295 protein-coding genes, 4 tRNA genes, 1 pseudogene and 1 riboswitch (1 of these 301 only partly in view) are annotated in these 383789 nt (G+C 60.3%); of the genes and pseudogenes, 70 read left to right on the forward strand and 230 right to left on the reverse strand.

Annotated elements, in window-relative coordinates; genetic code table 11:
- Nucleotides 1–667, reverse strand: the 5' portion of a protein-coding gene (locus L6R21_03815) for an HD domain-containing protein (GenBank protein MCK6558303.1). Its footprint begins 284 nt before the window's first position; the window shows 667 of its 951 coding nt (coding positions 1–667); it begins with the start codon at nucleotides 665–667; the stop codon falls past the left edge of the window.
- A gap of 326 nt (nucleotides 668–993) precedes the next feature.
- Here L6R21_03815 and L6R21_03820 point away from each other — a divergent pair, with 326 nt between their 5' ends.
- Both L6R21_03820 and L6R21_03825 read left to right on the forward strand, forming a co-directional pair.
- Nucleotides 994–2154, forward strand: coding sequence for a DNA repair exonuclease (locus L6R21_03820; protein MCK6558304.1), 1161 nt, complete (start codon nucleotides 994–996; stop codon nucleotides 2152–2154).
- Nucleotides 2151–4550, forward strand: coding sequence for an SMC family ATPase (locus L6R21_03825; protein ID MCK6558305.1), 2400 nt, complete (start codon nucleotides 2151–2153; stop codon nucleotides 4548–4550). Before L6R21_03820 ends, L6R21_03825 begins: the two co-directional genes overlap by 4 nt.
- Nucleotides 4551–4772: 222 nt before the next feature.
- Here the strand turns inward: L6R21_03825 and L6R21_03830 are convergent, their stop codons facing one another.
- The 3 genes from L6R21_03830 to L6R21_03840 are packed head-to-tail and all read right to left on the reverse strand — an operon-like array spanning nucleotide 4773 to nucleotide 7602.
- Nucleotides 4773–5549, reverse strand: a complete 777-nt coding sequence (locus L6R21_03830; protein ID MCK6558306.1) for a nucleotidyltransferase family protein — start codon at nucleotides 5547–5549, stop codon at nucleotides 4773–4775.
- Nucleotides 5546–6961 (reverse strand): phosphotransferase, encoded by a 1416-nt coding sequence (locus tag L6R21_03835; protein MCK6558307.1) that lies wholly within the window; start codon nucleotides 6959–6961, stop codon nucleotides 5546–5548. Before L6R21_03835 ends, L6R21_03830 begins: the two co-directional genes overlap by 4 nt.
- Before the next feature lie 17 nt (nucleotides 6962–6978).
- Nucleotides 6979–7602 (reverse strand): NUDIX hydrolase, encoded by a 624-nt coding sequence (locus tag L6R21_03840; GenBank protein MCK6558308.1) that lies wholly within the window; start codon nucleotides 7600–7602, stop codon nucleotides 6979–6981.
- 122 nt (nucleotides 7603–7724) lie between these two features.
- A riboswitch (TPP riboswitch) is annotated at nucleotides 7725–7822 on the forward strand.
- An 87-nt stretch (nucleotides 7823–7909) separates the two neighbouring features.
- Here L6R21_03840 and L6R21_03845 point away from each other — a divergent pair.
- The 3 genes from L6R21_03845 to L6R21_03855 are packed head-to-tail and all read left to right on the forward strand — an operon-like array spanning nucleotide 7910 to nucleotide 12519.
- Nucleotides 7910–10372 carry a TonB-dependent receptor gene (locus L6R21_03845; protein ID MCK6558309.1) on the forward strand — a complete coding sequence of 821 codons (2463 nt, stop codon included), beginning with the start codon at nucleotides 7910–7912 and terminating at the stop codon, nucleotides 10370–10372.
- A gap of 38 nt (nucleotides 10373–10410) precedes the next feature.
- Nucleotides 10411–11052, forward strand: coding sequence for a thiamine diphosphokinase (locus tag L6R21_03850; protein MCK6558310.1), 642 nt, complete (start codon nucleotides 10411–10413; stop codon nucleotides 11050–11052).
- Between the two features lie 54 nt (nucleotides 11053–11106).
- Nucleotides 11107–12519 (forward strand): sodium:solute symporter family protein, encoded by a 1413-nt coding sequence (locus L6R21_03855; protein ID MCK6558311.1) that lies wholly within the window; start codon nucleotides 11107–11109, stop codon nucleotides 12517–12519.
- Between the two features lie 377 nt (nucleotides 12520–12896).
- On the opposite strand, the gene L6R21_03860 is transcribed toward L6R21_03855, so the two are convergent.
- From L6R21_03860 to L6R21_03870, 3 genes are all read right to left on the reverse strand, one after another.
- Nucleotides 12897–19460 carry a hypothetical protein gene (locus L6R21_03860; protein MCK6558312.1) on the reverse strand — a complete coding sequence of 2188 codons (6564 nt, stop codon included), beginning with the start codon at nucleotides 19458–19460 and terminating at the stop codon, nucleotides 12897–12899.
- A gap of 162 nt (nucleotides 19461–19622) precedes the next feature.
- On the reverse strand, nucleotides 19623–20126 hold the full coding sequence (locus tag L6R21_03865) for a hypothetical protein (GenBank protein ID MCK6558313.1): 504 nt from the start codon (nucleotides 20124–20126) through the stop codon (nucleotides 19623–19625).
- A gap of 437 nt (nucleotides 20127–20563) precedes the next feature.
- Entirely contained in the window at nucleotides 20564–20974 is a 411-nt protein-coding gene (locus L6R21_03870) for a hypothetical protein (GenBank protein ID MCK6558314.1), read from the reverse strand.
- Nucleotides 20975–21128: 154 nt separating this feature from the next.
- On the opposite strand from L6R21_03870, the gene L6R21_03875 reads away from it, so the two are divergent.
- Complete coding sequence (locus L6R21_03875) at nucleotides 21129–21452, forward strand: Bor family protein (GenBank protein ID MCK6558315.1); 324 nt, start codon at nucleotides 21129–21131, stop codon at nucleotides 21450–21452.
- A gap of 172 nt (nucleotides 21453–21624) precedes the next feature.
- Here L6R21_03875 and L6R21_03880 read toward each other — a convergent pair whose 3' ends face one another.
- A complete protein-coding gene (locus L6R21_03880; GenBank protein ID MCK6558316.1) occupies nucleotides 21625–23091 on the reverse strand; it encodes an aminotransferase class V-fold PLP-dependent enzyme in 1467 nt (488 codons plus the stop codon).
- A gap of 210 nt (nucleotides 23092–23301) precedes the next feature.
- Here L6R21_03880 and tkt point away from each other — a divergent pair, with 210 nt between their 5' ends.
- A complete protein-coding gene (gene tkt / locus L6R21_03885) occupies nucleotides 23302–25314 on the forward strand; it encodes a transketolase (protein ID MCK6558317.1) in 2013 nt (670 codons plus the stop codon).
- Between the two features lie 250 nt (nucleotides 25315–25564).
- Here the strand turns inward: tkt and groL are convergent, their stop codons facing one another.
- From groL to L6R21_03940, 11 genes are all read right to left on the reverse strand, one after another.
- Nucleotides 25565–27196, reverse strand: coding sequence for a chaperonin GroEL (gene groL / locus L6R21_03890; GenBank protein ID MCK6558318.1), 1632 nt, complete (start codon nucleotides 27194–27196; stop codon nucleotides 25565–25567).
- Nucleotides 27197–27243: 47 nt separating this feature from the next.
- Nucleotides 27244–27528, reverse strand: coding sequence for a co-chaperone GroES (gene groES / locus L6R21_03895; GenBank protein MCK6558319.1), 285 nt, complete (start codon nucleotides 27526–27528; stop codon nucleotides 27244–27246).
- A 345-nt stretch (nucleotides 27529–27873) separates the two neighbouring features.
- A complete protein-coding gene (locus L6R21_03900; protein MCK6558320.1) occupies nucleotides 27874–28695 on the reverse strand; it encodes a BtpA/SgcQ family protein in 822 nt (273 codons plus the stop codon).
- 199 nt (nucleotides 28696–28894) lie between these two features.
- Nucleotides 28895–30331 (reverse strand): glutamate--tRNA ligase, encoded by a 1437-nt coding sequence (gltX, locus tag L6R21_03905; protein MCK6558321.1) that lies wholly within the window; start codon nucleotides 30329–30331, stop codon nucleotides 28895–28897.
- 251 nt (nucleotides 30332–30582) lie between these two features.
- Nucleotides 30583–31860 carry a DNA photolyase gene (locus L6R21_03910; GenBank protein ID MCK6558322.1) on the reverse strand — a complete coding sequence of 426 codons (1278 nt, stop codon included), beginning with the start codon at nucleotides 31858–31860 and terminating at the stop codon, nucleotides 30583–30585.
- Nucleotides 31861–32161: 301 nt separating this feature from the next.
- On the reverse strand, nucleotides 32162–34423 hold the full coding sequence (locus L6R21_03915) for a SpoIIE family protein phosphatase (GenBank protein ID MCK6558323.1): 2262 nt from the start codon (nucleotides 34421–34423) through the stop codon (nucleotides 32162–32164).
- Between the two features lie 21 nt (nucleotides 34424–34444).
- A complete protein-coding gene (locus L6R21_03920; GenBank protein MCK6558324.1) occupies nucleotides 34445–34873 on the reverse strand; it encodes an ATP-binding protein in 429 nt (142 codons plus the stop codon).
- A gap of 212 nt (nucleotides 34874–35085) precedes the next feature.
- Nucleotides 35086–37098, reverse strand: a complete 2013-nt coding sequence (locus L6R21_03925; GenBank protein ID MCK6558325.1) for a hypothetical protein — start codon at nucleotides 37096–37098, stop codon at nucleotides 35086–35088.
- Nucleotides 37099–37350: 252 nt separating this feature from the next.
- Complete coding sequence (locus tag L6R21_03930) at nucleotides 37351–38055, reverse strand: DUF502 domain-containing protein (GenBank protein MCK6558326.1); 705 nt, start codon at nucleotides 38053–38055, stop codon at nucleotides 37351–37353.
- Entirely contained in the window at nucleotides 38052–38402 is a 351-nt protein-coding gene (locus L6R21_03935) for a septum formation initiator family protein (protein ID MCK6558327.1), read from the reverse strand. Before L6R21_03935 ends, L6R21_03930 begins: the two co-directional genes overlap by 4 nt.
- 232 nt (nucleotides 38403–38634) lie before the next feature.
- Complete coding sequence (locus L6R21_03940) at nucleotides 38635–40158, reverse strand: DUF92 domain-containing protein (protein MCK6558328.1); 1524 nt, start codon at nucleotides 40156–40158, stop codon at nucleotides 38635–38637.
- A 237-nt stretch (nucleotides 40159–40395) separates the two neighbouring features.
- Here L6R21_03940 and mazG point away from each other — a divergent pair, with 237 nt between their 5' ends.
- Nucleotides 40396–41145, forward strand: coding sequence for a nucleoside triphosphate pyrophosphohydrolase (mazG, locus tag L6R21_03945; GenBank protein ID MCK6558329.1), 750 nt, complete (start codon nucleotides 40396–40398; stop codon nucleotides 41143–41145).
- Complete coding sequence (locus tag L6R21_03950; GenBank protein ID MCK6558330.1) at nucleotides 41142–41627, forward strand: GNAT family N-acetyltransferase; 486 nt, start codon at nucleotides 41142–41144, stop codon at nucleotides 41625–41627. Before mazG ends, L6R21_03950 begins: the two co-directional genes overlap by 4 nt.
- A gap of 227 nt (nucleotides 41628–41854) precedes the next feature.
- Here the strand turns inward: L6R21_03950 and L6R21_03955 are convergent, their stop codons facing one another.
- From L6R21_03955 to L6R21_03975, 5 genes are all read right to left on the reverse strand, one after another.
- Complete coding sequence (locus tag L6R21_03955; protein MCK6558331.1) at nucleotides 41855–43024, reverse strand: hypothetical protein; 1170 nt, start codon at nucleotides 43022–43024, stop codon at nucleotides 41855–41857.
- A 568-nt stretch (nucleotides 43025–43592) separates the two neighbouring features.
- Nucleotides 43593–44165: a zinc ribbon domain-containing protein gene (locus L6R21_03960; GenBank protein ID MCK6558332.1), complete on the reverse strand. Its 573-nt coding sequence runs from the start codon at nucleotides 44163–44165 to the stop codon at nucleotides 43593–43595.
- 60 nt (nucleotides 44166–44225) lie between these two features.
- Nucleotides 44226–45461, reverse strand: a complete 1236-nt coding sequence (locus L6R21_03965) for a hypothetical protein (protein ID MCK6558333.1) — start codon at nucleotides 45459–45461, stop codon at nucleotides 44226–44228.
- 217 nt (nucleotides 45462–45678) lie between these two features.
- Entirely contained in the window at nucleotides 45679–46752 is a 1074-nt protein-coding gene (locus L6R21_03970; GenBank protein ID MCK6558334.1) for a hypothetical protein, read from the reverse strand.
- Between the two features lie 212 nt (nucleotides 46753–46964).
- Nucleotides 46965–48011 (reverse strand): radical SAM protein, encoded by a 1047-nt coding sequence (locus tag L6R21_03975; protein MCK6558335.1) that lies wholly within the window; start codon nucleotides 48009–48011, stop codon nucleotides 46965–46967.
- A 361-nt stretch (nucleotides 48012–48372) separates the two neighbouring features.
- Between L6R21_03975 and L6R21_03980 the strand changes: the two genes are divergently transcribed.
- A complete protein-coding gene (locus L6R21_03980; protein MCK6558336.1) occupies nucleotides 48373–48903 on the forward strand; it encodes a phosphatase PAP2 family protein in 531 nt (176 codons plus the stop codon).
- Between the two features lie 6 nt (nucleotides 48904–48909).
- On the opposite strand, the gene L6R21_03985 is transcribed toward L6R21_03980, so the two are convergent.
- Together L6R21_03985 and L6R21_03990 are read right to left on the reverse strand one after the other, a co-directional pair.
- Nucleotides 48910–50151 carry an AAA family ATPase gene (locus L6R21_03985; protein ID MCK6558337.1) on the reverse strand — a complete coding sequence of 414 codons (1242 nt, stop codon included), beginning with the start codon at nucleotides 50149–50151 and terminating at the stop codon, nucleotides 48910–48912.
- Between the two features lie 156 nt (nucleotides 50152–50307).
- Nucleotides 50308–50538 carry a hypothetical protein gene (locus L6R21_03990; protein MCK6558338.1) on the reverse strand — a complete coding sequence of 77 codons (231 nt, stop codon included), beginning with the start codon at nucleotides 50536–50538 and terminating at the stop codon, nucleotides 50308–50310.
- Nucleotides 50539–50798: 260 nt separating this feature from the next.
- Here L6R21_03990 and L6R21_03995 point away from each other — a divergent pair, with 260 nt between their 5' ends.
- The 5 genes from L6R21_03995 to L6R21_04015 are packed head-to-tail and all read left to right on the forward strand — an operon-like array spanning nucleotide 50799 to nucleotide 54241.
- A complete protein-coding gene (locus L6R21_03995) occupies nucleotides 50799–51221 on the forward strand; it encodes a hypothetical protein (GenBank protein MCK6558339.1) in 423 nt (140 codons plus the stop codon).
- A gap of 30 nt (nucleotides 51222–51251) precedes the next feature.
- Entirely contained in the window at nucleotides 51252–52505 is a 1254-nt protein-coding gene (locus L6R21_04000) for a ThiF family adenylyltransferase (GenBank protein MCK6558340.1), read from the forward strand.
- A 28-nt stretch (nucleotides 52506–52533) separates the two neighbouring features.
- Nucleotides 52534–52821: an EsaB/YukD family protein gene (locus L6R21_04005; GenBank protein MCK6558341.1), complete on the forward strand. Its 288-nt coding sequence runs from the start codon at nucleotides 52534–52536 to the stop codon at nucleotides 52819–52821.
- 16 nt (nucleotides 52822–52837) lie between these two features.
- Nucleotides 52838–53341: a hypothetical protein gene (locus L6R21_04010; protein ID MCK6558342.1), complete on the forward strand. Its 504-nt coding sequence runs from the start codon at nucleotides 52838–52840 to the stop codon at nucleotides 53339–53341.
- A 24-nt stretch (nucleotides 53342–53365) separates the two neighbouring features.
- Nucleotides 53366–54241, forward strand: coding sequence for a Mov34/MPN/PAD-1 family protein (locus tag L6R21_04015; protein ID MCK6558343.1), 876 nt, complete (start codon nucleotides 53366–53368; stop codon nucleotides 54239–54241).
- Nucleotides 54242–54407: 166 nt separating this feature from the next.
- On the opposite strand, the gene L6R21_04020 is transcribed toward L6R21_04015, so the two are convergent.
- From L6R21_04020 to L6R21_04085, 14 genes are all read right to left on the reverse strand, one after another.
- A complete protein-coding gene (locus tag L6R21_04020; protein MCK6558344.1) occupies nucleotides 54408–55400 on the reverse strand; it encodes a glycosidase in 993 nt (330 codons plus the stop codon).
- 512 nt (nucleotides 55401–55912) lie between these two features.
- Nucleotides 55913–56965, reverse strand: coding sequence for a hypothetical protein (locus tag L6R21_04025; GenBank protein ID MCK6558345.1), 1053 nt, complete (start codon nucleotides 56963–56965; stop codon nucleotides 55913–55915).
- Nucleotides 56962–59253, reverse strand: coding sequence for a glutamine amidotransferase (locus tag L6R21_04030; protein MCK6558346.1), 2292 nt, complete (start codon nucleotides 59251–59253; stop codon nucleotides 56962–56964). The genes L6R21_04025 and L6R21_04030 overlap by 4 nt, the downstream gene beginning before the upstream one ends.
- A gap of 63 nt (nucleotides 59254–59316) precedes the next feature.
- On the reverse strand, nucleotides 59317–62658 hold the full coding sequence (locus L6R21_04035; GenBank protein ID MCK6558347.1) for a DUF4175 domain-containing protein: 3342 nt from the start codon (nucleotides 62656–62658) through the stop codon (nucleotides 59317–59319).
- Nucleotides 62659–62916: 258 nt separating this feature from the next.
- The gene (locus tag L6R21_04040) at nucleotides 62917–64947 is read right to left on the reverse strand and encodes a BatA domain-containing protein (protein MCK6558348.1); all 2031 of its coding nucleotides are present in this window, start codon (nucleotides 64945–64947) and stop codon (nucleotides 62917–62919) included.
- A gap of 1068 nt (nucleotides 64948–66015) precedes the next feature.
- Complete coding sequence (locus L6R21_04045; GenBank protein MCK6558349.1) at nucleotides 66016–66933, reverse strand: DUF58 domain-containing protein; 918 nt, start codon at nucleotides 66931–66933, stop codon at nucleotides 66016–66018.
- 84 nt (nucleotides 66934–67017) lie between these two features.
- Complete coding sequence (locus L6R21_04050; GenBank protein MCK6558350.1) at nucleotides 67018–67752, reverse strand: hypothetical protein; 735 nt, start codon at nucleotides 67750–67752, stop codon at nucleotides 67018–67020.
- A gap of 76 nt (nucleotides 67753–67828) precedes the next feature.
- Nucleotides 67829–68854, reverse strand: coding sequence for an AAA family ATPase (locus L6R21_04055; GenBank protein MCK6558351.1), 1026 nt, complete (start codon nucleotides 68852–68854; stop codon nucleotides 67829–67831).
- A 22-nt stretch (nucleotides 68855–68876) separates the two neighbouring features.
- Nucleotides 68877–69638 (reverse strand): DUF4159 domain-containing protein, encoded by a 762-nt coding sequence (locus L6R21_04060; GenBank protein MCK6558352.1) that lies wholly within the window; start codon nucleotides 69636–69638, stop codon nucleotides 68877–68879.
- Nucleotides 69639–69642: 4 nt separating this feature from the next.
- The gene (locus L6R21_04065; GenBank protein MCK6558353.1) at nucleotides 69643–70374 is read right to left on the reverse strand and encodes a DUF4159 domain-containing protein; all 732 of its coding nucleotides are present in this window, start codon (nucleotides 70372–70374) and stop codon (nucleotides 69643–69645) included.
- An 83-nt stretch (nucleotides 70375–70457) separates the two neighbouring features.
- Nucleotides 70458–73085, reverse strand: coding sequence for a tetratricopeptide repeat protein (locus L6R21_04070; GenBank protein ID MCK6558354.1), 2628 nt, complete (start codon nucleotides 73083–73085; stop codon nucleotides 70458–70460).
- 337 nt (nucleotides 73086–73422) lie between these two features.
- Nucleotides 73423–74340 carry a hypothetical protein gene (locus tag L6R21_04075; protein ID MCK6558355.1) on the reverse strand — a complete coding sequence of 306 codons (918 nt, stop codon included), beginning with the start codon at nucleotides 74338–74340 and terminating at the stop codon, nucleotides 73423–73425.
- Nucleotides 74337–74927: an anti-sigma factor gene (locus tag L6R21_04080; GenBank protein ID MCK6558356.1), complete on the reverse strand. Its 591-nt coding sequence runs from the start codon at nucleotides 74925–74927 to the stop codon at nucleotides 74337–74339. The genes L6R21_04075 and L6R21_04080 overlap by 4 nt, the downstream gene beginning before the upstream one ends.
- 62 nt (nucleotides 74928–74989) lie before the next feature.
- Nucleotides 74990–75616 carry a sigma-70 family RNA polymerase sigma factor gene (locus L6R21_04085; protein MCK6558357.1) on the reverse strand — a complete coding sequence of 209 codons (627 nt, stop codon included), beginning with the start codon at nucleotides 75614–75616 and terminating at the stop codon, nucleotides 74990–74992.
- A gap of 201 nt (nucleotides 75617–75817) precedes the next feature.
- On the opposite strand from L6R21_04085, the gene L6R21_04090 reads away from it, so the two are divergent.
- Entirely contained in the window at nucleotides 75818–76762 is a 945-nt protein-coding gene (locus L6R21_04090) for a PDZ domain-containing protein (protein ID MCK6558358.1), read from the forward strand.
- An 81-nt stretch (nucleotides 76763–76843) separates the two neighbouring features.
- Here L6R21_04090 and L6R21_04095 read toward each other — a convergent pair whose 3' ends face one another.
- Nucleotides 76844–77635: a PhzF family phenazine biosynthesis protein gene (locus tag L6R21_04095; GenBank protein ID MCK6558359.1), complete on the reverse strand. Its 792-nt coding sequence runs from the start codon at nucleotides 77633–77635 to the stop codon at nucleotides 76844–76846.
- Nucleotides 77636–78048: 413 nt separating this feature from the next.
- Here L6R21_04095 and L6R21_04100 point away from each other — a divergent pair, with 413 nt between their 5' ends.
- Entirely contained in the window at nucleotides 78049–79641 is a 1593-nt protein-coding gene (locus L6R21_04100) for a glycosyltransferase family 39 protein (protein MCK6558360.1), read from the forward strand.
- A gap of 15 nt (nucleotides 79642–79656) precedes the next feature.
- On the opposite strand, the gene L6R21_04105 is transcribed toward L6R21_04100, so the two are convergent.
- Nucleotides 79657–81786 carry an N-acetylmuramoyl-L-alanine amidase gene (locus L6R21_04105; GenBank protein ID MCK6558361.1) on the reverse strand — a complete coding sequence of 710 codons (2130 nt, stop codon included), beginning with the start codon at nucleotides 81784–81786 and terminating at the stop codon, nucleotides 79657–79659.
- 381 nt (nucleotides 81787–82167) lie between these two features.
- On the opposite strand from L6R21_04105, the gene L6R21_04110 reads away from it, so the two are divergent.
- Nucleotides 82168–82899 (forward strand): esterase, encoded by a 732-nt coding sequence (locus tag L6R21_04110; protein MCK6558362.1) that lies wholly within the window; start codon nucleotides 82168–82170, stop codon nucleotides 82897–82899.
- A 475-nt stretch (nucleotides 82900–83374) separates the two neighbouring features.
- Entirely contained in the window at nucleotides 83375–86296 is a 2922-nt protein-coding gene (locus L6R21_04115) for an SUMF1/EgtB/PvdO family nonheme iron enzyme (protein MCK6558363.1), read from the forward strand.
- 85 nt (nucleotides 86297–86381) lie between these two features.
- On the opposite strand, the gene L6R21_04120 is transcribed toward L6R21_04115, so the two are convergent.
- Complete coding sequence (locus L6R21_04120) at nucleotides 86382–86765, reverse strand: hypothetical protein (protein MCK6558364.1); 384 nt, start codon at nucleotides 86763–86765, stop codon at nucleotides 86382–86384.
- 282 nt (nucleotides 86766–87047) lie between these two features.
- Between L6R21_04120 and L6R21_04125 the strand changes: the two genes are divergently transcribed.
- The 8 genes from L6R21_04125 to L6R21_04160 all read left to right on the forward strand — a co-directional run bounded on the left by L6R21_04125 (nucleotide 87048) and on the right by L6R21_04160 (nucleotide 95742).
- Complete coding sequence (locus tag L6R21_04125; GenBank protein ID MCK6558365.1) at nucleotides 87048–87329, forward strand: hypothetical protein; 282 nt, start codon at nucleotides 87048–87050, stop codon at nucleotides 87327–87329.
- A gap of 71 nt (nucleotides 87330–87400) precedes the next feature.
- A complete protein-coding gene (locus L6R21_04130) occupies nucleotides 87401–88240 on the forward strand; it encodes a LysM peptidoglycan-binding domain-containing protein (GenBank protein ID MCK6558366.1) in 840 nt (279 codons plus the stop codon).
- A 106-nt stretch (nucleotides 88241–88346) separates the two neighbouring features.
- Nucleotides 88347–89315, forward strand: coding sequence for a PhoH family protein (locus L6R21_04135; GenBank protein MCK6558367.1), 969 nt, complete (start codon nucleotides 88347–88349; stop codon nucleotides 89313–89315).
- An 18-nt stretch (nucleotides 89316–89333) separates the two neighbouring features.
- Entirely contained in the window at nucleotides 89334–91736 is a 2403-nt protein-coding gene (locus L6R21_04140; protein MCK6558368.1) for an HDIG domain-containing protein, read from the forward strand.
- A 7-nt stretch (nucleotides 91737–91743) separates the two neighbouring features.
- Nucleotides 91744–92112, forward strand: coding sequence for an rRNA maturation RNase YbeY (ybeY, locus tag L6R21_04145; protein MCK6558369.1), 369 nt, complete (start codon nucleotides 91744–91746; stop codon nucleotides 92110–92112).
- A gap of 267 nt (nucleotides 92113–92379) precedes the next feature.
- Entirely contained in the window at nucleotides 92380–93408 is a 1029-nt protein-coding gene (locus tag L6R21_04150) for a galactose-1-phosphate uridylyltransferase (GenBank protein ID MCK6558370.1), read from the forward strand.
- A gap of 41 nt (nucleotides 93409–93449) precedes the next feature.
- Complete coding sequence (locus tag L6R21_04155; protein ID MCK6558371.1) at nucleotides 93450–94517, forward strand: YfiM family protein; 1068 nt, start codon at nucleotides 93450–93452, stop codon at nucleotides 94515–94517.
- A gap of 13 nt (nucleotides 94518–94530) precedes the next feature.
- Nucleotides 94531–95742, forward strand: a complete 1212-nt coding sequence (locus tag L6R21_04160; protein ID MCK6558372.1) for a DUF819 family protein — start codon at nucleotides 94531–94533, stop codon at nucleotides 95740–95742.
- A gap of 235 nt (nucleotides 95743–95977) precedes the next feature.
- Here L6R21_04160 and L6R21_04165 read toward each other — a convergent pair whose 3' ends face one another.
- Both L6R21_04165 and L6R21_04170 read right to left on the reverse strand, forming a co-directional pair.
- Nucleotides 95978–98191: a S8 family serine peptidase gene (locus L6R21_04165; GenBank protein ID MCK6558373.1), complete on the reverse strand. Its 2214-nt coding sequence runs from the start codon at nucleotides 98189–98191 to the stop codon at nucleotides 95978–95980.
- Between the two features lie 23 nt (nucleotides 98192–98214).
- Nucleotides 98215–98580, reverse strand: coding sequence for a hypothetical protein (locus tag L6R21_04170; protein MCK6558374.1), 366 nt, complete (start codon nucleotides 98578–98580; stop codon nucleotides 98215–98217).
- 131 nt (nucleotides 98581–98711) lie between these two features.
- On the opposite strand from L6R21_04170, the gene L6R21_04175 reads away from it, so the two are divergent.
- From L6R21_04175 to L6R21_04185, 3 genes are all read left to right on the forward strand, one after another.
- Nucleotides 98712–99458, forward strand: coding sequence for a lysophospholipid acyltransferase family protein (locus tag L6R21_04175; GenBank protein ID MCK6558375.1), 747 nt, complete (start codon nucleotides 98712–98714; stop codon nucleotides 99456–99458).
- Nucleotides 99459–99579: 121 nt separating this feature from the next.
- Nucleotides 99580–100626, forward strand: a complete 1047-nt coding sequence (gene lpxK, locus L6R21_04180; GenBank protein MCK6558376.1) for a tetraacyldisaccharide 4'-kinase — start codon at nucleotides 99580–99582, stop codon at nucleotides 100624–100626.
- Between the two features lie 228 nt (nucleotides 100627–100854).
- Nucleotides 100855–102255 (forward strand): sigma-54 dependent transcriptional regulator, encoded by a 1401-nt coding sequence (locus tag L6R21_04185; GenBank protein ID MCK6558377.1) that lies wholly within the window; start codon nucleotides 100855–100857, stop codon nucleotides 102253–102255.
- On the opposite strand, the gene L6R21_04190 is transcribed toward L6R21_04185, so the two are convergent.
- Complete coding sequence (locus L6R21_04190; GenBank protein MCK6558378.1) at nucleotides 102248–103303, reverse strand: flippase-like domain-containing protein; 1056 nt, start codon at nucleotides 103301–103303, stop codon at nucleotides 102248–102250. The two genes, L6R21_04185 and L6R21_04190, sit on opposite strands and share 8 nt — an antisense overlap.
- 83 nt (nucleotides 103304–103386) lie before the next feature.
- Entirely contained in the window at nucleotides 103387–104022 is a 636-nt protein-coding gene (locus tag L6R21_04195) for a hypothetical protein (GenBank protein ID MCK6558379.1), read from the reverse strand.
- Nucleotides 104023–104472: 450 nt separating this feature from the next.
- Between L6R21_04195 and L6R21_04200 the strand changes: the two genes are divergently transcribed.
- Nucleotides 104473–106005: an AbgT family transporter gene (locus tag L6R21_04200; protein MCK6558380.1), complete on the forward strand. Its 1533-nt coding sequence runs from the start codon at nucleotides 104473–104475 to the stop codon at nucleotides 106003–106005.
- Nucleotides 106006–106228: 223 nt separating this feature from the next.
- Here L6R21_04200 and L6R21_04205 read toward each other — a convergent pair whose 3' ends face one another.
- Nucleotides 106229–107248, reverse strand: coding sequence for a Gfo/Idh/MocA family oxidoreductase (locus tag L6R21_04205; GenBank protein ID MCK6558381.1), 1020 nt, complete (start codon nucleotides 107246–107248; stop codon nucleotides 106229–106231).
- Nucleotides 107249–107690: 442 nt separating this feature from the next.
- Between L6R21_04205 and L6R21_04210 the strand changes: the two genes are divergently transcribed.
- Both L6R21_04210 and L6R21_04215 read left to right on the forward strand, forming a co-directional pair.
- Complete coding sequence (locus L6R21_04210; protein MCK6558382.1) at nucleotides 107691–109721, forward strand: HEAT repeat domain-containing protein; 2031 nt, start codon at nucleotides 107691–107693, stop codon at nucleotides 109719–109721.
- A gap of 10 nt (nucleotides 109722–109731) precedes the next feature.
- Nucleotides 109732–110565: a hypothetical protein gene (locus L6R21_04215; GenBank protein ID MCK6558383.1), complete on the forward strand. Its 834-nt coding sequence runs from the start codon at nucleotides 109732–109734 to the stop codon at nucleotides 110563–110565.
- Nucleotides 110566–110610: 45 nt separating this feature from the next.
- Here the strand turns inward: L6R21_04215 and L6R21_04220 are convergent, their stop codons facing one another.
- Nucleotides 110611–111549: a hypothetical protein gene (locus L6R21_04220; GenBank protein ID MCK6558384.1), complete on the reverse strand. Its 939-nt coding sequence runs from the start codon at nucleotides 111547–111549 to the stop codon at nucleotides 110611–110613.
- A 167-nt stretch (nucleotides 111550–111716) separates the two neighbouring features.
- On the opposite strand from L6R21_04220, the gene L6R21_04225 reads away from it, so the two are divergent.
- From L6R21_04225 to L6R21_04240, 4 genes are all read left to right on the forward strand, one after another.
- Nucleotides 111717–112937, forward strand: a complete 1221-nt coding sequence (locus tag L6R21_04225) for a glycosyltransferase family 9 protein (protein ID MCK6558385.1) — start codon at nucleotides 111717–111719, stop codon at nucleotides 112935–112937.
- Nucleotides 112938–113217: 280 nt separating this feature from the next.
- Nucleotides 113218–114051 (forward strand): glycosyltransferase family 2 protein, encoded by an 834-nt coding sequence (locus L6R21_04230; GenBank protein ID MCK6558386.1) that lies wholly within the window; start codon nucleotides 113218–113220, stop codon nucleotides 114049–114051.
- 32 nt (nucleotides 114052–114083) lie between these two features.
- On the forward strand, nucleotides 114084–115031 hold the full coding sequence (meaB, locus tag L6R21_04235) for a methylmalonyl Co-A mutase-associated GTPase MeaB (protein MCK6558387.1): 948 nt from the start codon (nucleotides 114084–114086) through the stop codon (nucleotides 115029–115031).
- A 426-nt stretch (nucleotides 115032–115457) separates the two neighbouring features.
- Entirely contained in the window at nucleotides 115458–116330 is an 873-nt protein-coding gene (locus tag L6R21_04240) for a hypothetical protein (protein MCK6558388.1), read from the forward strand.
- A 5-nt stretch (nucleotides 116331–116335) separates the two neighbouring features.
- On the opposite strand, the gene L6R21_04245 is transcribed toward L6R21_04240, so the two are convergent.
- Genes L6R21_04245 through L6R21_04260 form a run of 4 tightly spaced genes read right to left on the reverse strand, consistent with a single transcriptional unit; the run spans nucleotide 116336 to nucleotide 125727 of the window.
- Nucleotides 116336–117712, reverse strand: coding sequence for a sigma-54 dependent transcriptional regulator (locus tag L6R21_04245; GenBank protein ID MCK6558389.1), 1377 nt, complete (start codon nucleotides 117710–117712; stop codon nucleotides 116336–116338).
- 28 nt (nucleotides 117713–117740) lie between these two features.
- The gene (locus L6R21_04250; GenBank protein ID MCK6558390.1) at nucleotides 117741–121580 is read right to left on the reverse strand and encodes a GAF domain-containing protein; all 3840 of its coding nucleotides are present in this window, start codon (nucleotides 121578–121580) and stop codon (nucleotides 117741–117743) included.
- 34 nt (nucleotides 121581–121614) lie between these two features.
- Nucleotides 121615–122019: a response regulator gene (locus tag L6R21_04255; protein MCK6558391.1), complete on the reverse strand. Its 405-nt coding sequence runs from the start codon at nucleotides 122017–122019 to the stop codon at nucleotides 121615–121617.
- A gap of 3 nt (nucleotides 122020–122022) precedes the next feature.
- Nucleotides 122023–125727, reverse strand: a complete 3705-nt coding sequence (locus L6R21_04260) for a GAF domain-containing protein (GenBank protein MCK6558392.1) — start codon at nucleotides 125725–125727, stop codon at nucleotides 122023–122025.
- Nucleotides 125728–125942: 215 nt separating this feature from the next.
- Between L6R21_04260 and L6R21_04265 the strand changes: the two genes are divergently transcribed.
- Nucleotides 125943–126530: an adenylyltransferase/cytidyltransferase family protein gene (locus L6R21_04265; protein MCK6558393.1), complete on the forward strand. Its 588-nt coding sequence runs from the start codon at nucleotides 125943–125945 to the stop codon at nucleotides 126528–126530.
- Between the two features lie 29 nt (nucleotides 126531–126559).
- Here the strand turns inward: L6R21_04265 and L6R21_04270 are convergent.
- Together L6R21_04270 and L6R21_04275 are read right to left on the reverse strand one after the other, a co-directional pair.
- Nucleotides 126560–127357 (reverse strand): annotated as a pseudogene (locus L6R21_04270) (FRG domain-containing protein).
- Between the two features lie 83 nt (nucleotides 127358–127440).
- On the reverse strand, nucleotides 127441–127731 hold the full coding sequence (locus L6R21_04275) for a hypothetical protein (GenBank protein MCK6558394.1): 291 nt from the start codon (nucleotides 127729–127731) through the stop codon (nucleotides 127441–127443).
- Nucleotides 127732–127754: 23 nt separating this feature from the next.
- Here L6R21_04275 and L6R21_04280 point away from each other — a divergent pair, with 23 nt between their 5' ends.
- Nucleotides 127755–128066: a hypothetical protein gene (locus tag L6R21_04280; GenBank protein ID MCK6558395.1), complete on the forward strand. Its 312-nt coding sequence runs from the start codon at nucleotides 127755–127757 to the stop codon at nucleotides 128064–128066.
- Nucleotides 128067–128172: 106 nt separating this feature from the next.
- Here L6R21_04280 and L6R21_04285 read toward each other — a convergent pair whose 3' ends face one another.
- Nucleotides 128173–128325 (reverse strand): hypothetical protein, encoded by a 153-nt coding sequence (locus tag L6R21_04285; GenBank protein ID MCK6558396.1) that lies wholly within the window; start codon nucleotides 128323–128325, stop codon nucleotides 128173–128175.
- Between the two features lie 674 nt (nucleotides 128326–128999).
- Between L6R21_04285 and L6R21_04290 the strand changes: the two genes are divergently transcribed.
- A complete protein-coding gene (locus L6R21_04290) occupies nucleotides 129000–135131 on the forward strand; it encodes a fibronectin type III domain-containing protein (protein ID MCK6558397.1) in 6132 nt (2043 codons plus the stop codon).
- Between the two features lie 336 nt (nucleotides 135132–135467).
- Nucleotides 135468–137204 carry a T9SS type A sorting domain-containing protein gene (locus L6R21_04295; protein MCK6558398.1) on the forward strand — a complete coding sequence of 579 codons (1737 nt, stop codon included), beginning with the start codon at nucleotides 135468–135470 and terminating at the stop codon, nucleotides 137202–137204.
- Nucleotides 137205–137338: 134 nt separating this feature from the next.
- Here the strand turns inward: L6R21_04295 and L6R21_04300 are convergent, their stop codons facing one another.
- The 15 genes from L6R21_04300 to L6R21_04370 form a co-directional block, all read right to left on the reverse strand.
- Nucleotides 137339–137647 carry a cytochrome C oxidase subunit IV family protein gene (locus L6R21_04300; protein MCK6558399.1) on the reverse strand — a complete coding sequence of 103 codons (309 nt, stop codon included), beginning with the start codon at nucleotides 137645–137647 and terminating at the stop codon, nucleotides 137339–137341.
- Nucleotides 137647–138291: a cytochrome c oxidase subunit 3 family protein gene (locus tag L6R21_04305; GenBank protein ID MCK6558400.1), complete on the reverse strand. Its 645-nt coding sequence runs from the start codon at nucleotides 138289–138291 to the stop codon at nucleotides 137647–137649. Before L6R21_04305 ends, L6R21_04300 begins: the two co-directional genes overlap by 1 nt.
- Nucleotides 138284–139960: a cytochrome c oxidase subunit I gene (gene ctaD, locus L6R21_04310; protein ID MCK6558401.1), complete on the reverse strand. Its 1677-nt coding sequence runs from the start codon at nucleotides 139958–139960 to the stop codon at nucleotides 138284–138286. Before ctaD ends, L6R21_04305 begins: the two co-directional genes overlap by 8 nt.
- A gap of 99 nt (nucleotides 139961–140059) precedes the next feature.
- On the reverse strand, nucleotides 140060–140989 hold the full coding sequence (coxB, locus tag L6R21_04315) for a cytochrome c oxidase subunit II (GenBank protein ID MCK6558402.1): 930 nt from the start codon (nucleotides 140987–140989) through the stop codon (nucleotides 140060–140062).
- Nucleotides 140990–141059: 70 nt separating this feature from the next.
- Nucleotides 141060–141920 (reverse strand): SCO family protein, encoded by an 861-nt coding sequence (locus L6R21_04320; protein ID MCK6558403.1) that lies wholly within the window; start codon nucleotides 141918–141920, stop codon nucleotides 141060–141062.
- A complete protein-coding gene (locus L6R21_04325; GenBank protein MCK6558404.1) occupies nucleotides 141917–142354 on the reverse strand; it encodes a hypothetical protein in 438 nt (145 codons plus the stop codon). The genes L6R21_04320 and L6R21_04325 overlap by 4 nt, the downstream gene beginning before the upstream one ends.
- A 58-nt stretch (nucleotides 142355–142412) precedes the next feature.
- Complete coding sequence (locus tag L6R21_04330) at nucleotides 142413–143597, reverse strand: hypothetical protein (GenBank protein ID MCK6558405.1); 1185 nt, start codon at nucleotides 143595–143597, stop codon at nucleotides 142413–142415.
- Entirely contained in the window at nucleotides 143594–144190 is a 597-nt protein-coding gene (locus L6R21_04335; GenBank protein ID MCK6558406.1) for a cytochrome c, read from the reverse strand. The genes L6R21_04330 and L6R21_04335 overlap by 4 nt, the downstream gene beginning before the upstream one ends.
- Nucleotides 144191–144246: 56 nt before the next feature.
- On the reverse strand, nucleotides 144247–144804 hold the full coding sequence (locus tag L6R21_04340; GenBank protein MCK6558407.1) for a DUF3341 domain-containing protein: 558 nt from the start codon (nucleotides 144802–144804) through the stop codon (nucleotides 144247–144249).
- An 82-nt stretch (nucleotides 144805–144886) separates the two neighbouring features.
- The gene (nrfD, locus tag L6R21_04345; protein ID MCK6558408.1) at nucleotides 144887–146269 is read right to left on the reverse strand and encodes a polysulfide reductase NrfD; all 1383 of its coding nucleotides are present in this window, start codon (nucleotides 146267–146269) and stop codon (nucleotides 144887–144889) included.
- Nucleotides 146270–146359: 90 nt separating this feature from the next.
- Nucleotides 146360–149350 (reverse strand): TAT-variant-translocated molybdopterin oxidoreductase, encoded by a 2991-nt coding sequence (locus L6R21_04350; GenBank protein ID MCK6558409.1) that lies wholly within the window; start codon nucleotides 149348–149350, stop codon nucleotides 146360–146362.
- A complete protein-coding gene (locus L6R21_04355) occupies nucleotides 149347–149994 on the reverse strand; it encodes a cytochrome c family protein (protein MCK6558410.1) in 648 nt (215 codons plus the stop codon). Before L6R21_04355 ends, L6R21_04350 begins: the two co-directional genes overlap by 4 nt.
- Nucleotides 149995–150351: 357 nt before the next feature.
- Nucleotides 150352–151848, reverse strand: a complete 1497-nt coding sequence (glpK, locus tag L6R21_04360) for a glycerol kinase GlpK (GenBank protein ID MCK6558411.1) — start codon at nucleotides 151846–151848, stop codon at nucleotides 150352–150354.
- Nucleotides 151849–151894: 46 nt separating this feature from the next.
- On the reverse strand, nucleotides 151895–154216 hold the full coding sequence (locus L6R21_04365; GenBank protein MCK6558412.1) for a thioredoxin domain-containing protein: 2322 nt from the start codon (nucleotides 154214–154216) through the stop codon (nucleotides 151895–151897).
- 144 nt (nucleotides 154217–154360) lie between these two features.
- A complete protein-coding gene (locus L6R21_04370; GenBank protein ID MCK6558413.1) occupies nucleotides 154361–155047 on the reverse strand; it encodes an HAD family hydrolase in 687 nt (228 codons plus the stop codon).
- 168 nt (nucleotides 155048–155215) lie between these two features.
- On the opposite strand from L6R21_04370, the gene L6R21_04375 reads away from it, so the two are divergent.
- Nucleotides 155216–156421, forward strand: a complete 1206-nt coding sequence (locus L6R21_04375; GenBank protein ID MCK6558414.1) for a PP2C family protein-serine/threonine phosphatase — start codon at nucleotides 155216–155218, stop codon at nucleotides 156419–156421.
- Nucleotides 156422–156822: 401 nt separating this feature from the next.
- Here L6R21_04375 and L6R21_04380 read toward each other — a convergent pair whose 3' ends face one another.
- Nucleotides 156823–157224, reverse strand: a complete 402-nt coding sequence (locus L6R21_04380) for a cobalamin B12-binding domain-containing protein (protein ID MCK6558415.1) — start codon at nucleotides 157222–157224, stop codon at nucleotides 156823–156825.
- A gap of 127 nt (nucleotides 157225–157351) precedes the next feature.
- Complete coding sequence (locus L6R21_04385) at nucleotides 157352–159016, reverse strand: methylmalonyl-CoA mutase family protein (protein ID MCK6558416.1); 1665 nt, start codon at nucleotides 159014–159016, stop codon at nucleotides 157352–157354.
- A gap of 24 nt (nucleotides 159017–159040) precedes the next feature.
- On the opposite strand from L6R21_04385, the gene L6R21_04390 reads away from it, so the two are divergent.
- On the forward strand, nucleotides 159041–159220 hold the full coding sequence (locus L6R21_04390) for a hypothetical protein (protein ID MCK6558417.1): 180 nt from the start codon (nucleotides 159041–159043) through the stop codon (nucleotides 159218–159220).
- A gap of 609 nt (nucleotides 159221–159829) precedes the next feature.
- On the opposite strand, the gene L6R21_04395 is transcribed toward L6R21_04390, so the two are convergent.
- The 6 genes from L6R21_04395 to gatB form a co-directional block, all read right to left on the reverse strand.
- On the reverse strand, nucleotides 159830–160954 hold the full coding sequence (locus tag L6R21_04395; GenBank protein MCK6558418.1) for a TRAP transporter substrate-binding protein: 1125 nt from the start codon (nucleotides 160952–160954) through the stop codon (nucleotides 159830–159832).
- Between the two features lie 366 nt (nucleotides 160955–161320).
- Nucleotides 161321–163318 (reverse strand): sigma 54-interacting transcriptional regulator, encoded by a 1998-nt coding sequence (locus L6R21_04400; GenBank protein MCK6558419.1) that lies wholly within the window; start codon nucleotides 163316–163318, stop codon nucleotides 161321–161323.
- A 212-nt stretch (nucleotides 163319–163530) separates the two neighbouring features.
- Nucleotides 163531–164349 carry a cytochrome c biogenesis protein gene (locus tag L6R21_04405; protein MCK6558420.1) on the reverse strand — a complete coding sequence of 273 codons (819 nt, stop codon included), beginning with the start codon at nucleotides 164347–164349 and terminating at the stop codon, nucleotides 163531–163533.
- 222 nt (nucleotides 164350–164571) lie between these two features.
- On the reverse strand, nucleotides 164572–165561 hold the full coding sequence (locus tag L6R21_04410) for a PEGA domain-containing protein (GenBank protein ID MCK6558421.1): 990 nt from the start codon (nucleotides 165559–165561) through the stop codon (nucleotides 164572–164574).
- A 301-nt stretch (nucleotides 165562–165862) separates the two neighbouring features.
- Nucleotides 165863–167038 carry a threonine synthase gene (locus L6R21_04415; protein MCK6558422.1) on the reverse strand — a complete coding sequence of 392 codons (1176 nt, stop codon included), beginning with the start codon at nucleotides 167036–167038 and terminating at the stop codon, nucleotides 165863–165865.
- A gap of 189 nt (nucleotides 167039–167227) precedes the next feature.
- Complete coding sequence (gene gatB, locus L6R21_04420) at nucleotides 167228–168679, reverse strand: Asp-tRNA(Asn)/Glu-tRNA(Gln) amidotransferase subunit GatB (GenBank protein ID MCK6558423.1); 1452 nt, start codon at nucleotides 168677–168679, stop codon at nucleotides 167228–167230.
- 338 nt (nucleotides 168680–169017) lie between these two features.
- Here gatB and L6R21_04425 point away from each other — a divergent pair, with 338 nt between their 5' ends.
- From L6R21_04425 to L6R21_04460, 8 genes are all read left to right on the forward strand, one after another.
- Nucleotides 169018–170409, forward strand: a complete 1392-nt coding sequence (locus L6R21_04425; protein MCK6558424.1) for a phytase — start codon at nucleotides 169018–169020, stop codon at nucleotides 170407–170409.
- A 274-nt stretch (nucleotides 170410–170683) separates the two neighbouring features.
- Nucleotides 170684–172075 (forward strand): class II fumarate hydratase, encoded by a 1392-nt coding sequence (fumC, locus tag L6R21_04430; GenBank protein ID MCK6558425.1) that lies wholly within the window; start codon nucleotides 170684–170686, stop codon nucleotides 172073–172075.
- Between the two features lie 54 nt (nucleotides 172076–172129).
- Nucleotides 172130–172624 carry a DUF1572 domain-containing protein gene (locus tag L6R21_04435; GenBank protein MCK6558426.1) on the forward strand — a complete coding sequence of 165 codons (495 nt, stop codon included), beginning with the start codon at nucleotides 172130–172132 and terminating at the stop codon, nucleotides 172622–172624.
- Nucleotides 172625–173123: 499 nt separating this feature from the next.
- On the forward strand, nucleotides 173124–173867 hold the full coding sequence (gene nagB, locus L6R21_04440; protein ID MCK6558427.1) for a glucosamine-6-phosphate deaminase: 744 nt from the start codon (nucleotides 173124–173126) through the stop codon (nucleotides 173865–173867).
- Between the two features lie 114 nt (nucleotides 173868–173981).
- A complete protein-coding gene (locus L6R21_04445; protein ID MCK6558428.1) occupies nucleotides 173982–176810 on the forward strand; it encodes an insulinase family protein in 2829 nt (942 codons plus the stop codon).
- An 85-nt stretch (nucleotides 176811–176895) separates the two neighbouring features.
- The gene (locus tag L6R21_04450; protein ID MCK6558429.1) at nucleotides 176896–177441 is read left to right on the forward strand and encodes a hypothetical protein; all 546 of its coding nucleotides are present in this window, start codon (nucleotides 176896–176898) and stop codon (nucleotides 177439–177441) included.
- Between the two features lie 64 nt (nucleotides 177442–177505).
- A complete protein-coding gene (locus L6R21_04455; GenBank protein MCK6558430.1) occupies nucleotides 177506–179356 on the forward strand; it encodes a PQQ-binding-like beta-propeller repeat protein in 1851 nt (616 codons plus the stop codon).
- 52 nt (nucleotides 179357–179408) lie between these two features.
- The gene (locus L6R21_04460; GenBank protein ID MCK6558431.1) at nucleotides 179409–179768 is read left to right on the forward strand and encodes a cupin domain-containing protein; all 360 of its coding nucleotides are present in this window, start codon (nucleotides 179409–179411) and stop codon (nucleotides 179766–179768) included.
- 20 nt (nucleotides 179769–179788) lie between these two features.
- On the opposite strand, the gene L6R21_04465 is transcribed toward L6R21_04460, so the two are convergent.
- The 13 genes from L6R21_04465 to L6R21_04525 all read right to left on the reverse strand — a co-directional run bounded on the left by L6R21_04465 (nucleotide 179789) and on the right by L6R21_04525 (nucleotide 196581).
- A complete protein-coding gene (locus L6R21_04465; protein ID MCK6558432.1) occupies nucleotides 179789–180721 on the reverse strand; it encodes an RluA family pseudouridine synthase in 933 nt (310 codons plus the stop codon).
- Nucleotides 180722–180824: 103 nt separating this feature from the next.
- Entirely contained in the window at nucleotides 180825–181391 is a 567-nt protein-coding gene (gene lspA / locus L6R21_04470) for a signal peptidase II (GenBank protein MCK6558433.1), read from the reverse strand.
- A gap of 77 nt (nucleotides 181392–181468) precedes the next feature.
- Nucleotides 181469–181852, reverse strand: coding sequence for a TraR/DksA C4-type zinc finger protein (locus tag L6R21_04475; protein ID MCK6558434.1), 384 nt, complete (start codon nucleotides 181850–181852; stop codon nucleotides 181469–181471).
- Between the two features lie 168 nt (nucleotides 181853–182020).
- Nucleotides 182021–185161, reverse strand: a complete 3141-nt coding sequence (gene ileS, locus L6R21_04480) for an isoleucine--tRNA ligase (GenBank protein MCK6558435.1) — start codon at nucleotides 185159–185161, stop codon at nucleotides 182021–182023.
- 123 nt (nucleotides 185162–185284) lie between these two features.
- Complete coding sequence (locus L6R21_04485) at nucleotides 185285–186106, reverse strand: purine-nucleoside phosphorylase (protein MCK6558436.1); 822 nt, start codon at nucleotides 186104–186106, stop codon at nucleotides 185285–185287.
- A gap of 137 nt (nucleotides 186107–186243) precedes the next feature.
- Nucleotides 186244–186771, reverse strand: coding sequence for a hypothetical protein (locus tag L6R21_04490; GenBank protein MCK6558437.1), 528 nt, complete (start codon nucleotides 186769–186771; stop codon nucleotides 186244–186246).
- Between the two features lie 110 nt (nucleotides 186772–186881).
- The gene (locus L6R21_04495) at nucleotides 186882–187571 is read right to left on the reverse strand and encodes a DivIVA domain-containing protein (GenBank protein MCK6558438.1); all 690 of its coding nucleotides are present in this window, start codon (nucleotides 187569–187571) and stop codon (nucleotides 186882–186884) included.
- A 102-nt stretch (nucleotides 187572–187673) separates the two neighbouring features.
- Nucleotides 187674–188369, reverse strand: coding sequence for a YggS family pyridoxal phosphate-dependent enzyme (locus tag L6R21_04500; GenBank protein ID MCK6558439.1), 696 nt, complete (start codon nucleotides 188367–188369; stop codon nucleotides 187674–187676).
- Between the two features lie 127 nt (nucleotides 188370–188496).
- On the reverse strand, nucleotides 188497–191016 hold the full coding sequence (locus L6R21_04505; protein MCK6558440.1) for a lamin tail domain-containing protein: 2520 nt from the start codon (nucleotides 191014–191016) through the stop codon (nucleotides 188497–188499).
- Between the two features lie 267 nt (nucleotides 191017–191283).
- Nucleotides 191284–192141 (reverse strand): formylglycine-generating enzyme family protein, encoded by an 858-nt coding sequence (locus tag L6R21_04510; GenBank protein MCK6558441.1) that lies wholly within the window; start codon nucleotides 192139–192141, stop codon nucleotides 191284–191286.
- A 9-nt stretch (nucleotides 192142–192150) separates the two neighbouring features.
- A complete protein-coding gene (locus tag L6R21_04515; protein MCK6558442.1) occupies nucleotides 192151–192699 on the reverse strand; it encodes a hypothetical protein in 549 nt (182 codons plus the stop codon).
- Nucleotides 192700–192930: 231 nt separating this feature from the next.
- Nucleotides 192931–193674 carry a phage Gp37/Gp68 family protein gene (locus tag L6R21_04520; protein MCK6558443.1) on the reverse strand — a complete coding sequence of 248 codons (744 nt, stop codon included), beginning with the start codon at nucleotides 193672–193674 and terminating at the stop codon, nucleotides 192931–192933.
- Nucleotides 193675–193713: 39 nt separating this feature from the next.
- Complete coding sequence (locus tag L6R21_04525; protein MCK6558444.1) at nucleotides 193714–196581, reverse strand: leucine-rich repeat domain-containing protein; 2868 nt, start codon at nucleotides 196579–196581, stop codon at nucleotides 193714–193716.
- 233 nt (nucleotides 196582–196814) lie between these two features.
- Between L6R21_04525 and L6R21_04530 the strand changes: the two genes are divergently transcribed.
- Both L6R21_04530 and L6R21_04535 read left to right on the forward strand, forming a co-directional pair.
- A complete protein-coding gene (locus L6R21_04530) occupies nucleotides 196815–197132 on the forward strand; it encodes a hypothetical protein (GenBank protein MCK6558445.1) in 318 nt (105 codons plus the stop codon).
- Nucleotides 197129–197377 carry a hypothetical protein gene (locus L6R21_04535; protein ID MCK6558446.1) on the forward strand — a complete coding sequence of 83 codons (249 nt, stop codon included), beginning with the start codon at nucleotides 197129–197131 and terminating at the stop codon, nucleotides 197375–197377. Before L6R21_04530 ends, L6R21_04535 begins: the two co-directional genes overlap by 4 nt.
- A 17-nt stretch (nucleotides 197378–197394) precedes the next feature.
- Here the strand turns inward: L6R21_04535 and L6R21_04540 are convergent, their stop codons facing one another.
- The 16 genes from L6R21_04540 to nrfD (L6R21_04615) all read right to left on the reverse strand — a co-directional run bounded on the left by L6R21_04540 (nucleotide 197395) and on the right by nrfD (L6R21_04615) (nucleotide 208802).
- The gene (locus L6R21_04540; GenBank protein ID MCK6558447.1) at nucleotides 197395–200364 is read right to left on the reverse strand and encodes a molybdopterin-dependent oxidoreductase; all 2970 of its coding nucleotides are present in this window, start codon (nucleotides 200362–200364) and stop codon (nucleotides 197395–197397) included.
- A gap of 191 nt (nucleotides 200365–200555) precedes the next feature.
- On the reverse strand, nucleotides 200556–200966 hold the full coding sequence (locus L6R21_04545; protein MCK6558448.1) for a nucleotidyltransferase: 411 nt from the start codon (nucleotides 200964–200966) through the stop codon (nucleotides 200556–200558).
- Nucleotides 200935–201219 (reverse strand): hypothetical protein, encoded by a 285-nt coding sequence (locus L6R21_04550; GenBank protein ID MCK6558449.1) that lies wholly within the window; start codon nucleotides 201217–201219, stop codon nucleotides 200935–200937. The genes L6R21_04545 and L6R21_04550 overlap by 32 nt, the downstream gene beginning before the upstream one ends.
- Nucleotides 201220–201279: 60 nt before the next feature.
- Nucleotides 201280–201483, reverse strand: coding sequence for a DUF433 domain-containing protein (locus L6R21_04555; protein MCK6558450.1), 204 nt, complete (start codon nucleotides 201481–201483; stop codon nucleotides 201280–201282).
- Complete coding sequence (locus tag L6R21_04560; protein ID MCK6558451.1) at nucleotides 201480–201710, reverse strand: nucleotidyltransferase domain-containing protein; 231 nt, start codon at nucleotides 201708–201710, stop codon at nucleotides 201480–201482. Before L6R21_04560 ends, L6R21_04555 begins: the two co-directional genes overlap by 4 nt.
- A 104-nt stretch (nucleotides 201711–201814) precedes the next feature.
- Nucleotides 201815–202180, reverse strand: a complete 366-nt coding sequence (locus L6R21_04565; protein ID MCK6558452.1) for a hypothetical protein — start codon at nucleotides 202178–202180, stop codon at nucleotides 201815–201817.
- 356 nt (nucleotides 202181–202536) lie between these two features.
- A complete protein-coding gene (locus L6R21_04570; protein ID MCK6558453.1) occupies nucleotides 202537–202668 on the reverse strand; it encodes a DUF433 domain-containing protein in 132 nt (43 codons plus the stop codon).
- A gap of 184 nt (nucleotides 202669–202852) precedes the next feature.
- Complete coding sequence (locus L6R21_04575) at nucleotides 202853–203170, reverse strand: hypothetical protein (protein ID MCK6558454.1); 318 nt, start codon at nucleotides 203168–203170, stop codon at nucleotides 202853–202855.
- A gap of 26 nt (nucleotides 203171–203196) precedes the next feature.
- Nucleotides 203197–203547 carry an HI0074 family nucleotidyltransferase substrate-binding subunit gene (locus L6R21_04580; protein ID MCK6558455.1) on the reverse strand — a complete coding sequence of 117 codons (351 nt, stop codon included), beginning with the start codon at nucleotides 203545–203547 and terminating at the stop codon, nucleotides 203197–203199.
- 37 nt (nucleotides 203548–203584) lie between these two features.
- On the reverse strand, nucleotides 203585–203968 hold the full coding sequence (locus L6R21_04585) for a nucleotidyltransferase domain-containing protein (GenBank protein MCK6558456.1): 384 nt from the start codon (nucleotides 203966–203968) through the stop codon (nucleotides 203585–203587).
- A gap of 43 nt (nucleotides 203969–204011) precedes the next feature.
- Nucleotides 204012–204473, reverse strand: a complete 462-nt coding sequence (locus L6R21_04590; protein ID MCK6558457.1) for an NUDIX domain-containing protein — start codon at nucleotides 204471–204473, stop codon at nucleotides 204012–204014.
- A 90-nt stretch (nucleotides 204474–204563) separates the two neighbouring features.
- Nucleotides 204564–205577 (reverse strand): hypothetical protein, encoded by a 1014-nt coding sequence (locus L6R21_04595; protein ID MCK6558458.1) that lies wholly within the window; start codon nucleotides 205575–205577, stop codon nucleotides 204564–204566.
- Nucleotides 205578–205664: 87 nt separating this feature from the next.
- Complete coding sequence (locus L6R21_04600; GenBank protein MCK6558459.1) at nucleotides 205665–206384, reverse strand: dienelactone hydrolase family protein; 720 nt, start codon at nucleotides 206382–206384, stop codon at nucleotides 205665–205667.
- A gap of 179 nt (nucleotides 206385–206563) precedes the next feature.
- Nucleotides 206564–206839 carry a type II toxin-antitoxin system HicB family antitoxin gene (locus L6R21_04605; protein ID MCK6558460.1) on the reverse strand — a complete coding sequence of 92 codons (276 nt, stop codon included), beginning with the start codon at nucleotides 206837–206839 and terminating at the stop codon, nucleotides 206564–206566.
- Between the two features lie 15 nt (nucleotides 206840–206854).
- Nucleotides 206855–207022 (reverse strand): type II toxin-antitoxin system HicA family toxin, encoded by a 168-nt coding sequence (locus L6R21_04610; protein ID MCK6558461.1) that lies wholly within the window; start codon nucleotides 207020–207022, stop codon nucleotides 206855–206857.
- A gap of 79 nt (nucleotides 207023–207101) precedes the next feature.
- The gene (gene nrfD, locus L6R21_04615; GenBank protein ID MCK6558462.1) at nucleotides 207102–208802 is read right to left on the reverse strand and encodes a polysulfide reductase NrfD; all 1701 of its coding nucleotides are present in this window, start codon (nucleotides 208800–208802) and stop codon (nucleotides 207102–207104) included.
- Between the two features lie 233 nt (nucleotides 208803–209035).
- On the opposite strand from nrfD (L6R21_04615), the gene L6R21_04620 reads away from it, so the two are divergent.
- A complete protein-coding gene (locus L6R21_04620; protein MCK6558463.1) occupies nucleotides 209036–210859 on the forward strand; it encodes an ATP-binding protein in 1824 nt (607 codons plus the stop codon).
- A 148-nt stretch (nucleotides 210860–211007) separates the two neighbouring features.
- Here L6R21_04620 and L6R21_04625 read toward each other — a convergent pair whose 3' ends face one another.
- Together L6R21_04625 and L6R21_04630 are read right to left on the reverse strand one after the other, a co-directional pair.
- A complete protein-coding gene (locus L6R21_04625; protein MCK6558464.1) occupies nucleotides 211008–212351 on the reverse strand; it encodes an AAA family ATPase in 1344 nt (447 codons plus the stop codon).
- A complete protein-coding gene (locus tag L6R21_04630; GenBank protein MCK6558465.1) occupies nucleotides 212348–212887 on the reverse strand; it encodes a DinB family protein in 540 nt (179 codons plus the stop codon). The genes L6R21_04625 and L6R21_04630 overlap by 4 nt, the downstream gene beginning before the upstream one ends.
- Nucleotides 212888–213626: 739 nt before the next feature.
- Between L6R21_04630 and L6R21_04635 the strand changes: the two genes are divergently transcribed.
- The 6 genes from L6R21_04635 to L6R21_04660 all read left to right on the forward strand — a co-directional run bounded on the left by L6R21_04635 (nucleotide 213627) and on the right by L6R21_04660 (nucleotide 217269).
- Complete coding sequence (locus L6R21_04635) at nucleotides 213627–215933, forward strand: ABC transporter ATP-binding protein/permease (protein MCK6558466.1); 2307 nt, start codon at nucleotides 213627–213629, stop codon at nucleotides 215931–215933.
- 116 nt (nucleotides 215934–216049) lie between these two features.
- Nucleotides 216050–216580, forward strand: a complete 531-nt coding sequence (locus tag L6R21_04640; protein ID MCK6558467.1) for a DUF1854 domain-containing protein — start codon at nucleotides 216050–216052, stop codon at nucleotides 216578–216580.
- A 200-nt stretch (nucleotides 216581–216780) separates the two neighbouring features.
- Nucleotides 216781–216854: transfer RNA gene (locus tag L6R21_04645), tRNA-Pro, on the forward strand.
- A 95-nt stretch (nucleotides 216855–216949) separates the two neighbouring features.
- Nucleotides 216950–217023 (forward strand) — tRNA-Arg (locus L6R21_04650).
- A 42-nt stretch (nucleotides 217024–217065) separates the two neighbouring features.
- Nucleotides 217066–217140, forward strand: a tRNA-His gene (locus L6R21_04655).
- Nucleotides 217141–217197: 57 nt separating this feature from the next.
- A tRNA-Glu gene (locus tag L6R21_04660) sits at nucleotides 217198–217269 on the forward strand.
- 71 nt (nucleotides 217270–217340) lie between these two features.
- On the opposite strand, the gene L6R21_04665 is transcribed toward L6R21_04660, so the two are convergent.
- Together L6R21_04665 and L6R21_04670 are read right to left on the reverse strand one after the other, a co-directional pair.
- Entirely contained in the window at nucleotides 217341–218255 is a 915-nt protein-coding gene (locus L6R21_04665; GenBank protein MCK6558468.1) for a peptidoglycan-binding protein, read from the reverse strand.
- Nucleotides 218256–218285: 30 nt separating this feature from the next.
- Nucleotides 218286–222293 (reverse strand): PAS domain S-box protein, encoded by a 4008-nt coding sequence (locus tag L6R21_04670; GenBank protein ID MCK6558469.1) that lies wholly within the window; start codon nucleotides 222291–222293, stop codon nucleotides 218286–218288.
- A 669-nt stretch (nucleotides 222294–222962) separates the two neighbouring features.
- On the opposite strand from L6R21_04670, the gene L6R21_04675 reads away from it, so the two are divergent.
- The 3 genes from L6R21_04675 (at nucleotide 222963) to L6R21_04685 (ending at nucleotide 227175) form a co-directional block, all read left to right on the forward strand.
- Entirely contained in the window at nucleotides 222963–225374 is a 2412-nt protein-coding gene (locus tag L6R21_04675; protein ID MCK6558470.1) for a TonB-dependent receptor, read from the forward strand.
- Between the two features lie 221 nt (nucleotides 225375–225595).
- Nucleotides 225596–226417, forward strand: a complete 822-nt coding sequence (locus tag L6R21_04680; GenBank protein ID MCK6558471.1) for a hypothetical protein — start codon at nucleotides 225596–225598, stop codon at nucleotides 226415–226417.
- Nucleotides 226418–226569: 152 nt separating this feature from the next.
- The gene (locus L6R21_04685; GenBank protein ID MCK6558472.1) at nucleotides 226570–227175 is read left to right on the forward strand and encodes a thioredoxin family protein; all 606 of its coding nucleotides are present in this window, start codon (nucleotides 226570–226572) and stop codon (nucleotides 227173–227175) included.
- Between the two features lie 129 nt (nucleotides 227176–227304).
- Here the strand turns inward: L6R21_04685 and L6R21_04690 are convergent, their stop codons facing one another.
- From L6R21_04690 to L6R21_04720, 7 genes are all read right to left on the reverse strand, one after another.
- Nucleotides 227305–228531 (reverse strand): MFS transporter, encoded by a 1227-nt coding sequence (locus tag L6R21_04690; GenBank protein MCK6558473.1) that lies wholly within the window; start codon nucleotides 228529–228531, stop codon nucleotides 227305–227307.
- Nucleotides 228528–229373: a methyltransferase domain-containing protein gene (locus L6R21_04695; GenBank protein ID MCK6558474.1), complete on the reverse strand. Its 846-nt coding sequence runs from the start codon at nucleotides 229371–229373 to the stop codon at nucleotides 228528–228530. Before L6R21_04695 ends, L6R21_04690 begins: the two co-directional genes overlap by 4 nt.
- Nucleotides 229374–229554: 181 nt before the next feature.
- Entirely contained in the window at nucleotides 229555–230094 is a 540-nt protein-coding gene (locus L6R21_04700) for an OsmC family protein (protein MCK6558475.1), read from the reverse strand.
- Nucleotides 230095–230321: 227 nt separating this feature from the next.
- Complete coding sequence (locus L6R21_04705) at nucleotides 230322–230816, reverse strand: DUF4395 domain-containing protein (GenBank protein ID MCK6558476.1); 495 nt, start codon at nucleotides 230814–230816, stop codon at nucleotides 230322–230324.
- 61 nt (nucleotides 230817–230877) lie between these two features.
- Entirely contained in the window at nucleotides 230878–231072 is a 195-nt protein-coding gene (locus L6R21_04710) for a hypothetical protein (protein MCK6558477.1), read from the reverse strand.
- Nucleotides 231073–231085: 13 nt separating this feature from the next.
- The gene (locus L6R21_04715; protein MCK6558478.1) at nucleotides 231086–231313 is read right to left on the reverse strand and encodes a hypothetical protein; all 228 of its coding nucleotides are present in this window, start codon (nucleotides 231311–231313) and stop codon (nucleotides 231086–231088) included.
- A gap of 180 nt (nucleotides 231314–231493) precedes the next feature.
- The gene (locus L6R21_04720) at nucleotides 231494–232243 is read right to left on the reverse strand and encodes an isoprenylcysteine carboxylmethyltransferase family protein (protein ID MCK6558479.1); all 750 of its coding nucleotides are present in this window, start codon (nucleotides 232241–232243) and stop codon (nucleotides 231494–231496) included.
- A gap of 499 nt (nucleotides 232244–232742) precedes the next feature.
- On the opposite strand from L6R21_04720, the gene L6R21_04725 reads away from it, so the two are divergent.
- Nucleotides 232743–232886, forward strand: a complete 144-nt coding sequence (locus tag L6R21_04725) for a hypothetical protein (GenBank protein ID MCK6558480.1) — start codon at nucleotides 232743–232745, stop codon at nucleotides 232884–232886.
- A gap of 50 nt (nucleotides 232887–232936) precedes the next feature.
- On the opposite strand, the gene L6R21_04730 is transcribed toward L6R21_04725, so the two are convergent.
- From L6R21_04730 to trpC, 17 genes are all read right to left on the reverse strand, one after another.
- A complete protein-coding gene (locus tag L6R21_04730) occupies nucleotides 232937–234007 on the reverse strand; it encodes a virulence RhuM family protein (protein MCK6558481.1) in 1071 nt (356 codons plus the stop codon).
- Between the two features lie 36 nt (nucleotides 234008–234043).
- Nucleotides 234044–234694 (reverse strand): response regulator transcription factor, encoded by a 651-nt coding sequence (locus L6R21_04735; GenBank protein MCK6558482.1) that lies wholly within the window; start codon nucleotides 234692–234694, stop codon nucleotides 234044–234046.
- Between the two features lie 346 nt (nucleotides 234695–235040).
- Complete coding sequence (locus L6R21_04740) at nucleotides 235041–235700, reverse strand: hypothetical protein (GenBank protein MCK6558483.1); 660 nt, start codon at nucleotides 235698–235700, stop codon at nucleotides 235041–235043.
- 118 nt (nucleotides 235701–235818) lie between these two features.
- The gene (locus L6R21_04745; protein ID MCK6558484.1) at nucleotides 235819–236280 is read right to left on the reverse strand and encodes a hypothetical protein; all 462 of its coding nucleotides are present in this window, start codon (nucleotides 236278–236280) and stop codon (nucleotides 235819–235821) included.
- Nucleotides 236281–236294: 14 nt separating this feature from the next.
- Nucleotides 236295–236780 carry a hypothetical protein gene (locus L6R21_04750; GenBank protein MCK6558485.1) on the reverse strand — a complete coding sequence of 162 codons (486 nt, stop codon included), beginning with the start codon at nucleotides 236778–236780 and terminating at the stop codon, nucleotides 236295–236297.
- A complete protein-coding gene (locus L6R21_04755; GenBank protein ID MCK6558486.1) occupies nucleotides 236767–237378 on the reverse strand; it encodes an RNA polymerase sigma factor in 612 nt (203 codons plus the stop codon). Before L6R21_04755 ends, L6R21_04750 begins: the two co-directional genes overlap by 14 nt.
- A 201-nt stretch (nucleotides 237379–237579) precedes the next feature.
- Nucleotides 237580–238113, reverse strand: a complete 534-nt coding sequence (locus L6R21_04760; GenBank protein MCK6558487.1) for a Spy/CpxP family protein refolding chaperone — start codon at nucleotides 238111–238113, stop codon at nucleotides 237580–237582.
- 154 nt (nucleotides 238114–238267) lie between these two features.
- A complete protein-coding gene (locus L6R21_04765; GenBank protein ID MCK6558488.1) occupies nucleotides 238268–241282 on the reverse strand; it encodes a hypothetical protein in 3015 nt (1004 codons plus the stop codon).
- Between the two features lie 125 nt (nucleotides 241283–241407).
- Nucleotides 241408–244830 (reverse strand): sigma 54-interacting transcriptional regulator, encoded by a 3423-nt coding sequence (locus L6R21_04770; GenBank protein ID MCK6558489.1) that lies wholly within the window; start codon nucleotides 244828–244830, stop codon nucleotides 241408–241410.
- A complete protein-coding gene (locus L6R21_04775) occupies nucleotides 244827–245915 on the reverse strand; it encodes a response regulator (protein ID MCK6558490.1) in 1089 nt (362 codons plus the stop codon). The genes L6R21_04770 and L6R21_04775 overlap by 4 nt, the downstream gene beginning before the upstream one ends.
- 175 nt (nucleotides 245916–246090) lie before the next feature.
- Nucleotides 246091–247896 carry an ATP-binding protein gene (locus tag L6R21_04780; GenBank protein ID MCK6558491.1) on the reverse strand — a complete coding sequence of 602 codons (1806 nt, stop codon included), beginning with the start codon at nucleotides 247894–247896 and terminating at the stop codon, nucleotides 246091–246093.
- Between the two features lie 39 nt (nucleotides 247897–247935).
- Complete coding sequence (locus L6R21_04785) at nucleotides 247936–248367, reverse strand: substrate-binding domain-containing protein (protein MCK6558492.1); 432 nt, start codon at nucleotides 248365–248367, stop codon at nucleotides 247936–247938.
- A 32-nt stretch (nucleotides 248368–248399) separates the two neighbouring features.
- Entirely contained in the window at nucleotides 248400–249506 is a 1107-nt protein-coding gene (locus L6R21_04790; GenBank protein ID MCK6558493.1) for a hypothetical protein, read from the reverse strand.
- A 257-nt stretch (nucleotides 249507–249763) separates the two neighbouring features.
- Nucleotides 249764–250579: a tryptophan synthase subunit alpha gene (gene trpA / locus L6R21_04795; GenBank protein MCK6558494.1), complete on the reverse strand. Its 816-nt coding sequence runs from the start codon at nucleotides 250577–250579 to the stop codon at nucleotides 249764–249766.
- A gap of 10 nt (nucleotides 250580–250589) precedes the next feature.
- Nucleotides 250590–251816 (reverse strand): tryptophan synthase subunit beta, encoded by a 1227-nt coding sequence (gene trpB, locus L6R21_04800; protein ID MCK6558495.1) that lies wholly within the window; start codon nucleotides 251814–251816, stop codon nucleotides 250590–250592.
- Nucleotides 251817–251825: 9 nt separating this feature from the next.
- A complete protein-coding gene (locus tag L6R21_04805) occupies nucleotides 251826–252476 on the reverse strand; it encodes a phosphoribosylanthranilate isomerase (protein ID MCK6558496.1) in 651 nt (216 codons plus the stop codon).
- Nucleotides 252473–253270, reverse strand: a complete 798-nt coding sequence (gene trpC / locus L6R21_04810) for an indole-3-glycerol phosphate synthase TrpC (GenBank protein ID MCK6558497.1) — start codon at nucleotides 253268–253270, stop codon at nucleotides 252473–252475. Before trpC ends, L6R21_04805 begins: the two co-directional genes overlap by 4 nt.
- A gap of 41 nt (nucleotides 253271–253311) precedes the next feature.
- Between trpC and L6R21_04815 the strand changes: the two genes are divergently transcribed.
- Nucleotides 253312–253476, forward strand: coding sequence for a hypothetical protein (locus tag L6R21_04815; GenBank protein ID MCK6558498.1), 165 nt, complete (start codon nucleotides 253312–253314; stop codon nucleotides 253474–253476).
- A 737-nt stretch (nucleotides 253477–254213) separates the two neighbouring features.
- Here L6R21_04815 and L6R21_04820 read toward each other — a convergent pair.
- From L6R21_04820 to L6R21_04835, 4 genes are all read right to left on the reverse strand, one after another.
- The gene (locus tag L6R21_04820) at nucleotides 254214–256070 is read right to left on the reverse strand and encodes a bifunctional anthranilate synthase component II/anthranilate phosphoribosyltransferase (GenBank protein MCK6558499.1); all 1857 of its coding nucleotides are present in this window, start codon (nucleotides 256068–256070) and stop codon (nucleotides 254214–254216) included.
- A complete protein-coding gene (trpE, locus tag L6R21_04825; protein ID MCK6558500.1) occupies nucleotides 256045–257583 on the reverse strand; it encodes an anthranilate synthase component I in 1539 nt (512 codons plus the stop codon). Before trpE ends, L6R21_04820 begins: the two co-directional genes overlap by 26 nt.
- A gap of 99 nt (nucleotides 257584–257682) precedes the next feature.
- Entirely contained in the window at nucleotides 257683–258930 is a 1248-nt protein-coding gene (amrB, locus tag L6R21_04830) for an AmmeMemoRadiSam system protein B (GenBank protein ID MCK6558501.1), read from the reverse strand.
- Nucleotides 258931–258980: 50 nt separating this feature from the next.
- Entirely contained in the window at nucleotides 258981–260042 is a 1062-nt protein-coding gene (locus L6R21_04835) for a hypothetical protein (protein ID MCK6558502.1), read from the reverse strand.
- A gap of 221 nt (nucleotides 260043–260263) precedes the next feature.
- Here L6R21_04835 and L6R21_04840 point away from each other — a divergent pair, with 221 nt between their 5' ends.
- Nucleotides 260264–261184: an orotate phosphoribosyltransferase gene (locus tag L6R21_04840; protein MCK6558503.1), complete on the forward strand. Its 921-nt coding sequence runs from the start codon at nucleotides 260264–260266 to the stop codon at nucleotides 261182–261184.
- Between the two features lie 52 nt (nucleotides 261185–261236).
- Here the strand turns inward: L6R21_04840 and yhbY are convergent, their stop codons facing one another.
- Entirely contained in the window at nucleotides 261237–261533 is a 297-nt protein-coding gene (yhbY, locus tag L6R21_04845) for a ribosome assembly RNA-binding protein YhbY (GenBank protein MCK6558504.1), read from the reverse strand.
- 713 nt (nucleotides 261534–262246) lie between these two features.
- On the opposite strand from yhbY, the gene L6R21_04850 reads away from it, so the two are divergent.
- Nucleotides 262247–265894, forward strand: a complete 3648-nt coding sequence (locus L6R21_04850) for a VWA domain-containing protein (protein ID MCK6558505.1) — start codon at nucleotides 262247–262249, stop codon at nucleotides 265892–265894.
- Entirely contained in the window at nucleotides 265891–268839 is a 2949-nt protein-coding gene (locus L6R21_04855; protein ID MCK6558506.1) for a PorV/PorQ family protein, read from the forward strand. Before L6R21_04850 ends, L6R21_04855 begins: the two co-directional genes overlap by 4 nt.
- Before the next feature lie 6 nt (nucleotides 268840–268845).
- Here L6R21_04855 and L6R21_04860 read toward each other — a convergent pair whose 3' ends face one another.
- From L6R21_04860 to L6R21_04960, 21 genes are all read right to left on the reverse strand, one after another.
- Nucleotides 268846–269316 carry a hypothetical protein gene (locus L6R21_04860; GenBank protein ID MCK6558507.1) on the reverse strand — a complete coding sequence of 157 codons (471 nt, stop codon included), beginning with the start codon at nucleotides 269314–269316 and terminating at the stop codon, nucleotides 268846–268848.
- On the reverse strand, nucleotides 269313–270545 hold the full coding sequence (locus L6R21_04865) for a zf-HC2 domain-containing protein (GenBank protein MCK6558508.1): 1233 nt from the start codon (nucleotides 270543–270545) through the stop codon (nucleotides 269313–269315). The genes L6R21_04860 and L6R21_04865 overlap by 4 nt, the downstream gene beginning before the upstream one ends.
- A 162-nt stretch (nucleotides 270546–270707) precedes the next feature.
- A complete protein-coding gene (locus tag L6R21_04870; protein ID MCK6558509.1) occupies nucleotides 270708–271328 on the reverse strand; it encodes a sigma-70 family RNA polymerase sigma factor in 621 nt (206 codons plus the stop codon).
- Between the two features lie 101 nt (nucleotides 271329–271429).
- A complete protein-coding gene (gene bamD / locus L6R21_04875; GenBank protein ID MCK6558510.1) occupies nucleotides 271430–275152 on the reverse strand; it encodes an outer membrane protein assembly factor BamD in 3723 nt (1240 codons plus the stop codon).
- Between the two features lie 65 nt (nucleotides 275153–275217).
- Nucleotides 275218–277389, reverse strand: coding sequence for an exodeoxyribonuclease V subunit gamma (locus L6R21_04880; GenBank protein MCK6558511.1), 2172 nt, complete (start codon nucleotides 277387–277389; stop codon nucleotides 275218–275220).
- A 56-nt stretch (nucleotides 277390–277445) separates the two neighbouring features.
- A complete protein-coding gene (gene mltG / locus L6R21_04885) occupies nucleotides 277446–278504 on the reverse strand; it encodes an endolytic transglycosylase MltG (GenBank protein MCK6558512.1) in 1059 nt (352 codons plus the stop codon).
- Between the two features lie 253 nt (nucleotides 278505–278757).
- Nucleotides 278758–279522: a CPBP family intramembrane metalloprotease gene (locus L6R21_04890; GenBank protein MCK6558513.1), complete on the reverse strand. Its 765-nt coding sequence runs from the start codon at nucleotides 279520–279522 to the stop codon at nucleotides 278758–278760.
- 361 nt (nucleotides 279523–279883) lie between these two features.
- Nucleotides 279884–280402 (reverse strand): hypothetical protein, encoded by a 519-nt coding sequence (locus L6R21_04895; GenBank protein MCK6558514.1) that lies wholly within the window; start codon nucleotides 280400–280402, stop codon nucleotides 279884–279886.
- Nucleotides 280403–280666: 264 nt separating this feature from the next.
- On the reverse strand, nucleotides 280667–281593 hold the full coding sequence (locus tag L6R21_04900) for a sugar ABC transporter permease (GenBank protein MCK6558515.1): 927 nt from the start codon (nucleotides 281591–281593) through the stop codon (nucleotides 280667–280669).
- A 188-nt stretch (nucleotides 281594–281781) separates the two neighbouring features.
- Nucleotides 281782–282684, reverse strand: a complete 903-nt coding sequence (locus L6R21_04905; protein ID MCK6558516.1) for a sugar ABC transporter permease — start codon at nucleotides 282682–282684, stop codon at nucleotides 281782–281784.
- Between the two features lie 106 nt (nucleotides 282685–282790).
- Nucleotides 282791–284032, reverse strand: a complete 1242-nt coding sequence (locus L6R21_04910; protein ID MCK6558517.1) for an extracellular solute-binding protein — start codon at nucleotides 284030–284032, stop codon at nucleotides 282791–282793.
- 269 nt (nucleotides 284033–284301) lie between these two features.
- On the reverse strand, nucleotides 284302–285573 hold the full coding sequence (locus L6R21_04915) for a tetratricopeptide repeat protein (protein MCK6558518.1): 1272 nt from the start codon (nucleotides 285571–285573) through the stop codon (nucleotides 284302–284304).
- 748 nt (nucleotides 285574–286321) lie between these two features.
- Entirely contained in the window at nucleotides 286322–287761 is a 1440-nt protein-coding gene (locus L6R21_04920) for a tetratricopeptide repeat protein (GenBank protein ID MCK6558519.1), read from the reverse strand.
- 88 nt (nucleotides 287762–287849) lie between these two features.
- Nucleotides 287850–289184, reverse strand: a complete 1335-nt coding sequence (locus L6R21_04925) for a tetratricopeptide repeat protein (GenBank protein ID MCK6558520.1) — start codon at nucleotides 289182–289184, stop codon at nucleotides 287850–287852.
- Nucleotides 289185–289228: 44 nt separating this feature from the next.
- Nucleotides 289229–289798, reverse strand: a complete 570-nt coding sequence (locus tag L6R21_04930) for a hypothetical protein (GenBank protein ID MCK6558521.1) — start codon at nucleotides 289796–289798, stop codon at nucleotides 289229–289231.
- A gap of 11 nt (nucleotides 289799–289809) precedes the next feature.
- Nucleotides 289810–290931: a 3-dehydroquinate synthase gene (gene aroB, locus L6R21_04935; protein MCK6558522.1), complete on the reverse strand. Its 1122-nt coding sequence runs from the start codon at nucleotides 290929–290931 to the stop codon at nucleotides 289810–289812.
- A gap of 137 nt (nucleotides 290932–291068) precedes the next feature.
- A complete protein-coding gene (locus L6R21_04940) occupies nucleotides 291069–291749 on the reverse strand; it encodes a rhomboid family intramembrane serine protease (protein MCK6558523.1) in 681 nt (226 codons plus the stop codon).
- 107 nt (nucleotides 291750–291856) lie between these two features.
- Nucleotides 291857–294250, reverse strand: a complete 2394-nt coding sequence (locus L6R21_04945) for a M23 family metallopeptidase (GenBank protein MCK6558524.1) — start codon at nucleotides 294248–294250, stop codon at nucleotides 291857–291859.
- A complete protein-coding gene (locus L6R21_04950; protein MCK6558525.1) occupies nucleotides 294247–295023 on the reverse strand; it encodes a glycerophosphodiester phosphodiesterase in 777 nt (258 codons plus the stop codon). Before L6R21_04950 ends, L6R21_04945 begins: the two co-directional genes overlap by 4 nt.
- A 36-nt stretch (nucleotides 295024–295059) precedes the next feature.
- Nucleotides 295060–296382, reverse strand: a complete 1323-nt coding sequence (locus L6R21_04955) for a glycosyltransferase (GenBank protein MCK6558526.1) — start codon at nucleotides 296380–296382, stop codon at nucleotides 295060–295062.
- Nucleotides 296339–297862 carry an oligosaccharide flippase family protein gene (locus L6R21_04960; GenBank protein ID MCK6558527.1) on the reverse strand — a complete coding sequence of 508 codons (1524 nt, stop codon included), beginning with the start codon at nucleotides 297860–297862 and terminating at the stop codon, nucleotides 296339–296341. Before L6R21_04960 ends, L6R21_04955 begins: the two co-directional genes overlap by 44 nt.
- A 167-nt stretch (nucleotides 297863–298029) precedes the next feature.
- Between L6R21_04960 and L6R21_04965 the strand changes: the two genes are divergently transcribed.
- Nucleotides 298030–298770: a hypothetical protein gene (locus L6R21_04965; protein MCK6558528.1), complete on the forward strand. Its 741-nt coding sequence runs from the start codon at nucleotides 298030–298032 to the stop codon at nucleotides 298768–298770.
- A gap of 371 nt (nucleotides 298771–299141) precedes the next feature.
- Here the strand turns inward: L6R21_04965 and L6R21_04970 are convergent, their stop codons facing one another.
- From L6R21_04970 to L6R21_05305, 68 genes are all read right to left on the reverse strand, one after another.
- Entirely contained in the window at nucleotides 299142–299576 is a 435-nt protein-coding gene (locus L6R21_04970) for a response regulator (GenBank protein ID MCK6558529.1), read from the reverse strand.
- 75 nt (nucleotides 299577–299651) lie between these two features.
- Entirely contained in the window at nucleotides 299652–301088 is a 1437-nt protein-coding gene (locus L6R21_04975; protein ID MCK6558530.1) for a GIY-YIG nuclease family protein, read from the reverse strand.
- 376 nt (nucleotides 301089–301464) lie between these two features.
- Nucleotides 301465–303303, reverse strand: coding sequence for a PDZ domain-containing protein (locus L6R21_04980; GenBank protein ID MCK6558531.1), 1839 nt, complete (start codon nucleotides 303301–303303; stop codon nucleotides 301465–301467).
- Entirely contained in the window at nucleotides 303294–303875 is a 582-nt protein-coding gene (locus L6R21_04985; protein ID MCK6558532.1) for a class IV adenylate cyclase, read from the reverse strand. The genes L6R21_04980 and L6R21_04985 overlap by 10 nt, the downstream gene beginning before the upstream one ends.
- A gap of 97 nt (nucleotides 303876–303972) precedes the next feature.
- Nucleotides 303973–305001, reverse strand: coding sequence for a CHAD domain-containing protein (locus L6R21_04990; GenBank protein ID MCK6558533.1), 1029 nt, complete (start codon nucleotides 304999–305001; stop codon nucleotides 303973–303975).
- 261 nt (nucleotides 305002–305262) lie between these two features.
- Nucleotides 305263–307419: a hypothetical protein gene (locus L6R21_04995; GenBank protein ID MCK6558534.1), complete on the reverse strand. Its 2157-nt coding sequence runs from the start codon at nucleotides 307417–307419 to the stop codon at nucleotides 305263–305265.
- A 174-nt stretch (nucleotides 307420–307593) separates the two neighbouring features.
- Complete coding sequence (locus L6R21_05000) at nucleotides 307594–308757, reverse strand: glycosyltransferase (protein ID MCK6558535.1); 1164 nt, start codon at nucleotides 308755–308757, stop codon at nucleotides 307594–307596.
- 103 nt (nucleotides 308758–308860) lie between these two features.
- Complete coding sequence (locus L6R21_05005) at nucleotides 308861–309892, reverse strand: GDP-mannose 4,6-dehydratase (GenBank protein MCK6558536.1); 1032 nt, start codon at nucleotides 309890–309892, stop codon at nucleotides 308861–308863.
- Between the two features lie 89 nt (nucleotides 309893–309981).
- A complete protein-coding gene (locus L6R21_05010; protein ID MCK6558537.1) occupies nucleotides 309982–311187 on the reverse strand; it encodes a glycosyltransferase family 4 protein in 1206 nt (401 codons plus the stop codon).
- Between the two features lie 9 nt (nucleotides 311188–311196).
- A complete protein-coding gene (locus tag L6R21_05015) occupies nucleotides 311197–311976 on the reverse strand; it encodes a polysaccharide deacetylase family protein (protein MCK6558538.1) in 780 nt (259 codons plus the stop codon).
- Nucleotides 311977–312091: 115 nt separating this feature from the next.
- Nucleotides 312092–313555 (reverse strand): flippase, encoded by a 1464-nt coding sequence (locus tag L6R21_05020; protein ID MCK6558539.1) that lies wholly within the window; start codon nucleotides 313553–313555, stop codon nucleotides 312092–312094.
- A 101-nt stretch (nucleotides 313556–313656) separates the two neighbouring features.
- Nucleotides 313657–315381, reverse strand: a complete 1725-nt coding sequence (locus tag L6R21_05025; protein MCK6558540.1) for a carbamoyltransferase — start codon at nucleotides 315379–315381, stop codon at nucleotides 313657–313659.
- Between the two features lie 103 nt (nucleotides 315382–315484).
- On the reverse strand, nucleotides 315485–316171 hold the full coding sequence (locus L6R21_05030) for a class I SAM-dependent methyltransferase (protein MCK6558541.1): 687 nt from the start codon (nucleotides 316169–316171) through the stop codon (nucleotides 315485–315487).
- Nucleotides 316172–316203: 32 nt separating this feature from the next.
- Nucleotides 316204–318030, reverse strand: coding sequence for a hypothetical protein (locus tag L6R21_05035; GenBank protein ID MCK6558542.1), 1827 nt, complete (start codon nucleotides 318028–318030; stop codon nucleotides 316204–316206).
- A gap of 377 nt (nucleotides 318031–318407) precedes the next feature.
- A complete protein-coding gene (locus L6R21_05040) occupies nucleotides 318408–319640 on the reverse strand; it encodes a glycosyltransferase family 4 protein (GenBank protein MCK6558543.1) in 1233 nt (410 codons plus the stop codon).
- Nucleotides 319637–321436: a hypothetical protein gene (locus tag L6R21_05045; GenBank protein MCK6558544.1), complete on the reverse strand. Its 1800-nt coding sequence runs from the start codon at nucleotides 321434–321436 to the stop codon at nucleotides 319637–319639. The genes L6R21_05040 and L6R21_05045 overlap by 4 nt, the downstream gene beginning before the upstream one ends.
- On the reverse strand, nucleotides 321433–322782 hold the full coding sequence (locus L6R21_05050; protein MCK6558545.1) for an O-antigen ligase family protein: 1350 nt from the start codon (nucleotides 322780–322782) through the stop codon (nucleotides 321433–321435). Before L6R21_05050 ends, L6R21_05045 begins: the two co-directional genes overlap by 4 nt.
- 238 nt (nucleotides 322783–323020) lie before the next feature.
- On the reverse strand, nucleotides 323021–323791 hold the full coding sequence (locus tag L6R21_05055) for a class I SAM-dependent methyltransferase (protein MCK6558546.1): 771 nt from the start codon (nucleotides 323789–323791) through the stop codon (nucleotides 323021–323023).
- A 29-nt stretch (nucleotides 323792–323820) separates the two neighbouring features.
- Entirely contained in the window at nucleotides 323821–324942 is a 1122-nt protein-coding gene (locus L6R21_05060; protein ID MCK6558547.1) for a DegT/DnrJ/EryC1/StrS family aminotransferase, read from the reverse strand.
- Nucleotides 324908–325927, reverse strand: coding sequence for an NAD-dependent epimerase/dehydratase family protein (locus L6R21_05065; protein ID MCK6558548.1), 1020 nt, complete (start codon nucleotides 325925–325927; stop codon nucleotides 324908–324910). The genes L6R21_05060 and L6R21_05065 overlap by 35 nt, the downstream gene beginning before the upstream one ends.
- The gene (locus tag L6R21_05070) at nucleotides 325899–326666 is read right to left on the reverse strand and encodes a glycosyltransferase family 2 protein (GenBank protein ID MCK6558549.1); all 768 of its coding nucleotides are present in this window, start codon (nucleotides 326664–326666) and stop codon (nucleotides 325899–325901) included. The genes L6R21_05065 and L6R21_05070 overlap by 29 nt, the downstream gene beginning before the upstream one ends.
- Nucleotides 326667–326692: 26 nt before the next feature.
- Nucleotides 326693–327067: a hypothetical protein gene (locus L6R21_05075; protein MCK6558550.1), complete on the reverse strand. Its 375-nt coding sequence runs from the start codon at nucleotides 327065–327067 to the stop codon at nucleotides 326693–326695.
- A 96-nt stretch (nucleotides 327068–327163) separates the two neighbouring features.
- Nucleotides 327164–328234 (reverse strand): glycosyltransferase family 2 protein, encoded by a 1071-nt coding sequence (locus L6R21_05080; GenBank protein ID MCK6558551.1) that lies wholly within the window; start codon nucleotides 328232–328234, stop codon nucleotides 327164–327166.
- Nucleotides 328235–328348: 114 nt separating this feature from the next.
- Nucleotides 328349–330055 carry a glycosyltransferase family 39 protein gene (locus L6R21_05085; protein ID MCK6558552.1) on the reverse strand — a complete coding sequence of 569 codons (1707 nt, stop codon included), beginning with the start codon at nucleotides 330053–330055 and terminating at the stop codon, nucleotides 328349–328351.
- Nucleotides 330056–330117: 62 nt separating this feature from the next.
- Nucleotides 330118–331224 (reverse strand): DUF1972 domain-containing protein, encoded by a 1107-nt coding sequence (locus L6R21_05090; GenBank protein MCK6558553.1) that lies wholly within the window; start codon nucleotides 331222–331224, stop codon nucleotides 330118–330120.
- 34 nt (nucleotides 331225–331258) lie between these two features.
- Complete coding sequence (locus L6R21_05095; GenBank protein ID MCK6558554.1) at nucleotides 331259–332986, reverse strand: glycosyltransferase family 39 protein; 1728 nt, start codon at nucleotides 332984–332986, stop codon at nucleotides 331259–331261.
- 44 nt (nucleotides 332987–333030) lie between these two features.
- Entirely contained in the window at nucleotides 333031–334251 is a 1221-nt protein-coding gene (locus L6R21_05100) for a glycosyltransferase family 4 protein (protein MCK6558555.1), read from the reverse strand.
- A gap of 2 nt (nucleotides 334252–334253) precedes the next feature.
- Nucleotides 334254–335741 (reverse strand): oligosaccharide flippase family protein, encoded by a 1488-nt coding sequence (locus L6R21_05105; protein ID MCK6558556.1) that lies wholly within the window; start codon nucleotides 335739–335741, stop codon nucleotides 334254–334256.
- Between the two features lie 7 nt (nucleotides 335742–335748).
- Nucleotides 335749–336948, reverse strand: a complete 1200-nt coding sequence (locus L6R21_05110) for a glycosyltransferase family 4 protein (protein ID MCK6558557.1) — start codon at nucleotides 336946–336948, stop codon at nucleotides 335749–335751.
- 3 nt (nucleotides 336949–336951) lie between these two features.
- The gene (locus tag L6R21_05115) at nucleotides 336952–337875 is read right to left on the reverse strand and encodes a hypothetical protein (GenBank protein MCK6558558.1); all 924 of its coding nucleotides are present in this window, start codon (nucleotides 337873–337875) and stop codon (nucleotides 336952–336954) included.
- Between the two features lie 114 nt (nucleotides 337876–337989).
- Nucleotides 337990–339015: a Gfo/Idh/MocA family oxidoreductase gene (locus L6R21_05120; protein ID MCK6558559.1), complete on the reverse strand. Its 1026-nt coding sequence runs from the start codon at nucleotides 339013–339015 to the stop codon at nucleotides 337990–337992.
- Between the two features lie 54 nt (nucleotides 339016–339069).
- Complete coding sequence (locus tag L6R21_05125; protein ID MCK6558560.1) at nucleotides 339070–340125, reverse strand: glycosyltransferase family 2 protein; 1056 nt, start codon at nucleotides 340123–340125, stop codon at nucleotides 339070–339072.
- Entirely contained in the window at nucleotides 340122–341144 is a 1023-nt protein-coding gene (locus L6R21_05130; GenBank protein ID MCK6558561.1) for a glycosyltransferase, read from the reverse strand. The genes L6R21_05125 and L6R21_05130 overlap by 4 nt, the downstream gene beginning before the upstream one ends.
- Nucleotides 341110–342078, reverse strand: a complete 969-nt coding sequence (locus L6R21_05135; protein ID MCK6558562.1) for a glycosyltransferase family 2 protein — start codon at nucleotides 342076–342078, stop codon at nucleotides 341110–341112. The genes L6R21_05130 and L6R21_05135 overlap by 35 nt, the downstream gene beginning before the upstream one ends.
- Nucleotides 342062–342811 (reverse strand): metal-dependent hydrolase, encoded by a 750-nt coding sequence (locus L6R21_05140; GenBank protein ID MCK6558563.1) that lies wholly within the window; start codon nucleotides 342809–342811, stop codon nucleotides 342062–342064. Before L6R21_05140 ends, L6R21_05135 begins: the two co-directional genes overlap by 17 nt.
- Nucleotides 342812–342954: 143 nt before the next feature.
- Nucleotides 342955–344085, reverse strand: coding sequence for a GNAT family N-acetyltransferase (locus L6R21_05145; GenBank protein ID MCK6558564.1), 1131 nt, complete (start codon nucleotides 344083–344085; stop codon nucleotides 342955–342957).
- Nucleotides 344086–344120: 35 nt separating this feature from the next.
- Nucleotides 344121–344936: a pyrroline-5-carboxylate reductase gene (gene proC, locus L6R21_05150; GenBank protein ID MCK6558565.1), complete on the reverse strand. Its 816-nt coding sequence runs from the start codon at nucleotides 344934–344936 to the stop codon at nucleotides 344121–344123.
- Nucleotides 344937–345011: 75 nt separating this feature from the next.
- Nucleotides 345012–346007 (reverse strand): flippase-like domain-containing protein, encoded by a 996-nt coding sequence (locus L6R21_05155; GenBank protein ID MCK6558566.1) that lies wholly within the window; start codon nucleotides 346005–346007, stop codon nucleotides 345012–345014.
- Between the two features lie 22 nt (nucleotides 346008–346029).
- Nucleotides 346030–347934: an asparagine synthase C-terminal domain-containing protein gene (locus L6R21_05160; protein MCK6558567.1), complete on the reverse strand. Its 1905-nt coding sequence runs from the start codon at nucleotides 347932–347934 to the stop codon at nucleotides 346030–346032.
- Nucleotides 347935–348014: 80 nt separating this feature from the next.
- Nucleotides 348015–349247 carry a polysaccharide deacetylase family protein gene (locus tag L6R21_05165; protein MCK6558568.1) on the reverse strand — a complete coding sequence of 411 codons (1233 nt, stop codon included), beginning with the start codon at nucleotides 349245–349247 and terminating at the stop codon, nucleotides 348015–348017.
- Between the two features lie 119 nt (nucleotides 349248–349366).
- Entirely contained in the window at nucleotides 349367–350503 is a 1137-nt protein-coding gene (locus L6R21_05170; GenBank protein ID MCK6558569.1) for a glycosyltransferase family 4 protein, read from the reverse strand.
- 84 nt (nucleotides 350504–350587) lie between these two features.
- Nucleotides 350588–351373 carry an acyltransferase gene (locus L6R21_05175; protein MCK6558570.1) on the reverse strand — a complete coding sequence of 262 codons (786 nt, stop codon included), beginning with the start codon at nucleotides 351371–351373 and terminating at the stop codon, nucleotides 350588–350590.
- Nucleotides 351374–351551: 178 nt separating this feature from the next.
- On the reverse strand, nucleotides 351552–352550 hold the full coding sequence (locus L6R21_05180; GenBank protein ID MCK6558571.1) for an NAD-dependent epimerase/dehydratase family protein: 999 nt from the start codon (nucleotides 352548–352550) through the stop codon (nucleotides 351552–351554).
- A gap of 90 nt (nucleotides 352551–352640) precedes the next feature.
- Nucleotides 352641–353474, reverse strand: a complete 834-nt coding sequence (locus tag L6R21_05185; GenBank protein ID MCK6558572.1) for a class I SAM-dependent methyltransferase — start codon at nucleotides 353472–353474, stop codon at nucleotides 352641–352643.
- Between the two features lie 71 nt (nucleotides 353475–353545).
- On the reverse strand, nucleotides 353546–354625 hold the full coding sequence (locus tag L6R21_05190; GenBank protein MCK6558573.1) for a radical SAM protein: 1080 nt from the start codon (nucleotides 354623–354625) through the stop codon (nucleotides 353546–353548).
- Between the two features lie 10 nt (nucleotides 354626–354635).
- On the reverse strand, nucleotides 354636–356498 hold the full coding sequence (asnB, locus tag L6R21_05195; protein ID MCK6558574.1) for an asparagine synthase (glutamine-hydrolyzing): 1863 nt from the start codon (nucleotides 356496–356498) through the stop codon (nucleotides 354636–354638).
- A gap of 166 nt (nucleotides 356499–356664) precedes the next feature.
- On the reverse strand, nucleotides 356665–357852 hold the full coding sequence (locus L6R21_05200; protein ID MCK6558575.1) for a glycosyltransferase family 4 protein: 1188 nt from the start codon (nucleotides 357850–357852) through the stop codon (nucleotides 356665–356667).
- Nucleotides 357853–358258: 406 nt separating this feature from the next.
- Nucleotides 358259–359557 carry a UDP-glucose/GDP-mannose dehydrogenase family protein gene (locus L6R21_05205; GenBank protein ID MCK6558576.1) on the reverse strand — a complete coding sequence of 433 codons (1299 nt, stop codon included), beginning with the start codon at nucleotides 359555–359557 and terminating at the stop codon, nucleotides 358259–358261.
- 108 nt (nucleotides 359558–359665) lie between these two features.
- Complete coding sequence (locus tag L6R21_05210) at nucleotides 359666–361123, reverse strand: sugar transferase (GenBank protein MCK6558577.1); 1458 nt, start codon at nucleotides 361121–361123, stop codon at nucleotides 359666–359668.
- A gap of 46 nt (nucleotides 361124–361169) precedes the next feature.
- Entirely contained in the window at nucleotides 361170–362129 is a 960-nt protein-coding gene (locus tag L6R21_05215; protein MCK6558578.1) for a GDP-mannose 4,6-dehydratase, read from the reverse strand.
- Nucleotides 362130–362158: 29 nt separating this feature from the next.
- Nucleotides 362159–364507 carry a polysaccharide biosynthesis tyrosine autokinase gene (locus L6R21_05220; protein MCK6558579.1) on the reverse strand — a complete coding sequence of 783 codons (2349 nt, stop codon included), beginning with the start codon at nucleotides 364505–364507 and terminating at the stop codon, nucleotides 362159–362161.
- Between the two features lie 66 nt (nucleotides 364508–364573).
- Complete coding sequence (locus L6R21_05225; GenBank protein ID MCK6558580.1) at nucleotides 364574–365296, reverse strand: SLBB domain-containing protein; 723 nt, start codon at nucleotides 365294–365296, stop codon at nucleotides 364574–364576.
- Nucleotides 365297–365594: 298 nt separating this feature from the next.
- Nucleotides 365595–366317 carry an STAS domain-containing protein gene (locus L6R21_05230; protein MCK6558581.1) on the reverse strand — a complete coding sequence of 241 codons (723 nt, stop codon included), beginning with the start codon at nucleotides 366315–366317 and terminating at the stop codon, nucleotides 365595–365597.
- Between the two features lie 343 nt (nucleotides 366318–366660).
- Complete coding sequence (locus L6R21_05235; protein MCK6558582.1) at nucleotides 366661–368148, reverse strand: glycogen synthase; 1488 nt, start codon at nucleotides 368146–368148, stop codon at nucleotides 366661–366663.
- A gap of 78 nt (nucleotides 368149–368226) precedes the next feature.
- Nucleotides 368227–369225: a galactose-1-phosphate uridylyltransferase gene (galT, locus tag L6R21_05240; GenBank protein ID MCK6558583.1), complete on the reverse strand. Its 999-nt coding sequence runs from the start codon at nucleotides 369223–369225 to the stop codon at nucleotides 368227–368229.
- A gap of 304 nt (nucleotides 369226–369529) precedes the next feature.
- A complete protein-coding gene (locus tag L6R21_05245) occupies nucleotides 369530–370369 on the reverse strand; it encodes a tetratricopeptide repeat protein (GenBank protein ID MCK6558584.1) in 840 nt (279 codons plus the stop codon).
- 84 nt (nucleotides 370370–370453) lie between these two features.
- A complete protein-coding gene (locus L6R21_05250) occupies nucleotides 370454–371617 on the reverse strand; it encodes a porin family protein (protein MCK6558585.1) in 1164 nt (387 codons plus the stop codon).
- 107 nt (nucleotides 371618–371724) lie between these two features.
- The gene (gene rodA, locus L6R21_05255; protein ID MCK6558586.1) at nucleotides 371725–372957 is read right to left on the reverse strand and encodes a rod shape-determining protein RodA; all 1233 of its coding nucleotides are present in this window, start codon (nucleotides 372955–372957) and stop codon (nucleotides 371725–371727) included.
- A 2-nt stretch (nucleotides 372958–372959) separates the two neighbouring features.
- Entirely contained in the window at nucleotides 372960–374771 is a 1812-nt protein-coding gene (mrdA, locus tag L6R21_05260) for a penicillin-binding protein 2 (protein ID MCK6558587.1), read from the reverse strand.
- A 39-nt stretch (nucleotides 374772–374810) separates the two neighbouring features.
- Nucleotides 374811–375293 carry a rod shape-determining protein MreD gene (mreD, locus tag L6R21_05265; GenBank protein ID MCK6558588.1) on the reverse strand — a complete coding sequence of 161 codons (483 nt, stop codon included), beginning with the start codon at nucleotides 375291–375293 and terminating at the stop codon, nucleotides 374811–374813.
- Between the two features lie 5 nt (nucleotides 375294–375298).
- Nucleotides 375299–376144: a rod shape-determining protein MreC gene (gene mreC / locus L6R21_05270; GenBank protein ID MCK6558589.1), complete on the reverse strand. Its 846-nt coding sequence runs from the start codon at nucleotides 376142–376144 to the stop codon at nucleotides 375299–375301.
- Between the two features lie 37 nt (nucleotides 376145–376181).
- A complete protein-coding gene (locus L6R21_05275; protein ID MCK6558590.1) occupies nucleotides 376182–377213 on the reverse strand; it encodes a rod shape-determining protein in 1032 nt (343 codons plus the stop codon).
- Between the two features lie 300 nt (nucleotides 377214–377513).
- Nucleotides 377514–379073: a bifunctional phosphoribosylaminoimidazolecarboxamide formyltransferase/IMP cyclohydrolase gene (purH, locus tag L6R21_05280; protein ID MCK6558591.1), complete on the reverse strand. Its 1560-nt coding sequence runs from the start codon at nucleotides 379071–379073 to the stop codon at nucleotides 377514–377516.
- Between the two features lie 23 nt (nucleotides 379074–379096).
- A complete protein-coding gene (purN, locus tag L6R21_05285) occupies nucleotides 379097–379726 on the reverse strand; it encodes a phosphoribosylglycinamide formyltransferase (GenBank protein MCK6558592.1) in 630 nt (209 codons plus the stop codon).
- 79 nt (nucleotides 379727–379805) lie between these two features.
- Nucleotides 379806–380750, reverse strand: a complete 945-nt coding sequence (locus tag L6R21_05290) for an LD-carboxypeptidase (GenBank protein ID MCK6558593.1) — start codon at nucleotides 380748–380750, stop codon at nucleotides 379806–379808.
- A gap of 150 nt (nucleotides 380751–380900) precedes the next feature.
- Nucleotides 380901–382271, reverse strand: coding sequence for a 30S ribosomal protein S12 methylthiotransferase RimO (gene rimO / locus L6R21_05295; GenBank protein ID MCK6558594.1), 1371 nt, complete (start codon nucleotides 382269–382271; stop codon nucleotides 380901–380903).
- Between the two features lie 157 nt (nucleotides 382272–382428).
- Entirely contained in the window at nucleotides 382429–382638 is a 210-nt protein-coding gene (locus tag L6R21_05300; protein MCK6558595.1) for a type II toxin-antitoxin system PemK/MazF family toxin, read from the reverse strand.
- A gap of 246 nt (nucleotides 382639–382884) precedes the next feature.
- Entirely contained in the window at nucleotides 382885–383268 is a 384-nt protein-coding gene (locus L6R21_05305; GenBank protein ID MCK6558596.1) for a hypothetical protein, read from the reverse strand.
- Between the two features lie 42 nt (nucleotides 383269–383310).
- On the opposite strand from L6R21_05305, the gene L6R21_05310 reads away from it, so the two are divergent.
- On the forward strand, nucleotides 383311–383789 hold a 479-nt coding region (locus L6R21_05310), incomplete at its 3' end, for an IS630 family transposase (protein ID MCK6558597.1).

Genomic DNA, 383789 nt, shown 5'->3' on the forward strand with positions numbered 1-383789 from the left:
GCGCGCCGATCACAATATGGCCCAGCAGCCGGCCGGCATCGGTGAACTCGAAAACCGGCCCCGGGGTGTAAGAATGCACCTTGCCGAGATCATGCAGCAAAGCAGCCGTCACGAGCAGATCGCGATCGACCTGCGGGTAAAGCTTTGCCAGGCGATCACAGATGACGGTCACGTTGAGGGTGTGTTCCAGCAGGCCGCCCAGGTAGCCGTGGTGCCACTTCTTGCCGGCAGGCACAGTGCAGAAGAGTCTGACGAATTGCTCGTCGGCGAACATTCGGCGGAGGAGCGCGAGCAGGGAAGGCTGGGCGACGCTTTCAATCAGCTTCTGAAAGCGCTCCCACATCACGCCGCGGTCTTCCTTGGCGGCCGGCACCAGCTTGGTCAGATCCACCTCGTCGTCCTCGCGCGCCGGTCGCATCCTGTCAATGCGGACTTGCCGCTGGCCCTGATATTCCTCCACCACGCCGGCAATCTTGACAATCTGCCCGGCTTCCGCGGTCACGGATTCGAGATTGTCCCACATCACGGCCGCGACGTGGCCGGTGGCGTCGCTCAATTCGAGCGCGAGATAAGGATCCCCGTTTTTCTTGGCGCGCGTTTCCTTCTTCATCAACACCACGAAGGTCGTGACGTGTTCTCCCAGCAGAAACTCATTGAGTCGTTTCATATTCACTCCGATGGACGCGTTGGGCTGGCGAGTTGTCGCAACAGGCCGCGGTTTGAGTGCCATATGCCGCCGCTGGGTGCGGCGGCGGGGAAAACCAGGATTCCCGGAGTTGGGGTGCAGAGATTAAAACAAACTCTGGGCCGAAATGCAAGCCCTGCCTGCCGGGGAGAAAAACTTGAAACTCTGGCGGGAATGGCTTAGATTGCCCGCCGTGCCGTTGCATCGCCGCGCGGCACCGCAGGTTGCCCGCGGCCGGCGCGGCAAATCAAGCGGCGCCCGGCTGGCGCAATTCCGATCCAACGAACCCGCTCGCCTCAAGAGAACGCATGCGTTTCATTCATTTTGCCGATACTCATCTCGGTTTTTCCGATCTCGCCAAGGTCGATCCGCAGACGGGGGTCAATCGCCGGGAGCAGGATTTCTACGACGCCTGGTGGCGGGTGATCGAGGCCATTCTCCTGCACAAACCGGATTTTGTTTTGCATGCCGGCGATCTGTTTCAATCGCCGCGGCCGAACAACCGCGCCATCGCCGTGGCGTTGGCCGGCCTGCAGCAGCTCCAGGCAGCGAACATTCCCTTCGTCGTCGTTGCCGGCAATCACTCCACCCCGCGCATTCGCGCCACCGGCAATATCTTCGAGGCCCTGAGCGTGCTGCCGGTGGTGCGCGCCGCCTACAAAGGGGCCTATGAGAAAATCGTCCTCACCGGCGTCGGCGGCAAATCAAGCTGCGCCATCCATTGCCTGCCGCACTGTTCGTTGAGTGAAGAACTCGAACAGGCCTACGCGGACCTGCGCTGGGAGCAGGCGGCCACCTGGAACATTCTGCTCAGCCACGGCGCGTGGCGTGCCGCCGGAAAAATCGACACGCGCATGGGCGAATTCAACGAACAAATGTTGGAAGATCCGGAGACCCGGCTCAATCTGAATTTTGATTACATCGCGCTGGGGCATTATCATCGCTTCCTTGCCATCAACGATCACACCTTCTATTCCGGCTCGACCGAGCGCACCAGCTTCAATGAGGCGGGTTATACCTCCGGCTACATTTTCGGTGATCTGACGACGCGGGAATGGCGCTATCATCAAATCCCGGCGCGGCCCATGCTGCGGCTGCGGCCGGTCAATGCCAAAGGCAAGAGCCGCGAGGAGATCATGGCCGAGGTGGCGCAGCGCAGTACGGCCGACCTTGCCGAGGCGATGGTCAGCCTCGAGCTGCAGCAGCTCTCGCGCGATTTGTATCTGCAGCTCGATTTCGCCGCGCTCGACCGGCTGTTCCCGCAGGTTTTTCATTTTGACCGGCAAATCTCGCTGGAAACCACCGCGGTGAATGAACGCAGCAGCGTTACCCCGGCGCTCGGCTCGTTGCGGGAAGAGTTCGCGCGCCACCTGCAGAAGCATGCCGACGGCAGCCTGCCCATTGCCGAGTTGGAGCGGCTGGGCGCGCAGTTTCTCGCCGAAGCCGAAGCGCAGGAGTTGGAAGCATGATTCTGCAATCGCTGCGCCTGCGCAACTTCCGCCGCTTCGAGAATCTCTTTCTCGAGCTGCCCGAAAATGTCATTGGCATTATCGGCCGCAACGGCGCGGGCAAGTCGACCATCCTGGAGGCGATTGCCTGGGCGTTGTACGGCGCGCGCGCGGCACGCACGGAAAAATCCCTGCTGCGCCGGCAGGCCGCCACTCTTGCCGAGCCGTGTGAAGTCGAACTCACCTTTGCGCTGGCGGGAGTGGACTATCGCGTGCTGCGCTCGATGCGCGGGGCCAATCATGCGGTGGAAGCCGCGCTCTATCGCGCCGGCTTGAGCGAACCGGTCGCCGTGCGCGAAAACGACGTGAGCAACGAAATCGAGAGGATTCTCGGCCTGGATCGCAAATCGTTCGAGGCCTCCATTTTCGCCAAACAAAAAGAACTGGCCGCGCTCAGCAACATGCGCGACGAGGATCGCCGCAAGCTGATCAGCCGCCTGCTGAATCTCGATGCCATCGACTTCGCGCGCAAGCGCGCCATGCAGGAGGCAAACGACAAGCGTAATTTCGTGGAAGGCAGCCGTCTCAGCCAGGAAGACCTGGAGGAGTTGCAGCAGCAATTGCGCGAGCATCAGGCCAGGCGCGCGCAGGCAGAAGAACACTTGCAGACCCAGCAGCAGCAAGAGCGCGAGTGGAGGCAAAAGCGGGAACAGGCCAAAGCCGCCTTTGAAGCCGAGTCCCAACGCCGCGACCGCGCCATCAAACTGCAAAACGAACGGCACACGCTGGAGCGGGAAATGGCGCTGCTGCAACAGCAACTGCAGCAGGCCGAAAGCGAACGCCGCGAGATCACGCTCGCGCAGGGAAAACTGGCGGAGTTGGCGCCGGTGCGCGAACGCTGGCGGCGCCTGAAGGCGGAAAAGGAGGCACTGGAAGAAAACCGGCGCAAACTCGCGGCCCTGCATGGTAAACAACAACTCATCAAGAATCTCACTGAGCAGATGCAAAAACTCGAGCGCGAGAATGCGAGCCTGCAGCATGAACTGGCAGCTCTGCCCGGCCTGCTGGCTGCCGAAAAAAATGTGAACGAGAGAGTACAGCAAGCAGAGGCCGCCTTGCGTGCGCGGCGCGAGACCGAGCAAAACGTGCTGGCAGAGCTTGCCAAAGTCAGAGACAAAGGTGTGGAAGAAAAGCAGAAGCTGCAGCAGGTGCAAACGCTGGGCGCGGACAGCCCCTGCCCGGTCTGCACGCGTCCGCTCGCGGAGCATTTTGAGCCGGTGGTGACGCGCTTTCAGCGGACGCTGGCCAAGCTGCGGGAGGACTATCTCAAGCTCGAGCGCGAAAAGAGAGAGGCCGCGTCACAGGCGCAGGATGCCGAAATGCGCCTGAAAACCCTGCAGCAAGAACGCGAACGGCTGGGCAACGAGCGCGCGCGCCTGACGCAGGTGCAAACACAGGTCGCCGGCCAGTTGCAGCGCGTGGACGAGTTGCGGCGGCAGTACGACCGGACGCAGCAGGAAATCCAGCAGCTCGGCGCGATTCAGGTGGATGAAACGCGCGCTGCCGCGTTACAGACAGAGTTGGCAGCGACTGAAAAACAAGTGGAAGAGATGACGCGCCTGGAGGCGCACCTGGCGCGGCTGCCGGGGTTGGAGTCGCGGCTGACGCAAGCCACGGCGCGACTCGACGCCTATCGCCAGCAGGAAGACACAGCGCGACAAGCGCTGATGGATTTGCAGTTCCGCGAAGAAGTGTACTGGCAGTACAAGCAGGCTCATGACGAAGCGAGCCTGCAACACTCACAGGCGCAGAAACAAGCCGGTGAGGCGCACGCCGCGTTTGCCACGGCCGCCGCGCAGGTGGATAATCTCGAGCAGCGCATCGCCCTGATGACGGAGCGCCTGGCAGTCATCGCGCGGGTGAAGCAGGAAGTGCTGTTGCTCGAGGCGCTGCAGGAACACCTCAAAACCTTCCGCGTGGAAATGGCCGGCCGGCTGCGCCCCTTGATTGAAGGCCGCGCATCCGAGATCATGCGCATGGCGACCAATGGCCGCTACAGTATGCTCGAGCTCGACGAATCCTACAATCTTTATCTCTACGATCAGAACCGCCGCTTCGAGTTGAATCGCTTCTCCGGCGGCGAGCAGGATCTGTTGAATCTCTGCCTGCGGGTCGCGATCAGCCAGGTGATCGCGCAACGCTCCGGCCGGCCGGCGCTGCAGTTCATCGTGCTCGATGAAATCTTCGGCTCACAGGATGAAGAGCGCAAGCTGCTGTTGCTCGCGACCTTGCAGCATCTGAGCGGCTATTTCCGGCAGATCTTTCTCATCACGCATGAACAGGGCATCAAGGAAAACCTGCCGGTGGTGTTGGAAGTGGAAATGGAAGGCGCGAACAGTGTGGTGAAGATGAAATGAGGATCGTCGCGGGAGAATTTCGGGGAAGATCGAGGCCGCGAGGCCGCCGCGCCTGGTGACATTTTGTGATTCTGCCAGTCACCGCGTCTTCTTGTCATTCTTTGAGAAAATGATCCTGCGACGGCTTGGCCGTTGCAGCAGAATCATCAGCGTTTCCACGAAACTCGAGGTTTTGGAATCCTCGGCTCAGCCGCGGCCGAAGCTTGTTCGAACCGGCACGAATCATGTGACGCCCGAAGCGCGCGAGTTCCGAGCAAATCCCATCGGTCCGAGAATCTCCTCGAGTGGTTGCCGTGCCAGCTCCTCCAGTTGCGCGAGCTTGCCGACATCCTGCCAAAAATATCCTTCCGTGCGAAATGCGCGAATGCTCTCCCCCTCTCCCGCCAGCCGCAAATAAGTCTGCACGATTGAAAACGCGCCGGTCGCGGTCATGCGCGACAGCAGCGCCGGCGAGATGACATGTATGCCGTCGAAAGCGAGTTCATGCAACTCGCCCTGCGGCTGGCGCGCCAGTTCAACGCGGGCGGGTTGCATGGATTTCCAGCCGCAAAGCTGCCCGGCCTCATCGAACAGAAAATAGCGCGAGGTGCGGCGCGGCTTGACCGCGAGCGTGGCCAGGCTGGCACTCGCGAGATGTTGGGCATACATCGCCCGCAGGTCGATGTTGCTGACGATATCGACATTGTGGAGAAAAAAGGGTCGGCCGTCGTCGAAGAAGTGGCCGGCTTGGCGCAGGCCGCCGCCGGTGTCGAGCAGCTCCGGCTCGTGTGAAAGCTCGAGGCGCACGCCGAAATTGTCATGCGCCTGGAGAAAGCCGGCAATCTGTTCCGCGCAATGATGGGTGTTGATGACGATTTCCTGCACCCCCGCTGCCAGCAAGCGGCGAATCACGATCTCGAGCAGCGGGACGCGTTGGATCTCGATGAGGGCTTTCGGCCGGGTGTCGGTGAGCGGGCGCAGCCGGGTGCCCAAGCCGGCGGCGAGGATCATGGCTTTCATAACTCGCGATGCACGACTTCCACGTTGATGGGATACTTCTCGCGCAGATGGCGGGCCAGCCGGTTGGCGCAATAGACCGAGCGATGCTGGCCGCCGGTGCAGCCAAAGGACACGGAAAGATCGGTGAAGTTGCGGCGCTGGTAGTTCTCGACCACTTGGTTGATGAGATCACGCACGTGCGTCATGAAACCGTGCACCGCTTCTTCATTCTCCAGAAACGCAATCACCTCGGGATCAAAGCCAGTGAGTTTGGCGAATTTCTCCAGCCGGCCGGGATTGGGCAGCGAGCGGCAATCAAACACGAAACCGCCGCCGTGGCCGGTGTCATCTTGCGGCAGGCCGTTCTTGAAGGAGAAACTCTGAATGCGCACGGTCAGCCGCAATTGCACGTTGCCCAGTTCCCGCAAAATGGTCGAGCGCACCAGCCGGTGCCAAATGTCCGTGAGTGCGGGCAGCTCCACCGGCAAATCCGCGGTCCGCAGCACGTATTCGAGATTGCGCACGGCATAGGGCACGCTTTGCAAGAAATGGGTTTTGCGCTCATAGAACCCGCGAAAGCCATAAGCGCCCATCGCCTGCATGATGCGGATCAGGACATAACCAAAATAGAAACGCCGGAACTGTTGGGGATCCACCGGCAGCAATTCCGGCACGGCCTCGAGGTAAGTCGTCAACAGCTCTTCACGCAGGTCGAAGGGAATGTCGGCCTTGGCATCGAACAGCAGCGAGGCGATGTCATATTGCAGCGCGCCGCGCCGGCCGCCCTGATAGTCGATGAAATACGGCTCGCCGGTGCGAATCATGATGTTGCGCGACTGAAAATCGCGATACAGAAAGAAATCCTGGTCGGTCTGCAGCAGGAAGTTGGTGAACTGCTCGAAATCGTCTTCCAGCTCCTGCTCGTTGAAGGGGATTTTGGCGAGCTTGAGAAAGTAGTATTTGAAGTAGTTCAAATCCCACATCATCGACTGCTTGTCGAAGCGGGCGCGCGGATAGCACACGTCATAATTCAGCGTTCGCCCCGCACGAATTTGGAATTGCGGCAGCCAGCGCACGACTTTGCGGTACAGCTCGATCACGGCCGGCGAAAAGCCGGCTTTGCTGCGTTCGTTGCTCAGAAACGAAAAGAGCGTGGTGTCGCCCAAATCCTCTTCGAGATAGATGTTGCGCTCCAAGTCCTCGAGGTAGATCTCCGGCACCGGCAGACCGCAGCGGCGGAAGTGGCGGGAGAATTCCAGAAAGGCGGTGTTTTCGGCGCGGTCGGCGTTGTGCACGCCGATGAGCGTGCGCTCGGCCTGGTGCAGCCGGAAGATTCTGCGGTCGGAGCCATGCGCCTTCAATTCGGTGAGGGCTTGCGCCGGCTTGCCGGTGAAGCGCTCGACCAATTCCTGCAACAAAACTTCAGGTTCCATGAGACCAGCGTTTGGGGTTAATCGAATGCCGTGGGTCGGCTGGGGTTCTTGAGATGCTCGAAAGCCTCGACCAGATTGGCGTGGGTGGTGCGGCCTTCGGACAGCGGCGGTAGTTCCTCCAAACTGAAAAAATCGGCGGCGAGCGTCTCGAGATTGGCTTTGAATTCGCCGCCGAGCAAATCGCATTGGATGAAAACCTTGTAGGTTTCGAACAAATGCGGGACATCGGAATGCAGGCGGCGATCATAAACCGCGAGAATCTTGCGCGCGATGCCGTCGAAGCCCGCTTCTTCGCGCAATTCTTTGATGGCGGCTTCGGAGGGCGCCAAGCCGGCATCCGCCCAGCCGCCGGGCAGCGACCATTTGCCGTCGTGCTTTTCCTGCACGAGCAGAACCTTCCCTTCACGAAACGCCACGCAACGCACATCCACCTTCGGCGTGGCGTAGCCTTTTTCCTGTGCGAGCGTTGCCGCGAGAGAATTGCGGGAACAATGCGCATGGTTGGCAATGATTTCCACCGCCAGCCGCTGCAGGGCGTGGTAGCGTTCGAGATCGAATGGATTGGTGCTGAAGGTCAAACCGTTTTGGGCGATGGTTTGAATTTGCTTGGCCCAGAGGAGCCATTGTGGTTCTGGAGTCATGAGCAGTCCGTGCGGCAGTGTGCGCGTTGTTTTTCGCCAAAATACAAGAGTCCGCGCAAAAAGCAAGGCCGCGTTTCCGAATTTCCAATTGACTTTGCCGTGCCCGCCTGCTATCTTCCGCTCGATTCCGTTAGGGGTGTCCCCAACATTCGGGACTGAGACCACACCCTTGGAACCTGATCCGGATGATACCGGCGTAGGGAAACGGTCGGCAATTTCGCTGTGTACGCGTGCGCTGGCGCTCGCCGTTTCGCGGCCGCTTCCCTATGAAAAATGGAAAGCGGCTTTTTCTTTTTCGAGGTGTGCCATGAAGTACCTGTTTGCTTTTTGGTGCGGCGTGATGGTGCTGCTGACTGGAGCGAGCGCCGCACAAGAAAGCGCCGTCATTGCGGGCAGCGTTCATGATCGCGAAACGCAAGCGGGACTGCCCGGCTGCCATCTCCTCATCGAGGGCACGGCGCTGCGCACCCTTTCCGACGCGCGCGGCAATTTTCGCCTGCAGAATGTGCCGGCCGGCCGGGTGGTGCTGGTGGCAACGTTCATCGGTTACGAAACGCTGCGCCAGTCTCTCGAAATCAACCAATCGGAAGTGCGCGTGACGCTCGCGTTGCAGCCACAGCCTCTGGTCAGTCCCGCGGTGACGGTGGTCGCAACGCGCGCGCGCGAACGGCACAGCCCAGTGGCGTTTGCCACGCTGACGCGCGAAGCGATTGCCCAGCGCCATCCCGCGCAGGATATTCCCGCGCTGCTGAGCGAGTTGCCTGCGGTCAAATTCTATTCCGAAAACGGCAACGGCCTGGGCTACAATTATCTGTCGATTCGCGGCTTTGATCAGCGGCGCATCGCGGTGTTGATCAACGGTGTGCCGCAAAACGATCCGGAAGATCACAACGTTTACTGGATCGACTTCCCCGACTTGCTCGCCAACGTGCAGGACATTCAGGTGCAGCGCGGCGCCGGCAGCGCGTTCTACGGCCCGCCCGCCATCGGCGGTTCGGTCAATCTCGTGACCTCGGAGTTTTCCCGCGCGCGCGGACTGGCGGCCACCATTGGGGGCGGCACGTTCGATACGCGCAAATATTCGCTGTCCGCCTCCAGCGGCTTGCTCGCGGGTAAATATTTGTTCTCCGGCCGGCTGTCGCGCATGCAGAGCGACGGCTACCGTGAGCAATCCTGGGTGGATCTCAAGAGCTACTTTGCCGGCGCCGCGCGCCTCGGCAAGAATTCCATCACCCGGCTACATTTCTATGGCGGCCCAATCGCCGATCATCTCGCCTACTACGGCATCCCCAAAGCGCAGGCGCAACAACGCGAGACGCGGCGCCACAATCCCATTCGCCGGCCGGATGAAATCGAAAACTTCAACCAGCCGCATCTCGAACTGCTGCATGAACTCCACCTGGGCGAGCAATGGCGAGTGAACAACACGCTGTTCGCCGTGCGCGGCTACGGCTTTTTTGATTATGACGGTTCCTGGGCGCCGCTTTCTTACTATCGCCTGACCCCGGATTACGGCTTCGCGGTCACCGGTAATCCCGCAGAAATCTACGTCGACAGCTTGTTGATTCGTGCCTACGTTGACAACTTGCAGTTGGGCTGGCTGCCGCAGCTCACGTGGCATCACAGCCGCGGCGCGCTCACCCTGGGCGCGGAACTGCGGCGGCATCGCTCGCTGCATTGGGGCCGCATCCAAAAAGGCGACAGTGAATTGCCGGAGGCCGTGGCCGGGGAATTTCGCGGCTGGGATTATGTCGCCCGCCGGCGCTACTACGAATATCGCGGCGCGAAGGACGTGCTCTCGCCCTACCTGCACGCCAACTGGTTTCTGCTGCCCGAGCTGAACCTCACGTTCGATCTGCACTACGCCTATTCGCGCTATCGGCTCTACGATGAAAAATTCATCGGCACCGGCTTCCAAGTGCCTTACCATTTTCTCAACCCGCGCGCGGGCGTCAATTACAACCTCACCTCCCACTTCAATCTCTTCGCCAGCATTGCGCGCACCAGCCGCGAGCCGCGGTTGAAGAATCTCTACGATGCCGCCGAGGCCAGCACGCCGGCAAGCTGGGGCGCCGTCACGCCGCAATTCGGCCTGCAACCCGACGGCCGCATCGATTTCGATCGACCGCTGGTCAGACCGGAACGGCTGCACGACTTCGAGCTCGGGCTGGGTTATCGCCGCGGCGAAGCGCACGCCGCTGCCAATTTCTTCTACATGAATTTCAAGGATGAGATCATCAAGAGCGGCCGTCTCGATCGCTTCGGCCAGCCGGTGACCGGCAATGCCGAACGCACGCTGCACGCCGGCCTCGAACTGGCCGCGAGCGCGCCGCTGTTGCCGCGCTGGCAGGCATCGGGCAATCTCATGCTTAGCAACAACGAGTTGAAACGCCACGTGGTTTATGACAGCGAGGGCACGGCCACCAGGCTGGACGGCAATCCCATCGCCGGGTTTCCGGATGTGCTCGCCAATGCCCGCTTGACCTATGCCGGCTCGAGTTGGCTGGCGTCGCTCGCCCTGCAACACGTGGGTAAGCAGTACACCGACAATTTCAAGAGCGAAGAAAACACGGTGCCGGCTTACACCGTGGTGCACGCGAGCGCCGGCTATCGTCTGCCCTTCGGCGCGGCACAGTCGGGCTTGTCGCTGCAACTGCATGTGCAGAATCTGTTGGACCGGCTCTATATCGCGCACGGCGAAGGGGACGAATTCTTTCCGGCCGCCGGCCGCCAGGTGTTCGTGAATCTCAAATATGAATTGAACCGCTGAGGCCGAGCAGCCGGTTCACTTGATACCCGGGAGCTGTGATGCCGCAACCAACTGCTTTGATCATCGCCAACAGCGTGCTGCCGCAGGAGGCAATTCTGGCGGAATGCCGGCAGCGCGCCCAAGCTGTCATCTGCGCGGATGGCGGCGCGAATCGCGCACGGGAGCGCGGCCTCCTTCCCGATTTCGTGGTCGGCGACCTCGATTCCGTTACGCCGGCCACGCGCGCCGCCTGTGCCACCGCCGCCTTCATTCACTACCCCAGCCAGTACGCCACGGATTTGGAAAAGGCGCTGACTTTCGCGGTGGAATGCGAATTCGGCGCCGCCCTGCTGGTCGGCATCACCGGGCTGCGCTGCGATCATCAATTGGTGAATCTGAACATTGCGGAAAAATTCTGCGCGCGTATTGCCCTCGAGACACACGATGATTTCGGCATCGGCAGCTTCATCATGCCCGGGCCGGCGCCGGCGGTGTTTGCGAGTTTCGCCGGCCAACAAATCTCGCTGATTGCCTTCCGGCGCGCCGCCGGCATCACCACCACGGGATTGAAATATCCGCTCAACCACGAAGCGCTGGAATGGGCGGTGCGCGACGGTTTGAGCAACGAAGCGCTGGCGGACTCGTTCTCCGTGGCGGTGGAAGAGGGTAATCTCTTCTGCTATCGGGTGCGCGGCGATTGAAGCAAAGCGCCGCGGCTTGAACTGGATTCTGATTCACCAAGAAAGACACCTGCCATGGCTGCCGGCCGCCTGACGCTTCCCGATTACTTCATTCTCCTGCTCTACCTGCTCGTGTTGTTGATTCTGGGATTCCTCCGCTCACGGCAAAGCACGAGCACGCTGGAAGAATACCTCGTCGCCGGCAGAAGACTTTCCCTGCCGGCGTTCGTGGCCACGCTGGTCGCCACCTGGTATGGCGGCATTCTCGGCGTCGGTGAATTTTCCTATCTGCACGGACTGTCGAACTGGCTGGTGTTTGGCGTGCCCTATTACTTGCATGCCGTTCTCTTTGCCGTGTTGCTGGCGGGCCGCGCGCGGCGGGCGCCGGTGCTCACCATTCCCGAACAATTGGAAGCGGCCTATGGCCGCCGCGCCGGCCTGCTGGGCGCGTTCTTCGTCGCCCTGCTGGCAACGCCCGCGCCCTACGTGCTGATGCTCGGCGTGTTGTGTGAAATGATCTTCGGCTGGCCGCTGTGGCTCGGGGTCGTGGTGGGCACCTTCTTTTCGATCGTGTATTGCTTGCGCGGCGGCCTGCCGGCAGTGGTGCGCACGGAAATCCTGCAATTCCTCTTGATGTATGCCGGTTTCGTTTTGATTCTGGCGTTTGCGATCGCGCAACACGGCGGTTGGGAATTTCTCCAGCAGCATCTGCCGGCCTCGCATCTCACCTGGCACGGCGGCAACCGGCCGCAATACCTGCTGGTGTGGTATTTCATTGCGATGAGTACGCTGGTGGATCCCAGTTTCTACCAGCGTTGCTTTGCAGCTCGCAGCGAAGCCGTGGCCCGCCGCGGCATTTTCATTGCCATTGGCTGCTGGCTGGTGTTCGATTTCATGACCACCGCGACCGGCTTGTATGCCCGCGCCTTGCTGCCTGATCTCCCCAATCCCGCGGCCTCCTATCCCGAGCTTGCCCTGCACTTGTTGCCGGCGGTGGCCCGCGGCATTTTCTTTGTCGCGCTGCTTGCCACCATCATGTCCACCATCGACAGTTTTGCCTTTCTCTCCGCAATCTCGTTGGGCAAGGATATTTTCGGAAAGCTCGGGCGGCAAACCAGCGCGGCGCAGGCGACGCGCCTCACCCAACTCAGCATGGTGATCGTTTTTCTGGCGGCGGTGGTAATTGCGCTGTGGGCGCAATCGATCGTGGCGATTTGGTACCGTCTCGGCACGATCATCACGCCGGCGCTGTTGCTGCCGCTGGCCACGAGTTTTTCTGCGAAATGGAGAATGTCGGCGCCGGCCGCGCTCAGTACGATGGTGCTGGGCGCCGGCCTCACGAGTTTGTGGTTGGCAACCGCGGAGGCCGACAGATATTGGTTGGATCTCGAACCTATTTATGCCGGGCTGGCATTGGCAGCGGCCATTTTTCTCGCGGATCAAATCCGGCAGCGCGGCCCCAGTCAGGCGCGAGCGGAAGGCAAGTGAAGCAGCGCCGCTGCCTGAGTTGATGAGAAGAGCTTTCGCTTCGCCGGCAGGGCTGCGCTTCGTTCGCGCGGCGCGGCGGGTGGCAGCACGGCTTCTGCTTCACGGTGTCGGGCCGGCGCGAGGCAAGAACACCACCGCCCCGGCGGTTCGCACTGAACCATCCCGGCAATCGCTGGACTAGCGGGCTGTTACCTTGAGATGTATTGCCACCGCCAATGTCATCTTGCCAGGATCCTGTGAAGATTTGAGCAGAGTGCCAAGTACCTCACAAGATTCCTTCTGAAGACACCCAGAATCACTTATGCAAATCAAAGTAACAAGGCACTGGCACACGCGGTGGAGCCAACCGCCCGGGCGGTGAAGTTTTCCGACGGATCCTATTTGATCACCGCGACTTTGGTGCGCGCCGTGCCGGCGTGGGTTTTGATGACGGCCAGATAGACGCCATTCAACACCTTGCGGCCGCGGTCGTTGAAACCATTCCACACGATGTCATCGACGTGCGAGCCGCGCCGGCCCTGCGGCATGCTGGCGCTGAACTTGCGCTCCCACACCAGCTCACCGAGCAGCGTGAAAATCTTAAGCTCAACCTCCGAATCTTGCGCGAGATTGTAGATGAAGCGCGTGCCCTGGCTGCGATCATTGCTTTCCGGCGGCCGAAAGGGATTGGGATAGTTGTAGAAAGTGCTGTGATCGGCATCAAACAGCACCGACAGCTCGGAGTTGAGCTGAAAAGCAGCGCCGGTACGATTGTTGGCATCGACCACCTGCACCGGCTGCCGGGAATCCCTGTCGATGGCGGTTAGATCCGTGCTCTCATCAAAGGCAAGCAGGAATGCCTTGGCAGTATCGGCCTCGACGAGATCGGCGGTGAGCACCAAGCCCGGCGCGCGACCAAAGCCGACTGCAACCGAATCCATCAGCAGGGGCAATTGCACCGGATTGCTTTGATCGGCAGAGGTGAGGTGAATTTCGCCGTAGACTTGGGCGGCATTTTCTTGATGGACAAGCCGAAAGGCCCGGAACAACAGACCCGGCGCAATATTCTTGCCCTGGCGATTGCGAATGTAAAAGCGCAGGCCGGTCAGGAGAATGTCACTCGCGGTCTGGCTGGCGCCGGGATCGGTCAGGCTGAACTGCAGCACCGGCACGTTGCTCTGACCGCGCGCCACCGGCGGCCGGCGCGCCAACGCCGTGCTGGTGACGCTCAATTTGCGCGCCTCGGTGGCGATGTTCACGCGCTGCCGCAGATCTTGATCCACCACTTGTGCATCCGCGCCGGTGTTGGCATCATCCGGAGGATCGAGCAGCGTGAGGGAGAGGTCCTGGGTGGTTGACGCCTCGATGGGCGCCAATACCTGCCAGGTCGCCACGCGCATGCCGCCGACCGGACTGGTGTGCTTCACCAACGCAGTATCCACTGCCGGATCGAGTTGATAGTTCGCCGGCAGCCGAATCTCCAGACTGTCCGATCCCACCGTCTCTGCCTCTCCCAAATTCTCGAGCAGTGCCGACACCTGGAACGATTGCCCCACGCTCACCACGCCGTCAGTGGCTGTTTCCGGGCTGGTGATTTTGGCAGTGAACAGCAAGTTGGCGCGCTTGACCAGGCGAATCTTCAAAGAATCGGTTTCAGGGCCGAGGTTGACGGATTGATCGCTCTCATCGCTGGCGGTGAGGACGATTTTGAAAGTCGCGCTGTCCAGCGCGCTGGCGGGCGCAGTGAGATCCCAATAGAACTCCTGGCCCGGCGCGCCGCTCAAGAGTTTGGTAAGTTGATCTTCCGGCACAAAGCCGCCACCCTCCGGCAAGACCAGCCGCGCCGCGATGTTGGTGGCGCGAAACCAGTCCGCTTTGGCGGCGAGGGTGAAGCGCTGCTCCGTGCTCAAGCTGCGGTCTTGCGCGCCGGCGGGAGCGAAGATACGAAAATCAGTGAGCGCAACCGTGCCGCGATCCAGGGTCTCGATCAACAGATTCGCGATGCCATTGTTGCGTATCGGTGCCTGCTCACCGGCATTGAGATCAACCGGCACTTGCGTGACGGTGAAAGTCAACTCGCGGCTCGGCGTCGGCACGGCAGGCGCCGTTGCCTGCCATTCCACGTAGCCCACGCGCGCCTCTTCGTCCATCACCAATTCCTGCTCTGCCGGCTGCTCCAGCACCAGCCCGGTTTCTCCCACCTGCAAGGTGACTCTGGCGAAATTGGAGGTGGGCGCGCCGAGGTTGCGCAGGGTCACGCGCAGCGTGAAACTCTGCGCGACCGCCAGCTTCCCGGTGCGGGCGCCGGCGGGAGAATGGATTTCCGGCGTGAGTTCGAGCAAGGCGCGCGGCTCGGCCTGCACGGTCACGGTGCTTTCCACCGACGGCTCAGTCTCGCCTTTGGAGTTTTTCGCAGTGAGCTTCACTTTGATCTCCCGCGGATTGCTGTGGCTGCCCACCGGCGCTTTGAGGCGCCAGCGCACCGAATCGCCGCTCACCGCCTTCACGCTCGGTTCGTTCGTCAGGAAGCTGTAGCCCGTGGGCAGCGTGATTTCGCCGTTCAGTTCGCTCAAATTGGGACTCGCGGCCACTTTGGCGGTCACGGTGAATTCCTGCTCAGTGGAAACGATGTGATCGCGCGCGCCCTCGGGTTCGCTGATTCCCAGCGAGCTCAACGCGAGCGCCGAGGCATTGACATCCACAATCACCATGACGGTACGGCTGGCGGCATCGGCGAGGCTGCCGTCGTTGCGATCGAGCGGCAACGCCACAATCTCCACCAAAAGAGTATCCTGCGGGGAGGCAAACTCCGGCGCCGTGATTTGCCATTCCACCGGCACGCCGTCGCTGAACGATCGCGGCGAGTTGTCACCAATCACGAAACCGGCCGGCAGCGGCGGCACGATTTGCAGCCGGCCGCTGTCATCGAAAGGGGCCTGGCCGAGATTGCTGACCACGGCGCGCAGAGTGAAAGTCTGGCCGATGGTCAATTGACGATTGGGCACGGCGGGTGTGCTGGCCTGGAGTTGCAGGTTTGCCGGTGTTTGCACGCGCACCGCGGCAGTCGAGTCAAAGGCGGGATCGATGCGCGCGTGTGTCGTCGGCGTGAAGGCGGAATCGATGGTGGCTTCGAACAGCTCGAGCTCGCCGGCGGCGGTGGGTGTGCTGGGCGCCGTGACGGCAAACACTGCAGTGCCGGTGCTGCCGTTGTCGATCGGCCCAATCCGGAGTTGCTGCTGCGGCGGCGCAGCTTGGCGCAGGGCTTTGAGCGTCACCCACACACTGTCCAATCGCTCGAAGCCGATGTTGTTGACGTCCGCGTTGAGGGTGAAGGTCTGATCGGTGTTGACGGTGCCCACGCCGCCATCCGGCTGATTGCTGATAACCGTCTTGGCGATGCGCACCCGCGTCAATGAGATGACTTGCACGGTATCGGTGCCGGTCACCGTCAGTTGGCGCCGGTCATTCACATCCATGCCGCTCACGGCCGCGCGAATGGCCAGATCGCCGCCATCACGGCCCACGCGGCTGATGCGATATTCGAGTGTGTCCGTTTGGCCGCTGCGCAGCAACAGGCCGCCGCCTTGCAAGGCTGCAGGCGTCTCGACCACGTAATCGGTTTTGACTTCATTGTTGATGGCGAGCGTCAAGGGTTGGGGCGGATCGAGCTGCACGTCGCCGGCCTCTGCGTCTGCGGTCAGTGCGACATACACGCGCCAGAATTCAGTCGAATTGGCTGCGATCTTCTTCAGGCGCAGTGAAGTGCTCACCCCCGCCGGCCGCAGCGCCGCCGGGCGGTCGATGGCGATCACCGCCGTATCATCCGCCGCCGGATTGATCGTTGCCTGGGCCTTGGTGTTGGCGGCGAAAGCCGCGGTAATACTGGCCGTAAACACTTCGCGGCTGGTGGCTGCCGCCGCCGCCGATACCTCAAAAACCGCGAGGCGATTGGGATTTTTGAGCGTGATGGTGTCATTCGCGATGAGCGAGGCGCCGTCGGTCGCCAGCTTCACCCGCACGCTGTCCAAAGCCTCTTCGTTGGGCGGCGTGGCGCGCAGGACCACCCGCACTTGAAACGGTTGGCCGGTGTTCAGGCGATTGCGATTGAACACCTGCGTAAGCACGGTCGAATCGATCGCCGCGACCGCCGGAACCTGCATGGTGACCGAGGTGCCGCCGGCATCCTTGGTGTCGTCGATGATGATGCTGTCGCTGTTCACCTCGCGCGTGGTGAGCACGCCGGTGATCTGATTGCCGCCGGAGGCCGTGCCGGTGGTGGCGATGATGAAATCCATGCGGCGGGTGGTGCCGCCCTTTACCGTGCTGTCGCCGGCCACCCCCTCCAGGTTGTTGGGAGGAAGGATCTCGAAACCCTGCGACCTGGAAAAAGTGATACTCGGCGGCGCGCTCTTGAACAACACGTGCACGTCGCTTTCGCCGGAATTCTCGACGGTCATGGTCACGCGCCAATCCTGCGTCTGGCGCTGCGTCACGGTGGTTTGCGAGGGCAGCAGCGTGATGCGCAATTTCGCCGGCGACTGCACCACAAAGCTGCCTTGCGTGCCGTTGGTGCTGGCTTCGAAACGGGTGTCGCCGATGCGGGTGGTGACGGTGGCAAACACCAGCGCCGTTCCGCGCGCGTTGCCGGTGCGGCGAATTTTGAATTCCAGAAAATCGGTGCTGTCTTTGCGCAGAATATTGTCACCGGCATTGCGGAATGCCGGCGGCCGCACCACGTCGTAACCGGTCGCCGTGACGCCATTGACCTGAATTTCAAATGTCGTGTTCTCCAGCCCCATGTCCGCGCTGCCGTTGTTGCGCAAGGCCATGGTGATGGTCCAATCTTTCCCCATGCCTTGCGTCACGGTGTTTTGGCTGGGCACCACGCTCACGATCTCCAATTCCGCGGCGTCCTGCACCAGCAGATTGTCGGTGCGCAGCGGGGCGGGCGAGAAGGCCGAGCCGTTTTGAGTGCCGCGAATGGTGACCGACGGCGTGTAGTTTCCCAGAAGCTGATTGGCGACGGTTTGGCGTTGAAAGGTGAGCTTGGTGACACTGTTGCCCGGAATGCGCGTGGCCTGGTTGGCATCCAACAGCGCGACAAAGGCGCCGCCGAATTCGAACTTCGTTTCGTTGGGAATCAGATTGACCGTGGCGCCGCCGTTGTTGCGCACGCTCACACTGAATTGATAGGAATTGCCGCGCGTGACCGTGAGCGGATTCAACGTTCCGCTGACGATGCTCAGCTCCGGCGCCTTCTGCGCAATCCACTGATCCAGCGGGGGATCGGCGTTGTCATCACGAATGTCGCCTGCGTCCACCACCGTGCCCACCACCGCGCCGTCGAGCGTGATGATGCCGGTGCGATCCTTGGCATTCACCGCAAACTCCAGCGTCACGGTTTGCAGGTTGCCGGGAATGGTGGCGGGCAGCGGCGTTTTCAACTGCACCTGAAAGCCCTGCGTCTGCCCGCCGAACAACAGGCTGGCCGAGTTCAACTGCACCGGGTCGCGGCCGAGGTTCTGCACCACCATTTTCACCGCGAGGTCTTTTTGATCGGTGGAAATGGTGTCGCGGTCCGAGGTCACGCTCAGAATCCGCAATTGATTGACGCTGACTGCCACGCTGCCGGTGGCGGCGCCATTGGCACCGCCGGCAGCATGAATCGTGGCCGTGCCGCCGGTGGTTTTCGCGCGGAATTGAAACGAGAGAATGCTGGCGCTGGTGGTGGCCACTTGAAATGAGGGCGAAGCGGGATCCGCGTCACTGCCGACGATTTCACCGAGATTGGGATCGCTCACCGAAATCGTGAACAGTCTGCCCGCGCCCACCGCATTACCGAATGCATCTTTGATCACCGCCGATTGAATCGTGGTGGTTTTGAAGCCATTGGCCGGCAGCTTGGGCGGGTCGGCAGTCAGCGTGATGGTACCGGCGGCCTCGCCGGGCAGCACCTGCACGGCCGTGGAAACGCCGGATATCGTGCCGCTCTGCACCGTGACCGTGGCGCTGCCGGTGCCCACCGTTTGAAAGGCAATACTCTGATTCAGAACGCCGTTGACAAATGTGCCGGCCGCCGGCGCAAGAGTTCCGGTACTGGGTTTGATCTCGGCCGGCCCGTTGAAGCTGGTGGCCGTGTTGGAGAATTGATCCTGGGCGGTGGCGGTGAGCACAAACGCGACGCCTGCAGGCTGGGTCGCCGCCAGCGGAGCGACCAAGATTTTGGCGGCGCTGCCCGCATTCACTGTGAACGGCGCAGACTCGCCGGTTTTGCCGCCGCCTGCTGCGCGGATGACGATGCCAGCCTGCGCTTTGGTGATGCGCGCCACGCTGGTCGATTGCTGGGATTGATTGTTGAATTCCAGCGCCGCGGGCGTCAGCGTACCGGTGTTGTCCGTCAAGTTTATGGTGCCGGTGAAGCTGGTGTTGTTGTTGAATCCGTCTTTCGCGGCTACCGTCAACGTGAAGGAATCGCCGGCCAACGGAGCAGGAGCCGGCGAGGAGACTTCGAAGCGTTGCAACGGCCCGGGCGTGACGGCAAACGGCGGTGAGGAGGCCGGGCCGTCGAGGCGGACGCCGGCGCTGTTCTGCGTTTCAATCGTCAAACTGTAGCTGCCTGCCGTGGTATGGTTGGTGATCAACGAGAATACGACGCCGGTCGGCACGCCAACCGGTGTCGGATCGCCGGAGCCGTCGCGCGTCAGCGTCAGCACCTGGCCCGCTTTGGTCGGCGTAAGAAAACCGCCGTTCATTCCCCCCGTGCCGCTGGCAACGCCGACACCCGCAATACTGAAGCCCGCGGGAAAGGTGACGACGATCTTTCCGTTGGCCGGCATGCCGCCTTGCGGGGTGAAGGCAACGGTGCAAGTTGCGCGACTGCCGGCGCCGGCGTCATCGAGCGTCACCGCAATGTTGGAGATTGTGCCGCGGCCAAAAGTAAGCGTGGCGTGCAGCAGGATCATGGCCGCGAGTGTGCTGGTGACAGAGAGGCTGCGGCGACGTGATCGCGCAGCGGCAGGTGACCGGCGGACAGCAGAAGACAATGGCTGGGGGCAGTGCAAGGTTGAAAGAGACATCGCCATCACTAATCAGGTTGTTCAATATCGATTTCGGTGGCCGGCAACTCAGTTCGCCGTATCCGGCGCGCGTTCGAAGGCGACGGCTTGCGGTGCCAGATCGACGAACGCGGCAGAGGCCTGTGGCTTGATCTGTAAGCGCACCGGAGGAACGGCGGCCAGGTCGCTGGGATTGACGATCGCGCTGACCCGCAGCGTAATGGCGGTGCCGGCAGCAACGCTGGGCCCGCGGCCCGCCCGCGTGAGGCGCAGCTTCTGTCGTTCTGAGGCGACCGTAAAGCCGCCCGGCAACTGCTCGGAACCGGCGATTTGGGCTTTGCTGAGATCGAAGCCTGCGGGAAACTCCAGCACAAACTCGGCGGCGGGTGTGAGAGGAACAGCGGCAGTGAATGACAATTCATACACCGAGGGCTGGCCGGCTGCGGCTTGCAAGGCCCGCAGGTGAAATGCGGGTTGTGATTTGACTTGCGCGATCGAGGGCGGGACAACGAGGATCATCCAACCCCAACATGCCAGCCGGCGTGCGGCCGGCAGGATGAGCTTACAATTCATGCATCCGCTCCTGTTGCGAAATTCGTGGTGGTGTGCGGCGGAACGGTACAAAATTACGACTTGGGAGACGCTTGCTTCAAATTGGTACAAGACGTCTTTTGTTTGCTGGTCGTGACAAAACAAACATGGACGACCGGCAAATTCATCGGCTGCGCGGTTGCGCTGTTTTTAGAGCTTTTGCGTGTCACATTGCCGGTGGTTCGGCAGTGTCGCCGGACAACTTCGGCACAGCCGGCATTGGGCACTGAGCCTCAAAGCGCAGCGGGAAGGGAACAAACAAAGTTCGTACCAGAGAGCAGCGGTACATGAATCGCTTTGCGAAGGGATGAAGTGGAGAGGGCAAGCCGTGGGGCGGAGCGGGTGCGCATCAAAATAAAAAAGGCCATGAGGAGATGGCCTGTCGTGGCAATTGCGAGATTGAGATTGGAAATACGAATTTAGCGGAACATCGCCTTGATGCTGCCCCAGGTCGCGCGCGCGCTGGAGATCGTGGGGTTGACGTTGATGGTGTTGGAATAAGTGTAGCTGCCGTCGCGATCGATGATCTTGATGCGATAGTAATAAACGCGCAGACTCGATTTGAATACGGTGTTGTCTTCGTAGAGGTAATCGGTTTTCGCGGTCGCGCTGCCCTTGGCATCCAGGGTCGCAATGCGCTCGAACGTCTTGTCATCCAGCCCGCGCTCGATTTCAAAGCCCTTCAAATTGATCTCGGCTTCCGAAGTCCATTTTAGCGTGACTTTGTTGCGCTCAGGCTCGCCGCGGAATTCCGACACCACGCTGCCGGCAAGCAGCGCCGCCGCGCCGCAGGCCATGACCAGCAGAACGAAAAGTATTGATTTTCTCATAAGGACACCTCGCTTCCATGCCGGCAAAAAGATAGGGGTTTATCCGCCAGAGTCAAGGTTTTTTTCGGACTCTTGCTTCTCGCAAAAAACCTGTTATCTTGGCACCCGCATCAAATGCAAGAATCAGACCCAACAACCAAAATCAGGAGGCCTCATGCGAAAACTAATCTTGGTTGCTCTGCTCGCCACTTTTGCCATGGGCTGCTACACCATGAAAGCCGTGGCGCCCGCGGGCCAACAGTTGAGCACGCTGGCGGAAACCGACGGCGCGACCTTCAAGAAGAATGTCCGCGTCTGGTATGCGCTCTGGGGCTTGGCGCCGATTTCCAACAACTCCTCGGCGCAGGTCATTCAAGAGAACAACTTGAAGAACGTGCGCATCACCACCAAGCACACTTTTGTGGATGGCTTGATCGGCGTGGTCACGGGATTGGTGACCATCGTGCCGACGACCATGGTGATCGAAGGCAATCAGTAAGAGCAGCCCCAAGCAGTCTGCCGTTGGCAGCAGGCCGCCACCGGCAGACTCGCACCCGGGCCGCATCGTGGCCGGCAGTTCTCCCTCCTGCCGGCAACGAAGTCGGCCCGCTGCTTTCCCGCCCGACCTTCCCTCCCACTCACGCGGCAGCCTCGCCTTGTGAGGACGCGCCTCAAGATAGAATCTCATCCACGATTTTTTTCACTGAAAACAGTGCAGCATGATCGAAGCGGAAAGTCCGGTGCTGATAGTCGTCATTGGGCGACTGGGTGTACTGCTGCGCATAGAACTCACGGCGGGTGCTGAGGTCGTGCAGTGCCGCAGCCAGGGCGTCCACGTCCTGACGGGTGTTGTAGATGCCGAAACTCGCGCGCACCATGCCTTTGTGCATTTCGGCCAGCACTTCCAATTCCGCATCGGAAAGATCACCGTCTTCGGCGAGACTCCGGCGCACCATCTCGCGCACGTAAGGATGAGCGCAGAAGCATTCGTTGCGCACCGAGATGTTGAAATAGTCATTCAACACTGCGGCGGTGAAGGCATGATGCAGCCCTTTCAGATTGAAGGAAATGGCGCCGGCGCGCTGGCACTGCACGGTGTCGGTTTCGCCGTAGATCAGAATATCCGGCACCGTCGCGAGGCGCTCGAGCGCATAGGCGATCAACTCGTTTTCTTCGGCGGCGAGATAGTCCATCCCCACCTGCTGCAGGGCGTAGAGTGCCGCAGCCAGGCCGATCGCGCCGCTGATGTTGGGCGTACCCGCTTCCTCGCGATGGGGAAAATACGGGGAAACGGTGTAGCGATCGACATAGACCATGTCGACCATGCCGCCGCCCACTTCATCCGGCTCGATGCCGGTGAACACGTCCTGGCGCGCCACCACCACGCCGGGCGAGCCGGGCGCATAGATCTTGTGCCCGGAGAAAGCCAGAATATCGAGATCATCGCGGGTCATGGCGATCGGCACATGCGCCGCCATCTGCGCGGCATCCACCACCATCAACGCGCCGTGGCGGTGCGCCAGCTTCGCCACCTCCTGAATGGGATTGATGATGCCCGTGACGTTCGAGACGCCGGTGAGGGCCACGTAGTTCACGCGCTCGCCGTATTGCTGCAACGCCTCCTCCACCCGCCGCAGATCGACGCAACCCAGCGCGTGTGCCGCCACCTTCGCGGGCACGTGCACCACCTCGCGAAAGTGCTTGCGATGCGGCAGATCGTTGGAGTGATGCTCCATGATCGAAGTGATCACCACGTCGCGCTCCGGCCGCTTGGCCCGCAGGGTACGCGCCACCCGGTTGAGGCCGCCGGTGGCCCCGCTGCCGACAAAAAACGAAGTGTAAATCGCGGGATCGGCTTGCACGAAATCCAGCACCATCTGATGCGCCCATTCATACTCATGCGTGGAAAGCTTGGCGCCAAAATGCAGCACGCTGTGGGTGTTGGAATAGAAGGGTTGAAAGCGGTCCAGCACTTCCTGCACGACTTTCAGGCGCAGCGTGCTCGCCGTGCTGTCGAGATAGATCCGGCGGGTGTGCTCGCCGGTCGCCAGGGTGTAGCAGACGTCCAAACCGATCACTTCCTGCGCCAGCTTGTGCAGCCGCGCGGCGCGCGCCCGCGCCTCGTTTGCATGTGCCATTTCACCGCTCCCGTTGGTACGTGCCTTTCGTTTTTTGGAATGGCGGGAATGTAAGCAAGCCGGAAATCACTCGCAAATCATAGTTCCCGCCGCGTGGGCATGGCCGAGGAGAAGCCCCGCTTGCATCTTGCGGCACGTATTTGTAATTTGCGGCCAATTTTTGGACAACCCGCATATCCGCATCCACTTCCAAGAGAGAAAGATACCACGATGGAGAATCCCGCCCCCCTCGATTTGCTCTGCATCAATACCATCCGCACCCTCGCCATTGACGCCATTCAAAAGGCCAACAGCGGCCATCCCGGCCTGCCCATGGGCGCCGCCGCCATGGCTTATGTGCTGTGGGATCGCTTCCTCAAGCACAACCCGGCGAATCCCCAGTGGCCCGATCGCGACCGCTTCGTGTTGTCGGCGGGGCACGGCTCGATGCTGCTCTACAGCCTGCTTCATCTCACCGGCTATGACCTGCCGCTCGCCGAGCTGCAAAATTTCCGGCAGCTCGGCAGCAAAACGCCCGGCCATCCCGAACACGGCCTCACGCCCGGCGTCGAAACCACCACCGGCCCGCTGGGCCAGGGCTTTGGCAACGGTGTGGGCATGGCTCTGGCGGAAGCCCAACTCGCTGCGGTGTTCAATCGCCCGGGGTTCGAAATCGTGAATCACTTCACCTATGCCATCGTCAGCGACGGCGATTTGATGGAAGGCGTGGCTGCTGAAGCTGCCTCGCTGGCGGGCCACCTGCGTTTGGGCAAACTCATCTATCTTTACGATGACAACCGCATCTCCATCGAAGGCAGCACCGACCTCGCCTTCACCGAGGATCGCGCCCTGCGCTTTGCCGCCTACGGCTGGCACGTGCAGACCTTGAAGGACGGCAATGATTTGCCCGCCATCGAAAAAGCCCTGACCGAGGCGCGCGCTCACACCGACCAGCCCTCACTGATCGTCGTGCGCACGCACATCGGCTATGGCAGCCCCAACAAGCAGGACACGGCGGCCGTGCACGGCGAGCCGTTGGGCAAGGAGGAAGTGGTGCTCACCAAGCGCGCTTATGGCTGGCCTGAAAACGAGCCGTTCTATTTGCCCGAGGCCGCAGTGCAGCACTTTCGCGCGGCGCTGGCGCGCGGCCGGGAAGCTGAAAATGCCTGGCAGCAAAAATTCGCAGAGTATGAAAAGGCTTTCCCCGAGTTGGCGGCGCGCTTCCAACGCGTGCTGGCCGGCGAGTTGCCTGCCGGCTGGGACCAAGACTTTCCGGTTTTTCCCGTGGACGCCAAAGGCATGGCCACACGGGTCGCCAGCGGCAAAGTGTTGAACACCCTCGCCAGCCGCCTGCCGGAATTGATTGGCGGCTCGGCCGATCTCGCGCCCAGCACCAAAACCTTGATCAGTCAGGAGAAGGATTTTGGCCCGGCGCACCGCCTCGGCCGCAATCTGCGCTTCGGCGTGCGCGAGCATGCCATGGGCAGTGTGTGCAACGGCATTGCCCTGCACGGCGGCTTGCGGCCGTACGCCAGCACCTTTCTGGTCTTCTCTGATTACATGCGCCCCGCTATTCGCCTGGCGGCCCTCACCGAGCTGCCGGTGATTTATGTTTTCACCCACGACAGCATCGGCCTCGGCGAAGACGGCCCCACGCATCAACCTGTCGAACATTTTGCCGCGTTGCGCGCCATTCCGAAATTGATCTTCCTGCGGCCCGGCGACGCCAATGAGACCGCTGAGGCCTGGCGTTTCGCGATTCAGCATCGCGAAGGCCCGGTCGCGCTTGCGCTCACCCGGCAGGACGTGCCCACGCTTGACCGCTCGCGCTGTTCCGCCGCTGCCGGCTTGCAGCGCGGGGCTTACATTTTGTGGGAATCAAAGATCGGCACGCCCCAGCTCATCTTGATCGCTTCCGGCAGCGAAGTCTGGCCCACCTGGCAGGCGGCGCAACAACTCAATGAGCGCGGGCTGGCGGTGCGTGTGGTCAGCATGCCCTCGTGGGAGTTGTTCGAGGCGCAGCCGCAAACCTATCGTGACGAAGTTTTGCCGCCGGCCGTGCCGGCGCGGCTGGCCGTCGAGAGCGGCATTGCGCTCGGCTGGCACAAGTATGTCGGGCCGCACGGCGCCACGGTCACCATCGACCACCGCTTTGGCGCCTCGGCACCGGTGGCAGAAGTCATGCAAGCCTACGGCTTCACCGCGGAGAACATCGCGGCGCGCGCCCTGGCGCTGCTGGGCTGAGCGCATTCTCAGACAGGATGAGCGGGATTCACAGGATATTTTGGGATGGGAGGGTTTGCAGCAGGCAAAGCTGTTCCTGCAGAACGAGGCGGTTGAGTTTGACCTACTGGGAGAATTTATCAATTGGGCATGCCGCTCCGTTGCGTGACCATACCCGCTGCGACCTCGCAACAAAAAAGCCGGCTCTCGTGAGAGAGACCGGCTTTTTGTTTTCGAGCGGATTGCCTGGCAGGCGCGGGCCTGCAGGGAATCAATACATGCCGCCACCCATGCCGCCCGGAGGCATCGGCGGGGCTTTCTCCTTTTCGGGCTTCTCGACGACCGTGGCTTCGGTCATGAGCAGCAGGCCCGCCACCGAGGCCGCATTTTCCAGGGCCGTACGCACCACTTTGGTGGGGTCGATCACACCGGCCTTGAACAAATCGGTGAACTGCTCGTTGTCGGCGTCGAAGCCGAAATTCACGTCCTTGCTTTCCTTCACGCGCTGCACCACGATCGAGCCTTCCCAGCCGGCGTTTTCGGCGATCTGGCGGATCGGCTCTTCGATAGCGCGCTTGACGATGTTGACGCCGGTTTGCTCGTCTTCATTGTCCAGCTTGAGCTTGTCGAGCGCGGGAATCGCCCGCACCAGGGCCACACCGCCGCCCGGCACGATGCCTTCCTCCACTGCCGCGCGGGTGGCATGCAACGCATCTTCCACGCGCGCCTTCTTCTCTTTCATCTCGACTTCGGTGGCCGCACCGACGCGCAAGACCGCGACGCCGCCGGCGAGTTTGGCCAGGCGCTCTTGCAGCTTTTCTTTGTCGTAGTCGGAAGTGGTGACTTCGATCTGCTTCTTGATCTGGTTGATCCGGCCCTTGATGTCTTCGGTCTTGCCGGCGCCTTCCACGACCGTGGTGTTGTCTTTGTCGATGGTGATCTTCTTGGCGCGGCCGAGATCGGAAAGCGTGGTATTCTCCAGCTTGAAGCCGGCTTCCTCCGAAATTACCCGGCCGCCGGTCAACACCGCGATGTCTTCCAGCATGGCCTTGCGGCGATCACCGAAGCCCGGGGCCTTCACCGCCGCGACTTTGAGCGTGCCGCGCAGCTTGTTCACCACCAACGTCGCCAGCGCCTCACCTTCCACCTCTTCCGCGATGATCAACAGCGGCCGGCCCATTTGCGCCGTCTTTTCCAGGATCGGCAGCAGGTCCTTCATCGCGCTGATCTTCTTGTCGTGGATCAAAATCATCGCATCTTCGAGCACCGCCTCCATGTTCTCGGGATCGGTCACGAAGTAGGGCGAAATGTAACCGCGGTCAAACTGCATACCCTCGACCACTTCCAGCATGCTTTCGGTGGATTTCGCTTCTTCCACCGTGATCACGCCGTCTTTGCCGACTTTCTCCATCGCTTCGGCGATGTCATTGCCGATGGACTTGTCGTTGTTCGCGGAAATCGAGCCGACTTGCGCGATCTCGGTTTTGCCCGACACCGGCCGGCTGATCTTCTTCACCTCATCGATCACCGTCTTCACTGCCTGCTCGATGCCGCGCTTCAGGTGCATCGGGCTGGCGCCGGCGGTGACGTTCTTCAAGCCTTCCGCGAAAATCGCCTGGGCCAACACCGTGGCGGTGGTGGTGCCGTCACCGGCATTGTCGCTGGTCTTGGAGGCGACTTCCTTCACCATCTGGGCGCCCATGTTCTCTACCGGGTCTTCCAGCTCGATTTCCTTGGCCACGGTGACGCCGTCTTTGGTCACCGTCGGCGAGCCGAATTTCTTGTCGATGACGACGTTGCGGCCCTTGGGGCCCAGCGTGACCTTCACCGCATTGGCGAGCGCGTCCACACCGCGCTTGAGCGCAGCGCGCGCATCCATGCTGTATGTGATGATCTTTGCCATAGTCCGAGTTCTCCTTAATCAAAGTTTTGTGGGTTTCCTGCAGCAAATCACAACACGGCCAGAATATCGCTTTCGCGCATGATCAGATAATCTTTGCCATCGACCGATACTTCCGTGCCGGAGTATTTGCCGTACAGCACTTTGTCGCCCTTCTTCACTTCCATGGCCATCTTTTGGCCCGAGTCCGAGATTTTGCCCGGCCCAACTGCCACCACCTCACCCTGCATCGGCTTCTCTTTCGCGGTGTCGGGGATGATAATCCCACCAACCTTCTTCTCTTCCTGGTCAAGTGGCTTGATCACGACGCGATCAGCCAACGGTTTGATTGTCATTGCAGTACCTCCTTGGAAATAAGGTCCAGTTGAAACGGTAGTTTTTCTGAATTCCTGTTAGCACTCATAGTCTACGAGTGCCAAGAGCAGGCTCCAATTTAAAATTCTCGACTTAAATGTCAAGTGGATTGTTGGCAATCTATGTGACAAATTGACAAGGGGCCGGGAGTAGGGATCGAGGAAATGTCGAAAAGTCTATTTTGAAGAAACGGAGGGCTGAAGGGAGTTGCGTAGTCTATGTTACAAATCAAAAAAAGACAATATTTTCAGCCATGTGCCTGTGGGCGAGATTATCTGGACTCTCAACAAACTCCGTGTTTCCGCGGTGAATCTGACCTCGTCAAGTCAACTGGCCTCTGCCTGCCGGCCACGGCAGGCCTGCACCAACGCCGCCGCCCGTTGCGGATCTATGCGCTGGTGAATCTGCCCGCCCAGTTTGATCGAGCTGCCCACGATGGCACCCTCGGCATGGCGCAGCAGCTCGGCTGCGTTGCCGGCCTGCAAACCGCTGCCAATCAAAACCGGCCGCGGCCCGGCCGCCTGTTTGACCGCCCGCAGAAATTCGAAGTCCACTTCCTTGCCGCTGCCGCTGCCGGAAACGATCAGTGCCTCGCAGCCGGCGCGTTCATAGAATTCCTCCACCTCCTGCGCCAAATCGCGCGCGACCAGCGGCGCCGCATGCTTCACGCGAATATCCGCAAAGATTTGAATCTGCTCCGCGCCCAGGCGCTTACGTTCACGCAACAACAGATGCGCTTTGCCGGTGAGCAAGCCCTGATCGGTCACCACGGTGCCGGCCAGCACGTTCACGCGAATGAATTGCAGCCGCGCCGCCGCCGCAATCGCCAACGCTGAGAGCGCATCGTTGCGCAAAACGTTCACGCCCACCGGCAAGCCGCAACTCGCTTTGACGCGATCGGCGACAATCGCCATTGCTGCCACAGTTTCGGCCGGAACGTGATCGGGGAAATAGGGGAAATCGCCGAGGTTTTCGATCATGAGGCCGGAGAAGCCGCAGTCTTGCAGGATTTTCGCATCGTGCAGTGCGGCGGTGATCACCTCGTCGAAAGCAACGGCATGCGGGCTGCCCGGCAGGCCGGGAAGATGCACCATGCCGAGCAGAACTGGCACCTGAGGAAAGAGAGATTGCAGAGTGTTGTCGTTCACCTGTTGGCGTTTGCAGTCGTGCCTGATGAGTTTTGACCATCAAAATCGGTAACCCCGATCTGTTCGGCCACGGCTTGGCCGTGGCCTTCACTCTTGTCAAGCCACGGCCAAGCCGTGGCTGAACATTGCCGAACCTGAATATCAAAACTCATTAGGCACCCGACTTGAGGAATCTTTCAGAAAACCCACCTGCCCCACATTACTCCACCAACTGCAGGATGCGTTTGCGCACCTCTTGCTTTCCCAGAATCTCGACGATGGTCGCCAAATCCGGGCCGTGGAGATTGCCGGTGAGCGCCACGCGGATCGGCATCCACAAGTCCTTGCCCATCACCCCGGTTTCCTTGTTGACGACTTTCATCATCTTGCGAAAGCTGTCCGCGGTCAGGGTTTCCTGCAACTCGAGCTGCCGCAGAAAAGACCAGAACACTTTCTCGGACGCTTCGGTTTGCGCCAGCGCGATGGCCGGGCCTTCGGTGATGCGCACGCGCTCGACAAAAAAGAACTCCAGCTTCTCCACCACCTGTTCGAGATATTCCAGGCTCTCCTGAATCAACGCCAGCATGCGTTGCAGCACGCCGGTCTCGGGCAGTTTGAAGCCCGCCTTTTGCAGAAACGGCATACTGGCCTGCAGTAACTGCTCGGGGCTGAGTTTGCGCAGATAAACGCCGTTCATCCAGTTCAACTTGACGGTGTCGAACACTGCCGGCGATTTGTTGAGGCGGGTGAAATCGAATTCCTGCACCAACTGTTCGATCGCAAGTATTTCCTCGCCGGAGGGCGAAGACCAGCTCAGCAGGCTGAGGAAATTGATCATCGCCGCGGGCAAATAGCCTTTGTTGGCGAATTGATCGAGCGAAGTCGCGCCGTGCCGCTTGGAAAGGCGGCTGCGATCCTCGCCGAGAATCATGGGGATGTGGCAGAATTGCGGCAGGCTCCAGCCGAAAGCTTCGTAGAGTGCCACCTGCTTGGGTGTGTTGATGACGTGATCATCCCCGCGAATCACGTGTGAGATTTGCATGAGATGATCATCGATCACGCACGCGAAGTTGTAGGTCGGCAAACCGCCGGAGCGCACGATCACAAAATCGCCGAAGGCATTTTCGGGGAATTGCAGCTCGCCGCGCGCCAAATCCACGAACGAAAACGGCCGCGCCGGCACGTGAAACCGGAGGGCCGGGGCAATGCCGCGGTCGCGCAATTCCTGCTGCTGCGCCGGCGTGAGCGAACGGCATTTGCCGCTGTAGCGATATTGGCCGCCTTCGTTCTTCATGGCCTCGCGCTCGGCTTCGAGATCTTCCTCGCGGCAAAAGCAGTAGTAAGCTTTTTGCGCGGCGACGAGTTGCACGGCATACTCTTGATAAAGCACCAACCGCTCCGACTGCCGGTAGGGTCCGAACGCGCCGCCGGTTTCTGGACCTTCGTCCCAGTCCAGGCCGAGCCAACGCAGGTCTTCATAGATGGAATTTTCAGACTCGGTGGTGGAGCGTTCGGCATCGGTGTCTTCGATGCGCAGGATGAAGGTTCCGCCGGTGTGCCGGGCATAGAGCCAGTTCAAGATCGCGGCGCGGGCGTTGCCGATATGCAAATGCCCCGTGGGGCTGGGGGCGAATCTGACACGAACGGAGGAATTCATGTGGTCACGAGGGGGATTGCTTGATGCCTGATGCTTGATGATCTTGATTTCTCGGGTTGAAATTTAAGAGAGAATGGGAGAAAAGCAAGCTTGTAGTAGCACCTTTAGGCGCCGTTCGTAGTGGCGCCTAAAGGCGCGCAACGCCAGGGTGTCTTCTCAAACTGTGACTTTGGAGAATTGCACATCACTGGCGGTTGTACACGTGACGCAAGGCACGGCCCCTGAAGGGGCTACTACGAACGAAGGGGCGACTACAAACGCATCGTCCTTCGGCCAAACTCCGCCTCAAACGTTTCGTTATCCGGATAAACATAACCAAAGCTCTGCTCCCAAATCCCCGCCTTTTCCATACACAGATAAAAAAACACCTGATCATGCCAGGGCGCAAACACCTGATACATCCGCTGGAACATCGCCACTTTGAGTTCATCCGGATAAGTCAGCTTGCCGTGCGGGTCCGGCACCATTTCCATTTGCGAAATTTTGGTGGCATGGCCCAGCACGCGCATTTTCTGCAGCACTGGCTTGATCAGCGTCACCGAGCCGAAGGAGATGAAGCGGACTTCTGCCGGGTCAAAACGCTGCAGCAGCTCCGCCGCAATCGCGGGGTAATCTTGCTGCCATTGGTCGTAATACACCATCGGGTGAAAATGAAACGCCACGCCCATGCCGCGCTCCGCCACCTGCCGCGCCGCTGCCAGCCGTTTTTCCAAACTCGCCGTGAAATGTTCCTCGTTGGCAATGATGGTCGGCGTGTTCAGCGACCAACTGATCACGAGGTTGGTGGGAGCTTCCGTTTCGAGAAAATAGCGAATGTTGTCGGACTTGGTTTTGAGCTCCAGCAGAATGCTGGGATGATCCGCGGCGAAGCGGCACAGGGCATCGAGAATGCCGTGGCGATTGCCCCAGGCCAGTGAATCCGAAGACTGGCCGGTGCCGATGTGATAAAAGCGGCCCGGCTCCAGCTCCAGCGCGGCGAGCTTTTCCGCAAAGCGCTCGTCGAACACGATTTCGTCGCTGTAGAAAGTCTGAATCGAACAATAGGAACAACCAAAGATGCAGTTTTCCACGGCGTCGATCGTGTGCAGGTTGCAGCACACGGTTTTCTCCGAGGCCACCGGACACATGCCGAAAATGGTTTTGTCGGAATCCTTCACCGTGATCAGGCTTTTCTCGCGCTGCTTGGGCCGCGTCAGCGGAATGAGCGGATAAGTTTTGGGCGCCTGCCGCAGCGCCGCCAGCTCGGCCTGAAGCGCCGGCAGCAAGTGTTTTTTGAGCTGACCGTTGCGGCCGCTGGATTCAGCAGCCCGCTTCTGCCACCAGGTTGCGAAATCGCCTTCGCCCCACATGCTCAAGTCACGGCAGGCCTCCACCACCTGGCGGAATTCCTGGAACGTGAAGCGCTGCTCGAACGCGAGCCTTTGCAGGAACTCCTGCTGGCGCGGTGGCAATTGTTCAAAAAGCGTTTTGCCGGCGAAGTTGGCAAATTTGGCGGTGTAGTCAAAACGCGTTGTGGTTGTGGACTTCATGCTTTGGTGATGACGTTTGTAGTAACGTTGTGTAGTAACGTTCGTAGTTACGCCTTTAGGCGTCCACGCGTAATGTGGACATTCAGGTTTGATTCTCAAAGATGCTCACAAGCTCTGTCATGCGTACTCCTTGCGCAAGGTTTGGCCACTGAAGGGGCTACTACAAAAAACGTTCGTCGTAACGCCTTTTGGCGTCCACGTGAGAGGAATCCATCATGAGCAAATTCTCCAGGAGGTTCTCAAATACTGTGATGCGTACTCGTCGCGCAAGGCTCGGCCCCTGAAGGGGCTACTACGAACCTCATTTCATCCGCACCACCACCAAGGTCAAATCATCAGCCTGCGGCATGTCGCCGGTGAATTGCAGCACCGCCTCGTAGATACGATTGCGCAAGCCCTCGGCGGAGTCATGGCGGCCGGCCTTGATCACTTCAAACAGGCGATCCTTGCCGAACTCCTGCAGGTTTTGATTCACCGCTTCGCTGACACCATCGGTGTAGAACACGATGGCGTCGCCCGCCTCGAGCCCAATAATGTGCTCGTGATAGTCGGCATCTTCGCACACGCCGACGATCAAGTCCGACAGGCAGAATTCCACCAACAGGCCGTCGCGCCGCACCAGCACGGGATAGTTGTGCCCGGCATTGGTGTAGGCCAGACGATTCTCCGCCGGCGAAAGCACGGCATAGCAAAAGGTGGCATATTTCTCGGGCGTGGTGGCGCGCGTGATCTGGGCATTCAGATTCTCCACCACTTCCCCGGGATGAAAGCTGCGGCCGGCCGTGGCGCGAAACACCGCCAGCAGGTTCGACATCAGAATCGCGCCGGGCACGCCCTTGCCCGCCACGTCCCCGATCGCCACGCCCATGGCGCCGGCGGGCAGCTCGACGAAATCATACAAATCGCCGCCGACTTCGAGCGAGGGCAGGTTGATCGCGGAAATGTCGAAGTGCGGGGAATCCGGCAACTGGCGCGGCAGCAGCATGCGCTGAATCTCGCGCGCCACGTTCAGTTCTTCATCGATGCGCTGCTTCGCCAGTTTCTCCTGATACAGCCGGGCGTTCTCGATGGCGATGGTGGCCTGGTTGGAGAGCAGGGTGAGCAGCGTCATGTCTTCATACGAAAACGGCTGCTGCGACTGCTTCGCGCCGACCGAGAGAATGCCGACCAGCTCGCCGTGACGCGAGAGCGGCAGCAGCAGCTTGGGCCGCAGCCGGCCGAGTGCCTCCCGCTCGCGCGCGTCGGTCACCTGCGGCTGCACGTCTTCGGAATAGACCGGCGATTCCATGCGCGCCAGCAGCGGCACGAACTGGCCGTCGCGGCGGAAGCGCACCTCGGTGTGAATGACATCGCTGCGGGTTTCGTCGGGCCGGCCGTTGGCGGCAACCACGGTGGTGAAGGCGGCCTGCTGTTCGTCTTCCAAAAAAAGATACACGCTTTCCGCGCCCAGCGCCTGGCGCAGCGAGTGCGTGACCTTCTCCTGCAATTGTTTGAGGTTCATCACGCTCAGCATCTCGCGGCTGAGGCGTTGCAGGAAATTCTGATAATCGGGCGCGGCGCTGAGAAACCAGCGCTCCACCAAACTCTCGATCAAACTGAGCAGCGGTTGAAACGCGATGACCGCAATCAACAAGAAAATGACTTCGACGAGCGGCAGGTTCAGCCCCAGCACCGAATTCACCGCGCTCTTGGCTTTATTGTAGATCAGCAAATAGGCGCCGACCAGCAAGCCGGAGGTGGCGGAATAGACGAAGCTGCGGCGGATGATGAAGCGGACGTCGAGAAATTGATAGCGAATAATGGCCCAGGCCAGCGTGCCGGCTCCGATGAGCAGGCAGGCGATCGTCAGCACATAAGTCAGCTCGCGCTCCACCTGAAACGGAAAGATCTTGGGCAGCAAAAACGCGGTGGCATAGAGCGCCAGGCTGGCCAGGATGCCCCACATCACCCAGCGGGTCTGCGCGCGCACGCGCGGGTTTTTCAGGCGCTGGTAGCTGTGCTGCATGAAGGCGACCGCGGCCAGTACGTAGAGAATGTTGAGCGCGGCGAAATGCGTTTCGTGATGCGCCGCCGCCAACTCCAGCAGGCTGAGCATGGCCTGCAGCAGAATTTTGAGCGGCTGCAGCAGCGCCGGCCAGTTCTGGGTCAAGCCCAGCAGTTGGCGCAGGGCCGGCAATCGGGAGGGATCGGGCAGCGCAAACGAAAGCAGCAAATGAAACGCATGTGGCACGAACAACAGCACCGGCAGCCGCGGATGCGCCTTGAGCACGTGATGCTCGACCGGAAACACCAGGCTGAACAGCACGAGCTGGGGAAAGAAGAACTCCCACAGATTGTACAGGCGATTGAGAAAGGTGAAATCAACCTCGGCCGGCGAGCCGGCTTGCTGCAGCAGCAAGCCGAAAGCGCCCAGGATCGGCCCTAGGCCGGCAAGAAACAGCATGATGGCGGTGATGCGATTGAGCCGCCGCGTGCTGTCTTCGCGAAAGATGAGAAATCCCAGCAGGAACAAGACCGCGCCGCACACCAGATAGATGAGCTGGGCGAAAAAGGAGAGATTCATGCGCGCATTCCCAGCCGGGCGTCATTGCTTTTTGCGTTTGATCATGGTGGTTTCCGTGCCGCCGCGGGTGAAATCGAAATGGACTTCGTCCATCAGCGAGCGCACGATGAACACGCCGCGGCCGCTTTCGCGCAGCAGGTTTTCGGGATCGAGCGGGTTGCTCAAGTGATCGGGATTGAAGCCCGGGCCTTCATCACGAATCACCACCCGCACCTCGCCGGCGCTGGCAGTGATGTCCACGAACACCTTCTTCCGGGGATCGCGCTTGTTGCCATGATTGATGGCGTTGTTGCCGATTTCAGTCACTGCAATCGCCAGGCTGTCACGCTCCTCCTCGGTAAAGCCGGCGAGCCGCGAGGCCTTTTCGGCAAGCCGCTCGATCTCATGAATCAAATCCGGTTGATCACTCGTGGCCACCAGGTTGTAGGTGGTGTTCTTTCCGTGCGCCATGTTTGCTATCCAGATTGAGGTTCAAGGCAAACGGCTGTGCTGCACTGTTTCCCGGGATGGTCGACTTCTCGGCATCACATGATCGGGCCGGCGGCGCCGTGGCCGCCGTGAAGCAGGCATCCTCCCTGGCGATGGCAAACGGCCATTCCTGGCCTGGTGATTTGGTTGATGAATCGCGTGCCACTGGTTTCACGATCCGCTCGCACCGCGCCTCACAAGGCCCATTGCAGCGTCAGGCTGAGCGTGTCGATGTGCTGATCCGGCGCCGGCGGCTGGTTGGCGCGCAGGCGGCGGCTGATTTGCCGGCGGGCGGTGAGCAGCACAAGCGTATGCGGTGGCCGCCAGTAACTGATCACCACGCCCGGCGTGACGATGATCTGGGCGTAGCTGAACTGTTGTTGATAGCCGCTGCCCTGGCTGCGTCGCCGGAATGTCCAGGCGTCTTCGCGATAGTAGCTCGCGCTCGGCGTGCAGGAAAAGCCCGGCGCCAGCTCGTGCCGGAAAGTAAGCAAGGCAAAGTGCCGATGCAAGCTCGTTTGCGGACTTTGCAGCCAGCGCTCCCAGTCCAGTGTGCCGCGCTCTTCCAGGGTGAATTTGTATTGCAGCCCGAGTTGCGTGGCGCGAGTGAGGGCGGCGGTGAGCGAATCGGCAATCACAAAATCGCGGAACACCAGGCTGCGGCGCCGCGCCACGGTCTCCGGAAAGTCGTAGTCGATGTACGTCGCGCGCACGCCAAAGCCCTGATGCAGCGTCACGCCCTCGACCGGCGCGATCACGAGCTGCGGCAGCAGTTGCAGAATGCGAATCCAGCGATTGTCCGCCGAAAGATTGCGCTTGAGATAAACCTGATGCTCGAGATAGCTGCGCGCCTCCCAACGCAGCCGCAAACCGGGATGAAAGCGGCGCTCGTACAGCACATTCGCCTGAAATTGCACGCGGTCATAATCATCCGGATTTTCGAGATTGGCGGTGTTGTGCGCGTGGCGGGTGGCGCGGCCATACCAGCGCAGCGAGTCGCGGCTGCTGATCCGCCACTGCAGCCGGTGGCCAAGCGCCAAATCCCAATCATCCGCATCGAAGCCCTCGCGCGGAAAGCGCCGCAGAAACGGACTGGCGCGCAGCGAATCGGGAATCTCGAACGTGCGATTGCGCGATTCGTAGGCAAAGGTAAGTTCGTTCGCCAGGCCGTCACGCTGCCACAACAGCAAGCCTTGATGGAAGGATTCAAAATTGCGCTCTTGAAAGCGGCCATTGATGCGGCCGGCCAGCGCCACCGGCTCCACCCAGCGCCGCGTGCCGGTGAGGTTGGTTTCGCTTAGCTCGGTGCGCAATTGCAGCAGGCCGCCGGCAAAACGGTACAGCAGGCGATTTTCCAGGCTGCGGCGGTTGCGATCGAGGCCGTCGACCTGCAGCGTGGTGTCGGCGAAATAGTTGTCGCGGCGCAAGTGGCTGAAGCGCACGAACAGAGAATCGGAGGTTTGGCCTTCGAACTGGCGCGACACGCCGTAGGTGAGATTCAAATCATCGTTACGGCGGTCGGGCGTGTCATCGCGCTGGCCGGCAGCCTCGAATTGATGCACGTAGTCATTCCAGGAAACCGGCGCCAGTGCAATCCTGGCTTCGACATGCGGGCCATATTCGCGGCGGTTGAGCAAATCTTCCCAGCGATAGCCCACTCCGGGGGTGAGGCGCAAGCGTTGCGCCAGCGTCAACTCGTTGCGCACCGTCAGGCGGTGCAGGCTGAAGTCATTGTTGCGGGAAGTGGCGGCGCGATTGGTGAAATCATCGCGGAAGACGCGCGAACTGGCCTCAGTCTCCAGCCGCCAAACCGGCAGCAGCGGCCGCGACAGCCGCACGCCGGCGAATTGATCATCCTTCCAAATGTCCCCGCGCGCCTGCTGTTGCAGAGTTGAATTGAAATTTTCAAAGAGCTCGAGTTGCCAGCGGGAGGCCAGCGTCTTCTGAAAGTTGAGCTGCGTCTGCCAGGTGTAGATTTCGATATCGTGCCCGAACTGGGTCAGACTGGTGAGCGGCCGTGCGGACGTGGGCGCCAAGCGTGAAAATTGCGCGGTGGCGGAATCCGGCTGCGTGGGCGTTTCCGGGCCCGGCAGATCCTGGCCATATCCAGTGCCGCACCAGGACAGGCCGCCGGCCAGCAGCACAGTGCGGACAAAGGTATTGTTTAGTGTCCGTTCGAAAACGCCCCCGCCCGGGCGCTTCTTCATGTACTGGAACAATTTCAATCCGGCTGGTGCACGCTGCAGGGGCAAGCGCCCGGGCGGTTGCTTCATTGCTGGACAGACACGTTTTAGAGGCCGCATCACAATTGTCGCCTGCCAGGGAGAATTCCCTTCTTGCAAGTTGATCGGCTGCAAATCTCGGCTGGCGTGCCGCGCTTTCCAGTTGCCCGAGCCTGCCCCTGGAAAATGCCGCCGCGCGGCGATCGGCTTGGCCGCATGCGCCGGGCAGGTGCCAACTCACTCCGGCTTGGGCGTCAGGGATTCCAGGTGATCGCGCGTCAGCATCATGTGCTTGGAAGTCCGGGCCTTGGGCGCCACCGTGCCGTAGGAAATCAACATGTGGATGGCATCTTCCACCGGCATTTCCAACTCGATGACTTCGCTTTTGGGATAAAACATCAAGAAGCCGCCGGTGGGGTTGGGAGGATTGGGAATGAACACGCACACAATCTCGCGCTGCAGTGCCTCCTGAATTTCCCCGCGAATTTCGCGAATGTAGAAGCCCAGCCGCCAGGTATTGGGGTTTGGGTAGGGCACCAACACGGTCTTTTTGAAAGACTGGTGCTGCTCGCCGAAGAGCGCCTGGCTGAGCTGTTGCACCGTGCCGTAGATGCGGCGGATGATGGGAATGCGGGTGACGGCGCGATTGCCGAATTCCACCAGCTTGTTGCCGAAGTAGCTGCGCGCCGCCATGCCGGTACCCAAAATCAACAGCAGCAGCGCGATCATTCCCACCCCGGGGAAGGTGAACGTCACGCCGAACGTCTGGCGCAGGATGACGAAGATTTCATCTTTGAGAATGCCGTCGATCGCCTTGAACAGCTCGAAAATGATGTAGACGGTCAGGCTGATCGGCACCAACACCAGCAGGCCGGTGAGAAAATAGCCCCGCAAGCGGGCGGCAAACTTGTGCTCGGGCGAGGGCAGCAACGAGGCGGTCATGGCTGCTTCTTGTCCTCCTTGGCCGCCGGCTGTTTCACGATGGTGTAGATGGTCTCTCCCGGTTTGCCCATCTGAAAGCGTTCGCGCGCGATTTTCTCGATGTAGGTGGTGTCATGCTGCAGGAGATGAATCACCTGTTTGAGGCTGTCCTGCGTGGCCTGCAGCGTGGTGAGGTCCTGCTGCAGAGAGTTGTGGCGCTGTTTCAGCCGCCAGAGTTGAATCAGCCCGGAGCTGCCGCCGAAATAGGTGTAGGCGAGGTAAAGCAAGATGCCGCAGAGCAGCCAGGAGGCTTTGTGCCACAGCTTGCTGCGGCGGCCGGCGGGTTTGGCGAAAAAGTGGGAGGTCATGTTCATCGCGTTCGCTGGGGTTCTAATTCAGCAACAGCATTCTGGCCTGACTCTGTCACAGGCACCACTGAAACGCGGCAGCGGTCGAGAATTCTGCGCGATCGCACTCTGCCAGTTCCGCGACTTTGCAGTGATTCTCGGAAGTTGACACTGCCAGACGAAGCTGCCGAGCTTCAAGATGGAACGAGAAAAATACACCTCCACCGCGGGAGGCGCAATGATCGCTCTTCAGTTACTGCAACACCGGCGTGGCCAACAACACCGCCAACACGCCGCACAGCGCGCAGACGCCGTTGACCACGTCATTATCCACCCAATGCCAGCCCGAATGCGGCTGGCGTTCGGCACCGCAGCATTCGCCCCGCTTCTCGCTGATTTTGCCGCAGGTGGGGCAGATGCGCTGCGCTTGAATCGTTGCGCCCAGCAGGCTGTCGAAAAGATGCGCCAGCACGCCCGCCAGCGTAATGAAAGCAATGCCGGAGAAACCAAAGCGCTGCCCCGGCTCGCCGAACTGCAGCGCGGCGCCGAGCATGGCAATGGTGAAAGCACCGAGGCCGGCGCCGAACAGTCCCAGTCCAGAAATCGCGCCCGAAGTGCCGGCGGCTACGGTTTGCAGCGTGGTAATCAAGCGCGGCGGCCGGCGCGAGAGCAGGCCGATCTCAGTGGCCCAGGTATCCGCGGTGACTGCGGCGACCGCGCCCAGAAACAGCGAGTACCACAGCGGTTGCGGATCAAGATACCACAGAACCACCAGCAGGCCGGGCACGCCGCCGTTGGCCACCACCTGGCCGAAATCGCGGCGATGACCTTTTTGAAAAGCACGGCTGGCCGCGCGCTTGCGCCGGGCACCGAAGCGCGAAAGCAGGCTGGACAACACGAAAAACGCCAACAGCGGCAGACTGAAGGCCCACCCTCCCCAGCCGAACACCACCGCGCCGAGCACGAACGTGGCAAGGGCGCCGCTGAGATCCAAAAAGCGCACACGGTAGGAGACGGCCGCCACCGCCAGCGCTAGAATCTCGCCGGTGAAGAATTGCACAATCGCAGTCCAGGGCGCGTGCAGATAGAAGTAGGCCATCACCGCACCCAGCAGCGGCACCGTGAGATTATCCGAACCGCGCCAGGACAGGGCCTCCGCGGCCGTGGCCAGCAGGCTGATGCCCACGGCAGCGAGCAGTGCGCGCGCCAACTCCGGCGCCGGGCCGAGCAGCGGTGCGATCCACGCGAAGCCGGCCCACACCAGCAACAGAGAACTGAAGAACATCGTCACCGAACCCTGCAAGCTCTTGCGGTCGCTGTTGAGGGGCAGCATGATCGGTTTGGCCGCAGCCTCGCCGGCGAGCGCCGCGCAGAAATCCGCGATGCCGAGCAGACTCATTCCCACCCACAGGGCAGTGACCTCGCGCTGCCAAAACAGCAAGATCAACAGAAAGAAAGAGAGTGGATAGAAGACGGTGCCGTAGGTTTTGCGCCCGGTGGCGTGAATGCCCGCAAAGCGGCCGGTCCGCAGCGCCAGCGCATTCAAGAGCACAAACAACGCCGCCATCACCAACAAGAGAATGGGCGTCGCAAAGAGGAAAGGAGAAATGAGAACGGCAACCCCGCTGAGCACATGCACCAATTTGCGCGTGCGTTCCGCCGATACCGCATGCGCCCGTTGCATCCAATTGGCGAAAGCGATCAAACCGAACAGCGCAAGCAAAAAGAAGGCGAAGATCAGCCAATCACGTAGCGGGGGGAAGTGCAAGTCGGGCATGCGCTCTCATCAGGATTGAATTCAGTGGCCGCTATTTACCGATTTTTCGTTTGAAAGTCAAGGACAAGCTCCCGGCGTTTGCCCGGTCGCGCGGCGGTCCCGGCAGGCAGCGCGCAAAATGTCTTTACAATCTCCTCGAATCTGCTTATCTCCTGCAGCGCTGTTGCCCTGCGGCTTCTGCGAGAATTTGAAACCTCGCCACCGCGGCGCGCCGCAGCCAACGCGCCGGGCGCAATAATGCCGGCGAAAAAGTTGCAGCTCTTGCAGCCGATCGGCGCAGCAAAACCACAAACCGGAGAGAACATGCACGGCAGTGAAAAACTCACGGGATTGGTCGAGATCATGGCGCAGTTGCGCGGCCCGCAGGGTTGTCCGTGGGATCGCGAGCAGACCCACGCCTCGTTGCGGCCGTACCTGCTCGAAGAAACGTATGAAGTTCTGCATGCACTCGACGCGGGCGATGAGGAGGAACTGCGCCATGAGCTGGGCGATCTGCTGCTGCAGGTGATCTATCATGCGCAGATTGCCGCGGAATCGGGCCGCTTCGACATCGGCGCGGTGATCGAAGCGATCAGCGCCAAGATGATTCGCCGGCACCCGCACGTGTTCGGCGAGGCCAAAGTGAATTCCGCCGCCGAGCTGACGCACCTGTGGGAGAAAATCAAGCAGCAGGAAGGAAAAAAATCGGCGCTCGACGGCGTGCCGCACGCCCTGCCGGCGCTACAGCGCGCTGCCCGGCTGCAGCAAAAGGCACGCGCCGCCGCCGCGAGTGCGGTCGAGGTTGAAATCAACTGGCAAGCTTTTCGCGCGGCCGCCGCGGGAGAGGAAGAGCGACCGCAACGCGACCACCGGCCGTTGACGGAGCTTTATGGCGATCTGCTGTTCCGCCTGGTGGCGCTCGGCCGCGGGCTGGGCCTGAATGCCGAAGACAGCCTGCGCGAAACCTGCCATCGCTTCGAACAAGAATTCGAAGGGAGCCGGGAATGATCACCCTCCGCCCCTTGCAGGGCGACGCAGAAATTCATGCCTGCGCCCACACGATGTCGACCTCCGAGCCGTGGTTGACTTTGGGCCGCAGCTACGAAGAGTCCGTCGCCGTTCTCAGTGATGCCAGCAAGGAAGTTTACGTTGCGGTGGCGGCAGAAGAGTTGGCGGGATTCATCATCATCAACATGCAGGGCGCGTTCCGCGGCTACATTCAAACGGTGTGCGTGATGCCGGCGTGGCGCGGCCAGGGCCTCGGCAGCCAGTTGATCGGTTTCGCCGAAGCGCGGATTTTCCGGGATGCGCCCAACGTCTTCATGTGCGTGTCATCGTTCAATGCCGGCGCGCAGAAACTCTATCGCCGGCTGGGCTATGAAGTGATCGGCGAGCTGAAAGACTACGTGGTGGCCGGGCATGCCGAGATTCTGTTGCGCAAAACGATCGGGCCGCTGGCGGGGTTCAAGGGGAGAGAAGCGAAAACCTGAGCAGTGAGGAAATGCAGAGAAAGGGATGCAGCGTTAGCCTGCGAGACATGCCCGCCACTGATGTCATCCAGCAAGGAACTTGTGAAGATTTGGAACCGGCGCCGAGAGCTTCACAGGTTCCTTTCTGGATGACAGGACCCAAAATCACCTTCCCGATTGGACCGAAAACGTGCAAGCACCTCGCCGTTTGCGGGCGATCACCACAATCTTGCCCCGCAACGCCCTCCTCACCTCCCAAAAAACACCGAAAAATCCACCCACGGCACGAAGGGGAATCCGCTGTCCTCTTCAAAAAACTCTTCCGAACTGAACAACGCCAAATCCACGGCCAGCCTTTCTCCAAAGAAACGCACGCCGCCGGAAAACAGCACCTGCGGCTCATCCGTGCCGGTGAAAATCCAGTTCTCCGTCAGCAACTTGATGCTGTTCGAGATTTGGGCTTCTGCGCCGACCAACAAAACCGGCTTGCCGGTGTCGTCGGTGGTGAAGGGTTGGCCGGCGCCCAGCGTGACCGCGCTGCGCTTGCTGCCGTAAGTCGCGACGGCGTAAGCCAGCGTGGCATCTTCGACATCCTCCGGAATCATGAGATGTGACACGCCGGTGGCCAGTCCCACCTGCGATGACACCGGCCACGTGAGCTTGAGGCCCGCATAGCCAAGCTGCGAGGGCGCGCCGGGCAAAATCGATATGCCACCACTGATGGAAAGAAAATCCGTCACACCATAAGCCAGAGTTGGAAAGAAGAGATAATAATCCGCAAAATATCCCTGCCCCGCCGGCAGGCTGCGGCCCGTGGGTGCCAGCAGCAATCGCATGTTGTTGGGATCCGTGCGCTGAAACGCGCCGGCATGAATGACGCCGAGCAATTCGCTGATACCCGCGATCTGCAAATCGGGAACGCTGATCTGCAAGCCGCCCGGCGTTTGCACCAGCAGCGTGTCCGCCTGCGCCCGCAACAATTCGCCGTTGATCACCGTGCCGTCGCGCAGGGTGATTTTGCTGAAGCCGGCGCGCGCACGCCACCGCGCTTCCACAATCGCATACAGCGGCCGGGCAGGAATGGTGTCGCCGGCGGCCAGTGCCTGGAACCGCTGCGCCAGGCCCGCGCGCATCTGGTTGATCTCGGTACTGGTGAGGCGCAGGATGAGGTGCCGGCCGCGGCCGGCATCATTGCGCAGCAGGTGAAGCTGATGCCAATCGTTGCTGTGGTGATAATAGCGCGCCGCGGTGAATCCAGGGATCTCGCCAAAAATCCGATAGCGGCTGTTTTCCTTCGCATCGATCACCTCGCCCAGTGCAGCGTGCAGCGGCTGAGGCCGCCAGCCGCTTTCCTGCGCACTCACTACTGCCGCAAGCAGAAGCAGGGCGCTGCTCACTCGCAAAAGCTGTCGCTTCATTTTGTCACCTCTGCTGAATGCTCAGCGTTTTCATTCAACCTGGCACGCTGCCAATCTCACGACAACTCTGCGGTATGAAACCGTGAGATGAGTGCCAATTCCGGCTGCGGGATATGATAGCACGCGCCGGAGTCAATCACAACATGAAAGACCGCCGCGGCATGAGATGGCCGGCGCGGTTGTGGTGGATCACGTTGGCAAGGGGACGTTACGTGAATCAAAGTCCGTCCTCAGATGTTCCACTCGCGGCTGGGCCGGGGTTTCAGAGACCTCGGTCACCGTGAAAACTCCGAGGGTTCGAATTCAACGGCCAAACCGTTGTCGGATCGCTGCGATAAACCGGCTGGGATTCCGGACGGCAACGAATTTGTTTCCATCAGCAGAAGGCACAGAGGATCGCATATGAATCTTCACTTGCATGCTTCTGCACTACCCGCAATTTCACCTCAAGTCCTCATCTGCGTACTCTGCGCCATCGGCGGAGGCACATTGCGTCCTCACCTGCGTGCTCTGCGCCCTCTGCGGATGGACATCTCGTCCTCATCTGCGTGCTTTGCGAGAAGGCGTTTCAACTGCCGCCGGCCATCAAGAACAGCAACATGATGCCGCCGAGCGTGCCGAGCGCGCCGCCGATGAAGGCGCCGCCAAAGGCCGCGGCCGCTGAGCCGCCGGACTTCGTGGCCGGCCGCGGAGATTTGGACCTGGCCATCGCCAACTCATCACAGGCGCGGGCAAGCAGCTCGCTTTCGCGCGCATGCGCCGAAGCCGGATACAAGGTGACGACGCGACGGAAGGAAGTGGCTGCCAGTTCGTAGGCGCCTTGGTCGAGAAAATTAAAGCCGGCTTTGTAAAAATTCAGCGCTTCGGCCTCGCGGTCAGATTCGGCGCTGGCCGGCGCAAGCGCGGCCAAAGTCTGCTCCGCTGCCGGTTCACCTGCAGTCGTTGCGACCGGCGCGCCGGCCTGGGGCAGGCTCGAGCCGCAGGCACTGCAGAATCTGGCCGTGGGCTGATTCGAAACGCCGCAGAAGGGGCAATGAATGCCCGCTTCCACCTGCACTTGCCGAGCGTAGCTCGCCGGCGCTGCCCACGTCGCTGCCAAAATCATCAGCAGGGCGAAAAGAAAAAAGAAGAAACGTGTCATGGTAAATCACCTCGATGGCAGATGCGTTATGGTGTGCAACGAAATCACGATTGGCGGCGCCTATTGCTTGCTGCGCAGCCGCCCGAGCGGGAACAGCATATTGACATTCGCTTGAATGTTGGCGTCGGCGATGCCGTCGAAGTCGCTGCGATAGCGTACGCCGGTATCTGCCGCCAGCCAGTTGGTGAAGTAGAACCGCACGCCGACCACGCCCGCCCAGATGTTCTTGATCGCACTGCCGTCGTGCACTTCGCCGGCGGTGAAATCGTAAGAAGGCAACCCTTCGACTTCCAGCATGACTTGCGCCTTGGGATTCGCTTGGATCGTCAGCCCGCCAAACGGCGCGATGAGATTGCGCTGCATCTCCCGGCCGGCCTCGCGGAAGCGCCAGCCCTGCGGGTTGCGCACGCGCACGTCCGTCAAGCCCAAGCCCACATGTGCCATCACCTTGCCGCGATGTTTGGTGGCCACGAGATAGAGCTTGGTCAGGCGGGTTTCGAAGGAGACGCTGGCGTCCTGGCCTTGAAAATGGTGCCAGCTCGTGGTGCCGCGCAGCGAGGCGGCAATCGCAGGGAGACGGTCCTGCTCGCGCAGCACCAGCATTTTGAATGCTGAAGTCGGCACGCTCGATGAGCCTTGCTGCAGGGAGTTGATCACCGCTTGCGTCGCAAACTCGACCTCGGCAATGTCGCCCAGCCCCAAACCAGCGTGGCCGAGAAAATTACGCTCCTTCTCGATGCCAAAAGCGCCGCCGCCGTTGAAATAAATGTCGAGAGAGCTGAGCACTTCCGCGGTGGGCACATTGAACAAACGCGGCAGCACGGCCGGCGTCGTGAGCAGGGTTTGATACCAACGCTGTGGTTTGGGCCGGTCAGACTTGGCGGGCGCCACCGGCGCCATTGAGGGGATGAGAGAGGCGGAGGTTTCGGGTGGCGCAAGTGCAAGCGGGCGCGCGGCGGCTTGCCGCTCACGTTCCGCGCGGAGGCTCTCTGGCGCACTGAGGTTCTCTGCCGCGCGCGCCTGCGCGAGCGAATCTTCCACAAACTGGCGGCGCGCTGCCTGCCGCGCGAGCTCCTGCTCCTGCTGCAACTGCTCGAGCTTGGCTTGTTTGGCGGCCGCGAGCGAACTGCCGCAGTTCACGCAGAATTTGTAGGTCCAGGTGTTTTCGAATTGGCAGGCGCTGCAGCGAATGCTGGCCGGCGCAGAGGTTTGAGAGAGCGCGAAGGTCGCGAGCGCCAGCGCGGCGATCGTCACCGCGACGGCGATCACCAGCGATTTCATTGATCGGAATGGCATGATGATTTCCTCCTTTCATGAAGGTTCATCATGCCCTCACGCAAGCTGCATGCCGCCCGCTGCTCGGCCGCGGCGCGATCAACCGAAGCGCTGTAACTTGAACAGGTTGGAGAGAGAAAACAGAAAGCCGGACTGGAAACTGATGGCCCCAAAAATGTGAAGCCCGTGCACAGGCCGTGCACGGGCTTCACGCGTGTTTGTGTACTCCCGGCGAGGCTCAGTTGATGAAGATCTCGCCCTTGGGATCATACTTCTTCACCATCTGAGCGATGGCTTTGTTGATCTCGCGAAAACTGGCGAGCGGCCCTTCCAACTCTTTTTCCGCGACCCGCTGCCGTGCGTGCGTGCGTGCGAGTTGCAGGGCGAGAATGACGCGCTCATTGGCCCCGCCTGCCGAGGCCGCAGCCGGCAGGCGCTCGCTGAGTTGGGCGCGATGCAAGTGACATTCGGCGAGATAACCATCACTGGCTTGTATGAACGCGCGAATGCGACTGATGACATTCTCCCACACCGTCAACGCTTCCGCGACGCGGTCCAGCTTCTCGAGAATCAAGCCGCGATGATAAAGCGCACTGACGTTTTGGGGAAAGCGCTGCAACAGCCAGTCGTTGATCTCCAGCGCTTGAGTATAGTTTTCTTCGTGAATGTGAATGGTTTGCAGGGAATAGGCGGCATCCACCGCAACGTAGCGGCCGCGCTGGCGCACGCTTTCGAGCGCGGCAATGGCTTGCTCACGTTTGCCGGCAAACAAGCCGCCGGCAAAATTGAGTTTGGCGCTTTTCCAATACTCGTACACGCCCAGCGCCAAATAGGGATCCACCAGCGCCGCCTCCCGCTGCAGGGCACGCTCCATGGCATTGAGCGCCAGCACCGCATCGCGAAAGCCGGCGGCCCATTCCCCGCAGCGAAAGCGGTGCAGACCGCGATAGCCGCGGCCGGTGCCGAGCATGAACAGCCGCTCGGCGCTGGCCTCTGTGCTCACCTGCTTGTCCGCCAGCGCGACCGCGCTTTGGATCAGGCTGTCGAAACGCGCTTCGAACAGGCGCAGGCGATAGTCCCGCATCATCGTTTGATACACGCCGGCCGCGAGCAGATAGCCGGCGGGATCCTGCGGCCAGGAATGCCGCAACTCGGTGCAAACGGCGAGCGCGCTGTCGAACTGCTCGAGGTGCAATTGCTCCAGACTGCGTTGAATCAAGCCCACGCGGCGGGCATCGGATTGTGCCCAGGCCACCGGCAGCGCGAGGGAAAAAACGGACAACCAAGTCACCAAACGGAGGGAATTCGGCATACGTGTCTTTACTTTCCAATGAATGAAGATGAATGACATCGCTTCCGGCGCCGGGGCGGGAAGCACAGCGGAAACCTCGTCATATCCAAGCAGGCAAACACAGTAATGCGTGCCGGCGCAGCACGACCGTAACTACAACGTCGATCGGAGGGCGTGCCACCCACCATGCGGCAGCGCCTGGCGAACGCGCCGCCGGCGGCAAGTCCGCCGGCTCAATCACCCACGGTGGCCAGCGCGCCGGTGGGGGCGGGACTCGCCTCCGGATCCGGCAGCGGGTGGCTATCGTCCAGGTTGGCGCGTGAAACACCGCCGCGGCGCAACAGACGATAGGTCGCTTTGACCATGCCGAGCGGCGCATTGTCCAAATAGGAATCCCGGTAAACGCACAGGATCGCGCAGCCCTTTTCGCAGCCTTTGGCGGTGTTGTAATGCGCGGCCACGTCGGCGCGGGTATATTCCAAAACAGGTTTGTCCAGGCGGCCGCGCTGGGCATGGCAAAACTGCACGTTGCCGAACTCATCGACGTAAAGCGAGCGCGCGCCGGCGCGGCATTGCCACTCCGGCTGTTCGCCCTGCAGCAAGCGCTTGCCGTAGTCATATTCGATGAAAGAGCAGGGATTGCTGTTTTGATAATGATGCTCCCACAGCGCGACGTACTCTTCGCCGCCGATTTCGATGATGCCCTTGTCATCGTGGATGGGATTGACGGTGACGAAGAAACCCAGACGCCGCAGCTCGGCCAGCGTTTCCGGGAAATGACCTTTGGAATTTTCGCACAGCACGAGATTGACGTGCACATCGAACTTGGCCAGCCGGCGCAGCCGCTGCAGCTTGGGCAGGATTGACTTCATGGATTTTTGAATGTACCGGCTCGTGTCGGGCATGAGCGCATCGATGCTCACTTGCATGTTGCTCAGTCCCGCTTCGTTCAGCGCCGCAATGATTTTGTCGGTGAGCAGAAAGCCGTTGGTGGTGACCGAGACTTGCGCGTCGTGGTTGGCGTAGGCCACGAGGTCCGCGAGCCGGGGATGCAGCAGCGGCTCGCCGCCCAAAAGCGTGATGTTGATAACCTTCAAGCGATGCAGGGCATCGATGCGGGCTTTGAGCACTTCAAATGGTATCGGCGGGGAAAAATTGTCGTATTCGGTGCAATAACCGCAGCTCAAGTTGCAGCGCCGCGTCACGATCAACTGCGCCTGAATCGGTGCCTTGAACAACAGCGCGCGCGCCAGCGCTCGCAGCGGATTCTTGACACGCATGAGCAGTGCCTCCCTGGCTGGTGAGATTCGTTGTGGTTTGCTTTCCGCCCGCGGATTCCTTTCTCGCGCGTTGCGGGTTGGGCATAATGTTGATTCTAGAGGTAAAGTGCAACGGCAAAATACCCGCCAGCCGTTCCGCGGCCACACTGCCCGCGAGGGATGCTGAGCCCCCGGCTGCCGCGACGGCCCGGACTGGTCCTCCGTTCAGCCGGCACCGCAACATTCACGCATTGGCAACCGCCGCTTCATTCTGCCTTGATTTCGCCGGATTATGTTGGAGTGATGGAATACCAGGAGCACAATTACCAACAGGAAGTGCAGAAGCGAAGCGGTGCCGCTTTGCGCATCACGGAGGGCTGCCATGCTGCAAGCTTTCGTCCAAAATCTCAATCACTACGATGCGTGGCTCTGCAGTAAAGTCTATCAATGGAACGGCCGCCGGATCATCGACTGCTGCATGTATCTGGTCTCGCGCAGCGGCGATGGCCAGCTCTACGCCTTTCTCGGATTGCTTGTTTGCCTAACGGATTTCGCGACGGCCTGCAGGCTATTGCCGGCCGGCTTGCTGGCCTTCACCCTGGAATTGCCGCTCTACCTGCTGGTGAAACGCAAGGTGAAACGCCGCCGGCCATTTGAACGAATCCCGGGGCTGCACTACCTGATCAAGCCTCCGGATCGCTTCAGCTTTCCCTCCGGCCATACCGCCGCCGCTTGCTTGATGGCGACTCTGGTTTCAGCCTATTATCCGGAGGGCGCGCTGGTGAGTTGTCTGTGGGCGGGGAGCATCGGCTTTTCGCGCGTGTACAACGGCGTGCACTATCCGACGGATGTCTTGGCAGGCGCGATTCTGGGAATCGCCTGCGCGCAAGCCGGCATGGGGTTGGTGGGATAGCCGGCTTCACCACAGCCGGCGCAGAATCAGCATGAGCATGATCAAATTCAAAACCATCACCAACAGCATCGCCAATCGCCGGGGATGCTGCCGCAGTGGCGCCAGCCATTTGCGCAACGCTTCCTGCTGCCAGCGGTGCACGCCCGCGGCCCAACGTTGCCAAACTCTCCAACCGCTTGCCGCCGCCGGCGGCCGCAACGGACTCGTTGCAACCCTCACCGCCCGATCAATCACTGCCTGATCCCAACGCACGCGAACATTCTCGCCCTGCCACCCTGGCTGCCGCAAGCCAGCGCCAGCGGCATGCCGCGTCCCAGCGGGTGGCATGCCATTCTCTACCGCCAGCGCCGAGGCTGTCACCGGTTGCCAGCGCTCGCCCTGCTGTTCTGCCAAAGCGCCGGCGCATGCTTCAGCTTCTCCCTCATGGCTTGCGGTGCGCGCCGCCTCCTGCACCAGCTCGCGCGCGATGCTGGTCAAACCCTCTCGGCCAGCCAGCGCCAGTGCCCGGCTGCAGAGCGCATTGATGCGCCGCGGATTGCCTTCGCTTTGTTCATGCACCGCGCGCAGGGCTGCCACGGTGAAAAGCTGCTCGCCGTCGTAATAACCGGCGACCCGCAAACGGTGGGCAATGTAGGCGGCAGTTTCCGCGCTGTCGAGGCTGAGCAAATGCGTACTGCAGGCGCGGGTGGAGTGATCTGGCCAGGGTTCCACTCCGGGAAACGCATGGAGCAAACTCGCCGCGCCGGCGAGGATGAGCTGCAGCGGTTTGCGCTGCGTCTTGGCAAGCTCAACCAGCACGCCGATTTCATCAAGGGTGTGGCGCGGCAGATGATGTGCATCGTCGATGATCACGACGGCAGCGGAGGGGATGCTGGAAGCGGCGAGGCCGGAGCGCGGGCTGCGCAGAAAATCATGCAACTGCCGCAGCTCGTCGGCGGGCGTGGCATGCGGCAGCGCCGGCAAACCACAGGCTGCCGCAATGCGGCGGAACAACCTCTTCTCTCCGAGACGGGTTTGCAGCAGCAGCACCGTTGCGAGATTAGCCGGCAGCCGGCGGCGCAGGGCATGAATCAACAGGGTCTTGCCGGCGCCGGCCGCGCCGGTGAGCAGGAACAGGCGATGCCGGTGCTCGATCGTATCGAGCAGCCGCTGAAACGCCTGGCGATGCGAGCTGGCGGCATAGAAATAGCGCGGATCCGGCACCGGTTTGAACGGGTGCTCTCTCAAAAGCTGAAGCGAACGGTACATGACTGCACGAATCCCAAAACCGTTATGGCAATGCGTTGCGCTGCAATTCCTCCGCCGGCACGCGCGGGCCAGCGGCAGCGTGCGGGAATGATTCGGTGGGCGCGAGCAGGCAACCGGGAAAGGGCAAGCGGAAGGAATGAGCGGAAGCGCCGGGTGTCATTTGTGGACAAGTTTACGCACGGTGTGAAAATCCGGGCCTTCGAGGCGGTAGAAATAAACGCCCTGATCCGCGGCATGACCGTGGTTGTCGATACCGTCCCACTGCGCCAGATGCTCACCCGGCGGCAGGTAGCCGGCGAGAACCAATCGCACCTCGTTGCCCAGCGCGTTGTAGATGGCCAAACGCACGGGAGAAGTTTGCTGCAAGGCAAAGCGGACAGTCGTCATAATACAGTTGCATTCTTTGCCGGCCCTTCCCTGGGCAGCGATGAGGTCAAGCTGAATAAAAAATGTGCCGTGGATGTACCTTCATACGATTGCGGGTGCAGACGCGGGAATCTGCAGCCGCCGGCGGGAAGTCCTCTGCAATTGGCGAACATGGTGCGTAGTATTCGAGGTCATGGAATGTCTGGCGGGCATGACAAAGTTGGCAAATTCGCCGGCGCCGCCGCAGCGCGCGGCGCTGGCATCATGGAAGAATCGTGCAGGTGAGGCGCATTTTCAAGCCGATCTCGCGGCAGAGCCGTACCGCCATCCGGGCGACCAGCTCGCTGCGCTTACAGGAGAGCATTCCCAAACTGCCGGCGCGTGTCAAACGGCTGCGTGACCAGAAGATTTGTTCTTACTGCCGCCATTTGATCACGGAGGATCCCTATTCCCACCGGGAGCGCTATTGGGTACAACTCTTGCGGCTGCGGATGCTGCGCTGGTCGGCGGCGCTGTTGCGGATCTTTGCGCCGCAGCGGCTGGCGCGCAATGAGGCCCGGCAGAAGCGCATCGTCTTGCCGGGCTGGGTACGGTGCAGCAACCGAAGGTGCGGCCAGCTTTATCATGCCAATTGCTGGCACCATCGCGGCGGCGCGCAGCGCTGTTTTCGCTGTCACACCAATCGCGCCCGCCACGTCGCATGAATCGCGCACGCGCACAGGAAGCGAGGCGGCATGGCCTTTCACGTTAGAACCAGTGGCCGGCCGGCGGAGACCGCCACCGACCGCCAGGAAAGAATCAGTTGGTGGAGCCAGGAAAAGCTGCGCCAGGCGCGCGTCATGATTGTGGGCGCCGGCGCGCTCGGCAATGAAGTGATCAAGAACCTGGCGCTGGTGGGCGTCGGCTACATGGTGGTCGTTGATTTCGATGACATCGAAATCTCCAATCTCAGCCGCACCGCGCTCTTCCGCCAGGAAGATCTCGGCAAGCGCAAGGCACTGGTGGCGGCGCAGCGCGGCCGCGAGCTCAACGTCGAACCCTCGGCTGCGGTGGAGGCGCTCGACGCCGATCTCGTGTGGGAAGTGGGGCTGGGCCTCTATCGCCGCGTCGATCTTGTGCTCGGCTGCCTGGACAATCTCGAGGCGCGGCTGGCGATGAATCGCGCCTGCCTGCTCACCGGCCGGCCCTTGATCGACGGCGGCATCCGCGAGCTGGCGGGCAGCGTCTACGTGTTTCAACCGCCTTTTCGTTCCTGCTTCAGTTGCGCCACCACCAAACGCGAGCGCGCGGCGGCCCGCTCGCGTTATGATTCCTGCTTTCAGACGCTGCGGCGCGGCTACGCGCAGGGCCGGCTCGCCACCGTGCAGATGACTTCGGCGCTCATTGCCGCGCTGCAGTGCGAACTGGCGCTCAAGTGGCTGCATCAGCGGCTGCCGCTCAACGGCGTTCGCCTGCAATACGACGGCAGCGGCAACAGCCCCTATTTCGACACGACCGCCGTTTCCCGCCGGCCACAATGCGAATGCGAAGCGCTGGCGCCGCTGCCGGATAGCGCCACGATTGCCGGCAGCAGCACGACCACCACGCTGCGCGCGCTGCGCGCAAGCTTGCAGGCCGCCGGCCTCGAAGAGGCCGTGGTCAAATTTCCCGCCAGCTTCGTCGCAGGCGTCGAGTGCATGCGTTGCGGCCGCGACAGCGAAATCCGGCGGCCGCTGCCCCGCCTGCGCAGCGAAGAGTTGCAGTGCCGCTGGTGCCGCCGGCCGGGCGATCGCGAGGGGCTGCAATTGCATTATCTCAGCGACAGCCTGGAAGTGCTGGAAGCGGAGGCCGCGGGCGGCGAGCCGCTGCAAGACCTGACGCTCGCGCAGTTGGGATTCCCCCAACTGCATGTTTATGGCGTGCAGGATCGCCGGGGCGGCATGCACTATTTCGAGCTGGCCAATGACATTCACGAGGCTTTGCCCAATCTCGCGAAGCGACTTTCATGATTTCTTGCAGATACTCAGGAGCTAAGGAATGGCCGATACCATCAATCTCACCTTCATCAATGTGAGCGACGACTCGGAGATGGATGTTGAAGTCTCCTCCGACATGACGCGGGAGGAGCTGGTTGAAAACCTGATTCAGGTCGAATTCATTCCGCCACTTTCCAGTGAGAACGAAGAATACGGCTTGACCATCAAAGGCAAGGGCGAGCTGGGCGAGGGGCAGACCCTGGCCGATTTGGCAGTTCAGGCCGGCGACCGGGTTCGCATCGCCGTGGTGCAACGCGGCGGCGCGGCGCACGCCGAAAACCGATTTTGACAGTGGAGACTGCAACATGATCTCGCGGCTGGTGCGGCTGCAAAACGACTATCTCACCATGCAGACGCTGCGCGGCTCGCTCATTCGCTGGCAGGAGGGCGATCATCGCTGGCCGCCCGAGCGCTATGTCGTCGAATTCGATCTCGTTGGCATGATCGGCCCGGAGGCCAGGCAGCAGGGGCACACTGTGGTGATCAAGCTGCTGGCAGAATATCCCGACAAGCCGCCGCTGGCGAAATTCGTCTCGCGACCGGTGCTGTTTCATCCGCACGTGTTCAAGAACGGCAATGTTTGCATCGGACAATACTCGCCGGAGGAGGGATTGGCGGCGTTTTGTTTGCGCTTGGCGAAATACATTCAGTTCCGGCCGGAGCTGATCGATCCCCGCAGCCCCGCCAATCGCGAGGCCTTGAATTGGTTCAAACTGAATCGCCATGCCGTGCCGGTGGATCACAGCAGCCTGCCGGACTTGGCGGAAACCAAACTCTTTCACACGAAACCGGCCTCCAGCAAGTTGTGATCATCCCATGCTTCGCGACCCACGTTGCCCGCAGCGCCAACCGGTTCCCGCCTCTACCTGCTCAATGCGTCCGGCATCAACCACAATGCCGGGAGCGTGCGCCGCTTGCGCTTGCCGGCCGCCGGCCGCATCGGACGTGGCGCCATGAACCTGCACAAGCTTCGCAAACTGCGCCGGCGGCTGCGTTTCTGGCAGCACCGTGAACGCAAATCAGCCGGCCACTTTCTCGTCAAGGAACGCCGCTCCTACCAACCGCGGCAGCGCAGCATTCCGGCCGCGTGGCCGCAGCCGCCTGCCTTCCGCCGCCCGCAAGTTTACATCAATCAGAAAACCTTTGAGAAGATCAAGCAGCATGCGCGGCGCGATCCTGCGCACGAATGCTTCGGGCTGCTGTTAGGCAATGCCTATTTCGATCAGGCAAAACAAATCTTGTGGATCCATCTGCAGGAGGCAGTGCCGGCGCGCGACACGCACGCCAGCCTGGCCAGCGTTGAAGTCTCCACCCGAGAATTTCAACGCCTGAATGAGGAGGTCGACCGCATTTGGAGTGACAGCCGGGGCACGACGCGCAAAGTCGGATGGTATCACTCGCATCCCAATTTCGGCGTTTTCATGTCGGAAACCGATCGCGCCAATCAGCGGCTGTTCTATGGGCAGGAATATCACGTCGCGCTGGTGGTGGATCCGGTGCGCGATTTGGCCGGCTGTTTTCGCGGGGCGGACAGTGTGGCGTGCGATTATTTGCTGGTGGAAACCGCCGGCCAGGAAAGTATCCGGATCGAGGAAGAAGAGGTCCCAGCCTTGCCGGCTGAAATTGAAACCCTGTTCCGCAGAGATTCAAACGAGGCGGGTGCGCACGGTTGGCGCCGCCTGCTGACGGGCTTCCGGCGCTGGCGGTGAAGGGCGCAGTGAGCGCATGCGTGCGCAAAGCGGCGAAAATGTTCCATCCTCGGCTGGGCCGAGGTTTCCAAAACTTCGAGCACCGCAGCAACTCTGCAGTCTTTAATGCAACGAACAAGCCATCGCAGAAACACTCTTGTCAAAAGGCTGCGATTTCAGGCAGACACTATTTCTGCGCGCGAATCGCGGCTGCCAGCTCTGGGCTCACCGCCACCCCCGCCGTTTCTTCATTCATTCCGTAGTAGAGAAAATATTCCTCTTTGAACCGCACCAGCCCGGAAAGCATGATCACCGGCTCATCCTCCGGCCGCGCCGCAAGGCTCAAATAGGGCCGCTCGCTGCGCTGCAAAACTTGCCCGGGATGCTGCAGCGCAAACACCGCCTGCCCCGGATGCGATCGCCGCGCTTGGTCCAGGCCGTTGTAGAACAGCACCAGCTCGGAACCACTGACCAGCGGTGAGAAAGCCGGCGCAACGGCATAGTCGTCGAACTTGCCGTCTCGCGGTAACATCACCGGCTCCGCCTCCGCGTGCCACACCAACAGATTCTCCGAATAGGCGAGGCGTAGATTTTTTCCATCACTGAAATACATGAGGTAGCGGCCATTGCTCTTTTGCGGCACGATCGCGCCGTGACTGGTCTCGCCTTCCTCCGGAAAGAGCAGACCGTGTTTGATCCATTGCCGCAGGTCGCGCGCAGAGGCCAGCGCCACCCTGCGGTGGACGCCGTCAAAGGCGTTGTAGGTGAGATAATAAACGCCGTCAATCTCGGCCACGGCCGGATCAGCGCAGCCGCCCGGTGATTCAAAGTCGTAGGTCGGCGTGATGACAGGCTCAGGCTCGCGCACGAAATGCAGTCCATCCACGCTGGTGGCCAGGCCGATGCGCGAGGTGCCGTTCCAGCGGCCGGCGCCGCTGCGGTCTTTGGCTTGAAAGAAGAGATAAACCGTGGTGTCCTTCACCACTGCAGCGGGATTGCAAGCAGCCGCCGCTTCCCAGGTCGTGCCGCGCGGCCGCAGAATCGGATTGCCTTCATAAGGTTGCAGATTGAGAAACGGCAGGCGGACTTGCTGAGCAGCCGCATCGCCGAATGCCGCGAGCAGGCACAAAAAAACCGCGCTGCCCGCGCGGTAGAGGCGACAACTAGATTTTGGATTCATGGATTGATCGAGGTATTTGAACGTAACGCAGTCTGCCAGACTGCAAACGAAACAAGCTGGAAAAAACTCGCGGTCGCGTCAGTCTTTCCAGAGTCATGCTCTGCGTCAGCTTTTCAGACAAGCTGAAAACCGGGGCCGCGTTGCAGCGGCCTTTGTTTTTGAAAGGATAACAGGACTGCGCCAAAACGTCAAGTATACACTGTCTTCCTTGGAAGGCCAGTTCGACCCCGACGGGGTCGCATGGAATAGCCCATTTGCAACGCCCTGGGAACCGATGAGATCCATCGCTCCTAGCCCTGAAAGGGCGGCATTCCTGATCTGGTTCGATAGCGCCCCGGGGAGCTTGGTAATATCTCACGATTACCGATCTTCCAGGGCGTTGCCCTTCGCTGCTACCTTTCGCACCTTGGGGCTGGTTGTCTGTGCAACAGAATTCAACTTGACGTTGTAGTACGATCTACCCTCCCGGCCTGCTCCCCGAAAGGGCAGGCAAGCGCCGGTCAGTGGAGGCTTCACTTCCCGGCTCTGATCTCGCGGTTCAATTTCGCCAGTTGAATGAACAGCGTTTCGATCTGACGCTCATACTCTGCGGCAGACAGCGATTCCTTGCGCGCCTTGAGGGCTTCGATCTCCGCGAGCAATTTTTGTTTGGCAATCGCCAACGAGCTGCCGCCAGCGGCCGCGGTGATCAGCGCCGGCGCCGGCGTGGCGGTCTCAGGCACGAGGAATGTCTGCGCGGCAAGTTGTCCATCCGGCCTTTGCACGGAGGTCGCGGCCGCGGCCGTCAAGCCCGGCATTTCACTGCCCACACCGTCGCCGTTGTCGTCCAGCAGCGGATGCTCGGGCCGCAGGCGGTTGGCTTCTTCATAGAAGCGCACCACCCGGTCGCGGGCAAAGTCGAATGCTTCCAATAAAGAAAGCTTTTGATCTTTGTCAAGATCAGCTTCGGCGGGGCTGACAAAAGCCTCGACGAAAAATTCCGGAAAGGCGGTGAGATATTTTTCTTCCGCGCTGCGGGTGGCGGTGATCAGAATGCGATCGTTGCGGCTGAGCTTGGCCAGGAATCCGGCGCTGGCCGCGGTGGTATTCACCAAAACTTGACGCTGGCAGGGCAATTGACTCAGCAGCCGGCCGAAGTCGAGGTCGCGCAAATCCGGGCCTTCGAGATTGAATTTCGCGAAAGCGCCGTCATCGCTGCCGTGGCCAAAGAGCACGATGGTCAACAAATCATCCCGCTGCAGCGTGGTGGCCAGCTCGGCAAAGGCTGTTTCGATGTCCTGGGCGCGGCCGGGTTGCGTGGTGGCCGGCAGCCGCGTCGCGGATTCCGCGAACAGCATGATTTGGCGCGGGGCAAAGTGATGCTGCGTGATCAATGCATCATGCAACTGCAACGCCAGGCGGCTGAATCTTTCGGTGTAGGCTTCGCTGCCGCCTTTGCCGGCAATGATGACGACGCGTGTTTCCGCGGCCACCGGAGCGGCGCCGCCTGCCGCCAACAGCGCGGCGGCTGCCAGCAGGCAAAGCAGTGAGCCGCAGCCGCGAGAGCGCGGTGATGTGATTCTCATGACAATCCCCGTGCGCGGCGAATGAACCACTCGCTGGCGAGCAAAGCCACGATCAACAGAAAGAAGATGGGTGCATCCCAAATGTCGTGCTCCGTCAATTTCGCAAATGAACTGCGCGCCACGGTGATGGCATCAGGCAAGTCTTGCGACTGGTCGAGAGGAAAATAGCGGCCGCCGGTGATTTCCGCCAGGCGCTGCAGCAACGCCGCCTGCAAATCCGCGTTGGCCAATTCCGCTTGCGAAGGTTCGACAAAAAACGCAGTCTCGGCCTTGCCGAGAAATTGTCCCGCCCGGTGGTAGGCGAGAATTTCAACCGTGTACAAGCCCTCCGGCGTCGCTTGGTAGCGCGCCGCATACTTCGCGCCGCCGGCCGCAAGCTCAGCGCCCGCGTTCAAGGTCACCACCTGGCCGCCGGGAGCGGTGATCTTCACGGCAACGCTGGCTTCTTCAACCGGCACATACGCGCTGTCTCTCACCTCGATGTGCAGGGTCAAATCTTCCCCCGGCGAATAGCTTTCGCGATCCAACTCAACGGTAACCGGATCGGGCGACTGCAGGCTGAGCCAGTGCAGAAGCTGGCGCCAGAAGCGTTCGTGCGTTTGATCGCGATGATCCAGGCGCATTTGCCAGCGCCAGGTGCTGCTGGTGGCGAGCACGGCTGTGCGGCCGCGGCCAAAGCGCTGTGCCGCGAGCAAGAGGCGCGGCGATTCGGCGCGGTGCAGCGGATGCACCGCCAGCACAGTGGCGCCCGGCTTGGCCGCGCCGAGAGGATTGTAGCCCTGCAACAGCGGCAGCTTTTCCCAAATCTGTGCGTTCTTCACCGGATCCGCGTCCAATTGCAAGAGCGGCATGGTGAGATATTCTGCCGTGGGCGTGAAGCGGAATTCCTCCTGCAATTGCGGGGCAACGGCGCGGCCGTCGGCGGCAGAAAAAGGAGGCAACTCGACCGGCAACAACTCCGCAACCGGCGTGCGTTGATACTCGCCCTGGCCGAAGGAATGCCGGCCGCCGAGCATCATGAAACCGCCGCCGCGCTCGGCAACGAAAGCGGCCAGCAGTTGCAGTTGTTCGGCAGAAAAGAAGGAGGCCGGCATGCTGCCCAGCACGACGGCGTGATAGCCAAATAGTTCGCTGCGACTCTTGGGAAAGCCGCCGGCCAGCTCGCTGCCGTGCCGCAGCCCCAGCCGCAGAAATTTGTCCGTGCCGGTTTTGAGCAGCGAGGTCAATTGCAGCGAGGGATCGCCTTCCACGGCGCGGGCGATGAACTTGTATTCCCACGGATGCAACTCTTCGACATACAGCACGCGGGCAAGGCGGTTGCGGCTGTCGATCAGAAAACTCCTCTGGTTGTTGGCCGCCACCAGTTCGCCGGGCAGCTTGGGCAGGCTCACGCGGTAACGCGCAAATCCCGGCTGCGCCGGTGAGAATTGCAGGGTGGCGCGCGTGCTGCGCTCTTGCAGCACCAGCGGCTGGCGCTTGATGACGGCGTTGCCTTCGCGCAGCTCCAACTCCACTTGCCGGCCGGCATAACCGCGCGCTTGAATCAGCGCGTTGACTTCCACCGTGGCGTTTTCCAGCACCGAGCGCGCCGCATCGACCTTGGCGATTTGAACGTCTTTGCTGATTTTGGTGCCCACCCCGACGGTGAAAAGCGGCACCTTCGCCGCTAGCAGAGCGCGCGCCGCTTGCAGAGGATCCGCGCCCGCCGAGGCCGCGCCGTCACTGACCAACACCACGCCCGAGAGCGTGCCCAGTTGCGCCTGGCGGCCGGCATATTCCAGCGCTTGCGCCAGGTTGGTGCTCGTGCCCTCGGCCTGCAGTTGTTTTGCGTCTTGCAGCGGCACAACCGCGCTGCTGAACTGCCGCACCTCCACGCGAAAATTCTGCTGCAGGCGCGCGAGAATGCTGTTCGCCTGTGCTTCATCGCCCAGCCAGGAAGCCATTTCATCAACGCGCCGCCGGCCGCCGCTGCCGTCTGGAATCGCCATGCTTTGCGAATTGTCGAGCAGCAGCAAGACGCTGCTCTTCTGCGAAATCACCGTGGTAACGGAAAGCGCCGGCTCCAGCAGGCAAAACGTCAGCAGCGCGAGCGCCGCCAGGCGCAATACGATCAGCCCGATCCGCCAGCGCCGCAGCAGCGGTGCCGTGGTGCGACGGTAAGCCAGCCACGACATGGCCAGCAACACCGCGGCCAACAGCAGCAGCACCAACAGCGCTGGTTGCCACCGCAGCAGCCAGCGCCCCTGTTCATAGACGATCGGACTGTATTTGAAGAAGAAATCGAACATGGTCAATCTGACAGCAAAGTTGAGGTTGTGCGGTACTCATTCTTGCGCCGCGGTGGACCGAGGTCAATTCCCGCCTTTGGCCAACTTGCGGAAATACTCCTCCACCATCTTGCGGTATTGCGGCGGCACGCGTTCATCGCGAATGGTGAGCAAGCGCTCGCGCAATTGCAGAGCTGCGAGCCGGCCGGCCAGTTCCGCTTCGAAGCGGCGCATCGGTTCCATCAGCCGGCGCTCGACCTCTTCCAAGCGTTGCGGATCGCCGCCCTGAAACGAACGCAACACGCCGCGATAGTTCTGCATGAGACGGCTGTAATCATCAACCAGCGCCGTATCGCCGCGCAGAAACTGCCCAATCTCCTCCAAGTGCCGTGCGCCGCTCCACAGTTGCTGCTGCCAGCGTTCCACCTCCTGGGGCAGCAGCCGTTCGCCGGACGCGGTGCTGCCGGGATTCTGCCCCGGCGGCAGCGCGGCTTCGGCCGGCGGCCGGCTTTCCGTCATCTGCTGTTCCAGACCACGGCGCACGCGTTGCGTTTCCTGCAACGCCAGATCGAGTTGTTCTTCGGGATTGCTGGCGAGCTGCGTCAAGCTGCGCTGCAGGGCTTTCTCGGCGCGTTGCAGCGCCTGCCGCGCTTCGTTCTGCTCCGCCAGCGCGCGCTCGAGATCGTTTTGCGCCAGCGCCTGTCCCGCCTGCGCCATGCGTTCGGGCACGCGGCGCTGCTCCAATTCATTCATCAAATTGCGCAGATCACGCGCCAGACCCGCGGGCTGCGGCCGATCGGCCGCGCTTTCCTGCAAGTGGCGCAATTCCTCCAGCGCCTGTTCGCTTTGCCCGCGCAGGGACTCTTGCTCCCGCTGCCATTGCGGCGGCGCCGGAGCAGACGGCGGCCGCTGTTGTTCGAGCGCCGCGCTCAGCCGGCCCTGCTGCTCGGCAAGCTGCTGGAACTCGTCGCGCAGCGTTTTCACCTGCTCGCGCAAGGAACCGGAGTGCTGGCGCTGCAGCCGGTCTTGCAAGCGGCGCAAGCTTTCCACCGCGCGATCACCATCCGCCGCGGCATGCGCGGGATCTTCGCGGCGGAGATTGTCCAGCGATCGCTGCAAATCCTGAGTGGCTTGTTCCATGCTTTCGAGCAGCCGCGTCTCCTGGCGTTCGCCCGCCGCACCGGCGTTGCTGAGTTGGCGCATTTGCCGGCTCAAGTTCTGCAACTCACGGTTGATTTGTTCCTGCTCGCGGCGCAGCCGCTCGAGCTGGCGCCGGCGTTCCTGCGGCAGCGCCGATTCGCGGCTGAGCTGGCGATTCAGCTCGACCAGCCGCTCCTGGCGCTGCGCGAGTTCCCGCACTTTCTGCTGCGCCTCGGTCAGGCCGCTCTGCAGTTCCTGCTGTTGCTGCTGCTGCTGCGTCTCATATTTCGATTGAATCTTGTCGAGTTCATCTTTGAAAAGTTGCGCCAGCTCTTCGCGGCTCTGCAATTGCGTGAAGCTGGAGCTGGTGCCTGCGCCTTGCATGATCTCACGGCGCCGCAGCTCTACTTCCGCCTGCAACAAGAAGCGGTAGGCTTCCCGCTCCGGCGTGAGGGCTTCACTCAAGTTGCCGGCTTGCAGGAGCGGCACCGCCCGCTGCATGGCTTCCGCGGCCTGGGAAAAATAGACGGTCATTTTGCCGGCGCCGCTTTCGCCGGTGAACCGGCCGCGCGTGGCGGCATTGGTCGCCATCTGTTCGATGGACTCCTGCAGCCCGGCTTGCGTTTCGGCGAGCGCGGCGCTGCCGCGGTTGTACTCCTCGGCGGTGATCGCCGGCCGGCGCTGCAGCAATTTCCAGGTGGCGGTGATGATTTCCTTTTGCGAAATCGCCAGGCCGCTGCCGGGCTGGGCGCTGCCCCCGCCCTGGCTCAAGGCGCGGTAGAATTCCTCCTCAAAAGGCCGGATCTCGAAAAAGTAGAGATCGCTGGTGGCCATTTGCCTGGCATCGCGGGCTTCGTAGTAGTAGGAAATGAAATCGCCCGGCCGCACCTCGAGATCTTCCAAATAGAGCACGGTGGCAGCGGTGTATTCCACCGCGGTTGCTTCCGGCTTCTGGGAGCGCGCGGCCTGCGGCAGCAAATCCACGCGCACGCTGGGCTGATTGTTATGCGTGTAGATCAGCGTCAATTGCTGCAAGCCAAAGTCTTCGCGCACCGACGCCTCCAGCGTCACTTCTTCGAGCATCGTCGGCCGCAGATCGCGGCCCGGCCGTGTGAGCGTAATGTGCGGCGGCTCATCGGGAGTAACGTGAATGAAATACTCCACCGGCTTGTTGCTCAAGCCGTCGCGGTTGGTCAAGCGCAGCAGGTAGGAATCGTCTTGCGCCACGGTGAAGCCGGCGGTTGCCAGCGTGTCACTGCGCAGCGTCATCTCCGTAAAACTGCCGTCGCTCATCTTCCATTCCGCTCTTGCCAGTGCCTGCGTGGCGGTGACTTCAATCTGCACTTCGGTGCCGGCTGGTGCGTAGACATCGCCGCTGCTTTCTTCAGTCTTCGGCGGCCGCGCGATCTCGCGGGGATAGATGTAGGTCACGCGCAGCGTCTTGACCTCCGGCGCGGCCAGGGCAATGATGGTGAAGATCGGTGAGATTTCCTCGCCCACGCGCACGTAGTAGCGCAGCGTGTCGAGCACGTCGTAGAGCTGATAATTGAACGTGCCGAGACGAGTAGTTGCATTCATGGCAAAGGGCTGCCACTGCTCGCGGCCTTGTTCGAGATAGATCGTGGCACCGGCAGCGTCATGTTCCGGCGTTGCAGCGATCACTTCCACGGTTTCACCGGCCGGCACACGGGCATCACCCGGTTCCACCTGCAATGCCTCCAATTCCCGGCCCGCCGTGCCGCTGCCGTCAAAATAATGCAAGCCCTGCGACTGGTAGAGATCGGCAAAACGCAGGAACAACAAGGTCACCAGCGCGGCCGCGGCCAGCGCCAACGCCCGCCACCAGACGGCGAAGCGAAGCTGCAATTGTGCGGAGAGATTCACCCTGGCCGCTTGCGCCGCGGCATCTTCCACCAGCCGATCCCACAATGGATTTTCGCGATCGCCGGCACGTGCCCCGAACTCGACCGCGGTGGTCAGACGATCTTCCCAATCCGGATTCATCTCTTCGAGCCGGCGTGCCACCTGCATGAGGGTGGGACGCCGGCGCAGCGGCAGGATCAAATACTGCAACAGCAAAGCCAGCCAGGCCAGCGTGCTCAGTCCCATCACCAACCACCACCAAATCGTGGCCTGGTGATAGAGCGGCCGCACCAGCAGCGCCAGCCCCGCCAACGCGAGCAATCCCAGCAAGGCCAGGCCGGCACCGCGCTGCCCACGGCTGCGACGCCACGCCGCCAAGCCAGCGGCCAAACTGTCTTCGAGTTTGCGATATTTGTAGTTCATCTTCAAACCGGCAAATGCCAAGCTGGTTTAGTGTAATCAAAAAATGCCTGCGGCCTCGGGTCGCCGGCGCCTCAGGAAAAATGAGGTGCTCCACTCGTGCACTGGTACTGTCGAAGATCTATTTCGTTTGTTCGCAGAAGTTCCCACCTCCACTGAACCGAGGCTGCAAAAGTCCGCGTGTCGTGGAAACTCGGCGGTTTTCAGAACAACAGCCAAGCCGTCGCCCGAACCTCCATTAGCAAAAATGGCCTCCTTGGCTCAGCGCGGCGTGCGACTCGCCAGCCAGCCTTCCAAAAGCAAAGCCCCGAGCACCGCCCACAAAGCCATGCGCCAAAGCCGTTGCTGCCGCTCCACCTCGCGGGCAGAAGGTGCCGAGACTCCGAATACACCACTGAGCTGTGTCTCTTCCTGCGGGCGAGTGAAGCGCACCTGCAGATCTTCCGGCGGCAAGGCGAGCGGATCCGATTCGCGCGCATCAAGATTCACGGCCCGCCAACTTCGGCGGCCGCGCTGCTCGAATAGGTAATGCCCCGGCAATGCGGTTTCCGTGAACACCGCGGGCGCGGCAAGGGTTTGCTCCTGCCGGCTGCCGTCCGGCAACGTCACCGTGATGGCCTTGCCGGCCTCGAATTCGCCATTGATCAAAATCGGCTGGCCGACCAGCGTGACGGCGGTTTGCGCTTCCGCGCGGCGCACGTAGTCGAGCCACTGATGCAGCAACGGCACAAAGATGCCCCGGACCGGCAGATTGCCGCCGCTCAAATCAAGCGTCGAGGCCCACAACAACACTTTGCCTTTGCCTACCGCCAACTCGAGCAGCGCCGGCAGGCCGTCTTCGAAACCAGCCAGCCGCACGGCTTCCGCCTGGGGCTGAATCTGATAGCGCTTCGTCACTTGAATCGAGCTGGGATCGCCGTTGGCGGGATCGCGAAAAACACTGAACACCGGATGCGCAAAATCGATATCGGTCAAGGCCACGTGCTCGCGGCCATTTGCTGCTGAGGAAAGAATGCGGCCCGGCAGCAATTCCGCAAGCAAATGATTGAACGTCTCGCCCGGCGGCCGGCTGCCCAGCGCGATGATCAAGCCGCCGCCCTGCTGCACATAGTCCCGCAGCTTCTCCGCCGCGCCGTTGCTCACACCCGTAACACCGGCCAGCACCAGGGCAGCAAAATCATTGGCCAACACCGATTCGACGGTATTGGGCGTGCTGGCCGCAAGTTCCAAGCCCGAGCCGGGCAATTCCAGGGCAGAACGCAAATAGCGCTCGGCGCTGCCCTCTCCCTGAACCAACAGCACGCGATTGCGCTGCGGCGCGGGCGGCACGACGTAGAAGCGGTTATCGCCGGCAAACTCGTCCGCCGCTGCGCTGATCTCGAAACACCTTGCCCCCTCCAGCGTTTCGCCGAGCGCGAGGCCGGCACCAGCAAAGTGAACCGTCTGCTCGGCGCCGGCCGCGAGAACGAGGCGCTGAACAGCAAGCGGCCGGCGGCTGGGCGCGGCCGGCAGCAGCCGCACTGCGATCTCCTGCTCCTGCTCCGCGAAATTGCGCACGCGGCACACGTAGGCAACGCGGCCGCCCGCTTCGACACGGTCGCCGGCCAGCAGCGCGACGTTTTGCCAGCGCGGAGCGAGGGCATGGGGAATCAGATGCGCCGCGCTGTTCAACGTGAAATTGCCGAGCGGCAGATTGCTGACCTGCAGATCCGAAATCAAATGGAGATGCCGCTGCCGCAAGGGCGATTGTTGCAGCAGGTTGTCAGCGAATTGCACGGCCTCGCGCAAATTGCCCGCCGATTGCCGCTGCTGCACGCGCGCCAACGCTGCGAGCGCTTCGCCGGGCGAGGCATTCTCAGCCAGCACCTCGAGCGTGGCGCCGGCGGCAATGAGGCTGACTTGATCCGCGCTGCGGGCCTGACGCAGCACTTCGGTGGCGGCCGCCACTGCCGCGCCAAGATGATCGCCGGCAGCCATGCTCGCGGAAACGTCGATCACCACCGCCAGGCTGCGGGCATCGGAAGCAAGCACGCTTTCGCCTTGCGCGCCGGTGAGCAAGGGCCGCGCAAAGGCAAGGCCGAGCAGCGCCAGCGCGAGGATGCGCAGGGCGAGCAGGAGAATCTGTTTCAGCTTTTGGCGGCGCAACAAATGCGCGGGCGTGCGCTCGAGAAAGCGCATGGCGGCAAAATGAACCGTCTCCGCGCGATTGCGGTGAATCAGATGAATGATCACCGGAATCGCCGCGGCGGCGAGGCCTAGCCAGAGATAGGGTGTGGTGAGAAAGCTGAGCATGTTTCTGTGCGATCAATCGAATTGCGCCGATAGCATCGTCAGCCGGATGGCATGACAGCAGATAATTGCTTTTGACATGTCATAACGCAGGTTTCCAGCCTGCAGACGAAGGCAAGCGGGCAGCTCGCGCCAAAACCTCTTTGCGGTCGTAATCGTTTCTCCAGAGAGATACCATACTTCGTCAACTCTGCCACGCTGGAGAACATGAGCTTGCCGCATGGTGTTGTGGCGCAGGGCGCTGGCTTTGGAGTTTGCTCCCGGAGCAAGCAACCGCAAAACCTCCAGCGCGCGGCCCTCGCATATTGCGACAAGCACAGCAAAGGGCCCCACTAGAACCGAAAGACGGGGCCACGGATGAACTCGGATGCTCACGGACGCTCACGGATTTCGTGTCTTGGCTTCATCCGTGCCAATCCGTGTCGATCCGTGGCTGACGTTCCTCACTCCCCTTGCTGAATGATCCTTTTCCCATTGGAAGGAACCGACAAAATCTCTCGCGCATTGCCCTGCAGGGGCGGCAATCCTGAACTCGTTGTATGGCGCCCGCTCGGGGCTTGGTGAAATCTTGTGATTACCGATTTCCCAGGGCGTTGCCCTTCGCTTCTACATTTCGCCCCTTGGGGCTATTTGTCTGTGCAGTAGAATTCGACTTAATGCCTTAGTAGTCAAATTTGTGCAAAAAAAGCAAAGATTGTTTCAAGGAGTGCCATTTTGATCTGTGTTTATACGGGTTTCGTAACACTTTTTCAAATCTCCAACTTTTGAGATTCTTGCTAAAAGAATTCACGCAAAGACGCAGAGCCGCGAAGGCCCGCAAAGGTTTTTCAATCATTTGTTCTCTTCATGAAAGTCTGAAGTCAAGATTTTCTTTGCGTATCTTTGCGTCTTTGCGTGAGCTGTTGTTTTTCTTTTTTGGTTGCGGCTCGTTGTGTTGTAGTACTACTATTTATCCGATTGAAAAACGCTGTAATCATGTGAATCCTGTCAAAGCACCTCGGGGCCCGGCCGCATGGGCGAACGAATGCGGCAGATTCGTCGCGGCGCAAGGTCTGCGGTGAAGTGCGCCGTTCAGTTTTTTCCGCTGCGCGCGGCCAGATAAGCATGCAGGGCAAAATCCAGCGGCTGCGAAGTGCGCAACAACGCGTAGTCGATGCGGTTGAGTCCGCAAATGCGCTTCAACTCGCTTTGATGCGTCTGCAGGCTGCGCAGATACTGCTCGCGCAGGGCTTGCGGCATGCCGAGCAGCGCCGGTTCGTTTTCCCAGCCGACGAAGCGCGTCAGGCGGTTGAACTCGAAGTTCAACTCGAAATCATCCAGGACTTGCAGGGCAATCACGTCGTGGCCGCGAAAACGCATATGCTCGAAGGCGCTGGCGAGCGGCGGCAGGTCGCAGAAGAAATCACTGATCAAAATCACCATGCCCTTGCGCTTCATGCCCTCGGCCACCTGGTGCAACACGCGCAGATTGTTGCCGCGGCCGGCGCCCGGCTGCAGTGTTTCCAACTCACGCAGCAGGTTGAGCAGGTGGCCCGGCCGGAATTTCGCGGGAATTTGCAGCCGGATTTCATCGTCATATGCCAGCAAGCCGAGCGCATCACGCTGTTGGAAAATGAAGTAGGCCAGCGACGCCGCGAGATAGCGGCCGTAGTCGAACTTGGAAATCCGCGCGGGTTGGTGCCGGCCGCTGGTGCCCGCCATGCTGCCGGAGAGATCCAGCAAGATCGTGCACTGCAAGTTGGTTTCGTCTTCGTATTGCTTGACGTAGAAGCGGTCACTGCGGCCGAAGACTTTCCAATCAATGTGGCGCGGATCATCGCCGGGCGTGTACTGCCGGTACTCCGCGAATTCGATACTGAAGCCGGTGTAGGGGCTGCGATGCAGGCCGCTGAGAAAGCCTTCCACGACCGTGCGCGCCCGCAGCTCCATGCCTTTGAGGCGCGACAAAATTTCGGGATCGATGAAGCGCAGTGCCGGTCGCGGCGCCATGAACATTTCTCCTTCAACAGAAAAGCCGATCGCGAAGCGCGGCAGCCCTCGCGGCCGCACGATTGACGCTGCCGTTCCACGCGGCTAAAGCCGGCCGGCAGCCTGTGCCGGAGCCAGGAACTTTTTGTGCAACTGCTCAAATTTCGCCCGACTCACCAGGCGATAGTGCGGGTGATAGCGCTGCTCATACCCCTCGCTGTGATGCCCGACAAATTCACCGCGCGCCAGTTTCTGCTCCACCGCGGTTTTTTCTTCCGCGAAAGCCGGCAGCGCCGGCGCCACCGCAGCAATCACCGCCAAAATCGTCTGCCACTCTTTCTGCCACTCCGCCAGCGCCGGCGGTGAGGCGGCATTCGCGCTGTGCACGAATGCTGCCAGCAAATCTTCGGCTGGAATGATTCCCTCTTTGACCAGCTTGAGATTGACCCGCACATACTCGCCGTGCACGCCGACCGGCTGCCACAGCACGCTGTCAAAGTCGGTACTGGCGTGCAGCTCCATTGCCAGGAAGCGCCGGGCTGCCGCCGCATCGGGAATCATGTGGCCGGGGCCATAGGCGCCCTGAAAGAAAAACTTGTAGAGATCCTGCAGCGTGGCCGCGGGATGCAGCCGCAATTCCTCGCGCACCGCCTGTTCAATCCGCGCCGCTTGGTTCGAACCGGACTGGCAGGCGAGCACTGCCCAGCACAGGCCCGCGCAACCACACAGCAACAGCATGGCATTTGATTTCAACATGATCATCGGCAAAAAGGTGACAACTTCGCCTGACGAGGTCAGATTCAGCGCTGCGTCGCAGCCTTCACCGAGTAATCTGAGCAAGCTTGCTCTGCGCGCTCGGCGCCTCTGCGGTGAGGCTTGGAAAGTGACCTCGTCGAGTCAATCACGACGCCGGATTTCACAATCCCGACTTGGGCAGCGGCACGATTTCCAGCAGCCGCTTGATGATGTCCTCGGCTTTGACCTTCTCCGACTCTGCAAAGAAGTTGGTGAGTACGCGGTGGCGCAGCACCGGCAGCGCCAGCGCTTGAATATCCTTGATTGCAACGTTGACGCGGCCATGCAGCAGCGCGCGCGCTTTGCCGCCCAAAATGAGATACTGCGAAGCGCGCAGGCCCGCGCCCCAATTGACCCAGTTCTTCACGAAGTCCGGCGCCGTGGGCGTGGCCGGCCGGGTCGCGCGCACAAGCTGCACCGCATAGCGCGCCACGTCCTGCGCGACGAACACCTTGCGCACCAGCGATTGAAACGCCAGCACTTCTTCGCCCTTCACCACCTGCTGCAACACGGGATTGCGATTGCCGGTGGTGGCGGTGGCCACTTCCACTTCCTGCTCTTCGGGCAGATAATCCATCACCAGGTTGAACATGAAGCGATCGAGCTGGGCTTCAGGCAGCGGATAAGTGCCCTCCAGCTCGATGGGGTTTTGTGTGGCCAGCACGAAGAACGGCTCTTCCAGGCGGTAGGTCACGCCGCCGGCGGTGATGTGATGTTCCTGCATCGCTTCCAGCAGCGCGGCCTGGGTCTTGGGCGGCGTGCGGTTGATCTCGTCCGCGAGAATGATGTTAGCGAACAGCGGGCCTTTGATGAATTTCAGCACGCGCTTGCCGGAGGTGCGATCTTCCTCGATCACGTCGATGCCGGTGATGTCCGCCGGCATCAAATCGGGCGTGAATTGAATGCGTTTGAAATCCAGATCGAGAATTCTCGCCAGGGTGCGGATGAGCAGGGTCTTGGCCAGGCCGGGCACACCGGTGATGAGGCAATGGCCGCCGGTGAACAGGGCGATCAGCACCAGCTCGATGGTGTCGTCCTGGCCGATGATGAGCTTGCGAATCTCGGTGAGAATGGCATCGCGCGCTTGCTGCAACCGCGCGGCGAGCTGGCGCTCATCGAAGGTCTCGTGGGAGGCGTGCGGGTCCATGTGTTGTTCTCTTTTCCTTCGTTCAATGGGTCATGGCATAGATGACGTAGTTGATGCCCAGGCGATGGCCCACCAGCGAGTACTGCTTGGGATACTTGGGATCGGCCGAGTGTTCCCAACTGTCGCCGATGTCGACGTTGAAATTCACCAGCACCATCAGGCGGTTGTTGTCGTCGAAGTAGCCCCAGCATTGCGGCTCGACGCCGTCGTACTCGTAGGTGGTGCCGCGGATGATGGGCGCCAGCCCGGGCACCGGCGGCGGCGCCCGATTGAAATCAAAATAGCAGTGAAACACGGGATGATCCGGCTGCAGCCGCACCGGCTGCCGGTCGGGGAAGACGCGGCCGAATTCCGTCAGAAAATTCTCCCACTGCGCCGAGCCGTGAAAATCGTCGATCATCAAGAAACCGCCGCGCAGACACCATTCCCGCAGGGAATCGGCCTCGGGTTGCGCAAGCTGCATGAAGCCGACCTCCAGAATGTAGGCAAAGGAGCAATCGAAAAGCTGCGGATCGGTGAGCGAAATCGCGATGGCTTGATCGTTCACCGGCAGCCGCGTCACCTCTTCGAACACGCTGATGAAATTCTCCTCGGCGGTCGGATAGTCCACTTCCCAACTGTCCCACATTTGAAAGCGCAGGCGAAAACCGTAGGAGAATTTGCCCGAGCTGTATTTCAGGCGCATGAAGGTGAAGGCGTCGGGCTGCAGCGTTTGCGCCGCGGCGGGCGCGGGCAAATGCGGCAGCAGGCAAATGAGCACGAGGCTGAGGCAGATTTTCTTCATAAACTCAATGCGTCATGGCATAGATCAAGTAGTTGATGCCGAGTTTGAACGCTTCGGTGGAGAATTCGCGGTCATTTTCCGGCCATTCCCAGCCGTCGCCGATGTCGTTGTTGTAATTGATGAGGGCCATCATGCGGCCGTGTTCGTCAAAAATCGCATAGAAATGCGGCTGCAGGCCAAAATAAGGCGCATGCCGGCCCAATTCTTCGAATTCAAAAAAGCAGTGAAACACCGGATGCGCGAGCGCCAGCTCCTGCGGCGGTTCGGGCACCACCCGCTCCATCTGCTGCACGAAGTTGTACCATTCATGGTCGTTGCGAAAATCATCAACGAGCAGAAAGCCGCCGCGGCGCAGGTATTCACGCAGTCGCTTGACTTCTTCGTCCGCCGGCGTCCAGTAGCCCAATTCGCACATATAAAGCAGGGGCAAATCGAAAATCGCTTCGTCCTGCAACCGCACGATTCTGTTTTCGAACGTGAGCGGCAGAGTGGTGAGTGCCTCCAGCGCGATGTAGAGATTCTGTTCGGCGGTGGGATAGTCATGCGCCCACAGCGGGCCGCGGCCGCCAAAGCCCATGCCGAAACCGCTGCGGCCGGACTCCCACTCCACCCGCGTGAAGGTGAAGGCCGTGGCATCCGGCGGCGGCGTGCCGTTGCCGGCGGCACGCGGAGTTTGCGTCCAACCGGCCAGCGGCGCGAGGCCGAGCAGCAAAGCGGCGAGGCAAAATTGCTTCATGCGAAATTCACCACAGGTTGTTCAGCGAACGCAAAATCGGCGCGAAGCAACCCAACGGCATGGCCGCAACGCTGCGATTGGGTTCATTCCACCGCGCGCAGCAAGACTTCCTGCGCGCGTTCATAATCCGGCGCGATTTCCAGCGAAAGGCGGGCGTGCTTGCGGGCCAGATCGCGCTTGCCGAGTTGCAAGTAGGCCGACGCCAAATCGCAATGGGCACCGGCACGATCAGCGGGCTGCAAACCGAGCACGGCCTCGAATGCCGGCACCGCCACTGCCGGCTGGCGCAAGGCGAGATACAACTCACCGAGCTGGCGTTGCCGTTTCGAATCGTAGGGATAGATCGCCAGGGCGCGCGCCAAGGCCACGGCTGCCCCCGCTGAGTCGCGCCGCGCGAGCTGCCAGTCAGCCAGCGTGAGCGCCGCTGCGAGGGCTTCGCCGTTGTGGCTGGTCAAAAATTCCAGCTCGGCCACCGCTTCCTGCTGCCGGCCTTGCTGCCAAAATAAATCCGCCAGCAATTCATAGGGATTGTCCGCGCCGCCATAGGCCGGCAGGAGGGTTTTGGCCTGGCGCAGATACTTTTCCGCTTCCGCCGGTTGTTTGTTCTGCGCGAGGTACTTGCCATAGAGCAGCGCTGCGAAAAAGTTATTCGGCTCATTTTCAGCGAGACGGCGCAACCGGTCGCCGTCTTGCATCACCGGCGGATGCGGCGGCTGGCCGGCCATCTTGGCCAGCATCTTGTCCACGGGAGTTGCCGTGAGCAACTCGGTCTGCACGCGCTCCGGCTGGAATTTTTCCCGCAGGAATTGCAGAAACGCGCGATCGAACTCAGCGCTGGTTTGATGCAGGACGGCTTGCATCGCGGCCTCGGTCTTCTTGCCTTGTTTGAAGTGCGGCAGCAGCGCCAGCACTTTGTCAAAACCGTGGCGTTGCGTGATGAATTCCACCATCTGCGAGGCTTGATAATAAGCCAGGGAAACGCGCTCCGCCTGGCCGGTGAAGCTTTCATCCAGTTCGTGCAGCGGCAACACCTGGCCGGCGCGCAAGGCACGGAGCATGGCCAGCTCCATGTTCATGCCCCATTCACTGCGGGCGCGCGCCGCCTCGTAAACAGCCAGACCTTCGGCGAACGATCGCGGAATGCGGTTGGCGCTCAGCTCGAGGTGCATGACGTGCGCGATTTCATGCCACAGCGTTTCCTGCCAATTGAATTCGCCGCGTTCGCGGGCGCGCGGCGAATTCATGGTCACCAGCGGACCAAAACAAATTCCCAAGAAATACTGCGCGCCGGGCAGGCCGAAACAGCGCACCGCAAAATCGTCATGCTTGGGGAAAATTTCCACGGTGATGGGCTGCGGCGGCTTGACGCGATAGCGCGGCGCCATGGCCTGATAGGCGGCTTCGCACAACGCCGCGGCCTGCGCGCCGATGATGGGACGGTCATCGCGATGCAAGCGAATCAGGAAATGCGCGGTGCGCAGCGTGTCGTATTGCTCATACTCGTCAAACAAATTGAGCAAGTTGACCGTGGGCACGTGGAAAGGATCGTGGCGATAGGCCGTTTCCAGCAGTTGCTTCGCTTCCTGATCCTGCCCCAGCCGCGAAAGGCTGATGCCCAGCCCGGTGACGGCCGCCCAGTTCTGCGCATCCAATGCCAGCGCGCGACGATAGTAGGCCACTGACTCTTTGAACAGATAACGCCGCGCCGCGTCCGCCGCGAGGCTCATCAACACCACCGGATCCTGCGGGTTGAGCGCAGCAACTTGCGCAATGATTTGATTGACGGCCGCCTGGTCCATCCGGCGGTCCGCCAAGACGGCCTGCAAGCTGAGCGCCGGGCAATGGCGCGGAAAGGCTTTGCGCACCGTGGCGAGATGCTCCGCCGCTGCGCTCTCGTGATTGGCCGTCAGCAGCAACTCCGCCGCCAGCACCCGGGCTGCCGGATGGTTGGGATGCTTGGCGAGAACGGCTTTGGTCATCGCAATGGCTGCGCCGAGATCGCCGGCGGCCTGGCAGCGCGCCAAGCCCAATTGTGCCGGTACGCAATGCGGGTTTTGCTGCAGCGCCTCGCGGAATACCGCAGCGGCTTCACTCTCGTTGTATTTTTCGAGAAAAAGCTCGCCCCAGGGCAGGTACAGCCGCCAGTCTTGCGGCTCCAGCTTGACGGCCTGCTCGAACAGGCGATTGGCATCGTGGAAGCGTTCGAGAAAAATGCAGGCGCGCGCCACCAGTGCGATTTCGCGCGCCGGCAAGCCGGGCGTGGTGCGATAGCGCCGCAGCAGCGCTTCAAACACGCGGCGCGATTCCATGCGCTCGCCGAACTGCCATTGCAGCGCGGCATGTTGGAATTGAGCGGCTGGATCCTGCGGGGCAAGCTCGCGCGCGGCGGCGAAATGACGCAGCGCCGCCGGCTGATCGCCCAGAAACAATTCCAGTTCGCCCAGCCGCAAATGCAAACCCGCGTCGGGCTTGGCGGACAATGCGGCAGTCACCGCGGCGCGGCTCTCGTCATAGCGGCCCAGTTCCTGGTAGGCGAGACTCAAGCCGACGGCTGCTTCCGGCCGCAATGAAGCGGCAGCCGCAAAAATGTTTGCGGCAGCGGCATAGTCACCGCGCTGAAGGGCAGACCAGCCGGCGGCAAACTCGCCTTGGGCGAAATTTTCATGCGGGCGGCCGAGCAGCAGGAGTGAAAGTAGGAGGAGTGCGCGCATGTTCGTCTTGCAATCTCGTTGGGTGAAACCTCGTCCTAAAGCCACGAGAATGACAACAGCACTTGCGGGGCGGCGGATCCGGAGGTTAGTCCAGCAGAAGTTGGATTGCTGCGAAACAAGTGAAGACTTTCAACTCAGAGAAAACAGAGCAAGCGGAGCTTATCAGGTTTAAGAGAATTCTCCAATACATTTTTTACTGGCGCTGTTTTCTCCGGCTCATCTCTTTGGGTTGCGGCTGGGCCGCGTTGGGGGTGTGCCACAGGTCAAATCGCTACCGGCAAGGTCACCTCTCGAACAGTGCAAGCCGGCAGCCAGCGGCCGCCGCATGGTCCGGCTTTCACTTGATCAAATAGGTCATCTTCTCACCGCCGCTGCGCTGAATTTCGTGCAGCGTGATGGTTTCCTGATCGCGGATTTCCGTGCGCGAACGCTTTTGCACGACGCCGGCCTTGCGCACTTTGGTCTTGGCGGTGGAGGAGATGAGATTGACCTTCTTGACCACAAAGCCTTCGCGATAGGCGAAGTAAAGCTGGCCTTCGCTCACCGTGCGCGTCCAATACTCCTGGGTGATGCTTTGATCTTTGATCGTCGAATCATTGGAAGCGTCGAAGGTTTCCGTGTAATCAAGCTCGCCGCGAAAGTCGATCACCGCGCAATCGAACTCGCCGACGCGCTCGACCTTGCGGAACTTGTAGCGCGAAGTGACGATGGCGGAGGTGTCGGGCGGCACGTCGATGGTGAACCGCAATTCCCAGGAATAGCCCGGGGTGATGGCCTTGACCGGAAACACCGGCTGGCTGGGGCGATAGCTGCTGTTGTAGTAGAACGCGCGGCGGTCGCTGGGATTTTCGACCGAGATGATCTCACCGTTGGGCCGCATGCGCAACTGATACTCCAGCAGGCGGCCGACAGGGGATTTACGCTTTTTGAGCCAGGCCAGTTCCGTGGCGCAGTAAATGGAGTCGCGCTCGATCAGGAAGGAAATGTTGAGATGGCGGACGGCAGTGGAATCGATGCGGATGAATTTCATCACCGAGGTCTGATCCTGCCAGTGCTGCATGGTGTAACTCAGCGTGTCATCGCGATAGGCCCGCCATTCGACTTCATCATGAATTTTGTAGACGTAATTGTCACCCGGCTGCTGCTTGAATTCAAAAAAAATCGGGCCGGAAGAAAAGGAGCTTCTGTCGCAGCCCGACACGATGATCGCCAGGAACGTCAGCGTGAGACGCCAGAGGGGAAACCGGCGCGTCATCTCCGTGTGCCCTCCAGGGTAACCATCATCGCGCTCTTGGAGATCGGATCCACCGAGCCCATAGTGCCGCGCGAGATGCTCATCAACTCGATTTGGCGGCGCAACTCCGCCGGCATGTCTTCATCATAAACCGCGTGGCTGACGGGTTGAATCTTGAATTCCCGTACCGGCGCGAGGTGCTGCTCACTCCACAGCTCCGGCGGCTGGTGGTCGCGGTTGAATTGCTGCAATGCCGTCAGGCCGAGGGCTACGATCAGCAGGCTGGCGGCGGCAATCAGCAGCGGCCGCCAGGTGACTTGCACCAACCGCTGCCACACCGGCGCCGGCTGGTCGGCTTCGGCGCGCAACGGCAACACGCGGGCTTGCGCACACGCGTGGATTCTATCCCAGGTCTGCTCCCAATATTCGGCCGGTGGTTCGGGGACGGCGCGCAGTTGCAGCAACAGGGCCGTAGTGCGGTAACTCTCCAGTTCGCTGCGGCAGTCCAGGCAGCCGCGCAAATGTTGCTCCACCTCCTGTTGCAGGGTGGCGGGCAGCTCGCTGTCAAGGTAATCCAGCAGATGTTCTTTGATTTCAGTGCAAAGCATTGCTCAAGTCTCCAGGGTAGCAACGATTGTCAGATGAGCCACATTGTCCATCCCATGCACCCTCATGCTTTGAGATACATATGTAGCCGCTTGCGCAGCTTTTTGCGCGCGTGATGCAAGTTGGTGCGCACGGTGACCAGTGAGCATTTGAGCACCTCGGCGATCATTTTCTTCGACAGGCCTTCCACCTCGTGCATGAGAATGACGGCTTTTTGTTGCTCGGGCAGATCGGCAATGGCGCCGGTGATCTCGCTGAGCAGCTCCTTGTTTTCGAGCACCTGGTGCGGGTTGCGCACCCATTTGGTGGTGGCCAGCTCGAATTGCGAGGGCCCTTCGTCTTCATTGTCCAGGGGCTGCCAGCGCGCCCGCGCGCGCATTTTGCGGTGATCCATGCACAAGTTCACCGTGATTTGATACACCCACGAGCTGAAGGCTTCCGGGCTGCGCAGCCGCGCGATGTTCTTGAACACACGGATGAACGTCTCCTGCAGCACCTCGTCGGCGTCCTGATGATTGCCCAGCATGTGATACGCCAGCGAGTAGAGGTTGCGCGAGCAACGGCGGTACAATTGATGAAACGCGGCCTGATCACCCTGTTGGGCGAGCAGGACCAGCTCGGTTTCATCGTGAGCCGGCGGACTCGCGGGCGAGCCGGCCGCGCTCAATTTGGTGGCCAGGTTCGTGTTCATGCACTGATAAAGACGCGCACTTTTGTCTTCTGTTTAAGCGAAATATAACAAAATATCGTCCGAATGCTAAAACTTTTTTGGGCAGGGCCGAGTCTATGCCAGCGACCGCCAAGGAAAAGAAATGCACGTCAATGCCCACTCGCAGCGCGGCCGCCGCGGCCCGATGGTGTGCGGCAGTGGGCGTAATTCCAGGAGTCATTTATGATCAGATCGTTTCTTACCAAGAAATTGGCGCTGGCCGTGGGCGCGGGCCTCGCCCTGCTTGGCGGCCTGTTGTTTTGGAATGTGCAGGAGGGCCATGCCGGCGACAAATCCGGCAAGGGCTGGCTCGGCGTCAGTGTGCAAGAACTGACACCTTCCCTGCGTGAAGCCATGAAAGTCGGAGACAAACCCGGCCTGCTGGTGACCAATGTGGCAGATGGCAGCCCGGCGGACGAGGCCGGCATTCGTGAGGAAGATGTCATCATCGAGTATGCCGGCCAAAAAGTCGAGAAGGTGGATGATTTGACGCGGGCTGTCCGCCAAACCGAACCGGAGAAGAAGGTCAAAGTCGTGGTGCTGCGTGAGGGCAACCGCAAGGAATTCGAAGTCACGGTGGGCAAGTATGGCCGCGAGCGCAGCAGCGGACCGTGGCGCAGCTTTTCGTGGAGCGGCAGTCATCCCGCCGTTCCGGTTTTTCCCGGCCGGCCGCGCCTGGGTGTGCAGGTGCATGAGTTGAACAATGATCTGGCGCCCTATTTCAAAGTCGAACCCAAAGCCGGCGCGCTGATTTTGTCGATTACCAAGAACAGCCCGGCGGCCAAGGCCGGCTTGAAATCCGGCGATGTGATCATCAAAGTGGGCGAGGAAGTCGTGCGCGATCCGGATGATTTGATCGAGGCGCTGGGCGAGTATGACGAGGGCGACCGGGTCAAGATCGAGTACGTGCGCCAGGGCAAAACCGCCTCTGTCGAAGTGGAGCTCGAGAAAGTCGAGACTGATCGCTTCAAATACTTCCAGCCGGAATTCCGGCGCATTCCGACGCCACACGGCGCAGGCTGGGAGGAAGCCGAGCTTGAAGCGCCGGAGATTCTACTGCAACAGGATTTCCCGGTGTGGGATCTGATTCGCGGGAAGCGAATCAAAGTCGAGCTGAATACCATCTGAGCGTCAGAACCGTTGCTGCGGTGGGTCAATCCTGACGCGGTCCAAAGTGCCGGCGGCTTGCCAAAGCGCTGGCACTTTTTTTTATGCCAGGAGTTCGCCGCGCAGCACGGTAATCGCCTGGCCGCTGAGCAGCACGCGCTCCCCGCGCACGCCCACCTTCAAAAGTCCGCCGCGCGCTGAAACTTGCCGGGCAATCAGGTCGGTCTTGTCGAGGCGCGCGCTCCAAAACGGCCCCAGACAGCAATGCGCCGAGCCGGTAACCGGATCTTCATCAACTCCCGAGCCGGGTGCAAAGAAGCGCGAAACAAAGTCACAATCACTACTATGCGCCCGGCTGGTGACGATCACGCCGCGCACCGGAATCTTGTACAGCTTGTGGAATTCCGGACGAAGCCGGCGCACCTGCTCCTCGGTTTCCACTTCAATCAGATAATCGAACTTGCTTTGCCCGACGAACAGCGGTGTGAGGCCGAGCGCTTCGATCAAGCCGGCGGGTGCCTCTGCCGGGGCAGCGGCCGTCGCGGGAAAATCCATTTGTATCCAATCCTCCTGGCGGAGGGCTGTCAGCCAGCCGCTGCGGGTGTGGAAGCGCGCCGGCTCATGCGGGGAAAGATGGCCGGTCTCCCACAACGCATGCGCGCTCGCCAGAGTGCCATGGCCGCACAATGCCACTTCGACCGTCGGCGTAAACCAGCGCAAGTTGAAGCCGTCTTCCCGCCGCACCAAAAAAGCGGTTTCGGAGAGATTCATCTCCGCCGCCACCTGTTGCATCCACCGTTCCTCGCGCGCCGCCGGCAGAATGCACACGGCCGCAGGATTGCCGCTGAACGGTTTGCTGGTAAAAGCATCAATTTGCATGAGCGTGAGCTTCATGGTTGGTCCTTTTTCTTTTGGTTCCGCGTCGTGAGAAGATTTTTAAAAAGTGCCCGCCATCGCCTCCCGCCCGCACCGCCGCTGCGCCTCCACTGGTTTTTGACTCAATGAATTCACGGGTTCCCTGCTCTTCGCTTCCGGAGAATTGCGACTCAGGAGGCACATAGACCAGGCAAAACCTGCCTGCGCGCCATCCCGGCCGCTGCTTCCGCACCCGCCGCGCCTGCGCTGTATATCATTGCACAAATCCTTCAAGACAATCCCTCCACTTCCGGGGTGTTCAGGGTTTATTCAATGGGGAGGCCGGTTTGTCACAGGCTCAATTTGGGTGCATACCCTTTGTCCTGGCGTTGCTTCTTGCAGCAGCAGCCATTCTCCAGTCCGCCAACAAACCTTTCACTTTAGATGAAGCCATGCCGTTCGCGTGGAATGCGCGCGCCATCAACGACAAGGGCCTGGCTGTGCTCGGCGAACGTGTGGCCGGCGATTCCACCGCCACGGTGCTGGAAATCGCCCACCCGCCACTCTATAACATTCTGCTGGCCTGCAGCTTCAGACTGTTTGGAGAAGCACCGGCGGCCGCCCGCTTGCTTGGCGTGCTGTGTCTGCTGCTCACCGCCGGCGTACTGCTGCTGATCGCCCGGCGATTGTTCGGCGCGCAGCCGGCAACGCAGATCTGGCTCACCGCCATGACCTTGACGGCGGTGAATCCCTATTTCATTCAGTATGCCTTGCTGGTGGATATCGATACTTCGATTCTCACCTTGTGCATGACCGGCACGATTTACTTTTTCATTCGTCTGGTGCAGACGAACTCAACCGGCAATCTGCTCGCCACCGGCCTCGGTCTCGCCGCCAGCTTCTGGGCCAAGGAAATGACGCCGCCGATCCTGCTGGCCGCCATTTTTTTCTTTCTCTGGCCTTATGCCGGACTACGGCGGGCATTGCGGCAAACCACAGCCATCGCTGCCATCGGCGTGGGCGTGTTCACCCTCACGTGGTGCCTGTTCTGCGCCTGGACCAACGTGCCGCCGCTCGGCTTCGTGGAGTTCACCCTCCTGAAAAAAGGCGCCGCCGCCAGCCCGTTTTCTCATCTGCCCAAAGCGGGATTGAAAATCAAATCCATGTTGTACTGGCTTTCGCCGGCGCTGCTGTTGCTGTTCTGCGGTTATGTGGCCGGCCGCATCAAAGCCCTGCGCGTCGCGCGGCGTCTCGAGGGGCAGGATTTCCTGCTGGTGTATGTCGGCCTGATGTTTTTCTACACGATGGTGTATATTCCCAGTTCCACCTGCAATCCCCTGCAGAAATACGATTACCCGGCCATGCCGTTCATGGTTCTCGCGGCGGCGGCCGGCTTGCACCGTTCGCTGCCGTTGCTCACGGCCAAAACCGCGTTGCTTCTTCTGCTCGTGGGCGTGGCGCTGTTCTGCTGTTACTGGCTGTGCAAGTTGCCGGACCCGCTGCTCGCCGTCTCGGTCAATGCTCTGCGCTTCCGCAGTCCGGCGAGCCTGCTGTTGCTCCTGCCGCCGCTGGTGGCGATGCTGGCGCTCAAGAAATTCCGCCCCACTTTCACCTGGGGCCGCAGCCTGGTGCTGGCAGCCGGCCTGGTCGTGCTGCCGCAAAATGCCTACGTCACGGTCAAGCAAATGTCCGACTACACCACCTCACCCTGCTGGGAAAACTACGGTGAGCGTGGCTTGGCGCAAACCATCGCCTATCTGGCCAAGCGCGTGCAGCCTGAACATGAGCTGGTGGTACGCAAGGACATCGGCTACTACCTCAACGGCATTGCCGGCCTCGAAAACATGCGCTGGTGGTATCCGATGTTTCGCAGCGAACTTCAGAAGATGAAAGAAGACTTCGCGGCGATCGATGCCTCCGGCGCCATCGCCTACGTGGTGTTGGGTCCCTATGATCAGCGCGCGCCGGCCCGCCAGGTGATCCAGCCGCATTTCACTCTCGAACAGGTGTTCGGAGATTTCGAGATCTATCGCCGCTGTGAGTGATTGCCGCGCTGCCGCTCACAGCTCCTCCGGCTGGGCGGCCTGCCGGCGCTGCGCCGCATGGAAATTCACGATGCCACGAAACAGCGCCGGCACCTCGCGGTCATGCACCTGCGGCGCCCGGCAGCGCACCTGCACCGCCACCGCGGTTTTATTGGTCAACAGGACTTCCGGCACGTCCGTGCTGCGGCGCAGCACCGCCCGCGCGTTGGGCAGCGCCGCAAAAGCTTGATTGATCGCCAGCGCCAGATGCTCGCCTTGTTGATTGCCGGGATAGATCGTGGTCTGCACCAGCAGCGAATCGGAGTCCCACCGGCGATACTCCCACTTCAAATACCAGCCCTGCGGCACCTGATTGACGAGAGCGATGCGGGCGTCCAGCGCAAGGTCGGTGGTGTCGTTGGTGCGCACCAGGATCGCATTCGCGCCGGCCCAGCGCAAGCTGTCTGCCAAGGCCGCCATGGCCGCAAGATTCGCGGCAGCGGCGGCCCTCCCGCCGTTGAAACGATCGCCCCTTGCCTTCCCGCCCAAAGCCGCATCGAGAATGATGGTCTGCTGATGCAGCACGCCGTGCAAAACCGGCCGCAACGACGGACGCACAAACACGCTGCGCAGGGAGTCCACCGCCATCGTCTCCACCGCCGGGGAATAGCCGGCTTTGGTTGCGGCGCAGCGATAGAAGCCGGCCGGCACCCTGGTCAAAAAGAATCCGCCATTGGCATCAGTAGTGGCCCACACCGAATCATTCAAGGAAATCGCCACGCCCTCCAGCGCGGCGCCGGTGGAATCATCGCGCACCAGCCCGCTGAAAAAAACGAGCTGACCGGCGGGCACCAGCTCCAGACGGAGTGTGTCTTGGTGGCCGTCCGCTGCCGCAATCACCTGCACCGGCCCGGGTTCATTCGCGGCTTGATAGTAGATGGTTCCGCTGCCCTCGTGCAAGCGCAGTGAGTCGAGAAGCTGGCCGCGATCGGCGCGCACCGATACCGGCGTGCCCTCCCACACCGCCTCGCCCCGGCCATCGCGCAGCGTGAGCGTAATCGGCAGAGCGGCCACGCCATCCGCGGGGAGTTGCAGCATCGGCGCCGCGAATGCGATTGCCGCTGCCGGCGCCGCAATGATGAGCGTATCCCGCACCGGCAGGTTGTGATTCTTGAACAGGTTTTGCAGATCGACCTGCACCACATGCACGCCGTTGCGCCAGGCCGAATCAGGCCGGAACCAAAGCCTTCCTTTAGCCAGATCGACTCGAGCCGGCATCGCCTGGCCATCGACGCGCACCGACACGCTGGCGGAGTGCAGCAGCAGTTGCCCCGCGCCCCGGCCGCCACGCTCGGTGATGCCGTCGGCCAACTGGTAGACGACTTCCGGCTGCGGATCGCGTGAAATCTTCGCGGGCCGCAGGCGCCTGGCACTCGGCACCCCGCCGGCGGCCCAGCGCGCCAAGCCGAGAAAAATGCCATAGGCTTCGCGGCGATTGTAGCGGCGATCCATCAGCCGCTTTTCTTCGGTGGGATTGGAGAAGAAGGACGATTCCAGCAAAACCGCGGGCAGCCGAATGCGGCGCAGCAAGCCGAAGCCGTCGGGATAGATCATCTTGTCGCTCAGCAGGCCGTCGCTGGCCACTTGCGGCAGCCGCAGCGCTTCGACCAAGCCAAAATAGATGCTGCGCGCCAGGTCCATGCTGGCAGGCGAATAGTCCGGATAGAGATGATAGTAAACCGAAGCGTAATTGACTTGGGGATTGTCCGCGGCGTTGTGATGCAGCGAGATGAGAAAATCACAACCGGCGCGTTCGGCAATTTCCGCGCGCTCGGCCAGCGCGACGAAGCGATCATCCGCGCGGGTCAGCACGACCGTGGCGCCGGCGCGTTCGAGAAAACCCTTCAGTTCCAGCGCCACGTTGAGGTTCATCACCGCTTCTTGCTTTCCGCTCGGCCCGCGCTTGTAGCCGGGCAAATGGCTCAAGCCGCCGTGGCCGGGATCGAGGGCGATTTTGTAGGGCGAAAGATATTGCGCATACGGAGGAATCGTATAGTGTTCAGGAGGCAGCTTGGTCCAATCGCGCAGCACCAATTTCGCGTTGCCGCAGTGCAGGAACAAGAACGAGAGCAACAGGGACGCGCGCAGGATTTTTCGGGCGATCATGGCAGGAGACCGGGCAATGGTGGAAAACGAATGCGATTCGCATGAGCTGTGCGGCCGGCAGTTGTGTGGCATGGTACAAAATCACCGGCAGTCTTGTCAAGCGGATTCTCGCCGGCCGTGTAATGTCTCAGTTACCGGCGGTGTCATATTGATCGGCAACGGTTGCACCGTTGCTTTGGGCGCCTGGAGCCGGGCGTCGTGACGTGACGGCACAGCCGTGGCGGCGGATCATCCCCACCAATAACTCAGGCCTTACCGGCGGGCCGAGAGTTCGCTTGACTTCAGGGCGAAAAAGTCTATATTGCCCCCGGCAAATCGCCCTGGCTGTGCGCACGCTGAAAAACGTCAGCAACCTCATCTGCGACATTCGAGGAGAAAGGCATGAACCGAGAGATTCACGGCTGGTGGAGCCCCGCTTTGAACAAGCACATGGACCTGGCGGTCTACGGGCACTACGGCTTCGCCCTGCTGCTGATTCCGACCGCGGCGGCAGATCATCTGGAATATGAACGCTTCTATCTGATCGAAGCAATCGCGGGTTTCATCAACGCCGGCAAGGTCAAGGTCTTTTCCATCAACACCGTGAACAACGAAAGCTGGTTCAACGATCACGTGGCCCCGCCGCACAAGGCCATCCGCCACCAGCAATTCAATGACTATGTGTTCAACGAAGTCATTCCCTTCATCCACAGCCACTGCCACGGCCGGGTGCTGACCATCACCTGCGGCGCCAGCGTGGGCGCGCTGCATGCCGCCAACCTGCTGTTCAAGCGGCCGGATTTGATCGACGGCATGATCGCGATGAGCGGGGTTTACGATCTCAAATACTACACCAAGGGCTATTACGACGACAACTGCTACTTCAACAGTCCGATGGACTACCTGCCCAGCCTCAGTGACGACCGCTATCTCTCCCTGCTGCGCGCCAAGCATCATATCTACATTCTCACCGGCCAGGGCCCGTATGAAGCGCCCGACCGCTCGCGTGATCTCGCCGCGGTGCTGGCGGCCAAGGGCATTCCGCATTTCCTCGATGTGTGGGGACATGACATGAGCCATGACTGGCCGACTTGGCGGCGCATGCTGCCGCATTATCTCGGCACGCGGTTTTGATTTCTTCGAAGTTGAATCGCTGCAAACAGCGAAGATTCTCCAACCGCTATCGCTTTTTTGAATGCGTGTGCAGGTTCGCAGTCCAGCCCTCTTGTGGGGCACTGTTGCACCCGCGAATCCATTGGATTCAACAGCCGCCCACAAGAGGCGGAGACTACAAACCTTTTCATTCAGCTAAAAACGGCTGTAATTAGACGGTTATCTCAGTGCCCTGCCCGGTACAACCCGGGGTTCCCGCCTGCCGCCTAAACCAAAATCGCCATTGCTTTTCTTTTGTTTCCTGCTATCTTGTGCTCACAATCTCCTGCAGCAGGAACCTTCTCCGTTTCCCCCCAGACGGTCAAGGTTCAACCTGGTCGCTGCAGGAGTTTCTTTTTGAAGGCAGCCATGCCACCCACCGCCCGGGCGCTCCGAGCGCCCGGGCGGTATCGACCCCAACGGCAAACCTTCCCGCCGCGACGCCCCTACGCCGGCCTTGCTTTTCGCCCCGATTCTTGCTATCAATAGCCGCACACGACTCCTGAGGCGGGCCATACCTATGAAAGACTTCTTCATCAGCTACAGCAGCGCTGACAAAGATTGGGCGGAATGGATTGCCTGGCAGTTGGAAGAGGCACACTACGCGATCGTGATCCAGGCGTGGGACTTTCGTCCCGGCTCCAACTTCGTGCTCGAAATGCAGAAGGCCGCGACCGAAGCGCAGCGCACCATTGCCGTGCTCTCCCAGAATTACGTCAATGCCCTGTTCACCCAGCCGGAATGGGCCGCGGCCTTCGGGCAGGATCCCACCAGCAAAGACGGCCGGCTCCTGCCCGTGCGCATCGCGCCGTTCAAAACCGAGGGCATGCTGCGGCCGATCGTCTACATTGATTTGGTCGACTGCGATGAAGCGCAGGCGAAGGAAGCACTGCTCAAAGGGGTTTCGTTTCAGCGCGCCAAGCCCGCGATCGCGCCCGGCTTTCCCGGCGCTGCGGCACGCGCAATCACCACCGCCCCGCAATTCCCCGGCCCTGGGCGCAACGCCCTCAAGGGCCTGCGGCCGTTTGCCTTCGAAGATGCCGCGTTGTTTCAGCGTTTGCAGCGCCAAGCCGAACTGCAAACCTGCTTCGCCGCCCTCACCGATGCGGAATTCCGGCTGGGCATTCTTTTCGGCGAATCGGGCTGCGGCAAAACCTCGTTCGTGCAAGCCGGCCTCTGGCCCATGCTGCAAACCAGCGCCTCCTTTCTTCCAGTCTATGTCAAATTCAGCGAGCTTGATCCGCTGCTGAGCTTGCGCCAGGCCCTCAAGGCGCAGGCGCAGTGCGCCTTGCCCCGTGCCGACACCGCCGAGTTCTGGCAGTTGTGCGAGCAGGCGGGACACACCGCGGGCAAGACCCTGGTTTTCTTCTTCGATCAATTCGAGCAGTTCTTCGTGCATTTTCCCCGGGAAGAGCAGCGCCAGCCTTTCATTGCCGCGCTGGCGGAATGGTATCGCCGCCCTGGCTTGCCCGCCAAGATTCTGCTCTGCCTGCGCAAAGACTACTACGGCCATCATTGCGAATTGCAGCAGGCGCTGCAGTACACCCTGGGGCCGCAGGAAAGCATTGAATTGAAGAAGTTCAAGCCCAACCAGGCCGCGGCAATCTTTCACGTCATTGCGGAGACTGCCGGCTTGCGCTGCGACCGCGCTTTCGTCGAGGAGATGACGGCGCGCGAGCTGGCCGGCAAAGAGGACGGCCGGATTTCGCCGGTCGATATCCAAATTCTGGCGTGGATGGTTTCAGCGCAGGAAGACCAGTCCGGCTTCAACCGGGCCGCTTTTCGCAAGCTGGGTGGGGTCGAAGGCTTGCTGGAAAACTACCTCAACCTTGTGCTGCAAACGCTGGCCAGCAAGGCCGAGCGCGAAGCCGGCCTCAAAATCATGCTGGCGCTGGTGGATTTGGAAAACAACGTGCGCGCCGGCGTGCTCTCCCCGGAACAAATCGCCGAAAAGCTCGGGGCCGAAGCAGGCCCTGCAACCAGAGACAAGCTCCTAGTCTGGCTGGCGAGCGGCAAAGTGCGTTTGCTCACGCCGGTGGAGCGGGAGGGCGTGTTGGGCTATGAGCTGGCGCATGAACGCTTGATTCAACCGTTGCGGCGGCTCACCAACAAACAACTGACCGAGGTGGAACAGGCCAATCGGTTGTTGGAACGCCGCGCCAACGAATGGTTGGGCAATGACCGCGCTGCGCGCTACTTGTTGACCGGCGGCGAGCTGCGCCAGATCAACCGGCAGCGGCCTTACCTGGTGTGGGGCAAACAGGCGGATTTGAAGCAGGAATTGTTGAAACGGAGCACGCACAAGTGGAAGCAGCAGGCCGGAGTGGCGCTTTTTGGCTTGGTGCTGCTGGTGTTGCTGGCTGTGGGCTGGTCAAAGCTGGAGAAGATGCGCGAGCAGCGCCAACTGGCTGAGCGGCGCGACCAGCTTGCGAGGCTATTGAATAGCACTGATATTTCACCGCAAAAACGCGCGGCGCAAGCGCATGAGCTTACCAGGAATTCTGGCGACCCACGGGTGGAAGTGACAACCCTGGAACACATGCAGTTTTGCTATGTGCCGCCAGGCCCGTTTTGGATGGGCAGTGACAGTTCCGATTCTTCTTCCTCGAAATACGAGCGGCCGCTGCATTTGAATGACAAACTCGACTACGGCTATTGGATTTCGCGCTTCCCGATCACCGTGGCGCAGTTCAAGGCTTTTGCCGTCGATTCCGGGCAGAAGATAAGCAGTCTCCAATTTCGTGCTGATCCTGACAACTATCCCGTGCGTTACGTCACTTGGCATGATGCCATGTCCTTCTGCCAATGGCTAACACAAAAATGGCGCAGGGAAAACCGCTTGCCGGAAAATTGGCGGGTAACTCTGCCCTCGGAGGCCGAGTGGGAAAAGGCGGCCCGCGGTGGTGTGGAAATACTCGGTGAGATCAAGATCATGGAAATCGCTCAGATCGATTTCACCTCGAACCTCACAGTTTCACTCCAGCAGAATCCCCTGCCCCGCCGCCGCTATCCATGGGGTGATCAGCCGGATTCAAGCTTGGCAAATTATCACTTCACCGGGATTAGTATGCCCAGTGTGGTTGGCTGTTTTCCGGGCGGAAAATCACCCTACGGCTGCGAAGAGCTGGCCGGAAATCTGTGGGAATGGACACGGAGTTTGTGGGGAAATGATTGGGATGAGCCTGCCTTCAAATATCCGTATGATCCGGCTGATGGACGTGAGAACATAGATGCACCACAAGATATCGCCCGCGTGTTGCGGGGCGGCGCGTTCCTCCTCAATCGGAGGATCGTGCGGTGCGCCTATCGCCTCAGGTACTATCCCGTCTCCAGGAACATCGGCGTCGGGTTTCGTGTGGTTGTGTCCCCATTACTCTGAACTCTGAATCTCTGGACTCTGGAACTCTGAGTTGTTGTTGTTGCTGTTGTTTTTGCTTTTACAGAGCGAGCGCGAGCGAGCGGCCTCAAAAATTTTTTGAAATTTTGCTCCTGTACCGCCCGGGCGCTGCGAGCGCCCGGGCGGTAACGCGGTAAAGACCCCAGCCGAACGAGCCGGAACCAAAGAAGGCAAAAGCAACCGCAAAGCCGCGCAAAGAATGGATTCGAGTTTTGTCTTTCATGATTGCCGGCAAAAAACGATTGGGCGATCTTTGCGGCTTTGCGTCTCTGCGTGATTTCTTTCGCCCAAAATGGAAAAGGTCGGAGATTTCCAGAATTGCTGCAAAACCAGCATCAATACGGGTCGAGAAAGCAGCCACCGAACAAATCTTTGCCTTTCTTGCAACGAGTTTACGCTTTAGTGACCAAGGAAGAACCGTCCCGCCGGCATGTCTCTCCTCAAATGTCATCCAGAAAGGATCTGGTGAAGCCTCAGGCACAGCGCCAAGTCATGCTCTCCTCCTCCCGAGCGGCCGTTGCACTGCACGCGCTCACGCGATATGGCGGCGCTGTAACTTTTTCACGAGACTTTTTCGCTTGACAATCAAAGCCATTTTTATATATTATTCGCCGCGATTGCAGCAAGTATTGAGCGGACAAAATCTTAGCACCACAGCAAGAACCGCAGCCTGATTTGAGGCAATGTGAAGCAGTTTTCCGGTTGCAAACCCTAAGACGGAGGTGTAAGGCTCATGAGAAAATCGCTCAAGTCGTACCTGACGAAGGGCATGCTCGTCGCTACACTATCCTTCTCGCTCGGCATGGTGGCGTGTACGAAACACCCGAACGAGAAACAACTGCAGGCCCTGGAAGAGCAGAAGAAGGCCACGCTGGCAGCCGAAGAACTGCTGGCGCAGAAGCGCAAAGAACGTGACGATCTGCAACGACAGGTTGAGCAGAAGAAGGCCGATCTGGCCAAGGCTCAACAGGAAAAGTCCACCGTGTCCGCCCGCCTCAGCCAGATGCCCAACTGAGCCGGCCGGCCGATCACCCGCAAATGAGATCACGAATCATGCGACTGACCAACCCAACCCTGAGGAGGGGAATGATGAAAGCTTTCTCAAAGATATTGCTTGTCCTCTCTTTCGGCCTTCTGCTCACAGCGCTCACCGGGCCGGTGGTTGCCCAGGAAAAGATGACGATGGATGAGTATCGCCAGCAACTGGCGGACTGGCAGAAGCGCGAAGCCGATGCCAAGGCCGAAATTCCCAAAGTTGAAGCGGAAATCACCGCCCTGAAAGCGGAACTGGCCGCGCTCGACGAACAGCTCAACAAAGAGTGGGATGACATCTACGCCATGGTCGGCACCGACCGCGCCGGCGTGGAAGCCTACCGCAACGAACTGAAGAGCCTGGAAGCCGAAGTCGACGGCTTGATGGCGCTCTCCCCCGAAGAGCTGTTCAAGCGCCGCGCCGAGCTTGACGCCCTGCAAGCCCGGCTCGATGAAATGAAGAAAAGCAAGATCGGCCAACTCTCCGAGATGCAGGACACCATCGCGCGCATCGAAGGCAAGATGACGCAACTGCGCGGCCGCATGCCGAAAGCCATCTACACCGAATACAACGTCCAGCGCGGCGATTATCTCTGGAAGATCTCCGGCAAACAGGACATCTACGGCGACCCCTATCAGTGGATGCGCATCTACTCCTACAACCGCGACCAGATCAAGGATCCCGACCTGATCTATCCGCAGCAAATCTTCAAGATTCAGCGCGAAGTCGGACCCGATGAATATCTGGTGGCCAAGGGCGATTTCCTCGGCAAGATCGCCAAGGGCATGGGCGACCCCGCGATGTGGCGCCGCCTCTATGAAGCCAACAAGAACATCATCGGCGATGATCCCAGCAAGCTCTATCCCTATACGGTTTTGCGTATTCCGCGCTAAATTGCCCATTTGGTTGTGAGGACAAGCAGGTTGTGAGTTTGCCGCGCGCAGCTCGTGACCTGCTTTTTCTTTTTTGTGTGATGCCATTCCCAGCGAGGATGCCAAATTGGAGCCGACGAGTCTCGAACAGAGAATTTCCATTCGCGGCGTCGACCCGCTCGAGCTGCTCGGGCAGGGCGACAGCCACCTCAAAGAAATTGCCCGCCACTTCGACGCCCGCATCACGGTGCGCGGCAGTGAAATCATCCTGCGCGGCGAAGAGAAGGAACTGAAACTGCTCGATCGCGTGTTCACCGAGCTGATCCTGATGCTCAACCGCAACGGCGAGTTGCGCGAAGCGGACGTCGAAACCGTGGTGCAGCTTGCCAAGCGCGGGGAAGCGCCTGCGCCCACGCCGGCCACCACGACCACCACCCAACCGGCCATCGTCTACACTAAAAGTGCGGCCATCAAGCCGCGCACTGCCGGCCAAAGCGAATTCTACCAGGCCACGCTGAAGAACGACATTGTCTTTGTCATCGGGCCGGCGGGCACGGGCAAGACCTACCTCGCGGTCGCCATCGCCGTGGCGCATTTGCGCGACCGCCAGGTCGATCGCATCGTGCTGGCGCGGCCGGCAGTGGAAGCGGGCGAGAGCCTGGGCTTTTTGCCGGGCGATCTGCGCGAGAAAGTCGATCCCTATCTGCGGCCGCTCTACGACGCGCTCAACGACATGATTCCCGCCGAGAAACTGCGGCGGTATCTCGAGACCGACGTGATCGAAATCGTGCCGCTCGCCTACATGCGCGGCCGCACGCTGCACAATGCCTTCGTCATTCTCGACGAGGCGCAAAACACCATGCCCTCCCAGATGAAGATGTTTCTCACCCGCCTGGGCATCAACTCCAAGGCGATCATCACCGGCGACATCACGCAAATCGACCTGCCCAGCTCGACCACTTCCGGGCTGGTGCAGATTCGGGAAATTCTCGCCGGCATCGAGGGCATCGGCTTCGTCTATTTGGATGACAAGGACGTCGTCCGGCACAAGCTCGTTCGCGAGATCATCAAGGCCTACGATCAACACCAGCGCTGAGGCCTGCGGAGTTTCCGCGTGAAAAAACCACCGACCAAGCCGTTTCTCCGAATCCGCGCCCTGCCGAAAATCCAGCTCTCCAGCATCCGGTGGTACCGGCATCGCTGGCAATTCGTGGTGATGGCGCTGTTCACCACCATCTGCGTGCTGTTGTTCCCGCAGGGCTCATCCTTCCGTTTTGCCGATTTGCGCGAGGGGGACATTTACATCGGCGAGCCGATTATTGCGCCCTTCACCTTCTCGATCAACAAAACACCGGAAGAATACGAACGCGACAAGCAGGCGGCGCGCCAGAGCGTCTATCCCATCTTCGTGCGGCGCGACAGCGTGGCGGCGGCGCAAAACGCCGCGCTCGATCGCTTTCTCAGCCAACTGGAAAACGTGCTGGCCTCAGTGGCGCCGGATTCGGTGAAATCCGTGCAAATCCGCGAGCTTTTCGATCAACGGAACAACAGCATCTCCAACGACGGCCTGCGCTTTCTGCTCACCGGCTTCACGCTGCGGCCGGGGGGCAACGGCCGGCTGTTGCATTTTGCCGCCTATCGCGAGGAGCTGGAGCGCATCCTGCGCGACTTGTACACCATCGGCATCATCAACCTCGAACGCACCGCGCTGCCCGACTATGTCACCAAGGTCGCGTTGCGCACCGGCTCCGACGAAGTCGTGGAGGAATGCGATGATCTCCATCACCAGGGCACGGTGAACAATGCGGTGCTGCAAAAGCTGCGCGAGATCGCAAACAGCACCGAACCCGCCATCAACCTCGGCTATCAAATCGTGACCTCGTTCGTCAAGCCGAATCTGTTTTTCGATCAGCTCGAAACCGAGACGCGCGTCACCGAGGCGCTGGCGCGGGTGCCGCTGGCGCGCGGCTCGGTGCTGGAGAATGAAAAGATCATCGAAAGCCATGAGAAGATCACGAAGGAACACATTCAAAAGCTGAACTCGCTGGCGAGCGCGCTGGTCGAAAGGAAAATGTCGGAGGGCACGCTCTCCCGGCTGCTGCCCATCGTCGGCAAGCTGTTCATGACCGTGCTGTCGCTGATCGTGCTGATTGTCTTTCTGCGCTACTGGCGGGTGACCATTTACGAGGACATTTCGCGGGTCATTCTGATCGCGCTGATTCTGCTGTTGGTGGTCTTTCTCGCGCATGTGGTGCGCCGCATGAGCGTGTCGGAATTTCTCATTCCCTTTGCCTTGGCGCCCATGCTGCTGACGGTTTTTTTCGATGCCCGGCTGGCGTTCGTGGGCACGACCTCGCTGGCGGTTCTGCTGGGCAGCCTGCGCGGGAATGAGTTTACCGCCACGTTTCTCTGCATCATCGTGGGTATGGCCAGCATTCTGGCGGTGCGCAAAGTGCGCTCGCGCACGTGGATTTTCAAAGCCTTTCTGTTTCTTGCGCTCGCCTACATTCTGGCGGCCTCGGCGCAGGCGTTTTTGCTCCATTCGCCGGGCGCGCGGCTGTCGGGCAACATTCTCAACGGCCTGCTGAGCGCCGCGGTCTGCCCGATTCTGACCTACGGCGTGATGATCATTTTCGAGTATCTCTTCGACATCACCACCGACGCCACCCTGCTCGAGCTTTCCGATCTCAACCGGCCGCTGTTGCGCGAGCTGGCGGTGCGCGCGCCGGGAACGTATCATCACAGCATCGTCGTCGGCACGCTTTCCGAAGCCGCGGCCGAGGCGATCGGCGCCAATTCGCTGCTGGCGCGCGTGGGCGCCTATTACCACGACATCGGCAAGCTCGACAAGCCGGAATATTTCATGGAGAATCAGAAGGGCGGCAAGAATCCCCACGACAAACTGGCGCCCACCATGAGCCGGCTGATCATCGTCAATCACGTCAAGCGCGGCATTGAAATCGCCGAAAGCAACGGCCTGCCCAGGGAGCTGCGCGATTTCATTCCGCAGCACCACGGCACGAATTTGATTTCCTACTTCTATCGCAAGGCGCAGGAACGCAACGACGAAACCGAGATTCAGGAAACCTCCTTTCGCTATCCCGGACCCAAGCCGCAGACCAAGGAAACCGGCATCGTGATGCTGGCGGATGGCGTGGAGGCGGCGGCGCGCTCGCTGCGTGATCCCTCGGTGTCGCGCATCCGCGCCATTGTCAGCCAGATCATCGCGCAGCGCTTCACGGCGAGCGAATTGGACGAATGCCCGCTGACGCTGCGCGATCTCAATCAAATCAAGGAAAGTTTCGAACGCACCCTCACCGGAATCTTCCACGGCCGGCTGCAGTATCCCGGCGGCCCGGAAAAATCCACCGAAACGGAGCGCAATGAAGCCACGGAAAAGCCGGCCGGCCGTAGCGCGGAAACCGGCACCTCGGCGGGCGAGCAGGAAAACGGCAGCGAATGGCCGTTTGAAGCTGAAGGCAGTCCACCGGTCCGCGAAAAACCCCGTCGCCATTAAGCCGGGCTTGGCGGGGCTGCTGGAAAAAATCTGGCAGGCACACGGCGCCAATGCCGCCGAGGTCGAGGTGCAGTTTGTCGCGGAGGCCATGATCTGCAGCCTGCACGAACAGTTCCTGCAGGATCCGTCGCCGACCGACATCATCACGTTTGATTTGGGCGTCACCCCCGACCACCGCCGGCTGGCGCTGTTGTGCATTTGCCCGGCCGTGGCGGCACGGCACGCGCGCCGTTTTCACACCACGCTGCGCCGTGAGATTCACCGCTTGATCGTGCACGGCATTCTGCATCTGCTCGGTTACGATGATCACGATCCCGGCCGGCGCCGCCGCATGCGCTACCGCGAACGGGCCATACTGAAACAGTTGGCAGTTTGAGCGGCCGCGCCTGCGCGCAAGAGCGGCACAACGTGCGACGGGCAGGGCGGCCCGGTCCCGTTGGTGGGGGCTTTCGCGCTTGACTAATTAGAGGAATTTTCCTACCATTCCCGGCCTTGAAGAACAGGCAGCCGCCAGAATTCCAGCTTTGCTGCCTTACCGAACTTTACACTACTGCGAAGGCCGTCCAACCTCGATCAGATTCCCGCAGGGCGATCACTTCCTTCAGGCAACCGCTTGCACACCAAGCAGAGTGGAGAGCTGCACATGAATCAACTGCGTCGCGACCCGATTACCGGCATCTGGACTATTGTCATTCAAGATGGCGTGACCGTGGCGGATTTGAAGCCGGATGTGCAGGCGGTGCGCAACATCGCCGGCGAATCCTGCTCGTATTGCCAGGGCCGCGAACACGAAACGCCGGCAGAGATCTTCGCCGTCCGGCCGCCCGGCTCCAACCGCAACGAACCCGGCTGGCGCGTGCGGGTCGTGCCCGAGAAAATGCCGGTGCTGCAGATTCACGGCGATCTCAACAATCGCGGCCTGGGCCTGTACGACATGTTCGACGGCATCGGCGCGCACGAAGTCATCATCGAAACCCCGGAACACAACCAGCGCCTGGTGGATTTGTCCGAAAGCGCGGCCACCGAGGTGTTGAACACTTACCGGGATCGCATTGTGGATCTCAAGAAAGACGCGCGCTTTCGCTACGTGCTGGTGCACAAGAGTCTGCGCAGCGGCAATGATCCGCACTTGCGCCATGCCCACAGCAACATTCTGGCGACGCCCATCACGCCGCAGCGCGTGCGCGAGGAATTCACCAACGCGCAGCAGTTCTTCAATCTCAAAGACCGCTGCCTGTTCTGCGATGTCATTCGTCAGGAGCTGGATGACAACCAGCGGCTGCTGGCCGAGAGCAGCGATTTCATCGCGCTGTGCCCCTTTGCCAGCCGCGCCCCCTTCGAAACCTGGATTCTGCCGCGGCGCCATGAGACTTTTTTCGAAGAACAGAGCAAGATGCCCGGCCTGGCCAAAATCCTGCTGGCGGTACTCGGGCAAATGCGCAATCTGCTCGGTGATCCCAATTACGTGATGGAGATTCATTCCGGTCCGAATCTGAATGCCGGCAAACAGCGGGGCTACTGGAAAACGGTGGAGCGCGATTTTCATTGGCACCTGGAAATCACGCCGCGCTTGCGCAGCTATACCTCATTTGAAATGGGGTTCGGTTTTCCCGTCAATCCCATGCCGCCGGAGAAGGCGGCGGAAATCATGCGCCTCACTGCTGCGGTCTGAACGCAGCAGCGGCGCCGACCCGCTCACGGCAGGCTTGCGCCATGCGCCTTTCGCCCTCTCATATGCGCCGGCAGGCGGCACCGGCAGCCACGCTCGCGCTATTGCTGGCCACGGCCGCGGCCGCCCAGCCTCTCACCCAGGCAGCCTTGCCACCCTTTTCCCGCCAATCATTCATCAGCAACCATGCAAGCCTTTTCTCTGCCAACCAGCTCACGGCAGCTCTGCCGCTCGAACCGGCCGTGCGATTTTCCCTGGCAAATTTCAGCCGCATCGACAGTACGCGCCCGCAGGCGCACGCGCTGCCGCCCTTCCCGCCGCCACGGTCCGTCTCGCGGCAACGGCTGTTGCTCGCCGGCGGGGCATTGGTGACGGCGAACTGGATTCTCTATCATCAACTCAATGAGGCCTGGTGGCAAGAGAAGCGCAGCGGATTTCATTTCTACCAAGGCTACCGCCGCACGCACGGCGCGTATGATTTGGGCTGGCACGACAGCTACTACTATCATCTCGACAAGGCCAGCCATGTACTCGCCGGGCTGTTCATGACGGAGTCTCTCTTTGAAATCAACCGTTGGGTGGGATTCTCCGCAACCGGGGCGGAGCGCGTGAGCGCGATCGTGGCAACGGCACTCTTGCTCGAAGTTGAAATCTACGACGGCTTCTTTGAAGAATGGGGATTCAGTCTGGGCGATTTTCTCGCCAATGAATTGGGCGTGTTGTGGGCCACGGCGCAACGGCGCTCGCCCGGCCTGCGCGCGGTTCGCCTCAAGATCAGTTACGATCCGCGCGCGCCCATCGCAGAGGATTCCTGGATCAAGAGCTACAATGCCATGACGTTCTGGCTGAGTTTTCCGGTGCGCCAATGGCTGCCCTCCGCGGCGCAGCGCGTGTGGCCGGCCTGGCTCAATCTCGCAGCCGGCTATGGCACCGACCGCTTGCGCCACGGCCGTCTGGAAGCTTATCTGGCGCTTGATCTCAACGGCGCGGCGCTGCTCAAATCACGCAGTCCCTACACCCTGCCGCTGCGGCTGCTGTTGACTTACGTCCATCTGCCCCTGCCGGCGCTGCAATTCAAACCGGCGTTGCGCTTCTTACCGATGCAATTCTGATGCGGAGCTTGTGATGCCCCTGCTGCAAAGTCCGATGGCCATCTTTGCCGTGTGCGCCGGCCTGTGCGCGCTGGTCTTTTGGATCAGCGCGCAACCGTGGGCGCGCCGCTTCTTCAGCATCGTGCCTTCGATTCTGTTCGTCTACTATTTGCCGACGCTGGCCACCACCTTCGGCGTCATTCCAGCGGTCTCGCCGGTGTATGATTGGATGCGTGATTATCTGCTGCCCTTCAGCCTGTTCATCTTGATGGTGACCGCTGACTTGCCGGCCATCATCAAAGTCGGCCCGAAAGCGCTGGCCATGATGCTGTTTGGCACAGCGGGCGTAATCCTCGGCGGCGTGGCGGCGTATGCCATTTTCGAAAAATGGCTGCCGCCCGAGGCGTGGAAAGGCATGGCCGCGCTCTCCGGCAGTTGGATCGGCGGCAGCGGCAATTTCGCGGCAATCAAGGAAGCGGTGGCCGCGCCCGACAGCATCATCGGCCCCATCATCGTGGTCGACACCGCCGTGGCGTACAGTTGGATGGGCGTGCTGCTGTTTCTCGCGAACTATCAAAAGCCGCTCGACCGGCTGCTGGGCGGCAGTTCGGAAGTATTGCAGGATCTCAACCGCCGCATGAAGGATTATCAAGAAAGCCAGCAGCGCCCCCTTGCCGTCTCCGATCTTTTCCTGATCATCGCGCTCGGCTTTGGTGGCGCCGTCATCAGCCAAAGTCTCGCGGGCAAACTCTACGGTCTGACACACGCGGCGTTGCAGCAAAACCTGCCGCTGGTCGACTCGATTTTCACTGAATTCACGTGGTTGATCATCGTCATTTCCACTGCCGGCATTCTGCTTTCGTTTACGCCGCTGCGCCGCCTCGAGGCTGCCGGCGCCTCCAAGGTGGGTTATGTTGCCCTTTTCCTTTTTCTCACTTCAATCGGGGCGAAAGCCAATCTTGCGGGTTTGCTGGCCGCGCCGGTGCTGCTGCTCGCCGGCGTGGTGTGGATTTGCTTTCACATTCTTTTCCTGTTTGCCGGCGCGCGCTTGATCAAAGCGCCGATGTTTTTGGTGGCGATTGGCAGCCAGGCCAATATCGGCGGGCCGGCCAGCGCTCCCATCGTTGCCGCTGCCTACTACGAAGCCATGGCGCCGGTGGGCGTGCTCATGGGGGTGCTCGGTTATCTGTTGGGGAATTACGGCGGGTTGTTGTGCGCTTTGCTGCTGCGCATGCTGGCGGGATGAGAGATAATGCCTCAGTTACCAGCGGTGTCAGATCGATCAGCAACGGTTGCACCGTTGCTTTTGGCGCCTGAAACCGGGCGTCGTTATGCCACGGCACAGCCGTGGCGACACCCACCAATAACGGAGGCACTACGATGAGATTTGGGCAAGAAAAATCACGCAGCCGCGTCAGCGGCCGGCGCGAGGCATCGGGCCAAATTGAACCGGCTGACTGCACCGCACCGGCCGTCACGCCTCACTGCAGTAACAGAAGTTTTTGCGAAGCCACCCAATTCCCCGCGATGATTTTGCAGAAATACACGCCGGTGGACACGGCATTGCCGCCCTCATCGCGGCCGTTCCAGCGCACGCGATGGAGGCCGGCCGGCAGCTTGCCGGCAAGCAGATGCTGCACGCGCCGCCCGCTGATATCGTAAACCGCGAGCTCGACCGCGCTGGCCGCCGGCAGTTGAAAGGCAATCGTGGTGGCGGGATTGAAAGGATTGGGGTAATTGGGCAGCAGGGCAAACGCCGCCGGTGGTCGTCCGGCGGTTGCAAAATCCGCCACGGCTGTGGGTGTGAGCGCCGCGAGAAAATCGACTTTGCCGTAGCCCCACTTCTGATTGGGCACCGGGCCAGTAAACGCGTCGCGCCGCGCGCTGGCGGTCAGAGCGTTGCGAATGTGCAGCGCGTCACGGTTGGGATTCTTTTCCAGCAGCAACGCGATTCCTCCCGCGACCAGCGGGGCAGCGAAGCTGGTGCCGCGTCCCACGGCATGACGATTATCCCGCAAGGTGAAGGCATTCGGAAACGAGGCGGTTCCCTTCCAAATGCTGAAGGGGCTGTTGGGCGAAGCCTCGGCGGAGAGCGTCGAGGCAATCATCTGGCCGGGCGCACTGATTTCCGGTTTGGTGCGGCCGTCGCGCGTCGGCCCGCTGCCGGAAAAGGAGCCGGCGGCGCCGAGCACGACACCGGGACTCTGCAGCGAGTTGTTGTCCAAATCCACCCAGGTGCGCTTGGTGTTCCACGCGCCCACGGTGATCACATTCTTCGCGGTCGCCGGAATCGTCACCGTGCGCGTGGTATCGAGATTCGAGGTCAGCGCCGCGCCCATGCTGGAACCGACCAGCCAGAGATCATACCGGCTGACGTTGCCGGTGATGGTCAGCTTCCACGTGCCCACCGCCGGCAAATTGCTGCTGAAATCGAAAACCTGAATCAAGACTTCCTTGTCGTTGTTGAGCGGATTGGCGCCGGTGGAGGCATTGTCGATGATGACGGCGCCGTTCGGCGTGTCTTGCGCGAAACGCACGCCGCTGTTGGCGGTGTATTGCGCGTTGTTCGGCGCGGTCAAGCGAAAGGAGAGCGTGGCGTTGCCCGGATACCAGGCATTCATTTCGAGATAGTCGTTTTGCGTGCCGCTGCTGGCGGCAAACGCGGGCACGTTGAAATTCACCGTGACGGAATTGCTGACCGCGCCGCCGGCATGAATGTCGTTGTCGCCGTCATTGCCGGCCGCGACCACGATCACTTTGCCGGGTTTGCCCGCGCCCACCAGCTCATCGATCGCCTGCTCCTGCAAACTGCTGCCGTCGTGCGCGCCGCTGTGGCCGCCAAAACTCAAGTTGACGACATAGGGCTTGCCCAACCGGCCGGCCACGCTGTCGATGAAGCTCAGGCCGCGCACGGCATCCGCATCGGAAATATTGCCACTGTCGCCGTTCTTTGATTTGACGAAAATGATATCCGCTTCCGGCGCCATGCCGGCAAAGGTTCCCGCCGGAATGTTGGCGCCGGTGGCGAGGCCGTTGCCGGCCGCACTGCCGGTCACATGCGAGCCATGGCCATTACGGTCAGTGGTGGTAAGCGCGACGCCGCCGCTGAGCGCCGCGTTGATCTCTGCTTCGGTATAGACCATGCCGCCCTGGCTGAGATCGAGCAGATATTTGATGCGGGTTTGGCCGCCGGCTTTGCGAAAATCACCGTGGCGCCAATCAATGCCGGAATCGATCACGCCGACGATCACGCCCTTGCCGGTGAGATTGAATTGCTGCGCGGCGGCTTTGCCTCCTGCTTCCACCACTCCGGTGTCATTGCTGAAGCGCAGCAAGCGCGCCGCTTCCAGGTAAACGACGTTGGGCAGTCCGGCAATCGCCTCCAACTGCGCCACCGGCGCCTCGAGTACGGCGATTTCGCCGATCATCGCCAGCACGCGGGCGCCGCGGGCGGCCAGTTCGCTGCGCGTGCCGCGAGTCTTGACCAGCACGGTGGCGAACTCGCCTGCTGTGGTGGCGTGCAGGCCGCCCGCCTGAGCCAACAGTCCCTTTTGCAGCTCCGGTTGCTGTAACAGCAGCCGCAGCCGTGGATCGAGTTTGGCGGCAACCGGCTCGGGTAATTCCCCCGCAAACAGCGGAACCAGCGTGAGCATGAAGCAGGCGGCAATGAAGAGCCGCAGGCGAAATCTGCGCATTGGTCGAATCTCCTTGGCGAAAGTTAATGCACCGCGTCCTGCTGAAAGCGATAGTCTTTTGACGGTTCGAGGTAACTGACGAAATCGAGTTCGGCAACCGGCAGCAAGGCGGAAGCGGGCAGCGTGGCGGTGGCCACGGTGCCGGTGTGAGCGAGCAGCTTCACGCCCTGCTCCTGCAGTTGGGCCTGCTGCGCCGGCGTCAGCGGCTGCTTGAATTTGATCAACACGGCGACTTCCGCGGCGTTTGCCGCCGCCGGCTCCGGCAGCCGGCTGCGCAGCCGGGGATCCAGTTTCGCGGCGGCGCCGGCTTCGCTGCGCGGACCGCGCGGCGAGCAAGACAGGATGAGAAACGGCGCAGCGATCAGCAGCAGCACGAACAGGCGTCGCATGATTCTACTCCCTTGCTTCGAGAAACGGTGAGCAAGCCCGCGCCGCAGCGCTTCCGGCCGGCGCGCTGAAAATTCGGTGGCCGATGGTGCGGAGATTTCCTATTTTTTGCAAGACGATTTTCCGAGGGCACGTGAAGAGCATAAACCAGACCGCCGGTAATTCTCAACCAAAGCCGCAACTTTCCCGCGGCCAGCGCGTGACGTTTTGGCTCGCGACGCGCTGCGGCTGGCTGGCGCTGCTGCTGATTGGTCACTGGACGCGCATTCGTCTGGTGGGCCGCGAACACTGCGAGCGGCTGCGGGCCGGCGGCAGACCATATCTCATTTGCACCTGGCACGGCAAGATCCTCATCCCCATCTTCGTTCACCGTAATGAAAATATCTGCGGCATGGTCAGTGAGCACCGCGACGGCGAGATGATCGCGCAGACGCTGCATCGCATCGGCTATACCACGGTGCGCGGTTCCAGCACGCGCGGCGGCAGCCGCGCGATGATCGCGATGATTCGCGCGCTGCGCGCGGGCGGTGCCGGCGCAATCATGCCGGACGGCCCGAAAGGCCCACGGCATCAATTCAAAGCCGGCGCCATTGCCATCGCGCAAAAAGCCGGCGCAGATTTGCTGCCGTTGACTTTTGCGAGCTCCTCCTGCTGGCGGCTGCAAAGCTGGGATCAATTCATCATTCCCAAACCGTTCAGCCGCGCCATTGCCCTCTACGGCGAGCCGGTGGCCGTCGAGGCCTCCGCCGATGCCGCACAACTCGAGAGATTGCGGCAACAGATGGAGCAACGCATGCTCGCACTGGAGGCCGAGGCCGAAGCGCATTTCTCGCAACTCGTCTGCGATTCAAATCGCAGTCGCCCAGCGCAAGTCGGCTGAAGCCGGCTCTCACCCAGTGGGCAGTCAGTCGCCCTCAGAAGATTTCGGCCTTGCGCCTGAGAATTGCTTCTCAAGCAAGGAGGGCGAGAACAGATGTAAAATTCCGGTTCCCTTTGGCGCGATGACAAAGATCCATTACCCCGCACTCCTGCCGCTTTCCTGGCTGTATCGCGGCCTGGTTCAACTGCGTAACTGCGGTTACGAGAAAGGCATTCTACCCGTGCAGAAGCTGCCGGCGCGTGTGCTGAGCGTGGGCAACCTGTCAGTGGGCGGCACCGGCAAAACGCCGCTCACGATTTTTCTGGCGAATGCTCTGCAGCAGGAAGGCTGGCACACCGCGATCGTGGCGCGCGGCTACCGGCGCGCCGGCCACGGCACCTGCATTGTCAGTGACGGTCGCGGCCTGCGCGCTGACCTGCACGCCAGCGGTGATGAGCCGCAGTTGCTCGCGGCCGCTTGTGCCGGCACCCCCGTGATTGTGGATGAAAGCAAAACGCGCGCAGCACAAGTCGCGGTGGCGCAGTTTCAGCCGCAGGTGATCTTGATTGACGACGGTTTTCAGCATCGCCGTTTGCACCGTGATCTCGAGATTGTGCTGGCGCCGGCTGAGCTGTTGCGCGGCGCCGCCTGGCTGTTGCCGGCCGGGCCCTTGCGCGAGCCGCTGGGCAATCTGCGGCGGGCGCAACTGCTGCTGCTCACCGGGCTGTCGGCTCTTGCCGCTGCGGCGCAGGAAGCATTGCACAAGCATTGCGCCGATCACTTCGGCGTCAAAACTTTCGCGCTGGAGTTTCAGCCACGCGGCCTGCATCCGCTGATCGGCGGTGAAGCTCTGCCGGCCGCCGCAGCCGCCGACCGCCGCGCGGTGCTGGTGAGTGGCATTGCAAATCCCGCGCGCTTTGTGGAGATGCTGCGCGGCCTCGGCATCCAGCCTGTGGAGATTTTGAATTTTTCAGATCACTACAACTATCGCGCCAGCGACGCGCAACGCCTTGTCGACCTGATGGTGCGATCGCGCAGTGATCTTCTGATCACAACCGGCAAAGACGCGGTCAAGCTGCGGCAATTCGATTGCCTGCGCCGGCTGCCGGCTTACGCTCTCGAAATTCAAGCCATGCCAGCGCCGGATTTTTTGCCGGCGGTGAAACAAGTGCTCGGCGCTGCAGAATGACTGCGCAGCCGCACGAAAGTTGAAAAAATGCCAGTCTGGCAGCGCGAGAAAAGCCTTGCGATTCACTGGCCGGTTTTGTATTTTCATGGCCGCAAATCAAGGGAAAAATGGTTTTTAGCCGCGGATGAGCCTTACCTCTCCCATGACGCACACGCCGCCACACTTTCGCCATTTTGAATCTTCTCATCGCATCATCCCTCAGCATTTGATTCAAATAAAGTGACAGCCATGACAGAAGAGAGTACCATCGGCCGGAGGGCCAGGAAATATTCGATTTTGGTGGTCGACGATGATCGCAACATTTGCAAGATGATCGAAATCAACTTGCGCAAGGAAAAGGAATATATCGTCGACACGGCGAACAGCGGGGAAGCCTGTTTGAAGATGATCCGGGAAAACATTCCGGATCTGATTCTGCTCGACATTCAAATGCCCGGGATCGATGGCATCGAAACCCTCACGCGCATTCGCAATGAAGAGCCGCGCATCCCGGTGGTAATGATGTCGGCACACGGCACCATCGAAAAAGCGGTGAAGTCGATGAAGCTGGGCGCCTATGATTTCATTCAAAAGCCGTTTCCCAGCGACCGCTTGTTGGTGACGGTGCGCAACGCCCTCACCACCAGCTCACTCAAGCAAGAGATCGATTCGCTGCGCTCGGAGCTGAAGGATCGCTTTCAGTTCAAGAATATCATCGGCCAGTCCGGCGTCATGCAGGAAGTTTTCCGGGCGCTGGAGAAGGTGGTCAACAGCAATGTCACGGTGTTGATTCAAGGCGAGAGCGGCACCGGCAAGGAGTTGATTGCGCGCGCGATTCACTACCACAACCCGCAGCGCTGCAACAAGCCGTTTGTCGCAGTGAATTGCTCGGCGCTGCCGGAGTCGCTGCTGGAGAGCGAATTGTTCGGCCACGAGAAGGGTGCATTCACCGGCGCCACCGGCAAGCGCATCGGCAAATTCGAAGTGGCCAGCGGCGGCAGTATTTTCCTCGATGAGATCGGCTTGATGACGCCCGCGACCCAGGCGAAGATGCTGCGCATCCTGCAGGAGCGCGAATTCGAACGCGTCGGCGGCAACGAGCTGGTAAAGGTGGATGTGCGCGTGATCTCGGCGACCAACCGCGATCTCGAAGAGGCCGTGCGCGAAAGTGAATTCCGCGAAGACTTGTTTTACCGCATCTCGGTCTTTCCCATCAAGCTGCCGCCGCTGCGCGAGCGCCGCGAAGACATTCCGCTGCTGGCGGCGCATTTCATCGACAAGTTCGCGCGCCAGGAGAACAAGGAAGTGGAGGGCATCGCGCCGGATGCGCTGGAGCTGCTGATGGCCTACAACTGGCCCGGCAACGTGCGCGAGCTGGAAAATGCCATCGAGCGCGCGGTGGTGCTCGCCTCCACCCGGGAAATCACTCCCAAAGATCTGCCGAACACCGTGCGCGCGATCGGCGAAAAGCGCATCTACGAATCCGACAACACCCTGTCGAGCTGGATCGAGAAACTGGAGGAAGAAGCGCTGCGCAACGCGCTGCTGGAAAACGGCGGGAATATTTCACAGACCGCGAAGAAGCTCGGCATCGGCCGTGCCACCATTTACCGCAAAGCCAAGAAATACGGCCTGCCGATGGTCAAATAGCCGCACCGGCATTCACGCCGCTCGCAGAAAGGGCATCCACCCTGCCGCTGTCAGGTGGGATGCCCTTTTTGTTTCGATGCCGGGCGTGCAGCATGAACACCAGCGCCGCCAATCCCACCGGCAGGGTGAAGGTCAACACCCGCCAGGCGGCGGAGAGCACGCCCACAAAGTTCTCCGGCAACACCTCGCGATAAAGCAGCAAGAAGCCGAACTCGGCGCCGCCGACCGCGCCCGGCGAGGGCACGAAATTCATCACCATGAAGAGCAGCCATTGCGAGACAATCACCTGCAGCGCGTCGAGGTTTTGGCGTAAGCCTTCCAACAAAACGACCAGCAGGCTGCAACGGCATGCCCAATGCACCCCCGCCAATCCCACGGTCACAAAGAAGCGCCAGCCGCCGTGCGTGATCACCTGCCGCAAAGTCTGCATGCCGACGTGTGCTTGCTGCCGGCAGGTCCGCCACCATTCTGCCACTCTGTTTTTGTGCCGCAGCGGCAAACTGCGCCAAACCAGTCTGGCCGCCGCCGATCCGGCTGCCGCCGCGAGCAGCACCGTGAGCAGAATGTCGCCGCCCTGCCAATCCTGCAGCGGCAGCAGATCCCACAGCGCGCCGAGGGCGAAGAACTCGCGCGCGGCCGGCGAAAGCATGAGCACCGCCGGCACACTGAGCAGAAAGAAAAAATACTCTTCCAGCGTCCCCAAAATCATCAGCGAGGCGGCAGTGCCGGCCGGCACGCCGCGCTTGACCAGCCAGCCGAGTTTGAAGTAGCCGCCGCCCACTGCCGTGGGTGTGACCGCGGACACCGCCTCCGCGGCAATGACGATGCGCAGAATCTCAGGAAAACGCGCCGGATGGCGCAAGAAGCTCATCCACACCGAGAGCCGGAGAGCGCTGAGCAGCCACGGCAAAAGCGCCATCGCCAGCAGCAGCAGCGCATGCGAAAGGGGAAAATGGCGCAAGGCCTCGAGTGCCGGCTGATCGATCGTGCAGGCCGAATAGACCGACGTGATCAGCAGACCGAGGCTGAGCACAACAATCAAACGCATGGGAAAAAACGGGCAGGGTCAGCAACCATGCACAACGGCCCATGGGCCGGGCGTGAACATCGCACGGAGGTTGTCAACGCGTTTCAGATCACAGCCAACTGGGGAACAGCCACGACCTGCTCCGGACTTCTCCGGCGCAGTTGCCGCTTGGGCCGGCCGGGCGCCGCGGAAAACGCCCGCTGGAGTTGTTGATAACACGCGCTGAGCTGCCGGCTGCGCACCAGCGAGTTGGAGGCGGCAACGCGTTCGATCCGGGTGTGCGTCAATCCCAGCCGATTCAGCGCGTGGCCGTCATTGTCATTTTCCACCAGAACCAATTGGCAGGCGCTATAGAACCAGCGGAGATAGCCGGCCTCAGCCTGATCGGCTTCCTGCGGCGAATAAGTCGCCACCAGCGGGAGTTGATGGCTGCGGGCGTAGCTCAAGCCCAGCAGGCTGAGCAGCGAAGTGTCCGCGAGATGAATCAAATCCGGGTGGAACGCCTCGAGCTGCCGGGACACGCCGTCGGACAGAGCTTGCGCCTCTTCCTGATCCGGAAAGCGCAGAGCGGAATAAGGCTGCAGGCCGATCACTTCTTCGCGCACTGCCAGCTCCGTGAACGGCGAGCCGGTGAAACAACGAAAACTGATCCTGGCATGTTGGAGGTGAGGAAACGCCCGGGTAAGGGGATGAGCCGGCGCGGTGGCTGAGAGGCTTTCGAGAAAAAAGGCAACCCGCATGAGAGCATCCTTTCTATGAGTATCGCAGAGCTGTCATCACTCTGAGGTAATCCGTCACAATCCTTTGTGAGCGTGGTAACCTGGCGGTTGTCGTGCTGGCGACCTCAGGCCGGGGCCGCAAGACGACAATGGCCTTCACTATCCCGCACTTCCCCGGCAAAATTCAAACCAATGGCGCTGAGCGACGACACGTAAAGTTGTCATAATTATGTGAATGCCAGAGGGCTGATTTTCCTGCGGCCAAAATTCTTGCCCGGCTGGTGACGGCGGTTGCCGAGTGTTCGCGGGAGGTGAGAATTACAGGAATGAAAGCCGAAGACGTAATCGCGAGCGCGTTTGGTACGCCAGGGCGTCGCTGCCGCGGCAGCGAGGGTTCCGCTTGCTTTTCGGGGAATGAAGGCCTTTATTGTGCAACTTTCGCGTGACAAATCAACCAACCGGAGACGCTTCATGAGATGGAGGTTTCGCTTCAGCAGCCAGTTCTTCTATCGCTCGTTGGATTTCGTTGAAAAAGTCGGCAATCTGCTGCCTCATCCCACGAGTTTGTTCGCGCTTTTCGCCGGTCTGGTCATCATCATCTCCGCGCTAGCCGCCGCCTTCGAGCTCTCGGCGATTCATCCCGGCACCGGCAAGACGATTGAAGCGGTGAGCCTGCTCAGCGGTGAAGGCCTGCGGCGCATCGTCACGGAGATGGTGCGCAACTTCACCAACTTCGCGCCGCTCGGCACCGTGCTGGTGGCGCTGCTGGGCATCGGCGTAGCCGAGGGTTCCGGCTTGCTGGGCGCGGCCATCCGGTTGCTGGTGCTCTCCGCGCCGCGGCGGTTGCTGACGATGGTGATTGTCTTCGCCGGCATCATGTCGAACGCCGCTTCTGAAATCGGCTACGTGTTGCTGGTGCCGTTGGGCGCCGTTATTTTTCTCGCGGTCGGCCGCCATCCGCTCGCCGGGTTGGCGGCGGCCTTTGCCGGAGTTTCGGGCGGCTACAGTGCCAATCTTCTGCTCGGCACGGTTGACCCACTGCTCGCCGGCCTGTCGCAGGAAGCGGCGCACATCATCGACCCGGCTTACCTGGTCAATCCCGCCTGCAATTACTATTTCATGGTGGTCTCCACTTTCGTGCTCACGCTGGTGTGCACTTGGGTGGCGGAGAAGATCGTTGAGCCGCGGCTGGGAACCTATACCGGCACGGAAAAGGCCATGGATCTGCAGCCGCTTTCCGCCGAAGAGAAACGCGGATTGTGGTATGCTTTCGCCACCGGGGTGGTCATCGTGTTGTTGCTGCTGTGGGCAGTGGTGCCGGAAGACGGCGTGTTGCGCGATCCCCGCAATCCGGATTTTCTGCATTCCCCCTTTCTCTCCGGCATCGTTGCCATCGTCTTTCTGACCTCGGCGGTGATGGGCATCGCTTACGGCCGCGGCGCCGGCACCGTGCGCAGCGACGCCAACGTCGTCGATGCCATGAGCAAGGCCATGGGAACGCTGGCCTCCTACATCACTCTGGTGTTTTTTGCCGCGCAATTCGTCGCCTATTTTTCGTGGACGAATCTCGGCTTGATCGTGGCGGTGAAAGGCGCGGAATTCCTCAAGGCGGTCGGCTTCGACGGCATCCCCTTGTTGCTCAGCTTCGTGCTGCTGTCCGCCGCCCTGAATATGTTCATGGGCAGCGCCTCGGCCAAATGGGCGATCATGGCGCCGGTGTTCGTGCCGATGTTCATGCTGCTAGGTTACACGCCGGAACTGACCCAGGCCGCCTATCGCATCGGCGATTCCTGCACCAACATCATCTCGCCGATGATGTCTTATTTTGCCTTGATTGTGGCATTTGTGCAGCGCTACAGCAAGGGCGCCGGCATGGGCACGGTGATCGCCACCATGGCGCCTTTCACGGTGGCATTCTTGGTGGCCTGGTCGGTTCTGCTGGTCTTGTGGTTTGCGTTGGATCTGCCGGTGGGACCGGGCGCCGGCTTGCGGCTCGCGGAGTAGCGCAGCGCGGCAGGCGTTGCCGGCCGCGCCGATCTCCGCCCGCACACAAAACGCCCGGGCTCTTACAGGTGGGAATTGGTGTCAGTCCGAAAACGTTCCAACCTCGGCTCAGCCGAGGTTTCTAAAACGACCGGTGTCGTGAAAACTCCGAGGATTGTGATACAACGGCCAAGCCGTTGCTGAAACATACTCTCAAGAATTCACGATTTCGGACGGAAACGAATTACGCCGGCGGCTGTCCCTTGATCATTTCCGTAATTGCGGTGGCCACTTCCAGCGCATGCAAGCCGTCCTCACCGGTGACCGGCGGCGGGGCCTCATGTCTGATCGCGCTGGCAAAGCTCTCCAACTCGGCGCGCAGGGCATTGCTCTCGGGCGCCTCACGCTTTTCGTAGAGGATGTGCCGCGGCCGCGCGCCCTGATCGAGCTTGCCCAGCACCAGGGGAAAGGCCTGGCCGGACACGGTTTCCTCTGGGGCAGTGAGGCGGAAGACTTCGCTAAAGCCCTGCAGGAAATCAACCGAGATGTAGGCGTCGCGTTGAAAGAGGCGCATCTTGCGCATCTTTTTTTGTGAGATGCGGCTGGCAGTGACGTTGGCCACGCAACCATTGGCAAACTGCAGCCGGGCGTTGGCAATGTCCGGCTCGTGCGAAACCACCGCCACGCCGTTGGCGTCAACGCGGGTGATGGCGCTCTGCACCAGGCTCAAAATGATGTCAATGTCGTGAATCATCAAATCGAGCACCACCGCGACGTCGGTGCCGCGCGGATCAAATGACGCCATGCGATGTGACTCGATGAAGCGCGGCGCCAGCGGAAATCCCGCCAGCGCGCGCAGCGCGCCGTTGAACCGCTCGATGTGGCCCACTTGCAGAATCAGGTTCTGCGTCTGCGCCAGGGCAATGAGCTGCCGCGCCTGCGCAATGGTGGTGGTGATGGGTTTTTCGATGAGCACGTGGCGGCCGGCTTGCAGCGCTGCCAGCGCCGTGGTGAAATGATCGCTGGTCGGCACTGCGATCGTCAATGCCGCGCAGTTTGCCAGCAATTCCGGCAGCGCGGCGAACGCGCGCGTGCCATGCTCGGCTGCCACTTGCTGGGCGCGCTCCTGCTTGACGTCAAAAACGCCCGCCAGCTCGACTCCCGCAACTTCGCGCAGGCGCGCAACGTGCAGTGCGCCCAGCCTGCCAACTCCGGCAACTCCAATGCGAATCACCGCCATATTTTCTCCCGTCAAATGGGTCATCAGATCTCGTGCAAGGTGGCACGCTTCCTGTATTGCCTGGCAATGTAGGCTAGTTCGAGTTGTGACGCAATCGCAATTTCCGGCACCCAACGCGACCGCGCCACAACCCCAAAAGAGGAGCAGGAGAAGTCAGACGTGGAACACCTCGAAGGCGCAAAGACACCGGGACGTGCTTCATGACATGACGCTTGCTCTTGCGAGCCTTCGGCCTTTGTGGTTGCAGAGCTTTCAGAATTTGGCTTCAGGCTCGAATGGGTAATCCGCCCCAAGGCCTCCGGTTCCTCTGTTTTCGCTGTGTTGCAAGCCTTTGTTCTGGTGCAGCGATTGCCTTTTCCGCGGAATCATCGGAGCCAAAAAACTTGCATCTTTGCACTGACGTCGGTATTATGCACCTGCTCTTTCGAATCGTATCTCCCCGGGCCATAACTTGCACCATTCGCCTATGATGAAAAAAACCGCTTTGCTGTTGCTTCTGCCGTTCCTCGCGCTGGCATTCCAGAGCTGCCGCAACAATCACAAAGAAATCGCTGAAGTCATCCGGCTCGAAAACCGGCGGGTGGCAGCGCGTGAATTGGTCAAGTTCGTGATGCATCCGCAGGAGGAAGTGCGCAAGCGCGCCGCGATTGCCCTGGGCCGTTCGCAGGATCCCGATGCCGTGCCCGCGCTGGTGGAGTTGTTGCGTTCGGGAAATCCGGCCGTCCGGGTGGAAGCTGCCTTTGCGCTCGGCCAACTGGCGCAGGCCAACACCGCGAGCGTGGTACTGGCCTTTCTCACCAATGAAAAAGACCTGGAAGTTCGCCTGCATCTGCTCGAAGCGCTCGGCAAGATTGCCAGCGATTCCTCCATCAGCCGCATCGATTCGACCCTGCAGCAGTTGCTGCAGGATGACATTCCCATCATGCGCGCCGAGGCAGCGCTCACCATCGGCCGGCTGGCGCACCGCCGTTTTTCGCGGCCAGGCTGGGGCGCAAAGCTGATCGCCCTGCTGACGGATGATAACGAAGAGGTGCGCTGGCGTTCCGCTTATGCGTTGTTCCGCCTCGCCGACGCCGCCACGGCACCGGCATTGGAGCAGGCGCTGCAGGATCGCAGCGGCCGCGTGCAAATGCAGGCTGCGCGCGCGCTCGGTGTCATCAATGCGCAGAAGGCCATCCCCTCGCTCAGCCGCCTCGCACACCACGACCCGGACTGGCGCGTGCGCGTGAGCGCAGCGCAGGCGCTCGGCAATCTGCTCGATCCGCAGCGCGACACCACCATGACGGCGCTGCTTCCCCTGCAGGACGCCAATCTCCACGTCCGATTGACGGCCGTACGCGCCCTCGGCACCGCCTACGAACACATTTCGCGCCGTCAAGCGCAACCAGCGCAAGCGGCAGTCGTCGCGCTTTTGCTGGGCCAGATCAAAGGCGCAGCGGCAAGCGGCGAACTCACCACCACCTGGCAGGAGCAAGTGGCAGCAGCGCAAGCGCTGGCCTCGGCGCTCGGGCCAGAGGCATTGACGCCGCTCGCGCCGCTGGCCGCCAGCTCCGAGGTTTATGTTCGCGCCGGCGCAGCGCCGGCCCTGGCAGCCACGCGCGCGCCCGGCGCATTGCCCATCCTGGAAAAGCTTGCCACGGACGAAGCAACGCTGGTGCGAATCGCCGCGCTGGAGGCCCTGCCCAAAATTTCTGCACCGCCCCAAGCATTGCCGATATATCTAAACGCCCTCGCGAGTGGCGACCAGGTGCTGACTGCCATCGCCGCACAAAACCTGGCAGCGGATTCCAGCCGGCGGCAGGAACATGCGACCGAAATCATTCAGGCCTATGAGAGCTTGCAGCCGCCGGTCGACGTGGAGGTGGCGCAAATGATTTTCAAAGCCCTGGCCGACTGCCGCAATCCCGCAGCCGTTCCGTTGCTCGAGGCAGCGTTGCAGGTGCCGGACAAACCGTTCGCGGCGGCTGCGGCAAGCGCGCTGCAACAGCTCACCGGCCGGGATTACAGCGACAAACTGCCCAAGGAAACCAAGCCGTCCTGGGATTTCGAGTATCGCGAAATCAGCAAGCTGCGCAGTGCCTGGGCCACGGTGGAAACCGACGCCGGTGAATTCGAGCTGCAATTTTTCCCCGAAGAAGCGCCGCTGGTGACGCTCAATTTCGTGCGGCTGGCGCAACGCGGATTTTTCAACGGCCTGCTCATTCATCGCGTGGTGCCGAATTTTGTGATTCAAACCGGCGACCCGCGCGGTGACATGTGGGGCTCGCCCGGCTATTCCCTGCGTTCGGAATTCAGCCGGCTGCGCTACACCCGCGGCATGGTGGGCATGGCCAGCGTCGGCCCGGACACGGAAGGGTCGCAGTGGTTCATCACTCATTCCGACCAGCCGCATCTCGATGGCCGCTACACGATTTTCGCGCGCGTGCGCAAGGGTATGGAAGTGGTGGAGGAGCTGCAAGTCGGTAATCGCATCAAAAGGATCACGACTCACTTTTGAGGAAGCAGTCATGAAAGGACTTTATCGCGCGCCGGTGGCAATGCTCATGCTTGCCGGCCTTTTGGTGTTTGCCTGCCAACCGGAGCCCCAGCCGGAACAACAAACCAAGTCGTATTCGCTCGTCTTTGATCCCTCGCAATCAGACCCGACTGCGGTGCGCATCGCCGAAGAGGTGAGCCGGGCCGCGGGCGCTGAAAAACTCGCCCAGGTGAAACAACTTTCCTTTCACTACACCGTGCAGTCGGACACCGGCGCAATCGTGGATTGGAGCCACGATTGGGATCGCCAGACGAATCGCTATCGCCTGGCAGGCCGCCTGGGCGAGGATCAAATCGTGGCGTACTTCAATCTCAACTCGCAGCAGGAAGGCGCAGTCTTTACCAATGGCCGGCGCGCGGACGTGGAAGAAACGCACAGCCTGCTCGGCATGGCCTACTCGCGCTTCATCAACGACACCTACTGGCTGCTGTGTCCCTTCAAACTGATGGATCCCGGCGCCCGCTTGCATTATGAAGGCACGCAAGACGTGGAGGGCATAACATATCAAGTGTTGCGCTTGAGCTTCATCGAAAGAGTCGGGTTGACGCCGGATAATATCTATCGCATCTATGTTGACCCGGCCACGCATCTGATCAGACGCTGGGAGTACATGCCGGTGGAAGGCGCCACGCCGGTCGCGGCGGCGTGGGAAAACTGGCAGGACTTTGGCGAGCTGAAACTCGCGACCGAGCGCAAAATGGCAGGCAGTACTCGCCGCATCGTTTTTACCGGCATCGTGGCCGCCACCGAGATTGACAGCACAATCTTCGAAGTGCCATCACCAGTCGGTGCCGGCCAGCGCTGATTTGCGGCGGCCGCGTGGAGATGGTTTTCAGGGTCACAGTACACTCTAGCGGCCGCTCGCCGGCATCTTTTCTTTGAGAGAGGCCGGAAGATATTTTTGCGCGAGCTGCAAAACGCCCGGCGGCCCGGCCGCCACCCACCTGCGCAGATTACGTTCATCTCCCCGGGCTTCCTGGCCGAGCCAGAGCGCCACCGGCAATGCCCCCCACTTCTGATCAAAAGGCCCGCTAGAAAGGCCCTTCATGAGCGCGCCGGATTCCTCCGGCTTCGCCTGCGCCAATGCCGCCAAGCGCTCGACCAAGATGGGTTGCAGCCGGGCCAGCACTTCCTGCGCATGCGGCGTCAATTCCCCTCCTGCACTCAGCCATTTGCTGGAAAGCGAACGAAAGTTGCCCAACCCCTCAGTGAGGCATTCCCACAAGGCCACTTCGAACGGCGATTGCAAGGTCAAACCTTTCTGCCGGCGCCAGGCTTTGTGCAACACATGGGTGAATTCGTGAGCGAAAAACCTGTCGATCTTGTCGTGATTGGCGGCAGCCTTGGCGGGGCCGTATTGGTGCTGCAGCTTGTGCAAGTCGAAGCAGATGATCGAATCGGCGAAGAGAAAAGCATCTTCGCCGCCGCGATTGCCCAGCAGAATGGCAATCGTGTCAGGCGGGGGAATGTTTGCGAAGGGAATGCGCAACGAATCGATCATCGCGGGCCAGGCCGTCGCCCGGCGGTGAATCAGATCCGCCCAGTCCGCTTCTGCTTGTGACCATCTTGGCTCACCGGCGAGAACCTGCGGCAGCAACTCGGGATCATGCCGGCCGCGAATAGCCGCATACCACGCGCGCGTGACCACTCCGTTCTCCGTTATGCCGTGTGTGATGACCAGCATCGTGCCGGGGCCGCGGCCTGCTGGCTCCTGGCCAACGACGAGAGCCGCCGTCGCCAGCAGTATCGCATTTGCGCACGCGCAGAACACCTTTCCGATGGGTCGCAAGAGATTTCTCCTTTGGTTGATGCAATGGCAGCAACTCCGAGTGAATCCGAACGCACAACCGCTTGGCGCAAGGTCAAAAAACCTCTGCTGGCATGCAAGCGGAAAATCGCGGGGCGCGCCGGCGAATTTCCGCTTGCACTTCAGGCCGTGATGCTGTAAGTTTTCGCATGAAATCCGACGTGCGTTTGAACCCTTTTTATTCCAGCCCAACCCTCATACCGGATTGCCGCCTGTTCTCCGGCTACAAACCGTGTGTCCCTCACAAACTGTGCGCCGGCTGCCAGGATCGCCTCGCCATGGGCACGCGTGTGTTGCTCGTGAATCTCGACGCGCTCGGCACGGTGCTGGCCACCACCGCGCAATTGCCCGCAATCAAGCGCGCCTATCCGGACTGTCATCTCACTTGGCTCACCCGACCGAATGCCATGCCGCTGCTGCAGCACAATCCCCACATCGATCATCTCGTCGAATGGAATGACGAAAACCGCATGGTGCTGCTGCAACAGCGCTTCGAGCTTGCCTTGAATGCCGACAAAAGCCGGCCGGCCGCGGCATTCATGAATGCGGTGCAAGCGGCCGGCAAGCGCGGCTTCGGGTTGAATGAAAACGGTGCCATCGTGCCGCTCAATGCGGGTGCAGAGTACAGCTTTCGCCTCGGCGTCGACGATCACTTCAAATTTCGGGTGAACCGGCGCACCGGCAATGATATCCTGGCAGAGGCGTGGGAGCTCGAATACCGCCGCGACGAATATGTTTTGGATCTAACGGCCGAAGAGCAGGCCGCCACCGAACGCTGGCGGCGTGAGTTGGGTTTGCCGGAAGCAGCGCTGGTCATCGGTTTCAACACCGGCTGCTCGACGCTCTTTCCCTTGAAGAAATTGGAGCTCGAAACCCAGGCCGCCGCCATCCGGCAACTCGCGGCGGAGCTGCCTGAGGCCAAAATCATTTTGCTGGGCGGCCGGGAAGACACCGAGCGCAATCAACGCCTCGCGGCTCTGTGCGAGGGATTGGCATTGCCCACGCCCACGACGCTTGGCTTGCGCCAGGGCATTGTGCTGACGAATCTCGCGGATATCGTGGTGAGCGGCGACAGTTTGGGCATGCACCTCGCGATCGGCTTGCAGAAGCACGTGGTCGCGTGGTTCGGGTTGTCCTGCGCGGCGGAAATCGATCTCTACGATCGCGGCGTTAAAATTATCCGCGAGCTGGCTTGCGCGCCGTGCTGGAAAAAAGCCTGCGATCTGCCGCACGGTCCGATTTGCGTAACGGAGTTCAAGCCGGAGTGGATTGTGGCTGCAGTGCACCAGGCACGGCGCCAGCTCGCCAACCGTGCAGCGGTGGACAGGCACGTCAACGAAACTGCGGCTCTCGCCGTTCCACGAGGATAATCAGTGCCCGTCCGAAATCGCAGATCTTTGATAGTGTCTGCCCAGAATGAAGAAACCGGCCGGACGCATGGCCCCGGAGCGTTCACAAGTCAAATGGAACCCGCTTTTGCTCATCACGAAGCGCGCGGGCGGTGATGTTTTTGGACGGATACGAATTGCACAGCCAAAATCAGAACCGTGAATTGCGTGCCGCCGCCGGCGGCTCAACTCAACTCCGAATTGCAACGATCGCTGGCGGAGAAAAGATGTTTCCTGCAAGTGACCAGCTTTTACCGACCACATGAGCACAACCATCGCGGAAACGGCCGCACCTCAACCCGCAAGCCGGTTGTTGCCGATCACACTCGGCGACGACCACATTCGCCTCTCGGCCCTGGTGATTACCAAAAACGAGGCCGGTAATATTCATGACTGCCTGGCTTCGCTGCATTGGGTGCAGGAAATCATCGTGGTCGACGCCGAGAGCGAAGACAACACCGCGGCGCTGGCGCGCGAGTTCACCGACAAGGTCTTTGTGCGCCGCTGGGAAGGCTATGCCGCGGCCAAGCAGTTTGCGTTGGCGCAGTGCAGCGGCGAATGGGTGTTGTGGATCGACGCCGATGAACGCGTGCCCGCGGAGCTGCGCGAAGAGATTTGCGCCCTGCTCTCCGGCACACCGGCGTGTGCGGCCTACGAGCTGCCGCGCCTGGCGAATTTCCTCGGGCGCTGGATGATGCACGGCGGCTGGTATCCCGGGCATGTCGTGCGGCTGTTCCGCCGCGAGCTGGCCGGCTTCAACACCCGCAGCATTCACGAAGGCGTCGAAGTGCGCGGCAAGATCGGGCGGCTGCAGAACCATCTTCTGCATTACACCGATCGCGACCTGCGGCACTATTTCGAAAAATTCAACCGCTACTCGTCGCTGGCCGCCGAAGAGCTGCAGCAAAGCGACCGGTGCTTCCAGTGGTGGGATTTGCTGTTCCGGCCGCCGTGGATGTTCCTGCGCATGTATTTGTTCAAAACCGGATTCCTCGACGGCCTGCCCGGCTTCATTCTCGCCTGCTTGTCGAGTGCGTATGTGTTCACAAAATATGCGAAGCTGTGGGAGCTTGAAAAAAACGCAGCCGCGCGCTGAGGCGCGGCCAACCAGGTTGGAATCAGGCACGCATGAATTCTTCTGACTTGCTTGCATCATTTTTTGCCGGCTCGCGCCGGGCGTTGGCCAAAGTCATTACGGCGGTGGAAAACGAAACTTCAGAGGCGCCGGCGCTGCTGCACGCGATCTACGGCCGCGTCGGCAAGGCCTATCGCCTGGGCATTACCGGCCCGCCCGGCGCCGGCAAATCCACCATCGTCGATGAACTCACCAAGCTGCTGCGCCGCTTCAACCACAGCGTCGGCATCGTGGCCGTGGATCCCTCCAGCCCGTTTACCGGCGGCGCCTTGCTCGGCGATCGTGTGCGCATGGCCGACATCAGCGTCGATCCCGGCGTGTTCATTCGCAGCATGGCGACGCGCGGCTCGCTCGGCGGTCTCTCCCAAAAAGCGCAGGAAGCCGGCGACGTGTTGGATGCCTTCGGCAAGGATTTCGTCATCTACGAAACCGTCGGTGTCGGCCAGTCCGAGCTTGACATCGTCGAAACCGCGGACACCGTGATCGTGGTGCTGGTGCCGGAGAGCGGCGATGCCGTGCAGGCCATGAAGGCCGGCTTGATGGAAATCGCCGATATTTTTGTGATGAACAAATCCGATCGCGCCGGTGCCGCACGCGCGCTGCACGAGTTGTCGGCGATTCTGCATCTGCGTCCGCCGGCGCCGTGGCATCCGCCGGTGGTGGCAGCCACTGCTTCACAAGGCAAGGGCCTGGAGGAGATTTGGCAACAAGTCACCGCGCATCGCGAATTTCTGGAGCGGCAGGGGCATCTTCACCTCAAACGCCGCCACCGCCGCGAGACCATGATTCGCGAGCTGGTCGCGCGGCGCTTGCAGCAGGAATTTTGGGATGAACGCGCCGAGCAACTCCTGCACGACCACTTGCACGATTTTCATGAAAACAGCCTCTCGCCCTATGAGGTCGTCGCAGCGCTGATGCAGAACGCCGCGGCCAGACGCTGAGAATGCCGTGTGCCAAGCGGCTTGCCAACTGTTGGGTAAGATCGCCACAAACCGACAGAAGGATTGCTCGCCATCAGTCATCGCAGAAAACTGATGGTAAACTTCTGATCTCCGCCTCGATTAGAAGTCTTCTCATGAATCCGGCTTAAGTCTTGGAAATCAGTGACTGCCTGTCAAGAGCGATGCGTGTTTGTGAGGCAGGAATCCCGCAGTGTTCGGCAGGAATGAGGAGACGAGAGGTTGCCCCGCATGGCATGCCCCTTGCCAAACGTCATACAGGTCGGTGATATTCAACCGGAATATCAGCCGTCCATGACGTGGCATGCGGCGGAAGGCAGCACGTACAGGCCGGCATCTATGAACCAATCAACTTCAGTCCATAGAGGCTGTCTTCCGCTTATGTCTTATCGATCCTGGAGTTGACAAGTGAAACGCTGCACGTTGGTCATCACCCTTGCTGCTTTGCTCACCGGCTGGCTCGACGCGGCCGCGCAATCCGGCAGCGCGGTGCGGGTTGAAATCTCCTCGCAACGGCGGCCTGCCTCCGCGTCTTCCGGCAGGGGTGAAATCGATTTGTCCATTCGCAGCAGCAGCCGCGGCTACCTGACTTTGTATCAAATCACACCGACCGGCGGCTTCGAAATTCTCTATCCCAAGCCGCATCACTGCTGGCGCGCGCTGGAGGCCAATCGCAATTATCACTTGGAAGAATTGGCGGAGGATATCCGCCTGCCGTATGAAAGCCCCACCAGCAACGCTTATGTCGGCGGCATTTTCACGGTACGCGCGACGCATATCGTGCCGTGGTTGGAGCAAGCCTTGCGTGAGCAGGGATTGTCATCCGGCAGGGGCAATTTGGCAGGCGCGGCGCCAGATCCGCAACGCGTGATCGCAGATTTGGAGGCTGACATGCACTACCGGCTGGGCGCTTCCGCCAGGCCGGCTTTTGCGGTTGCCGCGATTCCTTTCGGTTCGGCCGCAGGATTGGCGCAGCAGCAGCCAATCGATTCGTCCCTTTCGACTCAGGCCGGGCAAACTTCTCGTGCTTTGCAGCCCGCGGCAAGGCAGCCGGCAGTTGCTTCGCCTTTGTTCGGACCGCGGCCGGGCGGCGTGGGTGTGAATGCCTTCGATCCACAGCGCAAACCGGTGCCGGAGTTGCGCAGCAAGCCGCGTGATTCCGTCAGCGTTCCCGCAAAATCCTCCCGTCCTCGTTTCGCGCCGGAGAAAAAGAAGACGGCGCCCCCTGCCGGCCGCAGCACGGAGAAGAAACCTTCCGCCAAAACCCGCGAGCGCAACTGACGTGCTCATTCCTCGCCGTTGTTTCGCAAGCCAAGTTGTTTGAGTTTGGTGAAAACATGGCTGCGGTCCATCCCCGCAAACTCCGCGGTTTTGCTGACGTTGTTGCCGAAGCGCCGGAGAAGCTGCGAGAAGTATATCTTTTCAAACTGCTCTTTTGCTTCCTTGTAGGGCAGACTGCCGAACTCGGGCGGGTCAGCAGCGCCTACCGGTGCCAGACGGCCGCGAATCACCTCCGGCTGAATAACTTCACTGTCTTCCAGCAGCAGGGCACTGGCGATGATGTTCTCCAGCTCACGCACGTTGCCGGGAAAATGATAACTCTCCAGCAAGCGCAGCGCTTCCGGCGAAATGTCCTTCACCCGGCGCGCGCCACGGCGGCTGTACACCTCCAAAAAATGCCGCACCAGCAGCAGCACATCACCGTGGCGCTCGCGCAACGGCGGCACGGTGATGGGAAAACGATTCAAGCGATGGAACAGCTCCTCGCGAAAGCGTCCCTGCGCCACCGCCTCTGCGAGCCTTGTGTTGGTGGCGGCAATGACGCGCACATTGACTTCGATCTGCTCGGTGCCGCCCAGGCGCTCGAAAGTCCGCTCCTGCAGGAAGCGGAAGAATTTGATTTGAAGGTGAACCGGCAAATCTCCAATTTCATCCAGAAAGAGCGTGGTATGGTTGGCGCGCTCGAACTTGCCGGCGCGGCGTGAAACGGCGCCGGTGAAGGCACCTTTTTCGTGGCCAAACAATTCACTTTCCGCGAGATGTTCCGGCAAGGAGGCACAGTCGGCGACCAGCAGTTGCTTCTGCTTGCGCGGGCTGTTGAAGTGAATCGCGCGGGCCACCAGCTCCTTGCCGGTGCCGCTTTCCCCCTGCAACAAAATCGTCTCGTCCGTTTCCGCCACTTTGCGGATCAAATCGAACATCCGGCGCATGGCAGTGCTTTCCCCGACGATATTCTCGAAACGATAGCGCTGCTTCACCTCTTCCTGTTGATAGAAATGCTCGCGCTGCAGCCGGAATTGCTGGATGGCGGCGTCGATGCGGCTGACCAAACGCTCATAATTGAGCGGCTGCTTCTCGAAAAAATCGAAGGCGCCGGCCTGCCGTGCTTGCGCCGGCGAATCCTCGGTGCCGTAGCCGGTGAGCACGATGACGCAAATATCGGGATAGTCTTCGTGCAGTTGCTGCAGCACTTCGAAGCCGTCGACGTCCGGCAGCCGCAAATCCAAAAGCACGACGTCGAAATTGCTGCGGCGTACCAACCCCAGCGCTTCGCGGCCGCTGGCCGCCGCCTCGGTTTTATAGCCGACTTCGCTCAGCCATCTGGCGAGCTGTGCCCGCATACTTTCTTCATCATCGACGATCAAGACCTTGCCGGCTTTCATCACTCACCCCTTTCGTGTTGCCGCGTGGTTAGTGCAGAATGGAATCGCGGCTGGCCAGCAGGCAGCGTTGCACCACGCCGGGCATGCGATTCCAAAACAGGTGGTTGATTTCCAAAAACACCTCGCCGCCGACTTCAGGGAAATTGCTTTGATCCCAGGAAGCGGAAGTGATAATGATCTTCGCTGCCGGCGCATAGCGCTTGAGCAGCGGAATGAAATCCTGCGCCGTTTGCGTGGCACTGCGATCCTTGCGCAGGTGATAATCGAGCAGGATGGCATCGAAGCGGCGCCGCTGGGTCAACTCCACGGCATCGTTGCCGAATTCCGTGCTGGTGACGCGATAGCCCAGGCGTGACAACTCCTGCGCAATGCGGGCGAGCATGAGCGCATCATCATTCACCACTAAAATACTACCGCCGGCGGCCGGCGCTTCTTCGGGGCCGGCGGCAGTGCTCGCCCACTTGCTGATCGGCGGCGGACCGTTCGTTTGCGGGCCGGGCTGATGATTCTCCAAATGCAGCGGCAGCACCACTTCCACCGTGGTGCCCTGCTTCTCCTTGCTGCGCAACCGCAGTTTGCCGCCGTGATCCACCTCCACGATGCGCTTGGTCACCGCCAATCCCAGGCCATAGCCCTTGGGCTTGGTGCTGATGAAGGGATTCAGCACTTTGTAAACCATGTCCTCGGGAATGCCGCTGCCGTTGTCGGTGAGCGAAATCTGAATTTCCCTGGCGCTGCGCAGGGCATTGATGCGCAGCAGTCCGCCTTTGGGCATGGCATCCAGCGCATTGGTCATGATGTTGATGAAGGCGCGCACCAGCCGGCCGGGATCAACGTACATGCGCAGATCCAGCGCCACCTCATCGCGCTTGATCTCCACGCCCTGGCGCAGGGCCTTGGCGGCAAGGACCTGCACGGCCTCGCCGACGACATTGCGCAAATTGCACCATTGCGGCTCGGGCGGCGATTTGTAGGCGCGGCTGCGCAGATAGTTGGCGAAATCCTCGATGCGTTGCATGTGCGCGTTGATGTTTTGAATCGCGCGTTTGATTTCCACCGGTTGCAACTGTTGCTCCCGCTCACGCCGTTCCAGCCATTGCGTTTCGCTGGCAATCAAGGTCGAGATGTTTTTGATGTCGTGCGTCAGCCCGGCCACCGCCTCTTCAATGGCGGTTGCCTCCAGCACTTTGGCCAGGCCGATCTGCGCCTTGATGCGCAAATCATGCCATTCACCGATCTTCATCGCCACTGCGGCATTGTGCGCCACGGCGGTCAGCGTGTCCTGATCCTGCTCGTCGAAATCGTGCGGCTCGGTGCTCTGCACGTCGAGCACGCCGATGGTCTCTTCGCGAAAGATCAACGGCACGGCGATTTCGGAATTGACCTGCGGATACGCAAAGGCGTGCAGGTCTCTGCCGGCCAGTTCCTTGGCCAAATGTGGTTGGCCGCTGCGAAACACCTGCACCGGCAGGCTGTCTTCTCCCAAGGGCAGGCCTTTGCCCACGAGTTCACGATTGGCCTGCTCGCCGTCCACTGCCTGCAGCAGCAGGCGTTGGCGATCGGCATCTTTGATCCACACAAACGCCATTTTGTTGGTGCGCCCAACGACGTTGAGGCATTCGCTGGCAATGAAATTGAGAATCTCCTGCAGGCTGTTCTCGTGGCTCAACGCTTCGCTGATGCCGCGCGCCGTAATCACCTGCTGTGTTTTCTTTTCAGCGATGTGATACAGCCAACGGTTCTGGATGGCAGTGGCGGCGGCCTCCGCCAACATTGCCAGGAGTTGCCGTTGCTGATGAGACGGCATTGCCGGCCTCTGTCCCGCCACCACCAAGCAACCTTTCAGCCTGCCATCGCCCAGACACGGCAGGGCCAATTCCCAGTGCTGTTCGGGCCAAATCGCGAAGGCCGGACCATTGCCGCCGGCGGTTTCGATGAACAACGGCTGGCCGCCTTTCAAAACCGCGCCCACCGTGCCTTCACCCTGCTCCAGGCTGGGCAGGCGTCGCCCGGCAACGGGAAAATCCCTGCGGAACTTGAACCGCCAATCCTCCGGCGTGTGCTCGCGGTAAACCAAATAAGCGCTGGCAGTGCCGGCAATTTTCTCGACCGTCAATAGAATCTCCTCGAAGAAGGCCTCCAGCTCGATTTGCTGATTGGCATTGTGCACCAGCGCCCGCACTTGCTCAACCAGTTTGAAATGACGATCCCATTCGATCTCGAGGCGCGCCTGCTGCAACACCAAAGAGGCATGGCAGGCCATGATCTCGAGCATCTTCACTTCACTCTCGCTGAATTCGCGCGGCTTCCCCAGCCCCAGACTGATCACGCCCCAAACTTTGCCGGCAACTTTGAGCGGCAGGCAGGCGAGGGCATTGACTTTGTATTTGACCGCCATCTCGCGATAGGCAAAGTCCGGGCATTCGATTTCATCAGTGATGTCGCGCACGAAGCGCGGCCGGCCGACCTGCGCCACCCAGCCGGCCACGCCCTGCCCCACTTTCAGCTCGAAGGTTTGCAGATCTTCCGCGCCCAAGCCCAGGGCGTCGACGATGTGCAACCTCTCGTGCGCCGGTTCCACCGTCATGAACGAACAGTTTCTGGTGTTGTCCACCGCGTTCATGAAAGCTTCCAACAGCACGCGGATGACGTTGCCTTGACCGGCCTTGGTGTCGATCATTTCCAGATTGCTGCGCAGCGTGCTGAGAATGTTCTTGGCCACCGCCTGTTGATTCACGGCGACCGTGAACAACTCGCGCGCGCGTTGGTACTTTTGCTGTGAAAAATAGATATCGGCCAGCCGTTCGGTGGTGAAATAGTCCTGAAAGATCGATTCATAGATGCGATTGCGCGGCCGGAAAAAGCCGTTTTGCTCGGTGAGCGCGCCGAGCGCCAGCAGGGTCTTGAGAGGGGGATCGAATTTCTTCGAGCTGACCGAGCCGGCGCGCAGGACGCGCATCAGGCTTTCCACCAACTGGCTGTCTCGTTCAATCTGGGTGATGACCATTTCGACGTTGGTTTCGCCCTCTTTCAAGATGCTGGCGATCGCCGCTTCCGCGCGTTTCAGCGTGAGGCCCATGGTTTCCTTGCGCACGTAGGCGCTCTCCAGCGTGCGGTAGCAGATTTTCTGCAGGAGATAACCCGTGCCGGCCGTGGCTTCGTACAACAGCCGGCCAAAACCGGCCTCGCAGGAAAGCTCGAAGCGGCGGCAGGCGCGGCTCAGCATGTCCTCCACGTCCTCATAACGAAAATCTTCCAGCAGAATGCGCATGCTGTATTCTGAAAACGAGTGGCCCTTCTCCACTTGCAAATCAAGCGTGTCCAGCGTGCCGCTGATGATGAATTGAAAATTGGGCGGCAGTTTCTGGGTCGCCTGCGATTGCTGCAGGTTGATCAGCACGCGCAGCAGGTCCTGCGTGAAAGTCCTGGAAAAAGTCTCGAAGCTGTCGAGCAAAACGACGATTCTGCTGGTCGCGCCCACGTGTTGGCTGGCCGCAGCGAGCGCGCGCTTGAGGCCTTCCAGATCGGGTGAGGCCGGCAGCTCGCTGCGCAGGGCGGTGCGGCCGGCGCCGGGCAGATCCTGCCAGCGCTCGCTCAGCGCATGGTACAAGCCCGCGACGTTGAAGCCATCAAGGTCTTCCGGTTTGATCAGTACGAAATGGTAAGGCAGGCCGCGCCGGCGGCACTCTTCGGTCAGCATTGCCAGAAAGGTGGTCTTCCCGATCTTCTTGCCGCCGGAGACGACGTACCAATGCCCAAGGGCAAGTCCGGAAATCGTTTTCTCCAGCAGGGCAGGCCGGCCAATCATCACCGCCTCATCCTGCACCGGATGCAGCGGCTTCTTGTAAATGAAGGGATTCGGATACATGGCTGTGCTGTTGCTTGTCCATTGCGGCGTTCGATCAACCCATGACGGTCATGAAAGTGGCAATGACTTTTTCGAAGGGAACGGGCTTTTTGAGGTATTCCTGCACGCCGAGCTTCTTGATCTTGTCCTCGACCACGGGATTCTCCACCGCGGTCAACACCACGACTTTGAGCGCCGGATCACAGTTGGGAATTTGCCGCTGGCGAATCAGCTCCAGCAGCCGCACGCCGGCCCACAGTGTGTCGCTGGACACTTCGAAAGCACGGCCGGGGTCAAACATCACGTCCAACGACAGCAAATCGACCTCACCGGTGCGCAGCCGGGTGACGGCTTCATCGCCGTTTTGCGCCACCGCGCAATGAAAGCCACGGCGCTCGAGCGCCCCCAAATAGGGATTGACGCCGCGCTGTTCGTCCTCGACAAAAAGAATGTGGTTCATGGCTCAACGCTCCCGCCGAAATTTGGGTAGTGAAACGCGAAAGGTGGTGAGATAATCCTGGTAGGTTTTGATCTTGTCCGGATTCCGGCTGTACGGCACGCTGCTGACGCGGATCTCACCGCCGTGTTTTTCGATAATCTCGCGGCAAATCTTCAACCCCAGCCCGGTGCCGGGAATGTAGCGCATCTTGTCCTTGGTATCGCCGCGCGCGAAACCGAGAAAGATGGTCTCGAAATCATGCTCGGGAATGCCCAGGCCGCGATCGGTAATCTCGATGTGCACTTTGTCATCGTCCTCCATGCCGCTGACGTCGATGTAACGGTTGGAATGGGAATATTTCACTGCGTTGTCGATCAGGTTGGTGAAGGCCTGCTCCATCTTGCCGCGGTCGAATTCCAGCCGCGGCAAGTGCTTGACGCTGTCCTTGATGATCAGGCGCAGTCCGCGCTCCAGGGCGCGCAGACGATAGGCGGCGGCGCAATTTTCCACCACTTCACGCAAAAAACCGGATTTGAAAACATACTCCACGTGTTCGCGCGTGCGGTCGCTGAGCAGCAGCGTGTTGTCCACCTGGCGTTTGGCGCGATGGATTTCTTCTTCGATGGCGCTGACGAATTGATCGATGTCCTTGTCGGGCTGGCTGTGCTCGAGGAAATCCTTCAATCCGCCCACCTGGGTCAGAATGTTGTGCAGGGGGCTGCGGAATTCGTGCGCGGCCTCGGCGATGTTGGATTCCAAACGATCGATGGTCATGAGCGCCCGAATGTTGCGAATCGCGACCGCGACTTGGCGGGCAAACGTCTCCACTACTTTCATGCGACGTCGCAGCATGCGCTTGTCGCCACTCACCAAATCCTGCCGGTCGGTTAAATCGATTTGCAAGGTGCCCACGGCCTTGTCCTTCACGATCAAGGGAATGACGAACTGGGACTTGATGCCCGCCTTCTTGATGCTGTCCTGATTGCAGGTCGGATCTTTGGCGCAATCCTCACTCAGAATCGAGGCTTTGGCGCGCAGCGCCTGCGCCAGGATGTCGGTTCCCTTCAGTTCCCGCTTGGTTTCGTGCACGATCGCCTTCCAATTTTCGCCGGCAGCGTAGTGCCCTTCGATCGTGTTCGCCGTCTCATTCACCAGCGACAGCATCCAGCGCGAATAGCCGATGTTTTTCAGGCTGGCGGAAATGTGGCCGATGACTTCCTTTTCAGTCATCGCGTTCAGAATCTCGAAGCTCGCCTGATTGAGCGCCTCCAATTGCATCTCGAGTTCGGTGCGCAGATCGAGTTCTTCCTTCATCTGCTTCACCAAATTCGCCTGCTCGATGCCCAAGCCGGCAAGATTGACGATGCGCTGCAACGTCTCGATTTCATCCGCTTCAATAGCGGCTTTTTCGGCTTTGACGTAGCCCGTCTCCAGTGTGCCCAGCACTTCACCGCGCGCAAAAATCGGGATGATCGTGCGCACATAGCGGGCATGGCCGAAGCGCTCATAGATGTCCTTGTCCAGCCGGTCATCCCAGCCGGCAAGATATTCCGGCGTTTTGTGGCGCACCACCCAGGCCTGAATATCCTTGCTGTCGAGATCATGCCACGCCGAGTCGATGAACTCTTGCGGCACGTTGCGGCCCTTGACCGTGCCGATCATGCCGATTTCATGATCGACTTTCGAGATGGTGGCGTACGCGAAGCCCAGGATTTCGACCACGGCATCCAGCACGCTTTCCAGAATGCGGTCTTCATTCAAATCTTTGCCGGTGGCGGCCTGCTGCACTTTGTCGAAGGCGCGCAGCTTGGTGATGATGCGGTTCTTCGCCGCGATCAGGTTGGCGTTTTCCAGCGCCACGGCCGCCTGATTGGCCAGGGTCGAGAGGAAGTAAACATCACTGGGAGAGAAGGCATCCAGGGTGTTGCTGTCGACGCTGAGCACGCCCAGCCGGCGGGAGGCGCCGGTCTCTTTGTCGCGATAGGTGATGGGCACGACGATTTTGGACTTGACGTCCTTGAAGATGCCATAGTAACGATTGATCGGCAGCAGCGCAACATTGTTGGAAAGCATGGGCTGCTGGGTTTGAAAGACATTGCCGGTCATGCCGCGGTCTTTGGGCGTGGACTTCTCCGGAAACGTCTCGCCCGCACTCTTCGAACTCAAAGCGCAGAAGACGAGATGATCGGTCCTCTCGTCATAGCGTTTGATGTAGGCACGAATGCTGTGGGGCAGGCGCAGGCAGACCTGGGTGATTTGCTGCAGAATCTCGTCGACGTTGTGCGTTTCCAGCAGCGACTGGCCGGCGGCGAGCAGTGCTTTGATTTCGCGCAAATCCTTGGCAATGCCGATGGTGCCGGCATCACGGCCGTTTTCATCACGCAGCACCGCCACCGACAGGCTAAGGGGGATCGCCTCGCCGTTCTTGCCGAGAAACTCGGTTTCATAATTCTTGACGCGCTTGTCCCGGGCTTTCAGCAGTTGCCAGCGGATCGCCTGCGCCTTTTCCAGGCCGGTGGTGTGTTCGTCGGTGGGGTAGCGCGTGGAGACGTGACATCCCACCAGCTCGCCAAAGAGATTGCACGCGCCGGGATTCATGTAGGTGATCTCGCCGCGTTTGGAACACATCACCACCGGATCCGGGGTGCTTTCCACAATCAGCTCATAGTCCCTGAGCTTCTTTAGCAACCGCGCGTTCTTGAGGGAGATGACGAGCTTGGTGGTGAGAATCTTCATCAACGGTTCATCGAACTCGCGGGAAAAGCCGGTATTCTTCAGGGGTTTGCCCTGCGCATCCTTTTTGTTGTAGGCCAGCAGCAACCCGAGCAGACTGCCGTCTTCCTCGAGCATGGGATAAGCCAGCTCGGAATAGACGCGCTTGGAAAAGACAAACTCGGCGGGAATCTGCGAATTGCGCGCGGGGTGATTCTCCAACTCTTGCCCGTAACTGTTGAACACTTTGCGATGAAAGGCAATGTGGCCGGTCATACCGCTTTTCGGGCCGTCAACGATCGACAGAACAACGCGCTCGCGATTCCGCACCTTGCCGTCTTGGGCAAAGCTGGTTTCGAGAATCACACTGTCACCTTTGGCCAGCCACAAGCTGCACAGTTCGGCGTCCAGGATTTCGGTTGCCTTTTCAACGATGTAGTCGAACTTTTCCGCCAGGGATCTGTTCTCGAACTCGGCCAGCAGGACATTGTTGGCAGCCGAGAGCAGGCCGAGCTTCTGAATCATGCGATCGCTGTTGATGAACTTTTGGGATTCGCTGATCGCCAGCGCGCAGAATTCCGCCACGGTTTGGGCAAACGCAATATCCTCCTGTTGGAAATAGTCACGCTGGTTGGATTCGAGAATGAGGAGGCCGAGAGGTTTGTCCTGCACGCGGCGCAAGGGAATGAGCATTTGCGAGGCCGGGCTGGGCGAGCCGTTCGGACGGCTGGCGGGGAATTCGATAGCGGCCGCGATGTAGCCGCCGGTCTCGTCGCCGTTGTGTCGCTTGTCGAAGAACTGTTGCATGCCGGCAGGCGCCGCCGCGAGTTCAAGAGCGCAGCCGGCGCCAGAGCCGGCAGATAGGTAGGGACATCTTTCGCCGCTGAAACATTCCAGCTTTTCTGCCACCGGGTCATGCAGCAGCAGGCAGCCCCGTTCTGCCTGCGTAAGAGTGACAGCCTTGGCTAGCAGGTCACTCAATAGCATGCCGTCCAAATGTGATCGGTCGTGCGCCATAAAACCCCTCCGCACTGGGTAATTGTCTAAAGCTCATCTGTCTTAATCTTATAGTTTATGAAATCGCATCCGCAGATTCAGTCAGTGTGGGCTAATTAGATCACAGAGTTCTTCTCTCCACAGGAAAAGACCGCCTTGCCAGGCAACGGGTGGACTAAACAACCCACACCTCAAAATCACCGGTCGTGAACAACGGGGTCGCTGCCATGTCGGCCATGAACACGAAATCACACACGATTGCCTGTATCGGGGGAACGTTTGACGCCTTGCATGTCGGGCACAAAGAATACATTCAAATGGCATTCGCCGCTGCTGACTTCGTGCTGATTTACCTGGCATCCAACCGTTGCGTGCAGCGTGAAAAGAAGTATGACGTGCGTTCCTACCGCGACCGTTGTCAACGGTTGAAGAGTTATCTCACCGAAAGTAACATCGCACCCGATCGTTACCAAATCAGACAGATCAAATCAAGAAATCAGTTGGAGAATGAACTGGCTGAGGAAAACGTTCACAAGGCTATTGTCGTTGCTGAATACGTGGACATGATCACGCGCATCAATGAGAAACGCCGGACGAACGGTTTGCCTCCAATTCAGATGATTCGCAAAGAGCGAACCCGCGACGACCACCACCACGATATCTCTTCAACCGAAATGCGATTTCCCAAGAGCATTCGCAGCTACATTCCAAACGCTACCTTGATCAACATTGACACGGACAAGATCAAGAGCACTGCGGCCGGCAAGTTTTTGCAGAAGTACAATCTGCTGGCTTTCTGCAAGGCTTTGCCGCTCAAGCCGTAAGTTCGCAGTCAAACCCTGCTGCAGTTCTCCTACAATCTCACGGCAGAACGCGGAGTGTAGTATCTTGCCAGCCAACTCGCCAAGCCATCCAGCCCGGGGAACAAAATTCTCTCCGTGATATTTGCTTTATCCAATTTGTCTCGAATTTCCCGCTTCAATCTAGCCGGGACGATTATCTTTCGAGCCAATCCGGCTTGCGTGTGCAGCCAATCATTGAGCAAAGAGTTGGCCCGGGACATGACCGAAAACAATGCGGACTGATTTACAATTCGCGCGTCTATTGCAGGTGGATCAAAGAAAACAACAAAGTCCTCTGAGGCGAGGCTATCGAGCGCGCTCAATGAGGTGACGATCCGGTCCAACATCTCGGCAGTCAAGTTCAGCGAGCCTTCCTCTTCCAGCGAGGCCCGCAATTGCCGTGGCAGCCGCTTGTTCACTTCGATGAAGTTCACACACCAAATCGCGCCGTTCACGTCAAAGCGATTGAGATTGGACGTCGCAAAGTGCAAAGCCACCAGTGGAGAGAACGTCCAGTCAAGCAAGCGCGTGGGCAAGCCATGATGTTGCGCCACTGCCAGCCACTTCCAAAAGGAGCCGCCGTGCTCGACGTCGCTGAGGGCGTACTTCCTGAAGTTCCGCAGCAGATGCTTTTCCAAACTCGCGAAATCCCCACCGAGCCGCATCAGCCGGCTTGACAGGACATAGTTTTCATCCGAAAGCCCGCGGAAGGCTTAGGGCGAACGGTGCCGCATGATACTCGCATCCCAGGAATCAACGAAGAGATGTTCCATCAAATCCGGCCAGCTTGACGCCACGATTTCGTTCATGATGAACACCCACCCGCTTTTGTTGTTTCATCCTGACATTGCCACATTCATGCCAGAACCGCGGCCTTGCAACCTCTTGTGAATTAGCGCAGCGATTCGAACAACCACTCGCCCATGTCGTCTTTTCCCAACATGCCGCTCAAAACATACCGGGAAAAGCCAACAGTGGTGATCGTCTTTACCACCGTCATTCCCCTACACGATTTGGGTTTTCCGCAATAGCATCTGCGCGACGCCTTGCTTCCGCACAGGCTGTCATTCACGCCAAACACTTGGAATTTCATGCCGGCTTGCGCGCTTGCGCCTCTGGCCCGTGGGTTGCGTTTGCTCTCCCTGACAACTGATTGCGCCGGGGATTCGGTGCGCTGCTTCATCCGGTTTCTTGGGAGCAAAGAGCATGGAAACGCTATCCGGAAAAAAAGGCAAAGGGCCGCCCTCGTTTTGGTGGTTCGTGCTGCACGGCAACAACACCCGCTCGCTGCTCGACGAGTGCTTCGAGCTGGCCGCATGCTGCCTGGTCAGTTCGAAGTCCTTCGAGTATTTGATGCAAAATACCCAGAACGCGGTTGTCGGCTTTCTGCTCTTCGAGCTGCACGCGCTGCAAAACTACTTCGGTTTGATCAAGGTGCTGATTTCGTTGGTGATCTTCGTCCTGGTGCGTGGTCTGCGCTTTCACGTGACGATTCGCCGTTCTCACCCGCGCGGATGATCCTGCGGTCGCAGAAAACGGCGACTGTCGGGTTTTCTCAACGCATTTGTGATCGTGCTGGGCAAAGCTGGGCGGGTATTTTCCTGCAATGGCTTTTTGCGCCACTTCATTCGGCGTCAAGCTTTGTCGCTCCGCAATCAGTGAACAAAGGAGAGCCTCTTTCATCCAAAAACTGCTCGGCAAGAAACATGCGTGCAGGCAGCGGAGGGGCGGCAATCATTTCATGCCAGCGCTGAGCGCTGGATTTGATCTCCTCCATTGTCCGTCCGAAATCGCAGCCTTTTACTATGAGAGTGTTCCCGGAACGGCATGATCGTTTCACAAAAACCTCAGATCCCCCGCAGTGCTCGAAGTTTTTCCCCCTCGGCTCAGCCGAGGGTCTTCGGGCGGATGAACACCGCGAGGTTGAGTCGCAAAGGCCAACATCTCCGCAAGAGTCTATTCGAGCATAGGCCCCGAAGTTCTACAGCAAAAGGCATGTCCTGCAAGGATACTTGACAGCATAGCAAGCGTTCGGGGATGGGGATCGGTTTGACGTTGCAGCAACATCTGTTCGGTTGCCTCCCCTGCCGTGACTGTTCCGCCGGAAAAATCCGGTCTTGACAATTTCGCAAAAATCCTCTATTGTCTGGCCATCGTCGGGTAGGTGGAGCTTGACGGCTCCCCGTAGTTGACAGTTTCAACGACACTCATCCGCCTTCTCAATCTGAAATCTTCTGCGCGATTGGGCTCCATATTGGGAAGGCGGATTTTTTTGTTTCCCGCCCGCAGGCCACCCAACGGCCTGCAATCGCGCCGCCGCACAGCGAGGTCCGTACCGCCAGCGGCGCTTCTCCGGGGTTCTGCAGCGAAGTATTCGGGATGGCGTAGCAAGCCCACATCCACAAGCCACGAACATTGACGTTCAATCTCTTTCACGGAGGGAATGGCATCATGAACGACTCCCGTCTCCGCGCGTCTGGTTTTGGGACGGTATTGCTGCTGCTCGGCTTTTTCAACTTCGCCAACGCAATTGACTACCCCAGCCTCTCCCCGGGCGTTTTGATCTCTTCCGGCGAGGGCGACGCATACTCATTTGCCCTTGCTGAGAGCCATGAGAAGGATGCTCCGCTCATCACAACAAGTACGGCAGCCGGCGATGCCGGCATCGGTGCTGCGGCCGTGGAGACCCCCGCCCTTGCTTCAGACGTGGGCCTCGCACAACAATCCGGAGTCACTCCTTCGGTAAGTGCCAACGCGGCACCGGTGAATCGCGCGCCCCCGGTCATCTCCAATGTCGCCAGCGGCAATCTCTCGCCCACCACCGCTACCATCAAATGGCAAACCGATCAGCCCTGCGATTCCCAGGTGGAATTCGGCCCGACGGCAGCTTATGGCCTGTCCTCGCCGCGCGATACGGCCCGCGTGACTGCCCACGCCGTCATCCTGACCGGCCTGACGCCAGGCACTTCCTATCATTTTCGCGTGCTCTCTGCGGATTCGGCGGGCTCGGTCGGCCGCAGCGATGACTTCACTTTCACCACCAGTGTCCTACCACACAGCGACGATTTCAACGGCAGCTCGCTTGATCCCGCCAAATGGCAAATAGGCGCACCCACGCAAAACTTTTCGGTGGTGACGGACGGCAGCCTGCGCCTGCGTTCGGCCAGCGGCAGAAGCGGTTGGATCTACACAACTGAAAGATTCTCCGGCCGCGACCGGCTGGTGCAGATCAAAGTCGTGCGACCGAACGACGACGGCGCCCTGGGCCTGTCGCCGACGGTGACGCCTGCTTCGGAATTTGGTTTATATAACGAGGCGAATTGGTATCGCTTCTACAATTACCGCAACCGCAGTGATGAGCCGTACCGGTTGCACGTGCAGTGGAACAAAAACGGTATTGCCGACGGATTCGATGTTGCCGCCGGGGTCAGATTCGAACGCGATTACCATCTGCGCTTGCGCACCGCGGCGGATTCGATCTTCTTTGAATACTCGTTCGACGGGGAGGTCTGGGCGACCGCATATACTGAAATTTTCTCGTTGCCGGGCTACACGCTGGACAGCCTGTTCGTCTTTGAGCTGGCAGCCTACAGCACTCCGGCAAAGGGCGAATGGATCGTCGATGATTTTCTGCTGGGTTCTAGTCTGCCAGCGGCCGCAGATACCATGTCGCCGGTGATTATCGCAGTCGCCAGCAGCGAGTTGACCCGCAGCAGCGCTGTGCTCACCTGGAACACCGATGAAGCGTGTGATGCGCAAGTCGAGTACGGTTTGACGGAGACCTACGGTTTCTCTTCACCAGTGACGGCAGCGATGGCAACGACGCACCGAGTGCTGCTGAGTGGTTTGCAGGAGGGCAGGCGTTATCATTTTCGGGTCAAGTCGCGCGACCAGGCGGGCAATCTGAGTGCGCGCGGGGATTTCACCTTTGCCACGCCCGATCAAACACCACCGGTGATCGCCAACGTGCGCAGCGACAGCATCACGGCCACCACTGCTCAAATCGCCTGGGAGACGAATGAGGCGAGTGATGCGCAGGTCGAATTCGGCCTCAGCACGAGCTACGGTTCCACCTCACCCGCACTGGCGGGATTGGCCACCGCGCACCGCCTGACCCTCACTGGATTGCAGGAGGGCGTGACTTACCACTATCGTGTCAAATCCTGCGATGGCGCCGGCAATCTCAGCACCAGCGAGGATTTCACCTTCACCACGCTCGACTTGACACCGCCGGCCATTTCAAATCTCACGGTGAGCGGCCTCACGCCGGTTGCGGCCCTGATTACGTGGAACACGAACGAGGCCGGCGATGCGCAGGTCGAGTATGGCCTCTCTACGGCTTACGGCTTTGCGACAAGGCTCGAGACCGCATTGGTGACGGCGCACGCGGTTCAACTTGTGGATCTCGCCCCGGCCACGACTTATCACTGCCGCGTCAAATCGGCCGATCGTGCCGGCAATCTCAGCATGAGCGATGATTTCACCTTCACCACGCCCAACGGCCCGCTGTGGGCGGATGATTTCAGCGGCGCCGGACTGAATCCGGCGAAGTGGCAATTGGGCACGAACCCGGGAAATGCCGCCACGGTCGAGGGCGGCGCCTTGCGGCTGCGCTCCACCGGTTCGACCAGCGCGTGGCTCTCCACGCGTGACCGCTTTGTTGGCCGCAACAAGATCATTCAGGTGAAAGTCATACAACCCAATGATGACGGCGCGCTCGGCATGTCGCCCACCGTCAATCCGGCCTCGCCGTATGGATTCTACAACGAGGCGAATTGGTACCGCTTCTACAACTACCGCAACAGCAGCGCCGAGCCTTACAAGCTGCATGTGCAGTGGAACAAAGCCGGTGTTTCCGGCGGCCGTGACGTTGCCAACGGCGTGCGCTTTGACCGGGAATTCCATCTGCGGCTGCGCACGACCACGGATTCCATCGCTTTCGAGTACTCGTTCGACAACATTGCCTGGCAGCATGCCTATGCCGAGGCCTTCTCCCTGCCGGGCTACTCACTGAACCACGAATTTGCTTTTGAGCTGGCCGCCTACAACACGCCGGTGAAAGGCGAGTGGCTGGTGGATGATTTTGCCGTCTATGCCACCGAGGGGTTGGACAAAGGCGACGCCAGTGCTCCGCAGCTTTTCAACATCAACGTGGCCGAGGTGGAAGCCAACCGCGCCCTCATCACCTGGCAGACCAACGAGGCCAGCGATGCGCAGGTGGAATACGGCCTGACTGAGACCTATGGCTCGCTGTCGCCGCTCGCCCCCGGACTCCGAATGTTACACACGGTGGCGCTGACGGATTTGAGTCCCGGCACCACCTATCACTATCGCGTCAAGTCGCGCGACGCTGCCGGCAATCTGGCGGTGAGCCGAGATTCCACTTTTCGCACGGAAGGCAGCGCCTTGCGTGCCCGCGCCCTGCTCGCCGATTCACTCGCGGGCCGCACCGCCGGCAGCCGCACCGGTGGAGTGTTTCTTCCCGAGGGCGGCTGGCAGGCGACGGCTGCAGAGGATATGATCACCTACGATCTCGGCTTCTATGTGGAAAACGGTGCGCTGGAATTGGAAGTGCGCAATTTCAGCCCGAAAGAACAGAATTCCTTTGCCCGCCATCACATCGTCAGCATGTTTCGCAATCCCTGGGGCAATCATCATCCGGTGGAGAATCAGGAAACCGTGTGGGACTTGCATGCCGGCTCGCGCTACAATCCCGGCGTGAAAATGCTGTCGTGGGCGTACGATCAACAAGAGCGGAACACCACGATCCTGGACGATTGGTCGCGCGCGCAGACGTATCGCCTCAAAGTCACCTGGGAGGGCAACCGCCTCAGCTATTACCGCGACGGCGTGCTGCAAGCCACGCACACGCACGCCGCGCCGATGCAGTTGCGCTACGTTTTTCTCGGCCGCGATTTCACCGTGGGCACCGATCTCATCACCGGCTTCAAGAACAATCAATACGGCGCGATGATCGGTCCGATTTATTCGAACCTGATCGTCACCGCAAACCTCTCCGCGGAGGATGAAACGCCGCCGCAAGTTTCTGGCATCACGATTCGCGATCGCTATGCCAACGGCGTGCGGCTGGCCTGGTCCACCAATGAAGCGGCAGTATGCTTCATTGAGTATGGCGCTACGACTGCTTTCAGTCAGAAAACGAAGGTGTTGGGCCCGCCGGATTCGAGCTTCAGCGTCACCCTCGCAGACCTGCGGCCCAATCAGACTTACTACTATCGCATCACTGCCGTCGACAACGCCGGCAACCGCTTCACCAGCGGCACGCAGACCTTCATCACCATGGCGCGCGGCTTGTATGTTTTCAAACCGAGCGCCGACACCTATGTCGAAACCGCCGGCTTGTACGCCACCCGGCGCGACTACGGCAATTACGGCTGGATGAATTTGGGCGCGGGCAAAGGCCGTGAATGCTACCTGCGTTTCGCCGTCGCCGGCCTGGATTCCGCAATCGTCTCGGCTGCGCTGCGGCTGCACGGCCGCCAATCCGGAATCGGCGGCAATCTGGTGCGTGCCTTGAACACTGCGTGGGAAGAGAACAGCGTGACCTGGCTCTCCAAACCGGTGGTTGCCGGCGCAGTTTTGGACACCCTCAGCATTGTGCAGGAGAAAGAGTGGCACAGCGCTAACGTCACCGCGGCCGTCACCGGCAACGGAACTTTCGACTTTGCGCTGATCGGCAGCGGACCTGATTTCGTATCCTTCGATTCGCGCGAATCGCCCAATGCCCAGCCGGAACTGATTATCGCGCAAAAAGGCTATGAGGCCAGCATACCCTCCGTGCCGCTGTACGGCGTGCACGAGATTATGCTGAATGCAAACCAGACCGGCACAAACCCATATCTCGACAGCCCGGCCGTCACCGTGACGTTCACCGGTGTTGACGGTGCGGCCCGGGGACAGACGTTGAGCCTGAATGGTTTTTGGGACGGCGGCAGTGTCTATCGCGTGCGCCTCTCGCCGCCGGCGTGGGGTGAATGGCAGTGGTCGTCTTCCTCCAGCGAGGCCGGGCTGCATGGCAAAACTGGGCGGCTGGTGTGTGAGGGCCGCTTGCCGGCCGGCCATGCGAACGCCGGCGGACCGCTGCGCCAAGCCACCGCATTCCCTTACTCGCTGGAAACCACGGAAGGCCGGCCCGTCTTTCTGCTCGGCGACACGCAATGGTCGTTTGCGAGTGCGAAAATATCCTGGCCGGTTGAATTCAAAACTTATGTCGATGCGCGCGCAGCGCAGGGATTCAATTATGTGCACGGCCAGTTGTATGCGTTGCGGCCCGACAGCAATGATTTCAACGAGGGCGGGCAGGCATTCATCAACCGCGATGTCGATCGCCTCAATCCCGGCTATTGGCAGGCCTTTGACCGGCGCCTGGCTTACTTGAATGAGATGGGATTGACCGCCGGCCTGATGTTCGCTTGGGCCAATGAGGGCTGGCAGAGATTCGCCACCAGCGCGCAGGTCGACCGTTACGTCCAGTATTTAATCAACCGCTATGCCGCTTACAATCTCATCTGGATTCTCGCCGGAGAGTATGAAGAAGCGGCGGTGCCGGGCGGCTACGATCGTCTCGGCGAGTTCGTCAAGTCCAATGATCCTTACCGCCATCCGATTACAACCCACACGATCGACACCAATGCCGATGATTTTGGCACTGCTTCGTGGCTGACCGCGATCTATCAGCAAGTCCCCGATCCCAGCCGGATCACCACGGACCGGCGCTACAACAAACCGGTGATCAATTCCGAGTTTGGCTATGAAGGCGATCAATCGGCGGAAGAAGTGCGCCAGGATGCCTGGGAGATCGTAATGCGCGGCGGGTTTTTGGTTTATGGCAACACCACGACCTTCCACCACAATGCGGTGATGTCACAAGCGAATCTCTACTCTGCCGGCGCACGGTTCATGACGCTGCTCAAGAATTTCTGGACGAACAACGGCCGCTATGCCCTCAATTGGTGGCGCTATTCACGCTTCGAAGCGCTGCCCAATGAGCGCTGGCTGGCCGGGCTGCCCGGCGCGGAGTATGTCGTGTATGTCGAGAATGCCCTGCCTTTCCGCGTGAATCTCGGCGAGGCCTCCGGCACGCTCAGCGGCCAATGGTACAACACCCGCACCGGCGAGTGGAGCGGAATGATTTTCGGCGCGGCGAGTGACACCTTTGCACTGACCCCGCCGGGCGCGGGCTATGCCGCATTTCTGAGCACGGGTACCAGCAGCTCGCCGAGCATGAAATGCCAGCCTTCGGCCGCACCCGCGACGCTCGGCTTGCCGGAGTGTTTCGAGCTGGCGCAGAACTATCCCAACCCGTTCCGCAGCGAAACTGCAATCAAGCTGGCGTTGCCGGAGCAAGGCCGGGTAGAGGCCGTGGTTTACGATCTGGCGGGCCGGGAGGTCACGCGTTTGTATGACGGCAATCTGCCGCCGGGCTACCACGTGCTGCGCTGGAGCGGCAATCACACCGCCGGCGAGAGCCTGAGCAGCGGCATCTACTTACTGCGCGTGATCTATACCTCTTCCGGCAATGGCCGGGAAGTGATGACGAAGCGGGTCTTGTATTTGAAATGAACGGCACGACTCTCATCGCCCCCAAAGCGTCATGCTCGGGCGCTGCCCTGCTCACTTGCGCAGCGGCGGCGCCTGGTTCCCACCATCTGAATTCTGCAGGCAGTCACGGCGGCTTGTATTTTCCTGCATGATTCCGCAAGCAAACCTTGTCGCGGTGCAGCAACCCACCTCCCACGGACGGCCTCACCTGTTTCTTCCAGTCTGCAAAATCCGTTGCGTCTGTGCTGCCGCTCCTGTAGACGCGAGTGCGCGAGGAGTCAGCATCCGATGTGATGCAGCCGAGTGACTTCCAACTCTTGACTGCTTGACCTGCCATTGTCTCCCAAAGGAGGCCCCGTGAACCTGCGTGACATCAACTGGCGGCGGGCCGCGCTGCTCGCCGTTGTCGTTTTGCTGAATCCCGGCCGCGCGGCATTGGCGCCGGCGCAGTCCAACAATCCCACCGCCTCGCAACTTCTCGGCACCTTTGAATGGCGCTCGGACCCGGCAGGCGGTGCCAACCGCTTCGACGAGGCGATCATCGCCTTCACCGTGCGGGAGCTGCCGGACGGGCGGTTGCAGGTTTCTGCTCGAGTGGACATGGGTGAAGGCAAGGCCGGGGATGATTATCTCATCAACCCCTATCTGCGGTTGCATTTTGACAAGCAATATCTTCTGCGCGGCACGGTCGGCGGCAAGCGAGCCGAACCCAGCCCGGCGCGGTTGGCGCCCTTTGCAACCGAGCTGGTCTTTGCCAAACCGCAGGGTCCGGTCGAGGGCTGGCACGCCGGCTATGAATCCTACGTCGATGGCTCGCATGTTCGCGACACCGGCAAAGGTGAGGAGGAAAGCGAAGGTTTGTTTGATGCCGTCGCGCCCGCGATCAGTGCGGTGCGGCTGCTGAACGCCTCGCAAACCGCCGCCACCCTGCGCTGGGAAACCGACGAGCCGGCATTCGCACAAGTTGAGTTCGGCCCGACCGCCGGCTATGGCAGCGCCTCGGCAGCGACCACAGAGCCGGCCACCACTCACACCGTGCAATTGGCGAATCTGCTGCCGAACACGCTTTATCACTATCGCGCCCAGGTCTGGGATGCGGCCGGCAACACGGCAGTCTCACCGGATTTCACCTTCACCAGCGCCCTGAATGCACCCGACACGCTCACGGCTTATGACGATTTCGAGCGCACGGACCTCGGCCCGGACTGGACGCGCGAACCGCAATACTGGACGATCACCGACGGCGAGCTCGATCACACGCCCGAGGCCTGGAAGTCGTGGCGCTATCTCACGGTGTATAACGCAGTGAGCAACGGCGATGGCCGCGAGATTATCGAAGTGTCTTACCGCTGGGGCAAGAATGTGACGGCGTTGGGCGTGCGCGAAGGCGCGCTCGCGCTGATGGTGGATGAGGACAGTCCGCACGCGAACGGGTATTGGATTTGGCATCGTTACAGCCAGGTCTGGCTGTGGACTATCAACAACGGGGAGTACGTCGGCGGACTCGATCTCGGGCGCTGGTCCGGCTCCGCCGATCCCGGCGCCGGTGACGTGGTCACCATCAGGATCCGGCAGGAGAGTGACGGCAATCATTTCGATTACTACATCAACGGCAGTTATTCCGCCACCGCGCATGATCCCGCCAAGCATTTTCCCACCTCCGAGCGCTGGTACGTGGGCTTTTTTCTGCGCGGCGAAGAAATGAAGAACGAAGTCGATGATTTCCAGATCACCTATGTGCGCAAACCCGGCGGTGCTTCTGCGCCCGCGAGTTTGGCCGGCGGCAGCGCCACACCACCGCAACAGTTTTTCCTCTCACCCAACTATCCCAATCCATTCCATCAAGACACCCGCCTGTGGTTGCAAGTGCCGGAGCCGGGCCGTGCGCAAGCCGTGATCTACAACCTGCAAGGCCAGGAGATGTTGCGGCTGTTCGAAGGCCAACTGGCGGGCGGCACACATCTGCTGCACTGGAACGGCGCCACTGCCGGCGGCAGCCAGGCGCGCAACGGCGTCTATTTCCTGCGCATTCTTTTCGAGGGCGAGAACGGCAGCCGCGAGCTTTCCACGCGCAGGCTGTTGCTGGCGAGATGAAAGCAGTGAGTAGAGGGCTTGCGGAAACGCAAAGACGCCAAGCCTGAGCAGCAACTCAAGCTTGGCGTCCTTTACGCCTTGGCGGTCGGGAGGCGGTGGTGGCCTCTGCCCCGTCACTTCCTCAGGAAGCCGGGCTAGAGGTGGCCGGTCAGCAAATTGCTCCAAGCCTCGCGGGTGAGATAGTCGTTGAGCAGAAATACGAACAGGATGATCAACCAGACGAAGCCGGCGCCGGCAAACACCCAGGTGAGCTTGCCGCTGTAGCGCACGTGCATGAAGTAGAGCACCACCAGCGTGGCTTTGGCGACGGCGATGGTCATCGCGATCAGGTTGTTGAACGGCCCGAGATCGATGAAGGCCACGATCACGGTCACGGCCGTCAGGACGAGCAACGCCGCGATGATGGTATAGTAAACGCGCTTGGGAACGAGATGGGGACCCATCAGTGACGACCTATGAGATAAAGTAACGGGAACAGAAAAATCCAGACGATGTCAACGAAGTGCCAGTACAGCCCGAAAATTTCAATGGGCGAATTGTATTCGCGGGAATAGCGGCCCTGCCGCGCTTGGTAAATGAGGAAGAACAGGATGCCGATGCCGATCACCATGTGCAGCGCGTGCATGCCGGTCATCGCAAAATACAGCGCGAAGAAAATCTGCATCTGCGGCGGGTGCGCTTCCGCGGGGTGGAACATCGGGCCGGGAATGAGATGCTCGTGATACTTGTGCGTGTACTCGACTGCTTTGATTCCCAAAAAGGCCGCGCCCAGCACGATGGTGAGAAACAAAAACAGAATCAACTGCTGGCGCTTGCTCTGCTGGCCGTAGAACACCGCCAGCGCCATGGTCAGGCTGCTGCAGATCAGAATGGCGGTGTTGACGCCGCCCAGCGTGATGTCGAGATAATGGCTGCCCTGGATGAAGGCCTCGGGATAGCTCATGCGGTACACCAGGTAGGCGGCAAACAAACCGCCGAAAAACAGAATTTCCTGCACCAAGAAAGCCCACATGCCCAGCCCGGCGGCTTCGAACTGCTGGTCCAGGTCTTCGAAGTGGTGGGCGAGCGCGGGATGATGCTCAGACAAGGGTCGCCTCCTCTGCTTTGGCGTGTTCCTTGGCGTATTTGGCGTAGTCGTAGGCGTCGTCGGTCACGACCGGCGTTTTGTCGAAATTGTGCGTGGGCGGCGGCGAGGTGGTTTGCCACTCCAGGCCGGTGGCGCTCCACGGGTTGGCGCTGGCACGCGGGCCGCTCTTGAGCGACCAGATGAAGTAGATGAGCGGAATCAAGTAGCCCACGCCCAGAATCGTTGCGCCCGCGGTGGACAACACGTTCAACACCTGGAACTCTTCGGGATACACGTGGTAGCGCCGCGGCATGCCGAGATAGCCGAGCACAAACTGCGGGAAAAAGGTCAGATTGAAACCGACAAACACCACCAGCGCGGCAAAACGCGCCCAGCCTTCGGGATAGAGCCGGCCGGTGATCTTCGGCCACCAAAAGTGCAGGCCGCCGAGATACGCCATGATCGTGCCGCCCACCATGATGTAATGGAAATGGGCGACGATGAAGTAGGTGTCGTGCACGTGCACGTCGACCGCCAGCGTCGACAAAAACATGCCGGTCAGGCCGCCGATGGTGAACAATCCGATGAATCCAATCGCATACAACATCGGCGCCTGATAGGACACCGAGCCTTTGTAAAGCGTCGCAGTCCAGTTGAACACCTTGATGGCCGAAGGAATGGCAACCAAAAAGCTCAGAAAGGAGAAGACCATGCCGGCATAGATGGACTGGCCGGTCGTGAACATGTGATGGCCCCACACCAGAAAACTGATCACCGCAATGGCCAGACTGGAGAAGGCGACGAATTCGTAGCCAAAAATCTTCTTGCGCGAGAAGCAGGTGACAAGCTCGCTCATCACGCCCATGGCGGGCAGCACCATGATGTAGACCGCCGGGTGTGAGTAGAACCAAAACAAATGCTGAAACAGCAGGGGATCGCCGCCGACCGCCGGATCAAAGATGCCGATGTGAAACAAGCGTTCCAGGCCGACCAGCACGATGGTGATGGCCACCACCGGCGTGCCCAGCACTTGGATGAGGCTGGTGGCATAATGCGCCCAGATGAACAGGGGCATGCGGAACCAAGTCATGCCGGGCGCGCGCATTTTGTGAATGGTGACGATGAAGTTCAGGCCGGTCAAAATCGAGGAGAAGCCGGTGATAAAGATACCGACCGCCGCCAGAATGACGTTGGTGTTGGAATACGTGCTGCTGTAGGGCGTGTAAAACGTCCAGCCGGTGTCCACCCCGCCGAAGAGCACGGCGGCAAAAGTGAACAAGCCGCCGATCATGTAAATGTACCAGCTCAGCAGGTTGAGGCGCGGGAAGGCCAGATCTTTGGCGCCAATCATCAGCGGCACCAAAAAGTTGCCGAGGATGGCCGGGATCGCCGGGATCAGGAAGAAGAACACCATCATGATGCCGTGCATCGTGAACATCTTGTTGTAGGTCTCCGACTGCATCAAGTCGGCGGCCGGCGTCATCAGCTCCAGGCGCACAAACACGGCGAACAGTCCGCCAATCAAAAAGAACAAGGTCACCGTGATCAAATAGAGAATCGCGATGCGCTTGTGGTCGATGGTGAGCAGCCATGATTTCGCACTGAAGCCGGCATTCAAATAGTGCTTCTTCGGAACCTCGTGCGGATCGGCGATTTGATGTTCATAAGGTCGGAAAACAGCAGTAGCCATTGTTCTTCTTCTCTCACATTGATGAGGCCAGGGTGGCAGCGGGCCGGCGCAGAAGCGCGCTGGGCATCTGCGGCCGCCCGCGGCCGCCGGGAAGCGTGATTATTTCAGCGTTTTGAGATAGGCCGTGATCTGCAGCAAGCCCGCCTCGTTGATCTGCCCCTGGAACGTCGGCATGAGGGGATTGTAGCCGGCGGCGAGCTTGGCGCCGGGATTCAAGATCGATTCGCGGATGTAGGCTTCATCCGCCACCACGGTGCGGCCATCCGCCAGCTTCACGGAGGAGCCAAACAAGCCCACGAGCGAAGGCCCGCGCGCGCCAGGGACATTGGCGTGGCAAGTGCCGCAGCCGAGCTGGTTGAACTTCTTCTCACCCGCCGAGGCTAAAGTCTCACCACCTTCACTTCCACTCAGCCATTTTTCGAATTCCGCCGGTTCCATTACCACCACGCTGCCGATCATCTCCGAATGCTTGGTACCGCAGTATTCCGCACAGAAGAGATGATAGACGCCGGTTTTGGTGGCTTCGAACCACAAGTGGGTATAGCGGCCCGGCACCACGTCCTTCTTGATGCGAAACGCCGGAATGTAGAAGCTGTGAATGACGTCTTCGGTGGCCATGGTCAGCTTCACCGCCTGGCCGACGGGCACATGCAATTGGTTGATCTCGCGCTGGCCGCTGGGGTGTTGCACGTACCACATCCACTGCTTGCCGACGACGTAGATCTCCATGGCATCCTTGGGCGGAGCGGAATAAGCCTTGAAGTACAAACTCGCGCCCCACCAGAAGACGATCACGGCAAGAAAGAACGGAATGATCGTCCAGGCCAGCTCGAGCTTGAGCAAGCCGGGAATTTGCATCGGCGCTTCGTCTTCCGAGCGGCGGCGATAGCGCACCGCGAACACATAGATCAAGAAAAAGATCAACAGCGAGAAAAACAGCGAGAGGCCGACAAGAAAGTAGTACAGTAAGTCCACTTCCACTGCCAGCCGGGTTGCTTGTTCCGGGAGGAGTTGAAAGCCTTTGTCCATGATTCCGTACGATTTCTACTCATCAGAATAATTAGCCGCCGGGGGCGGACGTTGCCGTTCTGGGCAGCGCTCAGCCGGCTTTGACGCTCGCCAGCTTGTTGCGCCGGTCGCGCCACAGCATCACCAGCACGAAACCTGCCAGCAGCACCACCGTGGTCACGCCCGCCAGGCGCAGAACATTCATGATCATCAAGCCATATTTGCCGGTGCGAGGATCATAGTGAAAGCAATACAGCAAAAGCTGATCGACCGCCGAGCCGATCTTGTTTTCCGAGGCTTCGATCAAGCTCAGGCGCAGGTCGCGGCTGGGATAGTCGACGCCGTAGAAATAGCGCGCCAGCTTGCCCTCGGGCGTCACAATCATCAGGCCGCCGGCATGCGCGTATTGCTGCGAAACCGGATCGAATTCATAGCGGAAACCCACCGCCTCGGTGAGCTGTTTGATCGCCAGGGAATCGCCGGTGAGAAAATGCCAGCCGCTCTCGGCGCCCGGCCGGTTGTAATCCTTTAAATAGTTTTTCTTCTTCTCGGCGGCCAGTGCCGGCGTTTCACGCGGGTCGAAGCTCACCGCAATGACGTTGAACTCCTTGCCGGCATCGAAGGGCAACACCTTGAGACTGCGATTCAATTCGTTCAGCACCAGATTGCACAACATCGGGCAGTTGTAATAGATGAGGGCGAGAATCGCCGGCTTTTTGCCGAAGTATTGCTGCAGCGGCACGGCAGCGCCGGTTTCGTCGAGAAACTGCAGCTCCAGCGGCACCTGGCCGCCGAGCTTTTGATCGATGCCGATTCTCTTGAGAATATCCGGCTGACTGCTTGCATTCAAACCCTGCCCGCGCACGCCCGCTGCCGTGCCGGCAAGCAAGCCCAGCGCGACAAACAGCAACAGCGCCGGCCGCACAACAGCCTGGATAACCAGATTCTTCATGGCCTTTCCTCCTGCACCGCGCTCGTACTGGTCTGCCCGGCAAGCTCAGCCGCCGCTGCTGGCCGCGCCGGCAGGCCGCGCTTGAGCAACAACGTCATGGCACTGTCGATCGGAATGCGCACGATGCCGGCTTCCCGCGCAGTCCAGCCATAACTGTGCAGCACGGAATCCTCGGCGGCCAAGAAGGCTTGCAGGTCGCGCTCCGGCGTAATTTGCAGCCGCGGCGCCGGCGGAATCTGCAGCGTGTCCGCCAGCACATGCGGCGGAATGGCCGTCTTCTCGTGCTGGCGCTCGAAGAACTTGAGGGCGCCATACATCAAGGCCAGCGACACGGCGATGATGGCGAACAGCCCGACTCCGGAGAGCGCCAGCGAACGCGCATTGGCGTCAGTGGTTTCGTATCCGCGGTGATTGTTTTGATTTATGTTCATCATCCAACTCAATCTTGCATGGTATACCTCGGCAGGGCGGTGCGGCCAACAGCCGAGGCTCTCAGTGCGAATGTTCCTTGTGGCTGAAGGCGATTTCGACGCGGGGGTCGCGCAACGGCAACAGCGGGCGATCCTTGAGCTGCCAGACGAAATAGGCGATCCACAAGCCGCCGATGCCGACCGGCGCCGCCACCTCCAGCCAGTGGAAGGCGAAGGCTTCGGTGTGAAAACTCGGCGCGATCAACCAGAATAGATCAATGAAACGCATCACGATCATCCCGACCGCGACTTTGACCAGCAGCTCGACCCGCCGCTTCATCTTGCGCGACAGCAGCAGCACGAAGGGCAGCGCGAAATGAAAGACCACAAGCGCCAGCGAGATCCACTGCCAGCCGCCGTGCAGCCGGTGCAAATACCACGGAATCTCCTCGGGCAGGTTGCCGGACCAGATGATGAGAAACTGCGAGAACGAGACATAGGCCCACAGCAGCACGAAGGCAAACATCAAGTTGCCGAGATCGTGAAAATGCTTGGCGACCATGACTTCGGAAAGCGGCCGGTGTTGCGACAGGCGCGCCACCACCACGATGGCGAAGGCCAGCGTGAGCAGCCCCTGCCCCACCACGAACAGCACGCCATAGATGGTCGAATACCAATGGGGATCGAGCGACATCACCCAATCCACCGAAGCGAAAGTGAGCGTGAGCACGTAGATCACCAGGCTCGGCCCGCTCAGTTGCCGCAGCCGGCGGGTGAGCATCAGGTCGCCGCTCTGATCCTGCTGTTTCGACCAGCGATTGAGAAAAAAGATGAGCAGCGCCCAGATGGCAAAATAGGCGATGGTGCGGGCGGTGAAGAACGGCACGTTGAGATAACGCGCTTTGTGCTGCAAAATGGCGTCGCCGCTCACCGCTTCGGGCCGCGCCCACAAATACAATTCCTGGAGGCCGAATGCCAGCGGCAGGAACAGCACGATCATCAGCGGCAGCGTGCGCGAGCTGGCTTCGAGCAGGCGCTGAATGGAAAAGCCCCAGCCGCCACCCACCAAATGATGCAGCGCCAGCAGGGCAAAGCTGCCGAGCGTGAGGCCCAGCCAGAAGAGATAGCCGAGCAGGTAAGATTGAAAGAACTGCGCCGTGCCGAGCGCAGCGCCCACGCCGCACAGTGCCAGCGCCAGCACGCCGACGATCAAGGCGCGTTGTTGCCAGCGGGCCAGGATCGGCGTCAAAGTATCGGCGTGGTTCATGGCGTCGCTCCGAGTTGGGCGCGCTGGCCGGCCGGCACGTCGTCAAGCGTGGCGTTTTGGCTCAATTGCAGGGCGCGGATGTACGCCACAATCGCCCAGCGATCATCGGGCGGCACGCGATCGGCATAGCTGTACATGGTTCCGAATCCATTGGTCATCACATCGAAAAAGTATCCCGCCGGCGCTTCGCGCAGCCGCTGAATATGCAAAGAGGGCGGCCTGCGCATGCCGCGCTGCACGATCATGCCGCTACCGTCACCGAGGCGGGCATGGCAGGGCGCACAGTAAATGTTGTAGCGCTCCTGACCGCGCGCCAGCAGTTTCGGAGTGAGGGCAACGGGCAGGCGATCCACCAACTGGTTGCCGACTTTGCCGGTGTAAAGATAGGCATCGGTGCGGAGCTGGCCGCGGCCGATGGTGCCCGGCACCTGAGGCCGCGAGGCACGGCCATCCGCGAAAACCGTGCTGCCTTCCAGCGGCTCGAGGCGGGGCTGATCATGCATATCCTGCCGGCAGCCGGACGCGAGCACGGCCAGCACCAACAAACCAAGCGTGGTGGCCGAGGGAGAAAGCGAATTCTTCTTGCGGGTCATGCGATACTGTTGGTTTTAATCACGCGATTCAATGTTGTCCCAATAGGCGGCCGCCCTCAAGGCTCGACTTCGTGCACCGCGTCGGGTTGAAGGCTCTCCAAAAAGGCTCTGGTCGTCAGGGGATCGAACTTGGGATCGTTGGCCTGAATGCACAGGAAAAAACGGTCGCGCGAGGCGCGCTCGAAAGGCTCGACGTTGAACACCGGATGATAAGGCTGCGGCAGGCCGTTGAGCGCAAACATCGCCAGCACCGCGGTAAAGGCGGCGAACAAAATCGTGGTCTCGAAGGTGATCGGAATGAACGAGGGCCAACTGTTGAACGGCCGGCCGCCGACGTTGAGCGGATAGTCGATGACGGCGGCATAATATTGAAAAAAGAAGCCGACAAAGCAGCCCACCAGTCCGCCGATCAAAACGATGCGCGGCAGGCGGTTGCGATGCACGTGGATCGCTTCGGCCAGGCCTTCGATTGGAAACGGCGAGTAGGCATCCACTTTGCGGTAGCCTTCGGCATGCGTGCGTTTCGCCGCGGCCAGCAGCGCGCCGGGCGTTGCGAACTCGGCCAGCAGGCCGTAGAGCGCAGTGTCGTTGGTCGATTTCGTGCCGGTATTCATGGGCTGGTATTGACTCCTGGAGTGCGAGAACGGCAGCGGGGCCCGCGGCGCCGCGCTGCCGGCTTGCGTCTGCCAGCTTGGTTTATTTGCGTTCTTCCGTGGGCACCAGCGTGCGCATCTCGAAGATCGAGATGGCGGGCAGCACGCGCACGAACAGGAAGATCAGCGCGAAGAACAAGCCGATGGTGCCGAGATAGGTCGCCCAGTCCCAGGTCGTGGGATAATACATGCCCCACGCGGAGGGCAGAAAATCACGGTGCAGACTGGTGACGACGATGACGAATCGTTCCAGCCACATGCCGATGCTGACCACGATCGAAATCGCGAACAGCCAGATCGTGCTGCTCTGCACCTTTTCGATCCACAACAATTGCGGCACGAGCAGGTTGCAGAGGAGCAAGGCCCAGTAAGCCGGGGCATAGGGGCCGGTCCAGCGATTCCACATCATGTACCATTCATACTGGTTGCCGCTGTACCACGCCATGAAGGCCTCCACGGCGTAGCCATAAGCGACGATCAAGCCGGTGGCCAGCATGATCTTGGCCATGTTGCGCAGATGCACGGTGGTGATGAAATCTTCCAAACCATAGATCGCGCGCAGCGGAATCGCGAGAATCAGAACCATGGCGAAACCGGCATAGATGGCGCCCGCCACGAAGTAGGGCGGAAAGATGGTCGCGTGCCAGCCGGGGATGATCGACATCGCAAAGTCGAAGCTGATCACCGTGTGCACCGACAACACCAGCGGCGTGGCCAGGCCGGCGAGCAGCAGGTAGGTGGTTTCATAGCGCGACCAGTGCACCGCCGAACCGCGCCAGCCCATGGCAAGAAAGCCATAGATCAGGCGCAACCACCGGTTCTTTGTGCGATCGCGCAGCGTGGCCAGATCGGGCAGCAGGCCGATATACCAGAACAGCGCCGAGACCGAGGCATACGTGGTGATGGCAAACACGTCCCACGCCAGCGGGCTGCGGGTTTGCGGCCACAGCGCCATGGTGTTGGGGTAGGGCAACAGCCAATATGCCAGCCACGGCCGGCCGACGTGAATGAGCGGGAAGATGCCGGCACACGCCACCGCAAACAGCGTCATGGCCTCGGCAAAGCGGTTGATCGAAGTTCGCCAAGCTTGCCGGAACAACAGCAGGATGGCGGAGATCAACGTGCCGGCGTGGCCGATACCGATCCACCAGACCAGGTTGATGATCGCGAAGCCCCATCCCACGGGATTGTTGATGCCCCAGATGCCCACGCCCTTGACAAACAAGTAGGCAAGGGCGGCAAACAGCATCATCACGCCGGCAAACGCAATGGTGAATCCGATGATCCAGCCCTTGGGCGTTTTGCGGGTGAGCACGATCGCGCTCACCTTGTCGGTGATCGAGCCGTAAGTGTGGCCGGGCGCGAGTACCGGCGCCTCCTGGCGGTAGTTTGTCAGCTTTTTGATCAGCGTTTCAGTTTGTGCCATGTTTCTTGCGCGATGATTGTCGTCTCGCCTGTGCCTTCCATTCAATTCGCAGCCATTTGCGGCGCTGCCCCAATCTTGCCGGCGCGCAGCTTACGCGTGGCTGCTTTCTTCCGCCAGGGCCGGGTTGGGATTGCGCAGCCGCGCCAGATACGTGGTGCGGGGCCGGGTGTTCAAATCAGTCAGCAGGCCATAGTTGAGCGGGCTCTCTTTCAGCTTGGCCACGCGGCTGTTCGGGTCATTGAGATTGCCGAAGATGATCGCTTGCGCCGGGCACACCTGCTGGCAGGCGGTGAGAATCTCGCCGTCGGCGATGGCGCGTTCTTCCTTCTTGGCTTCGATGCGCGCCGCGTTGATGCGTTGCACGCAGTAGGTGCATTTTTCCATCACCCCGCGCGAGCGTACGGTGACATCGGGGTTGCGCTGCAGCTTGACGATCGGCGTTTCGAAATCGGAATACAGCAGGAAGTTGAAGCGCCGCACTTTGTAGGGGCAGTTGTTGGCGCAGTAGCGTGTGCCCACGCAGCGGTTGTAGACCATGTCATTCAAGCCTTCGGAGCTGTGCACCGTCGCGCCCACCGGACAAACCGGCTCACACGGCGCCTTTTCGCAGTGCATGCACGGCACCGGCTGATGGTAGGTGTCGGGATGATCGAGATCGCCTTCGTAGTAGCGATCCACGCGAATCCAGTGCATCTCGCGGCCGATGAGCACCTGCTCCTTGCCGACCACCGCGATGTTGTTCTCCGACTGGCAGGCGATCGTGCAGGCATTGCAGCCGAGGCAGGCATTCAAATCGATCACCATCCCCCAGGCGTTGTCTTCGTATTTGTGCTCGGGGTAGAGCGTCATCTCCGGCGCCGGCTCGTGGCCCATCTCATGGATGAACTCCGGATGCGCGACGAACTCCGCCAGTGTGCCGGTGCGCACGAGATGGCGATTCTCCATGCTGTGATGCATCTGGCTGGTGGCCAGGCGATGGCGCTCGCCGGTCTTGCGGATTTCCAGGCCGTGCCCAAACCAGGGCGCTGCCGAGGTACGCAACGCATAAGCATTGAATCCGGTGCCGCTGGCAAGCTGGCCGCCGCGGCTACGGCCATAGCCGAAGTGAACGGTCACAGTTGCTTCGGGATGGCCGGGCATGATCCACACCGGCGCATTGACCGTGCGGCCTTGATACTGCAGTTCGACGACCTCCTCATTCTGCAATTTTAGGCGCTGTGCGGTTGCCGGGCTGAGCAACGCGGCATTGTCCCAAGTGAGCTTGGTGAGCGGCTTGGGCAACTCTTGCAGCCAGCCGTTGTTGGCGAAGCGTCCATCACCCACGCTGGGGTCTGGCCGAAAGCAAATGGCGAGACTCGCGCCGGCTGCCGTTCCGGTTGGCGGCGGCAACTGGCCGGTGAACGTAACGGACTTCAGCGGTAGTGCGGTGTTGGCCACTACACCGTCATGCACCGACACCTGCCAGAAGGTTTCAAAGTCCGGCGTATTATGCTGCTTCTGCCAATACTCGCGCACGCTGTCGTAGCCGCTCGAACCGCTTTGGCCGAGCATGACGGCCAGCATCTCATGCGCAGATTTGCTGTTGTACAGCGGCGCAATCAGCGGCTGGATGATCGTCACCGAGCCGTCGAAAGCGCGGCCGTCACTCCACGACTCGAGATAGTGTGATTCGGGAATATGCCAGTGGCACAACGCGGCGGTTTCATCATCATGCAGACTGAGCTGCACGCGCAGACCCACTTTCGCGAGTGCACCGGCGAAATCCAGGTCAGCGGGCGCGGTGAATACGGGATTGCCGCCCATCATCACCAGCACTTCGACGGCGCCGGCGTTCATGTCATTGACCAATTCGCGCAGCGAGGCCATTTGGTCGACCGGCTCGGCCTCGACCGGCGCGGTGTACACGACGGTGTTGCCGGCATTGCCCAACGCATGATTCAAAGCGTGCGCCAGCAGATGCACCACCGGCGGCTGGCTGTCGCCCACGATCACAATGCCGGCGCCGCGGTGAGACTTCAAATCATCGGCAATGGCTTTGATCCATTTCTCCTGGCCGCTGTCGAGCGCAGCCGGCGTGCTGCCAATGCCGCATTCCGCTGCCACCGCCCGCACAATATTCTCGAGGGCAGCCGGCGGCAGCGCCCAACGATGATCCGCCATACTGCCGGTCAGGGTGGGCGTGCTTTCGATCATGTAGAGCCGGTTCATCTTCTGCTCGCCGTCCACGACGCGACGCTGGCTGGAAAATTCGCGGGCGTAACGTACGCTGTTGGGATGATCGATGAGAAAATCGGCGTCGAGCGCGAGAACCACCGCGGCGCGGTCGAAGCGATAGTGCGTCTCCACCACTTCGCCGAATGCCAGGGTGGCACCGGCGCGGGCATGATCGCGGCTGGTGGGTTCGTATTGATGCCATTTGGCCGCCGGGAAGGCTGCCCGCATGCGCTGCAACTGATCCGCCAGCGTCGGAGAAGTGACGGTTTCGGTGAGCACGCGCAGGCCTGCGCCCTGCTTTTGGCGCAGCGCTTCCAGCTTCAAGTTGAACTCGGAGAGAAAAGCTTCCCACGTGCTCACCCGGCCCGTGCGCGTGACCACCTGCGCCCGGTCGGGATCATAGAGTGTCAGCACCGAGGCTTGCGCGAAAATGTCCGTTGCGCCCAGGCTGGCAGGATGCTCGGGATTGCCTTCGACTTTGGTGGGCCGGCCCATGTGGCTTTCCGCCAGCAAACCCTGCGCGAAACCGCGCTGCAGCATGGCCGTGGCAAAATAGACCGGCTTGCCGGGCACGATTTGCTCGGGCGGCTGCACGTAGGGAAAAATCTTCTCCACCGGCTGGCGCGTGCACGCATTCAGACCGGCGAGCGCCAGCGAGGCGCCCATGAACTTGAGAAAATTGCGGCGATTGACGGCGCTGGAATAATCCACCACACCGGGCGCGAATTCATTTTCCACGAACTGCTGGAAGGCCGGCGTTTCGGCCAACTCTTCCAGACAGCGCCAATACTGCTTGCCCTGCTTGCCGTTCAAGCGCCGGCGAATCTCCTCCAAATCGAGGTGAGGGGTATCGGTCATCGTGCTCATCGATGGCAAATGGAACAATCGGTTAGTTTGCGAATCTGATATTCCTGCACCAGTTGGGCGCCGAGTTTCTCTTGATCCTCCGCCTGCCAGGTGGTGCTGAAAACCTGGTCGCGCGGCCGTACGAATTTCTCCGGATTGCGATGGCATTGCAGACACCAAGCCATCTCCAACGGGTTCTCGCGCCAGGTGAGCGCCATCTCCTGAATCGGGCCGTGACAGGTCACGCACCCGACTCCCTTTTTCAGATGGATGCTGTGGTTGAAATAAGCGAAGTCGGGGAGATCATTGACCCGCACCCAGGCAATCGCACGATCGCTGCGCCAGCTTTCGCGCACCGGCTCGAGGATTTCCGCGGTGGTGTGAATCTGGGAATGGCAGGTCATGCAGGTTTTCGTGGCGGGAATGCCGGCGAAAGCGCTTTCTTCCACGGAGGTGTGGCAGTAACGGCAGTCGATGCCGAGTTGGCCGACGTGATGGCGGTGGCTGAAGGCCACGGGCTGCTCGCGCACCACATTGGCCTGCGTCACGTAGGAGGAACGTTCAAGAACCAGCATCAACCACAGGAAACCGCCGACAAAAAAGACTGCGCCGAAAATGCTTACTTTGGAAAGGGTGTTTGTACTCGGATGAAAAATCTGAGCCATCAGAATTCTCGAATCAATGATCAGGCCGAAAGCTGTTTTCAAATTGCCTAAGCATACTGCAGGCGGGCACGCCTGAGCCGCGATGGTTCACCGGGCCGGCGCGACGACTTGGTGGGAGTGCTCCCTACCCTTCCTGACTTGCATACAGCGAAGCGGGCTTGCACCGGCGAGCCTAATCATCTCCTCGAACTCGCCGGACAGCCTGATTGCACACGATGTGGTTCAAAACAGGTGACAAAAATAGAAAAGAATCCTCCATTGTCAAGCGATTTCCTTGTCGTCTCTGAGAAAATTCATGGCGCAGCGCGGCATGAATGTGCCTTCGCGCAGCGCGTCATTTCGTCGCAACTGCCTTCTTCATTGGCTCCTTAACCATCCGCGCGCGCGGGTCACGGCCTTGCGCCAGTTTTGATAAAGATGCTGGCGCTCGTCCTCCGGCATCCGCGGTGAAAAGCGCGTTTCCTCGCGCCAGTGTTGTGCGAGGTCATCGAGATCGCGCCAGCAGCCAACCGCCAATCCCGCCAGATAAGCAGCGCCCAGCGCCGTGGTCTCCGTCACCGCCGGACGCACCACCGGAGTGGGCACGATGTCCGCCTGAAACTGCATGAGCAAGTCATTACGCACGGCGCCGCCGTCCACGCGCAATTCGGTGATGGTGGTGTTGGCGTCTTCCTGCATCGCCTCGGCAAGATCGCGCGCTTGATAGGCAATGGCTTCCAGCGCGGCGCGCGCCAGATGGCTGCGATTAGTGCCGCGCGTCAACCCCACGATCGTACCGCGCGCCTCAGCATCCCAATACGGTGAACCCAGCCCGGTGAACGCCGGCACGAGATAGACTCCGCCATTGTCTTTTGCCTGCGCCGCCAAGTGCTCGATCTCGGCCGCCGAGTTGATGATTTGCAATTCATCGCGCAGCCACTGCACCACGGCGCCCGCGACAAACACCGAGCCTTCGAGCGCATATTGCACTTTGCCGCCGCCGATCTGCCAGGCAATCGTGGTCAGCAGGCCGTGCTTCGAAGCAAACACCTGCCCGCCGGTTTGCATGAGCATGAAACAGCCGGTGCCATAGGTGTTTTTCAGCATGCCCGGCTGAAAACAGGTTTGCCCGAACAGGGCGGCTTGCTGATCGCCCGCGATGCCGGCAATCGGAATCTCCGCGCCCAACCACTCCGCAGCCGCCAGCCCAAAGAGGCTGCTGCTGGGCCGCACTTTGGGCAGTAGCGCCGCCGGAATATCGAACGCCGCCAGCAAATCGCGATCCCAATCAACTTCATGAATGTTGAACAACATTGTGCGCGAGGCATTCGAGCAATCCGTCGCGTGAACCTTGCCGCCGGTCAGCTTCCACAACAGCCAGGTGTCGATCGTACCGAAGGCGAGATCGCCCTGCTGGGCGCGCGGCCGCAGCCCCGGAACATTGTCCAACAGCCACTTGATTTTCGTGGCGGAGAAATAGGGATCCGCCACCAGGCCGGTGCGCTGGGAAATCTCCTGGCGCCACTTGCTCGCGCGCAGCTCTTCGCAGATCGCGGCGGTGCGCCGATCCTGCCAGACAATGGCGGGATGCACGGGCATGCCGGTCTTGCGCTCCCACAGCAAAGTGGTCTCGCGTTGATTGGTGATGCCGATCGCCAAGAGGTCGCTGCCGCGCAATCCGGCTTTCTGCAGCGCGGCGCGCGCGGTGCTCAGTTGCGTCTCCCAAATTTCCTCGGGATCATGCTCCACCCAGCCGGGCCGGGGATAATGCTGCTGGAATTCCTGCTGCGCCCAGGCCAGCATGCGGCCCTCTTGATCGAAAATGATGCTGCGACTGCTGGTGGTGCCCTGATCCAACGCCAGGAGGTATTTCATTGTGATTCTCCTTGCCCATGATGACTCGCTGCCGGTTGATGCGCTCTCATTCCGCGGCCGGCCTTTCCGACTTCGCCAAGAGCTGAGTGAGCACGGCCACCTCCGCGGTCGGCAATTGGCACGCGTAGTTTTCGCAAACGTAGGCAGTGGCCTTGCCCGCGAGCATGGTCATGGCGGAGAACATCGGCAATCTTTCATGCAAGAACTCTTTGCCCTCGCCGCCGGCCAGCAGCAAAATCTTGTTGGGTAGAAAGCGTTCGTGCACGGCGCGCAGCAGGACTCTCGTGTCGTCCGCCTGCGGGTCGCCGGCGATGATGATTTGCACCGGTTTGTTTTGGCTGAAATCCATGGTCGCGAGCATCTGCGGCGCGGCATGCGGCATTTGCTCCAGCCGGGCTGCAAACAGCCGCTGCGTGCGTTCAGCGAGTTCCCACCAGTGCGGCTGGTCGAGCATCTGCGCCAGTCGCAGCAGATTGGCCGCCGCCACGGCGTTGCCGGAAGGCTCGGCACCGTCATACTCCTCTTTCATGCGCAGCAGGATCGATTGATCCTCGCCGGGCGTGTCATAGAAGCCGCCGCCGTCGGCATCGCCAAACAGGCGAATTTGGGTTTCGGTCAGCTTCTCCGCGAATTGCAGCCAGGCGATCTCGAAACCGGCTTCATACAAATCCAGCAAGCCCTGCACCAAAAAGGCATAGTCATCGAGCTGGCCCGGATGTTTGGATTCGCCGTCGCGATAGCGCCGTTTAAGCGCAGCGCCGGCGGGATCATAATTCTTGGCGAGCACGAACGCCGCCGCGCGCCCGGCCGCTTCGAGATACATGCGCTCTTCCAGAACTTGATAGGCGCGGGCAAACGCGGAAATCATCAAGCCGTTCCACGCCGTGATGATCTTGTCGTCAAGATGTGGCCGCGGCCGGTGCTGGCGCGCTTCGGACAACTGCGCCCGGCAGCGGTCGCTGGCTTTGAGAATCTCCTCCTCCGGCCGGGCAAAATGAACCGCGGCCTCTGCCGGCGTGCGGGCGGCATAGAGCACGTTGCGGTCGCCAAACTCGCCGTGAGGATCGCTGAGGGTGTTGCCGCTGTCGCTCACGCCGTAGAGAAAATTGAGAATCTCCGCATCCCGGTCGCCGAGCAGATCCACGATTTCCTGCTTGCGCCATAGATAGAACGCGCCCTCCTCCTTTTCTTCGGGATGCGCGGGATTCGGCGCGCTGTCGGCATCTTCCGCGGAATAAAAGCCGCCGTCGGGATGGGTCATGTCGCGCAGCACATAGTCGAGCACTTCGCGGGCAACCTGCGCGTAGAACGGCGCGCGCGTGAGCTGATAGGCCTCCAAGTAGGCGCACGCCAGTTGCGCTTGATCATACAGCATCTTTTCAAAATGCGGCACGCGCCAATGCGCATCCACCGCGTAGCGGTGAAATCCGCCACCGAGATGATCATACATGCCGCCTGCCCACATGCAGCGCAGCGTGTGCAGCGTCATGTCGAGCGCGCTTTTTTCCTGCGTGCGGCTATGATAACGCAGGAGGAAATTGAACACCGCCGGCCGTGGAAACTTGGGCGCGCTGCCGAAACCACCCAGGCGCTCATCATAGCTGCGATCGAACTGGGCAAACGCGGCGCGTGCCAGTGATGTCCAAGCCACCGGCCCCTCCGCCCTCTGAGCGGCCCCTTGCTCCTGCATGGCCTGCATGATTTGCGAGCTCGATTCCAGCACCTTTTCGCGCTGCTCCTGCCAGGCGCGGCTGAGCTGCAGCAAGAGTTGCGGAAAACCCGGCCGGCCATAGCGTGACTCCGGCGGAAAATACGTGCCGGCATAAAACGGCTTGAGGTCCGGCGTCAGCCAGGCCGAGAGCGGCCAGCCGCCGGCGCCGGTCAGGCCTTGCACCACCGCCATGTAAACGCGATCGACATCCGGCCGCTCCTCACGATCGACTTTGATGCAGACATAATGCTCGTTCATGATGGCGGCGATGCTGTCGTTTTCAAATGACTCGCGCTCCATCACGTGGCACCAATGACAGGTGGAATAGCCGATGGAAAGAAAGATGGGTTTGTTCTCGTGCCGCGCTTTGGCGAACGCCTCCTCGCCCCAGGGATACCAATCCACCGGGTTGAAGGCATGCTGCAAAAGATACGGGCTTTTCTCGTGAATCAGGCGGTTGGGTTTCCGACCTTGCGCCAGGTTTGCGGCGATGGCAGCAGAAAAAGCGTTCATTTTATCCTCGGCTAGCTGTTGAGCGACTGCGCGTGGCGAGGGCGGCAACACGACATGATGCAGCTTGAAATGGCTCGCGGCCAGACCGGCGAGCGCGAGCACGGCGAAGACAAAGACGACGGCGTGTCCGTTTGAGATCTTCACGAGCACCTTAATGGAGTCTGTCCAGGAATGAAATAACCGCTCGGGCGCTTTGCAGCAATCTTCCCCGGCACTTGGCACCGCCTCATGCTGCGAGAATCGCGGCGGCGGAGAGACCGCCGGAGAACTCGCGCAGACCCAGGCAATCTACTCGGCCAGAAAAATCTCGAGAAATTCCTCGACTTGGGAGAAATCCTGGAACAGATAATCCGGCGCGGCGGCGCGTAACTCGGCGAAGCTGTAGTCGCCGGTGGCCACCGCAATGGCGCCGGCGCCATGCGGCCGGGCGCACGCCACGTCGCGCGGCGTGTCGCCGATCACATACACGTCGTGATTGTGCGGAACAAAGTTGTATTTCTCCTGCACCCGGCGGAGGGCATGCGGCACCAGCTTGTTGCGGTCGCTTTCATCATCGCTGAAAGCGCCGAACTCGAAGTACTTCCACAAATCGAAGTACCGCAGCTTGATTTCCGCGGCCTGGTGCCAGTTGCCGGTGAGCAACCCGAGGTGGAACTGCGGCAGCGCGTGCAGCCGCTCGAGCAGCTCGGGAAAGCCGGGCATCAGGCGGCGCTTGGGCCGCGGCCGCTGCATGTCGGCAGCGAGATGAATGAAATAGCGCTCTTGGTAGCGTTCCAGTTCCTCTTCCCGCCAGGGCAGGCCGCATTTAAGGATGGCGTCCTGGAAAATCAGCGTGTCGGTGCGGCCCGAAACCGGAATGCCCTCGAACGCATCCGGAATGCCGTAGAGTTCTTCGAAGGCTTGGCTCATGCCGTGCAGGCCCGAGCCGCCGGAGTGGATGAGTGTGCCGTCAATATCGAACAAGAGAATCTTCACGTGAGGCGCAACTCCTGTGTTGGTTGAATGAAATGCCGCCGATTGAACTGCAAACGGATGGCCGGCAATATAAGACATCGGCGGACAAATCGAAACGGCTTTTTGCTGCTTGCATGTGACAGCCCAAAATGATACTATTGCAGCCGATTCCGCCAAGAAAGGGATTTCATGATCGAGCCAAAAACGTTTTATCGCAAACTCGATGTCTTGCTGACGACCATTGGCCGGGAAAAATCCGGCAAGAACTTCCTGTTTACCATTCTGCGCGCCATCGAACAGAATTTCAGCGCGGATTTGCATATCAGCAATGGCCGCATTTACGAAGAAGCGGGCGACGAGTTTGTCCAAGTGCGGCGTCCCGGGCAGTCCAAAACCACACGCGGCACGGCCAGCATTGCCGCCGATTCCGAAGCGGTGAAGTTGCTGCTCAAATACGGCAGCTACATCTATGATGATCCGGCGCTCAGCATCGACAGCGAGATCAACCAGCAGCCAGAGTATGCCATTCCCGCGGCCTTTACCGTGGTGCGCAGCCCCAACGACCGCTGGATTGTGGTGTTCGAGCTCAAAGCCGGCTGGGTGCGGGAGGAGATCGAGTTTTGCATGAACGCGGTGCGCGCGGCGTTGAACTATCGCTTGTTTTCCGATGCGGTCAAAAGCGGACTGGAACAGGCGGCACACATTCAGAACAGCTTGTTGCCCCAGGCGCCGCCGCAAATCAAGGGCTATGAGATTGCCGGCCGCTCACAGCCGGCAGAACTGGTGGGCGGCGATTTGTTCGACTATTTCACGTTCAGCAATGAAATGTTCGGGGTCAGCATCGGCGACGCCAGCGGCCACGGCCTGCCGGCCGCGCTGCTGGTGCGCGACGTGGTTACCGGCTTGCGCATGGGTTTGGAAGAGCAAATGAAAATGGTGCACACGCTCAAGAAGCTCAACCGGGTGATTCATCGCAGCACTTATTCCACCCGCTTCGTCTCGCTGTTCTACGGCGAGATCGAAAGCAACGGTCACGTCATCTATGCCAATGCCGGCCATCCTTCGCCGCTGCTCGTGCGCGGCAACGCAGTGACCGAGTTGAAGCCGACCGGCATCATTCTGGGCGCGCTGCCCGAGTTGTCGATTCACCGCGCGCTCGCCAACTTCGAGCGGGGCGTGGTAATGGCGATGTACAGCGACGGCATCTTCGAACGCAGCAACGCGGCAGGCGAGGCCTACGGCCTGGAGCGGCTGCAGAATCTGATCATTGCCAACCAAGAAAAAAGTGCCGCGGAAATTCTCGAGACGGTGTTCAACACGGTGTTCGAATTTGGCGAAAGCGCGAAGTGGGAAGATGACGCCTCGCTGGTGATCATCAAGCGGCTGGCGGAGTGAAAGGCGATCGGTCGCGGCCACATTGCAATCGGCGCAAGAAGGAGCCGTGCAGCGTGACAAGCCGGGGGTGCAAGGCCGGCCTTGACGTTGTCAAGCTCATCCCGCCGAAGCAGAGAAAAGCCTCCGATCTTCGAATGCTGCGTAGTTCGCCAAGTTGGTTTCGAGCGGGGGAGAAAGTTGCAGCCGCGGATTCATTCGCCGGCGCGGCGACGGTCATGAGGGAGGGAAAACAGAGGCCTGGGCAACAGTACTCTCATGCACTGTTGCCTTTGCTGCATCTGCAGACTTCATTCTGCCATCAAAGGTGGCTCTGGTGAGATTCTTGCCTCCGGCCGCAAGGCGCACAAGATTCTCACCGAATGGCACACGCGCAGTTGCGCAATCTTCAAGGCGGCAACCCCTCAATTGCGCTTGGCCGCCCAGTCGCGGATCAGGGCGATGATGTCGCGCGTGTCGGTGCCCGGGCCGAATACCCGCGTGATGCCCTGCCGCTCCAGTTCCGCGGCGTCATCCGGCGGGATGGTACCGCCGGCGAGCAGCAGCACGTCGGACATGTCGTTCTTCTTCATCAGCTCCAGCACGCGCGGGAACAGCGTCATGTGCGCGCCGGAGAGCATCGAGATGCCGATGACTTCGACGTCTTCCTGCAGCGCCGCTTCGACGATCATCTCGGGCGTTTGATGCAGCCCGGAATAGATCACCTCGAAACCGGCATCGCGCAAGGCGCTGGCAATGATTTTCGCGCCACGGTCATGGCCATCGAGTCCGAGCTTGCCTACCAGAACACGAATTTTGCGCTCCATGAAACGGCATACTCCTTATTCAAGTTTTGTTTTCGGATTTCTCTTTGGGATGTTCTCGTCAACATTGTGCCTCCAACCTCACCTCCCGCAAGCCGCCTGGCGACCGGCATAAGGCTCCGCAAAATTCTCAAAACACCGGCTCCTCCCGCCAGGTGCCGTAGACGGTCTTGAGTTCGTTGATGATCTCCCCGAGCGTGCAGTAAGCCATGCTGCAGTCGATCAGCGCCGGCATGATGTTGCGGCCCTCCTGCGCCGCTTCCTTCAGCTTCGCCAGCGTCTGCCGCACCGCGGTGTTGTTGCGCTCGGCGCGCAGCCGGGCGAGATTTTGCGCCTGCTGCTTCTCGACGCTGGCATCGATCTTCAGAATCGGAATGTCGAGCTTTTCATCCGGCTCGACAAAGGCATTCACGCCGACGATTAGCCTTTCCTTCTTTTCGATCTCATCCTGATACCGCCGCGCCGCCGCGGCGATCTCACGCTGGAAAAATCCCTCTTTGATCGCGGGAATCACGCCGCCGAATGCCTCGATCTTGCGGAAATACTCCTCCGCCTCCTGCTCCATCTGGCTGGTGAGATGCTCGATGAAGTAGGAGCCGGCGAGCGGATCGACGGTGTTCACCACTCCCGTTTCATACGCAATAATTTGCTGGGTGCGGAGCGCGATCTTGGCGGCAAATTCCGTGGGCAAGGCCCAGGTTTCGTCGAGCGAATTGGTATGCAGCGACTGCGTGCCACCGAGCACGCCCGCCAGTGCCTCGAAGGCGGTGCGCACGATGTTGTTCATCGGCTGCTGGCCGGTGAGGGAACAGCCGGCGGTTTGCGTGTGAAAACGCAGTTTCCACGAGCGCTCGTCTTGGGCGCCGTAGCGATCGCGCATGCGGCGCGCCCAAATGCGGCGGGCCGCGCGAAACTTGGCGATCTCTTCGAAGAAATCGAGATGCGAGTTGAAGAAGAAGGACAGCCGCGGCGCGAACGCATCGACCGCCAGGCCGGCTTTCATCGCCGCCTCGACGTAGGCGAAACCGTCCGCCAGGGTGAAGGCGAGTTCTTGCACCGCGGTGCTGCCGGCTTCGCGAATGTGATAGCCGCTGATCGAGATGGTGTTCCATTCCGGCACGTGGCGGGTGCAATACTCGATGGTGTCCACCACGATCTTCATCGACGGCTCGGGCGGAAAGATGAATTCCTTTTGTGCGATGTATTCTTTGAGAATGTCGTTTTGCAGCGTACCGCGCAATTTGCTTTCGGGCACGCCCTGCTTTTTGCCGACGCAAATGTAAAATGCGAGCATGACGGCCGCCGGCGAGTTGATCGTCATCGAAGTGCTGACCTTGTCGAGCGGAATGCCTGCGAACAGCACCTCCATGTCGCGCAGCGAGGAAATGGCGACGCCGCAGACGCCCACTTCACCTTCGGCGAGCGGATCGTCGGAGTCGCGGCCCATCAACGTCGGCAAATCGAAGGCAGTCGACAATCCGGTCTGGCCGTTTTCCAGAAGATATTTGAAGCGTTGGTTGGTATCCGCGGGTGTGCCGAAGCCGGCGAACTGGCGCATGGTCCACAAGCGGCCGCGGTGCATGTTGGCATGAATGCCGCGCGTGTAGGGAAACTCACCGGGGAGGCCGATATCGCGGAGCGGATCGATGTGATCGACGTCATCAGGGCCGTAGAGATCCTTGATCGGCACGCTGGAGGTGGTCATGAATTTGCCCGGCCGGTCTTTGAATTGCGGCCGGGTTTCACGCTGCCAACGCGCGCGTTCTTGCGGGTATTGCGCTTTCTCTTTCGACATGATAGGCTCCGCTGGAATGGGTTGGTGATCGCCGAGGGCTACTGTGCACTTGGGAAAAAGCAAGAAATGGCGGCCCGGCTCCCAAAAAAGGCGCGGCTAAAATACGCCAAACCGCAGGCAAAGTCAAGACTGCACGACCGCGCCTTCGCCTGTGACAAACAGAAATACGGCCAGAAGGCGCTCAAAGCCAGAACAAGATTCTGAAAGCTCTAATAGCAAAACGATTTGGGACAAGACGATTGAACTTGAATCCTGCGTGCTTCTCGTGCTGAATGATAGGAGAACCCTGGAAAATACCGGGTGAAATGCCAGTAGGCCAAAAGGCGTTCAGAATCAGAACAAAAATCCTGGAAGATTTTTGACCACAAAGCAAACGCTTGCACCGCGGAGCCGCGGAGTTTTGGAATCAAAAGAGTCCTTCTCGGCGCTCTTCGCGTCTTCACGGTGAGCTGTTGAGGTGAATGGCACCGGCGTGTGCCTAAATATTCACAAGATCCTTACTGGATGACAGTGGTAGTGGATACCTCGTGTGAGACAACAGTGTACGAATCGGGCATATTGCTGCCCGCGGGCTTCAGGTTTCAGCTTGTCTGAAAACTGGCGTAGTCTGCTACCTGCCTTCGTGGAAGTGTTTTTTCGAAACGTCAATCAAACGAATCTGGTGAGATACTTGCGCTGTGCCCGAGTCCTCACAGGATCCTTGCAGAATGACAGTGATGATGGTTTTGCCCAAAATGGTCTTGCCTGAAATTTCTCCCAGCGCCGCCTGAAGGGTTGCCGTTTTCACTGGTTTGCAAGCTGACGTCGCGGCCGCTAACCGGCCAGGTTGTAGTAGACTTTCTCGGAAATCTCCGCCCAGGCGGAAATCTGCTTGCGGAACTGCTCAAAGGAAGTGTAGACCTTCTTGCTCATCGCGTCGCGCGAAGTGATTTCATCGATGACTTCGGCTGAGAGCCGGCGAAAGGCAGCGAGCACGTCATCCGGGAATTTCTTGATCGCGACGCGCTTCTCCTGAATGATCTTCTGGAGGTAGAGGTTATTCTTCGCTTCGAATTCGCTGAGCATCCAGGCATTGGCGCGGGCGGCGGCGGTGCGAATGATGGCCTGCAAATCAGCCGGCAGGCTCTCGAACGCGGTTTTGTTCACCGCCAATTCCAGCACCGGGCCCGGTTCGTGCCAGCCGGGATAGTAGTAGTATTTCGCGATCTTGTGCAGACCAAGCAAGTAATCGTGATAAGGCCCCACCCATTCCGTGGCATCGATGACGCCGCGCTCGAGATTAGTGTAGATTTCCGAACCCGGCGTGGACAAGCCATTGCCGCCGGCTTTGTCGATCACCTTGCCACCCAAACCCGGGATACGCATCTTCAGGCCTTTGAGGTCGGCGACGGAATTGATCTCTTTATTGAACCAGCCGCCCATCTGCACGCCGGTGTTGCCCGCGGGCATGGGCAGGAGATTGAACGGCGCATAGGCCTCTTCCCAGAGCGCCAACCCGCCGCCGCACGACAGCCAGGCGTTCATTTGCTGGGCATTCATGCCGAACGGCACGGCGGAAAAGAACGGCGCCGCCGCGCATTTGCCGGTCCAATAGTAGGACACGCCATGACTCATCTCCGCGATGCCCTGCCACACCGCTTCGAATGCTTCAAACGGCGGCACCAGTTCGCCGCCGCCGTAGACTTGAATCTTGAGGCGGCCCTCCGACATTTCCGCGATCCATTGCGCAATCAAGTCCGCGCCTTCGCCCATCACGGGAAAATGCGGCGGCCAGGTCGTCACCATTCTCCATTCATAGATTTTACGCGTGTGCACCGCAGGCGCGCCGGCGGCGGTTTGTGCTTCAGGCTGCGCGCTGCAGCCTGCCAGCCAGGCGCCGCCGGCAAGCGCTGCCGAGGAGGCATTCTTGAGGAAGACTCTGCGATTGAGGGTTTTCATGCGAAATCCGATCGGCAAGATTACAGCGGTTTTCAATTGGGTGAGCAGGTTGGTGGTCCCCGCTCTTTGTGGGCGGCCGGCAAAGCCAATAAGCTCGCGGATGCCACAGTGCCCCGCGAGCGGGCAAGACTGCGATTCCTGCGCACGCATTTGAAGACCGCAACAAGAACTACAGACAAGACAGGAAAGCGATCAGGCCGGCGCTCTGCGGGTAGCCGGCATGCGCGCGCAGGCAGGAGAATATTCCTGGAGACAGATTGTATTTGTCCGACAATGCTTCAATCTCGGCTGAGCCGAGGTTTCCAAAACTTCGAGTGTCGTGAGAATTCTGATGGTATTGCCGGCGCTGCTATTTGTTGTCATCCTTCACGCCGGCGAGGCTACATGCTCTGCAGCGGGCGGATCCGTTTTTTCCGTCTCTTCCTGATACTTCTTCAGCTTGCGCCACAAAGTCGTGCGGCCAATGGCGAGCAGGCGCGCGGCTTCGTCGTAGTTGCCTTGGCAATGTGCCAGGGTGTCCAGAATGTGCCGCTTCTCGACTTCTTCCAACGTCAGGCGGCCGTTCAAGACGGAGGCGGGCCGGCTCACGCTTTTCTGCAGGGACTCGGGCAATTCGAGCACATCGATTTCGGCATCGAGGGAGAGCGCGACGGCGCGTTCGATGGCGTTTTCAAGCTCGCGCACGTTGCCCGGCCAGTCGTGGCTGGTGAGGCGGGCGAGGGCCGCGCCGGTGAAATCGCGCGCGGGCCGGCGCAGCCGCGTGGCGAATTTCTGCAGGAAATGGCGGGCCAGCAGGGGAATATCTTCCGGCCGTTCGCGCAACGGCGGCAAATCCAGACGAATGACGTTGAGGCGATAGAACAAATCGCTGCGGAACCCGCCTTGTTCGACCATCTCTTCCAAATCGCGATTGGTGGCGGCGATGACGCGCACGTCGAGCAACATGGTGTGATTGCTGCCCACGCGTTTGATCTCGCCCTCCTGCAAAAAGCGCAACAGTTTGACTTGCAGCGCGATCGGCAGCTCGCCGATTTCATCCAGAAAGATGGTGCCGGTGTGCGCCTCTTCGAACAGGCCTTTCTTGTCGCGCAGCGCGCCGGTGAAGGCGCCGCGCACGTGGCCGAACAATTCGCTTTCCAGCAGGTTTTCGGGAATCGCGCCGCAGTTGACCACGACGAACGGCTGACGGGCGCGGGTGCTTTCGTCGTGAATGGCGCGCGCCACCAGTTCCTTGCCGGTGCCGCTTTCACCTTGAATCAGAATCGTGATGTCGGTGCGCGCCACGCGCGCGATCAGCTCGAACACCTTCTGCATGGGCCGGCTGCTGCCCACCATCGCGCCGAAATGAAACGGCTCTTCCGAATTGGCCCAAGCCAGGAATTGCTCGGCCTCACGCGCAATCCAGCCGGCGACTTTCTGCTCGATTTCGCGGCGATCGGGCCGGCTGCGTTCCAAAATGCGATTGAGGTCGCTACGCGTGAAGTAAAAGAGATTGTCCGCTTTCGCCAGCGCCTGGCCGCCGCTGGTTTCGCTGGTGAGATCGGCAAGCAGCACGGTGGCATGCTGCCGGTGGGCAACCAGATTCGCGAGAGATTTGCCCTCCACCAAAGGCGCAAGCGCGGCAAAGATCAATATCAAATCGGCGCGCGGGAGAGATTTGCTGCTTTCGAGCGGTACTGCCACGGCCGCCGGCAGGGTCTTGCTCATGCGCATTTCCTCGCGCGCATCAGCCGCTATGAAACAGAGCTTGCCGAGGCCGGCCTGCCGCAGCGCATGCGCAGTGGCAATAGCTTCGGTACTGGTTCCGATCAGCAGGGCCTGACGCTCGCGCAGAGTGCCGAATATCTTGCCGGCCACTTCGATGATGGCCGGTGCGAGCGCGGTCGTGCCTTCGAACCAACTGGTTTCGCTGCGCACTCGTTCGGAAAGCCAGAGTGCGCGCTGAAAGAGGCGGTTGAGAATGACGCCGGCGTGAGCGTTTTCCTGGGCGGCGGCCAGCGCCTTGCGCAAAGCAACGGCGTGCTGCGGCTGCAGATGCCCGCTTGGCATCCATCCCACCGCGGCGCGCAGGAAATGAGAAACCGCTGCAATGCCCTGCCGGCTGGCGACAGGCTGCGGCGCGGCGCCGGCCAGCACAAGCTGCAGCATGGCATTGACCGCCTCCTCTCCGGGCGCAGCAGCGGCAGCCGTGCGCGCGTTGGAGGCGAGATAAAGCTCCAACAGCTCCGGCCCGGCCACCAACAGCCACTCATCTACGTTGAGATGCTGCAGCCGCCGGCTCAACTCCGGCGAAGCCAGCGCTTCCTCATCCAACGTGAAGCCCGGCGTGTGCGGAAAAGGGAGGTAGGAAACGTGAAACCACATATGTTCAGAAAGCGGAGAACCTTAGATTGTCGGTGATAAACGTCTGTCCGGAAACGAAGAAACCGCCCGGGCGCTTGCGTCTGAGGCGTGCACAAGCCTGGCAGAACGTGCTCTGGCTCATGACGAAGCGCCCAGGCGGTGGTGTTGTCGGTCAGGACTCACAAGGCCCGGCGGCAACGGCCGGGCGTGAGCTTCATGCACCGGTCCGCGACTCAGCGAAAGCTGTGAACCTGGGTGAAAGCCAGTGAGACGATCAGAAACGAAAACATCAACCAGCCAAAGCCGAACAGCGAAACCATCGCAGCGCGGCGGCCCTGCCACCCCACGGAAATGCGGCTGGCCCAATGCCAAAAGTAGATCAACCACGTCAGTCCGACCGCGAAGAATTTGGCGTCCCAGGTGAAGAAATGCTCGGCGATTTTGGTGGCTTCATAGATGCCGAGCGCGATGCCCACCGTCAGAAACACCAAGCCGGTGTTGATGGCGCGGTTGCTGAGCGATTCGAAAAAGGCAAGGGAGGGCAGGCGGCGGTAGAACAAGCCGGTGCTTTTCTTTTGCAGCTCGCGGGACAGCAACAGGTAAAGCACGCTGGCGATGAAGGAAATCGCAAACGCGGAATAGGCAAACAGCAGCACGATGACGTGGATTTCATAGACGATTTCGTGCAGCAGCAGCGCCGGCAGCTCGCGGTTGAGGTCGATGCCGAGATTCGACAGCACGTGCAGGATCAAAATGACCGGCTGGATGAACATGCCCAGCGAGCGTTCGCGCAACCGCCATTCCAGGCTGAGATAGACCACACCGAAGAGCCAGGCACAGGTGGTAAGCGCTTCGAACACACTGGTCACGGGCAAATGCCCCAGCGTCAGGCTGAGCAGGAGGAGATACCCCAAATGCGCGATCACAGCAACCAGTGCGAAGGGATTCAAACCGCGGCCGGCCTGTTCCTGCGCCTGGCGAAAGGTGTAGATGTAATGGCTTCCGGCGACCGCATAGAGAACGCCAACCAACCATTGCAGCAGATGGATCATGGCCACACGAGCAATTCAGTGCACGCAACACGTTTGTGGAATTTCACCGCGGGCACGCGACTCCGGCCGCAGGCTGGATAAAGATAGGCAAATATTCCTCACTTGCAAGAATTCAAACACAAAAGCCAGCCCGTCGCTTGACAGGCTGGCTTGGCATACTTGAAGGAAGCCCGGCGACTGCCGGGCCGAATCCTTTGGGCCGGCGTGGCCGCAGCCTCCCGCTCACTCCTGGGCCTTTTCGACCGGCTCCATTTTGATCAAAAGTTGCACCAGCGGCTGCTCGCGCAATTCCGCGGCATTCAAGATCTTCACCACTTCACGGAAACCCGGCCGTGAGATCTGCACAATGTGGTTCTGAGCGCTGGTCAAAGTGATCTTCACCGGCGATTGCCCGTAGTAGCGATCATCAACGATCACCTCGGCGCCCGAGGGACTGGTGTTGATCTGCAACGTGACGAGATCGGCAGGCGCGGGTGGCGGTGCAGCGGGAACGGGCGTCACAATCGGCGCAGGCGCTGCCGGCTGGCTCGGCGCCGGCGCGATCACCTCCGGCGCTGGCCGCGTGATGATGGGCCTTGCATCAGTCGTCTCCGGCGCCGGTTCGATGATGTAAGGTCGCGGCACCGGCTGCCCGGTTTGCCCGGCAACAGGATTCACTTCCGCGGGTCTCTTTTCCGCCAGCAGCGGCTCGTAGCGCAGTTGAAAGCGCGCCGGGTTTTGGCGCAGCCGGCCGCGGCTGTCCTTGTCCAACGCCACCTGCAAAACCGTGCGTTGGTCGGGCAACACCTTCACTTCCTCATCTGTGATGATATCAAACACTTGTTCACGCCAAAAGCCCACAACGTGATATTCGGCTTTGACCTCATAAATTCCGTGCTGCAGCCGCAGCGGGTAGGTATAGGTGGAAGTGAAGTTCGAGAGTTTTTCGAGGGGAGAGATTTCCTGGCCATTCACGCGCAGCACAACGAAGTTGCGGTAGCTCTTGCCGGCGTCTGCGACGTTGGTGATCTTGATCACCAAGTTTTCCGGCTGCTCGCGCATTTCGCGCTCTGGCAGTTGCTGTTTGGGCTTGAGCTTGCCATAGGCGCGGTCCGTGGTCAAGCGGCCGCTGGCACACCCCAGCAGCCCGAGGGACAGCAGGAGCGCGGTGAGCAGTGCCGCACGCGAACAGGAAGGGATGAAGCGAAAAGCGTAACGACTGGGGGCTGGCATGGTGTCCTCCGATGCGTTGAAGTTTATCGTCATGCAGGCTGGCATCTCGAACATTAGGTTGGGAAACGGACATTCATTGAACAACACACTCTCCGTCAAAGTTCACGGGAATTTTGGCCGCCTTTCACCGCCGGGCGACGACGGCAACGTGCCGCGCTTTGCCGCAAACCGTGACATTCAAAAAGCGCGACGCGCGGGTTTCGTCGATCGATCATCCCTCGGGCGGTAGCGTGACTCTGGCCAAACCAGCGCGATCGCGAAGTTTCCTCAGCTTGGTTCGTTTGCAGTCTGGCAGATTGCGCTACAGCAGGGTATCGGCATATTTCAAGCCGGAGCCGGTATTGAAAACCACCACTCGTTCTTCCGGCTTGATCCAACCGGCGGCAGCGAGCAATCGTGCGGCCTCCACTGCGGCTGCGCCTTCAGGGCAAAAGAAGATGCCGGTCGCGCGCGAATAGGCGCGCGTCACCGCAGCGATGGAATGCTCCGCCACCGCGACTGCGGTGCCGTGGCTGTCGCGCAGGATGCGCAGGATGAGAAAATCACCGACTGCGCGTGGCACGCGCAAGCCCGCCGCAACCGTGGCCGCATGCTGCCACTCCGGCGCGTGCTCCAATCCCTGCTCGAAAGCCCGAATGATGGGCGCGCAACCGTCGGACTGCACCGCTACCATGCGCGGGCGGTGCGCGGTGATCCAGCCCAGGCCTTCCATCTCATCAAAGGCTTTCCACATGCCGATCAAACCGGTGCCGCCGCCGGTGGGGTAAATGATCACATCGGGAAGTTGCCAGTCGAATTGCTCGGCCAGCTCGTAGCCCATCGTCTTCTTGCCTTCCACGCGATAGGGTTCTTTGAGCGTCGAGAGATCGAACCAGCCGTGGGTGGCCTTGCCTGCCAGCACTTTCTTCGCGCAATCCGTGATCAAGCCCTCGACCAGCTCCAAATGCGCGCCATAGAACTCGCACTCGCGCTGAAAGGCGGCCGGCACGTCTTTGGGCATGAACACATGCGCCGGCATGCCTGCGCGTGCGGCATAAGCGGCAGTGGCGCTGCCGGCATTGCCGGCCGAGGGAACGGCGATTTGCTGCACGCCCAATTCCTTGGCGCGCGAAATCGCCAGACACATGCCGCGCGCTTTGAAAGAAGCGGTGGGATTCGGCGACTCGTCTTTGATCCACAAATGAGAAAGGCCGAATTCTGCTGCGAGATGTTCAACGGGCAGCAGCGGCGTCCAGCCTTCGCCGAGCGAGACGCAGTGCTTCTCCTCCTGTACCGGCAACATGGGCGCGTAACGCCACAAGCTGGCCGGCGCGTGGCGCAGATCCGCCGGTGACCAATGCTGGCGCGCCGCGGCGACATCATAGCGGGCAAACAAGGGCGCCCCGCAGACGCACAATTCGCAGCGTTCGTGCTTGGCGAAGGTGCGCGCGCAGCGCGTGCAGGCGAGATGGGTAAAGAAAGAACGAAATGAATTCATTGTTCTCTGTCCACGGGCGAGATGGTGAGGGAATTGTCAAATCGTTGACGTCCGAACCCATTCCAATCTCGGCTGAGCCGAGGTTTCAGAAGCTGCGCGCACGCCGAAATCGCTGTGGGCTTTGCTGCAACGGCCAAGCCGTGGCAGAAGCACTTCGATCCAGAGTCCGCGATTGCGGCGGGACACGCGTCAGGCTTGCGGCGCCGCGAGCTGGGCGCGCAGCAGCTCGTTGGCGAGTTGGGGATTCACTTTGCCGCGCGTGGCCTTCATCAATTGTCCCACCAGAAAACCAAATACCTTGGTTTCGCCGGCCCGATAGCGTTCGACTTCCCGGGGATGCGCCGCCAGCAGCGCCGCCACCGCCTGCTCGATCTCAGCTTGATCGGACACCTGTTCCAGCCCTCTTTCCCGCACAATGGCCGTCGCGCTTTTCCCGGTCGCGAGCATTTGCTCGAAAACCTCCTTGGCAATCTTGTTGTTGATCGCGCCCTGCTCAACCAACCGGATCAGTTCAGCCAGCGCAGCCGGCGCCAGCGTGAAGGCGGTGATGGCGACTTTCTGATCGCGCAGCACGCGCAAAACTTCGCCCATCACCCAATTGGCGGCTTGTTGCACCTCCCGCACCTCAGCCGCCACGGCCTCGAAGTAATCGGCCAACTCGCGTTCTTCGGTGAGAACCTCAGCATGCAAACGCGAAAGCAGATATTGCGCACTGAAACGCTCGCGCCGTGCCCAGGGCAATTCCGGCAGGCTGGCGAGCACCTGCTGGCTCCAGGCTTCGTCGATGTGCAGGGGCGTGAGATCAGGCTCGGGGAAATAGCGATAGTCGTGGGCATGCTCCTTCGAGCGCATCGCCACTGTCTGGCCGCGGCCGGCATCCCACAGCCGCGTTTCCTGCTCCACCGCGCCGCCGGTTTCCAGAATTGCAATTTGGCGAGGAATCTCGACCTCGAGTGCGCGCTCGAGTTGGCGCACGGAGTTCATGTTTTTGATTTCGGTTTTAGTGCCGAACTCCCGCCGACCGGCGGGCCGCACCGAGACGTTGGCATCGCAGCGCAGGCTGCCTTCTTCCATGTTGCCGTCGCAAATGCCGAGATAGCGCACGAGCTGGCGGATGCGCTGCAGGTAAAGCGCGGCCTCGCGTGGCGAGGAGAGATCCGGCCCGCTGACAATCTCGATCAACGGCACGCCGCAGCGGTTGAGATCAACCAGCGTTTCCTCGGGGTCGACGAACGGCTCGGCGTGAATCAGCTTGCCGGCATCTTCCTCGAGATGAATACGAATGATGCGCACGCGCTTGCTACTCCCCTCTGCCAGCTCGATCTCGAGCCAGCCGTGCTCGCACAGCGGCTCCTCGTATTGCGAGATTTGATAGCCTTTGGGCAAATCGGGATAGAAATAGTGCTTGCGCGCGAACTGGGAGACCGGGGCAATGGTGCAATGGGTCGCCAGCCCCATTTTGATGGCAAAATCCACCGCCTTGCGATTGAGCACAGGCAGCACGCCGGGCAGGCCGGCGCAAATGGGAGTCACCTGCGTGTTGGGCGGCGCGCCAAACGAGGTGCTGGCGGGCGAGAAGAGCTTGGATTCGGTCAGTAATTGCGCGTGCACTTCGAGACCGATGACGGATTCGTAGGGCATGAGGCATCGCAGAGTTGTTGAGGGGAACGGCAACACCGGCGGCATTTGGCTTTCACCGGCAGCGCAACATATAAAAAATTCTCGTGGGTTGCAACTCCGGCGCGGCCCGGAGGCTACGCTGCGTCCCTGCCGGCGGGGAGGCGGCACGAATCTTTTGCCGCACCGCACCCGAGTTTGAGAAGAGACTCCCGCGACACGCACGCCGGCGCGGGTGGGCACGCAGCTTGCTGAAATCTGCCGGCAGGAAACGCAAGCCGGCTAAAACTATTACGCCAAAAGGTGGAAGCCACCAAAGCGTAATTTCGCCGCAAGGAAATTACATTTTCAGGAGTGCAGCGATGTCACCTCTCCTACGGTTTTCGCTCTGGTTGCTGCTCGGCGCGGGCGCTGTTCTGCAGGCCCAAAACATCCCCGCCAACATTGCAGTAGCGCCAAAAGTCACGACCACCTCGGTGAAAAACGATGCCGATGATCCGGCGATTTGGGTGCATCCCAGCCAGCCGTTCAAAAGCGTGATCATCGGCACGGACAAATCAGGCAGCAACTCTGGATTGTATGTGTGGGATATGAACGGCAAGCAATTGCAATTCGTGCCGGTCGAGGAGCCCAACAATGTCGATGTCCGCTCCGGCATTCGATTCGGCAATCGCACAGTGGACGTGGCGGTGACCAACATGCGGGCGCAACGCCAAATAAAGGTTTTCGAAATCAATCCCGCGGACGGCACATTGAGTGATTTGACCACCGCGGCCGGCATCAAAACGCCGGAGCTGCAAACGCCCTATGGCCTGTGCCTGTACCGTCGCAATGACGGCGCGCTCTTCGTATTCGCCAGCAGCAAAGACGGCAGCTCACGCACCAACCTGCATCAATATCGCCTGCGACCGGATGGCGCCGGCAAAGTCAAGGGCGAGTACGTACGCGCTCTCGGCAACGGCATCATTCAAGACGTGGTGGAGGGCATGGCGGCCGACGATGCGCTCGGCTATCTCTACGCCGCGGAGGAGGGCCGGGCGGTGCGCAAATTCTACGCTGACCCGGCCTCGGGAAAAAGTGAACAGATCACCGCCTTTGCCAGCGATGACGGCATTGACGGCGATCGCGAAGGCGTGGCCGTCTACGGCTGCAGCGACGGCACCGGTTACATTTTGATATCCAGCCAGGGCAATACCACGGTGAAAGTGTATCGCCGCGAAGGCGAGAACGGCGATCCTCATAAACACACGCTGGTGACCACCATCGAAACCAAAGGCTCGTCCGAGACCGACGGGCTGGACGTCACCAACCGCCCGACCTCCGCGCAATTTCCACAGGGGCTGCTCGTCACGCATCATTCGCCGGGCAAGCAGTTCAATCTCTACGCCTGGGAAGACATTGCCCGCGACTATTTGACGGTGTGCATCGCCGGCGCGCCCGCCACCGCAGTTGCCGAGCAGGATTCCCGCTGGCCGGCGGCACTCACCCTGGCGCAAAACTTTCCCAATCCCTTCAATCCCGCCACGCAAATCCGCTTTCACCTTGCCGCGCCCGGCCGCGTGAATCTGGTGGTGTTCGATCTGCTGGGGCAGCGTGTGCGCACGCTGGTCAGCGGCGAAAGGCCGGCAGGCGACGCTTGGGTGCAGTGGGATGGCCGCGACGAGGCCGGCGCACCGGTGGCCAGCGGCACCTATCTGTATCAACTGCGCAGCGGCGAACAGGTTTTGCAGCGCAAACTCGTCTTGTTGCGCTGAAGTGCGGCCACTGCGGCAGATTCGCAGCCGGCGCATCTACTGGTGAGCAGGTTGCGGCTGTGAATCTGCCGTTCCGCGTTGCATGTCGCGCATCTTTGCCATCTCCGCCAATTCCCGCCCTGCTTGCTGCCGCCTTTCATCGGCAGCGCCACCCTGCTGCTGTCGATACCAACCGGCAAAACGTGCTTGTGTCCCACTCCCTTTCCTGGTTATATTGACCGCGTGTTTGCCGAATCAACTCGGGCAGTCCTTCTTGACTTCAGCGGAGTGGATCATGAATTATCGCATTGAAACCGACAGCATGGGGGAAATACAAGTGCCGGCCGACCGGTACTACGGTGCGCAAACCGCGCGTTCGCTGCAGCACTTCAAGATCGGAAATGAGCGCATGCCGCGGGAATTGCTTTGGGCCTTCGGCATTCTCAAGAAGGCGGCCGCGCTGGTGAATCACGAGCTGGGCCTGCTGCCCGCGGAAAAGGCCGGGCTGATCGTGCAGGCCGCCGAGGAAGTCATCGCCGGCAAGCTCGACGATCATTTTCCGCTGGTGGTGTGGCAAACCGGCAGCGGCACGCAGACCAACATGAATGTGAATGAAGTCATCTCGAATCGTGCCATCGAAATCAGCGGCGGCAAGCTGGGCAGCAAGAAGCCGGTTCATCCCAACGATGACGTCAACAAGGCGCAATCGTCCAATGACACGTTTCCCACGGCGATGCACATTGCCGCCGTGCATGAGGTGCAGCGCCGGCTGCTGCCCATGCTCACGCGCTTGCGCGACACCCTGGCCGTCAAAGCGGAAGCGTTCAAAGACGTCATCAAGATCGGACGCACGCATTTGATGGATGCCGTGCCGCTGACCCTCGGCCAGGAATTTTCCGGCTACGTGCGCCAGCTCGAGCAGGGTCTGCGCCGCGTTGATGCCGTGCTGCCGGACTTGTACGAACTGGCGCTCGGCGGCACGGCGGTGGGCACCGGCTTGAACACCCACCCCGAATTTGCCGTGAAGGCCGCCGCCAAAATCGCGGAGTTGACCGGCTATCCTTTCGTGAGCGCCGCCAACAAATTCGAAGCGCTCGCCAGCCACGATGCGCTGGTGATGGCCAGCGGGGCGTTGAAAACCATCGCGTGTGCGCTGATGAAAATCGCCAACGACATTCGCTGGCTCGCCTCCGGCCCGCGCAGCGGCATCGGCGAAATCACGATTCCCGAAAACGAGCCGGGCAGCTCGATTATGCCGGGCAAGGTCAATCCCACGCAATCGGAGGCGATGACGATGGTAGCGGCGCAGGTTTTGGGCAATGATGTGACCATCAACCTTGCCGGTGCGTCCGGCAATTTCGAGTTGAACGTTTTCAAACCGGTGATCATCTACAATCTGTTGCAGTCCGTCCGGCTGCTGGCGGATGCCTGCGCGAGCTTCGAGGAACACTGCGCCGCCGGCATCGCACCGAACCACCGCAACCTGCAAAAGCATTTGGAAAACTCGCTGATGCTGGTCACCGCCCTCAACCCGCATATCGGCTACGACAATGCCGCCAAGATCGCGAAGAAGGCGCATCAAGAGAACAAGACGCTGCGCGAAGCCGCTCTCGAGCTGGGTCTGTTGACCGCCGCGCAGTTTGACGCATTCGTCCGCCCCGAAAAAATGCTGGGCCCGGAGGCGTGACATGTTGATCGCCAGCGGCGCCCTTCATTCTGATCATCACCAACGGGATTTGTCATGAGCGATGCCACCACCCTCTCCCGGCTTTTCCTGGAAGAAGCCCGCTTTCATCTGCTGCAACAATATTTGCCCTGGCTGCGCACCTGCCTGGCGCAATTGACCGAGGAAGACATTTGGTGGCGGCCCAACGCCGGCAGCAACAGCGCCGGCAATCTCATTCTGCATTTGTGCGGCAACGTGCGGCAATGGGTCATGCACGGCCTCGCCGGCCGGCCGGAGGTGCGCGCACGCGATGCCGAGTTTGCGGCCTCCGGCCCGCTGCCCAAAGCGGAATTGCTGCAGCAACTCGAGGCAACCCTGGCGGAAGCCGAGGCCGTGCTGCAGCAGCTCGCGGCGGCCGATCTGGCACAGCCGCGCCGCATCCAGGGCTTCGATCAAACCGTGCTGAGCGCGGTTTTCCACGTGGTCGAACACTTTTCCTATCACACCGGGCAAATTATCTATTTGACCAAGTTGCGCACCGGTGTGGATTTGAAGTTTTGGAATCTCTAGGCGCGTGGCGTTTCAAACTCGAATTGGGATTCTGTGAGATCGTTGTCCACAAAGCAGACACTTGATCCGCAGAGACGTGGTGCGCGCACAGTTGTCGTCTCACCCGTGCGAGCCGGAGCCAAAGCAGGCAAACCCGCTCGCAAAGGTGCAATGGCAGGCACAGAAAAGATTCGAATTTTGTCTTGCATGATTGCCGGCAGCAAATGGTTGGGAATTCTTTGCGAACCTTTGCGGTGTTGCGTTTCTGCGGAGAGCTTGTGGTGTGAATGACGCTGCCGTGTCATTCGCCTCAAAAGCTCTCCGCGAAGACCGCGGAGAAGGACTCTCTTGATTTTAAGACTTTGCGCTCTCCGCGTCTCCGCGGTTCATATGCTTACTTTGTGGTTGAGAATCTTTCAGAATCTTATTCTGACTTTGCGCGCCCAATGCCTAATCCTGCTCCGCCGGCAATTCCTGCGGCAGAGTAATTCCCAAGAACTTATTCATCGAGGTTGCCGCCATGCTGGTCCACATCAAAGAGAACTATGAGGAACTCAGCGCCACCGGCGCGCAGATCGTCGCGCAGTTGGTGCGCCGGAAACCGGACTGCGTGCTCGGTTTCGCCACCGGCGGGACGCCGCTGGGCATGTACAAAGAACTGATTCGCCTGCACCAATACGAAGGCCTGGACTTCTCGAAGGTCACGACTTTCAATTTGGACGAGTATGTCGGCCTGCCGCCCGAGCATGACCAGAGCTATCACTATTTCATGTGGGAGAATCTGTTCAAGCACATCAACGTCGACCGGCGTTACGTGCACCTGCCGATGGGCATGGCGCAGGACGTGGCGGCGCACTGCGAATGGTATGAGGAGCGCATCAAAAAGGCGGGCGGGATCGATCTGCAAATTTTGGGGATCGGCGCGAACGGCCATATCGCGTTCAACGAGCCCGGCTCCTCGCTCGGCTCACGCACGCGCATCAAAACACTCACCGGCACGACGCGCGAAGCCAATGCGCGGTTCTTCAAAACGCCCGATGAAGTGCCGAAGTTCGCGATCACCATGGGCGTCGGCACCATCATGGATGCGAAACAGTTGCTCCTGCTCGCCAGCGGCGAAGGCAAAGCAAACGCGATTGCCGCCACTTGCGAGGGTGCCCTCACCGCCGCCTGCCCCGCCTCGATCGTGCAACTGCACCGTTATGCATTTGTGATCGTCGACCAAGCCGCAGCGTCAAAACTGCGAATGACCTACACGGACTGACAACCGGAGAACTCCGGGAGGCCTTTGAGTATAACAGCAGCAGCGGCTGCATTTTCCATGACAAGCACGCAGCAGGCATATCATTCAACCCCTTTCCACGAGAGGAGGCAGTAGATGCGATTTACCAAATTTGCCGCGGTGTGGCTGGCCGTGGCGCTGAGTCTCACCGGCTTGCAGGCCGGAGAAAAGCCGGCGTTGAAAATCGCCTATGAAAAGTACAAACTCGACAACGGCCTGGAAGTCATTCTCCATGCGGACCAGTCGGATCCCATCGTGGCGGTGGCCATTTTCTACCATGTCGGCTCCAACCGCGAGGAGAAGGGCCGCACCGGTTTCGCGCATTTGTTCGAACACATGCTGTTTCAAGAGTCGCAACACGTGGGGCAGGATCAATTCTTCAAGAAGATTCAGGGCGTCGGCGGCACGCTCAACGGCTTCACCAATCACGACTTCACCGGCTATTTCGAAATCGTGCCGCGGAACAATTTGGAAATGTGCCTGTGGCTGGAGTCGGACCGCATGGGCTATCTGCTGCCCACGGTGACGGCCGCGGCGTTTGCCAATCAACAGGAGGTGGTGCAAAACGAGAAGCGGCAGCGCGTCGACAACGTGCCTTACGGCCACACCAGCTACGTCATTCACAAACTGCTCTTCCCGGAAGATCATCCCTACAACTGGCAGGTCATCGGCTCGTTCGAGGATCTCAAAAACGCCACGCTGGCAGACGTGCGGCAATTCTTCAAGAAATGGTACGGGCCCAACAACGCCACCCTGGTGGTGGCCGGCGATTTCGACCGGGCACAGGCGCAGCAGTGGATCGCGAAATATTTCGGCGAGCTGCCCTCGCCGCCGCCGGTTGCCGATCCCCAGCCCATGCCGGTGAGCCTGGAACAAACCAAACGCGCGTTTCACGAGGACAACTTTGCCCGCTCACCGGAACTGACCATGACGTTCCCCACCGTCCAGCAGTATCACAAAGACGCCTATGCGCTGGAACTGCTGGGTGAGCTGCTTGCCAGCGGCAAGAAGGCGCCGCTCTACAAAGTGATCGTCGAGGAGAAGAAGCTCGCGCCCGCAGCCCCGGCCTATCAACGCAGCATGGAAATGACCGGCTACTTTCAATGCCGCGTGCGCACCTTTCCCGATAAGAATTTGACCGAGGTCGAAAAAGCCATTCACGAAGCCTTTGCGCGTTTCGAGCAGGAGAAATTCACCGCGCAGGATCTGGCGCGCATCAAAGCCAGAACCGAAACCGATTTCTACAACGGCATTGCCAGCATTCTGAACAAGGCTTTTCAGCTTGCCACCTACAACGAGCTGGCCGGCTCGCCGGATTTCCTCACGCAGGATATTCAAAACTCGCTGGCCGTCACTTCGGAAGACATCTGGCGCGTCTACAATCAGTATCTCAAAGACAAACCCTACGTGCTGACCAGCTTCGTGCCGCAAGGCAAAGTGGACTTGGTGGCGGAAAACTCGGAACGCTTCGCGGTAGTGGAAGAGGCGATCACCGCGGCGCAGGCAGCCACGCCGGCCGCGGCTGCGGCAGCCGCACCAGTGGAAAAACTGCCCTCGAGTTTCGATCGCTCCGTCGAGCCGCCGGCCGGCCAGCCGCCCGCGCTCACGCTGCCGAAGATCTGGACGCATACGCTCAAGAACGGCTTGCGCATCTACGGCATCGAGCACAAGGAGCTGCCGCTCGTCGATTTTTCCCTCACCCTCAAAGGCGGCATGCTGCTGGATGAACCCGGCAAAGTCGGGGTGGCAAATCTGATGACCGACATCATGATGGAAGGCACCAAGAACAAAACGCCGCTGGAACTCCAGGAAGCCATCGAGGCGCTGGGCGCCACCATCAGAATGAGCACCGCGGACGAAACCATCGTCATTCAGGCGAACACGCTTTCTGCCAAGCTCGAGCAGACCTATGCGCTCTTCGAGGAAATGCTGCTGGCGCCGCGCTGGGATGAAAAGGAATTTGCCCGTATCAAGCAGGAAACCATCGAGACCATCAACCGCCGCAATGTCGATCCCGCCAGTGTGGCGGAAAAAGTGCATCGCAAACTAATCTACGGCCCCGGCCATATTCTTTCCCATCCCACGCTGGGCGAGCCGGCAGTGGTCGAGAAAATCACCCTTGCCGATTTGAAGGCATTCTACGAGCGCAATTACTCGCCCTCGGTTTCCCACATCGCCGTGGTGGGCAACCTCTCGCAGGAAAAGGCCATCAAGCTGTTTTCCGCGCTGGAGCGGAAGTGGCCGGCGCAGGAAGTGAAGTTCACCGACTATCCCGTGCCGCCGCCGGTGGAGAAATCGCGTCTGTACTTCGTGGACATGCCGGGCGCGAAACAATCGCAGATTCGCATCGGCTATCTGGCGCTGCCCTACACCCATCCCGACTACTACGCGGCGACGGTGATGAATTACAAACTGGGCGGCAGCTTCAACGGCATTTTGAATCTCATTCTCCGTGAGGAAAAGGGCTACACCTACGGCGCGCGCTCGACCTTCATTGGCGCCAGTGTCCCCGGCCCCTTCGTGGCCTATGCCGGTGTGCGCTCGAACGCCACACTGGAGTCCGTGCAAATTTTCAAAGACGAGATGGCGAAGTATCGCCAGGGCCTTGCCGACGAGGATTTCGCCTTCACCAAGAGCGCGCTGCTCAACGCCAATGCGCTGCGTTTCGAAACGCTGGGCGCGCTGCGCGGCATGCTCGATCAAATCGCGCTCTACGGCCTGCCGTTCGATTACATCAAGCAGCAGGAAAGAACGGTGGCGGAGATGAGCAAAGCCCGGCACCAGGCGCTGGCGCAGCAATATGTCGATCCCGAGCGCATGATCTATCTCGTCGTGGGCGATGCCGCCACCCAACTGGAGGGCCTCAAGCAGTTGGGTTTGGGCGATCCGATTTTGTTGGATCAAGACGGCAATCCCGTGAACTGAGAACAGTCGCAAACAATGCCGGGCGGGCGCGCGTGCAACGGAACCGCCGCGCCCGCCCGGCTTGACTTCCACTCATGGGGCAACCATGCAGAGAATCTGTCGCCTGGTTTTGTTTGCGCTGCTTGCACCTTTGGTGGCAGCAGCGCAGCACCAGCATTCGCCGTACGCCGGCCAGCAACGGCGCAGCCTGAAAGCGCTGTCGCCCGCGGAGATTCAAATGTATCACGAGGGCCACGGGATGGGCTTGGCCAAGGCCGCGGAATTGAACCACTATCCCGGCCCGAAACACGTGTTGGAATTGGCCCAGCAGCTCGAGCTCTCCGCGGCGCAGTCGGCACAAACGCAGAAGGCGTACGACAAAATGCACGCGCAAGCCGTGCGGCTGGGCAAGCTGATCGTTGCCAATGAACAGGCGTTGGACAGCCTCTTTGCGGCGCAAAAGATCACCGCAAGCCAGTTGCGCACGCTGGTCACCGCGATCGCCACCTGGCAGGGCGAATTGCGGCTCACGCATCTGCAGGCGCATCTGGAAATGAAAGAGATTCTCTCCTCGGCGCAAGTGGCGAAGTATGACGAGCTGCGGGGCTATGCCAAAGGCGCTCCGCCGCAGCATCATCAAAAAATGCACTAGCGGGCCGTTGTGCCGTGGGGTCGTGTCGAAACACCTGGCAGCGACGCAATCCTCCTCAATACTCATGAACTCATTCAGCCGTCTTCTGGCCATCCTGCTTTTCTGCGCCATTTCTGCTCAGGCGCAATCCCCTCTCCTGCGCTTTGCCTGGTTGAGCGACACGCACGTGGGCGGCAGTACCGGCGCCGCGGATTTGCAGCGGTCGGTGCACGATCTCAATGCGATGCCCGATCTCGCGTTCGTCATCCTGTCCGGCGACCTCACTGAAATGGGCGGCAATGCCGAGCTCGAGCTGGCCAAAGCGATTCTCGACAGTCTGAACAAACCCTATTACCTCATTCCCGGGAATCACGACACCAAATGGTCGGAGTCCGGCGCGACGAAGTTCATCGAGTTGTGGGGCAGCGACAAATTCGAGTTCGAATCCCACGGCTATCGCTTTATCGGACTGCACCAGGGCCCGCTCATGCGCATGGCTGACGGCCATCTCAGCCCGGAGGATTTGCGCTGGCTCGACTCCGTGCTCGTGCGTCTGCCCGATAATAACCAGCCGCTGTTTTTCATCACCCACTATCCGGTTGATTCTGCCCTCGACAATTGGTTCGAGCTGAGCGAACGTGCCCGAAAATTCAACACGCAAGCCGTGCTCTGCGGCCATGGCCATATCAATCAGGCGCTGGACTTTGAGGGCATTCCCGGCGTGATGGGCCGGTCGAATCTGCGCAGCGGTGAAGAGGCGGGCGGCTTCACCATTGTCGAAATCAAGCCGGACAGCATCTTCTTTTTCGAGCGCATCACCGGCCGGGAAACCAAGCCGGCCTGGCACCAATTGCCATTGGGAAAGAGAGAATTTACCGGCGACACGGCGCGATATCCCCGCCCGGATTTTGCGATCAATCAAAAATTCCCGCACGTGAAAACCGAATGGACCTTTGCCACCGGTTACACCATTACCGCGGCACCGGCGCTAGCACAGGACATCGTGATTGCCGGCAATTGCAACGGCACGGTTTATGGTTTATCCCTGCGCCACGGAACTGAACGTTGGCGTTTTCAAGCCGGTAGAGCGGTTCACGGCACACCTGCTGCCGCCGCCGGCAGGGTGGTTTTCGCTTCGGCGGACGGCAACCTCTATTGCCTTGCGGTGGCGAATGGCGCATTGCTATGGCAGTTCGCAACGGCGGCGCCGCTCGTGGCAGCCCCGCTGATTGCAGAGGGCACCGTCTATGCCGGCAGTAGCGAAGGGAAACTTCGCGCCCTCGATCTCGCCACCGGCAGGCTGGTCTGGGAATTCGATGGCGTGCGCGGCTTCGTGGAAGCCCGGCCGTTGCTTTATGACGGCAAGATCATCTTTGGCGCATGGGACACGTTCTTGTATGCCCTCCATGCCAATGACGGCACGCTGGCCTGGAAGTGGACGAACGGCAATCCTGGCCTGCTCTATTCCCCGGCAGCTTGCTGGCCGGTGGCGGCACACGGCAAAGTCTTCATCGTGGCACCGGATCGCTTCATTACCGCGCTTGAGGCCGGCAGCGGCAAAACCGTGTGGCGGTCGAATCGCCACCGCGTGCGTGAGGCCATTGGCCTTGCCCGCGACCGCCAGACAGTCTACGCCCGCTGCATGACCGACACGCTGCTCGCCTTTTCCGCTGCGGCCGACACGCTGCAGCTTCGCTGGCTCACTCCCTGCGGTTACGGCTATGATATCGATCCCTCGATGCCCTTGGAGCGGGACGGCATGATCTTTTTTGGCACAAAGAACGGTTTCGTGTTCGCGGTCGAGGCGCACGCCGGCCGGGTGAAATGGCAACATCGCGTTGGCGTCACCGCCGTGCACACCGTGGCGCCCGCCGGCGCGCAGCACGTGGTGGTGACCGATCTGGACGGCCGCGTGATGGCAATCACGGCGAAGTGAGTTTGATTCATTCCACCGCCGTCTTCTTTTTGAAAACCGGGAGCAACCGCCTATGGAGAAAGTGAACTTGGCGCAGAAGTTTGGCCTTTTTCATGATTACTGGCAGCCACGCATCGCCGGTGAGCTGAACGATTCTTACCTCAAACTCGCCAAGCTCAAGGGTGAATTTGTGTGGCATCATCACGAAAATGAAGATGAGTTGTTTTGGGTGGTGAAAGGACGGCTGCTCATCAAACTGCGCGAGGGCGAGATTCGGCTGGAGCCGGGCGAGTTCGTCATCATTCCCAAAGGCGTGGAGCATCTGCCGGTGGCCGAAGAGGAAGTCCATCTGGTTCTGCTCGAGCCCAAGTCGACCTCGAATACGGGCAACGTGCGGAACGAGCGTACGGTGGAGAGATTGGAGTGGATTTGAGGGATGAAACTGACGGCAACTCAGGAGGCCTGCCGGTACCGCCGCAGTTCCTGCAGCAGCGCCTGCATATCCGCCGGTAATTCGCTTTGCAGGAAGATCGTTTCACCGGTCATGGGGTGAACAAAGCCGAGCGTGTGCGCATGCAAGGCCTGGCGGGGAAATTGCGCCAGCACTGCTGTAACGAAACGCGTATCCGCCTGATTCAAGCCACTGAGCTGGCTGGTGCGGCCGTGGTAGGCGGGATCGCCAAACACCGGGTGGCCGCGATGGCTGAGATGCACGCGAATCTGGTGCGTGCGTCCGGTCTCCAGGCGCAGGCGCAACAGGCTGTGGAGGTCAAATCGTTCGATCACTTCATAGTGTGTCACCGCCCACTTGCCGCGTTCCTGGCTCACCGTCACTTTGCGACGGTCTTTGGAACTGCGCGTCAAAAAGCTTTCGATGCTGCCGCGGGCGGGCGCGGGCGTGCCCCACACCACCGCGAGATATTCGCGCTGCGTCGACTTTTCCTTGAATTGCGCCGCCAGCGCCGCGTGCGTGCGATCATCGCGCGCGACCACCAGCAGACCGGAAGTATCCTTGTCCAGCCGGTGCACGATGCCGGGCCGTGCACTCCCGCCCAGCTTTGAGACTTCCTTGAAATGATACAACACGGCATTGGCCAGGGTACCGTCGGCATGGCCATAAGCCGGATGCACCACCAAGCCGGCCGGCTTGTCGATGACGATGAGATGGGCATCTTCAAACACGATGCGCAGCGGAATTTCCTGCGGCACCAAATCGCTCGGCGGCTTGGGCGGAATGTTGATCTGAATCACTTCGCCGGGTGAAACCGGATGGCTGGCCTTGGTCGGCCGGCCGTTCACCGTAATCTCGCCCGCGGCCACGAGCTGCTGCAACTGCGAACGCGTGAGGCCCGCCAGTTGGCCGGCGAGATACTTGTCCAAACGCATGCGGTGCTGATGAGGATCGACGATGAGGGTTTGAAATTGGGGAGTCGACACGGGCACAAACGCGATGAAGGATTATTCTTCTGGCGCGGCAACGGCGCGGCCATCAGGCGGACGGCGACCGTGAATCCTGCCAGTTGTCGTGTTCATCACTCGGCGAGGGTTTGTCTTTGGAAAAGGAGGGGGCCACCGCGGGCGCGACTTCGGCTTTTTCCTTCTCGAAGAATACCAGGGCCACCAGCATCACCATGCCGATGGACACGGCACTGTCCGCCACATTGAACACCGGCCAGCGCAGGGTGCCGAGGCCGACATCGATGAAGTCGATCACGCGGCCGTAAGCGAAACGGTCGATGAGATTGCCGATCGCGCCGCCGAGAATCAGCGCGAGCGACAGCCGCGAGGGCAGACGCTCATGGCGAATGCGGTACAAATAGACCAAGATGACCACCGTGGCGAGCGCGGAAAAAATGGTGAAAAAATACCTGCCGCCGAGGCGGATGCCGAAGGCCATGCCGGGATTTTCAATGTAGGTGAAGCGCAACACGTCGCCCAGCACGGTTATGCTCTCTTCGAGAATGAAGCGGGATTTGACGATGAGCTTGGTGATCTGATCGAGCACAACGATGACCGCCGTGATCATCAGTACGCCCATACCTTGCATTGTATTCATGCCAGCCCTTGTTCGGGGTGATGACCAGCCGGCGCGCGACTGCAACCGTCACGCGCGGCGGGGATGAGCCCAGTTCCTCAATCCAGCGACACGCCGCTTTCCTCTTTCATTTTGCAGCTTATGCACAACCGGGCATGCGGCACGGCCTCCAGCCGTTCCCAGGCGATCGGTTGGTTGCAATTGTGACAGCGGCCATAGGTGCCGTCTTCGACGCGCTCGAGCGCCTGATCGATGTGATAGAGCAGCCGGCCTTCACGCGTGGCGAAATAATAGGCCTTCTCCCGCTCCATGTTGTCCGTGGCCTGATCCGCCATGTGAAAGGCATAGGAAGTGTTCTCTCCCGAGGCGTCCTTGATGGTGGTGGCGCCCTGCCCGTTTTTGAAATGATCCAATTCCTTCAGCAACTCGCTGCGTCGCTCCAACAGCAGCCGCTTGAAATACTGCAAGTCTTGAGATTTCATGAACGCCCTCCTGCGGTTTGGACTTTCCCGGCCAGTGTGTGGTGGCGGCTCCGGCAATGACGCGGGGAAAGGTTATCGTTGCTGATCACAGGAACAAGACAGCGAAAACGCAATGATCTCTAAACGCACTGCTTGCCGCAGCCGGTCCTCTGCCGGCTGCAGCCGCTCTCAACGGCGGGCGACGCTGAGAACAACCTGTTCGTCGCCCACGCTCCAGGTTTCGACATGTGCCAAATGTTCCCCGCCGGCGACCGGCTCCAGTCGCTCCGCCAGCGTTTCCTGCTGAATGTAGTTCGCCATTTTCTGAATGGCCTGTTGCAGGCGGGGAGAGCCTTCATAGCGAATGTGAATGCGATCGACCACTTCAAAACCGGCATTCTTTCGCATGTTTTGCACGCGGTTCACAAAATCGCGTGCCATCCCTTCGGTAATCAAATCATCATTCAACACGGTGTCAAGCGCGATGGTCCAGCCGCCCGCGCTGCTCACGGCCAGACCTTCGGCCTGCTGCCGCACCAGCCGAACTTCTTCCAGGGTCAGCGCGATCGTCTGATTTTCGAGTTCGAACTCGAGGCGGCCGTTTGCCTCCAGGGTGCGCAGTTGCTGCGAATCCAGCGCGCGAATGGCGGCGGCCACGCGGTTGGCGAGCTTGCCGAACTTCGGGCCGAGCGACTTGAACACCGGCTCAGGCTTCACCGCCGTTAACTCATCGGCGGTGGCCACCAGCGTAACCGCCTTGACATTCAATTCGTCTTGCATGAGCTGCGCGCCGGTGGTGAGCGCGGCGCGCTTGTCGTCGTCATCGGCGACCACGAGAAGGCGGCTGAGCGGCTGCCGGATTTTGAGATTGCGCTCCGCACGCAGCGCGCGGCCGGCATTCACCACCGCCCGCACCGCCTCCATCTGCCTTTCCAGCTCCGGCTGGCGGAAGCGAAACGCCTCGTGCGCGCTCGCGGGGAAATCGCAGAGATGCACACTCTCGCGGCCTTCGTGTTGCGGCGCGAGCAGGCGGCGATAGATGGCCTCGCTGAGAAAAGGCGCCAGCGGCGCGGCCAATTTGCAGACGGTGAGCAGCACCTCAGAGAGCGTCGCGAAGGCGGCCTGCTTGTCCTCTGCCATGCCGGATTTCCAAAAGCGGCGCCGGCAGCGGCGCACGTACCAGTTGGAAAGATCGTCAACCACGAAATCCGCAATGGCGCGGCCGCCGCGCGTCACCTCGAAGGAATTGAAATTTTCCTCCACTCGCGCCACCAACCGGTTCAACGTCGAAATCAACCAGCGGTCGATTTCGGGACGCTCCGCCACCGGCAGGGGTTGCGCCGGATAGACATACTGATCGAGGTTGGCATACATCGCAAAAAAAGCATAGGTATTGAGCAGCGTGCCGAAAAACCGGCTCACGGTTTCTTCCACGCCTTTGCCGTCGAAACGCGTGGCCTGCCACGGCGGGTTCACGGTCATCAAGTACCAGCGCGCGGCATCGGCGCCGTGGCGATTGATCACACTGAAGGGATCGACGACGTTGCCCCTGGATTTGGACATCTTCTTGCCGTCCTTGTCGAGCACCATCTCGAGCACGACGCAATTTTTGAAGCACGGCTTGTCGAACAGCATCGCTGCAATGGCAAGCAGCGAATAGAACCAGCCGCGCGTCTGATCGATGGCTTCGCTGATGAAATCCGCGGGGAAACTGCGTGCGAAGATTTCCTGATTCTCGAAGGGGTAATGCCATTGCGCCACCGGCATGGCGCCGCTGTCAAACCAGACGTCGATCACTTCCGGCGTGCGGCGCATGAGTTTGCCGTTCTGCGGATTGGGAAAGGTGATTTCATCGACGTAGGGGCGGTGCAAATCGAGCTGCGACAGATCGCGGCCGGCCAGCTCGGACAGCTCCTGCACCGAGCCGACGCAGTGTGCCTGGCCCTCTTCATCCAGCCAAATCGGCAGCGGGGTTCCCCAGAAGCGGTCGCGCGACAGCGCCCAATCGACATTGTTGGCCAGCCATTCGCCGAACCGGCCGGCGCCCACCTCCGGTGGATACCATTTGATCTGCTGGTTCAACTCGACCAGGCGCTCTTTGAATTGGGTGGTGCGGATGTACCACGATTCCTTGGCGTAGTAGATCAACGGCGTATCGTCGCGCCAGCAATGCGGGTAGGTATGGCGATAGGTTTCGACTTTGTAGAGCCGACCATTCTTCTGCAAGGTCGCGATAATGTCGGGGTCGGCGTCCTTGAAAAACTGGCCCTGCCAGGCCGTGACCTCGCCGGTGAAGCGGCCGCTCTTGTCGATCGGCTGAAAGAAGGGCAAATCATGCTTCACCCCGGCTTGATAATCGTCCTGGCCGAATGCCGGCGCCAAATGCACGATGCCGCTGCCATCGGTGGTGGTCACGAAATCGGCGAGCACGGTGTAATGCGAGCGTTTGGTGCTGCGCAGGAAACTGAACAGCGGCACGTAGGCAATGCCGGCCAGCGCGCGGCCCGGCTGGCGTTCGAGAATCTCATACTCGCCGTCGAGCACTTCCAGCCGGGGCTCGGCGAGGATGAGCTGCTCGCCGCGATGCCGCACTTTCACATAGAAAACGTGGGGATGCAGGGCAAGCGCAACGTTGGAAATCAGGGTCCACGGCGTCGTCGTCCAAACCAGGAAGGAAGTTCCAGGCTCCTGTTGCAAAGGCATCTTCACGAACACCGAGGGGTCTTCGACCTCATCATAGCCCTGCGCGACTTCATGGCTGGAGAGCGGGGTTTCGCAGCGCGGGCAATACGGCACGATCTTGTGGCCTTGGTACAGCAGATCGCGCTCCCACAATTGTTTGAGGATCCACCACACGCTCTCGATATATTTGTTTTCGTAGGTGATGTAGGGATGATCGAGGTCGACCCAATAGCCCATGCGTGTGGTGAGTTGATCCCACAGTTGCTTGTAGGTCCACACGCTTTCCCGGCAGCGGGCGTTGAATTTGTCGATGCCGTAAGCCAGAATCTGATCTTTCTTTGTGAACTGGAGTTGTTTTTCGACTTCGATCTCGACCGGCAGGCCGTGGGTGTCCCATCCGGCTTTGCGCTCGACGCGGTAACCTTGCATGGTCTTCAGGCGGCAGCCGAAGTCCTTCATGGTGCGCGCAATGACATGATGAATGCCGGGTTTGCCGTTGGCAGTGGGCGGGCCTTCAAAGAAAACAAACGGCCGGTCGGCCGGGCGGGAGCTGACGCTCTTGCGGAAGATGTCGGCGCTCTGCCAGAATTGAAGCACGTCTTCTTCAATCGCGGGCAGGTTCAGTTCCTGGGGAAACGGTTTGTACATCCTGATTTGCCTTGTTGCTGAACGAAAGTGAGGTATTCAAAGGTTGATCGGCGGTTAGGGGGCGCGGTCCATCGCGCCGGCGCTGATTTGGCTGCAACCGGCGCCGGACTGATCCCGGCTTCGCTACATCCGCTCGATGACGCGCTGCATGATCAATGTCAACTTGGGTTCGGCCTCGCCGGCAGTTTTGATGATCTTGGCGATGTCAACCGGCTCCAATGCGTCGGGCAGGCAGGAATCAGTGATCACTGAGAGACCCAGCACTTTCATGCCGGAATGGACGGCCACGATGACTTCCGGCACTGTGCTCATGCCGACGACGTCGGCGCCGATCTGGCGCAGGAAGCGATATTCCGCACGAGTCTCGAGATTCGGGCCGGAGAGCGCAACATAGACGCCTTTTTGCAGGCGGATCTTGGCCTCGAGCGCCACCTGCTCGGCAAGCTCGATCAAGGCGGCGGTATACGGCTCGGACATGTCCGGAAAACGCGGGCCGAGGGCATCATCATTGGGGCCGATGAGAGGGTTGTCACCCAGCAGATTGATGTGATCGGTCATGATCATGATGTCGCCGGGTGCAAAGAGCGGATTCATGCCGCCGCAAGCGTTGGACACCACCAGCGTGTGGCAGCCCATCGCCTTCATCACGCGCACCGGAAAGGTGATTTGCTTCATGGCGTAGCCTTCATAGAAATGAAAGCGGCCCTGCATGGCCATCACCTGTTTGTTGCCAAGCGTGCCGAAGATCAAGCGGCCGGCGTGGCTTTCGACGGTGGAAACGGGGAAATGGGGCAAATCAGCGTAGGAGATGGTCGCCTCGGTTTTGATCTCCTTGGCCAGCGCGCCCAAACCGGTTCCCAGAATGATGCCGATTTCAGGCCGGGTTTTGCTGTGCTGGCGGATGACAGCAACCGCTTCATCGATCTGCTGCAATAATGGGCTCATAGCGAGGCGACGTCCTTCCTCAACGGTTGAGTGAACGACTCGAGGTGTGGCCGGAAGCTGCATGCCGGCGGCATCGGCGCGGCCGTGGTTCCGTAACGGCGTTCGCCAATGCCTTCCCGGAAGTTCCGGCGGAACCTTCAGGGTTGGTCTTTCTTCTTTTGTTGATCGCGAATTTGATCGAGCAACTTCTGGCGTTCCGCTTCCTGGCGTTTGCGCTCGTCTTCGACGCGCTTGCGCTCGGCGGCAAGCTTCTCCTGTCTCTCCTGCTCGCCTTTGATCTTCTTGCCCAGCTCTTGCTGGCGGGCGTCCTTCACCGCTTCCACCGCCAGGTTGAAATCACGTACCTTGCCGTTGTGAGAAAAAATCAGCGTTCCCAACACCGTGCCTGCGCCGGTGATCGACCACAGGGCGATGCGATTGTCGGTGTCGACGCCGCGCTCGATCATCGCGCCGGTGAAAAAGCTCGCGCCAAAACTCAATGCGCCGCCACCCACGGCATATAGCCAGAAATTGTTGTTCTTCTTTTTGGCCTCAACTTCACTGCGTTTGATCGGCTGGCCGGTGTCATCCTTCAAAGCCAAGCGCGAGGCGCAGCCGGAGTAAAGCAAAGAGCCGATGCAAATGCACACAGCTCCCCACTGCCAATGGATCCTCGATTTCGACATGGTGCAGTCCTTGTGTTGTAGAGTCAATGATGAGAAATCTGGCGGGGAATTGACTGCCAGATTCGTGCCCACGTGGTGTCAATTCGGTAGTCGAAAATTGAAGCGGGTGGTCAGGTGATGAAATCCGAGATGCGGGTCTCCTTCTTGTCAATGGTGGTGCGGGTCGCGGCCGTAGCGGCTTCGGTTACCGGCCGGAATTCCTTGGCGGGCCCTGCCACCGGTCGCACCGGGGCGCGCCGCGCTGCTTCCGGACTTGCGGGTTGACCGCCAGCCGGCGCACTCTTGGCCGGCGCCGTGTCACCGGCCGGGCGATTGGCGGTGGCCGGTGCGTCCATTTCACCGAAACCCAAATCATCGAGCTCGAGCACGCCGATCAGTTCGAGCTGGCTTTCCAACAGGTGGCGCAATCGCCGCGCAAACGAGCCTTTTTGCGCTTTCACGACCATCAGCTCGTTCTTCAATTCCGCCAGCTTGACTTTGGCGTCGCGGATGATCTTTTCCGCCTCCAGCTCGGCGTCGCGCACGATCATTTCGGCTTCGCGCCGGGAATTCTCCAGCGATTGCAGCGCCGTCTCTTGCGTGCTCTTCAGCGCATGCTTGAGAGTATGCTCGACGTCTTGATAATCCTGCAACTGCGTGCGCAGCCGGATGATTTCGTCAGACTGGCGGTTGCGCTCATGCAACAGCGCCTCCAGCTCTTCGGCGACCATTTCGAGAAAAGTGTTGACCTCGTCGCGATCATAGCCGCGCACGGTGCGCTTGAATTGCTGTTTTTTTATGTCGAGAGGTGTGATTCGCACGTTTGTTCTCCCTCGTTGGGTGGAATTCTTAAGTACGTCCGCACGGCCTCGTTTGCGCACCGCCGGCCGCCAAAAAGTCGGCGCCTTCCCGCTGGTGGCGGGCTAGTGGCGTTCTCCGAAAAGGGCGCGGCCGATGCGCACCATGGTTGCGCCTTCCGCGATCGCCAGCTCGAAATCGTCCGTCATTCCCATGGAGAGATGGTGCAAGTTGGTGTTGGGCAGTTGCAATGCCGCGATCTCCTGAAACAGCCCGCGCAACGTTTGAAAGCAGCGGCGGATGACGCCGGTGTCGTCCGTCAGTGCGCCGATGGTCATCAATCCGGTCAAATGCAAATTGGGGCAGGCTGCAATCTCGGCCGCCAGCTTCGCTGCCTCGGCCGGTGCCACGCCGAATTTCGTCGTCTCCGCTGAAGTGTTGACCTGCAGCAACACCTCCAGACGCCGCGGCACGTTCTCGGCATGACGCTGCAACACCTCCGCCAGCCGCGCGGAATCAACCGATTGAATCATGTCAAACAGCGCTACCGCCTCTTTGGCCTTGTTGGTTTGCAAATGGCCGATAAGATGCCATTCGGCCGGTAAGCCGGAGGCGCGTGCCGCAGTGATTTTCGAGGCCGCCTCCTGCACCCGATTCTCACCGAAACGTTGCAGGCCGCTTTGACTCGCCGTCACGATGTCCGCCAAGGCGACGGTCTTGGTGACTCCGATCAATGTAACTTCCCGCGGGTCACGGCCGGCTGCCTCGCAGGCTGCGGCGATTCGCTGCATAATCGCAGCAAGTTGCTGAGCGAATGCCATAATCGAGTGAAAAATATAACCGCATCAACCCTAAAATGCAATGAATTCTTTGGCAACAGCGGCAAACAAACCGGCTAATTTCACGACAGGCGTCTCCCGGCGGCATGCGGCGCACGCTCACGTGGCCTCAATCCACCGGCCGGGCCAGTACGACTGTCGTTTTCGCCGACAGCAGCGTTCCGGAATTCCCGTGCAGGGCCTGCAAAAATACCAGATAGACGCCGGAACGCAGAGGCCGGCCGGCCTCATCCCGGCCATCCCACACCACCTGAAAGCTCGATCCCACTGGCCGGTTGTTCAACAGCCAGCGCACCAGGCGTCCGCGCAAATCGTAGATCTTGACGTGAACATTGGCCGTGGCCACCGGCAGGTTCAACTGGCAGACGGCCACATCATCGATCCCGTCGTCATCCGGAGAGAACGGGTTCGGCGAAATGCTCAATTGTGCCGCACTCGGCAGAATGGCGGTGAAGACGGAATTTCGTCGCCCCGGAGTTGCGCCGAAGGCCTCGACACACGTACTCCAATTGCTGCTGTCTTGCGCCGGCAACCTCGGATTGATGCGCTCCAGCGAGAATCCCGTGGCCCCGCCCCAGGCACTGCTGAATGCCACACTGTCCTGAAAGCCGCCGTTGAAATCCCGCAGGCTCAGGCTTTCGCGATCGTTGTTCAATGCCAGCCACCGGCCGGAAACAACGTGCAACGCCGCAGCCGCAAGGTTTGGCAACGCGCCTTTTGGCGAGATTGCCGCAAACCCGCCCGCCGGCAAAATCAAATTGCTGTCCGGCAGACTCGCGATTTCTTCCGAATCAGTATCGCGCCAGCGCCACCGGCGGAGATTGACCGGCGCATTGCTGCCATTGAACAACTCGAACCATTCGATTTCACCGGTGCGCGGCGCGTAATAGATTTCATTGATCGCGACCGTGTGCACCGCATATCCCACCGGCACTTCTGCCGGCTTGCGATTGTTTTGCATCAGCAAATCGCGCGCTTCGCGCACCTCGGCCATCACCCAATTGATTCCGGAAGCTGGCTGCGGCCAGTCAAGACTGACCGAGATCATTTGTTCGGAAGCCAGTGCTTGAGAAACCGCGACAGCTCCCAGTTCTTCCAACATCCCCGGGTCCTGCGTGCCGATGGGATCATGGAAAAAGTGCACGCTGAAATTCGCCAGCGCGCGGCGGCCCCGGTTGAGGATGGTTGCCTCCAACCACACCGACTCGCCGGCACGCGGCAGCGCCGGCGAGAAAGTCAGGCGCTCGAGCTGCAAATCATATTCGCGCGGACTGACGCTGTTGAAATCCGCCGGCGTCGCGCCCAACGCGCCGCGGCTCGGCAGCCAATTGCGCCGGCTGTTGTCGCGTTCATGCCAGATTTTTTCGATCGACTTGCCGGCCTCGCCCCAGTCGCCTTCATAGAAAATCGAATCGATCACCGCACCGCTGAAATCGCGCAGCACAATCATGTCGCCGGAGTTGTTCAACGAGGGGAATGCCGGCGTGATCAGCACCGCGCTTTCGGGGAGATGGTAAAGCGCCGCCAAACCGGGCGAAGCCGTGAGCACGCGAAAGCTGCGCGCAGGAATGGAATAATTCTCAGCAATCGTCGCCCGGCTACCCGCTTCATCTGCCGCCCACCAGTGGCGCAGGGGCACGTCATAACTTTGCGGATTGTAAAGCTCGAGCCATTCCGGCTGGCCGCCGGCCGGGGCATACATAATCTCATTGATCACGAGGGTCTCCCGCAGCCAGCCGATCGCCGCCGCGATCTCGAGAGAATCATTCAGAGGATTCGTGTCTCCCTCCGCGCTCAAGCGGGCGCGCAACGCGTACTCCCCTGCCGGCAGCGGCGGCGTGCTCAAAAGAACCTCGACTTCCTCTCCGCTGGCCAGGGCCGATTCAAAAACCGATTCACCCAGAAAGACCGGCTGAAAAAATTCCGGACTTGCCGGGATGAGATTGCATGCGATTTTGAAATTTGCAATCAGCGTGACACCGTGGTTGCGCACCCGCACACGCACATTGGCAGCCATGCCGGCCCGCAAAACCGCAGGCTCGCTGATCAGGCTGCCCGGAACCAGCCCGGCATCGCGCAGGCTGGGCGCCACGGAATTGCGTGCGCCCGGCGTACCATCAACCGGCAAGGCGTTCGCCCAATTCGCCGGAGCATCATCGCCCCCCGGATCGATCTTCTCATCCGAAACGCCGTCGGGATTGCCGAGCGAGTAGAGGTATTTCGCCACCGTGTCGCCGGCGGCATCAATCAACACCACCGTTTCCGCCGTGCTGTTGGAAAAACCGCCGCTGCCAAAAGCATTATCACTGATCGTGACGACCAGCGCCGCAGCGGGAATGAGAGTTTGATATTGCGTGGAGGAAGTGAAATAGGTGGGATCAAGAATGACGGCGAATTGCTGCGGCCGCAACATCAGTCCCGCCTGCCAGGCGATGATGTCATCGGCCGCTGTTTGGTCGCCGATTCGCCAGCCCGCCAGGCTAACGGAATCGGTCAAACTCGAGTTGAATAACTCGACAAATTCATTGTGATTTTCATTGCCGCGGGGATTGTACATCACTTCGGAGAGAACGACCTGAGCTTCGGCTTTGGCGGCCAGTAGCGCCAGCAACAACAGCGCGCGCTTCATACCCACCCCCGACTTGATTCAACGGCATGTTCCCAACATGGATCAACCGCAACTCAAAGGAAATCGCCATCGGATAGAAACAACCCGGCAGACAAAAAGGTACTTATCAGTTGGGTTGCTTCAATTCGCTGGAGGAGACTACTGCTATTGCAACAACGATTTCACTTTAAAGAGCCAAACCTGCCGCAGAGTTTCCTTGCCATGGCGAAAATACGTCCGTTGTCTCCAAGTTGAATCGCTGCAGCAAAACACTTCAGCCGCGCGGCGCTATTCCACAATCTCTGCGTTCACGCCCACCTGCACCTTCTCGGCATCCATCACGCACCGGAATCCCAGCCAGGAAGTGCCGTTCTGAATTTGCGCTTCACTGCGCGGCGACCACCGCACCGAGGTGCGCACGCCGAAGCGATCGTTGTTGAAACAACCGCCGCGCATCACCGGTCCGCTGCGCCGGCCATCCGACCATTGGCCCTCGCACATTTCCCAAACATTACCCGCCATGTCGAACAAGCCGTAAGGACTCACGCCTTTGTACGTGCCCACTGCCGCAATCGTGCCCAATCCGATTTCTTCGGAGTTGCAGTTGCCCACGCCGAACTGGTTGCCCCACGGCCACCGGCGACCGTCCGTGCCGCGCGCCGCCTTCTCCCATTCCCACTCCGTCGGCAGACGCTTGCCTGCCCACGCCGCATAAGCGCGGGCATCTTCCCAGCCGATGCCTACCACCGGATAGCGCGGCTGCCGCAGCAGCCGGTCATTCCAAAACGCGGGCTGGCGATGGCCGGTGGCCTGCAGGAATTTGGCGTATTGCGCGTTGGTGACTTCGTGAATGTCGATGTAGAAATCGCCAGTTCGGCTTTGCCGGCGTGCCACGGGCTGGTCTTCGGTTTTGAAAAAAGCGCGCTGCTTGGCGGCGGGCAGCTTTTCCAGGTCAGCCGGCGCGCTGCCATAGATGAACGGCCCGGCGCTCACCAGCCGCATTTCGACACTGTCGGTTTTGGCGAGGATGGCCGCGGGATGAGTCTGCGGCCTCATGCGCAGCGTTGGTGCGCTCGATTTTTCTCCGCCGGCCGGCAAAACGTACACGCCGGCGGCCAGCAAAACCGGCAGAATAAGCTGCTTCATGTTGTGCTCCTAGTTCACTCTTCTGAGCTGCATTTTGACGTGCTGCAGCGCGATGCGCAGCTCTCTCAAGTCTTTCAGGCTGTCGCCCTGCTGCGCGACGATGCGAAAGCGGTCGGTCTCACTCAGAATGGGAATTTCCTGGAAGTAGAAGGCGTACTCGGTGGGATCAGCTTCTTCCTGCCGCAGCAACTGCAGGGAATCCGCGGTTTCGCGGCGAAAGAGCTGCACCAGCACCGGCGCGTTGGGATTGGGCACGCCGTCATCCGCGGTGGCCACCGTGCCGGTGATGTTGAGGGTCAAAGGCATTGCGCCGGTGACGGGCCGGAACAATTCCGGTTTCCACACCATGACGCCGATGGGCGCGAGTGTTTGCAGAATGCCGAGCGCGAGCAGCATCACCAGCGTGTTGGCTTCCAGCTCGAGCTTGCCGAACAAGCTCAGCTTCTGCCGGCCGGCGGAATCCTCGATCTTCTTGCCGAGAAAAATGGAGAGAATCACCGCGAAGCTGATGAGAATGCCGGCCACGGTGATGATGATCATCAAAACTTGCACGTTCATGATTTTTTCCTGCCTGGGATTGGGCGTGAGTGGAATGCGCGCGGGGAATATGCCTCATTTGCCGGTGGCGTGCAAGGGAAAAGTGTTGAGCCAGAGACGCAACCGGGCCGGCCCGGGGGCGCATCAAATCAGCGGCGGGGCATCACCACCTCTCCGCAACGCCTCAACGCCGGCATGAGGATTCGCGGAGATGTTCCGGCGGTACTGATGGCAAGCCTAACATCACGCTTGTCAAAATAGAAGAGAAGTATGGTTGCCATTTTTGTGTGCAATTGGCATCTCATCCCAAGTTCGACCTTCAAGTTCCCGGCCATTCTTCTTCTTTTTCGTCCCACCCCATTGTTTGAAAAAGAAAGGAACACCTGCTTTTTGGCATTGATTTCGAATATTGATGACCCAAAGTGGATTCATTGGACGCGCGCCCGGGCCGGATTCGCCGCCGACAATCACCCAGTCGATTGCCTTCAAATTCAAACGCTGGAGCGGACCCAAAAGCGGTTCGAGAGAAAGAAACTTGACCTGTGCCGCGGTATGGCGCAAATGGTCGATACGAAACAAATAATCTTCCGTCTCTACGCTCACACCCATCCAAATGTGCGAGGCCCAGGGCAGGATCGGATCAAGTTCGAGCAGGCGGGCGGAGCGTTTAGTCAAAATTTGGAATTGGTGCCAGTTGGCCCTTCGCATCACGTCAAAAGCGCGCAAGATGAATTCCACTGGAACATCTCTGTGGAAGAGGTCACTCATCGAGTTGACAAAGATGGTCTGCGGTTTTTTCCACCTTAATGGTAATTGCAGTGTCCGTTCGTGCAAGGTAACGTCAAAACCGTTGGCATAATTGGGTTGTCCCATTGCCTGTAGCCGGTACGCCATGCGTTCCGCATAACAATGCTTGCAACCCGGACTGATCTTATTGCAGCCCGTCACTGGATTCCAGGTGGATTCGGTCCACTCGATGGATGACTGGGTTGCCATTATTTTGCAATCGTCACTTTTCAAATTATGAAAACGAACTCAATACTCACCTTCAAACTGCGGATGCACCCACAGGAATTCCTGACGTTTGTTCATCACACGGACGAGGCCGCCGAAGCCGGGGTCTTTGGCTTTGAGCAGAGCGTGAAGCTCGCGCAGGGTCGCGCCTTGCGCGCGGATGGCTTCGCCGTGTTCCAGCGCCGTGCTCTCGCTTCCGCTGAGCCAGTCGCTGATTTTTTCACTTCCCTCCAATGAGGCGTCAATGACGTCTTTGCCAAAATCGAGTTGTTCGTCAATCGCCTCGTAGGCCGTGTCGTCCATCGCCAATTTGACGCCGGAGGCGGCCACCGGCAAAACCAGACTCAAGGTGCCGGTCAGCACTTTCAGAAACGGTGCGGCTTTTTTGAACCAGCGACGTGTCAGCTCAATCTCAACGATGCCTTTCTTGCTGTCTTTGCCGTCGAGACTCGGCAGCGGCAGACGCGAATGTTCACACCACAAAGTCAGGCGGAATTTGGCGCTGGTCCATTCTCTTGGATTGAAATTGGTGCGGTCAACCGGCACGAGGCTGAACAGGCGTGGGCCTTCTTTGGCTTCATCGGTGAGAGCCTGCATGAGACCATAGTAAGAAAGGTCAATTTTGCTCAGAATTTCCTTGTCTTTGGCTGCCAACTGATCGAACCTGTCCATATCCCGCAGGTGGTGGGCCAACAAAAGACGGCGCAAGCCGCGCACTTCATCCAGAACAACGCGATCTGAAACCAATTGCATCGTCGAGACGGGGCGGGCATCGGGCGCGTTGAGCAGCAACTGGTTAATGCTTTGCCACTCATTGCAAATCGGGCAAGGCTGTTCGGGGCGATTGCGCCGTTTGTTCTCGATGAGCTTGGCGACTTCGAATAATCCCAAACATGGCTTGGGGTTGAGACATGGCACCGTCACGTCACAGCGCAGACCTTCCCAAAAACTTTCGACGAGATATTTCACTTCCTCGGTCAGCATGGCGAGGAAGCGTTCGGGATACGGCGCGCGCACGGTGATGTGGATGTCGTTGCTTTTGTGCTCAAGAAAGGCGCGTCCGTTATAGGCATTGTCCAAAACCAGCCCGCGCTGCCAGTGGACGCTGTCATTGTAGTTGGCGCGTCCGAGCGAGTATTTGTGCAGACGCACGATCAATTGATAAAACAAACCCTCGGCCGTGGCAGATTGGCCTTTCTCGTCCACAATGCGGCAAATTTGCACTTGCTGTATATCGCCAGAAGCAACGCTCGGCGGCCATGTTTTTGCCAAATCTTTTTCAGGTCGGGTATCGGGCACGAGCTGCGCAATGAGACTCTGCGGATCAGCAGCGTTTTGGGGAGAAGGATCGGCCACACGATAAGAAAGATCGAAGCGCTCCATCAACCGCAAAAAGATCTTGTGGAGATTCGCCGGATAACGCAATGCTTCCACACGCGAAGTATCATTCCACAATTGCCCGAGGCGAGTGAAACGCACCAAGCCATGAGCATTGCGTGTGACTTCGTCATCCAACACAAAACTGATGGCGGTCGCCAGCCAATCGGGTTTGAGTACCACAATGTCGCGCAGAGTCGAGTCGTGTTCGTAATGAATGAGATGTCCGAGGCGATGCGAAATGGTTACGAACAATTGGGCTACTTCATCATCCATTTTGTGCTCACGGCATATCGCAAGCACATGCTCAAAGGGCAGATAAGCCTCACCGGTTTTTTGCAAAGCCTCGCGCACGTCTTGAAAACTTTTGGGTACGCTGTGCCCCACTTCAGGCAGAGATGAAGCAACGCGAGCGATGGCGCGTTTGAGTTCTTCGATACCGCGTCGTTTGCCCTTCTTATCGGGCTTGCTCTCGATGTGGAGGAAATCTATGACTGTGTCTTTGCCAAAGAGATCCCAAAATTCTTGACGATCAATATCAGGCTGACGCTGCTGTGGACCGCCGTGCGTGGCGACAACAAAAATTTTTGCCTCCGGCTCACGATGCTTGATTAGCTTGATCCATTCTTTCACGAAACCCTGCTGCGGCCCTTCGCGCGGTTTCCAGACCACGAGATTGACCGCAGGCGCGCTGAAGAACAACTGATGCGTGGGACGATAAACTCGCTGCCCGCCGAAATCCCAACCGTTGAGAGTGATTTCTTCTCTATTATTTGAATCGGTGACTTTGACCGGCTTGATCTCAATGCCGTGCGTGGTGGGGCGATCTTCTTCCCACGGGTCACCACGTAGCGCGCCGAGCAGGCAGCTCTTGCCCACTTCGCCTTCGCCAACAAGAATGAGTTTGGCTTCGTTGAGGATAATTTGCGCTGCAGCTTTGGCGCGCAGGTAGGCTTTGACGGCGTCGAGACCTTGTTTGTATGCTGCAGCGAGCTCGGGGATAAGAGGGTTACCTCGAAGATCCAGCCAGTACAATTTTGTAAGTCCTACTAGCGACTCAGGGAGTGTCTTCAGTTGGTTTCTATAGATATTCAGCGACTGCAATTTTTTAAGTTCCCCTAGCGACTCAGGGAGCGCCGTTATTTGGTTGTTAGAGATATCCAGCGACTGTAACTGCGATAGGTTACCTAGCTTTTCTGGTAGTACCATCAGCTTGTTGTAGGAAAGACTCAGTGACTCTAACTGTGTGAGTTGCAATAGTAGTTTGGGCAGCACAGTCAGGTAATTGTCCGAAAGGTTCAAATCTTGTAACTGCATCAAATGTTCCAGCGACTCTGGAAGTGCAGCCAATTGGTTATGGGAAAGATATAGAAATTTCAACTGTCTGAGTTGCCCAATCGATTCTGGCAACTCTGTAAGTCCCATATACCAAAGAGTGAGTTCAGTTATCTTTGAACGTTGCGCAGTTTTGATTATGTTTTCTGCTTTGTGATAGGCCTGGTCACGTGCCATAGCCGCCTTCTTTCTGGTTTATATGAAATTGCCTGGGAATAAATTCTCAGGCTCAGAGCCGATGCCGCCTGAAGGCGGCTGGCCACACACTGGGTGATGAATCGGCTTCAGCCGACTTGGGTTTTGAGCCTGCGCTTTTAATCGCAGGCGGTGGTGGCAGCAATAGCCATCAAGAATGAATTACTAACAATTTTACTGTTGTGCGTCTAAACTCTCTTTTGTATCTTCAACCATTGATCAAACAAACACCAAGAGGGATCATGTCCAATCATACTACCGTGAAACGACAAGTTACTTCGCTTACCGTCGGCGAGCTGGTTGAGCTTATTCGCCAGGCCATTCGAGCGGAGTTGTCCGAATTGTTGCGAGCAGCCGAACAAGATGGCGATGAGGCGCAAACCCCTGCTCCGCCACCGGTGCGAGACATTGACGCCGTCATTGCACGCATGCAGGCAACGGGAAAATACAACAAAAGGTTTTTGGCGTCTTTGCGCAAGGGCATGCAGCGCTCGCAAACTTTTCAGCAATCTTCGGCAAAGGCGAAGGCATGAAAATTCTGCCTCTGCGTGCGGACTTGGAGCGCTATTTGGATCGCCATCAATTGCGGAAGAAATGGAACAAGCAGTTACGCTTATTCGAACAAAACTGGCGCCACCCGAGCTTGCACACCGAGCTGCTCGAACCGAGAGATTTACAAATCTATTCCTTCCGGCTCGATAGAAAATATCGCGCGATCTTCGTTCTCGTCGATGATGGCACAGTCGAAATCATCGATCTTACCAGCCATTATCAATAGTCAATCTCATCACATTTTCACAAATAAAACACCTCCTCCACCGGCCGCAGCGGACGATTCATCCACAATGGCCGGCGCAAGCCACTCGGCCCGGGTGCGGGACGCGCTAGCTTGAGCCATTCGCGATAGATCTCGAACGACTTCCCGGTATCGACCATCACGTCGCCGTAACGATCCTCCGCATGCGCTTTTTCGATGCGCACTTTTTGATGCCAGCAGTGCATGCCGCTGATGGGATCAGGGTGCACCGGAAACGTGATGTTCTGATGCACGCCGCCGTCGCTCCAAAAGATGCGCGAAGTGTCGGGATCACTGCTTTTGTAGGGACGAATATTGTCGAGCAAGCGGATGCGCCATTGGCTCGTCGTTGGTCGTTGGTCGTTGGTTGCTGGCTGTTGCTTGCCCCTTGCCCCTTGCCCCTTGCCCTCTGCCCCTTGCCCCCTGCCTTCTGCCCCTTGCCCCTTGACCTCTGCCCCTTGCTCCACCTGCTCGATCTTCACGAGACTCGTTGCCCAGCGATTCCCGGGCGCGTCTTGCACCCGCCGCCAGCGGCCGAGATGATGCGAGCACGCCACCACGCCGGGCTTCATGCCTTCGGTCACCCACACGCGATCGACAAAATAACCAATTTCCGTACTCACGCGAATCAAATCGCCGGTGCGAATGCCGAGGCGGGCAGCGTCGGAAGTGTGCAACCACACCGGATTGCGATTGGAAATCTCATACAACCACTTGGCATTGCCCGAGCGCGAGTGAATCAGCGTCGGCAAGCGGAACGTGGGCACCAGCGGAAACTCGCCCTTGTCGAAATCTATCTCCTTTTGATGAATATGGCTTTTGATGTACGTGGGAATCTTGAATTCCGGCCAGCGCCAATCAATCATCGTTTGCGAATAAAACTCCTGCTTGCGCGAAGGCGTGTTGAAACCGGTTTGCGCGACGCCGTCGATCATCACGCCAATTGCTTTCCCGTTTTTGGTGATGATGTTCGTGGTCGCATCGACACTCGCGCCTTCCAGATCCGCTTGCGCAACAGGATGGTGATGTTTGTTGTATGACGTTCGTTCGACTTCGAATGCGCCGAACTTGCGCATGAAATCGAGCGGCGCGAGGCCATGCTCTGCAGCCTTTTCCGGCAAGCCCGGCGTGCGCTCGAAAATGTATTGATAGTATTCGTCAATCGTCATCTTCTCGCCGGGGCGATACGGCGAAATGAAATGCTTCTTGATGCCGAGACTGCCATCCGGATCGATGCGCCACGACAGCTCGATCCAAAACTCATCTTCTTCCCAAACTTCGCCGGGATTGGCTTCATAGGTGAATTGCACGGGCTGCCCCATTTTTCGTTTCGCCTCGCGCAACACCGGCTGGCGAAAGCCGATCCATAAACCGGAATGCGTTTCATAACTCACAATGTCGTGCCGCTCACCCGCGTGGCCCATGGGTAAAACGTAATCCGCGAAATACGCGGTTTCGTTCCACGTGGGCGTGAGCGCGGCGTGCAAACCAACCTTGCTTTCATCGCTCAACGCCTCGATCCACGAGAAGCCGTCGGGATAGGTCCAAACGGGATTGAACACGCGCGTGAAATATACGTCGAGCTTGCCGCGGCCTTCTTTTAAGAAATGCGGCAGCAGAAAACTCATTTCATAATGCGCCAGCGGATACTCATTGGGAAAGTGCAGCTCATTCCAAAACTTCTGCGCCGGCGGTTTGTTCGGCACATTTGGTTTGAACTTGTTCCACGCGCTCGGCGAAGTGCCGCCGACTGAGCCGACGCTGCCGGTGAGCACATTCAAGAAATGCAAACAGCGCGCGACCGCCCAACCGCCAAGATTGCCGCTGCCCGCGCTGCGCCAATTGTGCGTCGCGAAACGCGAGCCTGCCGCGCCGATTTGCCGCGCGACGTCGACGATGGTTTGCGCGGGCACGCCGCTTTCTTGCTCGGCGAATTGCGGCGTATACTCGTGATATTCTTTTCTGAGTGCAGCGATGAAATTCACAAACGTCACTTCCGTGCCCGCATGCTCTTTCATCAAATACTCCTGCCAATTCACCCAATCGCACAGGAATTTTTCATTGTAGAGATTTTCATCGATGATGATTTTCGCCATCGCGAGCAAAACCGCGGCCTCGCTGCCGGGATAAGTCGGCATCCAATAATCCGCCATGCTCGCGGTGTTCGAAAGGCGCGGATCCATCACCGCGAGCTTCGCGCCGTTCATCATGCCTTCGATGATGCGCTGCGCATGTGGATTGAAATAATGCCCGGCTTCGAGATGCGCGCTAATCAACAGAATGAAACGCGCATTCGCGTGATCGGGCGAAGGACGATCATAACCGTGCCAAATCGCATAACCAAAGCGCGCGCCTGCAGAGCAAATATTGGTGTGACTGTTGTGGCCATCGACTCCCCATGATTGCAGAATGCGATCGATATAGCCTTCGTGTCCCGGCCGGCCGACATGATACGCGACTTCATTATTGCGCTTTTCAATCAATGCTTGTCGAATGCGTCCGGCGATGTCATCGAGCACACTCTCCCAGGATACTCGGACCCATTGCCCCTCGCCCCTCGCCCCTTGCCGCTTCATCGGATAGAGAATGCGATCGGTGTCGTTAATCTGATTGATGGTAGCCGGACCCTTCGCGCAATTTCTTCCACGACTGCCGGGGTGATAGGGATTGCCTTCGAACTTGCGCACTTGCAGCGTTTGTTTGTCAACATAACTCAACAAGCCGCAACCGGCCTCGCAATTGAAGCAGATGGTCGGCACGATCATGTAATGCCTGGCCTCGCGCCGCGGCCAGCGTTTGGCTTCATATTCCACCCAATCATCCCACTTCTCCGGCGGCGGATAGTTGGTGAGATCGCCGGGTTCCGTTAGACGCGGCAATTCTGCGCCAAGCTCTTCGTGCAAGTTGGGGATGAGGTGAAGCTTCTCAGCGAGGCGTTCAATGAAGTTGGGTTGGTGAGATGAGGGCATGGGAGTTTCCCGTTTCAGGTAGAATCCATCAAGGTGAGTTACGTGAGGGCTTTGACTTTGTCATTCAGACGCCTATACTCCGTCAACATTTCGGGTTTGTCGAGCGCTTCGGCGAACTGCGACAACCAGTTTTCGATATAGGCTTCGTCAAGTTTGCCGTGCTGCTCAATCAACAAGGCTTCAACATCAGGTCAATCTTTGCCGCGGCCCGCAATCACTTTTTGAATGATCAAATCTTCGGCGGAACAAACCCAAATGGAGAACCCGTTGAGATTGCGGCGAACCGCGCGGGCGATGATCTGTTCTTCATAGCCGGGAGCAGTCAGGAGAAAATCGACAATCACCGCATCAATTTCTACCGCGACGACAAAGGGATTTTGGGGGGCGTTTTGCCGTGCGGCTTGGGGAAAAGCGCGCGTCAAAAGCGTACGAACACCGGCATAATCAAGATTCGACACCAACACCTTGAGATCAATGTCCTGAGTTACTCTCACCACCCCCCATTGTGAGAGCGCAATCCCGTCGATAACGGCATAGCGGTGGCCATTGTCCTCCAAAGTTTTGATGGCTTTACGCAGAGGTGTCGTGAGTTTTTTGGGCACGCGTGCGCCGCCACGCTTCGAATTTTTGGATCTTGGCATAATATTCTTCCCATTCTTGCAGACGCAGTTTCAGTCGCAAATCGCTTTGGGGCGGGGCCGAGTTCACGGCGAACTCCCACAAATCAACATACTGTTGCCATGCCTCTTCCGGTGAAAGCCTGCCGGCATTGCGCGCGCGATCAACCAGCTCAAACTCATTCCACTCGCGATACGCTTCCAGCATTTTGCGATAAAGCTCTTTGTCGATTGCCATGACGATTCCTTTGATTCCTGTGCAGCCTTCTTTGCACGCCGATTTTTTTCAAGCGCATTCTCACCGCACCGCGGCGCATACCATGGCCGCGTTAATGTCTTCACTGGTGAGAGAAGAATAGCTGCGCAGAATTTCTTCCTCGCTCACCCCCGCGGCAAGATTGTCCAGAATAACCGAGACCATGATGCGCGTGCCGCGAATGCATGCTTTGCCGTGGCACACGTTGGGGTTGATGCTGATGCGATCTTGCCAGTTGTTCGTCATGTTATCACCTGTGAGTTTTTGCCAATTGGAAAATCTGCCAACACGCGGCGGATGGCAACGGCGGTTTGGCGTTTATTCGTGACGTGCGGCAGAATCACCAGCAGATCAACGTCGCTTTGAGAGACGGCCTCGCCGGCCGCATGCGAGCCAAGGAGAATGACGCGCTCGGGTTGAAACTTCTGCGCGATGCGTTCCAACATGGCTGAAATCAGTCCGGCGGATGTCATCGGAAGATTCTCCCCAATGGAATTTCTGTAGAAAAAGTTTTCTCCGAAGAAAGCCGTGACCTGCCGGCCCTCATGTTTGTGCTTCACAAAACGCAAACTCAATTTCAAGCTTCGGCTTCAATCTCGACGACGCGGAGAAGGCGACAGGACTGGCAATGGAAACTGCCTTGAATCATATCAGCAACGATGTGCAAATAACCCAAATTATCCCAGCGCAACTCGTGGATTTCGTTGGCGCGTTGATCATACCCCTGCGGGTCATAAGAGCGATTTAAATCTGCCGGAAATTCAGGAGAAAATTGCAGCCGGACCTCCTTGACGCCTGAACATTCCAAGGTGTAAAGATCGCGCTGGGGAATTGGCGCATCAACCACATACGCTTCAAAAGTCAGCGTCAATGTCCCACGGGCGGCGTCACGGCTGAAGCCGACGATCACACAATCGTCGAAAGCAAGGCCTTTGAGTTTCATGGTTGAGTTCCTTGAGAAAAAGGAGTGGGCTGGTTAATCGTCAAATCCAAGTGTCCATGAGTTTGGCGTGTTCCAAACGTGCCTGATACTGGATCGTAATACTCGAGATCACCGGTATCAGGGTTGAATTGCCGGCAGCTAAAACGTTCCTGATATGAGCCGGCGTGCAAACCCGCACGAATAGCCGGCCGCTTGATCTTCAATCGCCACTGACCAGTCGAATCCACCCCGGGTTTCCGGGGCGGTAAAACCATCACCCGTGTTGGGCAACAAAGAGCAGCCCTGTAATGTGGCCCAAGCTCGTGACTCAGAAGCTTTGGGTGGAATACTAAAGTTCATTGAATGCCTACCCCGTTTTACTTTGACAAATAGATCAGAGATTTCTTCTCACTCACGCCGGCGGCGAGATTGTCCAAAATAACCGAGGCCATGATGCGCGTGCCGCGCCTGCACGCTTTGCCGTGGCACACGTTGGAGTTGATGCGGATGCGGTTTTGTCAGTTGTTTGTCATGGTTTTGCCTGTGACTTTTTGTGAAGGACCAAATCAAAATCTTCTGAAGGAAGTGTTTTCAACAAAAAGTCGCGAACCGCTGACCATCTTGTTTGTGCCCACAATATAACAAAAGTATTGAGGAATACAACACGAGCTGCATACGCAGCAACGGGCGAGATCAAAGAACGGGCCCACCGGCGATGACGAAACTCGATGGGGCGCTTTGACCTTTCCTTTGCCTTTCATTCAAACTCACGAGAAGCGCTTCTGCTTTTTTGAACACAGCCAGCAGGCCGCCGTCGCACAGAGAAAACTCCGGTTCGGGCAAACCGTGCGCGAGCGTTTCTTTGACGATGCGCTCTGTGCCCGTGCCCCAGCGTTCGATGTATTTGATAAAGAAAGCGCGCTCGCGATGAGCGGATTGCGCGGAATGGAATTGTGCGGATGCTTGAGCGCTGCGATCGTCAGTTCGGGCGGCGACGCGCCGGGATTCCAAATTTCGAGGTGATCATGTAATTGATCTTATTGGGCCGGGTGTTTTGCACGGATGAGTTGCGCCAGTTGCAGCAAAGCGGGATAACAATTTTTGATGTTATTATAGATCGCGAAGGCAATTGGCTCGTCATAGGTGTGGGAGGTCGCGTTCCGATCATCCAGCATCTGCACCCACAAGTCCTCCTCGTTGATCCAGCCGATTTGGTATGCGGTTTTCAGCGTTTCGCGCGGCGTTGTGCAAATCAAGCCTTCCATCACCAAAGCGCGTTTGAGCGTTTTCCAGGTCAGCTCAAAAACGAATTCGAAGCGTTGGACAGTGCCATCGACAAAAAACGAATTCGAGCTGTCCTCGGCAAGCGCCTCTCCCAAGCGCTCCAAAGCCGTTTCGAGCTAGTTCAACGAATCTCCAACCTTATTACTCATACAGAGTTTTCCCTTCACTGAGAATTCGGTGGCGCAGCACAGGCGCAGCGTGATTTATCCAAACAAGGTCGATATTGAGCAGGGTTGGAAGGGCCTCCAACTCGGCGCGCAGCTTTGCAAGAAGGGCCGGCGTTAACTGAGGATCGTCGATTGCGACATCATAATCCGACCGGGGGTGGGCGTCTTGGCGCGCGCGTGAGCCGAACAAGATGATCCGAGCAGCCTTTGCATGTTTGACAATTGTGTTGACGATCATTTGCTCCAGAGGTACGCGCGGCTTGCTGAATGAAGATGATTCGTTCATTCCTTGCTCAAGCTGATTTGGCATTTTCAGGCCCGTCGCTGCTCCTCTGTTCTGGTGAGCGAAAATATTCAATCTGGGCTTGCGTTGCAAATATTATGTCGTGTGCAGTGGCACTTCACTTTGTTTGCAACAACTCTGCGATACGCTCACGGTTTTCCTGCACCAGTTGCCTCTGCTCCGGCCAGAACATCTCCGGCAGCTCGTCGAGCGGAAACCACTGCGCTTCACTTGCGTGCTGGGGATCGGTGGGCCGGCCTTCGCTTTGATCGGTGAGAAAGAGAAAATAGTGAATCTTCTTCCACGCACGTTTGGCATAGTCCAGGCGCTCGCGCATGCCCAGAGAATCGAGCAGAGTAAGTCGTGACAGCCCGGCTTCTTCTTCAATCTCGCGGCGCGCCGCCTGTTCGAGGGATTCACCCGGGTCAACCCGGCCTTTGGGCAAAACGTAACCGGAGAGTCCTGGTTCTCCGATACACGCGAAGTAGATGCAATTGTTTTCAATTCGCACGACCACGCCGCCGGCAGAATCATGCTCCGGCACGTGCGGCGGGCGTTGGTACCAGGTGTGGTCAATCATCCGTTGTTCGCTTCTGAAACGCCTCGGTCCCGGAATGTGAATCAGCAAGAAGCCTGCCGGCCTGGTGGCAGAGACGCAAGCAAGAGTCCTTCACCAACCCCTGGGCGGCCAGCTCATCTGCAATTGCCACGTGCCGTGAAACGTTTCGACCGGCACGTTCTCCACAAAAGGCCGGCCGGCACGAAATCCGGTTTTGTGGCCGGTAACGACTTGCGGCACTGCCAAGAGACAGGCTTCCAAGAGGTCAACCTGCGCCAGCGTGGGCGGTTGAATCATCGGCCGGCGCCCCGGCATGATTTGAAACACGTGTGGGAAGGCCCGCGGACCCGCGACCGGCCAGTGATGGCGCTCGATCGCATCATGATCGACAATGGCGAGATAGGTCGGATCAGCAAAACCGAGGGTGACACAACGCATCGGCGCTTGCGCCAGTTCGAATTCATCGGCAGTCGCGCGCAGCCGCTGCAATTCTTTGCGGCTGAAGATGAGCAGGAGTCCGAACTCCACACCGGCGTTGCCCATCACCGTCAGATAAACCGGACTGCGGGCAAAATGCGAACATGTGATTTCCAGCGGGATCTCATCTGAGACAACACGCCAGGGTGCCTGCTGGTAGCAATGAGCGGCGGCTTGATACAGCGCGCCGGCGCGCTCCGGTGTGACGCCGCGCAGAGTCGTCAGCGCCGGCATTGACCTTGACCCTCTGCCTCCAATGCTCTTTTCCATCTCGGCTACAATTCGGTCGATCAGAGGGCTTCGTTCAACCAGTTCGACAGTGATGCCGGCGCCGGCCAGCTTTTGTCGCATCAAATCGGCGAGAGATTTTTCCGCAACGCGCAGGCAGGAGGGCCGCCGCGCCGGTCCCGCATGCGGCGCAATCATCGCCTGCCACAAGAAGCGCAGGGACGCCTGCGGCGGCGGCAACTGCCGAACCAATTGAAGCGCGACGATCAAGTCGCTGCGCACTTCCGCCCAGATTTCCAAAATCGGACGATAGGGGCCTCCGGCCTCGCCGGTGATCCAAAACGGCGCTTTGACCCGGCGGCCTTCCCAGATTTCATTAGTGGAGGGCGGCAGGTCGAGAAGAGTCTTGGGATTGTTCATCGCGCCCTCATTCAGGGAAATCGTGCCGCCAGAGGCACAAAACAGTCCAGCCAATTTTACCTTCGCCGGCTGCAATTCACCGCATGTTCAGTTGGCGAGCGCTTGCGAGAACAGCCAGCTCCAGAATTCCGTCTCCGCGTAGGCATCGTCCCAGGCGTTGTGGCCAACGCCGGGATATTCGGTGTATCTCACGTTGCCGCCCAACGCCTGCAACGCGGCATTCATCTCACGCGATTCCACAACGGGAATCACGGGATCGGCTTCACCATGAAAAATCCACACCGGCGTTTTGCCGATCTTTCGCGCAATTGAGGCATGCGGCTGGTCCGAGGGAACAAGCGTGAGCGCATGCAGCGGGAACAGGCGTCCGGGCGGCGGAATGATGCCGCCGCACACCGGCGCAAGGGCGGCAAATTTTCCGGGGTGGCGTGCGGCGAGATACCAGGTGCCATAGCCGCCCATCGACAGCCCGGTCAAATAGGTGCGCTGCGGGTCGCCGTTGAACTCCGCCATGGTTTGATCCAAAGCGGCGAGCGCCTGCTCTTCCATCGCGCCGATCCAAACCGAATCCGGCCGGCACTGCGGCATCACCACGAGAGCGGCGAATTCCGCGAGATGACGGCGAATGGCCGGGCCGATTCCCACCTGCGTTTGGCTTTCACAGTCCGTGCCGCGTTCGCCGGCGCCGTGCAGGAACAGAATCACCGGCCATTTTTTGGTGCGGGTGAATTCTTCCGGCACGAAGACTTGATAGCAGAATGTTTGACCGTTGCTTTTGATTTCGCGTTGGAGAAATCCGGTTTTCATTTCTTGCGCGCAGGTCAGAGTTATGCTGCTCAGAAGAAGGACAGTGAGAATTCGCACGTAGGTCATGGTCTCACCCTTGATTGGAGTCGATAAGGGGAATCACCGCAGCAAGAGAATGGCTTTTGCATCGCGCTGCCAGTAGATATCTGCCGGAAGCTGACAAGCAGATTATTCGGGCATCAATCCTGTACGAGCTTGGCGTGCGCTTTTCGCCGCCGCCGGCTCCGGTTTTCATTCTGGCTGAGAATCACCGGCCGAGGGTTAAGCTTGGGAACGCGAAGGCGTTTTTGTCTCAGGATAGCCACATGCTCAGCCATAGCCCATTTCGCCTGATATAAACAGTTTTCTACCGAATGGCCGATACCGGCGAAACCTTCCAAATCCGGAGAATAGAAACCGAAAAAGGTCGGGTCATCGGTTGCCTCGATGACGAGAGAGTATTTCAAGTCAAGCATCTTCTCTCCTCGTTCTCATTCTAGTCCCGCCGCTTTTAGGATGGCGTGATAAGTTCCAGTGGGCACTTCCTTCGAGCCGTGATAGTGGATGCGGATAAGCCTGGGATGGCCACGTTTGGCATAATGGCGAATGAATCCTTTTTCCTTGATCAATTTGAATCCATTCTTTTCCAGAAGCCGCACCCATTCGCTGAATTTCTCGGCATGCGAACTTAGGAAAAAAAATCAATATTCATCTCAAAAATTCATGCCTGCTTCTTTGTCAACTCAACGGGATCAACTGTGGCGCGCGCACCCAAACGTGTTCGGTGAGGTAGATGCCGATCAACACCAGCATGCCCGCGGCCGGCAGCAGCAGCGTGCCGGCCAGCGCCAGCAACAGCAGCGGCACGGCATTGCCGAACAGCAGCACTCCGTACCAAAACGTCTTGCCGAATCTGCCGGAGACGATTATCTGCTTCGCAGCTTTGGCATCGGCAGTCGGGTGCGGGGTGAGCAATTCCACGGCAATGGTGATCAGGTTGAGCAGAATGGCAGCATAAAGCGCCAGGCGCACATAGCCAGTCCAGCTTGCGGGCGAGGCGATGAACAACTTGCCCGCGGCAAAAATTGCGGCGCCGGCCAGGAAGGCGTGCACCAGCATATGCAGGGGCAACACGGGGCTTTGCCAGAAATCCCGGCCTTTGGCCTGCGCGAAAAGGAATGCCGTGTAAACTGCCACAATGACCGCAGAGAATGCCGCCGCCCAATTGGCAAAGAGTTCCACATTCTCCCAATGGAAGAATCTGGCGGCAGCCGCCAGCGTGAGCAGCGCGCCGTAACTCGTCAAGGCATAACCGCCTTTCACCAGCCAGGATTTCCACTGCGGCCGCAGCAGGACGTAGAGGAACCGTTGCGCCTGATCCAGGTCTTTCACCAGCAGCACCGTGGTGGCAATCAAAAAGAGCAAACCAAGCGCCAGACTCGACCATTGCACGGCCGGCGTCACTTCCGCGAGGTTGAAGATCACTGCGAGGAACGGCACCAGGAATGCCCCGGTGGCAATCGCTTTGGTCCAAACATACGCCGAGACTTCCCAGCCCCAGAGTACGCCCTTGCCGGGCGCATCGTAGACGCGGCGCGCTTTTTCCTGCGCCACTGCCAGCGCTTTCTGCTTCATCTTTTTTTCATCCCCGCCGCGCGGCACCAAAACCTCATCCCCTGTTCTCTCCATCTCGCCCTCTCCCCGTCTCCCCGTCTCCCCGCCCCGCTCTCGCGCCGTCACCCACTCTCCCATTCCCGCGAGATGCCCCGCCGGCTTCGCCGGATCCACTTGCTGTATGCGCGCTTCGGCAAAATGCGCGAAGTGTCCCACGCCGGCGGCTTGGGAACTCCACATGTAGCTGCCGGCTGGTGCAGTGGCGCTTGGCTTGAGGGAGGCATCATCGCCTTCGATATAGAATAATTTTGGACGTGTGCCTTTTTCCACTTTGCGCGCGGTCACTTGCTCGCGCGCGAGAAGTTGCGCGATTTCGGAGAGGGGATTATCCAGGTCACCGGAAATGATGGCATGCTCCGGACAGACATTGACGCAGGCCGGCTCCAATCCGATTTCCACGCGATGCGCGCAATAGTTGCACTTCGCGGCCGTGTGTGTGTTGGGATCGATGTAAAGCGCATCATAAGGACAGGCTTGCATGCACCCTTTGCAGCCGATGCAGCGGCGATTATCGAAATCGACGATGCCGTCGCCGCGGCGATAGAGCGCGGTGACCGGGCAAATCTCCACACAGGGGGCTTCGTCACAATGATTGCAGCGCAGTACCGAAAACAGCCGGCGCGTGTGCGGAAACTCGCCTTTCTCAATATATTTGACCCAGGTCCGATTGACGCCAATCGGCACCTCGTGCTCGGCTTTGCAGGCCACGGTGCAGGCGTGACAACCGATGCATTTGCGATTATCGATGATGAAGCCGAAGTTCATGCCTTCCTCGCAGCAATGAGGGTGAAGCCGTTGAGGCGGCGGTTTTTGAGGAACAACGCTGCTCCGGACGCGGCTGCCGGCCCGGCGGCGGTGGGAAAGATGATATTTCCGTCGAGAATTGCAAACGCAAAATGTTAAATTTCCTCCAAATTCCGCAAAGCGCTTGCAAAGGGGCGCGGTTTTTCTATCTTGCTGCGTTCCACCAGCATCGTGTACGACATCTTGCACCTGCCATGACCAGCCAAGCTGATTTGAGGATTCTGCTCATCGAGGACGATGTAGATCACGCGCAATTGTTGAGCTATTGCCTGCGCCATGCCTTCGAGGCCCGCATCCTCCACCATCCGGCCGCACTGCCGGCACTCGCCGAACTGCAAAATTCCGACTTTGACCTGGTTTTGCTGGACTATTTCCTGCCGGATCTCAACGGGCTGGAGGTGTTGCGACGCTGCCGCAGCACGCACCCTGCCCTGCCGGTATTGATGATCACCGGCCAGGGCGACGAGCGCATTGCCGTCGAAGCCATGAAGCTGGGCGCCTGCGACTACATCGTCAAGGGCAAAGACTATATCACCATCGTGCCGCTGGCGGTGCGCCGCGCCCTGGAAAAAGCCGCGTTGCAGCGCCAACTCGGCGAAACCGAATCGCGCTATCAGCGCCTGGTGCAAAACGCGCTGGTGGGGATTTTTCAAGCCACGCCCACCGGCCGTTTGCTGATGGTCAATGATGCCTTCACCCGCATTCTGGGTTATGGCCAGCCCGAAGAGTTGTTGCAGGTCGATCTGTCGCGGGATCTTTTTTTGAACCCGGCGGACTTTGCGACGCTGCGCGAGCGGCTGGCGCGCCGGGACGAAATCCGCGACGAGCTGCACACCTATCGCAGGAAAGACGGCACGCCCATCGTCATGCGCGAGAACATGCGCGCCGTCAGAAACGCCGCGGGCGAGCTGCTGCATTTCGAAGGCATCGTGCAGGACATCACCCAACAGCAGCGCGCCGAGTCCGAGATTCGACGGCTCGCCAACTTTCCAAAACTCAGCCCGCATCTGATTCTGGAACTCAATGAGTGGGGCGGCGTGCAGTATTTCAACCCCGCGACCGCCGCCTTTCTGCAAAATCAAAACAAGACTGCGGAAGAAATCTATACCATTTTGCCGGAAGATCTCGCCAGCCTCTGCCGCGAGCTGCTGGCGCCCATGCCGCAGCGGCGGATTGTGCAGCGCGAAGTCAGCGTCGCCGGGCAAATCCTCTACTACGAACTGCATTCCATCCCCGAAGAGCGCGTGGTGCACGTGCATGGACTGGACATGACCGAGCAGCGCCGCCTCGAGCTGCAACTGCAGCAGGCGCGACAAATGGAAAGCATCGGCCGTTTGGCGGGCGGCATTGCGCATGACTTCAACAACCTGCTCATGGGCATCATCGGCTATGCCTCGCTGATGAAAGACGAGTTGTCCGTCGATGACCGCCACTACGCTGACGTATGCGAGATCGAAGCGGCGGCGCAACGTGCCTCGGAGATCACGCGGCAGTTGCTGCTCTACAGCCGGCGGGCAGTGGGGCAATTGATCGACGTGACCCTCAACGATCTGATTGAATCGGTGCTGGAGACGTTTCACCGCAGCTTGCCGGCCGGCGTGCGCGTGCAAACCGCGTTCGCCGCCGATCTGCCCAAAGTGCGGGTCGATCCCATGCTGTTTCACCAGGTGATGAAAAGCCTGCTGGAGAACGCCGCGGAGGCCATGGCACTGCAGGGAGAAATCACCGTCCGCACCTACGCCAGCGCGCACCAGGAGCCGGATGCCTTGACGCAATTGGCGGCGCGGCCGGGGCGATTCGTCGTGGTGGCAGTGCAGGACACGGGCAGCGGCATTGCCGCGGAGAATTTGCCACTCATCTTCGAACCGTTCTTCAGCACCAAGGCGGTGGGCAAAGGCTCGGGCTTGGGATTGCCGACAGCCTACGGCATCGTGCGTTCGCACGGGGGCGTGATACATGTGGAAAGCGAACCGGGGAAGGGAACAGAATTCCGGGTTTATTTTCCGGCCGCTGATTAAGCCGGCACTCGCGGCGGGGCCTGAGCCTGCCGCCGCAAAACTCCAATTGGGGAGGAGACCTTCTTGAAACATGCCGCCCTTGAGGCGGTTGTCTGGTTCGCCCCGCCAAAGCATTCGCGACATCAGCCTGCCGGCGCAGTGACAGCGGTCACAGCTTCAAATAAGCGAGAATCTCATCATAAATCCCGCCTTGATTTGAATAGAGCGCATAGTTGCGTGCGGTCGCAAACCATTCCTTCGTCGTCGGCTTCAGCGTCGCGATGGCAGCGAGCAGGCTCTTGGTCGTCAAGGGCGCGGGCGTGCCGGTCTTCATGGCCTCGCGCAGCCTGTCTTCGATCGCCACTTCCACGCCTGCTTTCAAATCAGCGCCGGAGAAGTCCTCCGTTTTCTTGGCCAGCAGGGCGAAATCGATTTCCTGCGCCGGCTTGCCCTGCAGCAAAATCTTGAGAATGGCGGTGCGCGCGCCGGCATCCGGCGGCGGCACGAACAGAATGCGATCGAAACGCCCGGGCCGGCGGAAGGCCGAATCGAGATGCCAGGGCGCGTTGGTGGCCGCCAGAATGAGCACGCCTTCATTGTTGGCGTTCACGCCGTCGAGTTCGGCCAGGAATTGATTGATCAGTTGCCGGCCGGCACTGCGGCGCATGTCGCTGCGGCTGGCACCGAGCGCATCGACTTCATCGAAGAAGAGCACGCAAGGCGTATTGCGCCGCGCCTGCTCAAACATCTCGTGCAGATTGGCCTCGCTTTGTCCCAGCCACATGTCCAACACTTCATTGATTCCCACCGCGAGAAAACCGGCTTTGACTTCACCGGCGGTGGCACGCGCCAAAAAAGTCTTGCCGCAGCCGGGCGGGCCGTAGAGCAAAATGCCGCCGCCCGCTTTTTTGCCATAGGCTTGGTAAAGCTCGGGCCGGGTGAGCGGAAAGATGATCTTCATGCGGATTTCATCTTTGAGCTTTTCCATGCCGCCCACGTCTTTGAATGAAAGCTGGGGCCGCTCCACGGCGGTGTCGGGCGCTTCCGGCAATTCGCCCGCCGGCAGTCGTTCGCGATGATGATCCGGGGCTTCCCCCTGCGGGTTGAGATAGGGCCGCAGCCGTTCGGCAAGCTGATCGTCGGCGAGGCTGGGGTCGGCTGCAATCGCACGGCGATAGGCGCGTGCCGCCTCGTCTTTCTCACCGGCGGCCAGCAGCAGGCGCGCGTGCAGCATGTGGGCGCGCACCGGCGCTTTTTCGTCTTTGAGGATGTCTTCGATGATCACCAGTGATTCCGAGAGCTTGCCTTGTTCATAAAAGGCGCAAGCCAGGCCGATTTTGAGCATGAGATCGTCGGGCGCGAGCGCGAGCGCGGCACGATACTCTTTCTCGGCTTCCTGCGGTCGATCGTTGTCCAGCAGCGTATCGGCAAGGTGCATGCGCAGCGCCACATTTTCCGGCGCCTGCTGTACCGCCTGCCGCAGCGCCACCAACAAAGCCTCGGAAGTGTTCATGATTTGTTCCTGCCAGCTTGTTGAATTCGTGCCATCTGTTTGAGGTGATGCTGAAAGTGGGCTTTGATGAATCGCAGGCCCTGCGCCGCCGTCAGGCGTCCGGCGGCGGGATGCCGGATCAGCGGCAGCCGCAGCATTGCAGGCGTCAATGCGGACAGCGTGGCGCGCCATTGTTGCCGCAATGCTTGCCACTCGTTTTGCAGCTCGCGCAGGCTGCGGCCGGAGGCCGGCAACACCAGCGGCGTGGGCGTCTTGAATTTCAGCGGCGAACGCATGGCGCAGATCAGCAGGAAACAGCGCCACTGCGATTCCCAGCCCAACGGCGCAAGAGTGGCCGCTGCGCTCACCTTCTGCTGCAAATAGGAGAGCGTCGCCTTCTCCACGAGAATGAGATGCTCGATCACCTCCAGCACCGACCACGCCTCCGGCGCCGGTTTGAAACTGAGTTGGCTCGCCGGCAGGCCGTTAACGGTGTTGAGCAGGTCGGTGCGAAAACGTTCCAATGCCGCAAAGGGCTTTTGCAGGGCAGGCATCATGGGATCGGCTATCCAAGTTGAACAAGCGGTTGGCGATTTTGGGTGAAGATAGGCAATTGCCTTCCAAAAGCAAGGCTGAGTTGCATGAATGAGGCAAGGGCAAGGAATTCATCTTTGAAGTGAACGGCCTTTGTCGTATATTGCGCCGCGTTCCACCGATTGCGTTTGGAACTTTTCCTTGCTTCACTCATTGAAGAATCAAATCCCCGTGGAGACAACGCCGCTCGGTTTTGATTGCTGTAGGTCTGAATTCGCTTCGCTGCGGCCGGCTGTGAACCTGCTTCCAGAAAGGGGGAAATCCACCATGATTCCTCGCATTTACATACCACGAATCGATCGCTAGCCGCCTGCTCGCGATCCGATCCTGAAGTTGGCCGGACACTCCTTCCGGCGTGCTATTGCCTTCTCCCCAAGCTTCAAGGCAAGTTTCCTGTATTCTCCGCCGCCGAGATCGGTGTACGCCCTGTGACCGCGGGAATTCGTGCGCGCTTGTCAAAGCCCGCCTCGCTGCGACAAAGCCACGTGATCTCCGGCACCTGCCGTGAGCCAGTTGCGCTCTATCCTCATTGCACCTGAGGGAAGCGCAGGGAGAGTTTGGCATGCGCATCATGAAAAAATGACTTCATTGCTTGAGCGACTCCAGAAGGAATACTCGCTGTGCACTAACCGGAGCCTGCGTTGTTCTCCGATGCTGGCGCAAGCCCGGTCACAGCATACATTCAAAAACCAAGGAGGTTGAATGACGCAAAGTTTGCTACAAAAATATTTTCAACAACCGGACACGCTGCCCGCCGAGGTGGCCCAGTTGGTCGAGCAACGTCTCGTGGATGAGAAGGTGCAGGCCTATGCCATGGGCGATCTCGATCAGCACAAGCGTTTTACCGAACGCTGGCTGATTCTGGGTGAATCCCACCTCGCGGCAGTGGAACCCAACGGCGAGTGGCGCAACGGCAGTACGGCGTGGCGCCTCACCAAGCTGCCATTGGTTGACATTGAAAAATGGGAATGGCTGGAAGGCTTGTCGAGCAGCCGGTTGAACCTGATTCATCGCGATGGCAAGCTGCTCGCCTCCCTGCAGTTCACCCGGCGGCAAAGCCGCGCGATGAGCAACCTGCAGTTTCTCGCGGAACAAACCCGCGATCGGCTGCGCGCGGCGGAAAAGCCGCCGGAGCGTGCGGCGGAGATCGAAAGTGCCGAAGAATACCGCGAGGCCGTGTTGAAAGCGGTGTTCGAGGCGAAATCGACGCTGGCGGTGCCCAAGATGGGTGTGATGATGCGGCTGCTGTCTTATCTGCGGCCGCATTGGCGCAACGTCTCCATCGGCTTGAGCCTGGCCGCCTTGCTGACCGGGCTGAATCTGCTGCCGCCCTACCTCACCGGTGCCTTGATCGACAAAATCATCCGGCCGGCGGAAACCGGCGCGATTGCCGATCCCTGGTTCTGGTTGTGGATGGTGATCGGCGCGCTGGCCTTTGTCTGGGCGGGCGGCGAGTTTTTCTCGTATCTGCGTTTGCGCATCATGGCGCTCACCGGCGAGAAAATCGCGGCGCAACTGCGCGGACAAATCTACGCCCACATGCAGAAACTCAGTCTGGCGTTTTTCTCCGCGCGGTCCACCGGCTCGCTCATCACGCGCGTCAGTTCGGACACCGACCGGCTGTGGGATTTCATCACCTTCGGGATCATCGAGATCATCGTGGCGGTGCTGCAAATCATCGGCGTCGCCATTGCGCTGATGCTGATGGACTGGTCGCTGGCGCTGCTGGTGTTGATCCCATTGCCGCTGATGACCTGGCTGTTCTATCGCCACAGCCAGCGGATTCAGATCCTGTTTCTGCGCATCTGGCGCAAATGGTCGGCGATGACCGGCGTACTGTCGGATGTCATTCCCGGCATTCGCGTCGTGAAGGCGTTCGCGCAGGAAGGTCATGAGATCGACCGCTTCGAAGAGAAGAACCGGGCGCTCGAGCGTGAAACCGACAATCTGCATGAAACCTGGACGCGCTTCTGGCCCAAGATGGTCATGCTCATGCATGTGTGCAGCCTGATCGTATGGTCGGTGGGCGCGCCGCGGGTGTTGCGGCACGTGCTCAGCCAGGGCGCGGAAGGCATGCCGCTGGGCGTGTTCATTGCCTTCACCGGCTACATGTGGATGTTCTGGGAGCCGGTGCGCCACCTCGGCATGATGAGCCGCACGCTCAACCGTGCCACCTCCTCGGCTTCGCGCGTGTTCGAAGTGTTGGACACCACGCCGACCATCGTCTCGAAGCCGGATGCCATTCACCTGGAGCCGCTCGTGGGCCGGGTGACGTTCGAGAACGTCACCTTCAACTACGACGGCATCCGCAACGTGGTGAAGGGCGTTTCCTTCGAGGTGCAGCCGGGCGAGATGATCGGCCTGGCCGGGCCGTCGGGCAGCGGCAAGAGCACGCTGGTCAATCTCATTTGCCGCTTCTACGACGTCAAAAACGGCGCGGTCAAGATCGACGGCATCGACGTGCGCGATCTCGAGCTGAGCAGCATGCGGCGACAGATCGGCATGGTGCTGCAGGAGCCTTACCTGTTCCGCGGCAGCATCGCCGAGAACATCGCTTATGGCTCGCAGCACGCCTCGTTGCGGGACATCATCACGGCGGCGCGCGCCGCCAACGCGCACGAATTCATCTGCGGCCTGCCGGACGGCTACGACACCATCATCGGCGAACGCGGCCTGACGCTCTCCGGCGGTGAACGCCAGCGCATCAGCATCGCCCGCGCCATCCTGCACAATCCGCGCATCTTGATTCTCGATGAAGCCACCAGCTCGGTCGACACCGAGACGGAAAAGAAGATACAAGAGGCGCTGCAGCGCCTGGTGGCGGGGCGCACGACGTTTGCCATCGCCCACCGCCTCTCGACGCTGAGTGCGGCGGACCGGCTGTTCATCATGGAAGATGGCAAACTGGTGGAGCAGGGCACGCACGAGGAGTTGCTGGCCAAGCCCGAGGGCGTCTACGCCAAACTGCATCGTACCCAGTTAGAGTTGCAGGCCTTGATTGCAGTGTAGTGTTACCCTGAAAAAACGATCACAACCGCGAAGATTCCGTAGCGCGGGCATCATGCCTGCTTGGCTTGCAGACGGGAAGCCCGCGCTGCGAGTCGAACGACAGAAAAGGAGAGAATATGACGGAAGTGTTACCGCAAGCTGCGGCTGCTGCTCCCGCTGCGCCGGTCAGCGGGCAGAGGTTGAGCCTGCGGCGCCGCGAGGACGGCCGGCTGGCAATTCTGCAGCCCGATGCCGGCGACAAGATCAGCGAGATACCGGTGCATCTCGCGTGCTGTTTTCCGTGGAGCCACCCGCTGCAGTATGTGAGCTTGCGCGACGAAAAGGGCCGCGAACTGCTGCTGCTGGAATCATTGCAGGAAGTGGACGCGCACCAGCGCCAATTGATCGAAGAGGAGCTGGCGGCGCGCAATTTTCTGCCGCGCGTGCTCGCCATCAAGGCGGTCACCGATGAAACCGAGCTGTTTCACTGGCACGTGGTCACCACCGCCGGCGAGCGCAGCTTCATGACGCGCCGCCACGAGCGGCCGCGGCGCCTGGCCACCGGTGAAGTCCTGATCAAAGACGTGTGCAATGATATCTACGTCATCGCGCGCGCCGATGATCTCGATGCCAAGAGCCTGCGCCTGCTGTGGGTGTATTTGGATTGAGCCGCCTGCGCCGAGCGCACCGGTTGGCGCCGCGGCACCTGGCCGAAGGCGGAGGCGTGCCGGGGCCCGGAGACACAAATCCGTGCCACCGCGCACTTTCGCCTTCATTTTGCAATAGTTTCCGCCCAAATTCTGCTTGATTTTAGAAACGGAATGCTTTATCTTTGCCGGTCTTTTTTGAAAATGTCGAAGCTTCTTCGCGGGGCATAGCGTAGCTTGGTAGCGCGCCTGCTTTGGGAGCAGGAGGTCGCAGGTTCAAATCCTGCTGCCCCGACGGACCCCGCCCGTATGAGCCTCGCGGCCGAGACGGCAGAATTGAATACGCTGCCAACGCTCGCGCCGCAGCTCAGTGATTCGATGCAGGGTGTTGCGCCAGTAGCTCAAGCGGATAGAGCAACAGCCTTCTAAGCTGTGGGTTGAGGGTTCGAGTCCCCCCTGGCGCACAGTTCATCGCGCCAGCGAATCGCGGTCGGCTGAACAACATGGTGAGTGTAGCTCAGCTTGGTTAGAGCACCAGATTGTGGCTCTGGTGGTCGGGGGTTCAAGTCCCCTCACTCACCCTGAGTTTGTGGCGCAAGTGCCAATTGTTCTCGTAAAACTCCAGCCGTTTTCTGTGCGTCCCCTTCGTCTAGTGGTCAGGACTCAGGATTTTCGATCCTGCAGCACGGGTTCGAATCCCGTAGGGGACGCTTTTATTTTTATCCCCACCTGCTCTTCGCCTGCCGGCGAATAACTTCTCCACGCCACCCGGCCTCATTTTTCAACCCTGCAGCAATACAAAAAAACTGGTCGCCGGTCGCAGCCGGTCCTGCGCAAACAGGGCAAAACATTCATTGAACCAGCGCACAAAACGATCGGCATGTTCCGAAGTATTGATCGGGTATTGCCGCATTTTCCAGCGATTGTATTTGCTGCCATTGTAGTAGATGTTGCCGGCGTTGTAGGCGCATGCCACCTTGGGCGGATCGAAGCTGGTGAGGCCCACTTGCTGCGCGAGGTAACTTGTGCCCGCGCGAATGGAATTCGCCGGCTGCAACAGCCAGGCACGATCGATGGAATCGTCACCCAAGGCTTGGCGCGCGGTGGAGATCAGCGTCTGCATCAAGCCGGGTGAAACACGATGCGGCGTCTGTTCATCGGAAACATAGCCGGGCTCGAGGCGCAGGGCATCGGCTTGGCCGCGCGTTTCGGTGCAAATCGTCGCCAGAATCAGCTCCACCGGCACGCCCAGGGTCGCGGCCCAATCTTCCACCGGGATACGATAGGTCTGCCACACCCGCCGCACCACTGCATGCGGCGCGCTGCTGAAGCGCTCGGGCGCGGAACTGTTGCCGATCAAAACGCCGTTGCTGCTCAGCCGCCACGCAACACTGTCACGATAGCGATGCGGTTTCTTGAGCGTCGTCGCCAGCGTCTTGAGGTTTGCCCAGACGCCGGGGGACGGCGTGGGATTGAACAGCGCCGCCCACGAACGCGGCCCCACCACACCATCGACCACCAAGTTGTGGGTCTGCTGATAGCGCCGTACCGCCGCATCCGTCAGCGCGCCAAAAAAGCCATCCGGCGTTCCCACCGTCACATAACCCAGCTCCAACAGGCGTTGCTGCAACGCGCGCACATCTTCCCCAAAAAGCAAAGGTGTTTGATAGCGCAGCGGCCGGCTGTAAGTGGCCATGCTCCTGTCCTTGTTTTGAAGGTGAAATTCTCAGGTCGCGGGCGGCGTCCACGGCAAATAGACTTCGAAGGTCGTACCCTCGCCGAGTTTGGTGCTGTAGGTAATCCATCCGCCGAGCTTCTGTACCAAGCCATAGACCACCGCCAAGCCCAGGCCGGTGCCCTTGCCCGGCTCTTTGGTGGTGAAGAAAGGCTCAAACATGCGCTGCTGCACTTTTTCATCGATGCCGGCGCCGGTATCCGCGACCGTGAGCCGCACGAAAGTGCCGGCATGCGCCTGCGGATTCTTCTGGCAATAGGCTTCGTCTATTTCGACGCACGCGGTGCGGAGGGCGATGCGGCCGCGGCCCGCCGGAATCTGGCCGTCCAGCAGCAGCGCATCATGCGCATTGACGCCGAGATTCATGATCACCTGCTTGAGCTGCAGGGATTCGGCGGCCACCGTCACCGGCTCCGCCGCCGGCTCGAACTCGAGCTGCACGCCTTGCGCGAGCGAGGGGTGCAGCAAGCTGATGACCTCGCTGATACAGACATTCAAATCGACCACCGGCACTTCAGCCGGGGCGGGCAGGTGATCGAGATAGTCGCCGGCCTCGGCATGACTGCGGCTGAAGGCCAGCAGTTTGTGAATGAGATCAGCGCCCTGATCAGCGGCCAGCTCGGCATCGCGCAAATACTTGGCGGCCGGGCCCTCCGGCGCCGGCAAATGTTCGCGGACGAGGGTAAGGTTGTTGATGATGGCGTTGAGATAGTTGTTGAAATCGTGCGCCAAACCGCCGGCAAGGCGGCCCAGGCCTTCCAGCTTTTGCGCTTGCAACAACTGTTCGCGCAGCGCCTTCTCCTCGGTGATGTCGCTGACGTCGCCTTCGACCTGTTCGACCGCCTGCTGGGCATCACTTACCTGCCGGACATTGATGCGCACTTCGAGGCGGCTGCCGTCGCGGCGCTTGAACTCCGTCTCGAACGCCGAAACGAACTTGCGCTGCCGCAGCAGGCTCATGAGCGTGTCGAAATCTTCCCGGCGGCAAAACAGATGTTCCGGCATGTTGAGCGCCAGCACGTCGGCGGCAGTTTGATAACTCAGCATCTTCACCAGCGCGGGATTGGCGGCGAGCAGATGGCCGTCGATCGTGGCGCGATAGATGCCGACCGCGGCGTTCTCGAACAGCGAACGGTAGTTTTCTTCGGAGCTGCGCAGCTTTTGATAAAGCCGCGTGTTTTGGATGGCGGCGGACAGTTGCTGCGCCACCACGCGCAGATAGCGAATGTTCTCCTCGGTGAAGCGATTCTTGTTGTGGGTGTCATCGACGCGCAAGACGCCGATGGCGCGGCCGGCTGCGAGAATCGGCACGGCCGCGGTGGATTGCACACCCGCCATTTGCAGCCATTGCGGATCGACCAGCTCGCTGGTGCTGCAATCGTTGATGATGAGCGGCTGGCCGGTTTCAAAGCAGCGTTGCGAAACCTGGTGGCCGAGCTGGGCGGTGGCAAGGCCGCCGGCGGCGCCATTCTCACTCACCAGCATCTGCAGCCGGTCGTGCCAGAGCGCGATGTCGGTGTGCTGAATGCCCATGGCCGCGGGCAGAAACTCGTGCACGAGCTGGAACAACTCCTCCTGGCCCACCGTGGTTTTGAATTGCTCGCCGAGCTGCGTCATGAACACCAGCTCGGCATTGCGCTTTTGAATGGCCTCCACCGCCCGCCGGCGCTCGGTGATGTCGAAAGCCACCAGCAAAACGCCGTTGACGCTGCCGGATTCTTCATAGAGCGGATCGGCGTTCATCATCAACAGCAGATAGTCGCCGTTGGACTGGCGAAAACGCAGCTCATAATTGCGCAGCGAGCGTTCGGCGCGCATCAGGCTCAGAAAGGTCTCTTTGAAAGCCTCGGCTTGCTCGGACGGAAGGTAATCGGAGATCTTGCGGCCCAGCACCGAGCGTTCGCTGTATTGCATGGTGCGGTAGAAGGTGCGGTTGGCAAAGGTGATCTTGCCCTGGGCATCGATGGTGAGCACCAGCTCGTGCATGGTTTCGACCAGCGAGCGAAACTTGCCGACCGCGCGGCGCACCGCTTCCTCGGCTTCCTTTTGCCGGCTGAGATCCGACACCGCGCCGATGACGCGCTCAACCTTGCCCTTGTCGTTGCGCAAAATCGTGAAGCGCGACTGCAGCCAGCGCGTTTCGCCGCGGCGCGTGCGAATGCGATATTCCACCACGCCTTCTTCCTCCCGCTGGGTGAAGAGATTGAGCAGCTCGTCCTGCACGCGTTGCTGATCTTCGACCAAGATGATTTTGAACCAAAACCAATTGTCGTTCAAGAAAAAATCGGCGGGATAGCCGGTGACCCGCTCGATCACCGGCGTGCAAAATTCGTACTTCAGGCTGCCGTGCTCGACGCGCGCGCTGAAGAGATAGTCGGAGATGCGCGCCACCATGTCTTGAAAGCGCGCCTCGATCTCCTGGCGCCCCTTCTCCGCGCGCGTGCGCTCGGTCAAGTCCGTCACCAATGCCACCACGCTGCGGACTTTGTTGCGCCGATCGCGCACGGGAAAGAGCAAATGGGAAACGAATTTCACATTCGCCCCGGCGTCCGCGCCATTGGCCGCGGCAGAAACCTCCGCCAGATCGACGGCTTGGCGGCGCTGCACGTCGATGGCAATCGGCGGGATCTCCACCACCTTGCCTTTGTAGGCCTGCACGAAATGCCCGATGAGATCGGTGTTGACGTAAACCGGCTCGGTGAAAACATTCAGCCGGCCGATCAAATCATTGGCGGACTCCAACCCCATGGCGCGCAGGAAGAACTTGTTGATGTGCTCGGCCACGCCCTCCTGATCAAAAACGATGATGCCGATCGGCGCTTCTTCGATCAGGCTGCGCAGAAACTCCTGCGAGGCCGCAAGTGATTCATCGATTTGCTTGCGCTGGGTCACGTCGCGAAAGGTGGCCAGGCCGCCGCGCATGCGTTGCCGGGAATCGAGCAGCGGCGAGGCATTGATCGAGAGGATGCGCAGGCTGCCGTCATTCTGGCGAATGCCCAGCTCGACGTTCTCATGGGCGCGGTGCGTGCGCAGCATCTGCAGCATGGGAGAATCGCCGTAGGGAATACGGCTGCCGTCCGGGTAAACCATGCGCAACAGCGGATCATCCAGGCGCAGGCCGGTGAGCGGCTGGCCGAGCAGCCGGACCGCCGCCGAGTTCGCGCGCGTGATCCGGCCCTCCGCCGAGAACAGAATCATGCCGTCGACCATGGTCTCCAGGATCGTCTCCATTTCACGATCCATTTCCGTGATACCGCCGACGACATCGAAGACCGGACGAAACTCGGCCTGCTGCGCCGCCTGCAAGCGCAGGCTGCGGCCGATATACCACGCCGCACCCGGCGTAAGCACCACAGCCGCGAAAAATTTCGAAACCACCTGGTTGCGCATGGCATCGGCGTAGAACGGCTGGCCGGCAAAGGCCAGGGTGGTGAAGAGCAAGCCGTCGGTCAACAACACCACGGCCAGCACCAGCCCGACGCGCACGCCGCGCGGCAATTTGGGGAAGTAATTGGTCAGCAGTTGAAACCCGGAGATGACCATGAGGAAGGAAAGCACCAGCGCGACGGCTGCCGCCACCGTGGCGCGCCAATTACGATTGAAGAGCAGATCGGCAAGCGAAAAGCGGTTGCGAACCGCGTCCATCCCGTGCGCCAACGCCGCCAGCTCTTGAAACACGATGGTGAGCGCGCACACCGCCAACAGCACCAACAACAGCCGCCGGGTGTAGCGCGTGCCGTCGCAAGCATAAACCACCAGCAGGAAGGCAAGCAGATTGGCGTAGACGATGAGGGAGAGCAGGGGAAAACTGAAGGTGTTGGAAACGAACAGCACCGGCACACTGTTGGCGAACAGCCACACGCCAAACATGCTTGCGCCGGCAACCGCGCCCAGGGCCATCGTGCCCGCCTGGCGCTGCACGTGATGCGCCAGCAGAAACACGCCCTGCACCGCCACCATCGCGCCGATCAAGCTCAGAACCAACAGGAATGTCTGCATGGGAAGAAGTGGCCTTGCAATACCGTGCAAAGAATTTGGTCAAATTTAACCATTCTCGCTCCAAATGCAAGGCAGGAGATGGCGCGGCCGGCCGGAGGGGCCGCGCTCGTCGCTGCCAAAGTGTGATTGAACCTGCCGTGCGCCAGCCCCAAGCGCGGTGCAGATCCGCACCAGATCGCAGACAGCACGGCGGCGCCGGCAGGGCGCGATTTCACTCGCGGAAGAAATCCGGCTGAAAAACAACTGCATGTCGTTGGAATTCTCTTCCGCTGCGAAAACTTTCGAAGTCCAATTCGAGTCTGACTCTCCAACCAGCCGGCATCCGGCGGCAACCGGGAGTGGCGGCGGTAATTCTGACCCGGCGTGCTGCGACTGTCGCTACGGTGTTTTCCATTCCTCTTCGCCGGCAAGATGTAAACTCGACGTAAAATATGCCGGCTCGCGGGCAGTGAGCGCCTGCGAACCGCGTTGTTTGTTCTTACAGGGTACTGCGATCGGATGGGCAGCCTCTTTGCCGCCGCGCCGAGGTTGTGCTGGCATGTCGTGGGATGATTTCGTATTCTCATCAAAAACACGCACGCCAACCCAGCTATCGCCGGCAGCAGGACCTGCCGGTGCGCCCGTGCATGAATTGGAACCGGTGACTCGACAACGACAGGAGAAGACTCGATGAGGAAACACGTGCGCTACCAATCTGTCTGGCTGCTCATGGCCGCAGCGCTGGCGTTCTCACAGGAACAGCAGGGCGTGATCTCCGGCAGCGTGCATGACGCCACCACCCACCTGCCGATCGAGTTTGCCAATGCCATGCTCTTCACCCAAGAAGACAGTACGCTGGTGACCGGCGCCAGCACCGGCGCCGACGGCACTTTCATGCTCAACCGGATTCCGCCGGGAGCGTACCGCCTGCAGCTCCAGTTGATCGGTTACGAGGCGCGGCGCGTGGGCAACGTCGTCATCCGGCCGCCCCAGTGGGCGGTAGATTTGGGCAAATTGGCGCTGCGGCAAACGGCCCTGCAGATGGACGCCGTCGAAGTGCAGGCCGAGGCCCTGGCGTTGAGGTATCAGCTCGACAAGAAAGTGGTCAACGTCAACCAGCAGCACACCGCGATTTCCGGCACGGCGGTGGACGTACTGGAAAATGTTCCCGCCATTACCGTCGATGTCGAGGGCAATGTCAGCTTGCGCGGCAGCAGCAATTTCACCGTGTTGATCGACGGCCGGCCCTCGGTGCTGGAGGCGAGCGAGGCGCTGCAGCAAATCCCGGCAGCCAGCATAGAGAATATCGAAATCATCACCAATCCCTCCGCCAAATATGACCCGGAAGGTGCCGCCGGCATCATCAACGTCGTTTTGAAACGGAATCACCAAGAAGGCCGCAGTGGCATTGCCAATCTCAATGCCGGACTGGGGGAAAAATACGGCGCTGATGTTCTGTATGACTATCGCACCGGCGGCCAGCACGCCACGTTCAGCGTGGATTTCAACCGCCGCCAATTCACCGGCGATGATCGCGAAGAAAACCGCACCACGCGCGCCGGCCTTACTTCTTTGATCCAATCCCAGGGTGATTCCCGGCGGCAGGACGAGGCGCTGGGTGTGCGCGGCGAATACAAACTCGAGCTCGGTCGCAAGCACCTACTGAGTTGGAGCGGCCGCTACGGCACGCGCAACTCGCGGCGCGGTGCCGATCAGACTTTCACCTCCTGGCCGGCAGCGGAAGTGACGCCCGCGCGCTATGCCAGTATCAGCGACCGGCAGCGCGACCGCGTTTTCGGCGCCACGCATCTCTCCTATCTTTATCGCTTCGCCCCCAAGGGTCATGAGCTGAGCGCCGAGGTGTTCTACCGCCGCCGCGAAGGCGAAGAAGCCACGATCAACGGTTTGTGGCCGAACGGCACGGCGCAGGTGAGCGGCCGCCGCACCACGGAATCCGGGCCCTCCAGTGACGTGCGTGCCCGCCTCGATTACACCCTGGCCTTCAGCAAGCAAGCAAAATTCGAAGCCGGTTATCAGAGTGATTTTGACCGCTCCACCGATGCCATCGGCAACTATGAATTCGACGCTGCCGCCGGCGAATATCTCTATCAGCCGCAATTCAGCAATCGCACACAGTATGACGAAGACACGCATTCGTTCTATGCGCTCTATGCCGGTGAAACCAGCGGCTGGGGTTATCAAGCAGGAGTGCGCGCGGAATACACCGGCCGCGACATTCGCGTGGCCGGAGCCGCCGAATCGTTCGCCATCGGCCGTTGGGATTACTTTCCCACGCTGCACCTCGCGCGGCAATTCACTGCCGGACAGCAGGCGATGGCCAGCTACACCCGCCGCATCGACCGGCCGGGCGGCGGGGAACTCGAGCCGTTCTTGACCTGGACTGATGCCTACAACGTGCGCCTCGGCAATCCCGCACTGCAGCCGGAATTCATCGATTCCTACGAGCTGGGCCTGCAATCTCCGCTCGGCCCCAGCCTGGTTTCGCTCGAGGCTTACTATCGCAAAACGCACAATCGCATCGAGCGGGTGCGCTCGGTTTATGCCGACAACGTCACGTTGCACTCGGTGACCAATCTCGGCAAAGAGGAGGCGCTGGGCAGCGAGCTGGCCATCAACCTCGATTTCAGCAAGAGGTGGGGCGTGCAGGCAACCGGCAATCTCTACCGCTATCGCCTCGCCGGCGAGCTTTTTGGTGAATCGCTGGCGCGCGCAAGCTTCAACTGGAATGCCCGGCTGAGCAACACCCTCAAGTTCGGCCGCACGGCGCAAATCCAACTGGACGGCCTCTACCACAGCGCTTCGGTTTCCACGCAGGGCCGGCGCGCGGGTTTCTTCACCGCCAACGCCGCGGTCAAATACGAGCTTGTTCCCAAGCTGCTGTCCGCCACGCTGCAGCTCCGCGATGTTTTCGCTTCGGCGAAGAACGAATATACCGCCCAGGGAGTGGATTTCTACACCTACAACTATTCCACCCGCGAAGCGCCGCTGGTGATGTTGAATCTCAAATACAATTTCAACAACTACAAGCCGGAGCGCGAGCGCAAACCGGCGGAGGACGACCGCAACGAGGATGATTTTTGACGGCGCGGCGGCATTGAACAGAATGCCGCAGCGGTTGTCCTTTTCACGGACGCTGAATTGACTGTGGGCGATCCCGCCCAAGCAGGAGGCAACAACCGCGACGCCCGCACCCGCGGGTGGGCGGGCAGTCGCAATCACCGCAGCCGGCGGCCGCAATGCCGGTTGCCCTGCAATGGGAATTCATGAGAACACTGATCAACCGACTGATGTGGTGCTTTTGTATGCTGCCTGTTTTTGATCTCGGCGCGCAGGCCGTCCGCACCGCGCATGCGGAAGCCGAGTTGATTGCAGAAGCCGCATGGCTGACACCCGGCCAGCCGTTTTGGGTGGGTCTGCGCTTGAAACTGGAAAAGGGCTGGCACACGTACTGGCGCAATCCCGGTGACGCAGGCTTGCCCATCGCAATTACGTGGGACCTGCCGGAAGGCTTCACGGCGGGCGAGATACAGTGGCCTTATCCCGAGCGCATTGCCGATCCGCCGCTGGTTTCCTACGGCTATCATGGTGAGACACTGCTGCTGGTGCAAGTGATGCCGCCGGCAACGTCGCCCGGCACTGCGATCGAGCTGCAGGCCAAGGCAAGCTGGTTGGTGTGCCGGGAAGAATGCCTGCCGGAATCGGCGCGGTTGCGTCTGACCTTGCCGGTCAAAGAAAGTCTGCCGGCAGCCGCGACCAAATGGGCGCCACTGTTCGCGCAGACCCGCACCAAATTGCCGCTGCCTTCGTCGGCTTGGCAGGTGGCAGCTTATCTGCGGGAGACCAGCCTGGTATTGGCACTCACGCCGCCGCCGGCTTTCAAACAGCAATTGCATGCGTTGATCTTTTGCCCGGCAGAAGAGATGATCATCGAGAATGCCGTTGCCCCGCGCTTCACGGCCGCGGCCGGCCGGTATCAGCTCGAATTCCAAATCTCGACGCTGCGGCAAAAGCCCTTGACCCGAATCGCCGGCGTGCTAATTTCGGACAAAGGCTGGCGCGGGCACAACACGGAAAAGGCGCTGTGGGTGGACCTGCCAGTTCAGGAGAAAGGCGTCTCGCCGTGAAGCCATCTCGCTGCGTGGAAAACCGCGCAGCGGGCGGCGGTGGAATCTGATGCGGTGTGATTGGATTGCTGGTGAGCTTGTTTCAAACGGCGGTGCCCGCGACGGGCGCCATGGAACCCCTCAGGTGATTCACTTTAACGGAGATGAAACTTATGAAAATGTATCTTCCCTTTCTGCTTGCGGTGCTGGCTCTGGCCCTGCCGCTGGCGTTTGCAGGAGGCCTCGAGATCGATAAGCCTGCCCCCAATTTTACTTTGAAAGACGTCGAGGGCAAGTCGCATTCGCTGGCGGATTTCAAGGGCAAGTTCGTGGTGTTGGAGTGGATCAATTTCGATTGCCCGTTCGTCGGCAAGCACTATCACAGCGGCAACATGCAGAAGCTGCAAAAAACCTACATGGCAAAAGGCGTGGTCTGGCTGGCGATCTGCTCCTCGGCGCCGGGCAAGCAGGGCCATTTCACCGCCGAAGTGATCAAGAAACGCCTGGCCGAAGCCAAGGCGGCGCCCACGGCCTATTTGATCGATGCAGACGGCACTGCCGGCAAGCTCTACGGCGCGAAGACCACGCCGCACATGTTCATCATCGATCCCAAGGGCACACTGGTTTATGCCGGCGGCATCGATGACATTCGCTCCACCGACGTGGCCGACATTGCCAAAGCGAAGAACTATGTCACCGCGGCGTTGGACGAAGCTCTGGCCGGCAAGCCCGTTACCGAAAAAGTCACCACGCCCTATGGCTGTTCCGTGAAGTATTGATTGCCGCAGCCTGCAGTTGTCGCGCGCGGCAGTGCTGCAAAAAACACGGGCAAGGCGAGCCTCAACTCGTCTTGCCCGTGTTCGTTTTTGCGGCAGCGATTTCGTGTGTGCAGCGCGGCAGCCGCCTGCCTAGCCGCGCCCTCCGGCCAAACGGAGGGCTGCCGGCGAGCGTCGCAGCGCCCGCATCGCCTGAATGCCGAGCAAAGGTCCCACCGCCAGCGCCGCAAATGCCCATCGCCAACCCACTCGCTCCACCAACAACGGAATCAAGCGAATCGAGGCCAGCGTGAGCAGGAAGCCCAGGCTCGTTTGCAGCGTGAGCGCCGTACCCACGTACTCGCGTTCGGCCAGTTCGCTGACTGCCGTGCTGAACTGCGCCGAGTCAGCCACGGCGGCAAATCCCCACAACAAGGCAATGGCGCTCACCAGGTAGGGATTGCCGCCGAAGCAGAATCCGATCACCAGGGCGCAGCCGCCGCTGACCATCATGCTCACGATGGTGATGCGGCTTCGGCCCCAGCGGTCGGCCAGCCGTCCCGCCCACAAGCTGCCGATGCCGCCGCTGGCAATCACGGCGAAGGCGGCGAGTGCCGCTGCGGTTTCAGGAGGTTGCGTGCCGAAGTAATTGCCGGCGTCGGCAGCGCGAAAGGATTCCAGCAAGAAAAGCGGAATCCACGTCCACATCGCATAGATTTCCCACATGTGGCCGAGATAGCCGAGATTCACCAGTCGCACGCTGCGCTCGCGCAACGCGTCGAGGGCATAGCGCCAGCGAAATTCCGCCGGCCCCGCGCGATGCGGGCCGAGTTCACCGCCCCGCCAAACCAAAATGCCGCCGATCAACGCCGCGACAGAAGCAGTGCAAAGCAAGGCGCGCCATTCCTGAATGCCCTCCCACGCGCGCAGCAAGTGCGGCGAGGCCGAGCCCACAGCCAGGGCACCGACCAGCAGACCGAGTCCCAAGCCGCGATCTTCCTTCATCCAACTTGCCATGATCTTCATGCCCACGGGATACACCGCGGCCAGCGCAAATCCCGTGGCAAAGCGCAAGGGCAAAGCCGTGGCCAAGCCCTCGGCAAACCAGGCGATGCCGGCGTTTGCCAGCGCGGCCAGGGCCGCACCCCAGGCAAACACCAGTCGCGGCGGCCAAAGGTCAGCGAGGTTGATAAACGCGCTCACCAACGCGCCCGCCACAAAACCGATTTGCACGGCCATGGTGAGCCAGGCGGCGTCACCGCTGCGCAACTGCCAGCTCTGGGTCAGCGCAGGAACCACCGCTGACACCGAGAACCACAAGCTCATGGCGAGCAGCTCGGCAAAAGCGAGCAGCCAAACGGTTTGCCACTTTTTGTTCATGCCGGTGCACCGGTCTCCGGTCCGGCCGGCTTGAGGCCTTTCACGATCACAAATTCTCCCGGCAGATGATAGCCCTGGCCGTTGCGATAGGGCGCGATGGCAGCAAGATACTCGGCGTATGCCTCCTGGCGCGTGGTTTCATCGAAGCGGGAATGCGCCAGTGCCACCGGGCCGCCGAGGAAGGCCGCGCCGCAAGCTTCCTCAGCGGAGGCATAATGGAGAATCGTGGAAATTCTTGCGCTGACGATTTCAGTGAAGCCGGCGGCGCGAAAGGTGTGTGCCAGCAGCTCACCGGTGCCCAGTTGGAAGAACAGCGGGCAAACTTCACTTTTCACGCGGCGATCAACGATGGGGAAGATGTCGGCCCAGCCGCACTGCGAGCGCCGCCCCCAGACCGCCGCCACCGCACGGCCGCCGGGACGCAGCGCGTGTTTCATCTCGCGCAGCGCTTGCAAAGGATCGGGAAAGTACATCATGCCCAAGCCGCACAAGGCCGCATCAAAAGAGGCACCGGCAAGCTGCGACTCTTCCGCATCGCTGCGATAGAAAGCAACGTGGGCGATTTGGCGCTGTGCTGCCACGGCACGCGCGAGTTCGACCATGCCCTCGGAAATGTCCGTACCCACGACTTCGCCGGTTGCGCCCACCGCGGCGGCCGCACGCAGGGTCACCAGGCCGGTGCCGCAGGCCACATCGAGCACGCGCTCGCCTGCCCGCAGATTTGCCAGCTCCAGCATCTTGCTCTGTGCCGGCTCGAGTTGATCCTGCCAATAGCGCTCATAAAAGCCGGCGGATTTGTCCCAGCCATAGCGCTGCACGCGACGTTGCAGTTTGGGTTCCATGCTGATTCCCTGGTTGGCCGCTTTCACAAAGCGCAGGCTTTGACAAGCGCTCTGCCGCCTTGCTTCATGGGGGGTGAATTCTTTGGATTGCACTTCCGATTGATTAGTTCAACGCCCGGCCTTGCGCCCTCTCCCCACCAGATGCCGGCGGGTTGAATGGATTCCGCATCATCACCGCCGTTCACGTCAGGCCCGCTTCAGCCTCCTGCCCGGGTCGAAGCAAGCGCACCACGCGCTGCATTTTTTGCGCGCGCTGAAAAATGTCCACAAAAGAACTGTGCGCATCAGCCCGATCGAGCAGGCGCATGATTTCCGCCTCCGGCGCCGGGCTGGTGATCGTGACGAGATAGCGTACTGCCACATAGCCGGCCGGCACTTCGGCGAGCGCATACTCGCCGCGCACGTCCATATCGGCCTGCACTTCGACTTCCAGACGGGTGATCGGCACCTCGAGCTTGGCCGCCCACATCAGATAGCCGATCGCCAGGCAACTGCCCAGCGCGCCCCGGCCCAGAATGCCGGGATTCGGGCCGCTATCCGCGCCGCCGCGATTCTCGCCCACGTCGGCGATGATCTTCCATTTGCCCTCGCTGATTTCACAGCTCAGGCCATCGATCACGGTGACTTTAGTGACCGCGGTCTTTCTGCCCAGTGCGGGGCGAAGTTGCAGGGCTTTTTCGTTGCGCTCAAACGCAGTTTTGATCCGCTGCGCGATGGTCATGTCCCTCTCCCGAGTATGATAACAGCGTATTTCAGTTGGGTGGGCGATCTTGTTGCTTTGTCATTCTCCCACAAATTTTCCCCACAACTCAGCGTCGTCCCGGAGTGAATCGCACACCCGCAGCAAGAAAGCCCTGGCGGAACGACAGCCGAGGGAGTACGGATCTGGCAACGGAACAATGCCGCCGCGGAGACCTGTCCTCATTTCACCCGCAGCTAAGTGCAGCTTCAGACTTTGCCTGCGGAACACGCCGCTGGTTTCCCAAAAATCAAACTGTAAAGATAAGAGGGGAGGCAGAAATCAATCAGCACCGGCAGCGAGGCGGCGGCCACGAACAAGGCGCCCAGCACATAACCCAACGTGGTGGCGCCACCGGCAAAAGCCCAGCCGGTGCCCGCCATCCACAAGGAAGCCACGAGACAGCAAATGCGGCGGGCCAGGTGATAGCGCGGCAGAGGCGGTCGGTGCAGAAGAAAACGAATGCCGAAGTTGTAGAACACGTCGAACGGATGGCCGGGCAACACCGCGCCCAGCAGGGAGAAGGGTATCATCGCCCACATCAGCTTTGCTGAAGCGAGCAGCGTGGCCATTGCCATCCAGGTTGCCGTGATGGCGGGCGAGAGCCGCAGCCACGGCCGGATCTCGGTCAGGGCTTGATCACTCATGCCGACAAAACCCTGGATTTCCAGCCGTCGCCGCGTTTCCGGTGAAAGCGTTTGCAAGGTTACTGCTCCGTAGCTGTGATTGCCGTTTTGTTTCCCGCTTGTGATTGTGAAGGAGAGATCAATACAGGCTGAGCAGGCGCAGCGCGTCGGCCAGCGAACTGGAGGCCGGCTCGGCGGCCGGCGGGCTCAGCGCCTGAGCGGCAGCCGCTTTCTGCTCCGCCTTCTCCGGATCGAACACCTCAAACAACTCCTGCAGATCTTCTTCCGAGAAGTAGCCGGCGGGCAGCTCAAAGAGACGATGCAATGATTCCATAATTTGTTTCCGGTTAGAACAATGCTCGTGCCAGGTACAATGGCAGCACAATGTAGAGCAGCGTGTCACGCACAAGATAGTAGGCGCAAATCACGCCGAAGAATTTCAATCCTCGTTTGCGAATCAGCATTTTCAAGCCCTCTTCCCTGACGATGACAATGCTGTCGAGAATGTAGTACTTGTACAGCCGGTACAGCAGATCATGCCGCCGGGCCGCGGCCGTCACTGTGGTTGTGCTCATGATTCACCTCGAGTTGCGACGTTCACAATGTGTCGGTTCCGTGTTGCTGCGTTGCATGTGTTTGCCGGCCGGCGGCGCGGGAGCGGGAAGTCGCGGCGCGGCTTTTCCCCCGCTGGCGCAACCGGCAGCGCGGGGGAGATCACAACTCATTCCCGCGCGCTGCGATGCCAGCCAGCCGCCTCACGCTTCCTGCAGAGATTGCTTGCTCCGCAGGGCCGGAATCAACATGGGCACGCGGCGACGATAGCTCACGTAAACTTCGCCGTGCTCGGCGGCCAGATCACGCTCTTCGAAGCGAATCGCAACGAGGATGTAGATCGTGGTGGCGAGCGCGAGCACCAAATGCGCGGCGGTCATGGTGGGCGTGGCCCAGAAGATGATGAACCAACCGATGTACAGCGGATGGCGCACGTACTTGTAGAACATCGGCGTCTGGAAGTCCAGTCGCTTGTACTCCCGGCCGCGCAGATTGAGATACACCTGGCGCAGGCCGAACAGGTCGAAGTGGTTGATCAAGAACGTGACGAACACCAGCAACACCCAGCCGAAGCCATAGAGCGTGTAGAGCACGGCACGGCCGGCGGCCTCCTGCACGTGCCAGATGGTTCCGCCCAGCGGCTGCCACTGCCAGAAGAGCAGGATCAACGCCAGACTGGACAGCAGGCAGTAGGTGCTGCGCTCGGCGGCGGCGGGGATGATTTTGGTCCAGATGCGCTTGAAGGCCGGCCGCGCCATCACACTGTGTTGCAGCCCGAAGACCGCCAGCAACGCGAGGTTGATCAACAGCGCCTGTCCCAGCGGCATCTGCGGCGCCGAATCGATGGCCTTGGGCACGAGAAAATTGCCCACAAAGCCCGCGAGGTAAGCAAAGGTCGCCATGGTGACGGCGTAGCAGATGACGCCGTAGACGAAAATCAGGACGCGCTTCATTTTGTTCTCCTTTGGGTGTAACAGGGGTTTGCGCCGCGGCCGCGGTCATGCGTGTTTGAGTGCACGAATCTACGCAATTTCGTTCGCGGTTTCGCCTATCTCTGCAGATGGTTTTGCCGGTGTTGCCGGCAGCGTCACCGCCCGCCATGCCGTCGATTCGTTGCGCACAAGATACGGCAATTGCCGCGCGGTTTCTACTATCGCTCGGGATGGTTTTGCTGAGAGCGCAGACCGCGAATTGCTGTCATGACGCAAGAAGCTGCTCTGCGATACGAGCCTGACTCTTTCCTCGCAACCTCTCAGGGTTGTCATGCAAATCAGAGCAGTTGGAACGCCGGCCGCAGCACAATGGCGACAGGTTGGAGCCTGCCTCTTCCAAAGTCATGCCAAAAACAAAATGCCACCTGAACGATTCGTCCAAGTGGCATCAAAACAAGTGGATGATGCAATCTGCCGGTGACCGGCGCGAGTTCAAAATTTTGTTCGCAAATGCCGAAATATGAGCATCGACCTCACATTTAGGCAGTTGGAGAAAGCTGCCGGCTGGCGATGCTTTGCCTCGCTCGCTGCAGCCGCCTGCTATTGCGATGCGTATGACTGTGCTGCTATTGCCATCGCCGCGTTTTTTTCAGAGGCGCCGTGACCGGCATCATGTTGGTGAAGCGGCGGCACGCTGAAGGATGAATCCGGCATTCAGTTGGGTAGTTCGCGCTTTCCTTTCTTCTCTCTGCTCTGCTCAAGCCGATTGGCCTCTTTGACGGCCTCCAGAAAATGCTTTTCCACCGGCGACGGCTCATCGAGGTGCTGCGCGCGATACTTCTCGAACTCCGCGTGCGCTTTCGAAACGGCAGTTTCATGGCTAATTTGGCCGGCATGCGTGAGAATGTCGCGCCCGCTCAAGCGCAAAAAATCATCAAGCTTGGCAATCCAATCGCGCATGTACATGGGCTTGCGGTTCAAGGCCTGCAATTCGGCGAAATCGAGATAAATGGTGACGATGCGGTTGAGGGCATCCAATTCCTCCGGCGCGAGATAATTCTTGGCGATCTCCACGTCACTCTTCCACGGTTTGTCACCGCTCCAGTTGGTGAGTCCCATGTTGGGTTTACTGGCATCGACGCGCGCAGCGATCACCTCGGCGGCGGTGTGACCATGCGCGGCCCAGTGCATCTTGTTTTGGACAATGGCAAAAAACTCTCGGGAAAAATCGGCATGCGGATCGTAGTCGATGCTGGTCGCATAAATATCGAGTACTTTGCGCCAGAAGACTTTTTCAGACGAGCGAATATCCCGAATGCGGGCCAGTAGTTCATCAAAATAGTTGCCACCACCGACCTGCTTCAACCGCTCATCGTCCAGCGCGAACCCCTTCACAATGTACTCGCGCAGCCGCTGCGTGGCCCAGATGCGGAACTGTGTGCCCCGGTGCGATTTCACGCGATAACCGACCGAGATGATAACGTCGAGATTGAAGTATTCGACTTCACGACTCACCTCACGGTCACCTTCCTGTTGAACTGTTGCAAATTTTGCAACAGTTCGTTCTGGCTGTAACTCACCTTCTTCGAAGATGTTGCGGATGTGCCTGGAAATCACTGACTTGTCCCGCTGAAAAAGCATCGCCATCTGATTCAGTGTCAACCAGACGGTTTCGCCCAAAAGCCGCACTTCCAGGCGGGTTTTGCCGTCTTCGGTTTGATAGAGCAGAATCTCTCCGCCGCTTCCTCCTGAATCTCCGGACTTTTGCGGGAGTCTTTGACTCATTCTTATCGCCCTCCGGCAAATTTGCAGTCCAAAAATCTACGCCAACTTTTCCTGCATCGCCTTGATCACCGCCTCGGTGCGGGAGTTGACGTGCAGCTTGGCATAGATGTTCTTGAGATGAAAGCGCACCGTCGGCAGGCTGATGAACAACTGCGCGGCGATTTCCTTGTTACTCAAACCATCGGTGAGAGCGCGCAGCACCTCCAGCTCGCGCTCCGACAGCTCGGCGGTGTATTTCACGTTCTTCTTCTGGCTCTGGAAGTAGGCCAGCACCTTTTGCGCCACTTCGCCGGACATCGGCGCGCCGCCATGATGCGCTTCTTTGATCAGCTCGGAGAGTTTCTCGATCGAAGAGTTCTTGAGCAGATAGCCCACCGCGCCCACGCGCAGCGATTCGAAGATGCGCTCGTCGTCACTGTAGTTGGTGAGCATGAGGATCTTCAACTCGGGATACTCCAGCCGGAGCTCTTGCACGCATTCGATGCCCGAGCGGCCCGGCATGTTGATGTCCATGAGTACCACGTCGGGCGGATCGTCCAGCATGCGCTCCAGCGCGTCATCGCAACTGGTGTAGGCGCCGGCAAAGTGCAGGCCCTCGGCTTCCTCGATCAACGCAGCGATCATGCTGCGCACGGTTTCGTCGTCATCCACCAGGGCGACGCTGATGGCGGTCGGATTGTCTGCCATGGCATAAATGTGAAGTTGATGAAGCAAGCACGGCTAAGCCGCGTCCGCAAGCGCAAGAGAAGGGCAGGCGCGGCCGGGGATTGATGGTTGGGTCAAAGTATAAAAATTTTCCCGCCCAATGAAAGAGGATTTTTGCGACGGAGCTTCCGCCACCGACAAAAAAGGCCGGATTTGTGATCCGGCCCGCAAACCAACACGGCACTTCGCGCCTGCGGTATTGCCAACTGGTGTCTGTTCAGAAATGAAGAAACCGCCCGAGCACTTGATTCCGCCGCAGGCGCAAGTCGAATCAGACGTGCTCCTGTTCACGGCGAAGCGTCCGGGCGGTGAGGTTTTCGGAGAGGCGTTAGCGGCACCCGTCTTCCGGCAAACCCGCCACCCATTCATCCCAGACTGCTTGCTGTGCAGCGTCGAGCAGTCCCCGCACGCCGCCAAACAACGTCATGCGGCAGACGCAGAGCGCCTGCAAGTAGGGTGCGTTGGCGGGATTGCTGGCAATGGCTTGCTGCGTGCTGTCATTGATCGCTTGCAGCCGCTCCTGCGCTTGCGCGCGCGTCAGTTCGCCGTTGCGCACCGCCTGCATGATCTCACGACGTTGGGCATTGGCAGCGTCGATCAACTCCTGATTGGCAGCGCGCAGATTCTCCAGGGGTTCCTGAGCGCATTCCCGGTGCGCCGTCAGCAGGACGCGCACTTGCTCCATTTGCTCCCGGGAAGCTCCCAGTTCGCGCAGAATCTTGCCGAGGTGGGCGCCGGGGCCAAACGGACGGTCGGGCTTGCGGTGGAAGCGGCCGCCCGGGAAGACCGGCGCGCACGCCATTTCTTGATCGAGCGTGACTGCCGACACATTCGCCAGAAAATCATCAAAGCCGGCCACGGCAAAATCCGCGGAGTTGAGATCCGCGGTCATGCCGTGATCTTCCGGACCGACGTTCTGCTGGCAGGCTGTGAAGCCGGCGGCCAACAGCAACAAAAAGAGAGTTTTCAATTGGGATGAAAACCGCATCGTTGTCTCCCATGGTTGGAAGGGTGATACAGAGGATATGCGGCCGGCGATCGGCCGCGTTCAGATTGCTGCACGCTGCACCTGCGCGAGCAGCTTTGTTGCCTGCTCATTCAGCGACTCACTCCGGCTCGGGAGGCGGCACCTCTTCCCCGCCCGGCGGCAACGCAAGCTCGCTGTCCGGCGGCGGCCAGTCACGGTTGGGTGACCGGCGGCCCAAGGGACCGGCCATGCGCTGAAACTTCTCGCGTTGCTCCGGGGTCAGGATTTGTTCGATCTCGGCGCGCATCTGGCGCATCAGTTCGTGCATCGGCGGCCGCACTTGCCGCAGATGTTCCTGAATTTGGCCGCGGTATTTGGCGAAGATGGCGGCGATTTGCTCACGCTGCGCCTCGCTGAGATCCATGCGCCGCTGCAATTCCTTCAAATTGGGAAAGGGGCGCGGGTCCAGGCGCGGCCGCATCATGCCGTGCTCGAACGGCAGTGGCGGCGGGCCGAATTGCCGCACCACGATGGCGCCGGTCAAAACGCCGGCGGCAAAGGTCAACACAAATGCCGCAATTACCCAAAAATTCTGTTTCATTTGGTCATCCGGCTTCATGGTTGCTGCTCATTCGCGCTCAACATCAATTCCAGCATCGCCTGCTGCATTTGTTCTTCGGTGGTGGCGGAAAACAGCGCAGTCTCGGGCGCATCGATCACGTCCTCCGTCAAGTTCACGCTGGAAGTGGCGGTGGTTTCGCCGCGCAGCAGCAGGAACAGCACCGCCAGAACCGCCACCGCCGGCGCCAGCCAACGCACCAACCGTTCACTAACCGGCACCCAAATGCTTCGCGGCGCCGCCGGCTCCGTTAACGCGCGGACGAGCTGCATCTGTTGCGCGAGGGTCGGCTGCACGCGTTGATGGCCGGCCTGCATGGCCGTGAGCAGTTGCTGCAGTTGCGCGGCGCGCTCCCGGCAGGCGTGGCATGCGGCCAGATGCTCCTGCACCGTGTACGCCGGCGCGCCCTCCAGCTCCGCGCGCTGCCAGGCCCACAAGGTGGCATCATCGACATGAGAAGTTTTGGCATCACTTGCTTGCATGGGAAGCCTCCTCGGCATAGGCTTTCATTTTCCGGCTCAGAATTTGGCGCGCTTCGAATAGCCGCGATTTCACCAGCTTGACGTCGATCCCGCTGATGCTGGCGATTTCCTCGTAGGCCAGACCTTCGAGATCCCGCAAGACCACCAACTCGCGGTGTTTCGGTTTGAGCTGTTGAATCTCGTGATGCAATCGCCGTTGCAGCTCCTCCGCTTCGATTTGCTCGGAGACCGGCCGCGCGTCTTCGGGAAGGTTGTCCACCACCGCGGTGGGCAGTGCCTGCAGGGAAAACCAGCGCTTGCGTTTGCGCCGGCGCAACTCATCACGGCAGTGATTGAGCGTGATCTCATAGATCCAGGTGAACAGGGCCGCCCGTCCTTCGAAGCGGTCGCAGCGCCGCAGAATCTTGACGAAAATATCCTGCACGGCATCATCGACCTCACGGTTGCCCAGCAGGGAAACACAAATGCGCAAGACCGCCGGCTGATACCGCTTGACCAATTCCGCCAGCGCCTCCGGCTGGCTGGCGCGGCAACCGGCAATCAAGTCGGTTTCAGAGTTGGTTGCGGCTGCCGCGCTGTTGTACGGTTCCAAAGACACGTTCGGCAGTTCCGTTTTTTTGATGACGGTGTCGCGCAAAAGCCTGTTCCTGCATTCATCTGCTGCAGACTGCCCTCCCGGGCCGACCCGCTTGGGAAATGCGGCAAGACTCAACGTTGCTTGTGCGGCCTGCCATGCGGCTGGAACTTCCGCCGCCACGCCGAGTCTTGCCCGGACTCCTGCTCTCAAGAAAGAGTGCTCTCAGTCATCGAGATCCCACATGCCGGGACGGCCGTGCGGACCCCAGCCCTCGCCTCTGCCCATGCCCGGGCCGTCATGACAGCGACCGAATCCAGGGCCGAAACCGGGGCCTTCGCCCCACGGCCGCAGGTCCTTCGCTTTCTTGCGTTGCTCCGGGGTCAGCACTTTTTGCATTTCCAGAAAAGTGGTCACATGGTTGCGCATGGCCGCCTCCCGCAGCTTGCTCAGCTCGGCGAGTTTGGCCTCGATTTGCTTTTGATCGGGCGAATCAGCCTGCATCAGCTCATGCAGCTCGAGGCGGGCCAGTTGCAGCTTGGCGCGCTGATCGATGTTCTGCTTGTGGGCGGCCAGCTTGAGCTGCCGGATCTTTTCCTGCTGCTCGGCACTCAGGCCCAGTTCCTCGGTGAGGTCTTTGCGCTGTTGCATGCGCTCCGGGCCGCCGCGCATGCCCATCCGCGGTTGCGCCGGCAGCAAACCGGCGCTCAACACCAAAACCGCCAGGGCGCCGGTGAAAACGTGGGGAAAGCGTTTCATGGTAATCTCTCCTCGTTGGGATGAATGGCCTCAAACGCGCGAGGCTCGTTTCATGGGTTTTGTCCTGTTTGACGCACGCTCCCGGAGAAAGTTGGAAGTGCAGCCGGCAGGAAAATGGCGGGCGCGTCAGCCGGCGTCGTGGGGGGGAAAGCCTTCAATTGCGATAGGGCACTTGGGCAACAATGCGCGTGCCTTGGCCGGGCGCGGTCAGGATTTCACAAGTGCCGCCCAGTTTTTCGGCGCGGCTGCGCATGCTGTGCAGGCCGTTGCCCTCGCGCGCGAGCGCCGGATCAAATCCTCGCCCCTGATCCGCAATCTCCACCACGAGCTGATTGCCGTTGGCGCCGATCTTCACTGACACACTCGGGCTGCCGGAGTATTTCGTCGTGTTGTGCAATGCTTCTTTGGCAATGAGCAGGAGATTGCGCCGCACCTCGGCATGCAGCTTGGACCCGGCAAGCTGCCGCGTGACTTCGAATTGCAGGGCGATGTTCCGGGCGCTGCAGACTTCGCCCGCAAACGCCTTGAGGCGGCGCTGCAACGCTTCCACGGAATCATGCTTGGGATTGATCGACCACACCACGTCGCTCATCGCTGCCGACAGCTCGCGCGCCACTTCGCCGACGCGCGTCAGCGAACCGGCCAACTCTTGCAGGGCCGCGGCTTGCAGCTCCGCTTCCGGCGCGGCCGCCGCATTGCCCTCCCTCGCCTCCTGTGCCAGGAACCGCTGTACGCTTTTCTTGTGCAGCGCCACTTGCGAGAGCAGGCCGATATGCGTCAAGCCCGCGCCGATGTCATCATGCAAATCGAGCGCAATGCGCGAGCGGATCTTCTCGATCGCCAGCAGCCGGTCGAGACGCACGACGTGAACGGCATACAGAATGCTGGCGAGCAGCACCGCACAGAAGGTGAGAAACCACCAGCGTTGCCAGAACGGCGGTTGAATCGTAAAAGTCAGGCTGGCGGGTTGGGCGCTGGCCACGCCCTCGGCATTGAGCGCCATGACTTCGAAGGTGTAGGCGCCCGGTCGCAAAGAGGCAAACGTCACGACGCGTTGATCCGTCGGTTCCTGCCAATTCTCGTGCAAGCCGCGCAGACGGTAGCGATAGCGCACCGCGGCCTCGTCTTTGAAACTGATGCCGTTGAATTCGATCGTGCAAAGGTTTTGGTCGTGGGAAAACTCCAGCTCCGGGGCCGGTGTTTGATTCTTGCCGTTGACGCGCAGGTTGGTGAGATAGATCAACGGCGGGGCACTCGTGGCGTGACGGTCGCGGTTTTGGTAGACGACCAGTTCATTGTAGCTCACGCCCCAAATCATGCCGCCCGGCGCCACGCCGATCGAACCGAAATACTGGCCGGACAGCGGCTGCGGCGTGTGCAGCGTCCGTTGCGGCGCGGGCGTGTAGTACTGCATGCCCAGCGAGGTGGCCAGCCACATGCGGCCTTCTTCGTCCTCCGCGAAGCCCCAGACGGCATTGCTCAGCAAACCCTCGCGGGTGGAGAGAATTTGGATTTGCCCGTCCCGGTAAATGCCGGCGCCGCCCATGCGCGTGGCGATCCAGATTTCACCGTTGCTGTGTTCGGCAATCATGCGAATGCCGTCATCGGGCAGGCCTTCCGTCTTGGTGAGCTTGCGCTCGAACCGCAGCGTGTCCTGTTCGACGCGGTAGATGGTAATGCCGTTGCCGAAACCGCCGAGCCACAGACGGTCGTGCCGGTCGCGCCAGATCGCACGAATCGTGCCTTCGGGCAGGCCTTTTTCGATGGAATAGAAACCGCGGCGCACCGGCCCGCGCAGATCGACATGCGCGAGGCCGGTGCCGCGCAGGCTGCACCAAAGCTGGTTTTCGTGGTCGATGTGAAAAGCGATGGGAAAGCCGGCCGGCAGCTCGCGGCCCGGCCGCAACACGTGCGTGCGCTGCAACCGGGAGGGCTGATTGCCATTGGCGTGAATCGCATAACCGCAGAGGCCGCCGTCATTGTAGCCGATCCACAGCGTGCTGTCAGCGCCAAAATCCGCCTGCCACAACCGGCCGGTGAGATTGGCGCGATCAACGCGGTGCAAGACCGTTTGCCAGTTGCCGAGATGCGGCTGCCAGATTTCCCACACACCCTCGGGCGTGAGCAGGAAGAGGCGGCCGCGGCGGTCGACCACGGCGGCGCGGTTCATCACGTCGGCGCGCAAATTCTCAAACGGAAAAGTGAAATAATGGCGCTCGGCCAGTTTGAACAGGCCACGGGTGCGGCCGCCAAACCACAGATTGTTTTCGCGATCGCGCAGGCAGGCAATCACCGTAATCTCCGGCAGCCCGTTGGCCACCGAATAATGCGTGAGTGCGCCCGTTGCAAAATCCTCCCGCGCGAGCCGAACGATTCCCGAGGACGAAGTGATCCACAGCCCTCCCTCGCCGTCAGCGAGCATGCCGTTCACTTCCGCGACGGGCAGTTGCCGCTTGGCGATCACGCGATCACCGCGCACGCGACAGACCAGGCCGCGGTGCGTCGCCAGCCAGAGATCGCCGGCTTCCTCTTCCACCAGACACACCGGAATCTCCGCGCCGAGATGCAGATCGAGCGGCTGCGTTGCACCAGTTTGGGGTTGGTAACGGAACAAACCGCGCATCGTGCTGATCCAAATCAGTCCGTCCCTGGTTGGCGCAATGAACGGCACCCAGCCTTGCGAGCTGTCCGCCAGGAAGGGCCGGACGCTGTCCGCGAGCACTTGATAGACGCCGTTGTTGGTGCCGCACCACAAGATGCCGCGCTCATCTTCATACATCGTGCTGACGGTATTGGCGCCGGGGCGCGCCCCCAACCGGCGGCTGGTGAATTTGCCGTTCTGCATTTTCACCACGCCGGCGCCATGCGTGCCGATCCACATGGTGCCGGGCGCGCGGCGGCTTTCATGGATCGACCAAACGTGGCTGACCGGCAGGCCGTCACCCACGGTGTAGTTGCGGAAGCGGACGCCGTCATACACCGACACGCCTTCATCGCTGGTTACCCACAGATAACCGCGCGAATCTTGGAGAATCGAGGTGATCCAAACCGAGGACAAGCCGTTCTTCAGAGAATAAAGTTGAAACGGCAAGATTTGGGGATGCAGCCGCGCGGCGTGCCCGAGCAGGAACACCAAAACCGCGGCCGAGAGGCGTGGCAGAATTCGCATCTTGTTTTTCACAGGGAACAGGTATTGTTGCAACGGTGTGGCAGCACAGGCGATCTTCCGGAGCATTGCCGTCAGCCGGGCGGAGAAGCGTTGCGCCCTCCGGCCGCGCACGCGCCGCGGCAGCCTCACTCCGAGCGGCTGGTGTTGATGCCCAGCTTGCGCATGCGCGACCACAGCGTGGAGCGGTTGATGCCGAGCAGTTGCGCCGCGCCTTTCGGGCCGGCAAGCACGCCGCCGGATTTCTCCAGGGCCTGCAGAATGTGGCGGCGCTCCGCTTCCTCCAGCGTGGCGAAATTTTCCCCGCCGGCGCGCGCCGGCCCGGCCAGGCCGAGGTGTTCCTCCTGCAGCACTCTCCCCTGGCAGAGAATCACTGCGCGTTCGATGATATTGGCCAACTCGCGCACGTTGCCGGGCCAGTCATAACGACTGAGCCGCTCCGCCGCCGCCGGGCTGAGGCCGGCAATGCGCTTGCTCAAGCGGCGCGCGAACTGTTGCAGGAAATAATCCGCCAGCAGGGGAATGTCATCGCGGCGCTCGCGCAACGGCGGAATGGGAATGGGAAAGATGTTGAGCCGATAAAACAAATCCGCGCGAAAGGCGCCGCGCTGCACTTCTTCCTGCAAATCGCGGTTGGTGGCGGCGATCACGCGCACGTTCACCTGCAAGGTTTGGGTGCCGCCGACGCGTTCGAACGTTTGCTCCTGCAGCACGCGCAGCAGCTTGACCTGGGTTTCGAGCGGCAGCTCGCCGATTTCATCGAGAAAGAGCGTGCTCTTGTGGGCCAGTTCGAAGCGGCCTTTTTTCTGCGCCGTGGCGCCGGTAAACGCGCCTTTTTCATGGCCGAACAGCTCGCTCTCCACCAGCCCGGCCGGCAGCGCGCCGCAATTGACGGTAACCATGAATTGCTCCTTGCGGCTGCTGCGCTGATGAATTGCGCGCGCAATCAGTTCCTTGCCGGTGCCGGTTTCGCCCAGCAACATCACCGTGGTGCCGGTCGCCGCCACCATTTCGATGCTTTGATAAACCTGGCGCATGGCCGGCGAACCGCCGATAATGTCGCCGAAATTGTATTCACGGCGCTGCTGTTCCTCGCGCAGGTAGAGATTTTGATTCTGCAGTTGCGCCAGCGCTTCTTCCGCCTGTTTGCGTTCGTTGATGTCGCGCAGGATGATGGTGAAGAGATCCTGCTGGCCGCCCTCCACCCGCGAAATCGTGGCCTCCACCGGAAAGGCCTCGCCGTCTTGGCGCAGCGCGGTCAACCCCGCCGGCGCCCAGAGATATTTTTGCGGCCGCGCCGAGGCGGGCGCCTGCATGTAGTTGTGCAGCAGCGCCAGAAACCCCTCGGACAGAAAGCCCTCCAGGCGCTGTCCCTTCATCTCCGCGGATTGGCAGCGAAAAACCTTCTCCGCCGCCTCATTGCACATCACCACCTGCATCCGGCTGTCGATGGTGATGATGGCATCCATGGCGGATTCAAAAATGCGCATCACCCGCGCTTCACTGGCGCGCAACGCCGCCGCCGCCGCCCGGCGATGCAGCGAATTCGCGATGATCTCACTGACGATGCTCAACCGGCGAACGTCCTCCTCCGCCCAGGCCTTTTCCGTGCGCACCGAATCGAAGCCCAGGAAGCCCATCACCTTGCCGCCCAGCACCAGCGGCACGTTGAGCAACGATTGAATGCCCTGCTCCTGCCAATGCAGTTTTTCCGCCTCGGCTGCGACGGGCAGCGAAGCCACGCGCGGCACGAACAGCGTCTCGCGACTGAGGATCCGGCGCGCCACCCACGGCAACTGGTCGAACGCGAGATTCTGCAGGTGGTGAATCTGCGGGGACACGCCGGGAGCGCACCACTCATGCGTGTTGCGCGCGCGCCGGCCTTCTTCGAACAAAAGGAACAGATAGCTGCGGTCCACGCCTTCGAATTCGCCGAGCCGGCGCAGCGCATAGTCGATGCCCGCCTCGATCTCCGCCTCATCGAGATTGATGAAATGGGTGGAAATGTCGCCGATCATCTTCTCGATCGCCAGACGCTCGTGCAACGCCCGTTCGGCTTGTTTGCGCGCGGTGATGTCGACCAGAAAGGATTGCGTGAAGATCAGCTCGCCCTGCTCGTCGAAAGTGCCCTCCGCGGAGAGCAGCACCTCGATCAGCCCGCCGTCCTTCTTGAGGAATTGCAGCTCGAGATTCTCGGCCTTGCCGGTCTGCAGAAACTGTTCACGGAAATGATAGTCGATGGCGAAGCGTGCCGATTGCTCGGTCTGAAATTCCGCCACCGGCCGGCCCAGCACTTCCTCCCGGGTGTAGCCCATGACGTTGAGCCAGTGTTGATTGACGCTCACCAGCCGCGCATGCTTGTCGAGCGAGTGCAGCATGATCGGCGTCTGATGGTACAGGATGCGGTAGCGCTCCTCGTTTTTCCGCAGCATCACTTCCGCCCGCTTGCGGTTTTCGATCTCCTGCTGCAAGCTGGCGTTCAAGGCCGACAATTCCGCGGTGCGCTCGGCCACCCGTGCTTCCAGCTCGGCGGCATGGCGCGCGATGTGCTCAAGCAGCCGCGCCTGGCTCAGCGCCACGGCCAGGTTGGTCGCCACCTCCTGCGCGATTTCGACGTGCTCGGCCTGCAAGGCATGCGGTTGGTCCACGCCCACGTTCAAAACGCCGATCAGCTCGCCCTGCGCCAGCAGCGGCACATTGAGGTAGGAACGCACGCCCTCGTGGCGCACGCCGAGGCCGCCGGGATCCGGCGCGACTTCATTGACGTCCCTCACGACTCGCGGCCGGCCGGCGGCCAACGCCGCAATATCGCCGAACGCGGCCAGCGGCAGGCGGGTGCCCACGCCCATTTGCGTCGGCGCCGTGGTGCGAATGGCGATCAAGGTGGCCTCGCCCGCCGATTGATCGAACACCGCCACGCTGGCGCGCACGCACGGAATCAAATCGTGCATGTGGCGCATGGCGGCGGCCGCGATTTCCTGCGGCGAGTGCGCCGCGAGAATGGCGTGGTCGATTTCCTGCAGCGTCTTCAGCCGCCGGTTGGCCTGGCGCAGCGCTTCTTCGGCGCGCTTGCGCGCGGTGATGTCACGCTGGATGCCGAAATGGCCGGTGATGCGGCCGTCCTGATCATAGAAGCACAGGTAATCGCCTTCGATCCAAATCGGCGTGCCATCCAGGCGGCGTTCATCGGTTTCGAGGTGCAGGTGGCCGGCATCGAAGAACGCGCGCCAGATCCGGCGGCCGTAGGGGAGATCGTGCGCATAGAAATCATTGGGGGTCAGGCCGAGAAACTGCGCTTCGGCTGCGCCGTATTGCGCCAGCATCGCCTCGTTGACCTTGGTCATGCGCTGGTGGGCGAAGACATAATCGAGCACTTCTTCCTTGTTCACGGTGTCGTCCCAGCGCACCGGTTCATCCAACATCATGAAGAAGAAGCCGTCGAGCGATTGCGCGAAGAACAGCTCGAGCAAGTCTGCGTCCTGGCGCAGCGCAGGCAGGCGTGGAAACGGGCGGCGGGATTGGGCGGGGCGGGCTTTGGTCGCCTGGCTCATGAGTGCAAAACGATTTGATAGACGCGAATGGGGTCTTTTTTTCCTTTCACGGTGAGTGGTTCGAACTCACGCGCTTGTACCACGTCTTTCACCTTCTGATACACCGGCTCGCTGATGAGAATGGAATTGGGATAATCCTTGGTGATCGTCTCGATGCGCTTGCCGGTGTTGACCGTGTCGCCGGTCAGGGCGTAGTCGATCTTGTGCTCCGAGCCGAGATTGCCGGCGATCACTTCGCCGTAGTTGATGCCGATGCCGATCGGCGTGTTGCGGCCGAGGCGATCGCGGTATTTTTGATTGAGCAGCTCCAGCCGCCGCATCATTTCGATGGCGCAGAACACCGCGCTCTTTTCCATGTCGGGAATGGCGACCGGCGCGCCGAAGGCGGCAAAGATTTCGTCGCCGACGTATTGAATCACCGTGCCGTTGTGGCGCTTGACGGCCTCGGACATGATCGAGTAGTAGTCATTGAGAAACGACACGACTTCCTTGGGGGAGAGTTGTTCGCTCATCGGCGTGAAGCCGCGGATGTCGCAAAACAGAATCGCGATGGTCTTCAATTCGCCCGCAAATATCGACTCCTCCGAAGATTTCAGCGTCTTTTCCACCACCACCTCGGGCACGTATTTGCGAAACAAGCGCAGCGTCTTTTCCTGCACCTCGACGGTTTCCTGCAGCCGCGCCAGCAGCGCCCGGTTGTTCCTCATCAGCTCCGACAATTGGCGCGCGTTTTCGATCGTCATGCGCAGGTCGTTCTCGTCCCACGGCTTGGTGATGTAGCGAAAAACCCGGCCGGTGTTGATCGCGCCGATGATGGCCTCGACGTCGCTGAAGCCGGTGAGGATCATGCGGATGGTGTCGGGATATTCCGGCAAAACGCGCTCGAGAAACTGGATGCCGGTCATGCGCGGCATGCGCTGGTCGGTGATGATGAGATCGATATTGTGGCGGCGAATGATCTCCAGGCCCTCCTCTCCGCTCAGCGCGGTGAAGATTTCATACTCCCGCCGAAAAACCGCTTTGAACGAGATGAGATTGTGCTCTTCATCATCAACGTACAGTATGGTGAAATTTTTCTTTTCCATGCCATTCGTCCCGTGCTGAAACAATCGGTACCAACCGACCGGGAGGTGCCGCCCTCAAGAGGCGAACACTCCCGGAAAAAACCGGCGTCTGCGCGGCCCGCCGGAGATTTGTTTGCAGCCTGCCGGTACCGGAGATCGCAGAGAACGCCGCCGGCAACGCAGCCGGCTGCCGGTGCTATAGTGACTTGCGCGCCGGCCTGGCCGCCGCGGTGGCGGAGGGCCTGGCCGGCAAAGTGATGACAAACTCGCTGCCCTCGCCGGGGGTGCTGTAGACCTCGATGTTACCGTCGTGGTCTTCGACAATGCCGTAGGTGATCGCCAAGCCCAGGCCGGTGCCCTCGCCGACATCCTTGGTGGTGAAGAACGGCTCGAAAATGCGGCGCTTCACTTCTTCGCTCATGCCCTGGCCGGTGTCGCGAATCGACACCGTCACGATCTCGCCGTCAAAAGCGGTTTTGATGTAAATCCTGCCGGTGCCCACGATGGCCTGGCTGGCATTGGCGAGCAGGTTCATGAATGCTTGATTGAGTTTGCCGGGGAAGCAGGGAATCTCGGGCAGTTGGCCGAAATCCTTGACGACTTCGACGCGATTTTTGAGCTGATGTTTCAGCATGAGCAAAGCCGATTCCAGGCATTTGTTGACGTCGGCCAGCTTGCGTTCATCTTCATCCAACCGGGTGAAATTGCGCAACCCCTTCACGATTTCCGTGGTGCGCTGCGCCCCCTCTTGAATGCCATTGAGCAGACTGTTGATCTCCTCCTGCAAAAAAGAAAACTCCAGCTCCTGCTTCAACTGTTCGAGGCGGCGGAATCGATCTTCCAACTGATTTGCCTTGACCGTGGCCTCGTATTCCGTCAACAGCGTGAGCAAATCACCCACGTCGCGCCGCAACGGATTGATGTTGGAAGAGACGAAGTTGATGGGATTGTTGATCTCATGGGCGATGCCGGCGGTGAGCTGGCCGAGCGAAGCCATCCGCTCGGATTGCACGAGCTGCTGTTGCGCCTTCTGCAGTTGGTGCATGGTGCGCTCCAGCTCACGGTTCTTGTGCTCAATTTCGGCGTTCTGCCGCGCCAGACGGCTGGACTTCTCCTCCAGCTCGCGGTTGGTGGCCTGCAGTTCGGCCTGCTGTTCCTGCAATCGGTCGGCCTGTCCCTGCATTTTTTCGCGCGCTTCCCGCAGCGCGCGGGTCATGGTGTTGAAGGATTGGGAGAGGTTGCCGATTTCATCCTGGCCGGGGCGATCCAATTGCACGTCGAGATTGCCCTGCGCCACGCTGCGCGCCGCGGTCACGAGATGGCGCACCGGCACGGCGATCAAGCGTGCCAGGCCGGCGGCGATGAAAGCGGAGACCAGCACGGTGATGATCAGCAGCGTGCGCGTAATCGCGCGGGTGGAGGAGTAGGTCAAATCCGCGCGCCGGGCGGCGGCATAGGCGTCGCGGCGGTTGGCCTCGACCAGCGCCTCCAAATCCGCGCTGAAATCATCGAACACCTGTTGCGCCGCGCCGTTCAACAAATCGACTGCCTCCCGCATGCGGCGTTTGTCCAGAAATTCGAAGAAAGCGAAGCTCAGGTCCTGGTAGAGTTCCCATTTGCGATCGAAGGCGCGGTAGAGGCTGTCCTGCTCGGGGGAATAATAGCTCAGCGCTTCGGATTCGGCTTTGAGCTGGACGTAGGTATCGATGTTGGCGTTGATCTGGTCGATCAACGCGATCATCATTTCCTTCTGCCTCTGCTGCAGCGCCAGATTGGTGGTGAAGGCATGCTGCAACTGGCTGATGCGCAGTTCCGCCGAATTGAGACTGAGATCGGAGATGGCCAGCGCGGCGGGCAGGCGATTGGAAGTCACTTCGTCGATCTCGGCTTTGATCGCCGCCATCTTGTTGATGGCGAAAATGTTCACGCCCGCCATGATCGCCAAAATGACGCCGAAGCCCAGGGCCTGTTTGTAGCCCAATTTGAGATCACGCAGTTTCATGTGAAATTCGCGGCTCGTCGAATGTTCGTGCCCGCCGGCTCAAGGCTCTGCGCCGGCAATGGTGAGAACGGCCTTCACGCCTGCCTGGATTTTGGCCTTGCTGATGAAGCCGATCGCGCCGCGCGTGGCCGCCACCTTGCGCACCATCTCCTCCTCCGAGGCCAGCGCCTGCGGCGGCTCGCCCTCACCCATCAGCAGTTTCTTCAGCCAAATCGACTTCATGCGCGAAGGGCTTTTGCCCAGAAATCTGTAGAACAACTCCTTCACGTCCGACTGCGGCTTCAGATCGAATATCACCACCGGCGTCTTGTCGCTCCACTTCTTCACTTCGCCCGAATAGAAATCGAGAAGCTGGGCGTGCGACAGCGAATCCGCCGGCGCCTCCTTGTGAACGATGACCACGATTTGGGCGCCCGCCCCGCCCGCACTCGCCAGCAGCCACAACCCGATCACGATAACTGCGTTCTTCATTGGGATCACCCTTGCCGTCAAGCACCGTCAACTCAAAAGACCACTGAGACCGCGAGGTAGTAGTAGTCCGCGAGGTCTTTCACCGGCTCCGGCTTGGTGGCATCGAACCGCACGCGGGCATACTGCGCCTTCAGCCAAACCCCCTCGCGAAAATCGTAGGCCACGCCCACGGTCGGAACCGTGAGTTCGCGATCCGCCACCGGCAGGGCCTTCTCCTGCGTGATCCAATAGCCCAGGTAGGCGTAGAGCCGCTCGGAAAGCTGGTAGCCCGCCGTGCCGTAATAGAAATTCCTGCTCAAATCCAGAATCGGATTGTCATCGTCATAGCTCACCCGCACGAATTCCGACTCCCACATGAATTTGCCGAGGGTGAGGCACAAGTCACCGCCCAAGCGAATGCGCGAGACGCTCTCGGTCTCATCCTGACTGATGCCGGGCGGCAGCTCCGCCTTCTGCAGGTCCAATTCATCAAAACTGGCGGAAACGCCCAGTTTGATCACGTTGGACCGGAAGCCGAGACGGCCACCCACCAGAAAAGACTTCGTGGTGTCCACTCCGGTTTGCCCGTAGCGCGGGTCCTGGTTGATGTTCGGGCTGTCGCCCACAAAAACGGCGTGGTCAAGTTTCCAATTGCGCCAGGGGATGAAGCCATAAGCCTGTACGAACGCGCGCGTCGGCAGAAATTCACTCAGCGCAATCACTTCGTTGAGCGAGGCTTCATAAATCAGCGGCCGGATGATGTAAGGCAGCAGCGGGGTGCGGTTCTTGATCTCATTGAGATTGTTGAAAGTCGGCACCTGCAATCCCAGCTTCACCTTGAACTGCCGGCTGGCATGATAGCTCACCCACGCCTCTTCCAGGCTGAGCACACCCCAATTGCGGAAGGAGGAGTAGGTATTCACGAACTCGACGTTGACGAAAGCCCTCCAGTTGGTGGTGAGATCGCGCTGCAGAAACAGATTGAGCTGCTGCAGGTTGAACGAGTTGGCCTCAACCGGCCTGGCCACCACTTTGTTGTGGCCGAGCGAAGCCTGAAAGTAGCCGAAGATGTTGAGCTCCCGCTCCGCCGTCTGGGCGTGCAACCGGGCGAGGCCGCACAGCAACGACAGGGCAAGCACCGGCAATGTCATGCGCATCATAGTATCCCATCCTCTCCCTGAACCAGGTGGTGAGTGCAGTGTGACGCGAGTGGCAAAAACTATTCAAGTTTTTCAGGAAAGTCAAGGCAGGCGGGCAAACTTGTCTGCTGTTACCTTTGAGTGGCACCTCCACCTCCCTGTCATCCCGCATGGAACTCGTGGGGACTTGAACCCACTTGCTGCCATTTACACGACTGTGAGGTAACAGCACCCGGGCCGCGCGGCAGGAAATGGTGCAGGCGGCGCAGCAATGCCGGTCAAACGGCCGGCGGTTGTGCAATGTCGAGGCCGTCGCGCAGTGACTGCACAAACGCGGCGATTTTCTGCCGGCCGGCAGGCTGCCATCCGTATTTTTCGATCTCATTGAGCAGGGCACTGCCGACGATCACACCGTCACAGTAAGACGCCAGCAGGCGCGCATCCGCCGCGTTGGCAACGCCGAATCCGACCAGCACCGGATGCCGCAGCGCACGCCTGAGCCGCTGCAGAAATTCCACCGTCGCGGCCGCCACTGCGCTGCGCGCGCCGGTGACGCCGGTGATCGAAACGGCGTAGACGAAGCTCGTGGTCAATTCTTCCACGAGCTGCAGCCGGTCAGGCGAGGTATTGGGCGAAACCAAATAGATCAGGCTGAGGCCCGCCGCCACCGCCGCGGCCTGCAACGGCCGGCTTTCCTCCGGCGGCAAGTCCGGAATGATCAGACCTTGCGCGCCCGCTTGCGCGGCCGCACGCACGAATTGCTCCGGCCCGAATTTGAAAATGGGATTATAGTAGCCCATCAGAATCACCGGCGGCCGCAGCCGCGGCGTGACTTCGGCCGTGAGCTGCAATACTTTCCTGAGCGTCATGCCGTTTTGCAGGGCAATCTGCGAGCTGCGTTGAATCGTCGGCCCGTCCGCGAGCGGATCGGAAAAGGGCATGCCGAGTTCGATCAAATCCGCGCCGTTGTCATCCAACAATTGCAACAGCGGCGCAGTGTCCGCCGGCGCGGGAAATCCCGCGGTTAGAAACAGCGAGAGCAGCTTGCGTTCGCGCGCCGGGCCGTTGGTGAAATACTCTTGCAACTGCAGCATCGCTTTTTCCTCACTGGTGCGGCGCGCTGGCAGCGGTCAACGCCGCCTGCACGGTTTCCACGTCTTTGTCGCCGCGGCCGGACAAACACACGACGATGGCGGCCTCCTGCTCGAGGCGGCCGCGCAGGTGGGGCAGATAAGCCAGCGCATGCGCGCTTTCCAGCGCCGGCACAATGCCCTCGAGTTGCGCGAGATTGGTGAAGGCGGCCAGCGCTTCGGCATCGGTGGCGGCAACATATTCAACGCGGCCGATCTCCTGCAGAAACGCGTGCTCCGGACCCACGCCGGGATAATCCAGGCCCGCGGAAATGGAGTGCGCCTCCTGCACCTGGCCGTCGTCATCTTGCAGCAGATAACTCATCGCGCCGTGCAACACGCCCACGCTGCCGCGGCCCAGCGTGGCCGCGTGCCGCGCCGAATCAATTCCTTCGCCCGCGGCCTCGACGCCGATCAAGCGCACGGCCGCCTCTTCCAAAAACGGGTGAAACATGCCGATGGCGTTGCTGCCGCCGCCGACACAGGCGATGATCACCTCCGGCAAACGGCCCAGGCGTGCGCGCATCTGGCTGCGCGTTTCCCGTCCGATGAGGCACTGAAAATCGCGCACCATCATGGGATAAGGATGCGGCCCGACCACCGAGCCGATCAAATAGAACGTGTCGGCGACGTTGGTGACCCAATCGCGTATGGTTTCATTGATGGCATCTTTGAGCGTGCGGCTGCCGCTCGTCACCGGCACCACTTCGGCGCCCAGCAGCCGCATGCGGAACACGTTCAGCCGCTGGCGCTGCATGTCGGTTTCGCCCATGTAGATGCGGCAAGCGAGGCCATAGCGGGCGCAGACCGTGGCGGTGGCCACGCCGTGCTGGCCGGCGCCGGTCTCCGCGATGATTCGGCGTTTGCCCATGCGCCGCGCCAGCAAAATCTGGCCGAGGGCGTTGTTGATCTTGTGCGCGCCGGTGTGCGTCAAATCCTCGCGCTTGAGATAGACTTGCGCGCCGGTTTGCGCAGAAAGCCGTGGCGCCAGAGTCAAGGGCGTGGGCCGGCCCGCGTATTCCTGCAGGGTGGCGGCCAGCTCGCGTTCGAATTCCACATCTGCTTTCGCCTGCTCATAAGCCTGCTGCAATTCGGCGAGCGCCGGCATCAGGATTTCGGGCACAAAGCGGCCGCCATAACTGCGTGCCGTGTTGGGCACGGTGAATTTGCCCTGCGCGTCAGGGTAGGCTGCAAAATTCATTGCGATGGATCAATCCTCCCGGGAAAAGACATTGCACAACGGCTGGTGCGCAGCAGAGAGCTGCTGCACTGCCGCAAAAAACGCGCGCAGCTTGTGATGATCTTTACAGCCGGGACTGCTCTCCACTGAGCTGGAAAGATCGATGGCGTCCGGCCGCGCTGCCGCCAGCGCCGCGGCGAGGTTGGCCGCGGAAATTCCGCCCGCCAGAATCACCGGCGCGTGTGCGCGCGCCTCGTCGCAGAGACTCCAGTCCGCGCGCCGGCCAGTGCCGCCGTGCTGCGTTGCGGTTTGGCTGTCGATCAAAAAACCCGCTGGCCGCAAGCCGGCGCAGGCTTCCAACTCGCTGCGATTGCGAATGGCTTTAATCACGGGCAGCGGCACTTGCCGGCAAAAGTCCACGCTCTCCCGGCCGTGAAGCTGCACGTGGGTCAAGCCCGCGGCCGCGGCGCACGCCTTCACCGTTTGCAGATCAGGATCGACGAACACACCGACGCGCGCCACCGCCGCCGGCAGCAATCGGCAGATTTCCGCAACGGTGTCGCGCGCTACGAAGCGTGGGCTGTGCGGGTGAAAAATGAAGCCCAGCGCGGCAGCGCCCAATTCCGCGGCCAGCAAAGCATCTTCCGGCCGCGTGAGGCCACAGAGCTTGACCGGAATCATCGCCGCGGCACTCCGGTGAAGGCGGTGAGGCCGCGGCCGGGATCAGCCTGGCGCATGAGATGGCTGCCGATCAATATCGCGTCGAAGCCGGCCGCTGCCAAACGCTCGACCTCGTGGCGCGAGGAGATGCCGGACTCTGCCACGCGTACGCATGCGGCCGGCACGTCTGCCACGAGCCGCTCGGCAGTCGCAAGGTTCACGGCAAACGTGTGCAAATCGCGATTGTTGATGCCAATGATCTTGGCCCCGGCCGCGAGCGCGGATTCGATTTCGCATTCTTCATGCACCTCGACCAGCGCCGCCAGGCCCCATTGTTCCGCGGCAGCCAGCAGCTCATGCAGCCGTTCGGCGGAGAGAAGGGCGGCAATGAGCAGTACCGCGTCCGCACCAAAGGCGCGCGCTTCCACGATCTGATAAGAATCGATGAGGAAATCTTTTCGCAAAATGGGCAGGCCGGTTGCCGCGGCCGCTTGTTCCAAATAGGCAAGGTGGCCTTGAAAATAGGTTGCGTCGGTCAACACCGACAGCGCGGCAGCGCCATGCGCGGCATAACTGCGTGCCAGTTGCGTCACGTCGAAATCGGCGCGCAGCACGCCGGCGGAGGGCGAAGCTTTCTTGAGCTCAGCGATGAGCGCGAGGTTGGGACCGGTGGTCAAGGCGCGCATGAAATCCCGCGGCGCGGCTTGCGCCTGTGCCGCCGCCGCCAACGCGGCAAGCGGGGTGCGCTGTTGCGCCGCACGGACTTCGGCCTGCTTGTGCGCCGCGATGCGGCTGAGGAAAGATTGCTCCGGCATGATTTGAGGCGATTGGGTCACTTGGTCAGGAATTGCAGCGGTTGTTTCTGGTGAAAGCAGCGGCGAGCCGCCGCCATCTCTTCCATCAAATCGCAGCACGGCAGTTGTACCGCAACCAAATTGTTCAACGCGAAAATGCAAAGCATGCAAAGCTCAATATTGGTTCTGTCTTTATCTTTGCGCTCTTGGCGAATAAGAGAGAATGAAATGCACTTTTAAAATACGAGATGCGAAGTACGCAAAGCTCAACATGGGCGCGCTTTTCAAATGCGTGCGGAGGAATCGCAGTCTTGTCCATTGCGGGCATCGGTGTCAAGCTCAGAATCGTGAAATGGTCCCGCAGGGACATCCGAAAGTAGCCCAGGTTGGAGGGGCTCTTCCAAGTTTTGGTCCCACTAGGGACGATTGAACCAGAGATGGAGTCCCATTTTTCATTCGTCCCTGCGGGACTTTCAAAGAAATCGAGGCCCACTTTCCCACCAATAGCTTGGTGGGCTACCCTCGAGCGTCCCTGCGGGACTCCGCCCGGCGCGCTCTGCAACAGCCAAAGCTACTTACATTTCTTGGCTTGACACATATGCCCCCTCGTGGGGCATTGTGGCAACCGCGAATCTATTGGCTTTGACAGCCGCCCACAAGGGGCGGGGAATACGAACCTGCTCACCCAATTGAAAGCCGCTGTAGTTGCGTCTTTCTATCTTTGCGCGCTTGGCGTCTTCGCGGTTCAGAAAAACCTTCGCGGTCGTGATCGTTTATCCGGAGTAATGCCATATTGGCCCAAATGATTTTGCCCGTCGCAGCGCCGTGCTTCCGCTTCACGCGAGCGCTATCGTCAGTGCCGGGAGCAATTCCTGCAAGAATGACACGGCAACCAGGCGATTCAGGCAATCGCAAATTACATCAATCCTGTAATTCCTGATAATCCTGTCGAGATGCGACCGCGCTAGCTTCCTCCCCCGAGCTGCCGGCTCAATTCGCGCAAGGCTTGGAGTTTCGCCAGTGCCGCGCCGGAGTCGAGGCTGCGGCGCGCAAGCGCCACGCCGGCGCGGAGATCCTCCGCCGCGCCCGCCACCCAGAAACCGCAAGCGGCATTGGCCAGCACCACGTCGCGCGCTGCGCCGGGTTCGCCTTGCAGCACACGCATGGCGATCGCGGCATTCTCCGCGGCATTGCCGCCCTGCAGACTCTCGAAATACAACTGGGTGAAGCCGAAGTCCGCCGGCGTCAACGTTTGCGGGGTGAGCTGTCCCGCTTCGACTTTGATCGCGGCGGTGGGGCCGTGAATCGAAACCTCATCGAGGCCGTCTTCACTATGCACCACCAGCGCATGCTCGGCCGCGAGCTGCGCCAGCACTTCGGCCATCAAGCGCAGCAAGCGCCGGTCGAACACACCCAGCACCTGCCGCCGCACGCCGGCGGGATTGGTCAACGGCCCGAGCAGGTTGAACACCGTGCGCGCGGCCACTTCCCGCCGCGGCCCGAGCGCGTGCTTGGTGGCTTGATGCAGAGCCGGCGCGAACAAAAACGCAATGCCGATTTCATCCAAACACCGGCTCATGTGCGCTGCCGTCAGATTGACATTGATGCCCAAAGCTTCCAGCACGTCGGCGCTGCCGGTTTTGCTGGACACCGACCGGTTGCCGTGTTTGGCCACGGTGATGCCGCCGCCCGCCACCACGAAGGAGGCCACCGTCGAAATATTGAATGTGCCTTTGCCGTCGCCGCCGGTGCCGCACATGTCGATGGGATTGGGCCGCGTCGTACGCACCGGCGCCGCCTTGTCGCGCATCGCTTGGGCAAAGCCGGCGACTTCCTGCGGCCGCTCGCCTTTCATGCGCATCGCCACCAGCAGCGCCGCAATCTGCGCGGGCGTGGCCGCGCCGCTCATGATCTCACTCATCACACCATAGGCTTGATTGCGGTCGAGATCCACTTGATCGATCACCTGCGCGATGGCGTGCTGAATGGCGGAAGCACCAGCCGTTGCCGCCGGGGCAGCGCCGGCCGGCGCCGCCGCGCGCAGATTCGCCGGTTGTTGTTCGGCGCCCGCGCTGCGGTCCGGCTGCGGCGGGCTGCTTGCCGGCGCGGGGAGGAATGAAGCCCCGGGCGCGCGTTGGGCTGTGCCCTGGGCGCACATTTGCAGAAAATTCGCGAGAATGGCTTTGCCGGCGGGTGTCATGATCGATTCCGGATGAAACTGCACGCCCTCCACGATGAACTCGCGGTGGCGCACGCCCATGATCAAGCCGCGCTCGCTGCGCGCCGTGATTTCCAGACAGGCCGGCAGCGATTCTTCGGCAATCAAAAGCGAATGGTAGCGCGTGGCGTTGAAGGGGTTTTCCACACCGGCAAACAAACCATTGCCGTCGTGATGAATCCGGGAAACCTTGCCGTGCATCAGCTCGGGCGCGCGCACCACTGCGCCGCCCAACGCTGCCGCGATGGCCTGATGCCCCAGGCAGACGCCGAGCAGGGGAATCTTGCCGGCAAATTGCGCGATCACGGCCAGCGTGACGCCGGCCTCTTCCGGCCGGCCGGGCCCGGGCGAAATCACGATGCCCGCCGGCCGCAGCGCCGCGATTTGCGCCGGCGTGATGGCATCGTTGCGAAACACGCGCAGCGCCGCGCCCAGTTCGCCGAGATATTGCACGAGATTATAGGTGAAAGAATCGAAATTGTCGATCATCACGATCATGCTGAGCGCCTCCATGCCGCGCCAGGGAAAGGCCTGGCTGCAAATTCCGCCGCGCTTGCGCCGGCCGTCATGCCGCGCCTCATAAGCCCCGTTCCGCCAGATCAATGGCATTCCACACGGCGCGGGACTTTTCGATGGTCTCTTGATACTCGCGGCCGGGATCGGAATCAGCCACGATGCCGGCGCCCGCCTGAAAGAAAGCCTGCCGGCCCTGCGTCCAAATCGTGCGAATGGTGATGCACGTATCCAGGTTGCCGTGGAAATCGAGATAGCCCACCGCGCCAGCATAAGGCCCGCGGCTTTCCGGCTCCAGCGTCGCGATGATTTCCATGGCGCGAATCTTGGGCGCGCCGCTCACCGTGCCTGCGGGAAAGCAGGCGCGCAGCGCGGCGATCGCCTCCAACCCCGGCTGTAACCGGCCGCGCACGCCGGAGACGAGATGCATGACGTGCGAGTAGCGTTCCACCGCCATCAGCTCGTGCACTTGCACGCTGGCATATTCGCACACGCGGCCGAGATCATTGCGGCTCAAATCGACCAGCATGAGATGCTCGGCGCATTCCTTGGCGTCTGCCCGCAGTTCCTCTTCCAAACGCTGATCTTCCTCGGCGTCGAGGCCGCGGCGCCGCGTGCCGGCAATCGGCCGCATCTCAGCCATGCCGGCTTCCACCCGCAACAACGCCTCCGGTGAGGAGCCGATCAGAGTGTTTTCATCATGCTGCAGAAAAAAAAGATAGGGCGAGGGATTGCTCTGCCGCAAAGCGCGATAGAGCTGAAACGGCGGCACCGTGAGGCGGCAGGAAAAACGCTGGGACAACACCACTTGAAAGATGTCGCCCGCCGCGATGTGCTCTTGGGCACGCGTTACGGCGGCACAGAAATCGGCGGCGGTGAAATTGGCCTGCGGCTCCGGCCGGTGCTGCGGCGCTGCCACCGAGGCCGGTGCCGGCAGGGGCGTGTTGAGCTGCTGGCGCAGATGCTCAAGCCGTTCAACCGCCTCCTCGTAGCGGCGCCGCAAATTCAACTCGCCCTCGGCAAGCAGGACGTGCGTGATCAGCAGGATTTCCTGGCGCACGTGATCGAAGGCGAGCACCGTGTCGTAGAAACCGAACTCGGCGTCGGGAAAGGCCGGCGTTGCTGGTGTCGCCGGCTTGCTGCTGGCGGGCAGATGCTCCAAATCATGCACGGTAGCATAGCCAAAGAAGCCCACGAAACCGCCGGTGAAACGGGGCAAGCCCTGCACCACCACCGGCCGCAAGCGCTGCATGGCGGACTGCAGAAATGTAAAGATATCGAGCGCGGCATTTGCCGGCGCGAATCCGGCGTAGCGTTCGGTCAATTGCTCGAGATGGAGGCTGCGCTGGGACGGCTCGCCGGCCGGGCGATGGTAACGCACGATGAAAGCAGGCGCAACCCCGAGGAAGGAATAGCGCGCCATCTTTTCGCCGCCGGAGATGCTTTCCAGCAAAAAGCCGTAGCGCTGCTGCGGGTTGAGCCGCAGGAAGGCGGAAACCGGCGTGAACGTATCTGCCAGCATGGCGAGGCTGACCGGCACGAGATTGCCGTGACGGGCGTGGCGGGCGAAGTCATCGAAAGTCGAAGGATAGTTTGGCATCATGCAAAGATCATCCGGCAGCAACCAAGCGGCGGGAATGCAAACCGCCGCGCCGGCGTTGCGCCGCAGCCGCGGTTTGACTGGGAGAATGGCAAGGGTGCATCAGTCGCGGCCATACAGTGCGGCGCTGGCATAGCTCACCACGGATTGGCGATCGTCAACGGTGCCCTGCTCATACTTCAAAACCTTGCCGTATTGCGCCACGCCGCTGGCCAGCAGGGTATGCAGCGGCGCGAAGCCGCACACGCGATAGCGATCCTGAATGCGCTCGTTGGCTTCCACTAATTTGCCGGCATCACCGGCCTCGATGGCCTGCAGCAACTGGCGATCGGCCGTCTCGACGCTCTGCAGAAAATCGCGGTCCGGCGTGCTGCGGTCGCCGTAACGCGGCCCGACGTGGGAGAAATCGACGCTGGCAAGGCAGCACACCCGGCGGCCGCGCCGGGATTCCAGCTCGCAGGTTTGGCGCAGTGCTTTGACGAAGGCATGCACGATCTCGCGTTCGTGGCTGAAGCGGTCATCGGTCAACATCGGGTAGGCATAAGAGCACAGGATGGGCACGATGGTAAACGGCCGGCGGCCGCCAAACAAGTGCTGCAGAAAAACGGCTTGAAATTCGATGGTATGCTCGCTGCGATGCGGCAGCGGCTCGCTGAACAAATCAAAGGGATGGCGGCGCGCCAACTCGGCGATGAAGCGATCATCATGCCGCACCAGGCCGAGCGGCGTCTCGAAATCCTTCGGCAGGCAGGAGAAACAATGGAGCAGGCCGCTGTGGCCGGTGCCGAGGATGACGTAGACCTCGGCCGGCGCGCTTTCCGCCAGCGCGCGATAGGCATAGGTGTAACACGCGCCGCCGACGCGCAGATCAATGTGGGGCGCAATCGCGCCGGTGACGAACGGCCCGCCGTTACTGCCGTTGCTCGCCGGCAGACCCGCGCCGTTCGCATAGAAGCCGTCGAGCTGGCGCCGCAGCTCGCCGGCTTCGGCGGGATAGCTGGCGCCGGCATGCGCCGCCGGCCGCGCGGGCAGCGCCAGCATCTGTTGCTCGAGCTTGCTTTTGTAGGCGCGAAAAGTGTCACTCTCCAGAAAATAGCTGCGATCCAACTGCGCCACCAACGTTTCCAATTGCTGCTCCGGCAGAAACGTGCCGGATTGGCGATAGAATTCCGCGCGAATGTCGAGCAGGGAATGCTGGCCGTCAAAAAACTGCAGCAGGAAGAGTGTTTCCCGCGAAACCACGATCATCTGCTCGGCCAGGCCGGAGGGGTCGCGCAGCGCGAAGCGCTGGCCGTTTTCCGCTTCCAGCGGCAGCGCTTCGACAAAGCGAAGTTTGGGTTTGGCGCTCATCGCGTCCTTGCGAGTTGAAGTCTGCGGATCGGGCATCGGCTCATCTTCGGTTAGTCAGAATCAGGAGCAAAGGGGAGTTCCCGCAAAACTGCGGGCACGGCGCCTTGCGGCCCGGCCACCTCGACGCGGCTGCCGGGTTGCGCGTAGGCTTTGCGAATGACGGCCAGCGCCAGCGCGAACGGACCGGTTATCGCCGGCGCCACGCTGGTCACGGTGCCGATTTCCTGCGCCGCCGCCAGCACGGCGGCGCCGGCTGCCGGCTCGGGTCCGGACGCCAACTGCAAGCCCATGAGTTGGCGCTGCACTTTTTGATAGGAATCCAGCCGCGCGATCACTTCCTGGCCGATATAGCAGCCTTTTTCGAAGTTGATGAACGGCAGCAGGCCGATTTCATGGGGATTGTAGCTCTCGACGATCTCATGATCCGCGGCAGGAATGCCGCGCCGGAGGCGCAAGCTCTCATGCACCTGAAACCCAACCGGCACGAAATCGCGCAGCAATTCCTGCCAGAGCGCGGGGGCGGCGGCGGCGACGACGATCAAATTGTAACGCGCGAGGGTGGCGGCGTGCGGATGATGCAACAACAACTCGTGATCGCGCCATTGCACTTTCACGAAGCGGCCGGCCGGCAGAGCAGCATGGTCGCCGAAGATTTCCTCGAGTTGCATGACGGCCCGCGCGCCGAGCAGCGAAATCACCGCCCAATCCTTGCTCACCTCGGCGGCTTGCACGTCTTCACGAAAAGTGTATTTGTCGATCCACTTGCTCATGACCGCGCCGCGGCCGGGACTGGTCAGGAGCAGATAGCCGTCTTCCTGCGCCAGCATTTCGACCAGGTCCACCACGCGGCCCTTGGCATTGGTAAAGAGATTCACCCGGCTCTCGCCGGGTTGCAGGCCGCGCATCTCGTTGGTGGAGAGCCGGTGCAGCAACACCTCACGATCGCGGCCGCGCACCAGCACCTTTCCCAGAAAGCTGCGGTCGATCAGCGCGGCGGTTTGTGCGGCGGCATATTCTTCCACCAGCGGGCGATAGCGTCCCGGCAGGCGATAACCTGCCAGCTCGACGAAATCGCAGCCGTACTCGCTATGATAGGCAGTCAAAGTGGACATGGCTCATGCAAGTGCAAATGGCGCGTTCGTGTTTTTGAAATGGCGCAATATAGAAACCCGGCTCGCCTCAGGCAAGCGATTTGTTCGCCAGGAACCGGCACTGGCAAATGATCGCGATCTTTTTATCTTGATCGGCAGGCCGGCACGCGCGGCCGGCGGTGGATTGCCGTTCGGCCACAACGAGGCTCAACAGCCGGCTCTTGACCTGCGGAGGAAACACCATGAACGCCGAACTCGCCAACTTGCTGCTCGAGACCAAAGCCCTGGAAATCGCCGCGCCGGAGCAACCCTTTTGGTACACTTCCGGCACCATCGGACCGTTCTATCTCAATACGCATTACTTGTACGGCAGCCGCGCCAAAGCCGAGGCGCTGCTGGCATTCATCGATCAACAGCACGCCAACCGGCAGGCGCTGGCCGCGGGATTGCTGGCCGCGGTCGAAGAAAACTACGCCACGGACGCCGGCTACCGCATGGTGATCGACAGTCTCGTGCGGTTGGCGGAACGTGAGATTGGCGCCGCGCGGATCGCTGCGGTCTCGGGTGGAGAGCGGCGGGATTGGTTTTTCTCCGTGATGGCGGCGCGGCAACTGGGCAAACCGATTCTGCTCATCGGCAAAGACAAGAGCGTCTTGCGGCTGGACGTGAAGGTGGAAGAGGTGAGCGAACTGCAGGGTGCTGCCGTGCTGCACGTTGCCGATCTCGTCACCGAAGCGTCGAGTTACGTGCGCACCTGGCTGCCGGCGCTGCAGCAACGGCACGGCAAATTGGCGTGGGCGCTCAACTTGGTGGATCGCGGCCAGGGCGGCGCGGACGTCCTGCGCGCGCACGGCATTCAACCGTTTCACCTCATTGAAATCGGCCCGGCGTTTTTCGAGAGCCTGCAGCACAGCGGCTATCTCACCGCCGCCACCGCCGCGATGCTGCAAGCCTATCATCGCGGCCCGCGTGAAAGCATGAAGCGGCTGCTGCAGGACAATCCGGAAATTCTGCAGCGTGCGCTGGCCTCACCGGATGCCAAAATCCGCGGCCGGGCTGAGCTTCTGGTCGAGCAGAATGTGTATGATCTGCCGCCTGCATTTCTCGCCGCCTGCCGTGCGGCAGCCGGAACGCCCGCACACCAGCAGCCGGCTGAGACGTAGCCCGTTCCCGCGCCGCGGCATTGCCGTTCTGCCTGGCCCGCGGCTGAATGCCTCACGGCAGAGTGATGCGCGGCTTTTCCAGATGCCGGCGATACAACAGGATCGTCTTGCCCAAAACTTGCACCAATTGCGCGGAAACGGATTTGGCCAATTCCTGCGCCACTTCGAAGCGGTCGCCGAGGAAGCCCTCCTGCAACCTCACTTTCACCAATTCAGCTTGATGAAAGGCTTCGGCCAGCGCCCGCAACACCGGTTCCGCCAAGCCATTGTGACCCACCATCACCACGGGCTTCAATTCATTCCCCAAGGCACGCAGGTAGCGGCGCTGCTTGCCGGTCAGCTCAGGCATGATGCCTCCTCTCGATTGTCCTTGCTGCGTTGACAGCCGCCTCGACTTCTTCTCACACGGAATGACAAAGGAGCGCCCGCCCAAGCAACCAGGAGGGCAAGACCATCCAACGATTGAGCCTGATTATGCCGGTTGCGGCGGCGAAATGCAAGGGGAAAATAGCCCTTGCTTTTTGACAGGCGCTTGGTTATGATTTCCGTGCTTCCTCCGCAACAATTTGCCGTCCAAAATCGCAGGCTTCAAACCAGAATGTTCCTGCGACGGCTTAGCCGTTGCATTGAAAAACTCAGAGTTCCCACCGTGCAGGCTTCCAACAAGAATGTTCCGGCAGCGGCTTGCCCGTTGCACTGAAAATCTCGGAGTTCCCACGGTGCAGGCTTCTAACCAGAATGTTCCGGCGACGGCTTGGCCGTTGCATTGAAAACCTCGGAGCTCCCACCGTGCACGACGTTTTGGAAACCTCGGCTCAGCCGAGGGTGGAACATTTTCGGATGGATACTGGCTATTAAGCCACCACGGGAGGCAAAGCCGAGCGCACCCGGTTGCGATCCCGCGGAAAGGAATTCCCACCCGACTCTTCACTCCTGTCTTTGCAGTTCCGTTGCCGGCAACCAGGACCGACCCGCAGCGCTCACAACAAGTACACACACCCTCAGCCCGACATCTCGCGCTTCCGTGTTCACGCTTTCCATCACTCAGTGAGATTGCGCTCCATGATCCAGCGATCCCGCCCGCCCGCCGCCCGACTGCGCGCGCCCTTGTGGACCTTCATCCTGCTGCTCGCCGGCCTGGGTCCCGGCGCCGTGTTCAGCCAGTCGGGCAACACTGTCGTCTCGATCAACAACATCTCGATTGCCGGCGAAGTTTCGCTGCGCGGCAAAACCGGCGCGTTTCCCGCCCCGGTGCTCTCCACGATTTCGGTGACCGACCGCGACGGCAATCTGATCAAGGGCCTGGCTGACACGCTGCGCTGGCTCAAGCCGCCCGATCTGGCCGAAATCGGCCGGCCCATCAGCCAAATCTGGCAGCCGCTGTTGGAGTATCATCGCGACAATCCCGCGTTTCCGGCGCAGCCGAATCTCTACAGCCAAACGCCGGCGCCGGAATTCACCGAAGTGCGGCGCACCGAATACTTTCCCACCAGCTCGCTGCTGGTGATGGACATCAGCGGCAGCATGAAGCTGCAACTCGATGATGCCAAAGCGGGCAATCTCGCCTACCTCGAACAACTGCGGCCGTACGACCGCGCCGGTTTGATTCAATTCTGCGGAACGGTGGTGACGTCGTTGCCGATCACCTCCGCAAAAACGCCGTTGCGGCAAAGCATTGTTGCCGCCGACACCTGTTTCGGGACCGCGATCTACGATGCCCTGCTCGCCGCCATAGAGATCACCAAATTCGAGCCCAGCCGGCGCGGCATCATTCTCTACACCGACGGCGTCGACACGCGCTCGACCACCTCGCCCGCCGCCGTGATCGCGCGCGCGCAGACATTCAACATCCCCATCTTCACCATCGCGCTCGGCAATGAACCGCAAGTGGAAATTCTGATGGAGATTGCCGATCAAACCGGCGGCTTGTTCTTCTACACCGAAACCGCGGCCGGCATGATCGAAATCTACAAGAAGATTGCCGCGATCATGCAGAATTTCTATGTGATGGCGCATGCCTCGACCGATGCCAATCGCAACGACACCTGGCGCGTGGTCGATGTCACCGCCAACCCGCCCGGCCGCCGCGCCAACGGCAAGGGCCGCTACTTCGTGCCCGGCGTGACGCCGCCTCGCCTCACCGATCTGGCGCTGGCGCTGAACGCCAACCCTGCGACGGTCCAACCGGACGACAATTTTGAATATCTCCTGCGTGTCAATAACCTGGGGCCGGCGGCCGGCGGCAACCTCGACATTTGGCAGCACTTGCCGGATTCGGTGAGTTTGGTAGAGGCCATACCGGCGCCGGGCTATGTTGACGGCGATTCATTGCTCTGGCAAGTCCCGACCCTCGCCAGCGGCAATGCCTTTGAAATTCGCGTCAAAGTCAAGCTCTCGCCGGCAACGCCGGTCACACTCGAAAAGCTGATCAGCCGGGCAGAATTGACGGCAGCGAATGATCTCTCACCGGGCAACAACTTTGCGATAGATACGGTGACCGTGTTTTTCCCCTCGCCGAAGAACACGGATCTGGCTCTCGCATTTTCTGCACAAACACAGACCCTGGGCAGCGTCAAGCCCGGAGAGAATTACTCCTATCGCCTGCGCGTTGCCAATCTCGGTCCGAATCCGAGCGCCAGCATTCGCCTGAGCCAAATCCTGCCGGATTCCGTGAGACTACTTTCAACCGTGCCCGCAGCTTCGCTCAGCGGCGATTCGTTGATCTGGCAGATTGCTCAGCTCAATGCCGGTCAAGCGGATTCATTTGCCGTCAATGTGCAACTCGCGGCGCAAGTGCCGGTTTCCCTGACTCAGATCACCAGCATTGCGACTGTTACCGCGGCGAATGATACTTCGGCCGCGAACAATTCCGCGACCAACACGCTGAACGTCATCTTCCCGCCGCCACCGCCGAAGAACACGGATCTGGCTCTCGCATTTTCTGCACAAACACAGACCCTGGGCAGCGTCAAGCCCGGAGAGAATTGCTCCTATCGCCTGCGCGTTGCCAATCTCGGTCCGAATCCAGCCGCGAGTATTCGCCTGAGCCAAGTCCTGCCGGATTCAGTAAGATTGATCTCAACCGTGCCCGCCGCTTCACTCAGCGGCGATTCGTTGATCTGGCAGATTGCTCAGCTCAATGCCGGTCAGGTGGATTCGTTTGCTGTCAATGTTCAGCTCGCGGCGCAAGTGCCAATTTCACTCACTCAGATTACCAGCACTGCGACGGTTGCCGCGGCGAATGATACTTCGGCCGCGAACAATTCAGTGACCAACACGCTGACTGTCATTTCTACTCCTCCGCCACCGCCGAAGAACACGGATCTGGCTCTCGCATTTTCTGCACGAACACAGACCCCGGGCAGCGTCAAGCCCGGAGAGAATTATTCCTATCGCCTGCGCGTTGCCAATCTCGGCCCGAATCCGAGCGCCAGCATTCGCTTGGGCCAAGTACTGCCGGATTCAGTGAAATTACTTTCAACCGTGCCCGCCGCTTCACTCAGCGGCGATTCGTTGATTTGGCAAATCTCCCAATTGAATGCCGGTCAGGTCGATTCGTTTGCTGTCAATGTTCAACTCGCGGCGCAAGTGCCAATTTCACTCACTCAGATTACCAGCACTGCGACTCTTGCCGCGGCGAATGATACTTCGGCCGCGAACAATTCCGCGACCAACACGCTGAACGTCATCTTCCCGCCGCCACCGCCGAAGAACACGGATCTGGCTCTCGCATTTTCTGCACAAACACAGACCCTGGGCAGTGTCAAGCCCGGAGAGAATTACTCCTATCGCCTGCGCGTTGCCAATCTCGGTCCGCATCCAGCCGCGGGTACTCGCTTGAGCCAAGTCCTGCCGGATTCAGTAAGATTGATCTCAACCGTGCCCGCCGCTTCGCTCAGCGGCGATTCGTTGATCTGGCAAATCACTCAGCTCAATGCCGGTCAGGTGGATTCGTTTGCTGTCAATGTTCAGCTCGCGGCGCAAGTGCCAATTTCACTCACTCAGATTACCAGCGTCGCGACTCTTGCCGCGGCGAATGATACTTCGGCCGCGAACAACACAGTGACCAACACGCTGAATGTCGTTTCTACTCCTCCGCCACCGCCGCTCGCTCCCAAAATTACTGCCACGCCGGAAGTGGTGCAGGTCACTGACAGCGTTTTCATTCGCGTACAGGTGGAACAGCCGGTGCGGCAATGGGATTTGTGGGTGTATTTCGTGACCGGCCGCATCGATTCCAGCTTTGCCGACGGCTTCATCGCGGCCACGCCGCTGGCGCCGCAAACGTGGTACGACGTCCGGCCGGCATTTGGAGAAACGCGGCTGCTGACCCAGGCGCGCCAGGAAAAAATCAAGTTCGAACTGCGCACGATCGACGCTTTCGGCCGCTTCGTCAGCAGCCGCGCCGGCGTGACCGTGCGCAGCGGCAATGATCTGGTGTTGGATCGCAACGTGTACGAGCCGGAGCGCCAGGGCCCGCTCGCCATCAACTTCCGGCTCAGCTCCAACCGCAGCGCGCGCCTGGACCTGCTCGACCTCAACGGCCAAAAGGTGACGGAGTTGATCACCGCGCCCTTCCGCGCGGGCTGGAATACCCATTTCTGGAACGGCTTGACGCAGGACGGCCGCCGCGTGGGCAGCGGCGTCTATCTCATCACGCTGCATTCCGAAGAATTCAACGACTGGAAAAAGGTGATCGTCGTCCGATGAAGATCCTTCATGCGATTTTGCGTTCAAGCCGCCGGCCGGCGCTGTGGGCCGCGGTGGCGGTGCTGCTGGCGCCGGTTGGGGCTGCCGGCCAGACGCTGGCAGGCGCCAACATTCTCAAACTGGTGCCGGGCGCGCGGCCGCAAGGCCTGGCGGGCATCGGCGCCGGCGTGATCGATGAGCTGCAGGCGCTCTACGCCAATCCCGCGGCCGCGGGATTCACCCGCGAGTGGCAGTGGGCCGCAACGTATTCCAAAACCATCGCGGAGGCATATCACGCCGCGCTGCTGTACGGCACGCAAGCGCCCACGCCCTGGCGCCGGCGTTTGCATGTCAATCTCGGCCTGCTCCATCAAGGCATGCCGGAGTTCGACAGTTCGGACGGCGCCGTGCCGCCAGTCGCGGCAGGCGACTGGCTGGCAACCGCCGGGTTGGCGCAGCCATTCACGCTTGCCGGAGAAAATTTCGCGCTGGGCGCGAATGCCAAATACCTGCGCAGCAAACTCGCGCAATTCGAGGCGGCATCCTGGATGGCGGACATGGGGCTGCTCTACCGTTCCCGCCGCTTCGGTTTGTTGAAATCGTCAAACCGGCTGCTGAAGTACGGCGTGATTTCCGCGGGCCTGGGCGTGGCCAATGTCGGCCACGCTTTGACCTTTCAGACCATCGGCACGCCGCTGCCGCGCACCTGGCGCGCGGGAGTGGCCTTCAATGCCGGCCATCATGAAGGATTGCAACTGCAGCTTGCCGCGGACTACCGGCGCGTGCACACCGAACGCGCGGGCGCTTTCACCTTCGGCACCGAAATCTCCTGGGGCCAGCTTGTCTCACTGCGCGGCGGCTATGATTTTCACGATGATTTGCTCAGCCATTTTGCCATGGGCCTGAGCCTGCGGCTGGCGGACACGCGCTCGCCGGTCAGCGGCGTGCTGCCCGGCCGCAACAACACCCTGCGGCTGGATCTCGCCGCGCTGGAACAAACCGACTTGTTCTCACGGCCGTATCGCGGCAGCGTGACCCACTATCCGGTCGGACCGGAACGCTTCGCGCTGCGCACGCCGGCGCCCGGCACGCTGGTTGAAACCGACAGCGTGCGGTTGCGCTGGGACGCCACCGCCGATCCGGATCTCTATGATGACGTGCAGTACTTGCTGCTAGTCGAGCGTGACAGCCTGAAACTGGCCGAGGCGCTCACCCTGGCCGCGAGCAATCGCGAGGCGTTTCTCACCGGAACCGCAGGGCCGGGGCTGTTGATCAAAGCGAATCCCGCTGCCGCCTCTTATCAACTGAAGGATTTGGAAGGGGGAAGATATTTCTGGACGGTGCTGGCGTATGACAGCGACAGCCATGTGCGCCTTGCGGAGGCGGCCGGCCGGCCGTTCTGGAATTTTCACATCGCCGTGCCGATGCTGGAGATCGAAGCCATCACGTTCGATTACAGTCCGTGGATCACGACCGACGCAACGCAAGGCACGTTGCAGCTCACGCTCAGCAACAAGGGCGGCGGCGCGGGCCGGGCAGTACGGCTGGTGGTGGCGGATTCGCTGCTGGCGCACGGCGGAGTCGCCGCGCCAACCACGGTTTTGCTCGATACCACGATCGCGCTGATCGCGGCGGGCAGCCGTGACACGCTGGCCCTGGCCTGGCACACGCCGTATGCCGGCTGGCATCGCCTGAGCGCGCGCTTCCCACACCTGCACGCAGCAGTCGCAGGCGGTGGCGCGGCGGACTTTCCCACGATACCCAAAGGCACGCTGACGGCGGCCGACACGCTGGTGATCGCGGCGCCTTCGCACATCTTGTATGAAGTGCCTTTCATCCCCGAGATCTGCTTCGATCCCAACCGCGCCGAGGTCAAACCGGAATACTTACGCAAGACGCTGCTGGATCCGCCGCTGTTCACACTGGCGCAGCGCATCAAAGACCATCGCCATCTCAAGATCTATTTGCAGGGTTTTGCGGATCCCAGCAGCGGCGAGACCACGGTGGCACTGGCCGAGGCGCGCGCAGCCGCAGTGCGGGATTCGCTGCTCGCGCTCGGCGTCAATGGCGAGCAAGTCATTTTGCAGCCGGGTGAAGTTTTGCCGCCGCGGCGCATGCCGGCACAGGCCGATGACGCGCGCTGGGTGCAGGAGGAGCGGCGTTACGTCAAGATTTCCGCGGACAGCACCAGCGAGCCGATCGTATTCCAGCTAATTTCTTATGATGACGTGGAGGAAGAAAGCCGGCCGGTGATCTTCCACAGCGCGATTGCCACTGCCGTACCGGCGAACGCGGCCTTGTTGCAGACCGCGGCCGCCGGGCTGCATGAACAACTCGAAGTCTTGCCGGCCTCGCCGGGCGGGCTGCGGCAGGAGATCGTCTGGCAGCCGCGCGCGACCGGCAGCGGGAACCTCGGCGCGCTCGCCGGCCATCAGCTCACGCACACGCTGATGCTGGTGGACACGCTCGGCCGCACATTTTACACGCCGCCGCGCCAGTCACAGCTCGCGCTGCGCTCGCAGGTGCGCGAGCAGCGCGTGGCCTGGCCGATTCGCTTCAACGGCACCGCGCCGTTGTATGATTTCTATTGGGCGAAATTGCAGCCGCACATCGAGCAATTGCTCACCCACGAGCACATGCGCATGCGTTTTTCGGGACATGCCTGCGCCATCGGGCCGGAGGCGGTGAACCTGCGGCTGTCGCAGCAGCGCGCCGAGGCGTTTCATCAGACTTTCTTGCGCATCATCCGCCAGCGTTATCCGCAGGACTATGAGAAGATCGCGGCCCGCCTCGACCGCGCCGTGGGCCGCGGCGAAACCCGGCCGATGGGGGTCGAACACTTGAGCGGTAAAACCATCATCATCGGCAACAACGAGTCACCGCTGGGCCGCAAGCTGAACCGCCGTTTGGAAATGGAGTTTTACTACAAGCAACTGCCGGGGGAGGGATTGAGTGAGAAGAAGTGAATCGAATCAGTGGGCGGATGCTGGATGCTGGATGCTGGATGCTGGATGCTGGATGCTGGATACTGGATACTGGATGCTGGATACTTGATGCTGGATACTTGATGCTGGATACTTGATGCTGGATGCTGGATACTTGATGCTTGAGGCCGGGTGTAGGATGCAAACGGGTGACCACTGAAGGCTGCTTCCTTCTTTGCCCCTTTTCCCTTTTCCCTTTTCCCTTTTCCCTTTTCCCTTTTCCCTTTTCCCTTTTCCCTTTTCCCTTTTCCCTTTCCCCTTTTCCCTTTCCCCTTTTCCCTTTCCCCTTTCCCCTTTCCCCTTTTCCTTTTCCCTTTCCCTTTCCCCTTTCCCCTTTCCCCTTTCCCCTTTCCCCTTTCCCCTTTTCCCTTTTCCCTTTTCCCTTTTCCCTTTTCCCTTTCCCCTTTCCCCTTTTCCCTTTTCCCTTTTCCCTTCCCCCTTCCCCCTTCCCCGGGTCATTGCGGCCGATTGCGGCCTTCGCTTGCCTTCTTCCAATGCAGCAGGCCTTCCAGCCGCTGGTATTCTCGCCGGAAGGTTTCGGCGCCGAGTTGCGGTGCGAGAATCGCCTCCTGCTGGCGATAGAATTTCGCGGCTTGCTCGATTTGGCGTGGGCTGCTCGCGCTGTCCACCGTGCCGGCCAGGCTGCGCGCCAGCATGGCCGCCGCGAGGTTGTAGTAAGCCGTGTCCGGCCCGGTCTGCAAATATCGCCACCAAATCTCCTGCCGCGTGGCTTCATCGCGTGCATCCTGGGCTTGCCGCAATGCCTGCGCGAACAGCGAACGCGCGTCGGCCGGCGCTCCCGACGCTGCCATTTTCGCGACGCCCAGACCTTCGAACTGTGCGGAACGCGCCGCCGGCGTTTCCTGCAACAGCCGGGCACCCGCGGCTTGTTCGCGACTCTCCGATTCCAACAAATCTCTCTTCTCTGCCGGCCGGTAGGACTCAGCACTCTCACCAAGCAAAGCGAGGCGGGATGATTCCGGTGCGGCTGCGGCAATTGCCGCGTCCGAGGCAAGATCAGCATGCGCCGGCTCTGCCAGCGGCGCGGTTGCCGTTGGCTGCCCGCCCTGCTGCCATTCGCCGGCGGCCGGGACGACGACGCGACGGCCGGCGGGAGCGGCCGCGGTTTTCGCTGCTTCCTTCTTGGGCTGCGCAACACCAGCCGGCGGCGTCACCTCCTGCTCTTCCAGAGGCACCTGGCGAAACGGCTCAGCCGCGGCAAAAGCCAGCGAGTCACGCAAGACATTTTGCAGAGGGGCGGTGGTGGTCACCGGCGCATCGCTTCTGCCGCGCACCAAGAAAAATATCGCGGCGCCGGCCGCGGCCAGCGCTACGGCGTAGCGCGCCTTACCGCCGGCCAATTTCTGCAGCCAAAGCACACGCGCTTTGCGGGCAGGCAGCTCGAGGATGGCGGGCGCGGCCATTTTCTCGGATTCCAGGCGCGCCATGATGCGCTCGGGCAAGCGAGCGAAATAATCCGCCGGCGGCTTCAACAAACGGCTGTCGAGGCGGGCGTGGCTGCGCTCCAGGATTTTGAGCTCATGCCAGGCCGCGGCGCAGCTCGGGCAGCTCTCCAAATGAGCGAGCAAGAGCCGGCGTTCGGCTTCCGGCAGTTCTTCATCCAACATGGAATGCAGCCATTCGGAGGCCGTGGCGCAGTCGATGCTGTTGGGGTTTTTGTTGATCATGATCGATGCAAAACTGGCCGCGCGATGGCGATCTCGCGGCGATCGCGGTGCGGCGACCAACCACCGTGAGCGGGTGTTTTCTTCTATCGGCGCCCGGTAAGTGCAGGTCCTGGTGTTCGCCTCTTTTGTTTGAGTGAAGCCTTGGAGTTTCCGGCCACGCCTTTAGTCCGGCGCGGCGCGGGTTCTGAGTTTGCGGCTGCGGGCATCCAGAAACGGTCGCAGCGCGGAACGCAGCTTTTCACGGGCGCGTGCCAGGCGGGACATCACCGTGCCGATCTCGATGCCGAGCACTTTGCTCATTGCGCGGTAGCTCATGTCTTCGCGCGTGCGCAGCAGCAGCACGGTGCGCTGCTCCACCGGCAGCCGGCGAATCGCCTGCTCCAGCGCCAGGAAAAATTCCGATGATTCCACGGCCTGATTCGGCTCCTCCTCCGCGGAGGGGAAAATGTCAAGCTCGCTGGTGGGCCGCTGCCAGGCTTGGCGCCGCAGAAAAGTGATCGCCAGGTTCACCGCAATCCGGTGCAGCCAGGGATAGAACGGCCGGGTGAGATCGAAATCGCCCAGATGCCGGTAGGCGCGCACGAAGCATTCCTGCAGCAGGTCGTCGGCGTCTTCGTGCTGGCGCACGAGGCGGCGCAGCACGGCATACAGCGGGCGTTGGTATTTGACCACCAGCTTTTCGAACGCGCGCCGGTCGCCGGCCAGGGTGGCCTCGATCGCGGCACAATCTTCCGGCGAAGGCGCGAGGTAGCTCAGGCGCCCGTTGTCTGCAGAAGACGGCATGTCAGGCGGTTCAACCGTTATCGTAACTACGCGGAGGAAGATGATTTATTCCCGCCGCCGAAGACGGAGTTCCGGGGCTTACGGAAATCCCTCCGGCAGCCTCAGTTCGCCTCGGGGCAATTGCCCAGCTCGGCGATTTTGGTATTGGCAAAGCGGCCGAATTCGCTGGCCGCGCCCTGCTCGCGCACGATGCGTTGAAAGAGCTGGCGGGCGCGTGTGCAGTTGCCCAAACGGGTGTAGCAAATCGCGGCGTCGTAAAGCGCGATCACGTCCCACGGCAGCTTGGTCGGTTTGGAAAAAAACTTTACCCGCAGCAGCTCGGCAATCGCGGACTCGAAACGGCCGGCATTCATGTGCGATTTGCCGATGTAATATTGCACCTCCGGCTCGGTGGTGGCGTCGGCGGCGGGTTTGAGGCGGCGCAGCAGCGCGATGGCGTCATCGTATTGCTGCAGATCATTGAGCAGCAGCGCGATTTTCATGCGCAGGTCAAAGACTTTGGAATCTTCGGGAAAGCGGTTGACATAATGCCGTGCCAGCGCCAGCGCGCGGTCTTTCAAGCCGATGCGATCATACACGTCGATGAGCGAGCGCACGCCGACTTTGTAGTTGTTGTCGAAAGTGGAATCCTCGACCACTTGATTGAATGCCTCGATGGCATTGTCCCACTGCTGGTTGGCGAGATAGAAGTCGCCCAGTCCCAAATACACGGTCGGCAGGAAGGGATGCTTGGGATAGCGGCCGGGGATGGCGGTGAGGGTTTCGAGCGCCTCTTTGGTTTTGTTTTGAATCAACAGCGCCTTGCCCAGGCCATAGTCGCCGAGAATGCCGGCATCGCTGCCGCGATAATCCCGCCCCAGCTTTTTGAAAATTTCCTCGGCCTGCAGAAAGTTCTTTTCCTGAAGGGCCAGCTCGCCGGCGGCGTATTGAAAGTCCGCCAGGCTCTCACGATCGTCTCTAAAGCGCTCGCGGAAGGCCTTGGCCTCGGCCTCGGCGCGCGTCACGTTTTTGGTTTTGTACAAACACAGAATGGACTTTTTCATGGCCTCGCGAAACAGCGGCGAATCCGGCCGTTCCTGCATGAAGGCCACGGCGAGGCCGAGCGCTTCGCTGAACTCGCCCTGGTCATAGCGCAGTGCCGCCAACTGCAACTGCGCTTGTTCGCTTTCGGGTGATTGTGGAAAGCGGCGCCGGCATTCTTCGAAGTAAGCCGCCGCCAGACCCTCGGCGCCCACCTGGCGGGTGAGCTTGGCGGCTGCCAGCAGCGCGGCCGGCGCTTCCGGCGCGTGCGGATGTTGTTCGAGAAAACGCAAATAAGCATGAATTGCCGGGCCGTAATCCCCGCTGGCCTCCTGCAACTTGCCGCGCTGCAAATCCAGGCCGTCGCTCCCGGCATAGTCGTCCGCCGCCTCGCGGGTTTCCTCCATGGCGCGCAAGGCTTCCTGCCAGCGTCCGGCGGCAATCAAGACATTCAACCGTTCCTGCCGGGCGGAATCGGCATACGCGCAGTAGAAAAATCTCTCCTGCAGCGCGGCAAGCTCGGCGAGGGCCGCGTCGTACTCGGCCTGGCGGCGCAGCGAACGCGCCAGCAGCAACTGGCCGCGGGCTTGCGCCACATCATGCCGCGGCGATTGGCGCAAGAGCTCGAGGGTCTTGCGTGCCGCATCCCAATTCTTCTGTTTGGCCTGCCAATCCGCCAGTTCCCACAGCGCCTGGTTGCGATAGTCCGGATTTTCCGCGGCCGCAACGCGCTGCAAGGCGAGCACGATCTGCCGGGCAGCCACGGAATCCGCCGGAGCCGCGAGCTGTTTACGCGCGACCGCGGCCCACAGCCGCAAATCATCCAGGCCGGCCGCCTCGGCGGCGTTGCTCAACAGCAGATCCACCCGCTCCAACAGCGCCGGCGCGGCCGCCGCTTCGTCTGGCAGCGCCAGCCGGATGAGCAACTCGTTGGCATGCGCGGCAAAACGATCGGCAGTGCCCTCGCTGAGCAGAGATTGCAGCGCCGCATCCGCGCTGTCACGCCAGGCCGGCGCTTGCCGGCCGGCGAGACGCTCACGCTCAGCGAGTTGATAGCAACTCACGCCGAGCAAATAAGTTGCCTCGCGTTGCGCGCCGGCCGCCAGCCCCGCAGCCAACGCCGCGCGGCTGGAGCGCATTGCAGCTTCAAAATCCCGGCGCTGAAAATGCAGGCGTGCCAGGGCCAGCGCCGCCGGCTCCGCGCCGGGATTGCTGCTCAGTTGCAACACCGTCTCGGTGAGCTGGCGCATGGTTTCCGGCGCGGTGCTGGGCTCGAACTCCGTCAGCAAGCGCAGTTGCCGGCCGGCCGCGGGCGCGAGCTCGCTGGCGGCATAGAGCTGCAGAAAGCGCTGCCATTGCAACCGTGCCATTTGCCGTTCGCCGGCCGCGGCAAAACTTTCGGCCAGCCCAAATTGCGCTTCGTCAACCTGGGCGCTCGCCGGATAATCTTCGAGCAGATCGAAATACAGCTTTTGCGCGTGCGCGGGATTGTGCAAGCCTTGCCGCTGAATATCGGCTTCGAGCAGCAGCAGCGCCGCGCGAAACTCGCCGTTGGGGTATTCGCGGCGATATTGCCGGCAAACCTGCTGGGCCGCGGTGTAATCCTGCGCCGCGTAAGCAAGCTGGGCGTTGCGCCAAAAGCTGCGCTGCCGCAAAAAAGCCGGCGCTGCCACGGCGGCGGTTTGCGGTTCAAATGAAGCGGGGAGCGCGCACGCCTGCTGATAGGCTGCGCGCGCCGCGGCAGCATTGCCGGCCTGCTCGGCCAAACTGCCCTGCATGTAGAAGTAGGTCAACCGGCTGGTGCTGTCCGCCAGGCTGGACTCGAATTTCTTCAGGGCTTCCGCCGCCGCCGGCGTTCTGCCGATTGTCAGATTCATGGCGGCGGCGCGCAGGGCGACTACGTTCAACTCCGCGGCCGCGGGCGCATCCGCTTCAATGGCGGCCAGCTCGGTCAGAGCGCCATTGACCTCGCCGCGGGCAAAAACGATTTCACTGAGCTGCAGCCGGGCGCGGCGTGACCACTCGCCTTTGGGATAGCGCTGCAGCAACGTGCGGTAGCCTTCCTCCGCTAACTGAAACTGGCCGAGCGCCTCCTGCAAACGGGCGCGCACGAAATACGCTTGCACACTCAGCTCGCTGGCGGGAAAGATGCGAAACAGCCGCTCGGCCTCCTGCAAGCCGCGCTGGTAGTCATTGCTTTGCATGAAACTCTGCACCAGCAGCAAATGCGCCTGCAGCCGCAGCGGGCTGGCGGCATACTTGTCCATCATCTCATAGAGGCTGGTGCGGCCGGCTTCCATCTCGCCGGCCTGCAAGAACAGCTCGCCGGCTTGATATGCGGCCAGGGGCGCTTGTTCGCTGCGCGGATGGAAATAGACCAGCCGCTGGCAGGTGAGTGCCGCTTCCTGAAATTTGCGCTGCAACTTCTGGCTTTCGGCCAGCAGCAGCAGAGCCTCCGCATGGCCGGGATGCAGCGGATAGCGCATATCGAATTGGCGCAGCGCCTGCTCCGCTGCCGCATAACGCCGCAACGCCAGGCTGGCCTGCCCGAGCAACCGCCAGCCGTCGGCAAGCTCCGCCGCGTCAGGATAGCGCTGCAAGAAGGCCTCGAGCTGGGACACGCACAATTCGTGATAGCCTTCTTGATAGAGTTTTTGCGCGTAGAGATAATCATCGACCGCAGCGGGGTTGGGCGCGGTCGTTTGCGCGCGGACGTGCAAGGCAGCGGTAAGAATGATTATGCCCGCCAGACGCATTGCCAGGGGCAGACGCCGGGCGGGAGTTTTGCGGTTGTCATTCATCATGAAATGATCCCTCTCACAACGGCTTACCACAGTCAGAACCGGGGCAGCGGCAGGCCACGGCTGCCTCAAATGAGGCGCAGATTGCCGTACTTCACCAGAATCTTTTTCTGGCCGGCATCATCGAAATGAACGGTGACTTTCATGTTGTCACCGCTGCCGTCCACCGAGATGATGCGGCCCCGGCCAAAGGAGGCATGCACCACCCAGCGGCCGGGCCGCACCATGCCGGTCTCCTGCGATTCATCTTCATAAACCGGCATGCTGACATCGGGTTCCGGCTCTTCTTCATAATCATAAAAACGCTGTCGCCGCACCACGGCGTTACGGAAGAAGCGTTCATCCAACTCTTCGAGAAAGCGCGAGGGGTAGCACTGCGCCGCCGGGCTGCCATAGCGCGAGCGCGCCTGGCTGTAGGACAGGTAGAGTTTTTCCTGCGCGCGCGTCGCGCCGACGTAGAACAGCCGGCGTTCTTCCTCGAGATCCGATTCGTTTTCATCGTCGCTGCCGCGCAGCAGCGGAAACAGGCCTTCTTCCAGCCCGGAGATGAACACGATGGGAAACTCCAGGCCCTTGGCGCTGTGCAGCGTCATCAAGGTGACGGCGTTGCCCTTGGTATCCCAGTTGTCGATGTCGGTGATCAAGGCGACGCGTTCGAGAAAGCCGTCGAGGGTGGCGCCCGGCGTCTGTGCGGTGTACTCGTTGATCGCCAGCAGCAACTCGCGGATGTTCTCGATGCGGTCGCGCTCGTCCTCCTGTTTGAGTTGCTGAATCAGGTGGAGATCGTCGACCAGCGCATTGCACCATTCCGGCAGCGAGAGCTTGTCCTTGAGTTGCATGTATTTTTGAATGAAGCGATGGAATTCGAGAATCTTGTTGCGCAATCCGGCGGTGAGGCCGCTAATCTCGCCGGCCCGTTCGACGGCCTGAAAGAGCGTGAGGCGGTTGGTTTGCGCGAACTGCTCCAGCTTGTTGACCGTGGCTTCGCCGAGGCCGCGCAGGGGGAAGTTGATCACGCGGCGCAGACTGACGCTGTCCGCCGGATTGGCGATCAGGCGCAGGTAGGCGAGAATGTCCTTGACTTCCTTGCGTTCATAGAAGCGCAGGCCGCCGACGATGAGGTAGGGAATGCCGTTGCGGCGCAACACGTCTTCAATCAACCGGGATTGCGCATTGGTGCGGTAGAGAATGGCGAAATCGCGAAAGCTGCGGTGATAATTGCGGCCGTCGCCGTTTTGCCGGCCAAATTCCTCGCGAATCTTGTCGTGAATGGTCTCGGCTTCGTGAAATTCGTTGAAGGCGCCGAGCACGATCACGCGTTCGCCCTCTTCGCGCCGCGTCCACAACTGCTTGGGCATGCGGTTCTTGTTGTTCACGATCACCGAATGGGCCGCGGCCAGGATGTTGGCGGTGGAACGATAGTTCTGCTCCAGCCGGAAGATTTTGCACTCCGGGTAATCACTCTCGAAGTTCAGAATGTTGCGCAGGTCGGCGCCGCGCCAGCGGTAGATGGATTGATCATCGTCACCCACGACGAACAGGCAGCGCCGTTCGCCCGCCAGCGCCTTGAGCCAGAGGTATTGCGCGCGGTTGGTGTCTTGAAACTCGTCCACCAGCAGATAGTGAAAACGGTTGCGGTAATTCTGCAAAATCTCGGGAAATTTCTCGAACAACTCCAGCGGCTTGATCGGGAGATCATCGAAATCCATCGCATTGTTTTCGCGCAGCCGGTGCTGATAGACTTCATACACCCGCGCGATCACTTCTTCCTGCTGCGAGGCCCGGTGAAAATCGAAGTAATTCTCGGGGCGAATGAAGGCATTCTTGGCGCGCGAGATGCGATGGCGGGCCTGGCTGGCGTTGAGATGCTCGGCCGGCACCGTCATCTCCTCCAGCAGCCGGCGCAAGAGCGCAGTTTGATCTTCGGTGTCATAGATGGTGAATTGGCGCGTGTATCCCAGGCGGTCGGCATCAATGCGCAACAGCCGCGCGCAGAGGCTGTGAAAGGTGCCGAGCCACAAGCGGCCGGTGCTATCACGGTGGCCGGCCAGGCTGGCCAGCAAGCGTTGCACGCGTTCGCGCATTTCCTGTGCCGCTTTGTTGGTGAAGGTTACCGCCAGCAGGTTTTCCGCCGGCACCAGGCCCTGCTGCATCAAAAAAGCGAGGCGATGCGTGAGCACGCGCGTCTTGCCGCTGCCGGCGCCGGCCAGCACCAGCACCGGCCCCAATTCGGTTTGCACCGCCCGGCGCTGTTCTTCATTGAGAGATTGCAGGAGCGGTGAGAGCTTTGCTTCTTTCAGGGGACGGCCCTCCTCTCCTGCGCCGATTGCGCTTGCTTTTGTTCGCGCCGCACCCGTGCGCGCACGCGGTCAAAATCAGCCTTGGCATTGAGGTGTTGCTGCAAGGTATAACTGAAAACGTGCGAGCCGTCACCGCGCGCGACGAAGTAGAGATACCCCTCGTCTGCCGGCTTTGCCGCCGCGCGAATGGAGGCAATGCCGGGATTGTTCACCGGCCCCGGCGGCAGGCCCGCATACAAGTAGGTATTGTAAGGCGAATCGATCTCCAAATCCCGAAACAAGAGGCGGCGGGGCGGCCCGGGCAAAATGTATTGAATGGTAGGATCGGCCTGCAGTCGCATGCCGGCGCGCAAGCGGTTGTGATACACCGCGGAGATGGTGGCGCGCTCGCTGTCGATCACGGCTTCCCCTTCGATAATGGAGGCCAGGGTGACGATTTCGTGCAATGACAAGCCGCTGGCCGCGATGTCTGCGCGCAGGGTGTCATCCAAACGGCGCTGGAACTCGCGCACCAGCATCGCGACCACCTCGCGTGGAGTCGCGCCCCAATAGAAATGATAGGTGTCGGGATAGAGATAGCCCTCCAGGCCGGGCGCCGCAACGCCGAGCGTCCGCGCCAGCGCGGTGTCGGCCACTGCCTGCAAAAACTCCTGCGAATTCAAGGCGAGCGCACGCGCCAAAATGGCGGCGAACTCCTCCGCTGTTTTTCCCTCGGGCAGCGTCACCCGTTCCTCCATGCTTTTGCCTGAGCGCAGCAAGCGTAACAGCTCTTTGAGCGAAAGTCCCGGCGTGAGCGCATATTTGCCGGCTTTCAGCGGCAGGTGGCGGTCGATCAGCCGGGCGGCGAACAGAAACTGATCGCGGTCGGGGATGATGCCCTCACGCTGCAGACTGTCGGCAATCTGGTGCAGGCGCATGCCGCGTTGAATGATGAAGTAGGGCTTCGGCACAGGGTCGGGAACGACCGGCGTCACGAGTTGGAGGTAGAGATAGGCAGCGAGGGCTGCAGCGCCCAACAGCAGCACGCCAGACAACCACAACAGAACCTTCTTCATATCGATATGTTCAATCCCTGCATGCAAGTCGAATGATCAACCGCCCCGGCTGCGGTGCTTGATTGCGCGCGGCGCCCGCAGTCTTCCCTGCCCGCGCTCACTCTCTTCCCTTTGGTCGCCAGTGCCGCCTGGAGCAATTTGGCTTTGGTTTGGAAGTCCTGCCGCGTTGCGGAGCACAGATACAGCCGCGAATTTGCCGGCGTTGACTGCGGCCACGAAGGGCCGAGACTGCAAAAACTAACGTAACAGCGCCTTAGCCGCCGTGTGAGCGCAGGATCAAAAACAGATCATAGAAGGCGTGCGTGTAAACCACCACGCCGATGCCGCGCCAACTGAAAATCGCGCCGAGCAAAAGACCGGCATAGAAGCGGTGCACGAAAGCCAGCGTCGAGAAGGGTTCCTTTCCCAGAAAGTGAAACCCGGAAAACAGCGCGGCAGAAACCACCAGCGCCAGCACTTGATGGACGTAGGGTTTGGCCGGCAGCACCTTGCGGGTAAACCACAAGGTGAAACTGAAAATGCCGAGGCGAAACAACAACTCTTCATAGATGCCGGCGCCGAGCGCCAGCGCCATTTTCGCGGGGAGCGCCACCGCTTTGTCGCCCAGCAGGCTCCACAGAAACTTGATGGTGATGGATTTCGTGGTCACGAGATTCATCAGCCAACTGAACAGCACGGCGTAGGCCAGGCTTTCCAGAATCGCGAAGGGGAAATAGGGCGGTTTGATTTGCAGCAGATTCTGTTTGCGCGCCTGCCAGAAGGCCAGTCCCAGCAAAATACCGAAGGCGATCCACGGCATCCAAAACTGATACAGCCCCATGAACCAGAGCGTGCGCTTGATCATCGCCTCCGCGCGGTTCTGGATGATGACGGTTTGCTCGTTGTAGATCGCGGCGCTGCTGGTTTCGTAGATGATGAGCAGCAGCAAGACCATGAGCAGCCCGAAGAAACACGAGCGGCTGATCTTGTGATAGTCCCGCAACCCTTGCGGCAGTTTTTCCGTCCAGGCGGCTGGCATGCCTCAACTCGCGGCGCGCACAGTAAGCGGAACAAAAAAAAGGCCGGCCGCAGATTGCGCCAGCGCTGACACCCTCACTACAACCTCCCGATCCATGGTCTGTCCTTCCTCCGCAGCCTTCTGCCACCGAACGGGCGGCACGAGCAGTGTTTGTTACGAAACCGTCAAAGATAGACAACCACCCTAGAAATGTCAACTAGATTCTGGCCCGTAAAATGGCTCGGATTCAGTTGCGGCACCGCGCTTTGGCTTTCCCTTCACCCCGGCCGGAGAATTTGCTCCGCCGTGGCCGCGCGCTTGCAGCCGCGGCCAAACCAACCGGACATTCAGAGAGGCGACGGCAACAAGCCGCAAGCAGCTTTCAGGAAAATTTGACTTCGTTGGAATTGACGCCGGGCAATTCCAGCGGCGCGGCGGCTTCATCCGATTCCACGATGCGCAGACCTTTGGAAGCCACCATCTTGCGCCATTTGCCCTCCATCTCGACGGGGACGCGCAGCCGCAACCGCGGCCAGCGCCGGCGGGTGAGAATCGCATAGGTTTGACCGCCACTGAGATGCCGGATCGCCACCACGTTGGCCCAATGCGTGAGCAGGGCGGTCATCATGATGCCGCGGGTGTTGACTTTGACCACCGGCACGGCGCAGAACACATACGTGCCGATCAGCAGCAGCAGCAGATAGACCGGGCGGGATTGCAGGAGAAAAAGCGAGAGCATGGTGAGAAAGTTGAGCAGAGCCAACCCGTAATAGAGACCGGCATCCGCGCGCTTCCACACGATGTGTTTGTCCCGTTCGCGGTAAAGCCAGAACAGCCGCAGCACCACGAAATAGCCATAACAGACAACGAGTATCCAGACCAGATACTCCACGAGAATCATGATCCTGCCTCCGCTGTTATCCTGCCAGAATCCCGGGAAGAATGCGGCTCAGTGCCGGGTTACTCACGAGGTCCCGCAGGATGGCCGGTCAAATGGGCCCGCCAAACCAATTGAAGAAACAACTCCGCAGTGGCCTGTCACCTTGGGTTGTGGAAGTCGTCTCGCGATATGTCATTCAGACGAATCTTGTGAAATACCCGGACTCTTCACAGGATCCTTGCAGGAAGACAGCGATGGTAATTTACCTTTCAAGGTAATAGCCCACTAGCCCTTCACGCTTCCCAACGTCAACCCCGAAATCAGCCAACGGCTCAGGAATAGAAACAGCGTCACCACCGGAATGCAGACCAACACGGCGCCGGCGGCGTAAAGCCCCCATTGTGTTTCGAAATTCGATTGAAACTGCTTCAAGCCGATCGGCAGGGTGTAGAGTGCTCTGTCGTTGATGATCACCGCGGCCACCAGGTATTCGCTCCACGCCGCCATGAAGCTGAACAGCGCCGTAATCACCAGCGCCGGCATCGCCAGCGGCAGCACGATTTGGTAGAACGTGCGAAACTGGCTGCAGCCGTCGATGCGGGCGGCCTCTTCCAGGCTGTAGGGCACGGTGTCGTAGTATCCCTTCATCTGCCAGATGCAAAACGGCAGCGCGGTGGCAGAGTAGGCGATAATCAATCCCCAATAGGTGTTGTAGACTTTGAGCTTGATCAACATGAGAAAGAGCGGCAACAGCAGCATGGTCACCGGAAACATCTGCGTAGTGATCAAGGCGATCAGGCTGCCATCGCGACCGATGAATTTGTAGCGCGAGAAGGCATAGCCCGCGGTGCTGGCCAGCGCCACGCTCAAGGCCGTTACCAGAAACGAGACCAGCGTGCTGTTGAGCAGCCAGCCCATGAACGGCTTTTCGCGGGTGAGCGCGCGATAGGCGCCGAGCAAACCGCCGCGCTCCCAGCCCGCAGCGACTTTTTCACGCACCGGCTGATCGATCGCGATCAGCGTGCGGTAGGAAGCGAGCGAGGCGTCCGGCGGAATCAGGCGCAGCGAAGTCGTGTGCAGCATGTCATTGGGCCGCAGCGACACGCCAATCACCTGCAAAATGGGATACACCGCGAACGCGGTCACCACCAGCAGAATGGCATAAATCAAGACGTAAGTGGTGAGGGAAGTGGTTTTCTCAAACTTCGGCATGTGATCGCTCCGGGCGATGGGGCACGGTTGGATGGGCAACCATGCCGGTCTAGTCGGGAGGGAATCTCCCTCGCATGAGTTGGCGAACGCTGAGGATCGACCGGATCGACAGGATTGCCTGAGTTTGATCGCAATTCAGACGGAATCATCCATTTACGCAATCCGGTGAATCATGCAAATCCTGCCGATCAGTACACGGCCTCCGTGGCTTTCGTCTGCCGGATGAAACGGATGCCGAACGCCAGCAGAATACCGAAGATCACCAGCGACAAAGCGGCGGCATAGCCGTAGCGGTAGTAATTGAACACCTGGCGATACACGAAGGAAACCAGAATATGCGTCGAATCCGCGGGTTTGCCGCCGTCGCTCACCAGCCAGATGACGTTAAAGTTGTTGAACGTCCAAATCACGCCGAGCGTGATGGCCGGCACCATCACCGGTTTCAGCAGCGGCGCGGTGATGGTCCAGAATTGCTGCCAGGCGCTGGCGCCATCCACGTCCGCGGCCTCATAGAGCTCGCGCGGAATCGACTGCAGGCCGCCGAGCGCGATCACCATCATGAAGGGAAAACCCAGCCAGATGTTGGTGAGAGTGGCCGCGGTATAGGCCCAGAACGGATCGGACAGCCACTGCACCGGCGCGAGATTGAAAACTTGCTGCATGATGAGGTTGATCGCGCCGAATTCATAATTGAACATGCCGCGCCAGGTCAACGCGGTGATATATTGCGGCACCGCCCAGGGCAGAATGAGCAGCGTGCGAAAGAGCGCGCGCCCGGGCAGCGGGCGGTTGAGCAGCAAGGCGAGAAACACGCCGATGGTGACGTGAAAGAACAAGTTCACCGCCGTCCACAGCAGGGTCTTGAGAAACAAAACATAGAACAGTGGCTCGGTGAACACCTTGCGGTATTGTTCCAGGCCGACAAATCGCCAATCCAGAAAATGCGACAGGCTCATGTTGGAAAAGGAAATGACGATGTTGTAGAGGAACGGGTAGAGCACGACGAAACCCAGCACGAGAAAGGAAGGCAGGATGTACAAATACGCGAGCCGGTTTTCGCGGAAGTTCTGGGCAAGGGCCGTGGCGTTCACATATTCTCCATCATGAGAGCAAGTTTTTTGCCGGCCGGCGGGAGCACGCGGCCGCGCGGCTGAAGCCAGCCCGCGATCGTGACCATCACAAATAAACCGCAGCGTCTCAGTCGGCAAACATTTCCCGAATCAGCTTTTCGGCGTCGGTCTGCATTTTGAGCGCGGCCTGCTCCGGCGTGAGCCGGCCGTTGAGCAGGCTTTGATACGCCGGCCGCATGGCGTCCCAGATGGCACGCATCTCCGGAGCAATGGGCATGGGCCGGCCCACGCTGAGTTGATCCTGCGAGCTGAGCAACAACGGATCTTTCACAAAGATGGAATCACGCCGGGCTTCCTGGCGCGAGGGGATGGCGCGCAGCGCATAGGTGTAACGCAACACGTTCTCCGGCGCGGTGAGAAAGCGCAAGAGCTGGATCGCCTTGGCACGGCGCTCGCCGGTGAGATTGGCGTTCAGGCAATAGCCGGTGGCGGAAACCATCGGCGTCGGCCACAAGCCGGTTTCGGAGACTTGCGGAATGCGCGCCAGGCCAATGTCCACGCCAGCATCAATGTACCCGCCCCAGCTCCACGGGCCGTTGATCACCATCGCGGCCTTGCCCTGCTTGAAGAGCTGATTGGCGAGATCGAGATCGCATTCAAACGGCACGATCTTGCGCTCGCGCAGCAGCGTGATGAATTTTGAGGCGCGAATCGTGGCTTCGGTATTGAGCGTGGGCCGCGCCTGGTCGTCCATCACCCAGCCGCCGTAGCCGCCCAAAAACGGGATGAAAAAAAACGGCTCGACAAAATTCCACGCCAGCGCATAGGTGTCATACTTGCCGTCGCCATTGAGATCGCGCGAGAGCCGGCTGCCGATCTCCAGCAACTCTGCGGTGGTGCGCGGCGGCACGGGCAGAATCTTCTTGTTATAAACCAGCGTGAGATGATTGCCGATGCGATCGGCCAGCAAGTAAAGATGGCCCTGATAACGCACCAGCGCCATGGGATCGAAGTTGGCAAGCTCTTCCGCGTGCAGCAGGCTGTCATAGGGCTGGATCAACCCCATCACGTGCAGGGGGCCGACCATATCCGCGGGGCCGTACACCAAGTCCGGGCCGCTGCCCCCCAAGCCGGCGATGATGTAGTTGCTGCGCAATTCTTCGGTTTCATAATAGATCTGCTTGGCGAGCAACCCGGGATTTTCCCGGCTGAACTTGGCCAGCAGCGAATCCAACACCACGCGGCCGGGCGCAAAATCCTGCGTCCAAATGATCAACTCGTTCGGATCCTGGCGCGAGCCGCCAAAAGCCAGGTAGAGCATGCCGGCAAACAGAAGGCCCAGAGCCAGGGCGATCGCAAGCTTTCGCATGAGATATGCTTTTTGATAGATGTGGCTATTCTGCAAAAAAAGTTGCGGCAATATAATAAGGCAAGTTCTAATCTGCAAGCCTCAACACTGAGAGGAAGAAATTGCCGGGCAGGAATGCGGGGTGAGGGTTGGCAACTGCCGCCTCGAAGATTGGGCAGCGCCGGGCAGATGGTGCATCCGGGCGAGCGAGGCGGTTGCGGGCGTTGGAAATCACCGCGGGAGGCCTGCGTTTTTGCAGGACGCAGGCGCGAAGATGCGCAGACTGCGCTTCACATCCTGGCAAGCAGCTCCTGCGCCTGCGAAGTCAGCCGGCCGTCGGGAAAGTCGCGCAGCAAACGCTGCAGCGCCGCGCGTGCTTCCTCGGGGCGCTGCAACTGCACCAAGCTGTTGCCGAGAATGAACAGCGCGTCTTCCTGCCGGGCCGAGCGCGAGAATTGCAGCACCCGCTGGCAGGCTGCGGCCGCCGCCGCGTAATTCTGCTGTTCATACTGCGCCTTGGCGAGCCAGTAGTGGCAATTGCTGATCAACACATGCGAAGGAAAGATTTCGATCAGCTCGGTGAACTGCTGCACCGCTTTCGCATAGCGCCGGGCATAGATGCTCTGCAAGGCCTGTTCGTAGGCGCCGGCGAAGCTTGCAGGCCGCGATGCGGCTGTACCGGCCGCAGATTTTCCCATTTCGTTGCCGGCAGCCGGACGAGTCGAGGCTTTTGAGGGTGAGGTGCCGGCACGTTTCCGCGGCGCAGAAGAAGCGGTTGCTGCATTGCGGCGCTCAGCCGTTGCCGGCACGCTGCGGGGCGCAGGTGAGGCCGCTGCCACAGGCGCGCGCGCGGCGGCCTCGGCGCGGCTGGTGCGCCGCTGTTCCGTGAATAGATCGGGCACCGCCGGCGTACCGCCTCGGAAAAAGGAAACACCGAAGCGAACACCGATAAAGGCGTCGTGGCGGCCGCTGGCAACCGCGTCGAGATGATCACTCGCCTGAAAATGATAAATCAGGCTGGCGTGCCACAGCATGTGTGCCTGCGGCTGCCAGCGCGCGCCGGCACCAACCAGGAGGTTGCCGGCATGCAAACGCTTTGACCCGGAGACGCGAAAGTTGAGATAACCGGCGCCGGTCAAAAGATAGGGCCGAAACCGCTGCTGACTGGTCAATTCATAATCGAACCACAGCTCGCTGCTCACCATTTGCGTGCGGAGAGAGGTGATCGTGCTGTAGGCGGGATACTTCAGGCTGAGGCGAAATGGCAGGGTGGCATAGCCCAGCGACAAACCCAGGCCGGTGCGCGAGGACAAGCGGTGCTCCAACGAGCCCGCCAGAGCGAGGCCATAGCCGGCTTGCGTAATGCGGCCGGTTGCTGCGGCGCCGGTGGCGGCAGAGATCAACCGGGCCTCGCGTTGAGGGCCGGTGAACCGCTGCGTTCCAAAACTGAAGCCATAGAGCCAGCGGCCGCTGAGTTGCTGGCTGCGGGCAGCCGTCGCGCCCAAAATCAGCGCGGCACAACCGAGGGCTGCGAGCAGGCGGTATTTCGACGTCCTTGTCATTGCACCGATATCATCCTGATGGAGAGAGCTGCGGTAGTGACTCGCGGCCAGCAGACGCAGGAATGTCATGCTGGCCGGAGATCAGACCTTTCAAATCAATTTGGCTAGTCCTACTTCCTCCAGCTCTCGCACTTGAGAGAAAAGGAAGAAAGCGGATCGAAAGAATGCCTGAAACTCCCCTCGCTCGAATGCAGAGGGAAGACGGCGCCTTCAAAGTGAAATTCTTGCATCAAAAGCAGAGAAGTATTGCCGTCTGATCGAGACAACCCAACTGATGCAAATCTTTTCCGTCGGTTGGGTAGTTTCGATCAGTAGGCGGTTTTCTTTGAATCGCGGTTTGTTCGAATTACGGAGTCAGTTTTCCAACGTCACTTTGTCAAGCCTGTGTCTGCGCAAAAACGTTTCAGTCTCGGCTGAGCTGAGGTTTTCCAGATGCCGAGTGTCGCCGATGCAACGGTCATGCCGCGGCAGGAACTCTCTGACCAAAAAGCTGAAATCGTTCCAACCTCGGCTGAGCCAAGGTTTCTAAAACTGCGAGTGGCGTGGCAACTCCGAAAATTCTGATGCAACGGCCAAGCCGTTGCAGGAACACTGCTGCCAAAAAGCTGAAAACGTTCCAACCTCGGCTGAGCCGAGGTTTCTAAAACTGCGAGTGGCGTGGCAACTCTGAAAATTCTGATGCAACGGCCAAGCCGTTGCAGGAGCATCTTCTCGAAAGTCCGCGATTTCGGACGGACACGAGCCAGGCTCAGAGTTTCGCCAGCATTTCCTCCGCAGTACCGACGAATTCGCTGCTGGGATACTCCTGGATCAATTGGTTGAACACGCGGCGCGCTTCCTCGGTGCGATTGAGCTGCAAATAACTGCGCCCCAGCATGAGCAGCGCGTTGTCCTTCTTGAGGGAAAGCGAAGCGCGCAACACCTGGTTGAACGATTCGATCGCCGCCTGATAGCTGCCGAGATTGAAATAAGCCTCCCCGCTCCAATAGTGGCAATGGCTTGCCAGGGCGTGCGTGGGAAAGCGTGATACCAGCATCGCAAAGACTTCGATCGCTTCCTGATACCGTTTCGCGGTCAACAGGCTCAGGCCCTGTTCATAAGCCAGCGAGAAGCTTGCGCTCGAGCCTTTCGCGGCGGTGGCCGGCGTGCCGCCCAGTGGCGGGGCGCTGCGGCCGGCGGAGAGGCCGCCGTTGGCGCTGCCGCTTTGCAGCGATTGCAAACGAAGCGCGCGATCCGACAGGGTTTCCTGCAGCGAGGAAATCTCCCGCTCCTTCAACTCGATGCCCTGGGTCAATTCATCGGCCAATGATTTGAGACGAATGTACTCCTCCATATCCGGCGGCTCGCCGCCGGCGACACCGCCGGACTCCGCACTGCCGCTGCCGGCGCCAAACGGATCCGACTGCGTGTCATCACCAAAGGCCGGATCCTGATCGTTTTCGGAATCAAACGGGGACATGCCTTCCTGGCCGAAGAGATCTTCATCGGGCGTCTGGGCGCGTGGCTGGCCGCCAAAAAGGTACCGCACACCCAACTGACCTTCCACCACCAAAAAGTTGGCGTCCTTCTGGTTGATGTAGGCCTGCAGTTGAATCGGATCAGAGATCTTGATCTTGTTGAGGCCGCTGGTATCCTGGCGGCCCTTGAGAATGCCGTGCAAGCGCGCCAGGCCGGTCAAAGCAAACCGTTCGCTGAGGTGATAATCAACCCCGAGCGCGCCGCTCAGGGAAGGGCTTAAACGGCTGCGGATGCGCTGGCCATTGGCGAAAGTGCTGACGCTGGTGCCGCGCAAATCGCGCACGTCCCAAAAGATGAAGCCGGCGCCGCCATTGACAAACGGTGCGAAGCGCTGGCTCTGGAAGGGGTAATAGTAGATATTGCCGGTGATCGCGATGAGATTGGTCTTAAAGGGAAGGGAATTTCCCGAATTGAACATGCTGCCGGTGCCTTTCCAGGCCCGCACCCAGCCGCCCGCGCCCTCCACGCCCAGGGCGATGCGGTCGGTGAGGGTATAGCGGGTGGAAATCCCCACCCATTGCTCGACGGTCGAGTAATCGACGTTGTCGCCCGCCATCTTGATTGGGCCGCCCAAGATCCCGATGGAATACTGCCCAACGGTACCCTGCGCCCAAGCTCCCGCGGCGGCGACGCCCACCAGCACCAGCGCAGCTCTCAGAATACTTCGCATATAGTTATCTCCATATAGCCTGATGATATGAACCCGGTCCTTGGTATCCCTCACGAAGCCAATTCACGATCATCGCTGGTGGTCATGGTCAGATTTTTTCGCGCAAGGCGACTGCTTGGGCCACAAACTCGCTGCGGGGAAATTCCTGAATGAGACGGTTGAATGCCTGGCGGGCGTCCTCGCGGCGATTGAGCCTGGTGTAACATTGCCCCAGCATCAGCAAGGCGTCGTCCCGCTTCAGGGATTTGGGGAATTCGAGTACGCGCTCGAAGTCGGCGATGGCCGTTTGATAACTTTCGGCGCGGTATTGCGCTTCGCCCCGCCAGTAGTAGCAATTGCTCGCGAGGCTGTGGTTGGGAAACTGGCTGATCAGAATGGAGAATTTCTCCACCGCTTCCGCGTATTGTTTGCGATGAAAGCTGGCGAGCGCGTCTTCGTAGGCGCGCGAGAAGCTGCTGGTGCCGGCGGTTGGCGACGGCAGCGGCGCCGCCGCGGCTTTCGGCTTCTTCTTGATATCTTTTTCCAGGGTCATGGCTTGTTCGCGCTTGGAAACGAGCGCCGTTTGCAGCGAGGAGATTTCGTTCTCCTTGCTGCTGATGGCCTGGTTGATTTCTTCGACCAGCGACTTCAGGCGGATGTATTCCTGCATGTCTGCCTGATCACTGCCGTCGGCGGCCGGCGCGCCTTCCAACTCGGCCAGACGCCCTTCCAAATCGCCCTCGGACTCCAACGCCTCCAGCGGTGATTGCCCGGCCTCGCCTTCATCGAATTGTTCGAGCACGCCGAACGTCTCGTCCAGCGGGCTGTCCATGGCGGTGCGGCCGAGGAATTTGGTGATGCCGAAGCGCGCGCTGGCAAACGTGTCACGTCCGCCTTTCTGGGTGTCGAGGTTCTGGCTGGTGGTGTAATGAAAGGCGCCGTTGATATTCAACGCCACGGTGGGAGAGACCATGTAGCGCAGGCCCGCGCCCATGATCGCAGCGGCGTCATTGAAGCGCTTGGTGGGGGAATTCTGGCCGCGCGGTTTGAAGCCCTCGTAGCTGAAGCCACCGGCGCCCAGCATGACATAGGGATGAACCTTGCCGGTGTTGAGGATCTCATAATCCAGCAGCAGATTGCCGTAAAGCAGCGAAGACTTGAGCGTGAGCGATTGCCGTGCGCCGGTCGAAGTGAAGCCGGCGAAATTGAAGGGCAACGTGGCATAGCCCAGGGTCAGGCCGGCGCCCAAGCGGCTGGAGAAGCGGTTTCCCAGCATGCCTTCGAGGCCGAGGCCCAAACCCGAGCGTTTGTCATAGCTCACCAGTTTCTGCGTGCCCCCGGCAAATCCGAAGAGCAAACCTTTCGGCAGGCTCTGCGCGCTGGCCGCGCCGAAGAAAACGCTGCCGGCAGCGGCGAGAATGAGGCTGAAGCATGTCCGTCTCATGACAACTCTCCTGAGTAGTTTGCGTCCTTGCAGACAGCCGCGGGTCAGGGTTCCGGTTTCGAAACCCTGGTCACTGCATTGGTGGGATCGTGGACGATGCCCAGGAACGGCTGCAACTCAACAGGGATGACTTCCTTGATCGTGATGTTCTGATTTGAGTAAAGGTTATAGGCTTTGACCAGCTCTTCCATTTTGTCCCGCAGCGGGGCGATGGAGCGGTGATCCCGCCCTTGTTCCACTTCACGCCGCAGGGAGATGATGGCGTCGCCGATTTGTTCGAAATAGTAGTTCTGCATGGACTGGCTGATCAAGCCTTCGACCGACGCATCGACGTCCTTCTCTTTGTCCGCCAGCTTCTTCAGGGTATTCTTCAGGTGAAAGAGATTGAGCTCCTTGACGAGCTGCCGTTCGAGGCCGAGGTAGACGAACAGCGCCGGATGCTTCTTGTAATACTCCGTCTTGAGGGCGACGGTTGACAGCAGATACTGTTCGACGAGCGTCCGTTCTTCCTGGGTCAATTTACGATGGCTGGCATAGCGCAAGGCATTGGCGTCGGCATTGTATTCCACTCGTATCATCAAATCGGCAAAAGTGAAATAAAAGAGCTCGTTCATGGTGGTTTCTTTCAGGTGGCAGTGGCGGCCACTCCTTCCTGTTTGAAAGTTTCCCAAGCATGGCGAATGGCCTCCGGCAAGCTGCCCGCCTCCCACTCCGCAGTCAGCACGGCGGCTCCCAGTTTCTGCAACATGACCATCCGAACGGCGCCGGCGGTGGCCTTCTTGTCCCGCGCCATCAGATACTCTAATTCGTCCATAGAAATACCGCCAGAATGTATGCTTAGCGGAATGCTGCGCAAGAATTTCTCAAAGCGGATGAAGTCCGCGGCCGGCAGATAATGTGACGCTCGCGCAATATCTGCCTCCGCCAGCATGCCCAGCCAAACCGCCTCGCCGTGGCGCAGGGACTGGAACGCGGTGGCCGCTTCGAGCGCATGGCCGATGGTGTGTCCAAAATTTAACAAACCGCGCACACCGGCTTCACGCTCATCGCGGCTGACGATGGTGCTCTTGATTTCGCAACTGCGCCGGATGACCTCGACCAGCACCTTGGGGTCGAGTGCGAGAATTGCGGCGAGATTGGCGGCGAGCTCATCAAAATAAACGGCGTCCCAAATTGCGGCGTGCTTGACGATCTCCGCCAGCCCGGCCACCACCTCACGCTGCGGCAGCGTCACCAACGTGGCAGGATCGATGAGCACCAGCCGGGGCTGGTGGATCGCGCCGATCATGTTTTTTCCCAGGCGGTGATTGACACCCACCTTGCCGCCAATGCTGGCGTCCACTTGTGCCAGCAGAGTGGTGGGCGCCTGCACCAACGGAATGCCGCGCATGTAACTGGCAGCGACAAACCCGGCAAGATCGCCGACCACGCCGCCGCCGAGCGCAAGCATCACAGTCTGGCGATCACACTTGAGCTCGAGCATGCGGCTGATGATCTGCTCGAACGTTGCAAGCGTCTTGTGTGCCTCGCCGGCGGGAATGACGATCTTCTCCGCCGCCAGCCCGGCCTGGCGCAGACTGTGGATCACCGGTTCACTGTAGTGAACCTCCACATTCTCATCGGTAACGACTACAAAACGCGAACCAATGCCGCTCTGCAAAATTACATTTCCGCAGGCGGAAAGCAATCCCGCGGCAATGACGATGGGATAGCGGCGGGCTTCCAATTCGACGTGCAGTGTTATCATGGTGATCTGCTTCAGGAAAGGAGGTTAACGCAGGGAAACAAATGACGGTGGGTTTCGCTTGCCAGGCCAACAGCAGCGCGGCAAGATCAGGCAAGGGTCACAGGTGATTGCAAAAGACTCTGAGCCGGACAGCCTTCTCATTCACGAATGAATTCCCTCTCTCCCAGAAGACGTTCTGCGCGGCGGCGCCGGGAAAGACAGAAAGGCCACACCAGGACAATGCCGGCAGCAAATCCGCCGAGATGGGCAAACCACGCCACACCGCCGGCACTGTCATAGGTGAGGCGATACACAATCTGCCAGCCGAGCCAGAGCATCATGTAAATCAACGCCGGCAGGCGCAGCAACACCAGAGGCGCGAAGAAGAGGATGGTGCGGCGGGGATAAAGCACGAGATAGGCGCCCATCACCGCGCTGATGGCGCCGCTTGCGCCGATCATGGGATTTGTGCAGTCGGCCACAGCCAAGACATGAACCATGCCGGCGATCAATCCGCCGAGCAGATAGAAGGCGAAATAGCGCAGGTGTCCCATGGCCACTTCGATATTGTCCCCGAAGATCGCCAGCGACAGCATGTTGAACGCCACGTGCGCCGTGTGAGCGGCGTTGTGCACGAACATGGCGGTGAGCACGCTCAATAAATTCTCCCCTTGTAGAATCTGCTGGGGCACTGCGCCGTATTCCTTGATGAACTGACGGTCTGCGCCGCTGCCCAACAACGCGTTCAGATAAAAAAACACGACCAGGTTCGTGACGATGAACACGTAGTTGATGATCGGCAAGCCGTAGCTGGGATTGTCGTCTTTCAGCGGAATCACGAGGCCTCCCGCGTCCGGATGAAAAAAATGGGTGTAATTCCGCGTGTCAGGATGACAGTGATGGTGGCCATGCTTTTCAGGGCAACGGAACACTCGTGCCGGTGGCGCTAACGCACTCTGAACTGGATTTCCCGCCGTGTCACATTGCCGCACTGATCGCGGGCTTGCACGGCGAGCGCGTGCGTGCCGGGCGCTAGGCTGGTTTTGGGTTGATACCAAATCTGCTTGGCTTCCGGATCATACTCGGCGATCACCTTCACGCCATCGAGCCGGAACTCGAGGCTGCGCTCCGACTCGAAACCGGAGATGCTGTCATCGACCGTGACCACGAATTTTGGACGGCGATCGGTCACGACGCCGCCGGGTGCGGGATAGCGCACGATTACGATCGGCGGCACGTCATCGCGGATCAACGTGTAATCGCGCAGGCTGTAGACCTTCGCCGATACCGTGCGCTCGCGCAGGTTCAGCTTATTGTCGAGAAACTGCCAGCCTTTCTCGCTGCGCGTGGCAACGCCAAGCTGCTCGGGCTTGGCCAGCGAGTCAGGAAAGCCGAGTTCAACCGTGGCGCCGTTGTCCAGCGGCACCTCCTGCGGGGCGACGCGATAGACTGCGCCCAGCGGCCCGGCACTGCTGGGATCCACTTCGACACGGCCGTAGATCGGCCAGTAAACCGAGGTAGAATTGAAATGCACGCGCAGCTTGCCGTCCGCGGCGCGCAGCGTGGCCGTCTGCCGCGGCCGGATGGCAACATTGGCAAAACGTTCCCGCCACCAAGTGTTCTCGCCGGAGGCGCTGCTTGCGGTTGCCTCCAGCGTGACGGAATCAGCGGCGAGATCGGCCAGCGGTACGACGCCCACGTAACGATCGGCCTCCGGCGTGATCAACCGCGGCGTCACCTCGCGATCATTGGCGGTGAGCGTCAACTGCGGCGGTTCGCGCAAAACGCGCGTGGCCGAAATCTCCACGCGCAAAAACTGCGGCTGAAAATCTTTGCGCACGGTGAGTTGAAACGGCGTTGCGCCCGCCGCTGCGGCGTTGGTGGTCAGGTAGAACGGCAGTGAAGGCAGGCCGTTTTGATCCGTGGCCACGAACCGCACCACTGCCGCACCTTGATGATGCACAAAAACATCCGGCTCCTCGGCGGGCACCGGTGCAAACTCCGGCGAAAACGGCGTGCCGGCGTAGGCTTCACCGCCCGTGATTTCCCATGCCAGCGCGCTGTCCGTGGGATCGATCTGGCGGTATACCGCCGCCAACTCACGCCATTGAGTGCCGCCGACCAGAACCGCCGCAGCCACTTCCTTCACTTCGTGCGGCGGGGAGAGTGATTTCACCGTGCAGATGATTCGATTCGGCTGCTGCTCACGCGCCGTCACCGTGATGGTGAACTGCGGCACGACCACCAGCTTGCCGCTCACGGTCCGGGCATTGCCATAGTAGTCTTCGGCCACCACACGAAAATCGTGTTCGCCCAAAGCCAGGCCGGGCGCATCGGCAACTGTGAATGCGGGAGACAGCAAACCATCAGAGTCAGACAAGCCGGCGAGACCGCTGGCAGCCGGCCCGGCGAGCACGGCGCCGGCGTGGGCGTTGAGATGCGTGTAGATGGCCAGCGTATTCGCCGGATCGCGAAAGAGGCGGTGCATGCGGCCCTGGCCTTGTTGATTCAGGGCGAAATCCTGCACCAGTTCGATGAGTTTGTTCTCTTCAAACGAGAGGCGGTCGAATTGTGATTGAAACTGCAGGCTGTCATCGACGAAGAGCTGGTAGCGATAGACGCCGAATTGATTGTGAACGCCGGAAACGCGGTCGAACGCCGCCACCGCCAGGCCGACGCGGCCGGCAACGCGAATCGGCTGTGGAATGACAAAGCGGCCATTGGCGTTGACCGGTCGAAAGACTTGGGGAAGAAAATCGCCGTCGATGAGCGCGCCCGGCGTGAGCGGCGTCACGGCGAGGCCGGTGACCGTGGGCGCCACTTGATCGAGCACGGGGAAATTGCGGCTAAGCGGATTGGTGGGCCGGCCGTGGCGGTCGCGAATCTCGAAATGCAGATGCGGCACACCGATGCCGGTGTCGCCGGTGTAGCCGATGACTTCTCCTTGTTTCACCGGCAGCATGCCGGGACGAAAGGAGACATCGAGGCGAAATTCGCCGGCCGCCTCTTGTTGGCGTTCCGCCACGGCCTGCAGCGCAGTGTTGAAGCGCTCGAGATGTGCATAGACGGCCACTTCGCCGGTATCGAGGCGAAGGTACAGGGCGCGGCCGTAGCCGAACGGTGAGACCACCATGCGCTCGATGTAACCGCTGCGCGTGGCGATTGCCTGATAACCGGTTTTGTTCCACGTTTTGACATCGATGCCGGCATGAAAACGCCGCGGCCGCGATTCGCCGAAAGAAGAAGTGAGATAGCGGCTGGCATTGGTCGGCCAGACATACTCCTGCGCCCAGCCGCTGCCGGCGAGCATCGTCAAACCCAAAGTTAGAAGCATTTTCATGAATACATCTTCCTGCCCAGAAGTTGGCTCAATTCCCGTGGCTCGTCGGTGATGATGCCGTCCACGCCGAGTTCAATCAATGGACGAAACTGCCTGCGATCATTGGCGCCCCACACCAGCAAATACAGCCCACGCTCACGCGCGGCGCGCAGGAAACGGGCGCTGAGCGCCTTGAAGTGCACATGCAAACCCTTCACGCCGGTGACGCGGCTGACCGGCGGACCGGTGCGGCCGTGCAGGCGATGCCCGGTCAGGATCAGGCCGGTGGGCACCTCGGGCGCGAGCGCGGCCAGCTTGCGCAGAATCAGCGGATTGAAAGAAGACAGGACGCACTTGTGGGCCGTATCGTAGCGATAGAGCAGCTCGATGAGCCCCGCGAGTTTGCGCGTCTGAATGTTGGACATGGCCTTGACTTCGATGTTCATCAACAAGCGGCCGTGCCCCATTTCCAGCACATCTGCCAGGGTGGGAACCGGCTCGCTGCGAAAAGCCTCGCCGAACTTGATGCCGGCATCGAGGCGGCGGAGCTTTTCGAGCGAAGTCATGCGGATGTAGCCGCGGCCGTTGGTGGTCCGGCTCAAGCGCTGGTCGTGAAAAACCACCCAGTCGTGTGAGCGGCACAGGCGCACGTCGAACTCGATGCCGTCGGCGCCGTGTGCCAGCGCAGTGGTAAAAGCGGCCAGGGTGTTTTCCGGGGCACAAGTGCGCGCCCCCCGATGCGCGATGTTCAGCGGCCGGCCTTCGCGCAGGCGGTGCAGAAACAAATTCTTCATGGAAGTCAAAGATAGCAGCACGCGACAAAAATACAATCAGAAACTTGCCCGGTTTTGATCGAGGCCGCGCAAAATTTCGGCGAGGCGTTGCGCCTGACGCTGGCGCGAGAATTCCAGGGGCGCGGCCGGTGCCGGGCTTGCCTCGGCTGCGCAAAACTCCTTGTAGAAGGCCAGCAGCGCCCGAGCAATGGCATCGAGCGCTTCGAAGTCGCAATGCCGGCTGCGCGCGTGCTGCAACAGAAAGTGCACGCCTTCAATCTTTTCGCCGATCAGCAGGATCGGTTTGCCGGCGGCGAGATATTCAAAAGTTTTGCTGGGAATGATGGTCGGGCCGGTGCCGGGATTGGCAAGAAACACCAGCACATCCGCGGCCTGCATTTCAGCAACGGCCTGCGCGTGCGGCAGATAGCCGGCGAGATCCACGAAGTCGTGCAGCCCCGCTGCCGCAATCCACTGGGGCAGGCAGCCGGTCAAGTCAGCGCCGACCAGGCGCAGGCGCACCGCCTGCGGCGTCAGCCCGGCGGTGTCGATAAAGGCGCGAAAGCCGGCCAGCAGCGGCCGCGGATCTTGTATCTGTGACAGGGCGCCGACATAGGAAACCTGAAAGCGATGGTCGTTGCGCTTCACCATCGGCGCGAAATCTTCGTGATCATAACCGTGCGGCAGGAAATGCGTGGTTTCCGGCGCGCGCTTGCCGGTTTGCTGCAACTGCACGGCGAGGCTCTGAGAGACCGCGGTCACCGCGTCTGCCGAGCGCACAATCACCTTCTCCAAAAAATTCTGCAGCGCGCGATGCAACCTGGTCGGCGCCTGGGGAAACTCCTCGCGCAGCCAGGTGTCGCGAAAATCACTGACCCAAACGACTTTTTGAAAACGCGCGAGCAACCAGCCGACGAAATGGCAGGAATGCGGCGGGCCGGACGTGACGACGTAGCGAATGCCCTGGCGCCGCACTTCACGCCGCGCGCGCCACCACGCAAACGGCAGCCACAGCACGCGCGGATCAGGCAGCAAGAACCAATACAGCAAACCTCCCATGCCACCGCGACCGGAGGGGCGCGGCGCCGCACCGCCACCTAACAAATGCAACACGCGCGCCGGATCAAGCGAGCCGGTGCGCAGAATCGTGGTTTCCGGTATCTCAGCCAGCAAGCTGGGATCAGAAGCATAATAGGCAACCGGCTTGACCGTGACCACGCTGACTTGCCACCCCTCGCGCGCAAGATACTTGCACCATTTGGCTACGCGCAAGGTGCCGGCCATGCCCAACGGCGGAAAGTAGTAGGCAAGAAAGAGTACGTGCGGCTTGCGGTCATTAGACGCGGCCGCCGGTTTCTTGGGGGTTGATTTTTTCTGCAACACTTTTATCCTTTTCGATGACCCTGGCGGTCGGCCGGCGGGCCACCACCCGTTTGAACGCCCGCCACTCCTGCGGCTCGAAGAATCCCACTGCCGCCAGCGCGAGCGGAAAGAGCAGCAGCAAACCGGCGCGCCACCACAAGCCCGGCGCGGCCAGCGCATGCACCCCGTAAAGCACAGCCGTCACCAGCACGATTTTGGCGAGGCGCATGCGTTCGTACGCGATAAAGTACAGCCGTTGCGAAATCAAGTAGGACAGCAGCGTCATCACAGCGTAGGCAGCCACCGTGGCCCAGGCCGCGCCGGCCATGCCGAAAAGCGGAATGAGCAAGAGATTGGCGCCCGCGTTGACGAACAGGCTGGCGCCGGTGATGAGGGGAAAATAGGCCGTCTTCTCCTGCAGCGTGATGCCGGCCAGAAAATTTTGCGCCACGCCATAGAGCCAGTAGGCGAGCATCACGATCGGCACGATGAACATGCCGCTCCAATACGCTTCGCCGAACAAATGAAACGAGCCCAAGCGCAGGCGCACGATCTCATCGAGAAAAAGACTCATGGCAAGAAAGATCACGGCGCAAACGAACATGAAATACGTCAACACGCGGGCAAACACGGCTTTCGCGCCGGCGTCCTCGGCGGTGTTCATGAAAAATGGCACCCAGGCAAAGCGGAAAGCGGTGACGAGCAGGCTCATCAACAAACCCAGGCGGTAGCCGGCGCTGTAGATGCCGACCGTCTGCAGATCCGTCAGCAGGCGGAGCAAGAAGCGGTCAAGCTGATCGATGGCGACCACCGCCAGCGTCGAGGGCAGGAAGGGCAATCCGAAACGCAGCAGTGTGATCAGCGTGCTTCGGTCGAGGGCGGGCATGAGATGGCGCAGGGTGAGCGGCAGCACCAGCGCGCAGGACAGCAGCGCAGCGATCAAATTGGCTTCGAAGATGCCGGCCAAGCCGCGGCCGAGGTTGATGAGGAAAATGTAATTGAGCAGGAAGCTCAGCGCGACGTTGGCAAAGCGTTGTGCGATGAACGGTACGGAACGCTCTTCCGCGCGCAAAAGTAAAAGAGGCAAAAACGCGAGGGCATCGCAGAACAGGCTGGCAGCAGCCAAGCGCACCAAGTGCGAATAGCCCGGCCGTTCGAACAGCCATTCGGCGATGGGCCGGGCGCCGGCCCACGCCGCGAGGGAAAGAAACGCAGCCACCAGGGTGATCGACCAAAACGCGGTGGCGAAGATGCGGCGCTTGTCCGCGGGGGTGCGGGCCAGGATGTAGTATCGCAGAAACGCCGAATCCAGGCCAAAGCCGTAGAGAATCGTCATCACCGCCATGCTGGAGAACAGCAGGCTGGCCATGCCGTAAAGATCGCTGGCCAAAACATTGGTGTGCAAAGGAATGAGCAGAAAGCCCAGGGAGCGGGCCAGCACGTGCCCGAGGCCATAAACGAGGGAGTGTTGCGTCAGCCTTTTGATGCTGGAGAACATGAGCGGAGCGCCGCAGCCCTGTCGATTTTACCGAACCATTCGCATCGGATAATTCACCCGGAGGAAAACAACGCCACCAGATTGCGGGCGCAATGTATCACCAGACAATTCCCGATTCAAGCGAATTCTCGAACCCAGACCGTCGGACCAACGCAGAGGTGACGCATATGATCCAAGCTCATGGTCGCAGAAAACTGAATCAGGAAGACTTGCGGTTCGTCGTCGCAACGCTGGGCCGCGCCGGCGAAAGGGAGGCCACGCTGCTCGAACTGCTGGCCGACCCGGATACCCGCGACGCGATGCTCGACCATCCCGTCCTCTTCGCCAAGCTGCGGGAAAAACGCCCAACCCCGCCGATTTCGATGTTTCTCTACTTCTATCTGCTCGGCCGGCAGGCGCTCAAGGAACACGGCATCGATGATCGCGCCACCACCGATTACCTCGCCAGCCTGCTGGCGGAGTTTGCACAGGGCAATCGCGCCTATCGCGTGCATCCGCAGGCGAAGAAGGAATATCACTATCTCGTCGATCTGATGAATGATCTGCTTTCTGCCAGCACCGAGGAGGCGTTCTATCTGCGCAGCCATCTGGGCAACTATGCGTTGTTCCTGACCGGTGTTTTTCCCGCCTTCATCTATCATCGCGCCAAGTATCATCCCCCCTCGCCCGACTTTTCGTACTATGAACAAGTCGGCAGCAGCAGTTTCCACCTCGCCGCGCAACACGCCATGGCGGAACGCTACCGTCTGAGCGGCATACTCGATTTGCTGGGCCGCGAATTCCGCAACGTGCGGCTGGCGCTCAATCATCTCGCCGATAATTATCTGCAGTTGGACCGCAATTCGGGCGCGACCGACAAGGTCATGCGCCGCGTCGATCATTTCATCGACCGGCAGCGCGGCAACTGAGCCGCGCGGTCGGGCCGCCCGCCCGCAGCGGTGAGTCACAGACGGAGGCCGGTTCACCCGAGGCGGCGAATCGAAAAATCGAATTCGAATTCCGCGCGCCGGGCAGGGAGAATTCATTGCGATCGGAATGATTGCAAAGTTTTACCTGCAAAATGCCGGGGAAGAGGAAGAAGATTATTTGGAGCGAGTGGCGGGATCAGAAGGAAGCACATCGGACTTCGTGCAGTCCATGTGCGCGGAGAACGAGAGAACGGACTGCTCTTCTGTAACCGTGATTTCGCCGTCCTGCCCAGTTGGGCATTGCTCCAACCCGTGAGTCTATTTGCTTTAATGGCGACCCACCTGGGCTTGGGACTGCAAAAGACTGTGGTTCAGGCGCCAGTGCGCTCGCCGTTGGTCGCAGCGATCATGTTACGCACGCGCTCTTTCAGCGCTTCCACCAGGAAGGGTTTGGCCAGGAACTCGGTGCGCGGCGTGCGCAACGCAGCTTCGATTTTCTCGGCGTCACGGAAGCCGGTGAGCAACAGCACCGGAATGTGGGCGATTCGGGCATCGGCACGAATGGCCTGCAAAGTGTCGAGGCCGTTCATCTCCGGCATCACGACGTCCATCACGATCAAATCCGGCAGCTCGCGGCGAATAATCTCCAGGCCTTCCCGGCCATTGCCCGCTTCCACGATTTCATAATGTTCACGGCGCAGGGCATGACGAATGAGATGCCGGATCGGCGCTTCATCGTCAATCGTGATAATTTTTATGGGCGGCGCCGCCGATAAACTGGGGTTGGGGCTGTCGGTCACACTCACGTTTTCCTCGTCCCTGAATCTACCATTGCCGGGCCTGCGGGGAGCAGGCTCATCTCCATGCGAATCACGCTACCCCTAGTCAGGAACAACAGGCGATACGATTCTCACACTGGTTTCGAAAAGCTCACGGGCATGCAACACCGCCCCCAGCTTTCTTTCGGCCTCTTGCCGATCGCGGCATTCCTCGGGATCGATCATGCTGACCCAACTGCGATTTTGCGCCAACCATCTTGCCGCAATCTCGACTTCAGGCGCCGGCGTACCGGTTGTGGCTGTAGCCGCCTCATCCCAAAACGCTGTCAGCAATTGCTGCAGGCGTTTGCCGGGTTTGTGCCGCGCCGGCAACGCTGCGCGCCGCAGACCTTGCGGCGAAAGTAAATAGACGACAACGCGTTCACGGCCGGCAGTGCCCGTCGGCCGCTTGATCGGTACGATGAATATACCTCTCTTTTTTTCCGGTTGCGTAGCCGCCGCGTGAATCCGCTGTTGGCGGTTGAGCGCGGGTTTGATCCGGCGAATCAACGCATTCTCGCGCAGCAGGGCATCCAGTTCGGTTTCGGTGACTTCGAAATGCAATTGCCGCAGTTGCGCCTGCTGCTGCTGCAGCTTGCGATCTTCCGGTGTGGGCTGGCGAAAATAGGTTTGCAGCCGGTTGCGCAAATTCGCCGCCTTGCCCACGTAGATCACGCGACCGGCATCATTCTTCATCAGATACACGCCCGGCGCCTCGGGCAACTGCGCCACGAATTGCTCATCAAAATCGAACCCGCCAAAATTGACACGCGCGGGCCGGCGCGCCAGCTCGGCGAGTTGTTCCCAGTCTGTCATGCCCCGGGTTCGGCCGCGCTCGAGCAGATGCGCCACAATCTCACTCTCTGCGCTCAGACGATGGCTCAGTCCCTCCTGCCAGCTCGGATTTCCACTCAACTCGGCATGCAGGGCAGGCAGCTTGGGCGGGCGCGGCAATTGCAGGAGCTGGCGCGCCAGGCGCGCCAGTGAAATCGTGGTCAACGGCAGGAAAGGCTGCCGGGCCATTGCCGCGATGCGGCCGAGTGCCAGCAGCGCGGGGCGCGGATTCCATGAGATGAGAACCGCCTGCTGCAGCAGACCCGACCATTGCTGCCAAAACGCCGCGGCCGTGATGATGGGCAAGTCGGTCGCCGCGGCACTGCCGTCTTGCACCACGCAACAAACGGCGCTTTCCCGCAATTCACCTTCTCGCAAAGAACCGAGACCGATCACGATGGCGTTGGCGCGCTTGATCTCAGCCGGCCGCATCGGTGTTTCCACCAGACCGGCCGGCGGTGACGGCGCCGGTGCCGGCGAGGCGACGAGGTGCCAGTTGCCCAAGCCATCACTCACCACCTGCGGATCATCGTTCAGCAGCGCGGCCAGCAACTGGTCCGCCTGCGCCGGGCCGGCACTGCGCAGGTGCAAGAGCGCACGCGCGATGGCAACGCCGGAGGCTTGTCCGCCGCATTGCTTCAGAAAGGCATGAATTCGGTCTCGCATTGCAGGTGCGCCACTCTTCGACCGGCCGGCTGCCGGCAATGAAACAAAAAGGGCGTTTCCACTCGCGAGGCCGCAACGTCCCGCTGCTACCGTTCCGTTGCTGCTGCGCCAGAGGAGAACGCCCATCATACACTATCGTGCTTGTCATGCCCAACTCCTGCGTCGTGGTCATGCCGCCCTCGCGACTCACGGCGGAGCGCAAGGCCCTCCCGCTTTACACCCAAAGATCAACGCCACCCCACCGCACAGGCAAGTTGAGAAACGCGGCGTTAAAATAGACCAGGGGTCGAAGAAAGTCAAGCGAAAATTCCGGCGTCGGCGCCGTCGGCACGCCACCCGAATGAATGTTGTTCACTGTCCCTGTCGGCCTCTCCTGTCATTGCGCGCCGAGCCATCTTTCTTTCAACTCGTGTGCTGCCGCAGCCGCGGACTCGAGCGGCACGATCTCATAGGTGAAGCCGCGGCCCGGCCGGTAAGTCCCGGTGCGTTCGAGCAGGCGGCCGCGCCGGTCGCATAGAAAATTGATCGGCGCGCCGCTGGCGAGATCATCAAACAAGTATTCCCAATTTGCCGCAAAGGCCTCCCGCTGATTGACCGCGAGAATCTTGTCGCCACGATCGAGACCGGCCTCGTCAGCCACGCTGCCGCGCGCCACCTCCTCCACCACTAGTTCGCCGCCCTCCTGCCAGGTCAGTCCGACGTCAGCCGGCCGGCGGTGTTCCAGAATTTTGAGTTGCAAGCCGGCATGCTGCAAAAAGCGGTTGTAATCCACCGGTTCGGTGCCGCGCACGAAAGCCGAGAAGAAGTCATCGAGCTTTGCGCCCGCGGTTTCCTCCGCCGCCTGTTGGAATTCTGCCGCGGTATAGCCTCGACCCTGCAGGTAATAGCTTTCGGGCTGGCTCACATAGAAGCGGTCATAGAGCGCGGCAAAAACCTCGTCGAGCGAGCGCCGGTTGTTGCTGCGTTGCCGGATTTCCAGATCCAGCAGCATGCCGAGCACGGCGCCGTGATTGTAGTACGAAGTGAAATGTTGCCTGACGCGGTTGTCATCCAACGGCGGCGGCGTGCGCAAAAACAACCAGGTCAGCATGCTGGTCATCTCCGCTGATTCCTGCCGCGCACCGGGATGCTGTTCGTAGCCGGCGATTTCCGCGGCCATCTTCGCGAGAAACTCGCGTTCCTGGTAAAAGCCCATGCGCTGCAAGATCAGGGGCGCATAGTAGCTGGTCAGGCCTTCGGCGATCCACAGATTCTTGCTGTAGACTTCGCGGCTGTAGTCAAAGGGGCCCAGACCCGCGGGGCGGATGCGCTTGACATTCCACGTGTGAAAGAATTCGTGCGCCGCCAGCAACAACAGGCGTTCGTAGTCGCGATCCGAGGCGTTTGCGCTCATGTCGGACAGTTCGTGCGTGACGACAAGCTGGGCGGAGTTGAGATGCTCCATGCCGTCGCCGCCGGCGAGCGCGGGCGCAAAATGGCAGAGAAACCAGTAGTGCTCGTAGGGCAAGCCGCGGCGCAGAACGCGTTCCGCGGTTTGAACGATGGCCTGCAGATCGCGCACAAACGGCTCGAGGTTGTTTTCGCGGCCGTCGTTGTGCACCACCACGAAGTGTTTCTTGCCGAGCAGCTCGAATTCGCGCTGATGAAACTTTCCCATCTCCACCGGGCTGTCGATCAACACATCATAGTTCGGCGCGAAGTAGGTGTTGGCCGCGGCCGCGCGCGGCAGGCCGGTCGCCACCTGCCAGCCCGCCGGCGGCGCCAACACGAGCGTGATAGGCAAATGTTTGTAGGCAACCGCGTACATGAAAACCGGAGCGCCATTGAGATTAACATGTTCTTCATTGGCCTGGCTGAAAGTGCCCGACAAGGTGTTGGCAAAGACGCGGTAGCGCAGCTCGCAACGCCGCGCTTTGCCTTGGTGCAGCCGCCAGGTCTGTTTGTCCAGGCGCTCCACGGCCAGCGGATTTCCCTGGCCGTCGGTCGCGCGCACGGCCGTAACGTTTTTGGCGAAATCGTAGATCACATACCGGCCCGGTGACCAGGCCGGCATGGCAAAATCTAGCGCTGTTTCGGCAAAATCTTCAACCGTGATGGCAATGTCGAGGAAATGATGCCGGCGGTCGGTGACCTCAACGGTGTAACGCAAAGTTGGTGTTGCTGCAGCAGGGACAACGAGGGTGAGCGCCATAAGCATCCATCGCGTTAGTGACATGGTGTCTCCGTCAACAGGTCCGCATACGAGCCGGAAATCAAATCGGCGGCACGCACGCCGAAGGCTTGCAGCAGCCGCAGCGCTTCAGCCTCTGCCACCGCCACCTGGCTTTCATCGCCGGCCACGGCTTCGACTTCCACGAATTCGCCCAAACCTTCCACCTGGTCCAGATGAATGCGAATGCTGCCGCCCGGCAGCGGCAGCAAATGAAGCTCGCGGCGCTTCGCCACCACCACCCGAATGCCCAACGCCTCCTGCAGCACGCGCTTCATCCGGCCGGCGTCAGCAACCGGCGCGAGGAAATAGTCGCTGCGTTTCACTGCCGGCAGATCAGGTCGGTGATAAAAGATCAGTTGGCATTCGGCAGTCGGCGGCGCGTCCGCCGGCATGGTGTGTGTGATCTCACGCAGCTTCAGGCGGCCGGCGGCAACATTGAAATAGGTATCGCGTTGCTGAAGAACGCCGACAAAGGTTGCCGAAAGCGAATGCAACACGGCCATCATCGTCGCCCGGTCGTGCCAGCGCGCCTTGAATTCCAGGTTGATCATGTTGCTCCGTTTTGCGGTGGGCATGACACCGGTTGCCAACTGCTGCACGCAGCAGGCTGTGGATCAAGCCGACGTTGTTCAGATGGCACGGCAAGAAGGTGATTGGCGGATGGCCGATCCCTCAGGAGGCTTCGGCGGCTGGTGACGAGGGCGCCTCGGTCTTGGGGAGGGCCGGACGCGGCCGAGGCGGCACCACCCGCTTCCGCCATTCCGTCAGCGTGGCCGGGCCGAAGAGTTTGAGGTATTTTTCATAGAATTGCTGGCGTTCCTGCGCGAGATGGGCGAACACTTTCTCATAGCCTTCCAACAGCAGGCCGGCGAAAGTCTGTTGCTGCAGCGACGCGTAGCGCTCGTGCACCAGCGCGATGAAAACGTCACGGTCGTGCAAATCGCCCAGCACGGTTTGCAGTTTCTTGAAGAAGCTCAGATTCTCGGCCACGCCCTCACCGGCCGCGAAACCGAGCACTTCCAGGGCGTAGCGCAGCTTCTTCACGGCGATACGCAGATTGTGCAAGCCCTCCACGTGATCTTCACCGGTGATGGCGGCGCGCACCTTGAACACTTCCTGCAGGCGCTGCAACAGCAGCGTGCGGGCCAGCCGGCCGGCGGTGCGTGGACCACGGCGCCGGCCGGGCGACACTTGCGCGAGCTTTTGAAACGCGGCTTCGAACGCTGCCGGCAATTCCGCCGCCTTGACCTTGTTGCTCAGACGTTCCTGCATGCGTTCACGTTCTCGGCGTTGTTGTTTCACCAAACGACGGAGCAGATCTTCGAGCGCGAAGCGCGCCACCAACTCCGGCGCGCGGCCATGCTGCTCCGAAAAAAACGCCACCGCCACATCGGCATTGCGCGCCGCGCCCAGCGTGCGAGTGACTTGCCGCACGCGGCCGTACAACCGGTCATACTGCCGCTCCGGAAAACAAAAGGCAAAGATCTCCAGCGCCTCGCGCAGCCGCCGCGACCACACGCGCATGTCATGCAGCGCCTCGATATCCTCGCCGCGGCGCGTGCCCTCTTCGCAGCGTGCCATTTCAACGGCACGCTCGAGAATGAGCTGGCGGGCGCAAACCAGCGGCGGCGTGTCAGCGTCGAGCGCGACCGGCGCAAAGGATACCACCCGCGCGTTGAGGGAAGGGGGACGATTCATCATGTGCTCTTGAGAATGCCCGGGACAGGCGGACTACCGCCACGGGAACGATGCCAGTGTTCCGGCCACTGCAAACCAGGGTTCTTCGCACAGCGCAGAAGAATTCTGCAACAGCCTGGGCTCAGCTCAGGCTGAACCTGGCTCGGACACCGGCAATCTAACAAAAAAAATGGCGGAAGCCAAGACTGGGAGCAGAATTCGCCGCAGGCCGCGACGGCATGTGGTGGGTCAAGGATTCGGCCGGCGGGGTCAGGGAACGCGACTTCAATTCACAGGTGCCGAGCCGGTCGCGCGATTGCCTTGATAGACCAGCTTGAACGCATCGGCAACCACCGGGCCGTTGGCTTGGTTGGTGATGGTGAGGGCAGCCTCACCGCCGCGCTCGAAGCGAAAGATGCCGAGCGAATTCCAACGGCCGGAGGCGCGGCTTTGATCGACGAACACGGTTTTCTCACCGCCGGCGAAACGAATATGATGCGGCACGTTCTCGCCCTCTTTCGCGGAGGCGACCGACTTGCCGTATTGGCCGTGCCATTCGAAAACTTCATAGTCGCCGGAGACGCCGATGCCCGGCCGGTAAATTGCGCGCGCCTCGCCGTTGCCCGGCGCGGCAGTACGAAAGCCGTACAAGTTTTGCCAGGTCGCGCAACGCAAAGTGTAGAAGTCGAAGCCATCATCGCATTGCGGCGTCCAGTCCCCGATGAATTCCGTGTTGCGGCTGCCCGCGCTCGTGCTGCTGTGGGAATCATCGAGCACGATATCGGTCACGACGGTGCGCGGCTCGCGGGTGAGCAAGATGGCATCGCCGACAATCATCGTGGCCTGGCCGGCGGCCTCGAATTCATGGCCTTTGAGCTGTACCGCCGTGAACGGCTGGCCGTTGTTGCAGTCCGGATCTTGCCCGCCTTGAAAGCGATAGTAAGGTCCATTGTAGCCGTTCAATGATTGCAGATCCTCATCCTCGACTTCCACCAATCCGCCGGTGACATTGACAATCACCGCGCCTGCATCGAAGAAGCGCACCCAAATGTGATCGCGCAAGCGCTGCACTTCGCTGGTGGGATAGCCGATTTTCACCGCCAGCTCGTCATAGTATTGATTGTAGTAATGCTCGCCGGATTCGAGATCTTCATACTCGAAATACCAGTCGAAGCACATGGCCACGCCCAGCAGAAAACGCGCGTGCTGAAAATAGTTCCGCGAAGGCGAGGGTTTGCGCGGGTCACGGCCTTCCGGATTGCCGTTCAGCAGCGAAACCACCGGCTTGTGCGCGCGATTCATCAGCGTGCGGTAGGTGGTGAAGAAGAAATTCTGATCGAAGATGCCGCTGGTATGCTCCGACACCATGCCGTTGGTTTCCTCCCAGCCGAAGCCGTGCGCCGTGCCGGAGTTGAGCAGAATGATCTGGTTCGGCCCCAGGCGCTCGCGCAGTTTGCGCAGCAGCTCGTCGATGCCGGCCTGCCAGTGTGCGATCACCCAGGTTTTACCCTTGCCATGTTCATCGAGATCATTTTGCCCGTTGCGGTCGAGGTCAATGTCAGGAATATCCCGGCCCGGCCCGAGCTGGTAAGTCAAATGCTCACGGCCGTAGATGCCGTCGGTCGAGACGCCGGCAAACACGGTGTGATCGACTTCTCGGGTGAGAAAATCGAGCAGAAAGTCGACATAGCGCCGGCCCTGTACCTGCGGGCAGAGATCGGAAAAATCCGAGAACCAGGAATCTTCACCATAAAGCTGAATGCGGCGGCCGCGGGAATCAACCGCAAACCAGGCCGTTTGAAAGCCGGGAATCTCGTTGCCCTTGTTCCAGTCCTTGGCCGGTAGCAGCATCACGTTGGGATTGAGTTTCTTGATGCGGCGGCCCCAGGCCGGGTCGTCATTGCGCGTCATCACCAGGTCGAATTTGGCATACCATTCGTCCGGCGCGCCGCCCCACTGAAAAATCGCGGTGCGGGGATAGGGATGATGTGCCACCGTCGCCGAAGTCGCCGAGGAATGGTTCTGGCCGTGGCGCGCTGCAATCTCCATCAACATCAGGATTTCGTCGACTTCCTTGTAGGTTAGGCGGCGATCCTGAATGTGGGAGACCAGTGTCGCGGCGAGTTGCTGCAAATCATACTTCGTAATCTCGTCGCGTGCAGCGGCGTTGACGAAGGCATCCAGCGTGGTGACGAATTTTTCCTTGTTGTTGGTGACGTAACCGTCTGGGAAGTAGCGAAAAAGCTCATAGAACAAATCACCCGCCACCCAGCCCACGGCGACTTGCAGGTACTTGTCGCGATTCAGCCAAAAATAAGCCGTGACGCTGCCGACGAGCAGCAATGCGAGCAGGGCGCCCGTCAGCAGGCCGCGCAGCCACGTGCGGCGCTTGATCAGGCCCACTTCCATCGCCAGGAGTTTTTGATACTTGCCTTCGTCCATGTTGTCACTCGATGATGAAAAGAAACCGGCCACCGTCACCGCGCTGTGCCGCGCGCAAGCGAAGCCGCGCAACGGCGTTGGCAACGTGGTGGCCAGGCAAGAGAAATTGGAGGCCTGGCGACGGTCAATCGTACGCCAGAAGCAGCGCTCGTTGGACAGCGCGGCGAGGCGAAATCAACGTTGCGCCTTGCGGGCAAACAGCGTGTCGAGTGTTTCCTCGAATGAAGCGATTTGCTGCTGCAACGTGAAACGGTTCTCCACCGTGGCACGGGCGTTCTTGCCGAGCTGGTTGAGGCGCGTCCGGTCGTGCAAGACCTGCAGCAGGGCGTCACGCAAAGGCGCAACTTCTCCCGGCGGCACCAGAAAGCCATTCTCACCGGGCTTCACCAACTCCGGAACGCCGCCGACACGCGTGGCAATCACCGGCTTGCGGCAAGCCATGGCTTCCAGCAACACGTTGGGCAGGCCTTCACCCGGCAAGGAGGGCAGCACGAAGAGGTCCACGGCATTCACCCATTGCGCCACGTCCGGCCGCACGCCCATGAAGAAAACACGGTTCTGCAACTGCCGCGCAGCGACCTGTGCCTGTAATTCGGCGCGCAGCGAGCCGTCACCAACGAACACAAGATGCGCGTCGGGAAATTGCGGGGCGAGCGGAGCGAACGCGTCGATCAAATAGCGATGCCCTTTCCAGGGTTCCAGGCGCGCGACCGTGCCGATCAAAAAGCTCCGCGGGCTGACGCCGATTTCCCGGCGCTTGGCCAGCACGCGGTCATGACCATTGGGATGAAATTGTTCGAGATCGACGCCGTAGTGAATGACGCGAATCTTGCTCGCGGGAATGCCGCGCCGCCGCACGAGCGACTGCTTTACTTCATGCGAAACCGCCACGATCAAATCAGCGCAGGCCATCGCCAGCCGGTAACCGCCGCGGCGCTGTAGGTTGTTGTGATAGGGATCGCCCTCGTGCGACACGGTTTCCCAGGAGAGAATGGCGGGGACGCCGGCCATCTTGGCGGCGGTGGTGCCGATGACATCGGCCCAAAACAATGTGGTTTGCACGATGTCGATCCGGCGTTCTTTCATCAGATGGTAAAGGCGAAAGAAGGGCTGCGGATCAAACGCCCAGCGCCGGCAATAGTCAAAAATCTCGATGCCGAGCTTTTCGAACTGGGGCCGCAGCGGGCCGCCCGGCCCCACGGTGGCGAGCAGGATCTCATACTTGTTGCGATCCAGCCGCTCGATCAATTCCCACAATTTGTTCTCGGCGCCGCCCATGCGAAAGCCATCCACCACTTGCAGCACGCGCAGACGCCGGGGTTGCTTGTCGGTGTTCATCTTCCTCAAACCAAACTGGTCCAGCCAAACCGCCGTGCGCGATTGCCCGGCGGCCGTCGGACGTCATCAAGCGAAATCACGCGGCCGGCTACCGGCCGGCAGCCTACAAACGTACGTAGTCGTGAAACACGGATTCCAGCAGCGCTTGATTGCCTTCGGGATGGCCGTTCTTTTCCTTTTCCTGAAAGTATTCCCAAATGTGGCGGATGATCTGGTCGAGCTTCACGGTCGGCTCGTAACCGATCAGCCGTTTGATTTTGGTGAGATCCGGCATGCGGCGCTGCATGTCTTCGAAGCCGGCTTCATAGGCTTCGGCGTAGGGCACTTTCACGATCTCGGAGCTGCTGCCAATGATGGTCTTGACCCGTTCGGCGAGTTCCAGAATGGTCACTTCTTCATTGCTGCCGATGTTGAAAATCTGGCCGACGGCCTGCGGATGGCTGGCCAGCGCAATCAACGCCTGCACCACGTCGCCGACGTAGCCGAAACAACGCGATTGCGTGCCGTCGCCATACACGCGCAACGGTTTGTTGTGCATTGCCGCCTGCACGAAGCGCGGCACCACCATGCCGTATTGCCCGGTCTGGCGCGGCCCGACGGTGTTGAACAGCCGCACGATCACCACCGGCAGTTTCATCTCTTTGAAATAGGCCAGCGCCAGAAACTCGTCGATGGCTTTGGAGCAGGAATAGCTCCAGCGGCTCTTGGTGGTGGGGCCGAGAATGCGGTCGTCTTCCTCGCTGAAGGGAACCTTGTTGCTCTTGCCGTAGACTTCGGAAGTCGAAGTGATCAACACTTTTTTCTTGTAGCGATTGGCGGTCTTCAGCACGATCTCGGTGCCGAGCACGCAGCGTTCAATCACTTCCACCGGCCGGTTGACGATCAGCTCGACGCCGACCGCGGAAGCGAGATGAAAAATGAGATCACATTCGCTCACCAGCCGGTCCATCACCGCCTCGTTCATGATGGTCTCGATGGCGAAATGGAAATTGGGGAAGGCGCGGACGTGCGCGATGTTCTCCAGCTTGCCGGTGGAGAGATCATCGATGATGGTAACGTTGTGGCCGCGCTGCAACAACGCGTCGGTGAGATGCGACCCGATGAATCCTGCTCCACCCGTAATCAGAATCTTCATGACTGCCTTTGCTCCTTCATGGTTTGCCCGACAATAGTTTCCAATTCACTCCACTTCCCTGCTCCGCCGGCGGCTGCCGGCGGAAGGCCTCAACTGCCGGCGTGGCGCCGGCGCTGCAAGACCTCCTCGAACACCTCCAGCATGCGGCCCGCCATGTGTTCCCACGTCCATTTCGCCAGCACGTCGCGCCGCGCCTGCTCGCCGATCTGCCGGCGCTTCTCCTCGGAGTCCACCAGCGCCAACACTTTTTCGATCAGCTCGCCGGCGCGTTCGGGATCGAAGAGCAGGCCGTTCTTGCCCTCCTCGATGATCTCCGCCACCTGCCCCACGCGGGTGGCCACCGTGGCCTTGCCGGAAGCCATGTATTCGAAAATTTTCACTGACGAGGGATACCAAAAATCCAATTTGGGATAAGGCGCCAGCACGATGTCCATGCAGGAGAGATAGCGCGGCACTTCGCTGTGGGGTACCGTGCCCGGCAGCACGACCCGCGGCGCGTAGCCGTTGGTGTGCAACTGCTCTTGAAAAAATTCCTTGTTCTTGCCGCCGCCCACCAACAAGAAGCTGACGTTGGGCCGGTGGGAGAGCACATGCCGCGCCATGCCGATGAGATTCTCGATGCCGCTCCAGCCGAACAACGAACCCACCCAGCCGACGACCGTGCGGTTTTCCAGTCCCAGCTCGCGCGCCAAGGCCTGGTCTTTGGGCCGCGGCACGAACTTGTTGGCATCGACGGCGTTGGGAATCACGTGGATTTTTTCGCGCGGAATGCCGCGCTCGCTGTAGTAGTCGGCGAGAATGTTCGAAATCGCGATGATGGCATCGGCGCCGCGCAAGTTGGCCATTTCGATCGTCATCGCCAAATCGCCGAGATGCACGAAGTCCCGGCCGTAGAAATTCATGTGTTCATGCGTGGGCGGACAATCGGCCTCGATCACCAGCGGCAGATTCAGCCGGCGCGCCAGCCACAGCGCCGAGAAGGTGTAGAGCTCGAGACGATTCAGCAGAATATCGGGCCGACGGCGGGTGAGAATCCGGTGTTCCTGCCAAAGATACTTCGCGTTGACCAGCACGCGCTTGGGTTCGTGCAGATATTTTTGCAGCAGCGGCTTCAACAGCCGCTCCTTGGCCTGCTGCGCCACGTTGGTGTGCGGCGCCGGCTGCGGCACACGCCACTCCAGATGGGTGGTGTGTCCGAGGCGTTGCATCGCCGCCAAGAATTCCCTGGCCTTGATCGCCGAGCCGGCGGAAATGCCGTCAATATCCCAAAGGTAGCTGAAGTATGTGATGACCATAAGATGCCGTCAACTTCGCCACAAAAGGCGCTTGACTTTGCCCAACTGCCGTCGCGTGAAATAGTAGTAGCCCAATCCCTGCTGCATTTTGAACCGGAATTGCGTGAACGAATCCTGCCACAAGATCTCGGTGCGGCCGATCGCAAAGGGGCTGACCGGGCCGTCGGCATAGAACGGCGGACCGCCGCAGGCGCCGCGATAGCCGGCCGCGGCCACGGCCGCCATCACTTGCGGGTTGAAGCCGGCAAAGGGATAACAGAAAAAATCCACCGGCCGGCCCAGCTTGTCCGCCAGCAGCGCGCGCGAATGCGAGACTTCCTGCCAGACCTGGCCGGCGTCGAGCGTGGTCAAGTTTACGTGCGCCAGGCCGTGGGATTGAAAGCTCCAGCCGTGTGCCTGCATTTCGCGAATTTCCTGCCAAGACATGAAGCTGTGCCGGCTCTCCGGCGGCGGCGCGGCAGCGGTGCGCATGAGATTGGCAGCCAGAAAAATCGTGCCGGTGAAATTGAATTTGGCCATCACCGGAAAGGCGCGGCTGTAGTTGCAGAAATAGCCGTCGTCGAAAGTGATGACCAGCGCCTTTTCCGGCACCGCCCGGCCCTGGGCATAGTAATCCAATAGCGCGTGCAAATCGATCGTGCGATACCCGGCGCCCGCCAGCCACGCCATCTGCTCGGCAAAATGTGCGGGCGCGACACAGAAGCGGCGCCAGTTCTTGTCGGCCTCGCCATCGATGCGATGATAGAGCAGAACGGGAAGGCGTTGCTTGTGAGAATGATCAGCAGGCACGGTCGTTCCGGAAAACGCCACGGTCATCCTGCCACAGCGGAGGAATGCAGCCGAAATTCGGGAGAGGTGGCCAAACCATGAAGAGATTCCTTGCCTGACAGACCGGGACACAGATTCATTTCAAGAAGCGGGAGGCGAGCGCCCAATCCTGCTTGGAAAATACGCCGACCGCCCACACCGCCAGCAAGTATATGAAAAACGCCAGTGGCATCAAAAACCAAATTTGGATCCTGGCAAAAAACAGCAAGGCGGCCGCCATGCAAGCGGCAGCCGCCACCAGCTTGAGTCCTCCCTGCCAGAGCGGCTTGCTTTCGAACCGGATCACCTGCCGGAAAACGAACGGCACTTGCAGCGCCACATACACGAAGATGGCGCCCAGCGCCGCCCAGGTCGCGCCCATATAGCCAAAGCGCGTGATCAACATCCAGTTCAGCACGAGATTGGCCAGCATGCTGATGGCATTGACCTGCAGATCATAGCGCTGGTTGTTGCTGGCGACCAGGGCGTAGGCAAAAATCTGCGAGGCCGCGTAAGGCACCACCACCCAGATGAGCACGCGCAACACCGGCGCGGCCGCCGCGAATTTTTCGCCATAAATGAGGGCGATGATCGGATCCGCCAGCAGCGAGAGTGCCAGCGCCACCGGCACGGTGAGCACGAGCAAAAGCTGCAGGCCCTTCTTGCACGCCAACTCGAACGGGTTGGCATCTGCGCCGGGGGCCGCGCGGCCGGCCCGGTAATAGTTCGAGATGATGGGAAAGAGAGAGTTGACGAAGCTGTCCACCACCACCAGTGCCAGCATTAGAAAGCGATAGGCGGCGCTGTACAACCCGACTTCCTCCATGCCCCGAATTTTGGAAAGCAGCGAGACGTCGACTTTCCAGTAAACCGTGACACAGACCATGGTCATGGCGAACACACGCGCCTGGCTCACCATGCTCTTCGCGAAGGCGCGATCAAACCGGAATCGCCCGGCCGGCTGCGCCGGTGCGAGCAGCCGATGGAGATAGAAAAAGTAAAAGAGGGCGCGGCCGAACCGGCACGCCACAAACACCCACACCAGCGCCAGCAAGCCGAAACCCTGCGCCAGCGCCAGCAAGCTGAAGATCACGCGCAGGGCATTTTCAAGCACGGCGCTGTATCCCACCACATGCAACCGTTCGAGGCCGGCGAGCACGCCTTCGCAGACCTCCGCCCAAGCTGCGGCCAGCAACGACAAGCTGACGATCACCGTCGCCCACAACACCAGCGCGCCGTACTGCAAGCCGGCCGTGAGCGCGATGAGCAGCAGCATGCTGAGCAGCGAGAACGGCACCACCGTCAGACTGGCGTGCCAGAGGTGGCGCCAGGCCTGCTCTTGCTGCTGCGCCACGTTGCGGGTCAGCAGGTTCTTCAGGCCGAAGGCCGAGATGATTTGAAAGATCGCCTGATAGTTGAACACGGTGGCATAGGCGCCCAGCCCCTCGACCTGCAACGTCCGGCTGATCGTCACGATCAAGTAGAATGACAACACCGGCTGCAGCGCATTCGCGAGGATCAGCACGGAGGTGTTGCGAAAAAATCGTTGCAGGGTGGACATGTCCGTTTCACGAGAATGTTGCCCGGCCGGCCCGCCGGCGGTTGCGCCACGGGCCCGGCGCAGGCGGAGAATTCCGCACAGCCGGGAAAGGCGGGAATCCTTCAGTTCTGATTCTGGCCCTTGACCAGGAAGGGGCCGATCGCCAGGTAATCGAGGTGGCCAAGCTGGAACGCGCGAATCGCGTCGGACGGCGAGCAGACAATCGGTTCCTCGTGCATATTGAAGCTGGTGTTGACCACGCTCGGAATGCCGGAAAGCTTGAAATACTCCTGCACGATGCGATAGTAGCTGGGATTGGTCTTTTCGTCGATCAGTTGCGGCCGCGCGGTATTGTCCACGTGCACGGCAGCCGGCGATTTGGTGCGCATGAAGTCGGTACAGTCGAAGGTGATGGTCATGAAGCGCGCCGGAAATTCGGCGCCGCTGAGATTTTTGTAGCAGCGGTGCGCTTCTTCCATCAAGGTGACCGGCGCGAACGGCATGAATTCGGTGCGTTTCAGGCGCTCATTCAGCCATTTGTTTACCGCGGGATCGACCGCGGGATACAGGATCGAGCGGTTGCCGAGCGCGCGCGGGCCATACTCCATTGCGCCGTTGAAGCGCGCCACCACTTTGTTTTGCATGAGCAGCTCGGCGATCTTGACTTCGATGTCCTTGTGATATTCGAAGGGCACGCCCTTGTCACGCAAGGCTTTTTCCATCTGCTTCTCGGTGTAATTCGGGCCGAGATAAGCGTGCGGCAGGGCGCTGCCGCGCGAGCCGTTTTGGTTGATGTCGTAATAGAGCGCGCCGCCGGCGCAGACACCGCCATCTCCCATGTTGGGGAAGATGTAGATGCGCTTCACGCCCGGCACTTCGAACACCCGCTGGTTCAATTTCACATTCGCGAAAATGCCGCCCGCCAGGCAGATGTTGTCGATCTGGAATTGCGCCATCGCATTGCGCACCAGGGTGGTCACCACTTCTTCGAAGCGGCGTTGAAACGCGGCAGCAATGTCTTCGCGTTTGTAGTTGGCGACCAGCCGGCTCATCATGCTGCTTTTGGCAAAGGGCATTTTTTTGTGCCAGATTTTTCCCATCATGCCGGGCGCATGCACGTCCAGCCCTTCGCACACCAGCATGCCCTTGATTTCATCATACACCGGCGACTGCGGATTGCCGAACGCCGCCAGGCCCAAAATCTTGCCCTCGTGCCGGCCGCCGCGAAAGCCGAGCCAGTTGGTCAGACTTTGATAATAGTGCCCGAGCGAATTGGGATAGTAGCAGCGATGCACCGGCGTCATCTTCTTGCCTGCGCCGACGCAGATCATCGTGGACACGAAATCGCCCCAGGCATCGCCGGTGATCACGATCGCTTTTTCGAAACCGCTGGTGTAATAGGCAGAGGCGGCATGCGTGACGTGATGCTCGACGCGGTGAAGCTGGGCATGCGGAAACATTTCACGCAAACGCTTTTCATAGCGGCGATACAACACTGCCATGCGCGGGTAGGTCTTCATCAGCAGGCTGCCGGACATGGCGACTTGCCGCACGCGATCGCCGAACTTCAGCTCACCGTTGGCGCCGGCAAAGACGCTTTGGGGATATTTCGGAAACAGGTTTTTGAAAATGTCCTCGCCCTTGCGCAGTTCCGGAATCACGACATGCTTGATCTCTTCGGGCGGCACGCCGGCGATCTCCATCACGGCTTGCATGGAGCGCGTCGGGAATTGCGTGTCCATTTTGATGCGCGACAGGCGCTCCTCACTGATTGCGGCCAGCATTCGTCCATCTTTGACGATGACAGCGCCGGTGTCGTGACCTTGGGTGATGGATAATACGGCCATACGTCCTCCTGGTTAAGCAGCACTTCCGAGTCCAACATCTATCATCAAATCCATGCTGCCACGCGCCGCCGCGATTTTCAGCGTGGCACTTCCGCCCCGGCGGCTACTCCACCCGCGCCTGCGGCTGCCGGCGCACCTCGAATTTCTCGCCGAACATCACCACGAAATCGAGGGTGAAGCCGCACAGATGATTGCGCCGGATGAGGTAATGATCAATGCCCGCCGCGCGCAGCAATTCCTGCACGTCGCGCAGCGAAAGCAGAAACATGTAATCGCCCGCGGCCCAGCCTTTTCCCACCCAATGCAGATATCGTTCAAAGGCCGGCCTGGGCAGCAAGTGCAGCAACGGTGTGCGGGTGTGAACTTCCACCGGGAAAAACCGGTTCGGCGTCGTCACAAAAGCGTTGCGCGCCACCCGCCGGATTTCCTTGAGAAAAAGTATCTGCCGATCGCGGTTGCCGACGTGTTCGAGCACGGCGTTCGACCAGCACAAATCGAAGCTCTGATCCGGAAACGGAAATTCGCGGCCGTCATACACCAGCGCGCGCACCGCCGGATAGCGCTCGCGGAACTTCCGATAGGGATCGATGCCCAGCACCGTCAGGTTGCCAGGGTGCGGATAGAGCCGCTCGAGCAGGTTGTCGGTTTCGCTGAATTCATCTTCCGCCGCGCCCACGTCGAGTATTTGCGTGGTGGCGTCCGGCGAAAAAACCTGCATGAAATAATCGAATTTCTTGCGCCGGTTTTGGCCGCTCAAACAGTACGCGAGTTTGTTCTTCCAATCAGCCATCGGGCACAACTGCAGAGGTTGAGAGTTCGTGATCAATTGCCGATTCTGACGTTGCGCGGGGGCGCCGGCGCCGGATCATAGTTCGGCGGCGGGGTGCCGCCACCGTAGACGAACTTGATCGCGTCGGCGATCACCGGGCCGTTGGCCTTGTTGGTAATGGTGACGGAATGATCCCGGCCGCGGGTGAAAGTGAACTTGCCGAGCGAGTTCCATTGCCCGGAATTGCTGCGCTGATTCACCAGCACGGTTTTTTCGCCGCCATCATGACGAATGACGTAGGGCACATTGTCGCCCTCGGCCACGGCGTCGCTCGAGCTGCCCAATTGCCCGTGCCATTCGAAGACTTCGTATTCGCCGGAGAGGCCGAGGTTCGGCCGATAGACCGCACGGGCCTCACCACCGCCGGCCTCCGCACGGCGATGCGTCAGCAGATTCATCCAGGGCGCGCAGCGCAGGGTGTAATGGTTGATGCCGTTGCGGCAGTCTTCGATGCGTGCCCAATTGCCGATGAATTCCGTGTTGGCGCCGCCGGCGGTGGTGCTGCCGGGTGAATCATCGAGAATGATATCGGCCACCACCACCCGCGGAGAGCGCGTCAGCAGAATGCCGTCGCCGGCGATCATCTTGTCCCCGCCATACGCGATGACGATATGCCCTTGCAGCGCCACCTGGCTGAATTGCCCGCCATTGTTGAAATCCGGATCCTGGCCGCCGCGAAAACGATAGTACGGCCCGTTGTAGCCGCTCAGCCCGCGCAAGTCCGCGTCGCTCACCGTCACGTCGCTGCCGGTGACATTGGTGATCACCGCACCGTCGTCGAAGAAACGCACCCACACGTCACCGCGAATCTTGTGCGGGCCGCTGGTGGGATAGCCGACTTTCACCGCAAACTCGTCGTAATACTGGTTGTAGTAATGCTCACCGGACTCAAGATCTTCATACTCAAAGTACCAGTCGAAACACATCGCCACACCCAGCATGAACCGCTGGTGGCGATAGTACGTTTTCGAGGGACTGGCACGCTCCTGATCGCGGCCTTCCGGGTTGGCGTTCAACAAGGACACCACCGGCTGGTGGGCGCGATTCATCAGATTGCGATACGTGGTGAAGAAAAAATTCGGATCGAACACGCCGCTGGTGTGTTCCGACACCATGCCGTTGGTCACTTCCCAGCCCCAGCCGTGCGTGGTACCGGAATTGAGCAGGATGATCTGATTCGGACCTAGCCGGCGGCGCAGTTCGGCCAGCAGGTAATCGATGCCCGCCTGCCAATGGCTGATCACCCAACTGCTGCCCTTGCCGGCTTCATTCAAATCATTCTGGCCATTGCGGTCGAGATCGATATCGGGAATGGAGCGGCCGGAACCCAGATTGTAGGTCATATGCTCGCGGCCATAGATGCCGTCGGTCGCCACACCGTCGAACACCGAGTGATCGATGGCAGTCGTCAAATAGTCCACCAAGAAATCGACATAGCGCTTGCCATTGACGCGCGGACAAAGATCGGAAAAGTCCGTGAACCAGGAGTCGCTGCCATACAACTCGAGGCGGCCGCCGTTCGAGGTGGCAACGAACCATTGCTGCGCAAAACCGGGAATCTCATTGCCCTTGTTCCAGTCCTTGGCAGGCAACAACATCACGTTGGGATTGATGCGCTTGACACGGCGCGCCCAATCCGGCCGGTCGTTGCGGCTCATCACCAGATCAAACTTGGCATACCATTCATCCGGTGCACCCTCCCATTGAAACAGAGCGGTGCGGGGATAGGGATGATTGCGGGTTTGGCTGCGGCTCAGCATTGGCACAAAAATCAAAACCATGACCATCACACACGTCCTGTGCCACTTCACTGCTTGCATGCTTGACTCCTCCAATTTGAGTCCTTTGAGAATCTCCTTCATTCGCGTTTGCTGATCTCGCCCTCGCGGCCGCTGCAATTCCGGCGACTGATTTTCGCACAGTTCTTGCCTCACCCCTCTGCCGTGAAGTTATGACAAAGTCCGTACCAAAATGTCAGCAAAACAGAGATTCATACCGGCAATGCCGGATGGCTGCGTGCGCTTCAGCCCGCGACCACGACAACGCCGGCGGTGTTGCGCGGCTCCGCTCACACTTCCGCCCACGGTGTTTCGCAGTAAATGCCTGGATTCAAAGAACAAAACCGGCGGGATCGCAAGTCTTGTGCTGCAGTGGCCGCGCATTGTGCCGGCTGCGGCCGCGCCTCGCCGGTTCGCACTCAGTGCAGCAAACGCTGATAAACCGCGTGTATGCGTTGATAATGTACTTCAGGATCGAATTCCCGCTCGGCGGTAGCGCGTGCCGCCCGGCTCATTTCTTTCAATTTTGTCTCATCCCGAAGCAGAGCATGTATCAACTGTGTTAACGTCACGTCATCTTTGGCGTCGAACAGGCGGCCGTTGAGGCCGTCGGTAATCAACTCCGGCATGCCGCCCAGCCGCGTCGCAATCACGGGCTTGCCCAGCGAAAACGATTCATAGATCACCAGCGGCGAGTTGTCATACCATTCGCTCGGCACCACCACGAATTTCGCCCGCCCCACCAGCGTCACCAATCCCCGCGCGCCGCGGTTTCCCAGAAACTCGACGTTGGCAAGGCCATGCGTCGCGGCGAATTGTTCGAGCACCGGCCGCTGCGGTCCGTCCCCGATGATCAGCAGCTTCGAAGTCTTCACCTTTTGCATCGCGCGCAGCAGCGTCAGGATTCCCTTTTCCTCCGAGAGGCGGCCGTAGTAAACGAAATAATCCTCGCTGTCGGGTGAATAGGGAAAATCCGCCATTTCGATGGTGTAGAATTGCTGCCACACGCGTTGCGCCGCCACGCCGCTTTGCAGCAGCTTCTCGCCGAGAAAGCGGCTGGGCACGTGAAACAAGCGAATGACATCATAGATCTTCATCCACTTGTGCAAGTAGGATTCGGCCGCCACCATGGCGCTGGCGGCGAGTGAATCCTTGTGGCAGCGTTCGAGCACGGCATGATAGAAACAGCCGTTCACGCATTTCTCACAAATACGATTCTCCCGCATCACCAGCAGGCGATAGCTCGGGCAGACCAGTTTGTATTGATGGCAGGTCTGCAACACCGGGATACCGTGGCGCTGAAACACGTGCAGAATTGAAGGCGAGATTTGGTGATCGATCATGTGCAGATGCACGAGATCCGGCTTCACTTGATCGACCAGGCGCTCGACCCTGGCCTTGGCCTCGGTGGAATAAAGCATGCGCCCGAAGATTCGCGGCGCGGCCGTGAGGCGGCGCAGCCCGGCGTGGCCGTTGTACTCGATGTTGGAGACAAAATGCTCTGACCAGGCCGAGGGAAAATTGTCGGGATGCTGCATCGCGAAGGGAATCACTTCATGGCCGTGGCGCTCGAGCACGCGTTTGAGCTCGAAGAAATAGCGCTCGGCGCCGCCCTTGATGAAGTGATATTTGTCGATCATCAAAATCTTCATGGCGAGGGCGTACTCACCGCTTTGTCGGCCAACGGTTCGCCGCCGGGCGGGGCCGGCGCGGCCTGCGGCTGGAGTGCATCCGCTCGAAAGAGCGCGGCGGAGTCGGTGGTGCGCTTGAATTCCCGCACCAATACGAGCGCAAAGCGCTGTTGCGCCAGTTCTCTTTCGAAATCGTTGGCCGCCAGAAAATAGGCTTGCGGATGCCGGCTGGCGTCGGGCCAATCGGCAGCGGAATGGATTTGCAGATCTTCACGGTCGAGCACGCGCAGCATGTTGAGCTTGTCTTGCGCGTTCATGATTTTGACGCGGCGGGCGCGCTCGCGCAGCGAGATATGGCGCCGGTCAAACCGCGTCAATCCCAATTCCTCCTCGGAGAACTCATAGAGCTGCGCACCGGCCGGCAGCTCGCGCTGCAGGTACTGCATCAACTCCTGAAAATTTTGATTGGAATCAATCGCGATCTGCACGACTTCAAACGGTTCGGACAGCGCCGGCGCACGGCCGGAGAGCACAACCGCCAGCGGCACCGCCAACAACAAGGTGCCGCCGGCAAGCGCCGGTACCCGGCGGCGCGGCAAGCTGAAATGCCGGTGCCACAACCACACCAACGGCTCGGAGAGTCGCACGAGCAACACCCCCAGCGCCAGCGCAAACGCAAAACCGGATTCCAGCAAGTAGCCGTTGTGATAGTACTTGGCGGAGAGAAAGCAAATGATCGAGGCCCCGGCCCAGGCAATCGGCATGCGCACCTGGGCATCGCAGACGAACAGATAAATGCAGCAGAACACCAGCCAGTAGATGGCCAGTGGTTGCAACGCCATTACCGTGACGGTGATGATCAGCGTGAGCGGCAGCCAGAGCCACGCGATTCCTTCAACGCGCAGCCGGGCGCTCGCCTGCCGGGCGAAATGATGCCAAACGCCGCCGCCGATCAGCGTGAGCAACAGCAACCCGGTGACGCCGCTGGTGAGCAGGCCGCCGTAATAGAAGAAACGTTCGCGCAGAAAGGCGATGATCGCCGCGACGTTCGCGCCTTCCGCCAGCACCGAACCTTCGCTGGTCTGCGGCGAAAGCGAGATGAGATAGAAGCCGGGCACGAGCAGCAGCAGCGCCGGCCAGTTCTTGCGCAGAAATGCCAGGCGCTGTCCGCGCTGCCCCAGCCATTCGGCCACCAAGATCGCAATCATCAACACCGGCGTGGTTTGCCGGCCCATGGCCGGCACCAAAAACAGCAACATCCCCAGGAGCGACCGCCCGCGTTGCCGCTGCAAATAGTCCCAGAAGAAGTAGAGCAGCGGCAATTGATAGAAGAAAGAAACTTGAATGGTGAGATGATAGAGATTGTACATCGTGCCGTAGAAGGCGGCCATCAATGCCAGGCAGCTCCACACCGCGACGGCCAGGCCCCAGCGCTGCTCCGCGATCCGGAAGAGAAAATAGACTGCAATCATGAACAGCACGCCGCCGACCACATAGTAAGGCCCGGGCATCGTGCCGAACAGTCCCCACAGTCCCTTGATGTAGAGATAGATGAACGGCCGCCAGTATGGCCCCATCCCGGGGTATTTGTCGAAGCCGTTGACTACGGGATCAGGCGACAGCGCATGGTAGAACGGCGCAGTGAATTCCTTGGCCCACAGCAGCAGGGCGGAGTCATCGTGGCGAAAATACAACTGGGCACCGATCAGCGGAATGCTGAGGAAAGGGAAAAGCGCCAGCGCCAGCCACAGCAGGCGGGCCTTGCCCGCCGCGGCCGCAGGTGCCGCCGGCGAGAGATTGTGTTGATGACGTTTCATGAAGTTGCGAGCGCCGTCTGTTTCTTCTGCGCCAAGACTGCCTGTTTTTGTTTGAACAGCACCACGCGTTTCAACCGGCTGACGCTGTACAGCAGAGCCAGCAACAGCCAGAAGTAGGATTGCACGCCGTAATTGATCCAAAAATCCGGGCCGACCCAGGAAGCCAGACTGAAGCCCAGCAGGCTGGCGAGCGCGCCGCGAGCATAATTCGCGGCGTACAGCACCGCCGATCGGCTCACGGCCCAAATCTCCCGGAAGATTTCCAGGAGAAACCACAGAAAGCAGGCCAAACCGAGCAGGCCGGTTTCCGCGGCAATCAGCATGTAGACGTTGTGCACGAAAATGACCGAGGCATGGAAGCGGTCATTGTTGTAGCCCACGCCGACAATGGGATTTTGCATGATCAGCGGAATGGTTTCCTCGATCTGCTGGCCCCGGCCTTCGAGCTGACCTTCCGCGTCGTCCTGGAAAACGCGATCGTAGATTTTCGGCGCAAACTTGATCGACAGCAAGCCGCCGAGCAAAAAAGCCAGCGCCAGCAGATTCGACATCACCCGCCGGATCTTCACCCCGCGGTTGGTGAAATCCACCGCCAGCATGATCAGCAGGCCGAAAATCAATCCGCCCCACGAGCCGCGATTGTAGGTGGCGAGCAGCGCCACGAAGCCGATGCCGAAGGTGGCAAAGCCATAAGTGATCCACTTCACATTGCGCTCCGCCATGGCGGCGATGAGGTAGCGCGCCACGATCGGCAGCATGAGCAGGAAGAACATGCCCAGATGGTTGGGATGGAAAAACGTGCCTTTCGCCCGCCACCACATGTAGGATTGATAATGATCGATGATGCCGATTTTGAAGAAGGGAATTTTGTATTGCAGCAACCCGAGCACGCCCTGCACCAGCACCGCAGCCATGAGACAGCCGACGTAGTAGCGGATGTCGCCGGGCGTCTTCACCGTGCGCAACACCGCAAAGAACATGATGAGATCAAAACTGAACAGGACGAACGTAGCGCGCGCCATCTCGGCGTCAATGGCTTTGCTGACCGCCAGCGCAGAGAACAGCAGCAGCCCGAGCCACGGCCACAGCACGCGCGGCTTGGGGTGGGGCAGGTCACGCCGGGGTTCGATGAACGACTGGATCAACAAGGCGAGAAAAGCCAGGTAACTGAGGGTGACGCCGGCGCCGAAGAAGGTCAGCAGCATCTCGATCTGGAAGCCGGCGGTCACCGTGCCATACGCCAACAGGAAACGGCGGCGATTGGGCGCGACCACATAGCCGACGATCAACACCAAGGCGCAGAGCACGACAACGACGATCTTGGACTTGAACAGAAAAGGTTCCATCTCACCCTTCAGTTGCAGGCAATGCCAGATAAAGTGTCACGTTTGTGCATCGGTCGCTGACTCAGCAAAACTCAATCCAACTTTTGGGGAGGTGGGGCGCGAAGCAGGGATATGCTGGCGAGCGTACGGCGATAATATTTTCAAATGATTACATCGACAACACCTGTTCACGAACAAAGGCTTCTGCTTGCGCAAGGCAGACGGCGCAAGCTAAACTGACCACTCACGAACGCTTGTTTCAACGTGGAACTTTCGCGACGGCGCTCACTGAGCTGCCAAACGGCCGGCGGATAAACTGACCCAGCCGTTCCTCCAACCGAATCAAGCAGGTGAACCAGACGTTGAGCAGGCCGTGATTGAGGGAGAGATCCGAGCTGGCCGCCGCCGCTTCACGGCGACCGCTGCGCCAAAGGCGGCGAACCAGCACGAGAGCGGGCAGAAAGATCAGATAGCGATACTCCAGCCGCAGAATCTCAAAACCGGCAGCTTGGAGTTTTTGCTGCAGGCTGCGGGCGGTGTAGCGCCGCTGTGTCGCCACCGCCTGGTCATGCTCGCCGCGCAGCCACTCGTACGCCGGCAGATTAAGCAGCAGGAGGCCTCCCGGCTTCAGCGTCCGCCGCATTTCCGCGAGTGCCGCTGCCTCTTGCTCATCAGGCAACAGATACAGCACATCCGAGCTGATGACGGCATCAAAACTGCAGTCGGGAACCGGCAGCTTCACCACCGAGGCGCAGCACAATTTGCCGCGCAATTGCTCGCGGCCGGCGGCGAACTGCAATCCGGCAAGGGCCAAATCAAATCCCACCGAACGGTAGCGCAGCGCCTGCAGCAGCGCCAGGGTGGCGCCGGTGCCGCAGCCGGCGTCCAACACGCGGCTGCCGGCGGGAAGGTGCCGGCGCAGATTGGCTGCGATCCATGCCCGCAGTGCGCGATACCACCAGTGTAAACTCTCCGCCTCGAACATGCGGCGGTACTCGTGGGGGAGCATGAGGGTGGAGGAAGTCGACATGCTGAATCCTCATGAGGCCGCGGAGAAGGTCAGTGTTTTTGATGGAACTCCTGCATGCCGGCCGCGACGAATTCGAGCTCTTCTGATTGCATCTCGGGATAGAGCGGCAGCGAGACGATTTCGCGCGCGGCCTGCTCGGCTTCCGGCAGGGAGCCGGCCGCGAGATTGAGATCGCGATACGCTTCCTGCAGATGCACCGGCACGGGATAGTGAATGATGGTCTGCACGCCGCGCTCCGCCAGAAACGCACAGAGCTGATCGCGCTGCGGCGTGCGTACCACGTAAAGATGAAAGACATGCCGGCCGTAGGGCGCGCGCTGCGGCAGCCGCAGAGGCAGGCCTTGCAGCAGCGCATCATAGCGCTGCGCCAGTTCCTGCCGGCGCGCGTTCCAATGATCGAGGTGCGGCAGCTTCGTGCGCAAGATTGCGGCTTGCAGCTCGTCCAACCGGCTGTTGAAACCTTTGGAAAGGTGATGATAGCGCCGGGTCTGGCCGTAGTTGCGCAACAAACGCAACCGCTCGGCGATTTCGGGCTGATCCGTGCAGACGAATCCGGCGTCGCCGTAGGCGCCCAGGTTCTTGCTGGGATAAAAGCTGAAGCAGCCCACGTCCCCGCAGGTTCCGGCCTTGCGAAGTCCGTAGGTGGCGCCGTGCGCCTGGCAGGCATCTTCCACCACCCGCAGATTGTGCCGCCGCGCGATTTCCAGCAGTGGCGCGAGATCAGCGGTCTGGCCGTAAAGATGCACCGGCAGCAACACTTTCGTGCGCGCGGTGATCGCGGCCTCCACCTGCGCCACGTTCATGGTGAAGGTGACGGGATCGATATCCACCAACACCGGCGTGGCATTGGCGAAGGAAATGGCGGAAATGGTGGGCACCGCGGTGTTGGGCACGGTGATGACTTCATCGCCGGGTTGCACGCCGCAAGCCAGCAAGGCCAGGTGCAGCGCTTCGGTGCCGGAGCCGACGCCCACGCCGTGGCGTGCGCCGAGATAGGCGGCAAACTCCTGCTCGAATGCCTGCAATTCCTCGCCTAAAATGAACCAGGCGCGGTTGCACACACGCGCCAGGGCTGCTTCAATCTCGGTCTTCAGCGCCGCATGCTGGCGCGCCATGTCAAGAAAGGGAACATTCATCCTTGGGCCAGTAATGTTGTTTGTATTTGCGAAAATAGTCGACCGTGCGCTCCAAGCCTTCGCGCAATCTCACCTGCGGCTCCCAGCCCAGCAGGCTGCGGAGCTTCTCGTAGTTGCCGTAATAATCGCCGATGTCGATGCGCTTCTTTTCTTCGGGGAAGGGCACGATTTCATAAGAGCCGCTGCCGGTGATTTCGAGGAGCATCTCGACGAAGCGCAGCAGGCTGAACACCTCCAGGCCGCCGAGGTTGAAGGCTTCGCCGTTGGCGCGATCATCGGCGGCGGCGAGCAGGAAGGCGTCGACCACGTCTTCCACGTAGTTGTAGTCCCGGCGCTGCTTGCCGTCGCCGAAAATTTTAATGCACTCGCCGTTGATCGCCTGGCGGATGAACACGCCGATGAACCCCTGGCGGTTGTGCTTCATCAACATGCGCGGGCCGTACGTGTTGGTCAGCCGCAGCGAGCAGGCGCGGATGCCATACACGTTGTTGTAGAGCAGGTGATACATTTCGCCCGCGATTTTGTTGATGCCGTTGACGTCGGCGGGAATCATGAGATGGCGTTCGTCCACCGGCAGATACTGCGGCTTGCCGTACTGCTGGCGCGTGCCGGCAAAGACGATCTTCACGGCGGGATTGAACCGCCGGCAGGCTTCGAGAATCGACAACTGGCTGATGCAGTTGATCTCCAGGTCATTGTAGGGATTTTCCATGCTGTCGATGTGGCTGACCTGGCCGGCGAGGTTGAAGATGTAATGCTGGCCGCGCACGAGATAATTCATGGTCGGGCGGGTGCGCACATCCGCGATGTTGATGCGCAGGCGGTCTTCATAGCCGTGCAGGTTGAAGAGGTTGCCGCCGTAGTCGTCGATCAGCGAATCGACCACGGTCACGCGCGCCCCGGCGGTCGCCAGGCGAATCGCGAGGTTGGACCCTATAAATCCCAGCCCTCCAGTGATCATGACATTCTTGTCATGAAACGGCTTCGTGAGGTCTTGCATGAACCGGCTGTCGGGATAAGGATTCCTTCTTGATGACGAGCCGCCACCAAAGCTGGGTGAGGTCGAGTCCGACGCGCGCAATGCGGCGAAACCGGAAGAACGTCGATTTGCCGCTGGCGCGATGAAAGTGGGTGACCGGCACTTCGGCGAAGCGGCAGCCGGCATCGTGCATCTTTTTGATCATCTCGACACAGATGACGCCGCTGCTGTGCTCAAGATGAATCTTCTCGAAGATGCTGCGCCGCATTAGGCGAAAGTCGCAATCGACGTCGCGAATGGTGAAACCGAAGGCCAACTTGGTGACGGTGTGATAGAACCGGCCGATGACGATGCGATACCAGGGATCGTGCCGCTTGATCTTGTAGCCGTTGACGATGTCGATGCCCGAGCGCATGGCGGCCGCCAGCTTCTTGAGCTCGCGTACGTCATATTGCGCATCGCCGTCGGTATAGAAGACGAATTCCTTGGTGGCGGCGGCAAAACCGCTTTTCAGCGCACCACCGTACCCGCGATTCTTTTTGTGGTGGACGACGCGAATCTGCGGGAAGTTCTTCTCCAGAAAGTTGAGAACTTCGACGGTGCTCTCGCCGCTGCCGTCATTGACGAGAATGACTTCGTAGTCGCTGGTGATCTGCTCGGCAGTGGCGATTGCCAAAGCAGCCATGCTCCCAATCGTTCCCCAGTCGTTGTAGACCGGAAAGAAGATCGACAGACTGATGCCGTTCGTGCTGTGTTCCATGGGGAGAGCGGAGTGTTGGTCATGGCTCAGCTCTGATAGGTCATGAAAATTCCCGCACTCATCAATCCAACCCCGATCCACCGTGTGACCGTCATTTGTTCGTCGAATAGCCACCATGAGAGCACCAGAATGAGAATGTAGCTCAGCGTCGTGGCAATGGGAAAGGCCAGGCTGAGTTCGAAGCGCGACACCACAAAGATCCACAGTGCCGCACTGACGCCCGCGCTCAACACCCAGCCGAGCAGGTAGGGGTTGAATGCCAAGCCTAACACTGTCGCCCACAATTGGCTGGGGTCGAAGGTCAGGCGCTGGGCGGCGGTCGCCTTCTTCAACAGTAATTGCCCAATAATCGTCGCGGCGATCGAGATCAGAAAGATGAGGTTTGCGGAGGTTTTGCTCATTTCACCTTCAGAGCGTGATTAATGAAATTGCAGCGCAAGCGTCGGAACGGTAACTTAAGAAACAACTGCTGCTTGCCCTGGCAATTACCGACAGTTTCACGCAGATGCGGAACGATTGCGGTCCTCCAAACCCAACACTTCGTCGACCAGATAAAGCGGCCGGCGTTTGACCTCGTCAAAAATCCGCCCCAAATATTCGCCGATGATCCCGATCGTGATCAGTTGAATGCCACCCAAAAACAACACCGTGATAATGATACTGGCAAAGCCGGGCACGTAGGAGCTGGGCACGAACAAGCGCCGGTAAAGCTGCACCAGCGCCATCACAAACGACAAGCCCGAGGTGAGGAATCCCAGGATCGCGGCCATGCGCAGCGGCATGTAGGAAAACGAGACAAAGCCGTCGAGCGCGAGCTTGATCAGCTTGTAGAGCGTATAGTTCGTCCGGCCCGCAAAGCGCTCCTCCCGCTCATAAGCCAGGCCGGTTTGGCGGAAGCCGACCCAACTGCGAATGCCGCGCACGAAACGATTGCGTTCCGGCAGCGCGCGGATCACCCGCACCACTTTTTGATCCATGATGCAGAAATCGCCGCTGTCCAGTGGAATGTCGATGTCGGCGATGCGCTTGATCAGACGATAAAATAGCGCGTAAGCGGCGCGTTTGAAAAAGTGCTCCTTGCGCTTGGTGCGAATGGCGTAGACGACATCAAACCCCTCCTGCCACTTGGCGATGAACTGCGGCAGGCACTCGGGCGGATCCTGCAAATCCGCATCCATCACGATCACCGCCTCGCCGTCGGCAAAATCCAATCCGGCGCTTACCGCGGTTTGGTGTCCGAAGTTGCGGGTGAAGCTGACGAGTTTGACCCGCTGATCCTGTTGATGCAGGCTGCGCAGGAGGTCGCGTGAGCGGTCGCGGCTGCCGTCATTGATGCAGATGATTTCGTACGGCTCGCCGAGCGCGCTGAGCACGTTAGTCAGACGCTGATAGGTCTGCGGAAGGTTGGCTTCCTCATTGTAAACCGGCAGCACAATGGAAAACCGGATGCGTTCGCGCATCGCGGTATCTTTTTGACGACTGGCCACGGGACTGCCTTCCGCGGAGGCGAAACGGGCGCCATTGCCGGCGCCGGCATCGAGAGGAACAGTCTGACTTGGATGATTCATATCATCTCACCTGTCTTGCTGAACTGCAGTGATCGCGTGCGGAAGAGGGCCGCGGCCCTGGCCGCCGGCGTGCCGCCCCTCGACAGTCTCGCCTTCCTGCTCTGCCCGATCGGCTCAAGGAACCACTTCCGGCTGCGCCTGCGGGCTGCGGGCAACGGCCAGCGCAAAGCGATAGATGATTGTCCGCAAACCCGGCGCCGGGCTTTGGTCGTAGATCGCCTGCAACTCCGGCGGCGCGGTGGCGGGATCATTCAACTGCTGGAGATTGGGGAAGTGTGAGGCATACCGTTCCGCCCACACCACATGGGTCACGCCGCGATAGCCGGCGTATTGCGCCAGGCGCGGCCACTCATTTTGTGAAAAAGTGGCGCCCGCGCGCAGGTTATGGTTGCCGGCGTAGAAATTCACCGCCTTGTTGTAGCTCATCAGCACCGGCGTCGCTCCGGCCTGATCGCGCAACCATTCGCCCGCCTGCTTGAGCTCGACGGCTTCACTCCAGAAATCAGTATCCCACGTGCTGCGCTGCACAATGCTGCCGAGTTGGGTCAAAAATCCGAAGAGCAGCACGAACCCGGCAGCGCCGCTCCAGGCACAGCGTTGCAGGCCGGCCTCGCTCAAGCGGCCGCCGGCCCGGCTCGGGCGCAGCCCTGCAGCCAGCCAATCTTGCAGCAGCACCAGGCCGTGTCCGGCCCAAATCATCGCGACCGGCAGCAGCGCAATCAAGTAGCGTTCGTTGATGTGAAACAGCGGCACGACGATGAACCAAAAGAATCCGAGGTAACTCAACAGATAAAGGCTCAGCCGCGGCCGTTCCGTCTGCCAGGGGCTGCCGAACAGGCCGAGCACGAACGGCACCAGCAAACCGAGCGAGAAGATCGCCGGCAGCTCCGAGCGGGTCAGGCGATGGAAGTGCGTCGCATACTTCCGCACCAGCAGCGCGAGCGAGTTTTGGATCGGCAACCCGCCCTGTTTGGCGGTGGCCTGCACAAAATCTCCGTCATGATAAATCTGATCGTTGGGATAAACGCGGTTGTCTTCCGAAAGCGTATCGAAAGTGCCGAGCTTGCCCGGCGCGAAATATTGCGCCTCGAGTTGTTGCACGGCCGCGCCCTTGGCGCTCAGCGTCCAGCGCCCGGTTTCACCATGCAGGTAGAAGATGTAGGGCAGCGCCACCAGCAGCCAGCCGGCGCCGGCCAGCACCGCCAGACGCAGCGTGCGAATGCGCCGCGACTTGAACCATTGACCGGCGGTCAACAGCGTCACAAAAAAGACAAAGACCAGCAAAAAACCGACGCCTTCCGGTCTGGTCAAATAGGCCAAACCCCAGAAAAGACCGGCAAGCAAAGCACGCACGGCTGACTCGCGTTTGAGGCCTTCCCATCCGGCCCAGAGACCCAGAGTGGCAAACAGCATGTAAGAGGGCTCGGCCAAAGCGCTGGTGGCGCCGAAGGCCAGCGGCGGGTAAAATGCCAGAATCGCCGCCGCCCACCACGCACTGTTTCGACCAAAGAGATCGATGCCCAGGCGATAAACCGGCCAGAGGATCAACCCGCCGCAAATGAGGTTGACCAGCCGGCCGGCCGTCTCCAGATTCGGCACCAGCAATCCCAGCAGGCCGCTGAGCGCCGGATACAGCGGCGACCAAAACGGATGCAGCCAACCGTGCCAATCTCCGTTGGCGAAATTGGCAGCCAGATTCAGATAGTGGGGTTCGTCCCACCCAATGGCGAAGCGGAATCGGAGGAGAAACAAACGAAACAGTAGTGCCGCCGCCAGCAAGGCAAGGAAAGACCAGTCAACAGACTTCTGTGCTTTGTTCATGGGCTCCCGTCAATCGAATTCCCGCTGGTGCTGCGCGGCTGGGCGCCACACCGGCAGGCGGCTCACTTTTTCCTTCCCAGCATGCGGAGAAAAAGCGCCTCATAGTCTTCCGTGATCTTTTCCCATGTGTAATCGCGTTTGATGATTTCCACCGCCTTTTGTGCGGCGCAGGCCACAGCTTCGGGATGATCCAGCAGGTATTGCATCTTGATCGCCAGATCGCCGTTCTGGGAGGTGGTGAAGAAGTAGCCGGCATCTTCCAGCACTTCGCGGTGTTCGGGAACATCATTCGCCAGGACGCAATTGCCGAATCCCATGCCTTCCAGCAGCGCCGGATGCGTGCCGCCGACTTCGGTGGCCTGCACGTAGAAATAGGCATTGGATTGCAGTTCCTGGTAGCCGTGGCCGAAAACATAACCGGTAAAGATGATGCGGGGATCTTGGGTGGCCTTGAGTTCGCGGATGTAGTCCGTGCTGTAAGGCGCATCGCCGACCACCACCAGCCGCTTGTCGGTTTTGACCTGCTCAAAGGCCTTGACCACCAAATGGGCATTGTTCTCCGGTTCCAGGCGGCTGACGTAAAGCACATAGTCCTGCGGGCGCAGGCCGTATTTCTTGAGCGTGTCATTCGCCGGCACTTTCATGGTGGGCGCGCCATAGGGGATGAACACCGAGTCCTGCTTGAACTTCTCGAGGTAATACCTCTTGATGAATTTCGAGTCGGTCACCACCACGTCGGCGAGCTTGGTGGAAAGCCACTCCGAGGCCTTGTAGTACCACTGCCCGAGCTTGTTCCATTTCTTGCGCTGCCATTCCAAACCATCGACGTTGATCGCGACCTTTTGCCCGAACAGCCGCGGGATGAGGCAAAAGACCGCATTGGCGCTGTTGCACACCAGGATGGCATCGTACTTTTCCCGCAGCGCGGCATGCCAGGCACACAAGAAAGTGTGCGCCACGGTGTCGAGATATTTGTGGCTGATGGTGGGAAGAATGACCAGGCGCACGCCATGATAGTAGGGTTCGCGATACTTGATGTTGTTCGAACGGCCATAGACGGTCACCTGGTGACCGCGCTTCACCAGTCGCGTGGCGACTTGTTCGGCAAAAGTCTCAAAGCCCCCATAGTTTGCCGGAATCCCCCGAATTCCCATGAGTGCGAGATTCATAAGAGATCCACTGACTTTCCTGTATTCCACCTTTTCAAAATTTCATATCCGATTTGGCATCACCCGCCGGACGGGGCGGATAACGATAGACCAAGACGGTGTTGTTGGCGGTCGCAAGGACGCGCTCAAAACGGGAGACGATGAACTCGCGCAGCGGCACCGGCACGAACACCGGCGCCTCCAGCATTTTGTAATGCTGGCCCAGCATCCAAACAGTTCTCCCCTCCGCCGTCAAACGCTGCAACTGCGGCAAGTCTTTGATGAAGGGCTTGCCCGAATAGAGATCGAACGGTTCGCCGCCGGCGTCGATGAGCCGGTTTTCGACCGCCAGATCAAGATCGGCAAAATTGAGATCATAATCCACCCGGCCGAGATAATGCAAGGTGCCGAGCGCATCGGTGGAGAGGATCACGTCGGTGCTGTCACTGTGTTCGCGCACGAACCGGCAGGCCTCGCGCCATTCTTCCATGTACATCGCGCCGTTGAAGCTGCCGTCCGCGCTGAAGGGGATGGCGCGCGCCAACCGCACGGAGGGCGTGAGCGGCAGCCAGGCCAGAAAGACAGCGACAATGATCGCGCTGACCAGGCCCGGCCGCAGCCGCGAACCGGAAAACCAGCGCTGCCGGATCGTCTCGAATTCCTGATTCATAATGTTCGCAAACGCGAAGGCGCACACCATGATGAAGAACGCATAGACGTGAAACAGGTATTGAAAATGCCGGTACGAGAACACCGTCATGAACATGACCAGGGTGCCGAGAAACAGCGACAGCACATAAAGGCCGGCGCGCGGCACACGGCCGAGGATTTGATACGCGCCGATCACGAACAACAGGCCCAACGGAAACTGATAATGGTCGAAGAGAAAATCCACCAGCAACATGCGCCGCTGAAAGCGCGTGCCTTCCGCCCATTTCGGCATGAAGCCCAGGGCATAGTCAAGAAACGCGCGCAGCGAGGGCAGCGCCAACAGCGCCAGCAGCGGCACAAAAACCAGAATCCAAAAGCTGATGAAGTATTTGCTGCGGATCGTGGCTGCCAAACCCTGCTGCCGCCAGTGCACCACGGTTTGCAGGCCGGTGTAGAACAGCACGCCGATCACAAACAGCGCGGTGAGATCATGGACTTTGAACGACAGCCAGAGCAACACCGCGGCAATCACCAGCCAAAAGAGATTCAAATTCCAACTGCTCAGGAAGCGCTGCAGCGCGCCGGCCGGCACCAGCTTGTTCTGCCACGCGGCAAAGCGGCCCTGCTCCTCGTTCTCAAAACCGCGATAGAACGCGTAGCTTCCCAGCAGAAACAGGAATTGAAACAGCGTGTACATGCGCGACAGGCGCGACCACCCGATTTCGAAAGGTGAAATCGCGCTGAAGAGCGCCGCCAGCAGTGCCGCGGGCACGCCGAAGAAGCGGCGGGCAACGCAGAACACGGCCAGAATGCCCAGCACGCCGAAGAGGGCGCTCGGCAGCCGCAGGCTGAACTCGCTCGCGCCAAACAGGCAAAAGGACAAGCCCACCAGTTTCGAATACCACAGCGCGCGCTCGTTGGGTTCTCCCGAGGGGAAAACCGCCGTGCCGCCCTCATTGAGCGATTGCGCGGCATAGTAGTGGTTGAGTTCGTCGATCCAGATGCTGGCACTGTCGAGGCGATAGAAGCGCAGGAACGAGGCGACGGCCAAGACACCGAGCAAAAAGAGCAACGTAAAGCTGCGCGGCAGTTCGATCCGGCTGTGGTTATCGTTTCGGGTGTTGGAGGTCAAGGAATCACGTTCCAGTTTGAGGTTTCGTATTCGCGCTGATGGTCTCACGTGGCGGCGGACACGCCCTGACGGCGATCGGCCCTGGGTTCCCGCGCCGCAGCATTGCCGGCGAGGAGTTCCAGCAGTTGCGCTTCATATCGGCCGGCAATCGCCTGCCACTGATACTCGTCCGTCACTTTCTGCAGGGCATTGCGCGCCAGGGCTGACGCATCGATTTTGCCCTGCGCCACCTGCAACACCGCCTGCACGAATTCGTCCCAGCCGTCGGCAATGACGATTTCCCTGCCCTTCTCGAAATGCAGGCCCTCGGCGGCGACACTGGTCGCGACAATGGGCTTGGCATGCGCGGCGTATTCGAGAATCTTCAGGCGCGTGCCGGAGCCGGACAGCAGCGGCGCGAGGCAGACAGTTGCGTGCTGCAGCAACGGTTGCAGATCGTCAACAAAGCCGGTAAATGCGAGCCCTTGCTCGACGCGGCTGTAATCCGGCTCGTGCGGCCCGCCCACCACCACGAACACCAAATCGCGAGTGTGGGCTTGCGCACGCGGCACCAGCTCCTCGCGCAGCACACGAATCGCCTCGGCGTTGGGCGGATAGTTGGTCTTGCCGAGAAACAGGGCGAGTTTCTTGTGACGCAGCGGCGCCGGCACGGCCGCGGCCGGTGCCTCCCGCCGCGGTGCGGGCAGCGTGATGCCGTTCGGCACGATCCAGATCTTTTCCGCCGGTGTGGAAAAACGCTCGGCCAGCAGGCGCGCATCGACTTCCGAACACACCACCACGCGATCGCAAGCCGCCAGCGCCCGGCGTTCCACCCGTGCGGTGATTTGCGCCAGCAGCGGCAGGCGATAGGTCCGCTCGACGTAAACCACTTCGAGGTTGTGCTCGATCAAGATCAACGGCACGCGCAGGGCGCGCGCCAGCCGCTGCGCCAGCGGAAAAGACCAGAGATGTTCGCATTGCACCGCGGCGATCGCCAAGGCGGCGAGCGCCTGCCGGGCGCGGCCGAACACGGCCTGGCCGTAGCATCCCAAAATCGCAGGGTTGAAGCCCAGCGTCTGCCGAATGAATGGCGGCGCCTGGCGCGGCACAAAAACACGATGCGCCAACTCCTGCTCCTGCGGCGCGGGCGCCAGCAGTACCGGCCGCAGCGCCCTCAAATGCCGCAGCAGATTTACGATGCGCACGTTGGCGCCGGTATTGTGCGGCACGGTGGAATGATAGGAGACGCACAACAAGTGTTTCGGTTTTTCCGGCATCACGTTCATGTTCATCCCTCGGCGGCCGGTGCAGAGGCAATCGAAACAGGCGGCGCCTCCGGTTGCGGCTTTTGCCGGCTGAATCTGGCTGCCGCGGCGGCTTTGATTTTCATGATATCTTCCCGGTCAATCTCGCCGAACAGTCTGAGCAGAACGGCATACACGGCCAGCAGCGCGACAAACTTGGCGATCAACTCCCACGGCGTTGCGGTGGGGAAAAGGCTTGAAATCGCAAAGACGACGGCAGCGGCCGCGCCCGCGCGCAGCAGATGCCCGGCGTACAAGGCGATGCCGAACAGCCGCGTCACGTAGAAGGTGTTGCCGGCCACGCCGAGCAGCATCGTTGCAGTGGTGGCCAGCGCCGCGCCAGTGGCGCCCCAACGCGGCACGCAGAACAAATTGAGTCCGACATCGATGGGCAACAGCACAAACACGATCAGCGTGCACACTTTCATGCCGCCGCCCGCCATCGCCATGGTGTTCAAGACCATGAAGACGGCGTAGATCGACAAACCAACCATGAGCAGGCGTAGAATTTCGCCGGCGCCGGCGTAGGCTTCGCCAAAGAACAACACCGCAAGCGCGCCGGCGGAGGAGGACACCAGCGCCAGCACGGGCAGCACGGCCAGCAGAGACAGGCGCAGCGCCTGCCGAATAATGCGCTCGCTCTCCAGGCGCTGGCGCCGGGCCACGGCGTGGGAAAGCGCCGGCAACAGCGCGCCGGTGAGCGCAATCGCGAACGAATAGGGAATGCGCGCGATGGTGGAGGCGGCATTGTAGAAGCCGACGGCCGTGCCGGGCAGATAATACTTGACGATCCAAAGATCGATATAGAAAAACAAATTGACGCCGATCGAATAGAGGATATTCGGTACGATGAAGTGCAACAATTCGCGCTGGTCAACGGCAGCGGTGTCGCGCGGCAGGCGGGTCCACCACCAGCCCAGCGCCAGGCCGCAGAGTGAGCCGAGTATGTTGCCCACCAGCGCGCCCGCGACGCCGAATCCCGCCCACAACAGGCCGGCGGTGAAGAGAAATTTGCCGACGGAATACGCGCCCGCCACCACCGTCTGCCGGCCGAAATGCTTGCGGCCGATCTGCATGCCGGCATAGTACCAATAAAAGCTGAAGAACAAGACATCGAGCAGCGCGATTTGCAGCAGCGGCACCAGCCGGTCATCATTGAAAAAGCCGGCGAGCAGCGGCGCGGCCGCGAGCGCGCCGCCGAAGACGATCACGGTATAGAACAATTGCCAGCGGAACAGCACGCGATGCAGCGCGCCCGCCTTGCCGGGATCTTCTCCGACAAAACGCTGCAACGCATTCGGAATGCCGGCCACCACGCACAGCTCGCACACCATGAGCAGCGAGTAAACGATGCCGAACACGCCGTAATCTTGCGGGCCCAGCCAGCGCGCCAGCACGACGCTGATGCCGTAACCGCAGGCGAGAAACAGGCCCTGGCCGATGAGAAGCAAAAATGTGCCGCGCAGCAGCATGAGAATCTCACCCGGGTTGTTGCACGAAGGGTTGCGCCTGAGCCCGGCGCGGGGCCGGCGGCGCTGCAATGGACACGCGCGGGCCGGCGGCGATTTTGCCCAGTTCTTCCCCGATCGCGCGCAGGCTGCAATGCGCTTCGAACGTTTTCCGGCTCTCCTGCGCCAGGCGGCGGCGCAGCGCCTCGTCGCGCTGCAGCCGCAGAATCGCAGCCGCCAGCGCCTCCGGATTGCCCGGCGCGCACATCAAACAGTCGCGCTCGTGGCGCAGCAACTCGCGGTTGCCGGGCGAATCGCTCACGATCACGGCTTTGCCCATCGCGATCATTTGAAAACATTTGTAGCCGATCACCAATTCGGCCTTGGGGGTCAGGCCGAACTGGCCGCCCAGGCAGATGTCGGCGTCGGCAATGCGCTGCACCAATTCCTCACGGCTCACCCAATCAATAAAAGTGAGGTTGGTGGCCGCGAGTGATTTTGCCAGAGCGTGCACCTGCTGCTGGGTCTGGCCACGGCCGATGATCTCGAAACGCAAGCCGTCTTGCTGGCGCAGCAAATGCGCGGCTTGCACGATGTATTCGATCCCTTGCAGGGGGATGAAGGTGCCGTAGAAGAGAACCGTGCACCCCGGCGGCTGCGAGCGCGGCGGCTGCGGCGCGAAGATCGGATCAGCGCCGATGAACACGCGCTGGAATTTCTCGCGCGGCAAGCCGTAAAGCCGGGCAAAGTAAGTCGCATGGGCCGCGGTGTCGGTCAACACCACAGTCGCGTAGCGAAACAAAAACCGATCATACCATTTCAGCAGGGCGGCGGCAAAGGCGCCGGCCTTGAAATAACCGCGATCGATCACCAGCGTCTCATAGAGCGAGATATGCACGTTGAACAGCAGCGGAATGCCCCGGCGCCGGGCGTAGAGGCGGGCAAGCGGCACATCGAAAAAACCGGGATAGCCCACCACGATGGCATCGAGATCACGCAACCGCCACAGCCTGGCCAGCAGCGCGCAACTGTTCTTGAGGAACGCCCATGCGAAAGCGAGCGTGCGGAACAGGCTGCGATAGTGCTGCGCGGCGTCTCTCTGGGCGGCCGCGGGCCGGTGGCATTCGATCACTTCGATGCCGGCATGCTGCAGGCCGAGAATGTGAGTCGAATTGTGCGGCTCGTTCCAATCATAGGAGCCGTAATAGCACACACGCAGTTTGCGGTTCATGGTTTATGCCAGCAGCTCGTGCGCCGCCGCCGGCAACGGCTCGCGCAGTTTGCCGGGCGACATGTGGTGGCGAATCGTCGCGAAAGTTTCCTGCGCATGATTCTTCTTCGACACGCCGACGACCACGGAGGCGACATTCGGCAGAGAAAAGAGATACTCGTAGGCTTCCTGCGGCTTCAAGTAACCCGCCGCCAGCGTGCTCATCGCCAACAGTTGCAGGCGGTGCTCGCGCAGCGTTTGCTCGAAAGCCGCGCGGGAAGGATTCACCTGATAGCCGAGTTTGTTGATCGAGGCCATGATCAACGGATTCTCGACGCCGGCGCGCGCCAGCAGGCGCATGAGCTTGCCGAGATTCTTGGTGCAAAACGCGGGGATCGCATTGTATTTGCTTTGCACATGATCGGCGTACAGCCGGAACACCTCGGGCACGTCCCAGCCGAGCGCCAGATCGGTCATGACATCGTGCAGAAAGATCGCCCGCAAGTTGAGGTTGGCGAACGGCGCGACTTCGAAGTCGATCATCGCGGTGAGAATCTTCTTGAAATCCTTGGTGAGCAGACCCACGCCGCCGCGCCAAAACATGCCCATCTTGTCTTGAAATGAAGTGCCGCTCAACGAGTCCTTCACAATGTTGACCAGACCCTTCTCGTTGGCCTGCTTGATGTACTTGGCGACGTACGGCACCAGCAGGTAGATGCCCAGCTCGCGGTGCAGACGCTGGTCCTGCTGAATCTCTTCGGAAACGACGAAGGCGCGTTCGTGGGTGGACATCATCATGGCGCGCACGCCGTGATCGAATGAGAAATTGATGATATCCATGATGCGCGCGGCATCGCTGAAATAGGCCTCCCGCTCATTGCCGGCCTGCGCCTCGAGGTGATTCACGCCAAAAAACTGATTGTGGCCGAGTATAATTCTGTCGATCATTTTGTGGTCCTTGCAGCTCTCACTCTCACTCTCACTCTCACTCTTACTCTTACTCCCACTCTCCCGCCTGAATCCGACCGCCTGTGAGTTTCACAAGCTCGTCGCCGGGAACAATCAAAGCCTCACCGGCTCACCGTGTTTGGCGGCCGAGGCATAAATCGCATCAACGATGCGCTGCACTTCGTAGGCGCTTCGCACGTCGCTCTCCACGGCGGCGCCGTTTTTGACGGCGGCAATGAAGGCATTGTCCTGCCGGGTATATTGCGGCCCGCCGAGATCGATTTCAACGCCTTCGAACAGATCCGGCTTCATGAAATGGGTCCAGCCCGCGGGGAACCCCGCGGCCGGCTTGTCCAGGTAGAGTTTCACGTAGTCATCGCAAACCATCAGATTGCCGTTGGCGGCGTGCAAGGTGAGGCTGACTTCGAGCAGGCGATGATGACGCACGCTCCAGGAAGAATCGAACCAGCCGGTCACGCCGCCGGCGAATTCGAAATGGGCGTGGGCGAAATCTTCGACTTCCTGCGAATACCAATTGCGGGTATGCGCGGAGACAAAGCTCACCGGGCCGAAATACCAGCGCAGCAAATCGATTAGATGGGTGGCTTGGCCGATCACCACGCCGCCACCGGACTCTTTCTTGTCGTAGCGCCAGCCCTTGCCGGTTTTGAAAAGCTGCGATACATAGATCGTGGCGTTGAACGTGATCAGCTCGCCGAGCGCGCCGCTCTGCAGCAGTTGCTTCGCCTTGGCAAAGGTCTCGACGTAGCGCATCATGTAACCCACCATCGTGGTGAGCTTGCGCTGCTCGACCGCGGCAACGAGCGGTTCGGCGTCGGCGCTGGTGAGGCTCAACGGTTTTTCCAGAAAGAAGGGAATGCCGCGTTGCAAGCACTCGTTCGCCATCGGCACATGCAGAAACACCGGCGTGGCGAGCACGGCGGCGTCGGGCTTGGATTTGTCGAGCATCGTGCGAAAATCATCGTAAATCTCCACGTCGTCCTTCAGGCTTTGCGCGAAGCCCAGCAGGAATTTCGAAGTATCTGCGATGGCGCGCAGCTTTACCCCTTCCAGACCATTCAAGATGCCGGCGTGCAGCAGTCCCATTTTGCCGATGCCGACAACGGCAACATTCAACATGTCAACTCCTCGTTCGATCTTGCTCAATCAGATTCGCCGGGCGAGCGAGAACAGTCAAGCGTCCTCGGACAGAACCTTCTCGGCCAGCGTTGGCACGGGCGCCGGCGCTGCCGCCACGTTCAGGTTTCCTCCTGCCGTGCCGTTCAACGCGGCAGATTCACTGCGCTCGAGGCTGAGCAGCTCCAGCTTTTTGATGCGATAGAGTGCGTCCTCCTGCAGGCGGCGGTTGCCGGCTATGAGATCGGCGACCAGGCCGATCATGACGATTTGAAATCCGACAATCATGAACACCGCGGAGAGAATCAACGACTGCACGTGGCCGCCGCCGTCACCGGTGAAGTAGTAATACAGGAAGCGGCCGGCACCGGTCAGACCCAGGGCGAACACCACGCCGCCGATCCAGGAAAAAGCCTTGAGCGGCTCGTACATCAAGTAAATGCGAAAGATCGTACCGATGCTGCGCTTGAGATAGTCGGGGATGCTGGTGAACAGGCGCGACTCGCGCAGCTTACCGTTGGTGTTGATCTGCACGTGGCTCAGCGCGATATGCTTCTTGCCGGCTTGAATGATGGTCTCCAGCGTGTAGGTGAAGCGCGAGATGACATTCATGCGCAGGGCGGCCTCGCGGCTGTAGGCGCGGAAACCGCTGGTGGCATCGGGCACGGAGGTTTCCGAAACGTGGCGCACCACCCAACTGCCGAGTTTTTGCAGCCTGATTTTGAGCGGCGAGAAGTGGGCGATGTTTTCAACCTGGCGGTCGCCGATCACCATGTCGGCCTTGCGTTCGAGAATCGGACGCACCAGCTTTTCGATATCCTGGCCGCGGTACTGATTGTCGGCGTCGGTGTTGACGATGAGGTCGGCGCCGAGCTTGAGACAGGCGTCCAGGCCGGCCATGAAGGCTTCGGCCAGGCCTTTGCGGCTGGCGAAGCGCACGAGATGATGCACGCCGTGCTGCCGCGCCACTTCCGAGGTGCGGTCGGTGCTGCCGTCGTCGATGACGAGATACTCGATCGCATCGACGCCGGGAAGGTGGCGGGGCAGATCCGCCAGCGTCAGCGGCAGGGTTTTCTCTTCGTTCAGGCAGGGAATTTGAATGATGAGTTTCATGCGCCCACCACCGTCTCGATGTTGTATTCTTTTTGTTCACGCGCATGCGTGTAGGTGATCATCTCGCCGATGAGGCCGATGGAAATCATCTGCAGGCCGATGACGAGCAGCAGCACGCCGAGCAGCAGCAGAGGCCGGCCGGCAATGGCGCCGAAACCGAACAGGCGATAGATGAAAAGATAGAGGCTCATGCCTGCGCCGGCGAGCGCGAAGACAAAACCGAAGAAGCCGAGAAAGTGCAGCGGCTTCTTGGAGTACTTGGTCAGGAAGATGACGGCCACGATGTCGAGCAGGCGCTGAATGTATTCGCTGATGTAGCGCGATTGGCGGAAGCTGCCGGCGCGCTGTTCCACCTGCTCTTCGGTGACGCGATAGCCCTTGCGCGCGGCGAGTACGGGAATGAAGATGTTGAGGTCGCCGTAAAAGATGATGTTGTCGAGCACCTCGCGCGAGGTGGCAATCACACTGGAATTGATGTCGTGCAACTGGAGATGGCCGAAGCGCTGCACCAGCCAGTTGAAGCAGCGCGACACCAGGCGGTTCAAGCCCGAGTCTTTGCGCGGCGTGCGCCAGCCGACCACGAGATCATGGCCTTGATCCATCTTGGCGAGCAGGCGCGGCAGCGAGCGCAGATTGACACGCACGCGCGCGGCCGCGAACACGATGCGCTGGCCGGTGGCGTGTTTCAAGCCCGCGTCGAGCGCGGAGGTTTCACCGAAGCTCGAGCGCATGCGGATCAGCTTCACGCATGCATCCTGGCGGGCGATCTTTTCAAGCTCGCGCCAGGTATGGTCGGTGCTGGCATCGTCCACAAAAATGATCTCGAAGTTGCGGCAGTAGGATTCCAGTCCGTGGCGTAAATCCTGGTGCATGCCGGCGACTTCTCCGCCCAAGTTGAAGATGGGCACGATTACCGACACCCGCACGTCCGCGGTTTCTTTGCCATTGGCCGCCAGCGGCGGGGCTGCCGCCGCGGGCGCCGTGTCAACCGGCCGTGCCATGATAGTACTTGTACTCATAGAGGCGCTCGTCGCGTTTTTGACCCGTGCCAACCACACTGTTTGCAATCAAACCATACAGCAGAAAATTGATGCCGGCGGCAAACAGCAGAAACACCACCGCCATCAAGACATTCAACTCATCAGAACCCACCTGATTCCGGCGCCAGTCGAGCAGCAGGGCCACCAGCGCCGCCAGCCCCAGGCCGTTGAAGAACACGGTCAGGGCACCAAAAAAGTGCAGCGGCCGGGTCAGATACTTCAGCAGAAGATTCAAGGTCATCAGGTCCATGATCACCCGAAAGGTGCGGGTGATGTTGTATTTCGACCGGCCGAATTGGCGCTCATGATGATTCACCACCATCTCGCTGATGCGTGCGCCCTCGATGCGCGCCAGCGCCGGAATGAAGCGATGCATCTCGCCATAGAGGCGGATCTTGTGCACGACTTCGGCGCGATAGGCTTTGAGCGAGCAGCCGGTGTCGTGCAGGTCGACGCGGGTGGTCTTGCGCACCAGCCGGTTGGCGATGCGGCTCGGCACCTTGCGGATGATGAGCTTGTCCTTGCGATGCTTGCGCCAGCCGCTGACAATGTCATAGCCTTCCTCCAGCTTGGCCGCCACGCGGGGAATGTCAAGGGGATCGTTTTGCAGATCACCGTCCATCGTCACCACCACTTCGCCGCGGGCATGGTCAAAGCCCGCTGCCATCGCCGCCGACTGCCCGAAATTGCCGCGGAATTTCACCACGCGCAGATGCGGATCCTGCCGCGCCAACTCGCGCAGTAAGGGAAACGTGCGATCGCTGCTGCCGTCATCGACGATGATGATTTCATAACTCCGGCCCCAGGGCTGCAGCGCCTGGGTCAGGGCGCGATGCAGCAGCGGCACGTTTTCTTCTTCATTCATCACCGGAATGACAACGCTGCAGTAAATCTTTTCAGTGGTTGTGGCCATTACGATGTTCCGGTCGATCCAAATCCAGAGGCTTGAACTCAAAGGACTCCGTTGCCGGCCGGGGCGGCGGATTCTCTTCAGAGGTCCGCGGCCGGGCCTGGCCCCAGCCGGGCGCCGCAAGGCTGGTTGAAACGGGCGCGGCGCGGCGTCGCGAGCTCTGCGCCGGCCGTTGCCCGCGGGCTTGCCTCCAGCCGCCACTGTAATAGCGCAGAGCACGCACGAATGCCGCGATCGGCAACATGATCATAAATTCGATCAGCACGACCCGCACGTTCGCGGGATGAAAAAGCGAGGCAAAGAAATCGTGCGCAGCGTCCGATTTGTGGACGGCGCCAAAAACGTCCCAGCCAATATCATAGAACCGTGAAGTGACGGGCCACAGCAGCGCCATACCGTAGGGTGGCGCTTCATCGACGGTCACCAAATCCAGGATCAGGTGTGAGCTGACCGCAGCGAAGACCATCGCGAAGTAAGGCCAGAACCGTCCGCGCTTGCGCCAGAAGTAAAGTGCCGCGAGTCCGCCCACCAGCGCGGCAAAGGCCACGCTGTGGGTATAGTAATGATGATAGAGATTCGGCCGGCCCACGAGATAGCCGGGCAGAAAATCGATATCCGGCAAATTGGCCAGGAACATCAGAATAAAGACATCCAACCAAAAGCTTTTGGTCAACCGCACCGAGCTGCTTTCGGCGAGGGTGTAACCCATGAGCGAATGGGCGATGGGCAATGGCATGCTGGTTTGTTCCCTGAATACCTGCGCTTGTTGGTGTACCGTCGTTTGACCGCTGCGCCGGCGCGCGCGCAGGAAAAGCTTCTCCTCTGCTTACACATCTGCGCCATCTGCGACATCTGTGGATGAAGAATGCGCCGCGCCACTCAGCCGCCGTAGCGCCAACGGCGATAGCGCGCGAGCATTTGATTCAGCGTTGTGCTTTCGGAGGCGCGTTCGTAAAGGCCTTCGAAGAGCGCGGCCCGGGCGGCGGCAAAACGATCGCGAAATATCTTGAGATGGCAATTGCGCTTGATCCGGCCGTTCCAGCGCAGCTTATAAGCTTCATCGCCGCGGGAAAGATCAAGCTCGCGCCAGCCGTTCTGGATGCAGTCTTCGATGGCCATGCCCAGCAGCACATTGCCGGCGCTGAACTTTTGAAACTCAGGCGCATGTGCGTAGATGTCGCCGTAATACTTGCCGTTGCTGACGAAGCCCGAAAGCCCCGCGGCCGGCTTGCCGTCGGCATAGAGTAGATAAAGGCGGTAGTCGCCGCGCTGGGAAATGCGGCCGCAGACTTCTTCCTCGAACTTGAGCACGCTTTCCTCCGCCAATCGGCCGGCGCCTTTTTCCTCCTGCCACCGCGCCTGGTAAATGGCGGTGAGATCACGGAAGCCGTCGAACACTGCGGTGGAGTTGGTGAAGATCTTGAACTCGGTTTTGTAATGCCGGTCAAGATAACGCCGATCGTAACTCACGTCCTTGCGTGTGCGCTTGCCCAGGGTTTGCAGGAAGCTCTCCCAATCGGGCGTGAGCGGCACGGTCACGCACAGGCGTTGATGCTCGACACCGAACAGCGGAAAACCCTCGCGCAGCTCCGTGAACAGCGGCTGCAGGTTGGTGGAGTTTTCCGGCATGTCCTTGAGTTCGAGCACTTGCCAGCCCTCCTCGCTCTGTTGCAGATATTCGCAGACGGCGCGAAAGAACGCTGCTTCCTGGCCGGCGGCCACCACGAAATCGAGGTAGTCGCCGCGCTTCTGGCCGATGAAGCCGAGATGGCGCAGGGGAAAGCCGTAAAAACGCGTGCGCAAATACAACGGCGCGAGGCCGAGCGCCTGGCCGTCGTGCTCGACCAGCAGCAGGCGCAGCGACCGCTCCTCGCCGAAATTGCGCCACCACGCGAAATTCCATTCCCACGATTGAAACGGCGTGTGGTTGGCATTGCTGCGATAAACCGCCTCCCACACGGGCTGCAGGCGTTCGAACTCGGCAGTGGTTGTGATGACGCGTAGTGACATTGCTGGCGATTCAATCAATGGTCAGGAACAGGCGATCAACATGAAATCAGCTCGGCGGCGCGGCGGGTCGCTTCCACCACCGCTTTGATGAGCGTAACCCGCAAGCCACCTTCTTCCAATTTCAGCAAGCCGTCGATGGTGCAGCCCGCCGGCGTGGTCACGGCATCTTTGAGCAGGGCGGGATGTTCGGCCGTGTCGCGCACCATTTGCGCGGCGCCCCAACACATCTGCGCGGCCAACTCGGTGGCGACGTGGCGCGGCAGGCCGACTTTCACGCCGCCTTCCGCCAGCGATTCCAGCACCACGTAGATGAAAGCCGGGCCGCTGGCGCTGAGCGCCGTCACCGCGTCCATGTGTTTTTCGTCGAGAATCATGGTGCGGCCTACGGCATCGAAGAGCCGCCGCGCTTGCGCGAGATGGTCTGGCGTGGCGTGCCGGCCCGCGGACAGCACGGTCATGCCGGCGCCGATGAGGCTGGGCGTGTTCGGCATGGCGCGCACCACCGGCACATTTGCAGTGAAATATTTTTCAATGAACGCCGTCGTCGCCGAGGCCACAATTGAGACCACGAGCTGATGCGGCCCGAGGTGCGGCTGGATTTCGGCGAGCACTTCGCGCAATGCCTGCGGCTTGACGCCGAGCAGGATGAGCTGCGCCTGTCGCACGGCCTCGACGTTGTCGGTCAGCGCCGGCACCGACAGGCGGGCGGCGATTTCCTCGGCACGGTCGGCGTGCTTGGCCGTGGCGATGAGGTTTTCCCGCCGGTACAAGCCGGCATCCAACAGCGCTTTGATCAAGGTGCCGCCCATTTTGCCGGCACCCAGAACCGCTAGTTTGGCAGTTGCTTCCATTCCATCCATTCTCCTGTTCCCTGAGAGAGTTGCTGCTTACGGTGGCCGTGAAGCAAGCGTTCGCGGCCGCGCCTTTCACTGGTTCAAAACAGATTCCCGCGACCGGGCACCGGGCGCCGCCGGCATTTCCAGCTTGACCGGCGCGGCCTGCTCCTTCACGAACAAATACCAAATGCCGCCCAGCAGCGCCAGTGCCACCGATTGCGCAAAAAGCAAGAGCGAGAGCGATAGGGCCTGCGCCTGCGCCACTCCGGCCTGCGCAAAAAAGAACACGAACGCGCCCTCGCGAATGCCGAGGCCCGCCAATGAGATCGGCAGCAGCGCGATCGTGGTGATGAGCGGAATATAGATGAAGTAATGCCAAATCGCGAGCTCGATGCCGAGGCTGCGGCCCACGAGATAGATGATCACGATGCCCAGACTCTGATACAAACAGGTCAGCATGAGCACGCGGAAGAGCGCGCCGCGCGCCTGGCGATAGGCGAGAATGCTCTCGCGCAAGCGGCCGAGCTTGGCGGCAAAGGCCTCCAAACCGAAGCGTTTGCACACCACCTGCACCATGGCGACGGCGTGCTTCTGCAGCGTGAGCGCCACCGCACCAGCAAAGGCCGCCAGCGCCAGCAACACCGGCCAAAAGAGGCGGCTATCGTGCAGCGTCCGGCTCACCGGCACGGCCACCAGCAACGCCAGCAAAAAGATCACCACGAAACCGAGCACGCGCACCACGAACAGTGAGCTGAGGGCATCGACCCCGCGCTGCAGCTGACGGCCCAGGCGATAGGCGCGGATGACATCCATGGCCACGCTGGTGGGCAGGAACGTGCCGAAGAAGCTGCCGATGCAATGCACCTCGAGCGTCTTCACCAACGGCGGGGCGCTGCCGTTCGCGACCAGCAAAATCTGCCAGCAGTAGGTGACGAGAACTTGCTGAATGAGGAACAGGACAAAGGCGGTGAGCCAGAGCGCCGGTTGTGCCGCAACGAAGGCGGCGTAAACCTGCGGCAGCTCGGCTTTCCAAAACAGCAGGGCCAGCACGGCGAGGCTGAGGGCGGCTTTCATCCAGAGTTTCATGGGGTGGAATTCATCCTTTCCGTCAGCCGTCGAGATGGGCGCGGCACCAGAGCTCGAGCATCAGCAGGCCCCACAGGCGGTGCGAGTGGTTGTGCGCCTTGCTGCGGTGCTCGCTGATCAACTGTGCGATGTAACGATGATCGAAGAAACCGCGGCGCTTGACCTGCTCGGGCGCGAGATACGCGTTGAACAGGTTCTGCACCACGGCGCTTTCGCGCATCCAGTTCTTCATGGGCACGCTGTGGCCGAGCTTGTCCTTGCGGAAGACGATTTCATCGGGCAGCTCACCGGCCATGATTTTGTGCAGCAGCAGCTTGGTTTCGCCGCCCTTGCCGATTTTCAATTCGCTCGGAATGCGCGCGGTGTAATCGACCAGACGGTAGTCGAGCAGGGGCATGCGGCCTTCGATACCGAACTGGCGGATCAACTCCATGCGCCGCAGGTAAAAGCCGACGACGGAGTAGTAATCGCCGTAGAGCGTCAAGCTCAATTCGTCGCGGCCATCGGCTTCGCCGTAGATCTCCAACATCTCCGCAAAAGGATTGAAGCCGTTCACTTGCGACTGCACCTCCGGCAGACAAAGCTGGCGCAGCTCGGCATCGGTGTAATAGATGCGCCAGCGGTTGCTGTGCAGCGCCGCCGGGAACGCCGAGCTGTAGGAAAACCGTTTCGCCTTCACCACCAGGCTCTTTTTGGAATCGGTGTCGGGCAGCAACTGCAGGGTTTTGGTGAGCGGCTGGCGAATGAAACCCGGAATCCGGTTGAAGGCCTTGGCGGCGCGGTCGGCGAGATAGACGGGATGGCCGCCGAACAATTCATCGCCGCCGTCGCCGGTGAGCACGTAGTCGGCATGCTGCTGCACTTTCGAGCCCAGCAGCAAGGAAGCGATCTCGATGCCGATGTCCGAGAAAGGCTCCTGCGCCGCTTGCGCGACTTGGGCGAGATGAGTTGCAGCGTGTTCGGCGGTGTATTCGACTTGATGATGCTCGGTGTTGTAGCGTTGAGACATGACCCGCGCATAGTGCGACTCGTCAAAGGTCTTGCCCTGGCAGCGAAACGAGAACGTCGCAATCGGTTGCGCCAGCAGGCCGCGCATGAAATGCACCACCGAGCTCGAATCCATTCCGCCGCTGAGAAAAGCGCCGGCACGATAACCGGACGCCAGGCGCAGCCGCACGGCCTCCCGCATCAACTCGATCAGCTCCGCCTTGTAAGTCGCCACGTTTTTGTGAAACGGTTCCGCGAATGAGGGCCGCCAGTATTGCTCGATGGAGAGCCGGCCGCGATCGATCTTAATGAAGAAGCCGGGCCGCAGCGTGGCGATGCCGGCAAAAATACTGTCATAGCCGGGATTGTAATTGAACAGCAAATAACGCTGCAACACGCCGTAGTTGATCTGCCTTCCGATCGCCGGCACTTCCGTGAGCGGCCGCAGGCGGCTGGAGAAGTACAGCACGCCCTGTTTGCGGCTGTAGTAAACCGGCTCGATGCCCAAATGATCACGGCAAAGATAGAAGCGCTGCGCCGGGGCATCGTAGAGCGCAATCACAAAGTTGCCATTGAGCTGGCTGCAGAATTTCTCGCCAAGCTTGAAGTAAAGCCGCAAGATGATCTCGGCCGGATTGGTGGTGGCCTGCAGCCGCGCCGAAGAGAGATGCTGGGTCACCAGCTCGGCGCGATTGAACACGTTGCCCAAGATCGCGGCAAAGCTGCCCTTCTCGTCCTGATATGTCTTCAAATTGGCATCCAGCGTGGGAACGCCAACCGGCCGCAGCGCGACGAGTGCCTCCGCCGCCGAGACTTGCTGCAGGCTGCCGGCACGGTCCGGGCCAAAAACCAGAGGCAGCAGCGACTGCGCCGAATCTTGGGTGCGCGCTTGCGCCGCCGCCACATGGGTAGATGCTTGTCCGATAACGCCAAATATCATGATTGACCTGCGATGATCACAATCGTTCTGATTGTGACGGGTGATTCCAGCCCGGTGGTGTGAGCAAACCGCCGGCGCCTTCAATTCTGCGCAAGATGTTGCGCAAAGCCGGGCGCGTAAGCTTGAAACTTCGCCTTGAGGATTGCGGCCAGGCGCTTGCGGCCGGCGCCGGGCAGACGAAAGATATAGTAATCTTCCAGGCGCGGCACATGAAACAGACTCTCACCGGCGCGGTTGCTCGGGCGTTGCGGCACGATGCCCCAATAATTCACCCGATAGCCGGCTTGCTGCGCGAGTTTCACCGCCAGTGGACTGCCCATGAACCAGGGATAGCAGAGCTGCGTCACGAGCTTGCCGGGCAGCCGTTCTTCAATTGCCCGCTTCGATTGTTGCAAATCCGACAAGATTGCCTCTCTTTGTTCCACCGGCGTTTCAAAACGGGTCATGCTGTGCTGCGGCCGCTCGGCGCGATAAAAAGCGCGCAACTCCTTCCGCCAGTTGCGATTCTCAAAGAATGCCGCGCCGCCGTTCTCCTGCACGAACTTCACCGTGGCTTCCCGCAGGGCTTCATCATCGAAGAACTGCGGCCGGCCCGCCATGCGCGGTTCCGCACGATAAATCGGCGTTCCCAGCGCCACCCGGCGATTGAAGTCGAGCACGCCGTGATTGCGGTAAACCGGCACGTTGATGTTGCCAAAGAAATACGTCTCAAACCGAGGGTGAAAGAAATCCACCAGGGTGTTCGCAATGCAAGCCTGATGGTGGTGCATCGTGTGTGACTGAAAATCGATCACACCGCTCTCATGCATAACGCGAATTTCGTGCCAGGAACACAATGGAAAAGTGGAGTGTTCTCGGGCAAGCAGATCTGCGGCGGAAGCGCGTCGCGCGACGAAGTCTTCGTAAGTTTTCGTGGCCGGTGCCGTCTCCGGCGTCAGTCCCGGAATGATGAAGCTGAGGGCTTGAAAACCATAGCGTCGCAACAGCGGAAACGCGACCGAGTAGAGCGAGGCGCGACCATCATCAAAAGTGAGCACAACGCTGCGCTCGGGAATCGGTTTCTCGCCGGCAATGCAGGCGCGGAACTCCTCGCCGTTGAGCGTGCGATAGCCGTTGGCCGCGAGAAACTGCAACTTTTCTTCGAAGGAAACCGGCGCGACAGTGTGAAAATGAAAAACCGGCACCTGCTCCCGCAGCGGCTCCGGCTTCGCGGCAAAGACGAAATCGGGATAATTGCGTTTGAGCAGGGCCAGCAGATCAGGCCCGTTTTTGCGGCAACTCCATCGCAGTTTGTTGGCTATCGTCGCAAGCATGCTGTAATCGTGTCAACCCTCCAGTTGTCTCGCAGTCCCGGCCGGGTAGCGCGGCTGCCGTACTTTCTCTTCGCCGCTGCGGCATACCGGCCGCGTCGAAATCTGCAGCGTGAGCGCATTCATTGGAGGCGGCCGTTCGAAAGCAGTTGGGCGTAGAGTTCCTCCAGCGCAGCGACGTTACGTTCGACGCTGAAGGCCTGGCTGCGCTCGCGTGCTGCTTGGCTGAACCGTTCCCGCAATGCAGCATCGCGCAGCAGGCGCAACCAGCCCTGGGCGAGCGCGGCGCTATCGGCCGGAGGTACCAATAATCCATTCACCTCGTGCTGCACCATTTCTTTCATGCCGCCGACCGCGGTGACCACCACAGGCTTGCCGGCGGCCATGGCCTCAGCCAAGGCAAAGGGAAAGCCCTCGGTCAATGAAGCCAGCACGGCGATATCGAAAGCGGCGAAGGCAACCGCAACATCCGAAACAAAGCCGGCGAAATGGAGCCTGCCCTGCAAACCCAGGCCCGCGGCCAACGCCTCCAGTTCGGCACGCAGCGGGCCGTCGCCGGCGATGAGAAAGCGCGCCTCGGAAAACTCGCGCGCCACCCGGGCGGCCGCTTCGACAAAATAGCGGTTGCCCTTCTCCTCGCGCAAGCGGGTCATGGTTCCCACCACGAGATGGTGTGGCCCGATTCCGAATTTCTCACGAAAAGCAGCGACTTTGGCAGACTCGGCGGTTTTGAAATTGGCGAGATTGACGCCGTTCCAAACCACGCGCGTCTTGTCGCGCGCCACACTGCGGCCGTGAATCAGGAATTCCCGCACGCTTTCGCTCACGCCCACGGCGAGATCGGTTTTGCGGCGCAGCAGCCAGTCCATCGCGAATTGATGCGGCAGCACGCGCAGGATGGCCCACTCGTGCACCAGGGCGGGAATCCCGACCCGCCGCGCGGCCAGCCGGCCGAAGTTGGCAGCGCTGTAACCGTGGAGATGCAGCAGATCAATGTGCTCACGCCGCGCGAGATCGGCAATCGCGCCGATGTTGGCAAAGGAATACTTGCCCTTTTCGATGTAGAAAAGCCGCACGCCCTTTTCTTCCAGATGTTTGCTGGCCGCATCGGGCGGCCGCAACACCGCGGCCATCACCTCAAAGCGGCGGGCGTCGGCATGTTTGATCCATTCAATGAAACACAACGCAACGCTGCTGGGATTGACGCCGTCCATGGAGAGCTTGTCAATCACGTGGAGAATGCGTTTCCTGCTGCTCATGTTCTCACCTGCGCTCATACTCGTCTCGCCGTCATGCGTCTTCCCGGATTCGCCGGAAGCTGCCCGTCGCAGCGGGCGATCGGCTCAAGCGGAAACCGCGGTGGCCGCCGCCTCCCGCCGATCTTTCAAAACCCGCGCCGGCACGCCGGCGGCAATTTTCCAATCGGGAACGTTCTGGCTCACCACCGCGCCCGCGCCGATGATGCATTCGGCGCCGATCTGGACGCCGTCGAAAACCACCGCATGCGCGCCCAGCCAGGTGTTGTCACCGACTGCGAGGCCGTTGCTGACGCGTTCCTGCGCGATGATGGGAATATCCAGGCGGCCAAAGGTGTGCGTGCCGCCGACGAGGTAGACGTAGGCGGCCATCAATACGTTTTTACCGACGCGGACGCGGCTGGCCGAGAAGATCTCGCAATTGAAACCGAGGTTGGCATGATCGTCGATGAAAATGTCACCGTTCTTGCAGCTCAGGATCGTGTTGCGCCCCACGAACACACCGTTGCCAATGAACAAGCCTTCATTGTCGCTGCCCTTGGCATCGAGCACGACGTTGTCGTCGATCACGACGTCGTCACCCAGGTGAATCTTGCGGGGATGGCGCAGCACGACGTTGCTGCCGAAGGTGACGTTGCGGCCGGTTTTGCCCAGCAATTTGGGATAAAGGCGGCCGCGCAACACCAAGCCGAGCGCGCCCGGCAGCCAGCTCACCAACAGCATGATCAGTTCATATTTGATCAAGTACCACGTGCTGCCTTCCCCGAGCACGATTTCCTTGTACTTCTGCAGCTTGGATTTCTTGGCGTCGAAGAGTTCCTTCTGAATTTCGACGGTCTCCCGACGCGCTTGGGGACGGAGGTTATCAGCCATGCGGCTCTCACAAAGGTTGCTCTTGCGGCCGGCGGCATTGGCACGGCGCAGAGCACCGGCTGCCGCTGCAGCGCGCAAGACGGTTAGCCATGCTTAACAAAACTCGACTACAAATGCAAATGCCCATCACCACGCGACACTATTACATTCAACCGGGTGAGCAAGCGTAATGGCAGGCCTAATTTAGCAGGCCGTTGGCGCGATACCAATCGGCGGTAATCTTCAGCCCGGTGTCCAGGTTGACCTGCGGTTGGTATCCCAGCAGCCGGCGGGCTTTGGAAATGTCGAAGGCGCGATCCTTCACGAAGAAATCGACGCGCCGGCGGTAAATGGGGGGCTCGATGCGAAGGGGTTTGCAGACCAGCTCACACAGCCATCCGGCCATCCAGACCGGCCACACCGGAAAATGCTTGTGCGGCGCCGGCACCTCCAGCGCGCGGGCAATACGCTCGACCAACTCGTTCAAGCTGGTGTACTCACTGCCGCCGATGGTAAACACCTGGCTGAGCGCTTCCGGTTTCTCACCGGCCAGCGTGATGCCGGCCGCCAAATCTTCGACGTAGGTCATGTGATACAACACTTCGCCGCTGCCGAACATGCGGAATCTGCCGTTGTTCACAAACTTGAAGATCTTGAGAAAGCGCCGGTCGCCGGGGCCGTAAATGCCGACCGGCCGCACGACCACGCCAGGCAGGCGGTGTTCTTCGAAGAAACGCCGCGCCAGCTTCTCGCCCTCGAGTTTGGATTCTTGATAAACGTCGCCCGGCGCATAGGGCGCTTCTTCGGTCGCCGGCGGGTTCTTGATGTCTCCCTGCACGCCGACCGTGCTGCAGTGCACAAATCGCCGAACATTGGAGCGCACCGCCGCCTGCAGCAAATGGCGGGTGCCTTCCACATTCACCTGCCAAAAATACTTGTTGGGCACGCCCTCGGTGCGATAGGCGGCGGCAATGTGATAAACCGTCTCGACGCCCTTCATGGCGGCACGCAAGTCATTCGCGCTGTCGGCGTCGGCAAAGTTGCCATACGCCATCTCGACCTCGAGCTCTTTGAGCAGCGCAAGGTCGCTCGCTTTGCGCACCAAGCCGCGCACGTGATAACCGCGCTGCAGAAGGTGTTTACACAGGTAACTGCCGGTGAAGCCGTTGGCACCGGTGACCAGCACTTTTGCTGACATGAAATCCTCAGGAATCGAACTGCAGGCCCACCGCCTCACCCACCGCGCCACGGGTGCAAGTCCCGCATTCAGCGCCGCGCCTGGGCCGTTTCATTTGCGGCAGAACGCCATCAGGTGCCAGCCCAGTGGCCGCACCAGAAACGTGGGCATGAGATTGAAGCCCGGCACGAAGAGGCCGTTGTAGAGCACCGCCTTCCAGCCTTTGTGCAGCCGGCTTGCCACCGGAAAGCGCTCCGGCACCAGGCGCACGCGGGCAAATGGTGCGAGCAGGGCTTTGAATTCGGCGATCGAATATTTGTTCAACACGGGCGCATCTTCATGCTCGAGATCGACCTTCATGATTTTCGACATGGCGTTCAGCCAGGAGAGGCGATTGTAGACCATCATGATGGCCTCGCCGCCCGGCTTGAGGACGCGGTGCAGCTCCTGCACCATGGCCGCGGCCTCCGCGGTGTATTGCAGCACGCCGTGGGCATAAACCACGTCGAACGAGTCGTTCTCAAACTCCAGCGCCTCGCCGTCCATCACGTAAAACTCGCCGGCCGCACCGTTGAGCTGGAAGTTTTTCCGCGCCAGGTCGATGGATTGTTGCGCCAGGTCCACGCCGGTGACGAGTGCGCCGCCTTTGGCAAAGCGCAGCAGATCAATGCCGAGGCCGCAGCCCACTTCCAAAATCCGCCGGTCGCGATAGCCGTTGAAATTCACCACCTCGGGCAGATAGCGCAGCTTGTCGAAACGGTACTCATCCAAGTCCCGAAAGAAGCCAGCGGTGCCGGGCGGATGCTTGGCCACGGCAAGATCGTGAATATGGGCATTCCAGTAGGCGGCGATGGCCTGCAGCAATTCGCGGTTGCGGGCCGTTTTCGCCGGCGGGCGCACGGCGGTTTTGTTGCGTGCCGTTGGGGCGGTGAGAAGATCGGTCATAAGGATCCAAGGGTTTTTGGGCGTCTTGTCGGAGGCCTCAAGGGAATTCAGTTGCGGTGCCCAAATTCTGTTTAGAAATGCTCGGCCGTGGTGAAGATCGGCTTCAGCGCCCGATGCAGGCGCAACGGCGACATGCGCTGCACCGCCAAAGTCAACGGCACCACGCATTCGAAGAAGCCGGCCGGCACTTCCTGGCGCGCGATGCGGCCGCGCACTTCACGGGCGCGGCGGCCATACCAAATCTCTTCGAAGCGCTGTTCGCGAATGTTGCCCATCAGCTCGGTTTCCAGCGGATCCGGATAAATGTTGCCCCAGGGATCGATGCTGGCGAAGGCAAAGCCCGCGATGCTGTGCTGCTGCCAGAGGCGGTGCGGCTGCTCGGCGAAGGCGGCAAACTGGCGATAGTAGTCGCGATTCATCGGCAGAAGTTCGCCGTACATTTTGAGCACACGATCCACCATGGTTTGCAGCGTCGCGGCGTCACCCGGGCCGAGCGCCAGCTCCTCGTCGACGCGATAGCGCACTTTGGGCAGATGCAACGCGGGCTGGAAGGACAGGCCCTCGAGCGCGCGCGCTTTCACGAAGCGCGCCATGTTTTCGAGATCGTACAAATTGGCCTTGTTCATGGTGAAGGCGACGTAGATCTTGGGGCGGGCGTTGCTGCGCAGCGCCTTGAGATTCTCGATCGCCTGGCTGGCCAGCTCGAAATAGCCCTTGATGCCGCGCAACGAATCGTTGAGTTCTGGCGTGCTGCCGTCGAGCGAAATGTAGATCAAATCCAGGCCGGCGTCGATCAGCTTCTTGGCGCGGCGGTCGTTGATCAACAAGCCGTTGGACATCAAGGCGGTCGACAGGTGGTGGCCCTTGGCGCAGGCGATCAGCTCGAAAATGTCCTTGCGCAACAGCGGCTCGCCGCCGGTAAAGCACAGGTTCATCACGCCGTTTTCCGCGAGCTGCTTGATCAAGTCCATGCCCTCGGCGGTTGACAACACACGCGCATCGGGCGCCGCCTGCCAGCACTCGCAGGTGCGGCATCTGGCGTTGCACATGTAGTCGACTTCCCACGCCGCCTTGATCGGGCCGATGATCGGCTCGTGCTCGCCTTTGGCGAAGCGCAGGAGATTTTGGAGATGTTTGACCTGTTTGAGCATGGGTACGGCCTCAACTCAAATAATGGTCGTGCCAGATACCGAACACGGTGAGCGCCCACAAACGATGACTGTGATTTTCCACGCCGCGCAGATGCTCATCGACCAGCCGTCGCACATAAGCCGCATCGAAGAAGCCGTCGCGCTTCAGCCGCGCCGGCGACAGCACGTCGAGCATCAGCGGCCGCAGTTCCTGCTTGAGCCAGTTCTTGATGGGAATGCTGAACCCTTCCTTGCCGCGTTTGATGATCTGCGGCGGCAACAGCTCGGCCATGGCCTGCTTGAGGATCCACTTGGTTTGCTTGCCGCGCAGCTTGAGCGCGCTGGGGATGGTGGCGGCATACTCGACCACGCGATAATCCAGGAAGGGTGCGCGCGCCTCCAGTGAAGCGGCCATGCTCATACGGTCGACCTTCACCATGATGTCGTCGCAGAGATACGTTTTGATGTCAACATAAAGCTGGCGGTTGATCTCGTCCTGCGAATCGGCATGTTGAAAATGATGGCGCATGAAATCGTGCGCGCCGTGCTGCATATCGACCGCGCGCAGCGCCTCGCCGTAGAGCAGGCGCTTCTCCTGCGCCGCCAGAAAAATCATCCAGCGCACGTGTTGCAAATCCTCGGGATACTGCGTGCCTTCGACGAAGCGCTTGATCTTGTTGCAGGCGCCCTTCTTTTTCTCCGTCGGCGGCAGCAGCTTGGCGGCGGGCGACACCAGGCCGTGGCGTACGAAGGCCGGCAGCCGGCGATAGGCGCGATACATGCGATCGGCGCGATAGGCATCATAGCCGGCAAACAACTCGTCGCCGCCGTCGCCGCTCAGCACCACGGTCACATGCTCACGCGCCATTTTCGAAACGAGATAAGTGGGAAAGATCGAAAAATCGCCGAGTGGCTCATCCAGGTGGCGAACGAGTTTTTCGGTCAACTCCAGGGCATTGGGCCGCAGGATGAATTCTTTGTGATCGGTGCGGTAATGGCGCGCAATCTCGCGGGCATAATGCAGCTCGTTGTAGCTGCCCTCTTCGAAGCCGATGGAGAACGTCTTGACCGGCTGATCCATGGCGCGCGCCATCAGCGCCACGATGCAGCTCGAGTCGATGCCGCCGGAGAGAAACGCGCCGAGCGGCACTTCGCTCATCAAGCGGATCTTCACGGCATCCTGCAGCAGTTCCACCAAGCCCTGTTGCAGTTCGGCGGAATGATAGCCGTTCTCGCGAAAATGCAGATCCCAATAGCGGCGCAGCTCGGTTTTGCCGTCGGCCTTGATCAAGAGCGAATGCCCGGCGGGCAGTTTCTTGAGGTCGGCAAGGATGGTGTGCGGCGCAGGCACATATTCATAGGTGAGATAGAGATCCAATGCCTCCGGCGAAATCCGGCGCGGCACGCCCTGCGCCTGCAGAATGCTTTTCATTTCGGAAGCAAAGATGAACCGATCGCGCCCGGCGTAGTAGTACAGCGGCTTTTTGCCCAGGCGGTCGCGCGAGAGAAACAGCGAGCGCCGGCGCGTGTCCCAGATGGCAAAGCCGAACATGCCGTTGAGTTTGGATGGGCACTCCACGCCATATTCCTCGTAGGCATGCACGATCGCTTCGGTGTCGGACCTGGTTTTGAAGCGGTGGCCGCGGCGTTCCAGCTCGGCGCGCAGTTCGAGATAGTTGTAGATCTCGCCGTTGAAGACGATCCAGAGCGTGCCGTCTTCGTTGCTGATCGGCTGCTGGCCGCTGGACAAGTCGATGATGCTGAGGCGGCGCATGGCCATGCCGATCTGCTCGTGGTGATAGAAGCCTTCTTCATCCGGGCCGCGGTGAAAAATGGCGTCGTTCATCCGGCGCAATTCTTCCGGCGCGATCGCAGCGGACGGCGAAAAGGTCATGATTCCGCAAATACCGCACATGAATCTTCACTACCTCGGCAATGAGTCCATTTCCCTGCCCCTGTCAGCGGCCGGGAGGCCGCGGCCGGCAGTGGGCTTTGTTGTGGCCTTGCTCCGCTGGCGCTGCCGTGCTGCCCATCTCCGCCGCCGGGCACGCGTCACACGGTCACGACGGCTGCCTGGAGGAATGCGATTGGAGATAATCGTAGACCTCCGCAGTCTTGCGCAAATAAGCCGCGTAGCTGTATTCCTGCTCGGCGAGCGCGCGCGCTTTGCGACCGAGCGCCTCACCGAATTGCCGGTCACGCAACACGCGCAACAGGCCGCCGGCGAACGCCTCGGGTTTGCAGTCGGTCAGCACCGCCACCTCCGAGTTCAAAACCTGCGTGTGGGTGAGATGATTGGTGGCGACGATCGGCACGCCGGAACGCAGATAGGAGTAAATCTTGAGCGGCGTATTGTTGCCTTCCAGCCGCGGCGAAACCAGCACCTGCGCCAAGCGCATGAACTGCGGGATTTCCTCCGGCGGCCGCTGGCCGGTGAAAATGAATTTGTCGCTCACCCCCAACTGTCTGGCCTTCTCCTGATTGTCGCGCACTTGCTCCGGCTTGCCGCCCACCACGAGAAAACGGGTTTGCGGCTGTTCCTTCACCACCCGCGGGCTGGAGGCAATCAGCAATTCCAAGCCTTGATAGGGTTCGAGTGTGCCGGTGTACAACACCACCGTCTCACCATTGAGGCGGTAACGTTGCTTGAGCTCGTGCGCTTCGACCGGCGCGGCAAACACTTCGCTGTTGTCGGCAACGTTTTCGATGAGCTTGTTGAACTTGCCGGGGAAGCGCTCGCGCACGTAGTGATAAAGCTCCGGGCAAATGGTGATCACCGCCTGGGCGCTGTTGATGGTGGCGGCTTCCAGCCGCTCGAAGGTGCGCACCAGCAGGGGGTTTTGGCTGTATTTGAAATTCGATAATTGCTGCGGCAGGCTGGAATGCATGTCATAAAGATGGGGCAGGCCGTATCGTCGGCTCAGGCGAATGCCCATGAAACCGGCTTCCTCGTGGGTGTGCAGCAAATCATAGCGGTTCTGCTGCAACAGCGCGAGGGCGCGGCGATAGACAAGAACATCCAGGAGCAGCTTGGGCACGGAAGGCCCAATGGCAATTTCTTTGATGAACTTCACCGCCGCGGCGCGTTGAATCTGCACGTTTTCAATCTCGACATTCTGGCCGAGGTGATAGGTGACCAGGTCGATCTTGTGGCCCAAACGGGAGAGGGCGTGCAAACGATGCAGAACGCTGAACGGCGTGCCGCGGGGCTGAAAAAAGGGCTGGGGCGCAATCATCAAGACATACATAAGGATCTGGCCAATCGTCTCTGCAAATGAATCCTGAGCGTGAACCTGCTCTCACATTTTTAGCAACACTGATGCCAGTACCAGTGCCCGAAATTCGTGCAGCGGGGGGGCGATTTACAGCGGTTTGGGCGCGATTTGGAGGTGAAACCAGCGGAGGAGGTGGCCTGAGGTGTTCGGCGCGTGTGCCAGCCTGAAACGATGTATTTGTGTGACACACGTAAAAAAGGGGTGGCAGCCATGCCGGAACTCGGCCTCCTTCCGCCCTGCACCGGCGCCCGCTCAAAAATCCTGATGCTACACTCCTGCGCGATGATGTGGGATCGTTATTGAGCGTTTGCCGGAAGCCGATTGCAGAAGGCATCCCTGCGATCCGGATCAGCCTGCCACCCCGTGCTGTTGTCTTGCGTCAACGGCCGACGCTGAAGTACTTGATGCCTTTGTCGGTCATTTTGTGCGGCTCATAGATGTTGCGCAGGTCGATCACCAGCGGCGTGCGCAACAAAGCCTTGACCTTGTCCAGGTCGAGGCTGCGGAATTGATTCCATTCGGTGATGAAAACCAGCGCGTCCGCGCCTTCCATGATTTCATAAGCGTCTTTGCCGTAGGCCACCTGGGGCAGCACCTTGCGGGCCTCGGCGACGGCCACGGGATCGTAGGCACGAACCACGGCACCCTCTTCGAGCAGGGTGCGGATGATGTCCACCGCCGGCGCTTCGCGCATGTCGTCGGTGTTGGGCTTGAACGAAAGTCCCAGCACGGCGATGGTTTTGCCCTTCACGCTGCCGGTCGCCTGTTTGATCTTCTGCACCATGATGCGGCGCTGCTGCTCGTTCACCCGCACCGCGGCCTCGACGATTTGAAACCGGTAGTCATGCTGCTGCGCGATGGCGAGCAAGGCGCGTGTATCTTTGGGAAAGCAGGAGCCGCCATAGCCCGGGCCGGCATGCAAAAACTTGGTGCCGATGCGGTTGTCCAATCCCATGCCTTTGGCCACGTCATGCACGTCCGCGCCCACCCGCTCGCACACATTGGCGACTTCATTGATGAAGCTCACCTTGGTGGCCAGGAAAGCGTTGGCGGCGTACTTGGTCAACTCGGCGCTGGCGAGATTGGTCATCACGATCGGGGTTTCGATCAAGTAAAGCGGCGAATACAGATCTTTCATGATCGCCATGGCCTCGCTGTCTTCCGTGCCGATGACCACCCGGTTGGGCCGCATGAAGTCCTCGATGGCCGAGCCTTCCCGCAAGAACTCGGGATTGGAAACCACGGAAAAATGAATGGGCGAGGGTTGGTTCGCCTGGATCACTTTCTTGATCCATTTGCCGGCGCCCACCGGCACGGTGCTCTTGTTGACGATGACTTTGTAGCCATTCATGAAACGGGCGATGTCTTTGGCCACCGCCTCGACGTAACGCAAGTCGGCGGAGCCGTCTTCGGCCGGCGGCGTGCCGACGGCAATGAAGATGACCAGGGCGTTCTCCACCGCGCGCTTCAAATCCGTGGTGAAGGAAAGCCGGCCGGCCTTCACGTTCTGCGCCACCAGCGCGTCCAGGCCGGGTTCATAGATCGGTATCTCGCCGGCTTGCAGCTTGGTGATTTTCGTTTGATCGTTGTCGACGCAGACCACTTCATTGCCGAATTCGGCAAAGCAGGTACCGGTCACCAGACCGACGTAGCCCGTGCCGATCATGCAGATGTGCATACCCGTCCTCGCTAGGTTGTCTCATTCACAGCAGGTCAATTGAATACCGGCAAAGGCGTGCCGCTGCAGAGGGCAGGAACGCGGCGCCGGCAATCTTCGGAGGCGGCCTCAGCTCGCGCCGTAACCGAACAGGACGACGAACACGGTCTTGGCCATGATCTTGAAATCCAGCCAGAGCGACCAGTTGTCGATATACTCCATGTCCATCTCCATCCACTTCTCGAAGCCGATGTGATTGCGGCCGCTCACCTGCCAGATGCAGGTCAATCCCGGTTTCAGCGAAAGCCGGCGGCGTTGCCACTGTTTGTACAACTCGACCTCGACCGCGAGCGGCGGCCGCGGCCCGACAAAGCTCATGTCGCCCATCAGCACGTTGAACAATTGCGGCAGCTCATCGAGCGACGATTTGCGCAGAATGCGGCCCACCGTGGTGATGCGGGGATCACGTTTGATCTTGAACACCGGGCCGTCCATCTCATTCATCTTTTCCAGCTCGCGTTTACGCATCTCGGCGTTGGCGATCATGGAGCGGAATTTGTAGAGCGTGAAGGTCCGGCCGTTCATGCCGCACCGGGCTTGTTTGAACAGCACCGGACCGCGCGAGGTGAGCTTGATGGCCAGCGCGATCAGCACGAACACCGGCGACAGCAGCAGAATCAACACCAGTGCCAGCACCACGTCCAGCACGCGCTTCACGAACAACTGCCAGGCCTGCGCGCTGAAGGTCTCGAACTCCAGCAAGGGAAAGCCGCTGAAGTCGGTCTGCCGCACCGTGGCGATACGCAGGTTGTAGAGATCCATCGAAATGCTGGTGGGAATGCCCTCACGTTCGCAGGCGAGAATGGCGTCATCGATGCGGTTGAGCCACAGCCGCGGCACCACGAAGATCACCCGGTCGATGACTTTGCGATGAATGATGAAAGGAATATCCTGCAGCCGGCCGAGCACGCGATAGCCTTCGATCTCCTTGCCGAACATGCCGTGCTCGTCGTCGATCAGGCCGACGATACTAAGCCCCCAGGAGGAATGCGACTTCACGGTGCGGATGAACTCACGCGCGCGCTTGCCGGTGCCCACGATCAACAGATTGATGTGATTGTAGCCGCGGCTGTGGATGTAATCGAGGAACTGGTTGAGCAGATAACGCTCGAACAGCAGCAGGATGACGGCAATGGCCCAAAAGGTGGCGATGAACAGACGGCTGGTGAGAAACAACTGGAAGGCGAAAATGGGGGTGCCGACCATCAACAGCGTGGCCACGCCGGCGATGAAAATCTGCCAGATGCTGCGCGCCAGCGTCTTGGTGCGAAAATCACGGTAAGCGCCGATGAAGGTGAGCGTGGCGATCCAAATCAGCAGGCAAAACCCGATGAGCACGCGGTTCTTGTGCGTGAAATAGAACAACCCCTCCAAATCGGGCGATACGGCGAAAGCCATTTCACCGAGATTATAGGCCTCACGCAGGTGAAAGCTGACAAAATAGGAAATGATGAACGCGAACAGAATCACGCCCGCGTCAATCATCCTGACCAGATTGCTGAGAAACGCCTGTTTCTCCCGAACCATGTTGAAACCTCACCTTCCTGGGCCGCGCGCTCCCGTTGCCGGGAATTTACTTTTGCACGGGATGGTTCTGCCGATACCATTCCACGAATTGCCGCACCCCCTCCTGAATCTCCACCCGGGGCGCGTAACCGATTTCCCGCTGCGCCTTGGTAATGTCCGCAAATGTGATGGGGACATCGCCGGGCTGCGGCGGCAGATGCTCGATGACGGCGCGCTTGCCTAAATATTCCTGAATCAAACGGATCAGCGAGAGCAAGTCGATCGTGCGCGATTCGCCCAGATTATAAACGTGATAGGAAGTGCAATGGCTGATGGCGGCCTCGATGCCGTCGACAATATCGGAAATGAAGGTGTAGTCGCGCTGGCTCGAGCCGTCGCCGTAGACCGTGACCCGTTCGCCGTTGGCGATCATGCGGGTGAATTTGTGAATCGCCATGTCCGGGCGCTGGCGCGGCCCATAAACCGTGAAGAAGCGCAGACAGGTGATTTTGAGACGGTAGAGGTGGTGATAGGTGTAGCACATCTGCTCGCCGGCCTTCTTGGTCGCGGCGTACGGGCTGATGGGATGATCCACCGGATCACTCTCGGAAAACGGTACTTTGCCGTTTTCCCCGTACACCGAGGAGGAGGAGCCGAAGATGAACTTCGACACGCCGGCCTGGCGCGCCATTTCAAGCAGATTGAGCGTGCCTTCCATGTTGACCTTTTCATAGAGCAACGGCTGGGCAATGGAAGGCCGCACGCCGGCGCGCGCCGCGAGGTGAATGAGGACCTCGAAGCGGTGCTCCTGAAAGAGCTGTTCCAGCTTGTCCCGCTCCAAAATGTCGCCTTCACACAAGGTGTAGGCCGGATGCGCCAGGAGAGGCGCGATGTTACGGCGCTTGATGGCAGGGTCGTAATAGTCGTTGAAGTTGTCGAGGTTCACCAGCGCATGGCCGCGCGCCAGCAGGCGCTCGCTCAGGTGTGAGCCGATGAAGCCGGCGCCGCCGGTCAGGAGACATTTCATCACATCGCCTTTTGTGAGAGTGCTTGCGATCAATAATGGTAGTAGCTGTAGCCCTCGTGCGCCAAATCCACCGTCGTACCATTCAAAATCACACCGAGTATCTTGGCCTGCACATTCTGGAACATTTCGATCTTCTTGCGCGCCACTTCCTTGTTGGTCTTGCCGGCACGCACCACGATTACCGCGCCGTCGACCTGCGTGCCCAGCACGACGGCATCGGTCGCCGCATTCAACGGCGGGGTGTCGAAGATGATGAGGTCGTATCGCCGGCGCATCTCATCGAGAAACCGGCGCAGTTGCACGGAGCCCAGCATCTCCGAGGGGTTGGGGATCAGCGAGCCGCAACTGATCACGGAGAGGTTGGGAATGTGGGTTTCATGAATGATCTCGGCCGCCAGAATCGATCCGGTCAGGTAGTTGCTGAAGCCCGGTTCCTTCGGCACGCCAAAGGTGTTGTGCAACACGCCGCGCCGCAAGTCGGTGTCGATGAGCAGGGTGTTGCTCTTCTGTTGCGCCATCGTGATGCTGAGATTGGCGGCGGTGAAGGACTTGCCGTCACCCGGCGCCGTCGAGGTGATCACCAGCGTCTGGATGCGGCCCGCGGTCTTGGAGAACAGAATGTTGGTGCGCAGCGAGCGATAGGCCTCGCCAATGGGCGTGGGCGAGTAATCGTGCGTCACCAATTGCTGATCCACCAGCTTGGCCTTTTCGTGATCTTGGAATTCGTAATACTCGCCGAAATCGATTTGGGGAATGGCGCCTAGCACGCTCAGCTTGAGCGTGCCCTTGATGTCATCCACCGTCTTGATCGAGCGGTCGAGTGCCTCCAGCGCGATGACCACGAACATGCCGAACAGCAGGCCGGCCACGCCGCCGGCCGCGGCCTTGGCTTTCTTGTTGCGATTGACCGGGTATTCCGGCTCGATCGCGGGATCCAAAATCTCGATGTCGGATTTGTCGGAGGTGACGGCGATCTTGCCCTTCTGCAACTGCTCGCGCAGCGTCTGCAGATAGTCCGACTTCTGCTTCCATTCGCGCTCCAGCGCCCACAGAGTAGATTCCTGTTCGGGCAGGCCGCCGAGTTGGGCGTTGAGCATCGCCACTTCGCGATCCTGCCGGCTGATTTCCTGGGCCAGGTTGCCGAGCTTGGTACGGCCCGCGGCTTGAATCTGATTGTAGAGCTGCACGATTTCGTTTTCCAGCGCCACCACGTCGGGATGCCGCTCGGTTTTGCTGCGCAGCTCCTCGGTGCGCTTCGTTTCCAAATCACTCAAGCGCTGCCGCGCCACCACCATCGAAGCATTGTTGTCGAAGAGCTGATGGTTGGCGATGCCCTTGTAAACGTAGCTGATCGCCTCGCGCGCGGCCGCGCTGGCGTTTTCCACCGGCGTGCCGGTGGCGCGATCGAGCAACTCCTTCAATCCGTCGCGCTGTTGCTTCAAGGTTTCGAGCTTCTTTTCGGCTTCCGCCAGCTTGGCGACGGTTACTTCATAACGGTTCCCACCCAAGTTGCCGCCGGCACGGCGTTTGGCCTCGGTGTACCGCCGGTCGATCTCGTCGTAGTCGCGCTGCGCCTGCCGCACCTGCTCCTGCAGCGTCTCCAGTTGCTTTTCATCGGAACTGGCGCCTTCGACCTTACTGCGGTCGACATAGAGCCGCGCCAGGCTGTTCGCGGTTTGGGTAACGACATAGGGATCGTTGTCGGTCAGTTTCACCGACATCAGGGTCAGACTCTGATTCAAGCCCGGTTGCACGCGCTGTTGCAGCGAAGAGACGGCGGATTTGAACGGCTCGACTTTGAAGGTGACGCGCGACGGCAGCTTCTGCGGGTCCGCCAATTGAAAGGAGATGCCATTAACGGAAATGGTATCGCTGGCGGCGCGGAAGACGTCGCCGGTGCGCAGGGGAATCTCCTCGTCCGAGTCTTCATCCAGCATGGCGAGAGTGAACTGGCCGTCGCCGGGAATGCGCAACACATAAGTGCCGACGCGGGGATTGTAGGTGCTGGAGAGCTTTGCAAAAATCCGGTTGCGAATGAGAAACCGGCCGTTCTCCGAATCCTGTTCGAGGGTGACCGCCAGGCCCAGCGCCGCCACCACCTGCTCGGCAAACGTGCGGCTGTTGAGCACTTCGACGATTTCCTGCATCATCGTCTCGGGGTTTTTCATCGCGCTGATATTGCGGTAGCGAATGGTGGCCGTGGCCTCGTAGATCGGCTTTTCCTGCTTGACATAGATCGCCCACGGCACCGCCACCACCGCCGCGACGAGCAGCACCAGCCACCAGCGGCGTCTGAGCGCCTGCACGTAACGGCCCAAATCCAGCTTTTGACCTTCCAGCGCCCCATCATCTTCAAAGGCTAATGTGTCGATACCCATTTTCTTCCCGAACTCCGTTGCTAAACGACTGCGTCTTGAAGCCAAGTCCGCAACAAAACCTCCGCGTCAACGATTGCTGCGGTCGGACACTTGCAGATAGAACACTGCGACCGACAGTGCAAAGGAGGTGTAACGTACCACGTCGTCGACCGTGAAACGCGAGTAGGTCGGCATGATCACTTGGTCGCCGGAGCGCACGCCGAGCTGCTCGAGAGAATGCGCGTTTTCGAAGCCTTCCAGCAGGTTTTTGCTGACGGTGCGGCCGCCGCGCATGACCTTGATCTTGCGCACGTCGGCGCCGTTGGCCGGCCCGCCGGCGAGGTTGATCAGCTCCCACAGGGAATCTTTGGCGCGAATCAAGTAGGAGCCCGGCCGCTGCACCGCGCCCATCACCGCCACGCGGATCAACGGCATGCAGAAAATTTGTTCGATCGGCGGTTTGATGGTGAGGTCATTGAACAGCTCGTCGCGCAGCCGGCGCGCCAGGCTGTCCGGCGGCAGGCCCGCGGCCTTGATCGGCGCGCGCAAATAGGGGACGTAGATGTAGCCGCCCTGATCGATGAGGTAGTCGCCCGCGATGTTCAAGTCCTGGCGCCGTCCCATGTCGCGGCCGTCCGTCTTCTCCAACACAATCACGCGCACGCCTTCTCCCGCGCGGAAGCGTGCCCCCTGGCTGTCGCGCGAGTAGTAGGTGGACTGCGCCTGGCTGGTACCACCGACCAAGCCAAGGAAGATCGCAGTGGCGAGGGAAACCACTTGCGTGCGAAGGTGGAAACGATTGGTGTGCATAACTGAGACTCCCGAAGTAGGTGGCAAGAATTCAATCCGTTGAACCTGAAGAATGCAGGCAGAACCGCAGCGAGCACGCGCCAGAGTACATTACCCACAAAAGCATCGTTTGAGCATCGCGCCGGCGCAAAAACGGGCCGGACGGCCCGCGCGAGGCGGCCGCATGCATGCAAATACAAAAACGCAATTGTAACCAGCAATTGCTGTACCAGCGCTCAGGCGGGCGAAGCAGAGGTTGTTGGGAAAACGACTGCCGGAGCAGAAACTGGAAGGAAGAGGAAACCGGGGCCCTGCAACCTCAGCGCGAGCGATAGAAACGATACCGCTTGTCCTGGGTATCGAGGTTCAGTTTGCGGAGAAGCTGATAGAGCTTCCACCAGCCGATCTTGACGAAGCCGAACCGGTCGGTGTTGAGGCTTTGCGCGATCTTGCGCACCCCCAACGCAGGGTTCTCAATGATGATGATTTTTATCTTTTCCGTGAGTGGCAGGACACGTTCATCAATCTTCGGTTTGGTGAATGCCGAGCGTGATTTGGCCCGCGCCCCCTCCGCTTCGCGCAGGCGCGAAACAGATTTGGGCGGATCCAGTACCGCCACCTCTCCTGTGGTCAATTCGGCCGGACTGTAGGATTGCGAGATGCTGCGGGTCAGGTCCAGGCCGATCGACAGATCAAAATCGTCAATCGCCTCCTCGAGGGATTCGTAGGCATCCAGAATGCGGTTGAACTCCAGCATTTCAAAGACGTCGTGAACCTCCGGGATCATCTCCACGATCTTCAAATCCCCGCCATTTTCGCGGATGCCCTTGATCTCGCCCACAAACACACCCCATCCCGCCGAGCTGACATAGTTCACCTGGCTCATGTCCACGATCAAATGATAGATGCCCTCGCGGAGCACCCGGGTGATCTGGGTCAGCATTTCTGAGCAGGTCTGCGTGTCGATATATCCCTTGACACGAAACAAGGCGATGTCACGACGGGTGCCGACCTTGGTGATTGAAATCTCGATTCCTTCCATCAACTGAGCCTCTTGCCAGTGCTGGCATCCTTTTTAGTTTTCAAATTTTATGCCGTAAACGGCACAACCATCATCTTCGCCCTGCGCCGGCGCCGGAGCGCTGGTGCCGTGTGCTGAGCTGTCCGCCAGTAGGTTTGAGTTGACGTAACCCTTGTATTTGGGGGCGGAAGTGATCCCCGGTGCGCAACGCGGAGAATCACCTTCCTGGCGCGCAGCAAGAGCGCACGAGTTGGGCAGGCAAAATTGTGACACTTGTCGAGAATTTGTTCACTCTTGAAACAGCCGGCGTATCATCGTAAGACGCAAAAGGCCAAACCGGCACAACCGGACGGCCGGGGACCGGCTACTTTTTGCCCCGCGTCATGAGCTTGGCGTAGAGCCGGGTGTACTCCTCGGCTACCGCCTCCCAGGAGGCATTTGCCGTCATCGCGGATTTGGCCACCCTGGCCCAGCGCTTCTTGTCATGAAACAGGGTGACCGCGCTTTTCAGGGCTTTGACCATCTCTTTGGCCTCGGGATTGGCGAGCAGAAACGCATTTCCGGTTCCCGCCTTGCGGCAATCCTGCAGCGCTTCGGTGTAGCCCTCGTGGTCCATGAGCAGCGGCACCGCGCCGTAAGACATGGCTTGCAGCGGCAGCGCAGACTTCAGCAGCACGCCCGATACCGGCAGCACCAGGTCGCTCGCGGCGAGCGCACGATGCAGCAAAGGCTCATCGTAGCCGAGCTGCACCGCCATCTTGCCCGCATATTTCTTGCGATGTTTTGCCAGCACCTTCTCGGTTTTGGGATTCGCCACGCCGAGATAGACGACGTTGAAATTGAGCGCCAGCGCCTCGCCGAGTATCGAATCGATTTGATCGAGCACCTCCGCGCCCTCGCCTTGATCCAACATGGCGAGCAGCGGCGTTTCCTCCGAAAACTTGCAGGCGACACTTTCCAGAAACTCCTTCTTGCCGCGCAGCTTGCCGGAGAGATCGCTCTCGGAAAAATGCTGGATCAGGTGGGGACTGGCGGCCGGGTTCCAGAGTTTGCGGTCCACGCCATGCGGCGTGCCAGTGAGCAGCTTGCGCCGTTTTTGCATGGCCTCATCGAGGCCTTGGGTGCGGCCGCCGCTCTGCAGCAGTTGCCTGGCGTAGCCCTCGCCGATCACGTTGATCAAGTCGGCGCTCAGCAGGCCGGCCTTGAGGAAATTGAACTGGCCGTTGAGTGCAATCTGGCTCTCCGGGTAGTGCAGGGAGTTGGCGCCCTCGACGGCCTTCAAGAGATTGGCGGAAAATACGCCCGGCTCCGCAAAGTTGTGCACGGTGAGCAGGACTTTGGTGTTCTTGAAAAAGGCGTCGTCACGGTAGGCCGTCTTGAGCAACACTGGAATCAGCGCGGTTTGCCAGTCGTTGCAATGAATAATGTCCGGCTGCCAATGCAACAGCTTCAAGGTTTCCAGGCAACCCTTGCAGAACAGCGAAAAGCGCTCGGCATTATCGGCATACGGCTTCTTAGTTTTGGGATCAACGTAGAGACCCTGACGGTCAAAAGCGGGTTTCTGATCGAAGAAATAGATTTGCACTTTGGAGTCGGGCAGGAACGCCGATTTGCCGTTGGCGACGTGGGTTTCGCGCGCCCACGGCACCGCCATGTCTTTCAAGCGAATCACGTCGCGCAGAACGTATTTGCGTTCGTTGACACTGCGGTAGTTGGGCATCATTACACGGATGTCATGATCCATCTCCTTGAGCGCTTTGGGAAGGGCATTAGCCGCATCCGCGAGCAGGCTGGAGCCAACAAAGGGCGAAATTTCCGCTGCCACATAGAAAATCTTGAATTTGTTTTTCATTACGCCGTTCCTGTTTCTTCTGCTTCAATAACTCGTTCACTGCTGCTGCCGGCGGGCGCTGTGCGCCGCACGGCGGGTTCAGAGGCGAGCATCGCGCAAGTGCTGGGCAGCCAGTTCCGGTGGCGTCGGATTGATGTAGAAACCGGAGCCCCACTCGAACCCGGCGACCTTGGTCAGCTTCGGAATGATTTCGAGGTGCCAGTGGTATTCCAGCGAGGCCTGCTCCTGCACTGGGAAAGTATGAAGAATGAAATTGTAATGGGGATCCTCCAGGGCGCTGCTGATGCGCTGCAGGGTTTCCTGCAACGTCACTGCCAGGCCGTGATAGTGCTCCGGCTCGGTGGCCTCGAAGTGGGAGGCATGCCGGGTGGGGAGCAGCCAGGTTTCAAAGGGGAAACGCGGGGCAAACGGCTCGAGAGCGACATAGTCCTCACGCGCCACCACCACGCGCTTGCCGGAATGCAGTTCCTGCCGGAGAATGTCGCAGTAAATGCAGCGCTCTTTCAATTCAAAATGCCGGCGCGCGCCCTCCAGCTCCTCCTGCACGCGTTTGGGAATGATGGGCGTGGCAATGAGCTGCGAATGCGAATGCTCCAGCGAGGCGCCGGCGGCCGTGCCGCGATTCTTGAACACCAGAATGTATTTGAAGCGGGTGTCGTTTTTCAAATCCTGGATGCGCTGGCGATAGGTCAGCAGAATGTCTTTGACGTGCTCGACGGGCAGATCCGACAGCTCGGCCAGATGATTGGGCGATTCGATGATCACTTCGTGGGCGCCCACGCCGTTCATCAGATCATACAGCCCTTCGCCGCGGCGATTGAGATCGCCTTCAATTTGCAGTGCGGGAAATTTGTTCGGCACGACACGAATGTTCCAGCCGGTGGTGTTGGGGGCGGAATGGTTCGGGCGGGTGGCGACGATCTCGGGCGGTGTCTTGTCTTCATTGCCCGGACAAAAAGGGCAAAAGCCGCCGGACCGCGTCTTCGGCTCGACAAACCAGTCGCCGGGCCGCTTTCCCCGTTCGGTCGAAATGATCACCCAACGATCGGTGATGGGATCCTTGCGTAACTCCGGCATGCGTAGTTCTTATGTCCTGAGATTCTGGTCAAATTGCTGATTCGGCAGAATGGCCCGCCGGCAGGCCGGGAAGCCCGGCCGAAGTGCCGCAGCGTTGGGCGAGGCGCCTGTCGGTGTCGGCCTCGCTGTTGCTGCGCTCCCGGGTTTTCCCAAGCGGTCCGCGCTGGCGGCTGCAGAGATTTCACGGGTGTGGGCTGGAAACCCGCTTCACCCTGGTGTAATGAAAAAGGTGGCACTAGGCCACCCCGTGGGCACATCGACAGCAGCGCGATGCTGAGCGCATTTCTTTCCGCAGCGGGCCGGCCTACATCTGGCTGAGATAGCGCCTGGCCTTCGCAACATATTCGCTGTTGGGGTAAATGGCGAGCAGTTGCTCCAACTCGCTGCGCGCGCGGGCGCGATCACCCAGCCGCAAATAACAGAGGCCCAGCTTCAGGTGCGCATCATCCAGCTTGTCCGACCGCGAAAAGGCGAGCACCTTCTGAAATTCCGCGATCGATTGCGCGAAGTTGCCCAGCCCGTAGTAGCATTCGCCGATCCAGTACTGCGCATTGTCCGCCAGACTGTTCTTATCGTCTTCCGCCAGCAACTCGGCGAACACCTGGATGGCATTGCGATATTGTTTTTGCTCATACAGCTCGCGTGCCTGAGCGTAGCGCTGGGCATAGTTGCCGCTGACGGTGACTGTCCGGCTGTTGCTGCTGCTCCGCTTTTGTGCGGCCTCCAGTTCGGCCTGCAATGCCTGCAGGCGGCGTTCCTTCTCACTGACATCGGCCTGCAACGTGGAAATCTGCTGGTTCTTCTCCTGCAATTCGCGCTGCAGGCGTGACAATTCGGGGCTGGTCTCGGGCTGCGTCACCACCGCCGGTTCCGCGGTGTCGGGTTTTGCGGCCTCGGGTTTCTTGGCCTCCGGCACGATGCCCAACAGCCGCAGCACCTCATTCTCGTCGTCCGTAGTGGCGGGTTGCGCTGATTGCTCGCCGCCTTCGAGTAAACGATCAATATCCACCTCTTCACCGGGCGTGCCTTCGGTTTGGGTGGTCTTCCGGCTGCCGCCGCAGGCAGTCATGAACACCAACACCAGCAACCCCAGCAGAGCAAGGGCAGCCCGTGAAATTGCCCAACGAAAAACTCTTTGCCTCATTACCGTCTCCTGGTCACACTAGGATGGACCCGCTGATATGTCCTGGCGCCACGCGTACCATTTACGCACAAATACCGTGAAGCTTCATTTTTGATGACGGTTGACCACGTAACCGGCAGCGCCCCAGCCGCCCGCTGCCGCGAAAAATGCGGCGACGCGCCACCAGGTTTCCCGGCCGTGCACCATGATGTAGTTCGGCCGGTTGGGCAGCCCGCTGTAGCCCAAACCGCTGATGGCCTCATCGACCGCTACTACGCAGTACTCCAGGCCGCCTTTGGGAATGCTGGGACCCGGGATAATGGCCTCGTAGATCTCGCGGTCGCTGGTTGCCATCGGCTCCACCAGCCAGCGCCGCACGTTCACCGGCCGGTGCAACACCGCGGCTTTCAACAAGTTGCGGTTTTCGTAGATCTCCGCCTGAATGCGCAAATCCCTGCCGGCAGTTGCCCGCTTGAGCGGGTGATGAATGACGATGGGCGGAATCTCATCAGCGCTGCTGGTGGCGCCGCTGCCGGTGAAGGCAAGCAGGCTGGTGCTGATCTGCGTGTCGGGCACGCCGTCATGATCCATGTAACCATCGCGGTCTTCGCGGGCGCGGGAATCCAAATCATACCGGTCCCACACGCCGTCGCGATCGCGGTCAGGCGTTCCGCCGCCGAGCTTCATCGTCAGGCCGGTGAAAAGGGTGATCAAGCCGTCATGCTCGTCACCGCTGAAATCCAAATCAAGCTTGTCGCTGAAGGTGTAGCGGAAGGCGGCGCCGGCTGACCAGTTGAAGCGCTGTGAGAGTGAAACCTCAAATCCGCCGGCCGCCTTGAGCAGGTAGGCGCGTTCTTCCTTGCGCGAGCCGCCCTGAAACGGTTCGCGATTGTCTTTGCGCACATTGTACCACAACAAACCGCCGGCGCCCAGAGTGACAAACGGCGAGAACGTTTTGTAAGGTGAGTAGCGCAACGTCACGTCAAACTCAATGGGGAGGGCGATGGCGACGGAGTCCTGGCGCGTGTCATCATCCGTCAGGAATTCGCCCAGGCCTGCTTCGAGGCCGAACGCCAGGTGGGGATCCGGAGAATAGTAGGCCAAGGCGCTGCCGAACGGCCGCAGAACCGCTTCCTTAACATCTCCTTCGATGCGCCCCACCCCGCCGCGCAAACCAAAACCGAATTTGGAATCCTGCGCTCGCACCGGCACGGCCGCGATCATCACCAAAATGCCCCAGAGCAGCCAACCTCTCTTGCATGTCTTCACAAGGTCAAGCCCCGTATCAAAACTGTAAAATTTTCGAGATTAAGGTATGAAAGTTCACTCTGAATGTCAAGCCTTCCTTCCTGGCGCGCCAGCGGCTGGGGCTGCAATCAGTACTGAAAGCGCCGCAATCCCGCGTTGAGGATCAAGCCCACCAGCGTCATGTTCGTCCACAGCGAAGAGCCGCCATAGCTCAAGAACGGCAGCGGAATGCCGGTGACCGGCATGATGCCCACCGTCATGCCGGTGTTGACGATGACGTGCACGCCGATCAACGTTACGCAGCCCACCACCATCAACGTCAGAAATTTGTTTTTGGCGGACACCGCAATACCGAGGGCGCGCCAGAGCAGCACGAAGAACGTCAGCAGCACCAGGGTAACGCCCCAGAAACCCAACTCCTCACCCACCACCGAAAAAATGAAATCGGTGTGTTGCTCCGGCAAAAAGCGCAACTTGGTTTGCGTGCCGCGTGCCCAGCCTTTGCCCCAGAAACCGCCGGAGCCGATGGCAACCTGCGATTGCGCGACTTGATAGCCCGTGCCGCGCGGATCCTGCTGCAGGCCGACGAAGGTGAGGATGCGGGTCTTTTGATAATCCTTCAGCCGGTTCCACAAGCTGGGGGTGAGCGCGCCGACGCCGACATTCAACACCAGCACGGCGAGCAACACCGGCAGCTTGCGCTTGGAGAGCAACAGCACGACGATGATCAGAATCATCGCGGCGCCAAACGTGTAGACATTGAAGGCCGAGAGCAACGTGATGATCGGGCTGACCACCAGAAACACGATGAAAGGCGACAATCCCGCCCAAAACAAAACCGGCAGCAGCAGCGAGGCCACCACGATCGCGGTGCCGAGATCAGGCTCCTTCAAAATCAAGGCAGTGGGCACCAGCACCATGGCGAAACAGACGCCGATATCTTTGAGCGACCGCAAATCGCGCGCTTCATCGGAGAGATAACGTGCCAGCGCCAGCAGGGTCGCAATTTTGGCGACTTCGGCGGGCTGAAAATGCACCGGCCCGAGAATAAACCAGCGATGCACGCCCTTGCCGCCGCCGACAAACAGCACGAGAATCAACAACACCACGCTTACGCCGTAGAGGCTGTAAGCCACGCCTTTGAGATATTTGACCGGCGTCAGCACCACGGCCGAGGCGAGCATCGCGCCCGCCAGAAACCAGATGATTTGCTTGGCAAAGCTGTGCCGAATTGCCGCGGAAGTGGTGGGCGAATTGGTCGTGCTGTAAATCGCCATCAGCCCGACGGTGACGAGCAGAAGGACACAAACGATGATGACCTTGTCGATGTCCTTCCAACTGATGTTGGCACGTGCTAACATAATCAGTCCGCTGCCTCTTCCGCTTCCGACTGTGGCGTCAATTTGTTGTTCTCGACCAGGAAGCTCAAAATCTTGCGCGCGATCGGCGCCGCGGCGCCGCTGCCCGAGCCGCCATTCTCGATGAACACGCAGAAGGCGATCTGGGGATCATCAAACGGGGCGAAGCCGATAAACCAGCCATGCGGCTCACCGTGCGGGTTTTGCGCGGTGCCGGTCTTGCCGGCGCTCACCAAACCCTCGACCCGGGAACGGACCGCGGTGCCGCGGCTGCCATTGACAACCAAAAACATGCCGCGCCTCACCAAGGCCCAAGTCTCCGGCCGAATCCCCTTCACCTGCATCGAATCCGGTTCCACGGCTTCCTCCGCGCCGGTGAACGGATCCAGGACGCTGCGGCGCAAGCGCGGTTTGAAACTGTGGCCTTCATTGGCAAGTGCCATCGCAAAAGCAGCCATCTGCAAAGGCGTCACCAGCAGGTCGCCCTGCCCGATAGCCAGATTCAACATCATGCCCTTGCCCCAACGATCCTTGCCGTAGCGCCGATCGAGATAGGCCACGTTCGGCAGCAGGCCGGCGTTTTCCTCGCCAAGGTCAATGCCGGTGGCCCGGCCAAAACCGAAGCGCTCGGCATAGTCCGACCAATGCTCCAACCCGACGCGGAAACCCATGCGATAGAAGTAAACGTTGCACGATTGCTCCAGCGCGCCGAGCAGATTGACCGTGCCGTGGCCGCCTTTCTTGTGGCACTCAAAGGTCCGTCCGCCGAAAACATAGTAGCCCGGGCAAAACACCGTTTCATTGGGATTGATCAGGCCGGTTTCCAAGCCCGCAATGGCGGTGATCATTTTGAAGGTCGAGCCGGGCGGATACACACTCTGCACCATGCGATCGTAAAGCGGCTTGTTGGGATCATTGAGCAGGCGGTTCCAAATCTCGGGCGTGAGGGTGCGGGAAAAAAGCTCGGGGTCGAAATCCGGTTTGCTCACCAGCGCCAGGACATCGCCGTTCTTGCAATTCAACACCACGGCGCCGCCGTTCTTGCCGGTCAGCTCGGTCTCCAACATGCGTTGCAACGAAGCATCGAGGCCGAGCAGCACGTCCTTGCCCGGCTCCGGCGGATTGTTGCGAAAGCGCTCGCCGTCCTGCTCGGTGAGATCGCGGATGACGCGGCCCAAGGCGTCCACTTCGATGAAGCGATGGCCCTTCACCCCGCGCATCACGCCCTCGTATTGGCGTTCGATGCCCTTCTTGCCGATCAAATCGCCCGGACTGTAGTTGTCGCCGTAGAGACTCAGTTCAGCGTCGCTGATTTCGCTGAGATAGCCGAACAAATGCGGTGCTTTCACGCCGTGGTCATAGGTGCGGCGCGACTCGGCGCGAAAATCCACACCGGTCAGCTCGAGGCGGCGTTCATTGAGCAGGCTGAACGCGGCGAAATCAACCTGGCGGCCGATTTTGACCGGCACGAAGTTGCCGCGCTTGTTGCGGTCAATCTGTTGCTTGAGCTCGGCGGGGGTGGTGCGCAGGGCCGCGGAGATGATCTCATAGGCCTGCGGCGCATTGCGAATCTCGATGGGCACGGCATAGATGGCGTAGGCCGGACTGTTCTCCACCAGTACTTCGCCGAAGCGGTCGCGAATCAGGCCGCGCGGCGGATCGACTTCGATCACGCGCACGCGATTCTTGTTGGCCTCCTCGAGGAACTGCTCGCCCCGCAAGAGTTGCACGTATGCGAAGCGACCGATCAGAACCAGAAACAGGAGCGCGAGGCCACCACTGAAGAGGCGGCGTTTGGATTCCAGACTCAGTTCCATACGGGCAGGGCTGGTTGCGGTGCGGCGGCCATGGCGTTTCTATTTTCGCTCGAAACTCTTGGCAAACAGCAAATGCGCGATGGCTGCCAGCACCAGGGTGTACAGGGAATTGGGAATCACATAGCGAACGATCAAATGCAGAAGGCTGAAATCAGCATCAAAATAGTAGATGCCGTCGCGAATCAAATTGTGCACCAGCGCCGTGGCCAGGGTGATGCCGAGGGTGACCTGCAGGCCGAACTTGAGCTTGTCGCGTGCCAGGTAGGCGGCCACGAATCCCGCCACCGCTTTGGCCAGCGCCTGCAGGCCATAGAGATGGGTGGCGAAAGCATCCTGGGCCAGCCCGGCAAGAAAACCCGTGACGATCGCCGCGATGGCGCCGTGCCGGATGGCCGAGAGCACCAGCCCGACAACCAGCAGGTCCGGTGCCACTTCATAAATCGTCAGCAACGGAACAAAGCCGACCTGCACGAGCAGGAAGATCGAGAACGTCAACAGGTATTTGAGGACGCGCTTTGCCAACTGATTCAGTCTCCGCTGGTGGAATCCGCGACCGTCACTTGAAAACTCTCGGCCGGCGTGGTGATCACAAACAATTCTTCCAAACGATCGAAACGCACCGCCGGCTCCAGCGGGATGCGCATGAAGGGTTCGCCCTTTTCGAGCGAAGGCGCAATCACTTTGCCGATGCGCAAACCCGGCGGATAAAGCGCGCTGTAATCGGAAGTGACCACCATATCGCCCGCCTTGATGACGGCATTGCGCGGCACGCCGGTCATTTCCAATCCGCGCGTGTCACTCCACGACACAATGCCGAGCACGCGACCGCCCTGCGAACGGGCGCTCACACTGAAATTGCGATCGAGCATCAATTGCACCAGGCTGGTGCGCTCGTTGACTTTGTAGATCTTGCCGGCCAGACCCTCGGGCGTCACCACCGGCATGTTCACGCGCATGCCCTGCCGGGCGCCGAGATCGATGATCACGGTGTTGGGCGTGCGGCTGCGTTCGGCGAACAGCACCCGGGCGCTGCGGAACTGCAGCGGCGCACGCTCGCGGTATTCCAACAGCCGCCGCAGCCGGAAATTCTCCAGGTACGCCTCGCGCAGTTGGCTGTTCTCCAGCATGAGCTGAGTGGCGCGTTGGCGCAGCGCGCTCATCTCCTCGGCGGATTGCGTCAGGCGCGCGAACCAGCTCAGCTTCTCCTGCAGCATGGCCAGCCGGTCCACCGCCAGCCCGCGGAGTGCATCGATCTGGGGCGCATCATTGTTGAAGAGAATGGCGATCGCGGCCACGATGGCGGCGAACAGCGTGAAATACTCCCGCCGTGAAATGAGGTATTCGTTGGAGCGATCGAGCAGCGCGGTCTTCATGGCTTTCAGGCAAGGTCCGTGTCACGTCCGGGGCGGCTCAATAGCGCTTGACCTTGGTCAGCACCTTTTGATATTTGTGAATCGCTTCCAGCACTTTGCCGGTGCCGCGCACCACCGCGGTGAGCGGGTCTTCGGCCACGATGATGGGCAGGCTGGTCTCGCGGCGCAGACGCTCGTCCAGGCCTTTGAGCAGGGCGCCGCCGCCGGAAAGTGCGATGCCGCGGTCGAGGATGTCGGCGGACAATTCCGGCGGCGTTTGTTCCAGGCAGTGCTTGGTGGCTTCGACGATGGCATTGACGCAATCCGCGAGCGCCTCCTGCACTTCTATCGAGCTGATCTCGACGGTTTTGGGAATGCCGGCGACCATGTCGCGGCCGCGCACGGTCATCGTGGCCTTGTCCTGATAGGGCGCCGCGGAGCCGAGCGTGATTTTGATCTGCTCGGCGGTGTTTTCGCCGACCAGCAGGTTGTAGTTGCGTTTGAAATGTTGCACGATGGCTTCATTCATCTCGTCGCCGGCGATGCGGATCGAGCTGTGATTGACGATGCCCGACAGTGAGATCACCGCGATTTCGGTGGTGCCGCCGCCGATGTCGATCACCATGCTGCCCACCGGCTCATCGATCGGCAGTCCGATACCGATGGCCGCCGCCATCGGCTCGTCGATCAAATGAACTTCGCGCGCGCCCGCGTGTTCCGCGGAATCGCGCACCGCCCGTTTTTCCACCTCGGTGACGCCGCTGGGAATGCTGATCGCCATGCGCGGCCGCCAGATGCGCGTCACCTGCACGGTGCGGATGAAGTGACGGATCATGGCCTCGGCCAGCTCGAAATCCGCAATGACGCCGTCTTTCATCGGCCGCACGGTCACAATCTCGTTGGGCGTACGGCCCTGCATCTCCTTGGCAGCATGGCCATAGGCCACGATCTCCTGGTCGATCTTGCGCAATGCGATGATACTGGGCTCGTTGACGAGAATGCCGCGGCCCCGCACGTAGACCAGGGTATTGGCCGTGCCCAGGTCCATGGCAATGTCAGTTGACAAAACGTTTTGCAAAGAAAAATTCATGCGCGATTCGCCTTTCCTCACGGCAACGTGTCTTACAATGAGGTGAAGATACGTTGATCTCTTCAGTTGTTCTTGTTTTTTTGATGACGATGCAGCCGCTCACGCCATTCTTTCCGTTCGGCGAAAACCTACACACGCCTTCCCCCTCTTCAATTCCCCTCGATGCTTGCCCGCATGAGCCGGTTGGCGGGCGCGTCGCCACGGCGGAAAATCCGGTTGCGGCGCAGACAGCGTGCGTTTGGGCCGGTGGGCCGGTGAGCTGCCAGTCAATTTTGCCTTCCTTCTGTTAGAGAAGCCGGACTAATGGCGGAAGTGCCGCACGCCGGTGAACACCATTGCCATTTTATGCTGATCAGCCGCTGCGATGACCTCGGCGTCGCGCAGCGAACCGCCCGGCTGAATGATCGCCTGCGCCCCGGCGGCAGCAGCCTGCTCCACGCTGTCGGCAAACGGGAAAAACGCATCGCTCGCCACCACCGACCCTTGCAGCTCCAGGCCGGCGCGCCGAGCCTTTTCGACCGCGAGCCAGGCGGAATCAACGCGGCTCATTTGTCCTGCGCCGATGCCGAGCGTGCGATCGTCGCCGCAGAAGATCACCGCGTTGGATTTGACGGCGCGCACCACCTTCCAGGCAAAACGCAACGCACGCCATTGCTCCTCCTCCGGCGGTCGCTGCGTGACGACGCGGAATGCGGTTTCATCGTCGTTGCCGGTATCCGGCTCCTGCACCAACACGCCGCCCGCAACCGTCTTGCAGTCGAAGGCAGCGGGCGCCGGCTGGCTGATACCATCCATTTCCAGCAGCCGCAGATTTTTCTTGCCCGCCAGCATGCGTTGCGCCTCGGCGCTGAATCCCGGCGCCAGAATCACTTCGGTGAAGTTCTCCGCAATCGCAGCGGCGGTTTCGCCATCGACTACGCGATTGCAGCCGATGATGCCGCCGAACGCCGACACCGGGTCGGTGGCCCTGGCCTTACGGAAAGCCTCCTCCAGCGAATCAGCAACCGCCACCCCGCAGGGATTGGCGTGCTTGATAATAACACAGGCCGGCTCGTCAAAACAGCGCACGAGATCGAGCGCCGCATCGGCATCGGCAATGTTGTTGTAAGAAAGCTCTTTGCCCTGCAACTGCCGCGCGGCAAAGAACCCGGCGGCCGGACCGGTGCGGTTGCGATAAAAGCCCGCGCGCTGCTGGGGATTCTCGCCGTAGCGCAATTCTTGTTTTCGGTCCAACACCAAAATCATGGAGGTGGGCAGATCGTCTTGACCCGTCTGGCGGTGCAGATAATCCTGAATCACGGCATCGTAGCCGGCGGTGCAGGCAAAGGCTGCGATCGCCAATCGCCGGCGCGTGGTCTCGCTCACTTCGCCGTGGTTCTGGCGCAACTCCTCGCAAAACGCAGCATACTGGCGCGGCTGTGACAGCACCGCCACGCCGGGGAAATTCTTGGACGCCGCGCGCAACAGGGTGACGCCGCCGATATCGATATTCTCCAGCGCTTCGTTGAGCGTGGTTTGCGGCTGCGCGATCACGTTCTCAAACGGATAGAGATTGACCACGACGAGATCGATCAACCCAAAACCATGATGCGCCGCCTCCGCAAGCTGCGCAGGCTGATCGCGTTTCGCCAGCAATCCGCCCAGGATTTTGGGATGCAGCGTCTTCACCCGGCCCTCCAAAATTTCGGGAAAGCCGGTAATCGCCTCGACCGGCGTGACTGAAAAGCCATTCTGCTGCAGCAGCCGGGCGGTGCCGCCGGTGGCAATCAACTCGATGCGGTGTGCTGCCAGGGTTTGCGCCAGCTCCAGCAGGCCGGTTTTGTCATGGACGCTGAGCAGGGCGCGCTTAATGGACGACACGGGGTCTCTCTCGCGTTTCACGTTCAGGATTTGGGTCGTATGCGAACCTGTCTGCCGCTGATCACGACTCGGTCTTCCGCAAAAAGCTGTAGCGCTTCCGGCAAAATCACATGCTCGACTGCGAGCACGCGGCCGGCCAGTGTTGCCGCGGTGTCATCATCGTGCACCGGCACGCAGCGCTGCACCACCGGGCCGCCGCTGTCGTATTCTTCATCCACCAGATGCACCGTGGCGCCACTCACCTTGCAGCCATAGGCGAGCACGGCCGCATGCACGCGGCTGCCATACATGCCCTTGCCGCCGAAACTCGGCAGCAGCGCAGGATGAATGTTGATCATGCGGCCGGCAAAAGCGCGCACCACCGCCACGGGAATCTTGCGCAGATAGCCCGCCAGCACGATGAAATTGCAGCCATGCTGGGACAAAGCCTGCAGCAGCGCGTGTTCATAGTCCTGCGGTGAAGTGAAGCTGCTGGGCGCGAGCACGCATTCGGGAATTCCCTCGTCGCGTGCAATTTGCCGCGCACCGGCCGCCGGCTGGTCGGTGAGCAACAGCGCCACCCGCGCGGCCAGCTTACCGCTGCGAATCGCTGCGACGATGGCCTGGAAATTCGAACCGCGGCCGCTGGCAAAAACTGCAAGGTGAAGATCCATCTGCCCTCGAACACATGCGAAACCGCAATTGCGCTCCGCCCCACTCGCCGGCTCGCCCGGCGTGGGTCATGGTGAATTTCTAAACCACCGCGGCTTCGGTAACCGTCAAGCGCCGCTGCCGTCCGCTCACGAGCAGCTCGGCGCTGGCGCCGACCGGCATGGTGTGTTTGCGGCCGGCGTGGCCATATTCCAAATTCATCAAAGCGGGCACGCGCAACGGGCGAATGAAATCCTGCATCAGATCCTCCAGGCGCAGCGAGGGTGCGCCGTTTTTCGCCTCGCAATCGATCATCTGGCCCAACACGAATCCGCCGATCTTGGCGAACACGCCCAGTTCACGCAGATGCACGAGATAACGATCGATGCGATAAATCTCCTCACCGATTTCCTCGAGGAAAAAAATGCTCTTTTGCACCGCCGGCATGAACGCGGTGCCCGCCACCGTGGCCACCAGCGAGAGACAGCCGCCGAGCAAGCGGCCGCGCACTCGTCCCGCGGTAATCGCGGCAAACGGCCGGTCCTGCTGCGGCTCCAAATCGCCGCAGGGCACTGGTTCCGTGATCATCCGCCAAAACTGCGCTGCGGTGAAGGGATCAATGCCCCGGCCCATGTCCGCTGCCACCATCGGCCCGGAGAAAGTGATCAAGCCGGTGCGCCGGAAGATCGCAAGCTGCAGCGCGGTGATGTCGCTGTAGCCGACGAAGATTTTGGGCTGGTCGCGGATGGCGTCATAATCGAGCAGGTGCAGCAGGCGGGGGGTGCCGTAGCCGCCGCGCACGCAGATGATCGCCCGCACCTGCCGGTCACGGAACATGGCGTTGAGATCGCGGCTGCGCTCGCGATCACTGCCGGCAAGATAGCCGTTCTCGCGATACACAAACTTACCGAGTTTGACGCGATAACCCAATCCTTCCAAATAGCGCACGCCCTGTTCGAGCAACTCGGGCTTCATGGGACTGGCGGGCGCCACCACGCCGATGACTTCACCGGGGCGCAGCCGCGCCGGTTTGATGATGCGGGGCAATGTTGTTCTCCGTTATCATTACCACTGCAATTGCCTTCCAGCAGGGATTCAGTGAAGAACTGGGCACAGTTCCAGGTTATTCACAAGGTCCGCGGGATGACAGCAGGATGACAAGTAGAGGCGGATTGAACTCTTCAAGGCCGGCGACCACTAACTCAACACCGGTAAACGGCGTTGCGCCGGCGCTGCCATCGGCGGCGTGAAGCGCGAGCTGGCGGCACGGCCGGTCAGCTCAAAATCGCGGGCGCCAGTGATGCGCACCGAGCTGAACTCGCCGATCGGCAATTGACCGCGCGTAGCCGGCACCACGACGGTGTGATCGATCTCCGGGCAATCCCATTGCGTGCGGCCGCAGTAGGCTTGTTCCTGTTCGTCGTATTCCTCGATCAACACCCGCAACTCACGCCCGATCTGCCGGCGGTTCCACTCCAACGCCACCTGCCGCTGCGCCTCCACCAGCAAATCATAGCGTTCGCGCTTGACTTCTTCCGGCACTTGATCGGCAAACGTGTAAGCCGGAGTGTTTTCTTCGTGAGAATAATTGAAAACCCCCAGGCGCGCAAAATGGCCGGCGCAGACGAAGTCATAGAGGCTCTGAAAGTCTTCCTCTGTTTCGCCCGGGAAACCGGTGATCAGCGAAGTGCGCAGCACCAGATTCGGAATGCTGGCATGCAGGCGGCCAATCAATTCTTCGGTGAATTGGCGGTTGACACGGCGGGCCATGCGCTTCAGCATGCGGTCGCTGACATGCTGAATCGGCAGGTCGAGATACTTGACCACTTTGGGCAGGGTGGCGATCGCTGCGATCATCTCGGTGGTGACGTGATAGGGATAAGCATACATCACGCGAATCCACTCGAGGCCGGCGACCGCAGCGAGCGCCTGCAGCAGCGGGGCGAGTTGCTGCCGGCCGTTCAAATCCAGGCCGTATTGGGTGGAATCCTGGGCGACGAGAATCAATTCCTTCACGCCGTGGGCCGCGAGTTGCCGCGCTTCCGCCACCAGTTCCGGAATCGGCGTGCTGCGAAAGGCGCCGCGAATCTGCGGAATTGCGCAAAAGGTGCAGGGATGCTCGCAGCCCTCGGAGATTTTGAGATAGGCGAAGTGGCGGGGCGTCAACTGCGCGCGCGCAACCGCGGACACACCCTCGCCGAGCAGATTGTGTTTCAGCCGCATCTGCAGCGCCAAGCCGTTGACGATTTGGCGCAAATCCCGGTTGCCGTAAAAACCGTCGACTTCCGGCAGCTCGCGGCGCAGTTCGGGCGCGTAACGCTCAGACAGGCAACCGGTCACGAACACTTGCCGGCAGGCGCCCTGTTTCTTCAGTTCGAGCGCCTGCAGAATCGTGTCGATGGATTCTTCCTTGGCGGACTCGATGAAGCCGCAGGTGTTGACAATGATGGCCTCCGCGGCCGCCGCCTCGGCGACGAACTCGACGCCGCGCAGCCGCAGGCCGCCTTGTAAGAATTCGGAGTCAACGAGGTTCTTGGGGCAACCCAGGGTGATGAGATTGACTTTCAAGCTAGGGCCTTTTATGATTCAACGCTGCATCCGGTGGCGATTGACAATGCTGTGCAGACTTGTGTCATGAGTTCCTTGTCAAGGTTCCCAATAAACTGAACTAATTTTGCTTTCTCAATGGTTTGAATACTGTCTAAATTTATCGCAGACGTATTTTTCAAGCCTTGGCCGGTTCCAACAATGACTGCTCTGGTGCTCCGTGTATCGTAAAGCTTATCGGCACGACAATAAAGCTTATCGGCACGACAATCACATAGTTGAGCAAAGGGATCGCTTGCGAGCGGCCTAGAACCAGCACCGGCCTGCGTTTATCCGGTGGCTTGAATTCATGAAGCCAGAATTCGCCACGATGAATCAATCGATCCATACCTGTTCTCCGATCCACTCGCTGGCCTCGCGATCACACTCTTCACGAGCACGCGGGTCGCCGTAGGCGCGCTCATATTGCCTGTCAGTTTCATGTTCCATCTTCCATTCTAAAAATACGGGCGGCGCCTTGAAAAAACGTTGAACCGTCCATCGCTTTGAAATCTTTATCTTGGTTTATCGCCTCAAACAAGGCATCATCGACTTCGACTTGAATTGTTTTTATAGATCATTCTCGCTCTTTTAGTTATTTCGCCCCGCCGGCGCGGCGCAACTTTTTCAGTTCTGCTTCCAGCTGCGCGGCGCGTTCTTCTGCGGCGCGCAATTGCGCTTTCGACTCAGGCGCTTCCACGGCCAGCGCTTCACGCTCTACCAAAGCCTGCTCCGGCTCGATCAGCCAATCCCTGGCAGCCGGATTATAAAAGCGCAGAACGAAAGGTTTGCGAGGATCATTCGTGGGCAGCGCCCACAAGTCCAGCTTCAATCTCTGGCTCTCCAGCCGCCACCCCTCCGGCGTTTCCAGTTCTTCACCATTGAAAGCCGGCCGCGCCAAGGCTTCCACCGTGCGCGACGCATACTCCTCGCCAACAAGTTGATAACCTCGCAACGGCGGACTTATTGAGTTTTGCATAAGTAATAGGAAATTGACAGTTTTTTGATTATATTAAGAGGCATGAGACCTTATGGAGCTGCCAAGCAATTAGAGAAGCGTCGTCGAAAGGCGATAGCGCTTCTAAGAGCTGGCGAAAAGCCGGCCACTGTTGCCCGCCGAGTGAATTCGTCATTAAGTTCGGTTTACTTGTGGTGGCAACAATTTCGCAAGAATGGAGATGATGGTTTAAACCCTAAACCGACTCCTGGCCGTACACCCAAATTGTCCAACGCTCAACAACAGAAGTTGATTCGACATCTCTTGAATGGAGCCAAAGCCGCAGGCTACGCGACAGAACTCTGGACGCTGGAACGTATCTCGCAACTCATTGAGAAAAAATTTGGTGTACGATATCATCCAAGCCATGTTTGGAAGCTGCTCGGAAAGCTAGACTGGAGCAGCCAGAAGCCGGAACGCCGAGCGATTCAACAAGACGAAGATGAAATCAAAATATGGATGCGCTACAAATGGCCCCACATTAAAAAAAAGCCGAAAAGCTG

The sequence above is a fragment of the bacterium genome (genome assembly GCA_023150945.1).
Lineage (GTDB): Bacteria > Zhuqueibacterota > Zhuqueibacteria > Zhuqueibacterales > Zhuqueibacteraceae > Coneutiohabitans.

Bases quoted from the DNA above. Each gene is read 5' to 3' on its own strand.
- L6R21_04070 (MCK6558354.1), bottom strand. From the start codon at position 73,085: ATGCGCGCACTCCTCCTACTTTCACTCCTGCTGCTCGGCCGCCCGCAT.
- L6R21_04465 (MCK6558432.1), bottom strand. From the start codon at position 180,721: ATGCGTTTGGACAAGTATCTCGCCGGCCAACTGGCGGGCCTCACGCGT.
- L6R21_04020 (MCK6558344.1), bottom strand. From the start codon at position 55,400: ATGAATCCAAAATCTAGTTGTCGCCTCTACCGCGCGGGCAGCGCGGTT.
- L6R21_04805 (MCK6558496.1), bottom strand. From the start codon at position 252,476: ATGATTCCGGTCAAGCTCTGTGGCCTCACGCGGCCGGAAGATGCTTTG.
- L6R21_05185 (MCK6558572.1), bottom strand. From the start codon at position 353,474: ATGACCGATCTTCTCACCGCCCCAACGGCACGCAACAAAACCGCCGTG.
- L6R21_04380 (MCK6558415.1), bottom strand. From the start codon at position 157,224: ATGGAGCGCAAAATTCGTGTTCTGGTAGGCAAGCTCGGACTCGATGGC.
- L6R21_03875 (MCK6558315.1), top strand. From the start codon at position 21,129: ATGCGAAAACTAATCTTGGTTGCTCTGCTCGCCACTTTTGCCATGGGC.
- L6R21_04680 (MCK6558471.1), top strand. From the start codon at position 225,596: ATGCTGCCTGTTTTTGATCTCGGCGCGCAGGCCGTCCGCACCGCGCAT.
- meaB (MCK6558387.1), top strand. From the start codon at position 114,084: ATGAATTCTTCTGACTTGCTTGCATCATTTTTTGCCGGCTCGCGCCGG.
- tkt (MCK6558317.1), top strand. From the start codon at position 23,302: ATGGAGAATCCCGCCCCCCTCGATTTGCTCTGCATCAATACCATCCGC.
- L6R21_04525 (MCK6558444.1), bottom strand. From the start codon at position 196,581: ATGGCACGTGACCAGGCCTATCACAAAGCAGAAAACATAATCAAAACT.
- gatB (MCK6558423.1), bottom strand. From the start codon at position 168,679: ATGCCCTACGAATCCGTCATCGGTCTCGAAGTGCACGCGCAATTACTG.
- L6R21_05070 (MCK6558549.1), bottom strand. From the start codon at position 326,666: ATGGAACACAGCACGAACGGCATCAGTCTGTCGATCTTCTTTCCGGTC.
- L6R21_05130 (MCK6558561.1), bottom strand. From the start codon at position 341,144: ATGAGTACAAGTACTATCATGGCACGGCCGGTTGACACGGCGCCCGCG.
- L6R21_04030 (MCK6558346.1), bottom strand. From the start codon at position 59,253: ATGTTCGATTTCTTCTTCAAATACAGTCCGATCGTCTATGAACAGGGG.
- ileS (MCK6558435.1), bottom strand. From the start codon at position 185,161: ATGTACAAACCGTTTCCCCAGGAACTGAACCTGCCCGCGATTGAAGAA.
- L6R21_04950 (MCK6558525.1), bottom strand. From the start codon at position 295,023: ATGAAGAATTTGTTTCTGCACCGCCTGCGCGAAGGCCGGCCGCTGAAC.
- L6R21_03985 (MCK6558337.1), bottom strand. From the start codon at position 50,151: ATGTACCGTTCGCTTCAGCTTTTGAGAGAGCACCCGTTCAAACCGGTG.
- L6R21_04455 (MCK6558430.1), top strand. From the start codon at position 177,506: ATGAACTCATTCAGCCGTCTTCTGGCCATCCTGCTTTTCTGCGCCATT.
- L6R21_04100 (MCK6558360.1), top strand. From the start codon at position 78,049: ATGCCGTTCGCGTGGAATGCGCGCGCCATCAACGACAAGGGCCTGGCT.
- L6R21_04985 (MCK6558532.1), bottom strand. From the start codon at position 303,875: ATGCCCACCGCAAAACGGAGCAACATGATCAACCTGGAATTCAAGGCG.
- L6R21_05025 (MCK6558540.1), bottom strand. From the start codon at position 315,381: ATGGCCGTATTATCCATCACCCAAGGTCACGACACCGGCGCTGTCATC.
- L6R21_04225 (MCK6558385.1), top strand. From the start codon at position 111,717: ATGAAATCCGACGTGCGTTTGAACCCTTTTTATTCCAGCCCAACCCTC.
- L6R21_04250 (MCK6558390.1), bottom strand. From the start codon at position 121,580: ATGTATCCGAATCCCTTCATTTACAAGAAGCCGCTGCATCCGGTGCAG.
- fumC (MCK6558425.1), top strand. From the start codon at position 170,684: ATGAATTATCGCATTGAAACCGACAGCATGGGGGAAATACAAGTGCCG.
- L6R21_04255 (MCK6558391.1), bottom strand. From the start codon at position 122,019: ATGAACCACATTCTTTTTGTCGAGGACGAACAGCGCGGCGTCAATCCC.
- L6R21_05100 (MCK6558555.1), bottom strand. From the start codon at position 334,251: ATGAACGTGATGCCGGAAAAACCGAAACACTTGTTGTGCGTCTCCTAT.
- L6R21_04330 (MCK6558405.1), bottom strand. From the start codon at position 143,597: ATGAACCACGCCGATACTTTGACGCCGATCCTGGCCCGCTGGCAACAA.
- L6R21_04720 (MCK6558479.1), bottom strand. From the start codon at position 232,243: ATGAAGCGCGTCCTGATTTTCGTCTACGGCGTCATCTGCTACGCCGTC.
- proC (MCK6558565.1), bottom strand. From the start codon at position 344,936: ATGGAAGCAACTGCCAAACTAGCGGTTCTGGGTGCCGGCAAAATGGGC.
- L6R21_03935 (MCK6558327.1), bottom strand. From the start codon at position 38,402: ATGACCTCCCACTTTTTCGCCAAACCCGCCGGCCGCCGCAGCAAGCTG.
- L6R21_04205 (MCK6558381.1), bottom strand. From the start codon at position 107,248: ATGACCCATTTGACGGGAGAAAATATGGCGGTGATTCGCATTGGAGTT.
- L6R21_04995 (MCK6558534.1), bottom strand. From the start codon at position 307,419: ATGGACGAAGGCAAGTATCAAAAACTCCTGGCGATGGAAGTGGGCCTG.
- L6R21_04760 (MCK6558487.1), bottom strand. From the start codon at position 238,113: ATGAAACGCTTTCCCCACGTTTTCACCGGCGCCCTGGCGGTTTTGGTG.
- L6R21_03845 (MCK6558309.1), top strand. From the start codon at position 7,910: ATGAAGTACCTGTTTGCTTTTTGGTGCGGCGTGATGGTGCTGCTGACT.
- L6R21_04105 (MCK6558361.1), bottom strand. From the start codon at position 81,786: ATGATCGCCCGAAAAATCCTGCGCGCGTCCCTGTTGCTCTCGTTCTTG.
- L6R21_03860 (MCK6558312.1), bottom strand. From the start codon at position 19,460: ATGATCCTGCTGCACGCCACGCTTACTTTTGGCCGCGGCACAATCTCC.
- L6R21_03940 (MCK6558328.1), bottom strand. From the start codon at position 40,158: ATGCCCGACTTGCACTTCCCCCCGCTACGTGATTGGCTGATCTTCGCC.
- L6R21_04280 (MCK6558395.1), top strand. From the start codon at position 127,755: ATGGAAACGCTATCCGGAAAAAAAGGCAAAGGGCCGCCCTCGTTTTGG.
- L6R21_04500 (MCK6558439.1), bottom strand. From the start codon at position 188,369: ATGGCATTCGCTCAGCAACTTGCTGCGATTATGCAGCGAATCGCCGCA.
- L6R21_04165 (MCK6558373.1), bottom strand. From the start codon at position 98,191: ATGCGCAGATTTCGCCTGCGGCTCTTCATTGCCGCCTGCTTCATGCTC.
- L6R21_05115 (MCK6558558.1), bottom strand. From the start codon at position 337,875: ATGATCGACAGAATTATACTCGGCCACAATCAGTTTTTTGGCGTGAAT.
- L6R21_04125 (MCK6558365.1), top strand. From the start codon at position 87,048: ATGAGAAAATCGCTCAAGTCGTACCTGACGAAGGGCATGCTCGTCGCT.
- L6R21_04625 (MCK6558464.1), bottom strand. From the start codon at position 212,351: ATGAACACTTCCGAGGCTTTGTTGGTGGCGCTGCGGCAGGCGGTACAG.
- L6R21_03920 (MCK6558324.1), bottom strand. From the start codon at position 34,873: ATGGCGCACGGAAAGAACACCACCTACAACCTGGTGGCCACGAGTGAT.
- L6R21_04735 (MCK6558482.1), bottom strand. From the start codon at position 234,694: ATGGCAGACAATCCGACCGCCATCAGCGTCGCCCTGGTGGATGACGAC.
- L6R21_04725 (MCK6558480.1), top strand. From the start codon at position 232,743: ATGAGCATCGACCTCACATTTAGGCAGTTGGAGAAAGCTGCCGGCTGG.
- L6R21_04010 (MCK6558342.1), top strand. From the start codon at position 52,838: ATGATCTCGCGGCTGGTGCGGCTGCAAAACGACTATCTCACCATGCAG.
- L6R21_05235 (MCK6558582.1), bottom strand. From the start codon at position 368,148: ATGAAAAACAAATTCAAGATTTTCTATGTGGCAGCGGAAATTTCGCCC.
- L6R21_04300 (MCK6558399.1), bottom strand. From the start codon at position 137,647: ATGGGTCCCCATCTCGTTCCCAAGCGCGTTTACTATACCATCATCGCG.
- L6R21_03955 (MCK6558331.1), bottom strand. From the start codon at position 43,024: ATGAAGCGACAGCTTTTGCGAGTGAGCAGCGCCCTGCTTCTGCTTGCG.
- L6R21_05055 (MCK6558546.1), bottom strand. From the start codon at position 323,791: ATGTCGACTTCCTCCACCCTCATGCTCCCCCACGAGTACCGCCGCATG.
- L6R21_04025 (MCK6558345.1), bottom strand. From the start codon at position 56,965: ATGAGAATCACATCACCGCGCTCTCGCGGCTGCGGCTCACTGCTTTGC.
- lspA (MCK6558433.1), bottom strand. From the start codon at position 181,391: ATGAATACAATGCAAGGTATGGGCGTACTGATGATCACGGCGGTCATC.
- L6R21_05050 (MCK6558545.1), bottom strand. From the start codon at position 322,782: ATGGAACCTTTTCTGTTCAAGTCCAAGATCGTCGTTGTCGTGCTCTGC.
- L6R21_04765 (MCK6558488.1), bottom strand. From the start codon at position 241,282: ATGCGAATTCTGCCACGCCTCTCGGCCGCGGTTTTGGTGTTCCTGCTC.
- L6R21_04920 (MCK6558519.1), bottom strand. From the start codon at position 287,761: ATGCGAAGTATTCTGAGAGCTGCGCTGGTGCTGGTGGGCGTCGCCGCC.
- L6R21_04960 (MCK6558527.1), bottom strand. From the start codon at position 297,862: ATGTTCTCCAGCATCAAAAGGCTGACGCAACACTCCCTCGTTTATGGC.
- L6R21_04325 (MCK6558404.1), bottom strand. From the start codon at position 142,354: ATGATGAACATAAATCAAAACAATCACCGCGGATACGAAACCACTGAC.
- L6R21_04405 (MCK6558420.1), bottom strand. From the start codon at position 164,349: ATGATCCATCTGCTGCAATGGTTGGTTGGCGTTCTCTATGCGGTCGCC.
- L6R21_04620 (MCK6558463.1), top strand. From the start codon at position 209,036: ATGACCAGCCAAGCTGATTTGAGGATTCTGCTCATCGAGGACGATGTA.
- L6R21_04195 (MCK6558379.1), bottom strand. From the start codon at position 104,022: ATGCGGGTTGCCTTTTTTCTCGAAAGCCTCTCAGCCACCGCGCCGGCT.
- L6R21_04915 (MCK6558518.1), bottom strand. From the start codon at position 285,573: ATGACAAGGACGTCGAAATACCGCCTGCTCGCAGCCCTCGGTTGTGCC.
- nrfD (MCK6558462.1), bottom strand. From the start codon at position 208,802: ATGAACTTCGGCTTCATCATCGATAATCGCAAATGCATCGGTTGTCAC.
- L6R21_04490 (MCK6558437.1), bottom strand. From the start codon at position 186,771: ATGTCGAAATCGAGGATCCATTGGCAGTGGGGAGCTGTGTGCATTTGC.
- L6R21_04835 (MCK6558502.1), bottom strand. From the start codon at position 260,042: ATGTCCACTTTGACTGCCTATCATAGCGAGTACGGCTGCGATTTCGTC.
- L6R21_04355 (MCK6558410.1), bottom strand. From the start codon at position 149,994: ATGGCTCAGATTTTTCATCCGAGTACAAACACCCTTTCCAAAGTAAGC.
- L6R21_04665 (MCK6558468.1), bottom strand. From the start codon at position 218,255: ATGGCCACTTACAGCCGGCCGCTGCGCTATCAAACACCTTTGCTTTTT.
- L6R21_04640 (MCK6558467.1), top strand. From the start codon at position 216,050: ATGACGGAAGTGTTACCGCAAGCTGCGGCTGCTGCTCCCGCTGCGCCG.
- L6R21_05065 (MCK6558548.1), bottom strand. From the start codon at position 325,927: ATGCAAGACCTCACGAAGCCGTTTCATGACAAGAATGTCATGATCACT.
- L6R21_05225 (MCK6558580.1), bottom strand. From the start codon at position 365,296: ATGCACACCAATCGTTTCCACCTTCGCACGCAAGTGGTTTCCCTCGCC.
- L6R21_04565 (MCK6558452.1), bottom strand. From the start codon at position 202,180: ATGAAACTCAAAGGCCTTGCTTTCGACGATTGTGTGATCGTCGGCTTC.
- L6R21_05305 (MCK6558596.1), bottom strand. From the start codon at position 383,268: ATGCAAAACTCAATAAGTCCGCCGTTGCGAGGTTATCAACTTGTTGGC.
- L6R21_05200 (MCK6558575.1), bottom strand. From the start codon at position 357,852: ATGTATGTCTTGATGATTGCGCCCCAGCCCTTTTTTCAGCCCCGCGGC.
- aroB (MCK6558522.1), bottom strand. From the start codon at position 290,931: ATGATAACACTGCACGTCGAATTGGAAGCCCGCCGCTATCCCATCGTC.
- L6R21_04945 (MCK6558524.1), bottom strand. From the start codon at position 294,250: ATGAAAATGCTTCTAACTTTGGGTTTGACGATGCTCGCCGGCAGCGGC.
- L6R21_04930 (MCK6558521.1), bottom strand. From the start codon at position 289,798: ATGAACGAGCTCTTTTATTTCACTTTTGCCGATTTGATGATACGAGTG.
- trpB (MCK6558495.1), bottom strand. From the start codon at position 251,816: ATGAATTTTGCAGCCTACCCTGACGCGCAGGGCAAATTCACCGTGCCC.
- coxB (MCK6558402.1), bottom strand. From the start codon at position 140,989: ATGGACAAAGGCTTTCAACTCCTCCCGGAACAAGCAACCCGGCTGGCA.
- L6R21_03975 (MCK6558335.1), bottom strand. From the start codon at position 48,011: ATGCGTGTCAAGAATCCGCTGCGAGCGCTGGCGCGCGCGCTGTTGTTC.
- L6R21_04075 (MCK6558355.1), bottom strand. From the start codon at position 74,340: ATGACGCGCCGGTTTCCCCTCTGGCGTCTCACGCTGACGTTCCTGGCG.
- L6R21_04600 (MCK6558459.1), bottom strand. From the start codon at position 206,384: ATGAAAACCGGATTTCTCCAACGCGAAATCAAAAGCAACGGTCAAACA.
- bamD (MCK6558510.1), bottom strand. From the start codon at position 275,152: ATGATGAATGACAACCGCAAAACTCCCGCCCGGCGTCTGCCCCTGGCA.
- lpxK (MCK6558376.1), top strand. From the start codon at position 99,580: ATGACAAAGATCCATTACCCCGCACTCCTGCCGCTTTCCTGGCTGTAT.
- L6R21_04590 (MCK6558457.1), bottom strand. From the start codon at position 204,473: ATGATTGACCACACCTGGTACCAACGCCCGCCGCACGTGCCGGAGCAT.
- L6R21_05105 (MCK6558556.1), bottom strand. From the start codon at position 335,741: ATGCTGCTGCGCGGCACATTTTTGCTTCTCATCGGCCAGGGCCTGTTT.
- L6R21_04040 (MCK6558348.1), bottom strand. From the start codon at position 64,947: ATGCTCAGCTTTCTCACCACACCCTATCTCTGGCTAGGCCTCGCCGCC.
- L6R21_04890 (MCK6558513.1), bottom strand. From the start codon at position 279,522: ATGCCAGCCGCCTGGACGGAAAAACTGCCGCAAGGGTTGCGGGACTAT.
- L6R21_03925 (MCK6558325.1), bottom strand. From the start codon at position 37,098: ATGAAGAAGCGCCCGGGCGGGGGCGTTTTCGAACGGACACTAAACAAT.
- L6R21_04685 (MCK6558472.1), top strand. From the start codon at position 226,570: ATGAAAATGTATCTTCCCTTTCTGCTTGCGGTGCTGGCTCTGGCCCTG.
- L6R21_03910 (MCK6558322.1), bottom strand. From the start codon at position 31,860: ATGAAGTCCACAACCACAACGCGTTTTGACTACACCGCCAAATTTGCC.
- L6R21_03825 (MCK6558305.1), top strand. From the start codon at position 2,151: ATGATTCTGCAATCGCTGCGCCTGCGCAACTTCCGCCGCTTCGAGAAT.
- L6R21_04535 (MCK6558446.1), top strand. From the start codon at position 197,129: ATGAAAATTCTGCCTCTGCGTGCGGACTTGGAGCGCTATTTGGATCGC.
- L6R21_04385 (MCK6558416.1), bottom strand. From the start codon at position 159,016: ATGTCGAAAGAGAAAGCGCAATACCCGCAAGAACGCGCGCGTTGGCAG.
- L6R21_04230 (MCK6558386.1), top strand. From the start codon at position 113,218: ATGAGCACAACCATCGCGGAAACGGCCGCACCTCAACCCGCAAGCCGG.
- L6R21_04700 (MCK6558475.1), bottom strand. From the start codon at position 230,094: ATGACCATCGCGCAGCGGATCAAAACTGCGTTTGAGCGCAACGAAAAA.
- L6R21_04595 (MCK6558458.1), bottom strand. From the start codon at position 205,577: ATGAACAATCCCAAGACTCTTCTCGACCTGCCGCCCTCCACTAATGAA.
- yhbY (MCK6558504.1), bottom strand. From the start codon at position 261,533: ATGCCTGAGCTGACCGGCAAGCAGCGCCGCTACCTGCGTGCCTTGGGG.
- L6R21_04900 (MCK6558515.1), bottom strand. From the start codon at position 281,593: ATGCCGAAGTTTGAGAAAACCACTTCCCTCACCACTTACGTCTTGATT.
- L6R21_04245 (MCK6558389.1), bottom strand. From the start codon at position 117,712: ATGAAAGCCGGCAAGGTCTTGATCGTCGATGATGAAGAAAGTATGCGG.
- trpC (MCK6558497.1), bottom strand. From the start codon at position 253,270: ATGCCGGAGCAATCTTTCCTCAGCCGCATCGCGGCGCACAAGCAGGCC.
- L6R21_04275 (MCK6558394.1), bottom strand. From the start codon at position 127,731: ATGAAGCAGCGCACCGAATCCCCGGCGCAATCAGTTGTCAGGGAGAGC.
- L6R21_04750 (MCK6558485.1), bottom strand. From the start codon at position 236,780: ATGCAAGCAAGTGATGCCAAAACTTCTCATGTCGATGATGCCACCTTG.
- L6R21_05125 (MCK6558560.1), bottom strand. From the start codon at position 340,125: ATGAAACTCATCATTCAAATTCCCTGCCTGAACGAAGAGAAAACCCTG.
- L6R21_04520 (MCK6558443.1), bottom strand. From the start codon at position 193,674: ATGGCAACCCAGTCATCCATCGAGTGGACCGAATCCACCTGGAATCCA.
- L6R21_04445 (MCK6558428.1), top strand. From the start codon at position 173,982: ATGCGATTTACCAAATTTGCCGCGGTGTGGCTGGCCGTGGCGCTGAGT.
- L6R21_04780 (MCK6558491.1), bottom strand. From the start codon at position 247,896: ATGAAACTGCGTGATCTCAAATTGGGCTACAAACAGGCCCTGGGCTTC.
- L6R21_04485 (MCK6558436.1), bottom strand. From the start codon at position 186,106: ATGAGCCCATTATTGCAGCAGATCGATGAAGCGGTTGCTGTCATCCGC.
- L6R21_04155 (MCK6558371.1), top strand. From the start codon at position 93,450: ATGCGCCTTTCGCCCTCTCATATGCGCCGGCAGGCGGCACCGGCAGCC.
- L6R21_04130 (MCK6558366.1), top strand. From the start codon at position 87,401: ATGATGAAAGCTTTCTCAAAGATATTGCTTGTCCTCTCTTTCGGCCTT.
- L6R21_05160 (MCK6558567.1), bottom strand. From the start codon at position 347,934: ATGATATTTGGCGTTATCGGACAAGCATCTACCCATGTGGCGGCGGCG.
- L6R21_05005 (MCK6558536.1), bottom strand. From the start codon at position 309,892: ATGAAGATTCTGATTACGGGTGGAGCAGGATTCATCGGGTCGCATCTC.
- ctaD (MCK6558401.1), bottom strand. From the start codon at position 139,960: ATGGCTACTGCTGTTTTCCGACCTTATGAACATCAAATCGCCGATCCG.
- L6R21_05190 (MCK6558573.1), bottom strand. From the start codon at position 354,625: ATGCTCAAACAGGTCAAACATCTCCAAAATCTCCTGCGCTTCGCCAAA.
- L6R21_04515 (MCK6558442.1), bottom strand. From the start codon at position 192,699: ATGAACGTGCAAGTTTTGATGATCATCATCACCGTGGCCGGCATTCTC.
- L6R21_04555 (MCK6558450.1), bottom strand. From the start codon at position 201,483: ATGACGAACAACTGGCAAGATCGCATCAGCATCAACCCCAACGTGTGC.
- L6R21_03840 (MCK6558308.1), bottom strand. From the start codon at position 7,602: ATGACTCCAGAACCACAATGGCTCCTCTGGGCCAAGCAAATTCAAACC.
- mreC (MCK6558589.1), bottom strand. From the start codon at position 376,144: ATGAAGACCGCGCTGCTCGATCGCTCCAACGAATACCTCATTTCACGG.
- L6R21_04045 (MCK6558349.1), bottom strand. From the start codon at position 66,933: ATGGCGCCGCGACCGGCACTGCGCTTCATCGATCCCGAAATTTTGTCG.
- L6R21_05220 (MCK6558579.1), bottom strand. From the start codon at position 364,507: ATGGGTATCGACACATTAGCCTTTGAAGATGATGGGGCGCTGGAAGGT.
- L6R21_04690 (MCK6558473.1), bottom strand. From the start codon at position 228,531: ATGAACAAAAAGTGGCAAACCGTTTGGCTGCTCGCTTTTGCCGAGCTG.
- L6R21_05245 (MCK6558584.1), bottom strand. From the start codon at position 370,369: ATGAGGCAAAGAGTTTTTCGTTGGGCAATTTCACGGGCTGCCCTTGCT.
- L6R21_03990 (MCK6558338.1), bottom strand. From the start codon at position 50,538: ATGACGACTGTCCGCTTTGCCTTGCAGCAAACTTCTCCCGTGCGTTTG.
- L6R21_04990 (MCK6558533.1), bottom strand. From the start codon at position 305,001: ATGATGAATCGTCCCCCTTCCCTCAACGCGCGGGTGGTATCCTTTGCG.
- L6R21_05205 (MCK6558576.1), bottom strand. From the start codon at position 359,557: ATGCACATCTGCATGATCGGCACGGGCTACGTCGGTCTGGTGACCGGT.
- L6R21_04340 (MCK6558407.1), bottom strand. From the start codon at position 144,804: ATGAATACCGGCACGAAATCGACCAACGACACTGCGCTCTACGGCCTG.
- L6R21_04865 (MCK6558508.1), bottom strand. From the start codon at position 270,545: ATGATCAACAAAAACCCCAACAGCATCGACTGCGCCACGGCCTCCGAA.
- mltG (MCK6558512.1), bottom strand. From the start codon at position 278,504: ATGAAGAAGGTTCTGTTGTGGTTGTCTGGCGTGCTGCTGTTGGGCGCT.
- L6R21_04190 (MCK6558378.1), bottom strand. From the start codon at position 103,303: ATGCGTTTGATTGTTGTGCTCAGCCTCGGTCTGCTGATCACGTCGGTC.
- amrB (MCK6558501.1), bottom strand. From the start codon at position 258,930: ATGAGCGCCAAACCCAAACTTCGCTTTGTCGAAGCGCTGCCGCTGGAA.
- nagB (MCK6558427.1), top strand. From the start codon at position 173,124: ATGCTGGTCCACATCAAAGAGAACTATGAGGAACTCAGCGCCACCGGC.
- L6R21_05040 (MCK6558543.1), bottom strand. From the start codon at position 319,640: ATGAAGATTTTGATGATCGACAAATATCACTTCATCAAGGGCGGCGCC.
- L6R21_04090 (MCK6558358.1), top strand. From the start codon at position 75,818: ATGATCAGATCGTTTCTTACCAAGAAATTGGCGCTGGCCGTGGGCGCG.
- L6R21_04285 (MCK6558396.1), bottom strand. From the start codon at position 128,325: ATGGAGGAGATCAAATCCAGCGCTCAGCGCTGGCATGAAATGATTGCC.
- L6R21_05020 (MCK6558539.1), bottom strand. From the start codon at position 313,555: ATGTCCACCCTGCAACGATTTTTTCGCAACACCTCCGTGCTGATCCTC.
- L6R21_04150 (MCK6558370.1), top strand. From the start codon at position 92,380: ATGAATCAACTGCGTCGCGACCCGATTACCGGCATCTGGACTATTGTC.
- L6R21_04320 (MCK6558403.1), bottom strand. From the start codon at position 141,920: ATGAAGAATCTGGTTATCCAGGCTGTTGTGCGGCCGGCGCTGTTGCTG.
- L6R21_04290 (MCK6558397.1), top strand. From the start codon at position 129,000: ATGAACGACTCCCGTCTCCGCGCGTCTGGTTTTGGGACGGTATTGCTG.
- L6R21_03865 (MCK6558313.1), bottom strand. From the start codon at position 20,126: ATGAATTGTAAGCTCATCCTGCCGGCCGCACGCCGGCTGGCATGTTGG.
- L6R21_03930 (MCK6558326.1), bottom strand. From the start codon at position 38,055: ATGACCGCCTCGTTGCTGCCCTCGCCCGAGCACAAGTTTGCCGCCCGC.
- trpE (MCK6558500.1), bottom strand. From the start codon at position 257,583: ATGATGCCAAACTATCCTTCGACTTTCGATGACTTCGCCCGCCACGCC.
- L6R21_03870 (MCK6558314.1), bottom strand. From the start codon at position 20,974: ATGAGAAAATCAATACTTTTCGTTCTGCTGGTCATGGCCTGCGGCGCG.
- L6R21_03830 (MCK6558306.1), bottom strand. From the start codon at position 5,549: ATGAAAGCCATGATCCTCGCCGCCGGCTTGGGCACCCGGCTGCGCCCG.
- L6R21_04850 (MCK6558505.1), top strand. From the start codon at position 262,247: ATGATCCAGCGATCCCGCCCGCCCGCCGCCCGACTGCGCGCGCCCTTG.
- L6R21_04185 (MCK6558377.1), top strand. From the start codon at position 100,855: ATGACAGAAGAGAGTACCATCGGCCGGAGGGCCAGGAAATATTCGATT.
- galT (MCK6558583.1), bottom strand. From the start codon at position 369,225: ATGCCGGAGTTACGCAAGGATCCCATCACCGATCGTTGGGTGATCATT.
- L6R21_04335 (MCK6558406.1), bottom strand. From the start codon at position 144,190: ATGACCCGCAAGAAGAATTCGCTTTCTCCCTCGGCCACCACGCTTGGT.
- L6R21_04730 (MCK6558481.1), bottom strand. From the start codon at position 234,007: ATGAGTCAAAGACTCCCGCAAAAGTCCGGAGATTCAGGAGGAAGCGGC.
- L6R21_05230 (MCK6558581.1), bottom strand. From the start codon at position 366,317: ATGGAAGGAATCGAGATTTCAATCACCAAGGTCGGCACCCGTCGTGAC.
- purN (MCK6558592.1), bottom strand. From the start codon at position 379,726: ATGGATCTTCACCTTGCAGTTTTTGCCAGCGGCCGCGGTTCGAATTTC.
- L6R21_04170 (MCK6558374.1), bottom strand. From the start codon at position 98,580: ATGCGACGCCTGTTCGTGCTGCTGCTGATCGCTGCGCCGTTTCTCATC.
- L6R21_04080 (MCK6558356.1), bottom strand. From the start codon at position 74,927: ATGCTTTGCACTGAAATCAAAGAACATCTGCTGGATTACCTTGACAGC.
- L6R21_05030 (MCK6558541.1), bottom strand. From the start codon at position 316,171: ATGGCTGATTGGAAGAACAAACTCGCGTACTGTTTGAGCGGCCAAAAC.
- L6R21_04450 (MCK6558429.1), top strand. From the start codon at position 176,896: ATGCAGAGAATCTGTCGCCTGGTTTTGTTTGCGCTGCTTGCACCTTTG.
- L6R21_04435 (MCK6558426.1), top strand. From the start codon at position 172,130: ATGAGCGATGCCACCACCCTCTCCCGGCTTTTCCTGGAAGAAGCCCGC.
- L6R21_05175 (MCK6558570.1), bottom strand. From the start codon at position 351,373: ATGGCTGATAACCTCCGTCCCCAAGCGCGTCGGGAGACCGTCGAAATT.
- L6R21_05080 (MCK6558551.1), bottom strand. From the start codon at position 328,234: ATGAATCATCCAAGTCAGACTGTTCCTCTCGATGCCGGCGCCGGCAAT.
- gltX (MCK6558321.1), bottom strand. From the start codon at position 30,331: ATGAATTCCTCCGTTCGTGTCAGATTCGCCCCCAGCCCCACGGGGCAT.
- L6R21_03950 (MCK6558330.1), top strand. From the start codon at position 41,142: ATGATCACCCTCCGCCCCTTGCAGGGCGACGCAGAAATTCATGCCTGC.
- L6R21_04895 (MCK6558514.1), bottom strand. From the start codon at position 280,402: ATGATTCTCGTGGAGTATCTGGTCTGGATACTCGTTGTCTGTTATGGC.
- L6R21_05215 (MCK6558578.1), bottom strand. From the start codon at position 362,129: ATGAAATGTCTCCTGACCGGCGGCGCCGGCTTCATCGGCTCACACCTG.
- L6R21_04000 (MCK6558340.1), top strand. From the start codon at position 51,252: ATGGCCTTTCACGTTAGAACCAGTGGCCGGCCGGCGGAGACCGCCACC.
- L6R21_04200 (MCK6558380.1), top strand. From the start codon at position 104,473: ATGAGATGGAGGTTTCGCTTCAGCAGCCAGTTCTTCTATCGCTCGTTG.
- L6R21_04410 (MCK6558421.1), bottom strand. From the start codon at position 165,561: ATGCCAGCCCCCAGTCGTTACGCTTTTCGCTTCATCCCTTCCTGTTCG.
- L6R21_03965 (MCK6558333.1), bottom strand. From the start codon at position 45,461: ATGCCATTCCGATCAATGAAATCGCTGGTGATCGCCGTCGCGGTGACG.
- L6R21_04695 (MCK6558474.1), bottom strand. From the start codon at position 229,373: ATGGAACCCAAACTGCAACGTCGCGTGCAGCGCTATGGCTGGGACAAA.
- L6R21_04770 (MCK6558489.1), bottom strand. From the start codon at position 244,830: ATGAGCCAGGCGACCAAAGCCCGCCCCGCCCAATCCCGCCGCCCGTTT.
- L6R21_04375 (MCK6558414.1), top strand. From the start codon at position 155,216: ATGATCGAGCCAAAAACGTTTTATCGCAAACTCGATGTCTTGCTGACG.
- L6R21_04215 (MCK6558383.1), top strand. From the start codon at position 109,732: ATGAAAGGACTTTATCGCGCGCCGGTGGCAATGCTCATGCTTGCCGGC.
- L6R21_04035 (MCK6558347.1), bottom strand. From the start codon at position 62,658: ATGAACTACAAATATCGCAAACTCGAAGACAGTTTGGCCGCTGGCTTG.
- rodA (MCK6558586.1), bottom strand. From the start codon at position 372,957: ATGTTAGCACGTGCCAACATCAGTTGGAAGGACATCGACAAGGTCATC.
- L6R21_04775 (MCK6558490.1), bottom strand. From the start codon at position 245,915: ATGGAAAAGAAAAATTTCACCATACTGTACGTTGATGATGAAGAGCAC.
- L6R21_04560 (MCK6558451.1), bottom strand. From the start codon at position 201,710: ATGACATCCGCCGGACTGATTTCAGCCATGTTGGAACGCATCGCGCAG.
- groES (MCK6558319.1), bottom strand. From the start codon at position 27,528: ATGACAATCAAACCGTTGGCTGATCGCGTCGTGATCAAGCCACTTGAC.
- L6R21_04425 (MCK6558424.1), top strand. From the start codon at position 169,018: ATGTCACCTCTCCTACGGTTTTCGCTCTGGTTGCTGCTCGGCGCGGGC.
- L6R21_05120 (MCK6558559.1), bottom strand. From the start codon at position 339,015: ATGTTGAATGTTGCCGTTGTCGGCATCGGCAAAATGGGACTGCTGCAC.
- L6R21_04400 (MCK6558419.1), bottom strand. From the start codon at position 163,318: ATGTGGTTTCACGTTTCCTACCTCCCTTTTCCGCACACGCCGGGCTTC.
- L6R21_04925 (MCK6558520.1), bottom strand. From the start codon at position 289,184: ATGAGACGGACATGCTTCAGCCTCATTCTCGCCGCTGCCGGCAGCGTT.
- L6R21_04630 (MCK6558465.1), bottom strand. From the start codon at position 212,887: ATGATGCCTGCCCTGCAAAAGCCCTTTGCGGCATTGGAACGTTTTCGC.
- asnB (MCK6558574.1), bottom strand. From the start codon at position 356,498: ATGACCTTTTCGCCGTCCGCTGCGATCGCGCCGGAAGAATTGCGCCGG.
- L6R21_03820 (MCK6558304.1), top strand. From the start codon at position 994: ATGCGTTTCATTCATTTTGCCGATACTCATCTCGGTTTTTCCGATCTC.
- L6R21_05135 (MCK6558562.1), bottom strand. From the start codon at position 342,078: ATGGCCACAACCACTGAAAAGATTTACTGCAGCGTTGTCATTCCGGTG.
- L6R21_05170 (MCK6558569.1), bottom strand. From the start codon at position 350,503: ATGAGCAGCAGGAAACGCATTCTCCACGTGATTGACAAGCTCTCCATG.
- L6R21_04055 (MCK6558351.1), bottom strand. From the start codon at position 68,854: ATGGACCCGCACGCCTCCCACGAGACCTTCGATGAGCGCCAGCTCGCC.
- L6R21_05035 (MCK6558542.1), bottom strand. From the start codon at position 318,030: ATGCAAGCAGTGAAGTGGCACAGGACGTGTGTGATGGTCATGGTTTTG.
- L6R21_04265 (MCK6558393.1), top strand. From the start codon at position 125,943: ATGAACACGAAATCACACACGATTGCCTGTATCGGGGGAACGTTTGAC.
- L6R21_04605 (MCK6558460.1), bottom strand. From the start codon at position 206,839: ATGCTTGACTTGAAATACTCTCTCGTCATCGAGGCAACCGATGACCCG.
- L6R21_04005 (MCK6558341.1), top strand. From the start codon at position 52,534: ATGGCCGATACCATCAATCTCACCTTCATCAATGTGAGCGACGACTCG.
- L6R21_04635 (MCK6558466.1), top strand. From the start codon at position 213,627: ATGACGCAAAGTTTGCTACAAAAATATTTTCAACAACCGGACACGCTG.
- L6R21_04790 (MCK6558493.1), bottom strand. From the start codon at position 249,506: ATGATGCGCATGACATTGCCGGTGCTTGCCCTGTCGTTGCTGTGCGGC.
- L6R21_04065 (MCK6558353.1), bottom strand. From the start codon at position 70,374: ATGAAGCAATTTTGCCTCGCCGCTTTGCTGCTCGGCCTCGCGCCGCTG.
- L6R21_03980 (MCK6558336.1), top strand. From the start codon at position 48,373: ATGCTGCAAGCTTTCGTCCAAAATCTCAATCACTACGATGCGTGGCTC.
- L6R21_04910 (MCK6558517.1), bottom strand. From the start codon at position 284,032: ATGCGAAAGCTTGCGATCGCCCTGGCTCTGGGCCTTCTGTTTGCCGGC.
- nrfD (MCK6558408.1), bottom strand. From the start codon at position 146,269: ATGGCACAAACTGAAACGCTGATCAAAAAGCTGACAAACTACCGCCAG.
- L6R21_05010 (MCK6558537.1), bottom strand. From the start codon at position 311,187: ATGGTCATCACATACTTCAGCTACCTTTGGGATATTGACGGCATTTCC.
- L6R21_04540 (MCK6558447.1), bottom strand. From the start codon at position 200,364: ATGCCCTCATCTCACCAACCCAACTTCATTGAACGCCTCGCTGAGAAG.
- L6R21_04460 (MCK6558431.1), top strand. From the start codon at position 179,409: ATGGAGAAAGTGAACTTGGCGCAGAAGTTTGGCCTTTTTCATGATTAC.
- trpA (MCK6558494.1), bottom strand. From the start codon at position 250,579: ATGCTGCAGTTGCAAGAGTATTTCACCAACGGCCCGGCGCGCGAACGC.
- L6R21_04710 (MCK6558477.1), bottom strand. From the start codon at position 231,072: ATGGAATCATTGCATCGTCTCTTTGAGCTGCCCGCCGGCTACTTCTCG.
- L6R21_04670 (MCK6558469.1), bottom strand. From the start codon at position 222,293: ATGCAGACATTCCTGTTGGTTCTGAGCTTGATCGGCGCGATGGTGGCG.
- L6R21_05090 (MCK6558553.1), bottom strand. From the start codon at position 331,224: ATGAATCTCGCACTCATGGGAATTCGGGGGATTCCGGCAAACTATGGG.
- L6R21_04745 (MCK6558484.1), bottom strand. From the start codon at position 236,280: ATGAAACAGAATTTTTGGGTAATTGCGGCATTTGTGTTGACCTTTGCC.
- L6R21_04210 (MCK6558382.1), top strand. From the start codon at position 107,691: ATGATGAAAAAAACCGCTTTGCTGTTGCTTCTGCCGTTCCTCGCGCTG.
- L6R21_04350 (MCK6558409.1), bottom strand. From the start codon at position 149,350: ATGAGCACGATGACCGATACCCCTCACCTCGATTTGGAGGAGATTCGC.
- L6R21_05300 (MCK6558595.1), bottom strand. From the start codon at position 382,638: ATGGATCGATTGATTCATCGTGGCGAATTCTGGCTTCATGAATTCAAG.
- L6R21_04475 (MCK6558434.1), bottom strand. From the start codon at position 181,852: ATGAAATCTCAAGACTTGCAGTATTTCAAGCGGCTGCTGTTGGAGCGA.
- L6R21_04505 (MCK6558440.1), bottom strand. From the start codon at position 191,016: ATGAAGCGCGCGCTGTTGTTGCTGGCGCTACTGGCCGCCAAAGCCGAA.
- L6R21_04120 (MCK6558364.1), bottom strand. From the start codon at position 86,765: ATGACATTTGAGGAGAGACATGCCGGCGGGACGGTTCTTCCTTGGTCA.
- L6R21_04260 (MCK6558392.1), bottom strand. From the start codon at position 125,727: ATGGCGCACGACCGATCACATTTGGACGGCATGCTATTGAGTGACCTG.
- L6R21_04840 (MCK6558503.1), top strand. From the start codon at position 260,264: ATGAACGCCGAACTCGCCAACTTGCTGCTCGAGACCAAAGCCCTGGAA.
- L6R21_03880 (MCK6558316.1), bottom strand. From the start codon at position 23,091: ATGGCACATGCAAACGAGGCGCGGGCGCGCGCCGCGCGGCTGCACAAG.
- L6R21_04395 (MCK6558418.1), bottom strand. From the start codon at position 160,954: ATGAAAACCCTCAATCGCAGAGTCTTCCTCAAGAATGCCTCCTCGGCA.
- mazG (MCK6558329.1), top strand. From the start codon at position 40,396: ATGCCGGCGAAAAAGTTGCAGCTCTTGCAGCCGATCGGCGCAGCAAAA.
- L6R21_05140 (MCK6558563.1), bottom strand. From the start codon at position 342,811: ATGCCATTGCCCATCGCCCATTCGCTCATGGGTTACACCCTCGCCGAA.
- L6R21_04510 (MCK6558441.1), bottom strand. From the start codon at position 192,141: ATGAAGCAGCTTATTCTGCCGGTTTTGCTGGCCGCCGGCGTGTACGTT.
- L6R21_03855 (MCK6558311.1), top strand. From the start codon at position 11,107: ATGGCTGCCGGCCGCCTGACGCTTCCCGATTACTTCATTCTCCTGCTC.
- L6R21_04860 (MCK6558507.1), bottom strand. From the start codon at position 269,316: ATGACCCGGGGAAGGGGGAAGGGGGAAGGGAAAAGGGAAAAGGGAAAA.
- L6R21_04715 (MCK6558478.1), bottom strand. From the start codon at position 231,313: ATGAGCACAACCACAGTGACGGCCGCGGCCCGGCGGCATGATCTGCTG.
- groL (MCK6558318.1), bottom strand. From the start codon at position 27,196: ATGGCAAAGATCATCACATACAGCATGGATGCGCGCGCTGCGCTCAAG.
- L6R21_04550 (MCK6558449.1), bottom strand. From the start codon at position 201,219: ATGGCAATCGACAAAGAGCTTTATCGCAAAATGCTGGAAGCGTATCGC.
- L6R21_04415 (MCK6558422.1), bottom strand. From the start codon at position 167,038: ATGAATTCATTTCGTTCTTTCTTTACCCATCTCGCCTGCACGCGCTGC.
- L6R21_05275 (MCK6558590.1), bottom strand. From the start codon at position 377,213: ATGAATTTTTCTTTGCAAAACGTTTTGTCAACTGACATTGCCATGGAC.
- L6R21_04965 (MCK6558528.1), top strand. From the start codon at position 298,030: ATGATCCAAGCTCATGGTCGCAGAAAACTGAATCAGGAAGACTTGCGG.
- L6R21_03960 (MCK6558332.1), bottom strand. From the start codon at position 44,165: ATGACACGTTTCTTCTTTTTTCTTTTCGCCCTGCTGATGATTTTGGCA.
- L6R21_05180 (MCK6558571.1), bottom strand. From the start codon at position 352,550: ATGTCAGCAAAAGTGCTGGTCACCGGTGCCAACGGCTTCACCGGCAGT.
- L6R21_05145 (MCK6558564.1), bottom strand. From the start codon at position 344,085: ATGTCACTACGCGTCATCACAACCACTGCCGAGTTCGAACGCCTGCAG.
- L6R21_03835 (MCK6558307.1), bottom strand. From the start codon at position 6,961: ATGGAACCTGAAGTTTTGTTGCAGGAATTGGTCGAGCGCTTCACCGGC.
- L6R21_05165 (MCK6558568.1), bottom strand. From the start codon at position 349,247: ATGCTTGCGACGATAGCCAACAAACTGCGATGGAGTTGCCGCAAAAAC.
- L6R21_04095 (MCK6558359.1), bottom strand. From the start codon at position 77,635: ATGAAGCTCACGCTCATGCAAATTGATGCTTTTACCAGCAAACCGTTC.
- L6R21_05000 (MCK6558535.1), bottom strand. From the start codon at position 308,757: ATGAACACCGACAAGCAACCCCGGCGTCTGCGCGTGCTGCAAGTGGTG.
- L6R21_03970 (MCK6558334.1), bottom strand. From the start codon at position 46,752: ATGCCGAATTCCCTCCGTTTGGTGACTTGGTTGTCCGTTTTTTCCCTC.
- L6R21_04085 (MCK6558357.1), bottom strand. From the start codon at position 75,616: ATGAACACGAACCTGGCCACCAAATTGAGCGCGGCCGGCTCGCCCGCG.
- L6R21_05110 (MCK6558557.1), bottom strand. From the start codon at position 336,948: ATGAACCGCAAACTGCGTGTGTGCTATTACGGCTCCTATGATTGGAAC.
- L6R21_04855 (MCK6558506.1), top strand. From the start codon at position 265,891: ATGAAGATCCTTCATGCGATTTTGCGTTCAAGCCGCCGGCCGGCGCTG.
- L6R21_05045 (MCK6558544.1), bottom strand. From the start codon at position 321,436: ATGAAACGTCATCAACACAATCTCTCGCCGGCGGCACCTGCGGCCGCG.
- L6R21_04060 (MCK6558352.1), bottom strand. From the start codon at position 69,638: ATGAAGAAAATCTGCCTCAGCCTCGTGCTCATTTGCCTGCTGCCGCAT.
- glpK (MCK6558411.1), bottom strand. From the start codon at position 151,848: ATGAAATACCTCCTGGCGTTGGATCAGGGCACCACCAGCAGTCGCAGC.
- L6R21_04675 (MCK6558470.1), top strand. From the start codon at position 222,963: ATGAGGAAACACGTGCGCTACCAATCTGTCTGGCTGCTCATGGCCGCA.
- mrdA (MCK6558587.1), bottom strand. From the start codon at position 374,771: ATGGAACTGAGTCTGGAATCCAAACGCCGCCTCTTCAGTGGTGGCCTC.
- L6R21_04975 (MCK6558530.1), bottom strand. From the start codon at position 301,088: ATGCGAGACCGAATTCATGCCTTTCTGAAGCAATGCGGCGGACAAGCC.
- L6R21_05210 (MCK6558577.1), bottom strand. From the start codon at position 361,123: ATGGTTCGGGAGAAACAGGCGTTTCTCAGCAATCTGGTCAGGATGATT.
- L6R21_05085 (MCK6558552.1), bottom strand. From the start codon at position 330,055: ATGAACAAAGCACAGAAGTCTGTTGACTGGTCTTTCCTTGCCTTGCTG.
- L6R21_04870 (MCK6558509.1), bottom strand. From the start codon at position 271,328: ATGCCGTCTTCTGCAGACAACGGGCGCCTGAGCTACCTCGCGCCTTCG.
- L6R21_05075 (MCK6558550.1), bottom strand. From the start codon at position 327,067: ATGAGCAAAACCTCCGCAAACCTCATCTTTCTGATCTCGATCGCCGCG.
- L6R21_04980 (MCK6558531.1), bottom strand. From the start codon at position 303,303: ATGTCACTAACGCGATGGATGCTTATGGCGCTCACCCTCGTTGTCCCT.
- L6R21_05155 (MCK6558566.1), bottom strand. From the start codon at position 346,007: ATGAAACTCTGGATGAAAGCCGCCCTCAGCCTCGCCGTGCTGGCCCTG.
- L6R21_04160 (MCK6558372.1), top strand. From the start codon at position 94,531: ATGCCCCTGCTGCAAAGTCCGATGGCCATCTTTGCCGTGTGCGCCGGC.
- L6R21_03915 (MCK6558323.1), bottom strand. From the start codon at position 34,423: ATGAATCTCTCCTTTTTCGCCCAGCTCATCTATCTGGTGTGCGGCGCG.
- L6R21_04110 (MCK6558362.1), top strand. From the start codon at position 82,168: ATGAACCGAGAGATTCACGGCTGGTGGAGCCCCGCTTTGAACAAGCAC.
- L6R21_04785 (MCK6558492.1), bottom strand. From the start codon at position 248,367: ATGAAGAACGCAGTTATCGTGATCGGGTTGTGGCTGCTGGCGAGTGCG.
- L6R21_03850 (MCK6558310.1), top strand. From the start codon at position 10,411: ATGCCGCAACCAACTGCTTTGATCATCGCCAACAGCGTGCTGCCGCAG.
- L6R21_04740 (MCK6558483.1), bottom strand. From the start codon at position 235,700: ATGCGGTTTTCATCCCAATTGAAAACTCTCTTTTTGTTGCTGTTGGCC.